Source organism: Enterococcus rotai, from assembly GCF_001465345.1.
Classification (GTDB): domain Bacteria; phylum Bacillota; class Bacilli; order Lactobacillales; family Enterococcaceae; genus Enterococcus_L; species Enterococcus_L rotai.
This window is the reverse complement of record NZ_CP013655.1, coordinates 1,970,102-2,431,474: the sequence shown is the minus strand read 5'-3', so window position 1 is coordinate 2,431,474 and position 461,373 is coordinate 1,970,102. Positions and strand designations below refer to the sequence as shown.

Here is a 461,373-nt window from a genome sequence, read left to right as displayed (position 1 = left end):
AGCCAGTTCAGGTCCCATGATCGAGTCAAAACCTGGATAGTTTTCAACCTCAGCCGTATTATTCATTTGACCTCCTGGTGCTCCACGTTCAATCATTAATACTGACAGATTAGAACGAGACGCATATAAAGCGGCAGTCATACCAGCTGGTCCAGCTCCAATTATAATTACATCATACATAAATTTTTCACCCTCCGAATTTTTCAAGTACATTTACTTTACAACTTAACTAGTTGCTTGTCTACATTTCTGCCCAATAATCTTGTTCATTTAAAAACAAAATGATGTTCAGCATGCTACTTTTCGTTTCCCATTATAGCACGCTTTTTTCTAGATAACATCTCTTTTTCTCTTACTTTTAATAAGAAAAAAAGGCTTAGAAATAACTCGCAAGTTACTTCTAAGTCTTTCTTTTTAACCTTCACTATTTTGTAACTGATACATATCTGCGTATAAACCATTCTGAGCTAATAAGTTATCATGATTGCCACGTTCTACAATCCGTCCTTTGTCTAAGACCAAAATCAGATCAGCATCACGAATGGTGGATAAACGATGGGCAATGGCGATCGTTGTTCTGCCTTGACGCATATTCGCTAACCCTTCTTGAATCAAGCCTTCTGTCTCAGTATCAATGTTTGCTGTTGCTTCATCTAATACTAAAATTTTTGGATCCGTTACGATTGTTCTAGCAAATGAAATCAGCTGACGTTGACCACTTGAGTAACTTGCACCTCTTTCAATCACTTTTGCATGATATTTTTTTGGGAGGGTTTCAATAAACTTATCCGCTTGAACAAATTCAGCTGCTGTTTTGATTTGCTCATCGGTAATTTCTGGATTCAACATCCGAATATTCCCAGCGATATCACCATAAAACATAAAGGCATCCTGCAGAACTAGCCCTAATTTTTTTCTTAACTCTGGTAATGGGTACTCACGAATATCACGATCATCAATCAAAATTTCACCCTCATAAAACTCATAAAAACGCATCAAAACATTGATGATTGAGCTTTTACCGCTTCCTGTATGACCAATCAACGCAACAGTCTCACCAGGATTTGCAATAAAACTAATATTCTTTAACACCTTATTTTTACCATCATAAGAGAAACTAACATTACGAAATTCGATCTTTCCACGAATAATTTCCGCATTCGCACCATTATTTTGTTGTGGCGTCAACTCTTCATTATCAAAGATTTTTAAAATCCTGCTGCCTGCAACCATGCCATCGGTAAAGACACTGAGGAAATCCATCATTTGTGTCATCGGATTAAAAAATGCTTGAACATACGTTACAAACGCATAAATCAATCCAACTTCAACAGGAGAGTGCAACGCATCATAACCAAATAAGGTTAATGTCAAACCAATCGCCAGTGTATATAAAAAGTTAATGATTGGCCCTAAAAGCAGTGAATTCGTTCTGATCATTGAAAAACGCGTACGCAAATAATCATTATTGGTTTCTTCAAATTCTCTTTCTAAACGACGTTCTTGTCTAAATTGCTGAATGATCTGCATACCAGAAATATATTCATTTAATTTAGTGTTTAACTGACTTAATTTTTCCCGCATACTACGATAAATTCTAGAACTAAATTTTTGATAGTACCAAATCACAATCAAAAGAATAGGTAAGAAAATCAAGTTGTACAACGCAATTTTCCCATTAATTTGAAACATCGCAATAAATGAGGAAACTACCGCAAAGATTCCTGTCAACACCATTAAAAAGACATACCAAAATTCAAATAGCGTTTCTGTGTCATTCGTAACTCTAGAAACGATTGAACCTGCTGGTGTTTGGTCAAAGTAGCGCATACCCAAAGTTTGTAGTTTTTCAAATAACTTCACACGAATATATTGATAGGTTTTCAATGAAGCAGTTGAATATAAAAACCATTGGAAAAACCAGACAATACTTTTAACGATCACACCAAATAGATATAAACCAGCAAAAAAGAGAATTACTTGGTTCGTCGCCGTTTTTGGCGTTAGATAATCATCCATAAACAATTGAATGATCCTTGGCAAAAGAATATTAATAACAGCAAGCACCAAAGCAAATAAAATTGCAATTAAAAAGGTACCACGAAATGGACGCGCAAATTTTAGCAACCGTCTAACAATTGAAATTTGTTCTTTTATGGGAACTGATTTTGTCCACTCTGATTCATATTTTTCTTCCATTATGCTTCACTCCCTTCAATTTTCGCTTCTAATTGTTGTTTATCCCACATCCGCTTGTACCAGCCAGCTATTCTTAATAGCTCTTGATGAGTACCACGTTCAACAATTTTTCCTTCATCTAAAACAATAATCTCTTTGGCATGCATCACACTACTTAGTCGATGAGCTGCAATAATCGTTGTTTTTTCTTTTCTAGCTTCTTTTAAATTAGAAAGAATGGCTTCTTCTGTTTTGGCATCCACGGCTGATAAAGCATCATCTAAAATCAATAATTCAGGATCAACAATCAATGCTCTAGCAATCGAGATTCGTTGTTTTTGTCCACCAGATAACGAAACTCCACGTTCTCCAACCAAGGTATCGTACCCTTTAGGAAATGCTTTGATCTCGTTATTGATAAACGCCATCTCTGCGGCTTGCTCCACTTCTGCTTCGGTAAAATCTGGATTTGCAAAACGGATATTATCTCGGACTGTCATTGAAAATAAAAAGTGATCTTGCGGAACATAGCCAATTGAATGCATCACAGCATCCAATGAATAATCTTTGATATCATGACCGCCAAATGTCACACGCCCTTGATAATGATCATATTCACGCATCAGCAATTTTAAAATCGTTGTTTTTCCGGCACCCGTTTTACCAACGATTCCTAATGTTTCACCAACACCCACCGTAAATTTAATTTGTTCTAAAGTTGAATGGTCATCTTTAGGATAAGTGAACTGCGCAACTTCCATTGAGAGCTGACCTTTCGCTGGTGTTTGGATGGCATCTTTTTTTTCAATGATATGAGTCTTTTCATGCAATAATTCATTGACACGATCATAGCTAGCATTTCCTCGCTCCAGCACGTTAAACAGGCGACCAATTGCAAACATTGGCCAAACGAGCATTCCTATATAACTTATGAAAGAAATCAACTGCCCAATCGTAATCGTGCCTTCCATAATAAATCGTCCACCCATAATAATTGTTAATACATATGAAATCCCAATGATCAACGTAATAAACGGATCAAATAAAGCATCTAAAAAGTTAACTCGTTTGTTTTTAACAATGGCATCATCAATTTTCTCTGTAAAATCTTGAATATCTTCTTTTTCTTGTCCAAATGTTTTAATAACTTTCATCCCAGTGATACTTTCTTGGGTTTTGTCGTTAATCGTTGAAAATGCCGCTTGTGAATCTCTAAAAGCATCATGCAATTTTGACCCTAAAACTCTTGATGTTACCGCTAATAAGGGTAATGGAATCAAAGCAATCAACGTTAAACGCCAATCTACAAATAAAATCATGGCAACAATCGTGGCACCACCTGTGATCAAGGAATCCGCAAAAGTCAAAATCCCTGCTCCGGCAACATTTTGAATCGCATTCAAATCATTTGTTGCATGAGCCATCAAATCACCGGTTCGATATTTCTGATAAAAAACACTATCCATTTTTGTAAAATGATGAAATAATTGCCGTCTTAAATCTTTTTCCAGTCTTGCTGCACTACCCCAAATATAAATTCGCCAAATATATCGAAAAACATATTGTGCAACAGCCGCAGCTAATAAAATGCCAATCCAAAATAAAATTGGTTTGATCGTTAAATTTTTGTCGGCAATTTTATCCACAACAATTCCGATCACCTTCGGCGGAACTAACTGCACTAGTGCAACCATCACTAATGAAAAGACCCCAATAACATAACTTTTTTTCTCTTGTTTGAAAAACCACCCTAATTTTTTAAATATAGACATGTATCATTCTCCTCTTCTAAATTGACTACTGTGCGCTCACATCTTTCATTTGTTGTTTTCCCATCTCAATACAACTCCTTTCATTTATTAAAAAATAAGTGCAAAAAAAACGAGCTGAAAAAATCAGCCCGTTGTGCTCTTGAAATCTGAATCGCAATGTAAAAAACCTATTTGTCTCCTTGGTTCTTCATTTGCTGCATCATTTGACGTATCTTCTTCTCAGAAGGTTTTTGTCCCATAGACATCATCATCATTCGTAACATTTCCTCATTAACGGGAGGATTCTTTTTAAAATAATCTTGCATATATTTGCGCGCAAGGAAAAATCCGCCTGCTGCACCTGCTAATAAAGCGATAATCGCGATTAACACTACTAAACCTGTTGACATATAAATCTCTCCTTTCTACTAGAAAAGTTGAATAAGAACTTCTGCTGGATAAAAGTTGCAGTCACTATTCCTATTGAACTTCAATTTCTAATTTTTATTGGGATTATTTATCCCTAATTTATTAAATTACTCTCAAGAAACCATTTTACTAGAAACAGACCAAAAAGAAAAGGTCTTTTGTCATATTCCTCACAAGAAATTTCTGAAAGACGATTTCTACTTATTTTGTCTAGCTTTACGGGCTATCCTTTCGGAAAAAAGATAAGATCCGCTTGTGACAAAAAACGTCACCCTCTAATTTTTCTATTTTTCAGTCAGGGCTAAACGAGCCTGTTCAGCTTTTAATTTTATCCAGCTTTACGGGCTAGCCCTTCGGAAAAAAGATAAAATCCGATTGTGACAAAAAACGTCACCCTCTAATTTTCCTATTTTTCAGTCAGGGCTAAACGAGCCTGTTCAGCTTTTAATTTTGGGCTTCAATTTTTTCCAATAGATTTGGATCAAACGTTTGTGATTTCAGCATTGCGATTTCGTAACCGTATGGCGCTTTACTTGTTTTTTTATCGGCACCAACATACGGTGTTTCTAAAATTTTAGGTAGATCTTTTAATTTTTCATGATGAACAACCTTGTTTAACGCATCAAAGCCAATTGTGCCAAAACCAATATTGGCATGACGGTCCTTATGTGAACCCATCGGATTTTTAGAATCATTGACATGGACTACCTTCAACCGATCTAAACCAATAATTTTATCAAATTCTTCTAACACTCCATCAAAATCATCTTTTACGTTATAGCCTGCATCGTTAATATGACAAGTATCCATTGTCACTGATAGCTTTTCATTTAGCTTAACCCCTTCAATGATCGTTGCCAATTCTTCAAAGGTTCGACCGAGCTCAGTGCCCTTACCTGCCATTGTTTCTAAGGCAATTTGCGGTACTTGTTCTTTCCACAACACTTCATCTAACCCTTTGATGATTTGTTTCAAGCCAGCATCCACACCTGCGCCCACATGCGCACCTGGATGCAATGTGATTTGTGTTGCTCCTAATGCATGAGCACGCTCGATTTCTTGACGTAAAAATGACGTTGCAAAGCCAAAATTTTCTAATTTGATCGTATTCCCTAAGTTAATGATATAAGGTGCATGAACCACAATATTACTTAAATCATGCTCAGCCATAAATGCTTGACCAGCTTCAATATTCATCTCTTCAATCGGCTTACGGCGCGTATTTTGCGGTGCACCCGTATAGATCATAAAAGTCGTTGCACCATAACTCGTAGCCTCTTCCGCTGAACCTAATAACATTTTTTTACCACTCATACTAACATGTGAACCTAATAACATAATAACCCTCCTAAATTTAAAAGCGTAGCGGGCTCGTTTAGCTCTGACAGAAAAATAGGAAAAATTGACTGTGACGCTTTTTGTCACATTCTATTTTTATCTTTTTTCCGAAGAGCTAGCCCGCGCAGCTAGATAACAATAAAAGCGTAGCGGGCTCGTTCAGGCTCGACTGAAAAATAGGAAATTATAACTGAGGTGCTTTTTGCCTCATTTATAATTTATCTTTTTTCCGAGAGACTAGCCCGCGTAGCTAGATAACAATAAAAGCGTAGCGAGCTCATTCAGCTCTGACAGAAAAATAGGAAAAATTGATTGAGACGCTTTCTTGTCTCACTCCATTTTTATCTTTTTTTCCGAAAAGCTAGCCCGCCTAGCTAGATAACAATAAAAGCGGAACAAATTGTTTAATCCTGTAGAAAATTAGGAAATTGGCATTGAAATGCTCTTTATTTCACTGACAATTTATCTATTTTCCTAAGGATTGATTTGTGTAGCTAGATAACAATAAAAGCGTAGCGAGCTCATTCAGCTCTAACAGAAAAATAGGAAAAATTGATTGAGACGCTTTTTTGTCTCACTCCATTTTTATCTTTTTCCCGAAAGGCTAGTCCGCGTAGCTAGATAACAATAAAAGCTGAAAGAGCTCGTTCAGCTTCGACAGGAAAATAGGAAAAAATGACTGAGGTGCTTTTTGCCTCATTCAGTTTTTATCTTTTTCTCGAGACGCTAGCTCTTGAAGCTAGATAACACATGGTAACAACGTTCCGCTTTGCTTCACCTTGTATTTTTAAACATCCGCCAACTACAAATAAACATAAACTATTTCATTCTTAAAAAGAGTACGTGAAACAAACAGAAAAAACAATCTTTTTGCTTCTATAAAAACACGCTCTACTTCTTATTCTTCGCCGTAAAACGAGTATAGCTAGCAACCCACTCGTCTACCGAAATTTTACTAACTAATTCCCCAATCAACTCATAAGGAATAACTTTAGGATTACTAAAACGAATACAACTTTTTCCCATATTCAGCTTAGTTGGAACAACTTTTTTGTACTCTTCCTGAAACCAAGCTAGTAATTCTTTATTTCCCATGATCCCCATATGATACAAAGATAGATGCTTTTTCTGAGCAGCTAAACTGATAAACGGCAATGGTTCGTCTTTTCGCTCTAAATAACCTGATGGAAACACACTTAAGGGTACGACATATGTCGGCATTCCATATTGTAATCGTAAATCAAAGCCAGCTGGTATATTTTCAGCAATGATTCCAGCTAATTTTTGATAGGACTCTTGCCACTTTTCGTCGATATTTTCTACATACTCTTCTATTTCCTCCAAATTATTTCCTCCTTTCTTTAGCCAGAAATTGACGATACAGTTCTTTAGACTTGAAACCTTTCCCTAAAATCTCAATCATTTCTTGCTTTCTTTTCTCTTGCGTTGCTGCTTGTTTGGCACTATATACATATCTAGCCCAATCCTTTTTGTATCCAGGCGTTAGCTGATCAAATAAGACTCTTGCTTCTTCATAATTTGCAATAAAAGATTCTATTTCTGGGATAAATTGTAGGTAGTCTTCTACACGACCACTACTGGCAGCTTTTGATGATCCAGTTGCTTTTCGCTCGATATTTTTCATTCCTGTCACTGTAAATGACTCATCTAAGCGAACCATTCGATTAAATTTTAAAGTGCTATTTGCTATATAGCCGTCCTCTTCATTGACTTGAAGAGTTAGAAATATTTCATCTCGATGAACAAAAGTTTGATATACTTTGTTCCCCTTTTTAGGATATGCCACAAAAAGCACCCCATTTTTATTCAGTAATTGTTGTTGGATAACGCTCATTACAACTGCTTTAAACTCAGCCATCGTTTCTACAAAAATAAAAAGTAAATCGACTGGTTCTATCGGAAATTGGCTTTGTGCTTCTTTTAGTTCAGGTAAGTATTCGTTATTTGGACGATTGACAATCGCTTTATTGGTGTAACGCATTAAGTTCAATTTTTCAACAATCGATTTCTCCACTTTATTCAGCCTTTCATTCTGTTCTAAGATGCACTGATAGTGTACCATAAAACGGTTACTTCTTTCACTCTCTATGTTTTTGATCAAAAGAAATCCATCATTCTCTACATCATGGTATACTAAACATAATATTTCAACAGAAAGTAGGGACCATGATGACTATTATCGAAGACTATATCGCAAAAATGCCAGCAGATCGTCAAGAGAAATTACAACAGCTGTATACTACCATTAAAGAACTTGTTCCAAAAGCTACAGAAAAAATGTCTTATGGAATGCCCACATTCTATTTAAACGGTAACTTAGTCCACTTTGCGAATGCTAAAAACCATATTGGCTTTTATCCCACTCCAAGTGCTATTGAAGCATTTAAAAATGAGTTGACTACCTTTAAAACAAGTAAAGGGGCCATTCAATTTCCTTTGGATCAAGAATTACAACTAGCATTGATCAAAAAAATCGTATTATTTAGAGTAGAAGAAAACACGTCAAAATAATAGAACTTGAACAATACGTCACCCATTTATATGGATCTACGCTGACCTTTTTGATCCCGATTTATATTAAGTTTTTTCGATTAAGTTCTTATAAATACCTGAACAACTGTTCATTATAGCTTTTTTTTGCTATAATATCACGGAATGTATCATTTTATTGAGGTGAAGCTTTTGGACAATCAGGATAATTCCCGTATAACGGAACAACATTCTAAGAAGGTACCAGAAAAGAAAAAGATTTTTTTAATTATAAATGTCGTAATTCGTGTACTACAATCTTTATTTGTATTTGCAGTTGTTCTCCTACTATTAGGCGGTGCCTTAGGTATGGGTATTGGTATGGGGTATTTTGCTTTTCTAGTGGAAGATACTCAGCCACCGACTAAAGAAGAACTTCAGACGGAAATCAGCGATATCACAGAGGTTTCCAAAATGACATACGCCGATGGTACGAATATTGCTATGATTAAATCCGACTTAGTTAGAACCAGAGTTGATGGAGAGCACATCTCCCCACTATTGAAAAAAGCGATTATTTCTACTGAAGATGAGTACTTTGAAGAACACAAAGGTGTTGTTCCCAAAGCCGTGATTCGTGCCCTTGTTTCAGATGCAACAGGGATGGGCGGTTCATCTGGTGGTTCAACACTAACGCAACAACTAGTCAAACAACAAATCTTAACGGATGAAACAACGTTCAAACGAAAAGCCAACGAGATACTCTTAGCTTTTCGCATCGAAAAATATTTTTCAAAAGATGAGATCGTTACGACCTATCTAAATGTCTCTCCTTTTGGTCGAAACAACAAAGGTGAAAATATTGCAGGCGTTGAAGAAGCCGCAAAAGGTCTATTTGGTAAAAGTGCCAATGATTTGACACTTCCTCAAGCAGCCTTTATTGCCGGTCTACCGCAAAGCCCTATCATTTACACGCCTTATAGTAACACTGGTGCTCTAAAAGCGGATGAGAATCTTGCATACGGTATGAAACGAAAAGATTTTGTGTTGTTTAGCATGTATCGCGAAAAAGCAATCACAAAGGAAGAATATGAAACAGCTAAAAACTATGACTTAAAACAAGATTTCCAACCACAAGAAGCGTCTAATCAAAACACTGAAAGCTATCTTTATAATGCTGTTTTAGAACAAGCAACGAATGTTGTAATGGATATCAATATAGAAAAAGCTGGTGTGAAAAAAGAAACACTAGATGAACTGGGTCTTTCCCAATATAAAGACCAGGCACGGAAAGAAATTCAAAATCGTGGGTACACAATTCAGTCAACCATCGATCAAACAGTTTATGATACTATGCAAAATGCGGTCGCAAATTTTGGCTATATGCTAGACGATGGCTTTGGTGCTGGTTTCGTTGAGACTGGAAATGTTCTGATGGACAACAAAACGGGGCGCATTATTGGGTTTATCGCCGGTCGTGACTTTAATGTCAGCCAAAGTAACCATGCCTTAGATACCGTCCGCCAAGTTGGTTCTACAATCAAACCAATCTCCGTTTATGGTCCTGCTATTGACCAAGGAATGATCGGTTCAGAAAGCCGCTTAGCGAATTATCCAATGTCTTATAAAACTGGCGGAGAATTGACTAATGCCACAAATTCTGGAACGAACACCTTTGATACGGTGCGTCATGCGTTAGAATGGTCGTATAATATTCCTGTCTATCATCTAAATGAAGCAATGAAAGCACAAATGGGTGACGACAATTTCTCTTACAATAATTATTTAAGTAAAATGAACTACCCTGCAAGTGAGGCTTGGGCGTACGAATCAGCTCCTTTTGGTTCAGTTGAAACAACCGTCCTTACTCAAACAAATGGTTTCCAAGCCCTAGCAAACAAAGGGCAATATCAAAAAGGCTATATGATCGAAAAAATCACGGATAATAGCGGCAAAGTGATTTATGAGCATAAAAATGCGCCTGTTCAAGTCTATTCTGAAGCAACAGCATCAATCATGAATGACCTGATGCGCTCCGTCTTAGATTCTAAGATAACAACACCCTTTAAAAATATGTCTATAGGTCTCAATCCAGCCTTTGCAAATGTTGACTGGGTTGGTAAAACAGGAACCACAAATGCTTATAAAGATGCTTGGCTAGTCGTTTCTACACCAACCATTACATTAGGTTCTTGGACAGGCTATGATATTCCCACTGCAATGAGTCCAAATAGTGGTGATCAAAATAGTGCTTATCTAGCAAATCTGGCAAATGCCATCTATTCGGTCAGACCTGATCTATTTGGTGCAGGTGAGAAATTCACCCTTTCAAAAGATGTGATTAAATCAAATGTATCTAGCTTTACAGGAGAAAAACCTGGTACTTTTACTTATAATGGCGGTACTTATACAGCTCCTGGTCCAAATGTTGAATCCTTCTATGCAAAAGATGGAGCACCTAAAAGCCAATATAAATTTGGATACGGTGGAACAGATGCTAACTATAGTGCTTACTGGGGACGTTATGCAACCACAACGCCAGCTTCAAATCCAGGTACGACAACGCCTTCTTCTTCTGAGAAAAAAGAAGAAAAGAAAAAAGAGGACTATAAGAAAGAAAATAATAACTGATAAAACATAACTAAGATTGGCATTTCGGACAATTGCTAGGACTCATTATACGAAAACCAAAACCATAAAAAAATGACAAGCACTAGCTCCTACTAAAAATACACAATAGAACGAACACTTTAACCAACCACTAGGCGTTAGAGTGTTCGTTCTATTTACGACAAAAAATCGATGATTTGGTTGTTTCATCCTGTTGTTCCTAAGTCCAACAGACAACTTATACTTAGAAACAGTATAGCTATAAAAGCTGAGCTGAACAAAACTCTCTTTCCACCTCTCGCTTCCTCCTACAATAACTATACTATTGTATATCCATTATCTACTACTATGTTCTGTCCCCTTATCCCTTTAGAAGCTGCTGAATGTAGAAACATCATTACTGATACCACTTCATCAACTGAAATAAATTTTTTATTTGGGATTCTATTTTGAAGTATTTTCCCTTCCATGCTTTCTTCTAAAAATTTTTGAGATTTTTCAGTAAGAATATATGACGGTGAAACAACATTTATACGAACATCCTTATAATTCAGCTTTGAAAATTCTACTGTCAAGTTTTTGGCTAAGTGAATTAAAGCTGCTTTACTTTCTCCATATCCCATTCGATTTTCATGACCCACCACACCATTTTGAGAGCCACATAAAACAATAGATACATCATTAGAAAAGTACGGATATAATTTCTTAATACATTTAAAAACTGAACTGACATTTAAATCAAACATCTTATCCCATTCTTCATTCGTCACTTCAAAAAAACTCTTTGAATAATTTACTCCTAAAAAGAAAGTTAATCGAACGATTTTTGAATATCCAGATATATCTAATTCTTCCAACTGCTCATCATTTAACACATCCAGTGATAATTGACTATATGTTACTTTACTCTCTATCTTTTTATCTAGAATAAGTATTTCATGTTCTTCTTCCATCTCACAATATCTTTTTCCTAATGGACCATTCCCACCAACAATTACATGCACAAGTTTTCTCCTAACTATTCATTTTTTACTTTGTAAAGCTTGCTATTTCTCAAATCAACTATTATTCTTTTTTCTTTACAAATAATTTGAAAACAAGAACTACTAGAATCACCAAAATAAAATCGACCTTTTTCAATTTCTGCTTGTTGGAAAAAAAGGGTACCTTCGTACAAAATAAGAGATTTATAATCAATAGGTTTCAAAAATATATTTTCAAAATCCAAGTATTTTATTTCTTGATTGTAAAAAAAGTTAGCTTTGAAATGATTATCATCTAAAATATGAAGACGATTAACAGATGTTCCACCTTCTTTTTCAAAAAACGAATACATATGATTAATACCGACCATTTCATCTATTTCAATTTCATCGCCAGATAACATTTTTTTCTTAATATCTAAATAATTCCAATTAGTTGTATTTAATGAAGTATTCACACCAAACGGATAATTCAAATAAAAAATATGTTTCACTTTAAAATGCAGAATCATAAAAGTACCACATTCTTCAGCAACTTGCTCCATGAGACCACTAGAATCCACCTCTATAATTAAGGCACTATTAATTGCCACATTGTTCGCAAAAGAAGTCCAGTATGAAACATATTTTTGATCACTAATGTAAATATGTTTGACTACCTTTAAAGGGATACCTGAATATACACCTGTATAAAAACTGTTAATCCCTTTTATAAAATATGAACTGGGCTCAAATTGAAATACTTTTTTCAAAAATATTTGATCAATTTGAATCTGACTCCACTTATCTTTGATAAGCTTAATTATATACTCAATAAGTCTAACTGCCCTACTATTACTGTACTCTAAATTAGAAAACACCTTAAAAAAAAACTTTTCGCACGAAGTATTAGAAACATAATTTAATAGATCATTAACCGTTGTACTGGAAGAATTAACTTGAACCAACTGCCCATTAATTTTGAAAGCTACATCTATCCAGCCCTCGTTTTCATAAAAAACAATATCAGTCAGCATAATAATCTTTTCCTTGTGTCAATAATTTACTTTGAAGTACTCTAATATCATTTACATAACTAATTTTTTGGGAATTAATATAGATATCATCATTTTTAATTTTTGGGAAAAATAAGTACTTGTATATTGCCTCCTTGATTCGTTTATGCTCAAGTAAAACAGCGAATTTTTCTTTGATCATCAAATAATTTCTATACACTTTAGAAGACTCAACAAAATAACTATCTACTTCAATAGTTGTGTTTCCATCTAATAATTTATCAATCCCAATAAGATACTGTACATTTAAAAAGCTGAGTTCAGAATATTTGGGAATTGGTTTTTTTAATAAACTTAAAATGCTTTGCTTTTCATCAATATTTATTTTTTTCAAAAAATGCAAAAATTTTTTTCTTTTCTGGGAAGATAATTCTAGAAAATTTAAAATGGATTCAGTTTGATAGCGATAGTTTTCAAACCTTTTAAGCAAAATATCCAACTGATCTTCAACATAGCTAAATTGAGAAACCAGATATCTTACCACAATTTGTTTCTCAATTGAGTAATCCTTACATAAAACAATATGTCCCATTTCTTTTAATATGCTAATATATTTTTTGTAAGCTGTTTCATTATTAGTCCCAAAATCAAACTGAATTTCATTTAAAATTTCTCCCTGATTTAAAAATCCTAAATGATAATAACCATCGCCATCTCGTATTATATTTTGTAAATTCAAATGATAAAACTCCTTATCATTTGAATACACTGGATCTTTCCAAAAGTAATCTTCAATATTTCTACCTTGAAAAAATTCAGTAAAACATCGCTCAAGCGCAATTGTAAAAGTGAAATGTGAACCAAATTTAACAAAATATTGACCATTATCTCGAAATAAAATAATTGCTAAAACAGGTATTGTATTATTAAACGTACAATCTTTAACGAGCAATCTTAAAGACTCTTTTTCTAATAAAATATTTATTTTTTCTGTAAGTTCTTTATCTGAATATTGCTCCCAATTTTCAATTGTTGGAACAATTTTATTTTGTTCAATAATTTGTTTATTTGCATTTCTTTCAAAAATCTCAGACAATGCTTGAACACTAGCTTCATAAAAAGTATTCCCAAATGCCATTCCATTAGAACCAAAAAAAGTATCTAAAACGCCTAGTGGGATTTTCTCTTTCATTCCATTATCTAATCTAGTATATTCCTCACTCACTACAAATTGCCTACTAATCTCAAAAAAATTATTTTGTAAAGATAGTACATTCTCTCTCGAAATTGGATAACCGATTAACTCTGCAATTATTGAATACTCCTGTTGATGACTAGTTAAAACCCAAGAAGCATTTTTTTCGACAATTTGATCATTTAATGGAGCATGAAAACGAAACAATACGCCTGTTAAAATTCTTTCAACTAATTCTCCATAGGCACTGGCTTTGGCGTACTCTTCGGTCGTTCCTTTTCCGTTAGTAAACAACGTGGTACCTTGTACTTGTATTAATATTGAATAAAAACCAGCAGTATTCTTTACCTTTTTTTCAACTACCTTTATTTTATTTTTTTCTAAAAATTGTATTATATTTTTAATTGTATCCTTAGCTGTAAATTCCTTATGTCTATCCATTTTTTCCCCTTTCCATTTTCACTTAGTAATGATCTTATATCTTTCACAACAAGAACACTTGGATTTCCTTTCATTATATTTTGTTGTACCTGATAAATCAGATAATTTGATTCTAAATTTTTTACCTTTATATAACGTAGTATCATCTGACAATATAGACAGTAATATTCGATTATATTTAGGTATTTCCATTTGAAAGAGCGATGACAGTAAGTCTTTTTGAAACGAAGTGATTGGTTGAAACGTTATTTTATCCTGTATTTGATTGTTACATAGGAAACAACCATAATCTTTTCCAATATAAGTTTCTCCAACTAAAGAATCATCATGACAGTAATAATAGCAACGAATACTATCATTCTCTACCATTATTTCTTCTAGTTGTTGAATTTCCTCAACAGTATAACTAGAACGATTAATAAAATATATTTCTTTCTCTGATTTGGGGTGTACATCAGAAATAGTTCGTATATTTTTTATATTCTGCATCGATAAAATCAATTCAGTTTTATCTTTAGTAATGTAAATAAGTGTATACGTATAAAAGGTTTCTCGGACATAGATTTCTATCATTTCAGGATAAATAAAATAAGATGCTTGATTATCATGAGAAAATCGTTTTGCTTCTTTTTCAATTTTCATTCGATAGCTTATTTCTTTATCTGTCGGTTCAACAAAAAGACCTGGTAGTACTTTTTTTAATTTTTCTATCAAATTAACAAAATACAGTCCTTCATTTACAATATTTTCTACATAATTCAGTTTTAAAAACGCCGGAATAAACTGAGATTTTACTTTTAGTTTCTTTTCAACCTGTTTTTTTTCACAATTATAAATTCCTAAAACATTATCACTAACTTTTATAAGATAATAATTGGGATTTAATATTTCCATTTATCCATCACTTCCCTTTTAGCCCAACGCTAAGATATATAAACAATATTCTTGATTACTTTTTATTAATTCACGAACTTTCTCATCATAAAAACCACCTAATGGTACACTATTGATTCCCATTAAACTAGCCGCTATCTGAATATTCTCGCAAGCATGTCCTGTTTCCAATAAACTAAGGCGATAAGATAATTGTCCATATCTTGAAAATAAATCACTAAAATTTGTTGTAAAAAAGAACAAACAATTTGAAGCTTCAAACGAGTATTCACCAATTTTAGTCATGGAACAAATTTCATCAATTTCTCCTTTTTTTAAAGAATTAACTTCTTCTAACTCTTCACGATCAGGATTATATTTGAATATTTTTCTATCAATTGATTCATCGCCAAAATTAGACAAGTATATATAAAAATTGATTGAAAACATTAATCCAGCCGTTGGATATGCTCTTTTTAAATTACCAAATACATCTTCCTCTGTTATTCCAATCGCTCTTTTAAGCAGAATACCTAATTTTTCTTTAGTCATATTACAATTAAACGCCCACGAAGTTCGTCGATTTTTAAAGACTTCTTTCAATTGATTATCTAACTTTTTATTGTCAATTTTAAAAATTTCAGATTGTTTAATCACAATTTCTTTTGATTCCACTTTTCTTTTTTCTTGGCTTTTATCTGGACGGTTAGCAGACATATTAGAAAGTGAATGCATACTTCCAAGATGAAAATCCATCAATCGAGTTAAATCAAAATAAGGATTTTTCCCTTTAGACCACACTTTTTTACCTCCCTTGTTGTTGTCCCCGCATGAAATTAGCCAATTCGCCTTCTACCCATGGCGGGACAGATAACCTATTATTCGTCATGTGTATCTGCGAGCTAAGCATATAATAAAAGGTGGATGAATCATTTACTGATGATTTTAATTGCAAAAGCTGATTATCTAGCTTTTCAAGCAACATTTTTAATTTTTGATTATTCAGCTGATGTTCTATTCTTTCTACGTAAGTTTCTAGATTAGATAAATTTAACTTTTGATTCTCACTTTGCTTAAAATTTTTCCAATAAACATAATATTGTTCTAAAAATGAAGTTTTATCTTCGACACTTCCGATGGTATCTATCACACGCTTTAGCAAGAAATAAGCATATATTAATCTAACTTGCATACTAGAGCCCATTTCAATTAATGTTCCAATTATTTCAGAAGATGTTTGAAAAATTTGTTCATTTTTCATGAGTACTAAATCTTTTCCGTATCGATGATACTCAGGTTCATATGTTTCCTCAACTATTTCTCCTTGTAAATACCATGGTAATGATTCATAGTCAATTTTTTCCCCGTCAAACGTGTGATTTCTATAATATTCTTCAGAAGACATTTCTCGTACTCTATTTATTTTTTTCTCAAAACTCTTAAAAATTTGAAGAATTTCTTGTTTACAATTCGAGTTACTAAACCGAACTCTCAGATGAGGCCCACCATACCAATATCGGATAAAAAACCATTTAGTATCTCTTTTCTCAAAGTATTTTTTGAGCATAATAATAATCTCATTTTGAGTGTCTATTGAGTGAATATAATAATACATTGACTCCATTAAATTTTCTCCCATCCAAACAAAATATCTAACTTAAAATTAACTTTCTATTTTGATTATTTATTCCCACTATTTGCATATATGTAACATATTCATATTGTTGGAATTTTGAAAGCACATACTTATCATTGATGTTACGAAAACACCTGCTTATATAGTCTTTCTGCGAAAAAAAGATCGATACTTCATGCATTAGTTCCGCTGATTGTATAAAATCTATTAAAACAGTTTTACTGTTGTTAGCAGTTTTTCGTTTGGAAAATGTTAAAAATAAATAACTTGCTTTCTCTACAGATATATATTCCATAGAATCATAAAATACTTTTTCAATATCAATGAAATCCCTCATATCCTTTATTTCTTCTGGACAAATTATCTTTTTTTGAACAAGATCAAAAATAATCATATCTATCCTTGAATAGTTTTTTTTATTGAGTTCCATTAATTTGTTCAATTCAATTGTTTCCACTTCTTTTGTTTCACTAAAGGATAGGCCCTCGTAACTTTGCAGACTTGTTCTTTTTTTCACTATGAAATCATAATCAAAAACCTCAAGTAACGGTTCTTTTTTCCCTCTTTGCAAGGAATCATAACTGTTTATTCCCTCAATAAATAAAGAAAAATTTGAATCTACTACTTCTTCAATTCTTAAATCACTTTCCAAAAAAAGACTTTTATCACCCTCTAAACTTAAGTCAATCGCATGATTATATTCAAAGTTCAGACAAACTAATGGAAAAAAATTACTGTTTATTGTTGAATTTTTTGGTAAATACTCAATAACTGAAACAGGATAGTTAAATTGATCAGTTAATTTTTCAAAATGATTAATTTGATGTCCAGCATCTAATAGAGAAAGAATAAAACCAAATCGGCCATAGTAACTCCCAATATTGGCATGATCATAAAATAGTTTTATCGTAATATCTAATTTATCTGTGTATGCTTTTTGTAAATATCCCGATGTCAAATAGAAGTCTTGATGATTTTTTAAATAAATGAAGTTTAATTCATGTCCGTTGAAAGAAAAATTCATCGTTACAGTATATCCTTGAAATCCTCTTGCAGAAGGAGATAGTGCATGGTAAATATAGGGGTTTTCTGGCTCCATACGGTCAACATCAAACATCAAACTTAAAAAATCAATTAATGGTGTTCCCTCACTCACTATATTTTGTAATAAATAGCTATTATCTATCTCTGATGCATATGTTGATACATATCTTTTAGGTAAAATTTCATCTTTTATTGTAGAATATCGATTCGTCAAATGCTGCTGAAAAAAATCATAGTTATTTTTTTTAAGGGAATGGGTGCGGTTCGTCATAAAATTCTCCCTCTTCATATTTAATTTGATTTTTATAAATCGATTGATCAATTGCTTGATCAATTCGTTTAATATTTATTCTTCGATTTTTATACCCAAAGTACATTGTCTGCATTTCAGGTATTATAACTTTAGTACAAGAAAAACCTATTTGGTTTAAAACCTCCATTTCATAATTGCAACAATAGATATCTTGTATAAAAGATAGTTTTTCTAAAATATATTCTACAGCCTCCTTATCTGTTTTAATCGTAGGCTTTCCTTCAAATAATTCTGCAATATCATATTCTTGTTCAGTATCCAAAAGATGTTGATACAACTCAATAGACTCGTAACCAGAATAATAGTTGAAATGATCTGATAATTTCTGTACGTCTTCTTTCTTTACAAATTTTTTTTCACCGGTAATAGGATTATTTCTGTATATGTTGTGAGCTACAATAACCTCTTTTAATGCATTATCTACAGCAATCGTATGATTAATATGTGAAGCTGAACTTACATAGGTTGCCGGTTTTTCATCAAAAGATATTACCAATGCCAAAATTGTCGGAATGTCAATATCAAATCTCATATCAAACAAATAAACTTTTTTATTATGAGTTTCAAATTGACTTATTACATTTTGCTGTTGCTCGTTCAAACTTTTTTTGTTCACTCTTCGCAATGTTATTTGTTTGTGCCAATAAACTAAAAATGAATCTCTTTCTATAAATTCCAGCAATGAAAATAAAAGTGATTCATAATATGTTGATCCTAGTGCCATTCCATTACTCGTCTCAAGTACAGCTAAAGAATCCATTTTTTCGTTAAAAATAAACAGCTGCTTGGGCAACCACTCTAAAGTTTTTGATTTTAAATTGTATACTTCTATAAACTCAATTTCCTCATCTTTAATTTTTTGAAATTCTTGCAAAAGAATAGTGTTTTTCAGTCCATCCTTCACTAAATATCGGTTGGCTTTATTTTCAGAACGATACATCGCTAATCTTTCAAGTGCTTCTAAAATAGCTTGTGTTTCTGCTTCTTCAAAACTTTTGCCTCTACCATATCCAGTTTCAATAGTATTCTCTGACATGAAAGGCTTAAATTCCACTCCCACCATAGCATACTCAATTGAGGAAATATCTTTGTAAATATTGGAGAAAATACCGTATTTATTATCAAAAAGTTCCTTTATTAACGTTGTAAGGTTCGGGTTTTGATTTACTCTAAGATTTTCAGATATAGCGACTGATCCCCAAAAATTCCCCACATTTTTTTGAGTCAAAAATAAGGGCAGTGATTGATGCTTGATGATGTTTATATTATCAAATAAAATTTCGTAGTACACTGGAAAAAGAGTTCCTTGAACATTCTTATGCTCATTTACTATTGAAGCGATTATCTGACAGTGATTATATTCTTCCAATTCATTGTCCATTAAATCCAGTTTTTTATTATATTTTAAATTTGTTAAGATGCATTCTTTTTGAATTTTTTTAATTTCTTTAGAGGAAAATAAATATCGATCTGTTACTTTCATCTATAGGCTCCTTTCTCTTACTTTTATAATGTTAGAATGTAGCCTGTCTCTTCAAATAATTTTTTATGATAGCACTGACACTGACAACTTTTCAACTCTTTTTTAAGATATAGCAATATCAATTGAACCATTTCTTCAAGCACCATGGAGTATTCACTTGATTTAACATAGATTTCAGGAATTTTTTTTCCTTTTAAATAGCCTTTACCATCATAAGTACCTTTTAAATTTTTTTCTATCTTATATCTAAAGAAAAAACTTGGATGTTTTGAAAGATAGTTGACTATATTTGACACAACTTCAATATTGGACAATTGCTTTTCCCCGGCTAAATCTAGATCACTTAATGCTGAAAATTCTTCCCTTGAGCATAATATAGGAGAATACGATGTAATTTCTAATTCATCCGTAATCATAAAATTTTTCTCATATTTTGGATGCTGCGATAGTACATCAACCATTAACAATGGAATATATTTTGACAATAATCTGTCTAATTTTTTGTTTTTTACACTCACTATGTTCCTCATACTTAATTCATTTTTTAGGCGAACTAATTCTTCTTTTGAAGAAACATACGACACTGAATTATGTTCATAGATTAAAGTTTGAAGAATAAATTCTTTTTTAAATACCAATTCTTCCAAATCTTTCTTACTTTCCACTCTATGGATCAAAATACTTTTATCTTTTCCTCGCTGTTCAATTATTTTTTGACAATCAGGATAGTTTCTTAAAATATACATATTCATTGGGGTAGTATCGAAATTAGGTTTTACTTCTACAATCGATTTTATTTTAATCAAAAAATAAAGCATTCTCAACACAGTTTCCTTACTATCATATTTTGAATAAAGTTTTTGAATTCCATCCATAGAATTTGGTGAAATAAAGCAAGTTATTAATTCTTTGCAGATATCTGGATTGATTATTTTTTTATTGACATTATACTCTTTTCGATCTACTCGAATGCAGACTTGTTCGCCAAATTGCTTCAAAAAAGTATTTCCTCTATATAATAAATACATATCCTATTCACTCCTCTTCTTCTAAAATTCTAGTAAGTGAATAAGCTGCAATTAGTCTCTTCACTGTGTTAAAACCGAGGCTAGGTAATAGTAAATAAATCTGATTTACCAAGCTTCTGTATCTTTGAAATTCATTCGATAAGTAAAATTTCAATTTTTTAACTTTAAAAGCTTCATTATGAAAATCACTGTACTTTCTAAATCTCAACATGGGTATTATATTCAAAATATTAAATTTGCTCTTTTCTTTTGCTTGAGTATTAGTAAAATGTTCAATCGCAATTTCCCATCTTCGCAAATAAATCTTATATTCATCATTTTTTACCAAGTTCTCTGTAGAGTTCCGATTAATAATCATAGCGAATTCTTCCTTATTTTGTTCATAATATTCACGAATCTTCGTGTCATATTGTTTCATACTATTTCTTTTATTATTGACGAACCCTAGATAATGAGATTTAAAAGATAGGTACCCATTATGGGTTTGATTATCTAACTTCTTAGAACATATATAGAAAAGGCTCACCAAAAATTTCATTTGTTCTATTTCATTATGACCATATAAATATAAAAAAGTATCCTCAATTAGCTCTTCAAACTGGAACCACCAATCATTTACATTCTTCTTAGTATTTTCTGATAAATATTCCCCTTTACGATCAATTTGTTCAATCAGTTCCAAGTCTACTGTATAATTCACATAGTCCGTTCTTTGATAAGATAAACGATTCATCTTTTTTATATTAAGCATCTGTTTTGAATAAACTGAATTTTCACGTAATTCGCTTGAATAGGTGTAATAGAACTCTTTCAATACCTTTGAAATTAGTTCATACATAGTAGTCACATTTACATCATGTGTATGAAAATAGATCCTAATGATTGGCCCCACATCAACAGTTCTCTGAAAAAAAAAACGACTTTCAGGGCTGATCTCTCTATTTTTCTTTAAAATTGGAATAAGGTACTCTGCGATAAATAATGTCTTATACTTTTTTTGGGCATTGAGCAATATATCAATCTTGTAATACTTCTTAGTCGCCATACCTAACCTCCTGTAAATATTCTGAAGCACTTTCATTCTTTGGTAATAATTCTTGTATCAAAATGCTGTTTGAAGATCTTAAAAAATTTAAAAAAAGTCTGAACAGCAATGGATTATTCAAATCAATGTATTGAGGTTTATCAAAAGAAGAAACAAACGATACAATGGGATCTTTAGAATCTGATTTTCTTGATTGAATAAAAAATTTATTCTCAAATCCCAAGTTTTTAACAGCTTGACGAAGTGATAAATAATTCTTAACTGTATTTTTTTTAGAATAATATTTCAATAAATAACTTGTTTCAACATAAACTTTACGGCGTTCCAAGACAATATTTTGATAACTAATTCGTGGTATTTTTACATAGGGATCTTGATTATTCTCTAACCAGAAAAAAGAGCTTTCAACAAGAAAATTTACATTTGAAAAAATGGAAGTTAAAAAAACAAGCTTTCCTGGGAAAAACGAACGGATTAAACTTGAAGAAATTACTGGTTTAAACTTCTCATGCCCCTTCTTCAAATAAAATTGTTGATCTTCCAAAATTAATTCTGAATCTTTTTCTTTTATTACGGGTTCCTCAGTTCTTTCTCTAGATGTTTCATCCTGATATCTTTTTTTAAAATATCTACTATCTACCATATTTGCATTAAAACCTAGATGTTCATGTAATTCTATCCACTCAAAATTTTCATGATAATAAAAATCTTCAATACTATTTTTGTTTTTTTCTAAGATATCTGTATACCGCAGATATCTCTGATAAAAACTTCCAAAACCGCTATATATATTATTTATGATCGTTTTGGACTCATCTTTTTGATAAAAAATTGAATAATAACAATCCTCAGCCTCATACTTTTTTTCTTCTAAATCACTGACTATTTCGTCAAACACAGATGTCACATCTAGTTCTACCTCTTCATGAAGACTTTCCCTGATGAATGCCACATATTTCTGTTTTAGCTTCTCTAAATAAAGATTGTTTGGCGCTGAAAATTCAAATTCTTTCCATGGTTTCGTCCAAAATTCACCAAAATAAAGGTTTTGTTCCATTAATAATTCTAGATTTCTGGTATTTAACAAGTTGTCTGATGTAGTAACTTTGCCTAAACGATGAATAAATTCATTTTTAGTTCTTTCATTGATATCAAACACTGCGAATATTTTTAACATATTTCCTAGATGTTCTGGTAGCTCCCTATCATTCTTCTCTTTATCTGCAAGCTCATTCCCTTGAACAACGTTATCTCCATATATCATAATTCCTTCTTCTGGGCAATCCATTTCAACATATGCAGCAATTTTTTTATATAATTCAAGTGTAGCGTGATAAGTTACACTTGAAAATTTTGTATTTAACTCTAAAAAATTTGTTTTCATATTTTTAAGCAAACCACTAAGTTCTTCCATGAAAAAATCTTCATCATTAATCTTTAAATCGTTTATTTTATTTTCCAACATATTAAAAACGTCCATACTTTCAATCATTTCAAGTTGTATTTCAAAAATTCCTAAATCAACCAATTTTTTTATAATGCTGCTGCCTTCAAGTGATGAATAACTAAACTTTTTACTAAATGAGGCTAAGGTATATTCTTTTTCAGAAGATTGAAGAATTGTCTGTACCAATGGATTCATTGCCAATTTTTTCATTTTTGGCATGGAATTAAAAATTTTAAAATTATTATGCTCATAATCGAATATGTATATATCTTTTTGTTCCCCTATTATAGAAATTCTAGGTGACAATCTAAATTTTGCTTTAAAAAGATATTGCTCTTTTAATAATAGAGTATATAAAAGTCTATAGAAAAATACATAATTCGGCGTTATTAAATTATCTTTTATTCTATATGAAAAATTATCTGCTTTATTAGAATAGAAAATAACATCATTAAAAAAGAAATACGGACTTGTTTTTGTCAAAGCTTTGTACACAATTTTCAAAACTGGGATTTCAACTTTTCTTAATTTTCGACTGCTATCATCATATTCACCAGCGATATATCTTTCAGTCTTAAAATACAAATCCCGATTTGTAATGAATAACATATTCATCATATTTTTATTTTCTTTCAAAAATAACTTCAATTCTTGGCGATTCAATAATTCGGATTGCTCCAATTCGTTATTAAAAGAATCATCAAGATCAATTAACTTTTTTCTGATTGACAAAAGCTTCTCTACTTCCTTTTCCAAATGTAACAAGTCAATTTCAATAGGAAGTCTTTTTTTAAAGTCCTTTTTAGCTAAATATTTTCTGACTTTCTTCAGCTCTTTTTGATTGTTAAATTTCACGAGAAGCTTGTTGCATTGTGAATCAAATTGCTTTTGCAATTGTATATAAATATCATACTTTTTATTTAATTCTGTTTGATCCAAAATCATTTCTTTTCCAACAATTTTTTTTCTTTCAATTCCTATAGGATGAATATTTAATGTACCCATTTTCTATTTTCCTCCGAATCTAATTTTACATGCTTAAAATAACGATTCTCTGTTTTTCCATTTGAATAAGACTATAGTGTAAATAGCGATTCCAATAATGATTAAAAACAAGTACGATTTCCATAACGTAAATCCTTGTTCGCTAAATATTTTCCCGACCCAAAATGATCTCAAGATTTGATTGGCTTGAAAAAGAGGATTAAATTTAGCGATTTGTTGAATTTTTGCTGGCATCATCGCTAATGGAATTGCGGCATCAGACAACATAAACATTGGAAAAAATGACCCCATCATAACAGCAGAAAAAGTAGTTACTTTTTGAGTAATAAATGAAATACCTATTCCTATAAGTAATGCGTATAAAATAAAAATAGAATAACCAAATATGAAGCCTATTTTTGATAACAGATATACAGAAAAGAGTAATCTTGAAGTCAATAGAATTAGAAAAAAAGAAAGCCATGCGGTTATATAGGCTTTAAATACAATGACAGAAATAAAGCGAAATAAGGAAACTGGTGTCACTAAAATTCTTTTATAGATTCCTTTCTCCTTATCACTAACAATTTGACTGCCTATGTTAAAAATTGAGCTAGCATATAAAATCAACACACAAAAGCCAGGGATAAACATTGAAAAAAAATCGGCCCCATCATACTTTTGTTCAGAGTACATACTGCCAAATATGATTAGACTAACGACTGGCATAATCACACTAAAAATTAAATATAACGGTTGTCTAAAATAAAGCTTAACCTCTATAACAAGTTGTTTTCTAAAAGCTGACACTTCTCTTCATCTCCTTTTTCATTGTTTTCCTCTAAATAGATAGCTAACAAATCTTTTTTTCTTTTTGCAATTAGCTCAGAAACCTCTCCAGAGAAAACCTTTTTTCCATTTTTTAAAAAAAGCACATGAGAGCAATTTTGTTGGATTTCATCCATATAATGAGATGAAACAATTATTAAACGATCTTTAGAAAACGCTTTGATAATATTCCATAACTCTTCTCGAGCTAAAGGATCTAATCCTGTTGTTGGTTCGTCTAAAATCAAAAGGTTGGGTTTGTTAATAATTGCTAGAGCTATATTAACTTTTTGTTTCATCCCTCCAGACAAACTTCTATACGTTTTATTTTGGTATTTTTTAATTCCAATCAGTTCAATTAGTTTTTCTATATTAAATGTCTCTTCATAAAATGAAGCAAAAAGTTCTAATAATTCGTAAACCTTTGCACTTTCATAGAAGGCATTTTCTTGTAAGATCACGCCTAATTTTTGTCTATATTTGTTATTGATTTCAATATTCATCTCACCCGAATCAAACTTTCTGAGACCACATAAAATTTCCAATAAGGTGGTTTTTCCTGAACCATTATGTCCAATAATTCCAACTATATTATTTGACTCAAAATTGAAATTGATTCGATCCAACGCGACAACTTCTCCATATTTTTTCAAAAGATTTTCAACTGATATATGCATTTTAAATTTCTCCTTCTGTAAAAAGTCGCAAAAACCACTGTATGTATTTCGGGGCAATCACCAGATTGGGTATTGAGCAACATCTTTATTTCTTAGAATCTGGGTAAGCGTACAAATTTAACTGTCTTAACTACTGTACATCATGACTTGCTATATCCTTTACAATCTAGTTGTTTTTCTCTAACTATTTCCCTAATTTTAAAGACTGAGACAAAGCTGATTTCTACGTTTGCCCCAGTCTCATAGCACTAATAAAGTCTTCAATCCTTAAATTTCCAACCTTCTATACTACGTAAGTGCGCAACATGATGTTGATAAGCAACATGAGCAACTGTCACATGAGGACAGTCCACTTGAAGCAGCTGTTTCTGACAGTGTAATTGTTTCATCAATTTCAATCAGTTCAACTTCTCCAAACATTTCATCTAAATCATTCAGTTCTACTTGACTATTTAATACTTCCATGCGTTGATTCCTCCCTTCATTTTTTAATGCTTAACATAAAGATGATTGTTTTTAATGATTAAACAACAAATTATTTAATGCATAAAATAATAAATCTTTATAAAAAAATACTAGCAAAGTCAGCAACAGCTGTCAATAGTTCTTTTCATAATGTATCTAAAAACAACCTTTAATTTATTTATTAGAAACCTTTTAAACGAAAAATATGAGATATACGCTTCATTTTAGGAAGATTAACTGGTTAAACATAACCTTTAGTGCCTTTGGAAACACTCATATCAACAGTTCATCTTTTTGAAAAAAACAGCATAAAAGGTTGAATGTTATGTGCAATCGGAAAAGAGGACCTAAAAACAAACCAACAGAAAAATAGCAAGAAAATTGAGTAAAGAGGATTAGAAGGAGAAGTGAACTTTCATGAATTGAGATTGACTATTAAATAAAGCTATAAACCTTACTGTAGACTATAATGATGAAACAAAACCATAATAAAAGACTAGCTCTTACTTAATGCTTAGTTAGTCAAAGTTGATCTCCGTCCTCTATTTCCTCCTTCCCATGGCAGAACGAATAGCATGTTCCAACTTGTCATTCAAGTTTACTTAGAGAAAAACGATCGATCTATTTCCTGTCTAATAAAGCTGACAGGAAATAGATCGATCGTTTTTGTTTGAGAGCTGATCTCCAATAGGTATTTGTTTCAAATTTTATTTCGTCGAACCTTTTTGATCCATACCATATGGTAAGATAACTGTTTTATCTTCGATTTCTTCTTTGTTCATCAATTTTGTCAATAAGCGCATTGCTACCGCACCAATATCATATAACGGTTGTGTTACACTTGAAAGACGTGGACGAGCAACTTCTGTTAATAATGAGTTATTACTTGTAATGATCTCGAATTCTTCTGGTACTTTCACACCAGCATCGATCATGCCATCTAACAAACCAATTGCTAGTTCATCATCGGTAACATAAGCAGCTGTTGCGCCACTGTTACGAATACGTTCAGCTAAAGAAATACCTGCTTTAAACTTATACTCAGATTCAAAAATCAACCCTTCGTTATACGTCAAACCATTATCCGCTAAAGCTTCTTTATAGCCCTTAATACGATTTTGACCATTGATTGGATCAATCAATGCACCGCTAACGAATGCAATTTTTTTATTGCCATTTTTAGCTAGTAAATTCGTTGCATCTTTTGTTGCTTCTGTATAATCAATATTGACACTACCAACTTGTTCATCTGGATCGATTGAACCCGCTAAAACAACAGGTGTTTTAGAACGTGAAAATTCTCCACGAATTTCATCAGTAATATGGTGTCCCATAAAAATGATTCCATCCACTTGTTTTGCCAAAAGATTGTTCAATACATTGACTTCTTTTTGATCATTGCTGTCAGAGTTAGCCAAAATAATATTGTATTTATACATTGTTGCAACATCATCGATTCCACGAGCTAAAGAAGCAAAAAAGATATTACTAACATCAGGGATAATAACACCCACAGTTGTTGTTTTTTTACTTGCTAAGCCACGGGCTACAGCGTTGGGACGGTAATCTAAGCGATCAATTACTTCTAACACTTTTTTTCGTGTAGCAGGTTTTACATTGGGATTGCCATTGACTACACGAGATACAGTCGCCATGGATACATTTGCTTCACGAGCAACATCATAAATCGTAATTGTTTGTTTTTCCATGTTTATTCTCCTAAATAGTTATAGTTGTTTTCATTTTCTGAAAACGCTGTTTACATTTCTCACTAAGAATAGCAGAATTATTTTATTTTTGCAACCGTTTTATCCTATTTTCATGAAAATTTACTCGATATTTCAAAAAGCGCTTTACCTCATTTCGTGGTATGATAAAGGTAAGTTTTATCGTAATCAGTTTTAAAAGAAAGAAGGATATCTATGAATCAAGAAAAAATCAACGAACTAAAAAAATGGATGGCCAAAGAAAATGTCGAATTAACGTATATTAGCGATCCTGGACATATTGCCTATTTTTCAGGCTATAAAAGCGACCCTCATGAACGAGTATTAGCCTTATTTATTTCATTAAATCATGATCCATTTCTATTTACACCAGCTTTAGAAGTTGAAGATGCACAAAAAAGCTCATGGACTTATCCAGTCTACGGCTATCTTGATAGTGAAAATCCTTGGGAAAAAATTGCCCAATTAATTAAAAAAAGTGGTAATCCAAGTAAAATTGCAACTGAAAAAGAAGCCTTGACTGTTGCGCGGTTTGATCAATTAAAACATTACTTCCCTGCTAGTGATTTTTCAGCGAGTGTTACACCTGTCATTGAAAAACTGCAATTATTAAAGACGCCAGCTGAAATAGCTACCTTGATGGAAGCAGGTAATTGGGCTGATGTTGCTTTAGAGATCGGTTTTAAAGCAATTAAAGAAGGGGCTAAAGAACAAGAAATCCTAGCTGAAATCGAATACCAATTAAAACGCCAAGGAATTCGTTCAATGAGTTTTGATACACTTGTTCTAACTGGAAAAAATGGTGCGAGTCCACATGGTAATCCAGGAAGTACGGCTGTTGCGAAACAAGACTTGGTTTTATTTGATCTAGGTGTTGTTTACAATGGTTATTGTAGTGATGTTACACGAACTGTCGCCTATCAAGAACCAACTGATTTCCAAAAAGAGATCTATTCCATCGTACTAGAAGCACAATTAAAAGCAATGGATGCTGTGAAGCCAGGAATTACTGCTGGTGAATTAGATGAGATCGCTCGTGGTGTGATCACTGGCTACGGTTATGGTGAATATTTCAACCATCGTTTAGGTCATGGTATTGGAACTACTGTACATGAATATCCATCTCTAGTCACTGGTAATGAACTGGTAATTGAAGAAGGTATGTGTTTCTCAATTGAACCAGGTATTTATATTCCAGAAAAAGTCGGCGTACGCATTGAAGATTGTCTACATGTTACTAAAACAGGCTGTGAAGCATTCACAAAAACGCCAAAAGAATTAATGATCATCGACTAATAACAAGAAAAAAGCTGGCACTCTAATTAGAATGCCAGCTTTTTTAGATTCTACTTGCCAGTAACTTCTTCTACTGTTTCTTTAGCAGCTTGCTTTGTTTCCTTTTTTGCTGCTTCTACTTTTTCAGGAACATCTTTCGTTACATCTTTTGCTTCAGAAACGCCCTCTGACACAGTTTCTTTCGCTTTTTTTGCTGACTCTTTAACGTCAATAAAAATATCGTCTGAGGCATCTTCTGCGATATCCCCTAACTCATCAACTTGATCATTCACGTCTTGAGCGGTCTTCTTAAAGCGATCAGATAAATCACCAGTTTGCTTTTTAAATGATTCTAAGACTGTATCTGAAACGCCTTGAGCCTTATCTAAAGAATCTTTTGTCATATCTTTGACATTACCAGCTAAATCACCTGCTTGCTCCCCTAGCACACTTGCTTTGTCTTTTGCAATCGATGATAATTCAGAACCTTTTTGCACAACGTAATCTGTATAATCTGATGCTTTATCTTTAAAATCATCTGCTTGATTTGCTAGATCTTCACGTAATTCTTTGCCCGATTTTGGTGCTAATAAAAGAGCTGCAACGGCTGCCGCTGTCCCACCAATAATTGCTCCTAAAAAAAATCCGCCTTTTTTTGCCATGTTTATTCCTCCATTATCTTTTATTATTTAACCGATTCACTTGTTTTTGATGTTTTCTTTGGTCGAAAAGCTCGAAAAGCTGCTCCTCCTACTTTACCGACAACACCTGCTTTAGCTGTTGATTTCCCAACTGCACCAACTTTTCCTAGTAAATTTCTACTAGAATAATTCAACTCAGAAACACTTTCACTTAAATCAGCAACTGCTGCAAACAATGGATCGATCGTTGCTACTTTCTTATTGACATCATCCAGCAATTCATTGCTTTTTACTAAAAGCCCCTCTACTTGCCTAGATAAAATATCGACATCTTTTGTTACGACCTCAATCGTTTTATTTGCTTCATCAACTGTCGTAGTAACTCGCTCAACGGTCTTACCGATTTTTATCAATACCAAAACAATAAATACTACTAATACAGCAAACGCCACTGCAGCGATTATCGCTGCAACCTCTCCACCTGTCATATTCTTGCTCCTTCCATCAATTATTTCATGTTCTTAGAATAACACCAACTGCTCTTTTTCACAAATTATTCAGTTGGCATTGTTATTTTAATTATAACAATTTATAGTATAGGTCTCCATCTTGATTTAATAAAAAAAGACAGAACATATTTGCTCTGCCTTCAACTGAAAATAATCTAGAAACAACTTCTAATTATTTTTCTTTTGGTGCATCTTTTTTTGATAATTCAGCACCCAATTCAATGATATAGTCACGTAGATTATCTTTCACTTCTGGATGGACTAAGCCATATTCAATACTTGTTTTCATAAAGCCAAATTTATCCCCTACATCATAACGCTTACCAGTAAACTCTCTAGCAAATACACGTTGAGTTTTGTTCAAGGTATCAATGGCATCGGTTAATTGAATCTCACCACCAGCACCTGGTTCTTGTGATTCTAATACATGGAAAATTTCCGGTGTTAACAAATAACGACCAATAATCGCTAGATCACTTGGTGCTTCTTCAGGTGTCGGCTTCTCAACAAAATTATTCACGTTGTATAGCCCTTTAGAAACTTCAGCTTCGGGATTAATAATACCATATTTTGATGTTTCTTCATGAGGTACTTTCATAACTGCAATCGTTGAAGCATGTGTTTCATCATAATCGTTCATTAATTGTTTCGATAATGGAATTTTATCTTCCATGATATCATCGCCTAGCATAACCACAAAAGGTTCGTTGCCTACAAAAGCTTTTGCTTGTAAGACAGCATGTCCCAAGCCTTTTGGATGAGACTGGCGAATAAAATGCAGATTAACATCCGTTGTTTCTTCTACTAATTTTAGTAAGTCAGTTTTATTTTTTTCGCGAAGATTACTTTCTAATTCAAAGTTTGCATCAAAATGATCTTCGATTGGACGTTTTGCTTTTCCTGTGACAATCAAAATATCTTCGATTCCTGATGCTAACGCTTCTTCAACGATAAATTGAATCGTTGGTTTATCTACGATCGGCAGCATCTCTTTTGCCATCGCTTTTGTTGCTGGTAAAAATCTTGTTCCCAGACCAGCTGCTGGAATCACCGCTTTTTTTACTCTCATGCCATTTGGCCTCCTCAATAATTATATGGAAAATTCATTCTCCGTTTTACCATCACGCAACATGATTTCTTTTGCTGCTTGTTTGACATCTTGAGCTTCATATAATACGTTATAAATTGCCGTCGTAATCGGCATATCGACATTTAATTGTTGAGATAACTCATAGGCTGCTTTAGTTGTCGAAACCCCTTCAACGATCATGCCCATATTCTCAAGAACTTCGTCCAAACTGTGGCCTTTGCCAAGCAAATTCCCTGCACGCCAATTACGCGAATGAATACTAGTACATGTAACGATCAAGTCACCAACTCCGCTTAGACCAATAAAAGTCAAAGGATTAGCCCCCATGGCTACACCTAAACGGCTGATTTCAGCTAAACCACGTGTCATGATCGCAGCTTTTGCATCATCTCCAAAACCTAAACCATGAATCGCTCCAGCACCTAACGCAATGATATTTTTCAAAGCCGCTCCCGTTTCAACACCAATAACATCGTCATTCGTATAAATTCTAAAATAATCATTCATAAACAGACGTTGAACATATGTCGCTGCCTCTAAATCCTCACTTGCGGCAGTAATCGTCGTAATATCATGAACTGCGACTTCCTCTGCATGACTTGGTCCAGATAAAACAGCTACACCTCGCCTTTTTTCTGCTGGAATCTCTTCCATCAAAATTTCAGATATCCGTTTATGGCTCCCTTGCTCCAACCCTTTACTGGCATGGATGATCAATGGCTGATTTCGGCATTTTGCTGTAAATTCTTGTGCAACCGTTCGAATCGCTTTAGTCGGAACAACGAACAAAACTGCATCCGCATCAGCAATGCACTCTTCCAACGACATTTTCCCTTGAATCGATTCTGGAATCACCAAATCGGGAAGATAATGCTGATTCGTATGATGAGTATTGATTTCATCAATTTGTGCCTTATTATGCCCCCATATCCGAACCTCATGCCCATTTTCTGCTAAAACTTGAGCCAATGCAGTTCCCCATGAACCGGGACCTAAAACAGCAACTTTTTGTTTCATTGGTGAAAAACTCCTTTCAAAATAGAAAAGCTGAACGAATCGTTTAGCTCTGACTGAAAATTAGGAATCTGAACAGGGAATGATTTTTGTTCCATGTATAGAATATCGATTTCCCGAAAATCTAGATCGTCACTTTATATTCCCTTTAAATAAACAGACTAAATTACTAATTGTATAACTTTCATACCCACTTAATAGTTTAACATAGCTAGACCATAATGGGCAGTTCTAATCGGCTTTTTTTACTGTTCCTTTTTCACGGTTGTAAAATGGTGTCGATCCTTTTTTACGACGAATAATTAAAATTGCAATTGCTCCGAAAAATAGAACCAAAGAAAACAATTGTGACACACGAATACTGCCAAATGCATACAGACTATCTGTCCGCATTCCTTCAATAAAGAAACGTCCGAAAGAATACCAAATGACGTAACTTAAAACTACTTCGCCTTCTTTTAAGAAATTCTTCTTTTTCCTTAAAAGAACCAAGACGACAAAACCTAAGACATTCCATACAGATTCATATAAGAACGTAGGCTGATGATACGTTCCATCGATATTCATATTATCAATAATAAATTTAGGTAAATGTAGTCCTTCTAAAAATCCTCTTGTAGTGGCCGGTCCATACGCTTCATGGTTCATAAAATTACCCCATCGCCCAATTGCTTGTGCTAAAATCACACTGGGTGCTGCAATATCTAGAAAGGTCCATGTTGAAATAAAACGGTGTCTAGTGAAGAAAAATAATGCAAGCCCTCCACCGATCAATCCACCATAAATCGCTAAACCTCCATTTCTAGTCAAAATAATTTCAATTGGATTATCAACATAATCCTGCCACTGAAAAATCACATAGTACAGACGAGCACCAATAATTGCACTTGGTAACCCCCATAACATAAAATCAATCACATCATCTTCTTTTAACCCGACGCGAACCGCTTCTCGACTACTTAGCCAAACAGCTAGCACGATCCCTGAAACAATAATAACTGCATACCAGTAAACAGATATCCCAAAAAGATTAAACGCTACTGGATTTACTTGACCTAACATTTAGCTTCCTCCTATTTTAAAAGCTGAAAGAGCTCGTTCAGCCTTGACAGGAAAATAGGAAAAAATAACTGTGGCGCTTTTTGCCTCATTTATTTTTTATCTTTTTCCCGAAAGGCTAGCTCTTGAAGCTAGATAATACATGGTAACAACGTTCAGCTCTGACAGAAAAATAGGAAATTATGACTAAGGTGCTTTTTGCCTCAGTCATAATTTATCTTTTTTCCGAAGACCTTTAATCCTTTGAGCTTTAGCTCTTAGGAATTAATGAGATCGAAGCAGAGCGTAGTGCTAGCCCGTGCAGCTAGATAATACTAAAAGCTGAAAGAGCTCGTTCAGCCTTGACAGGAAAATAGAAAAAAATAACTGTGGTACTTTTTGCCTCATTTATTTTTTATCTTTTTCCCGAAACCTTCAATCCTTAGTGCTTTAGCGCTTAGGAATTGATGAGATCGAAGCAAAGCGTAGTGCTATCTCTTGAAGCTAGATAACACATGGTAACAACGTCCCGCTTCACTATCCCTTGTACTATTCTACACCTGAATTTTCTTCAATCAATCTAGTCAAACGTTCCTCAAAAGCCTTAGTCGCATCATAGCCCATTGTTTTCGCACGGAAGTTCATCGCTGCAACTTCAATGATAATGGCTACATTTCGCCCAGTTTTCACAGGAATTCTGATCTGTGGAACATCTACATTGGCAATTTCAACCATTGCATCATCTGAACCTAAACGATCATATTTTTTGTCTTTTTCCCAAGCCTCTAAATAAACAACAAGTTGGACCTGCATAAAACCGCGTACCGCACTTGCGCCAAATAAATTCATTACATCAATGATCCCAATCCCACGAATTTCGATCAGATGTTGTAAAATCTTAGGCGGTTCACCAACAACTGTTAATTCATCTTGCTGATAAACGTCCACTCGGTCATCTGCGATCAATCGATGACCTCGCTTGATTAACTCTAATGCTGTCTCGCTTTTCCCAATACCACTATCGCCTTGAATCAAAACACCTAAACCATACACATCAACTAAAACACCATGAACGCTGGTTCTTGCAGCTAAACGACTGTCTAGGTAGCTGGATAACTCTCCTAACAATCTAGATGTAGAAATCGGTGAGCGTAAAACGGCTAAGCCTTTTTCTTTTGCTGCTTGTACCATTTCCTCAGGTGCTTCTAATCCTCTAGAGATAATAAAAGCCGGCGTATCCTTCTCACATAAACGACGCATCACCATCAAACGTTCTTCAGGTATCATTCGTTCAGAAAATGTAATCTCCTTACTACCGAATAATTGCAAGCGATTATGAGGATAGTAATTAAAATACCCAGTCAATTCCAGACCAGGACGGGAAATATCTCCTGTTGTGATTTCTCTATTTAAACTTTCTTCATCGCCATAAACGACTTCTAAAGAAAGCTTCTCTACCAGTTGATGAATTTTTACAACTTCTTCCATCTTTATCATTCATTCCTTTCCAGTTCTCTACTCGTTCCATTTTATCATTTCAGGTGGGAAGTTTCTAGCTATTAGGAAGATTGCCTCAGTTTTATTCTGAACTTAAATCTAAATCTTATTTCAACTGATGTTTGACTATCCCAAATTAGTTTGTATACTTAATTTGTATCTTATCGAAAACAGCTGTTAGGAGGTATTGCGAATGAATGATCTTTTAAAGGAACAAGCGAGAAATCTACCTTTAAATCCTGGCGTTTATTTAATGAAAGATAAACAAGGAACGATTATTTATATAGGGAAAGCCAAAAAATTACGAGATCGCGTTAGTAGTTATTTCGTTAAAAACAAACAGCACTCCAGCAAGACACGACGGATGATCCGCCAACTAGCTGATTTTGAGGTTATCGAGGTGGTGACTGAACTTGATGCCTTGTTGTTAGAATGCCGCCTTATTCAAGAGTACCGCCCCTTTTATAATCGACAAATGAATTCATTTGAAAAATATAACTATTTTGAGATCAACACAGATAATGACGAACTCTCACTCAACATTTTATCGATTCCGACTAATAAAAATTGCTTTGGCCCGTTTTCAATCAATAGGAAACTTTCTGAATTAAAACAAATTTTAGAAAACTTATATGGACTAAACCAAAATAACTATTGGCAACACTCTTTTTCTCAACAGACTACCACACTACTAGCTCAACCTGTTTCTACTATGGAACTATTAGGTGCCTTTACGCAAGACAATCAACTACCACAAAAACGTCTAGAAGCAGCCATGTTGTTAGCTGCTGAAAATCATTCATTTGAAAAAGCTCAAAAATTACGAGAAGACTGGAAATTTCTTACTCGCTTTTTTAACCAAAATAAAAAACTTGTTCTAGCCAGCCAAACGAATTGGCAGCTATTATCTATTCCAGTTGGTTCAAAAGTAAAATACTATTTACTTTATCAAGGACTTGTTGTTCACGAGCGAATCCTGACAAAACAGACTTTTAGTAAATATACACCTAATGAACTAGCTAAAAAAAAATTACCCTCTAAAAAACCTAAAAACATTCAACAATTTTCTAAAGATCAAGTTGATTTTATCAATATTCTCTATCGTTATATTAACCATCATAAAGAATGCCACTTAGTCGCTATTGACGACCCCTTTGACTAAAAAAATAAAAGGATAAAACCCAACTTATCGTTTGGGTTTTATCCTTATTCACTATATTTATCTAAATTACGTTCACTGACGATCATATTGACCAAAGACATGATCACTGCCATTAGAATTGCTGCTCCAAAACTGGAAAAACCGAAATTCATTTCTCCAACAAAAGAAGAAGTCATCTTTAAAATTGCAGCATTCACAATAAAACTAAATAGACCAAATGTAAGCAAAGTAAAGGGAAGGGATAAAATCGTCAACACTGGTTTTACCAACATATTTAAGATAGATAAAACAAACGCTGCGATGATCGCCATCCAAATACTTCTTACATATATCATATTCGGAAAAATCACTGAGAGTGAAACAAATGTCAACGTATTAACGATCAGACGTTGAAAGTAAGTCATTAGAAGTCACTCCAGTCATCGTCATTCACTTTTTCAGCTTGTTTTCTTTGTTTTTGCTCATTAGCATACGGATTTGCATTACGGGTATTTCGATTGTATGGATTTTGATGACCATAACCATTGTTTCTAACTCTGCCAGAAGGTATCAGTACAGCCAATAAAATATATAATACAATTGGGCTGCCAATAAAGATAAAGCTAGCTACTACATAAATCACACGTACAATCGTTGGATCAATTCCTAACCATTCAGCAATTCCTGCTAGGGTTCCTGTTAGTACCACATTATTAGGAGATTTTGTCAATCGTCTTTTCATTTCTTTCACCTCACATCTCTTAGATTTTACAATAGCATGGATGAAGAATCATCCTTTTTTTCTTTTAATTTTTCTATTTGATAGTTAAGAAGATTCCTCTCAACTATCAAATAGACATCAACACAAGTTCAAAGTATCAAGTTCTACGCATCTATTTATCTGTGTCTTTTAAATAAATGTTTCCTGTTGTTGTAGAAGCATTGATTTGCGCCATATTCTCTTCGTTCAAACGTCTAAATTGTAGTAATTGGTTGGTTCTTTCTTTCTTCTCACGAATCACTTCATAGTCACTCAAACGGCTATTAATACTACCTAGACTTGTTTTCACTGTACCTTTAACGCCTAGTTCAGTTGGTAGCGCAATTTTCACATTCCCATTGACTGAACTTGCCTCAACTTTACGTAATGTTTTTTCTTTCGCTGTGATGCGAACATCACCATTGATCAATGAAACACCGATTGTTTGAGGAGTAGCAGCAATTGTTACTGTACCATTGACAGTTTCGATGATATTATCTAAAATTTCACCATCTAAAACCTTGATATCACCATTTACACCTTCAATTTCAAGCATTGTTGCATCAATTTTATTGAATGTGATTGAGCCGTTCGTTGATTTAGTGTAAACATCTTTTGCTTTTAATGATTCAACAGATACGTTTCCGTTCAATAATTTGATAGATACATGATCGAACGTCCGCTCAGGTAAATAGAAAATTAAGTCTGCACGTACACGTTTATTAGGGATTTGGAAGGAAATCACTTCGTCATCCACATCGATTTGACTTCTTTCTAAGAATGCTTCAAGTGGTGTTTCAGCATCCATTTTACCATAAAGTTTGATTTTCCCTTCTACTTTAACATCTGGTTGATCCCACGTTTTGAATACGATATTTCCATTTGCAACTTTAACATCGATCAAACTTGCAAGTGGTGCTGGATAATTAAACTCATGTTCAAATTTGGTTGTCGCTACACCTGGAACTCTGAAGCTTACGTCTTTCCATTCCATATTATCATTCATTGTTTCAGAAAATGAGTTAAATGTTTTCTTCAGGAATGAACCTAATTGAGAACCTGCTTCACTCATTTTTTCACCGACTTGATTGATCGTATCGGTTGCTTGATCTTTCCAATCATCTGGAATATCAAATTTTGATGTGACACGGTCTTTGGTTTCTGACCATTGTTCTTTACGAATATTTTTCAATTCTGCTTCTAAAGCAATTTTTTCTTGAATTTGTTCATCTAAAGCATCTTCTAATGATTTAATTTCAGCTTCTAATGATGCTCTAACGTCTAAATCTTCATTAGTTAATTCACTTAGTTCTTCTTTCGTATTTAATTCCATTAATTTTTCTTGCGCTTCTTTGATTTCTTCTTTGACACCAGCGATTTCAGCATTAACTTCATCTAATTCTACAGATGTCCGATTCGCTTCCGTTGCTAGATCATCTAGAATTTTTTCTAAACGTTCATGATCTTGTGCTTCTTTTGCTTTGACCTCTTCGTCAGAAATTTCTGTTTCAACGATCTCATCTTCTTTTTGATTTTCTAGCTTATTTAGTAAATCTACGACTTTATCATTTTCTTTTGTATCAACAGTTGGATTTGTTACATTTACTTGGTCAGCAGCTTTTTTGATTTGTTTTTCATCTTTTTCTGTGGCCATGTTTTCTAATAATACTAAAGCTTCCTCTGAAGATAGGATACCTTTTTTAACTAAGTCTAATACTCTTTCTCTTTCTTTCATGGAAATTGCCTCCTTAGCAAATTTTTCACCCGAGGGTGTTTTCCTTATGTACCTATTATGCCTTCTTTTTTGTTGTTTGTCATAGGACTTAAGAATGAATTTTAGGTAGTCCTCAAGGGTAATCACTCATTTATTTTTTTCAACTGTGGATTTTGATTGCATTTAATAGGAAGAAAGTTACGTTTAGATCAAAAAAGAAAAGGTTTGAGCATCACTCTCATCGAGTCACATCCCAACCTTTTCTATATATGAAACAAACGCTTTTCATTTTTTTAGACTAACTATGGATCTCACGATAGATCAGTTTACTATCTGGAACTTCTGTCCCAATTCGGATGTTCTCTTTGATCATCGCAGTAACGTCAGAAACGTCTTCTTGATTTGCAAAAATTGTAACTAAGCTTTCGCCTTTCTTCACTGGATCGCCCACTTTTTTTCTTAAAATCAAGCCGACCGCTAAATCGATATCATCTTCTTTTGTTTCTCGTCCTGCTCCAAGTTTCATTGCAGCTACCCCAATATTATCTGCAACGATTTCTGCAACAACGCCATCAGAGTCAGCTACAACATCTATTTCAAATTTAGCTTGTGGCAATAGACTAGGATCATCCACCCATTCAGGATTACCACCCTGGTTTTTAATGAATTGTTTAAATTTAACTAAAGCGGAGCCATCATCGATAACACCTTTTAATAATTTTCTTGCTTCTACTAAAGAATCTGTCTTACCTGCTAGGACGACCATTTGGCTACCTAACGTTAAAACAAGCTCCGTTAAATCTTCTGGTCCATTACCATGCAGTGTATCAATTGCTTCTTGGACTTCTAACGAATTACCGATCGCATTTCCTAGTGGTTGTGACATATCAGAAATGATCGCCATCGTATTTCTCCCCACTAAATTACCGATTCTAACCATTGCAGAAGCAAGTTCAGCGGCATCCTCTTCCGTCTTCATAAAAGCACCAGCTCCCGTCTTAACATCTAAGACGATTGCATCTGCTCCAGCTGCGATTTTCTTACTCATAATCGAGCTAGCAATCAACGGGATCGAACTAACCGTCGCCGTTACATCTCTTAACGCATACAATTTTTTGTCAGCTGGTGTTAAATTACCTGATTGACCAATCACTGAAATTTTATCACGATTAACCATTTCGGTGAACTCGTCATCGGTTAACTCTACATGAAATCCTGCAAAAGCTTCTAATTTATCGATTGTACCACCTGTATGTCCTAATCCACGTCCAGACATTTTGGCAAAAGGAATATCAAGTGCGGCCACAAGTGGTGCCAAAACTAAGGTTGTCGTATCTCCGACACCACCTGTTGAATGTTTATCTACTTTGATGCCTTCAATATTGGATAAATCGATCACATCGCCTGAATGGACCATCGCCAATGTTAAATTTGCTCTTTCTTCATCCGACATATCTTGGAAATAAACAGCCATCAAAAAAGCACTTGCTTGGTAATCTGGAATTGTTCCGTTGGTTAACCCTTCAATAAAGAATTCGATTTCCGCTTTACTTAGCTCTTTGCCATTGCGTTTTTTTTCAATGATATCTACCATTCTCATATTCTGTACCTCACGATCTCAATTGTTTAAAATTTAGTAGCCGCCTGTTGTATCGTTAATTGCTGCATCCACAATTGCAACACTTGAACTTGCACCAACTCTTGTTGCACCAGCATGAATCATTGCTTTAGCATCTTCTGCTGTACGAACGCCACCTGAGGCTTTAACACCAATAGTAGGACCAACCGTTTTACGCATTAACGCAACATCTTTGATCGTAGCTCCTCCAGTTGAAAAACCAGTGGACGTTTTAACGAAATCGGCTCCTGCTTGGACAGATAATTTTGAGGCTACTGCAATTTCTCGATCAGTTAGCAAACAGTTTTCAAGAATTACTTTAACTAAGGCTTTTCCTTTCGCTACTGCAACAACTGCTTCGATGTCTTTTAAGACAGTCTCTTCATCGCCTGATTTCAAGGCACCAACATTAATGACCATATCAACTTCTGTTGCACCATTTTTAATAGCCTCTTCTGCTTCAAAGGCTTTAACTGCTGTTGTGTTTGCGCCTAAAGGAAATCCAATCACTGTACAAATCTCAACTGAAGTACCTGCTAGTTCTTTACTTGCTAAAGCAACCCAGTATGGATTTACACAAACTGAAGCAAATTCATACTTTTTCGCTTCCTCGATCAACGTTAATAATGCTTCCTCATTTGCTTCTGGTTTTAGTAATGTGTGGTCGATCATTTTGTTTACGTTCATTGTACTCTCCCTTTCCGAAATTTCGTTCTAACAATGTGAAATTCCGTTCATAATAAGTATTTATAAAAGAGTAGCCACTATTGTCTACTCCGCTTACCAAATATAAGTTTAGTGCTTTAATAACTTCATTGCTGTAAATTTATCAATCAGCAAAACATTCGCGTAGCCACCCGTCAGTGCACCGTGAATTGCTTTGATTTTACGATCTCCACCAGCAATTAAAATTGATTTTTCTTTCGTCTTCAGCTCTTCAAGTTCGATACCAATGGTACGACCATTGATCTCTGCATCACTGATTTGTCCCTCTTCATTGAAGAATCTAGAACAGATATCGCCGACTGCGTTGGCCTTGAGAGATTTTTCTTCCTGTTCGGTAAAATAACCTAAACGGAAATGCAATGACTCGCTTTGTACGGTCCCAACAGTAAATACTGCAATGTTTGCCTGTCTCCCCAACTCGATGACTTTACTGATATGACGATCAACTACGACCAAATCTTTGGCTTCTTTGCTATCTAAAATAACCGGTAAAGGAAAAGTCCGGGCTTTTGTATTTAGAAGTTCAGCTAATAACGTAATTGTCTCAAATGCGTAATTATTAACATCAAAATACGCAATACCGCCTTTTAGCTGGACGACCTCGACCCCTTTAACATCCAGACGATCCATCTTTGTGACAGTCTTATGCATAGTTGTGCCCCAACTGACGCCAACAATATCCCCACTTTTAATGGTATCTTCAAGATATTCAGCAGCGTATGAAGTTAGGTATTCTGAAATGAAATTATAGTTTGGATCTGGCGAAAAAGCAACATGAACTTCTGCCAAACCATATTTTTCTTTTAGCTTCTTTTCAATTTCAAATAAATCGGAAAAAGGATCAAAAATCGTGATTTGAACATAGCCTTTTTCTTTTGCATAATTTAAAAGTCGTGAAATCGTCGGACGTGAAACATTTAATTTTTCAGCTATTTCCTGCTGACTAAGTGAAGATTGATAATAGAGTCTTGCGACTTCAATACTAAGCTGTTGTTTTTCTTTATCCATACTCATTGTCCGTTCCTAATTATTTAAGCTCATTATAGCAAGAACAAACGAGGAAGACAAATCACTTTTTTTAGTCAGTTAGATAGATACTTCTTAGTTCTGTTAATTTTTCCTGATCAAAGTTCAAACATTCAGCAGCATATTTTTCTGCTGTCCCAAAATTTTTCTCAATCAAATTGAAGGCATGATCTAAATAGTCTTCTTTGACATAAAGTGCGGTAGCTAATGATTCTAGTTGTTCCTCACCAAATCCTTGTTCTCTAAACTGTTGAATCAGCTCATCATTCGCTTGTTTTCTTTCTGTATTTGTAATCAAAAAATCTTTATAGATTTCTTCTTTTTCAACATCTAATAATAAAAGTAACAAAGCCGAAGCATAGCCTGTCCGATCTTTACCAGCAAAACAGTGGAAAATCGTTGATCCTGTTTTATTTGCTAAAATATACTCCATAAATTCTGTAAATCCTTCTTGAGCACCCGGATTCAAAATTAAGTCTTCGTAAACACCTAACATATGTTTATCAACTGCTTCAATTGACTTTAACTTGGCAAAATCAGCTAAGCTAGAATTTTTAGCATTCATTTTCCCAAGTAGGTCCAAATTGACATATTCCACATCTTCGATTGGCGTATCTGGTGATTCACTGATTTCAAAACCACGTCTAAAATCAATGATTCTTGTTAGCTTGAAATGATTGACTAAAGCTGTTTGCGTTGCTTGATCTAAATTGATTAAATGACCTGAGCGTAATAATTTATTCGCTTTGACGACTTTACCTGCTTTGTTCTTGATGCCACCTAGGTCTCTAAAATTTGTAATTTGTATATTCATTTGTCTATTCCACCTTTATGCCTTTACTTGTTTTCTTCTTCGTTCTTCTGCCATTGCTACGATCCCTAATAGAACCGCGATAATCACTATTGAAATATAAAAGATGATAAATGTATCATTCCAACCATGTAAAATATGTCCAAAGAAATTCACACCATCTTTAGAAGGATCAGAAATTCTAGCTAAAAGAATTTTAGCCATTGAATCACCAAAGAGATACGCAAAGGCGCCCAATAGTCCACCTGAAACAACCGTTGCTTTTTTAGGCACAAAGCCTAACATCGATAAATTGATCAATAACTGAGGACCAAAGACCATCATCCCCAACATAAATAATGAAGCATTGATCACAAATTCTGTTGTTCCTAATTGATACCCAATAATTCCGATCGGTAATAAAATTGTGCTGACAGTAGCAACTAAAGCTGGACGACCTTTTAATAAATCTGAAATATATCCCCAAGCTAAACATCCAATTAAGGCACCCATTTCAAAATAAAAAATCGTTTGTGCCGCAGCTTCTTGTGAAAAGTTCAAATGTTCGGTCACATATAATGGTGCCCAGTTATCGATCCCGATTCGGACGATATAAACAAATACATTGGCCACACATAAAACCCAAATATACGGATTGGTTAAAAGATACTTTTTGAAAATCTCCCATTTTGTTAAATTTTCTGCATCTACATTTGCTGCTTCAACTGGTTCACCAAAGATTTCTTCACTTGAATTCCAACCCAAATCTTCTGGTCTATTTTTTCCGATGAAAAATGTGCCGATTGCCACCACAGCCGCTACGATCGCTGGAATAATGAACATTCCGGCAACTTGGCCTCTAAAGAATGTTGTCGCACACCAAACAGCAAAAATACCGGCAAACCCACCACCGATATTATGTGAGGCATTCCATAACCCAATATATCGACCGCGATTACTTCTTGTTGTCCATTGTGTGATCACTGAAGCACAACTTGGCCCACCTACACATTGGAACAAGCCATTCAATGACCATAAAACAACGATCCATCCCATCGGAACATTATTCATAGTAAAAAGGATCCCCATACATAAAACAGTGATCGAAGATAATAATAACAAAATAGACAAAATTTTCTTCGTATTTTTACCATCTACAATATAACCAACAATAAATTTACCAAACCCATAGACAATCGAAAAGACAAAACCAATATAACCTAGATCGGTCGTTGTAAGACCTAGTTGACTTTTCAATAATGGCTGTGCTGCTTTAAAGTTATTACGAATCATATACATCGTGATGTAAATCACCACAACGACCAAAAACGGTTTCATAAATTCCTTGAACCATTGCTTCCTTTGCTCAGCTAAGGTCGGTCGGTTCATTTTACCAACAACTACATTCGTTTCTTCCAAATTAACTCACCCCAAAATTTTAGTTATAATGGTTAGCGCTTTCCAATATAATTGTATAATACACGAGGTCAGAACAAATGTAAACACGTTAATGAAATTATGTTCAAAATTATTTTTAACAATTTAAACTCTAAACTGTTTGATAGATAAAAAAATAGACCAAGACAATTTGTCTTGACCTATTTCTACTAATTTTTAATTGATTTATTCGTCATGATTACTATTCAACTCAGTAATTTTGCCAGTCGCCAAGTAAACGATCCATTCACAAATATTCGTCACATAATCACCGATACGTTCTAAATACGTAGCAACATGAAGGTAATCAGTTCCGCTGATTACAGTTTCTGGATTTGCTTGCATCGCTTTGATTGAATGGCTGTAGATACTATCAAAATACTCATTTACACGTGCATCCATCTTAGCAATCATACGCGCATCTTTTTGGTCTGTTTTGACATAAGCGATCAATACATTATCCACCATTTTTTTCACGTAATCAGACATATCTGAAATTTCTTTCTCGATTTCAGGAATTCTCGTTTCTCCCTTTAATCGAATCGTTGATTTAGCGATTGATACAGCATGATCTGCCATTCTTTCTAAGTCGGAACTGGCTTTCATAACGGTGATGATCATTCTTAGATCCGTTGTGACAGGTTGTTGTAAAGCAATCATTTCAAAGCTTTTCTTTTCTAATTTTACTTCCATATCATTGATTTCTACATCATAATCGATGACTTCATTGGCAATTTTTTTATCGTGGTTAATGTAAGCTCGAACAGATTTATGAACGACATTACTTACCATCATCCCCATCTCATAAAATTGATTATGAAGATTTAATAGTTCTTCTTCAAATTGACTGCGCAACATATGTGTTCCTCCTTTTTTTTAACCAAATTTTCCAGAAATATAGTCTTCTGTTTGTTTTTCTTTAGGATTTAAGAATATTTTCTTTGTATCATTAAATTCTATCAATTCTCCTTGTAAAAAGAAAGCCGTTTTATCAGAAATGCGTGAAGCTTGAGACATATTATGTGTGACCATGATCATTGTATATTTTTCTTTTAGCGTTAAAAGCATATTCTCGATTTTACCACTTGAAACAGGATCTAAAGCACTAGTCGGCTCATCTAATAAAATGATTTCAGGATCAACGGCTAAAACACGAGCGATACAGACACGTTGTTGTTGACCACCTGATAAAGATAACGCACTTTTATGCAGTTTATCCTTCACATCATCCCAAACTGAGGCTGCTTTTAAGCTATTTTCTACAGCTTCATCTAAAATTTGTTTATCTTTTTCTCCTTTTAAACGCAAACCGTAGATGACATTTTCATAAATTGAAAAAGGAAAGGGATTAGGTTGTTGAAAAACCATGCCGATTTCTTTCCGTAAATCTACGATATCTGTTTTAGGACCATAGATATCTTTGCCTTTATAAACAACGCTACCGGTGATCGTCACGCCTGGAATCAAATCATTCATACGATTCAATGAACGTAGATAGGTCGATTTACCACAACCGGACGGTCCAATCATAGCAGTAATCTCCCCTTGATTGATGCTCAGGTCGATCCCCTTCAAGGCTTCTTTTTTACCATAATATAAATGCAGATCTTTTGATGAAATAATCTCTTTTGTCATCTTGCTCCTCCTAACCAAAATGTCCAGAAACGTAATCTTCTGTTGCTTGAATTTTTGGTCGTGTAAAGATTTTTCTTGTTTCATCGTATTCAATCACTTTACCTAAATAGAAAAAGGCAGTGTAATCACTGATACGAGCAGCTTGCTGCATATTATGTGTTACGATAATGATCGTATAATCGTCTTTTAAATTAACTAATGTTTCTTCTACTTTACCAGTTGAAATCGGATCTAGAGCACTAGCTGGTTCATCCAAAAGTAGAATATCCGGCTTCATGGCAATAGCTCTGGCAATACATAAACGTTGCTGTTGACCACCAGACAACGCTAATGCACTTTTATCTAAATTATCTTTGACTTGTTCCCAAAGTGCTGCTTGTTTCAAACTAGTTTCAACTATTTCATCTAGCTTTTTCTTATCTTTTTCACCGTGTTGTTTTAAAGCAAATGTAATATTCTCGTAGATCGATTTACTGAAAGGATTAGGACGTTGAAATACCATGCCGATTCGTTTACGCATTTCATAAACATCGACTTCTTTAGTATTCACATTGACACCTTTATACATAATATTCCCGGTTACTTTGGTATTAGCGATCCCGTCGTTCATCCGATTCAACGAACGTAAATACGTCGATTTGCCACAACCAGATGGTCCGATCAAGGCAGTGATTTTATTTTTTTCAAACTCTAAATCGACACCTTTGATGGCTTCATTCTCACCATACCAAACATGTAAATCATCGGTATGCAAAGCAATCGGTTCTGGTAATTTTATAATATTTGTATCGTTTAAATTATATTCTTTCATTCTGATTCCCCTAACATTAGGCTGATGTCATTCTTTTATATAATCTGTTTCCGATAAAACGTGCCCCGAAATTAAAGAGTAACACGACTAAAATCAGAACAGCAGAAGCACCCGCAGAAACAGCTGCACCATCTGGCATTGTGCCTTCTGTGTTGATTTTCCAAATATGAACGGCTAACGTTTCAGCTTGACGGAAAATACTGATTGGACTTGACACACTTAATGGATTCCAATTACTGAAATCTAATGCTGGTGCACTTTGTCCTGCAGTATAAATCAACGCTGCAGCTTCACCAAAAATTCTTCCTGAACTCAAAATTACGCCTGTTAAAATACCTGGTAAAGCTTCTGGAACAACCACTTTCAATACTGTTTCCCAGCGTGATAAACCTAAAGACAAGCCCGCTTCTCGTTGTGTATAGTGAACAGCTTTTAACGATTCTTCCACATTTCTTGTCAATAAAGGCAGATTGAAAAATGTTAATGCTAATGCTCCTGAAATAATTGAAAAACCATAACCAAGCTGCACTACAAAAATCAAGAAGCCGAACAAACCAACCACAACAGAAGGAAGAGAACTTAAAATTTCGATTGATGTCCGAATCACGTCTGTTACCCAGTTTTTCTTTGCATATTCAGATAAATAGATACCCGCACCTAACGAAATTGGAAAACTGATCAGCATTGTGATCAGTAACAAGTATAAGGAGTTGAATAATTGAATGCCGATCCCTCCACCGGCTTGATACGCCTTAGAAGGTTTCGTTAAAAAATCCCAAGAAATATGAGGAATACCACGAATTAAAATGTACAGTAATAACGCTGCTAGAATCAACACAATAATTCCTGAAACAGCATACAAGACGCCAGTTGCAAATTTATCTGCCTTTTTTGCATTCATTATTTCAAGGCCCCTTTCCTACCAATAATTCGAATAATAATATTAAAGAATAATGACATTAACAACAGGATCAAAGCCAATGACCACAGTACATTGTTTTCTACTGTTCCCATAATCGTATTCCCAATCCCCATTGTCAAAATACTAGTTAAAGTAGACGCTGGTGTTGTTAAACTTGATGGCATGATCGCCGCATTTCCGATAACCATTTGAATCGCCAACGCTTCACCGAAAGCACGTGCCATCCCAAAAACGACAGCAGTTAAAATTCCTGGTACCGCTGCTCGTAAAACGACTTTATAGATTGTTTGCCAACGTGTTGCCCCTAAAGCTAAAGAGGCTTCACGGTAATGACGAGGTACTGATTTTAAAGCATCGACTGTCATTGTAGTAACCGTAGGCAAAATCATTACAAACAAGACAAACGTCCCCGCTAAAATCCCAAAGCCTGTACCACCGAAAATCGAACGAATAAAAGGGACGATTACAGACAAACCAATAAAACCATAAACAACTGATGGGATCCCAACTAATAACTCAATAACTGGTTGTAAGATTTTCGAGCCTTTTTTAGGAGAAATCTCGGTCATAAACACTGCGGCACCAATTGCAAATGGTGTTGCAATAATTGCAGACATAAACGTCACAATAAAAGAACCCGCAATCATCGGTAACGCACCTACCATAGGCTTACCATCCGTTCCAGTCTCACTTGGGTTCCAATTTGTACCGAATAAAAAGTCGGAAACTTTGATTTTATTTGTAAAAAAAGTCGCTAACCCCTTACTTGCGACAAAATAAAAGATTGATAGAACAACTAAAACAATCAAAGCGATACACAGAAAACTAATAAATTTCCCCCGCTGTTCCATTCTTGCGCGCTTTGATTTCGTTAACAATGTTTTCTGCACATCTTCCAAGAAAATTCCTCCTTATTTTAAAAGCGTAACGAGCTCGTTCAGCTTCCACAGAAAAATAGGAAAAAATGATTGAGATGTTCTTTACCTCACTCAATTTTTATCTTTTTTCCGAGAAGCTAGATAAGTCCCCATAAATGCAACACCTATCACAATAAATCCAGTGTAACTTCCCTACATAAATTTGCGTTTAATAACATGTAAATCTTATGTTAAGTTTGTAAATTTTGTGTAAAGGTGATTAGTTGATAAGATTTCCTTGCCAATCACGCTCCACTTTCATTTTTGAAACTGGAATATAGCCTAATTGCCCAATGATTTTTTCTTGTACTTCATCTGATAACATAAACGCGAGAAACTCTTCTGTTAATTGTTTTGGTTTCCCTAATGTATACATATGTTCATACGACCAAATCGTCCATTTATTGGTGATTACATTCTCATCTGTTGGTTTTACACCATCAATACTTAATGTGTTGACTTCATCGTTCACATAAGAAAAAGCTGTATAGCTGATTGCTCCAGGTGTATCTGCAACAATCGAGCGAACCATCCCACTGGAATCTTGTTCTTGAGCTTGGATCGCTGTTTTACCATCTAATACCCAACGCTCAAAAGTCACGCGTGTACCACTTCCAGCTGCACGATTCAACATAACAATTGCAATGTCATTTCCACCAAGTTCTTTCCAGTTCGTTATTTCGCCTAAAAAGATTTTTCTAAGGTTTTCTAATGAAATATCTGATACCCCAACATTCTTATTAACGATTGGCGTAATTCCGACTACAGCAACCTTGTGATCTGTCAGTTTAGATGCATCGATTCCTTTTTTTTCTTCTGCAAACAAGTCAGAATTCCCAATGTCTACTGCACCAGACTGAACTTGACTCAATCCTGTACCGCTTCCGCCTCCTTGAACATTGACAAAGCGTCCTGGGTTTTGGTTTTGAAACTCTTCTGCTGCCGTCTCAACTAGCGGTTGTAGCGCAGATGAGCCGACTGCTGTGATCGATTCACCTCGATCGATCCACTTAGCACATCCTGATAAAGTTAGTATTCCAACTAGACTAAAAAATAATAGCATTTTCTTTTTCATTTATCTGTTAATCCTCCAAACTCAATTCAATCAATTCATTTTAACATTAACTGTTTCAGTTGAAAATTATAAGTTGTTGAACTCAGCATTTTTTTAGAATAAAATAACACAAATAATCATTTTTAAAATCAAAAAAGATGTGAACAAAAGTAAAAATCACTTTTGTCTCACACCTTAAATCCATTTAATCGTTTCTGTCCCAGCCGCTTTCCAAACGCATCATAATAATGGTGAAATCAGACGAGCCAGTCCTTCTTTTAGTTTAATAATTAAACCACGATTACGGTATATTTCTTCTGTTAAAAGTTTCGATACTTTAGAATCTTCCCAGAAAGCGTCTCTAACTTCTTTTGAAAATTCTTGATCATAAATAATTGTATTCACTTCAAAATCTAAGCGGAATGAACGAACATCAATATTAGCTGAGCCAACTGAAACAATTCCACCGTCAATAATCATCGTTTTAGCGTGAATAAATCCTTGCTCATAGGTTTCAATAATTGCTCCATATTCTAGTAATTCAGCTGAAAATGAATAGGTTGCCCAATAAACTAACATATGATCCGGTTTGTTTGGTATTTGTATACGGACTTTGACACCAGATAACAGAGCTAATTTTAGTGCTTCATGGATCGATGCATCTGGTATATAATAGGGCGTTTGAATCAAAATTTCCTTTTTAGCAATTGAAATCATCTTAAGATAGGTCATTTTGATCTGCTCATGTTCTGAATCGGGTCCGCTAGTTACCACTTGAACTGCTTTTTTCCCATCAGAATAAATTGGTGGAAAATAGGCATCATCATAGCTTAACTCTTCTCTATGTTGTGAATTCCAATCCATCAAAAAACGATTTTGTAAACTGTAAACAGCTTCTCCATGAATCCGTAAATGATTGTCTCGCCAATAACCAAATTTTTCAACCTCACCTAAATACTCATTTCCGACATTAAATCCGCCAGTATAGCCGATTTTACCATCAATTACGACGATTTTTCGATGATTGCGATAGTTGATTCTAGGATTTAGATACGGTACAAACAATGGAAAGAAAAAGGCAATTTCTCCGCCAAGCTTTTTTAGTTCTTCAAAAAATTTCATATTGACTTGTGTTGAACCCCAAGCGTCTAAAAGCAATCGGACTTTTACGCCTCGTTTTACTGCATCAATCAATTCCTGTCTAATCTCTTTGCCTAGTGTATCACCACGGTAAATGTAGTATTCCATATGCACATGATCAGTGGCTTGACGGATATCTTCGATCAGTCCATCAAATTTTTCTCTTCCATCTGTATATAAACGAACCTCATTATTGGTTGTGTATAAGGAGCTTTCAAATAAAGTCAGCATATAAATCAATTGCTTTGAGTCAACTTCTCCTGTTGGTGGATGTGGAAATAAGCCTCTTAATAACGCTTGTTTCTCCGATTCTATTTCAGCATTCATCCCAATTTTCGCTTGCATCTTCATATCAAAAATCTTATCTTTTGAAATTCCACGTCCTAAGAAAATATAAAGGATAAAGCCTAAGACTGGAATAAACATCAGTACAAGCAACCATGACCAGGTTTGTGCTGTTTGTTTCCTTTCGCGAAAAACAATGACTAACGATAATAGCATGTTCGCAATAAAAATAATAACAAATAAATTATCATATAAAAATTTCATGTATCCACCCCAATCACTTTTACATATATCCCTAGTAAAGCATAACCAACTTAATAAAATAAGTAAAGAAAAAGCAGACAAAATTGTCTGCTTTCGAGTTTTAAATTTTTAAGAAACGACGCATTGAAATGATTGATCCTAAAGACCCAATAGTCATTCCAATCACGATCATCAAGATATCTATTTGCCAAACAAATGACTCAGGTTTTAGTAATGAGTAATTTGAACTCAACAATTGCGGGTTAAACAAGGTATAAAATTGTTGATACCCAAATGTTAAGACTAAGATCGGAATAATTGCTCCGATCAAGCCAATCCAAGCCCCTTCAATAAAGAAAGGCCAACGAATATAGCCGTTTTTAGCACCAACTAAACGCATGATTTGAATTTCCCTTTGGCGTGAGAGAATCGTGATACGAATCGTATTAGAAATTAAGAATACTGCTACAAATAATAGCAAAATTGCAGCACCTAATCCCCAAGTTCTAACTTTTCCTGCAATACTAAAAATCTTATCTGAAGAAACGCCACCGTAATCCGCTTTAAAGACATTCGGTAGTTTTGCCGCTTTTTCTGAGATTTTCTTTGTATCTGAAGGTTCTTTTGCACTTACATAATAAACATCATATAACGGATTGCTGTCGCCTTCAAAAAGGTTCCACGCTTCACCCATTTGTTTTTGGATTTTCTCCAATTGTTTATCTTTATTTGAATAAGAAATAGTCTCAACATTGTCGATTTTATTCAATTCTTTTTCTAGTTTTTGCATTTCGTCTGGTGTTGTACCAATATCAACGAATACAGAAACTGTTACGTTTTCTTCAATATCTTTTGCTAATTTTGTTGCATTAAAAATTACTGCCATAAAAATCCCTACAAGGACTAAAGTAATCGTAACGGCACTGGCAGAAGCTATTGTCATCCACCCATTACGTTTTAAACTTTTGATACTTTCTAGGACATGAGAAAAGAAGGTTCTAATCATCGTAGCCATATTCTCCTTCCGCTTGGTCTCGAATAATTCGGCCATTTTCGATGGCGATTACGCGATGACGGATCGTGTTTACAATCGTACTATTGTGTGTTGCCATTACAACAGTTGTTCCTTGAGCATTGATCCGGTCCAATAATTTCATGATTTCCCATGAGTTTTCTGGATCCAGATTTCCTGTTGGTTCATCGGCAATTAGAACTTTCGGTGTATTTACAATTGCACGAGCAATTGAAACACGTTGTTGTTCCCCACCAGATAATTCACTTGGAAAGACTCTGACTTTATGTTTTAAGCCAACTAAATCAAGAACTTCCATCACTCGTTTCTTGATATCTCTTGGCTTACGTCCAACAACCTGCATAGCATACGCAACGTTTTCATAGACGGTTTTTTTCGTCAATAATTTGTAATCCTGAAAGACGATACCAATTTCTCTTCTAAGGTAAGGGACTTCCGAATTTTTTATTTTCATCAAATCATGACTGGCAACCTTCAAACGTCCTTTTGTTGCTTTTTCTTCACGATACATTAATTTGATGAACGTTGATTTTCCGGCACCAGAAGGGCCAACAACATAAACGAATTCACCTTGTTTTATTTCTACTGAAATATTTCGGATAGCTGTTGTACCATTCGAATATTTCTTCATTACATCTTTCATTTCAATCATGGCGTATTCTCTCCATCTCTGTTTTCTAGACTATCAATCATTATAACATGACTTTGTTTCAAGGCTCTTTCAACAGTTTACAATTTTGTTTCATTTCTGTGAATTGATCAATTTAATTTCTGCTTTAAGTACGCATCGATAAAACCATCCAACTCTCCATCCATTACCGCCTGTACATTTCCCGTTTCGTAATTCGTCCTATGATCTTTGACCATTGAGTACGGATGGAAAACATAAGAACGAATTTGTGAACCCCAGCCAATTTCCAGTTGTTCACCACGTAGTGACGCTGCTTCTTGTGCTTTTTTATCCATTTCCAATTGATAAAGTTTTGCTTTCAACATGCCCATTGCTTGTTCACGGTTTTTTAGCTGCGAGCGTTGCGCTTGGCTGGCAACCACTGTTCCTGTCGGAATATGAGTGATCCGAACAGCTGATTCTGTTTTATTGATATGTTGTCCACCAGCCCCACTTGCACGATACGTATCGACTTTTAAATCATCCGTATTGATATCGATCTCAACATTTTCATCCAATTCAGGCATGATGTCCACGGAACAAAAAGAAGTATGACGACGTTTAGCTGAATCAAACGGTGAGATTCGGACTAAACGATGAACCCCTTTTTCAGATTTTAAATAACCATAAGCATTATATCCCTTAATTAAAAGAGTAACACTTTTGATTCCCGCTTCGTCTCCTGACTGATAGTCCAATGTTTCCACTTGAAACCCGTGACTTTCAGCCCAGCGAGTATACATTCGAAGCAACATGCTGCCCCAATCTTGTGACTCTGTTCCGCCAGCTCCAGGATGCAGTTCCATGATAACATTATTTTTATCATAAGGCTCGTTTAACAATAGTGATAGCTCATAAATACTTAATTTTTCTTTTAGTTTTAACAAGCGTTCTTCCAGTTCTTTTTGAGTTTCAGCGTCATATTCTTCTTGTTGCATCTCGCTCATGATTTCTAACTCTTCTAATTCATCTGCAAATTGATGAAATTGTTGATATTTTTCTTTATGGGCATTCGTTTCATTGATCAATTGTTGTGCCGCTTCCGAATTATCCCAAAAGCCAGGTTCTGCCATTCTATTTTCTGCTTCCGCAATGTCTTCTTCTAACTGATCTAAGTCAAAGAGACCCCCTGAAGCTTGTGATTGATTGGTTCATTTCATCTAAAAGAGTTCGAATTTCAGCATTTTCCATGATCTATTCTTCCTTTCATTTTCATTACTTTATTTGCAAACAAATGAAGGCGAGACGAGCGCCTCACCTTCATTAATTGTTACTGACCTTTACCGTGGCAATTTTTGTATTTCTTACCACTGCCACAAGGACAAGGATCATTACGACCTATTTTTTCATCAACATGAATCGGTTTCTTTTTAGCACTTGTATTACTTTGAGGCTCTTCTTCATCAGATGGATGAACAGCTTCGCCTTGTGCCACTTGTTCACGTTGAACATTTTGACGGATTTCTGATTTCATGAATAGACGTGTTACTTCGAATTCAATCGCGCCAATCATTTCTTCAAACATGTTGTACCCTTCTGTTTGATATTCAACCAATGGATTATTTTGTCCGTAAGCACGTAGACCAACTGATTGACGTAATTGATCCATTGCATCGATATGATCTGTCCATTTTGTATCTACAACACGTAGGATAACAACTTTTTGGAATTCCAAGATTTGTTCAGGACCGTTTAGTTGTTCTACTTTGATATCATATACTTCTTGCGCACGTTTGACTAAATATTCTTTGATTTCTTCTGGTGTCTTGCCTTCAATATCAGATTTTGCAATAGAATCTTCATGAACTAATGTTGATGCTGCAAAATCTACAATACCATCAAGATTCCAGTTTTCTTTTTCTAATTGTGTATGGCTATCTACAACTCGAGTAATCGTACGTTTTACCATGTTTAATAATGTTTCAGTCAACTCTTTATCTTCCATGATGACTTCTTGACGTTGCGCGTAGATTACTTCACGCTGTTCACGCATTACGTCATCGTATTGTAAGACGTTTTTACGTGTATCATAGTTATTTCCTTCTACACGTTTTTGAGCTGATTCTACTTGTTTGCTTAGCATTTTACTTTGGATCACTGCGTCTGATTCTTCAATGTTCATGCGATCTAAGAACGCTTTGATACGTTCTGAACCAAAACGTTTCATCAGGTCATCTTCAAGTGATAGGTAGAATTGAGAAACCCCAGGATCTCCTTGGCGACCTGCACGTCCACGTAATTGATTATCGATACGACGTGATTCATGACGTTCAGTACCAATTACAGCTAAACCGCCAAGTTCAATAACACCAAGACCTAATTTAATATCTGTACCACGACCAGCCATATTGGTAGCGATTGTTACTGCACCTTTTTGACCAGTATTCATGATGATTTCTGCTTCTTTAAAGTGATTTTTCGCATTCAATACTTCATGTGGAACTTTTTCTTTATTCAATAATTCTGATAATAATTCAGAAGTTTCAACAGCAACTGTACCAACTAAAACAGGTTGTCCATTATGATAACGCTCTTTGATATCTTGAACTACTGCTTTAAATTTACTTTGTAATGTTGGGTAAAGTAAATCTGCACGGTCATCACGAATGATTGGACGGTTTGTTGGGATTTGGAACACTTGAATATTATAGATTTCACGGAATTCTTCTTCTTCCGTTTTAGCAGTACCAGTCATCCCAGCTAATTTCTTATACATACGGAAATAGTTTTGGAATGTGATTGTCGCCATTGTTTTTGTTTCATCTTCGATTTCTACGCCTTCTTTGGCTTCGATCGCTTGATGTAACCCATCTGAATAACGACGACCATCCATGATACGACCTGTAAATTGGTCAACGATCAGAACTTTGCCTTCTTGAACCACGTAATCAATGTCACGTAGCATGATAAAGTTTGCACGTAACGCTTGATCCATATGATGCGTTAACGCTGTATTTTCGATATCATACAGGTTTTCTAAACCAAAGTTTTCTTCTGCTTTTTCAATACCCGCCTCAGTTAAACTAATCGTTTTAGACTGAACATCGATTTTATAATCTTCTTCTTCTTTTAATCGTTTCACAAAATTATCTGTACGCGTATAAAGAGCTGTTGATTTTTCTGCTTGTCCAGAAATGATCAACGGTGTCCGTGCTTCATCGATCAAGATTGAATCGACCTCATCCACGATTGCATAGTTCAACGGACGTTGTACCATTTGATTGCGGTAAACAACCATGTTATCACGTAAATAATCAAAGCCTAATTCGTTATTCGTACTATAAGTGATATCACAGTTATAGGCATCACGTTTTTCTTCTGATGTTTTTGAGTTGATATTTAAACCAACTGTCAGACCTAAGAAATTGTACAACTCACCCATCTCATCTGAGTCACGAGTTGCTAAATACTCATTGACTGTTACAACATGAACACCTTCACCTGTTAATGCATTCAAGTAAACTGGCATTGTGGCAGTCAAGGTTTTCCCTTCACCGGTTCTCATTTCAGGGATATTCCCATCATGCAAGACGATACCACCCATTAATTGAACATGGTACGGATATAAACCTAGAACACGTTTAGCGGCTTCACGAACGACCGCAAATGCTTCTGGTAATAATTGATCTAGTGTTTCCCCTTTTTGATAACGCGCTTTGAACTCGTCTGTTTTTGCTTTTAATTCTTCATCGCTTAATGCAGCAATCGCTGAAGCGTGAGTTTCTACTTGGTTGGCAATACCGTCCAAGCGTTTTAGTTCCTTTTTATCATTTTCAATCATCTTTTTTAAAAAATTAGCCATGGTTTTAAGTGTTCCTTTCAATAAACTCTATTTATTTTTTGCACTAAATGCACAATCATCCTTTCTATTTTATCATTAGTTGCCCAGAAAGGAAATAACTTCTCTTAATATTAACAATATATTATATCATTTTTTATGTATACGCACGTAAAACAAAGAAAAAAGACTGCGGCAAAACGTGTGCCGTCTTGCTACAGTCTCTTTGGTATCAACTATTGATGATCTTGACTGTCCTTCAAAAAGAGCCATATTCTAACGAACTAGACATTTTAGAGCCTAACTCAAGGAAATAGAACGTCCTCTTTTAATTTAGTCTGTCTCAATCAATCCATATTTACCATCTTTACGGCGGTAAACAATGCTTGTTCCATTTGTTTCTGAATCTTCAAAGATAAAGAAGTTATGTCCTAACATGTTCATTTGTAAAACAGCTTCTTCACTGTCCATTGGTTTTAGTGAAAGACGTTTTGTACGAACGATGTCTAATTCTGGCGTTTCATCTGGTGTTTCTTCACCATTTAAGAAAATAGCTGCTTTAGCAGTATTCATCCCTGTTTCACGAGATTTACGGTTGATTTTTGTTTTGAATTTACGAATTTGTCGTTCTAATTTATCTACAACTAAATCAACACTTGCATATAAATCAGGTGATGTTTCTTCAGCACGTAATACTAAATAAGGTAGAGGAATAGTAACCTCGACTTTTGCTGTTTTTTCAGTGTAGACTTTTAAGTTTACATGAACGGTTGCTTCTGGTGAATCACTGAAATAACGTTCTAATTTACCAACTTTTTTCTCTACATAGTCTCGGATTGCTTCAGTAACTTCGATGTTTTCTCCACGCACATTATATCTAAACATAACGATTACCCCTTTCATCTGCCACTAAAGAAGGAATAAAAGGACCACTCTGTTATCCTTCTTCTTAATTCTATTATAACGAATTATAGTACTTTTGCCAACAAAATTGCGGACGATTTTTCATTTTATTTATTCTGCTATCTCGCAAGAGAAAACGTATACAGTTTAGCCGGGTGATTTTCTAAAATAACTTGTGCTCCATGAAAAATCGTCCGCCCTGTTGTATAGATATCATCGACTAAAAGAATGCTTTTATTTGAGACTACTTTTTGCCCTTCTTTGGTCAGCTCAAAAGGTTGAACTAACTGGAGTCGTTCACTTCTAGTTTTCGTTACTTGAGAATGACCATCGGCAAAACGTACCAAGTATGGCTGATAATCGATCTCCGCGGCCTCAAGCAACCCTTCAACTTGATTGAACCCACGGACAGCCAGACGTTCTTTTGAAATGGGCATTGGAATTACGATGAACCCTCTTTTTTGTTTAAAGTACGCTTGTAAAAATGAAACAAAACTATATCTAAGCCGATAATTTCCTTTGAATTTATATTCTTCAAACCATTCTTGCATCGCTTGATTATATGAAAAAAGTGCTTCATGATGAAAATCATACTGTGGGTAAAGTTGTTGCCATTTTAAGCAATCACTACAATACCTATTTTGGGTTTGACGCTGGCATCCTTGACAGGTTCCTTTTGTTTTCAGCAACTGAAATTTTTGGGTACACTGAGAGCATAATTGCTCCGATACAATTTTCTTAGGTAGGAATATTTCAGCGAGCGTTAGATTTCTATTGGTCATTTGACTGCAGTAATTACACTTCATCGATCAAGCCTCGCTCTAATCCTAGCGTATTCATTTTTTTGATCTGCTTTACTGCTTCTTTCATAGCTTTTGTGCATCCATCATGTAAAAACCAGACTTCTCCTGCGGTATATTCTTTTCTCCGATCAACTCTACCCGCAATCTGAACCAGAGCAGATGTTGCAAAAACAGTATGATTGGCACCTAAAACAATCACTGAAACACCATCAAACGTCACTCCACGTTCTAAGATAGTCGAAGTCATCAGAATACGGTATTCCTTATTTCTCATCTTTAGAACTTTTTCTAGCCGTTGTGAATCTTGCGAATGAACAGAAGCTAATGCCGTTTCTGGAAAACTCTTTTCCACAGCTTTTCCTAGTTGATCCATCAATGTAATAGTGGGACAAAAAATCAAGACATCATTTTTACTTATCAGCGTACGAATCGTATCCTCAAAAGATTTAGGGCTGATGCCTTGCTTGATTTTTTCGTGCCAGCGATGACACCATTTCATTTTTGGAACAGGTAGCACTCTTCTATGATAACGAGCGGGTAAAATACTTGTCTTTAATTCATTTCGATCTGTTTTTTTAGTTAATGCTTCGGTCGGAGTTGCCGTGAGATAGATCAGTGAACTTTTTGGCTTGACTGCTTGTTTTACTCCATAGTGTAGTAGTGGATTATCAACAAACGGAAAGGCGTCTACTTCATCAATGATTAACACGTCAAAAGCCTGATAAAAGCGTAGTAATTGATGTGTTGTACATATCAGCAATTTAGTATAACGGTAGCTCTCTTCCATCTTTCCATGAAGCAGCAAGGCCTCTTCATCTGGAAAAACAGCTTGTATTCTTGGGAAAAGCTCTAAACAAACATCAACTCTAGGTGAAGCTACTCCAATTCGATAACCACATTCTAAAGAATAATGGATACTTTTAAACAACATTTCCGTTTTTCCAGCACCTGTAACTGCCCAAATCATGCGAGATTCAGCTTTTTTTACAGAAGCAACTAATTCATCTGAAACTTGCTGTTGTCCTATAGTTAATTGACCTTCCCAAACAAAAGAAACCTTTCTTTTGACTAAATCAGGCTCTGGTAAATGGTAAAATTGCTGGCCAGTATCTACCCTACCTAATTGAATGCATTCTGGACAATAGTAACATTGATTCACTAACTGTACGGTAAATTTCAATTGAATCTGACCACAACGTAAACATTGTATTTTATTTTCCGCTAGTTCTTTCATCGTCGGTAAGGTCAAACTCGCTATTTCAAGTTGTTCGCTTTGATTGATTTCTTTTTTCAAGACTTTTCTTCCCCATAATTCTTGCATTTTTTATCCCCTCCACTATTAAACTACGCATTTTTTGCTTTGTTTTTTTTTTGAAGAGGAGTCTCTCAGTGTAGAAACTAAAAAAAGAGCAAAACAAAACGTGATACGTTTTGTTTTGCTCACTTATAATAGGATTACTATTAAAGCAACCGCTGCTGTTTTATTGATCGTCTCCAATTAGTCTCAACGCTTGTTGTAAAACCTTTTCCCCGTTCATCATACCATAATCTGCCATGTTGATTACTTCTAAAGGAATTCCTTTTGGTTCTAAACGTTTCTCAAAGTCACCCTTCATAAAACGTACTTGCGGACCTAATAATAATACGTCTACAGGCTTGCTTTCTAAATTGTTATCCGCATCAGAAGCTGAAACTGCAAAGATATCTGCATCCAACCCTTGAGCATCGGCAGCTTTTTGCATTTTTGTCACTAACAAACTTGTGCTCATACCTGCAGAACATACAAGCATAATTGTTTTTTTAGCCATTCTATCCATCTCCTTTTTCTAATGATAACCTAGCCTATCTTTGACTTCTATACTTCATGATATCGTATAAACCAAATATTTGTCAACGCTTCCTGCTTTTACGTTCTCGTTATTTTTTCGTTCAAAATAACCAATTTGATTTTAGTAATTTATTAAAGACCACATATTCTTTTTCAAGAGTGACTTGTACCACTTGATATCCTGCATTAAGCCAGCCATATGCTCCTTTTTCAGGGTGCTTATGGTCATTGGCCCACCAATCAATATCAGTTCGTGCTGTCTTAGGAAGTCCCGAATGAGGAAAAAGCAACTCGTCAAACTGAGTAAACGTTAGAGTTACTTGTGATCCACCATTGGTCGTTAAATAATGGGTAACGCTATCATATTTCTTTTGACGCTCTTTTGCCAAATCATTCACTCCTTTAGTTGAAAAAAATAATTTCTACCAAAAAAACAGTATTCCTTTTAGTATTATCTCATAAAACTTTCAAGAAGCAAACGAAGCTCTCTCAGGTATTTTTAAGAGAACAGTTGCTTCTCGTCTTGATTTTTTTTATACTTAAAGCATTATGTAGTAAAGGACTGAGCAAATGCTTGAAAGTTATTTTACCATTCGCTCTGATGGAGAAAGTGAAATTGAGATAAAAAAATCTCGTTTTATCTGTTCTCTCAAACGAGTTTATTCAGAAGAAGAAGCAAAGCAATTTATTGCTCAAAAGAAAAAGGAACACTGGAAAGCAAATCATAATTGTAGTGCGTTCGTGATTGGTGAAAAAAGTGATATCCAACGCAGTAGTGATGATGGTGAACCTAGCGGAACTGCTGGTATTCCAATGTTGGAAGTGCTGAAAAAACAAGAATTGATCAATGTCGTCGCTGTTGTTACCCGCTATTTTGGTGGAACAAAATTAGGCGCAGGCGGGCTGATTAGAGCTTATAGTCAGGCCGTATCTCATGCTTTGGGCGATATTGGCTTAGTTGAGGGAAAATTACAGCAGGAGATCCGTTTAACGATCAGTTATCCCAACTTAGGCAGTGTTCAAAATTTTATGGAACACAACCCGTATACTCTAAAAGACACGGTTTACGGTGAACATGTTGATGTTATCTGTCTTGTGGATGAACCAAAATCTGAGGCATTTATGACTGAGGTCGTTGAATTATTAAACGGACAGGTTACATTTGAAAAAGGCGAATGTTCTTATCATGAACTGCCAATCATAGAAAAGGAGCAAGTAGATGACATTTGAAGAAGTATTACCACAAATCAAAAAAGGTGCTAAAGCAGTTAGAGAAGGCTGGGGTGGTTTTGAACTGTATATTGAACTTAGAGACGAGATCGGTACATCCGATGGTACGTTCCTTCAAGTTACACCCTATTTTTTAATTAAAACATCTGATGAAGGATACAGTATGTTCTCTCCAACGCCTTGTGATGTTTTGGCTGAAGACTGGAAAATCGTTCACACCGACTAAAATTTCGCTAAAAAGCTAGAACACTTAAATTAAGTTGGTCTAGCTTTTCTTTGATTACTATGAAAAGAGGGATAAGTATGCGTTTCAATGAATACCAAGGAAAAACAATTTTTGTAACAGGAGCAGCTTCCGGGATTGGGCAAGCTCAAGCGATTGCTTTCGTAGAACAAGGTGCAAACGTATTTGGTATGGATGTTGATCCAATTGGCTTGCGTAACACAACTGAGCAAGCAACAAATTATCCTGGAAAGTTTGCTGCTTTTATCGGTGATGTGACAAACCTTAACGATATTGTAGCGGCTGTAAAAAGCGTAAATGACACATTTGGCAGTATTCATATTTTATTAAACACTGCGGGCATTCTAGATGACTACACCCCGACACTAAAAACAACAGAAGCCATGTGGGATCGTGTTTTAGCTGTAAATTTAAAAGGAACCTTTTTAGTCACTAATCAAATTTTGCCACAACTTTTGATGCAAAAACATGGTGTGATCATCAATATGGCCTCAATTGCTGGCATGGTGGCTGGCGGCGGTGGCGCGGCTTATACTGCCTCGAAGCATGCAATCATTGGGTATACAAAGCAGTTGGATCATGACTACATCAGACAAGGTATCCGTGCAAATGCAATTGCTCCTGGAGCAATCCAGACACCTATGAATGCGGCTGATTTTGCTGGAGATGGTAAAATGGCCGAATGGGTCGCAAATGAAACGCCTGCTGGACGCTGGGCTAAACCTACTGAGGTTGCTTCACTAACATTATTTTTGGCAAGTCAACAGGCAGACTATATTCACGGCACTGTCATGACAATCGATGGTGGTTGGTTAGAAAAATAATAGCACTTATGTTTCACACCTTACTTTACAAATAGCACAATCTCCGATAACATAAAACCCAGTGAAGTCATTCACACTATGACACTTCAGTTGGCAGGATTCTTTCTGTCACTTCCTTTGGTCATAGTTATCACTAAAACAGAGAAACTGTTTTACAAAGGAGAATCCAAATGAATAATCCAAACTCGCAGACTAAAGCTTGGTCTGTCATGTCCCTGACAAAAATGGCGCTGATTACAGCACTGTATATTGTTGTGACCATTTTTTTAGCACCCTTTAGTTTTGGTGCAGTTCAACTCAGGTTTTCGGAGTTGTTCAATTACTTGCCGATTTTTAACAAGCGTTACATTGGCGCCGTTACATTGGGTGTAGCTATTTCAAACTTTGCTTCACCATTGGGTTTAGTAGATGTTATAATCGGTAGTTTATCGACATTCGTCGTTTTATATTTATCTTATTATGCCACCAAGCAGCTAAAAAGCCCTATCAAAAAAATGATGCTAACTGCCATGATTTGTTCTCTATCAATGTTTACAGTAGCCGGACAATTGACTTACTTTTATCAATTACCCTTTTTCTATACATGGCTAACCGTTGGAATTGGCGAGGTATTATCCATGTCCATTGGCGGTATCTTGATTTATTGGATCAATGAAAAAATCGATTTAACAAAATAAAAAAGAAAATGAATGCTGACAACTCTTCGATCTAGATGAGTTTAATGCGTTCATTTTCTTTTTTCAGTTTATTTTTCTAAGTAAAATTCAAAGCGATTTCCTACATACTGGGTTCTGACATACTCAAACGGCGTGCCATTTTCAAAATAAGAAATTTGGCGTAAACGAAGGATCGCATCTCCTCGTTTGATTTTTAAATAATCAGCGATCTGTTCCGACGCTAACATTGCTGAGATCGTTTGATTGGCATGACCGATTTTATTACCGCCTTTTTCTTCTAACGTTTTATAAAAAGAATTTGTAATTTCGGCTTTACTATATTGATCTACTAAGGAATACGGTACACTAGCAACTTCAAAACAAATGGGTAGGTCATCAGCAAAACGAACACGCTCCATTCGAACGATTTGTTCATTTTCTTTTAGGTTCAACTTTTCCATCTCGCTAGAACTTGGTTTGGCTACATAATAAGAAACTGTACGGCTAGAAGGTACTCGATTTTGTGAAAGCATAATGTCCGTAAAACTAGTGGTTCCTGTCATTTTTTCTTGGACTTTTTTACGGGCAACGTAAGTCCCTGAGCCAATCTTACGTTCTAAAATCCCCTCATCAGCAAGTGTTTGAATCGCCTGTCTCAACGTCATTCGACTAACACTGAACTGGATTGCCAACTCACGTTCGGATGGAAGGCGGTCTCCAATCTTCCAAACACCATGCTCAATATCATCTTTAATTTTATCGTGGATTTGAATATAAACTGGTAAACTCGAAACCATCTTATTTCCTCCTTTTTATTCTCCTTCATTATAACTGGTATATACCTCATAAACAACCAAAAAGTCTAAATTTCAGTAAAGGAAAGCCTTTACGTAATAATTTGGTATGCTTCAAACGAGAATTTTTTTTAGTCATTAAGTCTATTTTATACATAATTCAAAACAAAAAGAAAGAAAAAGTTTCGATTAAATTATCTTTTCAGATTGACTAATCGTAGAAAAAAGAGAGCCTGAGTACATAACTTTTCACGCTATGTACCCAGGCTCTTATTATCCGAATAAACACTTCTATTCTTTTATGAACGGACGTTTTCTTCATTCATCATTTTATTGGCTGTCGCCATCATTAAACGGATTCGATTTAATTGATTTACTAATGATACCCCAGGATCATAATCAATCGGTGCAATATTCGCCTTAGGATACTGACGACGTAGCTCTTTTGTCACACCTTTACCGACAACATGGTTTGGTAGACAACCAAACGGCTGCATACAGACAATATTATTGACATCCGACTTCAATAATTCAATCATTTCACCAGTCAGGAACCAGCCTTCACCAGTATGATTTCCAATTGAAAGTATCTTTCCAGCATCCTCAGCTAATTCGTGGATAGAACTCAACCCTTCAAATCGTTTGGAACTTCTTAAGGCTTTGTCCATCGGTTTTTCAACGTATTCAATAATTCGAATCGCAAATTGAGCTAAGTTTTTACTTTGTTTAGACATACCCATATTATCGTATTTCCAAATTTGATTATATAAAGAGTAATTCATAAAGCCAACGATGTCTGGTACGACAGCTTCTGCCCCTTCTGCTTCTAATAAACGGACAATATCGTTATTAGCAGTCGGTGAATATTTTACTAAGATTTCACCCACGATACCGACTTTAGGTTTCTTGACTTCATTTAACGGCACTTCATCAAACTCTTTAATAATTTTTTTCATATTACGATTGAATAACGTCAGTGAACCATTGCGAACATTTTTTTCGATTTGCTTCAGCCATTTATCATGCAGTGCATCAATCATCCCGACTTCGGTTTCATAAGGACGTGTGCGGTAAACAACTCGTTCAAATAAATCCCCATATAAAAAGGCGACCGCAACACGTTTCAACATTGGCAAGGTAAACTTAAAGCCTGGGTTAGACTCAACACCTTTGTTCCCCATTGAGACAGAAACAACAGGCACTTGCGGGAAACCAGCATCGTTCAAGGCTTTTCTAAGGAGCGGAATGTAGTTTGTTGCTCGACAACCACCACCTGTTTGCGTCATCATCACACTGACATGATCGAGATCATACTCACCACTTTCCAGCGCCTCAACCAGTTGACCGATCGAAATAATCGCTGGATAACAAGCATCATTATTGACGTATTTCAACCCGACATTGACCGCTTCCCGATCATCTGCTGGTAAACAAACCACATTATAACCAGACGCTTTTAATGCAACATCGACTAACCCAGATTGATGAATTGGGCTAAGCATTGGCAATAACAAGGTATGGGTCTTTTTCATTTCCTTTGTAAAGATGATTTTTTCTGGTTCTTCGTGCTGCATTTTTGGTTCAAAATGCATTTTTTCCCGTTCGCCAACCGCCGCTTTCAAAGAACGTAAACGAATCCTGATAGCCCCTAAATTAGACCCTTCATCGATTTTTAGGACCGTATAGACTTTGCCATATTGATCCATGATTTCCTCTACTTGATCGGTTGTAACGGCATCTAAGCCACAACCAAATGAATTCAATTGAACTAATTCAAGATTTTTAGATTTTGCCACAACACGCGCTGCTGCATATAAACGAGAATGATACACCCATTGATTGACCACACGTAAATTTCCAACATCACTTAAGTGAGAAACACAGTCTTCCGTTAAGACATGGAATCCTTCTTGCGTGATCACATCAGCGATTCCATGATTGATTTCAGGGTCTAAATGATACGGACGACCAGATAAAACGATGCCCTTCTCGCCTTTTTGATTTAGCATTACTAAGGTTTCTTCTCCTTTATTACGGACATCATCTTTAAAAGCATCTAACTCTTCATAACCATGCCGAAGCGCTTGGGCTACTTGCTCTGCTGAAATACCAAGATCTGCAAAGGTTTCACTTAACACTTTTGCTACAGAAGCTTCATTCGCTAGATTGATATAAGGATTACGATAATCGACTTTACCGTCACGAATATCGTCAACATTGTTCCGAATGACATCAGGATAACTTTGCACGATCGGACAGTTAAAATGATTATCGGCTTCGGCTGACTCTTGACGTTCAAAAACGACACCTGGATAAAAAATCATTGGTACCTTAGAATCAATCAAGGCTTGAATATGACCATGAGAAATTTTAGCTGGATAACACGCTGTATCACTTGGAATAGTTTCCATCCCTTGTTCGTACAATTCCTTATTTGAACGTGGCGATAATTCCACTCGGAAGCCCAGATCTGTAAAGAAGGTATGCCACAACGGATAATTTTCATACATATTCAAGACACGAGGAATTCCGACCCTACCATGCACCGCATCTTTTTCTTTTAAAGGGCGATACTTAAATAGTTTCCGGTATTTATAATCAACTAAATTGACCTTGCGATCTTCTTTTTTGACTTTGATCCTCGCACCACGTTCACAGCGATTCCCAGTGACAAATTGACGCCCATCAGAAAAAATCGTGACCGTCATCATACAATTGTTTTCGCAAAGACCACAATGAGTAAATTCTTTATCCGCTGTAAATGTATCCAGCTCCTCTAGCCCAAGAATCGTCGTTTCTTCTCCTAATTCGTAATTTTCTAAGGCAATCAATGCGGCACCGTACGCGCCCATCAATCCAGCAATAGAAGGTCGAACCACTTCCCGTTCACTAATCATTTCAAAAGCTCGTAACACCGCTTCATTATAAAAAGTCCCACCTTGGCAAACGATTTTTTTCCCTAGTTCTTCCGGACGACGGACTTTGATTACTTTGTAAATGGCGTTTTTGATTACTGAATAAGAAAGTCCAGCTGAAATATCGCCAACTGACGCCCCCTCTTTTTGAACTTGTTTCACTTTTGAGTTCATAAATACGGTACAACGAGACCCAAGATCAACCGGCGCTTTGGAACTGAGCGCTTCAAGGGCAAAGTCTTTGACATCAAAATTCAATGATTTAGCGAACGTTTCAATAAAAGAACCGCAACCAGAAGAACAGGCTTCATTTAATTGGATCGAAGACAACACACCCTCTTTGATCGTCATCGCCTTCATATCTTGACCACCAATGTCTAAGATAAAATCGACACCTGGCTGAAAATGATTAGCGGCTTTATAATGTGCCATTGTCTCCACTTCACCGATATCAACTTTTAAGGCATTTTTGATTAGATGTTCCCCGTAACCTGTAACTGCTGCTTTCCCGATAAAAACATCTTGCGGCAATTGTTGGTATAAGTCTTTTAAAACACTCATCGTGGTCTCTAACGGCTGTCCTTGATTGTTTCCGTAAAATGAAAACAATAAATTACCGTCTTCATCGATCAAGGTAACTTTTGTTGTGGTTGAGCCAGCATCGATTCCTAAAAATGCTACACCACGATGTTCAGACAAGGCTTTTTCTTGTGCTTTGGCTTGATCATGACGTGCTCTAAATGCTTTTAACTCATCTTCATTTTGAAATAATGGTTCTAACGTATCAGTCGGCTTTAATTGTTCTTCATCGCCTTTGGTTAAACGGTGGATCAACTCAGCTAAGGTGGTTGGATTAGCTCCTTCAGAATAAATCGCCGCGCCCATTGCCACAAATAATTGAGGATTTTCTGGAAATATCACATCTTCTGGTTTTACATCCAAGGTTTCAATGAATCGTTTTCTAAGTTCTGACATAAAGAACAATGGCCCACCTAAAAAAGCGATCTTCCCTTTGATCTTACGACCAGCTGCAAGTCCCGCAATCGTTTGATTGACGACTGCTTGAAAAATACTGGCAGAAATATCTTCTTTCGCTGCCCCTTCATTGATCAACGGCTGCACATCAGTCTTAGCAAACACACCGCACCTTGAGGCAATTGGATAGATTGTTTGATAGTTTTTAGCCAATTCATTGACACCATTTGCATCTGTTTTCAACAAAACTGCCATTTGATCGATAAAAGCGCCTGTACCTCCTGCACAGCTACCATTCATCCGTTGCTCTAAGGCACCTTCAAAAAAGGTGATCTTGGCATCTTCACCACCTAGCTCGATCGCTACATCCGTTTCTGGTATGATTTCTTCTACTGTTCTTGTACAGGCGATCACTTCTTGAACAAACGATATCTTCAAAACATCTGCTAGTCCCATACCACCAGACCCTGTGATCGTCATTGTGATCGGCGTTGCTTCGCCTAGCTCATTCATCGCTTCATTCAATACTTTTTCGGTTGCTGCTTTTACATCGGAGTAGTGTCGCTCGTATTTGGCGAATAATGTATGATTTTTTTCGTCAATAATTACTAATTTCACAGTTGTTGAACCAACGTCTATTCCTGCTCTGATTGTCATACGTTTGATCTCCTTATAATCCATATCCTTTTATTTCACAACACTTTGTTGATTATCCTACAAGGTGTCTGATATAATACTTATGTATATTTTAGAAAGATTCTAATTTAAATGCAACAAGCAAAACACCCAAATTTGTGAGATAAGCAACAAACTTTTAAAAACTGTTGATTATTTCGAAAGGAAATTTTTATGTCAAAGAAAACTGACCTCCGAGTAAAACGAACACACAAAATGATTATCGAAGCTTTCTTTCACTTAGTCGAGGAAAAAGGATATGACTGTATAACGATTCAAGACATCGCCGACGAAGCAATGATCAATCGTGCGACTTTCTATGCTCACTTCAAAGACAAACAAGACCTTTATGAACAAATTTTTGATTTTGCAATCAATGCTTTCACTTCTGTTATTGATACGGAGCAGATCATCGTCAGCAATCGCATCAAAGTAAAACAGATAGAATTCTTACTCACCCACATTTATATTAATATTCAAAAAAACAAAAAATTTTTTTTGACGATCATGGATGGAAGTTCAAATGAATTGTTACGCAAGAAGTTAGCAGATATCATTTATGAAAAATATGCGGATATCTTTTCTAAGTTGAAAATTACGGAGAATGATATTGAAGTACCGATTGATTTTATCATTGAATATATGACTTCTATCTTCATTGGTACCCTACATTGGTGGATCACAAGTGACACAGACATGTCGCCAAACCATCTGGCTAGACTTGTTATTAAACTGGTTGGAAACGGTCACCTGACCGTTCTGGGCCTAGAAATCGATAAATAACCCAGATTAAAGGAAAATAGGCTAAAACAACAAATAATCGATGTTGTTTTAGCCTATGATTAATTTAGCGGTTTTTAGCACGCCATTTTTTTGTATGTGCTGTATCTCGAGTAGATACAACTTGGATACCTGTCGCTTTATCTTTACTGTTCTTTTTAGAAAAAAGATTGACCTTCACATCATATTTACCTTCACGTGCTAAGTCATAGACTCTTTCTGCCGTTTCAGTTATTTTGTCTTTAATATTCATCGGGTTCACTCCTCATGCTTTTTATCCACTTTATCACATATTTTGAAAAAAGAGAACAGAAGTCACCCTGATTTTTTAGACAAAAAAAGAACAACTCATAGTGAGTTGTTCTCATAAAAAAACTGGGGTAGCTGGATTCGAACCAACGCATGACAGGATCAAAACCTGTTGCCTTACCGCTTGGCTATACCCCAAAGGTTGAAATGGAGGAAAGTGGATTCGAACCACTGAACCCTAAGGAACGGATTTACAGTCCGTCGCGTTTAGCCACTTCGCTATTCCTCCAAAAGGTTTTTAGTAACAAACCTGACTTAGTTATAATACAAAACTTTTAACAAAAATGCAAGCCTTTTTCGAAAAAAAGTTGTTATTTATTTTAGTCGTTTAAATTCCATTGGCGAATCACGTATTCGATCGCTTCATCAAGCGTTTTCACAGTCGCTTCATTGCGTCCATCGATCACAACCGCAAATTTTTTTGCTTCTTGTGCAAGAACTTGACCGATTTCTTTTTTGCCAATCGTTAAAGTACTCACTGTAATTGTCTCACCATTGATTTTTTTTTCAGTTTCTTCAATTTTTACTTCTATATCTTTATTTTTCTTTGACATCTTCATCCCTCCCAAGCATCTATGGTATCACGTTACACGAAAAAAAGAAAGTGGAGCAAAACGAGTTTCGTTTTGTTCCACAAATTGTTCTAAGTTTAAACACTAAATAATTGCTTTCTCTTCACTTCACTAAGTAAGCCAAAGACAATACCTGCTACAATCGAAACAGCTCCTACAACGATAAAAAGCCATAAAAAACTTGATAAGTAGGTTTGGATAAAGTCATACATGGCCTTAGACTGAATACCAAGCCTCGTTAAAGTACCCTGAATTAGGATAATTGCCGGAGCTACAAGCATCATCAAGCCACTACCAACCCAAACATAAGCCCAGTATCTAAATAAACGATGGACATACCCTCTTAACGAAGAATAGAGAGAAAAGCTTAGTAAAGCCCATAAAACACCACAAACAACCATAAAAATAACTAATGTTGATTTATAATTCATCACTTTCCGTCCGTAAGAAACTAAAAACGGCAGCTCAACATAGCCTTTATAAATTTTCACAGCATTCTCTGAAAGTCCCGTGACAGCCGCCTCTGATTCTGGTGTTGTCTGGATGCCCTTCTCATTCATATAATGACTGATTGCTGTTGAAACAGTTGTTTGAATCTCTTTTTCATTAGAAATCGAATATTTTGTCCCAGTATTGTACATCGCTTTAAAATAGGCATCTACATCTTTTTTTACTAACTCTTTGCTGATTGATTGATGCAATACACCTTCTGGAATGTTACTTCCTAAAGCGCTATTTTCAATTTGTCGATTGATTTCTTCAGTCAACTCTGAATAATAGTCTGCTTTAACTGCTTGTTTTTCGATATAGCCTTCACTAAAAAGTGTCAATCGTAAGGTCAATAAAATCAAAAAGGCAAACAAAAATACAGAAGATAAGAAAGCAATGAAATAGCGAGAGATAGTTTTCATTAAATGACCACTTTTTTTCATCTGACGGGTTCTCCTCCTTTATGACTTCTCATCAATGATTGGTCCAGATACATAGTCTGCAGAAACAAAAACACGTTCTGGTGTTAAACCAATCGCATCTAATGGATAACAAGTATAAAGAATCAGTGATCTTTTTGAACGGTCGCCTAACTTTGTATTGATTGCTGAGTCTTTATAATTCGCAACCTTTACTTCTGTCACTTGATACGTATAATCGCCATAATGAGTATGGACCTCGACTTGATCACCAGGTTCTAAGTAATAGATTTTCCCAAAAGAAGGCAGATTATGCCCGCCGATCAACGTCGCTCCAAGATCTCCTGGAATCATACTGCCGATGTACTGTCCTGCGCCTAAACGCAAGATTTCTTCGCTATCTCCGTAATATAATGGCTCATTAATTCCAACTTTATCGATCACTACTTCACCAAATTGATCTCCTCCTACTGGATAGATCATACTTGAAGAAGCTAAATCGCCCGTTTTAGTCACTTCGTTTCCATTCGCAGCTGCTTTTGACTCTTGATCAACGAGGTCCGTTGTCTGCTCAGTGGTTTGATCTACTGATTTATCGGTTACTTTTCCTGATGTTGTTTGCTCTTTTGTTGCATTTCTTTGTTCAAAAAGGTTCGTCCCTTTTTGTTCAAAATCCGGAGCATCATTCAGTGAAATCAATTCGACTGCTGAAGTAGCAAAATTAATGACAGGTGCGCCAATTATGTAAATAATGAGATAGCCAAAAAACATAAAGAGAAGAGGCATGTAAATAAATGCCCCTACTCTTTTTAGTTGTTTCATATTATGCTAGTTTGTTCTTTCTGCTCACGAATACTGCACCTGCTGCAGCTACGATCAATGAGCCAAAAGTAATACCGCTTAATGCGTAATTAGAACCTGTGTTTTTCACTGGAGTTCCAGTTTTGTAAACAGGCGCGCCATTCGCATCTGTGATTGTTACTGCTGAGTAGCTTCCGCCACCAAAAGTAATTTTCACGCCAACAGCATTTCCAGCAGCAACTGCGTAATTTTGTACTTGAGAAATTACGTTAGCTGGCAATAATTTAATTGCACTTGCAAGAGAATTAGCACTTGATGTATTAACAGATACACTTTCAACTAATCCACGTGCTGCTTGAATGTTTTTTACAGCCTCATCCGCTTGAGCTTGTGTTAAATCAACACGTTTCAAGTGATTTGCAGCTGCGTTTGTTTCAGCCGCATCAAAATTGAATTTTTTACCGCCGATTGTTACACCAGCATTCAATTCATTAAGAATAGACTGTTCTGTTGTTGAAATAGCTCCATCAGCAGAAGCTGGTGTAGCAAAGCTTACCATCGCAACAACAGCCACGATAAATCCAATAACTTTTTTCATTTGTTTTCCTCCTATCTTAAATATTTATAATTAATTACAGATGTTCTGTAATAATCATACCAACAATAACCCCTATTGTTTTAGGACATAATGTACAGATAGTAAAACGCTAAATCTTTTACTATTTGATTGTGATTAAAAGAGATTCTCCTTACCACACTATATAAAACTATCACATGCCAATATAATAGTCAAACTCTTTTTCAGTAAAAATTTTCTGGTGAATTCTTGCTATTAGTGACTTTTTATACTTTTTTTGACATAAATACTGCTTCAAAAACATCATAATTAGCTTCTTTTAAAATTTTTTCAATTTGATTAGTCTCACGACTTTCGATTTGTAACTCAATAACGGTTTCTAACTCTTTACGATTTACGACAACCGTCAAAATGCTAAAATCATTATCGGCTAGCAACTTTGAGATATCCGCTAAAATGCCTTTGTGGTCTTCTGGAATGCGCAGTTGAACACGCGTCCCACCATCGTTGTAGCCTGTGATTTTTAAGAATGCATCGAAAATATCGTTATTTGTAATAATTCCGACTAGCATCTCATTTCCGTCTACAACAGGCAATACACCAATATTATTTTGACGCATTTTAAAAATACCATCTTCTAAAGAAGCGGCGGGTTCAATGGTTTGAACCTCTTTTACCATGATATCTGCTACTGTCGTCTTGTTAAGTAGATAATTTACTTCATAAACGCTTAAGCTAGTAGCTTTTGACGGCATTGCAGATTGAATCGTGCCTTCTGTGATCAATCCAATTATGCGCTCATTTTTAACTACGGGTAAACGATGAATATTGTTTTTTTTCATCAAATCTACTGCATCAAAAATCTTCATTTCCGGTTGAGCAACGACTAAATTTTTTGTCATAAAATCACTTACACTCATGCTTTTATCCTCCTAGATAGGCTTTTTTAACTTCTTCACTTTCAAGAAGCTCTTTTCCTGGACCGCTTAAAACAACTTCGCCCGTTTCTAAAACATAGCCTCGATCTGCAATGGAAAGTGCCATTTTAGCATTTTGTTCAATTAGTAAAACGGTTGTTCCTTGTTTATTGATTTCTTTTATGATATTAAAAATTTCTTGAATAAAAATGGGGGCTAAGCCCATCGATGGTTCATCCAATAGCAATAATCTTGGTTTGGACATCAGCGCTCGTCCCATAGCCAACATTTGTTGTTCTCCACCTGATAAAGTAGCAGCATCTTGATTCTTCCGTTCTTTCAAAATAGGAAATCGTTCAAAAATCATCTCATAATCTTGCTTTAGCTCGCCATCTTTTCTCAAAAAGGCACCCATTTCTAAATTTTCCTGAACTGTTAATCCAGCAAAAACATGGCGACCTTCCGGAACTTGACACAATCCTGAGGCAACAATTTTTTGTGGAAGCATTTTTTGGATCAGTTGCCCTTCAAAAGTGATCGTCCCATTTGAGGGTCGATTCAATCCGGAAATCGTCCTTAAAATCGTCGTTTTCCCAGCCCCATTGGCACCGATCAATGATACGATTTCACCTTGTTTTACATTAAAACTAACGTCACGAACAGCTTGGATTACGCCATAATGAACGGATAAATTTTCGATTGTTAACATTATAGTTCCCCCCCAAGATATGCTTCGATTACACGAGGATCGTTTTTGATTGTTTCCGGTTCCCCTTCAGCAATGATTCTGCCGTATTCTAACACATAAATTCTTTGACAAACTTCCATGACTAAACTCATATCATGCTCGATCAACACAATTGTTATTTGAAATTCTTTTTGGATTTTCCTGATTAGTTCGGTTAAATCCGCCGTTTCTTGTGGATTCATTCCAGCTGCCGGTTCATCTAAAAATAATACTTTAGGCTGTGTTGCTAACGCACGCACAATTTCTAAACGCCTTTGTTCCCCATAAGGAAGATTTTTTGCTAGAGTTTGAACTTTATCCTCTAAGCCAAAAATTGCTAACAGCTCTAGTACTTTCTTTTCCATTTCTGCTTCTTTTTTATAAAAACTTGGCAAACGTAAAATACTTGATAGGATGCCTTCTTTATTTTTACTATTCATTGCGATCAACACATTATCCATAACCGTCAAATCTTTAAATAAACGAATATTTTGGAAGGTTCTGCTTAAGCCCATATCGGCAATATGATAGGGTTTCATTCCGTTTAAGACATGTTCTTTCCCTAAAACGTCTAACGTCACGGTCCCTTCACTTGGTTCATAAACACCGGTCAAAAGATTAAACAACGTTGTTTTACCAGCACCATTAGGACCGATCAAGCCAATCAATTCATTGGTTTCTAAAGAAAGATTGACATTTGAAACGGCAGCTAGCCCTCCGAAATTTTTTGTTAAGTTCTTAACGTTCAATAGAGGCATTTGTTTTATCCTCCTTTTTCTTGAAGATTTTTTTTACTGAAAATTCCCAGGTTCCAAGTAATCCACCTGGTTTAAAAATCATGATAATGATCAAGGCCAATGCATAAATGATCATTCTTAATGCACCTGCATCTTGTAAAAACATATTCAAAATTCCTAGTACAATGGCTGCAATAAAGGTACCTGTCACACTACCGATACCACCAAAAACCACGATGATCAGAATATCAATTGACTTCATAAAGCCAAAATCTTTTGGTGCAATCGTTTGAACATAACTTGAATAAATAGCACCTGCCACACTAGCTGTAACCGCACCGATAATAAACGCCACTACTTTATATTTAGTCGTATTAACGCCCATTGATTCAGCCGCAATCTCATCTTCTCTGATTGCCATTGTTGCGCGTCCTGGTCCACTGTGAATAAAATTAACAATAATCAAGGTCACAATAACCACAAATCCAAAAACCATCGACCAATTGACCATTGGGGGAATACCAAAGATTCCAGCAGGGCCATTCGTGATATCTTTCATGTTAATAATAATGATTCGAATAATCTCAGAAATTCCTAAAGTTGCAATCGCTAAGTAATCGCCTTTTAATCTCAATGTTGGAATCCCAACTAATAATGCCACGATCCCAGATAAAAAGATTCCTAGTAAAATCCCACTAAAAAAACCACCCATTGTAGGATACTTAACGGACATGATCGCTGCACTATAAGCCCCGATTGCCATAAAACCAGCATGCCCTAAAGAAAACTGACCTGAAAAACCAATAATCAAATTCAATCCTAACGCCAACATAATATTGATTCCAATCGTAATCAAGGTATATTCAGTGAATGGTGTAATAACACCTGTAACATATAATACATAGATAAAAGCATACGCTAATGCGGCAAGTAAAAGCCAAACGAAGTTATATTTCAAATTCTTTTTCATACTTACCACCTACACTTTCTCTTTGATGTTCTTGCCGAGGATACCAGCAGGACGAATCAATAATATGATGATTAACAATGCGTATACCACCGCATCTTTATAATCTGAAAAACCAAGTGCAATCGTAATTGTTTCTAACAAACCAATCACAAAGCCACCAAGTGCTGCACCAGGGATGATTCCAATCCCACCTAACACTGCGGCAACAAATGATTTAAGGCCTGGAACAACCCCCATCATTGGATCGATAGAATTATAATACAAGCCTATCAGCATGCCTGCCGCTGCTGCTAACGCTGAACCTAAAGCAAATGTAAATGAAATTGTGCGATTGACATTGATCCCCATCAATTGTGCTGCATCCGCATCCACTGAAACTGCTCGCATTGCTTTTCCCATCTTTGTTTTTTTGACGATTAATTGTAAGGCAATCATCAACACTAGGGAGATAACTAAAATAAGAACTTGAATATTTGAAATTTGGATAAACCCTAGTTGATAATTTTTAAATTCAATTGCTTGAGGAAATGATTTCTTTTCTGGTCCTAACCAATAAATCATGCCGTTTTGTAATAAAAATGACACACCGATTGCTGTAATAAGTGCAGCGATCCTTGTTGATTTCCTTAGTGGTCGGTAGGCTAAAAACTCGATGACAACACCGATCACGGCAGCTCCTACCATTGATAAAATCAAGGCTGGGAAGAACCCTAAACTTAATTTATTAATAAAGAAATACCCCATAAATCCACCTAACATATAGATTTCTCCATGGGCAAAGTTGATCAATTTGATGATTCCGTACACCATTGTGTACCCTAATGCCAATAGCGCATAAATACTACCTAGAAAAAGTCCATTGACTAGTTGTTGGATAACTACTTCCATGTTTATCACTTCCAATATTTTAGAATAAGTGCTGTTTGCTTAAAGGAAAAAGAGGATGGACAAAACGCAGAACCTTGTCTCACCCTCTTTTAGTTTCAATCATTTAGTGTATATTTAAGGATTTACAGCATCCGCAGATGTTTCTTTTCCTTCTGTTAAGCCTAGTACAACCGCAGATTTTTCAGGATTGTGATCTTTATCCATCGTCATTTTTCCTGTTACACCAACAAAGTCTTTTAATGAAGCCAAACCTGCTGTAATGTCTTTTGAATCTGCTGAATCTTTATCTTCCATTGCTTGTTTCAACATGTAAACTGAGTCATAGCCTAAAGCGTTGAAAGCAGATGGTTGTTTGTCATATTTTTTCTTGAATGCATCTACAAATGGTGTTACTTTGTCTGTTGCAGGCGCTTTTTCTGAGAAATGACCTGTGTAATAAACTTCAGATACATTTTTCGCACCAGCGATTTCAACTAATTTTTCATCACCAAATCCATCCGCTCCAAGAATTGGTTTGTCGATGCCCATTTCACGCGCTTGTTTGATGATCAAGCCAGCTTCTGCATAGTAGCCTGGAATGTAGATTGCATCGTAATCAAGGTCTTTGATTTTTGTTAAGATGGCTTGGAAATCTTTGTCTCCTGCTGTAAAGGTCTCTTCTTTGGCAATCTTGCCTTTGAATGTATCTTTGAATGATTTTGTGAGTCCAATAGCGTAGTCACTTGAGTTATCACCAATGATCACAACGTTTTTCGCTTTCAAATTATCTTGGGCAAAGTTTGCTAAGATAACCCCTTGGAAGGTATCTTGGAAACACGCTCTGAAAATATATTCTTGCACTTTATCGTTTACAACAGTGATACTGTCATCCGTCCCTGAAGGCGTAATAACTGGAACTGCTGCTTTCGTCATATTTGGAATCGTTGCTTTTGTTGCACCAGATGTTGCTGGACCCACTACTGCAACGACTTTATCTTTTGCCGTTAAGTTGGCTGCGACTGATGTTGCTTCGCCATTTTCTGATTTGTTGTCTTTTTCGATCAATTCTAATTTTTTCCCTAACACGCCACCGGCTTCGTTGATTTCTTCAACCGCTAATGTGATTCCTTCTTTTTCAGCGTTCCCATACGCCGAAACATCTCCAGAAAGTTCCATGTTCATGCCAATTTTGATTGTATCGCCTTCAACCTTATTTCCACCCCCGCTTGCGCCTCCGCCAGCTGTTGGACCACATGCTGCTAGTAAAAATAGACTAGCAAATAAAAAGCTAAATTTTTTCATTTTGTTTCCCCCTTGATTTTAAAGCTGATTGTGTTGTTTAGCTCTGACTGGAAAATAGGAAAAACAGAATGTGGTGCTTTTTGCCACAATCAGTTTTTATCTTTTTCCCGAAGAGCTAGCACAAAAAGCTAGATGATTTTAAAGCTTGATGTGTTGATTAGCTCTGACTGGAAAATAGGAAAAACAGAATGTGGTGCTTTTTACCACAATCAGTTTTTATCTTTTTCCCGAAGAGCTAGCACAAAAAGCTAGATGATTTTAAAGCTGAATGAATTCGTAAAGCCAGATAATTTTCTTCGCATATATAATTATTAAAGAAGTATGTATACAAATATAATCAATAACGAAAGAAATGTCAATGAATTTTCAGAAAATTTCTATAATTCAAATTATTAAGATTCGTCCGTTACTTATAATCCAAGATTTTACTCTCTCTTTTTCGTAAAAAAAACGTCTCCTTGCAATCAGCAATTCGACGTTTTCGATTCGATTATTCATTATTCTTTTGGCTCGTGATAAAATTAGCGGCCGCTCCAATCAGATTGGCATCATTTTCGTATTTACAGGTGACGATTTGCGGGATAAAGTCATTTAATTCAAAATGCGCTAGTTTTTCTTTCATTCGACGATTGATTTCATCTAACAATCCTTCTTTAGCAGAAACACCGCCACCCAAAACAATCATCTCTGGATCAAGTGAAAATTGAATGCTAAACAGGCCTTGGGTTAAGTACTCATAAAAGAGATTGACTTCTTCTTTAGCCAATTCATCCCCATTTTCTGCTAAACGAAAAACATCTTCTCCAGTAAAGGTTTCTTTCTCGACGCCTTTTCGTTCGCAATAACGCCACGCCATTTGTACCGCAGTTCCCAACTTACTAAAGGTTTCTCCTTCACTTAGATACATCAAACCAAATTCGCCGCCATAAAGATGGGCGCCTTTAGCGATTTGCCCATTATGAAAAATTGCCCCACCGATTCCAGTACCAACAACAACAAAAGCAACTTCTTTTTTCCCTTTTGCTGCTCCTTCATAAATTTCAGCCATGCCAGCACAATTTGCATCGTTTTCAATTGTAACAGGCAGGTTAAATAGTTCTTCCAGTTCTTTAAAAATGTTAAAGCGGTGGATATACGGAATTGCTGAAATACCATTGATCATTCGTTTTTCAACATCAACCACACCTGGCGCACTGAATGCTACCCCTTCAAACTCTTGCGCCATTCCTACAAATACAGCTAATAAGGACGCTTTCATTTCTTCCCATGTTTTAGGAGTAGTGAATTTCCCTTTGTCGGTCATTTCTTTTCCATTCCAAACCCCATATTTTACTGCTGAACCACCAAAATCAAATGCCAAAATCGCCATGTTTGCTGCCCGCCTTCATCTATTTATTATGTTTGTTTCTTCTATAATTATAGGGACCATGATATTCTTGGTCCGGATTTCTTTTTAAGCTAAATTTCAACGGTACATAATCGATTCCGCCTTTGGTCAACGGATGACATCTTAAAAATCTCGCTGTTCCCATCGTTATGCCTTTAATACTGCCATGTGTTTGAATCGCATCGATCATATATTGTGAACACGTTGGGTGATAGCGGCAACTAGCTGGAAGCCCTGGTGAAATGAAACGCTGATAGCCACGCACCATTCCTACAAAAATATTTCCTGCCATTTCGTCCCTCTTTTCTCTATTCGAAAAAACTATACCTTGTTTTATAATCGAATGCAAGCTTACAAATTTAAAGTAAAAACATTTTTATAAAAATTAGTAATGGTTGAAAAAGAAAACTATTCAAATTTCTAAAAGGATGCTAAACTAGAGAAAAGTAGTTGTACAAAACAACTTCCACACAATCTAAATCGAAATGGAGCTTATCAACGATGGGTTTGAAATTTGAAAGTACAAATGACTTAGATAAATTATTCGATTCTTTTGCACTAGATCCTAAAAAAGTAGAAATGCCAAAAGAAGAACTAGAAAAACAAGCAGCAAAAGCACAACAAAAAGAAGCGAAGAAAAAAGAAAAATAAAAAAATAGTGTTGACGTCTGTAAAAAGAGGTCAACACTATTTTCTATTATAAATATTTCTCAATCGCTTGCCACGCCTCTTCTTTACCTTCTTTGGTTTGCGAAGAGAACAGAATAAAATCATCTGATTTATCGAAATTCAAGGCTTTCTTGATCACACTCTCATGTTTATTCCATTTACCACGAGGAATTTTATCTTTCTTCGTAGCTACAACGATTACTGGAATGTCATAGTATTTTAAAAACTCATACATTTGAATATCTTCTTGTGTCGGTGCATGACGTAAATCAACTAAAGAAACAACTGCTTTTAGTTGTTCTCTTGTTGTCATGTAGGTTTCGATCATCTCGCCCCATTTAGCTCGTTCTGTCTTCGACACTTTGGCATAACCATATCCAGGTACATCGACAAAATGCAAGGCGTCTTCAATTAGGTAAAAATTTAATGTTTGTGTCTTACCTGGTTTCCCAGAAGTTCTAGCTAAATTTTTACGGTTGATCAACGTATTGATAAAGGATGATTTTCCGACATTTGAGCGACCTGCTAAAGCAATTTCTGGAAGTTCTGTTTCCGGATACTGCTTAGGTGAAACCGCACTAATAATAATTTCTGCGTTATGAACATTCATAGTTCTAACCTCCTTCGTTTAAAAGCGGAACAAGCCGTTTAGCTCTGACAGAAAAATAGGAAAATAAGAATAAGGTGCTTTTTACCTTATTCCTATTTTATCTTTTTTCCGAAGAGCTGGCTTGTGCAGCTAGATAAGTTACAAAGCTGAACGAACTCGCAAAGCTAAATAACGTTGTTGTATAAAATCAGTAAAAAAGTAGAGACGCATCTCTACTTTTTGTCTTTTTATCCTTAACCAGCTTTTTTATCTTTTTTATTATACACAATTGCTGGTTTTCCTGTACCTTCAACGGCCATTTCGGTAATGATCACTTTTTCGATTGTATCATCTGACGGCACATCAAACATGACATCCATCATGATTTCTTCAATGATTGAACGTAGACCACGAGCACCTGTATTACGCTCGATTGCTTTATTGGCAATCGCACGAAGAGCCTCCTCATCAAATTCTAGTTCTGTGTCATCTAAAGATAATAATTTTTGATATTGTTTGACTAGTGCATTTTTAGGTTCAGTCAAGATCCGAACTAAATCATCTGTCGTCAACTTCTCTAAAGCAGCTGTGACTGGTAAGCGTCCAATAAATTCAGGAATCAAACCGAATTTCAACAAATCTTCTGGAATGATTTGTTGCATTACGCTTTCGTCTTCACTCAACTTGCTGTTTTTTGTACCGAAACCGATTGTTTTTTCGCCTAAGCGGTTTTTAACCATGTTTTCGATCCCGTCAAAGGCTCCTCCAACGATGAACAAGACATTCGTTGTATCGATTTGGATAAATTCTTGGTGTGGATGCTTACGCCCGCCTTGTGGTGGTACGCTAGCGACTGTTCCTTCCAAAATTTTAAGCAAGGCTTGTTGTACGCCTTCACCTGAGACATCTCTTGTGATCGAAACATTTTCGCTCTTACGGGCAATTTTGTCGATCTCATCAATATAGATAATGCCTTTTTCAGCACGTTCTACATTGAAATCAGCTGATTGTAACAGTTTCAATAGAATATTTTCTACGTCTTCTCCTACATAGCCTGCTTCAGTCAAGCTTGTTGCATCTGCAATTGCAAATGGTACATTCAATGTTCTAGCCAATGTTTGGGCTAAAAATGTTTTCCCAGAACCTGTTGGGCCAATTAAACAAATATTGCTCTTTTGTAATTCTACCTCTTCAGAGCTTGAATTTTCTGATTGATTTACACGTTTATAGTGATTATAGACAGCCACTGCTAGTGAGCGCTTTGCCTGATCTTGTCCAATTACATATTCGTTTAAGACATCCAATATTTCTTGAGGTTTTGGGACATCCGTTAATTCACGTACGGCTTCATCGTAAAATTCTTCATCAATAATCTCTTTACATAAGTCGATACATTCATTACAAATATAGACACCTGGTCCTGCAACGATTTTTTTCACTTCTTCTTGTGTTTTACCACAAAATGAACAGCGAACTGCACCATTGTTGCTATTTGTATTATCGTACATGCGTGTCACCCCTCTAAAATTAAAAATGACTGTCGTTACAGTCTTAAAATATAATAGCATAAATCAAGTGAAAATGCGAACATTGGATTTGGAAAGATTTGCTAAATAAAGGAATTCTTATGGTATACTAAAAGAGTTAAATCAATTGCTGATTCTTAGTAGCATTCAGTAAAAAATGGAGGGAATTTCATGCTGGAACAAATTTTATTAGGGACGTATACACGTCGAGAAAGTAAAGGGATTTATCAGACTACGTTAGATACAGAAAATGGAACACTTTCTGATGCCACTTTATTAGTAGAAGAAACAAGCCCAACCTACTTAGCGTTAAATCAAACAGGCGACTTATTCAATGTCACTTCAGTTGATGGTGAAGGTGGTATGGCTGCTTATAAACACAATAATGGACACTTTGATTTATTAAATAAAGTCACTGAAGCCGGCGCTCCTCCATGTTATGTAGCGCTTGATGAAGAAAAACAACTGGTTTTTGGTGCCAATTATCACCAAGGAATCGTTCATGTTTATCGTATTTTAGCCGATGGACAATTAGAACATACGGATAAGATCGTTCATGATGAACCAACTGGACCGCATGAAAATCAAGACAATGCCCATGTGCATTATACAGACTTAACGCCAGATCGTCGTTTAGTAGTCTGTGACCTTGGGACTGATCGCGTATACACATATGACGTCAGTGAAGCTGGCAAATTATCTGAAGTTGCTCAATATGTAGCTGAACCTGGAACTGGCCCTCGTCATTTAGTCTTCCATCCAAATAATCAATTTGCTTATCTGTTTGGTGAGTTAGATAGTACTGTGACAGTTTTAGCTTATAATGCAGCTGATGGTTCTTTTGAGCAAGTTCAAAAAGTATCCACTTTACCTGTTGGGTTCAATGAATTTAACGGTGGGGCTGCGATTCGTATTTCTGCGGATGGACGTTTTGTTTACGCATCAAACCGCGGACATGATTCGATTGCTGTTTTTGCAACAACGGAAGACGGCAGTAAAGTTGACCGTATTCAATTGATTTCAACAGAAGGTGAAATCCCTAGAGATTTTGATTTAGATCCAACAGGTAAATTTGCTGTTGCAGCGAATCAAAATACGGATAATTTGACCCTTTATCGTCGTGATGAAGCGACAGGTCTTTTGGAAATGATTCAAAAAGATGTTTACGCACCTGAGTGTGTCTGTGTTTATTTTAAATAGAATTATAAAACGAGCGGTGCAAAATCCTAATTATTTTGCACCACTCGTTTTTTTAATTTCTATTATTAACCACTTATTTAATAGTAGGTGATACTCCCTAAGGGCACAGCTTTTTCCGCACCGGTAGCACTTGGAACATTGCCGGGACAATGCTGTAAGGTTTGATTGGCTAAAACCGCCATCGCAATCGCCTCTTTGGCTTCTGAAGAATAACCAATTTCCTCTTGAATCATCACTTTGACTTCTGGAAGCTCTGCTTTGATCATTGCAATCAAGGTTTGATTGTAACTCCCCCCGCCACCAACAATCAGTTCCGTTTCACCTTGAATAAAAGGTTGAACAGCTTTGGCAATGGTTTTAGCAGTAAACATTGTCGCAGTTGCAATAAAATCTTTTGGGACAAGTGACCATTTTTCAAGCAGGGCTGTCGTAAATTGTTTACCAAAATCTTCTCGTCCAGTTGTTTTCGGATAAGGTTTTTGAATATAAGGATGAGCCAGTAACTCTTCTAACAACGCTTGGCTGACTTTGCCTTGACTAGCATAAGTTCCATTTTCATCATACGCTTGATTGAAGAAATACAAGCATAGTTCATTCATGATGACATTGCCCGGTCCAGTGTCAAATGCAATCATATCGTTTATGTTTCCTGATTTTGGAATCACTGTTACATTTCCGATGCCACCAATATTTTGCAACAATCTAGTTGTATTTGGCTTTTGATATAACACGTATTCTGAATATGGAACAATTGGTGCGCCTTGACCGCCAACTGCCATATCCCGCTCTCTAAAATTCGAAACCACCGTTGTTTTTGTTCGCTCACAAATCACTGCCGGATCTCCAATTTGAAATGTCGAGGCGTAAAGAGTATCTCGAGCAAAAGGAATATGAAAAATAGTCTGACCATGACTGCCGATAAAAGCAAGATCCGTCGAAGCAATCCCAGCTTGCTTACAAATAGCTAAGGTTGCTTGGGCAAAGCATTCTCCTAATTCAATATTCAAGGAACAAATTTTTTCTACATCCGAACTTTCAAGTGACAGTGCTTCACGAATTCGCCGCAAAGTTCCCTCACTAAAGGGTACCGTTAAAAAGTCGATCAGTTTAACGGCGGTCGTTTCATTTTTACCAGAAATTTCTACTAATGCGGCATCGATGCCATCTAATGATGTTCCTGACATTAAACCTATTGCATAAACCATCTGTTTCTCCTCTATTCTATTTTTTAATCCAATTTAGACTTCATGGAAGGCAAATTTTTGCCATGGTCTAAGGTACGATAATAAGATCTGATCAGCTGCGGTAACTTGGCCTACTACATTGGATTTCCCAGCATTTTCCATTGGTAATAATGCGACTTGCAGTTCTCCAGCGTAATGAGCATATAGTGAGGTTTCAATAATAATATCGCCAGTATCCATGTTGACTGTATTAAAAGGGATGAACTCATGACCTTTGTATTTTACACGACTTTGCGTTGAACGGATCACATAATCAGAGATATCCCCACGATTAAAGTGAAACTCTTCTAAAATAATTTTTCTTTCTAGTGCTGGAGTGTTTGGATTGATCACACAATCAAGCGTTAAACGATATGGGTCTATTTCACTCAATGCTTTTAACTCTGCTTCTGAGGCGAAGGCATTGGCAATGATCACATCATCGATCACATTTGTCGCCCATAAATGTTTGGCTTGAGTGGTGATTGGCCAAGTTCGGTGCATTTCTAAGGTACATAAACCTTCTTCTACTGGCCACGGCCCAATCATTGCCGTGGGAGAATTAATAAATGCGGCCGTCCGAATCCCATGTTCTTTATAGACTTCTGATGTTGCAATAAAATGGTCATAATTCAATCCTGTGTAGCGGTGCGGATAAAAATTATGGCAACCCAATAATTTATCTGAGTTTGCTTGATAGCTTAGAATATTTTCCAAATATCGAGTACCTGAACTAATGTTTAATTCGATTGCTAAATCTTGGGGATTAAACGTCATGATCGATTCTTCATTTCCTGTAAACCCCATGTCTAAGCGAATTCCGTCCGCTCCGATTTCTTTAAAAAATGATAAATCATCATAACTGATGCCTAATGCTCCAAACACTTTAGGACTCACATCTGCAATAACTTCCATCCCTAATGATTTCCCATGAGCAATCGTTTCTGTAAATTCTTTGACAATCTGATCTTTGCCTGCTTCAACCGATAATAGACAAGTAAAGACACGCTTAAAATTATATTTCGCTGCTAAATCCAGATAGTCTTTGATTTCTGCTACACTACTATGATTTGGGTAAACTGAAATCCCTAATTTTCTCATTGACTCGACCCCTTTTTAGTTTGTTCAGCTAATAATCGACTACTTTCAAAAAAGATAACAGCTAATAAACCGCTGATGCCAAAAATCGCTTGTTTGATCATTTCCGGCATAGTTGGAAATAAAAGCGTTGGAATCAACGCAATCAAAAAGACCGAACAGCCAATCAACCAACGATTAGGTAATAAATCCTTCTTTTTTAAATAGTGGGTCATCATCAACCCTACCACGATGAATAGCACACTTGTGACCATAAATACTACTTTCGTCATTCTATTCGTCTCCTCGTATCAAATGAAATGACGAAACGAAAATGTAGTAACAAAGATTTTCGTTTCGTTCATTTTTATCTGATCAACCGTCTTTAGTTGCTGACAGCATGTTCTTTTTCTAATTCATTGTTATCGTAGATCATCACAAATGGATAATAGATCACGACAGAAATAATGATCAGGACAACACTTAAAACTGCTGCACGCCAATCGCCACCTGTTGCTAAATAGGCGCCAATCGGTCCAGGTAATGTCCAAGGTGCCGTAAAGATCACACGATTAACCAAACCAAACTGAGTGACAAACCAAGCAATCGTTGCAGTCACCATTGGTGTTAAAATAAACGGAATGATCAAAATCGGATTCAATACGATTGGTGTTCCAAAAATCAACGGTTCATTGATATTGAAAATCGCTGGTGCTAACGTTGCTTTCCCTAATTTTGAAGCAAATTGAGATTTTGTTTTAAATGCTAATAATAGCGCTAACCCAATTGTACAACCTGATCCACCGATCCAGACAAACCATTGATAAAAAGGCTCTGCCGCAATATTTGGTAGTTCTTTACCAGCTGCCATTGCCGCAGTGTTTCCATCCAATAATTGCAACCACAACGGTCTTGCTAACGACCCAACGATTGATACACCATGAATCCCGAATGACCAAAAGAAGGTAATCATAAAGATCAAGAATAAGACACTTGGCAAACTATCTGCTGCGCTTACTAAAGGGCTTACAATTTTAGAAATCGTTGAATGCCAATCGAAGCCAATAAAGTACGTTAATGTAGAAATCCCTAAAATAACAATCAACGTTGGTGTTAACGTTTCAAACGATCTCGCTACAGCAGGTGGTACTTGTTCTGGCATCGTGATTTTGAATTTTGATTTATCCGTTAAACGATAAATTTCAACAGCCAAAATCGACGTGATAATCCCAACAAACATTCCGCCGCCACCTAAATTAGCCATTGGCAATACAAATCCTGCTGTTCCAGCTGCATCTAATGCTTCTGCTGGAATATTGACTGGAACAAATGTCAATAGAAACGCGATCGTTGCTAAAATCCCGCCTGAAATGACGTCCAAATTATATGTTTTCGATAAACTTGCACCGATCCCAAATGTTGCATACAAGGTCATGATGTACATCGTCATACGATAAGGTAATAAAATAGTTGCCACATTTGATGTTAAAAACTGCGTGATTCCCCAATCTGCCGGTAATGGTGGAAAGGCAATGATCAAGAAAAATGAACCGATGATGATCAACGGTAACGTCGCAATGATCCCATCTCTGATTGCACGTAAATGACGCTGATTCGCCAATTTTGCCATGGGACCTGCTAAATGTTCTTCGATAAACTCAGTAAACTTCTTCAATATTCTCATCTCCTATTTTACATTGAACTGATATAAAAGCCCTTACAAAAACAATCAAAAAAATTTGAAAAAAATCGACATAATTGCCTGAAGCTACTTATTTGACCCACCAAACTAAACAATGCCTACGAATCTATCTACATCAATTAAAAACGATCATCCCTCCTGCTAGCCCATTTTTTCGTTTTTATCGTTAGTGAAGTGAATAATGCGAATCGATAATTAGCTATTTCTTCTATCGACAACCCCATCATACAGTTAACGAATCTTTTTTTCAACATTTTTATCTGAAAAACGAAATAAAATTTCAATAAACAAACGAACATACCGAAAAAAGTACATCTAAACATTCCAAAAGATTAAAATAAATTAAAACGCAATCCTTTTAATTGAAATTAAATTCCTAAATATGAACGAAAATATGTAACGAATCAAAATCGTGGATGCAAGATAATCAACTGACCAGTTCTTTGGTTTTGAAACATTTTAAGAAATGGTTAAAAGACCAGCAACCGTGACAATGGCTGCTGGTCTTGATTTTTTATTGAGAAGAGTACTGTGATAGAGCGTTTATTCTATCTCGTCTTTTATTCCTTTTTCTTGAAGAAACTGTTTTTTTATTTCTAAATATTCATCGACTGCTTCTTCGATTTTCCTTTGACAAACTGATTGCCATTTTTTAATTAATTCTTCTCTAACAGCTTCATAATTTTCCGTTTCTGGTTCAATATCCATCTCCCCGCCAAACCCAGCAAAGTCTTCTAAAGTATGTACAATGCCATTTTTCCCTGCATACGCAAGTTCATAGTCTGCATAAGTAAAACTAATTCCACTACTCACTAAATCTTCAAACGTATTACTGTCATCTAGTACTTTTTCTAGATTCAAATTATCTTCAAAATACATTTCTAACAATACATGCTTCATTCTCATATTATGTTTACTTCCTCTTTTCTCAGTATTTATGTCCAGTAATGACATCTTTAAGTTTTATATTACCATTTTTATCCTTTTCATATATTACTCTACCTCCGCCACGATTTACACCAGTTCCTTTCCCTCTAATATCAATGGCACGTTCTCCTTTTCGGTCTCCTTTTAGCCCATGATCATGTAATCCCGTACTATCACCATTTTTCAACTTATCTAATGCTTTATCCAAAGCCTTTTTCTGCTATGGTGATAATTTTTTTATCTTTCTTTCTACATTTTTAGGTATTTCAATTTCAATTTTTTTTGTTCCTTGCCGAGATGGTGCATTTTTTATCTGGTCTATAATCCCTTTTCCCACGACAATAGCAACGGCTCCACCTACCGTTACCTTCGCAGCTTTAATTAGATTTTCTAAGATTGGTGCGCCGGGAATCGCCAACGGAGCAACATTACGCACAATTTTTGGTTGTGTTACTTTATATTGATCTCTCTTCAAAAAGCCTTTGCACTGATCCAGTATTCCGTATAATTCAGGTTTCTCTCCTGGATAAATCCACTTTCCATTTTTCTTAATAAACCATGTTTTAGTTTTACCATAATCGATACAAACTATTTCATAACCATCCAATTTCCCAATTTCTTTTTGCATCTCTGCTTGTCTAACCGCATTAATCTTCTTCTGACGTTTATCCCAATTATTCCCAATCGGTTTCGTCCAAAACAAATTGACCCTACCTAAATCAAACGTCCCTGATGTTGGATCCCATGCCGCCCCTTTTTCTACCTCTGCCAAGCCGGCCTCCAAATTAGCCAGCTGTGCTTCAAAATCAGCAAATAAGTTCGGTGAACTTGCGTTAAATTCATACAGTTTCTGCAACTTCTCTTCATTCTTTTGAATTGAACTTTGCACGCCCATATAGCGTTGTTCCGTACGTTGGTTAGACTCTTTTTCCTTATCCATTGTACGTGCTATATTTTGGAGTAGCGCTTGTCCTTGAGTGATTTCGGCTTTTAGTTGCTCCTCGATCACATCACAAGTATCTACCTCTGATTGAAACTCCTCAGGAAATTTACTGTGAGCTTCGACTAAGGCCTCACATGCTAGTATAAACCCACTTGCTAACGATGGGTAGACTGCTGAGAAATAAAGTTTCGCTGAATCGTAGGTTTTACTGGAGAGTGGTGCACTCATAAACGCATTAACACTATCTATCAGTGTGCCGCAAAATTGGCTATACTCGTTAGCCATTTGCTTAGCAGCAGCGCTTTGTGACTTCACTTCGCCAACATAAAAATCAATAGCCATAGCGATTGTCCTCCGTTTCCTGCTCTCCAGAAAACAGCTGCATCCTCTCAGCGTATAATTCATCTTCTTTGTCTCTAAGCTGTACTTCTTCGTTGACCAAATGTTCGGCCATTTCTTCCAATCGTTGGCGCTCGTATTGATGTAAACGATTCGCCTCTTCATCTAATTCTATAAAATGACCGACAAGCCTAGAGCCTTGATTATTACCGATCAGGTCTTGATAATAACGTTGTTCTTGTTGGTGGATCGAAAAATAATCCGCTTCCAACTCTTCTAATTCTCGAATTTCACGACGCTTTTCCTCTTGATCAATGCCTACTTGTCGTAATTGTTGGTTGATTTTTAATTCTTTTGCTTCACTCATTACCGCCTGTCACCTCCAAAATTTGGAGAAAACATGGGTAAGTCAAACCCTTTTTTAATTTTTTGATCAATTTGGCTAAATTCTTGTGCCACTGAATGAATAGCATTTCCATCACGAGCGATCGCATTTGACATGCGTTGCCCACAACTGTGCAGACTGGTTAAACTATTCTTAGCATTACTATTTCCACTAACGGTGGTTCGTTCTGCTTTGGTCATTGCTTCATTCACAGATGCAAAACCACTAGCCGCTTGACTAAACTGCGCTGAAACGCCTCCTGCCACAGTTAGACTGCTTTTGATTCCTGACATTTTACAAACCCCTTTGCCCTGTTTTTAACACCCCTATATCTAAAAACTCCTCAACATCCATTTTGCCACATTTACATGCCTTATAGTTATCAATTATTTCTTTGTGCTGTAAAAAAATTGCAAATATAATCCTTAAAATTGTTTTTTTGTAATATACAATAAAAAAACAGGTTTATTACTTAATTAAAGTAATAAATCTGTTTTTGAAAATACTCTATCAAATTAATTATTAAAACTCTAAGCCATCCATCATTCCTTTTAAAGCTAGTAAATTACTTTCACCGGCATAAAAACCTAAATATATATTTAGCACGCTAAACTGATTTGAATCAATTTGCCATTTTTTATTATTTTTTTTGAACTTTAAGTTTAATATAACAGGATCTTTCTTTACTGAAATCGTCTCAATTTGACGAGAAAATAGTTGATGTAGGTAACCAGCTTTATCTTCTATTTTCACTTCTTTTGATTTTTGCACTTCCAGTTTTAATTGCTTCAAAAATGTGGATAGATCCATTCCATAAACCTGAATTTTGTATTCTTTCATTTTTTTTTGCTCTTTTATCAACTCCGAAGTATAATGTGCTTTTTCTTTAAGTTTCTGATGGTATTGCTTAGATAACGTATCTAAATCAGCTTGACTTAATCCAGTATCTTGCACAATTTCTTGTTGCACCAAACGATCGATCAATAACTGGACAACTAGAGCAATATGTTGATAACGTTCTAACTATGTTTCTCTATAAATACTCTTTTATTTTTTCCAAATGAAAGTTTTTTGTACATATTAAGCGAAAAACTTTAATGAACTTCCATAAATAAGGCTTTGAACTTTTCTATTTTGAAGTTGTTTTTTTATGAATAAGAACTCCTCTAGCGAAACATTTAAGCGTTCTAAAATATTAAAAAAATTCTTTACCGTCATATCAGATTGACCATTTGTGATTCTATAGTAATGGGCTCGTGACATAACTTCCCCAATCAAAGATTTGATTGGGATATTCTTATTTTGTCTAATCAACTCAATCGTACTGCCTATATCCATTTATAGCTCCTTTCGTCTCTTATACGCAACATCAAATGCTTTTATCTGCCCCCCTTATGTATGATGTGAACTAGATGGGAGGAATTAAGAATGAATTGGGTTGTAATTATTTTTTGAGGTACTTGTTTGGTGTTGGTATGCACGTTCAGATTAGCAGTCTAAGCTATTAAAACGGCTTAGACTTTTTATCGTTTAATTCTATCATTAAAAATTATTTAATCAATATATACAAAAAGAATTCCACGAAAAACCTGTTGACATTTTCTCGACAGGTTTTCTATTTTTATTATGATTTTACATACGTTACTTTATTCCCCAACTCACTTGCTGCAAACTGATTGACTTCAAAAAAGACTTTGATCATTTTTTCATTCTTTAAGCGAATTACAATATGGGGGGATTTTCTGAATGAGATAAAACTTGAGCCAATCCCTGATAGATTCCAATTGCTCGTAATCGTGAAATAGCGAATCTCTTCGTACATCAACACTTTCTTACGATTAAAATGAACCAGCTCCAAGCCATTTTCATACAAATACAAGCCATCTTTTCTAAAGACAAATTGAAAAATCGCTAATATTGTAAAAACAGTTCCGATTACTAAACCAATCTGAATTCCTAATTGATCTGTATCGCCAAAAATAATAAATCCATACACTACGATTGCTGGTACTAAAAAAAATAACCCCAACAAGATTCCTCTCCGATATGCATCGGAATATAACCGTCCCAACTCCATTTTTTCTCCTTTTTTTGCTTTATTTGTACCTCTTTTATCGTATCATTTTTAGATAGTCAGAAAAAGAACGAATTTGTTGACATACCAATCTATTTAAGAAGAGCAGGGAAAACTTAAAAGTAAGCTTTCCTCTGCTCTTTTTCATCAAGTTAATGATAATAGTTAATTTCTATCTTTTTTTCTTTGCTCCACATTTACCAACAAAACAGTCGCTAACATCGCAAACCCGATAAATAATACGGAATTTGAGACTGTTTCTCCTGCCTTTGGAAGATCTGGTTTCCCTGGAACTTCTTTTTCTGGCACGATAGGTACTTCGGGTTTATCCGGTGGATTGATGTGATCATCCACAGTCGCTATGTTTTTGATTTGTTTTCCTATAGCGGCTTCTTTATTGATTTTGACTCTAAACACTATAGAACGGGGTTTCGTGTCGCTGATTGTTGGATATTCAGCGATTACTTTTCCATCTTTTACCGTTAAGCTTGTTGGTTTTGGTTCGTCGCCTTCACTTTTCACGCTGTTTTCTACATAGGTCAACCCCTTTGGTAGATCATCTGTGACTGTGACTTGATTCAAGAGACCATTTTTTACTGTATTGCGGAAACTGATGCGGTATTCGACTTCTTCACCAATTGTCACTTTTTGTTTAGTAACTGTTTTGCTACTTTCTAGTTTTCCTACAGGTTGTTCTGGTGTCACTGGTACTTCTGGCTCGTCTGGCGGGTTCGTGTGATCATCGATTTTCGCTTTATTGATGATTGGTTGACCAGAGATGGCTTCTTTGTTGACTTTCACTTTGAAGGTAATCGAACGGGTTTTGGTATCACTGATTGTTGAATATTCAGCAATCACCTTTCCGTCTTTCACCGTTAAACTTGTTGGTTTGGGATCGTCCCCTTCACTTTTCACGCTGTTTTCTACGTAGGTCAACCCTTTTGGTAAATTGTCTGTGACTGTGACTTGGCTCAAGAGACCATTTTTTACTGTATTGCGGAAACTGATGCGGTATTCAAGCTCTTCACCGATTTTAACGGTCTTTTTATTGACTGTTTTCTCGCTTTCTAGTTTCCCTAGCGGTTGTTCTGGTGTCACGGGTACTTCTGGTTCATCGGGCGGATTCGTGTGATCATCGATTTTCGCTTTATTGATGATCGGTTGACCAACCACTGCTTCTTCGTTAACCGTCACTTTGAACACGATAGAACGGGTTTTGGTATCGCTGATTGTTGGGTATTCAGCAGTTAGTTTACCGTTTTTTACCGTTAAGCTTGTCGGTTTTGGCTCATCGCCCTCACTTTTCACACTGTTTTCTACATAGGTTACGCCCTTTGGTAGGGTATCCGTGACGGTGACTTGGTTTAAGATACCATTAGTGATTTTGTTACGGAAGGTGATACGATATTCAATTTCTTCACCGATTTTTGGTGCTTGGTTATTGACTGTTTTCGTACTTTCTAATTCCCCTGGTGTTTCCGCTGGTGTCACGGGAACTTCTGGCTCATCGGGTGGATTTGTGTGGTCATCGATTTTGGCTTTGTTGATGATTGGTTCTCCAACTACGGCTTCTTCGTTGACTGTTACTTTGAATACGATGGAACGTGTTTTGGTATCGCTGATTGTTGGGTATTCTGCGACTAGTTTGCCATTTGTCATCGTTAAGCTTGTCGGCTTTGGATCGTCCCCTTCACTGGTTAAACTACCTTCCACATACGTTACACCTTTTGGTAACACATCGGTGATGGTGACTTGGTTTAAAACACCCTTTGCTATTTTGTTATTGAAATTGATTCGATATTCGATTTCTTCCCCAATTTTCGGTGCTTGGTTATTAACTGTTTTCGTACTTTCTAATTCGCCAGGGGTTTCTACTGGTGTCACTGGGACTTCTGGTTCATCTGGCGGATTTGTGTGATCATCGATTTTCGCTTTATTGATGATCGGCTGTCCGATAACGGCTTCTTCGTTGACGGTCACTTTGAATACGATTGAACGAATGTTAGTGTCGGTGATTTTCGGGTATTCCGCGATCAACTGGCCATTTGTTATGGTTAAGCTTGTTGGTTTGGGATCATCGCCTTCACTCGTTAAGCTACCTTCTACATATGTTACTCCTTTTGGTAGAGTATCGGTGACTGTGACTTGGTTTAGGACACCATTCGGGATTTTATTGTTGAAATGAATTCGATATTCGATTTCATCTCCGATTTTTGGTGATTGATTGTTCACCGTTTTCGTACTTTCTAGTTCTCCTGGTGTTTCGACTGGTGTTACAGGTACTTCTGGTTCGTTCGGTGGATTGGTGTGATCGTCGATTTTGGCTTTGTTTACGATTGGTTCACCGACTTTTGCTTCTTCGTTTACTTTGACTTTAAAGACTATCGAACGGGTTTTGTTGTCACTGATTTTTGGGTATTCAGCGACTAGTTTGCCATTTTCCACCGTTAAACTTGTTGGTTTTGGCTCATCACCTTCGCTTGTCAGACTGCCTTCTACATATGTTACGCCTTTTGGTAGGGTATCTGTGACTGTGACTTGGTTTAAGACACCATTTGTGACGTTGTTGCGGAAGGTAATACGGTATTCAATTTCATCCCCGATTTTTGGTGCTTGATCATTTACTGATTTTGTGACGTCTAATTGTCCCGGTGTTTCGACTGGGACAACTGGAATTTCAGGCTCATCTGGCGGATTGACATGATCATCCACGGTGATTTTATTCACGATTTTTTGCCCGACGATGGCTTCTTCGTTGACTTTGACTTTAAAGACAATCGTTCGTACTGTTGTGTCTTGGATTTTCGGGTATTCCGCAACGACTTTGCCATTCGCCATTGTTAAACTCGTTGGCTGCGGATCAGCACCTTCGCTAGTTAAGCTGCCTTCTACATAGGTCATGCCTTTTGGTAAACTATCCGTCACTGTGACTTGATTTAAGACACCATTCGGAATTTTATTACGGAAAGACAAACGATATTCCACTTCGTCCCCAATTTTCGGTGATTGGTTATTTACCGATTTAGTGCTTTCTAATTCACCGGGCGTTTCGACTGGTGTGACGGGCACTTCGGGTTCATCCGGTGGATTGGTGTGATCATCGATGATCGCTTGATTGACGATTGGTTGTCCGACTACCGCTTCTTCGTTCACGCGGACTTTGAACACAACAGAGCGGACGGTATTGTCGTCGATTTTTGGGTATTCAGCGGTCATTTTGCCATTTTCCATGATCAAGCTTGTTGGCATCGGATCAGCGCCTTCACTGGTTAGGCTACCTTCTACATAGGTCAACCCTTTTGGTAATGTGTCGGTCACAGTGACTTGATCGATCACACCATTCGTGACTTTGTTACGGAAACTAATACGGTATTCGATTTCATCTCCGATTTTTGGTGCTTGATGATTGACTGATTTCGTTACGTCTAATTGTCCCGGTGTTACAACGGGTGTGACGGGCACTTCTGGTTCGTCAGGCGGATTGGTATGATCATCAACTTTCGCTTTATTGACGATCGGTTGTCCGACTACCGCTTCCGCATTTACGGTGACTTTGAAACTAATCGTTCGTATGGTTGTATCCTTGATTTCAGGATATTCAGCGACTAATTTTCCGTTTTCCATCGTTAAACTTGTGGGCTGTGGATCAGCGCCTTCACTGGTCAAACTTCCTTCTACATAGGTTAAGCCTTTTGGTAAGGTGTCGGTCACGGTGACTTGGTTTAGGACACCGTTTGTGATTTTATTACGGAATGTAATGCGATACTCAATTTCGTCACCGATTTTCGGTGCTTGATTATTCACTGATTTGCTACTTTCCAATTCGCCTGGTGTGATGACTGGCACAATCGGTACTTCTGGTTCATCGGGCGGATTGGTGTGATCATCGATTTTGGCTTTATTGACGATTGCTTCGCCAATTTTCGCTTCATCGTTAACCTTGACTTTGAAAACGATTGAACGGACTTTGGTGTCATTGATCATACCGTATTCAGCAGTCAATTGACCATTTTCCATGGTTAAGCTTGTTGGCTTTGGATCGTCTCCTTCACTGGTCAAACTACCTTCTACATAGGTTACGCCTTTTGGCAAAGTATCCGTTACGGTAACTTGGTTTAAAACACCGTTCGTGATTTTATTTCGGAATGTGATACGGTATTCGACTTCGTCCCCAATTTTTGGTGCTTGATCATTGACGGATTTGGTGACATCTAATCGTCCAGGTGTTTCAACAGGTGTGACTGGAATTTCTGGTTCATCGGGCGGATTAACATGGTCATCTACAGTTATCTTGTTTACGATTTTTTGCCCAACAATAGCTTCTTCATTGACTTTGACTTTAAAGACAATGGTTCGTACTGTGGTATCTTGAATTTTTGGGTACTCTGCAACGACTTTGCCGTCAGTCATGGTTAGACTTGTCGGTTGCGGATCAGCGCCTTCGCTGGTTAAACTGCCGTCGACATAGGTCATGCCTTTTGGTAAATTATCCGTCACTGTGACTTGATTTAAGACACCATTCGGAATTTTATTACGGAAAGACAAACGATATTCGACTTCGTCCCCAATTTTTGGTGATTGATTGTTGACGGATTTGGTACTTTCTAATTCTCCTGGTGTTTCTGTTGGTGTCACTGGGACTTCTGGTTCATCGGGCGGATTCGTGTGATCATCGATTTTGGCTTTGTTGATGATCGGTTGTCCGACTACCGCTTCTTCATTGACACGAACTTTAAAGGAAATAGCGCGTGTTTCTGTGTCGGCGATTTTTGGGTATTCAGCGGTTACTTGGCCATTGACAACCGTTAATGCGGTTGGTTTGGGATCAGGCCCTGCACTTGTAACGCTGTCTTCAATATACGTTAAGCCTTTTGGTAAGGTATCGGTCACGGTTACTTGGTTTAAAATACCCTTTGGTACGGTGTTTTTAAATTGAATCGTGTATTCTATTTCGTCGCCGATTTTTGGCGATTGATTGTTGACGGATTTTGAGCTTTCTAGTTTGCCGACCAGTTCTTCTGGGGCGATTTTTACCTCTACGATATTGGATGTGTTCTCGATCATCGTATTTGTGGCAGAATCTACCCCTTGGAATGTGGCACTATTTGGAATCAGTTCTTCTCCTTTGGCTGTATCATTGATTTTTGCTTGAAATTCATAGACTGTTTCCGCGGTCGTTCCTTTGTAGCTACCGCCTTGTGTAGCGTTGGCGCCCTCTCCTACACGAAACGTGATTGCACGATCGGCTGCTGTGTATTCGCCCTGGTCATCGCCTGTGGCATCTGTTTTATTGCCAGCATTTGGACCACTTACGATGGATAAGCTGTCGGGTACATAATCTAAACGGCTATCTAATTGGTCTTTAGAAAGACTGTTGACCGCTTCTGTGTTTTCTTTGGTATTTTTGAGATGGACACGATAGGTTACGGTGTCCCCGATTTTATACGTTTCTTTTGGATTTATAATTTCTTTGGTGACTTCAAGTTCGGGTGTTTCCGCATTGATTGAAAAACCGATCGCGTTGGTTGAGTAATCATCTCCGCTACTGGTTGTTTTAAAGTTGATTTGTTTCTGACTGTTAGTGATAATCCCTTCTGGTAAGGTCAAACGATCGACATCGATATCTAAAAAGTTGGGAAAGCCAGGATTAAATTGACCCGGATATTTATCCACCATGTGTTGATCGTTATCTGAAACGGTTCCGTTCATGACATTACCGACTGGGTTGATTGTATTGCTGATATTGACCCAAGTTCCTGCACTATTTTGGATTTGAGCATTGTCACCTGTGAAAAATTTATCGCCTTGAACGGTAAACCACGTCACGATTGGGTTTAATTTTCCTTGTTTAGAGGTTAAAAAGTCTTTCATGACAAATTCATTGTTGGTTCCAGCTTTGTTCCCTCTAGCGCCATAATAGACATTGAAGGCACGGGATCGTTTGGCTTGGTCTTTGGTCACGATAAATAAACTCCAACCACTGAAGTTGAAACTTTGAAATTTGCCTTGTAGGAAATCGGTCATCGGAATATCTGCTAATGTGTATGCACCAGTCGCACTTTTATCCCCTTGAAGGATCGAGGTCACATCGGCAAAGTTAGAAAAGCCCGTATTATTAAACCCAAAACCTTGCCCAGGATTAGTAGCATCTTGGTCAATTCGATGATATCTTTGTGGCGCAACACGGGTTACTGTTCCATTTGGCGTGGTTAATTGAACGGGGGCGCTGATTTCATCATCGGTCATATTCGTCGCAGTTGCTGGACCTTTAAAACGGGATGCACTCCAAAATAAGCCTGCCCATGCGACTTCTTTGGCACCATCTAAATCGATGTAGGCTTTACTTGAGTTATAGGTCGTTGGATCGCCATCGACATCCGCAAATTTCAACTGAAAATTATTGATTGCTTGACCACTACTTGGGGCTCTGGTATTCAAAAAAGCGCTCGCTGTCGCTTCGTTTACAGGGGTTAAGTTGGTATTTCCTGTAGAGAATAATTCTCCTTTGTGGATGCTTTTATAAATTGGTTTATCAAAGCCGCGGCCTGGCGTTGGCGCAATTCTTGGTCCGATTGGTTGTACTCTTGGTGCAGCTTGATTGTTTTCTTCTGAGGTCGTTGCTACTGAGTCTTCTGGTGTAGCAGTTGTTGGCTCTTCTGATTGAGATTCTGCTACTTCTGAGTCAGATTCTTTTTCTTGTAATGATGTATTGCTCGGTTCTTGTTCATTCTTTGGCAGTGTTAGTGTGATGTCTCCTACTTTTTCATCTGCCTGATTTATTTCAACAGCAAACTGATAGATTGATTCGTCTGTTTGCTCGGCACTGATTGTCAGATGTTTGGTGGTATGAGGTTGGATCGTGGTGATGGTTAGTTCTGTCCCCTCACCTTGGTTTTCTTTTTGGTCAAACTGGATCGTTTGATCGTAGGGCGCCACCAATTGGTCGTCGCTTTTTAGGGTTGTTGCGTCGAATTTTACTGGTGAGTCATTTTGGTTCTTTTGTTTTAGAACTACGTGATCGATTGGTTGATCGCTTTTGTTCGTTACTTCGTAGTTTACGTCGATTAATTTGTTGTTCGTTTCATTTTTCTTAGTGTCTGCTTTGATGTATAAGGATTCTGAGTCGAATGTATTTTCATCTGGTTTGGTCAGTCCTTCTGCAAACACACTGGCGGCGGGTAACAAGTTGGCAATCACCAACATCAAAACGGCTAAATAATTCAGGGAAATTCTGTGCACTTTATTCATTTATATCTTACCTCCTATACTTTTACTATAGTATGGCTAAATAAATAATTCAAAAATATCGGGCTGAACTATTAGTTTTTTCTCATAGCTGGAGTTCGGGCTTTTTTGGGTGAATATTGGTTGAAGAGGAAAAAGTTTTTTGGTTATTTTATCTTATATATAAGGGCGCTGTTTTTGGTGTTATTTAATGGGTTGAAATGCCGAATTTCGTTGCGGTGGGGGGTGTCTTTCGGTATAATAAAATGTGTAGGATAGAAATAAGGATCATTGATCATTTGAGGTCAATGGATTTGAAAAAGATAAATAAAAATTGGCACTTCAATCGTTCGGCGGCAACCTTACGATCGAAGCCTTGTAAAGACAGTACTAGCTGTCCAAACAAGTTGCCAATAGTGCTAGCAACATGTACTAGCTTCTTTATTGTACCTAAAATAGGTTGGGATTTCTAGGGAATCTTTGCTTTTTCTTGGTATGATTGGTTGTTGTGTATGTGGTATTAGACTATTGTCGACGGTATTGGGCATCTGCTCAATGCCGTTTTTTTCTGTCCTACGAGTATGTTTGAAGGGAGGGACGTTTTAAGAATCGATGAAAAACTGGATAAAACAAAAAGGCACTTCACCGTTTGGCGGCAACCGAACGATGAAGCCTTGCATAGACATCTACTAGCTATCTATACAAGTTGCCAATTTGCTAGCACCGAAGCACTAGCTTCTTTATTGTACCTAATTTTCTTTTGAAATTCTAGTTGGTTTTGTTAATTTCTTGGGATTAAGGGTGGTTTAGGAGTGAATTGTGGGGTTGGTTTGGCTGATTGATGACGGTATTGACAGGTTCGGTATCGTTTTTTGTTTTACTCTGGGAGAAGGCGTTATGAATACAGCAAGGCTTTGAAAGTCCTTTGTAGCGCTGGGTTATGGGTTTGTCTCGTCAATGCGTATATAGAAAGAATCGCTGAAGCACGAAATTCAGTGAAAAAATTGGTGGGAGAAGTTCGATTTGGGCTTGGGTTTCGTTTGGCGCTTATTGGCTTTTCTCCACCTTATTTGAAGGAGATCAGGAGAATGGATAAACAAGGACAGAATTTAAAGGCGGTTACGTATCAGGATATTATTGAGTTGCGGGATTTTATGGAAAAGATGGCTTCTTGGCAGGAGCCTTTGGCGATTTTGGATCATTTTTTTCAATTTCGGTCTGGGCCGATTAATAAGAAACGGATTGTGAAGGAGTATTATGCGCGGGCGCAGATGTTTCATGCTTTTTATGAGGATTATAATCGGTTGATTGAGTTGGGGGATGAATTGGTGATGGAGATGGTTAGGGCTGAGAAGGTTGAGACTGGGTTTGAGGGGAAGAAAATGAATTTGGAATAGATTGCGTATGTTATAAAAGAGGATGGAGATGATCCATCCTCTGAATTAAATTGCCTACCTAGCATATTTGGTATTCCTTACATATAGTCAATCCATATTATAATAGTTCATTATACTATTTGATAAAACTGTAGCTTGATTTTTATATACGTCATCACTAGATTTTGTTTCTTGCCTAGTGAATATACTAGTATAATATCTCTTGATATTATTTTCAATTTCATCATTTCGAATAGTCATATATTCATCATAAATTCCTTCTCCACTTTCTTTGTCTTTAAATCTATAATATTCTGATTTTTTTTCATTTCTAAAATCATTATAGGAGACATAATAGTAACTTGTACTTGTAATCATAAAATCATTTGTTTGAAGTTTTTCATTTAACTGTTTATTTAACTGCTCAATTAATTTATTAATATCAAAATTTTTTAAAGATGAATCAAATATCCAATGATTCTTTTTAGCTTTTCCTTTATATATATTTTTCGACATTACATCAGCATTAACTGAAAATTGTTTATTATTAGCATGAAAATTAATTCTATCAAACTGATAAAAACTTACATTTGACATGTGTCCTCGTTCATTATTTAAAACGTAGTAAAAATTTCCATCATCATAACTTTTCCTATTAAAACTTAAGGAAGGAGCAGTATCTTCTAATTGCTTTTCTGAAATTTCATTAGCCTGTAGTCCAATCTCTTTAGCTACTATATTACCACTATGTACTAGGCTATTCGCTTGAAATAAAAGTGATAAAGACATGACTCCAAAAAGAAGTTTAAAAACAGGAGTAAAATTCTTATTGATCCAACTTATTCCATTAACACTTTTTTTAAACCTCATCTTTAATTTATCCATAATAATAAACAACTCCTTATTCATTTATACTATTTATTAGTATAACCCATTAAAAAAAATAATACAGTCTAAATGTTCGTTTTTACAACTCTAAAGTTTAAATAGAATTACATTAAATTTTAAAAAAAGTACACTATATAATTCTCTACTATAACTTTAATGTTGACTTGGCATTTGAACTCCATTATAATTGGGTTGTTAAATATATTTTAAACTTATCGAAGGGGTATCTTCTATGTTTATCAATAAAGATATAGTAAAATTGGCTATGAAAAAGAATAATATTGCTACTCAAACTGAGCTTGCTGAACGAATTGGAATGAGCAAAAGTCAACTTTCACAGATGTTATCAGATGACTTTTGTCCTATAAAAACAAACGTTCTAAATCTAATGAATGAGTTAAAAATTCCTTTTAAGGAGTTAATAATTGAAGAAACTGGTGAGCACATGGAACAGCTAGAATTAATTACTGATGAATCTATTGCTAATAATATAAATAGATATGAATATAAATTGGATAGATATACTGATGTTAAAAATATTTCGCCTCAAAAAGATTACACAGTTCTTGAAACATTTGCCGGTGCCGGTGGACTTTCTTTAGGATTAGAAGAAGCTGGTCTTAACTCGATAGGTGCTATTGAATTAGATAAAGATGCTTGTAAAACTTTAAAGAAAAATCGACCTCATTGGAATGTGATTCAAGGGGATATTGTAAACATTGCAAATAATGGAATAAAAAATCACGAATTATTCACTCTTGATAAAGAGTTAGATGTTTTATCCGGTGGGTATCCTTGTCAAAGTTTTAGTTACGCTGGTAAAAGACATGGACTAGAAGATATACGTGGAACATTATTTTATCCATATTCTCAAATTTTAAATGAGCTAACTCCCAAAGTTTTTATAGCCGAAAATGTAAAAGGTTTGGTAAATCATGATGAGGGTAGAACTCTCGAGACAATGCTTGATGTCTTCTCACAATCTGGTTATACAGTATATTGGAACGTATTAAATGCTTGGAATTACGATGTTGCACAAAAAAGAGAGCGCATTGTAATAATTGGAATCAGAAATGATCTGATTAAAAAGCAAAAGAAACCTTTTGCTTTCCCAGAGATTTCAACAACAAAGCCCGTACTAAAAGACGCTTTAAAAAATGTACCTGATAGTCAAGGAACGCCCTATTCAGAAAAGAAAAAAAAAGTTTTAGAATTAGTTCCCCCAGGAGGTTGCTGGGTTAATCTTCCCGAAAATATTGCAAAAGATTACATGGGTGCTTCTTATCACTCTGGTGGCGGTAAAAGAGGTATGGCTCGAAGAATTTCTTGGGATGAGCCTTCTCTAACTTTAACAACTTCTCCTAGTCAAAAACAAACAGAACGTTGCCACCCCTCTGAAACCCGTCCATTCAAAGTTAGAGAATATGCCAGGATTCAAAGTTTTCCAGATTCTTGGAAGTTCGAAGGAAGCGTCACAAGTATATATAAGCAAATTGGGAATGCCGTTCCCGTTAAATTAGCTAAATATGTGGGGCTGGCTGTTATAGATTACTTAAATCAATTTTAAAGTAAGAAGCAGTCTTTTGTATTTACAACAAATGACTGCTTCTTTACTATTTATTCATCTATACCATCAACCTGTTGCAACTGCATCGCTAACTGATTAATGGTTTTTTCTAAAAGCTCAGTTCCATCAAATTCATTAGCTATTTCCCCAATTGCATCTGTGAGCTTATTATAAAAGTCCTCGTCTCCAGTTAAATGATACCAAAAATCTTTTCCAGCTAATACAGTATAATCTTCAGCTAAATTCTTATAGAATGCGCTTAAATCATTATAAGTTCCATAAAAAACCCCTACAACACAGTCCATATTTGCAATAGGAATACCATTAGTACGACCTAGATTAATAACATCTCGAAAATGGTTTCTTATAGTTGTAACATCATCTTTATTTATTGTTTGGGGTCCAGCTTTGATTTGGCAATATTTTTTTCTTCCGTCTAATTTATCTATAAATTCAATATCCATTCCTGTTGTTGTTGACCCATATCCTTCAAGTGTAGTATTGACAAAAGTTTGTAAATTTTGTCCAAATGATGTGGTAATTGAAGTACCCAAAACTCTAGGATATATTAATGCTTTCGCCAAGCTTTTGGGGTCATCATTTCCCGTCAAAAAGTTTGCCAAATATTTATGAGTAAATGGATTAACTTTAAATTCCTTTATATTTTCTAGCTTCTCTGTGTTTTTCACATGATTTTCAGCAATTATTTCTCTAAAAAATTTTTTTGCCTTTTCTATAATTTCTTCATTGTTATGATTCATATTTTTTTCATCAGTCATTTTTTTCACTCCAGTATGTTTTAAATAATTGGTTAAATTATACATCGAAAAAAGAATAAAGTACAGTTAGTTAAAATTTGATAGTAAAAACTTGCTAGATTGTGTAACTATTTTTCCATTTTCAGCTTTTTTCCTAAAAATATTTGATTACTCTCGTGAATATAAAGTTTCTGCTCCTTCAAATAATTTTAACTTACACACAATATTTTATCTTATATTCTTATTTAGAAAACTCTATCACATAGTTTAATCAACCAGTCTTTCAAATACGGTCTAGTTTTATTAACAATAAATTTCTCCAATTCATCACCGTACTCATCCTCCAAACCGACAGACCAAAAATTTTCTTTCTTACTAAAAAAGTCATTTGAAATTTCAACATACGGAACTCCTTGTTTTTTCAAAAATGGAATAAATTTATTTCTATCACTTGATTTATGTGAAGTTAATCCCGGATAACCTACATACGAATATGCCATCAATTCATTCATAAAATTTCTTTTTATTATGTAGCAATTATACAACGGTTTATAATTTTCATCTAACTCTTCAAAATATGGATAGAAAACTATTACTCCTAAAATCTCGTTTTTATTGATTTCTATATCCTTCTCAGCACTAGATTCTTTGTTAAAACTGTGATGCATTATAAATTCTAATTTAGCACTATAGTAATCTAAATTTGTTGCATCAATAAACAAACCACAACATTCTAAATAATAATTCAAAAATTTTTGTTCAGCTTCCGACCCCAGATAGGCATGCTTTTCATTTGACCAGTCTTTAAGAAAAGTTATATAATTTTTCTCAAATATCCTGTAGTTATTATAAAGAAATGCTTTTTTGAAAATTTTAGATGATTGATCATACACCCTATATTCTACACTTTCTAGTAATCCTATAATTGTTTTATTTTTTTCAAAATTTGTTACACTTCTACTTATATCTTCCATAAAAATATAAGGATAAATATGAAAACACTTCTTTAACTCTAAAATTAATTTTTCTAAAATTAATTTTATTTTCAAGTTATCAAGCCTGTATCTCAAAATAAAATCTTCTAAAAACTCAAAAATTTCATTTGAGGAAAGTTCTTCAAGTATGGAAAGGAGTTCTAAAAACTCTATATAAAACAAAGTAACTATATCTTTGTATTCATATTTCAAGCCTTCAAAATAACTTGAATGATGTAAATAAAATAGCGACAATGAATTTGAAAGAGAAAACTTTTCATTACTATTAATTAACGAGTTAATCATCTTTCTATTATTTCCGCATGTTTGATAATAACCATCTATCAAACTATATAACCTATATCCTCGTTCTAATTCTAAATTAATTGCTTTTAATGCATACTCCTCAAATGTTAGGTTATTTAAATATATAAAATCACTTACATATTCTTTTGAGTGCTCTTCCAAATAAAGCCCACTAGATAAATCAGTAATAAGTAGTGTCACCAAATTTTTATTGAAAAACATTCCCTTATTTTGTAAAATTATTTTTTCAACCTTACTATGTTCAAGTTTATCTATCTCATCAATAATTAAAACTATTCTATACTTTTTCAATATACTTCTCATAAATTCTTCTAGTTGAACATGCTTCTCTTGAATTGTAATTTCTTTGCTAAACTCCTTTGCAACTTGTTCCTCCCTAGAAAATTTTTGCTTTTCGGAATTTTCTAAGGAGTCTGTTTTAGAATTACTAAATTCACTTTTTACTTGTAATGGAATCCAATTACCTAAAAATCTCAAGCCAAACTTATTATAAATACTATTAAAAAATGAGGTTTTTGTCTCTACATCCGTTTCATTTTTATCACTTTGAGAAAAAATATTACTTTCCTTTATTTGATTCTCAAAAAGCAATAGTAAATCTTTTAATTTTTCAAGTATACTAATGTCAGACTTCTTACTAAAGTAATCATAAAGTGCCTTAATAATAAGTATTCTTAAATTATTATCATCACTATAAAAAGGAATATTTATTTTTATTATCTTTTCTGAGTCAGTTAAACTAGATTTTTCCATCTTTAAAAAAGCTAATTCTTTTATACTTGTTTTCCCTGTACCTCTCATACCAGAAAATACATAAAGCCCTTCCCCTTTGGACATTACATCTATAAGTTTTGAACACACATTTAATTCACTCCTCGTGAACTTAAATCTATCCATATTTTCATAACAAAAAGGAGCTGTATCATGTTTATAAATCCCCATCTCAAACCCTTCTTTCTAATTCTAGATTGTTAATTATTATCATTTTTTATGATAGACACTTCATTTTTTCAATATATCTATAAGCCTTTATCCTCTTAACTGGTGAAACAATACATATAAAGAATATAAACAGTGTTGTGAAAAAAATTGAAGCAAGAAGCAACAATAGCGAATATTCCTTAAAATAAATTGGAAGCAACGAGAGTATTACCATAACAAAAAGAAAAATAATCAGTAGAAAATTCTTCCTCATTTGTTTTCTTCCTTTAACAAGATACGCTTTTAGTTCATCTTCGCTAACGTTAGTTAAATAATTCAACTTATTTTTATCACTATTAGCAATCTTATTTATTAACAAATTAAAGAAAGCACCACCTAAACAACCAATAAATAAAATTAGTGCTATTAAAGTAACAGGACTTAAAGAAGATTTAAAAAGTACATTCCCAAATACATAATAAATAGTCACTCCTAAAAATCCTGACAATATCGTTGATCTATAAGAAGTCATCTCAATTTCAACTACTACTAACTTTTTTGTTACTGTATCTAAAAATATACTCTTTTCCCCTGCTTCACCATTATATACAGCAACATATCTTTTCCACATTTTAGCTCCTCACTCCTTAACTCGAGAACATTCTCCAAATGCGACAAATATGTCTATCAATAGCTATTGATCGGTTATCTCTTTTGATATATTTTGTATTTCCCTGTATTTATTGATAGATGATTGGTTAATAGAAATAATAAAAACAACATCACCAAACATAAAGAGATAATCCAATAGCCTTCCGTTATCACAAGCAAAAATCCCGCTATAATCACTAATGATAGGAACATAAAGTACACACCTAATTTTTTTAAAGTGTCAACTAACGAACCTGGTCTCACCTTAATTTGAGTAACAGACAATTCATCATATTTAATTATTTTCAGCATGGATTTCTTTGATTGAAAAGACCAGAATACTCGAATTATCAAAGCAGGAAATAGTGTTATAAGTAACAGCATAAATATGTACCGACTTGGCGGAATCATCATAACTGTATTTCCAATTTCAATAATTCGGCTATTTTCTATACTTGTTGAAGCATAAAAAAGAGTTAATAACTTGGGTAATACTATATTAAAAATTAAAATCATTAGCACTATTAAAATGCTGCTTAACACTTTTCTATTTTTAGTTTCAACTCGATGAGCTAGCAAATCGTCAGCTTGGCTTTTATTTAAGATGTACGCTTTTTGTGGCATTAGCCAATTTAATCCGAAAAAGAAATAACCTAAGAATGAACTATCTTTGTCAATTAGATAGTAGTTTGATTGAGAATGTATTACATTATAACGATGGTTATTATACAGAGGTTTTGCAGCGGTAAACTCCAGCTTTATCACATCCAATCCATTTTAATATTGTTTTACTTTAGTTTTGGAGAAGTCTAATCGTCTGTACCGTGTATATAGGAAGAGTCAACAACCATAAAGTTATTGACTCTTATTTGTACGTTTAATTCTTCCAATCTCTTAGTCTTTTATATGAAAACGACTACCGTAAGGAAATAGATAACTTCTATTCATAAATATAAAAATAAGTACACTTAAAATAAAAACTACAATGAAATCAAACAGATAAACAATCGTTATATAGATTATCCCTACTGCAATCATAACTATCAAAATCAATCGAATAATACTATGCTTCTTGTAATATGTAGAAATACTCTCTTTCTCAATCTCAATTGTTACATTGTAACCTACTCCAAATAATACTTTTCTAAGCTTATGCTTATTGTAGAACATAATAATAGATCTAAAAATAAGCAAACAGCCAAATGTTATCAGTAAATAAATTGCACGTTTATCTAGTTCAGAAGTAACATCAAGCTCTTGAAAAAAAATAGTCGATAGTTTGTAAACTGGTCTTCCAACAAACATCGATATAGCAACAGTAGCCATAATACCATACTCTTTTTGACCATTAGACACTAGCTTATTAAACATTCCTTTATCTATCTCAACTGCTCTAAAAGGGAAGAACCAAACTAAAGTAGGGAGAAAATAAGCCAAGATATTGCTATCCATATCAATTAAATAATAGTTTGTATCTAGTTCAGCTAGTTTGTACCTTTTATTTGTAGATTCATAAACTTTCATCATATCTCAACATATAGCCCTACTATACCGCTATTTTCCCTTTCCATTACATATAAGATGAGCACTTTATTTAGCTTTTAAGATTTAAATTAGGCAATCCTTTCATCACAGAATCTCCTAAATCTTCAACAGATTTTTTATAAAGTTCTTCAAAACGTTGTTCATCTTCATCACGATATCCTTCAAATAAAACTTTATCGATATTCTCTTCATTAAAATATAAAACTTGTTCTGGATTCATTCCGATGGGATACACGCAACCCGCGTAATCATATAAAAATGATATCCCTTCTTTTTCCACGATAGGTCCTCTATTTATTATCATTACTTTAGCTCGTCCATCTTTTAAATATAAGATTGTTCCTAATGTCTGCATACTTTGTTCCCCCTGTTTTAATTTCTATTCATCTTTTATTTCAATCAACAATTCTACATCCGTTTCTGGTGGCTCAATCGTTGTGTTAGCAATTGAGATTAGATATTCAACCATACATATAACTGGGATAAGGATAATATTAAGATAAGACGTTAAAAAAGTAATACTAAAATAGAACACAACTGCATAACAAAAAATGACAACTAGTAACACTTTCCCAATATAGTTATATTTGCTCTTAAAACCATCCATAAATTTAAATCTAATTAAAACAACTTTTTCATTCGAAAGTAACACGTGATTTTTTCTGTATCTATAAAAATAGCGAATAAGTATAACTATTACCATAGAACAAAATAATACTGTTCCTGCAACTAATTGTGGATTTGAAAATCCCCTGAGATCACCAAATCCTTTATTCGTCATTCTAATCAAAACACTTGCTAAAATAGACGAAGATATTATAATTGCTCCAGATGATTTTCCTTTTGAATTACTTTCTTTAAAAATAGGCAGTTCTTCGTTCATATATCCTTTAACTGGGAAAAACCAGACTAAGAAAGGGAATAACCAAGTTAATTTGTTGCTATCCATATCTAATAGTATTTTTTGACCATTATAGGTCAATTGCTTATAACGTTTATTTTCGGTTTTTACTATCACATTCACCAGCTCCAAACAATCTCACAGGTTTTATTTTTTTAGAGATAAATGTATAGTTTCAGGAATTTTTTCACTATAGTTTCTAAACAAAATATTTATCAAAAAAAAGTAATATACGCCTAATCCTAAAATATTTCCTTTAAAAATAAAGATACTTCCAAAGAAATACAACGCTACAATTGATATAAAGATTCCTACACATACTTTTAACAATTGGCTCATCAGTCCACTAGTTTTTTTTGACACTACTATTTCATATTTTTTAATATCACTAAGTCTTTTTAACTCACGATTTGAACTATACCATCTGTAGTAAAAAACAGCTGCTGTAACAACTATAAGGCAAAGGAATAGCTCAATAGGATGCCCTTGTAAGAAAGACAATTCACCAAAACTTTTATCCGTATTCCTAATCAAAGCACTGGCTAAAATTGAACTAGTTAATACAATCAATCCTTTTGACGAACTCTTTTTTTTTTGTTTATTATCTTCTTTTACAGCATCATAACAATAAGCATTTTTCGGAAATAACCATACAGCCCAAGGTACTATCCATACCAGTTTGGATGTATCTAAATCTACTAACATTTTTTTGTTATTTACCTCTACTTCTTTAAATCTTCCACTAAATATTATTAACAACCCCAATCAATTAGAGTATTCCAAATGTCAGTGATTTCATATTTATTTTTTTTCTTTAGTAACAACAAATGTACAGTCTTTCTCTGGATGTGCAATTGTAGTATTAATAATCAATAAAAAGTATTCCACAAGAAGAATGAGCGGTAAAATAATAATATTAGGATAGTCATTTATAAAGTAGCTACTAAAAAAAATAACAATCCCGTAACAAACTATTGTAAGAATAAAGACTTTATAGATATATTCGTACTTTCCTATAATTCCTTTATTAAAGCTAAATTTCAAGTAAACTATTTCTTTATCTTGCATAAGTAAGTTATTTTTTTTGTATCTCCAAAAATAGCGAATTAAATAGACCAAAATCATTGAACTAAACAGTATAACCATAATTATTTCTCGATAATTTGAAAGTTTTGATAAATCACCAAAACCACCATCTGTCAGACGGATAAGAATGATTGATAAAATCGGTATTGAAAAAACTATACCACCTTTTGTTTTTTTCTCCCCTGTCTTATCAGATGGTAGGGGAGTATTTCTATATCCTTTAACAGGAAGAAACCAAACTAAAAAAGGGAAAAACCAAGTTATTTTATTACTATCCATATCTAGTAAAATACTTTCATTTTTATAATTAAAATGTTTATATCGCTTATTTGTAGTTTTTTCGATCATTTTCACCAACTCCAATTGGTTAGAGAATTCCAAGCACCATCAACCGCACTGCGTACCTGCTTAATCCCTTGCCCAATATTATTTACTTTTTTTCCAGTCCAGTCCAAACCATCATCGATCAAATTCCCCGTATTTTTTGCTAAATCTTTCATTCCTAAAAAGTTTTTATTGAATGCAATAGTGGTTGCAACAGTGACGACAGCAGCAACTCCAACAGCGGCCCAGCCAACAGGTGTCGCCACAGCTGCTACTGCAAAACCTGTTGTAACTAAACTATTTATTCCTAAAGAAACTCCAGTCGTAACAGCAGAACTTGCAAAAGCTTGACCAAATGAATCGCCAGAGGCAAGACCCAATACGGTTCCTATTCCTAAGCCAAGTGAAGTTGCTTTGGCTGTAGACCCTAAAAAGTCTGTCGTGGCATTGAACATACTATTAGCAGAACTTGTAATACCAGCTGTTAATCCTTGGTTTACTGCGCCCATCCATGAACCATATGGTGCATTTTTGTATAATGTCCCAAACATCAAACCGAGAGAAAGTGCAAGATCATCTCCATTATGTTTAAGTGTTTCTTCTATTGTCGACATACTAAAATCAACAAATAATCCTTGTAGATCATCTTTATGATCTCTAAACCATTTAATCGCTTTTTCGTCTAACCTCATTGATGGATCTTTTTGAGCTATCTCATAGACCTTAATTGCATTTTCTATTGAATAAGGTAATTTCATTAAACTATCTAGCTTTTTCTGATTTGCTTTTTGGTAAGCTGTTTGTACTGTTTTCGTCCAATCCAACGCTTTCCCTTTCGGAAGCGAAAACGTCCCAGTCGCAGGATTAAACCCACTATTCGCCTGCTGCAAGCCTTGCGACAATGTCGAATAAAAACTATTCACTCCATCAAAAATAGCAGGCGATGTCCCATTAAACGTCATTAATTTCTCTAACTTCTGCTCTAAATCACGTTTCGTCGTCTCTAACGATTCAATAATCCGCCGATTGGCTTGTTCCAACGGATTCGTTCCAGTCGGAAGCTTTGGCAAGCCTCGATTAATACTCTCCATATTCAGGATCGACGTATTGATTTGTCGGATTCGTCTTTCTAAGTCATCTGACTTCAAATCAATACTATCGACCTCAGATGTATATTGATCCACAAATTTTTGACAAGCTTCTGCTGTCATCTCTGCGCCTACTTCGGCACCTTGAACTAAAGGTTGGATCACTGCCGCAAAGAATTCTTTGGCAGAGTCATAGCCTTTACTTGATAATTCGCCTGCGCTCATAAACTGTTGATTACTTTGCATCAAAGACGTATAGCCTTGTGCTAATTGGCTACACGCACTTTTAACACTGGATGCTTGGCTTCTCGCTTGACCGAGGTACATATCAATACTCATGCTTTTCCGACCTTTCTTCTTTTGTTTTTATTTCCTGCCAGTGTAAGTCTTCTTGTTGATCTTCTAATGCTCTTGTTTGTTTTTTTAGTTCTTGCTGTTGCTCTTCTAAAAAGTCTTGAACCCCTCGGCTTTGCCAGTTGATTTGCTCGGCCATATCTTGATATAACATATCTGTCTGGCTTTGGGCAAATTCTTCTTGTAATTCATTGAATAATTGCTTTTGATAGAAAAAATATTCTTCGTAGTGTTCTTCTGTTTGGTTGAGGTCACGTTTTAGATCTTCGAGTTTTTTTTGTTCGCGTTCGAGTTGGATTTTTTGCTGGTTGATTTCTTCAAGGTTGGACATACTTTATTCCTCCTTTCAGCTTAAGGAAGCATTTGGTTATACTGCATTTGAGCGATTCGTTGATCAACTGCTTCGAATTCAGCTGCCACTGACCGGATATTGTTACTTGCTTGGGTAACGGCTTGGACAAGTGAGGTGTTAAAGGTCGTTAGTTGCGTGATAGCCTGTTGCGCATTGCTATTGCCTGCAACAGTTGTTTGGGTATCTTTTGTGATCGTTGTCCCTTGATTTAAGGAGCTCACGGATGATGCTATAGAAGTAGCGACAGCTTGTGCTACTGCGGAATTACTGTTTATATCCTTTGGCATCGTTTTTTCCTCCTATAATTAAAAAGTAAACGTCTAACGACTTAGTTTTTATAATAGTATATATACTTAATTGTAATTCGTAAACAACTCAATGTAAATATATAATTTTCAAATGTTCCGTTTGCTTACTTAAAAGGAAATTATAAAATACATTTTTCAACTTAATTATGTGTTCCGTTTTTAGTTTTTAAATTGATCCAAAAATATGCTCTTTTTTCCTACTTCACCATTATATACAGCAACATACCGTTTCCGTATTTTAGCTCCTCATTCCTTCACTCGAAAACATTCTCTAAATGTGACAAGTATGATTACCAATTCTCGGTTATTTCTTCTTTACGAATGATACTTGGGCTAAAATAGTAGACAGTGAAGACTTAATGCGCTCTTACTACGGTCGTTTAAAAGCTGAAGCTTTCCGAGGAGGTAGAGTTTTAGGATCTTTCACAGGGTCACATACGTTCACAAGTGGACATTTACTCACAGCTTTACGAGGTGTGTCTTATACAGTGTCCTATAAACGACAAGCAAATGGAAATTACTTTACTACTGTAAAAGTAACTGATATATTTGATTTTGCTTGGGAACCAAATGGATATAGTAATAATTTTGCTGTCGGTTTTGGGAATAACTATTGCTATGCTATGCAATCTCGTGGATATATAAAACCTTATAAAATTGAAATAGTAAGATCTATGTCAAGATAAGATAAGACAGGAGTGAGTTTCATAAAATATAATAAGTTGCTAATCATTACACTTAGTTGTCTATTTATAGTTTTGAAAGTTGTTGGAACTTTTCTGACACTGAATTTTTTACCTATTCAAGACCCTGAAACATTAACAATGGAAGAAAAGTTTAAACTGCAAAAAGAGTTTTCTATCAATTATGATTTAGGAAATTCTATGATAAATCTAAGCAAACTATTTTTTGTAGTTTTGATAGCGTACTCGATATACTCACTTTATGTTTTTTGGAGAATTACTCACTCTGACAACAGTGTTTTCATCAAATAAGATTTTTTCCTCCTTTACGTACTTATATGTAAAGGGGGTTTTTATATGGATCAAATTATGCTATCAGAAAATATTACTGATGATGGGAAAGGTGTTTTTTTATACAGTCTTTAGTTCATCTTCGCTAACTTTGAATATAGCATAAAAAAAGGATGGAACATCTCCATCCTTTTTGTACTATATTCCCACTCTAAAAACTCTTCATCTCACCAAACGGCAAAAGCTGCATCGCAACTTTCCCAATCACATTCTCTTTTGCAATCAAACCATAATGCCGACTATCGGTCGCATACGGTCGATTATCCCCCAAAACCAAGTAGTATCCCTCAGGAATCACAACAGCAGAAGTTAACGTTCGATTCGTGAAATCTTCTGTATAATTTTTACCGTTGCGTTGGCTTTCATTGATTTCATCCATAATAAATTTTTCGTCTACTGGCTGGTCATTCACGAAAAGTGTATCGTCCGTGTACGCAATTTTTTCTTCTGGCAGACCAATGATTCGTCTAATTTGCGTGTTCCCATTGCCACTTTTAAAGGCAACTAAATCAAAGCGTTTGAAGCCAGTTGTTTTTTGAACAAGGACCTGATCTTTTTCTCGTAACGTTGGGATCATACTAAAACCATGAACCGTTACGATCGTCAGGAAAAAGGAACTGATGACAAGTATCAATACGACACTCAAACTTATAGCAACGATAAATTCTTTTAGATAGTTTTTGACAGGTTGTTTTTTACGTTTGGTCTTTTTATTATGGTGTGGTCTTTTTTTGTTTCCTATCTTTTTTGCTGGTACTTTTTGAGAAGGACGTTTTTTTCTTGCGGTTGTCGGTTTCTTTTTTATTGTGCGCTTTGATTTTTTCTCCATCGAAAATCACTCACTCTGATTACTTTTCTTCTTTAAAAGCAGATTCATTCACTTTGTAATAATCAAAAGTTTCTTTTTCATAGACTTGCGCTTTCTTGATATCGGCTAAAAAACTATCCACCAATTCTTGGTTGCCGAAAAAGTTTTTGGTTTGCGTACTTGCATTCATCCCTAATTGCTTGACTGAATTATAATAACGATTCAAGGTGATTTGACCTTCTTCTGAATTGACGTCACTCGCTTTTTTTGTCCCATAGCTTGCCATAGAGGTGGCTAAGTAACGAAGGTTTTTTTGTAATTTTTCTTCCTCATCACTTTTATCACGAGCTATAATCAACTGGTCTTCAAAATCCCGCAATAGATAGTAGCCTTTCACAACCGAATCTGAATCCTCCGTTGTCAAATTCATCGACTGATAATAAGAAAGATACGACATCCCACCAGCTAAAATAGCTGTTATTACTGCCATTACCCAAAATAAGCGTACGCTCTTTTTTTTCTGTTTCATCAACTGCTGTTTTTTTCGTGCGATTTTTCTATTTTTCTTTTTATTTTTAAATTTCTTATTTGGAAGTTTTTTTAGCAGTCTACGTTTATGAAAAAACTGTACTAAAAAATAGCCTGACCCTAGGAGCGCAACAATTGACAGTGCTATCCCTATGATGAAAATCCAATCTAAAACAGACATACACTACAGCTCCTATACTTTCCTAATCCTTTTTCTTACTGCTTTTTCCATTAGATGACCCTTGTTGTTTCTTCTTTTTACGTTCTTTTTTTAAGGCTAATTCTTTTTCTTGTTTTTTCTTATTACGTATGCGAATAATCACGAAAATTAGGATAATTAAGGCTAAAATACCAACAACGATTAGGGCGATCAATTTCCAGTCCAGCCCTTTTTCTTGCACTAAACCAACATCTCGCTCGTTGAATTTGTTCGCATCTTTATCTGAAATGTTGAAGTCTTTGGTCCATTTCCATTTTTTATCGCCAGAGGTCACGAGAATGTTTGCTACATAATCTCCTGCAACCATCCGCTCACCGTTCATACTGACAGGAAAGTCAATAAAGGAATTTGGTGCCATTCTCATTGCGGTTTGTTTGCGTTCATATAGAACAGTCTCTTTCCCTTTCTCTGTGATTTGAACTTCAACAGTCATATTATCTAAATACGCTGCCATCACATTAGAGTAATTCACAAAAATAGCATTGCGATAATTGCTTTGGCCAGCTTTCACACTGTTCAATTTTAAATCTGGTGCAATAGCTTTTTCTGATTCTTGTAGTACAACACCAATCACATAGGCATATTGGTTAATGATTTTTGAGCCGCCTTCATTAGAAGTGGTGCCATTTTGATCTGCTCTCATCAACTGGATACCACCAGCAATCACTCCATCATAACTTGTTTCTGGCATTTGAATGGTCAAATCAAGATTCTTGGTTTCTCCTGGTGCTAGCTCAACTGATTCTGGTCCAGTGACAATATCGGTAAAATCAAATTGTACGGATGGATCGTTTTTAATTGTTGATTCACCGTATTCAATCACACCGTTTTGGTTCGTCTTTGCCCCATTTAATTTAACGTCAATCGTCACTTTTTCAGTACCAGGATTACTTAATGCGATGGAAATCTGTTGATTTTTACCTGGCTCCATTTTTAATTTAAAGTAGCCTAAATCTTTTTTTACTTGATTATCTGGAAACGTAATACTGTACGTAAACCCTGTAACACCTGCTGGATTCTTATCAGCGGAATAACCAGGAACTGCTTTTAAAAAAAAGAGCCCAATAACCACGATACTCAAAAAAATACTTACCCATTGTTTTATAGATCCTATATGTGATTTCATAACTAACCTCGTTTATTCTAAAGTATATTTTCTATGTACACAGAGGAACAAGTTAAACTTGTTCCTCTACAAAAATCGAAGATCCTGCTTATGCTTCTGGCGTTTCTTCTGCAGCTGGTGCAGCAGTAATTTTCCAAGTTACAGTAGCAGTGTAATCCGCTACAGCCATGTTTGAAGCAGTTGCTGCAGGAATTGTTAATTTTACAGATTCTTCATCTGTTCCTGGTGTTCCGTTTTGTGATGTTGAGCTTTGACCAAATTCGATGATGTGACGGCCTTTTCCTTCTTTTTTGTCTTTGTCAGCTACAACGACTGGTTGTGCATCATTCTCTTCTTCTGTTAATTGGAAACCAGTTTTAACATTTGAAGGAACAGCATTTGTGTTATCTCCTTGCGCTACAGCAAGTCCATTGCTAAAGTCAATTGTTGAACCAGATAATACGTTTGTTCCTGATGTGAATTGTTTTGTTAATTGTGCTGTGATTGTATAACCAAAAACGCCTCCGGCACGAACGTCAGCCCATTGTACATAAGCACCACGTTTTGTTGTTCCACCGTTAAATGTCATTGGTTTGGCATAGCTTGTTACAGCATTAGCAGATGTTTTAACAGAACCAAAATTCAAATCAGTCGTTTTTTCAATAACTAAGGAGCCTTGTTCTGTATTTGTATTTTCACCTGGAGATTCTGGATCTGGTTTCGGTAATACTTCACCTGGTTTTTCTGGATCGACTGTTTCAGATTCACCACCACCAGCAGTTCCTTCTGTAACTGTTACAGTCCCTTCTGAAGTTAGTTCAGTTGGTGCTGCGAATGCAGGTGTTGCTGCTCCTAAAACCGTTACTCCCAAAATTGCTACTAATGTTGATGCACAAAGACTTTTTGCTTTCATATTGCTATTCCTCCTAATTGATTGTGTGTTTTTATTAAGGCAACTTGGCTAATATCCAAGTTATCTCCGTTTGGTATTCTACCGGATGAATCTTCGTTGCTTCCGGTATACTTAGTGTGATTGCTGAATTGCTATACACTGGTTTAGTATAAATACTGTCTATCACTGGTTTTCCTGCTTGATCTACTACAGGTGTCAGTGTGACAGGTTGATTGCTAGAATTCGTATCCGATGCGCCAAAGGCAATGGTCCAAACACCTTTACCGCTGTCTGCTCTGGCAGTTGCGACTTCATATGCTGACCCAATCGAATTTAAGGCAATCGTTTCTCGCATCACGGTAGGCGCTTCACTAGTACCACTGGAATTGGCCCAGCCTTTATCTAGTGAAAGAACCGCACCTTTTAAATCCTGCTCATTCGTTTCTTGAATAATAGGATTCGTAAACTGATAGTTTTGTTTGACTTGTAGGCTCCAACCGGACGATTCTGCTTGTTGATCGGTAATTTGAATGTAGGTCCCTCTAGGACCAGTTTCACCAAAGAACTGTTGCGCAAGAGCGTGATAATCACGTCCATTTTTAGAAATCTTGCTTTCACCAAAATCAAGAGAAGAAACGTAATCAATACGAAGTGACCCTTCAGTTGAAGGGCTCTCCCCCGGATCAACAACATTCTCTGGATTTTCAGGGTCAACAGGATTGGTTACCACACTTCCCTTGATACTAACTGAGCCTGATTGATCAAGCGTTTCAGGGGCAGCTTGGGCAATGATGCCTGATTCAATGGCTAGAAACAAACTGGCGATTGATAACGACCAGATACCGACTTGTTTTAACTTCATTTTTGCTCCCCCTTCCTACGTTTTCGTAAAAAGAGAAGCAATAGCAATAGGAATAGAATACCTATGCCGAAAATGCCGTAGTTTTTTATTAGCTCTCCCGTGCTAGGAAGACCTTTACCAGCTGGTTTCACTGTTGTACTCGGAGTTGTCGTTGTGGATGAACTTGGTTCAGTACTGGTAGAGGAATCAGACGGTTCTGTCGATTCTTCGTAAAATGAAATCTTACCGCCTCGATTGACTTGCCCACCTGTTCCTTCATTCGCACTTGAACTGTTTGAGTAACTAAACATGCCTATCAACACAACCAGAGAGCAGACGATTAATTTTATTGTTTTATGTTTCATTTTCCACTCTCCTTTATGGTTGTCCAGCCATGACTTTCCACGTAATTACGCCGACATAATCTCCGGTATAAACGGTATCAGATGAATTGATTTGCAATTTTATCCCATCAGTATTTGCCGTTTTGCCCCAACTGTCACTGATATCAAAACTACCTGCTGTGCCTTTACTATTGGTGTAAACGACCTGCGCATTATTATTTAAAATTGTTTCCTTACCACTCGTAACATAACGCAGAGCATTGACTAATTCTTGACCGCTATCGTTTTTCATCGGTGTTGTCAATGTAGCCGTTAAGTTCCAACCGTTTTTGGCATCTGCCCGAGTATCTGTGACCACTAATTGCTGATCAAATTCTGGGTCTTCTACTCGTTTCGTTGTTGCATTATACGCTAGCGAGCCAAAGTCTAAAGCACTTGGTACCGAGGTCAAACTCAATACGCCTTGCAATTTGTATTGAACCGTTAGTGCAGTATTATTAATCTTCACTGCAGTTTCATTTGCTGGTCGTTCGGCAATATCATACCCGGCTTTCGTTACATTCGTAAGTTGTGTGGTGACACTCTCTTCTTTTGTTAAGTCAATCGTGTCCCCGACTTGCGTATTTAATTTAACGGTATAGCCAGATAATACTTGATTTGCTTCATTCAAGAATTCAACCGATAATACGGCATCAACATCAACTACTGTCACTTGAATCGTCGTTGTAATGTCTGTAGGCAATCCTGAATCAGCTGCTTTTACTGTTAATGTCACAGGATATGCTTTTGGTTGAAGTTCGCTCACATTATTTAAGCCACCAAAGTCCGTTACTGTTACAAATTGAGTCAGGTCTGTTTTGGTTCCATTTGCTAGTTTATAGGCTTCTGGCTTGCTATGCTGTAGGATATAATCCTTTAATTCTGTTTCTGATAGATTTCGAATATCTATATAAGATGCCTCAAAATCAGAACCTGAAACACCCGAAGCTTGTTCATAGACCACTAACGTTGACTCAACGACTTTGGTATTCGGCGCTGGATTTCCATCAGCATCAACCGCCTTGTCAGATACATTGATCTGTACCGTGTGTGTTCCTGGCGTATTCGCTGCTGTTTCTGCCGTAGTAGGATCCGTATAGGCATAATCAAAACCAGTATTGACTGGACTTGTATCACTAACGTCTTTCACCATGTCTTTTGGTGCAGGTAACGTATCCCCTTTTGTCATGTAATAGGTCACCGGTGAAGCTGTAGGTGGTGTTTTATCCAAGACTGTTTGTGTCACTTCTTCGGCTTTTAGATTCGCAAATCCGTAGGCGTGAATGACACTTCCAGCGGTAAAATAATGCCCGGCTGGTACGGTTACGGACCAATTCCCTGCCGCATCTGATTTCGTTGTAAAATTCGCACGGTATTCAGCTGGAGTAGACGTATCTTCTACAGGTGATTTTATACTATCAGTTGATGGATCAAAGGCTGCCGTGATCGAGTTATTGACTGGTACATCCCAGATACGGATATAGGCATTTGGAATCGCATAGCCAGATACAGTGGTCGAACTGTTATTGCCCCGATTATCGGTTGCAATGCTATGAATCGCAATATTTGGATCTGGAACCCTGGTAAAGAGAACTCGTTGTTGCCCTCTCGTTGTAAAATTCGCGTTAAATCTAGTTAACGTTTCATTTGTCATCGCATTAGATGCTGTGATCGTAGGATTAAAGCCACTTCCATAAGCTAATCGCATATTACTCATCGGAATGTACTCATAGGTATACCCATTATCGCCATCAGCTCCGCCAGCCACATTATTCAGTGACCATTGGAAGACGTTTTGAACTGAAACATCTAGGTTTCCTTGAGACCAAATCAAGCCATTATTTGTCGTTGTTCCACTTGTCAATGCTTTGTTTTTTTGCAGATTCACACGTTTAGCATCTGAGAATTTAAAGGTTGATGACGCTCCACCCATTCGCAATAAATATTGCGTGATCGATGTGCTATCGCTTTGAATATCAAAAGAAGCATTCGGTTGGACGATAAAGGTTGAGTTATTTGCAACATAGAATAAATCAGTTGTACTGGCGCCCATGTTTACACCCTTCACATTTAAATTCCCTGAAACGTTGATTGATCCGCCATTCATATAGATTGGGTTATAGTTTATATTATTGTTACCCGTTCCAGAATAAGCATCTGTTTGGATATTTACCGTCGCATCTTTCCCAATGTTTAACTCAGATGAAGCTGATCCTAGGTAAACCGCACCACCATATGTCGAATGATGGTTTAAGATATCTACCGTGGAACCTTCCCCTACGGATAATGACCCACCTGAAATGTTTAAGTTGGTATTGTAATACTCGGCTGCAGTTGTTTGATCGCCACGTTCCAGTTTAAGTTTGACATTTTTACCGATGGCAAAGCTGCCTGATGGCATATACAGTACATTCGAACCTAGAGAAGAAATGTAAACATCAGCATTATCTTCTACAACGGCTGTAGAAATCGCTAAGCTTCCTTGTTGATAGTTATTTACATTCCATGTACGGATCGTTGTGCCATCTTTTTTTATAGAAGTCCATGTACGTTGTTGTTCCAAATGGACTTTGTTTTTTAGTGTTAACGTGGTTTGTTGTGACTCTAAAAACTGTGTCCCATAACCAGTATAATTATCCATTGTCATCTTTCCGCCATTATTACCATTGTTAAAAATCATTGCGCCCCAATAGTTGCCGTGATAGACTGTCATATTGCTAAATTGGATATCCCAAGCTTTTGAACCATAGTTATTATAGGCTTGGAATGTAAAGCAGAGTGAACCGAAATCTAGTGTGTAATTATTCCCATTTACTTTAACAGTTCGCGCATTTCCTTGTAGTTGGAAATACATGTGAGACTCTCCACCAGAAGCAATTCCTATTGATGTCGCTGAGGTAACGTTTTGCGAGTATCGTAAATACGGACTATAAATAAAATAACTAGACGAATAAGTTGGGGCATTTGTGTAGATATCATTTAACAGTTCCACATTCGTTACCCATGGGTCATTTAGACCAATTGTGTAACCTAAAAAGTCTGTCACATTTCTCGTATTGGTAGCCGAAGCAGTATCATAAGAAATATTCGCATTGCTTCGATTTGTTCCCGTTAACCCATTCGTGGCACTTTCAGTCGCCGTGTACGATGAAATATAAAATGGACCAGAATAGTTTGAAGAACTCATGTTAATGTTTTGAAATTTTAAATCCCAATAGCCAAAAGTAGTACCGGAATTTCCTGATACATAGCTTGATTGGTCTAGAAAACCGATGGCTAAGTTTCCAAAATTAAAGTCATGACCATTCCCATCAATTGTCAGGGAGCGTGCAGTCGCATTTTTATTGATATACAAATAGACATTTTGTGCACTCGCTAGATCAACTGAGCTGACACTAAACAAATCCTTATAGTTATTCAACGTACCCGACAGTGTAATATCATTTTGTAATGAAATGGTATTCACTGTGTTATCGGCGATTGCTTCAACAAAACTTTGCCAATCTGTCACTTCTGTTGTTCCAGCGGCTCGAGTGCTTAATGCCCGTGGTTGAGCGAGATTTAAACTGTCAGGAGCTTGACTATTTTTTGTACCCTCTTTTGATTCTTTAACGACAACTTTTAACTCTTCTTGACCAACACTACTTGCTTCATCGGTCAATGCCAGTGAATAATCGCCACTTTTTTCTGTTAATAATGCTAATTTCAGGGAAGATCGATTATTATTCACTGTGATAGTCAATATCCGTGTTTCTTCATTCCAATTAAAAACAGGAAACGCTGCTTTTGGGTCTTCCTGTAAAAGCATGGCTCTTTCTTCAGTTTCATTAAACTCTATTCCTTCAGGAAGACGAACTTGCCAATCTTTTTTTGACTCACCCAAATCAGTTGATGAACTACTCTCATCAGACTTTTTTAGCTCGTTTTCAGTTCTTGTGTCAGAGATCTTAATATGAAATACTTCATTTACATAACGTTCATCTTCAACAGTTGTCAACGAAATCGGTGATTTGGCAAAAATTTTATTTGTAGAAGAATGCAGCTGTGAAAACATAGCTAAAATAAGGATCGAAAGAATGGCTATGCTCATTCCAACTAATTGAAATTTTCTTTTTTTAATCATTTCATTCATTTTCCCTCCTACCCTATTAGTTTAAAAAGAATGTTCCCAGTTTCTTCACCTCCTTCAAGCTTTCTTCATCCCAACATTGTTTACCTGTGGATTCAGTGCTAATTTGTATCCAATTGTTCGAACTGTTTTAATGAATTTCGGCGTGGTGGGGTCTTCTTCTATTTTTCCTCTTAAATGGAATATGATATTACTCACTCGATACTCTTTTTTCTCAGCACTTTCGTTTCCCCAAATATGTTGGTAGATTTCTTCATAGGTCAATGCTTTATCGTGCTTGTCAAACAGTAGTTCAAAAACTTTAAATTCCAATTTTGTTAGACTGATTTCGACTTTTCCTTCTTTTAAAACACTGAGATTTTCTGGAAGTAGTTCTAATAAGGGGTCAGTCGTTGGCATCATCTGTAAAACATTGGGTTCTTCCTTATTCTCAATCCGTTTTAAGATATTTGAAAATTGTAAGACAAACTCATCTTCATAAACAGAGACACCATCTGCACCTAGTTGTAGGTAAATTTTCTTTTTTGTTTTTGTTTCTTCATCATTTTCAATTAGCAACACCCAGATCAATTTATTTAATCTCGTTCTTAATTCCAGAATATTTTTGCAAATATTAGATAAATCACTCATAGTGGATTCTTCAATAATAAATGCATCTATACTTGCTAGTTCAGAACCTACATCTCCTACTTGTAAAATTGTAACTTCATGACCTAAGCTCACCAATTCTTTGGTATAATCCAATACAGGTTGAGACGAATCTCGAAAAATACCGATAGTGTACATCGCAGGTACCTCCTACTAAATTTATATCCAGAACTAAATACTTTTCGTAGTGTGCCTTCAAAAGCAAAATACTATTGAAGACGTTTTGATCTGAAATTTATACTCATCACGTTAATAATCGAACACGCAAGAATGAATATCCTGAAAGAATTAAGTTCAAGATATTCATTCGATCCATCCCATTATTGCTCGTTTCTTTGTAAGATTTGACCATTTTTTTGACGGCTAAAAAATAGACACTCAGCGTTTTGCTGAATGTCCTTCTTGCATTATAAGGGGATCGTTTCATCATAATTAAGCTGTCTATCAATTACCATCATTGCCGAGCGTCTCGTCTCCCACAATGAATCCGTATAGATGTCGAGTGTCATTTTGGTTGATGCATGTCCTAAGATCTTACTCAATGTCGCAATATCAATTCCTGATTCAACACATCTCGTTGCGAAAGTATGACGAAGCGCGTGAAAATGAACTGGACCTATTTTTGATTCGTCTACTATTTTTTTAAAACGATAATTAATAATACGTGGTTCTGTAAAACTATTTTTGCAGGAAATGACAAATATGCTAGTACTTTTTTGCTTTTTTTCCAATAAATATCTTTTTAAATTTTTAGATATTGGTATGGCACGTTCTCCATTAATTGACTTTGGTTTCCCGATAATAATCTCTGTTTTGTGTGGTTCTGTTACTGAAGGGATTCTAGAAATGGTTCTTTTCACAAAAATTTTATTGTGTTTAAAATCAATATCTTCCCATTTTAATCCACTGATCTCTCCAATTCTCATTCCCGTATACAACGCAATGATTTCTGCCGAACACTCTTTTTTATATAAAGCAATCTGTTCCAATTTTTTTTGTTGCTTTCTATCTAAACTTTTTATTTTTGGTTTAGTTAACGTTGGCAACATAACCCCTTGGCAAGGGTTTTTTGAAATTCTATTATCATTTACAGCTTTTTTTAGAGCACTTCTTAACATACTAATAATACTGCGAATAGTGTTAGACGAAAGATCTGATAGATGCATTGAATATATAAATTTGTCTATATCAGCTGTTTCTAGCTCAGATAATGGCTTATTTTTAAAAAATGGCGAAAGATGGCGTCTAATTCGCCCCCTATAATTTGAATAAGTAGAAGGTTTGATTCTATTTTTCATTAAAATATTTAACCAATAATTTAACCATTCATCCACCATCATTTCTTCTTGCACAACTGTTTCTCCATATATAGAATAGTCTGCATTTTTTTTTGATAACTTTTCTTTTGCTTCATTATATTGTTTTCCATAAACATATCCATAGACAATTCTACCTTCCTTATTCCGGCCTTTTCTATAACGACCTTCCCAGCGACCATCTTTTCGCTTATAGATATTTTCTCCTCTTTTTGACATACTTTTATCCTCCTAGACATTTTGAATTTGACGGTTTTTTGACGGCTAAAAAACGAATTATACCTATAAATATCTCTTTTCTAAAACGAAATCAATCAATAAAACAACGAATTTTATCAATTTTTTTACAAAAAAAAGAAAAAATTGATAAAAATTGATGTTTTTTCTACTAGACTAAATAAAATTAATAGAATATACTTATACAAGTAATCAATTCCACTCTTTTGATTACATATAATAAAGAACAAATTATCTTGAACTTAATTCTTTCAAGATATTTTTCAATAAAAAACGAATAATACTAAATTTTATTGTGGATTTTTTCTTATCCAAATAAAATATGCATAATAAACAAATATAAGAACATTAAAGCTAAATACAAACAGGCAGTTTAGAAATTTTTAATTTTCTAAACTGCCTGTTTGTTAAGTTAAATCGAGTTACTTCTGTATCTTTATCAAATCTAACACATCTCTTGGCTTCCCTACATCCACTGTTACCACTTGGACATTATCCAAAATATCCTGAGTCAACGCTCTCACTTTTTCTGGATCATTGGCAACTTCTGCCCCGATTTGCCAATGACTTGGTACTGGATATACATTGATCATTCCGTTTCGATTGCTTGTATACACGATTTGCCCTTCCGCACTATAGCTACCGTAAAGCATAATGGCATCAGTCGGATACGTGGCGCTTCCTTTATCATATGGATTGAGCGGTGTTTCTGCAGTTATTGTTTTCGCATTTAGTTCTGACGGTTTCACACCAATCAATGTCAGCCACACACGAGTATGTTCAATCTGATCATCTGAATAGCCAAGCAATAGTTTATCGTCTCCTGTCGCTTGTTCTGCTGCTTTGGTGGTGTCTGCTTTTGCTTTTTCTAATGCTTTGTTGACTTCAGCTTCCTTTTGTTGTTGCGTTAACGCACTTATTTGGCCTTGAGTATCAAGCATGGCTTTCATTAAAATCAATTTTGCAGGAAACGTCGCTTTTAGTTCTTCATTTTTGACCATTTCAATTTCCTTATTCAAAGTATCATAGTCACTTCGTTGAACCGTTTCTTTTGGTCTATTTCCGTCAAAGGATTCATTGATTAACTTTTTGATTTTCTCTACTTGATCCACTTGCTCTGTCGCATTTTTAAGGATAGAGTCGATAGCTTCTTTCCATTTCCCTTTTAGCTCTTTAATTTCGGAGACTGTATCTGTGACTTCGACAATTTTTCCTTTCGTCAAACTTACTGTGATCGGCAGCTCATTTTTGATATTATGACCTTTGATAGCGGGTTCTTTTGAGCTGAATAATTCATTTGTTTCTGTCTGTATCGCTAATTTAGTATTCGCAAGAGTAATTTTTTTCTGTAAATTTTGAATAGTCGTTTCTACTGTATTGGCGTTTATCTTCTTGTCATACTCTTTTTTTAATTTTTCGATTTATGTTTGTTTCTTTAATAGCGTGTCTTTTGTTTCTTCGACGGTCGCGGATTTTACTTCTTTGCTTAGAAAGTCTTCTTTTTCATCAAAAAGTGCAGATGCTTTTTTATAGAGAACCCCACTTTTCGTGTTTTTTTTCGATAGACGGTATATTATCTTGTGCCCTGGTAATCTTTTTCTTTCCCTTTGCTTGTTGCTGAAAAACAATTATCATGATTGCTACAAGTGCTACTACTCCCATGGAAGTTCCCAACACTTTTATCTTCATTTTCTATCCGCTCCTGTTTATTACTTTTTATCTCCGTCGTTAGTTTAGCCTATTTATCTATTCTATCATTTTAAATTCAAAAAAATGTATAAGCCGTCATTAGATGATCACTCTTACTTTAATATAAACTGGATTGCTTATTGCTTGAATTTTATTGTATCTCTTCTTCAAAAAAGATAGTACCACTCTTTAATTTATTCAATGGGTCAAACTTTTTTTTTGGAAACATCCTCTTGATATCCTCTTCATAAAACGAACCGTCTCTTGGTTCTTCATAATGAATAACTTTGTATCCCGCTTTTTGCTTTTCAAGTGTATAAACTACAGGAAAATTTGAACCATAAACATCTTGACCAGATTCATTACATCCTGAAACTGTTTGATTGAGATAAACAGTTATGCTGTCCTTATCAACATCCTGTCCATAAAAATCTATGAGCAATTTAATTTTTTTAACCTCTGGACTAGCTTCTAATGTTTCAGAATTAAAATAGGTTTCTGCTTTCATATAATTAAAGATTGTTTCTCCGTATTTTTTTCGTTCTGATTTGCTAACTGAGTCAACGTTATTCCCTTTTGTTCGAAAGGTCCAGCCGATTACTATTAAAATAACACATACCGCTAGAAATCCTGTCTTCTTTTTCATTTTCTTTTCTCCTTGTTCCTCTTACACACTTTACCTACATTTTCACAGCATTTATCCTCAATCTTCGATAATCTGCTTCCCAATGATCCTCGTTCCACAATTTTGACTTCAAATCTCGCTCCATATTCTCAAGAACCTTGTCTTTCTGCTCTCCAGACAATTCCTCCAACTCAGCAGCATAAAATTGTTCCATCCACTCGTTCAAACCAGATTTCCCACCTTTAAGCGGAGTCGGCCGTTCATATTCTAAAATCTCCACAACCTCAAAATGATTCTTTTCTAGCAAAATCCGATAATTTTCAACAGACGTAAAGCAAAACGGTTCCTCAAAAGGTACACCCAATGCATTTAACTCACGCCCAAAAGCTTCTCTAATCTTCTGAACATTCCCAACTGCACCAAATTCACAAATCAGTTGCCCGTTTACGTTTAAATGTTCACCAATATTCTTCAATAATAAATCTTGATCAGGAATCCAATGAAAAACTGCGTTCGAAAAAGCAACATCATACAGTCCAATTTGATCCGAGGGATTTAGAATATCTTCCTGTAAAAAAATCAACTCAGGATAGGTCTCTTTTGCTTGATTGATCATATTTAGTGATTGATCGATTCCCGTCACTTCATGCCCAAGTTCCGCCATTTGCTTCGTCAATTCTCCCGTCCCACAGCCAATATCCAACACTTTTTTCGGCTCTTTCGGTACTAACTCCAACAATCCTGCGCCATACTTAAAAACAAAATCATGTGTCGTATTATATTTTTTTGCATCCCATTCCATTGATTTCACGCTCCTCACGATGTAATGAAAAGAAGCTACATCGAAAATAGTCATCGATGTAGCACTCTTACTATTCCCTATTGCCAATAAGCCGGAATCTTCGCTTCATAAGCCGCAATTTCAGCATCATGGGTCAAACTGATGGCAATATCATCTAACCCATTTACCAATTTATGCTTCCAAGTGCTATCTATTTCAAAAGAATACGTTCCATTTGGCGTGATCACTTGTTGGGCCGGCAAATCGATTGTAATTGTTTCTTCTGCTCCAAGTCCTGCCAATGCATCCAGCTCAACAGGCTTCAACACAATCGGCAATAGGCCATTTTTCGTTGCATTCATATAAAAAATATCACTAAAGCTTCCTGCAATCACTGCTTTAAAGCCATAATCATCCAATGCCCAAGCCGCATGCTCTCTTGATGAGCCCGAACCAAAGTTATCACCAGAAATCAAAATGGTTGCCTCTTTATATTGCGGCTTATTTAAGGTAAATTCTGGATTTGGCGTGCGGTCTGGCAAGTAACGCCATTCATCAAATAAAAACTCCCCAAATCCTGTTTTTTCGATTCGTTTTAGGAAAGATTTTGGAATGATCTGATCCGTATCAATATTGTCGTTCATTAGTGGAACCGTGGTTCCTGTATGTTGTGTAAATGCCTCCATTATGCACCAAGCTCCTCTCTAATATCTCTAAATGTTCCAACGATCGCAGCTGTTGCCGCCATTGCTGGGCTACAAAGATGGGTTCTTGCTCCTTTTCCTTGACGACCTTCAAAGTTTCGGTTAGATGTTGAAGCACAGTGAACGCCTGCTGGTACTTGGTCTGGGTTCATGCCTAGACACATGGAACAACCTGGTTCTCGCCACTCAAATCCTGCTTCGGTAAAGATTTTATCCAAGCCGATTTTTTCCGCTGCTTTTCGAACAGGTCTTGAGCCTGGTACCACGATTGCTGTAATGCCTGCTTTGACTTTTTTACCTTTTACGATGCGTGCGGCTTCTTCCAAATCGGATAGTCGACCGTTGGTACATGAGCCGATAAAAACGTAGCCGATTTCAATATCTGACGGGCGTTGACCTGGTTTTAAATCCATATAGTTATAGGCACGTTCGTCGTTCATATCTTTGATTTCTGGGAATGTTCCGGTGATTGGGATGCCCATTTCTGGATTCGTGCCCCATGTGATGAAGGGAACCAATTCTTCCGCATTCAATTCTAGATCCACATCGTAGGTTGCGTCTGGATCGCTTGGTAGTTTTTTCCAATCAGCGATTGCCGCTTCCATGTCTTCTGGTGCATATTCTCTGCCACGTACATATTCAAAGGTTTTTTCATCTGGCGCCATCATCCCCATTTTCGCACCGCCTTCGATGGCCATGTTACAGATGGTCATGCGTTCTTCCATCGTAAGATTTTCAATCGTTTCTCCGTAAAATTCAACCGCATGTCCGACACCAAAATCAACACCGTATTTTGCAATCAAGGCTAGAATAATATCTTTGGCATATACGCCTTTTGCAAGTTTTCCAGTGATTTTAACCCCCATTGATTTTGGTTTATTTTGCCAAATACATTGTGTCGCAAAAACATGTTCCACTTCACTTGTTCCGATACCAAAAGCTAAGGCTCCGAATGCGCCGTGAGTTGCTGTATGTGAATCCCCACAAACAATGATTTTTCCTGGTTGCGTTAAACCTGTTTCAGGTCCCACCATATGCACGATTCCTTGACGGTCACTACCGTTATCGCAAAGGGTCACACCGAATTCTTCGCAGTTGTTCTGTAATGCTTCGATTTGTTTTTTTGCCACCAAGTCCGTGATATTAAAGATATCTTGTGTGGGAACGTTATGATCCATTGTCCCAAAGGTTCTATCTGGTCGGCGAACTTTTCGGCCTGCTTCTCTTAATCCTTCAAATGCTTGCGGCGAAGTGACTTCATGGATTAGATGAAGATTGACGTATAGTAGTTGTGGTTCTCCAGCAACACCTGATACCACATGTTGTTCCCAAAGTTTATCAAATAATGTTTTTCCCATGTTAAGCACCTCTCAATTCTTTTATTATGGCTTCTGTAAACTCTGTGGTTGTCGCTTGACCACCTAAATCTGTAGTTAGGATTCCTTGATTCATCACATAATCACAAGCAGCTTCGATCTTTTGCGCTGAGTTTTCTAAACCAAACGATTGGCGCAACATCATTGCAACTGATAAGATCATCGACATTGGATTGGCGATATTTTGATTGGCGATGTCTGGTGCTGAACCGTGGATCGGTTCGTATAACGAAGGCCCTGATTCGCTGTGACTAGCGCTTGGCATCATGCCCAATGATCCTGGAATCACTGATGCTTCGTCACTTAGGATATCACCAAATAGATTTTCTGTAACGATCACGTCAAAGTCTTTGGGTTTTTGGATCATGACCATTGCCGCTGAATCGACTAATTGATGTTCTAAAGTACAATCTGGGAATTCTTGCGCCACTTCTTCTGCTGTTTGACGCCATAATTTACTTGTAGCTAAAACATTGGCTTTATCGACAGATGTGACTTTTTTATTTCTAGTTCGAGCGATTTCAAACGCTTTTCTGATAATGCGTTGAATCTCAGTTTTTGAGTAAGTACAAAGGTCTGAGGCTTCTGTTTCCCCTAGTTTTTTTTCACCGAAGTAGATACCACCTGTTAATTCGCGAACGACTACAAAATCAACGCCTCGAACATTTTCTTCTTTTAATGGCGATAAATGAACGACTGAATCAGGTACGGAAATCGGACGAATATTGGCAAAAAGTCCTAAGGCTTTTCTTAAACCTAGTAAGCCTTGTTCAGGTCGTTTTGCTGCATTGTCCCATTTTGGACCACCAATGGCACCAAGTAAAATGGCATCTGCCTTTTCACAGGCTTTTAAGGTAGATTCTGGTAAGGGATCTCCTTGCTCATCAATACCAGCGCCGCCAAAAGCAAAGCGTTCAATATCAAAATCAAGATTATCTTGCACCATGATTTCGGCTAAAATTTTTAGTGCGCTATCCATGATTTCTGCTCCGATGCCGTCCCCCGGCAATGCTACGATTCGTTTACTCATTAAGCTTTCCCCACTTCTTTTTGAAATTGTTCGCTGGCTTTGACATACGCTTTTGCAGACGCTTGTAAGACATCAAAATCAATGCCGATACCGTTGAATTGTTTATTGTTTTCAGTATCTGCTAAGGTTACATGCACTTCAGCTTGGGCATCTTCCCCACCCGTGATGGCTTTGATGTAATACTCTTGCAACGCTGGTTTTTGGACAAATATTTTATCGATCGAGTTATAGATTGCTTGAATACTACCAGAACCGATTGCCGATTCTGTTTTACTTACGTCCTCTCCTGTGTTGATGGAAACGATTGCTCCTTGGCTTCCGTCCGAAACATATTGTAGTTGGACTCGTTCTAAGCGGTAATCTTCGCTGCATTCTTGTGATTGTCCCACCATTAAAGCAATCAGATCATCTTCTGTCACTTGTTTCTTTTTATCCGCTAATGATTTAAACCGTTTAAAAGCATCTTTTAATTCATCTTCAGTTAGTTGATAGCCTAGTGCTTCCATTTTAGTTGCAAATGCATGACGACCAGACAATTTCCCTAGTGGCAATGAATTTTCGTTTACCCCAACAAGTGATGGCGTAATGATTTCGTAAGTATCTGGATTTTTTAATACACCATCTTGATGAATTCCTGATTCGTGAGCATAGGCATTCGCTCCGATGATTGCTTTGTTTCTTGGTACCGCCACACCTGATAGACGACTGACGAGATCGCTGGTTCTTTTAGTCTCATTCAATGTGATATTGCTTTGAGCATTGTAGAAGTCTTTTCTGATGTAAAGAGCCAATGCGACTTCTTCAAGAGCTGTATTACCAGCACGTTCGCCGATACCATTGATCGTTCCTTCCACTCGACGAGCACCATTTTCGATAGCTGCTAAGGCATTGGCCGTCGCCATGCCTAAGTCATCGTGACAATGGGAAGAGAAAATAATTTCTTCGTCGCTTTGGATATTTTCAATTAGGAATTTGAATAGAGCACCGTATTCCGTTGGATTGGAATAGCCCACCGTATCAGGAACATTGATAATAGTCGCACCTGCATCAATGGCAGTTTGAACGGCTTTTAGTAGAAATTGTTTGTCAGTTCTGGTTGCATCTTCTGGTGAAAATTGGACCTTATCAAATTTAGTTTTAGCATAGCTGACATGTTCTTTAATAGAAGCAATCACTTCATCTGGTGTCATTTTTAATTTAAATTCCATGTGAATTGGACTTGTTGCAAGGAACACATGGATTTGTGGGTGCTTGGCATTTTGCAATGCTTCGTGTGCCCGATCAATATCGGCTTTTTGGCACCGTGCCAGACCTGCGACTGTCATTTTTTCAGCATTTTCTGCGATCGCTTTGACAGCTTCAAAATCACCGACTGATGCGATCGGAAATCCCGCTTCGATCGTATCAATGCCCCATTTTTCAAGTTGTTTGGCAATTTGGACTTTTTCTTTCGTGTTGAAATTTACGCCTGGAGTTTGTTCGCCGTCTCTTAGAGTGGTGTCAAAAAATTGGATAGTTTTCATGTTCATACATCCTTTCTGAATTGAGTGAATAGTGTTCTTCATTTTTTTGTGGTTAGGTAAAACGAAGGAAACTTCTCTCGCTTCGCTCGCCAAGTATTGCGCATCATCAGCTCTGCAAGCAGTCGCTGTGATTTGCAATAAAAAAACATCCCACGAATATGGGATGTTTTGTCATCCCGTTCATGCAATGCGAAAACAGGACTCTCAACGTCTGATAAGAAAAAGCTGTGCTGCAGCTGGTTTCTAGAGATCAGTGTGATGAGTCCTTTATTAATAATAAGAATGTAATTGTCGTTGTCTGTTTGTTCATCATTTTCAACATCCTTTATTGTCAGAATTTTTGAATAATTCAAACTATAGTGTTAAAGATACAGAAGTTTTCAATTAAAGTCAATAACTTTATGAGAATTTTTTTAAGAAAAGCTGAGAAAAAGTCTGGTTTCTTTTCTCAGCTTTCTTTTTTATGCTTATAACTTATCCAGTGCTTGTTCCAAATCGCGAATAATATCTTCAATATTTTCGATTCCGATTGATAAACGAATCAATTCCGGTGAAGTTCCTGAGGCTTTTAATTCATCCTCACTTAGTTGGGAATGAGTCGTTGAAGCAGGATGGATAATCAATGATTTGGCATCTCCAACATTGGCTAATAGTGAAAATAGTTTGACATGATTGATCAAGTTTTTCCCTGCTTCCGCTCCACCTTTAACCCCAAAAGTAAAGACCGAGCCTGCACCTTTAGGTAAATATTTTTCTGCTAGTTCATGATACTTATTATCTGATAAGCCTGGATAATTGACCCATGCAACTTTAGGATGTTTGCTCAAAAACTCTGCAACAGTTTGGGCATTGGCTACATGGCGTTCTAAACGTAAAGACAGTGTTTCTAAACCTAAAATCAGCAAGAAACTGTTGAATGGTGAAATAGCCGCTCCTGTATCTCGTAATAACGAGACTCTTAAACGTGTGATATAAGCTGCTGCTCCCACATCTTTGGTGTACGAAAGTCCGTGGTAACTTGGATCTGGATCAACTAATTTTGGAAACTTGCCATTAGCCCAGTTAAACTTACCTGAATCGATGATTACTCCACCTAGTGCAACACCGTGACCACCAATAAATTTTGTTGCAGAATAAACAACAATGTCAGCACCAAAATCAAAAGGACGATTTAAATAGGCTGTCGCAAAAGTGTTGTCAACGATCAACGGGAGCTCGTGTTTATGGGCAATTTCTGCAATCCCTTCTAAATCTGCAACATTTGTAATCGGATTGCCGATTGTTTCCACAAATATCGCTTTCGTATTTTCTTTGATTGCTTCTTCAAAATTGGCTAAGCGATCTGGATCAATAAACGTTGTGGTAATGCCAAACTCAGGTAACGTATGAGCAAATAAATTGAATGTACCACCATATAAAGTAGAGGCCGAAACAATATGATCTCCACTGCTAGCTAAGTTTTGGATGGCATAAGTAACGGCTGCTGTTCCAGAAGCTACTGCAACTGCGCCAACACCTCCTTCTAGTTCATTTAGTCGATCTTCTAAGACCGCTGTTGTTGGATTCGTAATTCGTGTATAGATATTACCGACCTTAGATAAAGCAAATTTTTCAGCTGCATCTTGTGTATCGTCAAACGTGTAAGAGGTTGTTTGATAAATCGGTACCGCTCTTGAATTAGTTTCTTTGTCTGGTGTGTGCCCACCATGGATTTGGATCGTTTCAAATTGATAGTTAGAGTTTGTCATTATGCTTCATTCCTTTTCTATTTTTAATTATATTTATGCTATTTCCCTTTTTACACCACATGTCACCTTCTTGCATAATGACCACCTCTTCCTCTATTTATTCTCATTGGAAAGTAATTTAAATGAAACAAAAAAGCCGCCCCCTACTAGCTTTAGACTAGTAAAGGGCGACTGTCGCGGTACCACCTTTATTGGAAATTAAATCCATCTCAACCCAAACGCAGAATAACTTCTTGATTTGGTGCCTTGTTAACGGTAGCTGCCGTAAAAATCGCAATGATTTTTCCTCTCCAAGATCATTTTCGACAAGGGATCATTGCTTTCTTACACCAAACGAAAGCTCTCTGATACCAGTGAATCATTTATTCACTGGTGATAAATGTCAGCTTGTGTACTCTTCTTTTCAATGAGTTTTTTTTATTAAAATCAATATTAGAACATTCTCATTTATTTGTCAACTTTTTTCTGCTATTTTCATTTTTTATAAATTTTTCTTTTAAATTGAGTGTCCTGTTTCTCTTTCTTTCTATTTTTTATTATAATTAGGGAAATTGGAGGTCGATTTAATGTCAGCAAGCAATGAAAAAGTGGATTTACTTTTATCTTATTTATCTGAGATCCATACAAAAAGCCTATCTTTATACGATTTAGTTACTAGCCGTCCACGTCCAGAAGATACTCGGATTCTTTTGAATATCAATGAGGTCTTCACTTATTATCATAGTGTGCGCGTTTTTTATTTCAGCAACAGTGAACTAGCCAAATCAGAAGTTCAGCCCTTTTTTGACGCTTTTGAAGATTTTTATTTTGAGTTGAAGCAAGTCTTCTTCCTTGAAGATAATGATAGCACTCTACTCTATAGTAAGTTATCTGCGATGAAAGATTCTTTTGAGCAGTTGACGAATGATTTTAATGTTTTATAATAGAGTAGATAATAGGTAAAGAAGGTGCCCAAATGGATCAAAGCGAAGTTGTAGATCGACTGCGTGAAGAGTTGGAGATTCCATTTTTTAATGGAACGATTGAAGAGCGTGAATACACAGAAGCTGATTATCAAAAGATCAAATCTGATTTGGTTCAGTATTTTGATGATTATGTTCGTAATGTAGAAAATTAAGGTAGATCAACGCAGTATAGTTTAAAGGACTAAAACAAATTCTTCTATAATTTGTTTTAGCCTTTTTTTGTTTAACTGTTCCAAATAATATAACTCACTTCATAAAAAAACACATAATAAACAAATATTAAACATTTAATAAAATTCAAGGAAAAGAAAAAACCACCGGCTGAAAAGGCCGATGGAAAAGGAGTATTACTCAATAAGAGTAAAATGAAAAATAAAAAGGTTGTTGTTGGTATGAATATATAATACAACACATATTTTCTTTTGTCTACTAAAAATAACATTAAAAAGAAATTAATTACCGCTATTTTTTGTCAATTTTTCATTTATTTTTTTATTTTTTCAACAAAAGATTGCTCATTCGCGTAATAGCAAATGAAATATCATCTGTTGCTTTATCTTGTTTTTCTTCTGAATGATTGAATAAATCGATATCTATCCCTTTTTCAGGATCTAAAGATAAAATCATTTCGTTACATCCAGCCAAGTATTCAATGTACGAACGTTCAAATTTTTTGTGGATTCCCATTACGCGTGCTGGTGGGCGTAATTGTGTAACTTTTTCCAACATGATCGTATATTCTTTGGTACCATCTTGGAAGATGCGTTGGATTTCTGCAATTCTTTCTGGAGATAAATCAGCTGTTTTTTCTTCATCGATTGCTTTACGAACTTCTTCGTAATAGTCGTTCATTTTTTCGCCGACTTCTTCTGTTTCTTTAACAATATCATTGATGTTTTGCACATAATAGCCTAAATTTGGTTTCACAATCTTTCCTACTTTCTTTTAGTAATCACTCAATTTTACACTTTTTTATAGGTAGATGACAAGAGTAATCTGTAAAATGCTTATTTCCTTTTATTAATAGAAAAATAAAAGGGTGTGGAACAAAAGTAAAAAACACTTTTGTTTCACACCCTAAATACGAATAAACGGCGGGAGCAGAAGCAATCCCTTCGGAAATAAGCCGAAATTCACAAAAATTTGAAGAGCAATTTCCGTGAATTCCTTCTTATTTCTCGGGATTAAACGCTTCTGTCCCAGCCTCTTTTTCAACTATTTATTTGATTTCATCACTTGTTTGGATGATTTTAGAAATCATGCCATAATCTTTTGCTTCATCAGCAGACATCCAGAAATTACGGTCTGTATCTTTGGCAATTTTTTCATATGTTTGTCCAGTTGCTTCAGCTATCAAACGGTTCACACGTTCGCGCATACGAATGATTTCTTTCGCTTCGATTTGAATTTCTGTGCTTTGTCCTTGAACGCCACCAGCAGGCTGATGGATCATATAGCGAGTATTTGGTAAGCTATAACGATTATTCGCTTCAGCGGCTAAGTAAATCGTAATACCAGCACTTGCAACCCAACCAGTTCCGATCACGATCACTTCTGGTTTTACAAATTTGATCATGTCATGAATCGTATCTCCCGCTTCAACATGTCCGCCTTGGCTATTGATAAAGATTTTGATAGGCTCATCACCCATTGCAGCTAGCAACAATAATTGAGATGTTACTTCTCGTGCTAAATCTTGATTGATTTCTCCGTAAATCAAAATTGTTCGCTCTTCAAACAATTTTTTCATAAACGCATTTGGTTGTTGTTTTTCTTCTGTTTCTTCATTTTCATCTAAATAGTTCATCACGACTAACCTCCATATTTTAAAGCTAAATCTCTATAATAATAATACCGCAATATGAAAATTTGTCCACTTTTTTGACTTGTTTTGACCTTAAAAACTATTTTTCAAACATCAAGGATCCATCGATACTTAAAAGTAATCTACTGTTTATTTTTATCTGAGACATAACACTACGAGTCACATCCCCTACTCTAGGAATTCGAATTACTAGTGAAATCAGAAGTAACTTCGCTAGAATTGCTGAGAAACTCAGTCAGGTACAGGGTGACGTCACACGGAATCGATTTGATTCTCATCTGTCATAAACCATATAAAACTTAGGCTGCATCTTTTACCTTAACATTCTTCGTCTTTTTACCAACTAACACGTAAAAATGTATTATCACTTTACCCCATTAATATAGGAAGTATTATGAACTTCCATAAAGTGTTGATACGGCTTCATACACACTAACAAGAAAGAATGATCTAATAACATATCTACAGAGATTGGAATGATATGAGGATGATCTTCTAACACCGATGGAATCAGGGCCTCTTCACAAAAGATATATTCATTACGAATCGATTGGTCATATCCTTCAACTTCGTATATGGAACGGTAAAATTTATTCTCTACCACTATATCAAAAACATTGAATTCAGAGAATTTACTTTGATACAGTAAAAATTTTGAATCAGAATCGGTCACGATTTTCAAACGGAAGAGCAGTTTTTCTTGCATTAAAATAGGGCCCGCTTCGTCAATAAAACGATAGATTAAATTTGTATCAATTACAAGAAGATTTTTAATTCCTTGTCCCCATTTAAATAAAACTTTAACGATTCGTTGAAACAGCTCTTCATTTTTAGGATGCAGCGTATAAAAAGAACCGTGGACTAAAACTTGATGATTATACCAAGCATTCCTTGTTAAACGGATAATCCCTTCTTCAAAACTAAAATCCCCTAATAAAATTTGATCAAATTCTTCTTCAAAATATTGAATTAACCGAATAATATCTGGACGACCAACTAAAAACGTACTGCGTAATTTCTCATGATCTTCAAATAAATTCTCTAATTGACTAAAAGAATACTCACAAGAATTAAAAAGAGACACCACATAAACAATTTCATGTTCTGGTAAAAACCGCTCCATATTCAAACTTTTCCATGCTTGCTCGACTAACTTGAAAATGGGCCGTTTTTTTAAATCGACGATGACCTTTTCTTCTAATTCAAGCTTTTCTTTGTCTTGACGTGAATAGGCAATATTCATTCCTTGTAAAATAAAATAACGACTTTCTTCCGTATAAACTCTGGTTGAAAACTCGTGTTCAATCAAATCGAGCATGTCCTCGCACGCTTCTTCAAATTCAATCGTCTGATTTGTTTCATAATTGATGTCAATTTTTGTTAGATAGTATAAGTATAAGAACCTCGTTTCAAATTCTGAACTATTCAACCGTTCATTTTCGAAATCCAGATGACAAGCAGAAAAAAAAGCTTCTGCTTTTTTCTTCAAATTATAAGCTTTACTAACTGAAATAAATTCTTCTTCTACTAAATCTAAGTAATTAAACTGTTGCTCCAAAAATTTTGTACACGTTTTTAGAAATAATGATTGCTGATAGATGATTTTGCGAATTTCAAATAATGGAATATCTTTATTAAATTCTACATAAAAGTATTTTTTTTGTTTCTCATAACTTAATATGTATATATCTAAGGTCTGAACCAAATCTTCCAAATCATTTTGTACTGTTGTTGGAAATGCTTCGAATATTTCTATGTAATGCGTAATGTCAATTTTTTCATATTTGTATAGTGCTTCAAGAAGAACAATTTTTCTATAAATATTTTTTTCTAAATACTTTTCTAACATCTATTCCCACTCTTTGCATAGTTGATTTCTCAATTGTTTTATCAGTAATCGAGTTTAAAAAATAGAAACGATGACTTACTCTACTAAACTTTCTTTATTAAGTAGCCTATCGTTATAGGTATTTCATAAACATAGCTAACTTAATTATTGCCTAGTAGAAGTCATCGCACTATCAATAAATATACTTTATTTTCAATTTTTAATATACACCCAAATGAGTAGATAGAAAAGCAATACGTATTTCTATAAAAAAACTTAATTTTTTCACTAGATATCTGTTTAACCGGTAATGTATTTTTGAAAGAGTGGGGATTATCACTTCCTTATAAACGTCTATAAATAATTCAAATGATTATTCTTTCTTTTCTCTCTTTTTAGTATTCGATCCTTTTTTACGAAAAATAATTAAGGAACTAACTAAAGCAACGATACAAAAAACAAAAGCCATCGCAAACGCATGACGATAATCGGCAACCTCCAATGATTCTTTTATAGCAAGTGTGGAACTTCCAATTGCCAATGATTGTGTAGGAGTAGCTTGGGCATGACTAGATAGAAACGTAACTAATACAGCAGTCCCAAAGGAGCTAGCAATTTGCCTTAATGTATTATTCGTTGCGGTCCCGTTACTGATCATATCATTGGGTAAAGCATTCATTCCTGTTGTTGTCACTGGCATCAAGACCATAGATATCCCCAATAAACGGATAGCATAGAAAATAGCTATGAGAAGAATTGGCGTTGTCTCAGTGATAAATAGAAATGGAAATGTCCCTAAAGACAATAACGTCAAACCAATCGGGATTAAAAAACGTCCACCAAATCGATCAAATAATTTTCCTGTAACTGGATTCATTAATCCCATCACGATGCTTCCAGGTAATAAAATCAACCCCGAATCAATTGGACTTTCTAGATGAACCTTTTGAATATAGTCTGGTAAAATAGATTCAAACCCAAGCAAGGCTATATAAGAAATGGCACTTAGAAACACAGAAACTGAAAAAGTTGAGTAGCTAAACACTTTTAAGTTCAATAGAGGATTTGAAATTTTCAACTCTCGTACAATGAAAGAAATAAGCACAGTACATCCTATAAAAAAAAGAACAATTACTTCCTTAGACAACCAGCCTTTAGTACTAGCTAAACTAATACTGTATAACAAACTACCAAATCCAATGATCGATAAAAACACAGAAGGAATGTCTAACTTACTCTGTTTTAAGGGTATGCTGACTTTAAAAAACAGTAAAGCCCCTATTTCTGATAGAAGGATCAACGGTATTGTAATAAGAAATAATGTTTTCCAGTTGAAATAGGTAATAATATATCCAGATAGCGTTGGCCCTATCGCGGGAGCTAACGCAACTACTAAACCAACAAACCCCATAGCAGTTCCACGTTCGTTTTTTTGGAACAGCGTTAATACAATCGTCTGAATCAAAGGAAGCATAATTCCAGAAGCAATTCCCTGTAATAATCGTCCAAAAAGCAAATACTTGAATGTTGGACCGAAATAACAAATAAGCACGCCAATTAAAAATAAATTCAAGGCAGTTAAAAATAAATATTTAGACTGGATTTGCTTCATTAAATAAGCAGACAAAGGAATAGTAATACCTGAAACTAAGAGAAACAACGTTGTTAACCATTGAACGGTGCTTAAACTTATATTCAGGTCTTTCATAATCGTTGGGTAGGCTGTGATCAACAGCGTCTGATTCATAATAATACAAAATGCGCCCAGTAGAATAACAACCATAAGAGCGCTTCGATTATAGCGTACCCCATCATAGGTTTCTTTGTTTTTATTCATCCATTCACGTCCTTAAATAATTACACCGATTTTCCCATTTACCAATCCTCGAATAACGCAGAAAAGAAACACTCATTGAACTATTTCGCTTTCTGCGCGACTGAATCTTTCTCTATAGTTCGTTACTGTCGAGTCTTTGAAAACTTATTCGACTTCACTATTTATTTACTACTAAACAGGATCAACTTTAATCGCTTTTTCCTCTACTTTGATCATTTTTGAATAGAAGGCAATTCCTACTAAAACAATTGCTGTAAACCATAAAGATTTTTCACCATAAGCTTTTGTCAAAATAGTCCCAATTAGTCCGCCACCTGCAAAACCAATTAATACAGAAAAATATAACCAACTATTTTTCCATGCATCTTTTGCTCCGGTAAAAGCTTGAATAATATAATTGAAAGCTAATTGTACCACTAATGTCACGGCAACATTTCCATAAAGCATGCCATCTATTTTATGAAAAGCATTCCCTTGCATTCCAGCTAGAAAAGAAACAAGCATACATATCTGTAGGATGGTAAAAACACTATTAATTGATGAAAAACCTAAGCCAACTAAAACGACTGCTTCTATAAGTAAAATTTCAAATGCCCAGATTTTCTTCATTTTAATGCCCAATACTTCAATAATTCCTGTGGTCATCGCACCTAATCCAAAACATAAGATGGTTAGTGCCACTGTAGCTAAATGCTGCCAGTCTTTTGTTGCAATTGTTTGTCCTAATAAAATGATATTTCCTGATTGTACTGTGCTAAATGCTTTTCCTACAAAGTAGGTATACCCGTCCATTGAGCCAGCCGCAATCGCTAGAAAAAAAGCAATCCAAGGTAGTTCCATTACAGGATAAGTCGGTACTTTACGATTATTCACTCTCTATTCCTCCAATTTTTGATAGTAAAAAGCCTAGAAAATTTTCCTATTTATTTTCTAGGCATTGAAACAAAAACTATTCTGGTTTTTTAAACCAAACAACAGGTTGTGGCTTTTCTGGATTTGGTAGTGACTCCGCAAATTGTTTCGTAACGTTTAAATGATCCGCTACCATTTGCGATGGGGAAGAGCCTAACCATTTATTTAATGAAATATCAGAATACTCACCATGCTTGAAGACTTCTACAAAAATCAAGGGTTCATCACCAATATTTTGTACGTAGTGTCCAGCTACGATTGGAACGACACCTACGTCTCCTGCTTGGAAATCAAACGTTCTAGAAACACCAGCAGAGTTAAAAACTGTCATGCGAGCTTTCCCTTGAATGTAGTATTGCCATTCTGCAGCTTTAGGATGCCAGTGAAGTTCGCGCATTCCACCTGGCTCTACTTCCACAAAAGCAGCCGAAATTGTTTTCGCTACAGGAAAAACGTTTTGATCGACGATTCGTACACGACCAGCTTCTGATTCAATCGGTTTAATTGTATCCATATGAAATGTAAATGGCGATGGAACTTTCCCATTCACATTTGGGCGTTCGACTTCTTCAATAGAACCAGGAATATTTGCTTTAAAAATATATTTTTCTTTAGCAGGGAAACTTTCAATTTCCTCTGTTGATTTTTTAAAGTTTGCGGCAACCACTTCAGGTGGTGTATGTGCCAACCAATCCGATAATAAGAATGTGTTGTTTTCAGAAAAATCAGCTTCACTGAAAACTAATAAAAATTCACAGCCTTCGTCTAACGCTTGAATAGAGTGAGGAACTCCCGCTTCAAAGTTCCATAAATCTCCGGCTTTAATGTCATCAATGAAGGAGCGTCCGTATTCATCAATACCCGTCACACGAGCGTTTCCATAGAGCATCAAGCCCCATTCAGCTTCCTTATGCCAATGCATTTCTCGATAAGCACCGGGTTCTAAGCTCATGTCTACGCCAGCAACATCTTGTGAAATGGGAAAATCACGGTTTGTGATTTCTCTTGTCCATCCGCCTTCTTCTAAGCGTTGATGTGAATCAGAATAACTAAATCTTAAATTCGCCATCGTTCCGTGGTCAGTAGTAGGTGGCACTAGAATATCTGGATTTTTTTCATCACGACTAGTATTTCTAGGTCCATGATCAATCCACCCTTTCCCATCGGTGTGTCTGTAAGGTTCAAGTTTTTTTTCTTCTGACATATCCAATCACTCCTTAAATTTAATATGTATTGATTGTCTCATGAAAATCGATTTTTAGACAATCATATACTTATGATAGCTTTTTTGTAAAAGTTTGGAACTCTATCGATTTTCGTCCCTCTAAAAGATAATTCACCGTTTCTTTATACGTTTATGCTCATAATTCTTTTCTTCCTTTCCTACCTTAGCGAGTGACAACTGTTCATCAAAGTTTCCTGTTTACTCTTTGATAGTAGATAATATACAGCAAAAAAGCAGTCACTTTTTTTTTATTATTCAAAAATAAGAGCTGTTTTTTTTTGAAAAAAAAATAAAAGTCTCTAAAATAAGTTTAATCCCTTTTTCTCTTTTCAGTAAAACTAAATCGAAATAGTTTGAGAGTCTTTTTACATTGATTTAATTAAAAAAAATACAAAGACCAAAAATCTTTTTCATGATTTTTGGTCTTCGTATTTAGTTGACTTTAAACTTATTTATAAGTCTATTCATTTTTTTCGATTTGTTATTAACTTTTTCCCATTCTACGTTGAACAAATTTTACAATTTCAACGATTGGGATAATCGCAAATGACGTTCCAGCAACGATTGCCCATTGGTAAGCATCTAATGACGTTACGCTGAACAAGTCATTGAATCCTGGAATTAGAATCGTTGCTGCTAGTAACAAGAACGATACTAAGATAGCCCAGTTGAATGATTTGTTTCTGAACAAGCCCACTTTAAAGATTGATTGGTAAATAGATTTCACATTAAACGCGTGGAACAATTGAATCAATCCTAATGTGGCAAATGCCATTGTCAAGGCGTCACCGTGTTGTAAATCATACAAGGCTGTTGCAGATAAGTTTGGCATATTTGCTGCTGTATGAGCTGGGAATTCGATCGCCATTTTATATACGATCAGCGTCAACGCACCTTGTGTGATCCCTTGGTAGATCACACTGCTCAAGACACCACCAGAAAAGAAGTTTGATTTCTTCCCACGAGGAGCATGGCTCATGACGTCACGTTCGGCAGGCTCTACACCTAAAGCAATTGCAGGGAAGGTATCCGTTACTAAGTTGATCCACAATAAGTGAACTGGTAGTAATGTATCCCACGCTAACATTGTTGCGATAAATAGTGTTAAGACTTCTCCTAAGTTGGCAGAAAGTAGATATTGAATCGTTTTTTGGATATTTGAGAAGACTTTACGGCCTTCTTCAACGGCTACGATAATTGTTGAGAAGTTATCATCTGCTAAGACCATATCAGAGGCACCTTTTGATACTTCTGTCCCAGTGATTCCCATACCAATACCGATGTCAGCTGCTTTCAATGCTGGCGCATCATTGACGCCATCACCTGTCATCGCAACAACTTTACCTTCTTGCTGCCACGCTTTAACGATACGTACTTTATGTTCAGGTGAAACACGAGCATAAACGGAATAATGTTCAACGACTTTAGCAAATGCTTCGTCAGATAATTCGTTTAGTTCAGCACCTGTAATCACGGCAGCGTCGTCGCCTTCTTTGATGATGCCAAGACGCGCTGCGATTGCTTCTGCTGTATCTCTGTGGTCACCTGTGATCATGATTGGACGAATGCCCGCTTCTTTGGCCACTTTCACAGCTTCGGCTGCTTCTTTACGTTCTGGATCGATCATGCCGACAAGTCCTGCAAATACTAAGTCTTTTTCGACTAAATCAGAATCCATTTCAGCTGGCACTGCATCTACGATTTTGTAGGCCATTCCTAAGACACGTAAGGCTTGTTTTGCTAATTTTGTGTTCGTCGTTAAAATTTCTTGACGTTGTTTGTCATCCATTGCTGGTGTTTGACCATTTAATAAAACTTGTTTACAGCGTTTTAATAATTCATCTGGTGCACCTTTGACGGCAACTAAGAATTTACCATCTGCTAATTGATGAACAGTTGTCATCAATTTACGATCTGAATCAAATGGAATCTCAGCCACACGAGGTTCAGCTGCCACTTTTTCAGTTACGTTGAAGTCGTGATCTAAACCGTATTGAACAAGTGCTGTTTCTGTTGGATCACCGATCAATGAACCATCTTGCGCGATTTTTGTATCGTTTGTATAATTCATGATTTTTAATGCCATGTTATTCATCGCAACAGCCTCTGTTGCAGGTTTTACTTCATTATCTGTATAAAGAGCTTCAACCGTCATTTGGTTTAATGTTAACGTCCCAGTTTTATCTGAACAGATAATGTCTGTGCTACCTAATGTTTCAACAGCAGGTAGTTTGCGGACAATGGCATTTTTCTTCGCCATTTTTTGTGTACCTAGCGCTAAAATAATCGTTACGATTGCAGGTAATCCTTCTGGAATTGCTGCAACGGCTAATGAGATAGACGTTAATAACATGTCGATCCATGTACGACCGTTCATCATACCGACAACGAACATAATCGCTGCAATTATTAAGATAGCAATCGTCAGCATCTTACCTAATTGGTTTAAATTTTGTTTTAATGGTGTTTCTGTTTCTTTTTCGTTAGCTAACATGCCGGCGATTTTACCGACTTCTGTGTTCATTCCTGTGCCGACAACCACACCGATTCCGCGGCCATAAGTGACGTTACTGCTTGAATAAGCCATATTGATTCGGTCACCGATCCCAATATCAGATGCAGTACCTTCTAAAATAGTCGCTTCTTTTTCAACCGGTACAGATTCACCAGTCAAGGCAGCTTCTTCAATTTTCAAGCTGGCTGCTTCCAATAAACGTAAGTCTGCTGGAACAACGTCTCCTGCTTCTAATAAGACGATATCGCCTGGTACTAATTCGTCACTTTTAACCGTGATCACATGACCATCACGACGAATATTGGCATTGGGTGAAGACATCTCTTTCAACGCTTCGATTGCTTGCTCTGCTTTAGCTTCTTGGATCACACCAAAGATCGCATTTAAGATGACCACAAGTAAGATGATGAATGAATCAACAAAATCACCTGAGAAGACCGCGGAAATCACAGCCGCAAATAGCAATACAATGATCATAAAATCTTTAAACTGTTCAAAGAATTTTACAACAATTGATTTCTTTTTCCCTTCATCGAGTGCATTGGCGCCGTAACTCTCTAACCTTTTTTTGGCTTCTTGATCTGTTAGTCCTTCGACTGTCGTATCAAACTTTTGTAAGACCTCTTCATCTGACTGCGTGTAAAATGCTTCAGATAGTTGAACCTTTTTCTCTTCTGACATGATATCCTCCTCATAATTTACAGCTACTTTAATCTATTTTACTTCATTATAGCGAAACGAACACGTTTTTGAACTCATTGGTTCGCAGCAAAAACGAAAAAAAATAGACCTCTGTATGCTAAATAGAACATACATAAGTCTCACCGTTTAAGACAACACCAGAAATTTCTTTCGGAGTTGGTGATGTTGCCGCAGCTAGCGCCGCCAGTTACTCCCTCATGAAATAATAGTGGTGACAGATCAATATCCTTCACCAATTATCATTGATGAACTAATTATACCTGTTCTTTTAGTGTTTTTCAAATGAAATCGTCTTGATTTTCAGAAAAATTTCTGTTTAGTTTGAAAAAGTTGTAGTTTATTCTTTGTTTAATAGGATCTCTTTAATTTGTTGCCAATATGTCTTAGTCCCAACAATGAGAGATAGCTCTCCTGTGAGCCCATACCGATTTTTGAATTTTCTTGGCAATCGTAATTCTCCTTTAATGGTAAAAAAAGTTCCTTGTTCACTTGTCGTACTTGTTTCTGAAATTTCTGTTAAAATGCCATCAACCGTTGTTGTTTCTCTGTTCTTATCTAATTTGAAGTGAACATTCATTCCTTTTTCTATACGATTAATTTCATTTGTAGGCAATAGTGCAGTGAACATCATATAATCGTCCTGCAAGATTGGATAAATCTCCGCTAAAAGCGTTCCTTGTTGAACAACTTTTTGCCCACTTACTTGTTCAGTTAAGTGAACCCTTCCATCGATCGAAGCCCTTAGTGTACCTTGTTCGATTTGTTCATTCAGCGTCTTGAGTGCAGTCGTATTTTTCTGTTGAGTATTCGTTAATTCAAGCAAACTTTGTCTGGTAGTTGCTACCGTCTGTTCTATCTTTTGTTTGGCTTTTTTATGATAACTATTGACTTCATTATCAGAGTTAGCTGGTATAACCAGTTTAGCTAGTTCTCCTTGTACTTGCTCTATTTCCTTATTTAGTTGTGCAATCTGCTCTTCGATTTCAACTAAGACAGTTGTCCGTACTTGATTATTTAGTTCTTCTGAAGTATTTGATAACTGAGATTGCCAGAATTGATATTTAGCCATGATTTCTGTAGCAAAACCTTGGACTTCTTGCTGATTATTATTCCACGCAGAACGAACTTGCTCCCATTCATTCTTTTGGCTTTGTCTTTCATTCAGCTGTTGAGACATCTGCTCTTTGTTTTTCTGATACATCTCAAGATTCTTTTTAGTTATTTCTATACTTTGTTTGGACATATACTCATTGGATTCATTTTCTGCTACTAAGCTTTTCAATTGATTACTGTAACCATATATATCTTCGCTTTCAAAAAGATCACGCTCTTGAGTTAAACTATCAATAAACGTTTGAGCTGCTTTCTTTTGCTTTTCAATTGTTTTATTTTCTTGTTCAAGCAGTTTTTGTTCATTCGACAACACTTCTGTATCAAAAATTATTAAAGAATCACCTCTTTGTACTCGTTGGTTTTCATGTAACTTATTTTCTAGTATTTTAGCATCTATAGGAACCTGGACTTTCTCTGTTTCTGTGCCAATCAACTGTGCTGTCGTTTGTATGACTACTTCTTTTTTGGCGAAAAATAAAAAGAGTCCTAACAACAAAAATAGGATGATAACTGGATACACTATCCAACGATAAAAGGTATTGTGTTGTTGACTATAAATACTGGAGTGGTCAAGCCAATCATTCTTTGCCATTGTCAATCCTCCTTTTACTATATTTCCCACAACTGCTGGTAAATTCCTTGGTTAAATCGTAATTTATCATGAGTTCCTTGCTCAACTAATTGTCCTTCATGAAGAACAAGAATTTGATCACATTCTTTCGCAATTGATAGATGGTGAGCGATAAAAAGAAGTGTCTTATTCTCAAGTTGTAGTAAATACTCTAAAATTTTATGTTCTAATATAGTATCTAATCCACTGGTTGCTTCGTCTAAAATCAGAATGTCTGCATCTTTTAATAACGCTCGAGCAATAGCTAGACGCTGACGTTGTCCGCCCGAAAGATTCACCCCACCTTCTTCCAAAACTGTTTCCAAGCGCAAAGGTTGCTGGTTAATAAATTCATTTAATTGGACAGCTTTACAAACTTCTAAAATACGTTCAAAACTTGGTATTATAGATAAACCAAAAGTCAAGTTCTCTAAAATTGTTCCACTGAAAAAAAAAGAGTCTTGCGGGATATACGTCACATTTTCTCTTAGCTGTTTGTATTCAATATCTAGATGGTTTACCTGTCCATAACTGATTGTTCCTTCTGAAGGAGAATAAAAATTTACTAGTAATTTTGCTAAAGTAGATTTTCCCGACCCGCTAACGCCTACTAATGCAACTTTACTATGAGCAGGAATCCAACAGGAAATCGCATTTAGCGTAGGTGCTTTCATATGATAGGAGAATGAAACCCGCTCTAAAGAAATGCCTTGCTGAAAGTTTTCTACAGAAATAGTTTTTTCTATTGAGGTATTCACTTGTTCAGGTTCAATGTCAAAAATTTCATTTAGTCGTTTATTGGCCACTTGAGCTGTTTGCATTTTTACTTGAAGGTTTATGATATTTTGTAAAGGATCCGTAAAAAACACAAGTAATGCGTTATATGCAATTAATTGACCTAAGCTAATGGTTCCATCCATCACAAAATATGAACCTAGCCACAGAATCAAAGCACTACTGATCAATTGAATGGTATGTTTTATTCCTTGTTGTACATTATCCAAGGTTACAGTCTGAAATGATTTTTTCATAAGTTTGATAAATTCTCTATCAACGCGATCATACACCTGATTTTCTCCACTATAAGCTTTAATTGTTTCTATCCCTTTCAAACTTTCGATAATATTGGCGTTTAGCGTAGCTCCAGCAGTCATTTCTTCTTGATTCGCTTTTTCGTAGCTTTTAACAAATGCTAAAATTGCTATGAGGTAAAATGGTAATGATGCCAGTGTGATTAAAAAGAGTGTGCTATTTTGAATGGCTAAGGTAATTCCCACTAATAGCACCATTCCAATATCTAAAAAAACAGAAAGTGTGGCGCTAGCAAGAGCATCAATAATCTTATTCGCATCTAAAAAACGAGAGATAATCTCTCCTGATTTACGTGTTGCAAAAAAAGTCATTGGGAGTGTTAACACATGTTTAAAGTAAGTCAACATAATTGCAATACTCATTCGTTGCCCTAATATAATTAATAAATAACTGCGACTATATTCAAAAAACACCCGAAAAAGATAGACAATAATCAATCCACTAGACACAATATTAAGCGCCGAATGTGCTTGATATGGAATAAAATAATCTAGGAGACCCTGAAAATAATAGGAACTTCCAATGCCAAATAAAGTAATAAAAAATGAGGCTAATACAATATGAAAAACCAATTTTTTCTGTTGCCAAATTATTGGTAAAAACGAACTTAATCCATTAACTTTTTCCTTAATCGGTCGATAGGATTTCTTTGGTGTAGGTAAGATCAAAATACCTGTCCATTCTGCTGAAAATGCTTCAATTGACTTTTTTACTTTTCCTTTGGCTGGATCTGCAAGTGATAACGAGGCTCCTTTTTTATCGTACACAACGACATAATGCATAAAACTATTGTCGACTAACACATGAGCAATTAAGGGAAATGGCAATTCTTTTTCCTGCCAAATTTCATTATCTGCTTGAATAGCTAAACACTCAAAATCTAAATTTTCCAATGTTTTTTTTAAGCCAAAGGCAGAAGTTCCTTCCAAATCGGTCCCTGATAATTCTCGTAATTTATGGATAGGGATTTCTGTTTTATAATAGTTTAGAATCATGGCTAGACAAGCCACACCACAATCTTTTTCATCTTGTTGTTGAATATAAGGAAATGGTTTCATATATTATTTGATATCCTTTCCAAAAATTAGTTAAGAATTTTTTGAAACCGTTCTTTAATCCTATTGGTTTTTCCAATAGCAAATGTCCTTGTTAATTCTGCATTAAAATAAATCAAACGTTTTTTGAACTCTATTTCTCTAACGTTTTTAGGATTAATCAAACAAGAACGATTGATTTTAAATAATACCGGGTATTTCTTTTCTATATCTGTTAATTTCCCATAAAATTCATATTGACCGTTTTTTGTGTAAAGTGTCACTCTATGAGGTAGCGCTGAAGGTTCTAGTAAGTATATTTCTTGTAGATCAAGTAGAAACGTTTGTGAACCAATCGAAAAAACAAACGCATTATTTTGCTCTATTTTCAAAGAGTCAATTCTGTGCTGGGCAAGAGCTAACAACTCTACGATTTCGGCTCGGTAACTTTCTAATGATTGATCCTTTACCACAAAACCCAATGTTTCTATCCGACGTTTTATCGTTAAAGGAATCATTTCATCGTGAGTTGTAATAAAAATAATCTTTGCCTGTACATCATGTGATCGTATCTCCTCTGCAAGTTCGATCCCATTCATTTTATGATTTAAATCAATATCCAGAAAATAAATTCCCTGCTTTGGTTTAAATTTATGCAGGTATTTTTTTACTTCTTCTGGACTCTGTGTTTTTAAGGTAATTTGAAAAAGATTATTATGAAAGAGAATAAAATTCTGAATAATAGTCTCAATTTGATTTAATTGGATAATTTGATCTTCACAAATAATAATCGGATAACTCATACTGCCTCCCTTACTCCCAAATCAAGATGATCTGAGTGGAAAATTTATATTGATCTTTTTGGTATTGAACAAACATATTCTTATTCTTTTTGTTTATATCCTTAATTGTACTCAATCCTAAACCTTGATGATTTCCTTTAGTTGTAAAGCCTTTTTTTAGTAGAGAGTTTAGAGGAATATCTAGATCTTGAAAAGAATTTTCAATATAAAATTCCAGTTGATAATTATCTTGATGAATCATAAACGATATTGTACGTTCTTCATTTTCACTTGTCGCTTCGATTGCATTATCAAGAACAATACCTAAAACACGAATACAATCAAAAATCGGCATCGGAATTTTTTCGACTACTTCATAGCACTCAAATTTAAAGTAAACTTGTTGTTTCTTTGCTTCATGAAACTTAGAGATAATCAGACTTTTCAAATACATATTTTTAATATTTTGGCAGTGACCGTAGTTCAAATCCGATGTTGAAATGTAATGATTCGAATAGTTTTCCAACTCTTGCACTTGCTCAAAGAACACCTGATTTTCACTATTCGCTGAAGCCTCTTTTAGACTTAGTAAAATATTTTTATAGTCATGTTTGAATTTTGATAATTGTTCTTGATTCTGTTCTAATTGGTCTGTATAATTTTTTAAATTAATCAATTCTTGTTTTTCTAATTGTTGTTCGTATTTCTCTTTTTGCCTTAATGTGATTCGGATAAAAAATAAGATAACAAATATAGTTTGAACAATAATGAAACCCGTCACTCCCATAATAAATTGATCAAATGCCTCATAATAATGAGCCGCATATGAGACAAGTAAAGAAACTGCAAATAGATAAATCATCAGAACTGATGTTAATTCGGAGCTATAATGCTCAATTACTGAGTTAACATGTAATTTTTTGTATAACATGATAAAAAGTGATAGTAGAAACAATTTCAAAATCAATTGAATAAAAATATACGTGTACCCTTTTATTCCACCATGTGAAAACCCAAAATACATAATAATTGAGCTTACGATTGATGAAACGTCATTTATAAGCATACATAAAGTAAGCTTGTTTAAAAGAATATGATTAAATTTCCCGTTTCTTTTTAATAAAAAATAACTGCTCAAAATAGGAATCATATCTGCCAGACCACTAAATAATTGGAAAATAAAGGTTATTGGTAGGAAAATAAAGATGATCGCTAATTTTTTCTTAGTGTAGTCATTTTTATTAATATAAAAAAGTAACCCGTATAAATAAAAAAGATCCACAATCATCCTTAATATGTAAGCTTTTGTATTAATATTAATCAAGTGATCCCCTCCTGATTAAATTATATCAAAAAGAATCACTATTTAACATTTCTTGAAAAAAGAAAACACACACTGTGCAACATTAGAAATTGGTTTTCCATTATATAAATTAGTTCCTCCTCTTACAACCAATAATTGTTTATCGGAACATTTTTTTACATTCTTAATTTTTTTGATATCCATTTGTTTTCCCTCCCTATATGAATTTACTAAATTTAGTATGACACAATTTCTATATAACATAAAAAAACTTCCTGAACCACGGTTAAATCGTTCTCGAATGAATGAAAAGTGCTATTTAGCTCATTCAAGAATGAAATCAACAGTATTCAGGATCTTTTTAACACAAATTAAATAAGCCACTATATAATCAAGTATGTAGCAAGGTCTCGCAAAAAAAAGGGCCGTACCAGTATGAAGAATCAACGATCGTCGAAAGGAGAACAAAACAATTGAAAAAGACTTCTAACGAAAGGATCAGGATAATAAAAATAGTTGAAAAAGGAATTGACATAGCTTCTATTACTGAAAAAACAATAAGTGTCATAATCAGTTACATTATTGCGGATTGGATTAATGATACAGTATCGATTTATTTTAGAATCGATAGCTTTTTATTAACGAATTTTATCGGAATTACAATAATCGTTTTAACTTTGACTCTCTACTTTTATTGGAGAGGAAGTAAAAATAAAAAATGAAAGAAAGAGGTAAGAAAATGATCAAAAAAGAATTGAACGAGCAAGAATTAAAAAAGATTTGTGGTGGAAGTAATGATGGTTTTTGGGAACGTTATGGCGTTGGCCTAGGAGCCTATACGAAATGTTCATTATCTTCTTTAAATTTTGCGAATCCTGTTTGTACTGCAAAAGGAATCTATGGAGCAATCAAAGGATAATTTGAAAGGAATGATTATTTTGAAAAAAGTGATTTCAGAAAAAAAACTAAAAGATATTAAAGGTGGCATTGGGCCAGCAGCTTTATTAATTCCTATCGGTGGTTATCTTGCCAAACAAGCCTTTGAACACTCCGACCAAATTGCCAAAGGCTTCCTAAAAGGTTGGAACGGAAAATAAATTCGTTCATTTAATGTGAAAAAGACAGAGTAAGTAGTTGATTTTTAGAAACTAGTTATTCTGTCTTTTTCTTCTATTTATTAGTCAGCAGTTCTTTATATTTTTTCGGCGTATTGCCCCAAAAAGTTAAAAAATTCCGGTTGAAGGTGCGAATCGACTGATAGCCACAGGCTTCAGCGATCTCACTGATCTTTTTAGATGAGCTCAATAAAAGAGAACGGGCAAATAACATTCGATTATATTCTACCAACGCATTAAAGGTCATTGAAAACTCATCCAAGACGATTTGATCGATTTTAGTTGGGCTAGAATAAAAATATTTAGCTGCGGTTTGAATTGAAATTGGTTCACTATAGTGTTGATTAATATACGTATAGATTTCAAAGGGGAGACTGTTTTGAAAACGAAACGAATTCATTTTCTTATCAGTTGCTCTAATTTTTCTAACTTCTGTAGGTGAATAACCTGTCATAGCCTTAAATTGTTTATTAAAACTAGGAACTGACCGATAGCCGATAAAATCAGCAATAAAAGCGATATCTAGCTCCTCAAACTTTAACATTGCTAAAGCATTATTGATGCGAACGTCAATCAGATTTTCTACAAATGTTTTTCCCGTTAATTTCTTTAGTCCTCGATTGATCGTTTGCGGTGTACTTTTAAATTTATCCGCTATTTCGTTGAGTAGCAACTCTTCTCTATAATGAAAATGAACATATAACAAAATTTTGGAGCTGATCTCACGAATTGGTTTTTCACGAGTCCATTGATGTCTTGCCGTTCGTTCAAACCAGACAATTACTTGATATAAATCCGCAAGCAACGATAGATCGTAGAGTCGCTCTTGTTGCTCATATTCTTGCAGTCCATGGGTAAAAATCGTTAATAAATACGTAAAGTCCTTCTCTTCACATTTAAGAACAGGTGTGTCCCAATATTCAAAAAAACTCATATGCTGTTCAACCGAACGGGTAGTCAAGGAGGACAACATTAAAACATTTAAAGAAAGGTCAAAAGTGATGGCTTGGATTTCTTCATAAATTTCAACAAAATGATACACATGATATGAAAATAGCCAAAGTACACTCCCCTTTTCCACTAGGTATTCTTGATTATTGATCTGAACTTTTCCAGAACCGTTTTTTATAAAAAGAAATTGAACAGTCATACGGCTCGTCTTAGCCGTTGCAGTTTTGTACCGTTCGTTTCTTACAATAAAATCAGCTTTTGTTAATTCAAAACCATAGTAACTAGTTCCAGTATAAGGAAGACTTGCTTTCATAACACCACTCCTTTGTTCATTTAGGATAAGAATTGTATTTCTCGCGTCCAACATTTCCTCTTCATTACGATTATACTATAGTTGTACATGTGATTCATATCACAAATAGATTTTAGGAGGTTTTACTCATGAGTAAAAAAGTTTTTGTGTTAGGTGGAACTGGTTTTTTAGGGTATTATACAACGGAAGAATTATTGAAAAAAGGCTATGAAGTCGCTACGATTTCTTTACCGCCAATGCCAGCTGAGGATTTATTTTCTAGTGATGTTTCAGTCACTCTGGGAAATATCAATGATATGACAGATGAAGCAATCTTAGCCATGCTTGAAGGTTGTGTTGGTTTTATTTATGCAGCTGGAGCAGACGAACGTGTCGTTCCGAAAAAACCTGCGTCTAAATTTTTCTACGAAGCAAATGTATTGCCTACTCAACGTTTAGCTTACTTGGCTAAAGAAGCTGGTGTGAAAGATTTTGTTGTTTTTGGCTCTTACTTTGCTGAATTCGCTGAGCGTTTGCCTGAATCAAATTTAACACTTGAGGCTTACCCAATGATGCGCTTATTACAAGAACAAGTAGCTTTTGCAGAAGGTGACGGCAGCATGACTGTAACCTCTTTACGTCTGCCTTATATTTTCGGTACAATGCCAGGCCGTGAACCGCTATGGAAAATGTTTACAGAACAAATCAAAGGTCAAGATGTTTTCCCAGCACTAAAAGGCGGCACTGCAATGGTAACTGTTGAACAAGTTGCTGAGGCCGCCGTTGGTGCCATGGAAAACGGGACACACCGCAGCACGTATGCAATTGGTGATACCAATATGAAATATCAAGAATTTTATCAAATGATGGTCGACGCTTTAGGACAAGATACAGCAGTCCCAGTCGTTTCTTATAATGATGTCAAAGCCATTTACGAAGGTATTGATGCTGAAGCGGCAAAAGCTGGTTTGGAACATGGTATTCATTCGACAAAATCAGCGATGATGCAGGAATATGATTTGTATCTAGATCCTAATGATACCTTCCCTACGTTGAATGTGAAACATTATGATGTGGTTGCCTCTATTAAGGAAACACTAGCAAAATGCGTCGATCCCTCATAAACACAAAAAGGCCATCTGATAGATATTCAGGTGGTCTTTTTGTGTTTCAATAGTTTGCAGTTCCTGCTATTCTTTGTAGATCAGCTCTTTTTCATATTGGTTTGTTTCATCACCAGTTTCAAAGGTATAAACAACTGTCACTTTGATTTTATTGGTACCAATTTCCGACAGTTCTTTGGTAAGATCGTATTCGTACACTTCTTTACTTAACACATTGTACGTAATTGAAAGCGAACCTGAAATTTGATCGATCGTCTGCCATTTTCCCTTTTCTTCTATAGAATAGGTTGTATCAGTTTCTATCAATGTCATAATCTTTTCCGAGTGATTCGTAATGAGCAATTTTTTCCCTTTAAATTCAAATTCGACTTGTTTGCTTTCAATTGCTTTAGGGTTTACTTCTTCAGTTTTCGATGGCTCTATTTTCGAACAACCACCAAGTACCAACAAAAACAACACAATAATTTTTTTCATAGTACTCCTTTTTTCACTCAGGTGATAGCAGTGACTTTGTCCAAAAATTTTCAGATGTCCCTTGCTCCAACCCCATGATAAATTTCTCTCGAATATCAGGGTAACTTTGGGCTAACCCACTTACAAGATGTTTGATTTCTTCCCGTTTGGTTTTCTTATCAACAGGACATGGATTGAAAATCACAGGGAGCTCTTCTCTTTGAACAAACTGAATGATCTGTTTTTCTTCTAGATAAAGTAAAGGGCGAATCAAGGTGATATCTGTTTTGGATAAATAGCTCATCGGATCAAAGCTAGCCATTTGACCGTGAAATAGAAAATTCATAAAATACGTTTCGATAGCATCATCTAGGTGATGACCTAAAGCCACTTTATTGCAGCCAACTTCTTTGGCACGCTTATACAAAATTCCTCGACGTAATTTGGCGCAAAGCGAACACGGTGAGCGTTCTTCTCGGATATCAAAGACAACTTGGGCAATATTAGTCGGCACAATGTCCAGCTCATACCCTAATCCTTCCACAAATTCCTGCAAAGGGCTGATATCCATATCAAACCCCATAGCTAATGTGATCGGCACGATTTCAAATTCAAAGCCTAAGCGTTTTTGCTTGCTGATCATATCTAGAAAATACAACAAGCTTGTGCTGTCTTTGCCACCACTCATCCCAATTGCAACTTTATCACCTGGTTGAATCATTTGGTGGTTCAACACGGCACGACGAATCGGATTATAATACGTTTGATTATCTTTCTTTTTAAAGCTCATCGTTTACTCCTTTTCACCTCATTTGTTTCATTTAAAAAAATCTGTTTTTAAGCTATAATTTTCTCCAGAAACAATATCATATTGAATCAAGCGATAGTCTTCGTATAATTCTTCTTGTGCTTTATTTAGAGCAAGTGTTTTACTCCATTGTTTATCCTTATAATAGAAGCTTTTCTCAAAAGCTGGAACTTGTTTTTCTAATTCAGATAGCAATTGATAAAAACCAGTCATTTGCATGCCGCTTTGTTCAAATAATGAAGGCGTAAAGTAAAAAGGACTTGTAACTGCATCATGTATGTTTCTCTCGCTAAGTTTTCCTTGATTGTCATACATTAAGAATTCCGTTTGGTGTATTTTTACTTCATCGTTAGCCGATTTGATCTCATCTGAGTAAATACTAGGCAAATGATCACCCCAAAAAACAACTAATGTCCGTCTTTTGAGCTCCTTCAATGAACTTGTAAATTGTTTCAATGCTTCACTGCTATAGGCAACATCTTGCATGTAGCTATCGATTGCTTTTTTGTTTCCTAAACTTTGTGAAGAGTAATCTGAGCTCTTGTATTTATCGCTATATGGCATATGCGTTTGCATCGTTACCAAATGAACGAATTGCGGCTTTTGATCCTCTTTTAATAAATCGAATACTTCTTTATATGCCGACTCATCAGAAATATAAGGATTATTTTCAAGTGTTTCTGTGTATTTCATCGTATCTTCACTGATAAACTGATCGAAGCCCATCGTCTGATAGACATCTTTACGCTTATACATCGATGTATTATAAGGATGAATCGCGGTTGTTTGATAGTCCTGCTGATTCAATAACGAAACAATCGACGGAACTTCCTTCATTTTAGGGATCAGCATTGTGTATGGCGTTGTCAGTTGAGGATTGAATAATTCCATGGAGAAACTGGTCAGTGCCTCAAATTCAATATTCGCTGTTCCCCCACCATAATTCTGCGAGAGCATTTGACCACTATAGGTTGTTTTTGCAATATCATAATACTCTTTTAAAGGATCTTTATTGACGGTCACACCGTTTAAATTTTGCGGATTTGAAAAACTTTCACTCATCACAAAAATAATATTTGGCTTTTCTTCAGATAAACTGTTTGTTGCTTGAGCTGTTTTTGTGTATTTAGTCGTGATGTCTTCAATGGTCTTTTTTGAGTAGTTTTTTGGTTTATCCATGGCATCAACTTTTAAGTTATACAAAAATCCACCCATAAATCCAGTATTGTAATAATTCATTTTTTGACTATAGGGAATCCATAACGCTGTTTTGTTATAGGCTTTCCTTAATAAATTATTTGGGTTGTTAAAATCGCTGACATACAGCAATAGTGCTGCTGTGATAACTATGCCTGAGATTCGTATGATCTGCCATTTTTTCGATAACAGACGGCTTTTATAAATGGCTCTGCCGAAAAAGAATAAACCGATTGCTGCAATCAATATAATAATAACAAAAGGAATCGTTCCAATCATTTCTCTTAATAAACCAAATTCCGTAATCATTTTTAAATCATCTGGATAAATCGGCTCAGTTCGGTAAAACATTTTTTGATAATCTGCAAAGCCTAAAATTCCGATCGTAATTGCATACAGGACACTTCCAAGTATTAGTGAACCTGCTACACTACATAGAAATAATAAAAATAGCAACAAGACTAGACTACCTAAAATAAATTTTTCAGTATGCCAAGAAAAAGCAAATTTAGCTACTAAATCAAATGATAATTCGTTTTGACACCACTGTAAGTATAAGTTGCTGATAAAAACCAACAAAATCATTCCAACTATGATCAATGAATACTTAATTGGTTTCTTTTTAAATAATTGTAATTTTTTTTTCACAAATACTCTCCCTTTTCTTCTTCCTAAATCCGCTCTTTAATATTTTATGCTTAGTCTAAAAAAAAGTAAAGTACCCTATTTAGGGAACTTTACTTTTAGGATGAAGCTATTTCGTTCATTTGATTCATCTTTTTGCTGCTTTAAAGATTTCTTCGATCAGAACCATCACTTGACGGACTTCTTCATTTTTAACTACGGGTTCTGCTTGTTCCCTAACAACTTTGTAAAAATTTTTATAAAATGTGTCATATTCTGCAGTAACCTTGGGTAATGCTACCGTCTCGGTTGCTTCTTCTGATGGTGGCGCCATGGTTTTAGTCAAACCAACGCCTGCTTGAATTGGTTTTGGTGCTTGGATATTTTTCTTGCCTGAATCAACGATCATCTCACCAGAAAGATCCCAATCTTGGATGACGGCTGTTCCTTGGGTTCCTTTTAAATACCAGCGAGGTAATTTTGTATAATTAGTTGTCCCAACTTCGATAATTGCTCGAATGCCATTTTCAAAAATAATATACGTGATAAAGCCATCATCCACCTCATCGCCAAGAATATAGCTTAAATCGGCAGATACTTTTTCGATTCGGCTATCCACTAAAAATAATAGTTGATCTAATAAATGGACACCCCAATCTAAAAGCATACCGCCGCCATGTTTTAACTCATGACGCCAATCACCCGGGATGCCATTTGCTCCTTGAACGCGTGATTCGATTTGGAATAATTCTCCGATTTGTTGTTTTTTGTATAATTCTCGTGTGATCAAAAAATCAGGGTCCCAGCGTCGGTTTTGATGAACCATAAAGGTTTGACCTGTCTCTTTAGCGACCTTTAGCACTTCGTCCAATTCTTCTACATTCATGGTGACTGGTTTTTCACAGACAACATGTTTTCCAACTTTCAAAGCTTGGATTGCTAGATCTTTATGTGAATCATTTGGCGTAGCGATCAACACTGCTTCGATCGTTTCATCGGTTAGGACTTCTTCTAGTGAATGGTAGATTTTATGCTTGTGTTGACTGGAAATTTTTTGACGTTCGCCTGAAATATCGTAAGTTCCAACGACATGGATTCGTTCGTTTTCATTAGGCATAATATTATGGATATGGTATGAACCCATCCCGCCATAGCCGATTACGGCAAAATTGATTGCTGTCATTTTTTGAGTCCTTTCTATTAAAGAAGGTAATTTTTGTAGGATGGGGAGAAAATTGATCAGAAACAGTCGCGTTCTTCTCTTTGACGTCTAGCTTTGCAGGCTAGACTTTTCGACAGTAGATAAGAAAAATCCGCGATAAAAAGCATCGCTATATTTTTCTCATTCTACTGCTCAAAGTCTGAGCAGCCTACTCAGCTTTTGTTTCATCCAGCTTCACGAAGCAGCTCTCCAGGAAAATAGACAATCTTCATATGGAACAAAAAGCGTTCCACATTCAGATTCCTAATTGCTGTAAAACACAGTGAATGCAATGAACTGATGTTGCTCAGTACCTACTTGGTTTCTTGAGAGCTAAACGCTTCGTTCAGCTTTGCTGTGAACCACGAGGAACACAGTGAGTCGATGTTGAACAGTACAAGGCTACTATATGGAGCGTTGTTTCCTTAATTATACCCACCACATTTCCGCAGGTTGTTCTTTAATCATAATACTTTTCAAATTAGTAATCGCTCTGTTTAAGCCTTCTTCTGTTGACATGATCGGGTCTTCATGTTCAATACTTAAAACATAATCGTATCCATAAATTCTAAGTGCGCTAATAATGTCTGACCAAACTTTTAAATCATGACCGCATCCAACTGAGCGGAACGTCCACGCACGGGTTTTGACATTCCCATATGGCTGCATATCCGTTAGTCCATGCATATTGATGTTGTCTTGATCTAAATACGTATCTTTCGCGTGGAAATGATGAATTGCACCCGCTTCTCCTAAAATTTTTACTGCAGCTACTGGATCGATGCCTTGCCACCATAAATGACTTGGATCTAAATTACAGCCGATTGCTTTGCCTGTGGCTTCACGGAGTTTTAACATCGTATAAGGTGTATGACATAAGAAACCGCCATGCAATTCGATGCCGATTTTCACTCCAGCATCTTCTGCGATGGTATTGATATTTTTCCAGTAAGGGATCAATTTCTTTTCCCATTGGTAATTGTAGTTATCATCGTATTCTGTTGGCCAAGGTAACACGGGCCAATTGACTTGGGTATCGGTAGCATTTCCTCCTGAGACACCAGAAAAGCCATTGACGACTGATACGTTCATTAAAGAAGCTAGTTTGATCGTTTTTTGCAATAGTTGATCTGCTTCTTGGGCCGTTTCTTTTAGTGGAGAAATAGGATTATTATGACAGCTTAATGCACTGATCGTTAAGCCTTTGTCAGCAAGTTTCGCTAAATACTCTTTTCTAGCCTCTGAACTTGCTAATAATTGATCGATATCTAAATGAGCATTTCCTGGCGAGCCGCCTGTGCCGATTTCAACTGCTTCTAGTCCTGCTTTTGAGACTGTATCGATCATTTCTTCAAAGCTTAAATTATTGAATAATGGAGTAAATACACCTAATTTCATTGTTCATTTCCTTTCTTGTTTGTAATAGATTCTAAAGGTTCATGGTGCCCGTAATTTGGATAAGCATTTTGCGTTGGTTGACACCAGCGGATACCGTTTTTGATTACTTTTTGGATTTCTTTATTATAATAAGAAGGATACGTTTCATGACCTGGCTGAAAATAAAAGATCTTTCCGTTACCACGATGGTAGGTACAACCACTGCGAAAGACTTCTCCGCCTGGATACCAACTGATAAAAATCAAGTCATCTGGTGTTGGGATATCAAAATGTTCACCGTACATTTCTTCTTTTTCAAGCTCTATATACTCACCGATTCCTTCAACAATGGGGTGGCTTGGCGCTACAGTCCAGATGCGGCAATGTTCTTGTGCTTCTCGCCATTTTAAATCGCATGATGTGCCCATTAGTTTCATGAAAATTTTTGACATATGACCTGAATGAAGGACGACTAAGCCCATCCCTTCCAACACACATTGATAGACGCGTTGCACAATCTCGTCAGAAACTTCTTGGTGGGCAACATGTCCCCACCAAATCAAGACATCGGTATTTGCTAGAACTTCTTCTGTTAAGCCATGCTCTGGTTCATCTAAGGTAGCTGTTCGCACAGAAAAATCATCTTCCTTTAAAAATTGTGCGATTTGTTGATGAATGCCATCTGGGTAAACCTTTTTTACAGCTTCATCTGTTTTTTCATGACGGAATTCATTCCAGACTGTGACTTGGATCATCGTTTTTTCCCCCTAATTTAGAAGCTGAATGAGCCGTTTAGCATCGACGAAAAATAGGAAAATATGACTGTGATGTTTTTTGTCACATTCATATTTTATCTTTTTTACGAGATGCTAGCTCATGAAGCTAGATAATCTTGAGTTAATTGAAAAATACAGGTTGATTCGTTTCGGATGCTTTGTAAATTGCTTCAAGAATTTCTGTCACAACTAAAGCTTGCTCAGGTTTAACAACAGGTTCTGTATCATTGATGATTGCATCGATCCATGATTGTGCTTCTAACACTTCCGGCTTGTCGCCGGCTCCATCATAAAAATCAACACCGCCTGGTTCTAATTCGATTTTCTTTTCAAAAAGTGTACTATGATCTTCGCCATTGATCGTCAATCCGTCATTCATATCAGCTCCGCCCTTCGTACCGTGAAGAGTGGTTTTGGCTTCTTTTACGTCTAAACTATTTAGCGCCCAGCTCGATTCTAAAAAGATTGTCGCGCCATTTTCCATCATGATAAAGCCAAATGCTGAATCTTCAACAGTGAATTTTTCAGGGTCCCAAGAGCCCCAAGCATTGGCTGCATTTTCTGTTTCAGACAATTTATGATAAGCTTTTCCTACCACATATTTTGGTTTGTAATTGTCCATCATCCATAGCGTCAGATCCAGCGCATGAGTCCCGATATCGATCAACGGTCCGCCACCTTGGGCTTCTTCATCAAGGAAAACACCCCAAGTTGGCACTGCACGACGGCGAATGGCATGGGCTTTCGCAAAGTAAATATCCCCTAACTCGCCTTCATCACAAATTTCATGTAGATACGTTGCATCTTTTCTAAAACGATTTTGATAACCGATTGTTAATTTTTTTCCTGTTTCACTTGCGGCTTCGATCATACTACGCGCTTCAGCAGACGTTTTTGCCATTGGTTTTTCGCACATCACATGACAATCCGCTTCCATTGCTGCGATTGATAGTTCGGCATGCGTGCTGTTTGGTGTACAAACATGAACCACATCCAAGTCCATTTCTTCAAGCATTTCTTGGTAATTGATAAATGTCTTCGCTGTTAATGCCCCATAGTGCATTTTTGCTTCTTCTGCTCGTTCACTGATTAGGTCACAAAAAGCAACCATTTCGACTTCTTTTACTTGTGCAAGTGCTGGTAAATGTTTCCCATTCGCAATCCCGCCGCAACCAATAATTCCTACTTTCAACGTCATCATAAAACCTCCAGTAATCTACTCATATTATTTTGTGGAAAAATAAAACGGTTCCACTTCTACACTATTACTATACAAAATTATGAAAGAGCTTTCTTCCTAGATTCCAGTTGAAAAGTTCCTGGATATTGCTGTTCATCACTGCGACTGGCTTCGCCAGAGTAGATGATGAACAGTACAAGGCGACTAAAAGGAGCGTTGTCTCCTTACTTGCGAATCACTGCGACTAGCTTTGCCAGAGCCAGATGTTGAACAGTACAAGGCGACTAAAAGGAACGTTGTCTCCTTACTTGCGAATCACTGCGACTGGCTTTGCCAGAGTAGATGATGAACAGTACAAGGCGACTAAAAGGGGCGTTGTCTCCTTACTTATGAATCACCAAACGTCATACATAAAACTGACTTTAGACAGCGCTTAGCAATCTAAAGGAGAGAAGTTTCAATCACTCCAAATTAGCCACACCATAGAAATGGGACAGCTTAAATCAAAACAACTTTACAATCCTAATAATCTCAACAAAAACAAAAAAGCCCTTCCCTTCTTTACTAAAAAGGAAGAACTTCATTTTCTCATTCGATTAGTAAAACACTTACCCAACACTACCAGAAGTCATCACTCGATGTCTTTGTTCCCGTTTATATTGCTGAATAATTTTTAATGCTCGTTTTCTTGTTTTTCGGTTCGTACACTTCAATCTTCTACGTGCACTTGAAAGATCTTGTTTCTCCATCCAATCACCTCTTTGCATCTATTTGTCGGTTACTAGTTAATAATTACCAGCTTGCTTTGTGTACACCAGGAATTTTACCTTGATGCGCTAATGTTCTAAAATTGATTCTAGACATACCGAATTTACGCATGTATGCTCTTGGTCGTCCATCGATCAAATCACGGTTTTTCAAGCGATTTGGATTGGAATCTTTTGGTAATTTTGCTAAAGCGGCATAGTCGTTATTCGCTTTTAACTCAATGCGTCTTTCAGCATACTTTTCAATTAATGCTTGTTGCTGTTTTGCTTTGGCGATTTTTGATTTTTTAGCCATTTTTCCTTTCACCTCTTTCTAAATCGTAATCATTACTCTTTGAGAGTGATAAGAATAACATCATCTAGCAGAAAATGCAAGTTTTTATTATTAAAAAAAAGCCCTCATTTTTGGGCTTTTGTATTATATCTCGAGAAATTTCTTCTGATACTTCAACGGTGAAATCCCCACCTGCTCTTTAAACACATGATGAAAGGTTTTCACACTAGCAAATCCCGATTTTTCAGCGACTGCGATCATCGGAACTTTTTCATTCGCTAAAATAAACTTCGCTTGATTGATACGATATTCCGTCAAAAAACTCATAAAAGTCGTACCCGTATTAGCTTTAAAAAAGCGTGTAAAATAATAAGAGCTAAACCCACTGTACTTTGCTATCTCCTCTAACGTAATTGATTCTTCATAATGATTTTCTACATAAGTAAAGATACGATCTAACTGTTCTAAGTTTTCTTTATACTTCATGGTAGAAGCTTTAGCACCTTTTTTGACTTCCATTTTCGTTTGAGGTAGTCTTCTGTAAAAAGTTGTGATTAGTTGAAACAGTAAATTAAACAGTGCATAGTTTTTACCTGGCACATTTTTTTCAGCTTCCTCAAATAACTGCTGTAGTAGTTTTTTCATTTCCAACGTTAATGACTTCGACCATTTTGAACTGTGTTTTTCTCCCGTTTCAAATAGCTCAATCAAGCTGCAATCATTCGCTGATCTTAAATTTATCTCGTCAAAGATATTCAAGTCAAACTGATAAACGATTCGTTCGCTATCTGGCGAAGCTAAAAAATAATGCGGTTCCCCACTAGCAAAGAAATAAATCTCCCCTTCAGCTACATGGACGATTTCATCTCCTACACCAATATTAACCGTTCCCCGAATCGAATAGATGATTTCAATCTCTTTATGCCAATGAGGGTAAACAATCGTCATGCCATCATTGATAAAGGCTCTAAAAAGAATAGGTTCTTCAAATTCTGGTCGTTCTAAATACACGCTCATCTTTTGCCTCCACGAGTTACTCTTACTCTTTACTTTATCAAAGTTTTGATTATTTACAACTGATTTATTTCGATTGTTCTACTTTCTCCTTTATCTCTGCAGCTGAATAGAGTTTGAGTAGTCTTTTAACTTCTCCTTCAACATTAAAAATCCCCGTTTTAGTATAGCCTAAATTTTTAAGTGCGACAGTTAAATAATCAATAAAGTCACTCTCTTTCATCACAATAAATAACCTCCCATTTCTATTTTCCAATTGATTTCCTCTGATTAAGTAACAACTTGAACCTTTAGGTTAAAATCATGATGGCATCAGGTGATACACTGAATCGTTTGACTGTACTCATTTCGATTTGTTTACTCCCTTTCCACCAAAGATCAAGGTCATTACATACAAACCAAGCATTCTGTTCAAACGGAGTTTGCTGACTACTAACAAAATGTACATCCAGTTGGTTACCTTCAGCACCATTTACCAATAAATCATGAGCTCGAATCCCAATATAGCGACAAGTTATAGGCACGTTTGCTGTGACAATCAATGGCGTTGCCCACCCCTTAACTTGAACCGTATGAGCATCGATCCGTTTAACAGGAAAAATATTTTTGCAGCCCGTCAAACGAGCGGCGGCTTCTGTTTGTGGTTGCTTAAACAACTCAGTCGTTTGCCCCTTGATTACCCCTGCTTCTGTCATGATCAGGAGCTGCGGACATAATCGATAGAGTTCATCTAGACTATGACTGACGATCAGGACATTTCCTTTAAAGTCGGCTAAATGGTTTTGTAATTCTAGTTGGAGCTCCTCTTTTAATGAGGTATCCAATGCTGAAAAAGGTTCATCCAATAATAATAATTCAGGCTGCGAGGCTAACATCCGAGCTAAAGCTACACGCTGTTTTTGTCCACCTGAAAGCTGTCTAGGGTAGCTATTTTTAACATTTTCTAAATGAAACATCCCTAACAGCGCTGCAATCAATGATTGATCCTTAGTCACACTGCTTAAATTTTTAAATACTGTAAAATGTGGAAACAGTGCATATTGCTGAAACAGCAGTCCTACTTTACGCTGTTGCGGTGGTAAATCGATCCCTTTTTCCTGGTCAAAAAGCACTCGATCCCCTAATTGAATCTTACCTGAATCTGGCGTTTCAATCCCAGCAATACATTTTAGAAGCATACTTTTGCCACAACCAGAAGCACCTAAAATTCCTAAGGTGGTTGCTTCAAGCTCAAATGTAGCACTCAACTGATGATCACGTAATTTTTTTTGAATATCAACAAAAAGTTTCATCCTTGTATCCTCCGCGATTTTCTGCTGAATAGCTCTGTTAAAAATAAGATCAACAGACAAATAAGCACAATGATCGTCACATATTGTTGCGCCAATGACCAGTCACCTGCCGCAACCGCTGAGTATATAGCCAACGGCAACGTTCGAGTCTTTCCTGCAATATTTCCTGCTAGCATCGTTGTTGCCCCAAATTCACCTAACCCACGAGCAAAAGCTAATACGCCTCCCGCTAAAAGCCCATTGATTGCCAAAGGAAATGCAATTTTAAAAAATATTTTTCTCTCCGAAAACCCTAACGTTTGAGCAGCAGCTAATAGATCAGGGTCAATTTGTTCAAACGCTGCGATCGCAGAACGATACATCAAAGGAAATGACACCGCAACTGCTGCGATCACTGTCGCTGCCCAAGAAAAAACCACTTTAACAGAAAAAAAATCCAACAAAAATTTACCTATTGGCTGTTGAACACCGAATATATTCAATAAAAAGAAACCAAAAACCGTTGGCGGCAACACCAGCGGCAAGGTAAATAGACTGTTAAGCAGCATTTTAAGTCCTTGATTTTTCTGACGGAAAACAAGATAAGCAATCAAGGTTCCACTAAAAAAAGTAAAAAAAATCGCCATGATCGCCGTTTGAAACGAAATAATGATTGGACTTAAATCCATCACATTCACCTACTTATTCATAATAAAACCTGTATCTTCAAAATATTTCGCCACTTCTTTACTTTGCATAAAGGTAATAAAGTCTTCTGCGATTGCTTTTTCTTTCGATTTCTCAACTAAACCAATCGGATAGATGATCGGATCATTCAAGGTATCCTCTGGTAAAACAGCTACAACTTTGACTTTATCCGTAGAAGCTGCGTCAGTAGCATAAACGAGACCGGCTTGAGCACTTCCTTCAGCAATCCAATTTAACACTTCCGTTACATTCGTTCCAAAACTAGCATGCGCTTTGACTTCCTCCCATAAACCTAATGCTTTCAAGCCTTTTTCAGCATACTGCCCTGCTGGAACGCTTGCAGGATCGCCTATCGCAACCATCTCAGCTTTTTTCAAATCACTAAATTCTTTCCAATCAGCATCAGAAGACCTTGGCACAATCATCACTAATTGATTTTGTAATAATGGGACAACACTTTTCTGATCTACTAAATTTTGTGAAACCAATGCATCCATTTGCTTGGTTGCAGCTGAAAAGAAAATATCCGCTTCTAATCCTTTTTCAATTTGTGTTTGTAATTTTCCAGAACTATCATAATTTCCTTCTACTGTTGTTCCAGGATTATTTTTCTCAAAAGCTGGTATGATTTGCTTTTCCATGACTGACTCTAAACTGGCTGCCGCTGCGATCAATAGGTGATGTTCCTCTTCTGAACTGCTGAAACTAGTTGAAGCGGTTGTCTTCGTCTTTTGAGCTGTACACGCTGTTAAAAACAAACATGCTAATACCAGTAGACAAATCCCCTTCACTTTGTGATTTTGTTTCATGATTTCTCCTCCTAAAAGTTGAAAGCGTAGCGGGTTAGCCTGTGTTGCTCGACACCTAATTTACAAATAGCCACCATATCCTAAAGCGGTGATTTCTTCTTTTGTGATCGTGTCTTGCGCAATGATCCTTGGTAATAATAAATCAAATACCGTCCGTTCAGAAAACATCATGCCTCCTGGCAACCCCACAATTGTTTTTCCATCTAAATAGGCTAACAACAACATCGAACCTGGTAAAACTGGCGTACCATGAGAAACTATCTTCGCTCCTGTTTGTTTTATTGCTAGTGGTGTGCGGTCATCTGGATCAACACTCATACCGCCAGTACAAAAAATGAGCTCTGCTCCAGCTGCCAGCATCTTTTCGATCGCTTTTGTGATCTGTTGTGGATCATCATTGACAATTTCGTGAAAAGCAATCGTAGCATTTGGATAGTGAGATAATTTCTCCTTAACAACAGGGGTAAAAGAATCTTTGATCAATCCTTTGAATACTTCACTGCCCGTCGTCACGATTCCTACCTTTACTGGCTTAAAAGGGATTAAAGTTAAAATTTCTTTATGACCAATCAATTTTTCAGCTTGAAGCAAGTTTTCTGGTTCAATTTCTAACGGAATGATCCGTGTTCCTGCTACTTTTTGTCCAGCCTTAACCTTTTGATTATTTTTCAGTGTTGCAACTGCAACTTTTTCAATCGAGTTTAAGGCAAACAACCTGTCTTGATCGACTTTCAATAAGCCGTCTACTTCAGCTACTACTTCGATTTTCCCTTCTGAAACTGGTGTTGGTCGCATCTGTTCTCCAGCAATCAAATGATATAAAAAATCAGCTGCATCATTTTCGTGGATCAAATTTGATTCATCTGATTTAAAAAACAAGTGCTCTTTTCCTAATGCAAGCAACACAGGAATATCTTCTTGTTTAACTTGATAGCCTTTTGAAAAAAGTGCTCCTTTAAACTCACCTTTTACGATTTTGGTAATATCCTGATACAAAATCAACCCTACTGCATCAACTGTCTTTACAACTTTCATCCTGGTTTCCTCCGCTTAATGCTCTGTTTTTCGATTGGTTAAAATATCTAAGGCATGAGGTAAAATCGGTAGTAAGTAACTTAAATTTTCTGTCACCCCTTTAGGACTTCCTGGTAAATTGATGATCAAGGTTTTCCCACGCTGTACCGCAACACCTCGGCTCAACATGGCAAAGGGCGTTTTTTGAATACTTTGCATGCGCATTCCTTCACTAATACCTGGAATCTCTTTTTCGCCAATACTTAAGGTTGCTTCTGGTGTGATGTCTCGGACACCTAGACCTGTACCGCCAGTCGTTAAAATCAAGTCACACGTTGCACACCATTCAATCAGTAATGCGCTAAGCTCACGCACTTCATCAGGTAATATAGTTTGATTCACCAGTTCAAATTGATCTTTGATCAGCTCTTTGACGATCCGACCAGACTCATCTTCGCGTAATCCCTGAGAGCCTTTATCACTTAAGGTAATGATTCCTACTTTATACAACTTCTAGTTGATCTCCTTTTTTAATATGACCTTCTGCTACAACAACAGCAAAAATCCCTTCTCTTGGCATAATACAATCGCCCACTCGTGCATAGATTTGACAATGTTTATGGCATTCTTTACCAATTTGCGTCACGACTAATTCCGCCTGACCAATCCGAATTTGACTGCCAACAGGTAATACACGCAAGTCAATTCCTGATACAATAATATTTTCGCCAAAAGCACCATTGCCTACACGAGCCCCCCGTTCGTTAAACTCGGTGATTTTTTCAAAAGATAACAAGCTGACTTGGCGATGCCAATTTCCGCCATGCGCATCATTTTCTAACCCAAACCCTTTGATTAAATTGACTTCTGGAATTTCTTTTTTCTGCGTCCCCCGTCGTTCACTAATATTGATCCCAATAATTTCTCCTACTGCCATACTCTTTACCCTCCAATTTGTGACATTAACCGAGAATCGCCCTGACTCTCTAAAAAATGATGTTTCTCGGGTTTACGTCGAATTGCTGAAAAAACCTGTTTTAACAATAATTCTTCATCTTCTGTCTGCAAAGCGCCTTTTAAATCACAGCCATCATCCATATGCAAACAGGTTTTTAAACAGCCATCTGCTGTAATCCGGATCCGATCACACTCAGCACAAAAACAATGACCTAACGCACTAATAAAGCCAATTTTCCCTTTAAAATCTGGTAATGAAAAATAACTAGCTGGTCCATTTCCTAAACGCTGTTCAAAGGGTCTCAGCTTGCCATAGTTTGATTCTAGTATAGAAAAGAGCTCTTCTTGCGTCTTTCCAGGACAGCCTTTGCCTAAACCGATCGGCATCAACTCAATAAAACGTACATGGATGGGGTTCGTTTTAGCAAGTGCTGCAATTTCGCAAATAGCCGCTTCTGTCAGCTCTCCTCTAGCAACTGTATTCACTTTAATATTCGGTAAACCTACCTCGATGGCTTTTTCCAAACCAGTTAATACTCGTTTTAACTCCCCTACTCGGGTAATTGCACGAAATTCGTCTGGATCTAATGTATCAATACTAATATTGAGTCCATCTAAATTCGCCTCTTTTAAAGCCTCAGCATATCTTGCCAACTGAATACCATTCGTTGTTAAGGTCACTTTTTCAATGCCATTGATAGCTTTTATCGACTTGATCAACGCGACAGTATCCCTGCGAGTCAAGGGTTCACCACCTGTGATTTTAACTTTTTTAATTCCCTGTTTAGCTAAACTCTTGATCAAAAATACTAGGTTATCAAAACTTAAAACCTCATCTTTTTTTAGAAAACACATTCCTGTTGCCGGCATACAGTACGTACACCTAAGATCACAACGATCTGTCACAGATAGCCGCACATAATCAATTTCACGATTAAAAGAATCCTTCATTTTAAGTCCGCCTTCCTACAACCTTATTCGTTGATCTCCTGATTTGTTGAAATAAAATGGCCGCTTTTACCACCTGATTTTTCTAATAAACAGACATTCATGATGTTCATCTCACGATCCATTGCCTTGCACATATCATAAATCGTTAGCAAGGCAATATTAGCGCCAGTCAAGGCTTCCATCTCAACACCCGTAACACCCACTGTTTTTGTTAAACAACGAACGGATAAAATTTGAGCTGTCTTCCAGCTAAAATCGACCTCACATTTCGTTAAGGCTAAGACATGACAGAGAGGAATTAATTCAACTGTTTTTTTTGCCGCCATAATCCCTGCCACTCTAGCCACTTGTAGCACTTCGCCCTTTTTTATCGTCTGATTTTTGATCCCTGATGCAACCTCTTGATTCATACGAATCTCTCCGTAAGCGACTGCCGTTCTTTCTGTTGCTGCTTTTTTTGAAACATCAACCATCCGAGCTTGTCCTTGTTCATTGATATGAGTAAATTGTAAAGATTCTTTCATCTAAGCACCTCTTAAAACGTTTTCATTATTGGTTAAACCATTGATAAAGTTGACCATCTTTTCCTTAAGTTTAGCACTCTGACTAAAAAAAAACAATCTGTTATAAATAATTTTTTTTAGCCGCAAAAAACAAAGAGTGTGGAACAAAACTCTTTGTTTCATGTCCCAGTCACTCAAAGTCCAAATAAACGGTATGAAAAAAATCAGGATCTTCAACAATAAGCCAGCATGCACAAAAATTTGAAGAACAATTTTCGTGCATGCTGGCTTATTGCTGTAAAACACAGCGAGGTACGAGCTGATATTACACAGTACCTCCTTGTCATAACTAAATTGTTAAAATTTCCAATAATAAACCGTTACATAGTCTCCTTTTTTCAATAGCTTTTTAGCTGGTTGATCGATCATACAATTGGTTTCAAGAGTATTATGAAATACTGAAGAATAATGTAATTTTGCATTTAAAGACACCATACCATTTTCTTCATACGCCCGAATAAAGCGGCGAATATTGGAAGGCGTTAACTCTTCTAGTAATTGGACTTGACGTTGTTCTAGCTTTAACTCAGAGCAGTTTAGAAAATGAGCCAGCGCTGACCAATAAAATAAATGCAAATTGACCACAGCCGCAAAAGGATTGCCAGACAAGTTTAAAAGTAGTTTATTTTGATAGCTACTTGCCATCATTGGTGTTCCTGGTTTCATATTCACAAAATGAAAGAGCGTCTCTCCACCTAAAGCTTCGATAACTTGAGGAACAAAATCTTTTTCCCCCACTGAAACACCACCCGTTGTGATCAATAAATCCACATCTGTCACTCTTTCACGAATGAGCTCAGCAATCTCTTTAGGATCATCGGAGCAATGCTCTTTGAAGATTATTTGACTGCCACTAGATTGAATGAACGAAGCTAGCGTATATAGATTGCTGTCATAGATTTTGCCTGAAGTGAGCGTTGCCCCTAAAGAAACTAACTCACTACCAGTCGCTAAAATTCCGACTTTCATTGGCGCTAAGACTTGAATCATTTCAATTCCTTGGGCTGCTAAGATACCAACTACACGGCTATTGATCAATTGATATTTTGAAAAAATCTTTTGTTCAAGCCTCACATCTTCACCCACAACACCATAATTACGCCCCGCTTTGATTTCTCGGTAGATTTTGACCTCTGTTTGACCATAATCGGTCCATTCTTGTTTGATCACCGCATCAAAAGGGGCGGGAATCGGTGCTCCTGTCATGATTCTAACAGCAGAACCAGATTCATTTACACTATCTGGTTCTGAATCTCCAGCAAAAATCGAGTTGCTGACGTTTAAACAAATTGGTTTTTCTAAACTTGCACCTTGTGTTTCTTCAGCAATAACGGCATAACCATCCATGCCAGCTCTAGGAAAATGTGGTACAGCGATTTTAGCAAAGATATCTTCTGCGCAGACTCGTCCAACAGCGTCTAAAATAGAAACATGCTCCACTGCTTTTTGCTGAGCGAAAAATTGGTTGATTTTTATTCTTGCTGCTTCGACTTCAATCATTGAAACAACTCCCTTTTACCTGACAGGTGTAATATCAACAGCACAGACCTTATATTCAGGAATGATTGCGATATCATCAAATTCAGCGTTGGTTAATTCATTGACGTTTCCATCTGGAAAATGGAAGGTCATAAAGACTTCTTGTGGAAAAACACGGTTTCCAACAGCCGCATAGGTTTCGATTGTTCCCCTTCTGGATTTAACGTTGACTTTATCGCCTTCTTTGATACCCAAACGCTTGGCATCCACTGTGTTGATTTCAATATAGGAACGATTCGCAAGCTGATTGATCCCTTCCGTTCGACCTGTCATTGCCCGGGTGTTGTAATGATAAAGCATTCGGCCTGTTGACATTAGATAAGGGTAACGTTCATCAGGCAGTTCTCTAGATTTTTTATAGGGAATTGCCATAAATAACCCCTTACCTCGGGTAAACTCGCCAACATGCATGATTGGTGTGCCTGGATCTTCTGGTGTACGACAAGGCCACTGCAAACCACCGGTTACTTCTAATCGGTCATAATTGATTCCGCCAAAAGTTGGTGTAAGACTGGCAATTTCATCCATGATTTCTTTAGCCGAGTCATAATGGCTTGGGTAGCCAAGTCGGGTCATCACATCGCAGAAAATCGCATAATCTTCTCTCGCTTCACCTTTCGGTTCAACTGCTTTACGCACTCGTTGAACACGTCTTTCAGTATTCGTGAAGGTTCCATCTTTTTCAGCATAACTAATTCCTGGAAGCACTACATCTGCGTATGCCGCCGTTTCCGTCATAAATAATTCTTGGACAACAAAAAATTCTAAATTCTCTAGTGCTTTCCGTACATGAGTGGTATCAGGATCGGTTACGATTGGATCTTCGCCAAAAATATACAAGCCTTTGATCTTTCCTTCTGTCGCAGCCGGTAAGACTTGGGTCGAGGTCAGCCCAACATTTTTATTTAAGTTTACTCCCCATGCTTTTTCAAATTTCGCCATTACTTCTGGATTGGCAACTTTTTGATATCCTGGGAAATCATACGGCATACATCCCATGTCACAGGCTCCTTGAACATTGTTTTGCCCGCGCAAAGGATTAACACCACAACCTGGTTTCCCAATTTTTCCAACGAGCATTGCCATATTCGACATGCTCATAACGCCTTCTGTTCCAGTTGAGTGTTCAGTCACACCTAAACAATAAATGATCGGCGCTTTTTCTGCTTTCGCATATAATCTAGCCGCTTTGATCAAGTCATCTGCTTCGATATGGCAAATTTCTGCCACTTTTTCAGGCGTATACTCGGCGACAAGTTGTTCCAGCGCTTCAAAGCCTTCTGTCTTTTCTTTGATAAAGGCCTGATCAGCCAGACCTTCTTTTAAGATCACATGCATCATGCCATTGGCGAAAGCTACATTGGTTCCAGCTTGGATTTGTAAATGAAGTTCACAATTTTTGACTAAATCGATTTTACGAGGATCGACCACGATCACTTTTGCTCCGCGCTGCATTGCTTGACGAATTTGTGAACCAATCACTGGATGAGCTTCTTCTGGATTTGAACCAACTAATAAAATCACCTCAACATCTGTCGTAATATCTGCAATTGGATTGGTCATTGCACCTGATCCTAATGTGTGGGCCAAACCATGGACAGAAGCAGAGTGACAAACCCGGGCACAATTATCCACATTATTTGTTCCAATTGCCGCCCGCATCATTTTTTGGAAAACATAATTATCTTCGTTGATCGACCGTGAACACGAAAAACCAGCTAAAGAATCTGGACCATGATCGGCCTTCAATTGATTAAATTTGTCCGCAACTAAACTCAATGCTTCATCCCAGGTTGCTGGTTCAAAAACACCATTACGTTTAATCAGCGGCTCCGTTAAACGATCACCAGAACCTACAAATTTATACGAAGCAAACTTGCCTTTCACACATAAAAGATTTTTATTTGCAGCGCCATTGATTGGTTCAACACCAACTAATTTATTTCCTTTCACCACAAGATTCATTTGGCAACCAGTCCCACAATGCGGACAAGTGGTCGGAATTTTTTTTGTCTCCCACTCCCGATAAGTTTTATGATCTTTACTCACTAAGGCACCTGTTGGACAAGCTGAAACGCAATTTCCACAAGACTCACAAAGTGACTGATCAAAAGCAGCTCCGTAACTAGGGGACATTTTCGTATCAAAACCACGTTTAGCAATACTAATAACATCTCGTCCTTGGCGTAACTGACAGACCTTAGAACAACGCCTGCACATAATACACTTTTCTGGATCATAATCAAAAAAAGGATTACTCGTATCTTCTTGATGACAAGGCATTCGTTTACCATCCGTGAAGCTGGTATCATCGATGCCATAATCCAAACAATAGTCTTGCAGTTTGCAATCCCCATTTTTCCCACAAGAAAAACAGTCTAATTTATGATTACTTAATAGTAAATCTAAGACAAAGCGGCGAGAATCGTTGACTCTGGGTGATCCTGTATACACCACCATGCCTTCTTGGCAATGCGCTGTACAAGCAGTGGTCAATCCACCTTTTCGGCCACCCTCAACTTCAATTGTACACATCCGACATGAACCATCTGGCGCTAATTCCTTCAAATAGCAAAGTGTTGGGATTTCTATATTCAACATTGATGCCGCTTCTAATACGGTTGTTCCTTTTGGTACAGTAATCTGCTGCGAATCGATCGACATCGTAATGGTTGCTGTTTTCAATTTTGTTTCCATCTTACCAAAGCCCCCCTTTTACTGGTGCAACTGCTTCACGGATACCAGCCTCAAATTCCTCCGGAAAATAAGCTAAACCGCTTTTCATCGGATTGGCAACAGACTGGCCTAATCCACACGCGGAAAGGTTCGTCACATGCATCAACATTTTTTCAAGTCGCTCAAGATCACCAACAACCGCCGTTTGATTATTGAATTTTGTCAGAAGCTCCAAAATTCGTGTTGTACCTAAGCGGCAAGGTGTACATTTACCACAAGATTCATGTGCAAAAAAGGCAGCGACCTGCACTAAATAATCAACGATACTCACCTGATCATCCATCACAACGATCGCACCAGAACCAATCGATAGATTCTTATCCCACAATCCTTCGTAGGAATAGATACAATCCTCAAGATGTTGAACCGCCCCAATCGGTCCAGATTGGCCACCAAAATGAATAAATTTTAACGGTCGACCTGTAGAAGAACCGCCACCGTATTCTTCAGAATAAAGAATGTCTTGTAGCGACGTACCAAGATTTACTTCATACAAGCCACGATTTTTGATATGACCAGACAAACAAATCAGTTTAGTGCCACCACCATCTTCGGTTCCAAGTTCACGATAAGCTTGCCCTCCTTCACGTAAAATCACAGGAATCCCTGCAAATGATTCAACATTGTTCACTAACGTTGGCTGCAGATACAAACCAACATCTGCTAAATGAGGCGGTTTAACTCTTGGTCGACCCGTTTTGCCTTCAATCGAGTTTAAAAGAGCTGAATTTTCTCCACAAACATACGCTCCAGCACCTGAAATAATCGTGATATTATAGTTAAAACCTGGAATTCCTAAAATATTTTCTCCTAAAAAACCAGCTTTTTCAGCATTATCCAAGGCTTCTTGAAAAATCTTCTGGATGCCTAAATATTCTCCCCGCATATAGATATACCCTGCTTTAGCGGAAAAAAGATAGCCAGCGATCACCATGCCCTCAATGACACTCAAAGGATCATGCTTTAATAACGCTTTATCTTTAAACGTTCCAGGTTCCCCTTCATCAGCATTACAGACAATGTATTTTGTATCGCCTTTGGCCCCATATAAATGTCGCCATTTTTTTCCTAATGGAAAGGCCGCTCCACCACGTCCGCGTAAATGCGCTAAATCCAGTTCATCCAAAATAGCCTCTTTCTCCATTTCAATTGCCTTTAACAACCCTGAAAATCCTTGGTATTCTTGATATTCACCAACATTTGTCGCCTGCCTCATCTTATTAACACGTTCTAATAATACCGGTTGATTTCGTTTGATCATTTTTCTTCCTCCTATAGCTCTTGATAACATCCACGCTGGAGGTCATCGATCAATTGATAAACCTTCGCTTCCGTCAAATCAGCAAATACGGTATCCTTGATTTTGATTACAGGTCCTTGATCACAGGCACCAATACAAGGAATACTATGATACATAAACAGTCCATCCGGTGTTGGCTCATCTGCTGGAACTTCTAAAATCGTCTCCAAAACCTCTGCTAACATCGCTCCGCCTGTAAAAAGACAGGGCGTACTATTACAAATTTTTAGGACATATCTTGCTTGCGGCTCTGTTTTTAAAATAGCGTAAAAACTTAAAATCTCATAAACTCGAGCTTGGGATAAATGCAAATGATCCCCAACTAGCTGTGCCGTTTCTTCATCAATATACCCTTCCTCAGAGCCATATTGAATGGCAATCAACATATTTAGGATGCGCTGTGGGTCAGAATCATTTGCTAAAATAATCGCTTCCTTTTCTGCTAAACTTAATGAACTCATACTTTTTCTCTCCTATTTTCCACGTCATTCTCTGAAAAGCGAACACCGTTTTTTGTTTTGATTAAATTAAATGAACGAACGAACTTAGGCGTTTCCAAAACAATATCGGCTTCATCGATCACCTTGGCTGCCGTTTTTTTTAAGCTTTTTTGATTGTTCATCATTACAAACAAACCAGGTTTAACCACTTCACGAATGGAATTCGACTCGCATACGATTAAGGTATCTCTTGGGACATACTGTAGAAAAGTTAAAAAGCCTTCTAGCAAATGATCATGAAAGACTTTTAATAGGTAAACCTTTTTGCAGCCTGCTTTTAACAATTGCATCGTGTCCTTTGAACCAACACTATTCGATTCTTCAATCAACTCATATCCTTCATCAATACTTGTACAAATCCCGCATCCTGTTTCGCCACGCTGACATTTGCCACGAGCACCGCTAATGGTTATGATTTTTAAACCATAGATTGTAAACCTTTGATAATTTTCAGCAATGATTTTTTTAGCCAGTGTCGTCTTGCCACTATTACGTCCTGTCGAACCAATTTGGATCATATTATGGACCTCAATACTTTTCGTAAATACCATCAGGCTCACTCGCTTCCTTTTTTTCAGCCGTCACAAACATCAATGGAACTGCTAAAAATAAACTACCACCAACCGCGTTTCCTAAAAAAACAAAGACTGTATTGACAAGATAGTCCGACCACTGAATCCCGCTAGCATTTGAAAAAATAGCTGCTGGTATGATAAAAGCATTTGCGACCACATGTTGAAATCCGCAAACAACAAAAACCATCACTGGAAACCACAGACCAAACATTTTACCAAGATACGTTTTGCCCATCGCACCAAGATAAACCGCTAAGCAGACAAAAATATTACAGCCGATACCCGAAATAAATGCGACAAGTGGTGGATCTGCGATTTTTGCTTGAGCAACTGAAATGGTCTTTTCTAAAAATGCTCCTTCCGTCAACCCAACAACATGACCAAAGAAATAAGCCACTAAAAAGCCACCAATACAATTTGTGAACAAAACAATCAGCCAATTATAAAGCAACTCTTTACTGCTGATTTTTTTTTGTAAAACACCTAGCGTCATGACCATCATATTCCCCGTTGCCAATTCACCGCCAACGAAAGTAAGCGCTACCAATCCAATTGGAAATAAACACCCACCTAAAAATGTTGAGAACCCTCCCCAACTTTTTGGCATCGTTCCAGAGATTCTAATAAATGATAAATATCCTAGGGCGATAAAAAAGCCCGCCATGATTCCTAAAATACTCAATCGAATAAAAGATAACTGAGTTTTCGCTACTGCTTTGTCTCCTAAACTTGTAACTACATCTTGACTACTCTCAAAATCCATCTGAAGCTCCTTTCATATAGATAATTTCATTGATTCCACAACATTAATTCTTTAGGCGAATTGACATTTTCCAAGCCAAAAGACGATTCCAAGGTAACTACTTTGACCAAAAAGTGCTCAAACTCTTTTCTAATACGCCAATCATTTGTCTGAAGTTGCTGTTTTAAAATAGCCAAACAAGTAACATGATAAAAAGCAAATAAAGGTTCTAAACGATTCTCTTGCTTACAAATAACTACGTCGTATGACTCCATGGATTTTGCCATTTTTCGAATCAAATCAACATTCAAGTTAGGAATATCACAAGCTAGCAAAAATAAATAGTTTGTTTTTATATTTTCTAATGCCGTAACTAAACCACCAAGTGGGCCCTTTTCTGGGTAATGATCTTCTAGTATTGCAACATGAGAAAAAGCAGGTGGAAATTTACTTCGTTTGTTTGTCACTAATAAACTCTCTGGAAAGATTTTTTTTAACTGCTTCACTGTTCTAAGCAACATAAACTCTCCGTCTAGTTGCAGCAAGGATTTATCAAATCCCATCCGAGAGCTTTTCCCGCCACATAAAACGACGGCAGTACAATCGGTTATCTGGTTTATAATGCTTCACCTCTCACTTTAATACTGATCAAAAACTAAAATTTTGTGATGTCTAAAAAATATTTTTTAGCAACAACTTTTATTCTATTATAAAACATCCTTCCAACAAGTCAATTATTATTTTAGTATTTCTTATCTTGAATTGAACTTTTCCATCATTTTTATACCAAAAAATGCCTGAGACCTCAGCCTAAGACATAAAAAATGATCCATCATTTTTATTTTTCTTGAGCAAAAAAGAACCGAACACGATCGTTTTTATCGGCAGAGGTTAAAATCCATTAGCGCAAAAACTGCTTTCATTTGGTGCTTCACTCTTTTACAACAATTGGATTATTAGAGACCTTTTTTAGGTGCTTCTTTTAGAAAAATCAACTAATTCTGAAGAAATCCTACTGTATATAAGGTATACTAATAAAAGAAATAGCTTAGGAGGTTGGTATTATGCAGTACAAAATGACAGAAAATACTGTTTTTCCATTGGTTGAAGTGGATTTACGAACAGGAGAAAGTATTCAATTAGAGAGCGGTGCAATGGTCTATCACAATGGTGAGATCAATTTTGAAGGAAAAATGAACAGCAACGGAAAGTCAGGTTTAGGCGGCGCAATTCGTGCTTTGGGGCGTTCAATGTCCAGCGGAGAAAGCTTCTTTATCACAAAAGCATCCGGTCTAACAGATACTGCAAAAGTGGCTTTAGCACCAGCAACTCCAGGTGCCATCAAAGAACTTCAAGTCGGCTCTGAACATTGGCGTTTAAACACAGGTGCATTTTTAGCTTGTGACGCTAGCGTGTCTTACAATATGAAACGTCAAAAACTTAGCGGTGCAATCTTTGGTGGGACTGGTGGATTATTCGTGATGGAAACTTCTGGTTCTGGATCGTTGTTGATCAATAGTTACGGGGATATCGTTGAAATCCATTTGGATGGTACAAAGCCTTTTGTGGTCGATAATCAACACGTTGTTGCTTGGTCAGAATCCTTGGATTATAACATTAAAGTCGCTTCAGGTATTTTTGGCTTTACAACGGGTGAAGGCGTCGTCAATGAATTTCACGGCACTGGAACAATCATGATCCAAACAAGAAATATCGAAGGGTTAGCTGGTTTGATCAGCCCTTTTGTTAGTACCGGTTCATAAAAAAATAGTGTGAAAATCTCAACCAAGATTTTCGCACTATTTTTTTGTTTATTCTTCTAAAAATCAGCAAATCCCGCTTCTTTTTCTTGTGAAAATAGGTGGTGTTTCTCTGCAATGATCTGATCGAAAAACAACACTTCCGACACACCATAATAAGGAATAACATAGACACTAGCTAAACCAAAACTAAAGAATGTTGCAAATTGCCATAAGGCAAACGAATAAGAAAAAATGAAATATTCCAATTTATAGCCTTGCATTAATGCTTGGCTAAGCGCCATTGCTTCTTTTGGTGTTAACTCAGGGTCTTTTTTCAATAAATAGTTCGTCATACTATAAGATAATTGTTTGATCACGCCAGGAATCATAAATAATAATGACCATAAAAAAACATAGAGCGTTACTAGCAGATTCGCACTCACTGTTCGTTTACCATTTTCACTAATAAAAGTTGTAAAGATCGATTTAAGATTAAATTTACGCCCTTCCACATTATCGATCGCTGCCCATTGTACCATCCCACGATATAAAATAGTGACAAGCAATAACAGTAGCCCGAATAAAAAAGCAAAAAAACCGCTAAAACGTGTTTCAACTGTTGTTGTTTGTGTATAGGTAACCGTTCGTGTCGTATTTTTCACTGGTGATAAACTTGATTTATAAGAAATAGAGTCCAAATTTTTTCCATCATAAACATCTTCGTCATAATCCTCCTCTTGATAAAGTCCATCATCATACCCTTCATCGTAACCATCAAAATAGCCGTCATCATATCCCTTTTGGTACTCAGTATTCGAGCGATTTGATTTTGCAGAGTAGTCATCTTGCCAAGATTGGTAATTATTTGACTGGTTCACCGTATTTTCTGGCACTTGGACCAGAATCATTATAAAAAAGAAATAGATAAATAAGGCGACACTCGGAATAATAGCTAACAAACTCCAGTTTCCATAGTAGCCATGCAGATGTTTTTGGGCTTTCTTTTTCAACTCACTTCGAATCATATTTCATTCTCCTTTTAACTTCTATAGAAGTTACTATGTATTTTCTCACTTTTTAATTATACCTTGTAATCTATTGCCGTGCTCACTCAATTCCTTGGATCATTGTTAAAATTTCTGAGAAATAATGTCACCAGCTAAAAAACTCACTGTGCTTGTCAGTGAGTTTACATGTGGGTTATTTCCAACGAATTGGAATTTGTCCTTCGCCAGTATAAGAAAAGTTTGCCCCTTTCTCTATACGCCAACTAAATGCCAAGTATTTTTCATCTCCGTTTAAATTATTCCATTCCAGCCATTCATCACTTTCACTATCTGAAGAATACTTCATTGTAGCGCCTTCAAATTGTTTTGATGGTACGATTGGATCAAATAGTTGATAGGAAGTTGTCCCTTTTTTTAATGTGACCGTCGCCATTCTGCCGCGAGCACTGATTTCTATCTTGTTTAGCTTATCCAAATTAGATAAGGCAGAAATATCTGTTGTTAGTGCTTGTGTAAATCCTGTGTCCTGTTGTTCCTCATTCTCTTCATAGCCATCAAACAATAATCGAATTGTTTCTAACTCTTTTAAATTTTTAAAACTATTTAATGTTAGTTGATTATTCGCTTCTAACATAACCGTCTTCAATTTTTTTAACGTTGCAAGTTCCCTAAAGCTATTAAAGTTCCCACCTTCTCCCTGAATCTGTTCGAGCGCTGTCATTTGCTCAATTCCATTCAGAGAAGAATACGCCTCAAAATCTGTATCAAAGTGTGTTATATTTTGGATATCCGCTTTTTTTACTAGTCCGTAATTTTCAAATAGTGTTGCTCTTTTGAGAAGATTTTTTTCGTCTGTTTCAGTTAATTGCTCAGATAGCTCATCGAATTCATCATCAGAAATCAAGCCCTTTTCATGTTTCTCCATCAGTTGATCCATTTCAGCTCGGTAACGCTTAGAATAAAGACTATCGACATCAGAGAATAAACCTTGCCTTATGCCATAATCATTAAAATAAGAATAAGGCGACTCATACATCGCATCTGCTTCTTCAGATGAACCAATCGACAGTCCTAATCCTAATGCCAACACAACCATTGATGATTTCACTATTTTTTTCATCTATTGACTCCTCCTTGATTTAACCCTCTTTTGTACCCACGTTATAATTAACAATGATAACTACTATGTTATATAAAGTATTTAACTTTGTCTATATTTTCTGACAAAAAATTGGGAACACTAAATAAATCTAGCTCTATTGAGTCGTTTTAAGAAAAGATTTAAATAGCTAGATTTATTAAGTTATTTTAGTTGTGCTACCAAAAAAATAAGTGCTTTGAAAAGTATGATTTTCTCTTTTGAGGAGTAAAATTACTTCACTTACTCTAAACAGAGTGAGACGCGATTCCAAAATGATTGCAGCCGAGATCCACTATTTCAATCCACTCACTCTAAACAGAGTGAGACAATAATGGTCCACGATATCAAAATCCGATGAATTATTTCAATCCACTCACTCTAAACAGAGTGAGACCAACTAATTTGTCACGCATAATGATTGTACCTTTAATTTCAATCCACTCACTCTAAACAGAGTGAGACTTTTCAAATCTGATAGATTCGCTTCTTTTGTTTCACATTTCAATCCACTCACTCTAAACAGAGTGAGACCGTGAAAAAGCAGTATTCTCTTATAACACTCACTACTTTCCACCTAAACTCTATCACTATTCTGTGATTTACATGAGAAAAAACGCTGAAAATCGTCTTTTCTCTAGCAAAAATTGGTGCGAATCCTACAGTGATTTCATGGTCACTTAAGGTTCGCACCACAAAATAATGACTATCTATTAAAACATCAGCTTCTTGATTGTATCTGCAAGAAGTGTACTTGCCAAGTTACTGAAAACATCAGAACTAAATTGCGCTGCATGCTTTTTCAAAAATGCCGCAACTTTTCCTTCATCCTTTGAAGTCGATTCCATTAATAACTCTGAACAAGCTCGAAACTCTTTACTATCTTGTGGAAGTTTTGTCAACGTTATCATAATCTCTGCAGAGAATTGCTCCCAATCGATTTCCTCATTCGTTCCATTTGTAACCTTATTATTATTCCCAATCACAACAGTTGAATTGTTGATACCACCAAAATCATTTCCTCTTATCTTCATTTCTTCACCTCATTATTATCGCCAGATACGACTGTGCTATCATTGATACTTTGATCCATATTTATGACTTGATTATCGATCTGAATATTTTCTTGTTTCATATTGATCACTACTTTTTCTTTACTATACACATCATTGATACAATTTTCGATCACACCGCGCGCTCGTTCCGCAAATGCTTGATTTTCGCAATGGATCAAATAAGTAAAACCAGAATTCAGATTGACATAAATATAATACCCTTTATTTAAGTTACTCATAATAACTAAAAAGATATAAAAACCAGTGATGATCATTCCTAATATGCCCCAAAAATAACCTTGAACAAAGCCTCCTGTAAAAAACATAAACAATAAAGCTGCTAGCCAAGGTATTTTTGAATCTGGTTCTGCCACAAATAATTGCGAAACATTACTAATTTGAATCGTTCGATCGTCAAATGCAATAACATTTTTTTCTACTGAAATTTGAGTAGGGTCTATTTTATTCTTTGTGCTAGGGCTCAGATTCAGTTTCCCTAACATATCTACCATTTCCATTCAATTGCACTCCTTAAATTAATTTATTTTTTACAATTATACATAATAATAGCACAAAATAAAAAATTTTAGAATAACCTGCCAAACTTAAATGAAATAATCACGAGTCCAAACAAAAATGTGGCTAGGACACAACTCAGCGAGTCATATCCCAGCCACATGGCATCTAAATAAATGGTAGTCATTGCTTTCAACTATTTGACACTATTCTGGATATTGTTTTAGTAGACTTACATAATCTGGATATTCATGTAAATTATTTTTAAGATGTTTTTTATTGGTACTTAAGAATCTATGACGCTTGATCGCAAAATAAATCCAAACACCTATTCCAACTAAAACAAGTATCGCAGTAAATGGTCCTGTAGCATCAGGAAGTATATTCATTGCATTCACTACAAAGAATAACAAACTTGCTAATAGACCATATCGACCATTTTTTTTCAGCGCTTTTTCAACAGTCGAATCTTCTTGACTCATTGGGCGGCTACCATCCATTTCGATTTTATCTTTTTTAGCTGCTGTAACGATTACAATATAATCGATTCCTTCATACTTATACATAATTTTCCAAAAAGGAACATATGTGTATTTTGAAGTTAAATCATACGTAAATTTCGTTACTTTCGCATTTTTATTTTTATCCCCTGGTAACACGCTATGCATCGTTTTTTCTGCTTCTTCCTTGGCAAAATCACGAATCGAACGCAAAACTTCTGATACTTTATCTGATGAAATCTTCATTTGACGAGTCCCTGCCGTATAATGCTCATCAAAGGGTTTTACATCTGGTACAAAAGCCAAATGACTAACACTTTTTGCAAATTCTGCAACTGAGCCCGTCAATTCATTATTGATCAGATCACTTTTGAATGCTGTTCCTGAAAAAATATCACTTGAATGATTCCAATCGACAACTGTTCGAGTTTTTGTGACTGGTTCAGAATACTTGTTGCCTTTTTTGTCTTCTTTTGTTACATACTCTGTATAGCTTTCAGAACGATTATACCCAATATCAGCACCCCACGATCCTTCATAAACCACAGTCGCACCCATATATGGAATAAAAACTTGTTCAAGTTGAAGATTAGTGATTTTTCCAAGAATGTCTAAAGGAACATTCGCCCCTTTGATCAACCATTCAAAAAATCGTTTTTTGGCTAAGCCTTCTGGTACTTGAAATGGAATCAAATTATCTGGCTCAAACGTCAAATTATCAAAGTCTTTTTCAGCTTTTGTCGTAAAGGTAGAATGACAAAAATCACAAGCAAACTGTTGGTTTTCAATATTAAACGTTACTGGTGAGCCACAATTTGGACATAACTCCACATTTTTGTTTTTTTCATCGATCGTTGTTTGAACAATATCTTGTGACGTCCCACAATGAGGACAATTTTTTGTTTCTGGATCAGTGATCGCTCCCCCACAATTACGACACTGATTTTGAACTAATGAATCTCCCAACTTATTTCCCTCCAAATTTAATCTTTTTCAGAGCCATTATCTCATTGTTTTGCAGGAAGGTAAATAGTAAAATCTGTTGTCTTCGTTATTTTAAGATGCAGACCATTTATAAAATTGGTTGCTGTCATGACTTGTCTTCTTCAATGAAATCATTTCCTTCATGAAATAAAAGTTGCCAAGCATTCTCTTCCTTTACCCAAAGAGAACATCTATTGGTTTGCTTACCTGTCTCTTTTTCTGTAGTAAGATAGCTCACTAAGTAAGATCTTTCACCAACTTTTTGAACTGAGAATTCACTTGATTGAATATGGAGTTGAGGAATCTTTTGATCACTTACCAAAAGATCCGCTTTTTTCCAGACCTTGCCAGAACGACCAAATTCTAAATAATTATCATGAACCAGTTGCGCTAGTTGTTTTTTATCTGAGCGAACATCTTCTTGCTGTATTTTTAATTCAAGTGTTACTAACTCCTGTTTAATCATATCGATCCCTCCCCCAATTCGTTGTACGTTGTATTGAAAAATGAACCTATTTCACTAATAAATTTATGCGAAAATAATCATTTCTTTACTTCACACAATTAAATCGTTCCACTCCAGGATACTTTTCACCTAAACTATTGATGTTAAAGCCAGATTTCTTATAAAATCCAACCGCCTCTTTATCCGTTTCAGCAAAAAGCTTAGAAGGAGCGTATGCTTGTTCTATGTAGGCTATCATATTACTTCCAATTCGTTTGTACCGATAGGCTTTTTGTGTCGCTAAATGTTTGATTTCTATTAGATTATTTTCCATTAGTTGAATACCAATGCATCCTACTAAGATATCTTGATTATAACGTAAATATAAAATACGATCATCAGAGTTTAAATAGTTTATTAATTCATCGTCTACTTTATTTTTTGCTGTAGCTTGGCTGAGTAATTCCCTTATACCAGTATTGATAGTAGTGAATTTTTCCATGATTCAAACACCCTTCCATAGCTTATTTATTATAAAGTAACTGATTTCTCGGTAAAATACTAGCCCTATATGATTTTTTCTCTCTTGATAAGCCTAGCTTTTTGGGGTCGGTTCAAAAGTTGGTTTTCTTTTTGTTAAACACGCTAATCCCGAATAAACGTTGGGAGCAAACGCACCTCCATGCTTCGAGGATCGCAGTGAAACGAGAACCATAGCAGCAGAAGCAGCCACTAAGCTACGCTTCGATCACATTTTTGTAAATTGCTGTGAAACACAAAGAACAATAGGATTCGATGATACACAATACAAGGTGTCTGAAAGACACCTTGCTCCCTTTGTTTTCTAGGTGCTAAAGCACTAAGCTTTGAATGCTGGCTTGTTTATCGAGACTAGACACTTCTGTCCCAACTTCCTTTGTTCGCTTAACAATTTTCTTAATTTTTTTACGCATAACACCATTGTGTGATCTCTATCTGAGCCGTACCATTTTCTGCAAACACTTCAAGGTAACGACTGTCCTCTTTCGGAAAAATCAAACTGGAAAAAACGGCTTCTCCATCGTTTACAAAGACTTCAATTGACGATTGATCCAGAAAAACAGTTAGTTGAATAACTGATTGCTGGTAAGTCATTTTTCTCACTGTACCAAAATCAGTGGCCACAGGGATTCCTGAACGAGTACGATCTAAGCTAAAATACTTAGCTACTTGATCTAATAAACACACTGTTTCTTCATCATCCCCCACTCTAAAAGCAATTCCTACCCGTTCTGCCGTCCCTACATTGATTGAGATTCTGTATTCTCCAACCTCAGAATAGATTGTTTTTAATCGTTCACGACTACTCACTACTTTTATATGGTGCTGATTTGTTTTTACTCGTTTTTGCTTTAATTCCTGAATTGGCTGTTGCTGAATTCGGCCATTTTTTATAGATAATTCCCTATTTGTTTTTAGTTCCTGTTTGAATTTCCACGACTTCAAATCATCTGACACATAGACGAGGAGACAGCCTTCCAACGACTCTCGCTGTGCACCAACTAGCATGTAATAGTGATTGCCTTTTTTGAAAACTTTAGGATCTCGAAAATTATGTGTGTAGTGTTGCGGAGGTCCACTGATAACTGGTTCCGCTAACTTTTCTATTTTGCCATCGCTTGAAAGAATCGCTAAGCATTGAGAAGAATGTCGTTGCCACTTTTCATCTCGATGATTTCCTGTGTAAAATAAATACAATTGATTATCTTTCACGAGACCCGTCCCAGAAAATATCCCATGGGATTCATGAGGAAATTCTGGAATTAAGGCCACACCTTCCTCTTGCCAATCCACTAAATCAGCGCTGGTTAAATGATACCAATGCTTCATCCCGTGTACAGCTCCAAAGAGAAACCATTGATAAAATAGATGATACTTGCCATTATAATAGCAAAATCCATTTGGTTCATTCAACAAACCATAATTAGGCTGAATGTGATACTATAGCCGCCAGATACTCTTTGCGACTTTTGCTTCTAATACTGACAGTTCCCCATACTTGGCATCCGTTACCGCTCGATAGCGTTGTTCATTGGTCCAACTCATTGTTCTGCTCCTAAATACTCATCATCTGGCATCATCACTTCTTTTGGCACACCAAATAGATACGTCAACACAAACGACAAGATAAAGATACAAATGCCAACCACAATATAGGTCACTAATTGATAAGAGCTATAAATATACATCAATGGTGACAAAATGACCGCTAACCCATATGAATTCGCTTGCACGTTTAGCAACGATAAAACAGCGCCGCCTAATGCAGAACAACCTAACATGATCCCCAGTGGTTTCATCCCATAACGAATCGTGATCCCGAATAGCGCTGGCTCACTTACACCTAAAAGTTGTGTCACACCTGCACTCGTTCCAATCACTTTTACATTCTTATCTTTGGCCTTCACACTCACGGCAAAACTCACAGCTGCATTGGCAAAGCCATACATTGCACAAAGTGTAATCAGTGGATTAAAACCAGTTGTTGCTAATAAACTTGTTTCAATCATAATAAACAGATGATGCATCCCTGTCATAACTGCTAGAGGATATAAGAAGCCAATCAATAATCCACCAATCCCAAATGGCAATTTGATCAAACCTGTAATCAGGTAAACCAAACCATTTTCAACAAAGTGTAAAATTGGCCCTAAAACCAATAAACCCGTCAGCAACATTACCAAAATAACCACAAAAGGCGTAAACATCAAGTCTAAGGAATTCGGCATTTTTCGACGTAACACTTTTTCCAATTTCGCCCCTAGTAACCCAATGACTAAAGCGGTTAAGACACTTCCTTGATAGCCTACAATCGGAATAAATCCAAATGCGATCAACGGTTCAACACCACTATTGATGTCTGCCACAGAATAAGCATTCGGCAACATTGGCGATACCAACATCAGCCCAATCACAAACCCAATGATCGGTGTACCACCAAACTTCTTAAACGCGGACCAACAGATCAACGCAGGTAAAAAAGCAAAAACAGTATCGGTTAACACGCTTAACAGAACTAAAGCAAATTCAGGAATTTTGTCAGTTGATGTCCCAAAGAAAGCTAAAACACTTTCGTTTAAAAAGACGCCTTTCAACCCTAAAAATAACCCAGTTGCCACGATTCCTGGAATAATTGGTACAAAAATATCAGAAAGCGTCCGAATCGCGTGTTTGATTGGATTGCTTGGTTTTTTCATTTCTTCTAAAGAGGTTTCTTTTTCCAATAAATCATGATTGTTTTGAACCAGCGAATCATAAACTTTATTCACGATGCCAGTACCTAAAATAATTTGATATTGTCCAGCATTAAAGAATACCCCTTTTACTTGATCGATTTTTTCGATTTTTTTATCATCAATCAATTCACGGTCTTTTACTTCCAGACGCAAACGTGTCGCACAATGGGTGATCCCTGTAATATTTTCTTCCCCGACAACATCGATGATCTCTTCTCCAATTTGTTTGTAGTTAATTACCATTGTCACACACCTCATTTATTTTTTTAAATAAAACACTTTGATAAGGATGGAGCTTTAATTCGTTTACCTCAACTGCTACATCATCATGAGAATTTAAAAGTAATTCAAACAATCCTTTTTCGAAGGGAATCAGTACCTCCGTATCACTTAAATTAGTATATGAATATACCTCAGTTTCCTTAAATACACGTTTATATCCAACAACATTATCTGGTACATTCTCTATGAAAATAATTGTCCCCTTTGTTAAAGCATCACTTACTATTCCTTGTTGTCTAAGTTCGATCATTTTTTTGTAATGTGCTAATACTTGGTTCTGCTGTGCATTTCGACTTGGATATTCTTCTGTCATCGCAAGCCATGGTGTGGTCGTTGAAAATCCCCCATATTGGCTATCATCCCAAGGAAATGGCGTACGTGTGTTGTCTCGACTTCGATGATTAACAAAGCTCATCGCTTCTTCTGGTGTAAACCCTTCTTGAATTGAACGATGATAATTATCGATACTTGAGATATCATTAAATTGATCGATCGTTTTACGTTTGGCATTTTGCATTCCAAGCTCTTGGGCTTGATAAATAAATGGCGTTCCTCGTAAGAAGAAATAGAGCATGCCTAACGCTTTGGCAGCTTCATCGGTTTGGTACTCAGGTTTGATAAATTTAGAAACAGCACGTGGCTGATCATGGTTTTCAATAAAATTAGCGCCCCAACCATTGGCTTGTAAGACTTCTTGTGATCGTTTTAATTTCTCTTTAAATTCCTTCGTTGTCCAATTCGTTCGTTTAAACCAATCAGAACCAGACTCAACATCGATATCTGAATAATTAAAATCAAAAATCATCGAAAAGTAGCCATCATCTCCAATAAAATCCCCATATTCCTCATAAGGAACACCTGGCGCTTCCCCAACTGTGACACAATTGTATTTCTCAAAGGTTTCTCTTTTCAGTTCATTCAAAAACACTTCAATCCCTGGCCGATTCCGGGTTTTACTTTTACAAGAAGCCAAACCATCTACGCCATCCGCAGGTAAACTGACAAAATCTTGATCCTTCTTGATAAATGTGATCGAATCGATCCGAAAACCCGCAATTCCTTTTTCTAACCATCTGTTGATCATTCCATATAATTCTTGGCGTAAGACTGGATTTTCCCAATTTAAATCGGGCTGTTTTTTATCAAAGGCATGGAAATAATAGACCTCTTCATCTGGTAGCTTTTCCCAAACTGAACCACCAAAAATCGAACGCCAGTTATTTGGTTCTGTTTTCCCTTCTTTAAAAATGTAATAATCTCGATACGGACTTTCTTTGTCTTTTAATGCCGCTTGGAACCACGGATGTTCATCTGATGTATGATTGATAACTAAATCTAAAATCACTTTGATTCCCAGTTCATTCGCCTCTTCTAACAATTGATCAAAGTCAGCCATAGTGCCAAATTCAGGATTGATTCCTTCAAAATCAGAGATATCATAGCCGTTATCCACCATTGGTGACGCAAAAATCGGACAAATCCAAATCATGGTAATCCCCAGTTCTTTCAAGTAAGGTAACTTTTCTCGAATCCCCTGAATATCCCCTATTCCATCATTATTTGAATCCTTAAAGCTTTTAGGATAAATCTGATAAATCACTTCTTTTTCCCACCATTTATTGTCTTTCATGTCTATATTCACTCGTTATTCATCCTTTCACCACATGTGGTATCGATATCATATTTTCGTAAGAATAAATCCACCTAGGTGGATTTACGCTCAATTAGCGATAAAATAAGCTCTTGTTTATTTACTTTGTAGGTTGTTCCTTCAATCAACGCAACCATTAATTTCGTAGCTTCCATTCCTAATGCTGTTGTTGGCTGATTAATGGTAGTTAGCGGGACGGCAATAATACTTGTGCTTGGCTGATTATCAAACCCTAATACTGCCAAATCTTCTGGTACACTTAATCCTTGTTGAAGCACTTCTTGGATAATTCCAATCCCAACCTCATCACTTCCACTAAACACAGCATCTGGTCGCTCCTTTTTAGGTAGAGCTAATAGTTCTTTTGCTACTTTTTGACCATCTTTCATGTTATGGACTTGTTTAAAAATCCATTTGTTTTTGATGGGTAAATTATGTTCAGCCAGTGCTCGTTCAAACCCTTTCGTCCGACGCTGACCATGTCCACCGATTGTGAGATTTCCACCGGTACAATAAGCGATTTTACGATATCCTTTTTGAATAAGATAATTGGTTGCTTCATAACTAATTTCTTCTTGATTAGTAGAAATGTTTGGAATACCTGTTCCTTCTAATTTTTCATTACACAAGACAATTGGACCATATGTTGAATACCTTTCAATCACTTGTGAATCGCTTTCAATAGAAGTCATGATAACACCTGCAACCACTTGTTGTTTTAAATACTCCAGCATTTTCAACTCTGCTTTTGGATCATCATACGTTTGCATGATCAACAGCTGATAGCCATGTTCTTTTGCTTGTTTTTCGATTGCATCCACTAAATAAGAAAAAAAGGGATTGGTGATTCTTGAAATCAACACACCAATTGTCGTACATTTTTTTGAACGAAGTTGTGTTGCAATCGCACTCGGCGCGTAGTTTAGTTCATCCATTGCTTGTTGTATTCGTTCTTTTTTATCATCTGAAATATACGGATGATCATTCAAAAAACGTGAAACTGTTGAAACAGATAAACCAGCTTTTTTTGCGACATCTTTGATCGTAGCCATTTTTTCTCCTTTTTGTGATATCGATACCATAAATATAGAGTATCTTTTTATTTTTGTCAATGCTAAAAATGAAAACCTACAGTTTTCGTATGATTGGCTTCTTGCTTTTGTACCTTTTCAAATAGCCCCTTCTGCAAATCGTCATTTTGATTTCCTCGCGTATTATCTCTTAAAAATAGGTCAAACTCACGCAAAAAAGCTTGCATTGTAGCAAGCTAAATCAATTTGCACCTTTGCTTCTATCAGTAGCGTACTATGTTTCTTGCTTAAAATCTAAAATATCTCTTAACGCTTTTTCTCCATTCATATTCCCAAAAGTTTTCATATCGATATCCATGCAAGAAATATCTAAAGGTGAAAGGAGTTTTCGGAAACTTGCTGTTTTATAACGAACTTGAGGACAAACAAATAAACCATCCACATATGGTTTAAAGATTGGTTCTAAGCTTAACTTATTAATTTCGCCTTCTCCACCATATACAATCAACGTAGAATAGGTGTTAGATAAATTCTGAAAATTAGCAATTACATCATGAAGTTGTCCAAAATAAACCTCATTAGGATTTGCCGCTTTTGCGATCTTTTGGCAAAACATACTAGACGTCATCCCACCTGCACAGCAAATATAAACAAGCATCCTCTTTCCTCCTAAAACATTATTACTCGATTATTTAGTATTATTTTTAAATTCTTGCTCTACTTGATTTAATAACGGTCGCAAATAGGCTTCCACTTTTGGCTCTACGTTCATGCGCATCATAAACTGACTTGGTGTTTACACTAATCCGTTGATCAAGCTATCCTTATATTCCGTTACTAAAAATTGGCTTATCTCTTTTATTTCCTTCTGATTCATTCGTTTTCCAACTTTCTATTTAAAATGATTTGCTATAATAATTATACTCGGTTTTTGAGAATAAAAGAATAGTAATCCCTATTTGTCTTTACACCCTAACAACAATAAAACTGTGCAAGTAGCTTCTCCTCAACTACTTACACAGTTTATTTTACGTTCTCACTTCTGATTTTCCTTTATAACGATTGATATAATGTCTTTCTAACCAACCTTGCCCCCAACCAATCGCTACACATAAGAGCCAATACATCACCGCTACTAAAATATACATCGTCATATAATCAAAGGTTCTTCCACCCACGATTTTGGCTTTTTGAAAAATATCAGGAATCGTGATCATTGCAGCTAATGATGTCCCTTTTAACAAATCCATTGCCACATTCCCTAAAGCTGGAATCGAAATCCGAAAAGCTTGCGGTAAGATAATTTTGCGCATCACTTTTCCAAACGGTAATCCTAATGCATACGCCGCATCCCACTGCCCTGCATCCACCCCAGCAATCGAGCCACGATAAATTTCAGCAATAAACGCACTGCTTGTCAAACCAAAACAAATACACGCCGCAGTTAAGGCACTTAATTGATAGGGCAGACCAAAATACAGCAGAAATAATAAAACCAAACCTGGAACTCCCCGTAAAAAAGAGATATAAAATCGGACAAAACCTTTGATCACTTTTGAAGGCAACATTCCTAAAACCGTCAACAGAATACCAAGAACATTCCCCATCAAAAAGGTCACGACACTGATCCCAATTGTATAAGGTAAACCAGTCAGCAGAAAGGGAATCGAGTCGATCATTAACTGAAAATCGATTTTTGGTATATACATCTATTCAGCTGAAACACTTTCTGTCACTTTTTCTTTCGGCTCCACTGAAACATCTGTTTGGAAATACGTCTCAGAAATTTTCTTCATGGTTCCGTCCTCTTGCATCTCTTTTAATGCGCCATCAATTTTTTTACTTAATGCAACACTGTCTTTTTTCATTAAAAAACCAGTAAAGTTCGCATTGAAATACACATCTTCTAAGATTTTCACTGGAATATCAGGCAACGCACCCACAGACATTTTTTGTAAATAATAATCGTTCAAAATAACATCGGTCCGACCATTCGCTACATCTGTCAGGTATTGATCATTTGTCGCATTATCGTAGGTCACTAATTTTGCTCCGTATTTTTCTGCGATTTTCATATAGTTGGTATTTGGCTCGCCAGCTGCTTTTTTGCCTTTTAAATCCTCAAGAGACGCAATCCCAGAATCATCACTTTTTCGAACGATCATGCTGTCAAATGAATACTTGATCGGCGAAGACAAAATGAATTTTTTCCCTCTATCCCCTGATAAACCAAAATCGTTCGCCGCTAAATCAGATTCACCTTTATCCACTGACGTGATTTGGCCATCTACATTGTATTCTTTAAATTCAACATCAACATCTAAACGCTTAGCAACTTCTGTAATGACATCTACATCATAGCCTGTCAATTTGTTTTCATCATTATAATAAGAAGATGGGAATAAGGTTCCTGAGGTTGCAACTGTTAACTTCTTTGCATCCTCAACTTTTTGCCAGCTATTATCTTTTCCAGCAGTCTGTTCTTTTGTGCCACCACACGCAACGATCAATAAACTCAATGCAACAATACTAAAACTAACAAATACTTTCTTCATTTGATCCTCCTATGATTCACGATAATAGTTTGGTAATAAGAATTTTTGCTCTTGTTCAAACATCTTTCCAACTTGAAATAATACATCTTCTCGACCTTTTGATGCCATAAATTGAATGCCTAGCGGTAGACCTGATGCTGTTACATGAGTAGGTAAACTGATTGCTGGTTGTCCCGTTAAATTAGCCAACTGAGTATACGGCGTGATTGTCAGACTTTTTTCAAACATGTCATAAATTAAGTCTTTTAGTTGTAAAATGGAAAGTGACTCCGCTTGGGCTAAGTCTTTACGAATCCGATCACTCTGTAGTTCTGCATCGATTTCAGGCGCACTATCAGCGGCGGTCGGCGTTAATAATACATCATATTCCTCGAATAATTGCTCCATTTTATATGCCGCTTGATCCCACAGTTGAAGCGATCTCGTATACTGACTTGCAGGTATCTGTAACCCATATTGGTAGATTCCCCAAGTCATCAACTCCATATCGTTTTTTGTAACCGGTCGCTTGATTGCCGCTTGAATTCCTTCAAACATGGCAGCTGTTTCTGCGCCATTCATTAAATAATAACTGTCGATTAATTGACGTCCATTGACTGGATATGGGATTTCGGTGACTTCGTGCCCTTGTTGCTCTAAAAATGTTGCTGCATTTTGCACCGCATTTATCGCTTCCGCTGAAACGGGTGTTCCGACAGGTGATTCCGTTAAAAAGGCGATTTTCAAGACTTGTTTCTTTGCCGCTGATTGATGTTCCCATTCCGCTTTTGGCGCTTGATAGGGCGCAGCTTTTTCGGTTCCGCGTAAATGATAAAATAGTGTTTCTGTGTCTCTCATCGAAACGGTTAACGCAAAATTAATCGAAGCTCCTTGCCAACCACGCCAGCCATCAGGTCCAACTGGCATACTACCACGCGTAGGTTTCAATCCAATCAATCCACTAAAGGATGCAGGAATCCGAATCGAACCGCCGCCATCACTTGCGCCAGCAATTGGAAATAGACCACTGGCAACGGCTGCCGCAGCACCTCCGCTGGAACCACCAGGCGAATAGGCTAGATTCCATGGATTTCTCGCTGGTCCGTAAATCGTCGGATCAGAGATATTTTTAAAACCGAACTCTGGAGCATTGGTTTTGCCCAAAGGAATCAGGCCTAAACGTTCTAGCCCTTTGACAAAATTGTCCGTAGAAGTCGCACGGTTTTCTTGAAATAAACGAGAACCTGATGTTGATTTCATTCCTGCCTTATCTTGTCCTAACATTTTTAACGGAATTGGCAAGCCAAAAAAAGGACCAGTTTCTGCTCCTCTAGCTTCGTATTGTTCTTTTGCTGATTCTGCATCCCAATCAACAAATGCATTGAGTTCAGGATTTAGCTTCTTAACTTGTTGCGTTCGCTCATCGATCCATTCAGTCACGCTTCGTTTTTTGTCTCTAAATTGTGTTGCGTAGTACAAGCCGTCTTTCATGATCATCCCCCTTACAATCCTGATGGTTTTATTATACAGGTTGTTGGGGGATTTTTAGGTCTATTTTGCTTGATAGAATGTCATTCTCGATGGTAAATAGATTATTATAGTGCCATCTTCATAATCAAATCAATCTGCTCATCTTCTCCCATATAAAAAGAATGCTGGCCTACCTGAGTAAATCCCATCTTATGATAGAACTTCATAGCAGAAAAGTTTTTCTCCCAAACACCTAACCAAATAGAAGTCTTGTTCAACTCTTTCGCTCGTTCTATCGCTTTATGATAAAGCATTTTCCCAAGTCCCAATCTCTTAAAATTCGAATCGATATAAATCCGTTCAATTTCTAACGCATCTTCCTCAATGGTTTCGGTTTGAGCCTCATTTACATTGATTTTTAAGTATCCAGAAAGTTGTTCATTTGAATAAATAAAATAGAACTCTGAATCTTTATTTTGAAGCTCATTTGCTAATTTTTCTTCTGTATACGCTTGGTCAAGATACTCTTTTAAATCTTTTGGCGTATTGTCTTTCGCAAAGGTATCTGTGAAGGTTTTAATGCTTAAAGCTTTCAACGCTGCTAGATCATTTAGGGTTATTTTTTTGATTTCAATCATTATTTTGCCTTCTTTCCAATCTTCTTTTAGAACAGAATCAATCGAGTAAAAAAATTACTATTTCTAATAAAACAAAATAAAGTAGCTGATATTTAGTTTTACCGTTAGAACCATTACAAATTCATTTTTACTTATCACTTATCTTCATATATTCCGTTCCATAAGAATCTCTCGATAAAAAACCATAGTCCACTAAATATCTTCTCAATATAGCATAATCATGATAAAAGCCTTTAAGAATAAGATTCACTTCTTTTTCCGTATAAATAACATCTTCTTCAAATTTAGCGATGATAATATTAAATATTTCCACTTTAAATTTATTTTTTTTAGGAATTACTTTTAACATACCATTTTCTCCAAAAAATCTATTTTCCAATTTGCCTCACCTCATCCTTCACTACAAACGATAACATCACAATAAGCGCTTCATTAGGATTATAGCAACTCACAAGTTTCTCTTTAACGAGTAATACTTATTTCACTAAAAGAAGTAATAAACAGATCGCTAACCCCAGAGCAACCACAGCAAAATTGAGAAACTGCTGCTTACTTCCACCAATAAAATCAGGTTTTTCATGTTTATAACTTGGATTAACAGATTTTATATTGTAATCCAACGTACTACCGAAAAAAACATCTGACGGAATCATGAAAACGAGCATAATACCATAAATAATTGCTGTAATAACGAGAATTGATCGATTGATCCAGATACTTGCTAATGATCCTAAAGCTAAGGGAATTAGAATATAGAGTAAACAAATAAGTAATTGCTTTTTTAAGTTTTTCTTCTTCATATAATAGCCACCCTTTCTTTATAACTCTCCTTAAAATCCCTAGTTTGGTCATTTTAAAGTGTATTGAAAAGAGCTCAGGACCTCAGTCCTAAACTCATTTTCTGCTTTTATCTAACAGTTTGTTACTGGAAATACGCTTCATCTTTTTTTATTGTGTCATTCGAAAATGCATAGTAACACGGTTTATTATCGTAAAAAATTTCTTCGACAAAATTGACTTTATCTTCAGGTAACTCAGCAATGATCGCTGGTGGTACAAAATATTCATTTGAAGCTTTAAATCGATAAAACAAGCTCGTCCCGCATTTATTACAAAAACCCCGTTCACCAAAGTCAGAAGTATGTAGGATCGACAGCCCATCTGTAGTGGTAAAATGGACACTTTCTCCAGCTTCCAGACTAGCAAAGCCTGTAGAACCAGTTAGTTTTCTGCACATTGAACAGTGACAGACAGTTAAATCAAGATTTTTTAAGTCAAGTTCGAATTGAACAGAATGACAGAAACAAGCCCCTTTATAATGATTCATTTTCTCACGCTCCTTTAATGTAAATTTTAAATGAAAAATTTGAGCTCGTCTAGCGAACAAAGTGTTAAATTAATTGAAAATATAGGGAAGATATTTTTTTGATTAGTTATTGATTCCCAATACTTTTTGTAATTCATTACACGCGATAATACAATATCTTAGATAAATTAATTCTGATAGCTGTCTTAATTGCTTTTTCGTATAAGGACGAACATTCCATCCTATGATAATTCTATCCTCAAAAAGAAACTGAATTTCTTGTGAACTATACGTTCCTTTTGTTCCACGGATTGTTGGTTCTTGCATTGGTGTACCTAAATCTTTTGGTAAGCCAAACTTCACTAACTTATTCATATCTATGGTATCGATTTTTTTATCAAAAACGTTTGAATTCTTTCTTGCATAGTAACGGCTTATTGTGAGGTTATCACTTTTTAAAACATAATAAGTATTGATAAAACGCCTTGGAGTGAATAGGCTGAGTATAAGATAGATTGGGTTTTGTGGTCTGATTTTTTTCATCTTTTTTCCTTTTCACTAAATGAATATTTACGTAATTTTCTGTCTCTCAGACATTATTCTAGTGGACTATTTTGAGCGGCTAATTCATCGATTTGTGGTTTATGTAATAGAACCAAGTCTTTAAGCTCTTTAATCGTTATACTATTTTTATCCGTATCAGAATCAACTTCAGTTCCATTTTCATCTATAATTACTTGCCCTGATAGAATTGTCCCATCTGGAGACACTAAAATTCTATCCGAATCATCATTAGATATTTCTAAAAGATTGATAATCGAATCTGCATTTGAATTGTTAAATGTGTTGTATATCGTTTCAGCGTCAGCATTTTTAAAGTCAATTGAAAAGTCTTCCATATTTTTCTCACTTAATTTTTTCTTGGATTGTTCAATCGTTTCTTTGTCTAGGACTTGATTTATACGTTTCGTCTTCTCAATATTTTGAGTGTCGTTCGTCTTTGTATAGATAGTATATGTTGCGAAACCGGCTAGTAAAACTAGTGAAAAACTGGCTAGGTAAATGTTTTTTTTCATAGTGATACCATCCTTTCTTGGTAAAAAAATGAAGATTTTTATTAGGCTATTTATGACACCTTACTTTGATTTTACAGGTTTGAATGCTCTTTGTGTACTCTTAAATTAAAAAAAATAAGAGAATAATCAACTTTCCCGATTATTCTCTTACTTTTTTATCTTTACTTATTAAAACTGGCTGTTTAACTCTTCTCATACACTAATTGCTCAATCTTATCAGTTCTGTTCCTGCTTTATCCCATAAATCATTCATCATATCATAATACTCATCATCCATCACAACATCCACGAGCATTTTCGTTTGATTGCCTACTGGCTCAAATAGGTAGTGCTCAAGCATTTCGGCAAATACAGGTACCTCCGCATACTTACCATCTGTGATTTCCCCTAAGAATGCGAACTTGATTTCTTTCTCTGGTTCAAAAACGACGACTTTAGAAACCAGACCATTCCCTGACTCATCAACAAATGAAATCGTTTCATTCAATTTCATCTCACCAGAATAAGTTGATCCTTCTTGAAAAGCAGCAGCCCATATTTCATATTTGCTACGATCAACGACAAGTTGCCATGCTTTTGCAGGAGTGCAATTAAGTAAGAATTCTTTTTTGATGTGTTTCATTGTAAATCCCCCTTTTGTGTTTTCTTGCAGACATCATTTCAGTAAATTGTTGTATCTATAGTATAGCATGTAAGCGGACTCAGTATAGTCTTACACGTGCCATTATATATCCCCAGAAGACTTCGTTTCATGTCTGTCAGTACTTTAGTCAAAGAGAGTCGTTCTTTGTCTTCTAGTAATACAGGACCACACCAGTTACTTATATTTTGGGATCTAATTCTTTATAGTTTTACTCTTTATTCTAGACGAACTTTCATAAAAAGTTATGGCGTTTGATCTTCGCGAGAGCGCTTCTATAAATCTGGCAACAAAATTTGCTGTATGTTACTATTATTTTTGTTTTTTTACGCAATTCTACAACTAAACAAATTAAAGAGAATGATGCAAACTTCTCTCTTCGATCATCAAGTATTCTGTGTCCGTCAGTTCTTTAGGTAATCGCTATGATTTTAACAAAAAAACAGCTCATTTTAAAATGAACTGTTTAAATCATAATATGAAGATAACTTAGTATTTCAACATCCAGCAACATATCTAACTTCTTTCCATTGTCCTAATTTCTGTAGGTTCCCTGGATTCTCTTCAGTTGTTCAATAACAGTTGTAGATGATTCTGTTATCAGTCGGATAGTTGCTAAAAGAGTTTTAGACAATTAGCAATTGAATTATTCATTATGTTCTAAAATTGATCGATCATTTAACGGTTGAACCTCTCTATTATTGTGTGAATACAATTTTTTGAAGTCCTCGATTTGAGCTGAAGATACTTCGACAGGCTCTTTCATTACATACCATTCCACATTTTCATTTAATGGTGGCGTAGTCAATGACCCTAAATAATGATAATAGCTTCTATTAGACGGAATCATATCATCTAAGTCGCTAATTGGATCGTTTTTATCATTATTTACGTCATCCAAAACTTCTTGAAATCCTTTGTTTTCAGTACCTTCCTTAAAGAATACACCGATAACTGCAATACGTCCGTCTTGAGCAGTATTTACAAAATGTGCTTCGATTGGATAATGTTTGCCGTCAACAGTATGTTCACTTTCTGCATGAAAATGAAACTGACTTAATGCAAAGTTTCGTCCGTTAATCACAGATGTACCACCATCAGTGATTTGGATACTATGGCCGTTATTTTCAGCTTTTGTAATATCTTTTCCATAATCAATTGTGATTGTTCCAGTATCTGGTGTCATCACTTCAGCTTTTTTAGTAACAATATCAATTGGTGACTGCATCTTCCCAGCAGAGAATTCCCACTCTTCTTGATCATCATAATCGATATGTTCAGATTTTTTTGCATGTGTTGTTGATTCTGTTTTAGCTTCTTTTTTTTCTGATGTGTTACTAGCACTTTTATTTGATGTACAGCCCACGGCTAAAATAGCTGTAAACGTCAAAAGTGATACTGAGAGTGCTTTTCTTTTCATTTTTTCATCCTTCTTTCTTCAAAATACAATATATTATATCGCATTTTTCATGAAAAATAAATATTTTTTTCATTTAATAGACTTCAATAGTTCATTATTCTAATTCTCTTTTCAACGATTTTATAAGCTGTTAACTTTTACTTCGCTCATTTCTCTTTTTTTATCTCAATACGTTAACTACCGTATTTTTATCACTTCATTGGATACTAATTTGATAAAAAGGTGACAATCTTAGTTTTACAATCCCAATCACATCACGTCGATCGACTAAACCATAGTAACGACTATCTGTAGCGTAGTGACGATTATCTCCAAGCACAAGGTATTTGCCCTTTGGAATAATGCCATCTGTTGTTCCTAAAATAGCAATGGAGTCAAAATCTTCGGTAATCATTTCATCATCTATTATAGCTTGCGCTAACTTTTTCTGTAAAAAACGTTCTACAACAAGTCGGCCATCGACATAAAGTTCATCCTTAGAATAGAGTATTCGTTCTCCTGGCAACCCAACGACTCGTCGTATTGAGGTCCCGTTTCCATCGGGTTGCTTGAAATAAATTAATGAAAAACGTTTGGGCGTACCAAGTCGATCCACATATACACGATCGCCATCATTCAACGCTTCCCGCATCCCATACCCTTCATTTTTGGGCAATGCAAAAACAACTCTGGAAAGTAAAAATAAGCATAACAATACAATCAAAAAAGTTATGCCTAATTCTTTACTGAGTTCTTGAAGAAGTCGTTGTTTCTTATTTTTCTTTCTTCTTTTTTTACTCTTAGTCCTTACTTTCTTTTTCGTCATTTAGCTTCACAGCCATTTCTTAACATGTTATTTCTTTTGACTTAACGCTGATTCATTCACATTAAAATACGTAAAAACCTTTTTTTGAATCGTTTTGACTTTTTTTATATCTGCTAAATAATTGTCATAGGTTGTTTTTTCCTGTAGACTTTCGATCGATTGATTGTTCAAGTTAAGACCTAATTCTTTCATTTGCGTATAATACCTATTTAACAGTTGCTGTCCGTCTACTGTTAACCTTGGATCAGCGTAACGAACCCCAAAACCAGACAGTTTTGCTGCTAACTCACGCAAATTTTTTCTTGTTTTTTCAACATTTGTGGTTCCTTCAATTGTTCCTAACTGCTCAGATGTTTTGTTTAATAAATAATACCCTTCTACGATAGCGTCAGAGTCACGATTTCCTAGATTAGTGGCTTGATGATAGCGGGAAAATGCGGCGCCTCCTGCTAATATCAAACCTAAAATCAAAAAGATCACTCCTGATTGCATTTGTTTTTTACCTTTTTGCTTCAATAAATGGATTTTCTTTTTTAAAACTCTGCGTTTCTTTTTATTTTTTGTTCGACGTTGTTTTAATACTAGTCTATTTTTCTTCGTTAAAAAATAAGAAATTAGGAAAACAACCGCAAAAATAATACAGAGGATTGCCGTTGAAAGTATCCCAATGAATAGCCAATCTAATATCGACATGTTTCTATCCTCCAAAAATAATTAATTATTTACTCTATTTCAATACCCTTACATTTTCACTTTTAATCCCCATTTTGTGCTACTACCTTTTTTTCTTGCTTGATTTCTTTTTCTTTTTTGTTTTCTTTTGATTCTTTTTCCTCAAGAAACGAACTGCAAAGAATATAATCAATATAATCCCTAACGCACTAGCGACCACTATAATGATCAACGACCAGTCTACTCGACTTTCCTGTAATAAACTAACATCTTCTTGGTTAAACTTATCTGCTTCTTCATTGGTGATCTCGAAGTTCTGTTCCCAAGTCCATTTACCATCATTTTCTGTTGTGATTACAACATGAGCCACATACTCACCTGCAACCATTTTTTCACCATTCATTGAAATGGGAAAATTAATTTGTGAATTAGGCGCCATTCTCATTTTATTTTGTTTTGTATCATAAAGAACTTCACTCGACCCTTTTTTCATGACTTGAACATCAACGGTCATATCATCGATGTAGGCAGGTTGTGTATTTGAATAATTGATGAACACCGCGTTTCGGTAATTTTGCTGATTAGCGTAAACTTTATTGAGCTTTAGCTCTGGTGTAATTGCTACATCTGTTTCGGTCAAAACCATTCCAACCATATAGCCATACTCATTTTTGATCATCGCTTTTTGGCTTTCCGTCTGCCCTTTTTGGATCATGTAGATCCCCCCAGAAATCACGCCATCATATTGAGAATCTGGCATTTTTATGTTCAATTTGTATTCCACACTTTGTTTTGCAGGGATCTTAACCGTTTTTTCACCTTTTACTAAATCGGCAAAATCATATTTAAGCGAAGCATCTTTTTCTAATTTGGATGGACCGTATTCGATCACACCATTAGTATTCGTCTTTGCACTGTTAAGCGCTACATCTACTGTGATTTCTTCAGCTGAACTATTGTTCATTTTAATGGTAACGGTTTGTTCTTGACTTGGTGTCATTCGGAGATCAAAATAGCCGACATCTTTATTGTGTTGATTTTCAGGCAGAATGACTTTATATGTGAACCCACTTCCATCTTCTTGCGCTGCTTGTCCTGTTGTGGGTAAAATGCCGATTATCAAACCTATGTATAAAATAACTGCAAAGCATATTAAACTCGTTTTTTTCATCATGATTGCCCTTTCTTAAAAAGAGGAACAAGTACGCCTAATACAGGCGAACTTGTTTGTTCTCTTTCATCAATACTTTTTTATCTTTTACTTGAATTATCTTGCGTCAGCAATTGTCCAAGTGATTGTTGAAGAATAGCTACTGCTTGTTGATAATTTATTTCCTTCTGCTGGGACCCATAATTTAACTGAATCATCTGCTGTATTATCTGCTGTATCTCCGAATTGTAATGTAAATTGACCAAAACCTTTGTCATCTGCATCTTGTTTAACAAAGTCCGTTGGCGTTGTACCATCAGTTAAAATCTTTGGTGCTGCCGCAACTCCAGTTTCATTCACTTGATTCTGATCAGATCCATTAACTAATTTCACATTGTTAAATCTCAATTCTGCTGATTTTAACTCTTGACCTTCTGCGTTTGTGAACGAAGTTGCTTTAGCACTTACTGTGTGTTTATTTGCTTTGTTATCTGCACGTGTATCTTTAAACTGAACGAAATTTGGACTAGCAGCTGTTGTACCGTCTTTGTATTCAATTTGAGCAGCTTTTGCTGAATATTCCCAACCACTTCCAGATGCTGGCGTAACTTTATTATCTGCACCAAAATCCAAATCCGTTACTGCAATTACTTTTAATGGTCCTGTTGCTGGATTGACTGGTGGAGTGACAATTGGATTTTCTGGGTCAACTGGTTTTGTTGGATCAGTTGGATCTGTCGGTGTATCTACCCCATCATCTTCTAAAAAGTTGATTGTACCTTTTCCGCTGACTTGTAATGGGTTTTCTTCTGCTGCTTGTACTGCATTTGGCACTGCTACTGTTGCTCCTAATACTGCTAATAGCGTAGCTGCGCATAATTTGTGTGTTAATTTCATTTGTGTTTCCTCCTAGAGTTTTTATAATTTATGGTAGCTCGGATAAAATCCAAGTTAACACCGTTTGGTAGTTGCCCGGTTCTTTTTCTGTTTTACCGGGTACGAATAAAGAAATTGCTTGATTCTCATAGATTGGTTGATTATTAAACGCTGGATCTACGATTGGATTATTCTGTTCGTCCAATTTAGGCCTTAATGTATCTGCCTGTTGATTGGTATTCGTAACAGATGCTCCAAAGGCAATTGCCCAGGTTCCCTCACCTTTTTTCGGCTTGGCTTCAGCTAAGTTATAGACTTCACCAATATTCGAAAGACGAATCACTTCTTTTGAAACCGTAGGTGCGGTTGTTTGGTCATTTATGGAGTTTGCCCATGATTTGTCAAAGGACAGCACTGCGCCTTTTAACTCCTTGCTTTTCGCCGATTGATTCTGGAACTGCGTTTCTTGCTTTAACTGTAAAGTCCAGCCTTGGCTGTCGTTTCTAAAATCGGATACTTGAATAAAGTTTCCTCTCGCTCCGGTATCATCATTGAAAAGTTGGGCATTTCCGTAATACGTTTGATCCTGTTCAGACATCGTTGCATCCGAAAAGGTAATTTTAGGGACAAAATCAATCCTCAATAGGTTATCAGTATGAGGGCTGCTCCCTGGATCAGCAGGTTTTTCTGGATGTTCAGGGTCCATCACTTGTAATGGTTGCTTCCCACTAAACTGGATGGTTCCTTCACCAGAGTAATTCGACTCTTCTGCTCGACTCGTCACTGGATTCATTAACAGAAGGGGAAACAGCAAGCAGCAGATGAGTAATTTTCTTTCCATCTTATTCACACTCCCTTTTTACGCGTTTTCGCTTCTTCCAAAAGAAGACAATCAACGCAATTAGGATAAGTGCGCCCCCTGCGAAGAGCATGCTAACTTTTATTAAATCCCCAGTATTTGGCAATCGTCCTGTCGGCTTCTTGCCAGTGTTTGGAAGTTCACTACTTGAAGAATCATTGTGTGTTGATTCATTCGTTTGAGCTGTTGAGGAATCTGATTCCTTAAAGACGATTCCTGCATTTGTCTGTACTTGTCCACCCTCCTCAGCTGCGGCCTCATTGATCGTACCGAAAGACACGGCAAGAAAAATCAAAGGAGTTAGAACAAAACAAATCATTCGTTGTTTTTTCATCGTGGTCTCCTCTCCATTAATAGGCTTCTTCTATTTGCCAAGTCAGTGTCGTTTCATATTTCCCTATTTGTTTCACTGAACCGACCGGAACGTTCAAACGCAGCCCTTGTTTTTCTGGTCCCCATGTTTCCTGACTAATGTCATATTTCCCTGAGGACTGGTGTTTGGAGCTGAAAACTTCCTGAGCATCTGTGGAAATCATTTTTTCTTCCCCAGCAGTCTGATAACTTAGCACATCTGGCAATTTCTGCGATGGATCATCTGGGATACTAAAATCCTGTGATTGTTTCAACGTGATTTTCCAAGTGCCTAACGTTTGACGATTATCCCATATGATTAAATCATGATCATACTCTGGATTGGCATAGGTTTTATCAAAGGCACTCACATTTTGATCCCCAAAATTAATGGTATTAGGTGCTGATTGAATAAATAGCGTTCCTTTAAACGTATATTTTCGTGTGACACCTTCAGGTACAACCAACAGATTTTGTTCATCTGTAGGAGGCGTATCTAAAACATAGTTCAACGCTTCGACCGCTTTAAGCTTTTCGAGGACTTGTGCATTTTGAGTTAAGTCAATTGATTCTGCAACGGTTGAGTCAAACGTAATTTCGTCCACAATGGGTTGATTATTTTCATCAACAAATTGGATTGTTACTGGCGCAATACTTGGGATCACCGTCACATTAATTGGCTTATCTACTTTAGCTGTCCCGCTACCATAAGAAGCAGTTGCTACATACACGCCTCCTGGAGCAGAATCAGACGTCTGAGGTAGTTTATCTATTGATAGATCCAGTTGAGTATTATTCATTGCCGTTACTGATACGTCGTCATACTGCCATAATTTCAACTCTGTTTTTTCTAAAATCAAGGAACGTAATGCTGCATCCGTTGTAGGATACTCTTTTGAATCGACACTAAAGTCTTTCCCGTAGATAATGTACTGACTACTTTTGACAACATCCTTATTTTGAATAAATAGCGGAACCGTCACATCACGTGCATTCCCTTTTTCATCGGTAAGAGTTAGTTGAAAACTACTTGGACCAACTGTTTTGACTAGAGTCGAGATGTCTTGTCCAGCTTTTAATTCAACCTTAATATTATCTTTTGCTGAGTAATTATCCTGATACTCTGATAAAAAGGAACGATAGTCGGTTGCATTTTCTATCGCTTTGGCATCATCTGCATCAATAAACGTTAGTTTACCTGTTCCAGTCGGTGCTTCTTTGTCGTAGTTTAATTTGTACGTATAATCATTATCTGATAGGAAATTTTGTGCTTTCACATGTGCAGTTAGTGTTAAATCAGTATCTTGACTCACAGCAATATCTTTTACTTTAAACTGAATATTAACCTTGCCATCTTCTACCGTTAAGTCTTTTGATAATGGAATACTCAATTCATTGTTCGTATAAGTTGGTGTTACAGATACACCGTTCAACTTAAATGTCCCGTATTGATACTTTTGATAAGGTGCTAAAGAAAATGTATAAGTCGGTTGCATCATGTTTTGTTTACCACCCGTAAATTCACCATTATAATCGACAGTTATTTCAGAATTTTGAGTAGTACTTTGTATCTTGTCTCCATTAGCATTTGTAAATGTAAGATTATCTGTATAATTTACTAATCCTGGTACAGATTTAAATGAAACAATTGCTTTTTCTGTTGCGGCACCCGTAGAACCATTAAACCCCCAAAAAACACTATCTGTTCCAAACGTATCTCTTGAAATCGTTGCAGTTACAGGATCAAGATCTCCGTACTGATAGGTTAGCTGACCCTTATTGGCAGAATCCCATGTTTTCCACTGTATTTTCAACAATCGCCATTGTCCATCCCCAATCTGGAATGATGGTAGTTGTAGTCCCGAATGATTTACAGATGTTAGTGTTCCATTAGATCCCTCGTAAGTATCTCCACTATCTGGAAAGGTATAAGCAATGTGCCCTCTACCTGAATTCCCATCAATCCCTTTATCATAACCGTCACCATTGTGATATGTGTCGAATTCAATAGCAAAACTCTTTTTGAGCTGAGATGGTCCAAGTACTAAATTATGATTCACATATTGGTAATTTGAAGCGTAAATGCTTAAACCTTGTCCAGTCAAACCCGAAAACTTAGATGTCTTATCTGGATCATTATGCATCACAAAAGCTACGCCATCGCCAACCCCATCAATGTTTATATACATTTCTGCAGTAAAATTTTTTGAAAGGTCCATTTTGTTGGTCTCAGACGAGAACACACTACCGATCTGACCAGTTTTTTTGTCTGTAATAATAACGTTATTTCCATCTACATAACTATTCGCACCTTGAGGTACTTTAAAAATATTGTCTAGTGGTACACTTTCAACATTCTCAGCGGCTTCTGTATTTATAGGTATAAACAGAAAACTAACCATTACTATCAAAAAAACCAACACCGTTTTTTTATTTGTCATTTTATTCTCACCTCCTTTCTACTTCTAACGTATCCATATTCATATGATTCAACGTTTTATGACTATGGATAAGCCTAAGAGATGTACATCCTCTGTTATTTTAATTTCATAAAAAATCAAACCCAACGTTTAAACTTATTTTGCGAATAGAGATAAAGACTGATTATTCATCTATTTCAAACGATTACCCAACTCTTTTTTTAGCATACTTATCAATAAGCTTCTTCTATTTGCCAAGTCAGTGTCGTTTCATATTTCCCTATTTGTTTCACTGAACCGACCGGAACGTTCAAACGCAGCCCTTGTTTTTCTGGTCCCCATGTTTCCTGACTAATGTCATATTTCCCTGAGGACTGGTGTTTGGAGCTGAAAACTTCCTGAGCATCTGTGGAAATCATTTTTTCTTCCCCAGCAGTCTGATAACTTAGCACATCTGGCAATTTCTGCGATGGATCATCTGGGATACTAAAATCTTGTGATTGTTTTAACGTGATTTTCCAAGTGCCTAGCGTTTGACGGTTATCCCATATGATTAAATCTTGATCATACTCTGGATTGGCATAGGTTTTATCAAAGGCACTAACATTTTGATCCCCAAAGTTAATGCTACTAGGTGCTGATTGAATAAATAGCGTTCCTTTAAACGTATATTTTCGTGTGACACCTTCAGGTACGACCAACAGATTTTGTTCATCTGTAGGAGACGTATCTAAAACATAGTTCAATGCTTTGACCGCTTTAAGCTTTTCGAGGACTTGTTCGTTTTTGGTTAGGTCAATCGACTCTTCAACATTTGATTCAAACGTAATTTCGTCCACAATAGGTTGATTATTCTCATCTACGAATTGAATCGATACTGGCGCAATACTTGGGATCACCGTCACTTTAATTGGCTTAGCTACTTTAGCTGTCCCGCTTCCATAAGAAGCGGTTGCTTCATAAACACCTGCTTGAGCAGTATTGGACGTTGGAGGTAGTTTATCCATTGATAGATTTAATTGAGTATTATTCATTGCCGTTACAGATACGTCGTCATACTGCCATAATTTCAACTCTGTTTGTTCAAAAATTAGAGAGCGCAATGCTGCATTTGTTGTAGGATAATTTCTTGAATTTACACTAAAGTCTTTCCCGTAGATAATGTACTGACTACTTTTTACAACATCCTGATTTTGAATAAAGATTGGAACCGTCACATCACGTGCATTCCCTTTTTCATCGGTAAGCGTTAGTTGAACACTACTTGGACCAACTGTTTTGACTAAAGCAGCGATGTCTTGTCCAGGTTTTAATTCAACCCTGATTTTATCTTTTGCTGAGTAGTTATCTTGATATTCTGATAAAAATGGACGGTAATCTGTTGCATTAGCTAGCGCTTGTTCATCACCAGCATCTATAAATGTCAATTTACCTGTTCCAGTGGGTGCTTCTTTGTCGTAGGTTATTTTGTACGTGAAATCATTATCTGACAGGAAATTTTTTGCTTTTACATGTGCTGTCAGTGTTAAGTCTGTATCTTGGGTCACCCCGCTATCTTTTACTTTAAACTGGATATCAACTTTACTATCTGTCGATGATAAGTCTTTTGATAGAGGAATTTCTAATTCATTATTAACGTATGTTGGTGTAACCGCAACACCATTGAGCTTAAACGATCCTTGTTGATACTCTTGATTTGGTGATAAAGTGAACTTATAAGTTGGTTCCATTAGGTTTTGTTTTCCTCCCACATGTTGACCAACATAGTGAACCGTCACCTCGGAATCTTGGGTAATGCTTTGAATGCTATTACCTTCAGCATCAATGAAATCAACATTTTCAGAGTAATCTACAAATCCTGGTAAAGATTTAAAACGAACGCTTGCTTTTTCAGTTACATTAGTTGTTGACCCAGTGAATCCCCAATAGACATTATCTGTTCCAAATGTATACTTTGGAACGGATGCTGAAACAGCCTCTAATCCTTCGTATTGATACGTTAGATTCCCGACATTACTAGCATTCCATGCAGTCCATTTTAATGTTAATAAACGCCACTTGCCATCACCAAGCTTAAAAGAAGGATATTGCACTCCATTGTGTTTAACTGATGCAACCGTTCTGTCTGCATAAAATCCATAACCATCATAACTATCTGGAGTCGTGTATGCGATGTGTCCATTACCTAAATTTGTATTTAAAAGTCGATCATATCCGAAGTTGTAATAAGTATCAAATTCAATAGCCAGACTTTTTTTTAATTGGGATGGTCCTATCAACATATAAACCCCCTGTAAATACCAATACGATCCGTAGACCGCTAAACCCTGACCAGTTAAACCTGAAAAATTTTGGGTTTTAGGTTGATCATTATGCATTACAAACGTCATTCCGTCACCACTACCATCAATTTTTACATACATTTCAGCATAAAAATCTTTTGAAAGATCTATCTTATTTTCTTCAGTAGAATAGATACTGCCAATTTGATTTGATGTATTATCTGTTATAACAATTTCATTTCCATCTACATAACTGTTTGCTCCTTGAGGGACTTTAAAAATAGTATCTATCGGTACACTATCAATTTCTTCTGTAGCTTCTGTATAGTTTGGAAAAAACAGAAAACCAACTAATATTCCCAAAAAAAGTAACCCAGGTTTTTTTTCTGTCATTTTTCATTCTACCTCCTATCTACTTCAGTTTCTTTTTAAGTCTTATCTCTAAATAGAACAACTTACGATTTTTTCAACATATACCCTTTTGAACGAACTGTTTTTATATATTTTGGTTTTTTCAAATCATTTTCTACCTTACTTCGTAAATGAAAAATCAGATTACTGATTTTATACTTATTGCTTCTTTTATCGTCATTCCAGATTACGGACAACATTTCTTCATAGGTAACTGTGTTATTAAGATTTTCCATCAACAAGTTCAAAACATTATACTCACTACGAGTCAATGAAATTTCTTCTCCATCCTCTTTATGTACGCTCATATTTATTGAATTTAACTTTAAAGAAGGAACTCCATTTGTATTTATATTAGAAATATATGTTCTTTTTTTACAATTACGTTTTAGCGTACTTGTAAGTTGTAACTGAATCAACTCAGATGATCTATCACTGTAAGAAATTCCATCGACCCCCATTTTGTAATACAAAATTTCATTTTTTTCTTCATATTTAGTAGATAGCAGCCAAATTAGTCCAGAAAAATTCTTTCTTAGTTCAAATAATAAGTTTAATATATTGATTGAGCTGATCGTTTTGATTTCTTCTATGATAATAAGGTCTGCATCTATGTGAGAAAAATCTATGTTTGTTTCTGTAGTAAAACTTAAATCTAACAAGTCAAAAGAAGATAGTATATCTTTTAATCGACTCTCTTCTCCATCTGTAATAGCAATAGATTTATATGTCATTGTTATTCATCCTTACTTTTATTTTTTGTCTTTATTGAATATACAACAAATCAGCTTATTTTAAATTCTTTTTTTTTCGATTAAAAAGAAAAAAAAAAAAACTGTTTTCTTCTTTTTTCTTCCTATATATAATAGAACGATATAGAATGATTTCAAGAGAAAATAACTTCCTTTCGTTCATAACTGAGCATGTTATTCGCTTTATTTTCTTCTACAATTTAGAATTTTTAAAATATATTAAAAATAAAAATTAGATTATAATATAAATAAGGAGTGATTAATCGGATGAATGAGATAGAAAAAAGATTAATATTCGATAATATATTAAAACGAAAACTACATATTTTATCTTTATTAGTAGATTCCAACGAATCGATATCTGTTTTTGATTTACAAAAAATTTACGATGTATCTATTAAAACGTTACAACAAGATTTTTTATCAATAGAAAATGCTCTTTCTTCAAATGTGGAACTAACCAAGTCTAGTAATTGGTCTATCAAGAGAATCGATTCACCAAAACCTATCCAAACGTATATGTATGATTTAATACAACACAATCCTATATTTATACTGGTGGATTCACTCTATGAAGGAAAAAAAGAAAAGGTTGCAACTTTTGCTGAAAAGCATTTTATCTCTCAGTCGGCCTTAAGAAAACATATCGATTTATTGAAAGATGTATTAGCCGATTATCATTTAACGTTAAATACCAATCCATTTGAACTTATCGGAAATGAAATAGATATTCGCCACTTCTTTTTCCATTATTTTAATAATAACCACAGAAATTGGATGAATACATTTACAGATGCAGATTTTGAAATTATTGATAACTTTTTTGACTATATCAGGGACAACTATAAACAGGTCTTAACCATTGATTACTATAGATTTGCTCAGCTAATCAAAATTTCCCGAAACAGAATTGCTCAAAATAAAAAGGTCTCTTTTGACAGTTCACTCATTTCAACCTATAGCACTCATGCTGGCTTTAAGAGTGTTACTAATGCTATTAATTGGCATTTAGTAAAAGATCCTATCTATACTGATCTGTCTGATTCTGAAATTTTATACATTTACATCACTGCTATAAATTCTGTTATTTATGGAAAAGATTCTTTTTACATTCTCGATGATTTGTTACCCAAGTTAAAAACCTTTAATACAATAGTTGATAATTTTTTCAAAGATTTACATTATAATTTTTCGGCAAATGTTGAACTCAATCTGATTTTAAAATCCTATTTATCTAATTTAGATATGCTAAGTAAATTTTCTCCTCTTTTTCAAACGGAACAACAAGATTTAAAAAATATCGCTATACATGAATACCCCAAAACATATGAAAATTGGTTATATTATCTAGAAAAATACTCTTATTTCTATTACAAAGAGGATATAGCCACTTCGTTAACTTTGTTAACAGAAACTAATTTGAAAAGAGATCATATTATTTTATTTGCCATATCTAGTACTCCAATAATTTCAGAATACCTAAAAAATATTGCGGCATCTGTAGCACCAAAAGAGGTTCAAATCCATTTTGTGATTAACCAACCGGTCACTGAAAATTTAATTCGATTTCTACATATTGATATTGTTGTTGCTAATTTTGCAATTCCTGAAGACCTTTCTAATATCAAATCGATTCAAATATCCTCAATCCCTGGTGAAATGGAATGGCTGAATTTATCAAAAGAACTTCGTCGCTATTTAAACTAATTCATTATTTTTTGCAAACTGAAAATCGTATTAAGATCTATTTATTATTTTTGAGTCGCTTTTTTCTATTTTTTTTTGATAAAATAGAAAAGAAGCGATTGTACTTTAATTACCAATTGAAAAGAAAGCTGAGTGAGCAGTATGAAAAATTTGAGGAAAGTTATTCAAATGTTAACTGGACGTTTCGATAATAGTGAGCAGTTTCATTCTCTATCGAAAGAAGAACAAGAGCATTTCCCCTTTGCCATACACAATAATACTATTCTAAATGACTTGATTGTGAATGGTCCAAAAGAATTCGATGGAGTATTTTTGCATGAAGAAAGTTACTATACGTTGAATAATAAGGAGAAATTCAAATCAGATATTTTTCTTTTTTCAACGGATGAATCTGGCGAGGTTGTGTTAAAATCGATCACTGTGCCAAAAGAATTAATGAACACTAAATTTAATGAACTAAATGAAATTGATTTTACGGTTCTTTCAGTATCTGATAAATTTGTTCCATTGCACTATAAGGAACATGAGGGGACGTTTATTGGCGAATCACACAGTATGTTTACGAAGAAAACAGCGTTTATTTTAAAGCAAGAACTATCTGATGAAGCATTGGTCATAAAAGAGGAAATGTTTAATGGGGATAAACGAGTGTTTGGGTTTGATAGACCGATCATCTATAAACGGATTCTAAGCAAGAATTAGAAAATACTCTTTTAAGTGGATATGGAAAAAAAGTGTGTTGTATGCTATAATGCAAGTGATAAGAGAGATATGCGCTAACATACCTCTCCTATGTAGAGCCGTTTAAGACGGTAGCAAGTATTTTATATCATTATGAAATGATCGTTTAACTGGCTAAAGTTAATGAACGGTCATTTCTTTTTGTCGTTTTTAAGCAATTCTACAACTGAACGAATGAAGATAGCATCCCCAACATGGTACTACACGTACTGTTATATACTAAAAAGAAACTAGAAAAGTCGATCTAGCTTCTTACTATTTTATCAATCAATTCCACTATGTTTTATTTATTGGCACTCAGAGTTGGTCAAAAATCAGAAAACCATCGTTTCATTTCCTACAGTACTTAACCAAAGAGCGTTGTTCTTTAGCAAAGATAAATATTCTGGTCCAAACCACTCTCCAATATTTTTAGAATAGTTTAAGATGCGTCACCTAAAATATCGATATCTTTTCGTATACAAATTTCACATTTTTTCTGTTTAACTTTAGTCTTCTTTGGTAATTTGACTATCTTCTACAATCGTTAACGTATAAATGCCATTCGTTATAGCTATATTAGAATATGAAATTCTTACCTTCTCATTCATTTTAACCCTTTTTAAAATATCCTCTCGAGTATCTTTAAAAGGAATAAAAATGTAAATTTCACTTCCTTTCGGAATATCTAGATCATCAGATGTTTGTGTAGAACTTATTTCTGTTGCTGTATTCACAATAAGTGATTCTTCCCTAATAGCTGTTATAGTGCCGATCAAATGACGTATGTGTGCAAAACTTTCTCCACTTTTCATGCTTGCATCATTCTCCTCCGTGTTCTTTGAACACCCCATAAAAATAATCAACAAGATTAAAACCGTTGTAACGCTACTCAATTTTTTCATGATTGATCCTTTTCAGACTTAAATAGTATTGATTCCTGACCATATAATACCATATGTATCAAGGAAATTTCCTGGAATATAATTAATATACTTTGCTGCTGCATACCACCCATCTGCTACAACTAAATAATTTGCTTGTTTTGAGGCAAAATATCCTTCAACAGCAACTGCGTGACCAGAACGAGCTTTCTCTTTTGCATTCCAAATTCCATAAGCTAGTATGGCGGGCTTTTTATTGTCAATTGCAGACTTGAATTGATTGAAGCTCGGATTAGATATATTTTGATGCGTTATATTTTTTTTCTTTTCTTTTGCAAATTGGGTAAATCCATTTCCAATTTTAGTGTTATTGGTAGTACCATATTTTATTCCATTTTCGACCTTATACTGGGTTGTTCCAGCATACTTCCAAAGTTTAGGATAGGATATCTTAGTGTTTTGTTCTAAGTTCGTTCCTTTAGCTAAGATATCCAATGCAGATACTGCACAGCCCCAAATTCCAGTTTGACTTTCCACTTGGCTCTCTATACTTGGTATAAACTGTCTCCACATATTAAACTCCAAATTAGTTAAGCCGTTCGCAATTTTTCTTAGGAGAACTTTATCATGATTGTCATATTTACTACTAGTTGAAGATAGTTCGTCTAACTCATCATCTGTTACAAATTCATCATTAGTAACCACAATATCTTTAGATTTTTCTTCCATTTCAGCGACTTCTTGATCAGTCGTCATTACTTCATTTTCAGAAGTAATTGTCACATCATTATTCACTTCAACTGAATATTTCAATGGCTCAATTTCAACAACTTTTACATCTTTATTCTCTACTTTGAAACAGTTTCTTCTTTAACTTCAAAATAAGTATTTTCTGACTCTACATTTGAAATTGCTGAAACAGAATGTCCTCCTACCAATAAAGCTGACACGATCACTATACCAAAACAAATCCTATTAAAAACTTTTTTAATTCTCATAAAAACCTCCATTTTTCTAATTTTTAACTAATGTTATCACATTAACTTTTCTAAGTAAATAGTTCAGTACATTAAACATTAATAAAGCAACTATATGTCGATACATTTTATTTTAAGATGGTTGCTATGATTTTTGATTTCAAAAAATTTTTTTGTTATTTTTCCTTATATATAAGGGAACGATTTTGAGTGTTATTTAATGGTATTTGTAAGAAAAATTATGTTGCGTGTTCGTATTCTTTTCGGATATACTTAAGAGGTAGAATAGAAAAAACAGCTCATGCTAACATGAACTGTTCAAATCAGAATATAAAAATAAATTGGCACTTCAAAGCCTGGCAGCAACCAAGCATTTGAAGCCTTGTAAAGACAGTACCACCTGCCCAAACAAGTTGCCAATAGTGCTAGCAACATGTACTAGCTTCTTTCATTGTACCTAAAGTTTGCCTATTTTTCTATAGGTTTCTTGGATTCTCTATAGGTTACTTTGAAAATGTAGTAGATGATTCTTTGGGACTATTGTGAACGATATTGGGTGATGTTACCTGATATCGTTTTTTTCTATTCTACAAATCTAGTCAAAGGAGGTTTCATTCAAAGTAAAGCAAATGATCAATGATAGATATAAGACAAGGAGACAACGTTCACTTCGTTCACCTTGTACTTTGCATCATTCACTCTGCCTTTTGGTCAGTCGGGATGGTGCAAAATAAAAAGGCACTTCACCATCTGACAGCAATCAGATGATGAAGCCTTGCATAGACAGTACCACCTATCTATACAAGTTGCCAATTGCTAGCACAAAAGCACTAGCTCTTTTATTGTACCTAATTTTACTGGGATTTTCTAGTCTGTTTGGAAACTTTTGGTTGGGATTTTGTATTTTATGGGGGGGTTGGGCTTTATCTAGAGGATTGATGACGGTATTGATAGTTCACGAAAACTACAATAGCGTTTTTTGTTTTGCTTTGAGAAGAAAGTGATAGGAATACGGACAGACTTAGAAAAATCATCCATAAGTCGTTTTTATCACTGGTTTGTTTCATCGTTGCCTTAGTCAATGCGTAGATAAATGAGTTAAGTATTGGGGCGTTGGATGATGTTGTTCAGCGCTTCGTGTTACTGGTTTTAAGAGTACTTTTAAAAAGGGAGGAAATGGGTTATGAAAAAAGAAGGTCAGAGTTTAAAGGTGATTCCTTATCAGGATATTACGGATTTGCAGCATACGTTGGATCGGTTGCAGTCTTGGGAGGAGCCGCTTGCTGTGTTGGATCATTTTTTTCAGTTTCGGAAAGGGCCGATTAATAAGAAAAAGGTTGTGAAGGAGTATTATGCTTGTGGGCATTTGTTTCATGCTTTTTTTGAGGAGTTTATTAGGTTGATGGAGATTGAGGAGGAAAAGGTGAGAAAGTTGGATGGGGAGAGGAAGATTAAGGTTAATTCCTAAATGGAATTGAGAGCTTATTTTTGATATTAAGAGGTACTGATAAAATTTAATTTTCTAGACAGTTACTTATTCAAGATTATTTACGCTTGGGAACAGCGTAAGTTGAGGGATATTGCTAATTATCGAAATGGAAAAGCTCACGAACAAGTTGAAGATGAAGATGGGAAATATACAATTATCAATTCAAAATTCATTTCAACTAATGGAAAAGTTCAACGATATACAAATGAACAAGTTGAACCAATCTTTGATGGAGAGATCGCCATGGTGTTAAGTGACTTGCCAAATGGTAAAGCACTGGCAAAACTCTTTCTTGTGAAAGAAGATGGTAAATATACTTTAAATCAACGAATTGCTGGTATTACTCCAAAAGAAAATATTGATCCAATATTTTTGAATTTCAGAATGAATCGAAATAATTATTTTCTAAAATTCGATAGTGGTGTTACTCAAACAAATCTATCAAAATCACAAGTTGAAAATTTTATTGCTTTATATCCAACTTTTGATGAGCAATACAAGATTGGTCTATTTTTTACTCAGTTAGATGACACTATCGCTCTTCATCAACGTAAGTTAGATGCCTTAATGCGGATGAAAAAAGGATTTTTACAGCAGTTGTTCCCTAGAAATGAGGAAATAGTGCCGAGAATAAGGTTTACTGATTTTGATGAAGAGTGGGAACTGCGTAAGTTGGATGAAATAACCGAGCGAGTCCGTGGAAACGATGGTCGAATGGACTTGCCAACCCTTACCATTTCCGCTGGTAGTGGTTGGTTAGATCAAAGAGACCGATTTTCAGGAAATATCGCAGGTAAAGAGCAAATGAACTATACGCTGCTCAAAAAAGGGCAACTTTCTTATAATCACGGCAACTCAAAGCTTGCTAAATATGGAGCTGTATTTGAATTGAGAGCATACGATGAAGCTCTAGTACCGCGTGTCTACCATAGTTTTGAAACTAATGTATTGGCAACTTCCGATTTTATTGAGTATATGTTTGCAACAAAACGGCCTGATAGAGAACTAGCTAAACTTGTTTCATCTGGAGCCCGCATGGACGGTTTGTTAAATATTAATTTTGATGAGTTTATGGGAATTAATGTCAATATACCCTCTGTTGAGGAACAACAAAAAATTGGACAACATTTCAAGTATTTAGACAACACTATTGCTCTACATCAACAAAAATTAGATCAACTCAAAATTTTAAAAAAAGCCTATTTACAAAATATGTTTATATGAAATAAACCCCATCAAGCTTTTCCACTAGCTTAAAGGGGTTTATTTATCACATCAACATTGATAGATGTCGTATAATTTTATCGTTATCCTGATTCTCTAATTCCTGAATAATATGAAGATATGTTTCCTGAGTCGTTGTCATACTAGAATGTCCCAACCGATTTGCAACACTGGCAATTGAAACACCTGCAAATAACAGTAACGAAGCATGGGTGTGTCGTAAACTATGAACTGTAATAATTGGGATGTTTGCACGAGTGCACAATACTCCCAAACGATTATTAATAGTGGAATTGAATACTCTGCTTTTAACAAAAATTGGTTTATCTGGTTCTTTCACTTTAATTAATTGTGAAAATTGCATAGCTAATTGCCAGTCAATTTGAATCTTTCTATTGGAAGATTCATTTTTTGTTGGTTGGAAAGAACCTGTTTTTTTTTTGTAATTCCAAGTTTTATTAATTTCTATTTTTTGTTTGGAAAAATCAAAATCTAAAGGTGTTAAAGCCAATGCTTCCGAAAAGCGGAGGCCTGTTTTAACAACTAACAAGATAAACCAATCCCAATTAATTTCTTCTGTCAAATTCAATTCTTTTAATAAGGCTTGGACTTCAAATTGATTTAGAAATTTCGCTTTTTTAGGTCGGGGCGCTTTTCCTTTTATCACGATTTTCCTTGTAGGATTTTGGGTAAGAACACCTTCATCTACTGCATCTAAAATAGCACCTTTCAAATGATGATGAAAATCCATAGTAGTCTGCTTTTCATGGGTAAGCGCATAATCATTTAGCAATTGTTGATAGCTGTATCGATCTAGTTCTTTTAGTCTTAGATTTGGTGCAAGTTCTTGTAATTTTTGTTCGGCTACATAGTATTTTTGCAAGGTAATAGAACGAATAGCACCGACCTTGTAAAGATTCACCCATTCTTTAAAGTACTCATGAAACATTTGCTCTTTTCTTCTTTTTGTTCTCATAAAAAACCTCCTAGATAATTGATAGATGAGTTTATCATCTTTGTTTATTATCTAGGGAGTTGGTTTGAGTGTAAATATTTGATTAGATGAACATATTTTGGAGGTAGGCTTCTTTTAAGGTTTGGAGTTGCTCTAGTTTTTGTTGATGAAGAGCGATAGTGTTATCTAGTTGCTTGAAAAGTATACCGATTTTTTGTTGTTCTTCAAATTGTGGAAGATGAACATCGAACGACGAAAGAGCTTCTTTTGTTATTGTTTTAATAGTTCCACCAGGAGCCTTCAACTTTTCAATTTCAAATTTTTTCTGAATTGTATATGCCCAAAATCGTTCGTCTGTTTCTTTTTCGTAGTCATCAAAAATCAGTAATGTACGGTCTACAAAAGAGTCATACTGAGTAATTGCGACACGTCCGATACTCCCTTGTAAGGTAACTATAACCTTTCCTTTTGGAACAAATACGCCTTTAGGTTGAGCTAATTTGCTAATTTTCTGTTTTGTATTTTCAACTAAAGTTAATTTACTCGTAACATCTACAACTTGAACGAAGGGCATAGCGCCTTCTCCGTCATACCATTCTTTATTTCCGTATGGTTGTGGGAATGAACCACGACGATATTTGGCATGGTCGCCTAACTTACGCTGTTCCCATTCTTCATCAAAACCAGCGAACCTTACCCTCAGTATTTTTTTCCCATTTCCGGGGAAAAGTTGCTGCAAAAAGCCTTTCTTCATCCGCATTAAGGCATCTAACTTACGTTGATGAAGAGCGATAGTGTTATCTAGTTGCTTGAAAAGTATACCGATTTTTTGTTGTTCTTCAAATTGTGGAAGATGAACATCGAACGACGAAAGAGCTTCTTTTGTTATTGTTTTAATAGTTCCACCAGGAGCCTTCAACTTTTCAATTTCAAATTTTTTCTGAATTGTATATGCCCAAAATCGTTCGTCTGTTTCTTTTTCGTAGTCATCAAAAATCAGTAATGTACGGTCTACAAAAGAGTCATACTGAGTAATTGCGACACGTCCGATACTCCCTTGTAAGGTAACTATAACCTTTCCTTTTGGAACAAATACGCTTTTAGGTTGAGCTAATTTGCTAATTTTCTGTTTTGTATTTTCAACTAAAGTTAATTTACTCGTAACATCTACAACTTGAACGAAGGGCATAGCGCCTTCTCCGTCATACCATTCTTTATTTCCGTATGGTTGTGGGAATGAACCACGACGATATTTGGCATGGTCGCCTAACTTACGCTGTTCCCAAGCGTCAGAAAAGCCGTTAAATCGGACTACAGGAACATTTTTTTTCTTATCGTTCATTTGAAAATACCGCCTTTGTTGCTTCAATCATTTCCTCTGTTTCAGGAGTTACAGCCAACTCATCCAACAATGATAAAAAATTGCACTCAGCCTTTTCAATTTCAGAGTTTAATTTCACCATTTCATTACTTAGTGCAACTAAATCAATAGGTTCTTCTTCTTCAAAAGTATCAACATATCGAGGAATATTCAAATTATAGCTATTCTCTTTTATTTCTTCTATGGTTGCCAAATGTGCATATTTTTCAATATCTTTACGTTCCTGAAAAGTTCTAATAATTTTTTCAACATGTTCGTCAGTCAAATTATTTTGATTTTTATTTTTTTCAAACTCATTGCTTGCATCAATAAATAGAATTTCACGTTTTTTTCGATTTTTTTTAAACACCAAAATCGTAGTTGGAATACTCGTCCCGTAAAAAAGGTTTGCTGGTAAACCAATCACTGCATCAAGGTAGTTTTTTTCAATTAATGTTTGACGAATTTTTTCTTCCGCTGCCCCTCTAAATAGCACTCCATGGGGTAAAACAATTGCCATGGTTCCCGTACTATTCAGATGATAAATGCTATGCAAAATAAAAGCAAAATCTGCTTTTGAACTTGGTGCTAGCTTCCCATATTCACTGAAACGAGGATCCTTTAATTTTGATTCAGTATTATCCCATTTAGCAGAATATGGAGGATTAGCAACTACTGCATCAAAACTTCTAGGACGATCAATCCCTTGACTATCCATACCATCTGGCCAATCACTTTCTAGCGTATCAGCATTACTCAGTGTCATATTACTATATGATACATTATGCATCATCAAATTCATTCGAGCTAAATTATAGGTAGTCGTATTTAATTCTTGACCAAAGAATTTTACAGCCCCAGATCTGTCTCCCCCTGGTACTTCTCCCCTAACAGTTAAAAGTAGTGATCCAGACCCCATAGTCGGATCATATACAGTAAATGTATTTTCAGATTCAGTTAATTCATTCGTGACTAATTTAGCTAAAATTTTACTTATTTGATGCGGAGTATAGAACTCTCCACCTTTTTTTCCTGCACTTGCAGCAAACTGACCAATCAAATATTCATAGATTTCTCCTAAAATATCTTTTCCTTCATCAGATCTATATTCAATGTCATCAACTAATTTCACAATATTATTTAATGATTTTGCTCTAGCTGTTGTAGAATTACCAAGACGAGAATCTCCTAAATTTATATCATTAAATACACCACTAAAATCTTGCGCTGCATCTTTATTTAGTTCAACATTTTTATTAAAATTATCAAAAATAGTTTGATAATCACTTGGAATAATCATAGAATTATCAATTTTTTCATTTAAGGACACCCACGTATCATTGGGTGCAATTGCATAACCTAAACTCGAAGAAATATCATCTAAATAGTCAGTTGCATCTACACCAACTGCTTGCCGCATATACGCTGCATTTACAGTTTCGTTTTTATCAACATCAATGACATTATTTGTCACTAAATACTCTTCTTGATGCTCTGACAAATAACGATAGAACATAAAGGCTAAGATATAATTTTTAAATTCACCGGCATCCATATTACCTCGTAGTTCATTTGCCATGGCCCAAAGCTTACTTGTAATGGTTTGTAATCTATTATCTGACATATTTTTCCCTCCGCATCTAGTCTCTAGTTAACTCATCTGCTAGTTTATATATTTCTGCACGTAATCCGTTACGATATTTAATCCTTGATAAAGACTGTACGGCTTCATCATGTGCTAATGTTTGGTAATCTATACTAGCTTTAGAAACAATCTCACGAATCTGTCCTGTATCATCTAGATCTTGTTGTCCATAACGATGTCTAGCAAACAACTTACGCATTTCAGCACTTGTTACAATGTCAATAATGCCCCACTTGATTCTAAAGTCCTGAAAGCGGCGATCTAAACTTACATTGCTAGCAAGTTGAATAATCGAGTCACTTTCTTTTAATTTTGCTGGATACTTCTCCACAATGAAATGTCCTTTATAAATAGCTGTCGCAGCATTTTTAATCATGTCAGCATACTTTCTATCATCCAAACCATCAGCAAATTGATCCAGCTTTTCTTTTGTTTCTTTAGCTTCTTGATATTGTTTATCATGAACTTGATTTAACAATCGTTCCACAAGTTCTGTCAAATAGTCATAGTCGACTTTGATATCTTTAACATGTGTCATTTTCAATTCGATTTGATAGAAAGGAACATCTTTCTTTTTTGCGATATGTTGCTTCAACTCATTTGATAGTACTGTTGTGAGCATCACTTCTTGAGCAGTTGTCATTCCGAGTTTTTCTACTAACTCATCTGGCTCATCATAGTTAAACCCTACTTTATCCCCATCAACTTCAGTTGGATCATATTGTTTTAACTTAGACATCCCCGCATTGTACTCTTTTAGAAGGTCAAACATTTTTTCTTTTTTCTTTTCACTTGATGGTAGTTGTTGGAACTCACTTGTCAAAGTATCAAGCTCATCAACTATTTTTTTTACTTCATTAAATGCTTCTAAAAACGGTTTGGCAACAATACCATCTTTTTTATTACTCTCACGTTGCTCTTCTTCTGATAAAATGGCAGAATCTTTATTAGCATAAATAGCCAATGCCTGATTCATTAGCTTTTCATTTTGTGCAGGCCAGCGATAATTCACAATACGTCCCCAAGGCTTTTCTTGGAGATCCGCAATGCGGTTAGTTCTTGAATAAGCTTGAATTAGGCCTGCACCTTTTAGTGTCCTATCGACATATAAAGTATTTAACTCCGGGGCATCAAATCCTGTTAATAGTTGATCCACAACAATAACTATATCCAAATACTTTTTATCGGTTATTGTTCGATTTAAACGGCTTGTAACTTCTTGCGTGTATCCAGAAACATCATCCATTCCAAAACTAGTTCCAAACTCATCATTGTAAGCCTGAATAGCCTCAAATAAACCTTGATTTGTTAATAATTGAGAATCATTATTTGACGTGTTAAGACTAAAGGTAACCGCCACTTTTAATGTTTGCTTTCCATTCCGTTTATTTTCGGCATTCACTCGTTGAAACTCATTAAAATACATCATCGCCATTGGCGTACTGGCTTTGCCACCACCAACATGAGTAGTAAATAATGCATTATATCTTCCTTCATTCGATCGATTACGCCAATTCTTAAAAATATCCTCAACTACCATTTTAATATGTTCGGCATTTTCATCATAGAAACTTGGTTCAACTGCATCATCCATGTCTTCTGGAGATAGGTTTTCAATTTTTTCTTGGATTTTTTCATCTGTCCAAGTTGGGTATCGCTCTTTATAAAACTTTGGTAAATAATCTGATTTTACCTGTTCTTCATCAATAGTTGTTTCGAAATCAACTTTGAATCCTAAGACATTTCTATCAGAAATTGCTTCACGAATCGTATAAGCATGTAATAATTCTCCAAAAATATCTTCTGTACGTAAACCTTTCGTTGTATCATCAAACATTGGGGTTCCAGTATAACCAATCCAGCAAGCCTTTTTAAATGCTTTTTGAATCATTGCAAAATTATTGCTACCAGTTGAACGATGTGCTTCATCTACAATAAAAACGATATTTTTATCAGGTGATTCAAAATTTTGACGATTTATTAATGTACCTAATTTTTGAACTGAGGTTACAATAATCTGATTATCTTTACTCTTTAACTTTTGGTTTAAGTCATTCGTACTATTTGTTCCTTGAACATTTCCTATTTTTGAATCATCTATATCTCCATCAGGATCGTATGCCTGATAATTTTCATTTGTTTGTTTTGTTAATGCAATCCTATCAACAACAAAGACAACTTTATCCACCTTGGGCATTCGACTTGCCAACCAAGCTGTCTTAAAACTTGTAATTGTCTTCCCTGAACCTGTTGTATGCCAAATATAGCCAATTTTATTCACACCTAGTTCAAAGTCCACTTTTTTTAGACTTTCCATTACATTTTGCGTGGCGTATACTTGATATGGTCTCATGACTTTAAGCATTTGCTTATTCTTAGTCCCATCCAAAATCATGAAATTTGTTGCCATTTGATGAGCCATCGGAATACTTAGCATAGAATTTGCAAATTCTTTCCAATTTCGAACAATCATGTTATCTTCTTTGCGCTGCCAATTAAATGCAAAGTCTTTGTTGAATTTATTGCTTGGTGTATTTGCCATGTATTTTACATTGTTTGGTGTAATAGCTACTAAAATTTGTAACGTTGAAAATATATCACGAAACTGTTTTTCATCTGCATATTGATGCATCTGATTCAATGCTTCATTAACATCACGAGTATCAGTTTTTTCTTCAATTTGGATAATTGGAAGACCATTCACCATAAGAGTTGTATCAAACCTTCTATCTTTTTTCCCGACAATAACAGCCGGACGTTTAATCTGATTTACTACTTGATAAATTGTATTACCTGCTCCAATTTGTTTTTGATCAAAAACTGTTAAAAATACATGCCTTCCATCATCTAAATCAATTTCTATTTGTGAAACTCCATTCAGTCCATATAGAAATTGCCCTGCTTCATAAGGTGATTTGATGTCACAAATAACTTTTTTCACTTGAGAAAATTCCGCTTCACTTAGCGGTTTTTCCAGCAAATTTTGATTATGTTGTTCCAAAATATTTTTGAAGTTGAACCATAGTGCCTCTGTTGTTTTGATATTTTCTTCATATTGCCACTGTTTCGTTCCAGCAATATTTTTAATATGTTTTATTAATTCTGTTTCAAATTGATTTTCATTCACTTATTATTATCCTCTCTAACAAATTCTAAGACCTTACAAATATCAAATATTATAAAATAAAAAAATATTTTAAAAATTTGATTTCTACTATAATTTACTAACGCTTCGTTAAATCGTGAGTCTATATGGCACAATTATATCATGAGTAAGTAATTTCTAACAGAGTCCATTTCTATTTAGTCTATAAATCAGATGGTAGTTTATTCATATAAAATATTTCTAATTGAGTACTTATTATAATCAAACATATTCATTTGTACTTAGAATCCCACCTCCATCTAACAGTGATTGAATGTATCTTTGATATTAATAATTCACAAAAAAACAACTGGGAACACCAGTTGTTTTTGGGATATATTATCTATAATGAGTACTAAGCGATAGACTAAACTTTAAAAATGACTTTTGTACAATTATTTTAATCAGTAAACCATAAACCAAAAAATAAACATCTTTCATATACAATAAAACAATTAAATTCAATTTTTTCCTTAATATTAATTACTACAACCAAGTACTCAGATTCATATTCATCAGACTATAATTTAAGTGTCACTCAATGAATCTTTTAAGATTAATCCCTATGCATTAACACTTTCAATCCCGATTACTTCTTTAAACTTACAATCAACAAATTGACAAGAACCCAAAGAAGCATTTGGAAAATCAATATGTCTGAGTTCTGTATCTGAGAAGTACGTTTTGTCATTTTAGACATTGATAATGGCTAAATTCTCTGCTTTTCATTAGAATTTTTTATCCATCACATTCTAATTTTCTACCTGCTTTTTTCTCGCTTCTTATCCATGAATCATGATTAATTAATTCAATTATCGTCAACATAATTACTCCGATTAGATATCTTAAAATCTACATTACTTAAAAGAAATTCATATTTTGTAAAAAACTAGCTAATTAAAAACAGGTTTCAACAACAGAGAAACCAAATTTCCGGCTTCATCAATTTCAGCCACAGTATCTGTAAAGAATTCTACAAGCGTCGTTTCTGAAAAATCTTTATCTAATCCAAATCTAACCCAACCACTCTCATTATCAAAATATGTTTTCCATGAGCTTGATTCTTTAATTCGGATACTTTCTCCAGGTTTTACATCACTATTTAACTCAATTGTCCCCTTAACTATTTCAGGTAAGTCGATTCTTTTTTCCATCCAATTAAAATCATGATGAAATCCCCAAACTTGTGTAGCAGTCTTCGTTTCTGAATCAAACCCAATATTTATATAGCCAACTAAAAAAGTAATATCTGAATTTAAACTAGGAGTTGAAATAAATTCATGTGTTTCTTTATTGTAAAATAAATTTCCTGTTTTAAAGTTTCCACTTGTATCCGTTATAAACATAATTATTTTCTCCCTACTTAGTGAAATTGAAATGAACAATCTTATTTGTCTCTAAATCTACAACCAGTTCCCAGACTCCTTGCCCTCGACCATTTACTGAACCGGGAACATCCCAACGCAATCCATTCGGTAAGGAGACATCTTTAACTGGTACTCCAGAATCCATAATTTCTTGAATCAGCATGTTTGTTCCTTTTGAATCTACATATGGGCGAGATAGCTCTCCAGCGTTAACTCCTCTTTTTATGATATCTCTGGCATGATTACCAACTGTTTCAGTCATAGTCAAATCAGATGCGTTTGGTATTTTTATTTTTTGCCCTTTCTCCACTATCTTAACCCGTTCACCAGATTTTTCCAAATCCCTTAACATTTCCAACTCTTTGGCAGTCAATTTCACACCATCTAACAAATGATCCCCTTTTTTCATCAACTTCGCCGCTTTAATAACATCCTTCACCTTATCAACCGGCGTAACTGCCAAAATAAGAAAAATACTCGACTTCACTTTTTGCCCAGTACTTGATCCATCATCCAGCAAAACTTCCACATCATCTAAATTAAGCAACATCTTGATTGTCTCAGGCCCAAGCTTCATCAGCATTTCCCAATCTTGTTTCCCCAACAACTTATTATAATCAAGCGTTCGTCCTTCATCCAGTTTTCCATTTTTATAAATCGCAAACTGTTTGCCATCATGATCTTCATGAATCACAACGATCTCATAACAGTCCTCTTTATTCTTCTCATTAAATGCTTGAATATTTTTAAACCAGTCTTGGTCTTTCCATGAAATTTTCTTATACCCATTGACACCGCCAATAAAATTTCCTGCGTTTCCCAGCACTGCTAAACCTTGTTCAATCGAAGAAATCACGGTTTGAACCTCTGAAAAATCACTTCCGTGTGTGGCTTCAAAGGTTTGATACTTTTCTAAAATCTCAATTTCTTTTGCTTTTCCTAGCATGCTTCGTTCCATGAAAAACTTGTTGATAAACGGGACATTTTCAAAGGCTTTCGCAGCGGCTTCCATTAAAATATCATTCTCAGCTTGTAGGCTTCTTAATTCTGATTTTAATCGTTCTAAATGATCTGTATCCAACTGATTTTCAGCTGCACCGACTTCAGATGTAAAAGCCGAGACATATTCAGTTGTTGCATCATCCACTTCATAGAGTGCATTAAAGATCGCATCTGACACCGTTGTATAACCGTCAAAATAATCTCTTGAAGAATCCCAGCCTGTCCCAGATAATTCTTTCGCTCCTTTAAATTGTTGCTGAGCTTGATTGAATGATTTAAATTGGCTGACGATTTTTAAGCGTTGTGTTGTGATTTCACTTGATAATTCAGCCCATTCGCTATAATCAATTTTCGGCATCTTGTTCCTCCTCTTCTTTTCGTTGAAGGAGGACGAGTTCTTCTTGCAACTGCTCTTGTTTTCTTTGTTCTGATTTGCTTAGTATATGTAACTCCTCTTGTCCTTCCTCGAAATGGCGCATGATTGAATGCTGTTCTTGTTCTAAATCCTCTAAATCGATCGTTGCAGAACGTTCTGCATGGGTTCCTTTGCTGTAATAGAGAGTTTCATTTAAGACTTCTCTTTGTCGTTGATGTAAACGAGCAATATCCTGTATAAGATGTGTTGCTTCATTTTCTTTCTTTTTCAAGTCTCTCACACGATCTTCTACTTCATCTGCCTGCCACCGCAATTTTCTTTTCTTGTCCTCAATCATCATCTAACCTTTTCCTCTTTCTGCTTTTTCAATCGCTTGATGGATCGTCATCAGTTTTTGCACATCACTAGACGCATAGCTTTCAAAGTTACTGATACTTGAAGATAACGAGGTTAAACTACTTTTTAATCCAGAAGCGACAGAACTTTGAGAGAAGGAAAAGGACTTTTTGGATGAAAAAGAAACATCTGATAAACTGCTAGTAAATTGATTTGTAAGGTCACTCACGACGCTTTGATCTGTGCTGATTTCGGTCATTTTAAAACTCCTTTTAACTTTTAGTTATATAATGTAATCTTATAATTAACTAAATAGATAAAAAAGAGCGAAATAATACTATTATAGTAAAATTCCGCTCTTTTTTATAATATTATTTATCAATAATAATGAAAAACATGTTAATAAACGAGTCAATTGAGATCTCTTTCTTTAATTACTCAATCTATTTACTTAGCTCCCAAAACTTGCCGCAACACATCCAAAACACTTGCCGAATATCCCTCATAATTCTTATTCATCAAATAAGCAAGCTCCACCTTATCCTTCAAACTAAACCTAAAAAAGAACCGCCGATTCCAGCTAAGTATCCATCCAGCAAGCTGTAGTTCAATCTTATCTTTCACTGACTGATCTGAAGCATACACATACAATGAAACCAAATCATAAAAGTAATCCTTACGACTTTCCTCCCCAAGAATTTTGATAATGCTTAGTTGAGAACGTGATTCTTTTTTCTCTTTAAATAGAGGGATCAACCACTCTTTGATACTCAATGAATAATGTTTGATCAACTGAGCTATCGCTTTATTTCTCACATCCCTTGACGGATCTGACAAACAGTCCATATAAACTGGCAGTTGTTCATCAAGAGGTAAACAGTCTATCCAATTCAATACGGATACTCTGATTTTCTTTTTTCTTGAGTTGATCAGTGGTAACATTCGTTCTTGGTCTCTCTGATCTTGCAAAATTGCTAAACCATGAATCGCATTGATTGGATTATCCTTTAAATGCTGGAGATAGTATTCTCTGCAGTCAATTTCAGGGAAATGTTTTTTCACATAATCAAGCGCCAAATAGTTGATTGCAACGGTTTGATCCAATAATTTGGGAATCATTCGCTCCTCTTTCATTCGGTTATTATAACACCATTCACATGCTAGTTTTCGAATAATCATTTGCGGATGACTTAATAAATGAGCAAGATACTTATTTTCCCACTGATCTTCTTTTAGTATTTCATTAAATGTCCATCTTAGAATCATTCTGTCTTTTTTACCCAGACCATTTTTTATTCCCTGCGCTCTATGTTGTTCTTTGAGTTGAAAACTTAACTCAAATCCATATCTTGAAATATAGATATCTTTGCTTTCTTGAGCTTTTTCCAACAAACTAAACCGATTTAATAAGTTGGTATTTAATCGATCGTACACGTCTAAATTTTCTTTTTGCTCTAACTCTTTTAAACGTTTGATTAAAGGGAAAGAAAAAAGAATCGTTGCTTCATTTTCCTGCATAAATCTATTGTTGATTGCTTGTTCTGCGCGTTTTCTTACATTTTCAACGTGGTCATTTAATGTAAGGAGTAAGAAGGGGAGTGTATTTTCAAAAGATTCCATACTCAGTTTTTTCAATGCACATTCTCTGACATAGCCATTTGGATGACAAACTAGCCACGACCAAAATGAAGCAGAATTGATACTAGAAAGACTAGTCACTATTGATTCATTAATATCAAACCAATTCCAGTCACTTGGCCCATATGAAAAAGCACGTAATTCCTTAAACGTATTAAAAAAAGCTTTAGGCGTTTGCTCTTCCAGAAGCTGACTTAGATACTTTGTATAGGTGAGCCGATTTTCTTGATTGAATATGATTTTTTTATAGCAGTACTTGATTGCTGCGGCCGTATTCTTAATTTCTGATTGTTCCATTTGTAATACCAACAACGTTTGATTCATTTTATTTCCTCACTTATTTCTATTTATGAACTATCATTTTATTCCTTGCTACCATTTTAACATAAGATATTTCCTCGTTATGATCAGCTCATTAAACAATGAACTTCTAAAGCGGAAATCAGAATCTTTAATTGAAATGATCAATGATTTCATAATTCCAAGTGTTGAATCTATCTATACTTATAATGAATTAAATACAACTATTTTTTATACATCGAACAGCTTTTAGGGTGGAAACCATTCTATACCGATTTAGACTCGATCATTGCTAGCGCTTGGCAATGGCACGCGACACATTCGAATGGATATTAAATAACATACTAAATTGTTTTAAACTAAAAAGATCTGAATGTAAGATTTTTCAACCTTACATCCAGACTTTTTTTAAGTTTATTTATAAATTTCTCGTCTATGGCCAACTGCTAAAGCTAAGAAGACGATCAAGATAGGATCCTCCTCACTTTGATGTGGGTTAATTGCAACATAACCCCTAATTGTTCAACCTTTTGTCATCCCTCTTGATTTCATCACTAACCATCAAATCATTTCCTTTTAAAATTTCATCTAATGAAAAGTCAAAAAAGAAACTCAGTTCAATCAGGGTATCAATATTAGGATATGATTTTTCATTTTCCCAACGTGAAACGGTTTGCCTTGTTACATGGAACTTAGTTGCTACTTCTTGCTGTGTTAATTTCTTTTGTTCTCTGCGGATTTTTAACAATTTTCCAATCTCCATAATATGTCACCCTACCTTCAAAACGTTTTTTATATGTCAAACTTTCTCATGATTTCACATAAAAAACTACGTAACAAATGTCCTTGATTCTATCCCTCTCATTTCCTTTGTTGAGGAACTTCCTTGATCAAAGAAGTGATTTCCTCGAAAATTATAAAAAATGTATTTCTTCATGGCCCAACCTCCAGTTTGTGTTATCTTAAATATCACATATTAGGACAGAATTAAAAAGCAATTTTGGTGTTACATCGTGCCATATTCATGATTTTATGAATCTTTTTCATTATTATTTGTTGTTTTTTTCACACTTATCTAACTCTTATAATAGGATAGAAAGATTGATTACAATCATCTGTTTTCTGCAGGTCTCTTTTTAGTTTGCTAATGGTTAAAATAAAAAGCAGCTCTATCGCTTCAGACTAGATGACTACTAGTAAGCACGCTGATATAGCTGTTCTTATTTTTTATATTCTATTATGATCGATTATTTTCTCAATATCTTTTCCATTGCTTTGCCTTTCGCTAGTTCGTCGATCAATTTATCCATATAGCGAATTTTCTGCATTAGTTCATCTTCTATCTCTTCTACGCGGTAGCCACAAATGACGCCCTTGATCAATGAGACATTAGGATTTAGTTCTGGTGCTTGTGAAAAAAATGTTTGTAAATCTACTTTATCCTCAATTTGTTTCTGTAATCCCGCTTCGTCATACCCTGTCAGCCAACAAATAACTTCATCAGCTTCGGCCTTTGTCCGACCCTTTTTTTCAACTTTTTGAATATACAACGGGTAGATCCTTGCAAACGACATTGCAAATACTCTTTGATTTTTTGCGTCCATTTTTATTCCACCTTTTAGTATCAATTTTAATTGTTGTATACTATTATAGCCTGATTTTATTCATTATTACATTTTACTGTTTTAACTTCGTCTCTTTTAGATTATTCAGCACTATGGCAAGCCGATTGATTGGTTGCTTTTCAGCTTGTGTGAGCACAGATGTAATTTGTTTGATTCCCATTGTTTTCTCTAGTTTTATTTTTTGATCTAGAGAAAGCGTCTTTACTGGTTTCTTTTTTTGAGCAATCGGACTATTTTGCTTGTTTTTATTTTTATCTATTATTAATAGTAGAAAAAAGAATAAGAGAATTGCCAGAATAATAATAAACATACCTTTTCAGCTCCTTATTTACGCCTTCATTGTTTGAATCTTGGCGAAGTATTGATATAAGCGATCATCATGCCAACAAGTACAATGATCACAACTACTGCCATTAACTGTATTTCTGGAAATAAGCTTATTAGGCCTATTAAAGCTGCGGAAATAAACAAAATTCCACCCATTGCTTTGCCTAACGCTTTTCCATTTAATGTTGCTTTTTCTTGCTTTGATGCCGTATTATAACCAGCAATCAACCATAACCATTTTCCTCGCCACAGCTGAATTCCACAAAGAATAAAAATCAGGATCATAATCAACTCTACCATTCTTTTCACCTGCCCTTTTTCTTCCTCTTGTCTTCTATTTTGCCAAATTGTCTAAGTGAATACTAGCTTTTTTATACTAAAAAGAACCTTAACGATCACGCTAAAGTCCTTTTTATCTTTTACCCCTGTCCTAAAATATCCAAAATAATCTGCGTATGCATCCCCGCACCAACTGGGAAACAGTCTTCCATGATTTTAAATTTTGGATGATGATTCATATAGCCGCAGCCCTCTGCTGCTGTGCCACCACCTAAAATAAAGAATGAACCGGGTCTCACATCAGTGTAAGCAGAGAAATCTTCACCGCCCATCATTTTAGGCGCTTCAAACATTCGTTCTTTGCCCACAACTTTTTCAGCTGCAGCCATCACAATATCCGTTGCGTCACTATCATTATTGACCTCACTATAACCAAGTAAATAATCTAGATCATAGGTCGCATCATACATCTTACAAATACCATCAATGATTCCTTCGATCCGTTTTTGGATAAACGCACGTACTTCTTTATTGTTCGTCCGAACTGTTCCTTGGATTTTAGCTGTATCAGGGATAACATTCGCTGTTTTCCCAGCATTGAATTCGCCAATTGAAATAACGGCATTGTCAAAAGGACTAATATTTCTAGAAACAATGTTATTCAAATTAGTGATGATCTCTACACCGATCATGATAGGATCAACAGATAAATCAGGTGTTGATCCATGTGAACCTTTTCCTTGGATTTTCAAAGTAAAGACATCAGAAGCCGCACTAGCAGGACCTTTTCTAGTTCCCACCATCCCAACTGGAATATTCGGCGCAATATGCAAACCAAAAACCTGATCTACATCATCCATCACGCCTGCTTCAACCAATAACTTGGCCCCACCCGGCGGTTCTTCTTCGGCTGGTTGGAAAATAAATTTTACAGTACCAGCGATTTTATCTTGCATACCAGTCAACGTTTTGATGGCACCTAACAACATCGCAGTATGTGTATCATGACCACACGCATGCATCACACCAGGATTTTCAGAAGGAAAGTCAACATCTGCTTCTTCTACGATCGGTAATGCGTCAATATCTGCTCTTAAAGCAATCGTTTTCCCTGGTTTATTTCCTTTTAAAATAGCAATTACACTATTTTCAGTCAATGAACTGACTTCTAGGTTTGGAAAATCAGCAAGAACTTTTTTGATATATTTAGCTGTTTCTACTTCATGAAATGATAATTCTGGATGTCGATGCAAGTGTCTTCTCCATTTGACCATATCTGTCTGTGGCATTTTTTCTTGAATAGTTGTCATTTAACATTCCTCCATTTTCCCTCAATCAATTATTTATATTGCTTATTCTATTTTTCTTATTTTTGCTTAATAAACATAATCGTCACAGCAGTCAGTAACCCAACAACTAAAAAGAAAATAAAGGTCGAAATATATTGTCCATTTGACAGTTCAACTAATTTTCCGATAAGCGTTGGTGAAACAAATCCCCCCAGAATTCCTCCTGTAGCCAGTGTTCCATAACTTGGTGCAAACTTGGCACCCTCAAAAATTCGTAATGGAATACTCATCATCGTAACAAATGAAATAATCAAAAAGAAGTTCGCCAGCCCCATCACGATCGATAGTAAAACAAGATTAGCAATATAATAAGAACCAAATGCGCTAAGCGCACCTAAAATAGCTGTAATAGCCACAATTGCTTTTTCTTTATGTTGGAAAAACCGTCCTACAACATAGCTACCACCAATCGAACCAATCAGCATAAATAAGCCACCTACACTACTGATCACAGCAGCACCATTCAAGTCTAGTCCTCGTTCACCAGTCAGGAAACTTGGTACCCAGCTGGACAGTCCATACAATAGACAATTGATGAAGAATGAACTTAAAAACAAAATCCAAACCCGGATATCTGACCAAATCACCAAAATCGAGATTTTATCCGTTCTTGTTGCAACGGCATCCGCCTGCTCTTTACTTTTTTCATTTCTAGGAATAGCAATAATTAAGAAAATAGCAATCGCAACTGCTAAAGCAGTTAAAATCAGATACGCATTTTTCCAACCTGCATTGGTAATGATTGGTGACAGTGCCAATGGTCCGATAAATCCTGCTACTCCAGAGGATGAGAGTAAAATCCCTTGAGCAAATGTTCGTTTTTCAGGTGAAAAATTCATTGTGACTTCTTTGCTTGCTGAAGAAGCATAACCTGAATGGGCCAATAAACCAGTTAAAAAGCGCAACGACATAAACATGATCAATGAAGTACCAAAACCAAATAAAAACGAAAACAAGCCCATTCCTAACACAGAACCAATCAAGACCACCCGTGAACCAACTTTATTGATCACTAACCCCATTGGAATCTGCATGATGGCATACCCTAAGAAAAAGGCACTCATGATCATTCCTTTTGCTGCTGGTTCTAAGCCAAATTCAGTTGAAATTGGAATCAGTGAATAGCCCACTGAAAGCTTATCAATGTACACCATGGTATAACCCAAAAATAATGCAACTAACAATAACCCAGTTTTCTTTGTCTCTTTTTTTTCCATAAATCCTCCTTATTTTAAAAGCTGAATGAGCTAGATAATTCATAGTAACAACATTCCGCTTTGCTACACCTTGTACTTTTCAACATCAGTTCATTTTATTCACTGTGTTTCAAAGCAAAAGCTGAATGGGCTGTTTAGCATCAACTAAAAATAGGAAAATTTGACTGTGACGCTTTTTGGGACATTCTATTTTTATCTTTTTTCCAAAAGGCTAGCCCGTGGAGATGGATAACACAGTAATAACCTTCCGCTCCATCGCATAAATAAATACCATTAGTTTAGTATAATATATTATCCCTAAAAAAAGAAGAGTAAAATGAGAAATCGATGAACAAAAGATTAGCTAGAAAACACTCAGAATCAGGTAAATCTAATAAAAAAACACCGATCAATAAAAACTATCGGTGCCAAGCTATATAAGAATTCGCTCTTGTTACTAAAGTTACTGTACCCAGAAACTTAGAAATAGAAATAAGCCTCCTAAAGTGAGTAACGTAAAAAAACCAAAAATATTATGCATGTTGATCCCAATTCCATATCCAACACGTTTAGGAATAAAATATTGAGACTCAGAAAAATATTTCCCATTCTCTCGTTTTGATTTAATGATAGAGGGAATAGATAAAATCGGATAAGCAAGTAAAATCAAAGCTACAAAACTATTTAATGTTTGATCCAAAAGAACCACCTTCTTTCAAGCATACTCCGCACTCCCCTTGCTTCCACACTTTAGTACCAAATAGACAAAATAATGAAAATAGCATAAATAATAATAAAAGCTACCGCCACACAAATAACAAAAAACCAGTCCACATTTCTAATAGAGTCCATACCACGTTGTCTCTGTTTCCCCGCTCTTTTATCTTCACAACGGTTAGCATAAGTGGACTCAATCAGAGAAAAAGCAATGTAAGCAAAAACAAAATACATCAAAGCTGGAGGAGTACGATCTAGTGAACAAACTAAATATAAATACAGCGCAAAAAAAGTAATATAGGTTAGTAGATGCTTTGACAATAACGTGCGTACAAACTTTTTCATAGCTATCCCTCTTTCTCCTTTGTAGTTATTATATCAACAAAAGTGAATAAAGTATCTTTTTTCTTTATTCCGTAAGTCCCTTCTCCTTCATCACATCTGCTTTCACAAACTTCAACATCGCCGTTTTACCTAAACGAAAATCAAATTTCTGATAAAAAGCCTCTTTTCCTGGTGAAGCATACAACATCACATTCAACTGCTCCATTCCTTCCAACAGATTCTCCATAATCAGCCAACCAAGCCCAGTTCCTTGGTAATCTGGATCAATCGCCACATCATAGACAGCCGCCTGGTAACAACCATCTGATAAAACACGTCCGCACCCAATCAATTGAGTCTGATCTTTTGTAAAAATCTGAACAATTTTATAACTATTTTCAAACGCTTTTTGATGTAACTCAGGTGTGTACGTACCCATACCACATTTCTTTAACAGTTGTTGAATCTCCAAACCTTGAATTTCTTTTTTAGCCGTGCTTACGTTGTATTCCATATTTTCCCCTTTTCTCCTTTTTTATGAATAAATGTTTCTTAACGCATTTACTTTCGCCTCTAATAGGCTTACTAACTCTTTTGGTGCAGTAACCGTTGCTTCTTTCCCTAAGACTAGAAAAAAATCAGCTGTATAGGGAATATCTGTCTTATCAATCATTAGTGACAGTTTAGCCTTTCCTTTTTTATTTCTCTGAACTCCTTTATATAAGTAACGATTTTCTAAGCATTGCATTACACCAGCCTCCGTTAAATCGGCCACTAGTTCTAATGGCACTTGTGGCTTGTACTCATTTTCCCGTTGTTGAAATGGAATCGAAGTGGTAAAGGTTTTATTGGTCACACTTAGCGTTTGGATTCGATCGATGCGAAAATGCCGTGCTTCGTTCACTTCTTGATCTAATGCAAATAAATACCAAAAGCCATTGCTAGTATATAAGCCAATGGGTTCCAAGCTTTTTTGTGAAACTTGTTTAATGGACTGATAACGAACAATCAACACCTTATGATCTAAGCAAGCTGTCATCAACTGATTCAGAAATGGCGCTGAAACAGCCTGCTTCGGGACAGAAATCTGAAAATGATCCGATAACTGAAATAACTTTCGCTTCACCTCTTTCGGTACAACTTCCAAAAGTTTTTCTTTAGCGGTGATCGTGTTGACCTTGAATGGAAAATCTTCGTAATCAGTAAGTGACTGAATCGCAAAATACAGTGAAAATAATTCCGCTTCAGTAAATAAGACTGGCGGCAAAATCTGATTAGGCAAAACACTAAAACCACCGTTACGACCTTTTTTCGACTCAACATACAAACCTAAATCAGCTAAATCTGAGATATAACGATAAACACTACGGATCGATAGTTGAAATTCATCTGACAATTCTTGTGCCGTAAATACTTGCTTGTTTTGAACATACCAAAGCATATCGTAAAGGAGCTTTTCTTTTTTGACTTTCCTCACTTCTTTCTATAAACTGACAAACCTTGTCATATTTAATCGTTATACTTAGGATAAAGGAGGAATGATCATGAGTCAAATCAAAATTCGCGGCGCACGTACAAGAAATTTAAAAAATATGGATGTCACCATCGAAAAACACAAAATCAATGCTTTTGTTGGTGTTTCAGGATCGGGGAAGTCTTCATTGGTTTTTAACACGATTGCGGCCGAAGCACAACGTCAGATGAATGCAACCTATCCGAGCTATATCCGCAATCGGATGCCTCATATGGAACCCGCGATCGTCGATTCAATTGAGAATATCTCACCTGCTGTAATCATCAATCAAAAAGCTTTAGGTGATAATATTCGCTCAACTGTCGGAACAGCCACGGACATTAATCCAACCTTACGTTTACTGTTCTCTCGGTTTGGCCAGCCCTTTGTTGGCTATTCAGATTTATTTTCCTTCAATAGTCCTACTGGTATGTGTAAAACCTGTGAGGGTTTAGGGATTGCTACTGAATTTATTTTAGAGGAACTACTTGATTGTGAGCGGTCGTTAAATCAGGGAGCCATTTGTTTTCCAACCTTTGAACCAGGTAGTTATCGTTGGAAACGTTATGTAGATTCAGGTTTATTCGATAATGACAAACCATTGAAAGAGTATACTCAAACAGAAATGAACCTGTTATTATATTCGGAAGAAATCAAGCCGCCAACCCCAAATGTGGGTTGGTACAAATCGGCGACCTATGCAGGTCTGATTCCTAGAATCACTCAGACCTTTATTCAAAATCCCTCAAAGAGCTATCGACGTTATTTACCTGACATTCGACGTATCACAAAACAAGAAAAATGTCCTGTTTGCCAAGGCTATCGTTTAAACAAACAGGCACTATCGTGCAAAATCAAAGGAAAACATATTGGTCAATGTTTAGAGATGCAATTAGATGAGTTAAGCGATTTTTTGCGTAGTTTATCTCAAGAGGGTGTTCAACAAATGTTGGACAACATCTTACAACAGCTGGATCATTTTTGTCAGGTAGGACTAGAATATCTTAGTTTGGCTCGAGAAACAGGAACGCTGTCTGGTGGTGAATCACAACGAATCAAACTGATTCGTTCAATTGGAAGCAGCCTAGCAGATTTGATGTATATTTTTGATGAACCTAGTGTTGGGCTCCATCCACAAGATATTCAAGCGATTGGACAGCTGCTTTGCGCCATTCAAGAAAAGGGCAACACAGTCTTATTGATCGATCATGATCCAGCTATTATCCAATTAGCAGATACTGTTTTTGAATTAGGTCCTAAAGCTGGTATCTATGGCGGTGAGCTAGTCAGTGTTGGCAGTTTTGAAGAATGGACTAGGCGGCAGGCTTCACAAGAACCTTTAACTAGAGAGTGTCAGGACACCTCAGCTAATAGCTTTTTTTCAGTGGAGAATATTTCAAAAAATAACGTTAAATATTTATCTGTTCAACTTCCCAAACAACGATTGATTGCGATTACTGGTGTGGCAGGATCTGGAAAAAGTTCCTTTGCAAAAGCTCTACAAGAACAATACGGTGAAGAGATTTTTTATGTTTCACAAAAAAATCTACGTACAAGTCGTCGTTCAACCGTCCTCTCTTCAATCAGTCTTTTTGACGAGATTCGTCAGTTATATAGTAACAAAAATCACGTTACTGCTAGTTATTTTAGCTTCAATGGCAAAGGTGCTTGCCCTGTATGTAAAGGGAAAGGCTTTATTGAAACTGAACTGGCTTTTCTTGATCCGATTCGTAGTATTTGTGAAGCGTGTCATGGAAACAAATACCGTAAAGACGTTCTGCAATACACCTACAATGGAAAAAACATTGTAGAATTACTTGAGCTCTCCGTTGCAGACAGTTGTCATTTCTTTTCAACACAACAAAAAATTGCCAAACGGCTGTTTTGGCTCAATAAAATTGGCTTGGGCTATCTCACATTGGGGCAAACATTAAACACTCTTTCTGGTGGAGAATTACAACGTTTAAAATTAGCTAGTAATCTTGATTGCCAAGATAAATTGATTATTTTAGACGAACCAACTACTGGATTAAGTTCCCAAGATATTCAATCATTGTTACGCGTGTTTGATGATTTACTTAGAAAGAATAATACACTTTTAGTGATTGAACACAATCTAGATTTGATACGCCTAGCGGACTGGATGATTGAATTTGGCCCTGGTTCTGGTAAAAAAGGTGGGCAAGTGATTTTTGAAGGAATCCCGCTTGACGCGATAAATGATCCTAAATCAGTTACAGGTAGATTTTTACCATAAAAAACGGGGATGAGCCAAAAGTAAACATCACTTTTGGCTCATCCCCTAAGTGCGAATAAATGCTTCGTTCTCACACTCGGTTTTTAGTTACTTTTTCAACACTTCTTTTTTATGCAGATATTCTTCTTCAGTAAGATTTCCTTTCGCAAATTCTTCGTCTAAAACGTCAAAAGCAGATGAATGTGTTGGTTGATACGGTGAATGGCTTGTTTCTCTTTGTTGATTCGTTCTATTTTTTAGAATATAAATAGCACCAATAATGACGACAGCAATTAAAATCCACCAAAGAATGCCCATGCCAAACATTCCTCCTCTCATCATACCTCGACCGCCACTTAAAACATTTGAACAATAACCCATATATAATCGCTCCTAACCTATTTTTATTTAGTATAAAATAGAAATATGTCAAAAGTGTGTCGAACGATTCTTTTAGAAATGCTATAAGCTAATATGCTTGATCAATTTTTGGTAAGAAGCATACGAAGGATACTTTGTCAGTTCGCTATTTTCAATCGTCAAGGCCTGTTGGTCAACGATTGCCTTAGTCAATCCATCTGAAAATGCCACAAATTCGTTATTCGTTGCTTCATTGTATTCTAAAGAATAGTATTTTGACTGACGATAATATTTTTTTAGCTGATCTGCAACAATTTTCTCAGGTTGATCTGCAAAGTATTCATCATAACGAGCACTATCGATTTTGCCATCCGTCACAGTCAATTGCAGTCTACCGATCAATCCATCACCAAAATCTTCAGCATAGCCAATATATTTTGTTTTAGATGGTTGCTTGATCTCATCTGATAATTCTGCTGCAATCGCCATCAAGCCTTCTCTGGCTGTTGTGGAAGAACCTTTTACTGTTTCAAAATTTCCTGTAATACGATTTTCTTCCCGCATTTGCTTTTCGACAAAGGTGATACCATTGACCACTGTTACTAAAGTTGTATCGGTTCTTGGATTTTGTGCTTGGAAAAAAGCATAGTCTGAAAGACGTTTATTAGCCCCAGCATATTTTGAAGCATAGTAGTTTTCAGCGCCGTATTCATTAAATTCAACATTGATGATCTTATTTGTATCATCCGTTACGATTTCAACGATTCCATGATTCCCTACATCAAAATAGCCATCATTAGTAAAATAATTTCCTTCAAGTAATCCTAAAGGTGGTTGATTCGACCAGAACATTTTTTTGAGCTTTTCTTCGTAAGTATAAAGGGGTTTTGGATTGGAGCCAAATGTTGTTTGGGTAGCACCAGTAACGACATCATAGTTGTATGATGTGTTCTCAAATGTTAGCTCGTTCTCCTTATTTGCTTCTGCTGCTTCACTTGAGGCAACAGATTCAGTTGAAGAACTATTGAAAATTGCCGGTCTTGTTGCTAGACTTGATTGTTCTGTGGCGTTTCTTTGATCTGGTTTGCATCCAACAAGTCCGATAACGCTGCCTAGGAAAAGAACAGCCAGCAGATAACTTTTTTTCATAAAATTTCTCCTTTTGGTCTTCTTATTAGGCATTAAAACGATAGCCGCTGCCCCAAATAGTTTCAATCGGAATCTCCGACAATCTGCCTTTTTTTAGTTTTTCTCTAATTCGCCCTACATGCACAACTACTGTATAAATATCACTATCAAGCTCATCCATATCCCAAACTTGTCGAAAAAGTTGTTCTTTCATCCAGACACGATTCGGATGCTCCATGAAAAAAAGTAGTAAATCAAATTCTTTGGTTGGAAAAAGGATTTCCTTCCCTAAAACAAAGACTCTACGAGCACTTTTATCGATCATAATTGCTCCTCTTTCCACTGTATCATTAACTGGATCAGTTCGAGTCAATAGCTGATAACGTTTGATGTGTGCTTGAACACGAGCAACTAATTCGCTTGGACTAAATGGTTTTGTCATATAATCATCTGCGCCTAGACCTAAGCCTCTGACCTTATCGATATCTTCTTTTTTAGCAGAAACGATCATCAATGGAATATTTTTCTTTTCTCTAATACGGCGACAAATTTCAAAACCATCCATTGATGGTAGCATGATATCAATCACAATCAAATCAAATTCTTCCGTTAAAGCTCGATTCAGACCAACCAATCCATCACGGGCAATTTCGGCTTTCATTTGATTGATTTCTAAATAATCTTTTTGCAATTCTGCAATACTTACATCATCTTCAATCAGTAAAATTCGGGATACTTCCTTTGACATCTGGCTGTCCTCCTCAAGCTTTTTTTAGTAAAATCGTGACCGTTGTTCCTTGGTGCAGTTCACTTTCGATTAGCACCTGTCCTTTATGCATATCGATGATTTGCTTTACGATGGCAAGACCTAGACCGCTACCACCAGTATTCGTTGGCCGTGCTTCTTCTCCCCGATAGAAATGATCAAAAACAAACGGTAACTGTTCAGCTGAAATACCTTGTCCGTTATCAGATACACGAACTTCCACCCTTTCAGAGGTTTCAGATATAGCGATCTGAATTGACAGCGGTCGATTATGCGCTTTAAATTTCAAGCTATTTTGGAGCAAATTGATGAACACTCGATTTAACTGCATCCGATCTGCCAAAACATTGCTTACCATTGTTCCTTGAGTAGATAATTGAATTGACACTTGCGTTTCTTGTAACTGAAATTCTTCAATAATATGTTTTAAAAACTCATTGAGATTGATTCGTTCAAAGTGAAACGGAATTGCGGCTGCATCTAATTTAGAATATAAAAAGAGTTCTTCAATCAAATCATTCAATGAGAGAGCTTTGGTGTGGATCGTTTGTAAGTATTTGTCACGTTTCTCTGGTGAATCCGCTACTCCGTCCAACAATCCTTCAACATAACCGATGATTGAAGTGATCGGTGTTTTGAGATCATGGGAGATACTGGCAACAAGCTCTTTACGGTTATTTTCAAGTTTTCCTTGTTCTTCTGTTGAATGAAGCAACGCTTCCCGCATCTTTTCAAAATCATCCGTCAACTGCTTCACTTCCATCGCAGTTTGTTTCACAGGTCTATCCACAGAGGTCTCCAAATAGCCATTACTGATTTCTGACATCCCTACGCCAAGCTTTTCCAATGGTTGGATAATTGTTTTCTTTAATAGATGATTTAGAAAAAATAGTCCGCCAAGTGCCACTAGCACTATCGTTACGATGACCAGTACGCCCCACTTTGTCATAAATTCTAAAAAGTTATTTTCTTTTTTTAAAACTAATAAGCTTCCCGGTACTTGATCACTAAAATAAAAATCAAATTTCATATAACGGTACAAACGCCCCGCATTGTCGATCGTTCCTCTAGTTTCAATATTATTAGCATCAAATTGGGGAAAGTGGACAATCAGTGATTTTTCTACTAAATCCTGAGAATAATAGGCGATCGTTGCTTCCTTACGTACAACGACACCCAAGGCTTCTTTTTCAAATGTTTGGATCATTTCTTTTAACTCACCAGTTGGTTCAAGTAATTGATCAGGATCAGATTTTGCTATATTGCGTAATTTGATGTAGGCTAGTTCTTCCTCTGGGCTTAATGAGCGTTGCTGTGTAAACGTCTTATACAAACTACTAGGAGTTGGTACTTTCCCAGTTGTCACATAAAAAACAATACTGATGATTGAAAAAAGTGAAAGACAAGCGATTGCTATACCGCCAATATATGAAATGAGAAATCGTTTTTTTATGGTCATTTTTTTCTCCTTTACTTTCATTTATAGAGGAAACAATCGCTTTGCTTCACTTCTGTTCAGACATTTTTAGAAACTAAACGCAGGATTGAATGCGCCTGTGTAAGGTTCATGTTCTACAAATACTGTGATATCTTGACCTGCTTGATTTTTTCCAGTTCGTTTATAGGTGAATTTCTTGCTGTTCAACTCAGTTAATTCTAGCGCTGTACCATATTTATTTTGACCAATCGATACATGAGCCCGGATTTTATTATGGTTTAATACGTCAAAGTAACCAAAGTCACCACGACTAGCACCCGTCTCTAAATTGAAGAATTCATATTTATTCGTGTCTGCAGCAAATTTTGCTAAACTAATAAAGTTTTTATTGAAGGCTGTTACATCATTGCCCGATTCATCCAACACTTTAGTTCCGTTCCATAATGTTTGACCTAAAATAGTCGCACCAGCTGTTTTTGTATCAATTTTGCCTGTAGTTGTATCTAATGGTTTTTCTTTCTCCGTAAAAGTTAACTTACTTTTATTATACGGGATATGTTCTACAAATACATCTACTTCATTTCCTGCTTTGTCTTTGCCTTTTCTAGTGTAAGTAAATTTTTTATTCGTCAATTCAGTAAGACCAACAACTGCTTGATAATTCATGGTTTCAGAAATCAAAATTCGTTTTGTACCATCATTTGTAATGAAGAATGTACCACGGTCACCACGGCTTTCTTTTGTTTGAGCATCGAAAAATTCATAGCGACCCGTTTCAGCATCATATTTTGCCAAACCGATAAAGTTGGCATTTTCTGCTGTTAAATCATTCTTGTCTTTGTCGTAGACCTTTGTCCCTTGCCAATCAGTTTTACCTAAAATTTTAGTTAGTTTGTCACCTTTCGTTTTGCTATTATCTCGTTTTGACTGCTCCGTTTGTTGCTGGTTACTGTCTTTTGTCCCTATTGTCTCTTGTGCTCCCACGCTACAACCTGCTAATAGTAAAACTAAACTTGAAACACCTGCGATAATTTTTTTGTTTTTCTTGTTCATGATCATTTCTCCCTTCAGTAATAAAACTGTTTTCTTATTGCTTACCTTTATTATAGAAGAGAGATGTAAACAGGTTCTAACAAGAAAATAAACAATTTATAAACAATTTTCTGCTATGTAAGGTGGAACATTTTCATCACAAAAAAACCAGAAGTCATAAACTTCTGGTTTAACTAGCTTAAATCGCTGCTGTTTTCGGTAAATTTTCATAAAATGCTGCTTTGGTTGCAGTGATGTATGGCGTTAACCATAAATAACCGATTCCTAATGTTAACATTGCTAGGATATGCCAACCGATAAAGCTTAGGTCTAATAAGAACAATTGTCCTTTATAACCATTCATAAGCTTTCTGCTACGAGTGATTGAATCTAAGAATCCTGGACGTAATCCGGTTTCTTCATAACCATCATAATAAACAAAATACGCTTGTGAATAAGAATAACCTTTGATAATTCCTGGGATAATCAATAGTAATGACCAAAGTGTAACAAAGACAAGTGTTAATAGACTAATACAAATGACACCTAAAATCACAGGTCCTGCGAAACCACGAAATGCATCTGAAAAAGGGTTGATTTCTTGTTTTTTTCCTCTTAAAAGATCAAGGAATGTCCAAGAAATACCAGCACTAAACAATGCACCTATAACGCCACCAAAGAAACCTCCACCGCCGCCACCAGAACTACCTTCGTAGCTTGAAGTGCCGTTTACAAAATCAGGGTTGTTTTGAACGAATGTGATGGTTGGTAATAATAGTAGAAAAAATATAAGTAGTCCAATTGCAATTGAAACTAATGTCGGTACCAAACACATCAACACACTGTCTTTCCAACGTCCACGTAAAACGTCTTTCGCTTCATTTTTTAATTCAGCTCTTGTTTTCATAAAATTTTCCTCCTTTCGTTTCATTAATTTTAGTATAACAAATAAATCATCTTAAAAGAAAACATATGCATTTTACCATTTTTTATTTGATACAAATTATTCCATTTCTAATTAAGTTACCCTATTTCAACCTATTATAAACAGGAGATGCTATAATTTATTTATATAAAAAAATTTACCACTTCGACTGGATCTGCTAAGCACAAAAAAACGTATTTTCACAGCTAAACTGGCGAAGCAAGCAACTCTTTCCTTCTATATTACTCAGTCTGCAAGCTATGCTTTCTTGAATATCACAAGATATCGCTTTATGCTTAAGGTACATTAACGAAAGGAATTTAGACGATGGAATTTGGAGACAAGATCAAAGAGTTAAGAACAAAAAATCAGTTCACACAAGAACAATTTGCGATCCGTTTGAATGTGACCCGACAAGCGGTCTCAAACTGGGAAAATAACCGGAATCTTCCCGATCTTGAATTATTGATCCTGATTTCTAGTATTTTTCATATTTCGCTTGATGAATTGATTCTAGGAGGAAGTAATGTGAATAATATGACTGAAAAGCTAATCAAGGATGGTAGCAAGACCAGACGAGCAAAACTAAATATGATCACCACATTGATTGGGAGTTTTCTATTATTTTTTGGTTTTGCCTGTTTTTTCATCAAAATGAATTCAGTAGAATATATTGATGCAACAGGCATTTTACACGAAAATTTTTACCTTTTACCGATCGGTTTTCTTTTCCTTTTTGCGGGAATAATTGTCTTTTTAGTAACGGGGATTAGATTTATCATAGAGATTGTCCGTATAAAGGCAGAGAAAACAAACTAAATAAGCTTAAAGCGCAAGTTTAGATAATCTGCGCTTTAAGCTTTATTCTATTCTATTTACAATAAACGTTTGATCCAATCGAATTTCTTCTGATCATAAGGTGGATAAATCAATTTTGCCATTGAGTCTTTTCTACCAAAAACAACCGATTTCTTATGAGAGAATGTTTCAATACTATATTTCCCGTGATAATTCCCCATTCCAGAAGCACCAACTCCTCCAAATGGTAAATCATCGTTGGCTACATGAAGAATCGTTTGATTGATTCCACCACCACCAAATGAAAGTTCATGTAAAATCTGTTTTTGAATTGTTCGATCATCTGAGAATAAATATACTGCTAAAGGTTTCTCCCCTTCTTTAACAAATTGAATGGCCTCACTTAATTGACCATATGTGCAGATTGGTAATAAAGGGCCAAATATTTCTTCTTTCATCAAACTATTCTCACGAGTCAAGCCAATGTCAAATAGACTTGGAGCGACAAATCTTGTTTTCTGATCATACTCTCCTCCATAAATAAGGGAGTGACGATTTTCCTCGATTAATTGGATAAACTTATCAATCGCTGAGCCCTGAACGATACGACCATAGTCTAGATTTTCTTGAATCGATTGACCGTAGAATTCGATAATTTTTTCTTTCAAGGCTTTGATGAGTTGGCTTTTGACCTTTTCATCCACTAAGACATAATCTGTTGCAATGCATGTTTGACCAGTATTCAATAATTTACTCCAAATGATTCGTTCAGCTGCAATTTCTATGTCAGCTTGTTCCGTTACGATTGCTGGACTTTTCCCTCCAAGCTCTAAGACAACTGGCGTTAAGTGTTTGGCAGCAGCTTCCATCACAATTTTCCCGACTTTAGTACTTCCTGTAAAAAAGATGAAATCCATACGCTCTTTTAAGACTGACGCATTATCAATAGAATTGGGCGATAGCACTTTGACATATTCCTCATCAAACGTTTCTCCAAGAATTGCACCAATCACCGCTGCTACATTGGGTGTTTTTGATGATGGTTTTACAATAGCACAATTACCAGCAGCCAGAGCTCCTATCAAAGGAACTAGCGTCAACTGAAGTGGATAATTAAAGGGACCGATAATATAGACCGTTCCGAAAGGCTCTAAGAAAACCGTATTTTTGTTTAGTAAAGATGAAACTGCTCTTGGTTTATTTACAGGTTTCGTCCATTTATCCAGATTTTTGAGCATATCATTAATGGCAGAAAGAACTAGACCTAATTCGGTAGCGTATACTTCTGCTTTAGGTTTTTTAAGATCCTTTTCAAAAGCCCAATAGAAATCTTCTTCGTGTTTTTTAACGTTTTTTAGGAGTTGTTCAAGTTGCTCTTTTCTATACGAGATCGATTTTGTTTGGTTTATGTTAAAAAAAGTACGTTGCTTTTTCATAATTGCTTGGAGATCTGATTGGTTCATTATAGGTCCTCCTCATTTTCTTTTAAGTATAGCACCGATTTTTTCTTTTTGATAATCATTCCTCATATATCGTTCATATCTTTTTCAGCTGGATTGGTGCTAAATCTCCACCTACCATTAGTTCGTCACTATTTTGCTCAATTTCATAGCTAGGATAAACAATCAGTTCATCTTCTTTTACTTCAAAAATGTAATGAACTGTTTTATCGTTTTGTTTATGTGTAAAAACTTTATTCTCTTTTGTATAGTCAATCTCTAATTCGGTTGAATTGAAAATCAACCTATTTTCTTCGTAGACTATTTTATAGTTTCCATAATCATAACTATCTGCTAGCCAAGAACCTGCTAATTTATGTACCAATCGTTTGTCTACAGCTTTTTTAGCAACTTTTTCGACTTTCTTATTGGAGGAACAGGCCGTTAGGATAATTGAAAGACCGATTATAAATATACCCCTTAAAAACTTTTCCATTTCGTTATCCTCTCCTTTAAAATGGCAATTGAATTACTATCAGTATAACTGAAAAAAGAGACAAAAAAACACCTCTTGTTAAAACAAGAGGTGTTTTACGTATGAGTATAAGGAGAAAAGATGAAAAAAATCAGTTGTCCCTTTTTGCTTTATGATCAATTAAAAATTATTTGTTTTTTAAGTTGTAGAAAGATTTCAAGCCTTTGTATTCAGCAACTTCGCCTAATTGGTCTTCGATACGTAATAATTGGTTGTATTTTGCAATACGGTCAGTACGTGATAGAGAACCAGTTTTGATTTGACCAGCGTTTGTTGCAACAGCGATATCAGAGATTGTTGAATCTTCTGTTTCACCTGAACGGTGAGATACAACTGCAGTGTAGCCAGCTTCTTTCGCCATTTCGATTGCTTCAAATGTTTCAGTTAAAGTACCGATTTGGTTCACTTTGATAAGGATTGAGTTTGCGATTCCTTTTTCAATACCTTCAGCTAATTTAGTTGTGTTTGTAACGAATAAATCGTCACCAACTAATTGAACTTTGTCGCCTAATGCAACAGTTAATTTTTTGAAACCATCCCAGTCATTTTCATCTAATCCATCTTCGATTGAGATGATTGGGTATTTCGCACATAATTCTTCGTAGAATGCGATCATTTCTTCAGTTGTTTTTTCGCCTTCGCCTGAATCAGCTAAAACGTAAACGCCTTTTTCTTTATCGTAGAATTCAGAAGAAGCAGCATCCATAGCTAGAACGATATCTTTACCAGGTACATAGCCAGCTTTTTCGATTGCTTCGATGATTACTTCAAAACCTTCTTCGTTTGAACCAAGGTTAGGAGCAAATCCACCTTCGTCACCTACAGAAGTAGCTAATCCACGAGCTTTTAAGATTCCAGCTAATGCGTGGAATACTTCAGCACCATAGCGTAAAGCTTCTTTGAATGTAGGAGCGCCTACAGGCATGATCATGAATTCTTGGAAGTCGATACTGTTGTCAGCATGAGATCCACCATTGATGATGTTCATCATTGGAGTTGGCAATACTTTAGTATTGAATCCGCCTAAGTAGTGGTATAAAGGTACTTCTAGGTAATCAGCAGCAGCACGAGCTACAGCGATTGAAACACCAAGAATAGCGTTTGCGCCTAATTTACCTTTGTTAGGAGTTCCATCTAAATCGATCATTGCTTTATCAATTGCCATTTGGTCACGTACATCGTAGCCAATGATTGCTTCAGCGATGATGTTATTTACGTTGTCAACTGCTTTAACAACCCCTTTACCTAAGTAACGAGCTTTGTCGCCATCACGTAATTCAACCGCTTCGTACTCACCAGTTGAAGCACCAGATGGAACCATTCCACGACCAAAAGCTCCGCTTTCAGTGTATACTTCTACTTCGATTGTTGGGTTACCGCGTGAGTCTAAGACTTCGCGTGCATAAACATCAGTAATAATTGACATGTTTTGTCTCTCCTTTGAGTTTGTTTTATACTAAGGGGATTCGATTCCCTTAATTATGATTGTAGTGAATAAACGCGCGCTATGCAAACATTTTTTGCATAATTCATAGAATATTCAATGAAACTTCGATTAATCGCGTATATTGATATAAGACGTGATTATTTAACGGCATCTAACAATGCTAAGAATGAATCAGCTTCTAAGCTTGCTCCGCCGACTAAAGCACCATCAACGTTTTCTTTTGCCATATATTCAGCAATGTTTTCAGGTTTCACAGAACCGCCGTATTGGATACGTACAGCTTCTGATACTTCTTTACCGTATAATTTTTCAACTGTTGCACGTACAACACCACAGATTTCATCCGCGATGTTTGCATCAGCAGATTTACCAGTTCCGATTGCCCAGATTGGTTCATAAGCAATGACCATTGAAGATACTTGCTCATTTGATAAACCAACTAAACCATTTGTGATTTGGCCTTCGATCCACTCAGCAGTTTTGCCTGCTTCGTATGTTTCTAAAGATTCACCACAACAGAAGATTGGTGTCATGTTGTTTGCAAAAATTGCTTTGGCTTTTTTGTTGATGTCTTCGTCTGTTTCGTGGAAATACTCACGACGTTCAGAGTGACCAATGATGACATAGTCAACACCTAAATCTGCAAGAGCCGCTGGAGATGTTTCACCAGTGAATGCACCTGAGTTTTCCCAGTAGCAGTTTTGTGCAGAGATTTTTAATTCAGTTCCTTTAGCCGCTTCTACTAATTCTTGTAAGAATAAAGCTGGAGAACCGATAACAGAATCTACTGAACTATTTGCAGGAATTTTTGTTTTTACTGCTTCTGCAAAAGCCTTCGCTTCTGAAGCAGTTTTGTTCATTTTCCAGTTACCAGCAATAATTGGTTTACGCATGGAAAAGCACATCCTTTTCTTATTTGTGGTGTGGATTGGTCGAACCAATCCAGATTCACAAGCCAGATCTCTTCGGTTTTACTGACTAAAAATTCATGATCAAAAGCATCGCTAAAATTTTTCTCCAGTAATACTTAAGATCTAAATGGCTTGTTCAACTTTTTTACTTATCGTTAATTGCCGCTAGACCTGGTAATTCTTTACCTTCTAGTAATTCTAAGCTTGCGCCCCCACCTGTTGAAATGTGAGTGAATTTATCAGCAAAGCCTAATTGAATTGCAGCTGCAGCAGAGTCTCCTCCACCGATGATTGTTGTTGCGTCTTCTAAGTTAGCAATTGCTTCACATACACCGATTGTCCCTTTAGCAAAGTTGCTCATTTCGAATACGCCCATTGGTCCGTTCCAAACAACTGTTTTTGCACCTTCTAATTCTTTAGTAAACAATTCAATTGATTTAGGTCCAATGTCTAAGCCCATGTAACCTTCTGGTACAGCTTCGCCATCAGTGATAACAGTTTCAACATCATTACTGAATTCATTAGCACATACTGAATCGATTGGTAATACTAGTTTGTCACCAGCTTTTTCGATCAATTCTTTTGCTAAAGCAACTTTATCTTCTTCAACAAGTGAATTACCAATTTCGATTCCTTTTGCTTTGTAGAACGTATATGTCATTCCGCCGCCGATAAGGATTTTGTCTGCTTTAGAAATCAAGTTTTCGATAACGCCGATTTTGTCAGAAACTTTTGCGCCACCTAAAATCGCTACAAATGGACGTTTAGGTGCAGTTACTGCTTCACCGACGAATTTGATTTCTTTTTCCATTAAGAATCCAGCAACTGTTGGAATACCAGTTGATGCGATTCCTACGTTTGAAGCGTGCGCACGGTGAGCCGTACCAAATGCATCATTCACAAATACATCACCTAAAGAAGCCCAGTATTTACCTAATTCAGCATCATTTCCGCTTTCTTTTTTACCATCGATATCTTCAAAACGAGTGTTTTCAAACACTAAAACGTCGCCGTCTTTCATGTTGTTAACAGCTGTTTCTAATTCAGTTCCGCGAGTTTCAGGAACGAATGTTACTGGTTTGCCCAATAATTGGCCTAAACGTTCTGCTACTGGTTTTAATGATTTGCCAGCTTTATCTTCTTCTGTTTTCACACGACCTAAATGAGAGAATAAAATTGCTTTCCCGCCATTTTCGATTACGTATTTGATTGTTGGAAGTGCTGCAACGATACGGTTATCGTTTGTGATCACGCCATCTTTCAAAGGGACGTTAAAGTCAACACGTACAAGAACTTTTTTGTCTTTTAAGTCTACATCTTTGATAGTCTTTTTAGCCATTAAAAGTTACCCCTATCTAATTTTATTTTTGAAAAGAATGATTTTCTTAACCTTATAAAAAAAGCGAGGAAGCGCGATGCTTCCCCGCTTATTATTTCACAGTTGTTCAAATTTCACTAATGATAAGAACGAATCTTATAAGTTAGCGAAGTACTCTAAAGTACGAACTAATTGTGCAGTATAAGACATTTCGTTGTCGTACCAAGCAACAGTTTTCACTAATTGTTTGTCGCCAACAGTCATTACTTTAGTTTGAGTAGCATCGAATAATGAACCGAAAGTCATACCTACGATATCAGAAGATACGATTTGATCTTCGTTGTATCCGTATGATTCGTTAGCTGCTTTAGCCATTACTTCGTTTACTTCTTCAACTGTTACGTTTTTGTCAAGAACTGTTACTAATTCAGTTAATGAACCAGTTGCTACAGGAACACGTTGAGCAGCTCCGTCTAATTTACCATTTAATTCTGGGATAACTAGACCGATTGCTTTAGCAGCACCAGTAGTGTTAGGTACGATGTTTTCTGCTGCAGCACGTGCACGACGGAAGTCTCCACCAGGGTGTGGTCCATCAAGAGTCATTTGGTCACCTGTGTAAGCGTGGATTGTAGTCATAAGACCTTCAACAACACCAAAGTTGTCTTGTAAAGCTTTAGCCATAGGAGCTAAACAGTTAGTAGTACATGAAGCACCTGAGATAACTGTTTCTTTACCTGTTAAGATATCGTGGTTAGTGTTGTAAACGATTGTTGGTACGTCATTTCCGCCTGGAGCAGAGATAACAACACGTTTAGCACCAGCTTTTAAGTGTAATTCAGCTTTTTCTTTTGAAGTGAAGAATCCAGTACATTCAAGAACGATATCTACGCCTAATTCGCCCCATGGTAATTCTTCTGGGTTGCGGTTAGCAAGAACTTTAACTTCTTTACCGTTAACGTTGAAAGATCCATCATGAACTTCAACAGTTCCGTTGAAACGTCCTTGAGTTGTGTCATATTTTAACAAGTGAGCTAACATTTTAGCATCTGTTAAATCGTTGATTGCTACTACTTCGATTCCTGCTACATCTTGGATACGACGGAATGCTAAGCGTCCGATACGTCCAAATCCATTAATACCTACTTTAACTGTCATTAAAGATTTCCTCCTTATGAAAATCAAAAATTTTTTTATTTTAAAGGGTTACCCCTTTTAAAATCTCATTTGCAGCAGCTTCATCTGTGATGAGCCACGTTTGTTTTGGTGCATTTTTCATATATGCCCGAATTGCTTTAGCTTTTGTCTTACCGCCCGCAATTGCAACGACATTTGGAATTTTTTGTACATCCTTCAACTGAAGTCCGATTCGAGGGATTTTGTAAACCACTTCTCCTTCTTCATCAAAGAAATACCCAAATGATTCTGCCACAGCATTGTTTTGCTTCAACATCACCATTTCATCATCTGACATTTTGCGACGTGCTGCCATATGCAACGCACGACCGATACTATGAACAACACAATTACTTTGTTCAATCAATGTCAGAACTTCTTGGATCGACGGTTCTTGCAACAGTGAATTATACGTTTCAAGACTTAATTGTTCTGGCACATATAATGCTCTATGGTGTCCACCCGTTTTACTAGCCATCACTGCACTTACAGAATTCGCTTGAACGGTCATAGCTTCACCGATCCCGCCACGAGCAGGAACAAATAGATTGTGTCGTTTTTCTGTTTCTAACGACCCCATATGTTCGGCAGTCATTGCCATTGTCGTTCCGCCCATCACAGCAATAATATTCTCACCTTCAGGTAAAATCAAATCCAACGAATCGGTTAAAATATCCCCAAACTCATAAAGAACTTTCTCCTGATTATCACTATTCCCAGCAACAACAATACAACGTTTGATTCCAAAGTATTGGCTAATTTCTTTTTCGACTTGATGCATGCCAAGTAATTGATTCATGACGGATTCTAATCCTTGGTAAACTTCTAAGCCTTTTTCAGTTAAGGTCATACCACTTTTTGAAGTTTCTATCAGTTGTAAGTTTTTCAGAAAATCTGTCTCAGTTCTCAAGACTCGTTCTGTAATCCCCATACTGTCAGATAGACTTCGGCGTCCAATAGGCTGCATCCAGTAAATATTACGAAGAATATGAAATCTTTCCTGCATTACATCGAGCAAATCTGGAGCAACTGCTTCAATCATTTTTAATTCATTTAGCATGATGCGCTCCTTCGTTGGTCTAAAAACGTCCAAGTTAGACTTAAAACGACCTATGAACTTTAAAAAAATAGGATTGATGTTCTTCTTTTTCATTGTTAAATTCTTTAACAGTCATAAAAGCGTCCCTCAATCTTACAAACATAGTTTAACAGTTTTCACTTCTCTTTTCAAGAAAAAGAGATTATTTTTTTGAAATGATCCTTCTATTCTTTGAAAATAGTTCTCCTTTATGTCCATTCAGCTTTTTTGTGAGTGGATGAAACTAAAAAAATCCAGCATTCATCTGGATTTTTTGCCCCTTTCGCTTTTAAAGGTCTTCTTCATAAAAGCGACCAAGAATTTTTACATTATCAGAAATACTCACAAAAGCGGATGGATCAGATTCTTTCATTGCTGATTCCAATGACGGCAATTCATAACGAGTCACGACAGTTAACAGCAAGGTCTGTTTATCATGTCGATAAGCACCTTCTGCTTCATGAATAATCGTGATTCCACGTCTCATTTTTTGCTGAATCCCATCAATGACTGCATCTGGATTTTTTGTAATAATCATCACTTGCATCTTCTTTTGTTTGGTATAAACAGCATCTGTCACTTTCCCGCTTACAAAAATCGACAACGCACTGTAAAACATATACTGCCAACCAAACAAGTATCCTGCAACAAAAATGATCAAGCCGTTAAAGTACATCGAAATCGAACCCACAGAGCGCCCCGTTTTCTTACGTATCGTAATACTGAAAATATCCAAACCACCTGAAGATAAGCCATTTTTCAATGCAAAACCAATACCAGACCCCATCACCGCTCCACCAAAAATAGCACAAATAATCGGATCATTAGAAAGAACGGTTTGCGGAACAATCTGCATAAAAATCGATGTTAAGGTCACCGTCAAAAAAGTGAAGACTGTAAATTTTTTCCCGATTTTAAGCCAAGCAACAAAAAATAATGGAATGTTCAGCGCATATAAGGTAATCGAAACAGGGACTTTAAAGCCTACGACTTTTGTTGATAAGGTCGTCAAAATCTGCGCTAATCCAGTAATCCCGCTGGAATAAATATTACCTGGTTGATAAAAGAAGTTCATCGCAACAGATGCCAAGATCGCATAAACGATCGATACTGAAAGTTTTGTCGTGTAATCATGGACAGGTAAACTTTCGAAGAATTTTTTCATGTAGAAATAGCCTCACTTTACTTGATTCATTTGATTCTCATTATACGTGGTTTAGGGTAAGAAAAAAAGCACTATCGCTTAAATAGAAAAAAAAGTATGGCTGTTTTTTTATTTTAATTTGAGCATTTCATAATCTTGCAATACGTTGCACATTGAAGAAAAACGCTTACAAATTCTAATTTCTTCCGCTATTATCGAATTGTACAAAACAATAGTGAAATGAGGAATGATCATGCGACACTTAGAATTAGAACAGTTTCCTGAAACATTTTTATGGGGGAGTGCTTCTGCTGCTTATCAAGTTGAAGGAGCTTATCAAGACGATGGAAAAGGGTTTTCTGTCTGGGATACTTTTGTTAAACAACCTGGTACGACCTTTAAAAATACCAATGGAAATGTTGCAGTTGACCACTATCATCGCTTTAAAGAAGATGTTGCTCTGATGGCAGAACTTGGGTTGAAAGCCTATCGTTTTTCTATCGCCTGGTCACGGATTTTCCCAAATGGCAAAGGGCAAGTCAATCAAGCAGGATTGAATTTTTATAGTCAACTAATTGATGAGCTATTAGCCCACAACATTGAACCAGTCGTAACTATTTATCATTGGGATCTTCCTCAAGCATTGCAAGATGAGTATGGTGGCTGGGAGTCACGTCAAATCATTGACGATTTTACAAACTATGCCACCCTTTTATTTGATACGTTTTCTGATAGAGTGAATTATTGGATAAGTTTGAATGAACAAAATGTGTTTATCACTCATGGTTATTTGCTAGGTACTCATCCTCCTGCGGTTCGAGATGTTAAACGAATGTTTGCAGCAAATCATATTGCCAACCTTGCCAATGCTTCGGTGATCAAAGCATTTAAAAACGGTGGCTATTCAGGTCAGATTGGTCCAAGCTTTAATTATGGTCCTGCTTATGCTTTTGATAGCGATCCATTGAATGTCTTAGCCAAGATTGATACTGAAGAGCTGATGGGCTTTTTCTGGCTGGATGTCTATGCAACTGGTAAATATCCTCGTACCGTTATCAAACAACTAGAAAAAATCCAATTAGCACCTGTTATAACCAAAGCGGATCAACAATTATTAGCAAGCGGTATTCCTGATTTTATTGGACTGAATTATTATCAAACAGCAACCGTTAAAGCGAGTACCTCAGATACATTATCAGGTGATATGAGTATGAACAACTCTGGTAAAAAAGGAACCAGCAAAGAACTGGAAATTCCTAGAGTCAGTAAATTTGTTAAAAACCCGTATCTTAAACAAACGAATTGGGATTGGACGATCGATCCTGTCGGTATTCGGGTAGCGTTAAGAACGATTGAAAGCCGGTATCAATTGCCAGTACTGATCACTGAAAATGGTCTAGGAGAATATGACAAATTAGAAAATGGAAAAATCCACGATCCTTATCGAATCGAATACCTGCAAAAGCACTTACAAGAGATCCAAGAAGCAATCACAGATGGTGTACAAGTTTTAGGGTACTGCACTTGGAGTTTCACTGATTTACTTAGTTGGTTGAACGGGTATCAAAAACGATATGGTTTTGTTTATGTTGATCGGGATGAATCGTCTGAACGTACCTTAACTCGTTATAAAAAAGATAGTTTTTATTGGTATCAAAAGGTGATTGAAACGAACGGTGATTATTTAAAGGAAATGGGGAATAAATAATGGAGACTTTAGAAAAATTTCTGAACAAGTTTATTGGTCCGATTGCTCAAAAAATGAATGGGAGTAAATTTTTTAGCGCGTTAGCTGAAGCCTTTATGCGAACAACACCAATCACGTTAGGTGTGGCTTTACTGATGATCATCGGGAACTTTCCGATTCCTCAATGGATCGAATTTTTAGCTAAAACAGGTATGACAGCACATTTCAATGCAGCATTAGGTGCTACTATCAATTTGCTTTCAGTTTATGTAACATTTAACTTCGCCTATATCTATTCTAAAAAAGAAGGTCATGATCCACTCCCTGCTGGTCTTTTAGCTATTGGTTCCTTCTTCATTTTGATGCCGCAAATGATCCAAACTTATACCTTGGAAAAAGCCATTACTGAATTTCCTGCCCAGACGGTCGTTACAGCGAGTACTAATGTAGAAGCATTTGCTAGTCAATATACTGGTGGCACGGGCTTATTTGTGGCAATTATTGTTGGTTATTTTACCGCTGTTTTATATGGATTTTTGATCAGAAAAAATCTAACGATCAAAATGCCTGACACAGTGCCTTCAAATGTTTCTGAGTCATTAAGTCCTGCCATTTTATCTGGTGTTATTTTAGCAGCCTTTTTCGTTGTTAGAATTATTTTTTCCTTTACACCTTTTGGTAATATTTTCGCGTTTATTACCACATTGATCCAAGCACCACTACAATCGTTAACTGGTTCTCCTATTGCGATCATCCTTATTTTTACTTTGGCGAATATGCTATGGTTTTTCGGTATTCACCCAAATATGGTTTATGGCGTGGTGATGCCAGTCATGACGGCCAATATGTTAGCCAATATGACTGCTTATCAACAACATCAAGAACTGCCTTATCTTGCAATGGCGGTAGTCTCTTATGTTTGTGGAAATTCGTTTGGTGGTCAAGGCAGTACTTACGGTTTAGTGCTTTCTATGTTTACAGCAAAATCCGAGCGATACAAATCTTTATTTAAACTAGCTGGTCCACCAGTTATTTTCAATGTAAATGAACCACTCATTTTCGGGATGCCACTGATGTTAAATCCGTTCTTCTTTGTTCCAATGGTCGCCTCTCCTTTATTGATGGGCGGTATTGCTTGGGGCATGTTATCGATTTTAGATTTTTCCAAGTATAATCCGTTGATTGCTTTACCTTGGACAACGCCGGCACCTATTGCAATGGCACTGAAAGGTGGATTTAACTACTTATTGATTTTCATCGTTTTATTGATCGTCAATGTACTTGTATGGTATCCATTCTTCAAGATGGCCGATAAAAAGGAATACTTACTGGAACAAGAAAATTCAAAAACAGCAGAGGGTTAAGCCTCTGCTGTTTTGTCACTATTAATATGAACGAAGTGTATTCAACATTTCTGTATAGCCTAAACTTCTAGCATAGTCTTCAGCTGTTCGCCCAGTGTTATCTTTCAATGTCTTATCGGCTCCACCTTCTAACAAAACTTTGACGATTTGTTGATAAATTTCAGATCCGTCTTTTAACGCAACTGCTTCGATCAACGCTGTATAACCGTAATTATTTTGATGATTAATATCTGCTCGACCATCTTTTAATAACAGTTTCACATTTTCAAGATGACCTTTTTCAGCTGCTGGAATCAAAGCGTTCCCACCAAAGCGATTCACTTTTTGTTGATCTGGCACTTGTTTGTCCAACATGTATGCTAAAATTTCTGTTTTCCCTTGGGCTCCAGCATAAAGATATGGACTATCCGAAATTTGATCCTGAACATTGATATCAGCACCTGCATCGATCAGTTGTTTGGCGATGTCGATAAAGTTTTCATGTGTTGCGATCAATAGCGGCGTCTCACCTTTATCATTCACTTCATCGATCAGGTAGTGTTTGTCTTGAAGTATTGTTCCTACTTTGGCAGCATCATTTTCTGTCACTGCTTGAATCAATGTCCCAGCTGGAAAGGTTTGATTGGCTTGTTCTGTGCTACTCGTTGAAACTGTTTCTGATTCATTCGTTTGACTTGTACTACTTTTTTCAGTTGTCATACTTGTACTCTCCTTTACCGATTGTTTTGTATCAGCTGTTTTAGGTTGGCACGCCGAAAAAAGAATTAAAGTAAAAAACAGGACTGATATCTTTTGGAATAGCCTTTTAGTCATAGCGCTCCTCCTTTAACTACGTTTAAAAGCTAGTATAAAGGATAAATATAAACAAATTATAAACGTTGTCTACTAAATGAACTTTGCAGCTATCATTTCTTGTTGAAGCAAAAAGCTACCAAGTACTCGATTATGGCTACTGTTGGTATCTGCGAGGATAAATCAAAATTATATGGCAACCGTTGATTCTCAATATAATATGGAATATTGATTGTTGACAGTCTGGCTAAGGTATTATCATGAGTATTGGTGATACTGATGATTTGGTTGTTGCTCGATTTTAAAAGTTGAACCATTTCGATGATTTCTGCCGTTTCACCTGAGCTAGAAAAAATAATGATGGTGCTATTCTTCTCTTTCATTTGAGTAGACAAAAATGGGGCGTAAGGTTCATTTGAATACATCGCTTTAAAGCCGATCGTGTTAAACTTTCGAGCTGCATAGCTGGCCATAATCCCAGAAGAACCCATTCCTACGCAGTAAATGAAACTTGATTGTTTTAATAAAGCACTGGCAGTCTCTACTTGCTCAAGTACATTTTCAGCAAAAACTTGATTCACAAAAATTTGCTCAAGTGAAATCGTATCGGTTATGCCTTTGCCCGCAAGTTGACTTACTTCATTTTTGACATAGCGCTGAAAATCGTGATAAGAATCAAAGCCACACTTTCTTACAAAACGTGTTACAGTTGAAGGAGAACATGGAATCTGTGCTGCGATGTCACGAGCAGAACGTGTAAAAACAGTTTCTAGATTTCTAAAAATATAATTTTGTAATACTTCATCTGCATCAGACAACTGTTTGACTGATGATATTTTTTCTAGCATTCGCTTACCCTACTTATGTTAAAATTTATGTGTACATTATAGTAGAGCTTTTGATATAAGTAAAGGAAGCGAATTCAATTTGTTCGTTTAAACATTTAGGAGGGAACATAAATGAAAAAAATTCTTGTTTTAGACATTGGCGGTACATTTATCAAATATGGGGTAATGACTGATGGAGTCTTAGGACTTGTTCAAAAGCAAGTAACCCCTAAAGCAAGCGATGCCTTTAAAAAATGTTTAACAAAGCTGTACAATGAACTGGTAGAACCAATTGATGGTGTCTCCATTTCTATGCCAGGAATCATCAATGCAGACACAGGTTTCGCTGTTCATGGTGGCTCACTTGAGTTTATCAGACAAATGAATATCCTTGCGTTTTATCAAGCTATTTTCGACTGTCCTGTTGCTGTAGAGAATGATGCACGGTGTGCCATTATCGGCGAAATGAATTTAGGTCAGTTGCAAGGCGTAAACAATGCTATTATGATCGTACTCGGTACAGGTGTTGGCGGTGGTTTGCTTGTAAATGGTCAAATCGTTAGAGGCGCTCATCAATCTGCAGGAGAGTTATCGTTTGTTCAAACAAATTCATCAATGGGAATGGCCGATTTTTTTGCTGTAAAAAATAGTGTCTATAGTCTATTAAAACCTTTTGCTCACTCAATCAATAAACAAACGAGTGACGTTAACGGGGAACTCTTTTTTGAAGCGGTAAAATCTGGCAATCAGGATGCACAACGTATTTTACATACTTATTGCAATTCTTTAGCACTTCAGATCTGGAACCTTCAAACGATCCTAGATCCAGAAAAAATCGTTATCGGTGGCGGTATCAGTAGTCAAACTATTTTACTGGATTATTTAAACCAAGAGCTGAAAAAAATCTTAGATAGTCTTTCTATCAGCCCACTGATTTCCCCTTCTGTTGTGTTAAGTGCAGTTGGAAACAATGCAAATTTGATTGGTGCTTATTTTTATTTTATCCAAAGACATGGCGAATGATTGTAAATAGACGAAATAAAAAAAATGGGAGCAGTATCTTTATCCACTCTCCCATTTTTTATTTCGTCTATTGTTTAAAATACAACTCGATTTTTTGTGGTTCGTCAAGTCCAGCCTTTAATAGAATGATTTTTGTCTGAGCATTTTTAACTAAGTCTCCTTGATCGTTATACTCATTTTCCGAGTTTAAACTAATCGACCATTTAGCATTCTTGCCATCGTTTAACGCTAAGGCTGTAGTGCCAAATTGCTGAGCTTGCTCGAATGGATATTCTTCTACTTCCCCGTTTGCTTGGATCACAACTCCTGTTGCCCCACTAGACGTTAAACGGGTCTTTCCATCTTTTGATACCCAAGAACCTGTCAAATTTGATAACACATACGAATAGGCTATTTTTCGTCCACCATATGTGCCAATATATTGATGTAAGGCTTGGTCTTTTGAACGATACACCAAAACACAGGTTTCATTCGTTAGCCACGTTAGTTGATAGTCCGTGATCTCCCCAACTGGTAGTTTTTCTTTTAACCGTGCAATTATCAGATAATAATTATTGAAATAGTACAATGCATGATCATTACTTGTTTCCTTCACTAAAAAAACCTGTTTTGCATCTGGTGAAAGGCTCATAATTGTTTTTTCTTTTGGCTTTACCAATCCAAAGAGGATAGTTACTATGATGATCACTGCAACCTCAAGCCAAATTATCTGAATTTTTCTTTTCTTATCTAGGTCGACCAAGCATAGTAGCGTCAAGCCTAAAAACAAAAAGCTTCCTACTATTGCAGCGAAAAGAAGCCAATCACTAATTAAATCGAACCCTCTCGAAGAAATAACCATGAATCCACCTAAAAACAGCAAGCATAGAATCAGCAAAATCAAAAAGATGATCCCGCTAACTTTATTTATTATTTTCTTATTCCTCATCTGCCTCTACCTCACAATCAAATACCCAATTTTCACCATTATCTTTTGAAATAAACTTTCCTTTTACTAAACCACCCTTGTAGTCCCCGACTTCTCCTTGATTCAACAAAAGTTCTAGTTGATTCCCAGATTTAGACGGCATTTCAGCCACTAAAAAAATAGCTTTATACTCTTCTGGCACCTGAATCGTCGCTGTTTTCCAACTAGCTCCGCCATCTTTTGTGACTTGTAAATTAGGTGCTGCTCCGAAAGATAAAAAGCCTGTATTTTCATCAATAAAACCACCAGCTTGAACCAACGATGTTTGATTTGTACTAGCCGTTTCCTCCCAAGTTTTCCCACCATCGTGTGTTAAATACGCTACCGTTCCTTCTTGACGAGCAACTCGACCACCAGAGTAAATCACATAGCCAAAATCTTTGCTTAGAAAATCGATCTTTCTAAAACGAATACCAGCATTTTCTTGGGAAATCTCATATCTTTGCCACGTTTTTCCTTGATCCACCGTTTGTATTAGCTTCAAACCTAGATCTTCATATAGAAATGACGTCTTTTCTTTTGTTAAAAAATAGCTGTTCTCCATCAACTCATTATCATAAGAAGGCGTATATTCGCCAAATTGAATCTTTTCTAAACGTTCAGGAACTTCTTCCCAATTCTCACCTGAGTCATAGGTCACATAGAGGGATTCACCCTTGACCAATACATCTATTTGCTTTTGACTAGTTATTTCAGGTGGCTCATTTTGCTCCTTTAAATCGTTTTGTTCTGCTTCTTGCAGCCCTTTGATTTCCTTATTATATATTTCAACACTTGTTGGTCTAAACACATAAAAGGACAATCCTGCAAAAACGGTTACTACGACAACAATCATCAAAAAAAGTATATGATTCTTATTTTTCAATTTCCCCACTCCTTTAACCAAATCTCCTATTTAAATTATAGAGGAACCACTCTTTTATTGAAAGGGCTATTTTCACTTAGGAGATAAGAAAAAAGCTTCCAATAAACTATAGTAGTTTATTGAAAGCTCGTTATTCTCTGACTAAGTCAAGATTTATTCATCTATCGCAGTTACATCAATATTCAATTCAAATAATTGTAACGGTGAAACAACACTTGGCGCACTTGTCATTGGATCAGCTGCTTTTCCGTTTTTAGGGAAAGCGATCACTTCACGAATGTTGTTTTCACCAGCTAATAACATTACTAAACGGTCTAAGCCTAACGCGATTCCACCGTGTGGAGGGAAACCGTAGTCTAAAGCATCTAATAAGAAGCCAAACTGCTCTTGCGCTGATTCTTTCGTAAATCCTAGTGTTTCAAACATTTTTTCTTGTAGGTCACGTTTGTGGATACGAAGTGAACCGCCACCTAATTCATAACCGTTCAAGACGATATCATATGCTTCAGCATAGACTTTTGCTGGATCTGTCGAAAGCAATTCAATATCAGATTCTTTTGGTTGTGTGAATGGATGGTGAGCAGAAACGTAACGACCAGCTTCTTCATCATATTCAAATAATGGCCAATCAATAACCCATAGGAAATTAAATTTAGATTCATCGATCAAGCCTAATTCTTTCCCTAAGCGAGAACGAACAGCACCTAATGCAGCCGCAACGATTTCTGGTTTGTCTGCACCGAACATTAAAATATCGCCGACTTCAGCATTTGTTGCTTTGATCAAGTCATCTGAAACCTCTGTTAGGAATTTTGCAATTGGTCCTTTTAGTCCATCTTCTTCTACTTTTAACCAAGCAAGTCCTTTGGCACCAAATTGACTTACATATGTTCCTAGATTGTCCATATCTTTTCTTGAATATTTATCTGCTGCGCCTTTAGCGTTCAACGCTTTAACATGTCCGCCATTTTCAAGCGCCATTTGGAACACTTTGAAGTCAACATCTTTGACCACATCAGCGATATCGATCAATTCCATATCGAAACGTGTATCTGGTTTGTCGCTTCCGTAACGTGCCATTGCTTCATCATAACTGATACGAGGGAATGGTAACGTCACTTCGATTCCTTTTGTTTCACGCATTACTTTCGCTAACATTTCTTCAGTCATTGTTTGAATCTCTTCTGGAGACAAGAACGTTGTCTCTAAATCGACTTGAGTAAATTCTGGTTGACGGTCTCCACGCAAATCTTCATCACGGAAACAGCGAACGATTTGATAATAGCGATCGAAACCTGCATTCATCAACAATTGTTTAAAAATTTGTGGTGATTGTGGTAACGCATAAAAATGACCTGCATGGACACGTGAAGGAACTAAGTAGTCACGTGCGCCTTCTGGTGTTGACTTACCAAAATAAGGTGTTTCGATATCGATAAAATCAGTATCGTCTAAATAATGACGAATCGATTTTGTTACTTCATGACGTAATTTTAAGTTTGCTGTCATTTGTGGACGACGTAAATCTAAATAACGATATTTCATGCGAATTTCATCGCCGACGTTGTTTTCGTCTTCAATTAAAAATGGAGGTGTTTTTGCTGTATTTAAAATCGTGATATCTGTTGCCATCACTTCAAACTCGCCTGTTTTCATTTTTGGATTGATTGCTTCTTTGTCACGGTAAGTTAACTCACCAGTGATTTCTATTACATACTCACTACGACATTTATCCGCAATTTCCCACGCCTCTTTTGAATGGGCTGGATTGAAGACCACTTGTGCAATTCCTTCACGGTCACGTAAATCGATAAAAATAACGCCACCTAAGTCACGGCGCTTTTGCACCCACCCTTTTAAGGTAATCACTTGTCCTACTAAATCTGCAGAAACTTCTCCACAGTATACTGTTCTTTTTGCCATTGGTTTTTGCTCCTCTTCATTTTTTACTTTTTATTAATCAAACATCACGGTCATCATTTCATCATAGACTTCATCGAATCTTTCATAAATATCTGATAGTGGAAATGCTTTTTCATTACGATTGGCCATTGATTTTACATTTACAACGCCTTCTGCTAGTTCTGTTTCACCTAAAGTCAATGCTAGTTTGGCGTTTAATTTAGCGGCTGTTTTAAATTGTGCTTTGGCTTTACGATCCATAAAATCACGATCAGCTGAAAAACCGAAATTACGAATCGCTTGAATTAGTTTTAGAGACGCGATATTGGTTTGCTCACCGATTCCAACTACATAAGCATCGATTTCATTGATTACAGGAACTGCAACCCCTTCTGCCTCCATCGTAATCAAAACACGCTCGATTCCCATCGCAAAACCAAAACCAGGAGTTGCAGGACCGCCTAATTCTTCAACTAATCCATCATAACGCCCGCCAGCACAAATCGTTGCTTGTGAGCCCATGCCAGATGCTTCACTCATTACTTCAAAAATTGTATCTGTGTAATAGTCTAGCCCACGAACCATATTGCTATCCACTTCAAACGGGATATTCAATTCGTTTAGCATCGTTTTAACTGTTTCAAAATGTTCTTTAGATGACTCGCTTAGATAATCTAATATCGAGGGTGCATCTGCTACAATCGCTTGATCTTTTTTATCCTTGCTGTCCAATACACGCAATGGATTCTCGTGCAAACGACGTTTTGAATCCTCACTCAATTCAGCTGCTTTTGGTTCTAAATAATCGATCAATGCTTGACGGTACGCCGTTCTAGTAGCTTTATCGCCTAAAGAGTTGATCACTAATCGAATTTGATTGATGCCTAACTGTTTGAAAAAGTCTAAAGCCATCGCCATACTTTCAACATCCACAGCTGGATTCACGCTGCCAAAAGCTTCTGCTCCGATTTGGTGGAATTGTCTTAAACGACCTGCTTGAGGACGTTCATAACGGAACATCGGTCCCATATAATAGGTTTTATACGGTTTCGCAAATTCAGGTCCAAACAGTTTATTTTCAACAAAAGAACGAACGATTGGTGCTGTTCCTTCTGGACGTAAGGTTACATGGCGGTCCCCTTTATCGTAAAAGTCATACATTTCTTTTGACACGATATCTGTTGTATCTCCTACGCTGCGAGAAATGACTTCGTAGTGTTCAAAAATTGGCGTGCGGATTTCTTCATATTGGTAGTCTCGAAAAATCAAACGTGCTGTTTCTTCAACAAACTGCCATTTTTCAGAAGTTCCTGGTAATAAGTCATTGGTTCCTTTTGGTTTTTGATAACTCATTGTTTCATCTCCTATTTAGTGTTCATTATTTGTAATTTATTTTAGTAAAAATAAAGATTGGTTGGTTTAAACTGGCTTAGAGCTGGTTGGATTTTTTTAACAATCGTCCTACCGTTTATTTCGATTATGATATATGGTAACTTCTCTCCCGGTGGTTGCCAGGTGTTGTTCATCATCCATTCTGGCAAAGCCAGTCGTGGTAATTTAGGAGCTAAAGTGATCTACAGTTCCATTCTCCACCTTTTTTAAGCTTAGGCTTTTGGTGATTCCTAGTACGGTAACTTCTCTCTCTTTGTTCGCCAAGTATTGTTCATCATCCACTCTGGCAAAGCCAGTCGTGGTGATTCACAACAAAAACTCGCCCTTGTATAAATACAAGGGCGAGTGAATAGACACACGCGGTACCACCTAAGTTCGAAAGATTGCTCTTTCCTCCAACGATTAACGCTCGTAACGGAACGGCTTTTCCTCCGTTCATCTCCAGAATGTCTTTCGATCTCTCTAATGAAGTTGCTTTCAGCCATGGCAACTTTCTCTTCTACAGTTAGTTTGAAATCTACTCGTTCTTTCATCGATTTTTTTATAGTATCTATAAATTACTAGAGATTGGAAATAAAGTCAAGTAGAATTTTAGTTGGTTTTACAATAACCCTCTTTATCAATTGCTATTTATTAATTTCCAAATAAAACAATATTATTTTCTATTTAGCTTATAAAGAACAATTCCAATATACGGTGTTAACTTCCCATTTTTATCAGGTGTTAATAACCGATTTTTAATTTTTAAAATATCCATTTTTGTCCACCTACGTGGATACGATTTAGTAAAGAATTTTATTAATTCTTCTTTTACATTATTACGAGAGCTAACTAGCATAGAATCAGAACAGTTCAAATTTAAAACAGTATTGAGTTCTGTCTTAACATCTTCATCATCTGAAAAAATAATTCCATCCGTTTTATACTTAATTTTTTCTACGGTATTTCTTTTTTGAGGATCAATATGCACTAAATAGTTGTTACACTTGTGCTTATCACAGGTTAAAGATTTATCTTTCTCTCTATCGCTACCTCCAGAACAAACAGCTAATAAATTATTATAATCCAATTGTAAATTGGGAAAATCGGATATTGGATGAAAATGTTCAATAGTCATCTTATCCCCAGAAGTGCCATCCAGACTTATTCTAGACATACAATACGCACATAAATATCCTTGTTCTTTTAATAAAGAATTTTTGATATCTATTTTAACTGAAGAATCCAAATTTCTGTATGAAGCGTCTTTTTGTTTTTTATATCCAACCAAGCTATTAGGTTCCCGGCCTTTTTCAATATACAACATAGGTTTCAATCCAATTCTATTTTTTCAAATTCTAATTCCATCTCAGCAGAAACTACTATAGGATTGTTTGATCCTAACAACAGCTCCAACTCTCTCAATGCTAATTCAGCCTCTGTAATATGTTTATTGCTCAAATGACTTGAGAAAAGTTCGATGTTCTTCTTAACTTCTTTTGGTACTTTTTCAGTTTGTTGATAAGCAGTTAGAACATCCTCTATTGGAATACCATATGAAGATTTCTCATAAGATATTTGATGATTTTCGTTTATTCTGATTACTTTTGTTTCACTACTTGAAGCAAGTACAATAGGAGAATGCGTCGTTGCAATAAACTGTACTTTTGGAAAAGTTTTCATTAAAGCATTAATTATCTTCCACTGCCATCTTGGGTGCAAGTGGACATCTATTTCATCAATTAAAATAATCCCGGTTGTTTCTTGTGTAATATTTTCTCGCAGTTCAGGATTTAACACGGCCATTCGATAAGCAATATCAAATGCCATCCAAATCAAGGCCTGATATCCAGAGCTTAATAAATTGATTGAAATTCTTGTTCCATTTTCTTCATAGACTAGTTCTTCTTCTTTTTTACTATAAAAAATTTTAGTAACACTCGAATCATTCATTTCACTCATAAATGTCATAACCGCATCTTTTACCACTTCATATTCCATAATTCTGCGATCTTCACTCCAAGATATTTGTTCCATTTTTGCACACCATTTAATAAATTTTTTGGTATTTGATTTTGGCCACAGACTCCCTACGTAAGCACCATAACGAGATAAATCATTTTTTTTACTCGTCTTGTGTTCTCGCCCTTCAGTCCACATTCTACCTGCTCCTTGATAACTGATGACTGGCATAATGGACGTACTATCTTTAATCAATTCTCTAGAAAGGTATGCAATATCTCTAGGTTCAATTGTTGAACGAGACGCTTTATAACTACTTTTACGTCTCGTCCAAGTATACAAATGTCCTCTAAAATCAGCAGTCGCAGTGAGTTCTACAGGAACTTTATATTCTACATTGTAAGAAGCATCGCCAAGTGTTTTCGTTTCGATACGAACTTCGTTATTGTTTATATGTCGACCATATACCCCGTCAATCCCACTTACAAATCCTCCTAATACAGTTGCGATTGCATCCAAAATAGATGTTTTTCCAAAACCATTGTTTCCAATAATGAGATTGAATCTCTTTGAAAAATTAATATCTAATTGTTCAATACCTTTGAAATTTTTAATTTCAATCTTTTCTATGTTCAATTTTAATTTCTCCCCACACATTAGTATTTTCAGATGAAGATCCGACCAGACTTAATAGCTAAAACTACTTTATTTATATAGCTGGATGCCAACCATTAATTTTTTATAACTCCTGAATTCTCATAACAAAGTACCATTACAGCTATACACAAACTTAATTTTAACAATAGAATATCTACTTATAAAATCTAACTGTCTATTTACCCATTTTAAATTTAAATAGTTGTCTCATCTTTCATTATACAACATAACTGCGGTTAATTCGTTAAACCGATTTAAATAATCCAAGATTTTTTAGAAGAAATTAACTAGATATTAAAAATTAGTTGGCAAATTTTTCTGAATAAAAAACTAATTTAATCTTCATTAAAAGAAACTTATTAGAATGATCATTATTTAACCTATTCAAAAAAAACAGTAGACACTAGTTTCTATTCAGCGTTTGCCACACATTCAACGTGTCTCGCATTCCTTTAACCTGATGAACCCGAACGATTTCTACCCCTTTAGTTATAGCAAATAATGAAGCAGCAATTGAACCAAAATCACGTTTTGAAGGGGCAGCTTCATTAGTCAATGCCGCAATCGTTCGTTTTCTTGATACGCCATACAACAACGGATAATCTTGATATCGAAAAGCTTCTGGATGTTTTAAGATCTCTATATTTTCTTCTTGTGTTTTGCCAAAACCAATGCCTGGATCAAAACAAATTCGCATTAAATCAATTCCCGCTTTTTGACAAAGTTCTATTTTTTCTTGATAAAACTCTTGAATATCCTCAGCTACTGATAATTCAGTACGTCTTGGACGTGAATGCATGATGATCACACCACAATACGGTATCATTCACATCATCGGTCTTACCAGCCTGATCTAATGACAATCTTAATTCAACATCCACTTCCAATTGTTGCCCTAAAATTCGTTCTTCTGGTAGAACACCATTTTTAGTATAAAACTTCATATTATTGATTCTGATTTTTCCCAATTGGCTCTCATCCTTCATCTGTTTTATGACTGATCAACTCAGTTGCCATTATTATACTATAGAAACGCTAGAAAACTTTAGCTTTCTGCTTTTTAAGACATTTTGTTGCAAAAATTCCATTAATGAGTAGGAATAGGCTGCTTTATTTTGATATCAATTGACTAAAAAAAGAAATGAAGTATTTTGCCTTCATTTCTTTTTTACGTTTAATGATAATGCAACATATCATGGACAATATCGGCGCCTGATAAATCACTCTTATAATAGGTTGGCCAATTTTCCAATTCTTTCAATAGCGTATCCTGACTCTCATCTCCAAAATACAAATGAAAATGCTCAGCTTTCGTTGGCTTGATGTTATGATCACTAAATTGAATATGCTTTGGTGCACCGCTATTTTCGTCAATAGTGCTAAATAGATAGCGTACACCTTTTTTACCAGAATCGTAGGTCAAAATTTTATACCCATCATATTTGTACTCTGCTTTTTGAGATGTCTCACCTTTAAAAAATTCAATTGTGTTTTCTTCGATCTTGATTCTTTGTGTATCGGTCTTATAGCCTGTTGTATAATACTCTTTATACTCAGCAAAACTTTTGTCTTTTTTCTCTTCTGCTTTATGTTCCAGTACTTCATCTAACGTTCCATCAAGTAAATAAGGATAAATCGATTACCAATCACCAGACCAATCCTGCAAAGTTCTATTTTGAACGTCGGCTTCTTCAAACTCTCCGTCATGTGTGTGCTTATGTTGATGATCATGCACGGACTTTTCTTTGGTACTCTGACTGGTTTCAGAATCCTTATTTGCTATTTCTGGACGCTTATTTTGTGTACACCCACTAATCAGCATAGCCCCTAACAAAAAAATGCCTACTGCTATATATCGTTTTTTCTTTTCCGTTTTCATAAACGAACCTCCATTTTCATTTTATTGATTAAATCAACTTTATTTGATAGCCCCTTTCTGTTTTAGCTGACACAAAGTGTAATGGTTACGATTTAATCAAATCATTTCATATTACCTTCTAGAAAAAATCAACAAAAATAAACAATACCGAGAATAACGTTAAGACTTATTGATCATCTTCGTTATTATTTTCAGTATTGTTTTCGTCTTTAAATAGCTAAAAGTTCTGCTAACTCAATCATCGCTTGTTCTATTCCTTCTAGCAGTTGTATTGCTTGCTGTTCACGATTTTTTTTGGCTGATATGGTTAAAATCACTTCTTCCTCTAAAATACCGTAATACAGACCAAAACCACTTTTGTTGACGGGACCAAAGCTAAATGATTCTAAAATATTGTAAGGAATCCCAGTAGTAGAAATAAAATCGTCACCTAAAATCCTAAGCGCTTCTGCAGTAAAAGTAGTTGTCTCTGTTTCGGAACGCACTATCATTTTTTGCAAGCCAAACAGATGACGCTCCACACCTTTACCGTTTTGGCATTGAATAATACGATCAGAATGCGCCTTTGCAGCTTCAATGAATAATGTGACTAACGCTTCTTGGTTTTGTCGCTTGTTTTTATTGTAAAAAGCTTCTACAAATTGCTTTTTCTCTTCGCTGATTGAACGAGCTGATTCCGTGCGTCCCTCATAATACATACGCATTGCAACTGGTTCATAAACTGATCTTAGCTTCCCAAAAACCGTTTGTTGTGCCATCGCTAAGGCAATATGAAAAAAAGCATCTGGACTGACGTTTGCTTGCTTCATTCGTTCTTTTCCTATAGCTGAAATGACTCGATGTTTGATACTATACGAACCATTTTCTTCTTCCACAAGTTTGCGCGCTGCTTCTAGACTATCGATCATTTGGCTCGTCAAAGTCCAGTCCAATTTTTGAGCAAGATCAGAAGAACATTTCGTAGCTATTGTAGTAGCAGGGGCATTAAATGATTCAACTATTTTAGTCAGTAAGTTCAAAGTTGGTACACCATCGATGGCAGTGTGTTCCATATTAAAACCGATATGACCATTTTTAGTAATGACTGCTTGGGTTGTTTTTGACAGAAATTGATGGCTCGTATTCAATAAAACTTCGTTGATACACTCCTCTTTTGACTCATCTTTGCCATTTGAAAAGCTTAAAATAAACAAAGCATCTTCAATCTGTTGCAGATTCTGATAATTAAGCTCGTCTTGTTTGAGTTGTTGATAAAGCACATAAGAGTACCCTCTTTCAACTCCAGTTAGATAAGAAATCAACTCTTCTCCTTGTTTCGGGATTATTTCCAGTGATTGAATATAATTCAGATTTTCTTGTAATTGCTCCAAAGGATAGATTTGCCCTGATGCATTCGTTACATCTAAACGGAAATAGACGCCATTTACAAAAATCATGATGTAAATTTCAGCAGTTTGTGTTTCTCCTCTGTAAAAGGAATCCTGCTTATTTCCAGGTATTCGACAGCTTTTGAAAAAATTTAAGTAGAAAGACATATCTACATGTTGATTATTTTTGGTAAATTCGACCGGGTATGTTCCGTCAGCTAAACTTAGATAAATTTTAGTCAGTTGATAAATCAGCTGAGCGGCTCGCGCTTCTTTTGATTTAATTTGATCATAATATTCCTTTTTGATAATCAATGCAAAATTTGATTCACTTTGTAAAGGTCCACGACTTTCTAAATAACTTTTTTGCCATAACGGAGCTAACCAACTACCAGTGGTTTGTTCCATTTGTTCAACTAATTCTGTTTGTAATAGCGCCCCAACAGAAGTACTAAAGGTTGTCGCTTTTGTTTGAAAAGCGGCTAGCTCTTCTGCTGTGACTAGAGGGCTAATCCATTCGTTTAGTCTAGCTAAGGTTTCATAGAGTTCCGGTACAGGTAGTTTTTTTAATTTCGGTTGTAATTGTTCTTTGTATTTTTCCATTGTACACCTCAACAATCGCTTGATACTTCATTATACCAAGCATTTCTACCTTAATGTGACTTTCCTTATAACTTATAAAAAAAACATCATTCCCCCGCAAATACCTTCAGGAATGATGTTTCTGTTATTTATCTTTTGTGTCAATAATGATCGTTACTGGTCCATCGTTGATCAATGATACTTTCATATCAGCTCCAAATTCACCTGTCTCTACAGGGATCGCCAATTCTTTCAATTGTTTATTGAATTGCTCATATAAAGGAATTGCGACTTCCGGTCGAGCTGCTTCGATAAAGCTAGGGCGGTTGCCTTTTTTCGTATCTGCATATAAGGTGAATTGAGAAACACTTAAAATACTCCCATTAATCTCTTGCAGACTTAGATTCATTTTACCGCCATCATCTTCAAATACACGAAGTTTACTGATTTTACGAACTAGATAAGCCACATCCTCTATTGTATCTGATTCATGGATTCCCAATAAAATCATAAATCCTTGGCCGATTTTTCCAACACTTTGTTGCTCGATCACCACTTCAGCTTGTGTTACACGCTGAATCACTGCTCTCATATTTATACCTCCTAGCCATTGGTACGACGGACATTATAAACGTCCGGTATATTTTTGATTTTATCTACGATTGTTTTCAAATGTGCTAGATTTTGAATCTTCACTGTGACGTGGATCATCGCCATTTTATTTTTAGTCGGTTTGGCTTCTACACTCACTAAATTTTTAGTCATTGAACTGATGACTTGTAAGACATCATTCAGTAATCCACTGCGATTATAGCCGTAAATCTCTAAATCAGCATCATACTCTTTATTCGAATTGTCAGTATCTTCCCATTCCACTTCTATCAAGCGTTGGGCAAGTTCTTCTTGATGTTGCACGTTAGGACAATCAGCTCTATGAATTGAAACCCCACGGCCTTTTGTGATGTATCCGACGATTTCATCCCCAGGAACAGGATTACAACAACGACTGATACGAACAAGCAGATTTTCAACACCTTGAATCACGATGCCGCCCTCATGACGAACTTTCATCTTATCGGATTCTTTTTTGACAGGTTGTGTCATTAATTCTTCTGCTTCTTGTTTTTGGCGTTCGATTTCTTGCTCTTTTCGTTCTTTTTCTGTTAAACGATTAAAGACCACTTGAGCACTGATTTCACCGTAACCAACAGCCGCATAAAGATCATCTTCTGTTTGGAAATTAAAACGATCTAGTGCTTCCGCCATTTTCGTTTTACTTAGAAATTCTTTTGGCGTAAAACCGTGTTCGATCAAGTACTTACTGATGGCGTCGTGACCTTTGATAATGTTGACTTCACGATCTTGAACTTTAAAGAATCGTTTGATTTTGTTTCGCGCCTTACTGGTCGCAACCATTTTCAACCAGTCACGACTTGGGCCAAAGGAGTTTGGCGAGGTCAAAACTTCAATGATATCTCCATTTTTCAGTGTGTAATCCAATTGGACCATTTTTCCATTGACTTTGGCACCCGTTGTTTTGTTCCCGATTTCAGTATGCACACTATAAGCAAAGTCTAACGGGCCAGAGCCTTTCGGCAATTCGGTCACTTCACCAGTTGGAGTGAAAACATAGACTTTATCGCTGAAAATATCACCTTTAACACTTTCCATAAATTCAGAAGCATCGTAGCTTTCATCTTGTAGTTCCAGAATTTCACGGAACCAACTCAATTGTTTCGTATCATTATCTTCATCGACTTTTTCAGTCTTCCCTTCCTTATAAGCCCAGTGAGCCGCAACCCCGAACTCAGCGATTTGATGCATTTCGTGCGTCCTGATTTGGACTTCTACAGGGTTTCCTTTTGGTCCGATAACGGTCGTATGGATCGATTGATACATATTAGCTTTTGGCATGGCAATATAGTCTTTAAAGCGTCCAGGCATGGGGGTCCATTTTGTGTGAATCGCTCCTAAGACAGCATAACAATCTTTGATCGAATCAACGATTACACGGATTGCCAATAAATCATAAATTTCATTGAATTGTTTTTTCTGATCTTTCATTTTGCGATAAATCGAGTAAATATGTTTTGGACGTCCATAAATTTCAGCATAAATATCTAAATCTTCTGTCGCTAAACGAATGTCTTCCACAGCTTCTTCAACATAGGCTTCCCGTTCGTCTCTTTTACTTTGCATTAAATTAACGATTCGGTAATATTGGTTTGGATTGATATAGCGTAACGCGGTATCTTCCAGTTCCCACTTGATCCGGCTGATCCCTAAACGATGGGCAAGCGGTGCATAGATTTCGATTGTTTCTTGTGCAATCCGACGTTGTTTATCTTCCCGCAAATGTTTTAGTGTGCGCATATTGTGCAAGCGGTCAGCTAATTTCACCATGATCACACGTAAATCTTGCGCCATTGCTAACAACATTTTCCGGTGATTTTCAGCTAATTGTTCTTCGTGAGATTTATATTTTATTTTACCAAGTTTGGTCACGCCATCTACTAACATCGCAACGTCTGCACCAAATTCATTTGCTAGATCTTCAAGTGTTACGTCAGTATCTTCTACTACATCATGTAAAAATCCTGTCGCAACAGTATGTGGATCCATCCGTAATTCAGCTAAAATTCCAGCCACTTGGATTGGATGGATAAAATAAGGTTCACCTGACTGTCTAACTTGACCCTCATGCGCTTTTTCTGCGTAATCGCAGGCTTTTTGAACAAACGCAACATGTTGAGGCGCCATATATTTTGATACGAGCTTAATGACTCCAGGTCCTGTCATAATCTCCTCTTTTGGCATGGTTCTCACTCCTTTTACTTTTGGGTCCGATATCCGCTATCTCTACGTCGCTTCGCTTCCTAGAATAGAGGTACTCCTTTTACTTTTGGGTCCGATATCCTCTATCTCTACATCGCTTCGCTTCCTAGAATAGAGGTACTCCTTTTACTTTTGGGTCCGATATCCTCTATCTCTACATCGCTTCGCTTCCTAGAATAGAAGTACTCCTTTTACTTTTGGGTCCGATATCTTTATTTATGTAAATAATCGATCTTTTAAAAAAAGAAAAGCACCACTTGAAACAGTAGCACTTCCAATCTCTTTTATTATACTAACATTTTTCTGGATTTTCAATTCCTCAAATTTTAACTCCATTTTGAAATCAACGGTAAAATCTCACGACCATTGCTAATACCGATATAAGAGGCTCCTGCTTGAAAAAGAAGCTCGATCTCAAGTAATGTTGGTGCTTTTACGTTTACTTGAAAGGTCATTTGCTTTCGTCGACCCGTTCGGAAAATACTCATATCATAGATTGCTTGCTCCATCGTTAAATTTAATCCTAATGAAATCGCATTGATTTTTAATTCTGCTAGATCCATCGTTAATCGTTGTTTTTGGTCATCTGTCAAGTGGCTGCTATCTAAAAAGAATCCCAGTGCATTCCGCCCAAATGATAGTTGTTCTAAAGCTTGATAACTTTCATTACCATAAATTTCTAGTTGATCAGGTGCCATTGTTACAAAAACATCTGCTGCCCCATCTCTATACAACTGTCCTGTTTCAAACGCCTTTTTAGCTAACGTTCCGCCGCCTAACGGAAAATCAACAAAGCTACCTACTTGGATCATAGTTCCAGTTAATAACTGTTTTGCTCTTGCAACATTGTATGGTAAAACAAAAATAGAACGCACAGAAAACTCCTTTAAGAACAGGATTTCTTCTGTAAACTGTTGATCCGTCAGTTCCGGATCCATTAACATAATTGACAGTCTTTGCAACTCTAACTCCATAAAAAACCCCCTAAACCTTACACTAATTCAAATTGATAACTAATTGCACTCAACGCATATAATGGCGCCGTCTCTGTTCGTAAAATACGCGGTCCTAATCCACAAATAATACCGCCGTGATTTTGAAATTCTGCTATTTCCGCAGGAGCAAAGCCTCCCTCTGGACCAAAGATGATCAAAAGCGATTCACCCTGTGCCAATTCCGAAAGTGCCGTTGCAAAAAGACTGCGTTCCCCAATTTTTGCAGACTCTTCGTAAGCAATCAACACTTTATCGTAACTAGAAAAAACATCGATCAACGCTTGCTCTTGTTCTAATAATACAACATCTGGCGCAAACTGACGATGTGATTGCTCAGCTGCTTCTATAGCAATTTTTTTCAAGCGCTCTGTTTTTTTAGCCAGCTTTTTATGATCCCATTTAACAACGGACGTTTTAGCCGGAAACCCAATAAATTTATGACTACCAAGCTCAGTTCCTTTTTGAACGACCCATTCCAGTTTGTCCCCTTTAGGATAACCACAAGCAATCGTAACATTAATAGGCAACTCTTTTTCAGCTTGTTCTTTACTAATTTCTTTTAAATAAACTGCTTCTTCCGTAATATCGGTTATTTCAGCAATGATTGCCAATCGGTCACTAAAAGCTAAAAACACTTGTTGTTGAGGCTCCATCCGCATCACTCGCACGATATGATGATAGTTTTCTCCTGTGATTCGATACTGTGCTTTGGCTTCATAAGGCTCAGTTAAAAAGTAGCGTTGCATCTTACTCTTCCTCTGTTTTCTTTAATATAATCGCATACCAATCCCCTTGTTGGAAAACTTGCTCTACAAGGAAACCCTGTTCAGTCATTTTTTCAATGACCATCGCTTTTTTCTCATGAATGATTCCCGAAACGATCAAGGTACCATCATTTTTCAATAAACGCCAAGCATCTTCGATCATCAAAGTTATGATATCTGCTAAAATATTGGCTACGATCACATCTGCTTCAATCGTTACTTCTTTAAGTAAGTCATTTGCAGAAACCTGAACATCGCTGGCAATCGGATTCATGTCCATATTCTCTTTGGCAGCCGTCACAGCAACTTCATCTAGATCATAAGCATAGACATTTTTAGCGCCCAGATATTTACTAGCAATACTCAATACGCCAGATCCCGTTCCAACGTCCAGTAAAGTTTCACCACCGCGTAATACTGTTTCTAATGCTTGTAACGTTAAGCGAGTGGTTGGATGTGTTCCTGTCCCAAACGCCATTCCTGGATCTAGTGTTATAATTTTTTCAAACTCATCTTGGGCTTCATACTTTTCCCAACTCGGCACGATCGTTAAAAAGCGAGTAACTCGCACTGGGTGATAATATTTTTTCCAGGCAGTAGCCCAATCACTTTCAGCGACTTCACTTACGGTTACATCATTTTTCCCAATGCTTAAACCAAATTCTGGTAAACGAGTAATGCTTTCTTTGATAAAAGGCAATATTTCTGGTAAAAAAGTTGTTTCAGGAAAATAAGCCATTACTAAAGCGCCGTCTTTGATATGTGTGAATTGCTCTTTGTCTAGCAACTCTCCGTAAAGATCACTTTGAAAATTTTCCACATCTAAAGAATCTTCGATGGCAACACCACTGGCACCTGCCTCCATCATAATATTTGAAATTGCTTCAACCGCTTCACTGGCTGTCTCAACTTTTACTTCTGTCCATTTCATATGATCACCTCTTTTTAATAGCTTGGATAAGCGATATATGTGTCGCCATCAGCTTTTTGATATTGTTCTACAGCTCTTTCAAAGGCTTCATCCGACCATTTTAGTTCAAACACTTCCTGATCTTCCTCTGTTAAAAAATCTAACAAGTCACTTTGTCCTTCCGTCAGTACCTCATTTAAATACGTAACAAAACCATCTAATACATATTGTTTGATGCCTTTCTTGCCTTCATAAGGGATAACAGCTAAATAGTCGTTTTCATCTACTGAAGTTTTTGCAGGATTATAAAATAAAACACCATCCTCAAATTCAATGATTTCTTCTTCAGAAACAGTTCCTGTCGCATCGTCAATTTGTTCATGAGCAGTATTTTCAGCGAATAAGCGGAAAACCACTTCGATTGAATGATTTCTGGTATTCCAGTCAAGTGCGACATCATATTCTGTAATATCTTTGGTAATTAGTTGGTCTAAATAAGTTAACATTGTTGGTTTTTTCATTTGGTTTCTTCCTTCCAGCCAAAAGCCTTTTGATCGATATCACTTCTTCGTTGCTTAGAAATATAAGGATTACCTGAAACAACATATCGTAACGGTAATTCTGTCCAAATTCCTTTATTCGGAATGCCAATTCTAGGCAGTGAGATAATTTGCTTGGGTGTTCTTCTTTTTTCAGGCACAATTCGTAAAGAGCTGTCAAAAATCGACTCTCCATATAAGTCTCTATCGATACCTAAAGCAGCGACCAATTTGCCAGGTCCATTCGATAACTCGATGCCTGTTCGTCCATTACGGTTTATTTGCATTCTATCGATGCCTTCAACTGGTTCAATCGCACGAATCATGACTCCTTGAGGTTTCCCTTTTTCTTGGGTCACCATATTTAAAATCAGATGGGTATGCATAGTATATAAATAAATCGTTCCCGGCTTTTCATACATTGCTTTTAAACGAGGAGTATCCCGCAACCCAAAACTATGGGCTGCTTCATCTTCTGGCCCAAGATAAGCTTCTGTATCCACAATATAACCTGCAAGGGTACCAGCTGCTGTTTCGTGTTCTAAGTACATTCCCAATAAAAATTGAGCAATTTCTTCTGTTGATTTTGTATTAAAAATATTTATTGTGTCATTCATTATTTTTCACCACCTCCTATAATACACGAATCTAAGCCTATTATCCATTGAAAGAAGAAACGATTTGTTAGATAAAAGCTGATTTTTTCTTGTTTTGACTGGCAAATCAACGGCTAATACAAACGTACGTTCTTTGTGGTATAATGAATGGATAAAGAAATTATTATTAAGCCGTGTAGGTTAAACGAGCCTGCTACGCTTTTGCTTTGAAACATGCCAAGAAATACAACGAAGTGATGAGTTGATATTGATTGGTACAAGGTGACTGAAAGAAACGTTGTTACCGTATGTTATCTAGCTACGCAAGCTAGCTTCTCGGAAAAAGATAAAAACTAAAATGAGGCAAAGAGCGCCTCAGTTAGTTTTTCCTATTTTTCTGTCGAAGCTGAACGAGCCTGCTACGCTTTTAAATAAGGAGGTCCAACTATGCAAAAACCTTTAGCTTATCGTATGCGTCCACGTAATTTAGATGAAGTGGTTGGTCAACAACATCTTGTTGGACCAGGAAAAATCATTCGTAGAATGGTAGAAGCACGGATGCTTTCTTCAATGATTTTATATGGTCCGCCTGGTACGGGTAAAACAAGTATTGCGAGTGCCATTGCTGGTTCCACAAATTATGCTTTCCGTTTATTGAATGCTGCAACTGATACGAAAAAAGACCTACAGATTGTTGCAGAAGAAGCCAAAATGAGCGGTACTGTGATCTTGTTATTAGATGAAGTTCATCGTTTAGATAAAACAAAGCAAGACTTTTTATTACCCCACCTTGAGAGCGGTCGGATCATTATGATTGGAGCAACAACAGAAAATCCCTATATCACGATCAATCCAGCGATTCGGAGTAGAACGCAAATTTTTGAGGTCAAACCACTAACTGAATTGGATATTCAAAAGGCCATCAAAGAAGCATTAGCTGATAAAGAACGTGGTTTAGGCGAGTTTCCAGTTGTGTTAGAAGAAAAAGCATTGCAGCATCTATCTCGTGCAACAAACGGTGACTTACGAAGCGCATTGAATGGATTGGAGTTAGCTGTAAAATCAACACCTGAAAATGAGAATAAAGAGATTCAGATTAGCCTTTCGATCATTGAAGAATGTGTACAACGGAAAGCGCTGACTCATGATAAAAATGGTGATGCTCATTATGATGTGATTTCAGCCTTTCAAAAATCGATCCGCGGTAGTGACGTTGATGCGGCTCTGCATTATCTGGCTAGGTTAGTTGAAGCTGGTGACTTACCGATCATTTGTCGCCGCCTGATGGTGATTGCCTATGAAGATATTGGTTTAGGTAATCCACCAGCTGCAGCACGAACTATTACAGCGGTTCAAGCCGCAGAGAAATTGGGTTTCCCCGAAGCTCGGATCCCACTTGCTAGTGTCGTGATCGACTTATGCTTATCGCCAAAGTCAAACTCTGCGCTTAGCGCAATCGATGCTGCTTTAGCTGATATACGTGAAGGAAAAGCTGGGGATGTACCCGATCATTTGCGTGATAGTCATTACTCAGGTGCAAAGGATTTGAATCGTGGAATTGGTTATCGCTATCCTCATAATTTTGAGAACGCTTGGGTCGATCAACAGTATCTTCCAGACAAAATAAAAAATGCTCGTTACTATGAACCGATTGATACTGGAAAATATGAACAAGCATTACACCAACAGTATCAACGAATCCAAGATTGGAAACAAGGAAAGAAAACTTAACAATAATCCGCTTTCAAATTTAAGCACTCTCATTGCTGTTTGCTCTATATTGTGCTATTATAAAGATGGTAAATCTGTGATGTGCGCGTTGTCTTTTTTGTGTGTTGACCGAACATTTTATTGATATCTAGGGATCCTTCTGGTACCTAAGCTGGTAACATGCCTTATCATTTGGTAGTTCAAAGCTGTCAGTCGTGGAACCCACCTGCTTTGTTTGCGGGTTCAATACTATAGGACGAATAACGGCATCGACGGATTTTACCATTTTTTTAGATTTTCGAACAATTTGCGAAGTGCAAATTGTTTTTTATTTGATGGAGGTTCAATGCATGATTCGCATACTTATTTTTGTGTCTGTTGCTTTATTAGTTATTATTGGTATCTATTTATTAAAAAAGGCAACTGTTTTTCTACCTTTAATGCACAACGGTGAACCAGACGAAAACACACAATTTTTACATCAATTTGGTGTTTTTTATTTGATTTTAGCAGCTATTGGCATTTTAGTTGGAATCTTTAATTTAACCTTTTTTTCTTTGTTCTACATTTTTAGTTTGCTTGTAATTTCAGCTGTATTCAGTGTTATGTTTGCCAAGAAGATTCTATAACAGTCTCTTCTTTTTTATTTTCCTTTTTTGTGATTTTGTTCTACAATTAAAGTATCAAATGCTAGGTATCTTCAACTATTTGAAAAGGAGTGGTTTATAATGTTACAAAATTATCGTAAAATCATGGTGGCAGTTGACGGGTCAGCTGAGGCAGAATTAGCTTTTCAAAAAGCAATGAATGTTGCTATGAGAAATGATGCTGAACTATTGTTAGCTCATGTTATTGATACACGGGCATTCCAATCTGTTTCTTCTTTTGATGGTGTTTTAGCTGAACAGGCTACTGAAATGGCGAAACAAACGCTGGAAGGTTACAAAAAACAAGCTAAGGAACATGGTTGTGAAAAGGTGTCTAGTGTCATTGAATATGGTTCTCCAAAACCTTTGATTGCAAAGCAATTACCTCAAGATCATGAAGTTGATTTGATCATGTTAGGCGCGACTGGTTTAAATGCTGTTGAGCGATTATTTATTGGATCTGTTTCTGAGTACGTTATTCGCAATGCTACTTGTGATGTGCTAGTGGTAAGAACTGACTTAGACAATAAAATCCCAGTTTCAAAGGATGAAGATTAATTTTAAACATTAAAAGAAGCAACTCGACTTTGGTCGAGTTACTTCTTTTTTTAACAATTATTTTCTTAAACGCTCAACGTCACGAGCAATCATCAATTCTTCATCAGTTGGAATCAATAATACTTTAACTTTAGAGTCGTCTGTAGAAATCACTGATTCTTTTCCACGAACATTGTTTTTCTCGTCATCTAATTCACAACCAAACCAAGTCATGCCTTTGATTACTTCACTACGAACATGTGAATCATTTTCACCAATTCCAGCAGTAAAGACAATTGCATCAACACCGTTTAATACTGTTACATAACTACCGATGTATTTACGGATACGATCAGTAAAGATATCGTAAGCTACTTGAACCGCTTCTTTATCCATATTTGCTTCTAAATCACGCATATCACTAGAAATACCTGTTAAACCAAGTAAACCTGATTTTTTATTTAGGATATCGATCATGTCTTTGATATCAGTCAATTCAAGTTTTTCCATTAAGTAAGCTAATAAAGAAGGATCGATATCACCTGAACGAGTGCCCATTGTTACACCAGCAAGTGGTGTGAAGCCCATTGAGGTATCAACCGATTTACCACCATCAACAGCTGTAATTGATGCACCATTTCCTAAGTGACAAGTAATGATTTTTAACTCTTCAATTGGACGTCCAAGCATTTCTGCTGCACGATCGGCAACATATTTGTGGCTTGTTCCATGTGCACCATATTTACGAGCTGCATATTTGTCATAGTACTCAGTTGGAATACTATATAAGAAGTTGTGTTTAGGCATTGTTGTATGGAATGCAGTATCAAAAACCGCAACACTGATAATTTCAGGTAAGATTTTTTTGAATGCTTTGATTCCCATTGCATTTGCTGGGTTGTGTAGTGGTGCAAGATCTGCTAATTTTTCGATTTTCGCTAAAACTTCATCATCGATAACAACAGAATCTTTAAAGTCTTCTCCACCAGCAACAACACGGTGTCCAACACCTGTAATTTCGTCATAAGAAGCTAGGATATTCAATTCAGTTAATTTATCCAATAACATTTTTACAGCAACATCATGATCATTGATGTCAATGACTTCTTCATATTTTTCGTCGTTGCCATATTTGATTGTAAAGATTGAATCATTTAAACCAATTCGTTCAACGATTCCTTTAGCGATTACTTCTTCAGTTGGCATTTGGTATAACTGCCATTTTAAACTTGAACTTCCAGCATTGATTGCAATTGTTTTAGACATAATACTCTCCTCTTTATCGGTTGTTTTATTTTAAATTTGAAGACTTCCAAGCCTCAAATTGTTGAAAAAATTGTGTAATTTTTGCAGGATCTTTTAATGAACCTAATTTTGCAACAAGTACTTCTTTGACTTGCTCACTGTGTTCGCCTTTATTTTGGACAAACAAAATACTTTTTCTTGATTGGACTGATTTAAACAGTTCATCCGGCAGCTGGATCATTCCTTGGAGATAAACATTTTTTTGCAACCAATTTTTGAAGAATGAACTCTGTTCGGTCTCTAAAATATTGGTTGGTATCAAAAATAGTCCATAACCATCAGGTTTTACAAATTTCATTGCTTGCTCCATCAATAAATGATGGGCATAACTATGTCCTTCTTCTGCTGCTGAATCGAATTCCTTAGCCTTCTCATCATTTGGATAATACCCAATTGGCAAGTCACTGACTGCTATATCAACCGGGTCAACAAGTAAGTCTTGTAAGCCATCTTGATGGAATAGTTGTATTGCCGCTTTTGTCCACTCATTATTAGTAGCCGAAACTGAAAGCAATGTATCGTCAATATCTACACCAAAACCTTGAGCTTGATAGTTTGCTATATTCAGGTTAAGAATGATCGTTAAAAGAAGATTTCCCATGCCTGATGCAATATCTAATATCTTTAGTGAATAGTCTTGTTTGTATAGTTGTTCGATCAAATAAACAAACAAGAAACCGATACTATCCGGCGTTAGCTGATGATTGGCCTGTAAGGACTCAGCTTTATTCCCTTTAAGTAAGATCAACTGTGACAAACGTCTAATTTCTTCTGGTTCCAGTTCGATTGCTTGTAGTTGTTGATAAATGGTTTTAAGCTTTTGAACAGTTTGCTCATCAGGAACTCCATCCAACACACGTACTTGGAAATTATCAATGATATTTTCGCCATTTTCAGTGTATGCATCTAGAAAAGATGTGTCTAAAGATTGTTTAAGCAATTGGATGGACTGTTCCATTAAACCGAAAGCCTTTTCTATTTTCTCAGGGAACAAAAGAAACACCTCAATTTCCATCTATAATATAACAATTTTCATACCTGTTCTATTTTAACGAAAAAGCTGACAATAATCAATCAATTTCCCAATATTATTTATAAATCGCTGAACTACTCTTATTTTTTTAAAATAATTTAATGCACCAAACAAGTTTTCTTTCCAAAAACATCTCTCTGTATTAGTTTTTTTTAATTTTAGTTTGAAACACGTTTCACAAATTTTGAAATGCCTTAACTTTTACTGATTGTCTATTTATTTTTTGGGTTGAATTTTATCTACTTCAATTTCTCGATACTCTTCTTGAAATTTGTAAGTTTTTTGATTTAATTGAACTACAAATTTCAGCACCGCTCGATCATACTCATAGTGTACGATTCCTGCTGAAAAATTCTGTTGTCCTTTATTTTTAAGCTTTGCGTTTCCTTGTTTAACGTCAGAAAGAAGCATACTTACCATTGTTTTTGCGATGTAGTACTCTTTTGTCTTTTGTGTAAATTGCTGCGTTAACTGAAAATCATCTAAAACCTGGATAAAGATAAAACTAAATAAGAATACAACTAGTAATGCTGTAAGTAAGATGCCCCCTTTATAGTTATCATTCATGCTTATGATCCCCAGTAATGATCCATTTTGCAGCAGCGTAAACATCATTTTCAAACGTTACTTCTATCATGACATACTTACCTTTCTCTTTAAATATAGCTTGTTTGACCTCTGTAAGAAGTGGTTGATAGCCACCATTTTCTACTTTTACAATTTTACCAAGTTTATGTTCAATCCAGACCTTTTTATTATTTTTTGTATTTGTTAGTATAATTTTATTCGATTGGGTCTTTTCATAGTGGCAACTTTTCACTTCACTTTCTAACTGAATTATAAATATTTGCCATTCTTTTTCTCGTTCATTTTTCAAACGACTTGTCACGACAACAGCATTTTTGATAGAGGCAGAAAAAAGCAGACAAATGATCGATAGTACCAATAGAGCGAGTAAACATTCTATTAACGTAAAACCTGAAAACTTATGTTGTTTATTATTCTTTCTTAAGTATAAAGCCCTCTTTTCCATTTGTGATCTCCACTTCAACCAATTTATTATTTCGATTATCAAAACGCACCTGATAACTGCTATTTGATAAATGCTCACCTTGAATAGACTCTTCTCCATAATTCTCATAACTCTTCATTTCTTCATATAGTACACGGTGCATCATCAATTGTTCTGTCGCTTGTCTGTTTTTTCTAAGCAACAGTGTATTTAACGAAATATAGCTCCCAATTATTATGCATAACAGACCCAGCGCAACTAAACTTTCAAGTAAAAGATAGCCTTTATAACTGCTTGATTTTTTTAACATATCGGCCACTCCCCATTTGAAATTGAAATTCGATCATTTGATTTTTTTCTCCCCATAAAAAAGAGAATTTTGCTAGTTTACCATTATTTCCTGAACCATTTTTAAAAATAATCTTATCCGGTCCATCCGCTTTTAATGCTGTTGGAACGTTTAGAATAGCTTCATTAGTTGGATGATTGTTTTTGTCTAGAAGAAATTTGATTTGCTGCTTCTGTTTAAAGAATAAGATTTGTGTGTCTGTCATCTCGACAACCGCCATTTGTTGGGTAAACAACATTTTCTTCTCAAATGAGGATAAAAAATGTTCAACCATCAACACTTGCTGTGTTTTCTTTATAGCAAGTGTTGGCAGCAACATAAACATTGTACAAATAAATAAAACCAGCAACGATTCAATCAACGTAAAACCTTCTTGATTCTTTAGAGTCATTTTTTGCTAGCCTGATATTTATCATATTGCTCTTGTGTGATATATTGTTCATTCAACAGCTGTTCTATCGTTGGTGTTTGATTTTTTTCCATCGTGTAAAGATCAATTTGAGTCTCTACTATTTTGACTATTGCCTCATTGCCTTTTTTATCCACACCTTCTTTATGTTTAGCCAGGTTGGGCACAAATAATAGAATCAAAACAGAAATTATCAATAATACAACTAGCATTTCTAATAAGGTAAATCCTCCATATTTCATTTTTTTTAGCTTCATAAAAACTCCTCCATTCCACCATAAATTGGCAATAGCATTGCGGCATAAATACTTACAACTAGTAAAGCAACCACTAAAAATATGATTGGTTGTATCCACTGGATCAGTTTTTCTATCCGTTTGAAGAAATGTCGCCAACAAATCTCACTATACAAAATCAATTCTTTCCCTAAGTTTCCTTTCACTTGTCCTTGTTGAATAATCAAAGACAATTCTGGCGAAAAAAACGAAAATTTTGGTAGTTGCTCATAAATTGTTTGTCCCAACATTGATTGTTCTTCAATTTTTTCAGAAAGTTCACTCATGAGCGAACGTTGGTCTATGATTTGCATCAAGTGAATAACCGTTTTGATTTCCAAACCTTGAGAAAATAACTTGCCCCATTCAAGAGCAAAAAAAGCTGAAGTGTATTCTCTATAAAAGCTCCCTAAAACAGGTAATTTAGAAATGTATACAGCCTTCTGTAAATAAGTTTTTTTCCTAAAAAACCAACGAATCAAGACAATCAGAACGACCATACTGAATAAAAAAGAAAGGATAAAATACGGACTTTGTTGAATGAAGAGGATTCCAATATTATTCGCTTGAATCGTTCCATTTGCCATCAATTGAGGTAACAAAATTTGACGAATGCTAATCAAAACAACCGTTAAAAAAAGTAAAAGTAGTACCGGATAGCTGATTACTTTATAAAAATTTTGTCGTTGTTTCTCCATAATTTTCAAATGCTGTTTAATTTTTTTTAGTGTTCCTACTAAATCACCATGCGTCTGAGCAAATTCAATCTGTGTAATAATTGTTCCTTGAACCCCCAATTCAGCCAACCCATTGTGTAACGGATCTCCCCGCTCCATAAAATCTAACAGAAAATCAATGCTATCTTTTTGAACAGAACGAGATTTTTTCATAAACAGCAAGCTTTCTTTGATCGTGAAACCATTACTTAATAAATCTGCAAGCAACTGAATAAACCCCTGTTGCTCTTTTTTTGATAAATTAATCTTCTTTTTCTTCCTCAAATGTTTGATTATCAATAAAGCCATATGCCCAAACCTTTCTTAATTCTTGTGACCACTTAGAAACCATTTTTCTAGAAAAATTATAGTCCATAAGTAATCCACTAATTTCTTCATCCTTTGTCGTCCGAAACGGTAATAATCGTTGATAAATAATGCTTGCTAAACATTCTGACACCTCTCTTTGTTGGACCCCTAATTCAGCTAACCGTTCATACACTCCGCTAATACTTCTTGCATGTATCGTTGCAAACACTGTATGCCCTGTAAGTGCCGCTCTGATTGCAGCCTGTGCAGTAAGCCCATCTCTAATTTCTCCAATAATTAAAATGTCTGGGCGATGACGTAAACAGGCCTTGATCAATACATCATAGGTCAAATCGATTTTAGAATTTGTCTGTAACTGTAAAAAAGTCTCTTCTTCGATTTCAACGGGGTCTTCAATCGTAATGACTTGTTGAAACTGGTCCGTTTCTTTTGCAAGTTTGTACATCAAGGTTGTCTTGCCTGAGCCAACTGGACCACAAAACAAGTGCAAGCCACGACGTTTAACCTGCTTTCTAACCATTACTAATTGTTGAGGTAAAAAATAATTCTCACGACTATTGCCAAAAACATGTAAAAAACGAATAACTAAACTTTCCCTTTGTCTAAAATCTCCAACCGTTGATAAGCGCAATCGTATTGCCTCTTTGTTGATCATGTAAGTTGCAGCCCCCACTTGCGCTTTTCTTTTTTCACCAACGTCCATACCCCCGATAAATTTAAAATGAAAAATCAATTTTTCACCGTTGCTTTCATTCAGTTCTTGAAAAACTACTCGTTTTTTTCCTTTTCTAGTAAAGATCTGAACCTTATTCTCAATAGGTAAAATATAGATATCTTGCAAACATTCAGCAACACCCCACTTAATTAAATTTAGAGAAAGTTCTTTAATATCCATTTTCGTCCCTCCTTACAGTAAATATACGCAGTTAAATAAAAAAATAGCGAAAAAAAAAACGGGTGTGGGACAAAAGTAAAAAAAATTTTGTTTCACACCCTGAATACAAATAAACGGTGGGAGCAGAAGCAACGCCTTCGGAAATAAGCTGAAATTGCTGTAAAACACAACGAGGAACGAGTTGATGCTTTCTCGTCAAAGACTCGTCGCAGATAAACATTGTTGCACAGTACCTACTTGGTCACAAAAATTTGAAGAGCACCGAGTAGGTACCAATCATCATCAGTTCGTAAACTCACTGTGATTCTTGGCAATTTTCATGAATTCCTTCTTATTTCTCGGGGTTAAGCACTCCTGTCCCAACCTTGTCTTAAAATTAGCTTAGTTATTCCATTTTTCATTCAAGCTTTTCTAATTCAGCTCTACCTAATTATTTTGGATCAAATCAATAGAACTTGAAAATATATGATCTATTTTTAGTCTTTAAAGTAAAAAAATAAAGCTGTAAGTGTTGAAAAATCAACACTACAGCTTTACCAAGAGTTCTGATGCACTATCTTCCCCAAAATAGTTTATCGTTTTGATATATTCATTATACTAAAAAAACGATCAGAATAACTTTCAGAAATTGTTAATTTTATTAAAATTTTTGAGAAAAAGTTACTCCCACTCAAAAGGGTTGAGTAGGAGCACTTGCTTTATCTAATGACAAAGACTTAGATCAACTCTATTATATCAAATATTTTAGGTTGTTTTTCTCAATCTCTTAGTATAAAGTGTTAACTTTTTGACAATACTTCTCTCCCTTATTTGATCTTTCGTCCATTTATTTTTTGATTTATCAGATAAACCGGGATTCCTAACAATGTAATCCCAATTCCAATACTAGCCAACATTGTTTGTGTAAACAATGTTGTAATCAAAATAAACGCCCCACCTAAAATTGCGATGATTGGAATGATAGGATAAAATGGAACTCGATAAGGTCGATTAAGTTCAGGCTCTTTTTTTCTTAAAATCAATACAGCCACAAATATCAATAAACTAAACAGCCACATAACAAAAACCAGCATATCAGTCAATAAATCAAAACTACCTATAGACATCATAATAGCCGCAATACTAAATTGAAAAATTCCTGCTATATAAGGAACCACAAACTTCTTCGATAATTTTTGAAATTGTTGACTGAAAGGGATCATCTCTTCCAATGCCAATGCATATGGCACTCGAATTCCTGTCATCGTATATCCATTCAATGCGCCATAAACAGAAATTAAAATACCGATTGTTACTAATTTACCGCCAATCGAACCAAAAATTTGGTTTGAAGCTTCTGATGCAGCATTGAGATTGCCTGAAAGTTGCTCGATCGGTAATGTTTGTAAGAAAACAAAATTGATTAAAACATAAACGATTGTAATAAACGTCAACCCCAAAAAGATTGCTTTAGGTAAATCTTTTTCTGGTCGTTTCATTTCGCCAGCTACAGCCCCTACTCCTAACCAACCATCGTATGCAAACATTGTTGCTAGCAAAGAACCACTAAGCGCTTGAATAAAACTACTATCTCCGCCAGGTTTGATAGGAAATAATGAAACCTCCACATTCGCTGGCATGAATAGTCCTACCAACACAATCAAAGCAATTGGGATCATCTTAATAATTAATGTAAATGATTGCATATTTGCCGCTGTTTTTGTTCCCAATAAATTGACCACAGTCACACTTAATCCAGTTGCAAATGCTATCGGTAGTAAAAAATCGTTTGGTAAATGGAATAAGTGAATAAACTGAGTTCCAAAAATAATGGATAGTGCTGCAATATTTGCCGGAAAGTAGATCACACTTTGTGCCCAGCCCAATAAAAACCCTGGTAACTTTCCATAAGTATACTCAATATATTTGACGGCCCCGCCCGTTTTTGGAATTGCTGTGGCTAACTCTGCACTAGTTAATCCTGCACACAATGTCAGTATACCTCCTAAAATCCAAGCAAAAATCGTTAGACTCGGAGACTGGGCAAAACTGACTACACTTGCTGTTTTAAAAAATACTCCAGCCCCAATAACAGTCCCCATAACTGTTGAAAAAGCGCCAAATAAAGAAATTTCCCGCTTTAAATTATTCTCTACCATGCCTATCCCCTTTCTATCTATCAAGTTATTTTTCTAGTATAGCTTTTCTGAAGTTAAATTCAAGTCTTTCCTAGCCTTTACAAAGAAAAAAGTATAGATAAGCCGTTATCAAGCTTTATCTATACTTTTAATTGAAAGAAATTTAGTTCTAATTTTGCCCATAATAAGCGTTTGAACCGTGTTTTCTAAAAAAATGTTTATCTAAAAGATATTGTGGAATTGGCTGAACAGCTTCATTTACAACTTCTGTCATACTCGCCATTTCTGCTACTTCATCTAAAACAATACTATTTTCTACGGCTTTTTGCGGCGTTTGTCCCCAGGTGAATGGTCCATGACCGTACACTAATACTCCTGGAACAGCCAAAGGATCGATTGCTTTTTCTTTGAAGGTTTCTACAATCACTTTCCCAGTCTCAAGTTCATAGGCTGACGTAACTTCTTCTGGTGTTAATTGACGGGTACAAGGCACCCCACCATAAAATGTATCAGCATGGGTGGTTCCGTATGCAGGAATTTCACGACCTGCTTGTGCCCACATGACTGCATATTTTGAATGAGTATGTACCACTGAACCAATTTCTTTAAACGCTTTGTATAATGCTACATGGGTCGCTAAATCAGATGACGGCTTTAATCCTGCCTCGATTGTCTCTCCATTCAAATCAGTCACGACCATATCACCCGACTTCATCGTACTATAAGAAACGCCACTCGGCTTGATTACGATCACCCCAGCCTCTCGATTGATCTCACTCACATTCCCCCAAGTAAGCTTGACCAATCCAGCATCAGGCAGCTCCAAATTTGCAGCAAAAACCCTTTCTTTCATTTCTTGAATCAATTGTTCAGTTGTCAATATAGCCTGCCTCCTTTAAATATGGCCATAAAAATGCTTTTGCTTCTTCTATTTCTTTTTCAGGAGTGTCGCTATTTTCACTCCACATTTCAATTAAAAATGGCCCATGATATTCCAACCGTTTCAATGTTTTGAAACATCCTAAGAAATCTACACAGCCATTGCCAAATGGCACTTCTTTAAATTTCCCAGCAAACTGATCTGTCACGGCTAATGTATCTTTTAGATGAATCGCAGAAATTTGATCGATTCCAATTTCTAGTTCATAACCAACATCATTTCCTGGCCACGCCGACAGATTCCCAAGATCGGGGTATACTTGTAAATAGGGAGAACGGATTTGTTCTTTGATCTTTAAAAATTTGGAGATGGAATTCATGAACGGATCGTCCATGATTTCAATAGATAAGACAATTTCTTTGGATGCTGCCATTGCTACAGCCTGCTTTAAATTTTCGATAAAATATTCCCTTGATCTCAATGTTTTCTCTTCGTAATAGACATCATAACCGGCTAATTGGATTGTACGTACCCCTAAATCCGATGCTAAATTTAGCGCTTTTTCCATTAATTCTAAAGCAATTGCTCGTACTTTAGCATCCTCAGATCCAAAAGGAAAACGTCGGTGTCCGCTTAAACAAATCGATAAAATTTTTACATTTGTCTCATCAATGGCTTCTCTGATTTCTTTACGTTCTTCACGAGTCCAGTCCAACCGATCAAGTCGCTCATCTGTTTCATCAATCGACATTTCAACAAAATCAAAACCTAGCTTTTTTGCAAGTAACAAACGTTCTTTCCAACTAATATTTTTAGGAAGTGCTTTTTCGTAGATCCCTAATGTAGTCACCTATCTCACCCCCAGATACGTTTGATTTCAGCTTGAAAATCTTTAGCTGCCTGTTTTGGATCAGCAGAAGCCGTAATGCCTCGACCCGTAATAAAGGTATAGACTGCAAGATCTTTGAATAATTTCAGTGTTTCAACATCCAAACCTCCAGTAACAGAAACTCTAAAGCCCATTTCAATCAGTTTTGCTACCTTGGCAAGATCTTTTTCTCCCCACGTTTCACCTGCTAAAAGGGCGTCTCGGCTTTGATGATAAATTGCTTGAGAAATGCCTGCATCTAACCATTTTTGAGCCTGCTCATAAGTCCAGTCTCCGTATAGTTCAACTTGAACTTCTTCTACTTCTTTTGCTGCAGCTTCCATCGTTGGAATCGTTGCACAGCAAATGACAGTCATCCAGTCTGCTCCAGCTTCGCGGCAATTTTTAGCAACGGTTCCGCCAGCATCTGCACATTTCGTATCAGCAACAACTTTTTTATCGGGATACAAGGCACGAATGCAACGAACAGCTTGCTCCCCTGCTTGTAAGCAAAGTATCGTGCCAACCTCTACAATATCAACAATTTCACCAACAGCTGCCACATCTTTGATCGCACTAGGTAAATCCGAATGGTCTAAAGCTACTTGTAAATTAGGTCTACTCATTTCATTTTCTCCCTGCCTTTATTTGTCATGAGAGCCTGGGACATAACTCAAACAGTTATGTTTCAGGCTCTTCGTATCCGAATAAACGGTGGGAGCAGAAGCAACTCCTTCGGAAATAAGCTGAAATTCACAAAAATTTGAAGAACAATTTTCGTGAATTCCTTCTTATTTCTCGGAGTTAAACACTTCTGTCCCAACCTCATACTTTTGCCATAATTATTTAAATTTAGCCGCTAAATCTGTTTCTTGAACACGCTCACTGATTTCTTTAGCAGACATCACATTTTTCACACCTACTACGGTAATGCCTTTTTTCTTAGCAGCCTCAAACATATTTAAAAAATTCATTGGACAAAAGACAACATCATATTGTCCTGCTGTGCTTTTCCCTTCAGAAATAGCACAATGGTGGATATTGGTAATGTTGAATCCTAGTTCTTTCAATGCTTTCTCCACACTTTTTTTCATCATTAAACTAGTTCCTGATCCATTTGCACATGATACTAATACTCTCATTTTAAATTCCTCCAATCATATTATTAAGAATTAAGCGTTTTTTGCCGCCATTTTTTTTACATATTTATCATAATCTTCAGCAATCAAGAAGTAGCCTTCCGGATTTGCCCGATATTGCAATTGTGGAATTGCCAATAGTAAAATCACTACTACAGCGACTCCAAAATAACCTAAATACTTCATCAGAATCGTCATGATTGGCCAAACTGTTGCCCAGTCAAACATACCAATGTAACCACCATACTGAGATAATCCGATAAATGCCGCTATCAAAGCAGAACCTAAAACTTGGATCACACCTGAAATAAACGGGAAGATACAGGCTGCTTTAAACCCGCCACGATTATTTGCATAAACCGCAATTACAGCATTATCAAAGAATAACGGAATAAATCCTGCAATCACGATAACTGGTGATTTAAATAAAATCAGTAAACCAATCGTGATAAATTGTCCTAGGGCACCAAATAAGAAGCCAATCGTTACAGCGTTTGGTGAACCAAAACCAAAGGTCGCAGCAACATCGATACCTGGTACAGCACCTGGCAACAATGTATTGGAAATACCTTGGAATGATTCTGTCAATTCTGAAACGAAGGTTCGGACACCTAATTGTAAAATAGCAAGATAAACGGCAAAATATAAAGCTGTTTGTAAAATATAGAAAAAGAAACTTTGCCCTTGCTCCATAAATCCTGCCTCGATCAGATAGGCTGGTCCTAATACAACTAAAATGATTCCAAAAAAGAAGAGCATCAAAATGGAAGTAGCAACCATATTTTCATTGAAGATCGATAAAAAGCCTGGCAACTGTACATCTTCTAGCTTTCGATTATTTTTATTTTTTTTCATTTTTTCAGATAGTCGAGCAAAAATGTATACCCCAAACATCTGTTGATGGGCAATTGCAAAACCTGCTCCTTCTGTTAAATCTTGCGTGATATCAACGGTTAAATTCGATCCAACAGCCCAATAACAACCTAAAATAAGTCCCATGATCAACAATATTTGAATCTGACCTAAATCAGGAAAACAGAAAAGTAAAATCCAAAACGCTGTTGCCGCCTGTTGAATTTGAACATTCCCTGTTGTAAAAACAGCTCGCAGCTTCGTATACTTCTTAAAACGGACTAACAAAATATTCATGACAAAGGCAATCAACAATAAAATCATCGTATCACTGAATGTTCGTCCAAAAGTTTCTTCAATACCTGCTGTAACAGCATTTTGACCAAAGTAAGGATCAATGACCATTGCATCTAAATTAAAACGTTCCTTTAACCCCACTAAAATTGGTCGAAAGTTATTCACCAAACCGCCCGATCCAACCGTCAAGATCAAATAACCAACCGTTGCTTTTAAAAAGCCCGCAATACTTTCATATAACGGTTTTTTAAGTAAAACATAGCCCAATAGAACAATAAACCCAATTAAAAATGCCGGCTGCGTCAAGATATTTGCAGCAAAATAATCCCAAATACCCATGAGAAAATCCAATACTTGTGTCATTTACTCCCCTTCTTTCTATACGTCAAAAGTTGCCATCACTTTTTGGTAATCCTCCATGTTCTCGACGTCCATCAATGCTTCGATCACCCCATCCGTCATCAACATCTCAGATAGATTTGAGATATTTTCTACATGTTCTTCGCTATTTTTAGCAGCTAAAGTGAAAAATAAACGCGCATTTTTTTCAGCGTTATTCTCTTCAAAAACGACATCTTGACTCATTTTTGTAAATGAAATTGCCGTTCCTAAGACCCCTTGACTCTCTTCTGAAGAATGCGGCATGGCAACACCTGGTACGATCACGATATAGGGACCATATTTTTGAACACATTCTACGATTTCATCAATATACTGTTGTTTAATGATGCCTTTTTCTAATAGTGTCTGACAGCTTAAAATAATCGCATCTTGCCAATTATCAGGAGTATCCGTACAAAATTGGATCAATTCATTATCATAAAAATACTTTAGCATTCGCTCTCCTCCTTCTTATAAAAATGATGGAAACGGTGTATCATTTTCCCTTGTAAAGACGTCATCGAACCCACGGTAGAAATTAAATTCAAGTTTATCCTTGTCATTTGGATAGGTAAATTTCCCACCAACTTGCCAAATAAATGGTTTAAATTGATAATCCAAGCGATCTTTTTTAAACTTCCAGATTTCTGTTATTTCCTTTGGATCCGCCATAAAGTTTGCCCAAATATCATAGTGAACTGGTATCACCACATTGGCATTCAAAGATTCTGCCATTCGCAGCATATCAACTGACGTAACTTTATCCGTGATCCCACGTGGATTTTCACCATATGCTCCTAAGCAAACATCGATTTTGTGCTCATTCCCATGTTTAGCAAATAGATTAGAATAATGTGAATCTCCTGCATGATAGATATTGCCGCCACTTGTTTCAAATAAATAATTAACAGCGATTTCATCCATATCTTGAGGTAATTTGCCTTTCAGTATTACTTCAGGATCCTCACAAGTTACCAGAGCGGTTCTATCAAACGCTTCTAGAGCAACAATATCCACATCATTGATCGATAGACGATCACCAGGTTTTACGATTGTCGTCTTCTCTTCTGGAATGCCCCATTTTAACCATGTATTTACCACTTCTTTCGGTCCAATAAACCGTGCCTTCGGACAATTTTGATGGACGGCCGCAGCTGTATTGATATCTAAATGATCCGAATGAATATGAGTCACGACCAACGCATCAACGTCTTTGACCGCAAATGGATCGATCACAAAGGGCTGGGTTCTAAGATTAGGCTGCATGTTCTCACATCCACTCATCCGCATCATCTGATGCCCTTTTTTCATTTTGCCATTGCCATGTGTTCGTTTTCCAGTTCCGCACCAAAGGTCACATAAAATGTTCGTCCCCTCGTGTGACTTCAACCAAATCCCTGTACAGCCTAACCACCACATAGAAACGGTTCCTGCCTTAACTTCTTCCTGTTCGATCTCCTCATTCAAGTACGTTCCCCATTCAGGAAAAGTGCTTAAAATCCAACTTTCTTTTGTCACATCATAAATTGTTGCCATACGATCCCTCCACATTTTCTCAATCTCAATTACACTTTTTATTCTACAATAATTTTAACCGTTTTCAATCTGTTTATACGATCGTTTAATCATTTTTAAGAACGTTTCCATTCAAAAGGAAATTATAAAGGATTGCACCTTCTTTTTTTATGTTCATATTACATTTTTTATGATATAGTTGCGATGAGGTGAGAAAGATGAAGAATTTAGTTTGGAAAAGTATTTACTTTTGGAAAAAAGGCTTCCTATGGGCTGCTTATTTATTGTTTGCGTTCTATATTTATTATCTAGTTACTAGTTCCGAAGAATTAGGCGCAAAGCTTATTTTTGGCTGTTTGGGTGTTATTGTCTTAAGTATCGTTATTCTTTTTGAGTATTTAAAAAATCTATATGAAAAAATGATTTATGCTTTGACGGTTGAATGTGATTTACAAAAAGCCATTGCTTTAAAAGGAACCTTAAAGAAAAAAGATTTGTTTAATGGCTTTAAACAGTCTATTATTATTTTTGACAGTCTTCTTTTATTGGATGAAGGAAATTACGAAGTTTGCCTAGAGCATTTACATAAAAATCAGCATTTCTTTCATTCCACATTGGATTACCTCTTCATTTATTATCATACGCAAATGTATTGCTATTTTTTTTTAAAAGATGAAGAAAATTTAACTAGTTGCCTAGAACACCTATTGAAACTGAAAAATGTTAAAAAGAAACAATTGAGCGGTTTGTTTTCTTGGCATGAAATCACTGGAATAAGATATTTCTATCAAAACCGAAATAAAAAGTGCTTAAGTGAATTGGCTTTAATTGATAAGAACCGTTTAAATAATCGGGAAATGACCTATCTTTTATATCTAAAAGGACAATCTCTACTTAAACTAAATGAAACATCAGAAGGCTATCGTGTATTAAAAGAGGCAAAAAGAATAGGAAACACACTCGCTGTCACACAGATGATCTAGAGGGGAGGAATTTACATGAAAAGCTCACATCAAACAATTAAAAATCGTCGTGATAAACTATTGGATTTGCTGCATAATGAAACTAGTTTACTGGTGAAAGAAATCAGTCATGAATTAGCGGTTTCAGAAATCACGGTTCGCCGCGACCTGACTGCCTTAGAAAAAATGGGTTTAGTTCAACGAGCCCACGGAAAGGCCCAAATCGTTCAAAAAACTGGAACAGAAGATTATAATGAAGAGATCGAAGTCTTAAAAGATGCTATTGCAAAAAAGGCTGGAGAGTTTGTTAAAGAAGGCAATACCTTGTTTATCAATACAGGCTCAACTGCACTATCTTCCTTAAAACATTTAGGAGAAAAACGTGTAACGATTGTGACGAACAATGTCAAAGTCGCTAATTTGGATCATAATCCAAATTCTACTGTCATTTTATCTGGTGGTGAAATTCGTTTTCCAAAGGAAGCCTTAGTTGGGGACATTGCGATTGATTCATTTTCAAAGATGTCCTCTGACATTTCAATCATCGGTTGTTCTGGTCTTAGCGTTGAAAATGGCATCACAACCCCCGTCTTACATGAATCTAAAATCAATTCACTGATTATCGAACGTACAAATGGTTTAGTCGTCGTCGTTGCAGATTATCGTAAAATTGGTTTTTCATCTAATTTTACGAGCGGTACTATTAAAGATATCAACTATTTGATCACCGATACATTCGCCTCACCAGAAGTGCTTCGAGAAATCGAGAAGCAAGGTGTTCAAGTGATTCAAGTTGAAGTCTAAGCATTCAACATCATTCATTTTATCACTAGGAACAAGCGCTTTAAATAAAAGGAGGATCGTATCATGAGGATCAAGCAATTGGATTATATTGTAAAAGTCGTTGAATTAGGTTCAGTCAATGAAGCAGCCAAACATCTTTTTATCACCCAGCCAAGTCTTTCTACTGCTATCAGAGAATTGGAGCAGGAAATGAATATTCAAATTTTTCAACGGACTCAAAAAGGCATGCTTCTTACCACGGAAGGCACAGAGTTTTTGTCCTATGCCCGCCAAATCTTGGAGCAAGTCGACTTGATGGAAGAAAAATACAAAAGAACAGAGACTCGTCGTAGATTATTTTCTGTTTCTGCACAACATTATGCCTTTGCAGTCCATGCTTTCGTCCAATTGATCAAATCTTATGAACAAAATGAATATGAATTTACTTTTCGAGAAACACAAACCAATAATATTATCGAAGATGTCAGCACGTTTCAAAGCGAATTAGGTATCTTGTATTTAAATACATTTAATGAAAAAGTGATGCGTAAATTATTAAAAGAAAAAAAACTTGTGTTTCATCCTTTATTTACAGCTCATCCACATGTTTTTATTAGTAAAAAAAATCCTTTAGTTGGGAAAAAATCAGTTACCTTAGCTGATCTAGAAAACTTTCCCTACCTTTCGTTTGAACAAGGGCAATTTAATTCTTTCCACTTTTCAGAAGAGATATTGAGTACTCGTTATCATAAAAAAAGCATCCGCGTCAGTGATCGGGCAACGTTATTTAACTTTCTGATTGGGGTAGATGGCTACACAATCAGCTCTGGTGTCTTAAGCCGAGAATTAAATGATGAAAATATTGTTGCCGTACCTTTAGAAGTAGATGAAACGATGGAAATCGGCTGGATCCATCCGGCTCAGATGCCACTATCACCGATGGGCGAAGAATATTTACGTTATTTAAAGGAACATATCATCGATTATGGATTTAGTATTATAAATGAAAAATAAAAAATTCCTGATAAACCATTTCGGCTTTATCAGGAATTTTTTCATTATAAGTTTTATCAGCTTTTCTTAAGAATTAAACGCTTTTTCCAGCTTTTTTTCATCTAGCTTACAAAAGCAATTCTTTAGGAAAGTAGACAATTGAATCAGGGAATAAAGATCATTCCCAGCTCCAATTCCTAACTTTCTCAAGAATTAAACGCTTTTTCCAGCTTTTTTGATTTGTTTACTTCTTAATTGTCCGCAAGCTGCATCGATATCTGTACCATATTCTTTTCTAATCACACAATTAACGCCATTTTTCTTTAAAATATCATAGAATTTCAACACGTCCGCTTTTTCACTACGGCTATATTGATCATGCTCACTAACTGGATTATATGGAATCAAGTTAACAAAGGTTAACTTCTTCTTGTCTTTCAACAAGTCAGCTAATTGCTGAGCATGTTCTGGGCGATCATTTACATTGCTCAACATGATATATTCAAACGTGATCCGACGATTTGTTTTTTCCAAGTATTCATCAACAGCACCCATTAATTTTTCAATTGGGAAACTGCGGTTGATGCGCATGATCGATGTCCGAACATCATTATTTGGTGCATGTAGCGAAATCGCTAGATTGACTTGCAGACCATTATTTGCAAACTCTTTGATCTTCGGCACTAAACCACTTGTTGAAACCGTAATATGACGTGCTCCAATAGCTAACCCTTTTGGATCATTGATCGTATGTAGGAAATTCATTAAGTTATCATAGTTATCAAACGGTTCACCGATTCCCATCACAACAATATGGCTTACTCGTTCTCCTTGCCCGCGTTCATCAAAATAATGTTGAACTAGCATAATTTGCGCAACAATTTCTCCTGCTGTTAAATCACGTTGTTTTTTAAGTAAACCACTTGCACAGAAAGTACAGCCAATATTACAGCCTACTTGAGTGGTCACACAAACAGACATTCCATACTCTTGACGCATTAAGACCGTTTCAATCATATTCTTATCTGGTAATTCAAAGAGATACTTCACTGTGCCATCTTTGGCTTCTTGGATGATGACTTGACGCAATGGATTGATTATAAAGTTTTCTTCTAATAATTCAATGACATCTTTTGATAAATTTGTCATTTCGCTAAAAGCCATGACACGTTTGATATAAAGCCATTCCCAAACTTGGGTGGCACGGAACTTTCTTTCGTCATGTTCGATAAACCATGCAATCAGTTCTTCTTTTGTTAAACCATAAATGGATGCTTTTTCCACTAGTTTTCTTCCTCATTTCTTCTAAACATTCGCTTCATACTATAACGTATTGTGCCCGATTTGTCTATATGTTATCTGGTTTAGTCCATCAAATTAGACTTTTCTTATCCCTTTGATTTTGCAACAATCATCCTTCTTTTAGGCTACAAAAAAGAGAGAAAACAATCTAAAAATCGATACAAAACCAATCAGGTTTTGTATCGATTTTTATTACATTTGAACTAAACGATAAACTTTTTTGAAATAGAAGACACGAGCAATCAGGTAATACCCAATTTGAATCAGGATAAACATTCCTAACACCTGCCATCCTGCTACTTGCATTCCTTGATTAAACATGTGATACATCGCTGTTAAGGCTACTGCACCATGAATCACTGAAACAATGATCGGTGTAAAGAATAAGATTCCAACCTGTTGATAGATCATCTTCTTCAACTCTTTTTTCGTTAACCCCATTTTGTAAATCATCTTGAATTTCTCTACATCCACGTCCATATCGCTATACAATCTGAAATATAGGAAGCTTCCAGCTGATACAAAGAAAACAATACCGATAAAAATTCCGACAAATAAAATTGGTGCATATTCATCTGTGATTGTTTGTTGTGAATAGCTCTTAGCCATCAATGCTACGTTTTTTTCTTGGAATTTACCAATCGAAACCAGTTCATCATAACTAGCATTTTTTGGTTGCCAAACAGTTGTAGTGGTACTCTCTAAATTTTGTAGCTCGCTATTATCCGGTACCAGAACTGTCGTTCCATAAGCTGAAACAACATTCGTTTTTTCCGTTTTAACAACTGGCAATGTTGTCTCGTTTGGCAGTGCTACTTCATTGAGTGCTGTTTCTTTCATGCCGATCATATTAGTTGGAAGCAATTGGACAGCTTTTCCTTCTGTCTGGATCGTTGGCTTTTTAACCAACTCCGCAAGGTGATTATATTCGGATTCTTTAACAAAGTTAACATGATCAGCATTTGTATAAGTTGTCAGTTTTCCTTCATCCACTTGAATCCCTTTATCCGCCAACAATTGAGAAAATTCTTGTTGGACAGATGCTGTCTCTTCAGCAGTTCCTGTAACTTGGAATTCATACGGAATTTCATTCATACCATCTAGAATCATATTTTGAAAGCCATATAATGTACCAATCGCAGCAAAGGCCACCGTTGAAATGATTGATACTAAGAAAAACGAGCGGGCATTATCTTTCATACGAAATGCTAAATCTGAAAAAACAACCATATTCGTTTTTTTCCAAAAAATATTTTGTTTCTTTTTCAATCGTTCAATCACTGAAACGCTTAATTGGTTAAATAAGAATCGAGTCCCAGCAACGACTAAAAAGATCACTGGAATCATCACCATCGGTACTAACATCCCTTTGACTAACAAAGCAATTGCATATCCTACACCAATCAATAAAATCGCTAAAATGGTTTTAATCGGAGAGCTTTTGATCGTCCCTTTACCAAGGTCTCCTGCTTTCAACAATTCTTGTAAGCTTAATTTTGGTAATCGGAATTGAATAAAAAATGAAATAGCTAAAAACAATACTGCAAATGAAATTACGGTCAAAACAAGTGCTTGTAAGGGGAAATAGAACCCCAAATTTACATGCATCAATTTATTACTTAACCATAAAATCACTTGTGAAAAACCAATTCCAGCAATACTTCCCATGATCGTAGCAAAAAAACCAATCACTAAATTTTCAATAAAGACCATTTTTTTCAGCTGTTTTGGACTCATTCCTTGGATCATCAACAGGCCAAATTCTTTTTTTCGTGATTGGATAAAGACATCCATCGAGTACAAAACAAAGAAAAAAGCAAAACCATAAATGATGATTGCAGCTGCTAGCATACCGATTTGAGCATTTTTATTTAATCCATTCGATAATGCTGGATGAAAAGCAAAGACTGTAAATGTAAAGAACACCATTACTGAAAAAAGAGTACTTAAGAAGTAAGCCATATAAAGATGTTTATTTCTTACTGTATTCCGAATAACAAATTGACTAAAACTCATTATCGACACCTTCTATCTCAGACAGTTTTACCATAATCTCATCGTAAAACATCTTTTGATTTCCATTGTGATGGATTTCATCGATCAATTCTCCATCTTTAATAAATACAATTCGCTTACAATAACTTGCTGCTAGTGGATCATGTGTCACCATCAAGATCGTTGCTTTCTCTTCTTCATTTAGCTGTTGTAATAATTGCATAACGTCTTTTGATGATTTTGTATCTAAATTTCCTGTCGGTTCATCTGCTAATAATAGTTGTGGTTGATGGATCATTGCGCGAGCAACCGCCACACGTTGGGCTTGTCCACCAGAAATTTCTGCAATTCGTTTTTTTAATAAACTAGCAATACCTAAACGTTTTGCTAATAGATTTAGTTGTGTTTTCATGATCGAAATTTTTTCGCCATCTAGAGTCAAAGGTAAAACAATATTTTCTTCAACAGTTAGCGTTGGCATCAAGTTAAAGCTCTGGAAGATAAAACCTAACTCTCTTCGTCTAAACTTAGCAATTTCTTCTTGATTTAGTTGATTTGGATCTTTTCCATTCATTAGAATATGTCCTGATGTTGGTTGATCGATCGTTGCTAACAGGTTTAAAAACGTACTTTTCCCACTTCCAGAAGGTCCCATGATTCCAATAAATTCACTATCATTCACGGTTAAGTTTAATCCTTTTAAGGCTTCGTATTTAATTTCTTGTCCATATGTTTTCGATAAATTTTCTACTTGTAACATTCTTATCGCTCCTTTTCTCTACCTTGCTAGTCTAATCCAAATACAACGAACACACCATAGAAAAAAATAACAGAGTACTTACACTTTTGTAAGTACCCTGTTATTTGGTTACGCTTCGTATTCAATTACATATGGATGAAGTGCTGTATTATAGATTGCTTCAGAAAATTCAACGGTTTTTCCAGATAGTCCCACTGATTTACGAATTCTTTTAAGCCCATTTTTTTCAGATGTCGCTAAAATCTCTTGTTGCTCAGGAGTTAGTTCGACAATTTGAAAACTATCTTCGAATTTTAGAATCTCAATGCCATGCTGATCCATCAGGCGATACAATGATTCTTTCTCAAAATCTTCTAAAGGTACATCTGCCATGCTAGTTGGCAAAAAATAATTAAAATAGATATATGGTTGATCGTCAAGCGTATATAATCGAGAAACTTTGACCGCTTTTTCACCTAATGACTGATAGGCTGAAGACGCTGGTGTTAAGGCTACTTTTTCCAACTTTAAAATTTTCTTTGCTACCTTTTGACCTGAATCATTTAAGTATTCTGTAAAGGTACCTGCTTTTGATAGTTTATTATAAGGTCGGTTGCTCAATACAGTTGTTCCTTTGCCACTTTTTTTCTCCACCAATTCTTCTGAAGATAATAATTCTATTGCACGGCGAACAGTGATTTTACTCACATCAAATAGTTGCTCAAGTTCCGCCTCTGTTGGTAATAATGACCCTACAGGATAAGTACCATTCATGATATCTGCCTTGATTTGCTCTGCAACGTCTAAATAGAGTACGCTTTTTCTTCTCATATTATCCATCCTTATATTCTTTATTTAGTTTATCATTTCATTTCAATTTATTTATGGTTGTTTTAGATTACTCTAATTCTAATCGTATTTCTGATTTAATTCAACTTAACATCTGATTTTCTGCTAGTATTTCGTACATTATACCAAAGAATACATTTATCGAAAACCTCTTTAGAGAAGTAACGCTCATAACCTGCTCAATCTTAGAAACTGAATAAAAAAAAGAGCCTGCTTATTTAGCAGACTCCTTTTTATTATTCTGATCCCTGATCCATCGGCCCATCATCCGGTACAGGCTCAAGAAAGACTTTTCTTGGCTTACTCCCTTCTGAAGGACCAATCACACCATGAGCTTCTAATTCATCGACTAAGCGTGCCGCACGATTATAACCAATTCTAAATCTTCTTTGTAATAAAGAAATACTTGCTGTTTGCATTTCCACCACTAGTGCTTTAGCTTCTTCGTACAATTCATCTTGTGATGCTTCACTACCGCCGCCTGTTGTTTCTTCTTCTGTTGGCATCATATTTTCTTGATAATCCGCTTCTTGCTGCTCTGTAACAAAGGATACGATTCGCTCAACTTCATGATCGGAAATAAACGCACCTTGCACTCGGATCGGTTTATTTTCACCCATTGGCAAGAACAACATGTCTCCTCTACCTAATAGTTTTTCCGCTCCATTACTGTCAATAATTGTTCTTGAATCTGTCCCGCTAGATACCGCAAATGCCATTCTTGAAGGAACATTTGCTTTGATGATCCCCGTAATAACATCCACACTAGGACGCTGAGTTGCTAAAATCATATGAATTCCAGCTGCTCGAGCCATTTGTGCTAAACGGATGATGGCATCTTCTACTTCGTTACTCGCAACCATCATCAAATCAGCTAACTCATCTACGATTACCACAATAAATGGTAAGATTGGACGATTCTCGCCATCTTCTAAGTTCTTTTGAATCACTAATTCGTTATATCCAGAAATATTCCGAACGCCGGTTGCAGCAAATTTCTCATAACGGAATTCCATTTCTTGTACAACTTTTTGCAATGCTTGAGCTGCCTTACGCGGATTAGTCACTACTGGCGTCAATAAATGGGGAATCCCATTATAAACATTCAACTCCACCATTTTTGGATCGATCATCATTAGTTTTACTTCATGAGGCTTCGCTCTCATTAAGATACTGGAAATAATGCCATTGATCGCAACTGATTTCCCACTACCTGTTGATCCAGCGATCAATAAATGCGGCATTTTAGCTAAATCAGCTGATTGAACCATACCAGAAATATCTCGTCCAAGCGGTACTTCCAATAATTTATCGGGATGGCTAGGTTGTGCTTCGATAATATCTCTAAAGGAAACAGTACTTACCGTGCTATTTGGCACCTCGATCCCAATCAGTGATTTTCCTGGGATCGGTGCTTCCATCCGTACGTCTTTAGCAGCTAAGGCTAACGCAATATCATCCGTTAAACTAACGACCTTACTTACTTTCACTCCTACAGCTGGTTGAATTTCAAATTTTGTAACGGCTGGTCCAAGACTAGCTTTCACTACTTTTGCATCAACACCAAAGCTTTTGAATGTTTGTTCTAGTACACCAATATTTTTTTCAATTTTTTGATACTCTCCACTTTGATCTGCAGATGGAATCGAATCTAATAGCGTTGAAGGTGGTAATTCGTAATCACGATCTTCCGCTTCTTCAGAAATTTCAAACTCTAATTCGCCCCCCTCATCCATCTCAGGTTCAGGAACTACTTGCTGTTGTATAGGTTGTGTTTCAGCTTGACTTTGGAAACTATCGATGGGTACCAAGGTCAATTGTTCTGGTTCTTGCAGATCTTTTTCTTCTTGTTCCCATGCTTCTTGCGCTAATTTTTCGCCAGGCGTTAGTTCACGAACATCATTTTTCAAACGTTCTTGAGCTTGTTTTTCCATTTCTGCCTGTTTAGCTGCTCGTTTTTCCGCTCGTTTCGCTTCTTTTTCAGCTTGACGCTCTGCACTTCTAGCGGTTAGTCCGCTAAGTTTTTCTCGAACGAGTTGTAAGCCATTCATCACTTGTTGAAAATCAAGCATACTCATTAAAAATACACCTAGCGCAATCAGTAAACTGGCAATTAAATAACTACCAAATTGAGCAACTAAAAAGAAAGTCAAACTGTACAGTCCCGCACCAATCATGCCTCCACCAACATTTTGTGCTACCGTACTAGCTTTTAGATCCATTCTAAGAAATTCCCATGTTGTTCCCATAATATCTGGTGTTTGTGTCCCTACACTGCGAAACATGTAAGCATGTAGAAATAACAATACGCCTAGGTAAACAACCACTCCGCCAATGATTGGTCGACTTTTTTTAATTGGAAACTCTTTTCCAAAAATAACTAAAGAAAGACCGTAAAACATCAGTAAAATTGCTGCTACTGAAAATGTATTTCCTATCATTACACGTAGTCCATTGGCAATCAAGGTGCCAAGAAATCCTAATTTTAATAGTCCAAATAATCCAAAGAAGATAAAAAAGATACCGAGAAAAATGAAATTAAGATGTTCTTGCTGTTGTTGTTGTTTTTTTGTCTTTTTCTTTTTTGCACTTTTCCGTTTTTGTGCCATGTAACATCCCTCTTTTCAATCAGTATCCATTATACCTAAAAATCGAGCCGAACAAAAGTACCCCCATTGTTTCTCTTAAAATTTTAATGATTTACCGTTGAATTCTTTATTTACTTTCGCTTTGTTTTTGGATACCAATCCCTGTTATCCCTGAGAGAATTGATAAAATCGGACATAGTAAGATAAAGAAACTAAATGGTGCATATTCTAATGTAGAGACTTGCAATGTACTTGCCATGAACACACCACTTACTCCCCAAGGAATCAATGAATTCAGTACGGTACCTGAATCCTCTAACGCTCTTGAAAGAACCTCTGGTGCGAGTTTAGCTTTGTCATAGCTTTCTTTAAATGCACGACCAGGAAGAATGATCGATAAGTACTGCTCTCCAATCATCAAATTTGCCAATGCTCCGCTAAAAACTGTTGCCGCAACTAAACTACCTGTTGATTTTAATTTATGAGCAAGCGGCGCCATTAAAACAGTGATCACATCCATCTTCATTAGTAAGCCGCCTAAAGACAAGGTTAAAAGAATCAGCGAAACGGACCACATCATACTTTGAATACCACCTCGAGTCAACAGCGCATCGATTTGTTCCATACCCGTTTCTGAAACAAAACCATTTTCAATGATCGTACTCAACTGTTTCAAATCGACATTTTGGACTTGGATCATATACATCACGCTAGAAACTAAAATCGTCACCAATAATGAAGCAATTGCCGGCACCCGTTTGATCGAACAAACAACCAGTAACAAAATTGGTAAAAGAGCCCACCAACTAATAGCAAAATGTGCTTGCAGCACTTCTAAAAATTGTTTTGTTTCTAAATCGGTTTGTCCTATTTTCGTTTGAAATCCAAGTACGGCATACAAAATAAATGAGATAACAAATGCAGGCACGGTCGTCCACATCATATTTCTAATATGTTTAAATAAATCTGCTCCAGCCACAGCTGAGGCCAAATTAGTTGTATCAGAAAGTGGCGACATTTTATCACCAAAAACTGCTCCAGAAATAATTGCTCCTGCTAAAATAGCAGAGTTGAACCCCATTGAAATCCCCATTCCCATCAGGGCTAAGCCAATCGTGGAAACTGTTGTAAAAGCACTACCAATCGAAATACCCACAACTGCACAACTAACAAAAGCTGAGGGTAAAAAGATTTTAGTGCTGATGACTGAAAAACCTGCAAACATCATCGTTGGAATCACACCACTAGCGATCCAAACTGCAATCAAAGCGCCAATTAAAATAAAAATGACCATTGGAACGATCCCTGTTTTCACTCCTTCAATAATTCCTTCATGGATTTTATCCCAAGAAGCACCACGCCATTTACTCCAGCCGATCAATAAACCTAATGCGCATAATACAGGGGAAATTGGGCTCATGCCAACACCGATCACACAAATACTAATAATCAATAATAATGATAAAAATACAACTAATGCTTCTTTAACACTTAATTCTTTCTTCATTTACGTTCCTCATTCTTTTTATAAATTTGATTGTTGCATACAAAAAAATCCCTGACAATCTTAAAAAGACTGTCAGGGACGTATAACGACGAGACAAAAGTAGCTTTGGTTCTCAGAGCTAAATGTTTTTGTCTCGGCCTCACTCTACACGCGGTGCCACCCAAATTGAAATTAAAAAATAATTTCCTCTCAAAAGACGCTAACGGATCTTACCCGAATCGAACATTTGCTCCAGATTTGTAATTCAAGCAGTTGTTTTGGTCAACTTCCATCAGCCGTTGACTTTCTGTCATTTCCACACAACGCTCTACTATGAATCCTTCAAAGCACTGATTACTATTTTAATCTGTTAACGGTAAAAGTCAAAACGACCTTTAGCTAACATTTCTTTAATACCACCTGTTTCAAATAATGAACGATCCATGATGGCTTTTTTGATAACAGAAGCAGGATATCCTTTGACTTCCATTTTTCCAACCTCACCAAAAGCATGGCTATTACCAATTGAAGCAACTGACCCTAATGACTTAAAGGTAAATTCTTTTGTTGGTTCACCTTTTAATTGTGCTTTGATGTTTTTCCCTGCATGCTCACCCATTTTAAGTGAAATTTGTGCAGTTGTTGGATAAGGACGGTTTGATTCTTTGTCCATTACAGCAGAACAGTCACCAATAATATAAACATTGCTGTGATCGGCATCTGTTAAATCAGGTTGAACCATTACACGTCCACGTTTGGCTGCAAAACCAGAATCACCCACTACATGACTACCACTAACACCTGTTGTCCAGATGATTGTTTTCGCTTGTAGTTCATTTAATTCGTTGGTTTCTTGATTATCCAAATAAACCACCGTATCTTGTTTAATTTCTTTGATCGGTTTTCCAACTAAGAAATTAACACCCCATTTTTTCAAATGATCGATACCATAACCACCAAGTTTTTCACTAAACATTGGTAATAAACGCGTTACAGCTTCAACACAATATAGTTGGATTTTTTCAGGTTCAACACCAGCAATATTTGCTAAATTTTTCTTACCTTCGTGTAATGAGCCTAATAATTCGATTCCAGTAAAACCAGCACCACAAACAACGATTTTCAGACAGTTTTCATCTTTCGTTTCTTTATAGGCTTTCATTTGCTCTGTTAAGTGTTGATAGACTTTCTCTGATGTTGGAATATCCACCATTTTTAATGAGAATTCCTCTACACCTGGAATCCCGAAAGATTCTGATTCATAGCCTAGTGCTACGATCAAATAATCATATGAAAGGGCTTCTTGATCTTTCAAATGGACCAGTTGGTTTTCACTATCGATTGTTTCCACTCTTCCTTGTACAAACGTTGTGCAAGCAGTTTTTACAACATCTTTGATTGGATAGGTAATTCTTTCAGATGTTTGAATTCCTGCCGCAACCTCATGGATATCCGTTGCTTCAAAGTGGTAATCGTTTTGATCAACCAATGTGATTTTCAGATCATTATTGCCTTTTTGTAATTCATGTAACGCTCTTAAACCGGCATAGCCAGCGCCTAAAATAACGACGTGCTTACTCATGTTAAAATCCCCTCTTAACCTTTTTATTTTATTATTTAAGCCACAATCCTATGGCGAAAAATACAACCTGTGCAAGTGCACCGACAGCTAAAATCCTCACGGCGCAAATGAATGTTTTTGTTTTGACTTGTTCATTTAAGAATCGTTTGGTTTGTTTCCAAATAAAAGGAACAACGATTAACGTCAACAACATTGTGATTGGAGTTAATCCTAACAAAACACTTACGATAATCGATGCAAAAGCAATGACGATCAATCCGACAAACAAGTGGATCGATGTTTGCTTGCCTAAGTAATGAACAAGAGTAAATCGATGATTGGTTTCATCTTCTTCCAAATCGCAAATATTGTTAGCTAACATTAAATTAGCAATTAAACATGTATTAGGTAGCGACACTAAGAAGATACTACCAAGATTAGTCATTGTCCATTGAAAAGAATCAAACGTGTTGATGTAAACACAAATCAACATGATCATAAATCCCATCGTAAAGCCCGAGAAAAATTCTCCCAAAGGCAAACTAGATAACGGTTTAGGACCAGAAGAATAGAAGATCCCGATCAAGTAACAATACAGCCCCATCCATAATAAAGGCCAACCGACAATCATCGATAACCCAATCCCTATCAATGCGGAAATCACAATCATCCAAATGATCCAACGACGAATCATCGACAATGATAAATTCTCACGTCCAATAATATTGGTTTTCTCTTTATAATCATGTCCTTCTTTAGCATGATGGTAATCATTGTAGTTGTCTAAAATATCGACAGCCATATTAAAAATAAACATCGCAATAAAATAAATAAGAACAAACCCTAGATGCAGACTTCCATAATGATACCAACTAAAACAAATTCCTAAAAGAAAGGGTAAAACACTTGCTGTCTTTGCTTTTAGTTCAACTAATTCAAAAAATACTTCTCTATTCAAATTATACTCTTCTCTCCTTACAATATTTAGTTTTATGCTCACGGAATAATTTACTTGTGTTTCTCGACCTACATCGTATACAATCAATAGTATTGAATTACTGAAAGGACTATTGTGTTATGAATGACTTTTGGAAAGAATTTCCGCTTATCCAACAACAATTGAATGAAACGTGCGAACTGATCAGACGCCAAGTTAAAATAAGAAACAAAGAAATCGAAACAGCTTTGATCGAATTAACCTATTCAGGTGGAAAATTATTACGCCCAGCGTTCTTTTTTCTATTTGCTCAAATCGGTGATGAACAAAAACAAGATCAGAAACAATTGATCAAAATCGCTGCTTCTATTGAAATCCTCCATATGGCAACTCTTGTTCACGATGATATCATCGATGATTCACCACTACGCCGAGGAGCAATCACGATTCAAGCTCGCTATGGCAAAGATATTGCAGTTTATACAGGCGATTTATTATTTACAGAGTTCTTTGAGTTACTTGCTGAAACAATGAATGGTTCTAATTTCTTACATACAAATGCTTCTGCCATGAAACGACTGCTTTTGGGTGAATTAGATCAAATGCATACCCGTTATAAACAAAGCATGACCGTCTTTGATTATTTGCGCAGCGTCAATGGTAAAACAGCTGAATTGTTTTCACTAAGCTGTTTAGAAGGTGCTCACTTTGGTGTTGCGTCAGCAGAAGTTCAACGTTTGGCAGCTCGTATCGGGCGTCATATTGGGATCGCTTTTCAAGTTTACGATGATATCTTAGATTACACCGCTGATGAAAAAACCTTAAAAAAACCCGTTTTAGAAGATTTGTCGCAAGGTGTTTATACGTTACCTTTGATCTTTGCTATGCGTAAAGCACCCGAACGTTTTGCTTATTATCTAGAAAAAGGTGCAGATATCACTGCAGAACAAGCAATCGAAACAGCACAACTTGTTCATGAACTAGACGGTGTGAACGATGCCAAAGCCTTTGCCAAACGTGTGACAGAAAAAGCGTTGACTGATATCCAAAAACTGCCTGATTGTTTAGGGAAAGAACAGTTGACTTTATTGACTGAATTATTGCTGCAACGATCATTTTAACATGATAGTCATTTTTTAAACAGTTGAGGCAAAGCTCTTAGAGTTTTGCCTCAGCTGTTTTATTTACTCATTGTTGATTCATCCCGCGATCAATTGCATATAGCTGTTGATAATGTTGATTAGTAGCCAATAACTCTTGCGGAGAACCGCTCATTTCTAACTGACCATCTTCAATGAAAATCACTCGCTCCATCATGTGGACTCCTTGTAGGTGATGGGTGATCCAGATAATCGTTTTATCTTCTAGTGTTTCAAAAAATGTATCCAATAATTGTTGCTCTGTAATTGGATCTAATCCAGTGGTTGGTTCATCTAACAATACAATAGGTGTATCTTGAAGTAAAATACGCGCTAAAGCTAAACGATGACGTTCACCACCAGAAAAACGTAACCCAGCTTCATCGACCATCGTCAATAAACCTTCAGGAAGCCCTTGGATCATTTCCTTCAACCCAACCTGCTCCAGCACTTGCCAAACCTCTTCCTCAGAAGCTTCTTCTCGCCCGATTCGAACATTATTTAAAATCGTTGTTCTAAAGAGATAAGGGGCTTGATGAATCACACCGATCGATTTCGTGATTTGATCGCCAAACTCACTTGTTGGCATTCCACCTAATGTGATCGTCCCTTTATTTGGCTGTAAATCTCCACGAATCAACGTTGCTAATGTACTTTTCCCAGAACCACTACGACCCAAAATCGCTAACTTCTCTTTTGAATGGATTGTCAGATTCAAGTCTTTTAAAACTTGTTTAGATGTTCCTTCATAAGCAAAAGAGAGGTCACTGATCTTGATTTCTGTATTATTGATCCTTATTTCTTTTGGTTGTGCTACTGTTTCTTCTGGTTCCGGTAAATCATTCAAGCGTCTGATGGAATCTTTATAAATATTTGTTTCTTGTGCAGCATCGGGTAGCGGTGCAAAAGCATCGATCAACGGGAAAACCGTCAACGTGAAAGCGGCGATCCAGTTTGCCGCACCACCATGATTCCCTGGAAAACGAACACTGGTCCAAGCTAAAATTGCAACAGTGATCACACCAAAGGCCACTTGCAACAGAAAATCACGAAAACGATTGAAGCGTTTGATTTGTTCGTCCAACTGACGTAGTTTTGCTTCTTGCTGTTCATATGAATGGACAAATTCCTGTCCGCGTTGACTGAATACCCAGTCGGAAACACCCAAAATATTATCTGTCAGTGTTTTGTACAATTCATTTTTAGAGACCTTTTGCTTCTCTTGTCTAGCACCATTGACTAAAACTGAGATCAAAGGTAGTAGAAAAATCACAATACCTAACATCAACAGCATGCATAAGCCAAACCACCATGAGAACAAACCAAGTCCAATAATAATAAAAATATATAACAACCAAGCAATTACGGTTGGGAAAATCGTGCGTAAATATAAATTCTGTAAATGATTGATATCTTCTGATAACAACCCTAAAATATCTCCAGTTTGATATTTTGATTTAAAGAAAATCGCATCTTTTTCTAATACCATATAAAGCTTCAAACGCAAGTCAGAAGTCATTTTCAAGACCCAGTTATGACTAACTAAACGCTCAATATAACGAAAAACTGGACGACTGATCCCAAAGGCACGTGTCAGTACAATGGGAATATAAATCATCAAAATATTTTCTGGAAGTGACGCTGCTCGGCTAATTAAATAACCTGAGTTGAACATCAATGCTCCCGCACTGAAAAAAGTTAAAAAACCTAAAATCAACGCTAGATATAATAGCCCTTTATACTTCTTCAAAAACGGTTTGACCCATTGATCTTTTTCGTATAATGCTTTATTTGTTGGGGTATTTTCCATTATTCTGTCCCCCTCATTTGATTGACTAGTTTCACATAGTAACCATTTTTTTCAGTCAGTTCAGCTAATGTTCCTGCTTCAACCAGTTGTCCTTTATCCATTACTAAAATATAATCCATCTCTGCCATCCAATGTAAGCGATGAGTGGCAAAAAAGACAAGATGATCGTTCATTAAAGGCAACATTCTTTCTTTTAACTCTACTTCCGTTTCAATATCTAAGTGTGCTGTCGGTTCATCAAATAGCAGAACTCGACGTTCTTGATCTAAAAAGGCTCTAGCAAGCGCTACACGCTGTGCTTGCCCACCGCTTAACATTCTCCCACTTTCGCCGATCACCGTGTTTAAACCCTCTGTAAGCTCCGTTACAAGGTTTTCTAACCCTACTAGCTGAACTGCAGCTAAGACATCTTCATCCGTCGCTTCGGGTGTATAAAAACGAACATTATTCGCTAATGTATCCTGGAAAATATAGGGTGATTGAGGAATATACAGAACTTGCTTCTGCCACTCTTTTTGTAGAAAGTGCGGAAGCTTTTGCCCATCAACGTCAATTGTTGTTATTTCAGCATCTGGCTCTAAAAAACCACTCAATACATTGATCAGTGTTGATTTTCCAGAACCACTGGCCCCAATGATCCCAATTTTTTGATACCCTTTTGCAGCAAAGTCTAACCCTTTTAAAGCTGGTTGAGTAGCTTCTTCATATTGGAAAGTCAATTTTTCAACAGATAATTCACTCAAAGCTGTCCAATCTCCTAAAGAAAGTCGATCCGTTTCAGTCATTTCTGGTAAATCCAACACAGCTTGAATTGCCTGGAATGAATTTTTACCATCTAATGTCGCATGATAATCACTCGCAAAATCACGAACAGGCAAAAAGAATTCGGGTGCTAAAATCAATGTTGTCAACGCAGGAAATAATAAAATTCCGCCTTCCAATAAGCTTAATCCTAGAAACACTGCCACAACAGCCACAGACAATGTTGTAAAGAAGTCTAATGCAAATGTAGATAAGATCGCAATCTTCAACGTACTCATCGTTGCTTCTCTAAAACGTTCACTCGTATTATAAATACTGCCTGCGTATTTTTTACTTAATCCAAATAATTTCAATGTATCTAATCCTCGTAATGAATCAATAAAGTGATTAGATAAAATTTGAAAGGCTTTGTATTGTTTGTCCGCTTTACTTTGAGCTGCATAACCTAAAATAATCATAAAAATAATAATCATTGGAAAAACAACCAGTAAAACAATTCCAGAACGAACATCCAAGGTGAACACAAATATCAAAATGATCCACGGAATGATCATCATATTCATAATTTTCATTAAGATCAAATGCAAATAATTTTCTGTCTGGCTAATTCCTTCTAGCGCCATCGTGATCATATTCCCTGTTCCATTTTTTTGAACAACAGTTGGTCCTAAACGAAAAACCTTTTGGAGTAACGCTTCTCTCAACTCACGAGAGCGATCATAACTAAAGGTATCCAACATTTTCTCACGAAGATAGGTCACCACATGTCTGCCAGTATAAAACAAAAAGAACACCAAAATATTCAACAGCTGGTCACTTAATTGACCACCTTCCCACAACCCAACAACGGCTTTCGCTAAATAAAATGCTTGTCCTATAATAAATACTGCTTGCAGGAAAGAAAAACCTGCAAGCAAGATCATAATTTTTTTGATTTTCGGCATTTTTAAGATGGCTTTATCGATCATCCTTCATACCCCACAGCAGCAATTGCTGGATGTTTGATACGTTTTCTAAAGACATAATAAGACCAACCTGTATAGGCTAATACAAATGGTAAAATCGTTAATGATAACCATGTCATTGTTTTCAAAGTATATGGAGAACTTGAAGCATCTTTGATCAAGATATCATAGTACCCCTCGCTACCGATCATGACGTGTGGGAATAAACCACTAAATAATAACGCCACTAAAAGAATCAATGTTAAGCCACTAGCAAGAAACGCCACCATTTCTTTTTTCCTAAATACACTCACATTGGCAACAACCGTCAATACTACAATTCCTAAAACTAATAATAACGTCACTAAGAAGTTATTATCAAAGAAATCTGTTTTGAAGTACAACAATGCTGCAAACACAACTAAGCCTACATATAAAATCCAATAGAAGAATGATGCATAGTTACGTGCACGTTCTCTAACGGGTCCTTCTGTTTTTAAAGCAATATAGTTTAAACCATGTAAATAGCATAATAAAGTCAACGCAACGCCACCAACCACAGAAAATACATTTATATAATCTGTAAATGATGCCATCATATTCCCATCTACATCAAGCGGCATCCCTTGAACTAAATCAATGAATAAAACCCCAAAGAAAAATGGAACAATAAAACTACCGAGCGATAATGTCCAGTTCCACATTCTACGACGTTTGCCATCTGGCATACGGTGACGGAATTCAAATGACACTCCGCGAATGATCAAACCAACTAAAATGATAAATAAAATCAAGTAAAACCCGCTAAATAATGAAGCATACCAGTATGGGAAAGATGCAAACATCGCCCCACCCGCTGTTAATAACCATACCTCATTACCATCCCAAACCGGTCCAATCGTTTGGATGATTTGTTCTTTTTCTTCTTCATCGTGCGCTAACGTTTGAACCGACATACCCACGCCAAAGTCAAAACCTTCTAAGAAGAAGAAGCCTGAGAATAAAATACCAATTAGTACAAACCAAAGTAATTGCAACGTACTCATTCGCCAAAGACCTCCTTATCAAATGGATCTACATCAGTAGAGTTCGCCTCTGCTAATTTCTTTTCTTCATAATCTGGGCCTTTTTTAAGTTCTACAGTAATCAAGTAAACCATTACTGAGCCTAGACCAGCAAAAAGAATGAAGTAAATAATATTCGATGTTAATAATGAAGCCACTGATACGTTTGGTGAGACACTATCTTCAATCGTGAATAGACCATAAACAGTCCAAGGATAACGACCAAGTTCAGTGATCAACCAACCTGTTGTATTTGCCAAGAATGGTGCAAACGTACATAATGCCACGATCCAAACCATCCAGCGTTTTTCATAAAGTGATGGTTTTTTCTTACGACTAAAGAATAAACCTAGCGCTGAAACTAAAAGCATCAATGCGCCAAATCCAGCCATGACTCTAAAGCTCCAGAATAATGTGTTTACTGGTGGATAATAGTTTTTATCGTCACCATATTGTTCTTTCAAACGTTCATTCACTGTGTCCATTCCATCAACGGAGCCAGATAAACTGTTATAAGAAAGAATACTTAGCATATAAGGAATTTGAATCCCAAATACTTGTTTATGTTGGGCTTCGTCTGCCCACGCAATCAATGTCCAAGCGGCCGGATCACCAGAATCTTCGTAATCCCCTTCCATTGCCGCAAATTTCATTGGTTGATCATTGATCAAAGCTTTCATTTGTAAGTCACCTGTAAATAAAACAGATAGAGAGCCAAACAAAGCGATCCATAAACCAATCCGCATAGATACTTTATGGAAACTAATATCACGTTTTTTCAAAATTTGGAACGCAGCAAGACCTGCAACGATCATTCCGCCCATTACAATTGCGCCAGACAAGACGTGTGTAAACTCATACCAAACTTTTGGATTGCCAATTACGGCACCAAAATCAATTAACTCAGCACGACCATTATTTAAAGTATAGCCAACTGGATGTTGCATAAAGCTGTTTGCTGCTAAAATCCAAAAAGCAGACATCATTGAACCGAATACCACCAACCAAATAAATGTTAAATGCAGTTTAGGACTTACTTTATCCCAAGTAAAAATCCATAAACCTAAGAATGTTGATTCTAAAAAGAATGCAAGTAACGCTTCAATTGCCAGTGGAGCACCGAAAATATCTCCAACAAAACGTGAATAATCTGACCAGTTCATCCCAAACTGAAATTCTTGAATAATTCCTGTTACAACTCCGACTGCAAAACTTAATAGAAAAATGTTGCCCCAAAACTTCGCCATTTTGCGATAACGTTCATCTTTTTTCACGACATACATCGTTTCCATGACTGCGACTACAAGTGCTAATCCTATTGAAAACGGTACGAAGAAGTAATGAAAGACTGTCGTCATTGCAAATTGGAATCTTGCTAATGTTACAATATCAAACATCAATAATCCCCCTTGTTTTTACTGTCTCCACAAAAAGAATAAGCTAATTTCATTCAAAATCATTATTCATTTGTACTGTGGTTGGGACAGTCCAAATGAATCAAAACCTAGAATAAAATAAACCTAAAGACAATATGTGTGTGGAAACTCTTTTTATTAAATTTAGAATGATTCCAATTTAGAGTATACTCCTTTTATTGCAAAATACAAATGTTTCCGCCCATTTTCATTAAATTATTCCCTTGTTCTTGGGAAAAAATAAGAAAAGAGAGTTTTGATGATGGAATAAAAAAATACTTCGAATGAAGTATTTTTTTATTTAGACCTAAACTAAAAATATATACGTTATCGCGCAGATTATTATGTATCGAATGATCACTAATTTAAACTCTGGAAGTTACGACTTCCCATTTTTTCCAAAATTTATCCTTTTTCAATAACCACATCCAGGCTTTATGATTAGAACCTGGTATAAAACCAGAATTTTGATCATTTTCTTCTCCAACCTCAAAATCAGAATACAAAACAATGAAATCTTTTTTGTCTGCATTTTTTACACTTTTATTTTCTCGATTCTCTGTTAAATAATGGTTGATTTCCACATTCGATTTTTCTTCATTATAGTAAAGTTTGGTCATCTCACAGTTAGTAAATCCCTTAAACTCTTTCTTCACACGAGCAATCGCCGTTTCAATTTCAGTCGTTTTAAATTTTTCAGACTTCTCAGCTGTAATAATAGCATTTTCTGTTGATCCTTTTTTACCACTTATGGACACACCATAAACAATAATAAGAATCAACAATATAGCAATCCCTAACTTCTTTTTCACCAACACCACCCCAATACCTCTATCATTACAATAAAATTATTTTTAAGTTTGGTCCCTAAAATCATTTTGAGTTAAAACTTTTTTCTAGCAACCCTTTTTCTTCAGAATAATCCATATATTTATAAACTTTCTTAATCTTATCGTTCTTCACTTTCTCTATTTTTTCCTGAGTAAAACCTGCAATGATCCCCTTATTCTGCATTTCTTCGATCATCGCAGTCAATTGATAAAATTCTGTCAACAGTTGTTCTTCATTGGTTTCGTCAGCTCTTGAAGGATGATGATCATCAAACCCGAATCTGATTGCCTTTGACAAGGCTTGTTGGATCTCTGCACACTCTTCCATCGCAACTAAAGCTAGATATTCATTTTTTCTCATCTTTCGACTCACCTTATCCTTTATCCTTGAAAATAATCAACATACACTGGCACTGCCGCCTCTTTTAGTACACCTTTGGCAACTTCAGGTCTATTCGGACTTTTTGAAAAAATCTCTTCACTGCCGATCATAATATTAAAACCGGCGATCTCAGCTAATTCATCATGTCCTAAACTATAAACCATTCTACCTAAATTGCTCCACACCATAGCTCCGGCGCACATACAACAGGGCTCACAACTTGTATACAGGGTATATTCTGATAAATCTGTTATTTTTTGACTCGTACAAAAATCACGAATAATGCCTAATTCAGCGTGATAGGTGGGATCACATTCCGTGTGGATCTGATTTTCACCGGTTAAAACAACTTTGTCATTTTTGACAAGTACCGCTCCAAATGGTTCATTTCCATTATTGCCAGCGTCTTGAGCAAGTTTTAGGGCTTGTTTCATGAATTTAGCATCTAGTTCAGCTTGCTGTTGTATTACTTTTATATTATTCTTCATGATGAATACCTTCCTCTCAAAAATTAATTATCTATTTTCACCCTCAATTAAATTATAACATGCGATCTAAATCTATTTATCAACTAGTTGAGTTTAATCTGATATCCATAAAAACATTCACTATAAAACTTATATACCAATCATTTTTTCAAAAAAATAACCAGAGAGCACTCTCTGGTTATTTAATAAATCTTCTATTTTTTAATACCAAACAATTGGTATCTCACAACTAAATGAAGCAAAGAAACCATTACTTATATCATTATCTTTAGATGAGGCTTCAAAAGACAAATATACTTTAGAAATACTTTCATCCAGATTATTTATAATAACCGCATTATTTTCAATACCTGGTTCTACCGTTACACCTTGTTTATCTGTAGAGCCACTAACTGTTCTTTTACCATCAAATTGTTTAGAGTATTTCACAGGATGCTCCATCACGAATTTTTTAGTTGATTTATCCACATAAACGGTTGGCAAATTAACATTTATCCCCCCAAATGCTTGAATAGATTTTAGTTTAGGTAATTCTGATAACATACTAAAATCGCGGATATTTGCATAACCAAAATATAAATTTTCAAGATTTTGTAATTCACCAAAAGGGGTAATATTTAATACTTGTTCTTCATCCCCTTGTATCAATGAAGAATACGCATGATATTCTTTCAAGTTATTCATACCAGAAATAGGACGAAAATCAGTGATTCCTAAACCACTAATTTGTATTTTTTCAGCATTTATTGCATATTGAACTCCTTCTATAGATCCATTATCAGTGCCACTTATCTCTTTAATTTCACTCATTTGTTGAGCTGTCGGCAATTCATTTTCTACCGGTTCTTCAATTTGATCGACCATACTTTTTCTTAACCAATCATCTGAGACGTATATTTTTTTCTCATTTGCTAAAGTTCCTTGACTGAAAACACCGAAACTTATAATTACTCCCAAAACAAAAACTCCTGTTATCAAATTCATTTTACTCTTTTTCAAAAAAATTCCTCCTTTATGTTAACAATATCATTATATAACAAAACAAAACGATTTAACAAGCTGTTTATGGATTTATTATTTGTTTTTAGATATAAATTTCATATATAGCGAAGATTAAAAAGCACTATTCAATCAATTATTTATGATTATTTCCACATAATAAAAAAACATTCCGCTTTATCCCAACCAAAGATACTTTCTTTAGTCAGGCGAGTAGAATGTTTTTTTATTACGTTTAAAATATATTCCTTAGTTAACGAGAATCAGTCTTGTTTCATCGCTGCTTTCAACGCTTGTGCTAAGGCACTTTCTTCTGGTTCTTCTTTTTGCGAGTACTTCTTCACTAACTTACGTTCTTCATGTTTACTTAGTTTTTTACTACGTTCTTTTTTATCCTGCATTTTTTCTGTGATCGAACAGTATTTACATTTAAAGTAAGCACCATTTTTCCCATCAATAATTTCCATTTTACGGTGGCATTGAGAACAACGGTGGTTTGAAACTTTAGGATCTTTTCTGCGACGGTAGCTACAATCTTGATTAGAACATACATAAATTTTACCGTCTTTGGTATTTTTCTCACGTAAGTTTGAACCACATTCTGGGCATTTCTTTTGTGTGATTGAAAAATCTTGGTATTTGCTTTCGCTTTGTTTGATTTCGTTGACAAGCTTTTTAGTATCTTGCTCGATTTCTTTTAGGAAAACAGTACTGCTTTGTTTACCTTTAGCAATTGCTTCTAGTGTTTTCTCCCATTTTTCGGTTAGCTCAGGTGTTACTAACGATGGGTTGACTAGTTCAAGTAGTTGCTTACCTTTTGGTGACACATTTAAGCCGTTGGTATTGCGCTCCATCAACTCTGACTTGATTAGCTTTTCAATGATTTCAGCACGTGTGGCCGGAGTTCCTAAGCTGTGTTTTTCCATCAAACCTAAAAGAGTTCCTTCGGTCAAAGGTTTTGGTGGTGCCGTTAGTTCTTTATTAATAGTGAAATTTGGTGGAATCACCATTCCTAATGTCCAGTCAACAGACGGAACCACGTCTTCTTTTTCTTGTTTCCAACCAGCTACCTCGACTTTACTTTGACGGAAGATAAATTGTTCTTTACCAAAGCTTACAGTAACTTTTGTTTGTTTTGTACGATGTGGTTCAGCAAACATACCAAGGAAACGAGTCACGATCATATTATAGATTTTTTGTTCGTCTCCACTTAATTTTTCATAACGAGGACGTTGTTCAGTAGGAATCAGCGCATGGTGATCTGTCACTTTCTCATTTTGGAAAACTTTGGTTAGTTTGACTTGCCCGCCATCTTTGATATACGTTTTAACTTCTGGTGCAAAATCACTCACTGCCTGCAATCGTTCCTTCATCGTTGCTTTCATATCGGTTGTTAAATATTTACTATCGGTTCTTGGATACGTTACGATTTTATGGAATTCATAGAGACTTTGAACTAGCGACAGTGTTTTCTTTGCAGAAAATTGGTAGCGTTGGTTGGCTTCTCTTTGGATTTCTGTTAAATCATAAGGAAGTGGTGCTTGTTCTGTTTTCGTTTTTTCTTGAATATCTGTTACTTTACCTTTTCCTTCGCTTAGTTTTTTCACAAACGCTTCAACATCGTTCCGTTCTTTAAATGCGTAGGGGTTGCTTTGAACCAGTTTCGCTTTTTCTTTTTGAACGTGCAGCTCTACTGAAAAATAAGTCTGGGGTCTAAAGCTTTCAATTTTCTTTTCTTGTTGACGAACTAGAGATAGCGTTGGCGTTTGTACTCTTCCTGCTGATAAGCTATCTTGATATTTTACGGTTAATGCTCTGGTAACATTTAGACCGACTAGCCAATCGGCTTTAGCGCGCGCCAATGCCGAATAATATAGATTGTCGTATTCTTTTGCTGGTCGTAATTTCTTGAAACCATCTTTGATTGCTTTATCCGTTTGTGAAGAAATCCATAGACGTTTGACGGGTTTATTAAAGTTGACATATTCTAAAATCCAGCGAGCAACAAGCTCCCCTTCACGTCCAGCATCCGTTGCAATCACCGCTTCTGTAACATCTTTACGATTTGCTAATTGTTTGATTGCTTTTAATTGATGACCTGTTTTTGGTAACGGTTTGATCCCTAAGTTTTTTGGCACCATCGGCAGCGTCTCCATTTGCCATGATTGCCATTCTTTGTTGATGTCTTCAGGCATTTTTAATCCTAACAGATGTCCTAACGCCCACGTCACAATCACAGTTGGTCCTTCATAATAGCTTTTATTTTTTTGATTTGCACCAAGTACTTTACTTAGATCTTTGGCAACACTAGGTTTTTCAGTAATAATTAGTTGTTTATTTGCCATTTGGTTCACTCACTTTCTGTCTCTCTTATGTAAATTGAATTCATCTTTAAAATGTCAATACGTTGATTTTACCACACTCGGCAAGTTCTTTTCGCCTTTTATCTAAGCTTTTTAATTGAAATCTAAATAGAAGAACTGTACACTTACTAATTGTAAGCATATAATAATGATACTGAAGGAGAAACTATGATCACAATTGAATTTTTTCACGATGTTATCTGCAGTTTTTGTTTTCCCATGTCATATAGAATGAGACAAGTTCAAAAAGAGATGCCTGAACTAAACATCATCCACCGCTCCTTTGCCTTAGCTAGGGATGAAGAAGATCACGTGCAGATGTTTGGTTCTAGAGAAAATGCCAAAAATGAAATCCTATCTCACTGGGTTCATGCCAATCAAAATGACGATCTCCATCGCTTTAATATTGAGGGAATGAAAAAAGCTGATTTTCTTTTTCCAACTTCTATGAACGCTTTACTTGCGGCAAAAGCAGCTGGTGTTGTAGGAGGGGAAACTGGTTATTGGGCGATCTTTGATGCTTTGCAAACAGGTTTATTTGTTGAAAGTCAAAATATTGAAGATATTGCGGTGATTGAATCAATCGTCAAAACTAGTTCGATTGATTTTGAGCAGTGGCAGCAAGCATTTATTGATCCTGCTACGTTTGCTTTGGTTGAAGATGATTTCCGCATTGCAAACGCGTATCAATTGACTGGCGTTCCAGCATTGATCGTGAATGGAAAATATCTGATCAATGGAGCGCAGCCAATGGATCAAATCATCCAAGCCATTCAAACCATCAAGGAAAAAGAAACGCCAATTATTGATGTTATCGAAAATAGTCATTCAGAAAATGGATCTTGTAATCTGGAAGATGGTAAATGGGTTTGTAAGGATTAAGGCAAAATAGCATCGAGAAAAGCAATCTTCTGAGAAATCGTTATTGCTTTTCTTTTTTTGGTAAAAAGCGTAAAGATATCTTTACTCATTTATTTGACTGTGCTAAAATATAGTAAAGATATCTTTACTACTAGTAGGAGCGTATACTTATGAATGTTCATAATAAGATCAAAGAAATACGTGAAAGCAAAAAGATACCCCAAATTCAGATGGCCACTGACTTAGGTGTCTCTAGACAAACTATGAATGCTATTGAAAAAACAAAGTATAACCCAAGCTTAGAATTGTCTTTAAAAATAGCAAAGTATTTTGATATGCATGTGGAAGAAATTTTTCAGTTAGAGGAGGAATGACAGATGATTTATGTTGGGATAATTTCTACGGTTATTTTCATATTTGCTGCAGTGTTTTCGATAGCTTCTGTTTTTAATGCGATTAGTGTATTAGGTCAGGTAAGAAAAGGAAAATTGGATGAATTAGAGAAAAAAACTGTTTCAGATTCCTTAGTCTACTCTATGCTAGTTCTACTATTTTTGCATCTGGTTCAATTCATTTTAGGAATGATTTTTAATTTTATGCCAGACGGTCCATTTCATTACTACCCAATCATTTCTGGCGGACTCCCTTTTAGGGAAGTTATGGGAAATTCCCCTTGGCATTTCGAAGCACTCTTTTTCGACTTTTTTATTTTTTCAATCATTTATTTTTTCAGAAAACGAAAATATAGAGAGTAAGATACTAGGAGCGTATCTTACTCTCTATCTCTATTTCTAAACCAGGCTTGACTTACAACATTTTGGTTTTGCACAGTCATTATGGCGTTCATGAAAATCATCGCCACTTTCAAACGTCACCGCTTGGAGATCCTTTAACAAAGCTAATCCCTTATATTGCTGCAGATCCTCATCACATTCTTCACACCAGCGTTCATCCCCCGCGTTCCAGAAGGCCGCTAAATAATTCACTTTTGTATTTATGTATTCGTATGTTGAAGAAAGTTCTTGCCATTTTTTTATGTAGTAACGTTCTGCATCTTCCAAAGAATCAAATGTTTTATTTTCTTCAATATCTTCCTGCCAGTCTTCAAAAAACCACCAAGGCTCATTATCGCCATACATGGTAACAACTTGGTACATTGATCGATCACTCCAATTCTTTCTACAAGTGCTATTCTAGTCACTTAGAGTAAAACTTTCAACTTAAGTGCTTGTGAAATAGTTTTTTGTCTAAACGTTCATTCGTTTAATTTTACCATAACTTGAAATAGACGAGAGAATAAACTTGATTTTTGCTTTATTTGATTGCGAATAGAAATAGCATTTGCTAAACTATGTAAAGAACAGAAAGGAACGTTTCTTAATTATGAAAAAACCTGTATTTTGGAATTCTATCGCAATTTATTTACTATTATATAATAATATTTTACTCATCATTTCCCTGATTATGGCGTTAAAAACAGTGGTCGAAGGAAAGTCTAGTTTCAGTGCAGATGTGTGGTATCAAATTTTTGTTTTTCTTATCTATATCATTGTGATCGCTGGTTTAATGACAGGTGGAAAAAAAGGCTACCTCGTTTCTGTACTCTTCATTCCATTTATTTTCTTAATGTACTTTTATCCCCCAATGATGGTCAGCCTGTTTCCCAAAATGATCATGTTGGCATTTCGTGTGCTTGAGTTAGGTTCAATGGTTTACCTAGTAATTTCACCAGAATCTAGAGCTTATATTCAAAACAGTAATCAAAAAAACGAGTAGGGAAAAATCCTACTCGTTTTTTTTAGATATATTGTAATACTTTTTCTTCTTGGTAAGCTTGATCAATCAAGCCACCACCAAGGCATTCCATACCGTCATAAAAGACAACAGCTTGTCCTGGCGTGATTGCTCGAACAGGTTCTGAGAAAATCACTTTGGCCTTGGTTCCGTCACCTGTTAACACCACTTTAACAGGGATGTCATCTTGGCGGTAACGGAATTTTGCTGTACATTCAAATGATTTTGGCATTTCTGTATCAACAGTGAAATGAATTTCACTGGCATCTAAATGTGTCGCATACAATTGTTCGTGATGGAAACCTTGCCCAACATACAATGTATTCGTTGCTAAATCTTTCCCTACGACAAACCAAGGTTCTTGCGAGCCTTTGCCGCCGCCAATACCTAAACCTTGGCGTTGACCGATTGTGTAATACATCAATCCATCGTGTTGTCCTTTGATTTCACCATCTAGCGTTACCATATTTCCTTTTTTGGCAGGTAAGTAGTTACTTAGAAATTGTTTGAAGTTCTTTTCACCTATAAAACAGATCCCTGTTGAGTCTTTTTTCTTAGCCGTTGCTAAATTGGCTCTTTCAGCGATTGCGCGAACTTCTGGTTTTTCCATGCCACCTAACGGGAACATTGTTTTAGCTAATTGTGCTTGAGACAATTGACTCAAGAAATATGTTTGGTCTTTATTGTTATCCACTCCACGCAACATGCGCACAGTGCCATCTTCTTTTCGTTCGACTTGAGCATAATGCCCAGTTGCGACATAATCTGCCCCAAGTTGCATCGCATAATCTAGAAAGGCTTTGAATTTGATTTCCTTGTTACACATCACATCAGGGTTCGGCGTGCGACCTGCTCGATATTCTGCAAGAAAATATTCAAATACGCGATCCCAATATTCCTTTTCAAAGTTGACTGAATAATAAGGAATACCAATTTGATCGGCAACTTTTGCTACATCTTTGTAGTCTTCCGTAGCTGTACAGACACCATTTTCATCGGTGTCATCCCAATTTTTCATAAAGATGCCTACGACATCATAGCCCTGCTCTTTTAAAAGCAACGCGGTAACAGAAGAATCTACACCTCCGCTCATGCCTACAACGACACGAGTTTTGCTGTTATCTGTCATTTGATCACCATCATTTCAATTTAGATTCTGAACTCATCTACGATTTGAAGGTCGTAACTTTTCAGTGATACTTATTATACTAGTATTTTGGAAGAAGTAAAGGTATTGAGAGGAAACGACTGCTTTCTTAGTACATATTTCTCTAATATAGGATAAAAAAATAAGACTCGATCTGCATAGATCTTGTCTTATTTTAATATGCCTCAGTTTATGCCTTCTCTAACACACCACGGCTAATCATACCATCCATCAAGAAATAAAATTTTTCTTGACTCATTGCATGAGTTTCGTTTTTGAAGATATTCATTGCTTTTAACCCGTTAGCAGTTGTAACAGACATTTTCAATGTTTTTAAATCTTCAGCGATCGTAATCTTTAATTTAAAACCTTCTTTACTTTGGGGCGTTGCATCCAAGGGACGAATAAATTGAAAATTTCCTGAATTTGTTTCAGTGAAACCATTATCTTTCAGTGTATATTTTTTAGCTTGTTCATTTACTTTATAAAATACTGTACAACCTTCTACTGTTGCTTTTTCTTTAAATGCCATTTTTCCACCTCTTTATTTATTGTCTCTTTTATTATAGTTGGTAGGCTTTCTTTTTACTAGTTCTATTCCTACTTTTCTTTGATTACTGCTTAATTTTTTGAATCGTTTCACTCAAAATTGCTGAAAATCGTTGGATTTGTTCGCAATCATTGCCTAATCCAAAACTGATTCGGACAGATTCTTTGATCGCCGGATGATTCTTGCCATACAGCGCCTCTAAAACATGAGACGGCTCTACTGTTCCTGCCGTACACGCTGAACCTGTTGAAATGGCAATTCCTTGAAGATCTAAGTGCATCAATAATAAGTCACTTGATACTCCAGGGAAGCGTAAGTTTAAAATATGCGCTAATTTATTTTCAGGATTACCGTTGATCTCATAAACAATCTTATTTTCATTCAAATGAGTTAAAATCAGTTGTTGATATTCAGCATATTTCTTATGTCGCTGTTCTTTTTCACTTTCGGTCAAAAGCGTAACAGCTTCCCCCATCCCAGCAATTCCTGCTAAGTTTTCTGTTCCTGCTCGACGTTTTTCTTCTTGCTCCCCACCATGTAAAAAGGCTGGTAAAGAGATTGCATCATTTTTAAACAAAAAGCCAACACCTTTTGGTCCGTTGATTTTATGAGCGGAAATACTTAATAGATCAATCCCAAATTCGTGCGGTGAAATCAGTTCAGACCCATAGGCTTGAACAGCATCTGTATGAAATATGGCTGGATGCGTTTTTAATAATGCACCAATTTCTTTGATCGGTAATAAATTCCCAATTTCATTATTTCCATACATCACTGAAACTAAAATCGTGTCATCCCGCAAAGCTTTCTCAAAATCGGCAATAGCCAGTTCCCCATTCTCATCAACAGGCAGATAGGTTACTTCAAAACCCATTTTTTCCAAATACTTCATTGTTTCTAACACCGCTGGATGCTCGATCATCGTTGTAATCAGATGCATACCTTGTTCTTTTTTAGAAAGTGCCGTTTCAATGATGGCTGTATTGTCTCCTTCTGTACCGCCGCTATTAAAGATAATTTCATGAGGCAATACATCCAGACTAGCTGCGATCACTTGTCTAATGTCTTCTAACCTACGATGTGCTTGTCTGCCAAATGTATGAATACTGGACGGATTACCAACTGTATTGGCCATTTCATTGGCCATTATGTCAATGACAGCCGGATGTGCTGGCGTAGTTGCTGCGTGATCTAAATAAATGGGTTCCACTGAACTCGTCCTTTCTGAATCATTTTTAATGGATTTAGTTTAACATAACTGAAAATCTTACTCAAAGATTGCTTCTTCTATCGCTTATTTTGCAAACCGTTTTTCTTTTCGATAAGTATAAATGTTGCCATAGGTAAAGACGGCGATCCCCGCCCAAATGAAGCCAAATGCAATAAATTGGTCAGCTGAATAAGGTTCATGGTATAAAAATAGTGCCGAAATCAGCATCAAAGTCGGTCCCACATATTGAATAAAACCTAGAATGATATAGGAAATTTGTTTCGCTGCTTGTGCAAAAAGTAATAGCGGAATCGCTGTAACAACGCCTGCCCCCATCAATAATAAATTAGTAGATGCTTCATAATTCATAAATCCTTGTCGTGAAAAGAAGACTAAATAAATCAACGCAACAGGTAAAATGACAAAAGTTTCAATCGTCAAACCAGTATATGAACTTACGGTGACACCTTTTTTAATCAAACCGTAAAAACTGAATGTCACAGCCATAATCAAGGGTGCTAACGGAATTTCTCCAGTTTGAATCGTTAATAAGATTACGCCAGCTAATGCTAAAGCACAGGCAATCATTCCTGAACGACTCAATTTTTCTTTCAAAATCAACGTTGCCAACAGGACATTGACTAAAGGATTCATATAATAGCCTAAACTTGCTTGAGTAACATGTCCTTGGCTAACGGTATAAATAAATGTAAACCAATTGATAGAAATCAAAACAGCCGCACAAATAATAGCAACTAACTTTTTCTTATCTTTCAGTACCGTTTTGACCTCCGCTAAAAATAATGACCATCTTTTAGTCACCAAAATATAGACGATCATAAATAAAAATGACCAAACGATCCGGTAACACAAGATATCAAGCGGATCAACTGTCGGTAGTAATTTCCAATAAATTGGAATGATCCCCCAAAATACATACGCAATAAATCCTAATAAAACACCTTTTTTCTGTTCATTCACAGGTGTAACTCCCTTCTTTTCTTCGATCAATCTAAACGATAAAAAGAAGTCCAGTCTAAAATAATAGCTGAACTTCTTTTTTGATTTAAGCAGATCGTTATTATTTTTCTTCTAAACGAAATAGCGGGCTCATTGGTGTATTTTCGTGAATTCGTTTCACTGCTTCTCCCATTAATTCCGCACATGATACAACATTTAGTGAAACTGGCTTGCGATCTTCTGAGATAAAGACTGAATCCGTCACACAAATTTGCTCAATTGGTGAAGCATCTAATGTGGCTTTAGCTCCTTTAGACAATAAACCGTGTGATGCACAAGCATAGATACATTTTGCTCCATTTTCTTTTAAAATCTCTGCGGCAGTCGCCATTGTGCTACCAGAATTTAAAATGTCATCTACTAAGATACACGTTTTGCCTTTGACTTCACCAATCACATAACCTGAGCGTACCCCCTCTACTTCATCTTGGTCAATAATAGCAAGCGTTGCATCTAAATATTCAGATAAACTTCTCGCACGCTGTACACCGCTATTTTTAGGAGAGACTACCACAATCTCTTCCCCTGTCAACTGTTGCTGACGATAATGATGCGCAAATAGCGGCATCGTGAATAGATTATCCACTGGGATATCAAAAAATCCTTGTACTTGAACTGTATGTAGATCCAGTGTCAATACACGTGTAGCACCTGCTTCTTCTAACAAATTAGCGACCAATTTTGCTGTGATTGGTTCTCTCGGTTTAGCTGTACGGTCTTGTCTCGCGTAGCCATAATAAGGTAATACCACATTGATTGTTTTAGCACTTGCTCGTTTTAATGCATCAATCATGATCAACAATTCCATTAAATTGTCATTCACTGGAAGGTTAGTCGATTGAACAAGAAAAACATGGTCCCCACGAATACTCTCTTCAATATTGATTTGAATCTCTCCATCACTAAATTGGCGCACCGTACTTTTTCCCAGTTCAGTCCCGACAACTTCAGCAATTTTCTCTGCTAAAGGACGATTGGCATTCAAACTAAAGATTCGTAATGTTTTGTCTTGGTATTTTTGGGTCATGATTTCCTCCGTGATCTAGTTTTTTTCAATTCTTATACTTAAAAAACTTCAAGTTCTATTCTACCACTGATTCAGTAAAAAATCATGGATCTTTTTCTTTCTTGTGACAAATAATTGAAAATATTGAGACGATTAAACGAAGAAAGTTCGTGCTTACAAAACTGTTCGTTAAATCCCTTAGAATCACCTTGCGATTCTTTTTTGTATCAGTAAAATAAAGAATAATCGGAGGTGATCGACTTATGCGTCACAAAAAACATCATAGAAAAAGCAATCCTTATATGCCTATATTAATTACCTTCATTTTAATCATTTTAGTTGGCATCGAACTTTACCTTTTGTTTTTCCAAAATCATTCTGAGCCTACCCTTTCTAAAAGCTCAAATACAAAGGTCGAACAAACAACTGAATCTTCTCAAACACAAGCCAACGGTAGCGAAAAAATAGAGCATTTAGATCAAGAAGTTCAGCCTGCTTCTAATTTTGCCAATGAAATAAACCAGAAGTTAGAAGATAGTCAATTTATTGGTTCTGCTTTGATTATTCATGATGGCCAAGTTATTTTGCAAAAAGGCTTTGGTTATGCTAATTTTTCTGAAAGTCGACCCAACACCTATCTATCCACTTTTCAAATTGGTTCGATTCAAAAGGCTTTTACTGCCGCTCTTATTTTACAACAAGTTCAAGCTCAAAAGCTTTCATTAGATGATACAGTGGATCGTTTCTATCCAAATGTTCCAGATAGCCAAAGAATAACCATTCGGCAATTATTATCAATGACATCTGGGTTACAACAAAAAATCAAGCCGACTATTATGATGTCGGAGGATGATTTTGTTCAGTTTTCCATCTCTAACGCAACGATGGATGTTTATGGTCAATACAAATATGAAGCAGTCAACTATTCTATTTTAGTAGGCATTCTAGAACAGTTAACAGGAACTTCTTATCGAACATTGTTCACAAAAACTTTTAATCATGGTCTTAGACTATCACATACATGCTTTTATAATGATTTTATCAAATCAAGTAATCGAACCTATGCTTACAAGAAGGTTGACGGTAAAAATTTTGCTTCTGAAATAAAAGATGATCCTTTAGGTTTTGATCAAGAAGTTGGTACTGGAAATGTTGGTATGACTGTAGGCGATCTTTATTCATTTTACTCGAGTTTACTTGAAGGTAAAATTATTGATCAACAAATTATCGATGAAGTTTGGACTCCAGAAATCGGCTCAAAGTATATGGGTGGTCTTTATTCTTTTTCAAATTATATTAGAGGACACGGAACCGAAGCAGGTTTTGAGTCAAATGCGAGAGTTTCAAAAGATAGACAAAATGCTGTGATTCTTCTTTCTAATCAAAAACCTGAGGATAAAACACTTCAGCAGTTAGCAAATTCTATTTTCAACTCGTTGGGTCCATACAACAGTGAGTAGTTTCAATGTAATGAAATGTGGGCTTCATTAAAATTTGCTACTTAACACTTAGAATTTGATGTAATCAAAGTGGAGGGCTTAGCTTTCATTCGTAAAAGTTAGTGAGATCAAAACGGAGTGGAGTAGTTGCTTCTGTTCTCACCGTCTATCCGCATAAAAAGAACCTGAAATATAACTTTTTAAGTTATATTTCAGGTTCTTTTTATTATTTTTAGGCAAACCTAAAAAATTGGTTGATTTTAATTTAACTTTACCTTATACTCATTTTAAGGTAAACCTAAAAAGGAGGTTTTTTTATGTCTATAAATAATAATAACATTACAGTTGAGCAGTTAACTGTTAGTTATCAAGGTCAAAAAGCGTTGATTGATATTTCACTACAAATCCCTGCTGGAAAAATCACTGGGATCATTGGTCCCAATGGTGCAGGAAAATCAACTTTTTTAAAAGGAATGCTTGGCTTACTCAAAGCAGATGCCAGAACAGTTTCTCTAGGAGAGCAGCCTATCGATTCTCAAAAGAAGCGAATTGCTTACGTAGAACAACGTAGTGCACTGGACTTGTCTTTTCCAATCAATGTCTTGGAGGTTGTTCTTTTAGGAACTTACCCCAAGTTAGGTATTATGAAGCGTCCTAAAAAACAAGAAAAAGAGCAGGCGATGAAGGCTCTTAAAACAGTCCAACTAGAGGCCTTTGCTAAACGTCAGATTGGTGAACTATCAGGTGGACAGCTACAGCGAGTATTTATTGCCCGTGTGCTGGCTCAAGAAGCAGATGTTATCGTTTTAGATGAACCTTTCGTAGGAATCGATATGACTAGTGAAAAGGTTATTATGGATATTCTTAAACAGTTAAAAGACGCTGGGAAAACAATTGTGATTGTCCATCATGATCTTCACAAAGTTGCACATTATTTTGATGATGTGATCATTTTAAAGAAGAAACTCATCGCATGTGGCCCAGTTGCAACAACTTTTACAAACAAAAATATTCAATTGGCTTATGGTGAAACAATGGGCGATATTATAATTAAAGGAGTGGCTGATGCATGATTGCAAATTTTATTGATGGTTTGGTGAAGGCGGTATAATTATGTTCTACATTGGAATTGATATTGGGAAACGTTCCCATGTTGCTTCAATCATGAATGATGAAGGAAAGGTTGTTCTTAAAGGATTTTCTTTTCCGAATACCATTGAAGGTGGAGAAAAATTACTTGGAAAAATTCATGATTTTTCTTCTTCATCAGATGATTTTACTGTAGGTATGGAAGCTACCGGTCATTATTGGTTAACGGTTTTTTCATACTTACATGAAAAAGAGTTTTTAATTCATGTTCTTAACCCCATCCAAACGGATGGGTGGCGTAAAGGGACAGAAATTCGTAAACGCAAGAATGATATTATTGATTCAGTTTTAATTGCAGATCTGATTCGCTTCGGTTCCTTTGTTGAAACGACACTCTCTGATGAAAATATTTTTTCTCTTAAACAGCTTTCCCGTTATCGTACTTACCTAGTTGGGACAGCGAGTGACTTTAAACGTAAAATCATTGCCGTATTAGACCAAGTTTTCCCTGAGTATGACTCAGTATTCGGTAAATCAGGTGTTTTTGGTAAAGCATCAAAAGAAATTTTACTTGAATTTAGTTCTCCTGAAACACTCCATGATATCTCTGCGAATACTCTTGCGAAACTACTTAAAGAAGCGAGTCACAATCGTTTAGGGATAGATAAAGCCAATGCCTTAAAAAGTGCTGCGAGTCGATCTTTTGGTATTACTTTTGCTCAAGAGACCTTTACTTTCCAATTACGATCAATGATTGAACAACTTAAATTTCTGGAAGCCCAAATTAAAGATACTGAAACTGAAATCAAAAAAATCATGGTTACTCTGCATTCTGTCATTGAAACGATCCCAGGAATCGGACCAATCAATGGCGCTACTATTCTTGGGGAAATTGGAGACATTAGTAAATTTTCCAATCCTACAAAATTAGTCGCATACGCTGGTCTAGACGCGACTGTTTCTCAGTCTGGTCAATATCAAGCAACACATAACGTTATGAGTAAACGTGGTTCCCCTTATCTTAGAAAAGCCTTATTTTCAGCTGCTTTAATTGCAGTACAACATGATCCTGTTCTTAAAGCCTTCTACGAAAAGAAACGTTCTGAAGGGAAACACCACCTCACAGCTCTTGGAGCAGTTTCCAGAAAGTTATGTTACATCGTTCATGCGATTCTCAAAAAGAACGAACCTTACGAAATACGAATGTAACTCAAAAAAATACCTTTGCTTTCTCTTATTTGTTATGCACTTTTTTGTTATTAAATTTTGGACTAATTCTTTTATTCTTTACTTGACTTCTTATAGTTAGTCTTTCTTTACAAAAATAGTTTACCATAATTGCTTTGAAAAGCAAGAATATTACTAATCGATCGATTCTCGTTGTACGAGATGTTGAATGGTTTCATTTTTATTTTTGGTCAGCTCTTTTAAAAATGTCGGTCTTATATCTAATTGAGTCAGTCGATCAAACAGTACCCACTGCAACTGTTCTTCCTCGTCAAATTCATTACAAGACTCGCAAAAAATTTCTGTGTTTTGCAGTTCTACATAATAGTAAAATGAAATTTCATGATACTCTTCTCCAGTTAGATCTGACGTGAAAAAATTCTCATGAATAAAACCAAGTGCTTTCGTTTTAATCTGACTACCAGTTTCTTCATAAACTTCTCTTTCAATCGCAGCGTCTGCTGTTTCCCCCATTTTTACTCGTCCGCCAACTGAATAAAAGAACGGTTCTTTTGCATTAGACACTACTAATAACCCTAGCTCACTTGTAATAATCGCCCCTACACGATAATTGAACCTACCTTCTTTTGTTTGAAATGTACAATCCAATTGATCAGCTCCTTACTTTTACATCTTTTACTTTATTATAATCAACCGATTTACTCTTACCAAGTAAAAAAAAAATTAAAGTTGATTAAACCTCAATCCTTCTTTTGGTTTTTTAGCTTAAATACGTCAATGCATAACGTACATGAAATTCTGTTGCTAACGCTAATCCAGCTTCATCAATATCAAATTTTTCATGATGATGACCATAATGTGTCTCTGGGTTATCTAGATTTCGCGTTCCCACACGTCCATAAACACCTGGTGCTTTCAGTAAAAAGTCGGCAAAGTCATCGGCGCCTAAACTCTTTGTATGATCGGTTACAACATTCTCACTGCCCACAATTTCAGCTGCTACTTTTTGAGCTAATTCAGTTGCTATATCATCATTGATCAAAGGACCTGCTGCATCATGGATATGGAAAGAGGCAATTTTAGTACGATGAGCTTCAGCGATTTGATTGGCGATTTTTTCTACGCGCTGTAAAACAAATGCTCTTGTTTCATGACTGAAAGCTCGCACTGTTCCTTCGATTCTAGCATGATTTGCTACGATATTATATCTCGTTCCAGCATCGAGCACACCTATTCCCACAACAACAGGATCTAGAGGACTGACTTCTCGTGCTGCTATTTTCTGCAGTTCTACAACAATACTTGCAGCAGACAATACCGCATCCCGACCAACATTCGGTTGCGCTACATGACTACTTAATCCTTCAACCTCAATTGTAAAAATGTCACAAGATGCATTCGTGGCCCCTTTAGTCGCAACTAATTTCCCTACAGGAACACTTGAATCTAAGTGGATCCCAAAAACCTGATCGATGTTCTCGACAAAACCGCCATCGACAAACTGACAAGCCCCAGCTCCGATTTCTTCCGCAGGTTGAAAGGCTAATTTGATCGTACCAGCAAAATCTTCTTTATGGCTGTTCAACACTTTAGCTGCTCCCAATAATGCTGCAGCATGTCCGTCGTGACCGCAGGCATGATTTAATCCGGGATTTTTAGATTGATAGTCTTTACCCGTAGCATCTTCTAATTCTAACGCATCAATATCTGCTCTTAAAATAATTGTCTTACCAGATTTTTCACCCTCTATCGTAGCTAATACGCCTGTTTCACCGACCGCTTCAAAAGGAATAGCCAGCTTGTTTAACTCTTCTTTGATTCTTTTAATTGTTTCAAATTCTTTCAAACTCGCTTCTGGATATTGATGAAAGTGACGTCTAAGTACGATCACTTCATCTGCATTTTGTTGAATTTCTTCTTGAATCGATTGTTTTGTCACTATCGTCATTTATTCGTCCTCCTCTTATTTTTTACCGAATGTTTCCCAAGCTGGGATACTTGATCCTTTTGATGTTTCTTCGATCACTTTTTTCGTTTCTTCTTGTTGATACGTGTCCACTACTTTATTGTACGTTTTATTGTCTTTATCCGCTTCACGAGCAACAATGATATTGACATACGGTTTTGATGTTTCATCCACAGGTTCTAAGAAAATCGCATCTTTCGTTGGGACAAACCCTGCATCCACAGCCATCCCGCTATTGATCACAGAAGCATCGATATCTTGCAACGCCCTAGCTGTTTGAGAAGCATCTAATTCTGTGATTTTTAAGTTTAATTTATTTTCAGTGACATCACTGACTGTCGGAGTTTGTTTCTTAGCAGGATCTACTTTGATCAATCCAGCACTTTGTAATAACAATAATGCCCGTCCACCATTTGTAGCATCATTTGGAATGGCGATTTCAGCATCTGTTTTTAATTCTTTGACATCTTTAATTTTAGATGAGTAAATCCCTAATGGTGCACTAACCGTATTTCCGATAGACACAAGCTCTGTTTTGTGTTCTGTATTATAGTTATCCAAGAAAATTTGATGTTGGAACGAATTTAAGTCGATTTCTTTTTCAGCTAATGCCGCATTTGGTTGGGTATAGTCAGAAAACTCTACAAGCTGTAAGTCGATGCCTTCATCTTTTAAACGTTCTTTTACAGATTCTAATACTTCATTATTCGCACCAACGACCCCTAATTTTACGACTTCATTTTTTTCACTTTTAGCACTTCCTGCAGAACACCCTGCTAATACAAAACCAATTGTTAATGCTAATCCGATAATTTTGATTGTTTTTTTCATTTTTATTTTCCTCATTTCAACTATTTTTTAATGTGATGTTTTCTTGATCAATGTGTTACTAATAAACTGACTGGCAAAAACTAAGACTAAAATAATCAATGTTGCGACAACTGTAACGTCTGTTTGGAATCGATTATAACCTCTAGTAATTGCTAAATTTCCTAACCCACCTGCACCAATTGCACCAGCCATTGCGGTCAAACCAATCAAATTGATGATCGTAACGGACGACACTCGAATGATACTTGGTAATCCTTCAATTAAATACACTCTAAAAATAATGCCCAAAGGACTCGTTCCCATTGATTCTGCTGCTTCAACAACACCTGGATCAACTTCTAATAACGCATTTTCGATCTGACGTGCAAAAAATGGAATCACTCCTATCACCAGTGGCACTAAAGCCGCCGTTGTCCCAATCGTTGTTCCTGTTAAAAAACGAGTGATCGGCTGAATCAATGCCAGCATGATGATAAAAGGGATGGATCTACAAACGTTGATGATTTTTTCTAAAATATTATAAAGCACACTGTTTTTTAAAATCCCCTCAGGTCCTGTTGCCACTAGCACAACCCCAAGTAATGTGCCTAAAATTCCTGCGATAATGGCTGTCCAAAAGACCATATATAGTGTTTCGATCGTGCTATCAATAAATTCCTGTTTTAGTAATAGGACATTTGGAAAATACTGTTGTAAAAATTCCTGCATGTAAGTCACTCCTTCTACTTTCTCGCTTTAGATAACATGTAATGGGATAACATTTTCTTTTGATTCACTTGTTTTCAAGATTTTGATTTTTACCCCTTGTTGTTGTAAAAAGTCTATTGCCTTTTCTCGTTGTGTTTCTTCTCCCGAAAGAATCACGATCAAATTGCCAATTGGCACTTGCTGCAAGATCTCTACATTGCCGTACAAAATATTCGTCACAACATGGTATTTGCTATACAGCTGTGCAATCAATGGTTCACTTGTTTGTTCCCCTACATAAGAAATTTCTACCAACACTTCATTCCCACCCAAATCAGTCAAACTAGGATGTTGAATAATCGTCTCCAAGGCTTGGTCAATATGTGTCGCTGTTCGGATAAAGTCCTTCGTCAAGGCTTCTTTTGGTTGGCTAAAAATCGAAACAATATCATTTTGTTCAATCACTTGTCCATCTTCCATCACAGCTACTTTGTTACAAATTTCTTTTACGACCTGCATTTCATGCGTGATCAAAACAATTGTTAAGCCGAGTTCTTTATTTAATTTCTTTAATAACTCTAAAATCTGAATCGTTGTTTTTGGATCTAATGCACTCGTTGCTTCATCGCACAATAAAATTTCTGGATCATTTGCTAAAGCTCTAGCAATCGCTACCCGCTGCTTCTGTCCACCAGATAACTGGCTAGGGTAGGCATCTTTTTTCTCTGAAAGACCTACTAGCTCAAGCAAACGTTCGATTTTTTCTTTTCGCTGTTCTTTGGATAAACCAGAATACTTTAGTGAAAAATCAACATTAGCAAAAATCGTTCGCTCCTTCATCAGATTAAAGTGCTGGAAAATCATCCCGATTTTTTTACGTTGAGCTCTTAGTTCTTTCGGTGAAAAGCCTAAAATATTTTGATTGTTAATAATGACTTCACCCGATGTTGGTCGCTGCAGTAAGTTGATTACCCGCACCAATGTACTTTTGCCAGCTCCTGAATAACCGACAATGCCAAATACATCTTCTTTTTCAATGGTTAAGGTGACATTTCTTACTGCATCGATTTGCTGTTTTTTTTGATAAAAGGTGACATCTATATTTTTTAATTCGATCATTTTTGTTCCTCCTGTAGTTCTTTTGGAATAAACCAATAATTCCCTTGATTATGTTCGTTCAAATATTTTTTAAACTCATCGGAATGATACGCTTTTACCACCGCTTGGGCCCAGTCGCTTTTTGAATTTTTTTCATCAATTGTTGCAACTAATTCGTATTCTTTTAACACATCTTCTGAGAGTAAACTATCTTTAGGATCTAGCTTGGCACTATAAACAATACTTCCTGGTATTACGGCAAAATCTAAATCTGCTAAACTTCGAGGTATTTGAGCGGATGACATTTGAATCAGTTCCAGATTTTTTGGATTGCTCACAATATCTTCTTTAGTCGCTTTAACTGGATCAACACCTGCTTCTAATTCAATCCAACCAGCTTTTTGCAGTAGATTGAACGCTCGTGCTGTATTCGACGCATCATCTGGAATCCCGATTTTGTCTCCTGTTTTTACGTCATTTAATGCGCTTTTCTTTCCTGGGAACAACCCAGCCGGGACAGTAGGAATTGGTGTGATTCCAACTAAGTTCGTTCCTTTATTCTCGTTAAAGTTGTTTAGATAAGCAGTGTGCTGATCTACATTTAAATCAATGGCACCTTCTGTTATTGCTACGTCAGCTTGAATCAATTCTGTAAATTCAGTTTGTTCTATTTGATAGCCTTCTTTTTCTAGAATCGGTTTAACTGCTTCTAAGAATAATTCACTATACGGACCAGGTGAGGTTCCGACTCGAACGATTGGCACTGCTTTGTCTGGGTCTGATGCTACCTTATCATTCTTACCACACGCTGTAATTCCAACAATCCCCATTACGATCAACACTAGACTGATTAACTTTTTCTTCATCTTATCATCCCTCCATTATGGTTAGTTCTAAAAAGAAAAAAGCATCCTCAAATGTATAAAACTATACATTTGAGGACGCTTTTGCGTGCTACCACCTCTATTTGATATCCACTCACATAGATATCCTCATCAAGTACGGCAATCTGTGATCGCTTATACTCTAGTACTATAACGGGTACATCCGTCGCTGTCTTATGAATGATTCACTCGAAGCGCTGCTCAATGGCCATTTTCTAGATGTCGTTTACCGCTTGTTTTCAGCTACCCAAGCTCTCTGTTAGATATCGTTTCATCTGTACTTTCCATCTCATTGCTTTATTCATTTCATTTAGTTATTTGAAGGATCCATACTTCCTTCGTCAGTCTTGTATTATTCAACATACAAAAAGCCCTCTACCAGCTTATGCTAGTAAAGGGCGAATAATCGCGGTACCACCTTTGTTTTAAAGTAATCCTCATTACTTTTCTTAGACCAAGTCTTATAACTTGTCGCTTTGATAACGGGTGCTTTCCCGAAGCTGCTTACTTATCAACAGCTTGTCCTCATGAGGCCATCTTCAATTCTTATGCGCTTATCTCTTTTCACCAACCGAGACTCTCTTGTGAAGCACGTCCAAATTTACTCTTCTCTTCAACGGACTGTTATTCATTTGTTGTTACGTTGTATTCTACTGGAAAATAAATTCCATGTCAAATCTTTTTTTTAATTTTTTATTCGGTGATTGTTTCAGCAGTACTAACTAGGTATTGCGCCAAAACATCTTTAGATAACTCTTTACCATATCCGCAAATTGGACATAGTAGATAATGACTAGATGATGTTGTAAAAAGTGGAATCCAAAATAACGTGAATTTTCGTCCGATTTGTTTTCCCTGCATAACCACCTCGTTGTTACAATGGCTACAGTCACATTGAATCACCGTATCTCCTAAATCTTGTTCAAATCCTTTACTACCCCATACAATAAACATATTTATCTTCTCCCCTTTGTTTTAGTTTAGCAAGAGTTGTTGACTAGTGTCAATGAAAAGTTTGACTATAAAATCGTATTCATCTTTCATTATATAACAATTATCACATTTTTTTCTCCACAGTCGAATGCGGAAATTGATTGACAAACCACTCTTTCTAAGGTAATCTGTTATCTGTATTACTTATGTTGCCGCCTTAGCTCAGCTGGTAGAGCACCACCATGGTAAGGTGGGGGTCGACGGTTCGAATCCGTCAGGTGGCTTATTGCATAAAGCTGTCCCTTCTATTATGATGGGGCAGCTTTTTTATCGTCCCTTGAAGCTCTATGCCCCTGTTTGTATTGCCTTTCGAGGGTGCTATAATACTACTAATAAAGTTATAAACACCATAGGTTGAAATAAGTCTGAGACCTTAATTACTATTTTGTATCTTTACTTTTGTTGTTTTATATTGACTCTTACCTTAACTCCAGTGTTATGATAGAAACAATCTATTAACCGTCCTGTGGAAAAGAGGTGATTCCAATAATCAAACAACTCAATGACAGCATTCGTTTCATACTTGAATTAATCACAATTGGTCTATTATTAGCCGGGACACTTACATTCAGAATACTTGCTTTAAAAATTATATTTAGTATTGTTCTCCCCCTTTGTACAGTTCTGTTTTGGGGTAAGTACATGGCTCCTCTATCCCCAAACCGTTTAAGTGAAGTTGAACGAATTTTAGTTGAAATCATTCTATTTGGTGGTGTTGCTTGTCTTACTTTTTTTGTTGGACATAAAAAAATTGCTGTGGCGTATCTGCTGATCGTAACAATAAATACCCTATTTGATCATATTCTTTGATAAGATAAATAATCCATTTAGGCTAAAAAACAAATTATACTAAAAAGCTATTCCTTAGGAGGTATATACTAATGCTCCACACTAAACCATTGACATTCGATTTCTACCAAGAAAATGATCAACAGCTTTATTCTATTTTGACTCAAGACATTCGTGTCATGCGTTATATTACTGAAAAAGCAGAACCAGAAAATGAAGCGATTGAGAATTTCAAAAAAATCTTAGCCTACAATGCCAGCCATAATGATCAAACAGGCTACTATAAAATCTTTGATCAAGATATTTATATTGGCTTTGGAAAATTATCTTGGGATGAAGAAAGTAAAATCGAGATTGGCTACATGATTTTACCTGAACACTGGGGAAAAGGTTATGCGACAAAAATAATAGCTCATTTATTAAACTTAGTAAGACAATCAGAGCAACTATCGCAAGCTACTCTTTACGCTATAATCGACCCTAAAAATGGTGCATCGAAACACCTTTTAGAAAAAAATCACTTTGTCTCTGTCTGGCAAGGAATAGAAGATGGTTTACCTTCTGAACACTTGGTTTGGCAACCTTGATCGATTAAAAAACGTCTAATCCTTTGAGTAAAACTCAAAAGTTAGACGTTTTTTTAATCATCATATCGTTTTCGTTTAGACGAAGCAGGGATTCCCAATGCTTCTCTATATTTGGTAACCGTTCGGCGAGAAATCTTGATTTCCTGTTCTTTTAACAATTCAACTAGTTTCTGATCAGAGAGCGGTTTGGCTTTATTTTCGTTATCTACTAAAGCTTGTAGTTGTTTTTTGATACTGCTAGTGGACGTTTCTTCTCCAGTATTATCATTTGATAAACCGTGAGAGAAAAATGAACGTAATTCAAAAACACCAAATTCTGTTTCCAAGTATTTCCCATTAACCGTTCGGCTAACTGTGGATTCGTGAATATCCAACGCTTCCGCAATTTCTTTTAACGTCATTGGTTTTAACGGACGATCTTCTTTAAAGAAAAATTCTGGTTGGCGCTGAACGATTTCTGTACCGACTCTTAAAATCGTATCTCCACGTTGAATAATTGTTTTTTCCAACCATTCAAATTCATTTTTCTTTTCCTTAATATAGTCCTGTACTTCTTTGTCATCTGTTGCTTCCATTCGTTCAAAGTAAGCTTGTTGAAACTGAATCGTTGGCGTACCCGTTTTATTAGAAATAACCCTTAATTGCTCACCGTTGATCCGTAGGGTTAAATCTGGGCGAATATATAATCCCGAAGTTGATTCAAAAATACTGCCAGGTGCAGGTGTTAAGGTTTGAATGTAATCGAAAATCGTTTGGATATCTGATAATGCTACATCGAATTTTTTAGCAATCAGGCTCCATTTTCGATTGGCTAGATGATCAAACTCTTCTTCAATCACAATATAAGCTAACTCTGGTGCCATATCATCTCGTTCAACTTGTAAGAGCAAACACTCACGTAAATCCCTTGCCCCAACGCCTGCTGGATCTAGTTGCTGAATCAAGGTCAACGCATCAAGCATTTCAATCGATGTTGCCCCCGTTTTTTGCGTTGCTTCCTCTAAGTCAATCATCAAGTAACCGTTTAAATCAATATATTCAACTAAAAATAATACCAGCGTTCGCAGATAAGTATCCCGATAATTCAAATGAATCTGATCGATCAAATATTCAAAAAGTGACGTATGGTTATCAGGAATTTGATTCAAATAATTGTTTTCTTCATTTGTGTATGTGCGACTGCCTGCACTTGGAAAATCATTATAATTCGTTTCTGTTTGAATATCAATCAAAGGATTTTCCAGTGATTTAGCTTCTATGTATGCAAAAAGTTCTTCTGAATTGTATTGTAAAATCTGAATCGATTGCTGTAATTGTTGGGTCATTGCAAGTTTTTGGACTTGTTTTTGTTGTTGTGACAAATGTTGTTCAAATTTCATTTTTTTGGTCCTTCCCCTTGTAATTTATCAAATTATCAGCTAAACTAGTAAACGTGCTTGCGCCCTTAGTGTAGTGGATATCACGTAAGATTCCGGTTCTTGAGACGGGGGTTCGATTCCCTCAGGGCGCATCATTTTTACTTATTAATAAAGTGCTATATAAAGAATTATAGCATAATTTAAAACCAGATGTAGCCATAACTTAACTGGTCATTGAGATATTTTCCACTCCAACATTACAATTTTTGTAATGTTTTTTTATTTTATTTCAGTTTTTTTACAATAAGAATGGATTTCCTAACAGTCAATACATTTTCTCATTTATCTATCGATTTACATTAAAACTTGATAAAAAATCATCGTTTTTTATGTTATTATAAGCTTTCGAAAATATTATAGTTAGGCAGTTGATCGTATTGAGTCAGCGTCATATGAGACTTTTGGTTCTTTCCATTTTTTTAGCGCTCACAGAATTTTTTCTCATTCGTTATTTTTACCAGTTCACAACGATAGATTATCCACTTTTATTTTTAGTTATCACTTTTATTCAAGGAGGAATTTTTCTTTATTACTTACTCTCATTCATTCTGCTATTATTCCTAACCCACAACTCTAAACCGTGACTATATATCTAATTTCTGCAAAAAAAAGGAGCAAACAAAACGAGTGATTCGTTTTGCTTCGCCTCCTTTTTCAATTTTATAAAACCATCGTCTCCAATTCAAAACGGATTTTACTTTGGATTTTCTGAATTTTTTCGATTTCTGTGCGCTTTTCATCTATTTGAAATTTTTGAGCAATCGAATGATTATATGAGATAATATAACTAATTGCCCATAATTTGGGATTTTCGATAATGTCATCTGCCAAAGGATATAATAAGGCAAAATGCAATCTGATTTCTTCTAAGACATCTACGAGCAAAATAGGATCATCATTGATCAGCTCTTTTTCTAAAAATAATAAAATCCTTTGATATGCCGCACAATCCAACGGTCCACCAATCGATGCTGGAATAACAGTATATTTCTTATTATCTCTCCACAGAAATTCAATTTCTTCTTTAACATGGAGACTCACAAGTTCTTCAAGAATCCAAGACCGAACTAAATTATGTATTCGCTCATCCAATAAAATTTTTTTACCAATCGCAATAAATTCATCTTGAGGTAGTTGACCAGCTTTTTTGACTACCCCCAATTGTTCATAGTAGTTCTGTGTATTAAGATGCTCTAACTCTTCTTTTAATTCTTTGATTTTACTAACTTCAAACTGCCGATACATCAGTTCAACATGGCGAATTTTTTTCTTCAAAGAAATCAGTTTTCTCATTTCACCACTTTGTTCCATCAAAATTCGCTCATTGATAATGCTATGCGCTTGAATGAACAGATGATTCTGAATTAAAATTTGAATATAGAGTTCTAGATAATCTAAGTAAGCAAAATATTTTTCTTTCATTTCTGATGCTAAAGATAATGCTTGCTCATTTTCACCTGTTTCTAAATACATATTTACCAATACCAAATTTAGTGGAAAGTCTTGCCGAATGGCATAGGCCTGCTCATAATAGTTTACTGCTTCGAGTAAATTATTTTCTTTGACAGCTTCTTGTCCTAACTCAATAAATCGTTCATAGTTCTTTGGAAATGGAATTTTATTTGTCAAAAGAAACACCACCTTCCTAATAATTATTTCTTATAACATAGTATTTATCTGCATAAACCCTATTAAAAAAAGAAATAGTGTGTATTGTTTAAAAAGGAAAAAATTTTCTTAACAAACCCTATTAAAACAACCGACTGTTAATATAAATTTCTGATGATGACAGCTGTCTCAGGTTGACCATGAGCTTGCATTCGTTCTGCTTTTTCGCTCAAAGTATACCCAACATAAAAGTCTTTTGTCAGCTCATCTTGTACTTTAAATTCCATAATTTCTTCGACATGAAAAGCATTTGGTTCAACTTCTTGAACACTATCCCACCCAGTATCAATAAATACTTTGGTATCATCCTTAATTGCGCTATTTGCATCCAACTCTGCTACAAGCTGCTTCAATTGCGAAAACGTCATTACCTCTACTCGATTATCCATTGTACTGCCTCACTTTCTTTTGTATATTTTCATTTTTTAGCCAACTGTATGTATTTCCACCTATTTACTTTTCTCCTCTATTATCATAACCTAAAATCATATTTTATAACACTTAAAATTAAGAAGAAGGGAAATAAACTTTTTTTGTTTATTTCCCTTCTTCATTTTTTTACTCTTTTATCAAGTTACCATCTTCAATACGGTAAACACTATCGCTCCACTCAATCATTCTCGGATCGTGTGTGACCATGATCGTTGCTTTTTGCTTTTCATGTGCTTCTTTTGCTAAAATTTTTACTACCTCATACGCATGTTCTGTGTCCAAGCTGGCAGTTGGTTCATCTGCTAAAATCAAGCTTGGTTCGTTAAACAAAGCTCGAGCAATTGCTACTCGTTGACGTTCCCCTCCAGAAAGATCTCTTGGAAATTTATTGATCAAATCAGCGATATCCAAAGAAGCTAATAAATCATTGATGCGCTGCGTTTCTGTTTTTTTCTTTTCGATTTTATCGACTAGTGTAAATTGATTTCCTACAGTTAAAAATGGAATCAAATTAGATGCCTGTAAAATAAAGCCAATTTCTTCAAAACGTAATCTTGAGCGCTTCTTTTCACTCAGATGAGTAAAGTCTTTTCCGTTAATCATGATCTTACCTGTTGTAGGTGTCTGTAGTCCGCCTGCAATGGTTAAGAATGTGCTTTTTCCAGAGCCAGATGGTCCAATAATACTGACAAATTCTCCAGCCTTAACACTTAAATTGATTCCTTTCAACGCTTCCACTTTTGCGTGGCCTTTTCCAAATGTTTTCCGAATATCATCCATTACTAAAATATCAGTCATTTTCTTAGCCTCCTATCGCTTTCATTGGATCGACATGTGTCACTGTCCGAATTGAGAAAACGCCGCCTAAAACCGCAACGATAATCAAAACAATACTGTATACGAGTAGGTTTGTACTATCCAATTCAAACGGCATAGCAGATGGTAAGACAAGATTTGTCAACAACGTCAAGATAACACCGATCAAAACGCCAATCACTCCTAAAATAAAGGTTTGAGCAATAATTGATTTAATGATATAACCATTTGAAATTCCTTGTGCTTTCATAACACCAAACAAACTCGTTTTTTGTAAGGTCATTACATAGATAAAGATACCAATAATCGCAGCCGTGATGACAAATAAGAAATAGATCATCGCATTGAGCGTCAGATTCTGTTCACTGTAGCCAGGTAGTTTTTGAATAAATTCTTCAATGCCGTATTTTACCAAATGATCATCGGTTGTTTCCAGTTTGACCTTATTTGTTGGCGTTGTACGCACAACGATACCATTGATTGGTGCTTTGGCACCTTCGATGATTTTACCAAATTTAAGCTCTTGCCATTGATCAAGTGATGTATAAATTAATGGAACAATACTGAAACTATTTTGTTTCGTAATCCCAACAACCTTCAACTCTTTATCAAGTTTTCCGATTTTCACAGCATCGCCCAGTTTGATTCCTTTATCCACTAAATTTTGTGGAATAATAATTTCTCCAGCATTTTCAAAGTAACGTCCTTCAATCAATTTGGGTTTGATTGAACTATTCTCAGCTACACCAAAAAGAGAAATATTGATTTTGTCGGCTTCTTTGTTTTCACCAACCTTGTTTAACGCTCCAGCGTATTGTCCAAGCGGTTCTACCTTTTCAGCCTCTACGTGTGTTACATCATCCATTACTAAACTTGATGCGTTCAAGCTTTTGTTCGCGTCGCCAGATAAAATAATACTTGTTGCATCCCACTGATCTACACCTTGACGAACCCCTTGGGCAAGTCCATTGGCTAAACCGGACAACATAAATGCCACATAAGCAACTAACACAATGACACCCACTACTAACGTATACCTAAGCTTAAAATATTTCATTTCTTCTAAACCTAAAAACATTGATTCCACCTCTTTTTTATCAATCGATAAAAAAACAGTTAAAAAAATAAACAGTTTTTTATCACTTGATAAAAAGTTTACCATGAAAAAAAGAATTAAACAACATTTTTTATCACATGATAAAAAATGATTTAATTCCTCAAGATAAAACACCATGTAATACCATATCCATTAACTCAGAAATTTGCGCTGACCGCTCTTTTTCTGTAGAAAGCTGATGAATCGTTGAAAATAACAATGACAAACTCATCAGATAAAATTGAGCTGCTTTTTTTGAAGACACACTGCTGTTTAATGGCTCTTGACTCGATTCAAAAATAGTCTGTAATGGGATTAGATAGTAATCATTTAGTATATAAAATAGCTGCTGTTTATTTTCTTGTTCCATTTCTGCTGCACTTTGATGGATAAAAGAAAAAATATCTCTATGATAAACAGTTAACAGAGCATTAGTGCATTTAATCAATTGATTTTCAATGGTATCTTGTTCTTTATGAATCTGTTCAATCGCACTTTTCAACTGAATACCAATTTGTTTATTAATCTCAATAAATAGAATTTCTTTATTAGAAAAATGATAATACAATGCTGGCTGTGTAATATTTGCAGCTTTAGCAATATCACGAGTAGAAGTATTTTTGTATCCGTTCGTTAAAAAAAGATCCTTCGCAGTTTCTAAAATTGACTGATGTGTTACCTCAAATACTGATTCTTTTTTCATTACCGCTCCCCCGTTCTTCACTAGTTTAAATCAAAATCAGAAAAAAAGATAGTCTATAAATCTAACCTCAGCTATATTACAATGATTCATCACTTTGAAATAAATGATCCTTTTTTGTAACCCAAGAAACAAATATTTAACCTACCTTTTACAGACATTATAAAGAAGCTGTGTTTAACTATTAACTGGTCTTAAAATAATAAAATGAATACACATTTGTTATAAATAGATCAACTAACTTAAATACTTGAGGAGCGTTTTTTTGAAAACACAGATAATCATAACCAAATTATTTTTAAGCGGCTTGACCGTTGCTGCTAGTTTAGTAATAGGTAATCAAGCTTTTGCAACCTCTACACAGCCAACTACTCCAGATAAAATCATTACAGAAGCTTCACAAAAACTATCCCAGTTAAAAGTGGATAAACAATATTTTTCAGATAAAAAAAGCGAACAAACGATTCAGCTTTCTGACTTAGAGCAAAAAATGAAAAAAATCCAAATCAGTCTTGAACAGCTAGAAGAAATTGAATCTGTTACAGCCATCTCTGAAACAACAAAATCAACTAAAGATCAGAACGTAACACTCACAACAACTTTTTCGCCTGTTCCTATCCAAAATAGCCCGATAGTTGAGAAAAAAGAACAATTAACTGAATTAAAACAACAACAAGCTCTCTTAAAAACAACTACAGAAGACATTACAAAAAAACAGGCTGAAACAGTTAAACAAGAATCCCAATTAACAGAAAAAATCACTCAAGCTAAAAAACAAAAAGAAGAACAAGTCAAAAAAACAGATGCTCGTTCAATGGTCATTAACTCGGCCAAAACACATTTAGGTAAACCTTATGTATATGGCGCTGCGGGTCCTGATTCCTTCGACTGTTCTGGTTTAGTTCAAGTTGCTTTTGCTGCTGCTGGGCATGCTCTAGGTCGTACAACGGTTGATCAAGAATCTGCTGGAACGACGATTTCAGTTGCAGAAGCTCAAGCTGGCGACTTAGTCTTTTGGGGGAGTCACGGTGGGACCTATCACGTAGGAATTTCAACAGGCGATGGTTCTTATATCCATGCACCCGTTCCTGGCGATGTTGTCCAAGTCGCAACAGTTGCTTCCTATGCTCCGGACTTTGCTGTACGAGTTTTATAGACAGCGCAAAAAAACATTGCTCCTTTTATGTGAGCAATGTTTTTATCGTAAATTTATATTCCTTGTTTCATTAGGAAAATAACCAGATTATTTATAGAATATCCCTTCTTCATAAAAATTCTCACTTTTTTTCCTAAACATCGAAATTCTTGAGAATTATGAGGAAGTATGCTATTTTATGGTTGTGTGTAATTTGATTTGTGTTCCCTCCATCTCTCTGATGGGGGAATATTTTTTTTATTTATCTATTTTTACCAACAAGAACCATTCATTCTACTCTGATGTCTTCCTCTTGTTTTCCTCATATGATTTTGGTCACCATTTTGTCTTCTACCGTAATACTCATCTTCTGACATTACTTGATCCTGTTTCTTCTCATCCGTCAGTTGATTGTTCATGATCTCTCGATGTCTTTCGTGCCTAGACTTCATTTCATAAGAATCCATGCGCTCCTCTTCACCTTGCCCTATGGCTTCACTAACTGTGACAAATCCCATTGTACCTATCAATAAGCCTACAAATAATCCACTAATCATCTTCTTTTTCACGTTCTGATTCCTCCTTTTTTATACATATGACACATTCATCCAGCTCGAACTGAATAACTTGACTTCAGTCTATTAAATAATTGTGTCAAATATGTGTCGAAAATAAATTCCCTAAATGCGTAATTTTTGTCTATAATAAAAGAAGAATCTAGGAGGTCCTCTCATGAAAAATATTTTGATCGTTGATGATCATTTGCAAATTACAGAAGTACTCAAAGAATATGTTCTAAAAGAAGGATTTAATCCAATCATAGCTGATAATGGTCAAGCAGCCTTAGATGCGTTTTCTAGCCATACGATTGAACTGATTTTACTAGATGTCATGCTACCAAAAATCGATGGATTTGGTGTTTGCAAAACGATCCGGGCAACATCAAATGTCCCAATTATCATGATCACAGCCAAAGGAGAAGACTATCATCGCATCATGGGGCTAGATATTGGCGCCGATGATTATATAGTGAAACCATTTTCCCCAAGTGAAGTGATGGCGCGAATTCGAGCAATTTTAAGACGACTTGAGCGAACAGAAGAAAATCAACATACTATGGATCGTTTGACTTATGATAATTTGACTGTTTATTTGGAAGAAAAAAAAGTAACGATCGCCACTCAAGAAATCTTTTTAACGAAAAGAGAATTAGAACTTTTATGGCTACTATTAGCCAATCCAGAAAAGGTTTTTTCGCGAGATAACTTATTGGATAGCTTATGGGGCATCGATTACTTTGGTGATGCAAGAACGGTTGATACTCATATTAAACGATTACGAGCCAAACTAGACGAAGTCTCGCATCCTAATTGGGAAATTGCAACGGTTTGGGGCCAAGGGTATAAGTTTGAGGGTAAAAAATGAAAAACAAGCTGACTAGAAAACTCGTTCTTTATTTTTCCTTAACGCTGTTGCTTTTTTCATTAGTAATTGGTGTAGCATTTAGTACTTTATTTTCTAAACAAACGATTACGATCCATACAGAAGAAATGACGCGCCGAGCAACAGTCATCGCTGAGACTTTAAGCGACTATTTTGACGAACAAGAAACCACAAATGAAAGTAACTCATCTATGCATGGCATGATGGGGTCTGGTTCTTCCATGAAGATGGGTATGGGATATTCTTCTTTCCTTAATTTCATGGATCAGCTAGCGCTGGATGATATTTGGATAGTTGATGAAAATTCTGATACGATTACTGTCGGTCATGGTATGCACGATAAAGAATATAGTGAATTACCTGACAATGCGCAAGATGTCATCAAAAGAGTCTATGCTGGAAAAACAACGACTAGTGATGCTTTTAGTCATTTTATTGGCAAACCAACCGTGACAGTTGGTGCTCCTGTCACGAATAGCAAGGGCACTGTTTTAGCTGTGGTTTTACTTCATTCAGCAGTCTCCAGCGTTCATAAAGAAGAGAATCAGGGGTATTTATTGCTCTTTATCAGTATTTTGATTGCTTGGATCATTGGCCTGCTACTCTCTATTTTATTATCAAAAAAATTCATCGCCCCGATCAATAAAATGAGTCATTTTACAGAAGAGCTTGTTGTAGAAAATTATGAAGAATCATTGGATATCCAGACTAAAGATGAAATAGGTCAGTTGAGCGAAAAATTGACTATTTTAAAAAATCGGTTAGCTGAAGCGAAATTTCAGCGGGAAAATCGCGAACAAGCACAAAAAAATTTTTTATCCACGATTTCTCACGAATTGCGAACGCCAGTAACGGTCATTCGCGGCTCGCTTGAATCCTTAAATGATGGTCTGATCCAGCAACCAGAAAAGATCGAGCAATATCACCAACAATTATTAGCAGAATCAATTGTATTAGAGCGCTTGATCAATGATTTGCTAGAATTATCTCGGTTAGAAAATCCAGAATTTACGATTACAATGGAACCTGTTGCAATCAATGATGTTTTATCAGACAGTTTGAGGAGTCTCCGCTTGAAAACTTCATCAAAAGAACAGCAGCTGTGTTTTAAAACCGCTATAGAAGAACCCGTTGTTGTCAATGGTGACTATGGTCGAATTCGACAGCTGTTTGTTATTTTGATTGAAAATGCCATTAAGTTTGCACCACCTAAAGCAATTATTGAGATTCAAGCGAACAAAGTAAATGATACGATCAACATCAGTGTTCATAATCCAGGTTCCTATATTTCTCCAAAGGAACAAAAAGAAATCTTTCAACGCTTCCACCAAGCACGTTCTAAGGAGCAACTAGACGGTACCGGATTGGGTTTGGCAATTGCTAAGGAAATCGCTGAACGTCATCACTTTTTACTCAGTGTTCGTAGTGATAAAGAAACTGGAACAACATTTGATGTTACAATACCGATAAAATAAAGCAACAGCTGAATTTATTCCCAAAGAATAAGTTCAGCTGTTGTTTTAGTTTATTCGACCGTTACACTTTTGGCTAAATTACGAGGCTTATCTACGTCATAGCCTCTTTGCAATGTTGCAAAATAAGCAATCAATTGCGTTGGAATGATGCTCACTAAAGCGGTCAACAATGGATGCACATCTGGTATAACGAACTGATCCGTCTCTTTTGCCAATGATGACAGAGCAATAACAAAGTTGCGAGCACCACGACTTTCAACTTCTTTTAAATTTCCACGCGTATGTGCTGCTGTTTTTTTATCTGTGATCACGCCAAAAACGGGTGTCATCTCTTCAATCAATGCAATCGTTCCATGCTTTAATTCTCCAGCAGCAAAACCTTCCGCTTGGATATATGAAATTTCTTTTAGCTTCAATGAGGCCTCCATCGATACATAGTAATCTACACCACGCCCGATATAAAACGCATTTCTTGTTGTCGCTAAATAGTCTTCTACCAATTGACTAATCGTCATTTTTTCAGCAATGATCGATTCTATAACTGTGGCAATTACACTTAATTCATGCGCAATATCAAAGTCGAGTGAGGACGGGTTTGCTTTGCTGTCACCAACTGCTTTAGCAAGCACCGCTAAAACTGCAATTTGTGCCGTATAAGCTTTTGTTGACGCAACCGCAATTTCTGGTCCTGCATGAAGTAATAACGTGTAATCGGCTTCTCTAGATAAAGTAGAGCCAGCTACATTTGTTAGTGTAAGTGACGGTAACCCTAACTCACTAGTTTGCACCAATACTTGGCGACTATCAGCTGTTTCTCCACTTTGACTCAAGAAAATAAAAAATGGATTATCTGACAATAATGGCATATTATAGCCAAACTCGCTTGAAAGATGCACTTCAACTGGAATATTCGTCATTTTCTCGAGAATTGCTTTTCCTACCCAGCCAGCATTATAGCTAGTTCCGCATGCGATGACATAAATACGATCGCTAGCAGTTATTTGTTTAATGATATCTTCATCGATCACAGTTCTTCCAAGTGTATCTGTATATTCCTGTACGATTCGACGCATAACAGCTGGCTGGTCATCAATTTCTTTTAACATATAATAAGGGTATGCCCCTTTTTCAATATCACTTAAATCTAATTGAGCTTCATAAGATTCGCGGTAGACCAAATTGCCTTTTTGATCTTCAATCTCGATTTTATCCGCTTTAACAATGACCGTTTCCCCATCAGCAATTTCCACAAAATGGTTTGTTTCAGCTAGCATTGCCATCGCATCACTGCAAATTACATTAAAATCATCGCCTAATCCAATTAATAATGGACTTTTATTTTTTGCTACATAGATCGTGTCTGGGTCGTTCTTGTCTATCAATGCAAATGCATACGAACCTTTAATCACATTCAGTGCTTTTTTAAAGGCTTCTTTTGTTGTCATTCCAGATTCTGCAAAATATTCAATCAAATGTACGGCAATTTCAGTATCTGTTTCACCTTCTAGTGGCGTATTTTTAAGAAATTCCTGTTTTATTTCTTCAAAATTTTCGATCACACCATTGTGTACTAAAATAAACTGGTGATTGCTTGATGTATGCGGATGCGCATTTCTTTCACTCGGTTTGCCATGTGTAGCCCAACGCGTGTGTCCGATCCCCACAGTTCCTTGAACTTCTGGACTGATTTTATTTTGTAGATCAGCGATTCGACCTAATGATTTTACTAAATGATCGTCTTGATTTTTTCCAGTTACAAAAATACCTGCTGAATCGTAACCACGGTATTCTAACTTTTCTAATCCTTGAACTAAAATATCAGTCGCATTGTCTTTTCCAATAATTCCTACAATTCCACACATATTATCTATTTCCTACTTTCTTGATTTTCTTAAATCATTGACCAAGAAAAAAGGAATTGACGAATAAAACATAAGTATTAAGCCGTTTCCTGTTAAAACCACTCTCTATTTTTTTATCCATCTATTCTCTTTTCTTGATTTTTTTCTTGTTGGTTTCTATCCTGCGTAGTTGGCATTTTGTTATAACGTTGCAATTATGTTTTATGTCCAACTTGTAGAGTGCAGTCCCTAGAGCCATCCGCCGAATCTTTCGATAAGCTCTCTCCTCGTCACCTGATGAATCAGGCCTGGCGCTATTCCATTATTGGTATAACTATCCTCCTTTTCAAAACATCAAATAGAAACTGCACTAATAATACAATATAACAAATATATCTGTCAACACTTTTATCTAAAAAGGAAATTGGTCTAGTCAGAAATAAGAAATAAAAAAGCTTACTAATGACACTAGTAAGCTTAAAAAATATTAGTTAAACGGATTATAAAATCTCCCACTATTTACTTTGAATAAGGCAAAACTGACCATCGTCAGTACAATAGCTAACCCTATAACGATAAAATCAGAAACATGAAATGGTTGTTGTGCATACCAGGTTCTTTTTTTCTCTTCACCAAAGCGCCGCAACTCCATTGCTGTGCTGATCGTCTCAATACGATCTAGACTTGAAAGGATCAGAGGAAAAACAATCTGAGCCGTTCCTTTGATTCGTTGTGTGAGTTTGCCTTTTTTAGACATTTCAAAACCACGAGCTTGTTGGGCCAGAGAGATATTGACAAAGTCTTCTTGAATATCTGGAATGTAACGAATTGCTAACGCTACAGCATAACTTATTTTATAACTAACCCCGATTCGATTTAAGCTAGAAGCAAACTCACTTGGGTTCGTTGTTAACAGAAAAATCAAGACTAACGGAATCGTACAAAAATATTTTAGAACTAAATTGAACTCATAAAATAATTGCTCTTGCGTCAGGGTAAATCGCCCAATCCCTTCCCAAATAACCGTTCTAGACTGATATAATTCTACTCCGTATTCTGGTGCAAACAGGTAAACTGCAATAATATTTAGTAATGAAAAAACAAAAATAAATTTTACAACAAAGGAAATCTGATGCCATTTGATATTGGATAGCTTAAATAAAATCAGTGAAAATAAGGTCATCCCTATCAAAAACCGAGTATCATAGGTTGTCATACAAGCAATCGATAATAGAATCAGAAAAATCAGTTTAGCTGTCCCATTTAACTTATGGATAACTGTCTTATCAGGAATGTAGCCTAACATCTGATGTCCATTCATTTCAAACGCACCTCCTGATCATATGTCATAAAGTTTTCAGTAAATAAAAACGGATCCTCCAACCCTAAATGTTGAGCAAAAGTAAACAAACTTGTTTCTTTTAAAGAAGCTCGTTCTACTAACTCAGAATCCGTTAAAACCTTTACTGGCGTTGTATCAGCGATAATTTTCCCCTCATACAATACCAACGCTCGATCTGTATACTCCAACATCAGATGCATGTCGTGAGTAATCATTGCAATCGTGACCCCCATTTGATTCAGCTCTTCTAAAAAGGTCATCATTTCAGTATAATGTTTAAAATCCTGTCCTGCAGTTGGCTCATCCAATATGATCATTTCAGGTTCTAAAACTAAAATCGCCGCAATCGTAACGCGTTTTTTTTGTCCAAAGCTCAGCGCCGAAATCGGCCAATGACGAAATGAATGTAGCCCACAGATTTTCAAGACTTTTTCAACTCGTTCATTAATTTCAGCTTCTGAGACTCCTTTTAGTGTCAACCCTAGAGCAACCTCTTCAAAAATCATTTTCTTAGAAATCATCTGATTTGGATTTTGCATAACAAAGCCAATTTTATCCGCACGTTCTTTGATAGAAAACAGTGTAAAATCGATACCTAACCAACTCATTTTTCCTGATTGAGGTGTAACAAATCCACAAATAGCTTTACTCAAGGTAGATTTACCAGCGCCATTTTTCCCAACAATACTAAGCATTTCTCCACGATTAAACGCAACTGAAACTTCGTTTAAAACAGACTGATTATTTCGATTATATTGGTACGTCACCTTTTCTAATTCTAATAATGCTGGTAAGTTTTTTTGCTCTGAAAATCTGGTTTGTTTGGTCATCCATTTTTCCATTTGCTCTTTTAAATTTGGTGCTTGAACTTTTTCAATGTTAGACAGCTGTTCAACCGTTTCTAAGTCTACACCAGCATATTTCATTGCAGTTATATAGAGTGGCTCTCGAATTCCTTGTTCAGTTAGAATCTCTGTTTTTAATAAGTCATCAGCTGGTAAATCTGCCACCACTCTTCCCTCATTAAAAACAATCACACGGTCAACCGAACGATACAAAACATCTTCTAAGCGATGTTCAATAATCAAAATAGTCGTTTTTGTCTTTTGATGGATCTCTTCTATTAAAGCAATCGTTTCTTTTCCTGCTTTAGGATCAAGATTTGCTAACGGCTCATCAAACAATAAAATTGGTGCTTCATCAATCAAAACACCTGCCATTGATACTCGTTGCTTTTGACCACCAGATAAATCTTGCGGTCGATGATGCAAAAAGTCATTTAAGCCGACTATTTTAGTCCAATGATTGACTTCTTCATGCATCTTGATTTGTGAAACTCCATCATTTTCTAAAGCGAATGCAACATCTTCTCCAACTGTTAACCCGATAAATTGACCATCTGTATCTTGCAATACTGTTCCAACATCAAATGACAAATCAAATAAGCTAGTCTTGGCTAGGTCTTTGTCGCCGATTTTGACAGATCCGCTTATTTTCCCTTCATAGCTATAGGGAATCAAGCCGTTGATGCATTGAGCAAAAGTTGACTTGCCACTGCCACTTGGACCAACAACGAGGACTTTTTCCCCTTCATAAATCGTTAGATCAATGTTATGTAATGTTGGTTCAGCCTGACTATGATATTGAAAAGTAAAATCGTCAAATATTATCAGTGGTTTTTTCATCGATGCCGCTCCTTTATTCTATGTAAAAAGGACAAGAAAAGGACTAAACTTAAAAAATCAAGCTTGCTTTTTCTCGCCCTTAATTTTATTTCAGAAATTATATTTATGCTAATTTCATTTTACTATATAATCAATCTTTTGTTAAACTACCTTTTTTTGTGCGAGTTGCTGCATAAGCTGCCATCAGTAAGGTTCCAATGATTCCAACAGCAATGATGTTCAAGACCACAGCAATCACACCTTGCGTGTAGACCTTGCTAGCTGGTTCACTGTAAATCAATACATCTAAAGTCGGTGCAATCAGTCCCCAAACAACTGCATTTCCAATTACTTGATAAATATTAAAATAAATAATGTCTTTTTTATTGAATTCACCATGTTGAAGATCGATTTTTCTTCCAGCTAAACCATAGATTACTCCTATAATACCAGAACAGATGATCCAACTCCACCATGCACTGCCATATGTTGTAAAATCTTTTAATGTATGACCAATCAACCCAATCAAGCCACCTGCTACAGGTCCAAAAATAACAGAAATCAATGCTAAGAATGGATAAGCCGTTTCTAAGTTTGTATTAGGAAATCCAGTTGGAATCACGACAAAACGACCTAAAATAACAAATACTGCTGATCCAATCCCAATTGCGACGATTGTTTTTACTGAAAAATCTTTTTTCATTTATCCCCACTCCTATTCAAAAATAATTTTTGGTGCTTTTCTTAACTGGATAGTCCAATCGGTCCCCGTTCCGATATGATACAATTTTGAAAATGAATCTTGATTGACTGCCACACCAATATTGACCAATGAGTTAACATAAACTAAAGGTTCCCCAATATTCACATCTGCAAAAGATTTCGCAAACTTCATAATGTTTTGGTAGACTTTTTTACCTTGATGATAAATCGTAACTTGTAGTTGATCATCATGAGTGATTTTTTCTTCTTTCATAAAAGCTAAGGGAATATTTGTCCACAAAGAACCGAAGCGAATATCTAAAACATCAATACTGCCTTCTAAGATATGTTCGCTATGCTTGGCTTCAATCAAAGGCAATGCTTGGATAGATTCGTTGGCAACAGTATTTCCTAGATCTTCAAAAGAAATTTCTCCACTCGCTAAACGTGCCCCATTATACGCATAAATATCTCTACCGTGAAAGGTGTGGCTTTCTTCTGAATGTGGCAAACGACTGGTTACTTCATCAATTGCCCGAATCTCTTTGATGCCTTGATAATGAGCGATATGAGTTAACGATCCATTATCTGGTGTAATGATATAATGTCCAGAAATAGTTTTTGCTACGATACTTCGTCTTGTACTGCCCACACCAGGATCAACAACAGATACAAAAACAGTTTCCTGCGGCCAATATTTTACCGTTTGATACAAACGATACGATGCCGCCCAAATATCATAAGGAGGGATCTCATGGGTCAAATCACCAATGGTAATATCATCACTTACCATGTGAGCAACACCATACATTGCACTGACAGCTCCATCACCAAGTCCAAAATCTGTTTGTAATACTAAATAATTCCCCATTAAATTGCCCCTCTCTAGAGTAGTCTCATACCTCAATTTTTTATTTAAAGAATTGATTGAAAGCAGAGGAATCTTTCTTATCAATTCTCAAACATAGTACCTTTTTCTATTTATTCTGTCAATAAGGTTATCGAACGTTCACTAAAATAAATCCATTATTATTCGTTTTTCCAAAAAAACAAATAAGATAGGCCAAGGTATCACTCTATGAGCCATATCTTAGCCTATCTCCATAAATATTGATTAGTCTACGCCAATTTCTGTTCTTACAACAGCAGCGATTTTATCCACATAATAATCAACTTTTTCTTGCGTTGGTGCTTCAGCCATCACGCGTAATAACGGCTCAGTCCCAGAAGGACGAACTAAAATACGACCATCGCCATTCATTTCTGTTTCCATCAATTCAACGATTTCTTTGATTGCTGGTACATCCATCGCACCATGTTTATCTGTTACTCTGATATTCACTAGTTTTTGTGGGTAAACAGTTACCTCAGAAGCAAGCTCTGATAGTTTTTTACCAGTTTGTTTCATTACATTTAACAATTGAATCCCTGAAAGCATACCATCCCCGGTTGTATTGTAGTCAAGAAAAATCATATGACCTGATTGCTCTCCACCAAAATTATAGTCATTTTTACGCATCTCTTCAACAACATAACGATCACCAACTTGAGTAATCACATCTTTCATTCCAGCAGCTTCAACAGCTTTATGGAAGCCTAAATTACTCATGACAGTTGTAACGATCGTATCTTTTTTCAAGCGGTTCTTTTCAGCAAGATACTTCGCACAAATAAACATGATCTTGTCGCCATCAACAATATTACCTAATTCATCAACTGCAATGATTCGATCACCATCGCCATCAAAAGCCAAACCAACGTCTGCCCCTTTTTCAACAACCATTTCCGCTAATGTTTCAGGATGTGTAGAGCCTACTCCGTCATTGATATTTAAACCATTTGGACTTGTCCCCATCGTGTAAAAATCAGTTTCCAAATCTGCGAATAAACGATTAACAGACGTTGCCGTTGCACCATTTGCTGCATCGATACAAACTGTTAAGCCAGCCAAGTCATCTGGAATTGTCTGAACTAGAAACTGCGAATATTTTAGCAGCCCTTCTGGAAATTCATCCAGTGTTCCCAAACCTTCTGCTGAAGGTCGCGGTAAGTTATCTTCCTCGGCATCTAATAATGCTTCGATTTCAAGCTCTTGATCATCCACCAATTTAAACCCATCTGAACCGAAAAACTTGATGCCATTATCTTCTGCTGGATTATGAGAAGCTGAGATCATAACACCTGCTGATGCTTTTTGCAGTCTCGTTAAATAAGCTACACCTGGCGTTGAGATTACCCCTAATTGGAACACTTCGATCCCAACAGATAACAATCCTGAAATTAAAGCCTGTTCTAATAATTGCCCTGAAATCCGTGTATCACGCCCGACCAATACTCTTGGTCGGCGAGTTGAATCTTCATGCTGACTTAAAACATATCCGCCAAAGCGGCCTAATTTAAATGCTAATTCTGGTGTTAATTCTTTATTGGCAATGCCTCTAACACCATCTGTTCCAAAATATTTACCCATTATAACTCTCCTTCTACTTACTAAGATAGCTTCAACTATTCTTATGTATTGAAATGGTTTGAATAATTGATTTTCTTAGTCAATAAACTTAATTTGCAGGAACTGAACTACTCCCATTTCCTATTTCATCCTCGGCACTACTTTCAGCGCTAGATGTACTTGACGAGCTTGATGTACTAGAGGAACTTGTTGGTTCTTCACTAGAAGAGGGCAACGGTGTTGGTATTGCTTGACTGGAATACGATGTTGTTGTACTTTGTCCTCTAGTTTCAGAAAAACTTGTATTCGTTCCTGTAAAGACTGGATTGATCGTCACTTCTATTTCCTCAGGTGAAACAATATAATCTGCATTTGTTGGGATTTTTATTTTTTGTTTGGTTGATGATTTTATGTTGCTCACATCAACAGGTAGTTCAATTGTATCCATTGCATCAAGAACTGATTTAGTTCCTCTAATTTCAACTTTTTGCTCCGAAAGATTAAATGTATAATGCTCGACCCCAGAAGGTGGTGAGCCAGTTGGACTGATTGTCAACCCAACTTCTTTTGAAGGCATTGTTAAACCAACGACGACTTTTACTTGTGGTGCTGGGTTTTCAATACTTAATACTTGTCCTTTACTATCAATCGCTTGAACGTTGACCGTTTGTTTAATAGTATCAGCAGATTGTTTTATATTTGATAGTGGAGCAATCACACGTGAAATTGCTTTTGCAGTATCTTCTCCAGTTGTGATTTCCACTTTTTTAGGACTTACAGCAATTTCATCTACTTTGTAGCCTTCTGCCTCAATAGATTCAGGCAGTTGTGCTTCTACATCAAAAGATTTCGTTACTTTTTTCTCCTTTGTCACGGTTATTGTTTTCGTTTCAAGTTCGGCCGTCACAGCTGTACTCAATCCTTTGACTCGTAGCTGAATTTCTGAGGTTCCAAGTGGTGTTTCAGTCAAATCAGCAACTACTTGAAAATTCCTTGTATCTTCATTCGATTCTAAATCTAATTGAATTCGATTCAAACTGCTTAAATGCACATTGACTGTTTCTTCATAACCCGATACAAAATATTTATCTTTATCATACTCTAATTGAACAGGAATATTATACAACATTTCATCATAAACTTGGCTTACGCTAGTCATATTGCCTATATTTCCTGATGCATTAGCATTAAAAAATAATAATAATGCAAAAAGTAGTGCTAATACTCCTGAGAACCAATTGCTTTGGTAGGGCTTTTTCATTTCTTTTTCGCCCCTTTCGACACACCTTCAATAAAGTGCTGCAAAAGATTCTTTTTATCTTTACGTTCTTCTTTTGGAACTAATTCAGCTCTAAGAATTTTCAGATATTCTTCTTGTGTTAATCGAGGAATCAGATCATTATTCAATGTCAGGCTGACATCACCGGTTTCTTCTGAAACAATAATCGTCACGGCATCACTAACTTCACTGATACCCACAGCTGCTCTATGTCGAGTACCGAATTCTTTTGGAATCAGATTGCTTTCTGATAAAGGCAGATACGCACTGGCTACAGCGATTTTCCCTTGTTTAACAATTACTGCACCGTCATGTAATGGCGTATTGGGAATAAAAATATTAATTAGCAGTTCTCCAGTAATGTCGGCATCTAAAGAGATACCTGTTTCAATATATTCATCCAAACCAGTATTTCTTTCTACTGTGATCAGCGCACCAATTTTCCGTTTAGACATATACTGAATTGCTTTATCAAAGGCAAGAATCATTTTTTCATCTTCCTGTTGTTCAGATCTACTCGTACGGAAAAAGGAACTTCTCCCCAGATGCTCTAAGCCTCGCCGAACTTCTGGTTGGAAAATCACGACTGCGGCAATCACACCATACATAATCACTTGGTTCATCAGCCAGGACAATGTATGCAGTCCAATAATTTCGCTCAGTATTCGAATCACAATAAAAACAGCGACCCCTTTTAATAACTGGACGGCTTTTGTTCCTCTGACGAGCATGATCAATTTGTAGACGAGATACCAGACTACCAGAATATCTATAATATTGATGATATAATCACGCGACAAGAAATCTGATGAGATCAATTGCCGCCAATAATTCAAATCAAATAATTGACTAAGTTGAAAAGACATCATAAACCTCACTTCTCTCTGAAGATTTCTTAAATAAGTATACCATAATCTTTTACTTGGTTACAGGAAGAGTGCGAATGATAGAAAAATTTAAAAAAAAGAATGAAAGAAGAAGACGTCAAGATCTCACTTCTTTCATTCTAAATTAAAATCACTTTATTATTCTTCTACTTTTCCTCGTCTTGCTGCACGTTCTGCTCGTCTAGCCGCTCTTCTTGCATCTGCTTCTGGATCGACGACCCGTTCTTTTTTGACACGAGTTGCTTTTTCACTCACTACTTCTTCCATTGTTTTTTCTAATTTTGCTCGAATTTTATCTTCTTGACCAGCCAGACGAGCATAATTGTAAAAACGATTTTTAGCATCATCGACCGTTTTCTCAAAAAGTTTACCTGCGAACGCTGGCTGTGTAGATTCTAATGAAGAAAAGCGAACTTGTTTACGCATAAAACTTTGCATCTCTTCAAAATTCGGCTTTTTGTAATCTAAGGTCATTGGATTTTTTCCTGCTTCTCTCAACTCAGGATTATAGCGGTATAATGACCAATAACCAGAATGAACTGCTTCTTTTGCTTCTTCCAAAGTCTTACTCATACCACCGGCTAGGCCATGAGTGATACATGGTGTATAGGCGATGATAATTGATGGACCTGGGAATCGTTCTGCCTCTTCAAAAGCTTTGATGGTCTGCATTTGATTAGCACCTGAGGCAATTTGAGCGACATAGACATTCCCATAAGTCATTGCCATCATTCCTAAATCCTTTTTGGAAACGTACTTTCCACTAGCCGAAAATTTCGCAATTGCAGATGCTGGTGTAGCTTTGGATGTTTGCCCACCTGTATTCGAATAGACTTCATTATCTAAAACTAGCATGTTCACATCTGCCCCGCTAGCAAGGACATGATCGATCCCGCCATAGCCAATATCATAAGCCCAGCCGTCTCCACCAATCATCCATTGACTGTTTTTTACAAATAAATCATTATCTGCATAGATTGCTTCTAATAAAGGTTGTCCAGTTTTTTCATCAAGCAAAGCAGCTTTTAGTTTTGCTGCACGCTGTTGTGTTCCTTCACCTGTGTGCATATGATCAATCCAGTCTTCCATCAACAATTTCAATTCAGGTGAAACATCTTTCATGGCTTCACTCATCTTCATTGCTAAATGTTCACGACGTGTTTGACTGGCTAAAAGCATTCCATAACCAAATTCTGCATTATCCTCTAGCAATGAGTTAGACCAAGCTGGTCCTTGACCTGCATCATTGGTTGTATAAGGTGCGACTGGTGCCGCCCCGCCCCAGATGGAAGAACAGCCGGTTGCGTTTGCAATCATCATGCGATCACCAAACATTTGAGTCAGTAGTTTCACATAAGGCGTTTCACCACAACCAGAACAAGCACCTGAAAATTCTAATAAAGGTTTATTGAATTGCGTTCCTAAAACTGTGTTTGGTTTTGCTGGATTTTCTTTTTGTTTCAACGTCATAGAGAAAGCCCAGTTCATTGCTTGTTCTTTTTGTTCTTCGTATGGTTTCATGACTAGGGCTTTGCCTTTAGCTGGACAAGCATCCACACAAAGTCCACAGCCAGTACAGTCTTCCACAGAAACTTGAATGCGGTATTTCAAGCCGTCTGCTCCACGCATTTCTCTAACAATATAGCCAGCTGGTGCTTCTTCCATTTCTTCATCATCTGCTAAAAATGGTCGAATAGCCGCATGCGGGCAAACAAATGCACATTCATTACACATCGTACAACGATCACTATTCCATTCCGGTACTTCAACAGCGATCCCGCGTTTTTCCACAGCCGTTGTTCCAAGTGGCATCCGTCCATCGGTCATATCATTTTTAATAAACGCACTAACAGCAAGTTCATTGCCTTCTTGACGATTGATTGGTTCTACGATTTCATGGACATAATCTGTTACGTTTGCTTGGCGAATTTTCGGTTTTACTTCAATCGTTTTCCAAACAGTTGGAACCTCAACTTTATGCAACAGCTCCACAGTACGGTCAATGGCTTGAACATTTTTTTCAACAACAGACATCGATTTTCTAGCATAGCTTTTAAATGCTTCTTCTTTTAAAATCGGCAAAACTTCATCAAACGGCATGATATCTGCTAATTTGAAGAATGCTGTTTCCATTGCTGTATTGATTCGTCCGCCTAACCCAACTTCACTTGCTAGTTTAACAGCATTGATCGTGTAAAATTCAATCTCATTCTCAGCTAAATAACGTTTCAATTTAGTCGGTAAGAATCGTTCTAATTGTTCATCATTCCAAACGGTATTGAGTAAAAAAGTACCGCCTTTTTTCAAGCCTTTTACTAAATCATAAGTATTTAAATACGCTGCTGTATGACAAGCAACAAAATCGGCATGTTCAATCAAATAGGTTGAGCGAATCGGTGTTTCACCAAAACGCAAGTGAGAAACAGTTAACCCACCTGATTTTTTTGAATCGTAATAAAAGAATCCTTGGGCATATTTATCAGTATGATCACCAATGATTTTGATTGCTGATTTATTTGCACCAACTGTACCATCGGAGCCAAATCCCCAGAATTTCGCTTGATACGTTTTAGGATTGGTTAAATCTAACGCTTCACCGCAATCAAGTGATGTATAAGTAACATCATCTACAATTCCGATCGTAAAACGAGATTTTGCTACTTTTTTATCTTTTAATAATTCATCGTAGATCGCAACGATTTGATTTGGTAAAACATCTTTTGAGCCTAGTCCATAACGTCCCCCGATAATCATTGGGCGCAGCTCTGATTCATACATTGCACTTTGAACATCTAAAAGTAAAGGCTCTCCACCAGCTCCTGGTTCTTTGGTTCGATCCATTACACCGATTGCTTTAACTGTTTTAGGCATTTTCTCTAAAAAGTTTTCAATAGGAAACGGGCGATATAAGTGAATATTTAAGAAGCCGACTTTTCTGCCTTGTTTTGTTAAGTAATCAATTGTCTGTTCGATCGCTTGAGCGGCAGATCCCATTGAAACGATCACTTCTTCTGCATCTTCAGCTCCATAATAGGTTACTAGATCGTAATTCGTTCCTCTTAATTCATTGATTTCACTCATGTATTTTTTCACAATAGCTGGAATTTGTTCGTAATAGCTATTGATCGTTTCTCGTTGTTGGAAATGGATATCCGGATTTTGATTGGTTCCACTAACTGAAGGATGATTTGGATTCATGCTTCTACTACGGAAGTGCTCTAATTTTTCTTGATCTACTAATGGTGCTAGTTCGTCGTACTCTAATACTTCAATTTTTTGAATTTCATGACTTGTCCGAAAACCATCAAAGAAGTTGATAAAGGGAACGCTAGACTCCAGCGAAGCTAAATGAGCAACTGCAGATAAATCCATCACTTCTTGTACACTGCTTTCACTTAACATAGCAAAACCAGTCTGACGAGCAGCCATCACATCTCCGTGATCACCAAAAATGTTCAACGCATTGGTCGTCACAGCTCGGCTAGCGACATGAAAGACTGACGGCAGCAGTTCACCCGCAATCTTATACATATTTGGGATCATCAATAGTAAACCTTGTGAAGCAGTATATGTAGTCGTTAACGCACCCGTTTTTAGTGACCCATGGACAACGCCAGCAGCACCTGCTTCTGATTGCATTTCCACGATTTTAACAGGTTGCCCAAAAATATTTTGTTTGCCTTCTGCTGACCACTGATCAACAAGTTCAGCCATTGTTGAGCTGGGTGTAATTGGATAAATAGCGGCTAATTCAGTAAACGCATAGGAGATGTATGCGGCTGCTGTATTTCCATCCATTGTCTTCATTTTTCTCATTATAATCGTCATCATCCTTCTATCTAAAAGTAGAATAGTTGCACGCATATTCTTCTCCATTATAACGGAAGCCGTTCAAATTTGAAACAGTTTGTGAAAATATTTCACAAACTTATTTATTATTTAGCTTTCTCTCTTTAGTTTAAAAAGATTTTTTGTGAAAAATAAAAGGTCGGATTCAAACCTTAACGTTTATTCCTTGTTCTTTTTTGATACTTCAATCCTTTTTCTGACAATCTTCTAACTAGCTGGTAAAACCAATCATCTATCGGTGAGAGCCATTTTTGTTTCAGTTCATTTCGTTTAGTTGTGTCAAAATATCTTGGCGGTTTTCCATCTAGTTTATCGTGCGTCTGATATTGATCTAGCCTTGGTCGTTCTCCGTAGTTAAACGATTCGCCATTGACGATCGCACTTTCAAGTTGAGCTTTTGATTTTATTTGTTTTGTCCATTGACTTAAGAGTCGGCCTTGTTCATCCACGATAAACTCACTATGATAATCTGCAGATAAAATTTTGCGGTAAAAACCATGATTTCTGATTTTCTTGATTAAACCTTTTTTAGCTAAGGTTCTTCTTCCTTTTGTAAGATCATCTATCATGATATCACTACCTAAATGAGCCCGATTATGATATTGAGGATCCGCATAGATCCAATTATTTCCAAGAATCATTTTGATGGCTGTTTCATCATTTTTCAAACCATGTCTGACTTTATACTTCTCCACATACTGAATATTAGCTTTATCTAATTGATTTCTGAACTGATGGATTTTTGTTTCTTTTGCGTATTTCTTTTTGAGTGCTCTTTTTGATAATTTTTTATCTGCCGAAGCAATGAATAGACCGTTCGGATAAGCACACTGAACAGCCTTAGCATAACTATTTAAAAAGGGTGCCCCCGGAGACATTTGATCGCAAAAATTATATTCTGAAGCTGTAAATTGCAAATCACCTAATTCATCTTGATAACCACCCAAATGGTTAATGACTAACATTACTTTAACATGAGCCGAAAGCTGACTTTGGTCGAACATTTCTGTATATAGCTCAGAACCAATTAAAAAAATTGCTTGATCAGCTTCTAATGCATTTACTTTTCTTTTTTTAATGTAGACAGCAAGAGCAGCAGCATCCCATCCTTGTTGCTGAACATTTTCTATTTTTTTAAGAGTCATCGAAGAGAATTTTGAATCCTGCATATCTTTTCTCCTTATCGTTCATTTGAATTCTACTATACCTGCTTTTTGATTAAAATCACATTTATTTGAACAATTCAGGAATATAAAAAAACCCAAAACTTTTTTTGTTTTAGGTTCCTGGTATTTTTAAGAAAAAACTTCATAGCTTTTTCTCGTTTTTTCTAAAACAATAGACGGCTTGGTTTCTTTATTTTTATGTGCATCACGATGTTCCTGCAAATGTTCAGGACGTTTTAGCCAATTTTGAAAATCCTTTTTACTTTCCCATTTGGAAACTAACATAAACTCGCAGGTATCTTTATCCTCCGAAAACCAACATTCACTTGATAAACAACCGGGAAATTCTAGCATCGAAGCAACATCTTTACTTGTTTTGCCTTCAAATCTTTCCCTACCCTCTTTTTTTATTACAAATGCAACAGTTTGAATAATCATGGTTTTCTCTCCTTTTCAAGTTTAATTGATAATGATTCTCATTTATAATTATAGCATACTTTTTTGACTTTAAACTGAACGATCTCTATAAAAAAGCGGCTAAACCAATTTCTGGTTTAGCCACTCAATGATTAATACAGCTCTAAATATTGTTCTCTTTCCCATTCAGAAACGGTTTGACGGAAAGCAGCCCACTCCATGCGTTTGGCTTCAACAAAGTTTACAAAAATATGTTCTCCTAATGCATTGACCATTACGTCATCTTTACGTAATTCTTTAATAGCATTATGCAGTGTTGAAGGTAAATCATGAATTTGTGCTTCTTTACGCTCTTCCTCATTCATCACATAAATGTTACGATCCACAGCCTGTGGCGGTTCGATCTCATTTCTGATACCATCTAACCCCGCTTGTAACAAAGCTGCCATCGTTAGATATGGATTTGCCGAAGGATCAACTGAACGTAATTCTAAACGAGTTGAAAGCCCACGTGATTCTGGAACACGTACTAGCGGTGAACGATTACGCCCGCTCCAAGCAACATATACTGGCGCTTCGTATCCAGGTACCAAACGTTTATAAGAATTGACGGTTGGATTACAAACAGCTGTATACGCGCGTGCATGTTTCAACAATCCACCAAGGAAATGATACGCTGTTTGACTTAGTTGCATTGGGCCATTTTCATCAAAGAAAACATTTTCGTTTCCTTTGAATAATGACATGTTGCAATGCATGCCTGAACCATTGATTCCATATAAAGGTTTTGGCATGAATGTTGCGTGTAGTCCATGTTTTCTAGCGATTGTTTTAACCACTAGTTTAAACGTTTGAATATTGTCACACGCTTCAATAACATCTGTATATTTAAAATCGATCTCGTGTTGCCCCGGTGCTACTTCGTGATGAGACGCTTCTACTTCAAAGCCTAAGCTTTCTAGCTCGAGAACGATATCTCTACGGCAATTTTCGCCAAGATCGGTTGGGGCAAAATCGAAATAACCGCCTCGATCATTTAAATCTGTTGTGATTTTCCCATCATCATCTAATTTGAACAAGAAAAATTCTGGTTCAGGTCCAAGATTAAATGAAGTAAAACCAAGTTCTTCCATATCTGCAAGTGCTCGTTTTAAATTGCCACGAGGATCTCCTGCAAACGGAGCACCACTCGGATTATAAATATCACAAATCAGACGTGCAACCTTCCCGTGGTCACTTTCCCATGGAAAAATCATCCATGTTGATACGTCTGGATACAGATACATGTCACTTTCTTCAATTCTCACAAAACCTTCAATAGAAGACCCATCAAACATCATTTTGTTACTTAATACTTTGTCTAATTGGCTCACTGGAACTTCCACATTTTTGATTGTTCCCATAATATCTGTAAACATTAATCGTAAAAATCGAACATTCTCTTCTTTGGCAATTCGTTTGATATCTTCTACTGTGTTTTGTTTCGTTGTCATATTATTCCTTCACGTCCTTCATTTTTTGTGTGAATCTCAACTATTACAATTTTGGTCCTCTGGATTGGAATGGATTTTGTTGAGTAAGTCCACCTTGAGAAATAAGTTCGTCATATAAAATTTTCCGAACATCTTCATCCGTTAGTGGTTTGGTTGATTCTTGCGCATGCATTTGTTCTTCCAACTTCATTTCATAGACGCGTTTGATCCCTGCCATGTTTAGACCATCTGATAAATAATCTTTGATTTCCAATAAGACATCAATATCATTTAGTGAATACATGCGGCGGTTTCCTTCGCTTCTTTCTGGATGAATCAAATCCTGCTCTTCATAATATCGGATTTGACGTGCTGATAAATCAGTCAATTTCATGACTGTACCAATTGGAAAAACCGACATTGATCTTCTCAGTTCCTTCTCTCTCATATCCACCCCCCTCTCTTTGTTTAAATGTGTAACAGGCTCGTTCAGTTTCGATCGAAAAATAAGAAAATAGGTTTAATGTGCTTTTTCCCACAGACTGATTTTCTCTTTTTTTCACGAAGCTAGCCTACGTAGCTAATAGATTAGGTATAGGATAGCAAGACTTTTTTCTATTGTCAATGATTTATGTTAGGTTTTCTGACATAAAAACTAAAAAAACACAGTAAATCCTTTATGATAAGTCTTTTTTATCTAATTTGTATTAAAATAAAAGAAAGTAAGGTAAAAGTAAAAAAATACTTTTGCCTTACCTTCTGAAACCACAGATAAATGTTTCTTTCTTAAATACCATTTTTCACCAAGTGATAGACTAACGGTTCATTCACCTTAAAAAAGCACTGAAAATAAGTTTATCACCGGTATAAAACAAGCATAAAACAGTAGTTGTTTATTTTTATTTTCCTCGTTGACCGCTCTAAATTGCTGATAAAGTATAAATAGAATAATCAGTAGAAAAACTGAGGAACACATAAACACTCTAGCGCCAGATGCATACATCGTTGGTGAAAACCACATTAACATTGAAGATAATAATGAGGCACTATAACTTAAACCAATAAAAACCTTTTGCTTCGCAATTGATAAAGAAAATGCAATAACCAAGCAAAAAAATCCAGCCCACAATAGATAAGGTAAAATTGCACTTATAACCGTCCCATTCAGAATATTGCCTGCCTTCAATTGGTCGACCCAGCCGCTTTCATTTATAAGTTTAAAATTAGTCAATTTATTAGGAAAGTTATACAGTAAAAGCCCTAAAACCACAGTATATCCTGTAGTGATTTTAGCTAGCAGTTTTGAAGAATCGATAAACAGGGAAATCACCAGTATAACGATAAACAGCAATAACAATTTCGTCTGCCAGCCTTCAAACAACCATAAACTACCTCGTAAAATTCTAGAAGACAGAGATAGTTCATTGAAATTAGGCATCCACATCTCGATTTCCTGCTGCATCCTCATCTTATTTCCAGGCGCTAGAAACATAAAGCTAAACCCCGTAACAAAAAATGTCGTTGGAATATATAGAAAATAATTTTCCTTTCTCTTCATGACCAACATAGTACCATGATAAATCAAAGCAACACCAATAACACATGCTATCAACTGTTCATTTGAAAAAGAGAAAATAAAAGCTGGAACTAAATATAAGCAGATAGCTGTTTTTTTATTTCTGAAAAAACTATCTGCATAAGGAATCATAGCAAATAAACCTAGCGCTAACGGCCACAGATAATTAATAGCTCCTGTAATCCAAAAAATTGAATCCTTCATGACCCAAATATTCATAAATCCAAGTGATAAAAAAGCTACTAAAAAATCCTTTCGATTAATAGTTCCTACAACTATTCGGACGAGAGAATAGCTATATAGTAGCCAAGCACAAGCACTGATTAAATGATGGACAATTAGAGGAACTAAAAATATCAGATACAACATCGCTTCTGGAAACAGTCGTGCAGACCAATGGTAGTAACGCCATTGAAGAAATCCTAAAAAACTATACTCTCTAGGTACTGTCATAAACCAACCGTCATCTGAACTCAAATCTACATCAAAATTTGAAAGATATAAAACTGCCAAAACAAACAAGCCAACATAAAACACATAATTATTTTTTATAAACTTTTGCAAATCAAAATACCGCCCTAAACCTATCATTTTCTATTTAGTGTATCATTCCATAATTAAAAAAACCATACAAAAAAACTTAGCAGGAGAATCATTATATTAATTCTCTTACTAAGTTATAACGTTTATTAGTCTTGAACACTTCCAAGTATTTATTCTTCCAACGCTCTTACCCATTTAGAATTTTTTTTAGCAAACCCTTTAACATGATACGCATTTTCAGCTTCTTCAAACGTTTCTGATAAAAGCAATGTATGACGAGTCATTTCACTTAGTTGCTGTCCTTGACTTGAAGGGATTTCAAACTCATATGGTACTAACAATTCCATCATCATCTCTCTAACAGCCCTTGTCAGTTGTTCTTTTCCTAAAGTACTTTTAGCTGAAACTAAGACATTAGGGAACAACGTTGGAACAAAATCAGCATCATCGATTTGGTCACTCTTATTGTAAACCGTTAAAACAGGAACTTTTTCTAAATCTAAGTCATTCAACAACTCAACAACTGTTTGCTCATGCTGCAAACGATCTTCTGCACTTGCATCTACTACATGTAACAATAAATCCATATTACGGCTTTCTTCCAAGGTTGATTGAAACGCTTCGATCAATTGTGTTGGCAGATCTTGAATAAAACCAACGGTATCTGTTAAGGTTACGATCATTCCTTGGGGAAGCTGCCATTTTTTCGTTAGAGGATCCAACGTTGCGAATAATTGATCTTCTGAGTAGGCACCAGCTGTTGTCAGCAGGTTTAAAATGGTTGATTTCCCTGCATTTGTATAACCAATCAAGCCAATTTGAAAAATATCAGATGCTTGACGTTTTTGTCGACTTCGCTCCCGATGAGCTGTCACTTCTTTTAGTTCACGTTTGATTGCAATGATTTTATTGCGAATATGTCGACGATCTGATTCGAGTTTCGTTTCCCCAGGACCTCTTGTACCGATTCCTCCACCAAGTCGAGACAATTGTTTCCCCTGACCAATCAATCGTGGCAGCAAATAATTTAATTGAGCCAACTCAACTTGTAATTTACCTTCTTTTGAACGGGCCCGCATCGCAAAAATATCTAAAATCAGTTGGACTCGATCAATTACTTTTATGCCTACAGCTTCAACGATCAGCTGATTTTGTCTTGGTGTCAACTCATGATTAAAAATAACAATATCTGCTTCATATGCATCAATCAATTGAACGAGCTCTTCTACTTTTCCTTTACCGATCACCGTCTGTGAGTCTACACGAGGTCGTTTCTGGGTTAATGAAAATACGACTTCACCTTGTGCGGTCTTCGTCAAATTTTTCAATTCTTTCATGGACGCTTCGAATCGCGTATAATTTCCTTCTGTTTCAACGCCAACCAAAATGACCTTTTCTGCTATTTTATCCATTTTTTATCCTTCCGAAGATTCCAGCCAGGCGACTATTTCTTTTTCTAATTCTAAAATAGTTTCAGGTGCTTGCACCAAATCCCACCAGCTAGTCTTCATGCGATTTCTAAACCAAGTCAGTTGTCTTTTCGCATATCTTCTTGAATTTTGCTTAACTTGTTCCGTAGCTTGTTCTAACGTTTCTTCTCCTGCAAAATAAGGGAAAAACTCTTTATACCCAATTCCTTGAATCGATTGCTGAGGTTGGTTTTTGTATAGTAATTCCGCTTCTTTTAAAAGTCCTTGCGCCATCATAGCGTCAACACGATGGTTGATTCGATCATAAAGAATAGCACGATCCGTTTCTAAGCCGACTAGAAAATAATCGTATAATTTTTTTGGTTTTTCTTTTGGAGTAAGAATACTATAACCTGTTTTGTCAAAAACTTCTAAAGCTCGAACAACCTTCTTGCGATTGTTAAAATGAATGCTTTCAGCAGCTTGGGGATCTTTTTGGTAAAGGATTTCCCATAATTTTTGATTTCCGTGTGTTTCAGCATATTGCTCATATTTTTGGCGGATTTCAATTGACTCATCCTGTGATCCTAGCTCAAAATCATACAGCAATGCTTGGACATACAGTCCTGTTCCCCCAACAACAATAGGGAGGTTCCCTCTAGAAACGATTTCATCAATGATTTGACGCCCTTCTTTTTGAAAATCAGCTACTGAATATATCTCTGATAACTCACGACAATCGATTAAATGATGAGGGATACTTGCTCTTTCTTCTTCCGTTACTTTGGCTGTTCCAATATCAAGTTTTTTATAGACCTGCATCGAATCACCGCTAATTATTTCACCATTTAATTTTTTTGCCAACTCAATACTTAATGCTGTCTTACCAACAGCTGTTGGTCCGACAATTACTAAAATTTTTTTCACATTCGTCACCCTTTATTTATACCATTTCGCGTAATTTCAGTGCCTTTTCTGGAAAATCAGTATGGATTCCAGCTAATTGATGAGCAAAGCAGATTTTCATTTGTTCTGCTTCATTTACTGTCCAAGGACGAATTGGCTTAGGAAAATCCGCCACTTCATTTAAATGCGCCATCACCCACTCAATATTTGGATGAATACCTTTAATAAAAGTTGACTGAACTGCATGTTGCGCCTCTTTTTCTGAAATATAAAAAACAGACGCAATCGGATTGCTTTGATCAACTTTCCAAACCTTCTCTAAACTTTCAAAATAAAAACTTGAATACATATATTCAAAAGGCCAACTACGAGAAGACATTAATTCAACTATCAATTCCTCGATACCGTTATAATGAATTTTATCCGTTTTAATTTCAATATTCAGCAATCCTTGAAATTGGTTCTTTTCTAGTAATTCTAAAACCTCAACTAACGTCGGAATTTTTTGGCTCATTGGATTTTTTTCGAACCAGTTACCAGCATCTAGTTGCTTAAGTTCTTTTAGTGTTAAGCTCCCAACTGATCCGTGTCCATTAGTCGTACGATCAACAGTCTCATCATGAATCACGATCAAATGATTATCTTTTGATAATTGAACATCTAGTTCAATTCCGTCAGCACCAACTCGAATGGCTTCTTCAAAAGCCGCTAAAGTATTTTCTGGATGTGTTCCTTTACTGCCACGATGAGCGATTATTTTGGTCATAGGTGTCCCTCCGATCGAAATCATTGTATCAAAAGACAGTGCATTGTAGCAAACAATTAAAAAGATTTCATAAATCAAAAAAAGTTAGAATACAACTTTACGAGTCATATCCTAACCGCCTGTAATAATAATAAAAAGTGAGAGCAAAACAAATCGCCTTCATATTTATTTAACGGAGCACTTTCTTCTAACATAATTATTCAGACTTTATATATCCTCAAAAATTAATATACAATACAACTATACGTTTAAAAAATAATTTCAAAGGGTACTTTTTAGTTGGAAAATCATATAATCCGTCTGCTCATATTCGGGAATCACTTGATAGTTTTCATCTATAGCATTCACAACGGTTTTATCTAGTTTTAAATCCGTTAGGTTTGGTTTATTTAAGTAGGTTTCTCTGCCAACAACAATAAATTTAGGTGGATTTTCATATAATTTAGTCGTAAATTCTTCTTTCAATTTATGAAATTTTAAATAATCCAAAGAAGGCAATTTAAAAAATTTCGAGTTGGAATATCTTCCACTAATATTGTATACGCTAGCACTAATATTATGAACATAGATTTTATCTGACTTAGTTGAATTCTTTTTAATATAGGCTGCTTCTTGGACTACCAAAGAATTTATTTTTTCGTTAGGCATTCTATTGTTCGTTTGTTTAACAAAATCAGTAAATGCTTTTCCTGAATAACTAATAGTAAGTAAAGAGAATAATAATATACAAACAATTTTTTTATTGTGAGTTAAACCTAACTGGCTTAGAAGCCATTTTAAACCAATACCTGTAGCTAAAATTAAACCTGGAAACATAGTTATAAAATAATGAGTATAAAATCTACCCGACATAACAACTGTAAAAAAATTAAACACTAAATAGATAAGTAAAATCACATGAAACACACGAATTTTTTTGGGTATTTTACTAGGATTAACAACCAAAAGTATAAGAAAAGGAAGAATGAATGCTACAACTCCATAATCTGTCATAAATTGAAAAAATGATTTTGCTGTAAGTAACTTTTCAGAAAAGGAAGATGATGAATATTGAACATTTAATATAAACGTTTGGTAAATCATTTGTTTTAAATTACCATTTATTATACTATAGCCTAAAACTAATAGGCAAATAACCATACCTCCTATAAAAACGTATAAAATTTGCTTATGTAAAACTAAATAATCTTTCTTGAGAAGGCTTTTTATTCCTAACAATAAACAGAAAACTATCCATAATGCAATCATATTAGGTCGAATAAAGAATGTGATTCCGCCACAAATTCCCGTAAAAAAAAGATACCACGAATTAGTCGGATTTTCTAACCAAATTCTAACGAAAAGATATAGTGCAATTGTAATAAAAGGTAATGCAAATTCTTCAGAATAATTTCCAAAATCAAATGATGACAAAATGATTCCTGTAAACAAAACAATTGTAATACTTGATACTAATCTATCTTTAGTAAAATACATTAGCAATTTATAAAAAAATATCAATGATAGTGCATAAAATACACATTCCAAAATCCAAATACCTAATGAATGGTCACCGAAACCTAGTAAAATTCCAACATATTGAAATATAAATAACAATATTCCTTTATGATCAAACATATCGTTATAAGGAATGAGCCCATCACTAATTCCTCTTCCAAAATATATAAACATTGAAGAATCATGACCATTTAACAGACGAGAAAACGGGTTAGTTCGAAAGCTAAAAATTACTGTGATAAAATTAAGGATAACTAACGATACAGGGATAAAATTGATAAACCTATTAATCTTATATTTCTCTTTCATTTGCATATTTTTAAAATCCATAAATATACTCCTTCTATTTCTACTTGATACTTATTACGAAAGCAGTTAGGGTACTTAATAAATGTATGTAAATCATAGCCAAAGAAATGATACGATTAAATTTATTTTAAAACTAAATCGATATTATGAAAAAATAGTTCAAAAATGAACTATTTTCAACATCACTTAGTTTCCCATTAACTAAAAAATTTTCAATCTAAATTTAGTTCATGCTTAATATAATTTCGAAGTCCTTCCTTAATATCAAATTTAGGTTCAAAACCAATTCCTTTAATTTTGGATATATCCGCTAGAGATTCACGGATATCTCCCTCACGTTCACTTTCATAGTTGACAGGTAAGTCTTTATCTAATAATTTCCCAATTGTATGAATCAATTCATTCAAAGTGACACTGTTTCCAGTTCCAACATTATATACCTGTCCTAAAGTTTCTTTTGAGTTCACAATCAAATCTAATGCTTTAATAACATCATCAATATATATAAAGTCTCTTGACTGGTTCCCATCGCCAAACATTGTAAAAAAAGTATTTTTATTTTTTGAAAGTTGTTTATAACAATCCATCACAATTGAAATAACTCCAGAGTATGGAGAATTAGGATTTTGATTTGGACCATATACATTAAAAAATCTAACGGCACTTGTTGGTACACCATAAAGATGACAGTAATCAACTACATATTTTTCAGCTGAAAATTTATCAATAGCATATGGAGTTAAGGGTCTAATAACAGACTCTTCTTGTTTTGGTAAAGTTGGTTCATCTCCATAAACAGCTGCAGATGAGGAAAATAATAAACGTTTCAGACCTGACTGTTTTTTTACTAATTCCAAGAGATAGAATACACTATCAAAATTTACAAGATGTGTTTCAACTGGTCTTTGAACCGAATCAGCTACACTCGCTATAGCTGCTAAGTGGAAAATGTAATCAAACTGTTGTTTTTCCAATAATTGTGACATTAAGTTTCTATCTGTAACACTACCCTGAATAAAAGTAATATTTTTTGATTCAATTAAGTTTTCTTGTTTTCCCATAGACAAGTCATCAACAACAACAACACTATGGTTTTTACTGTAATAATTCGCAAGCGTAGATCCAATGAATCCAGCACCTCCGGTAATAAGTATCTTACTCATAATAACACTTCCATTCCCACTCATTTACTCCATTATTTTTTTCACCATCAAGATTGATAAAAATGGTAGACATCTTCCAATGTTTTAATTCCATATGCCTGAGGGACTCCTGACACCAAAAAGTCCTGACCAGGTTTTCCTTCATTCGTTAGATATTCTTTATTTAACCACTTTTGACTCCATAAAATAATTCTATCAGCTTCTGGGGTTTCTACTTCGGTAATCAAACCGAAACCTTTAATAATAAGTAACCCAAACGGAAGATCCTCAGTAAAATATCTTGAAGTGAAATCTGGAACAAACGTTTGATCAGAAAGTTGTTTCATAGGCGAAATAATATTTTTAAAAGATGAAATACTCTTTATTTTATCTGTCATCGCTTTAGCAGTTGGTGATTCATAATGTTCACGAATCGTTTTAATTTCCGATAAATCAAGTTCTGGCATTTTTAAAATAATATTTTTCAATTCCTGATCTAAAGCAATCAAACTTTCAGACGAATCCAATGTCCAATCTCTGTAAAAATAAGGGATTTTAGGATAAGTAACACCTGTAGCGTAGTCCTTAAACATACTGTAGATTCTGGAAGTATGCAAAATGGCATTTGAAGGGGTTAATGAGACTTCTAAAAAATTTTGCAACTGATAAATGGGTAATCGTAAAAGTTCTTCAAGCATTCTTGCAACCACTGCAGTTTCTTTTTTAGGAATCGCGGCAACATTTACTGAAGCTTTTTTTGAAAACTCAACTGAATGATTTTTTTCGATCAAGCGAGCAATGTAAGGGACTCTATCTAATCCGAAAATCACATGTTTTTGCGTAAATATTTTTTTCGTTATATATTCGGCCCCACCACTTCCTGGGACAATACCAAAAAATATCGGTTTGATCAAAAAAGGCTCAACTTTTTTTGCAAAAGCTTCCAACATAAAAGATGGGTACGTTACAATAAGCATATCAATATCCGCCACTGCAGTTTCTAGATCATTTGTAACAAGAGCAATAGTAGTTTGTCTCTCATCAGTTGAATCCATTTCCTTTAGCGTAAATGGACAATCCTGTCCTAATTCTGTCGATGTAAAGACTCGAACATCATGTCCACTTAAGGAAAGCCTTCCAGCTATTGCACTTCCAATATTTCCAAAACCAACAATACAAATTTTCATGTTTTCACCTCCAAAATTATTGATATTTATTCATAAGTAAAAAAGATGGAAACTTTGGATAAACCCAAGTTGATTTTGGTGGCAAGACTGTATCATTTTTTGCAGCCTCAATGAATTCTTTTTTAGAAAGTGCATGCGTTTCTAAGATGACATCTTCATCAGAAAATGACTTGTTATTTTTCAACATTTCTTCTGATATATATTGGATTTCACCTTGATCAAAACTCCGAAAGGCTTGGGAAATGATTTGAGTATTCAATCGATAAATATCATTATTCCAAAAAGCATCCGAAGCTAAATCAATTAAACGAATCAGGTAGTGATCATTTCCTCGTGACATTTTAACATAACCTTTGGGTAAATCTGAATCATCTGTGACCTTCTCTAATTCAAACTTTTTACCTAAAAATTTTAAAGCGTGGATATACATCTCGTCTGTCACATTTTCCAATAAACGATGTATCGGTAAAATATCTAAATAGTCAAAGCTCATGATACAAGCAAAAACAGTTTGTTTGAAATTTGATAAAGAGGTCGTATAAAGCCTGTGATGGCCATCACCAATAAAGAGTCTCTCTAAGTTTTTATATAAAGAAAGCAATCTCTCAGCTTTTTCTCCTTGATAAATATACAAGTAATAGTCCTTGATGATATGTTGCTTATCTGGGTCATTTTCCCTGACAAAGTCTTCTAAATCAATTGAACTTTCGTGTCCTAGTAAAACAGGAGCTGCTTCACCGTTATATCCGTGAAAATTACTAAGCATTCCTTGGACTGTAGAAGGAAGAACTAATTCATGACTTTTAACGTTGCCTTTAATATACTCCTCTTTTGGAAGATTGGCGATCAATCCCCATTTTCCTTTGTTTTTAAAAACAACAATACTATTAGAGAGCTCAACTATTTTTTGCGCATTCAAAAAGTCTTTCTCTTCTTGATTTAAAAATAAAGTTCGTTCATCAAATTTAACACTGCCATCAGATAACTGTACTAAATTGAGGAATTCTGAGTCGTAAATATGTCCACTAGTATTTAAATAACTAGTTTCCATAGGTAACAATAAAACCATAATGTTCGTTCTCCTTTGTAAATCCACTTTCTAGCGATTCAATATTCGTTTCAAGGCTTCAACAATTTTTTCATTTTCATCACTTTTTTTCACTGCAATTCTTACGTACTCACCCTCAAAACCATCTTTTCCAGACAAGTCCTTAATAAAGATTTTGTCCTGATCCAATAGTATTGTGGCTAATTCCCGTGCACTTATATCACCAGTAAGACGACAAGTGAAATAATTTGATTGTGACTCGATTACCTCAAAATCAGATACTTGGGCCATTGCAGAACTAAAATCTTTACGAATTTTATAAAATAAATCTAAAGCTGACAAGTAGTCTTTTTTATATTTTTCAAAAATTTGGAGGAAGAATTCTCCAAATGAGTTGATATTCCAAATTGAAACATCTGATTTAATATAGCTGATCAATGATTCATCACTGGTCATTAAAAAGCCTAAACGTACTCCTGGAACCCCAAATGATTTGGAAATACTTTTAATAATAATTAAATTAGGATGTGCTATTAATGTCTCACGATTGATTAGAGAAGGAACTTCTTCAAAATCAACAAAATCATTAAAGGATTCATCTAAAATTATAGTAATTCCGCGTACTTTTGCCCATTCTAATAAACCTATAACATCTGGTTTTGGAATATAATTTCCAGTGGGGTTATCTGGGTTTATTAAAACCAAATAATCAATATCATTTTCTGAATAGAACGCCATGATATCTTTAGCTGTGTATTGGAAATCTTTATTTGTAGGATAGTATTTTACAATTTGTTCTTTACTAACACGGTTTGGGTATTCTTCAAAAGTTGGCGCAATAATCCCATATTTCCCAGCATTCTTTTCCATCAATGATTTAATTAATTCTGCTGCACCATTTCCCACAACTACATGCTTTTCAGGTACATTATAGTATTTTGCTACTAAGGAAGAATTCACTTGAAGACCAGAAGGATAATCAATAATCAAGCGTTCCATATTCGATTTCATTTCATCAACCATTCGCTTAGGGGGATAAAATGGATTAACGAGATAGCAAAAATCAATTACTTTTGGATATCTCCAATAGCCGCCATATCTTTTTTGAAATGCATCTAATTTTTTTGACGGTGTTGTATTAAAGAGGGAACTGGCAACATCTAAATCTTGCAGATCATCAATTTCATACCAAGGAATATCTTCAATATCCAATGCCTTAACTAAACTAGCATCAAATTGTGTAATTGTTTTCAATGTAGTTTCATAATATTCATTCTTACCAAAAGCACTCATTTGAGCTTCTAGAAATGGAAAGTAGATAGATTTTGAAAATTCTTTGCTAAATTTATAAATATTAACAGTTTTATAATAACTACTCGTTTCATTAAAATTAAATCGCTTCTTATCAATAAAATCAATAATATTTTTATCTCCATCAATTTTTACAACTGTACCGTCCATCCAAGATTCAAACTTCGAGACAACGGCTAGATTTTTATAATCAGAAGCCATGACCTCATCAAGTAATTGATCTGCAAAAATCAAATCTGATTCTAGTAAAATAGTATCTTCTTGACACATTAATTCTTTAGCCATAAAGACAGAATAAATATTATTTGTTTTATCGTAATCATGGTTCGTTACAAATAGTACTGGTGTCTTGATTTGGATTTCTTTAACATAGTCCTCCATAACATCATATTTATAGCCATCGACGATCACAATTCTTTCTAAATTAAGATTATCTAATTGGCGTAACATCCGTTCTATTAATGACTTCCCATTAACTTCAACCATACTTTTAGTGGTACTTTTAGTGAACTCTTTCATTCTGCTTCCTAAACCAGCTGCTAAAATAAGACCTTGCATGTTTATCCCTCCTGTGACCTTTGTCAGACTCTACTATTTTTTCTTTTTATATGTTGGATCTCCAAACTCGAAATCATCCAATTTTAAATAAACAATGTCATGTTTTGTTCCACGTTCTTCCACAGGAGGAAATTCCATATAATCTCCATAAGATTGTTCCAGCATTCGTTCATAATTTGAATTTGCTAAAAACATACCGTCCTCAAAGGGAATTCTGATTACATCATTGATTTCCGTCTTGCTTAATGTTTCTGTTCTAAATTCCGTCGTAGCAGTTACTATAGACATATTGTGATTATTTGACTGATTATATTTTTCAATTTCATTCTGCCTTTTATCAAGAAGTTCTCTTACAGAATATCTACCCCAGAAAAAATTTAACACTTTATATATCATTCCACCTACTGGTGTTTGAGCACGCGTATAGTAATTCATTTTAGTGTGAATAACAAATGTCAAAAGCTTACATTTTTTTATCTGCAGCCATCTTAAAGCTTTATTATCCGGTACAACATCAAATGGGAAAATATCAATAAAAACACCATTTTTAGCATTACCGTCTTTAGCATTAGATTCAACTAAAGTTGTCTTTAAATTAATGATTTTTAAAAACGGTAACGGATAACCAACATCCGTTTTATAAGTTTGAAGCATATAATCAGTATCCTTTAAAGCCTCAGGAACCAATTGAATAAACCGTTCATAATTTTCTCTTGTCATACCTAAATCAATGTCATCATCCCATGGAATAAAACCTTTGTGACGAATCGCTCCTAGTAACGTTCCAGCTGATAAAAAATATGGAATATCTTTAGTTTGGCAAAAATTATCCACAAATTTCAATATTTCTAATTCTTTTTTTTGTAGTTGTTTTACAATATTATCTGATTTCAAAAGAAGCCCTCCAAAATATGTCTAGTTACGTTTTCTTTTTCACTTTATTTAAAAGAGCGGTGAAGTCTTTTGAGATGTTGGTTTGAAAAAGAAAAATCAAAATAAGAAATACAACAAACACTATACTTGAACGTATAACCATATTCAAGAATAAAGATGCTACAAAGTTAGGAATTAAAAATCCCAAAACTAAAATTAAAACAAATATAATCGTATATTTAAAAAATTCAGAGCAAATATCTTTGAGGTCCAACCATTTACGAATGACATAGACCCTAAAGATACAAACACAAAATTCCGTAACGATCAATGCAATAGTCCCACCATCTGCCCCCCATCTTGGTACCAATATAAGGTTTAATATGACATCAATTATTGCGCCTGCGATAAATGGAATAGAATAATGCTTCAGCAATCCTTTTGCTAAAGTAAACTGATTGGCTAAAACTCCACCAAAAGCATTTGGTGCAATGATCAAACTAACAAAAATCATATTATAGGTCATCGGAACAAATTCATTTCCAAAAAACCATCGAACGAAATCACGTGAATTACACATTAATAAAACAGTTAATAATAAGGAAATCAACGTTGTATATTCAACTGATTTTTTCAATAACAGCTGTAGTTTTGAACTATCCTCGCTGTCACCTGTATCTACTTTAGCCATTAAAGGCATCATAACTAAACTGATTGAGGTAACAATTGACAACACAATTCGAACAATTTTCTGAGATTGATCATAGAAAGAAAGCTCTGTTTTTGTTGATAGTAATCCAACTAACGTCTTATCAAACGTATTATACACTTGAATCGCAAATAACGGAATAAGTAAAAACAACGCCTGCTTCAAATAGGGAACAGAAAATGACTTTTTAATTTTTCCATACGCTTTAAATTCCTTGAGTAAACTAATCCAAAAAAAGATATTTGCTAAAAATGTGCTAATACTGTTTATCCCCATGTATAGTAGCAAATCTGAACTGCTCTTTACTATAAGGAAAACCAAAATCAGGGAACCAAATTTCACAATTGTGTTTCTTACAATCACTTTTTTTACTTCACCAATTCCAAGAAAATACCAGGAGATATCTAGAACATATGCAATCAAATAAGGAATTTGAATATAGTACACACCTTTATTACCAACAAAAAACGAAACAATTAGTAGATAAAGGCTTGTGACAATCAAGCCACTTGCTAATTGAATAAACCACAACTGAAAGAAAACTGATCCACGATCTTTTTTGTCGGCTTTGGCAATCTCTCTTGTTCCTAATTGACTCATGCCCATTAAAATAATCATGTTCAAAAAACCAATAATTGAAATAACAAATGAATTAATACCAAGCAATTCTGTTCCGAATATTCTTGATACATACGGCATCGTCACTAATGGAACAATCAGTATTACTACTTGATACATAGCCGTAAAAAATATATTACTCAATACTTTCTTCACTTAGATACACCAACTTGTCTTGATTTTTTGATGGTTCAATTATTTATTTTATTTCTTCTACATATGTTTTATTTGCTGAAACATATCCCTTATCTGTTACCAGTCTTGGATAGCCAGTTGCACTATAGGCGATTCCTTTAACTGTGAAGGTCGTTCCTTTAGTAATTTGTTGTACTTGTGTCTCAACTGCAAAGTTGTCTTTATTATTATAATGCCAGATATTAGCTTTAGCTCTTACTTTTCCTGGCTTAGTAATGTAGCTATCGATATTACCAATTGCTGGAGTAACGTAAGCTTTATTAGCAGAAACATACCCTTTATTTGTAACTAATCTTGGATAGCCTGTTGCACTATAAACGATAGCTTTCACATCTAGTAATGTGTCTTTAGCTAATTTCTCAGCCTGTGTTTTACTTGAAAACTCATCTTTGCTATTGTAGTACCAAATACTTTCCTTAGTAACAACCTTCATCGGCTCAGTAATATAGCTGTTTAAATTACTGATTGCCTCTGAAAGATACCCTTTATTTGCGGAAACATATCCTTTGTCTGTTACTAATCTTGGGTAGCCTGTTGCACTATATACAATATCCTTGACTTCAATCATTGTCTCTTTTGGCAAAGGCTCAGCTTGTGTTTCAACTGAAAAAAGATCCTTATCATTGTAATACCAAATGTTTTGAGACGTCAAAAATTTTCCTGTCTTCAAATAATAATCAGCATGGTTATTAACGATTGGTGTTACAAATCCTTTATTTGCGGAAACATACCCTTTGTCTGTCACTAATCTTGGATAACCACTTGCACTATAGGCAATATCTTTTACCGTTAAAACAGTATTTTTCGCTATTTGCTCTACTTGTGACTGTTGGGTAAAACTATCTTTATTGTTATAATGCCAAGTACTTGTTGTTGTTGCAACTTTTCCTGTGGTCATCAGATAATCAGAATAGTTTGCTACAAGTTGATTGACATAAGCTTTGTTAGCAGAGACATAGCCTTTATCTGTAACTAACCTTGGGTAACCTGTTTTACTGAAAACAATCCCTATAACATCAAAAACAGTATTTTTAGTAATTTGACCTGCTTGTGTCTGTTGCGTAAAGTTATCTTTATCATTGTAATACCAGATATTTCCTAATGCTACGACTTTCCCTAAGTCAGTAATATAACTGGATAAATTGCTAATAGTTGGTGAAGTGTACATTTTATTTGCGGAAACATAGCCTTTGTCTGTGACAAGTCTAGGATAACCGCTGTTGCTATACTCGATTGAGTTTATATTTAAAATTGTATCTTTAGGCAATTTTTCTGCTTGAGTTGCCACAGAAAATTCATTAATATCATTATAATACCAAAGATTATCAGTTGTATACACTTGTAGCGGTGCAGATGTATGATAATTAGCTAAGTTAATACCATTATCTCCTGTCGCTTGTAAGAATAAATTATTATAAGATACATTTATGTCAAACCTTCCAGGAACTCCAGGAAATGTCAGCTCAGAACTCCATTGCCAAGCAGCATTTCCGGTATGTAATAGATTTGTTGCTAAAGGGTTATAGGGGTAGCTTGCAACCCAACTGTTTCCAGATCCCAATTTATCTTCATCCAGTATTTTACGGTTAAACCAATCAAACATTGAATAGTGTGCTACGCGAGAATAACCTAAGTTATTTAGTTTCTTTTGAAATGCAAGAGAATTTTCAGTGACATTCCCAGCTGTCATTTCCGTCTGTTCAGCATCATTTATTAGCAATGTATTTTTAGGTAGTCCTAGCTCATTTGCCTTTTGGGCAAAATATATCGCCTCTTGCTCAGCTCCTGCTTTTGTTGTAAACCAACTATAATGATAGACAGAGACAATCAATCCCGCACGTTGTGCATTTTCAATTTGTCCTTTTGCCAAAGGATTCAAGTATGTTGTATACTCTGTTAATTTTACAACAACACCTTTAACGCCATATTTTTTCATTTCGTTAAAATTATCCACGGAAAGTGCTCCATTATGAGACGAAATATCCACAAAATCTTTAGCAGGGCGATTATTTTCAGTTGCTGATATTAGTGAACGTGTTTCACCAGCAGCGCGTGCTGTAATAGCTAAATCAGATCGATCATTCGGGTTAAATAAGTACTCCCCTTCTTCTTGTTTCGATGCGTTCCCTAGTTCTTTATTATTTTCTTCTGTAATTTTATTTTCTGGTACTTCCATAATAGTCTCTGAAGTAGAGTTATTCGTCTCAGACTCAGAAGTCGTCTGAGCGGATTGTTCAGCATGACTAGATGAACTAGTCTCACTTATTCTGTTATCGCCAGTATTTTCAGTCTCTTCTGCAAACACTCGTTGATTTTCAGTCATAAATCCAACATTTGCTAATAGTGCAAGTGAAAATAAGACAATGCCGCTTTTTAAATACTTGCCATTTGTTTTTTTAATCATAATTGCTTCCTTTCTTTTTATGAAACAGAGAACACCGTTTGATACGGAATAAAATCTTGATACGTATTTGACAAAATAAATATTAAGTAAAAAACAACTGCACAAAATATATAGTAACAAACTAAATTAAGATATTGATTTTTGAATACATATCGAAACAATTGAGGGACTAACAAAATTTCAGCTGTTGCAAAAATCGTACCGATTCTTCCACCCACAGTTGCTAAGGGACCGAAAATAATCAAAAATAATGTAGATAAAAAATACAAACTTAATAATATGTTTAAACTCTCATTGTACTCTTTATTTTTCCCTTTAATAAAGAGTATTGAGGCAATCGTAATTCCCATCTGCATGATGAATATCGGATTAAATATCCACTTTCCAGTGATATACTTACCTGCAAAATACCCCGCATACCTTGAAGGAATCGCCCATAAAAATAGATCTGGGAAAAAGAACAACACACCTATCAAAGCTGAAATCATTGTCAAAATAAACACTTTTTGCAATGTTAGTTTTTTTATGATCCATACAAAAAAGTAAGCTGGTATAATAAACAAAGCAACAATATGGAAACAGGCTCCCAGAAGTGAAAATAGAACTACTTTGGGAAGATTTTTTTCTTTAATCGCCGGTAAACAATAAAGAAAAACAATTGCGACTAGTGATGCTCTTATTTGGCCCATGTCCCTAACAAAATAGAAACGAGAGACATAATACACGATAATCATTGTTGGATAACTCACATTTTTGTAAACAAACCAACCTAATAACGCTAAGGTCACAACTGAATAGATTAAAATAAAAGCCGAAAAATCCATTCCAAACATTTTTACAATATAATTAGTCAATAAGTAACCAGGTTCAGCATCAATCCCACCTGATATGATATCCCCAAAACTCTTAACTCTTTCAAAAAATGCTTTATATGATAAGTAATCATAGCCAGTCTCATATCTTAAACCCGCAAATAAAATGATTTCTATCATTGCAATAATGAAAAAAACTCTCTTCTTACTAAAAAACTCGAGGAGTGAAAGGACAATCAGGCTGACAAATAATAATATATAAGGTATCATTTCTTCACTCCATTTAGATATAAATACAGTTTACTTTATCAGAATAATTTTTTGCTAATTCTTTTTGATAACCAAACCATATTTTTTCAGTTGAATTTTTCTCACAAATAATGATGACTAATTCAGGTACAAATGTTAATGTTTCAATTTTATCTAAGCTATCAGTTACATATACTGAATCATTTAACTTACCAGCATCTAAATATGTTTGGTCTTTCATTACAACAATCTTATTCACTGGTGGATTATTAATCAGATTCGTCAATTTCGTTTGAATTTCTTCATTCGATTCTTTTCTAAGAATCGTTACATCAATAATTTCATCACTGTCTTTTAGTGTAAACTTTTGAGAAATCTTTTTGTTTCTTTTTTCAGAGACACTTGCAAGAATTGTCCCGAACACAAAGGTAAAAATTACTAATAGCAAGCCATAAAGAATAATTTTCTTCTTACTAATTCCTTCAAAAACTTTTTCTTTACTCATTTCAACCTTTTCTGATAGTACATATGCTCTTTTATCAATAAAAAATCGTGAACTTGCCTCTTCAAGGAATGTGTAGAATGACTCTGCAATTGCTTTATTCGGGGTTTCAACAACCATTTTCCCGTTATTATCGGTATACGTAACAGTGACTGCCTCAATAACATCTTCTGGACTAGATTCACTATGTGATTTTACATACTCGCTTGCAAAAATTTCTTTAATCATTTCATTTTTCGAGAAAATGTAGCCATCCTTATTCTCTAAGATAAATGAAAAAGTATAATTTTTATCCTGATTTAGGCTTTTTTCATTCTGACTAGAACGCATCCCATAGTAAAATAATCCAAAAATCAATATTAAACTAAGAATAAATCCAAATATATACTTTTTCCAGTTTCTTTTAAAAAAATCAAGGCCTTCCATTACAAATAAGTTGTCTTCCATTTTTTTCTCCTTCTACACAAATAATCTCTATGATTCTATTTTCTTCTAACCAATCAATTACGCAATTTTTTCTCATAAAATTTTCCACGCAACTTATTAGGCAATAAACTAACACATACGTGAACCGTGGAAACAAACAAATAATCTTTAAAACTGCCTAACCCTTCTTGGTAAATTTTTTTTCGTGCCTTTAGTCCTGGCACCAAGTAACTCAATCCACCTCTCCGAGCATACATTTCTAGCCCAGTTCTAGCATAGACTAAATCTTTTTGGATATTTTTAGCAGTATAGCCATTTTTTAATAGACGCACCCATAAATAATAATCTTCAAACCCCTTCAAAGGCAGATAATTACCTACATTCATCACAAATTCTTTTCTAAACATAACGGTCATATGATTAAATGGATTTCTTTTTTTAGAAAACTCTCGGATTGCTTCGTTTGTTGCAGGCATTTTTTTATACCCCAAAACATTATCAATTGTATCATAAAATTCAGTGATGTTAGACCCTATAATCGCTAATGAAGGATCTTGCTTCATTTCTTCATATTGCACTTCTAGGCGATTTGATACCATTATATCATCACAATCCATCCGTGCAATTAGATTATTGCGGCAGGCCTTTACACCTAAAGCTAAAGCTTTGCCTAAACCAACATTTTTTTCCAAAGGAAGTAAGGTCAATTGTTTACCAACTTTGGCTTTTATTTCAGAAATCATTATATTCAGCTCGTCTGTTAATGGCCCATCTTCTACTAATAATATTTCTTCTGGTTGCACTGTCTGTTTAAAAATACTCGCCATTGCTTCTTTAAAATATTGGGGGCTTTCATTCTTATAAATGGACATAAGAACACTAATTTTTTCGTTTTTCACGTTATCATCTCACCACGTTCATTATTTTGTTATGCAATATAAATTATTTAAACTCTTGCTTGCTATATTAATATCGTAGCCATTTTTTGAAAAATCTTCAGATATATCTCGATTAGCAATTTTAGTTGCTAAGATAGCCTCCGCCCATTTTTCGGGGTCATCGATTGGCAGAAACTGGCAATTCTCTGTTATTGCCAACTCTCTTGTTACCTGGTCAGATATGATAAGTGGTAACCCTGCTGCTTGTGCTTCAACGCCAACGACAGGAAGTCCTTCGAATAGTGAAGGTAAGACAAAAATATCCATTGCTTGGTAAATCCGATTAGAGTCTTGTCTGACACCCAAAAATTTGATATTATTTTCTAAATGTAGCTGAGTCACTTTGCTTTGAATTTTTGCTTGAAGTTCCCCTTGACCAACTAAGACTAGCACAGCATCTGGATTTTTTTTATGGAGTGTAGCAAAAATATCAATGAGAAAATCATGATTTTTTTGTTCCCTAAAAGCACCTACATGACCAATCACTAATTGATCTTCAGCAAGTCCCAATTCTTTTCTAACCTCAGTTCGAATCTGAGCATCAAACTTGTATTGTTCGATCTCCACTCCATTGGGAATAATTATTATTTGATCTGCCAATTCTTCTCCAAATAGCCATGTACCGGCTTTTTTTGAACATGCTAAATAGTCAGTTGCTAATCTTACTATTTTTCTTTTATTCCATTGATGCATTGCTTTTCTCAATAAACCATTAGGTGTATTGGCATTATGTGAATGAACAAATATTTTTTTTACGCCCATTTTTTTTGCGATTGTCACAGGCAATATATTAGCCGCTGAAAGCATATTCACATGAACGATATCGTATTGCTCATCTGACAAAATAGTTTTAACTTCCGAAATAAATTTTTGCGGATTTTTTTTCACTTCCGTCACATGATATACTTTGGCACCTTTTGCTTCAACTTCTTTTTCAAAATACATTGTTGGATACATTGTTACAAAATCGACTTGTATTTTTGAAAGATCTAAGTGATTATAATAATTAAACATATATGTTTCAACGCCACCCAAGAGGTTACTCATTCCAAAAATCAAAACTCGTACTTTGTTTTTTTTTTCTGAATTATTATGTACTATACTCATTTTTTTCCTCCACTTAACTTAGAAATATGGATAGATTCAAAAAAACAAATCTATCCATACATTATAATTTATTATGCTCCGCGTCCCAAGTTAATTCCAAACCTTTATGTCATTTTTAGAAAATAGATTTTTCTCAATTTCTCTTTGTTCTTCCTCATCAACACCCTTTGAAGAAATCTTATCAAAAAGAATCTTAATTGTTTGTAGTAATATCTTCATGTCTAATAACACCGAATAGTTTTTAATATAAAGCAAATCAAAGTTCAACTTACTATTATAGTCAGACGCATATTTCCCATAAACTTGTGCATAGCCAGTAATACCCGCTCGCACATTATGTCTTAAGTAATAGTGTTTATTTTCCATATTAAACTGATCTACAAAAAAGGGGCGTTCTGGGCGAGGCCCTACGATGGACATGTCGCCTTTCAACACATTGAATAATTGAGGAAGCTCATCGATTCTGAGTGCTCTTAAATATTTGCCTACGGTAGTAACCCGGCTATCATTGCTGGAAGATAGAACTGGACCTGTCTTAGCTTCTGCTGTCGCAGACATGGTCCTAAATTTTAAAATAGAAAATTCTTTTTGCCCTAAAGTAATTCTTGTTTGCTTATAAATTACAGGACCTGCAGAAGTTAATTTTACAACAATTGCTGTAATTAAAATAATCGGTGATGTTACTACTAATAAGAGTAACGCTACCACAATATCAAATAGGCGTTTTATAAAATCATACTCTGGTTTAATTTTAAAATCAGAAATTTCAATAATACTTTCATCTTCAAAATTCATCATATTGGGCTTTAACATAACAAGATTTTCAAAGCTTGTGTTTAAAAATAGTTTCTTTTCCTGCCCAATAACTAGTTCATAGATATCCAGCTTCTCTTTTTCATCAATCTGGCTTGCAATATATACAATATCAACCTTGTCTAAGATTTGTTTTAAATTTTCAAAATAATTAGCTTGAATAACATCAACGACTTTATGCTTTTTATTTTTATGAGTTAAAAAATTAGCAGTTGCAGAAATTGTACTCTTAGCTGTACCAATAATTACTACCCGTTTTTCTTCACTGATACGTAAATAGACATAATAGATAAACATTCTATATAAACTTAATAAAATCATTCCAACTATAAACGAATAGATCAATACTGATCGTGGAAATGTAAACCAACGACCTACAAATCCGACAATCATGATAGATAAGATTGTAAGAACCTGCCCAATCACTGTTACAAATATAATGTCATTCACCGTTCGATTATAAAACACATACGTTCCTAATAATAAGTTTAGAAACACAAAAATAATTGTGATATACACAACAGAACGTTCATATGATACGAAATTATATTGTGGAATATCAATTCCAAATTTTATCCAAAATCCTGCAAAAATGGAAAAATGAAATACTAAAATATCAAAAATAATAATTATTATTCTCTTTGCATTGTTCCATTCATTCTTAGTTACCATTACGTTATTCCTTTCTCATTTAAAACTACTGAGATTTCTATTCATAAATGTTACATCCCTAATAATATCATATCTCTTAAAAAAAAACACCTTAACCATAATCTGGTACAGCTATTATGACGAAAGCTTGCTTCTCTTACTTCTGTTCTGAATTTCTTGTCCGCGTTTTAATGGTGGCTTACTTTTTTGAATCAATAGCCCTAGAAAACTAAAAGCTAATGGGATCCAATGGTACGATATTAGAATATCCTCCATTGTTGACAGAACAAAAACACAGAACAAGGCTATCGCCAGACTAACTTGGGTTTTTGAATAGTTACCATTTTTTCTTATAGAATAGAACTGACCAAAAATAAAAAAGGAAAATAGCGTATAGCCCAATACCCCTAGATTATTTAAGATACTTAAATAGCTATTATGCATGCCTAAGTTTTTCCAGTGAAATACATATGGTTTCATTCCGATTAAAACATTCTGCTTATTTACAAACCAAAGTTCAAAAAATTCTTTCCATATGTTTTCTCTACCAGAAAAAAATTTAATTGTTGATACATTAGCACAGTAGTAAAAAATAAAAGGAAACACGACTAATACCAACAGAAATAGACTCAACCAAAACCAATTATTTTTAATGAATCGTTTTGGAAACAAATTATCTATCACGATAAATAGTAACAACACCGCAAAGGCTGTCTTTGCTTGACAGACCCAAATGGCAGCTACACCTGCAACATAAACAGGAATGATCAACCAGTTTATTGCCTTGTTTGAAGCTTGTTTCAAAATAATAGATAGCATCATCACCATGAATAGAACTGAGGCACCAATCGTGTTACTATTGATCCAAATCGAATCGAACTCGTTGCCACGCTGCCAAATGGAATTTGGTGCAACAATTTTAGGAAGTTCTGTAAATATTCTGTATAACGTTACGAAAAAAAATGCACTGATTGTAACGCCTAAAATCCTAAAATCACTTTTGTCAAATGTCGTTTTTCTATAGCATATTATTAGCAATACAATCACTAACATACTGGCATTAATAAAACGATTACTATGACGCATTGAAGAGGTCGCAGTGTAAAAAATAAACAATGCAGCACCAAGACCTCCTAATGCGAAATCGACTTTATCTAGCTTTTTTAAATGTAATAAGAGAATCAGAATCAAAGCGATAAACAACGTATATTCATAGTGTTGATAAAAATTCATCATAGTTTCTGTATTCAGGCCGACTGTCCATAATAGATAAGAACTAGCTATTGTTGCAATTAGTATCACATTACTGACTTTATTAAGCACTTTTTCCATCTTACACCTCCATTCGTGAATTAACGTAGCCTAATAGACCGCTTTATAGATATAAGCACCATCTTTATCCGGCCCATAGAGTTTGTCAAATCTCACTGTATCAGTTTTTAAGTCATCAATTTCTTTATAAGTAACTAAATAATTGATTCCAATTTTCTTAATATCTTCACTATCCAATCGAACAACAAAAGCATCTGGATTTAATAATTCTAATTCTGGCTTATCATCTGTGATTTCTGCATGGATATGTGCATATCTATTATAAATTTTTTCTTGTTTTCTTTCTGGATCTAACACTTTCCACATAGTCAGATCTGGAGTAAATGATACTCCATTGAATGTATGGACACCAAACATTGGTAGGTAACTGTACATCATTCGTTCTCCCACCCATAATTGATCAGGATTTCGTTCATTAATCTCAGTAATTGCCTGTCCTATTTTTTTCTCATAAATTGGTGCAACACCTTTAACAATTGGATTGACTGTTAAACCTGTAAACAATATAATACTTACAAATAAAATTGAAAATAAACCTTTCCACTTGAAAAGTAAGCTTGCCATTACAAGTATACTAATCACTAAAATAGCAACAATTTCCACTTTACTCAAATACAATCGTAAATTTCCTCTATATAAAGCATAAAAATAAATACTGCTATTTAGTGCTATTATTCCAGCAATGGCAAATTTATTCATTCTTTTGTGTTCCCAAATATAAGCGATAAACCAGATGCTTAACAAAACTGCAGTAAAACTAAATGAAAGTAGTGCACGCTCTTCTGGAACATAAGACCAAAGAGTTACTTTAGCAACTGACAACGGAAACTTAACAAGAATCCACAATAATTGAATACAACTATAAGTAAATAATAAGAATCCGTAAAAATTAGCTTTGATTTTTTTATAGAAAAGAACAGGTGCCAGTGGTAATATCACAAAAAAGAACTGATAAAAACTACTTAATTCAGAATTGTTAGAGTAACTAACGTCTGTGAAACTCATTTTCCAGTTTGTTAAAAACAGAAAAATATCTTTTTTATCAAAAGATCCTCCAGTACTGATCCTATTTCCTGGGTAGATCGTATGCATAACAGCATAAATTGAATCCCATGAAAATATAACTGATCCGCCTACTAAAATACCAGTAATCAAAATAGCCAAGCCTATAAATAAACCATCGAATTTATCTAACCTCAGCTTCCCTTTGAATTCTAAAAAGAAACCTAATAAAAACAACAGAATCAAATAACCAAAAGGTACCTGTAATGCAGGATACAAGACTAAAATGAACCCTGAAGCGCAGATAGCAGCTAACAAAGATAAACCTAATCTTTTGGGTTTATTTTCATGGTAATAAAAATAATTATAAATTGCTATTAAAAATCCTAACATAAAGAAAATCAAATCACCGACAGGCGACACAAACCACCATTGTATAGCCGCTGACATTGGTATCCATAAACTCGTTAGCAGTGCAATATACTTATTTCTTCTAGATAAAATCAGACCCATTTCAAAAGAGAATAAGATTAGACCAATTAGTTTGATGCCCCAGTACCATGAAAGTCCATACTCTTTTCCTAATAGTACATAGCCCCAAGTAAATGGTTTAGCTATTGTAGCAAACGCAAATGCTGGAGAATTGTAACCTACCACCATATCTTGTCCATTAAGTGTAATCACTTCATTATGTGCTTTAAAGCCTGTTTGTGTTTGTGATAGGCTATAGGGTGTTTGAACTAACCACTCATCAGAACGAATTTGTCTTGGCGTTCCAACTACCAGACCAGAATCAGCACCTTCTTTATAATCTGAAACATACTGATCCCACAAATTAATAGAACTACCATGAATTTTAAATAGCAACATTAATATAAAAATAATTAACGCTACTATAAACCGTGCCTTAATTAGCCAATCTAGACTTTTCAAAATTCTTTTTTTCATGCTATTTTCTTGACTTTGTATACGACTTTCCATAACGTACTCCATTCAAAACATCACAAAAGACTAGCTAGTTTTTTTGCTAGTCTCTATATGAAAAATTAGGTATTTCTCTCGTCAGATTAGGATTGTAAAACGGATCATCTTCAATTAAAGTAGCCCATTTGTTTTCCATCATCACTTTTTCTTTTTCAAACCGTTTTTTCTTTTTGCCTTTATCATCATATCCTCGTGTTTGAGATTCAAAATGGTAAAGCTCAGCTTCATGAAGCCAGACGTTATCGCGTCCTAACGCTTTGACTTTTAGACAAAGATCGACATCATTAAAGGCCACGGTAAAATCTTCATCAAAACCAGAAACTGCCTCAAAATCTTGTTTTTTCATCAATAGGCATGCAGCTGTCACTGCTAGATAATCAACATTCAAAGCCAATTTACCAAAATAACCTAAGTCACCATGCGGATAACCATAATGCCCATGTCCAGCAATACCGCCTAAGCCTAAAATCACGCCTGCATGTTGGATCGTGTTATTTGGATACAATAATTTTGCTCCCACACAACCAATTCGTTCTTGCTGACCAAATGAAACCATTAATTTTAGCCAATCACCATTGATTACTTCAGTATCATTATTTAAGAACAACAGATATGTTCCATTTGCTTCTTTAGCGGCAATATTATTGATTTTAGAAAAGTTAAATGGAATATCGATCACAACTACTTGAAAACGCTCATTAAGTTGTTGTTTAAATGACTCGTAGAGTTCTTTCATTTTTTCATCTGTACTGCCATTATCAGCAATAATGACTTCATAATTCTTATACGTTGTTTTTTCAATGATCGAAGTCACACAACGTTTAACATCTTTATAGCCATTTTTAGTCGGAATGATAATCGAAACCAATTCTTCTGATTCAATATCGTAATAAACATCATACAAACCATTGGCACGACCATGTGTAGCATGACCTTTGATGCCACGACGAACTAAAGCATCTTGAACGGCTCTTAAACCAGCTTCAAAAGCGTACCCTTTAGACGATTGATCAACTGCAGTCGATGTTGGTAACATACGCCAGTGATATAAAACTTTCGGAATATGTTTGATCCGTTCACTTGTTGTCTTTTCAGTAAAACGAAGAACTAGATCATAATCTTGCGAACCCTCATAGCCTTTTCTAAAACCGCCAATTTCATTAAGAATCGTTGTTCGATAAACACCAAGATGAGAAATATAGTTCGTTCCTAATAGTAAATCTGGCGACCAATCTGGCTTAAAGGCAGGATCCGAACGGTTTCCCTCCATATCGATCTTATCTTCATCACTATAAATCAAATCCAATTCAGCATTTTCGTTCAAAGCCTTGACCACTTCGTAAAATGCAATTCTTGGCAGCTCATCATCATTATCTAGTAACGCTACAAATTCTCCTGTTGCTAACGCTAAGGCAGAGTTTGTTGCTTCGCTGATATGTCCATTAGACGGTCTAAAAACAACCTTGATCCGTTCATCCAATTGACTATACTCAGTCAAAAGTTCTTTTACCTTAGGATCTGTAGAAGCGTCATCAGCCATACATAGTTCCCAGTTTTGATAATCTTGAATCAAAATAGAATCAATACAGCGACGTAGCCATTTTTCCTCAACATTATAAACAGGCATTGCAATCGAAATTTTAGGTTGGTATTGAAATGCATTGATTTCCGCTTTTATTTGCTCAAAATCAAAGTGTTCCGTTCTTTCTAACCAACTTGGATAAGAAGACTGATTTCTGATTTTTTCGATTTTTACACGTTGAATCGTGCTTTTGAGCCCATTTCTTTTTAAGTAGCTGACACCTTTATGTACTTTAATCATCAATCTTGCTAGCTTATCTTCAGTACCAGGAATCAAAGGATGTTTTTTCGCTAAATCGATCCATTCTGATTTACTTGATTGGCCAGACTCTGAAGTAAAAAGCACTTCCAATTTCGTTTTCTTTTGGATTCCTTCTAGCTTTATTTCAAATCCAGCTAACACTGTAGTATCTACCTCATAGATCTGATTAACATCTTCCCTTAAAACTCGTTTGATATCATAAGATGTGACTTGTTCTTGATTGTTGATTGAAATAACTGGTGCGGACTTTGAATTTGTATTCAAAGCCCAGCCAGTTATCGTTAAGTTATTGGATTGTTTCTCCCGATAGATGCTATCAATAATGATTTTTATCTCATCGCTCATGTTTTGCGCTCCTTATATTTAGAGGTCCAATGACCATTATCTCTATGCAGCTAAAGTTACATGAATAATGGTGTTCCTTATAATGAAAGATCTGATCTTATTGATGTCTTGGATTTTTATAAACATCTATTAAATCTTGTTCCGACCATTTATCAGTCAATGATTTAAAATTACCTTTTTTATCATTCGTCTGTTTTTTTTCTTCTGCTTTAAAGATTGCATAAGAACAATAAACAATTTTTTTATCTAGTTGTTTCCCAACTTTCAAGGATAAGTCCGCCCCCATAAAGTCTTGTCCTAACTCTTCATTGATACCAGAAACAGCAAGGTAATCAGCTTTTCTGAAGATCATACAGCTTTCAGAAGCTGCCTGAACGTTTCTTGGTAACGCAATACGGTAATAATACCCTAAACTCTTACCTGGCGTACCTTGTTCTGGATAAACTAATCGTTTTTTCTCTGTGTCGATAGACATACCGATATTTTCAATACGATAACGAGAGTCAACAATTCGACCTGTGACAATTCCTGCTGTTGGTTGTTGAATCATATTCATCATCTCAACTAGCCAATTGCTTTTCGTTGGTACTAGACCCGCATCTAAAAGAATGGTGTATTCACCTGTACTTGCTTGAACTAATTCATCTCTTCTTTGTCCATCACTATAAACAAGTTTATTACTAGTTGAATGAACTTTTTCTTTCATTTGCTTCGGTAACACAATATCGTAATGTTCATAAATGGTTTTTTCTAACAATTTTTTCAAATAATCATTGATATCAGCAGTGTCATTCGTAATCACGATAGATACTTTAGGTGTTGTTTCATAGATATAATTGATTTTATATGAACCATAAAACTCCGCTATTTCAACCGTTGCTTTAATATTACGACGATCCATTGCTGCTTGTACTGCACGTTGTCCAGCAACATAAGCATATCCTTTACTTTCAGGATTCAAAGCTGTTGAAGATTCAATCGCGCGCCAATGATACATCATACCTGGAATATGAGCAATATTTTCTGCATTTTCAGTCGCACGTAAAACAAAATCATAGTCTTGAGCACCGTTAAATTCAGTCTTTAACCCACCCGTTTTTTCTAGTAATGAACGCTTCACTACGACAAAATGAGTAATGTAATTGTGATTCAAGATCAATTCGGAATTCCATTTTGATTTATAAAATGCGTTGAATCGTTTACCACTCTCAGTGACTTTGTCTTCATCCGTATAAATAAAATCGATTGTCTGATCTTCATTCAACGCTTTGACAACCTCATATAACGCTTGCGGTGCTAATTCATCATCATTATCCATAAAACCAATATAATCACCAGTTGCGATTGTTAACGCTGAATTTGTCGCTTCTGAAATATGTCCATTTTCTTCGCGGTAGATGACTTTGATCCGATCATCTGCATCAGCGTATTTTTTTAGTAATGGTTTGATGTAGTCACTTGGTGACGCATCATCTGCTAAACATAACTCCCAGTTTTCATAGTACTGGTTTTGAAGTGACGAGACACAAGCATCCAACCATTTCTCTTCAACATTATACACTGGAACAGCTACAGAAATTTTAGGTTGGAAGGAAAATGTTTTGATTTCTTCTAAAATTGCTGATGGATCAACTGGCGTTTCCTGTTGTTCTTGGCGTTTGAAATACCATTTCATTGAACCAATAAGTCCTCTTGTCTGAACAGAACGCATTGCTCGTTGAATTTTATTGCCTGGTTGAATCATATTTGGTTTTTCCAAGCGGTATTGTAATTTCCGTCCATTATTTGCAGAAACATTCAAGATATAGGTTGGTTGATCTTCTGAATCTAAGACTTCAATCACAAAACCATATTCTTGATCACCTTTTAGCTCAAACATATCAATAACATCTCGACGGTATTCTGTTGTTACAGAATACTCAACTGCTGATTCAGCGGATACTTTAAAGTTGATTGGTAACTTATCTTCTTTAGAATACGCCCAGCCACGAATTACAGTCTTTTTCTCTTCAACATGACGAACGATGTCATCAATATTAAGGGAAACAAGTGAATCAAATTTACTGATTGATACTTTTTTATAGGTTGTCATTTGTTTTTCACTCACCATTAATTCTGTATTTTTTGACTGATTTGTTTCTGCTTGCTGTGCGACCACATAATCGATCAACCCATGAATCGTATCAGAAAAATTGCCTTCGTACTTGTAATCAACTGTGATTGTCATCGTTTTACCAGCAATTTTTTGGTCGCTTATTTCCATAACAGGCACTTGATCATCAGAAAAGAAATATCGTACTTCTTTATTGTAAACGGCATTTGTTGCACTAGGTTGAATGGTCTCTCCATCAACGGTCAAATCTACATCGACTACTACACCTGTTAAACTTGGAAAAATTTTCAATAATTTAATATTTTCTGGTATATCGATCGTAAAGATTTTATTTTCACCTGATACATTATTCAGCTGAACATCGAATTCTTTTTGGTCTTCCTCGCCACAATCATACAAGAAGTGAATATTCTTTCTGAAACTTGAGTTTTCAGGTATTGTACGAATCGGATTTTCTATTGCTTCAGCAGAAAGTGCATAAAAATACTGATAGACTTCCCCAAATGGGCGTGCTTTGAATGCAGCACGAACTTCCACCGGCAAGTCTTCATAGTTAGATTCCAGTTCATTATACCCAACTTCGTTGATCGTAAAATCTTCTTTAGCAATAAATAAACCAATTTCTTCAAAAAGTTTTTCAAAACCGCTTTGAACGAAGAAGGATTTGTGTGTTGCATCTAGTAATCCTGTTTCACGCCAATCTAATTTATTGTTGAATAGATCGATCAAAACAGAGTTATGAGCAATATTTGGAAAAGTTATCAAAATTTGACCTTTCGCACTTAAAAAAGGTTTCACTTTCATCAATGCATTCTTGGGATTCATCAAATGCTCTAACACATCCGCAAAAATAATATAATCAAAAGTTTGGCCTTCAAAATGTTTCGTCCAAGCTTCTTCATCGATATTTCCATAGAATCCGTCATTAGAAAACTCGCTAACGTGATCATATAGCTCTTTATCTAGCTCAACGATTGCTACATAGCAATTTTTTTCTTCCATCAAATATTTTGTCATCCGACCATTTCCAGGTCCGAATTCTAATACTCGGCTATTCTCTTTAATTTGGGCAACGATTTTACCAACGCTGGTACTCTCATCAACTTCCATTTCAAAATCATATTTCATCTTCAATAGTGTCCTTCCATTCATGATCTAAAATGACAATGCCTTCTCCTGCATAGCGCCCACTGATAAACATGTTCAGGTATTTCGTTTTATAGACCAATGGTACTGTGGCGTGCTCTTCAAAGAATGCAATATCAAAGTAATATTCCCCTGTTAATAGAGACATTTTCCCATATTCCAAGTAAAAGACATTTTTACCTTTTTTCCAAGGTATTTTAACGCCATCTAGCAATGTGTTTAGTCCACACACATAATTATTATCAACTGTTCTGATCGCTACCCCACAAACTGGTGATTTTATTGTATCGTTTTTAACAGTGTACTCCAATTTAACAATAACCTTTTCATCTTGCGTAACGATCTCTAATGGTTCCAGTGCATAATTTAATAATGTCGCTTTATCAACCTCAATAATATCAGGGACTGTTTCTTCATTTTGAATTGTTTTTTCACGATCAACTGTTTTGATCGATTTTTTCTTCAAAAAGTTTTCGTAATTTGTTGTAACATCCATCGTATCACCATACTCTACGACTTCGCCATTTTTCAACCAGAACGTCCGGTCACAAAAACGACGAACAGAGTTAACATCATGGGAAACAAAAAGAATCGTCTTACCAGAATTTTTGATTTCAGTAAATTTCTCCATACATTTCAGTTGGAATTCTAAATCTCCAACTGCTAAAGCCTCATCAACAATCAAAATATCAGGATCAACGTTGATTGCTACTGCAAAAGCCAAGCGAACGAACATCCCGCTAGAATAGGTTTTTACAGGTTGATATAAATGATCCCCAATATCAGCAAACTTGATGACATCGTCTACGCGCTCTTCCATTTCTTCTCTGGAAAAACCAAGAACCATTCCGTTTAGAAAAATATTTTCATAACCAGAGTATTCTGGATTAAAGCCCGAACCTAACTCTAATAGTGCAGAAATTTTTCCGTCTATTATCATTGAACCAGAAGTTGGTGTCAAAACACCCGTAATGATTTTAAGGATCGTTGATTTACCAGAACCATTTTCTCCAACAAAACCGATCATTTCCCCTTTTTCAATTTGCATTGTGACATCTTTTAAGGCATAAAAAAGATCATGATACGTTTTTTTCATTGGATTCAGCGCTTCTTTAAAACGATCAGAAGGTTTTTTGTACATATTATATGTTTTTGTTATATTCTGTATATCGATTGCATAATCTGACATTGTTTACTCTCCTTGTGCTTATCAATCCACATTTAATTTCATCTCCGTGCTATGCTATAGGACATCAGAAAAATGTGGTTTCAAACGTCTAAATACAGTTGAACCAATTAATAAAAGAACGATTGTAAAGCCCCAGAAATATAAGCCATACTGCCAATGTTCCCAGAACCAAGCGCCACCAGTAAATGAATCACGATAGCCTTGAATAATGTAATACAGTGGGTTCAATTTCAATACTTTTTCGATCCAACCTGAAGGCTGCCATAAAATGGGTAGAGTCCACATGATCGTTTGCATTGCTACATTGATAAATTGCATGATATCTGGCAAGAATGGTTGTGTAGACGAAGTAAGCCAGGTCACACCTGTCAAGAAAATAATCAGACAAAACAGATAATAAATCAACTGTAAACTTTGTAATGTGGGGTAAATACCACTTAACGAGGTAATACCAAAACCAATTATAATAAAAAATAAATGTGTATATAAGTTTGAAAGAATCTTTGATGTTGGCAAAATCTGCACATTAAACACTACTTTTTTTACAAGATAGCTATACTCTCTAAAAACGTTTGTTGCTGATAACAATGAGTCTGAGAAAAAGAACCATGGAATCAACCCTGTAACGAGATATACGATAAAAGGATATTCTTCGTTAGCCCCTTGTTGTCGTATTTGCGAAAAAACAAACCAGTAAGTCAATACCGTCACTAACGGTGTTATGAAAGCCCAGACAATCCCTAGTGCAGACCCTGCATATTTTGATTTAAAATCATTAAATGAAAACTGTAATAACAGTTTTCTATTTTCAAAAATATTTTTAAAAATAGATAGTGTTTCTCGTATCATTGATTCTGTTCCTTTCCTATTTCCATTGCATTTTTATTTCTACTAAAAATAAGCTGCATAACATTACTAGTTTAAAGAATATACACTCTTTTTTCAAGTTATGTAAATATTTTCTTAAGATTTAAGGAGTAAATGCCGATTTTATAAGAAATTATTTTGCTAACTGGATAATAACAATCCCTAAAATAATGACCCCTGTGCCAATCACTGTTCCAAGTGAAACTTGTTCTTGTAAAATTAACTTTGATCCTACTAAAACAGCAATATTCGTAAAAGCAACGCCCATTGGAACGATATAAGATACTTCTGATTTGCTAATGATGACCATCCATAAAACAAAACTAAGCATATAACATAAAAACCCGATAATCGTTGTAAAAGACATTGAAAAAGAAAAAACAGCATTCGTGATTTGAATCGTATTTGCTTGCGAACCTAATTTAACTAGAATCAAACCTGAAGTTGATAAAACGACATATATTAAGAATAAGAACATTATTTTTTCTCCTTTTTCGCTTTTAATATTGAGAGTTCTTGAATTAACAATTTTATTTGGTTCTGCTGTTTTGACAACAACGCTGAATTTTTGATTTCAATAAACAACAGCACTAAAATTGCTGCAAACAACAAGAAATTAGAGGTTGTTTCAAAGCCTAGCTGGGTAGCTAGCCATTCTGGCAATCCAGGGAAAACAGCAAAAACGACTAATCCAGCAGAGATAAACAACCATCTAATCACATTTTTCAATAGAAAAATATTCTTGTTGATTGATCGAATGATATACACAAAAAAGAACAACGAGAAAATCAGCATTTCAATTCTTAGTATCGGACTCATTAATCTCCCTCCCTCATAAAACCTGAAACAATGATGGCAATGCTTACTTCAACCATGTATTTAACCGAAGTAAATGAACGAATTGAAGATTGACCACCAGAGCGCTCCATCATATTAACAGCAACTTCTTTAATGCTAAATTTCTTTTTCAATAAATGCACCGTCGATTCTGGTTCTGGATAGCTTGTCGGATATTTTTTTGAAAAATAAGCAATGATTTCTTTATTACAAGCTCTGTATCCAGAAGTCACATCATAGATTTTTTTTCTAGAGGATAGATAAATTAAAAAAGAAAGGATCTTGATCCCAACACGTCGCATAAACGTCGTTTGAAAATCAGCTTTTTCATCTGGTAAAAACCTTGAACCAATCACAAAATCAGCTTCTTTTTTCAAAATCGGCTGTACAACATAATCTAAACTATTGATATCATGCTGCCCATCACCATCAAATTGAACTGCAATATCGTAGTCATTTTCCTTTGCATATCTATATCCAGTTTGAACAGCCCCACCAATTCCTAAGTTCATAACTAAATGAACTGAATTAATTTGATTGTCATCTAAAATTGCTTGTGTTTTATCTGTCGAGCCATCGTTGATCACAACATAATCAATCGTATAAGAATAATTTTTGTTATTGTTTTTCTTAAACTCTTCAATAGATTTAATTGTGCTCAAAATATTCTCTTCTTCATTGTACGCTGGAATAATTAATAATATTTTCAATTCATCTTACTCCTTTATAATTAGCCTTTATAATAATTTCCTAAAGTGAGTAATATCATTGTCAATAAGAAATACGTTGCTATAGATAAAACCCAAATGTTCTGTGCATATTCTGACTTTTTCATTAACGCTCTTTGTTCACTCAATTCCGTTTGAGGATAAAAAAGTTTTGAACTATTCACAAAGATCGGTAGTAGAACTAGTAAACCAATATAATATCGTCCTTGTACGCCTTCTACTGTTCCTAGTCCCACAGGTGTCCAAGTCAAGTATTGACTTAAATTAATGGCAAAAATAATCCCTACCATAACCACTGCGGTGCCTAAAGAATTCAAGTGATTTTTAGCTTTTATCTCTAATGGATAAAAGACAAACAGTCCACCTATATAAACCAAATACATAAATGCAATATGTGGTGATCCATAAGAAAACCAACCAAACGTAAACAATTCAAGATACTTACTAATTGAATCAACTATTCCAGAAAACATTAGCTTGATTGCTGTTGGGACATTGTGTACCATAAATTTAAGTTGTTCCGTCGGATCTTTTTCTGGAATCCTGTTTGCTGGCGTAAATGTCGTATAGTAATAATACCAAAGCAAGGCTATCATTGCTGCTATAATTACCGCTCCTAAAGCTATGAAATACGTTTTTCTATTTTTGTATTGACTCGGTTTGATAAAAATCAAAATCCCCGCTAGCATCACATAAGGTAATTTACAAGTAGCTAAAATACCACATAATAGTACAAACAAACCAATTTCTTTCGCTGCAATTTTCGTTTCAGCTGTAATAAAATTAATAAATAGTGACATGGCTAAGAAAACCAACCCATACGAAACACCATCTTGATTATACGAGGCTGCAAGATAAACTGTCATTGGTAGCATTGTGACAACCGCCATCGGCACCTTGAACTTTTTTACATTTTTGATAGCAAAATAAGACAAAATTGCGTAAACAATCAAATTAAGTAATCTACCTAAATAAAAACTCCAATACAGATTGATATTCAGCAATTTTCCTAACGACCAACCAATAGCTTGTGGTATGTAACTGATAAACGAATACGTTGCTGTAAGTGAAATAATCGTTTCTTCATTTTGTTTCGTTGTATGTTGCTCTTTCTTTAAATCATTGTGATAGTTTTGATGTATACGGTCTAAAACAACTCGAAAATCTTTAGAAATTTTCAGTTGATCAGCCTTGTCACTCATGCCAAAATGCCCCTCTGAAAGATACACTGCTCGTGAAAAATGAGCGTGTTCATCTGGTGTATCTAAAACAGGGGTGGTAAACGTAAATAACGACCCCATCAGTATAATAATCCACAACGTACTTTTGGCTAGATTTTTCCCAATCAATAAAATACTAAGTATGCTAAACAAACCTGTCAATAAAAGTATTTTTTTAGGTACACTTGAAAATTGAAAAAAATACAATGTAAAAACTGTAAAAATTATAAGTAGTGCCACTAGATATTTCCATCTTTGTTTAAAAACTACCTTGAACCACCCTGTAAATTTTGCTCCCCAAACCAACACTTTTTTCCTCCTATTTTTTTGTACTAATCAACATTTCGTGCAACGCTTTTTCCCAAGTCGGAATATCAAAACCTAGTGCTTTCGTCTTACTAAGATCCATCACTGAATATTTAGGTCGAGTTGCTTTTTGAGGAAATTTACTTGAATCCACTGGTAAAATTTCAACCTCAGTATCTTTTAAAATTTCTTTTGCAAACTCATACCAATTACAGCTATTATCATTGGATAGATGATAAATACCATAAGCAACTTTTTCTTTTATAACAAACACCATAAATTCAGCTAAAGTTCTAGTCCAAGTCGGGCGACCAAATTGATCATCCACAACCGTTAATTGATCGCGTGTTTCAGCTAGTTTTTGCATTGTAAAGACAAAGTTATGTCCATATTGGCCAAACACCCAAGAAGTACGGATAATATAATATTTATCCATGATTTCTTGAACAATTTGCTCACCTAATAGTTTAGTACGACCATATTCATTTTGCGGATTCGTTTGATCATCTGTTTTATACATCTCATCTTTTTTCGTACCATCAAAAACATAATCTGTACTAATATACACTAACGTTGCATCTACAGATTTTGCTGCAAGTGCTACGTTGCGCGTACCCTCTACGTTGATTTTCTCGTCTAATTCTTTTCCTTCGTCTTCTGCCTTATCCACAGCAGTGTACGCTGCACAATGGTAGATTACTGTCGGTTTTAACTTCGTAATATAAGCCATTGTTTTTTCTGCATTCGTAATATCTAGTTCTTTTGAATCAGTGGAAACGTATTTCATTCCCTGTTCATCTAACAAATGACGTAGTTCCGTTCCTAATTGTCCATTACCGCCAGTTAAAAGTATCATTCTATTTCCTCCTTTGATAAGCAAGCAGCAAGAATTTCGCCCTTTCAGCCTGTTATCAATTCGTATTTAGAGCGTGGAGCAAAACCATTTTTTAGTTTTGTTCCACGCTCAACAAGTCACTATTTTAATCACACTCGGTTAAAATCAGATGTAAGATATCCTCGAAATAGGATAGCGATTATTGACCGTTCTTCGCATAATTGGCTTCGACAGCTTCTTTATCTGTTTTCCACCAGTCTGAATTTTCTGTATACCACTCGATCGTATCTGCTAAGCCATCACGGAAATTAGTGAATTCAGGCGTCCAGCCTAATTCTTCCCGTAATTTTGAAGAATCGATCGCATAACGTAAATCGTGTCCAGGACGATCGTTTACATGTTCATACGCATCTTTTGGTTGATCCATCAGCTCTAAAATCAATTCCATTACTGCTTTATTATCTTCTTCTCCATCGGCACCAATCAAGTAGGTTTCACCGATTTTTCCTTTTGTCAGAATCGTCCAAACAGCAGATGAATGATCATTTGTATGAATCCAATCTCTAACATTTTTACCAGCACCATATAATTTAGGTGTGATTCCGCTCAAAATGTTGGTAATTTGACGTGGAATGAATTTTTCAATATGTTGGTAAGGTCCATAATTGTTAGAACAGTTAGAAATTGTTGCTCGTAGGCCAAATGAACGTCCCCAAGCTTTAACCAATAAATCCGAGCCTGCTTTTGTTGAAGAGTATGGACTTGATGGATTATAAGGCGTTTCAGCAGTAAATTTTTCACCTGCACCTTCACCATGTCCTGGTAAATCTTCTCTTAATGGTAAATCACCATAAACTTCATCAGTCGAAACATGATGGTACCGCACATCATTTTTACGGCACGCTTCGATTAGCGTATAGGTTCCAATGATATTCGTTTGTACAAAAGGAAATGGATCATTCAATGAGTTGTCGTTATGTGATTCTGCCGCGTAATGAACAACCGCATCTGTCTTCTTCACTAATCGATCGACTAACTCAGCATCAGCGATGTCACCTACAACTAATTCAACACGATCAGCTGGTAGTCCTTCAAGATTTTTTTCATTTCCTGCATAAGTTAATTTATCTAATACCGTCACATGAACTTCTGGATGGTTGTTTACTACATAATGAACAAAGTTTGAGCCGATAAATCCAGCTCCACCAGTAACAATGATGTTTTTCATCTTCAAGATCTCTCCTAGATTTTTTTAGATTTCACCATAAATAAAAGAATTCTCTGCTTCAAATTCTTTCAATGTCGGGTGATTTTTATCTTTTTCAGACGTAATTGCTTTTTGGATATCGATCGGCCAATCAATTGACAAATCAGGATCATCAAAGGCAATCCCGCCATCTGCAGCTGCATTATAGTAATTGTCACATTTATACATAAAATTAACATTCGGTGTCAATGTTACAAAACCATGTGCATATCCTTTAGGCACTAATAGTTGACGATGGTTATGTTCTGATAAAATGTAGCCTTCCCATTGACCATAAGTCGGACTCCCTTTACGGATATCTACGATCACGTCTAATACTGCCCCTGTTACAACACGAATCAACTTCGTTTGAGCTGCTTGCCCTTTTTGGAAATGTAAACCGCGTAATACGCCAGCTTCACTTGAAAGAGAATGGTTATCTTGTACAAAATCAAAATTCAAGCCTTGCTCGGCAAATTTTTCTTTTGAATAGCTTTCCGTAAAGAAGCCACGGTGATCACCGAAGACATCCATTTCAATGATTTTAACGTCTTGTAATTTTGTGTCGATTACTTTCATTCTGTCTTCGCTCCTAGTCTGTTTCTGCCAATCTTAATAAGTATTGTCCATAACCATTTTTCTTTAATGGCTGTGCTAATTCTATCAACTGATTTTTTGTGATATAGCTCATTCTATAAGCGATTTCTTCTAGACAAGCTACTTTTAAATTTTGTCGCTTCTCAATCGTCTCAATAAAAGTCGATGCTTCTAAAAGCGATTCATGAGTACCAGTATCTAACCAAGCAAAGCCTCTGCCCATTAGTTCAACTGATAATTTATTTTTTTCTAAGTAGACTTTGTTAACATCCGTAATTTCTAATTCGCCACGATCAGATGGTTTGATATTTTTTGCGATTTCAATCACATCGTTATCATAAAAATACAAGCCAGTCACCGCATAATTTGATTTTGGTTTTTCTGGTTTTTCTTCAATAGAAAGAGCTTGCATATCGCTGTCAAATTCAACCACACCAAATCGTTCTGGATCATTCACATGGTACCCGAAAACAGTTGCTCCACTCTCTTTTGCGGCAGCACGTTGTAACATATTAGACAGTCCCCCGCCATAATAAATATTGTCACCCAAAACAAGACACACACTATCATCACCAATAAACTCTTCGCCAATAATAAATGCTTGAGCTAATCCGTCTGGACTTTCTTGTACAGCATATTCAATATGAATCCCAAGATCTTTCCCATCCCCAAATAAACTTTCAAAACGAGGTGTGTCATCGGGTGTAGAAATAATTAGAATTTCCTTGATACCTGCTAGCATCAATGTCGACATTGGATAGTAAATCATTGGTTTATCATAGATAGGCATTAATTGTTTTGATGTTGCTTTCGTTAATGGATATAATCTGGTTCCACTTCCTCCAGCTAAGATGATCCCTTTCATAAAAAAACTCCTTACACTCTTTTTTATTGTCATTCACTGACATTACTAATTGCTATTATTGCATTATTAGCAATGATTGTCATTCATTTTAAGAATATTTTACAAAACTGTAAAATAGCCATTTTCTATGAATTAAAAAAAATTCTTTTGAATAGAACATAACTAATTGCACAGCGCCATTTCAATTGTTGAAAAAAGCTGGCTTTTGTATTGATTTCACTCGCATTGTTATTATGTCTGCGATACAACGTAAGTGTTTGCGGAATCAATGCACTTTTATTTTTATAGGCTGCAATTAAACCGATCCACATATCATGCATAGGCACTTTAGCTGGTATAGGCAAGATCCTTGATTTAAGACTGCCACGAAAAGCCATCCCTGCGCCAATATATTTATTTTTCACGATGTTGTGAAGAAAGCCTAATGTCACCTTTCGATACTCAAAGTAAGATGGTTCAATGACTTGTAACTGTTCATCAACGATCACTAAATCACTAATAACCAGATCAATTTTAGGATGAGAAGCAAAAAAACTCAGGGTTGTCTGAACTTTTTCTGGCAACCAAACATCATCTTGATCAGCCAAAAAGATAAAGTCTCCCTGGCTTTGATTAATTGCAAACTCAAAATTAGCAATCACACCTTTGCCGGGACCTTTAAAAAATTTGATTCGTTCATCTTGCGCTGCATAGCGATTGATGATAGTCACTGTCTCATCTTTAGAACCGTCATCAGAGATGATCAGTTCATCAGATGCAGTCATTTGAGGTAAAATACTGGCAAGTTGCTCTTCTAAATAGTTTTCTCCATTATATGTTGCTATACAAATTGAGATCATTTATTTTCCTTTCATTAGTAATCGATACTCTAAAAACGTACGTCGCCAAATGTTCCGATTCTTAACAAGAAAAAATTGTTTCACCGATCTTAGCAACAAATGTCTTCTGTGAATGTAAAATTTACTCTGATCATATTTTTGATAAAAAAGACTTTCAGCTCGAATAATCGACTCATATCTTTGACTGCTGAGTGTTTCATAATTCAAAACAGATAACTCATGATCTAAGTGATGATCTAAGACACAAATTTTTTTGTTCAATTGATAAATTTTCCAAAAAAGCCAATGATCTAAAAAATCTAAAGGAAAATCTTGATTAAATGAACCAATGCTTTTTAAGATTGTTTTAGGCAACGCGGTTCCAGAATTAATACTCATGATCTGCTGTGAGTAGATGCCGGCTTTAGGCAACTCAGAATGACGTCCGATATAATCTTCCGAAAAGACAGGCGAGATTTGTCTAGCCTGAGCGAACACCAGTGGAACATAAGCAGCAATCGCTTCATCCAAGGTCAAGGTTAAGAGCGTGGCAAGATAACGATCATCCAATAATGTATCTTGATCAAGCAGTAATAGAAGATCGCCTTGAACCTGACTAAAATATTGGTTGCCAGCATTATAAGCCTGCGCCAAGCCAGGATTCGTTGCATCATGGATATACCGTACCTGAGCATGCTGAAATAATTCGTTAGCTTGCGGTTCAGGACTATTATCATAAATGAATAGATAGACCAACTCATTTTCAGTCAGTGTTTTTTTGATAAGACCGTAACTTGGTGTCTGTGAGAATTCAGTCTGATATAAAACAATTGTAATCACCAACTTATTCTCCACTAGAAAAACCTCCAACCCCATTTGTTGAAAAACTTGATCATTGATTGCATAAATATCTTAAATAATTTCTTGTTTTTATGTGCACCTTTTTCATACAAATGCGTTACAGTTTCAAAAGGGGTATACAAAATTTTATACCCTGCTTTTCCAAAACTTAAACAAAGGTCATTGTCTTCAAAATACATGAAGAAGCGTTCGTCAAAACCACCGATTTGTTTAAATTTATCGATATCGATGACCATAAAACAACCGGACCCCATTTTAATATAGGAGGTTTGATCGTCTGGCAAATCACGACATTCATAATACCTCAGCCGTTTGTCAAATAGCTTTTTGACCGATTGAAACGGAACAAAACGCAACATGTAATCGAATACGTCTAATTTCTGACGGACTAAGTATTGAGTCGTTCCATCTGAGTTCAACACTTTTGGACAGACTGCGGCAAGCGGCTCTTCTTCTATTCGCTGAAGCAGCTTATCCAACGCCTCTTTTGTAAGCAAAACATCTGGGTTAAAAATAACAGCATACTGTGTGTCAACCATTTTCAGTATCTGATTATGACCGTAGCCAAAGCCTTTATTTTCTTCTGATTTATGCATGGTAATAAAAGAACCATACAGTTCAAGTTGGTTTATATACTCTTGTTCAGAAGCATTATCAAATATATGTATATCATAAATTGACTCTAGGCCGAGTTCGAGTTTTAAATTATCAAGCACATCAAAAATATGACGGCTATTGTGAGTAACAATGGAAATTGTTATTCTATCATTCATATTTTTGCACCTCGTTTGAAATAAGATGAATTCAGCCAGTGATTCTTAGACTAGTTTACCCCACCTAAACTTTTAGCTATCAAAAATGTTTTCAAAAAGAGAACATTCTATGCATCAACTTTTTATTTGAATTCTAGGAAAGCGGAGCAAAACTTACTGAGTCTTACTCCGCTTTTTCCGTTTACCCAATCAATAAATTATAGCACAGCTTAAAAAACCAGCAAAGATTCTTACGATTTATTTACTTTTTCTTAGAGTGTTTTCCTAATCTTTTTTCTAACTGTTGATGACGAAACTCTCGATTGCCAAACATCCGCAAAATATACATCAACGGCTGATGATTTTCTCCAACTAAACCAATCATTTCAATAAACAATTCCAGCCCAATCGCACTAAAAACAATCAGTAGAATCGAAGCAACATTACTTGCATAGCTAAATAACAACGCGACAAATGAAAAAACCAATGCCAAACCGTAAATTGTCATGACTGCACCTTTATGTGTAAAGCCAAGTGACAACAATCGATGATGTAAATGCATCTTATCAGCAGATGAAATCGGACGTTTATTCATTAGTCGGCGAATAATCGCATAAACTGTATCCGTAATTGGTACACCTAAAATAATCATTGGTGTAATAACCGTGATAAATGTCGCATTTTTCAATCCTTGTAAGGACATCACGGCAATCATAAAGCCTAAAAACAATGCTCCTGTATCACCTAGAAAAACTTTAGCAGGATAAAAATTATACGGAAAAAATCCCGCAATACTAGCAACTAAGATAAAAATCACAATCGGAATATAAACTGTTTTAGCATGAAGGAAAAAGTAGCCGATCACACCGATCGTTGTTAAACTGATGATTGAAACACCAGATGCAAGTCCATCTAAACCATCGATCAGATTGATGGCATTTGTAATAGCCAAAATCCAAAATAGTGTCAGCGGCAAACTAAGCCAGCGTAAATCAATATGTCCAAAAAACGGCAAAGTTACGGCATCGATCCGAATTTCCGCTACAAAATAAATGACTAAAGCCCCTAACAGAATCCCTAGTGTTTTTTTCTTTGGCGACAATTCGTAAATATCATCGATCAAACCTGTTGCAACCACAATCCCCGCACCTAAAATAATCGGCCAGATATAATCAACTGGTATAATCGACTGAAACATAACTAAACAAGAAAAAGCAAAGACAAAATAAATGCTTAAACCTCCTGCTGTCGGCATGATTTTAGTGTTTATCCTTCTTTCACCTGGAGCATCATAGGCGCCTATTCTAAAAGCCAATAGTTTAATAATTGGTGTTACAATCAGCGATAAAATAAACGTCAGAAATAGACGAATAACAATTTCATAAATAAACATCGACATGCTGAACCTACTTTCTTAATGTACATCGTATATTATACCGAATCATTCCACATTTACAAGTTGGAACAGGTGTTTCCACAGCTTAGGAAAAGCCTGCGTTCCTACTCATTTATCTGAATCAAAAGCAATCGAGCTATTTCTTTAACTTTTCTTTTATTTTATCAACTAAACGATTAATCAACCCGTAGCGATGCTGGATTTTTTCATTTGACAGATATTCTTTGACAACAGCATTGATAATACCACCTAAAATAATGATCGTAGCTGCAAAATTCAGCCATAGCATCAAAATGATAAAACTTCCTATAATTTGATAACTAGCGATTTTTGAACTGAAATACGTAATATAGAGTCCAAACACTTGTGATAACAACATCCAGCCTACAGTTGCAAATACAGCACCAGGAACGATGGAACGAAAGGTCAGTTTAGCATTAGGAACAACCCGATAAATCAAACACATGATCACTAAAAGCACCAACGATGTAATCGGCCATTTTAACGCTTGGAAAGTATCAATAAAATCCGTGGAAAAATGAAAAATCGGCTGTAACAAATCTAAAATCGTTTTACCTAATCCTAAGACACCAACTACTCCTACAATTGCCGTCAAAAATAAAAGAATAACAAACAATGACATTAAGCGGACAATAATAAAGTTTTTTCGTTGCTCAACGCCAAAAGCCTTGTTCATTGCGGTTTGTAAAGCATTAATACTTTGACTGGCACTCCATAAAGCTGCTAAAGCAGAAATAGAAAGCAAACTGCCAGATCGTTGTGTTAGTAATGACTGAATCGCCGGCTTTAAATCATTGAAGATAGCTTCCGGGATCGCTTCTGCGATATAAGGCAGAACATCGTTTGGATCAATATGTAAATACGGTAGGATATTTCCTACCGCAATCAATAGAGGAAACAAGGACAAGAGTAAATAGTAAGCCACCACAACAGATGTATTGCCAATTTCCGAATCGACCATTCGATTTTGTGTCGTTTCGATGAAACGCATCAAGTTCTTGTTACTCTTTACTTTGTCCACTAGTTTCATAAAATTCTCCTCTAATTTAAGTTCATTAGTATGTCAACTCTTCTCCTTGAGAAGTCAAAATTTTCGGACCCTCTTTCGTAATTGCCAACGTATGTTCAAATTGACAACTGAGTCCACCGTCTAAAGTATACGCTGTCCAGCCATTTGGATCCATTTTCATACGCCAAGTTCCAGTATTGACCATCGGCTCAATCGTAATAACCATTCCTTCTTTTAGTCGAAGACCTTTACCTGCTTCACCATAGTGAGGGATCACAGGACTCTCGTGAATCGTTGGACCAATACCATGTCCTACAAAATCTCTTACGACAGATAAGTTTTCACTTTCAACATAAGTTTGGATCGCATGACCAATATCCCCAATACGATTACCGACTTGCGCTTGTTCGATCCCTAAGTACAACGCTTTTCTAGTCACTTCCATTAAGTGATCTAATTCAGGTGTTGAGTTCCCTACAACATAAGCCCAACAAGAATCTGAAACAGCCCCTTTTAAATCAATACACATATCTACTTTGATCAAATCACCATCTTTCAATGGTTTTTTCCGAGGAAATCCATGACAGATTTCATCGTTGATACTGCAGCAAGTAGCATATTTATAGTCCTCAAAACCAATTTGGGCAGCAATGCCGCCATGACTTTCAATAAAGTCTCTCACAAATACTTCAATATCCCAACTTGTCACGCCGGGTTTAATAAACGTACGTAAATGACGGTGAACATCTGCCAATAACTCTCCAGACTCATCCATCATTTCAATTTCTCTTGGTGATTTTAATGTAATCATTTAATCTCGTCCTCCTAAATTTAAAAGCTGAAAGAGCTCATTCAGCCTTGACAGGAAAATAGGAAATTATAAATGAGGTGTTCTTTACCTCATTTATAATTTATCTTTTTCCCGAAAGGCTAGCTCTTGAAGCTAGATAACAATAAAAGCGCAGCAGGCTCGTTTAGGCTCGTAGAAAAATAGGAAAATAGGATTGTGACGCTTTTTGTCACGAGCATATTTTATCTTTTTTCATAGAGACTAGCCCACATAGCTAAATAATCTTTATATAAGAGTATTTTATCATAATTTGTGAAAATTTCACTGAAAAGTCATTGTTAAACATTACTTTCACATTTTTTCTTCATCCACACCTGCTATAAACGCTGCTATAAAAGTAACTTCTTCCTTTTCAGCTTCAATTTTGTAATTTACACGACCTTCGTTCTTCTGATATAATCAAGGTTGTATTATTTGAAGGAGGAAATCTAATGACCTTAGCTAAAATCGTTTATGCAAGTATGACTGGAAATACAGAAGAAATAGCAGATATCGTTGCTGAAGCTTTAGAAAATTTAAATATTGAAGTTGAGATCAACGAATGTACACAAGTGGATCCTGAAGACTTTGAAGATGCAGACATTTGCGTTGTCGCAACTTACACATATGGTGATGGTGAGTTGCCTGATGAAATCGTAGATTTTTATGAAGAGTTACAAGAAATCGATTTATCTGGAAAAACGTATGGTGTTTGTGGTTCTGGGGATACTTTTTACGATGATTTTTGTAAATCAGTGGATGACTTTGACGCTGTGTTCACAAAAATTGGTGCTTCAAAAGGCGCAGATAGTGTAAAAGTTGATTTAGCTGCTGAAGAAGAAGATATTCAAAATCTCGAAGCTTTTGCGAAAAAACTAGCAGAAGCTGTACAATAATTATTGAAACAATTAAAGACCAGAGCAAACCCCAATGAGTTTTGCTCTGGTCTGTTCTTTTTAGTAGATCTAACTATCGATATCGATCGGTTCATCCCGCTCTAATATCTGATCGATTGACTCTTTCATCAAGTGTTCGATTTGTTGTTCGCTTGGATGAATGATTCCAGATGTCATCAACGCAGCAATTCCCGTTGCGACGATCCACGTTCCCATATGAAGAGAATTGATTTCTGTATCATTTAATTTTTCATAATCCGGATCTTGTTTGACTGCGTTGGAAAAATAACTGTACGAAAATTCCTGCATTCTTTTTCCCCCACCGTACTCTTCCAAATATAGCGCACGATATAGTTTACTTTCATTTTTAGCAAAATGGATATAATTTAAAGCCAAGTCGACAATCGTATTGCCTGTATGCGTGACAGGGAATACTTCTTTTGCTAAATATTGATGGATCTTTTCAAATAGTTCTTCTTTCAGATCATCCATATTTTTGAATTCCAAATAAATTGGTTGTGTTGAGCATTTCATTTTGGTTGCAATGTTACGTGCGGTGAATTTCGAAAAGCCTTCAGTGGCCACTACTTCGTATGCAGCATTTAAAATCTGATCTTTAGTAATCGTTTTTTTTCTTGCCATAATCTTTCAATCCCCTCTACCTATCTTACAACGCTTCCATATAAATACTACAGTTATTGTAACACGATTTGTTTATTCTGCAAAATACTAGTCCCTCGTTTCAAATTATTTTATTTAATTGATTACACGGGTCTTTCGAGGCATTTTTCTAAGAATTAAATAAGCTCTTAATGCTACTCGATCGTTTGAGTTCAAGCTCTGTACGTGTTATGATATTCACGATTATATAAATGCAAAACTAGGAGGCTATTCTATGTCATTACCAAATTTTAATGAGATTTTAAAAAAATACGCTAGACTGATTGTTGAAACTGGTGTCAACGTTCAAAAAGGACACAGCATCGTTTTACAAATCAGCGTTGATCAAGCACCACTGGCTCGTTTGATCACAGAAGAAGCCTATAAATTAGGTGCTGGCGAAGTGATCGTTCAGTGGAGTGATGATCTTGTGCAACGTGAATTTTTACTACATGCTGATGAAAAATATTTGGATAATATTCCTCAATATAAAATAGATCAAACAGATGACTGGGTTAACAAAGGAGCTAGTCGTATCAGTGTTGTCTCTGCTAATCCTGATGCTTTAGCAGGAGTTGATGCTGATCGTGTTGCCGCTTTTCAAGCTGCTTCTGGCAAAGCATTGGTCAACTTAAGAAAAGCAACACAAGCGAATAAAGTCAGCTGGACAGTCGCTGCTGCTGCTGGCAAAGAATGGGCTGCTAAAGTTTTCCCTGACCTAACAGACAGCGAGTCTCAAGTAGACGCTCTTTGGGATGAAATCTTTAAAACAACTCGTGTGTATGAGGCAGATCCTGTTGCAGCCTGGAAAGCTCATGACAACAAACTAGCAACCAAAGCGGACGAATTAAATAAAGAACAATTTAGTGCTTTGCATTACACAGCTCCAGGCACTGACTTAGTGATTGGATTGCCGAAAAACCATTTGTGGGAAGGTGCTGGTAGCGATAACGTTCGTGGCGAAAAATTCATGGCCAACATGCCGACAGAAGAAGTCTTCACTGCACCTGATAGACGTCGTGTTGATGGTGTTGTTTCTAGTACTAAACCACTTAGTTATGCTGGAACAACGATTTCTGGTATGAAATTTACCTTTAAAGATGGAAAAGTCGTTGATTTTTCTGCTGAACAAGGTGAAGAAGTATTAGCGAAGTTACTTGAAACAGACGAAGGCGCACGTCATTTAGGCGAAGTTGCTTTAGTGCCAGATCCATCACCGATTTCTCAATCTGGCATCATTTTCTACAATACTTTATTTGATGAAAATGCCTCAAATCACTTAGCTTTTGGCTCAGCGTATGCTTTTAATCTACAAGGCGGAACTGAGATGAGTGAAGAAGAATTAAAAGAAGCAGGCTTAAACCGTAGTCATACACACGTTGATTTCATGGTTGGATCAGATCAAATGGATATTGACGGCATTAGAGAAGACGGCACACGTGTTCCGATTTTCCGTAATGGTGATTGGGCTTAAAATGAAAAAAACGTGCTGATTGCATAAATCAGCACGTTTTTTTAGAAAGAAGACATCCATCATGAACTATCCTAAAAAATTAGTTGAAATCGTTGAATAAAAAATGCACGGTCATCAGCTAGAAGGGTTTCTTTCTGGAAAAGGTCCTAAAAATGCAGTATTGATGTTAATCGGAGAAGCTCCTGGGGAAACTGAAATCAAAACGAACATTCCTTTTAGCGGTAGATCAGGAAAAAAACTAGATGGTTGGTTAGCACAAGCAGGATTAAACCGAGAGGATATCTACATCACTAGCGCAGTTAGAAGCAGACCTTTCAGTATCAAACAGCAACGCAATAAAAAAACTGGTCTCGTCGAAACAAAATACCCTAACCGAACACCTAATAAAGCGGAAGTATTGGCTTATGCACCATTATTAGATTACGAAATCCAAATAATCCAGCCTAAAATCCTTGTACCAATGGGCAATACTGGTCTGCAACGTCTTTTAGGGAATAATTTTAAGATTTCAACCTATCATGGACGATTGCTCCATTTACCAATTCTGACTTACTCAAGTGAGACAAATCAGCTTACTGCAACGAGTGATACCTACACACTGTTTCCAATCTATCATCCTGCAGCTGTTTTTTATAATCAAAAGCTTGAGTCTACTATTGAACACGATTGGTCATTTTTAGGGTCTTATTTGCAGAATATCGATCTGAGTTAAGTGTTGGTCGTTGACCTGAGGATCAATCTCTGTACTCCACATTATTTGGCGTACACCCCTAAAAAATCAGGCATTGTTAGTTATGAGGTGTCATGACTTAGCAAATTAAGAACGATAGACTCAATCAGATAAGTTTACTTTGATTTTTTCGATGGTATATTTTTGATAACTTTTGTTGTACCTTTAAAGAAATGACCATCCACCGCCATCATCATGCCAGCTAACATTTCTTCATTAATCGATCCACCTGTCATACGGGATAATGTACGGAAAGGCATGCTTTGTACCAATAAAATGGCATTCGCCGCATGAGGCTCTCCTTTTTTCATTTTATTCTTATACATGCGAAGAATTATCCAATTAACAAACTTACCGACAACTCCCTTAGTGGCTGTCTCTACGATACTTGTATTCAAATTGACTGGAGCTTTACGATCCCAATTTGAATCTGGTAATTTATAGCCGACTAAAGCTTCAAAATCACTGTCTGAGATATTATGGATATCGAGCTCTTTATAGCTTTTAGGAATATTGCACATTGTTACAGGTGCTTGAATCCCATTTTTAGTCACTTCTATGACTTGATGAATGGTGCGCGAACTGCTGCCTACACGAATTTCATAAGCCCCTTCTTCAATGGCCCAGCTTTCTGTTTCTACATTGTAAAAATGGAAGGCGTGGTCAGAAAGCTCAATGGTTACACGTTTTTTTTCATGCGCTTGCAAAGGAACTTTCGCAAAGCCTTTCAATTCTTGATCTGCTCGCATTAATGGTGAGTCTTTTTTATGTACATAGACTTGTACGACGTCACTCCCACCTACAGCCCCCGTATTGGTAACTTCTAAAGTTATATGATTATCTTCAAACATAACATGATTGTAGGTGAAGCTTGTATACGATAAACCGAAACCAAATTCAAATTGAACGGGTATTTTTTTCGTATCAAAATAGCGATATCCTATAAAAATACTTTCACGATGTTCTGATATAGCTTCTTTACCAGGAAAGTAACCAGCCGATGAGACATCTTCGTATGATAACGGGTAAGTCTCGGATAGTTTTCCAGAAGGGTTCACTTCACCCGTTAAGATTTTCGCAAGGGCTTTACCACCACCTTGTCCAGCAAGATAGGTATGGATACAAGCATCACTTTCATTGATGAATGGTAAACTCATGACAGCTCCACCGGCAAGCAATACGATTATTTTTTTATTGAGTTTGGTTAACTGATTGATGAGTGTAATTTGGTCTTGTGGTAAATCGAGGTGACTGCGATCTACCCCTTCTGACTCATAGCTTTCATCTAACCCCAGAAAGACTAGGAGCGTATCTGCTTGCCCAGCAGCTTGTAAAGCTTTATCATAGACAGCTTTTTTTGTATTACCGTAACGCTCGAAGCCTTTTGCATAAGCCACGACCTCAATATCTGTTTCATCTAAGGCATTTAAAAGATTATCCAGCTTGTAAGCATTGATTGACGAACTACCAGCCCCTTGATAACGAGGTGTTTCTGCAAAATCGCCAATCACTGTGACTTTCGTTTTAGGATTTAAAGGTAAACAATTATCTTTGTTCTTTAATAGAACCATCGACTGACTTGCAATGTCGACAGCTTTTTCGTGATGTGCTTCCATATCGGCAGCCTCAGCAGGTAAGGGCTTAATTTTATTCACAACTTTTAAGAGCTCTAAAACACGGGTGTCAAGTAACGATTCTTCAAGATCTCCAGAACGGACAGCGTTTACGATTTCTAAATCGGTAACACCAATGGTTGAAGGCATTTCAAGTTGGTTACCAGCCTTTAAACCAGCAACGCGGTCATTATTGCCGCCCCAGTCTGTGACAATTAAGCCATCAAAGCCCCATGTTTTTTTGAGTACTGTATTTAAAAGATAATCGTTCTCATTGGTGTATATGCCATTGACTTTATTATAAGAGGTCATCATCGAAATTACCTTTCCCTCTTGGACAGCCATTCTAAAAGATTCAAGGTAAAGTTCATGTAATGCACGTTTATCAACAATTTCATCAATCGTCATTCGTAAGTACTCTTGAGAGTTAACAGCAAAGTGTTTCGCACACGCCGCAATACCTTTCTCTTGCATACCTCGAATCAGTGCAGATGAGAGTTTACCAGATAGGTAAGGGTCCTCTGAAAAATATTCGAAGTTACGCCCAGATAATGGATCACGTTTGATATTCATACCAGGTCCTAAAACAACACTAATAGATTCTGCTGCAGCTTCTGTACCAAGCACTACTCCCATCTCACGAATGAGATCAACATCCCAGCTATTTGCGATAGTCGCTGCAGTAGGGAAACATGTTGCTGGAACACTTCCATTAATCCCTAAGTGATCAGCATCACCAATTTGCTTACGCAGCCCATGGGGACCATCTGTGAGCATAATCGCTGGGATGCCATGTTGTGGCAAACTCTGTGAATACCAAAAATTTTCTCCTGACATAAGGGATGCTTTTTCCTCAAGTGTCATTTTTCCAACAAGTGCACGATAATCAATTTCATATGTCATGATACAATATCCTCCTCAACCTGAATCTTGAAATAGTTAAGTTCAAGATATAAGAGTATTATAGAGTGATTTGAATACCCTGTCATTGTCTTGGAAAGTTAAAAAAAAAGACTATTTAGCCTTTTAGGCACTAAATAGTCTTTTCACGATACTCTTTTGGTGTAACACCCGTCATTGATTTAAATAATTCATAAAAATAAGTCATGTTTGTATAGCCGACTTTCTGGGCAATTTCCATGATCGGCTCATCCGTTTTCCGTAACATTTCCTTAGCTTTTTCGATGCGAACCTCCTGTAGTAAATCCGTATAAGTTTTTCCAGAAACTTCCTTAATTATGCGATTAAAATAGGATTTAGAAAATTTCAAATAATCAGCCAAATCAGTCAAACTGGCAGAACCATAGTAATGTTCTAAATATTGAGTTACCTCATGAAATACTAGTAGTTTATGGTTTCTCCCTGAGTCTTTGACTATCGTTGTCGTTTCTTTAGAGAACCCGTCCAGTATACGAAGGCTAGCAATTCGAACCATGTCAGCATATCCTATAGTACGTACCGCTAACTCATCACGTATAAGTTCTGTGTAGTGTCTTAAAAATTGTCCGCCATCTTTAGTATCGATAAACCACGCTTCGCTATCTTTATATTGCACTTTGAAAGACTGATTGATGAAATGACGAAACTTCGTGTTTTGTATAGCCTGAAGTGTGTTATCCTGAAAGAAATTTTCATTAAAGCCAATAATATACAACTCTAGTGGTTCCCATGAAATGACATCACTATGATTTGTATTTGAATTAATAAACAAGGCAGAACCAGTATTCAGCGTATAAAAATCTTTTTGAACCTTAATGCGTAATGATCCCTTAGTTACAAAGTAAAGTTCTAGGTGTTTATTACGGTGATACGGACTTAGTATTTCGTCGTATTCGGGAAGAAATCCGTTATGATTGAGGCCTGTTTTCAAAGATTCTATCGTCGAACTATCAAAATTAAATTGTTCAGGTTCTAAGTAGACAAACTGTGTTTCACTATGAAGGATATGATTTTGTACAGTCCATTTTGTAACGTAGAGCAGATCATCAAAATACATTTGCCCCAAACGATTATACTTAAGATTTGAATTGTTAGGATACCCACGGATATTATCCTTTATTTCCATAACATACCTCTTTTATTTTTTCTACAAACTATAACATACCCTTATGAATAATCCCTGCTTAATTGATTGCTTACCTTGTACAACAAGGACATGGTGAGATAAATGGACAAAAAGTGTCTACAAAGATTTAAAACTATTTAATTGAATGGTATTATATAGGAACATGTATAAAAAACTGAAAACCGTTATTACAAAGGCTTCCAGCGAACTTTCTATAACGTCCCAGACAGGAATCGAACCTGCGACGTTTCGCTTAGGAGGCGAACCCTCTATCCTACTGAGGTACTGGGACAAAACAAAATTTAATACTCCCCTCCGACTAATTAAAAACCAGATGTGTTCTCTCTTTGGAGGCAATCGCTCTATCCTACTGAGCTACGAGAACATTCACCTATATATTTTAGAAGTCTTTTCAGTCAGTGTCAATGAAAAATAAAAAGAAAGCAATCCTGACCTAAAAATCAAGACCGCTTTCCCAACAGTTTCTATTTTTTAACGTTCTTTTTGCCTTTCAGCATTTTAACCAAATAAAGCCCACCGACAACAACGGCTAATGTTTTCCCAATTTTACCATTTCTTGCAACTTTTTCTTCTTTTGTTTTACTCATGCTGTTCACTGCCTTTCAATTTTAAACTTATTATACATATCTTTATCTTATATTATAAGGACTTCTAGCTAGTTCCGCTAATCATCTGCTTATAGTCAAAAAACTCGCAAAGTCTATCTATCGATGTTAAGGTTGAGTCATACCATTCGGTAAATAAAAAGAAAGTAGAGGTAACATGTATGACTGATAAACCAAAAGAAAAAGTGTTTGCTGAACGCCAAGATAATTATAAGCAGGAAAAAGAAGAAATTTTTAAAGAAGCGTTAAAAGACTATCATGAAGAACCCTCAGGAGAAACAATAGAAAATGACGAAAGTAAGGCATAAATTAAAATAGACGAAGTGAGTATTGAAACAACCAACTCACTTCGTCTATTTTTTAAAAGTAATCTGCTAAAATCGGCTTACCTTTTACTAAGCGCTGATCCAATGATTGAATCAGCTTTTCTGATCCTGTGATTTTTCCATAAAAATATAATTCACTCCCGGTACGATACCCCATAAAAAGTTGCGTCAAAACTTGGATCGTACTGATAATCACTTCCTCTTCTGTCAATGATTCAGGAATTTGATCACGCTTTTTGACAGTACTCTGACCCATTTCAGTTATTTGTAATTCCCATATTCCTTGGTTCAACAAACCATACTCATCTTCAACTTTAAGATAATACGTTTCTTTATTCCCTTCTGTAAAAGGATATTTACCAAGAAAACTGGCTAAATCAACGATTCTGGCCATCATAAAAGGAGTGATTTTCATTTCTACTAAAGGAGATGACATCAGATAGCTTAGATTTGTGCCATCAAACCCTGTTTCTAAATAAAATTCTCGTGATGACCCATTATGCGAACCAATAAAACGAACGAGTGATTGAAAGGCTTGATTTGTTACATAGCCCCACTCCTTAATAACAAAACGCTCTGCACTAGATTGATAGATCAAATATCCCTGAGGATTTCCCAACTCATCTTCGTAGAGCGCAAATCGATTCTTACCATCTAGACCAAATGCGTAACCAAACCACCAATCATCCCGAATCACTGCCCCTCTTTGATTGCTTGGTAACTCAGAATAAATATGCTGACAGACACTTTTGGCTTTTTCATAAGTCACTCGTTTCATCTGTCCTGGTGTTGCGTTCACGTTTGGCCAATCTACCGCCTTAACTGTATAACTAACTTGTTCAAATACTTGCTCAAAACCATATTTTCGATAAAAAGGATATGAAAATGGCGCTAAGTAAGCAAGTTCAACCTTATTTTCAGCTAATTCTGTTAACAGCTGTTTCATAATCGTTGAAATACCACCTTGTCCCCGATATTCAGGATAAGACGAAACGCAACCAATGCCAGCCATTTGATAACATGTTCCATGGAAGGCTACTTTAAATGGCGTAGAAATCACTTGACTCGTTAAAGTATCTCCTAAAAAATACCCATAATTCAACGAATGAGCAACCATGGTCTTGAAACGTAATTTTCGTTCTTCCGTTGGCTCAGCATTAAAAGCATATGCTGCTAAATCAAATATCTCATCAATTTTTTCTTCACCCATAAGACGTACTTCTTTTTCCACTGTGACCACCCTAACTAAAATAACGATTTACTTTTCATTGTACTCCAATACGCAACGATGTCCAGAAAAAAGCGAACTCTGTCAATGGACAAAAAAAGACTAGGATATGACTATCAACGTCATATCCCAGTCTCATCATCTGATGTTCATTTACACTAAATAAGGCTAAAAAGATTGTACCCTTATTCTTCTGGCTCACCTAGATTTGGGTCCATTTTATTTGCTGCAATAACAAATGGAGCCCAAATCACAAATGCCACAGCCAAATTGACGATCGTTAAAACAATTGCTCGCCAATCACCCGCTGTTGCTAAGAACCCGCTAATAATCGTCGGCATTACCCAAATCACATTTACAACAACAGGGTTCACTAATCCAGCCATTGTTGCAAAATAAGCGATCGTAGCTGTTGCTATCGGTGCTAAGATGAATGGGATCAGCATAATCGGATTCAATACAACTGGCATCCCAAACATCACTGGTTCATTAATATTGAATAGTCCCGGTCCTATGCCAAGTTTGCCGACCGTTTTATAATCCGCCCGTTTAGATAAAAGCAGGATTGAAATAATCAAGACCAGTGTCACACCCGCTCCACCAGGCCAAACAAATGCTTCAAAGGAACCCGCAACCCATTTATAAGGGATTTCTTGTCCTTGTTGATAAGCATTGGTGTTATCAACCATCGCAACACCATAAATCGATTGTAAAACCGGTGACATGATATTCGTCCCATGAAGTCCGAAGAACCACAAAACATGCACTAACAACACAATTAAAAGGACAGCTCCGTAACCCTGAGACAAACCAAGCAATGGCGTTTGAATGGATTCAGAGATCCAGTCGATCAATAATTTTCCTGTTAATTGTTCAAATACATGATAAATCAAACCTGAAACATATAAAGCAGTTACACCAGGAATAATCGCAGCAAATGCTTTTGAAACTGCCGGCGGCACTGAATCAGGCATCTTAATAACAATATTTTTCTTTATCAATTTAGCAAAAATAATAACAGAAATAAACCCAAAAATCATTGCTGTAAATAAGCCTGTCCCCCCCATATATTTACTAAACGGGAAATACCCCCAAGCACCAGCATCAACTGCCGAAACACCATCAACTGTATTAACCGTCGCACCAGCATCCGTAAATAGTTGCGCAATATTTTTTGGTAATTTTTCGGCCAAGGTAACAGTCGCTGTTGCACTTTGTGGCAAGCCAATGAAAAAAGCAGCTAATGAGACTAGCATACCTGATAATGCATCGACATCGTAAGCTCTTGCCACGTTATAACCCAAAGATGCGGCAAACACAACAGCCATGATTGCTAGCGTTCCCGTCCAAACCAATCCATTTATCGCAATCACGGGTGTAAAGAAGCTGGTGATTGCATTGCCTTCTCCTAAATACGTATTAGGAAAATCACGCATAAATGCATTTAATAAGACAGCAATCGCCCCAGCCATCGTAACTGGCATCATACCAATAAAGGCATCCCTTAATGCCACTAAATGTTTTTCCGCTCCAATCTTCGCAGCTATAGGTAAAATATACCTTTCCATCCACGCAGTTAATCCATTCATTTTTTGTCCTCCCAAAAATTTATTTATTTAAAAAGTTTGCACTTTTCAAAACAGCCTCATACCCTCTAAAATAAATCACTGATCTACACAAAATATTGTATCAATATAACCTTACATTCTTATAATAAGCAAAAATCATGCCAAATTGATCTAGACCAAAACCGCACGATATAAAGCGCTTTCTCAACACACTGTTTTACACACACGTTACACTGTGTATCTTGTGTGTAAAAACAAAAAAAGAGTGCCAGTATGACACTCTCATCAATATGATTCTTCCATCATTTTTAACATTTTAGTAAACTGACGCTTTTTAAAAAACATCAGGATCGTACCCAGTACGGCATCATTCATTTTTTGTAAAAATCCATATGATTCCATTTTCTCGTTATAACGAATCTCACACGATTTTTCATCTAATGGTTTGATATCATATTGAACCAAGAAATCATTTTTCGTTGTTGATGTGCGAAAATGGTAAGATGTATTTTCAACAAGTTTTTCTACTTTGATCCGCGCTCGGCTATTTTTTGAAAATTGCTTAACATATTCAAAGTTGTTTAGTTGTTTTCTTGTTAAACTTTTGCCCGTATGCTTTCGTATATCAAACAAAACAGAATCCATGACTTGGTCATAAAAAACAGATGCTGGAATATTCATTTTTTTTATAATTTCCATTATCTTTTCACCTCGTTATTCTCTTTCTTATTTTGTTCTTCTTTCTTTCTGCCTTTGAAGAAAAAGTACCCTCCAACAACCACTAAGAAAATACCTGTAGTCATACTTAACAAATCATATTGCATCGATGCAGGATTCAGCGCATATAAAATTATAATTAAGCCGATACTACATACAAATAAACCGTTTCTTACCATTTTGCATCCATCCAATCTTTTTAAACTGCAGCTGCTTGGAAGAACAAGACACCGCCCCAAGGTTGTGCTTTGATAATTTCTTTTGCTTTTTTCGCTGCTTCTTCTTTATCACCAGTTACATCAAAGGCTAATTTGATCCCTTTTTTTTCTTTGAAAGTGTATGTAAAATCGCCACCGTCATAGCTTTCTAATAAGTTCTTGATTTCTTCTTGTTGCATTGCACTCGCAATTGTAATCATTTTAACCTCTCCTTAACAATAATGCTGTTGCTTTCACCTCGTTTGAAGTGAAAGCAACATACTATTTAGTTTTTTTTATTCAAAATCAGTTGGTTCCATTCTGTTAGCCGCAATAACAAACGGTGTCCAGATCAGGAATGTTACGACCATACATACGATCGTTACGATTGGCGCTCTCCAGTCCGCTCCTGTTGCTAAGAATGATAGCAAGATTGGCGGTACAACCCACGTTACTTGTTGTGATACTGGCGCTACTAATCCAAAGTACGTTGCTAACCAGCCGATTGTTGTTGCAACAACTGGTGCTACTAAGAATGGTACAAACATGATTGCATTTAATACGATCGGTAAACCAAACATGATTGGTTCGTTGATGTTGAAGATACCAGGTCCTAATGATAATTTACCAACAGTTAGGTAATCTGCACGTTTAGAGAATAGCAAGATAGCAATGATCAAGACGATCGTACCACCTGAACCACCAAACCATGCAAAGGCATCAAATGAACCACGAACCCACATATAAGCTTTTCCATCATCAATGGCTTTCAAGACAGCTGGCGTACCAGTTAAGCCTTTGTAGCCTTTTTGGAAAATATCGATATTGATTAATTGTGCTTGTCCCCAGATACCTTCTAAAACTGGTGCCAATACGTTTGGACCATGAATACCGAAGAACCAGAAAATTTGAACGAAAATCGTTACGATCAATACTGCACCTAAACCTTGAGATAGTCCCAAGAAAGGTTCCGCGATATATTTTTGAACAAGATCGATGATCAATTGTCCATCTGTTAATTTACCTACTACAAAGTTGATAATTGCAATAACATATAATGCGATCGTTGCAGGCAAGATCGCTGCGAACGCTTTTGATACTGCTGGCGGAACTGAATCAGGCATTTTGATTGTGATATTCGCCAACATTAATTTACAGAAAATGATAACAGAAATTGCACCCATGATCATTACGGTGAAGTATGCGTTACCATTTAAGTGATCTAATTTTAACCAACCCCAACCACCAGCTGTTAATCCTTCGGCTGTTGCTGACCAACCACTTGTTGCAGTGTTTTCATTGATTGTGTTCATTAATTCTTTTGGAACCGCTGTTTCTAATGTATTAGAATAAGCAAACGCAATCCCTTGAATCAATGTTGCCAACCCAACGATACCACCCGCTAAGTCATTTACTTTGTATGCTCTTGCTAGATTATAGCCCCAAGAAAAAGCAAAAATCAAGCCGGCAATCGCCAAAGTACCATTCCAAACAAATCCGTTGATGCCAATAATAACGTTAATAACTGCAAAGATCCCTTTATCTGCAGCAAGATTGGCTGCATAATCAGAGAAAAATTGTTGTGGCAAGTCACGAATAATCGCATTGATCATTACGGCGATCGATCCTGCCATTGTTGCCGGCATTGTCCCGATAAAGGCATCACGTAGTGCAACTAAGTGTTTTTGCGCACCAATTTTACCGGCCACAGGTAGAATGTATTTCTCCATCCAGGCTGTTAATCCATCCATTTTTTAATTCCTCCTATAAATAATATTTATTCAAAGAGCGATAAAACTCTTTAAAACAAAGTAGTGGTTAAAGTCCCGTTCAAAAAACTTTAACATCTATTTTCTTCCGTTCAAAAAAGAAAATGATACAGCTTATTCGTTGTCCATACGACGATACAGATCAATGATTTCTTTTGCTAAATCTGTAAATGCAATCGATGTCATTAAATGATCCTGACTATGAACTGTCAGTAACGTCACTTGGATATGATTTCCTTGTGCTTCTTGTGTTAACATACCCGTTTGAGAATGATGTGCTTGGACTAAAGATTCCTCTGCATCAACAATTTTTTGATCTGCTAAGTCAAAATCTCCTGCTTTGGCAGCCGCAATCGCTTCCATTGCATCGCTTTTAGCATTGCCTCCATACATGATCAATCCCATTACTGCTTCTAAATTTTGTTGATCTTCCACGTTTGTAACTCCGTTCATTGTTTTATTTTTACTGATCCATCAAAGCGATTGCTTGATCTAAGACTTTTTCGCCGTTCATCATGCCATAATCAGACATGTTGATCACGTCAAAAGGAATTCCTTTAGGTGCTAATTTTTGCTCGAATTGTGATTTCATGAAACGAACTTGTGGGCCTAAAAGTAATACGTTTACATCTTTAGCTTCTAGGTTGTTATCTGCATCTGATGCCGATACTGCAAAGATGTCTGCTTCCATTCCACGATCTTCTGCTGCTTTTTGCATTTTTGTTACTAATAAACTGGTACTCATTCCTGCTGAACATACTAGCATAATTGTTTTTTTAGCCATTTTTTACACTCCTTCTAATAGTTGTTGTACTTACACTTTTATATGAAGCAAGAAGTGTGCCAAATAGATGTATAGACCAAATCCAGTAATAGCACGGTTTTGGTCTATACGTCTTTGTGTACACACTAATAAATCTGCAATACACACTATCTTTTGTGTGCGTTTTCTTTACCTTCAAACCAACGTTTGAACCGTTTTCAACAAAAGGTGTTTTTTAATTAAAACCATTATTTTTTGTCAGTTCCTTAAACCAGTAGCCGCTTTTCTTGATTGTTCGCTTACCTTCTTGTTCTAAATCAACTGCAATGAATCCATAACGGTTTTTATAGGCATTTAGCCATGACCAGTTATCCATACACGTCCACATGTGGTAGCCTTGAACTTGGCTACCTTCTTGAATAGCTTGATGGACCCATTTTAAATGATCGGTCACAAATTCAATCCGGTAATCATTTTCGATCATGCCATCTGCATTTACAAAACGTTCTTCTCCTTCGACGCCCATACCGTTTTCAGAAATATAGCAACGGATATTGCCATAGTTTTCCTTCAAATTCATTAAGGTATCGTAAATGCCTTTTTCATAAATTTCCCAACCACGATATGGATTCATCTTTTTACCTGGCATATCGTACACATCATAGAAATCTTCTGGTAAAATACTGTTCCCTGCAATTTCCACAGGAGTCTCTTTCGCTTTTACTCTGCGCGGTTGGTAATAATTAACTCCTAAAAGATCGATCGTATTCTCTGCAATTGTTTTTAGATCTTCTGGTGTTGTTATAGGCATTAAATCATTTTCTTTGACCCATTTTATGATATCTTCTGGAAAATGACCTTTCACTGCCGGATCTAAGAATGAGCGATTGAATAAGCCATCGACTAAACGTGCCGCTTCAACGTCTGCTTTATTTTGTTCATCTCTTGGGTAAGTAGGTGTCAAATTAAGGACGATCCCTATTTCACCATCTAAAAAATTCATACTATGATAGACTTCGATTGCTTTAGCACTGGCAAGAGCTTCGTGATAGGCTACTTGAACACCATGCTTTAAGTTGATTTCATCAGGATAGTGCCACCCATATAAATAGCCACCTTCAACTGGTACGATCGGCTCGTTGTGTGTAAACCATTTCTTCACACGATCGCCAAATAATTCAAAACAAGTTTTAGCATAAAAAACATACTGATCAACGACTTCACGATTCAGCCAGCCACCTTTTTCTTGCATTGTCATTGGCATATCAAAGTGATACAAATTAAAGAAAGGCTCGATCCCATTTTCTAATAGACCATCAATCACATGATTATAAAATTCAACCGCCTTTGGATTGACTACTCCAGTCTCAGGATCAGGAATCAGACGGCTCCATTGGATCGACGTGCGAAAAGAATTATGACCTGTTTCTTTCATCAATTGAATATCTTCTTGATACTTTTTGTAAAAACGTGACGTTTTATCTGGCCCTACATTGTTAAAGAATTTTTCAGGTTTTTCTTCATACCAAAAGTCCCAGATATTTTGCGCTTTTCCATCCCCTTCAAAAACACCTTCCGTCTGTGGACCACTAGCTGCAGATCCCCACCAAAAACCTTTTGGAAATTGATAATCCATCATTGTCATCTCCTATAAATTATTTTCATTTGAAAATAGATAAAATCTCCTCACGATTGAGAAAAAAGGATTACTCTTTTTCTCTCAACCTTTCTTAAGGAAATTTTATCTATTGGTTACCTGATTAAACTTGGCTATTTGCTTTCTTGTGCTTGTGCTACTGCTTCTTGTTTCAAGAATTGATCCGTTGCTACTTTTACAAACGGAATATAAATCAAGACAGAAATCGCTAAGTTAACTGCAGCTAAGACACCACCAGCAATACTCTTAGTTGCTAAGAATCCGCCAATGATCGGTGGTGTTACCCAAGGTGGCATAAATGTCGCAGCTGGAACTAGACCTGTTGAAGTTGCAATATAAGCTGTTGTTACAAGAACCATTGGCGTAATGATAAATGGAATAAACATGATCGGATTTAATACGATCGGCAGACCAAACATTACTGGTTCGTTAATATTGAAAATACCCGGTGCTAAACTTAAGTTTGTAATGACTTTAAATGGTTTGTTTTTGCGTCCTACTAAGAAAATGGCAATCAATAGACCTAACGTAGCACCTGTTCCACCTAAGTTGACAAAAGAATCAAAGAACGGTTTGTTTACGATATAAGGAATTTTTTCCCCTGCTTCTAAGGCTTTAATATTTGCATCGATCGCTGGAACATTGATCGTTTGCATCAAAGGATCCACCATATTCGCTCCGTGTAGTCCGAAGAACCATAAGAATGGTGTAATAAAAGCTAATAATAACGCTGAAGGATAGCTATTTGCCAATCCCATAAATGGTTTTTGAACGGCCTCATAGAATGAAACCACAATGTTGTCGATTCCAAGACCTAATAAAATAGATGTGATCAAACTGAACAAGCTGATCGTGATCATCGCAGGCAATAATGCTGCAAATGATTTTGCAACCGCTGGCGGAACGCCATCCGGCATTTTAATCACTAATTTGTCATTCCCAACTAATCTTTGGAATAATTCACCTGAAATAAGTGCAATAACTAATGCAATAAATAATCCTGTAGCATCCATACCACTTAGTCCGCCAACGGCAAAGAATGAAGCAACTGAAACAGTTCCTGCTGCAATACCATCTTTACCATAAGATCTCACTAAGTTATAAGCCACTAAAAAGGCAATTAAAACTGAAAAAATGGCGAATGTTCCGTTCCAAATGTTCCCACCAAAGCTTTTCCAAATTGGTGCATCATTGGCGATCATTGGAAATAGTTTATCCATTAATTCTGGAAATCCAGGAATCGGTAGATTGTTGATCAAAACTGCAAGTGCGCCTAAAATCATTAACGGCATCGTTACCACAAAGGCATCACGAATTGCCACCAAGTGCCGTTGTGCTGCAATTACTGAAGCTTTCGGCATAAAATATTTTTCCATCCATTGAACAAATTTGTCCATCGTTTGTAAATCCCCCTAAACAATATTTATCTAAAAAGCATGCTGCTTTTCAAATCGGTCGTTATAAAAGCGCTGTTATAAAAGCAGCAACTCTTTAGTTTGTCTCAAGATCCAAGTAATGTTTACTCGTTATCCATACGACGATATAAATCGATAATTTCTTTTGCTAAATCTGTAAATGCGATCGCTGTCATTAAATGATCTTGGCTGTGAACAGTCAATAGCGTCACTTGGATATGATTTCCTTGTGCTTCTTGTGTTAACATACCAGTTTGAGAATGATGTGCTTGAACCAAAGATTCTTCTGCATCAACAATTTTTTGATCTGCTAATTCAAAATCTCCTGCTTTAGCGGCTGCGATCGCTTCCATTGCATCGCTTTTAGCATTGCCTCCATACATGATAAGTCCCATAACTGCTTCTAAATTTTGTTGCTCTTCCATAATTTTAACGCTCCATTCATTTTTTATTTTAATTAATTACCCATTAAAGAAATTGCTTGATCCAATACTTTTTCGCCGTTCATCATGCCATAATCAGACATGTTGATCACGTCAAAGGGAATTCCTTTAGGTGCTAATTTTTGTTCGAATTGTGCTTTCATGAAACGCACTTGCGGTCCTAAAAGTAATACGTTTACATCTTTGGCTTCTAGGTTGTTATCTGCATCTGATGCCGATACTGCGAAGATGTCTGCTTCCATTCCACGATCTTCTGCTGCTTTTTGCATTTTTGTTACTAATAAACTGGTACTCATTCCTGCTGAACATACTAACATAATTGTTTTTTTAGCCATTGTTACCACTCCTTCTATCTCAAGTTTTCTTTACACGTTTATATAAAGCAAGAAGCGTGCCAAAAAAATATATAGACCAAATCCCATGATAACTGGGTTTTGGTCTATACGTTTTGTGTACACACTATTATTTTTTAAGCTACACACTAATTAATTTTGTTTATATTCTGAGATAGCTTTAATTCTATTTTCTAAAAACAGTTGTGTAAGGTGTGCAATATCAGACTCAGTAAAGGCTACACGATAGGCTTTTTCGATCACCATTAAATTGGTTCTAGTTACATCTGTTTCTAAGCGGTTCTTTTTCATAAATTCAGGCAGATGCTCAAATTCTTTTGATTTTTCGCCTTTTAAAATAGCATCGACTAAGAAAGCAAGATGAATCACGATTCCAGCGTCTACACCAGGTTCTACAATAATATGCATATCGGTTTGGATTTGATGAACTGTTTTTTGCAGCATGACAATTAATTTTTGTAATGAATCGACTGCCGTGATCGTGCCACCTAATGATTTCACGATTTTCTCAGTTGGCACTTCATCTCCTGCGATACGTTTTAATACATTTAGTTTTTCGTCGTCGAAGATATCATAGGCTGAAAAGAACGGAATGTTTTGGTACTCAACATCTACTGTTCCTGCAATCGCTTTGATTTCATACTCTTCCATCAAACTGTCGATGTGCTTTTTAAATGCTTCACGTTCTAAGAACTGCATTTGGATGATCTCTACTTTGTTTTCATCAATAACGGGTAAAATTCGTTGGTACAGCTTCGCTGCTACCCCTTCACCAGTGAAACAAGTGACTACAACCGCTTTTTTAACTTCATCTCGGTTCTGCGGACTCGTTCTAAATTGTTCTCTAATAATGCTTTCAAATGACATTTGAATATTTTGATAGATATCTTCCAAACTACGTCCCACACTAGCCATACGAATAGCTTCTAACACAATCATCGTACTGGTCATAGTGATCGCTTTTGTACGAATACCCGTTTCTTCAAAAATCAAATTACCAAACGAGTTTAATGAACCCATATCCGTTAGAAGCAGCATACCATTGACTAATTTTTCACGATGATTCAATACAAACGTTTTTAGCTGTTCATACATGGTTTGAACTTCCATGGTCAGTGGCATGTTCATTGCCACACCAGTCTCAGTTCCAAGTAATTCTTGTGCTGTTTTCAGCATACTTGAAGCTGTGGAATCACCGTGCATCAAAACGACAACACCAACATTGTTCTCATGAACTTTTTCTTTACTGCCGACATTGATCGATAAAAACATACTGATAAAACCAATCTCATCAAAAGGAATTTCAATATTGTTTTCTTCTTCTATGATTGCAGATAAATCCATGGCCACTTGAAATTCTTTTTTCATTTTTTTACGAACATTGTTTAAGTTAGGATGAACGATTACATGTCCCTCTCTAACTCGCTCGATCGTACTTTGTAAATGGAGTGCAAAAGCAAAACGCGCTTTTTCATTGTAGGTACGCTCTAATCTTTTTTCTGCGATATCATATAGTTGATCTGTTAGCTTCCAAATTGGCTCTGGTAATAATTCTTTGTGTACTGGATTTTGAGTCAATTCATCCACATATGTTTGAAAATAGGCATCCATATCACTGGAAATTAGTTGTTCCAAATTAACATTTTCTAATTCATTAGCTGATAATGTAGCCACTTTTTCTTCGATTTCATTGTAAACCTGCATGTCACGAGCTGGATCTTGAGACCAAACCACTTCATTCGTACCAGGTTCAAAGCTTAGATAATTACTTTTACTATCAACAAAACGATCTAAACGATCAGACACTTCTTTGATTTTTAATAATCCTTTTTGAACTTGGAGTGGTAAATCTCGTTTTTGGATCACTAAACTAGACTCGTTATGAGTACGATAATGTAGAAAAGATTTTGCACAAACCAGTTTTAAGTCTCGTTTGACTTGTCCAATATTGCCTTCTGCATCATATAACATAAATGCTAGGATCGCTTCTCTTTTAATATCGATTCGTTGATTTAAACGATTAGCTTCTTGTTTGATAAACAATGAAATAATATCATAACGTTCATCAAGTGACCGTGCATCTAACGATGGTAATGTGATAGCCATCGGAATTCGGCGATTAAAGGTTGTTAAAAAGCTTTCAGAAGATTCTGTCGTTGCCCCAATAATTTGAACAGATGCTTCATAAGTTTGACCACTTTCACCAAGTGGGCGATAGATGCCTTTATCAATAAAAGTGAACAACATTTCTTGTCCTTCTGGTGGTAAGCGATGGATTTCATCAAGGAATAGAATTCCTCCATCGGCTTTTGACATCAAACCTGGGCTATCTTCATTCGCTCCAGTGTAGGCCCCTTTTTTCACACCAAAAATATGCCCAAAAAGCAATTGAGGATTCTGAGCGTAATCAGCACAGTTAAACGAAATAAATGGCGCATCTTTCGCTAGCGTGTTTGAATCAACCGCAAAATGATACATACATTCTGCAAATAACGATTTACCGGTTCCAGTTTCACCAAAGATGATAGTATGTAAGCCACGCGGCGGATATAAAATCGCCGCTTTAGCCTGCTGGATGCTGACTTTCAAAGAGTCATGGGCCCCAACTAAGTTATCAAATGTTACCTCACTGGAACTGTCCACATGTACTCTGTCTTCTTCTGTTACAACGGAATAGACTACAGGACGGCCATCGCTTTTAATAATTTTTTGTTCTTTGAATAGTTCACTTAAATAGCGACTCGCATTACTTCGATCGATCGACAACTCTTTGGCGACCGCGGCTGCCGTCATCCCTTGTGTTTTTAATTCTAAAACTGCTAAAATCTCGTCTTTTCTAGATTTCATGGATAGCCTCCTAAATCATGACGTTCTTACTTGTTACTATGCTTCAGGTTGAGACGGTTTCCGTCTAGCCCCTTTGTTTTTATTGCTTTTTGGCCTTTTTTTAGGTTTAGCCGTCTGTTTGCTTGGTTGTTGTGTGGTTACTGGGTCTTTTTTGTGCGGTAATTTTGTGTTTGAGTGTTTTTCTTCGACTGTACTTTTTTCTTTTCTGTTCAGATGGATTGCACCATCGTATAGAAAAATTTCCTTAGAAGGAAGTTCGATTTTTTTCATCAATCGTTGATAATCTCTCTTCGTCGCATCATTAACAAAGGTAATGACAGAGCCCGCTGCTCCCATTCTTCCAACACGTCCTGCACGATGGATATAGCTTTCTTCCGATAAAGGAACTTCGGCATTCACAACAAATGGAATAGCTTCAAAATCCAAGCCTCTTGCCGCGATATCCGTTGTTAAAAGCATTACAGCTCTTTTTTTAGAAAATTGATCGATCGCCAATTTCCGTAATGTTTTATTTTGATCGGAAGCAAGTCCAACCACTGTTAATCCTTCATAAATCAGTTTTTCTTCAACCGAGCCCAAATCAGCAACTTGATTGAAGAAAACCATAGCTCGAAAATCTGGTGTATAAGCCAAACTTCTTAAATAGTCACTTTTCTTTCTAGATGATAAAGCCATAAAATAGTGATTGACGACGCCACTTGACTGATCTTCATTTGTTACATCGATAATCGTCAATTGATCTGTTAATTTTTGTGCTTCTTCTACCACTCGATCTGCAGTCGCTGAGTAAAAGACAAGCTGAAACTCTGTTGGTGCACTTGTCAAAATTTGTTTGGTTAAATTCAATTCTTTATCATGAAAGAGTTGATCGACTTCATCCAGCACAACTGTCTTTAGCAAATGGCTTTTGATTTTTTTGGTTTTGATCAATTCTAGTACGCGGCCTGGTGTTCCGACTAAAATTTCTGGTTTCTTTTTTAGTTTCTCGATTTGTCGACCAACGTTGGCTCCGCCGATCAGACTTTGAGTTTTTAATTGCAGAAGTGTTGCCCAATCCCGTACAACTTGGCTGATCTGCACAGCTAATTCTTGTGAAGGTGCTAAAATCAACAGTTGGCTACCTTGGTCTTTTTCTACATTTAAAAGTAATGGTAAGACATACGCCAACGTTTTTCCTGATCCAGTTGGTGAAATCCCCAAGACGTTTTCCTTTTCTTGCAAAGGATGGAAACTCTTTTCTTGAATCATCGATGGCTCGCTAAAACCAGAAGCCTGCCAATGTTCTTGCAAGGCTTCTGGTAAATGGTTGATAAATGTCATAATAGTCCTTTCTTGATTAAACTTGTTTATGCTTTGTCCGCATCAAAAACGATGCCAGCACTTTTTCTTAAACTTGTTAATACTTTATTTACGTTGCGTGATAACTCGACCCACTCCTCGTAACGCACACCCATTGTCGAATCGTTAGGATTTTCTAAGATATCAGCAAAATCATTGGCTTCTTCGATCATTGGATTTTCTTCGGTCGTAACAGAGATGATATCACGTTCTTGATGGTTGCGATCGTGATATTCAGCTTTTGAAATCGCATTGACACTATCTAAGATCAACGTACCGCCATCAAAATAAATTTCAGAATCTAAGAAGGAATCTGCATTTTTTCCTGTTTGTAACGTTACATCAAATAAATCATATCTTAAAATCGCTGTGCCAATTCCATCAACAGCTGTTGGGATTTTTCGTGCAAAATAATGACTTTCATTTGGCATACCGAACCAACCCACTGCGGCATAGACTAAATAGACACCTAAATCCGCCATAGCCCCACCTGAAAAATGAGGTGAAAAAATATTTGGTTCTTGACCATCCAACACTTGGTCGTAGCGTGAAGAATATTTCATATAGGTGAAATTTGCACCTATAATTTGATTTTTTAAAGGCAATAGGTCAGCAATTTTTTTGAAACTTTTCTCATGGATATTACGAGCAGCTTCAAAAAAGAAGACTTTTTGCTGATTAGCCAACTCAATAATTTCGTTCATTTCTTCCGGTGTTGAGAAAGCTGGTTTTTCAACAATAATATTTTTGCCAGCTAAAATGCCTTGTTTCGCCTGTTCAAAATGGAGTGAATTCGGTGACGCGATATAAACCGTATCCATATGAGCAATCCCGAAAAATGTTTTTAAATCCGTTGCATATTCAACATCACCATACTCTTCACCAAATTTTTGAGCTGTTTCTAACTTGCGTGAATAGACTGCTGTCAAATCATAGCGGTTTGTTTCCAACGCTGCTTTGACAAATTGATGACTAATCCAGTTTGTTCCAATAATACCTAAGTGAATCATCTTTACCCTCACCTTTCTGAATTTGGATCTTCAAACGTTTTGGCAACATCAAACGGTACCTGATGTTCTATTGCTATTGTATCAGGAGTGACACTACAATTGTAAGCAATGACGCTTAACCCTTGTTTTTGTCCTGATAAAATCATTTCTGCTAAAGCTGGCTGCATCGCTGTATGGATCGTTGCTATTTCAACTTTTTCAAATTGAACAACAAACAATACATAGCTTTGATACCCCTCTTTTGTGGCTTCGATCAATTCCGTTACATGTTTTAAGCCACGTAACGTTGGTGCATCAGGAAAGGCCCCTACTCCGTGATTTTCTAAGGTCATCCCCTTCACTTCAACAAAAGCTTGATGGCCGGTATTCGTTTCTACTAATATGTCAAACTGTGAATGGGCAAAACGCTTTTCTCTTTTTACCGAAATAATTTCGCCATTTAAGCCTGGTAAAATGATGGTCCCAGCTTGAATTGCCTGAGCTGCCAGTGTATTTGGAACTTGACTATCGATATTAAACCATGCATCATTTTTTTTTACCGCAATTAGATCATACTCTGTTTTTCTCTTTGGAGAAGGCTGATAAGATAAAGCAACTTCAACTTCTGGATGAAATAGTTCTTTACAGCGGCCAGTATTTTTTACGTGAACCGTTACTATTTCACCGGTCTCTTGTAAACGACACTGTGCAATAAAACGATTTGGCCTATCAATAAAATGCGCTAAATACACGTTGGGATATGTAATCATTGTACCACCCTTTCTTCAAAACAATACCATATTTTGAATGAAAAAGCATCGTCAAACTTTTCAGACAAACGTAGTTCTATATAACGGAAAATACAGATAGACAATCTACTTAAAATTAAAAAGAATAAGGACTTCATTAAGTTTTTTTATAGGAAGAGATTTTCGAATAGTTTGTTTTTTAATTTCGTGCTATGATTGTTTTAGAGGAGAATGATACTATGAAAAAACATTGGTCATTATTTTTAGGTGCATCACTTATTACGGGGATTGCCGGCTCATTGTTCTTAAAAAAACAACAAGAAAAACAGCAGGCTGATTCAGATATTCCTACTTTATATAAGAGTTATTTGGGCAGTTGGTGGTTCGTTAATAAAGTCAAAGCCACCCAACATACCTTAAAGATCGAAGATGATTTGCAAATCATTATCGATGGTAAAAAATTAAGTTACATGTTAGTTGAATTAACAACTAAACGCTTAGTCGCCCAAGATGAATATGGCTATCATTTAATTGTTCAATGTCTAAATGATAAACCTGCTTCGTTATACGATGAAGCAGATGATGCTACTTATGTTTTAGAAGCAACCAATTCTTTTGATTGCCCAACTGAAAACTAAAAGAAGCGATCCCCGTAATTGTTTTATGTGGGACGCTTCTTTTAGTTTTTGGTTCGTTTAAAGCGTATCAATTTGTTTCCGCTCGGTGGTTTTACTTAGTTTCCCTTCACGCTTCGTTAATTCTGCTTTGATTTCGTCTGGTGAAATGTTTTGTTCAACGAGTAAGACTAACATATGATAAATCAGATCAGATGTTTCAGAAACAAGTTCTGTTTGGTTATTTTTTGCGGCAATGATCACTTCTGTTGCCTCTTCACCAACCTTTTTTAAAATCTTATCTAGCCCTTGATCAAATAGATAATTTGTATAGGAGCCTTCTTTTGGCGTTTCTTTGCGCGCGCGGATTTCTTCATAGAGTGTTTCAAGCATGTCTTTTTACCTCCTTTATTTATTTTTTTCCGAGACCTTCAATCCTTGGAGCTTTAGCTCCTAGGAATTGATGAGATCGGAGCAGAGCGTAGTGACTAGCTCACATAGCTAGAGAATTACATTGAAAAAACAACTATGCTGTCCTGTATGACAAGCAGGTCCTGTTTGCTCAACAGTGATAAGTAACGTGTCTGAATCACAATCGGTCACGATGCTTTTTACTTTTTGACTATTCCCACTAGTCTCACCCTTATTCCATAACTGTTGACGGGATCTTGAGTAAAACCAAGTTGTTCCTGTTTCGAGCGTTTTCTCAAAGCTTTCTTCGTTCATATAAGCTAGCATCAAAACCTCGTTTGTTTTTTCTTCTATAATAATTGCAGGTAATAGACCTTTACTAAAATCTAATTTCATCGACGTACCTCCATTCCCTTAAGCGCCAAGGACTCTTTTAATTCTGGAATTTTTACCTCTCCATAATGAAAAATACTAGCAGCTAGAGCCGCACTGACTTTAGTTTGCTCAAAGACTTCTACAATATCTGCTGCGCTACCACATCCTCCTGACGCGATAACTGGAACATTGACAGCCTCACAAATAACTTGATTCAATGCCAGATCGTATCCTGCTTTAGTACCATCTGCATCCATACTAGTTAGTAAAATTTCGCCAGCACCTAAAGCCACTGCCTTTTTAGCCCACTCTATCGCATTTAATCCTGTATCTTCACGTCCGCCTTTAACAAAAACATGCCATGAATCACCTGTTCGTTTAGCATCAATTGCGACAACAATACACTGTGAACCGAATTTCTCAGCCCCTTCTTGGATCAGCGCTGGTCGTTGAATTGCCGCTGAGTTAAGAGAAATTTTATCGGCCCCTGCCTGCAGCATTCTTTTCATGTCGGAAACACTCCGAATGCCACCACCAACAGTCAAAGGGATAAATACTTCTGCTGCTGTCCGTTCGACTACTTCGATCATCGTTTCACGCTTGTCACTCGTAGCAGTGATATCTAAAAAAACTAACTCATCGGCACCTTGTTCATTGTATGTCCGTGCAATCGCTACTGGGTCTCCAACATCTTGTAAATCAACAAAATTAATTCCTTTGACTACTCGTCCATCTGTAACATCTAAACAAGGAATAATACGTTTAGTCAGCAATTTGTTCCACCTCCAGCATATCAGCTAAGGTAATGGTCCCATTATAAAAAGCTTTTCCGACGATTGCACCATACAGCCCTAATTCTGCTAGTTTCACTAAATCAGCTTTGCTACTAACCCCACCTGAAGCAATGATTTGTACATTCGGTACAATCTTTGCCAGCTGTGCATAATCATCAAAAGTTGGTCCGGCTAACGTGCCATCTTTAGAAATATCTGTGTAGATAATTGTTTTGACACCAATTGCCGCCATTTCCTTAGCCATCTGTAAATAGTCTGTTTCACTCACATCTAACCAACCACTAACAGCAACTTTTCCATTTTTAGCATCGATTCCGACAGCAATTTTATCCCCATGTTTTTTGACCGCTGCTTTGACTAATTCAGGATCACTTAAAGCTGCTGAACCAATAATGATTCGATCGATTCCCAGTGCCACATAATCGTCTACTTGTTTTAAGGTACGGATACCACCACCAACTTCGATTTTTAAGCCAGTTGCCTTTTTCATAGCTTCGATTAAAGGCGCATTGGCCGCTTTCCCCATCAAAGCACCATCTAAATCAACAACATGCATCATTTGAATACCTGCGTCTTTAAATTCTTGTGCTTGGGCTACGGGATCATGATTGACGATCGTTTTTTGGAGGAAGTCCCCTTGAACTAAACGAACTGCTTTTCCTTCTCTAATATCAATTGCTGGTAAAACGTACATGTTCCACTACCTCCTTAAATCCTTTTAAAATCCGTAAGCCTGCCTCACTACTTTTTTCAGGGTGAAATTGTGTCCCATAAATAGTTCCTTTTGAGATCATTGCAGGTATTTTAATGGAGTACTGAGCAATTGCATCAATCACATCGGGTTCACAATCGGCATAATAAGAATGAACAAAATAGACATACTCTTTAGACACATCTTTTGTCAGCGACGTTTCTTCGGTTACTACAAGTTGATTCCACCCCATATGAGGAACAGGTAAATCAGGATCGTCAGGTAGTTTTTCACACAGCCCTTCGATCAAGCCCAATCCTTCTGTAAAGCCATTTTCCATACTACCTTCTAATAGTAGCTGCATGCCTAAACAGACTCCTAAAATCGGCGTCCCTTTTTGAGCTGTTTCTTGGATCACACTCACTAAGCCTCGTTGTTCCAACTCTTTCATCGCTACTGAAAAAGCTCCGACTCCTGGCAAAATCAAGCCATCTGCTTTTCGTATCTCAGCAGGATCAGCAGAAATTTTATTCTCTAATCCAACAAACTCTAAGGCTTTTTGAACATTACGGGTATTTCCAGTATCATAATCAATGATAATAATCATCTACAAAATTCCTTTCGTCGAGTTGACCCCTTGAATATCAGGATTTTCGGTTATCGCTTCTCTCAATGCTCGCCCAGTTGCCTTAAACAAGGCTTCTATCTTATGATGCGTATTTTTCCCATGCAAGATTTTTAAATGTAAATTCATTTGGGTATTGAATGCTAATGCTTGAAAAAATTCTTCTGTCAATTCTGTATCAAAATCCCCAAGTTTAGGATTATCAAATACCGCATCAAACACTAAATAGGAACGACCGCTTAGATCTAAAGATGCCATACCTAAAGACTCATCCATTGGCACAAAACTAGTACCATAGCGATTGATTCCAGTCTTATCTCCTAGCGCTTCACGAATACATTGCCCTAAAACAATCCCGACATCTTCCACAGTATGATGACTATCTACTTCCAAATCACCCTCTACATTGACCTCCAGCGAAATACGACTATGACGAGCAAATAGAATCAACATATGATCAAAAAAACCAACTCCGGTTTGGATCGTAACTGGTTCTTGACGATCTAAATCAAGTTTCAACTCAATTTTTGTTTCTGCAGTTTCTCTTTTTAAACTAGCTGTTCTCATTATTTTTCCCCCAGTATAAAATCTTCTTTTCTAGACTCACTTAAACCGATATTCAACTGCTCTTGCATGTGCTTCTAAACCTTCTTTTCGTGCAAGGAGTGCTATTGCGTCCTTCGCTTGCGCTAAGGCTTCTTTTGTATAATAGGTGACTTGGCTATACTTCACAAAATCATAAACGCCTAACGGTGAATAAAATTTTGCCGTACCACTTGTTGGCAACACATGATTTGTTCCTGAAAAATAATCTCCTACTGGTTCTGATGCATAGTCGCCTAAAAAAATCGATCCAGCATTTTTGATTTCATGTAAATAGCTGATTGGATCGAGCAACTGAACTTCTAAATGTTCTGGGGCAATCTCATTCATGATCGTAAACATCGCTGCAACTGTTGAAGCAATAATGATCATTCCATGATTTTCGATTGCTTGTTTTGCAATTTCTTTGCGCGGTAATGTCTCTAATTGTCGATAAATTTCTTTTTCAACTCGCTCTGCAAGCTGGTTTGAATCTGTTACTAGGATCGCTCTGGCAAGCGTATCATGCTCTGCTTGCGACAGTAAATCCGCTGCAATGTATGCAGGATTAGCTGTTTCATCTGCGATAATCCCGATTTCAGAAGGTCCTGCGATCATATCGATTCCAACGGTACCAAAGACTTGTTTTTTAGCTGTCGCTACATAAATGTTACCTGGTCCGACAATTTTGTCTACTTTCGGTACCGTTTCAGTCCCGTAAGCAAGGGCTGCAATGCTTTGAGCACCCCCCACTTGAAAAATCTTATCTACACCAGCGATTTTGGCTGCCGCTAAGATTACATCTGGAATGCCATCAACTGAAGGAGGAGTGACCATGATGATTTCTTCAACTCCCGCAATCTTAGCTGGTAGAACGTTCATTAATACAGAAGAAGGATAAGCTGCCGTCCCTCCTGGTACATAAACACCTACACGAGCTAAAGGTAACACTAATTGCCCCCGTAGTACACCCGGTTTTTCTGTATCCATAAAGTCATGCTGTTTTTGCTTTTGATGGTAACTCACAATATTTTCTTTAGCCGCCTCCAAAGCTTTGATGACTTCATCCTCTACTCGTTTGTAGCCCAAATCGATTGTTTCTTTTGATATAAACAAGTCCTTAAGCTCAACTTGATCGAATTTTTTTGAATAGTTTTTTAGTGCCTTATCACCATTTTGAATGACTTGTTGAATGATCTGACGAACTTGTTCTTCTATCTCTTGGTTGTCTTCTTGGGCTAGCTTTACCTCCGCTTTTAATGCAGTCAAAATTTCTGTGGTGCTTCCCGTCAGCCAGTTCATATCGTTTCTCCTCCGATCACATTCTCTAATTCATCAAACAATCGAAAGATTGCTTGTCTTTTACGTTTAAGCATTGCTTTATTTACAATTACTCGCGCTGAAACTGGACAGATATCTTCAAAAATCTCTAAACCATTCTCTTTTAAGGTTGTTCCTGTTTCGACAATATCGACGATTGCATCCGCTAATCCTAAAACTGGTGCAATTTCCACAGATCCTTCGATCTTAATGATCTCAACATCTTCGCCTTTTCTACGAAAATGTTCAGAAGCAACTGTTGGATATTTCGTTGCAATCCGTTTTCGTTTATAATCATCTGGTTGATAATTTTTTGTTGATGCAACAGAAAATTTACAAACACCAATCTTTAAATCCAACATTTCATAATAACCAACTGGATGTTCAATCAAGACATCCTTCCCAACGATTCCTAGGTCTGCTACGCCATGACGCACGTAAGTCGTCACATCAGCCGCTTTTACTAAAAGAAATTTAAAGCGTTGATCAGGGCTAATAAAAATCAATTTTCGTTGCTTGTCCTGTATAAACGAAATGTCGATCCCTGCTTGTTCAAATAAAGCTAGTGTCTGTTTTTCCAAACGCCCTTTCGTTAGGGCAATCGTTAATTGTGTCAATTTTGGTCACCTACCTTTATTACATGTGTTTTATTTTCTAGCACTTCCATCACCTGTCGATACTGCCATTTCTCAGCATATTCTATCGCTTCTTCCAATGTTTCAAATAACGATAACTGATAATCAGGATGCTCTTTTACCAAGGATTCTGCTCTGCCCAATTGTGCTAAAGAACTATGAACTAGCGTTGTGGGCGGTTTTAAAGCTGCAAGCTTGTTTAGTTGGTATTGTAATGTAACCAAGGTATCTAAATTGATGCCTAATCCAACGGCTGGAATCATCGGATGATCAAATTGTTCCGCCAAATGATCATATCGGCCACCTCGTAAAAAAATATCTGGAACTAAATCGGCATACCCGTTAAACAATACACCAGTGTAATAATCCATCAATGTTATTAACCCTAAATCGACAGTCAATGAAATAGTTTCATGATAGCTCTTAATAATACTCATTAGTTTTTCTAGTTCATCGATGACTGGAATGATTTTGGACTCATTAGGCAATAATGTTTTAGCGACTGGCAAGACCTCTTCGACTTCACCAAACAATCTGGGAATTGCACAGATAAATGCATCTAATTCACTAGGATAAGTAGCAACGAATCGTTGAAGATCTGTTAAGCTTTTATGATTAAAATACGTTTGAAGTTCTGTTTTTGCTGTCTCGTCTAATCCCAGTGATGTTACAATCAAACGAAAAATTTGTGCATGACCTAACTCAAAATGAAAATTAGGTATCTCTAGTTCCTCTAAAATTTCAACAGCACAAGAGAGACATTCAACTTCTGCTTTCAAAGAGGAATAGCCAATCAATTCGATACCAGCTTGTGTCAGTTCATTTTGTTCCCCTAACATATCATCGTTTGAACGGAAGACTTTTCCACTATAAGATAGTTTAAGTGGTGGTTGAATTCCTGTTGTGGCAATTACACGCCCTATTGGCATAGTCATATCTGGCCGTAAAACAAGTAAGCGACCTTGTTTATCAAAAAAACGATAAAATTCTTTCTCATTTTTTTCTTCACTATAAAACACATCTTCAAATTCGATCACTGGCGTATCAATACGCTGGTACCCTCTTTTTTTCACGATATCATTAACTTGTTGCTCTAATTGATAGGCACCATTAGCTTCTCGAAATAACTTATCCTTTGTACCTGACGGTAAACTACGATTCCATTTCATATGCTTTCCTCCTAAATTTAAAAGCGTAGCGGGCTCGTCCAGCTCTGACAGAAAAATAGGAAATTCTAACTGAGGTTCTTTTTGCCTCATTTAGAATTTATCTTTTTTCCGAAGACCTTCAATCCTTAGAGCTTTAGCTCTTAGGAATTGTTGAGATCGGAGCAGAGCGTAGTGCTAGCCCGCGAAGCTAGATAACATACAGTAACAACATCCCACTTCGTTCTCCCTCTATACTTACTAGCCAACTAATAAAAAATCGTCCCCTTGGCAAATAAGCCAAGAGGACGAGAATAAGTTTCACGTGGTCCCACCTCAGATTTGTTTTTACTTCACAGTAAAAACCTCTGTTAGTTAGATAAACTAAGAAGCGATAACGGGCTCTCCGATTTTTCCTACTGAATTCAGAAAACGAACTTAATTTCGTTAAGCTAAACGGTTGATTTCAGAAAAATAATTCACAGGCGTGTTCAATGATCCTTCGCTATTTCCTTACAGCAACCGGAAACTCTCTAAAACGAAGCAACTCATCTACTATTCTGGTCAGTATTTTTTCATTTTTTTCTCATATATTTTTAAACAATCTATCACGAAAACCAAATATAGTCAATAGTTTTTGCAAAATTTAAATTACGCACTAGAGGAAATCTTTTCCTTGTAGAAATCATGTATACTGTAATTATTCATGAAAAGAGGAGACCAATCATGCCGCCAGAACTGTTGACTATAGTACTAAATGATATTGAAAAAAATCTGGATAACTCACTTACAGCCGAATGCTTAGCTAATCAAGTAGGTTATTCTGTCTATTATTTTTATCGACAATTTTCTGCTGCTGTCGGAATGTCTTTATCCGCATATATTTTAAATCGAAGATTAAAAAAAGTACTCTATGAAATTGCTTCTGGAAAAAAAGCGATCGATACAGCCTTTTTATATGGCTTTGATACCTACGCAGGCTTTTATAAAGCGTTTGTAAAAGAGTATGGTTGTTCTCCTAAACGGTATCTGGCAATTTACAAAAATGAACTTAATGAAAAAAAAGAGAGAGAGATTCTATTAATGAATTTAAATAAACACGAAATTAAAACGGTTTTAAACAATTGGCTGATCGATCCTGTGACAACCATTGAAAAATGCTCAACGATCAATGGGATTCAACAAGAAAAAATGGTTTGGAAAATAGGCTCTGATGCATTTTTACACCACACCATGGATCGCAACGGTGAGTTAAAAAATATTGCCATTGCTGAAGCTTTAGCCAAACAAGGATTTGCCTCCTCAATACCGATCCCAACAATCAACGGGCAGTCGTTCGTTGAGAATAAAGCTTTGTTGGTTCTGAAAAAAGGAATCAAAGGGTCGCCATTAACAGTCGATACTATTTTCCAAAAAGAGCTCTACCCAATTGCTTATGGCACAGCGATTGCTCAGTTGCATAACGCATTTATAGCGTTAGAAGGACAAATTTTATGCGATCCCTCTAATTTATTTGAAACAGTAAAAAAATGGGCTCTACCTGATGTAGAAAATCAGGTAAAGCAATGGAACTTAGCCATTCCAGAACTCTTTTTCAACAATTATATAACAATATTTAGCAAACTTTATACAGAACTCCCAGTCCAAATGATTCATCGTGATCCCAACTTCGAGAATATTTTATTTTTAGAGAATAAAGTCAATGGCTTTATTGATTTCGACTTAGTTGAACAGAATATTCGTTTGGTTGATCCTTGCTATTGCGCAACGAGCATCTTAAGCCAAATGACCTCAGACCGTTATGATGACTGGTTGCCGCTCCTCACATTGATTTTGAAAAGTTACGACCAAATAAATCCATTAACAAAAGCTGAAAAATCTGCTGTATTTTACGTTATTTGTGGGATTCAAATGATTTGTGTAACCTATTTTGGTGATAGAGATAATGATGATCTGACGTTTAAAAAACTAGCCAAAGCAAATCGCGATATGTTGGAATTTATTGTCCACAAACAAAAAGAAATCGAAAGAATTTTTGACTAAAATTTAATTAATAACGTAAAGTTGAGCTGAAGTTGTTAGTCCTGCAAAAAGAAAAATCTACCTCTTCAGCTCAAATTTCTAATTAATCAATCGGTACACAAAACTCACAGTACCCCGTATCAATTTGTTTTACACGATATCGTTCTAAAATGGGACGATCAAAATCAACTACAAATGATTGTTTATTTTGAATATCTGATTGCCCCCACTCCATCCAAAAAGCTTGAACGGCTTCTTTAGTATGTTTTACTTTATAAATCGCATACTTACCACTTTCGAGTACAGATTCTTCCATTCCTTCAATCTTTTTCTGGCTTGCTGATACAGTTACACAAACATCATAAACGCATTGTTCTTTCGGCGTGTTTGGTCCACTCCAGGCAATTCCATAAATAACTAGATCCTCATTAAACAGATTTGCTTGTTTTAGTCGTTCTTTTAAGGTTGTCATCAGCTTCAAATTTCCAGTACCATATTCTCCAATTCTTCTTATATAAAAAATTCGTTGGCTGGGTATTGTTTCAATGTTCATGTGTTGTGTCCTCCTTTAATTTTGAGAGGCTATTGATCAATATCGTTCTCATGAATAAGAGTAATGCCTATTAAAATGATTTTCAAGGCTTATTTTAAACCTTTTTTAACTTGGTTCTTACAAATAAAACAGCAACCCCACAGACTAATAATCTGAGGGATCACTGTTAAATGACATTATTCAACTTGATTTTATCAAAGTGCTACTGGAAAATAGATCTCAACTATATTTTTATCAGGTGCAGTGGTATTAGGATCTGTTTGATAGATTTCAAATGGTGCTCCATTCATTATGTACCCTTGTTCTTCGATCCATTTTAAAATCTTGCTATATACTGAAGATAATTCTGTATAAGGACCAGTATACGTAGACACTGCGCATAGACTCACAGGAAAAGTTCTCGTTTGCTCATTTTGTTCAACAATCGGTACGGCTAATTCCATATCGGTATTTTCTGGATCAAAATCTGGACTATGGTAAATTGTTAGTGGCGGTCCTGTGGGCGTAAATTTTTCTGCAGTCAGACGACCAAACAGTTCTCCTATATAGCGACCATATTCATTGACATTCATTTGTTTTCTAAGATATAAAAGATTCATTTCTGGTACTTCTGTAAGTTTAACTTCAATTGTGTTCAAATAAGACATTATTTTATTTCCCCTTTCTAATATCGATAAATCATCAGTGATACGCTCCAATAATCGGGAATAACTCTGCATCTTTTGGCTGATTTCCTTTTTCTTTTTATTGATCGTTACCTGTAACAGTTCTTGATCCTGTTTACTTTCAAGAACTTGTTTAATTTCTTCTAAGGAAAATGTATATTCTTTCAATCTCTTGATCAAAAGAATGGTTTCAAGCTGACTTACATCATAATAACGATAACCACTTTTAACATCTGTAGACGTTGGTTTTAGTAAGTTGATTTCATCGTAATAGCGTAGTGTTTTGGGCGTAACCTGGGAAACCTTTGAAAAATCACCAATTGATAACATGATTACCTCCTAATTTAAAAGCGTAACGGGCTCGTTTAAACTCGTAGAAAAATAGGAAAAGATAGTTGTGACGCTTTTTGTCACAGATAGCTTTTATCTTTTTTCATAGAGTTTAGCCCGTGCAGCTAGATAACATTAAAAGCTGAAAGAGCTTGTCCAGCCTTGACACGAAAATAGGAAAAATTGACTGTGACGCTCTTAGTCACATTCAATTTTTATCTTTTTTCCGAAAGTCTAGCTCACGTAGCTAGATATGGTGACACCATTCCGCTTCGCTTCACCTTGTACTTTTCAACATCAGTTCATTTTATTCACTTTGTTTCAAAGCAACTATTTTTTTACTTGTCTCGAGACAAACTTATCATATAGGTTCCAGCTAGGGGAGAGTCAACAATTATTCTCAACTTTTTTATTTTCTTTTTTCTAGAGCCACAACAGCATAGTTGAGCAATTCAAATACTCGTGAAACAAATAACGCTTTTGAAAATGGTTTGTCTGCTGCAGCTACACTAAAGGCTTCTTTAAAACGCCGATCAATCGCTTTGTAATGAGGAGATGCCACATGAAAATGACCTTTTTTTTCAAAAATTTTATAATATTCAGATTCAAAATCCAACATTTTGGCTAATTCTTTTACATGATCAGCCGAAATCATAATCGTATTTTGTACTAGCTCTTCTTCTATTTCAACAATAGAGTAGCCTTCCCCAGCATTTATAAAATAAACATCCCCATACACAATCGGATAGGTCTTTGTACCGATTTTTATCAGGCCATTTTCTACAAACAACTGAATGATCTTGATTTGCTCCTCATGTTCTTGTTGTGACAGACTGAATAAATTTGATTGGTATTCACATAAATAATTACTTTTCACATACAGCCACTTCTTTCATCTTCGATTTAATAGTTAATTAATAGCATAGATTTTCCAGATAAACAATTGCTATCATAGCAAAAAAAAAGAGAAAACCATTGCTAGTCTCTCTCTTTAAATTAATTTATATAGTATTGATTTTCCCAGTAAACTCAATATAGTCTGTCATTGGTGTAATAAACTTAACGCTATTTTCTGATAGATAAACATTAGGTTTGCTTTGATCATCGTACACTAATAATTCTAGCTCCATACTTATCGCTGCTGCTAATGATAAATCTTTCGTAGCAAACATAAAGGCTTTTGCTTGTCCTTCAGTTAACTTACCTAGATCAAACTGTTCCTTGATCAATTGCCATTCGCTCTCTTCCAATCGATCGCGAATCGCTGCACTATCTGTGATGATCTGACTTGGTTCCCCTAGTTTGCTGATCACTTGTTCTTTATCATATTGTGAATAATCTGGAACAAACGCTGATATGTTCCCATCTCCTGATGACTCATAATAAACCTCTTCATCATCTTCTTCTGGATTAGGCACAAAAAGCTGCCCATTTGCCTCTGTTTGTTTCACTGTTTCTTTCTTACTACTTTCAGTTGTACTAGAAGGTGTCTTTACTTTTTTTGATTTACGCTTCTTTGTACTAGTAGTAGATTCCGCTTCCTTAGTCGAGCTTTCACTCGTTGTACTGGATACACTTGCCTCTTTGACTGAACTGCTAGATGCAGAGTCAGATTCACTTTTTGCGGCACAGCCTCCTAATAGTAATACCAATACCCCATAAAATAATACAGTTTTTTTCATTTTTTTCTCCTTTTTTAATCGCTAACCAACCTATACTCAAGCTTATCATAATTTTAAAGTAATGGAAATACCATTTGAGCCTTCAAATGCTGATTGATTTGTTTTTTTCTATCAGAAGTAAATTGTTGTAATAAACGTTCATCTTACTTCTCACTCTCAATTTTGTAAGACAATTGTTCGTTGATTCCCACGCCAAAAACAGTTATTTTTTTTATACTATAAAAAGTAATAAAATAACAATTAATTAGGAGAATAAAATGAACGGAAATCAATTGAAACTGATTATGATGGGCTTGATGCTACTTGATCATCTTGTTCCACTTTTACCACCACAATTCAGTACACCGATCCATATGTTGACCCGCTGCGTTGCTGTATTTTTTGCCTTTATGGCAGTAGAAGGCTTCCATTATACAAGCAGTCGAAAAAAATATTTAATGCGTCTTTACGGTTGGACTGCTATCATGTTTACAGGTAATGCTTTGATCAACACTCTGCTCATCAAAGAGCCGATGTATTATGCTTACAATAACATTTTTCTTACCTTAGCTATTGGTGTGACGATTTTAACACTAATCGATTTTGCTATACGAATAAAGGAACCTTTCTTTAAAATAACCTCAACACTTTTAGTAATTATTTTGACCTTGGTTACTACTTTAGGCTTGATTCCCGCAGAAGGCGGGCTTGTGGTTATACCATTTATGCTACTAAGTTATTTCTTCAGAGACAATGCGAAAAAAAGAAATATTTCTTATCTTATTTTGGCAATTCCTTTGATCATCATGCCTCTACTTGGTTTACCCGAATATTCTTTTGAGATGATCAAAGTACAGCTTGAAGGAAATCCAGAATTTCTATTTCTGACAGTCATTCCTTTTATTCATTTATATAACGGTCAAAAAGGCAGCAATAATCCGTTCTTTAAATATTTATTTTATGTATTCTATCCATTACATATTTGGGTGATTACATTAATCAACTGGTATTTGCATAGTTAAAATTAAAAAAGTCGTGTCAAAATGTTTTGACACGACTTTTTTTGTGTGTTATTGTATGTATAAACGTTTTAACAACCTGAATAAACATTTATACAAAAATAAAATACTCAAACAGAAACTATTTACACACCAAGGGTTCATCTTTTTGAGGTTTTAGCGTATTTAATAATTAAAATAGGTTGAACAAAACAACTATTATTTAGGAGGTTCATCATGATTTACCAATCAAAAAAAGCACTAGTTTTACTTATTTCAAATGTAGCAGTTTTCTTTTATTTATACTTAGGTCACTTAAATAAACTGCATTCAATTCAGGTCGATGCTCTTTCGTTATGGGGAAGCTTCTTTTTAACATTATTATTCTTTTTGGTTATCACAAACATTGCTGTATTGGTTATCTTTAATCTTGTCAATAACCTATTGAGTAAGAATAAAGCCCCAACAATTTCTGATGAACGAGATCGCTTGATTGAATTAAGAGCGGTTCGTAACCTATGCTTTTTAATGGCAGCTGGTTTCTTTTTAGCAATGGGTGCTCTAGCGATCCATCAACCGATTTCTATAATGTTTACTATTTTAGCTCTCACTGTATTAGTCTCAGCTGTTATTTCCTATGCTTCTTACATTTTTTATTATGAAAGAGGATATTAATTATGGGCAAGTCTTTGATCAACAACTCCATCCGAAAACAGCGATTTATGCATGGAGAAATGACCCAGCAGGCTCTAGCAGATGCTGTTGGTGTTACTAGACAAACCATTATTTCATTAGAACAGGAAAAGTACTCCCCTTCTTTAGAATTAGCCTTTAAAATCGCTAAAGTTTTTAATCAACCATTAGAAGAAGTTTTTTCTTATAAAGGACAGTAAGACAACATTAAATGAATCGAGGAAAAAAATGAAAGCAATCATTTGCACAGGCTATGGAGCACCTGATGTTCTTCAGTTACAAGAAGTCGATAAGCCTAAACCCAAAGATAATCAAATTCTAATAAAAATCCATGCTACAACTGTGGCTTCTGGTGATTGTGTCGTTAGAGGAGCAAAAAAATATGGCCCAATCATGAAGATCATGTTTGGCTTTAAACGTCCTAGACAACCAATCTTAGGAACTGAACTTTCTGGCGTTATTGAAGCAGTTGGCAAAAATGTTAGAAAATTCAAAGTAGGGGATGCCGTATTTGCTTTGACTGGCATGAAATTTGGCGGTTATGCTGAGTATATCTGTTTGACAGAAAATAGTGTTGTTTCACTAATGCCACAAAATGCTACGTTTGAAGATGCTGCTGCTTTAGCTTTCGGTGGAACAACAGCTCTTCATTTTTTAAGAAAATCTGGCATAAAACCTAATCAAAAAATCTTGATTTACGGTGCTTCTGGAGCTGTTGGCACAGCAGCAACACAACTTGCTGTTTATTTTGGCGCAAATGTTACTGGCGTTTGTAGCGCTCAAAATTTTGATCTAGTCCGCTCGTTAGGCGTTAATAAAGTGATCGACTACACGAAAGAAGATTTCAATACACTAAACAAAACATACGATATTGTTTTTGATGCAGTCGGAAAATTGAATAAAACGCAAGCGAAAAAACTAACCGATCAAAATGGAAAATTTGTCTCGGTCTCCAAAGGCATGGTCAAAGAACTTACAGATGATCTAAACCTGCTTAAAGAATTAGTTGAAAATGAGCAATTCAAAGCCACGATTGATAAAACCTATCCACTTGCAAATACAGCCCAAGCTCATGAATATGTAGAAATGGGGCATAAAAAAGGCAATGTAGTATTAACTATTATTGAAGGCTAAGTTTTGCCTTTTTTGTGTTTATTGATACTTCAATTGAACCTTCTTAGGTAATTTTTCAAGAACTAACCGATACGATTTTTTTAAAAATAGAGCTAACTGTTCTTCGGTAAAAGAAGAATTTTCTAGTAAAAAGGAATTCCAATGGGTTTTATTAGCATAATATCCAGGAACGACGTCTGAATATTGTTCTCGTAATAATTCATTTTCTGCGGGATCACCTTTAACGGTCATCACCCAATCACCCGCTTTATTAGTTCCAAGCATACAAAAACATTTCTTCTCAATGCCAAAATAATCGCAATCCCAATCTTCCCGATACTCAACTGTAGCTCCTGGCCATTTTCTTGCTTCATCTTTTAAATACTGAATTTTATCCTGCATTCGCTGCCCCCTTCTCCCCATTGCAAAACAAGCTCAATAAATTACCGTCTGGGTCTTTGATGATTGCGTAATATTGACCCCAAAAAGCCTGCCAAGGTTCACGAAAAAGTTCATAGCCAAACCCTTTCATTTTTTCGCATAATTGATCGATTTCTGCAGGAGAGTCACAAATAAAAGCTAATTCGATTTTATCCCCTGCACTTTTTGGCAGATAACCATAAATTCCTTCAATCATTTTTTTGGTATTTAGTGAGATACGCATTCCTTCGTTATTCAGTTCTACATAATCAGCCTCTTTTTCTCCTAGAGCTTCAAAACCAAATCGCTCATAAAATAAAATTGCTTCCTCCATCGATTCAACAATGATTCCCACCATATCTAGTTTCATTTTTGATTCCCTCCATTTCTTTTCCCCATTATAGTTGCAGGCTTAGATATTGTCTTGTAAAATTCCGACATGCTGACGAATTGACTGTGGTGATAATCCCGTCATCTTTTTTAATTTTTGAGAATAATGTGCTTGATCAAAAAAACCATATTTTTCGACTAAGTCCAGATGATCGATCGTTGGTCGACTGACCAATTCCTGGTAAACCTTTTGAAAACGTAAAACATCAAATACTTCATACGGTGAAAGACCCGTTTCTTCTCTAAATGTACGTTGTAAAGTGCGTTCAGATAAAGAACTACTCGCAATACTTTCAGAATAGCTGATCCCTCGATAATGTTCTTCAAAAAATGTCTGGATTGGTGCTGAGATTTTTTTTACAGTTAAACGATTCAAACGTTCTAAAAAATACAGATTTGCACTCTCGATCAAAGCACTAAGGGACTCTTGCCCAGATAAACACGCAATCAAATCCGTCGCTATACCTTTTTCAAACAAAGCTAACTCCAGCAACTGATCTTTCAACCCTTTAAAAGACTGACCTAAAAAAGGGTACATGCCGCCTAAATAATACCGAATACCAAAATAAATCAGTGGCTGATCCGAATATGAATAAAAAAAGTGTGTACTGGGACCGCAAATATTGACCTGTAAAACATCTAATTCAGTGCTCAATTGCACAATTACGTCGGAACACAAATCAGGAATGACTCTACTTGGCGGGCTAGATGAATCTGTATAACTAATCCAATACGATTGTATATAGGAACTTAAACGTACATCAGGAGCTACTTCTTGATAATCATTTACAGAATCTTGCCAAACTTTGGGTCGATACGTCATCATCCTGCACCTTCCTCACATGCTTTATTCTGTCGGCTTAAAAGCCATCGTTGCCTGAACTGCTCTTTTCCAGCCATCATACAGTTCCGTTCTCTTAGCATCGTTGATTTGTGCTTCAAATCGTTTGCCATGATGAGCAAATGCTTTAATTTCTGCTAAATCTTGCCAAAAACCAACAGCTAAACCAGCTAGATAAGCAACACCTAAAGCTGTAGTTTCAGAAAAATCAGCCGCTTCTACTGGTTTGTCAATGATATCTGCTTGGAACTGCATCAGTAAATCATTTTTTGAAGCTCCGCCATCCGCTCTTAATCGCTTAATTGTAATCTTAGAATCATTTTCCATCGTTTTGATCACATCAGCGGTTTGATAGGCTATCGACTCCAATGTTGCACGAATCAGGTGTTCTTTTGTTGTTCCTCTTGTTAAACCGAAAACTGCTCCTCTGGCTTCCTGGTCCCAGAATGGCGCTCCCAACCCCGTAAAGGCTGGTACAACATACACACCGTCCGAATCTGTGACTTGATTTGCTAATGCTTCTGAATCCTCAGCTTTTTCAATCAATTTCAATCCATCGCGTAACCACTGAACGGCAGAGCCTGCCACAAAAATACTTCCTTCTAGAGCATAATTGACTTTGCCATCTATTCCATAACCGATCGTAGTCAATAAACCATTATCAGATAAAATTGCTTGCTCCCCTGTGTTCATCACAATAAATGCACCTGTGCCATACGTATTTTTAACCATTCCTTTTTCAAAAGCCGCCTGACCAAAGAGCGCCGCCTGCTGATCACCAGCCATTGCAGCAATCGGGATATTTTCTCCATAAAAATGATAGTCTTCCGTATAACCATAGATTTCTGCATTTGAGCATACTTGCGGCAACATCATTCTTGGAACACCCAGAATATCCAAGATATCCTGATCCCAATCTAATGAATGAATATTAAATAGCATCGTTCGACTAGCATTCGTGTAATCTGTTTTATGTACTTTCCCACCCGTCAGTTTCCACAATAGCCAGGTATCGATCGTACCAAATAATAGTTGTCCAGCTTGTGCTTTTACTTTGGCATCTTTGACATTCTCCAGCAGCCATTTTACTTTAGTTGCAGAAAAATAAGAATCAATGATCAAGCCTGTTCGTTTTTGAATAAACTCTTGATGACCATTTTCTTTCAGTTCATCTGCTAATTCATTTGTTTGCTTAGATTGCCAAACAATGGCCCGGTGAATCGGTTCGCCTGTCTGTTTATCCCAAACAACCGTTGTTTCACGTTGATTCGTGATCCCAATTGCTTTGATTTGAGCAGGCTTTAACTTTGATTCGATCAGCACATCTGCAATCACAGACTGAACTGAATTCCAAATTTCATTAGCGTCATGCTCGACCCAACCAGGGTTTGGAAAATACTGAGTAAACTCCTTTTGGGCTTTGGCAATTTCCTGTCCATCATGATTGAAGATGATTGCTCTTGAACTGGTTGTTCCTTGATCTATCGATAAAATGTATTGTTTTTGTTTCATATTTTGTCCGCTCCTCGAAGATGATACTTTCATTATAAAGCAAAGTTCACTTAAAAGTCTTGTTCTATTATATAAAACGTTGATCAACTGGTGTTCTCATTGCTCAAAAATTCTAATTCTATTTTAACAATCCATTTTTTTATAATCCTGTACTCACCAATTTAAACTAAAATGTAAGCCAAAAAAACCGAGAAAACGTTATCAATCAAGTGTTTGTTCCCTATTTGTAGATTCAAAAAGTCAAACACACATTTTTTTCAAGATTAACATATTATTAAATGGTCAAAAAAACAATTTTCTGATAAACTTATGCTGATGGCTTCTTTGAAAGGATGAACGATATGACCCCAAATCGCGAAGACTACCTAAAACTGATTTTTGAATTAGGTGGCGATGAAAATAAAATCAACAATAAACAAATCGTCGCGGGCTTAGATGTTTCAGCAGCTTCTGTCAGCGAAATGATTTCAAAATTAGTAAAAGAAAAATTGGTCGAACATTCACCCTATCAAGGTGTTCAATTAACCGAGTCAGGTTTGAAAAAAGCAAGTACACTGATTCGTAAGCATCGCTTATGGGAAGTATTTTTAGTTGAACATTTAAACTACTCATGGAATGAAGTTCATGATGAGGCGGAAGTCTTGGAACATGTTACCTCTCAAACGTTAGCAAATCGTTTATCTGCTTATTTGGATCAACCCAAATTTTGTCCTCATGGCGGTGTCATCCCCGGAGATGATCAGCCAGTCCACGAAGAAAAACGTCAAACGTTAATCGACTATCCTGTTGGAACTACGATTCGTATTGCTCGCGTTTTAGATGAAAAAGATTTATTGGATTATCTTGTTTCGATTGATCTGCAAATTCATGAAGAATACACGATCAATGATATTGCAGCTTACGAAGGTCCAATCAGTATAAGTAACGAAACAAAGAAGTTAGCGATTAGTTATAAAGCAGCAAGCACTATTTTTGTGGATAAATTATAAGAACTGGTGGTTTCAGAAAAAATTCTGTCACAACCTCCATTATGAAAGCGGGGAAATGAAATGAATGAAAAAATAGCTCTATTTACTATATTTGGCGGCACTGGTGATTTAGCCAAAAGAAAATTATATCCTTCTTTATTCCGGTTATATCGTAAAGGCAATTTGGCTGAACATTTTGCTGTGATCGGCACAGCAAGAAGAGAATGGTCTGATGATTACTACCGCGAAATCGTTCGTGAAACAATCAAAGACTTAAATCCGACAAAAGAAGAAGCTGATGCCTTTTCAAGTCACTTCTATTATCAAGCACACAATGTCAATGACTCTGAGCACTACGATACGTTAAAAAAATTATCCGATACTTTAAATGACAAATACGATTTAGGCGGTAATCACATTTACTACTTAGCTATGGCCCCACAATTTTTTGGAACGATCGTTCAACATTTAAAATCACAAAAAATCCTAACAGACAACGGTTTTGATCGTTTAGTTATCGAAAAACCGTTTGGTGCTGATTATGCTTCTGCTTACCAACTAAATGAAGAAATTCGTGCTGTTTTCCCAGAAAAAGATATCTTTAGAATCGATCATTACTTAGGTAAAGAAATGATTCAAAATATCTCTGCGATTCGTTTTGCCAATAACATTTTCGAATCACAATGGAATAATCGCTATATCGATAATGTTCAAATCACTTTTGCAGAAAGTCTTGGTGTTGAAGATCGTGGTGGCTATTATGATCACAGTGGTGCCTTAAAAGATATGGTTCAAAACCACATTTTACAAGTTGTTGCATTATTAGCAATGGAACCACCTGTCGCTTTCTCAGAAGCAGAAATCCGCGCAGAAAAGGTCAAAGCCTTACAAGCAATCCGCTTGTATTCAGAAAAAGAAGCTTTGGAGAATTTTGTTCGTGGTCAATATGGTGAAGGAAAATTAGATGATCAGCAATTTGTTGGTTATCGTGAAGAACCAAATGTTGATGAACACTCACAAATAGAAACATTCGTTGCAGGTAAATTCTTGATCGATAACTTCCGCTGGTCAGGCGTTCCTTTCTACATCCGTACTGGGAAACGTCTAACTGAAAAAGGAACACGAATCAATATTGTCTTCAAACAAGTACCAGTCAATGTTTTTAAAGACGACATCGACAAATGTGGTGAAAAAACAGATTTGCCACCAAATGTCTTAACGATCTATATTCAACCAACAGAAGGATTTTCTATGACATTAAATGGAAAAGAGATTGGTCAAGGCTTCACGACGACACCAGTCAAATTAGATTATCGTCATAGTGCAGAAACAACAGGGAACAGTCCAGAAGCCTATGAAAAATTATTATTGGACAGTTTAAATGGTGATGGAACCAACTTCTCTCATTGGGATGAAGTTGCTCAATCTTGGCGCATCGTTGATATCATTCGTCAAGCTTGGGATAAAACCTCCGTTGATTTCCCTAATTATGCGGCAGGCTCTATGGGTCCTGATGCTTCGTTTGATTTGCTAGAAAAAGATGGATTTACCTGGGATTGGCAACCAGATATCTGGTACCGTGAACGTGGAAAATT

438 protein-coding genes, 5 tRNA genes, 1 other RNA gene, 3 pseudogenes, 1 CRISPR repeat array and 5 other annotated features (1 of these 453 running past the window's edge) are annotated in these 461,373 nt (G+C 35.9%); of the genes and pseudogenes, 63 read left to right on the top strand and 384 right to left on the bottom strand.

Features of this window, described 5'->3' with window-relative positions:
• From trxB to ATZ35_RS11300, 7 genes are all read right to left on the bottom strand, one after another.
• On the bottom strand, positions 1-180 hold the beginning of the coding sequence (gene trxB, locus ATZ35_RS11330) for a thioredoxin-disulfide reductase (RefSeq protein WP_208927326.1). It extends 753 nt beyond the left edge of the window; 180 of the gene's 933 nt are visible here — the first part of the coding sequence; it begins with the start codon at positions 178-180; its stop codon lies off the left edge, out of view.
• Between the two features lie 234 nt (positions 181-414).
• Positions 415-2,199 (bottom strand): ABC transporter ATP-binding protein, encoded by a 1,785-nt coding sequence (locus ATZ35_RS11325; protein ID WP_208927325.1) that lies wholly within the window; start codon positions 2,197-2,199, stop codon positions 415-417.
• Positions 2,199-3,950: an ABC transporter ATP-binding protein gene (locus ATZ35_RS11320; RefSeq protein ID WP_208927324.1), complete on the bottom strand. Its 1,752-nt coding sequence runs from the start codon at positions 3,948-3,950 to the stop codon at positions 2,199-2,201. The genes ATZ35_RS11325 and ATZ35_RS11320 overlap by 1 nt, the downstream gene beginning before the upstream one ends.
• A 167-nt stretch (positions 3,951-4,117) precedes the next feature.
• The gene (locus tag ATZ35_RS11315; RefSeq protein ID WP_010760812.1) at positions 4,118-4,339 is read right to left on the bottom strand and encodes a YneF family protein; all 222 of its coding nucleotides are present in this window, start codon (positions 4,337-4,339) and stop codon (positions 4,118-4,120) included.
• Positions 4,340-4,802: 463 nt separating this feature from the next.
• Positions 4,803-5,696: a deoxyribonuclease IV gene (locus ATZ35_RS11310; protein WP_208927323.1), complete on the bottom strand. Its 894-nt coding sequence runs from the start codon at positions 5,694-5,696 to the stop codon at positions 4,803-4,805.
• Between the two features lie 891 nt (positions 5,697-6,587).
• Positions 6,588-7,040, bottom strand: a complete 453-nt coding sequence (locus tag ATZ35_RS11305) for a DUF1801 domain-containing protein (RefSeq protein WP_208927322.1) — start codon at positions 7,038-7,040, stop codon at positions 6,588-6,590.
• 1 nt (position 7,041) lies between these two features.
• Positions 7,042-7,779 (bottom strand): YdeI/OmpD-associated family protein, encoded by a 738-nt coding sequence (locus ATZ35_RS11300; protein ID WP_208927321.1) that lies wholly within the window; start codon positions 7,777-7,779, stop codon positions 7,042-7,044.
• Positions 7,780-7,886: 107 nt separating this feature from the next.
• On the opposite strand from ATZ35_RS11300, the gene ATZ35_RS11295 reads away from it, so the two are divergent.
• On the top strand, positions 7,887-8,228 hold the full coding sequence (locus tag ATZ35_RS11295) for an iron chaperone (RefSeq protein WP_208930475.1): 342 nt from the start codon (positions 7,887-7,889) through the stop codon (positions 8,226-8,228).
• A 144-nt stretch (positions 8,229-8,372) separates the two neighbouring features.
• Positions 8,373-10,817, top strand: a complete 2,445-nt coding sequence (locus tag ATZ35_RS11290; RefSeq protein ID WP_208927320.1) for a transglycosylase domain-containing protein — start codon at positions 8,373-8,375, stop codon at positions 10,815-10,817.
• 296 nt (positions 10,818-11,113) lie between these two features.
• Here ATZ35_RS11290 and ATZ35_RS11285 read toward each other — a convergent pair whose 3' ends face one another.
• The 15 genes from ATZ35_RS11285 to ccpA all read right to left on the bottom strand — a co-directional run bounded on the left by ATZ35_RS11285 (position 11,114) and on the right by ccpA (position 27,942).
• Complete coding sequence (locus tag ATZ35_RS11285; protein ID WP_208927319.1) at positions 11,114-11,800, bottom strand: SDR family oxidoreductase; 687 nt, start codon at positions 11,798-11,800, stop codon at positions 11,114-11,116.
• Between the two features lie 14 nt (positions 11,801-11,814).
• Complete coding sequence (locus ATZ35_RS11280) at positions 11,815-12,795, bottom strand: hypothetical protein (RefSeq protein ID WP_208927318.1); 981 nt, start codon at positions 12,793-12,795, stop codon at positions 11,815-11,817.
• Positions 12,785-14,410 (bottom strand): YcaO-like family protein, encoded by a 1,626-nt coding sequence (locus ATZ35_RS11275; protein ID WP_208927317.1) that lies wholly within the window; start codon positions 14,408-14,410, stop codon positions 12,785-12,787. The genes ATZ35_RS11280 and ATZ35_RS11275 overlap by 11 nt, the downstream gene beginning before the upstream one ends.
• 18 nt (positions 14,411-14,428) lie before the next feature.
• A complete protein-coding gene (locus ATZ35_RS11270) occupies positions 14,429-15,304 on the bottom strand; it encodes a hypothetical protein (protein ID WP_208927316.1) in 876 nt (291 codons plus the stop codon).
• 18 nt (positions 15,305-15,322) lie between these two features.
• Positions 15,323-16,084 carry a SagB/ThcOx family dehydrogenase gene (locus ATZ35_RS11265; protein WP_208927315.1) on the bottom strand — a complete coding sequence of 254 codons (762 nt, stop codon included), beginning with the start codon at positions 16,082-16,084 and terminating at the stop codon, positions 15,323-15,325.
• Between the two features lie 4 nt (positions 16,085-16,088).
• The gene (locus tag ATZ35_RS11260) at positions 16,089-16,907 is read right to left on the bottom strand and encodes a lantibiotic dehydratase C-terminal domain-containing protein (protein WP_208927314.1); all 819 of its coding nucleotides are present in this window, start codon (positions 16,905-16,907) and stop codon (positions 16,089-16,091) included.
• A 28-nt stretch (positions 16,908-16,935) separates the two neighbouring features.
• A complete protein-coding gene (locus tag ATZ35_RS11255; RefSeq protein WP_208927313.1) occupies positions 16,936-18,234 on the bottom strand; it encodes a hypothetical protein in 1,299 nt (432 codons plus the stop codon).
• The gene (locus ATZ35_RS11250; protein ID WP_208927312.1) at positions 18,209-19,759 is read right to left on the bottom strand and encodes a YcaO-like family protein; all 1,551 of its coding nucleotides are present in this window, start codon (positions 19,757-19,759) and stop codon (positions 18,209-18,211) included. Before ATZ35_RS11250 ends, ATZ35_RS11255 begins: the two co-directional genes overlap by 26 nt.
• 23 nt (positions 19,760-19,782) lie before the next feature.
• Positions 19,783-20,787 (bottom strand): hypothetical protein, encoded by a 1,005-nt coding sequence (locus ATZ35_RS11245; RefSeq protein WP_208927311.1) that lies wholly within the window; start codon positions 20,785-20,787, stop codon positions 19,783-19,785.
• A gap of 7 nt (positions 20,788-20,794) precedes the next feature.
• Positions 20,795-21,832 (bottom strand): hypothetical protein, encoded by a 1,038-nt coding sequence (locus tag ATZ35_RS11240; RefSeq protein WP_208927310.1) that lies wholly within the window; start codon positions 21,830-21,832, stop codon positions 20,795-20,797.
• Positions 21,822-24,284 carry a hypothetical protein gene (locus tag ATZ35_RS11235; RefSeq protein WP_208927309.1) on the bottom strand — a complete coding sequence of 821 codons (2,463 nt, stop codon included), beginning with the start codon at positions 24,282-24,284 and terminating at the stop codon, positions 21,822-21,824. The genes ATZ35_RS11240 and ATZ35_RS11235 overlap by 11 nt, the downstream gene beginning before the upstream one ends.
• Before the next feature lie 33 nt (positions 24,285-24,317).
• Positions 24,318-25,073, bottom strand: coding sequence for an ABC transporter permease (locus ATZ35_RS11230; RefSeq protein WP_208927308.1), 756 nt, complete (start codon positions 25,071-25,073; stop codon positions 24,318-24,320).
• Entirely contained in the window at positions 25,043-25,717 is a 675-nt protein-coding gene (locus ATZ35_RS11225; protein ID WP_244148155.1) for an ABC transporter ATP-binding protein, read from the bottom strand. The genes ATZ35_RS11230 and ATZ35_RS11225 overlap by 31 nt, the downstream gene beginning before the upstream one ends.
• Positions 25,718-26,056: 339 nt before the next feature.
• Positions 26,057-26,233, bottom strand: coding sequence for a thiazolylpeptide-type bacteriocin (locus ATZ35_RS11220; protein ID WP_208927306.1), 177 nt, complete (start codon positions 26,231-26,233; stop codon positions 26,057-26,059).
• A 707-nt stretch (positions 26,234-26,940) separates the two neighbouring features.
• Positions 26,941-27,942, bottom strand: coding sequence for a catabolite control protein A (ccpA, locus tag ATZ35_RS11215; protein ID WP_208927305.1), 1,002 nt, complete (start codon positions 27,940-27,942; stop codon positions 26,941-26,943).
• A gap of 213 nt (positions 27,943-28,155) precedes the next feature.
• Here ccpA and ATZ35_RS11210 point away from each other — a divergent pair, with 213 nt between their 5' ends.
• The gene (locus ATZ35_RS11210; protein ID WP_208927304.1) at positions 28,156-29,256 is read left to right on the top strand and encodes a M24 family metallopeptidase; all 1,101 of its coding nucleotides are present in this window, start codon (positions 28,156-28,158) and stop codon (positions 29,254-29,256) included.
• Positions 29,257-29,306: 50 nt separating this feature from the next.
• On the opposite strand, the gene ATZ35_RS11205 is transcribed toward ATZ35_RS11210, so the two are convergent.
• The 6 genes from ATZ35_RS11205 to hprK all read right to left on the bottom strand — a co-directional run bounded on the left by ATZ35_RS11205 (position 29,307) and on the right by hprK (position 35,015).
• A complete protein-coding gene (locus ATZ35_RS11205) occupies positions 29,307-29,897 on the bottom strand; it encodes a YtxH domain-containing protein (protein WP_208927303.1) in 591 nt (196 codons plus the stop codon).
• Between the two features lie 23 nt (positions 29,898-29,920).
• On the bottom strand, positions 29,921-30,364 hold the full coding sequence (locus ATZ35_RS11200; RefSeq protein ID WP_086281127.1) for a DUF948 domain-containing protein: 444 nt from the start codon (positions 30,362-30,364) through the stop codon (positions 29,921-29,923).
• Positions 30,365-30,557: 193 nt separating this feature from the next.
• A complete protein-coding gene (gene galU / locus ATZ35_RS11195; protein WP_208927302.1) occupies positions 30,558-31,454 on the bottom strand; it encodes a UTP--glucose-1-phosphate uridylyltransferase GalU in 897 nt (298 codons plus the stop codon).
• Positions 31,455-31,475: 21 nt separating this feature from the next.
• Positions 31,476-32,492 carry an NAD(P)H-dependent glycerol-3-phosphate dehydrogenase gene (locus ATZ35_RS11190; protein ID WP_208927301.1) on the bottom strand — a complete coding sequence of 339 codons (1,017 nt, stop codon included), beginning with the start codon at positions 32,490-32,492 and terminating at the stop codon, positions 31,476-31,478.
• 228 nt (positions 32,493-32,720) lie between these two features.
• On the bottom strand, positions 32,721-33,551 hold the full coding sequence (gene lgt, locus ATZ35_RS11185; RefSeq protein WP_208927300.1) for a prolipoprotein diacylglyceryl transferase: 831 nt from the start codon (positions 33,549-33,551) through the stop codon (positions 32,721-32,723).
• A gap of 525 nt (positions 33,552-34,076) precedes the next feature.
• The gene (gene hprK / locus ATZ35_RS11180) at positions 34,077-35,015 is read right to left on the bottom strand and encodes an HPr(Ser) kinase/phosphatase (protein ID WP_086281111.1); all 939 of its coding nucleotides are present in this window, start codon (positions 35,013-35,015) and stop codon (positions 34,077-34,079) included.
• A 202-nt stretch (positions 35,016-35,217) separates the two neighbouring features.
• On the opposite strand from hprK, the gene ATZ35_RS11175 reads away from it, so the two are divergent.
• Positions 35,218-36,186, top strand: coding sequence for a GIY-YIG nuclease family protein (locus ATZ35_RS11175; protein WP_208927299.1), 969 nt, complete (start codon positions 35,218-35,220; stop codon positions 36,184-36,186).
• 44 nt (positions 36,187-36,230) lie between these two features.
• Here the strand turns inward: ATZ35_RS11175 and ATZ35_RS11170 are convergent, their stop codons facing one another.
• The 24 genes from ATZ35_RS11170 to ATZ35_RS11055 form a co-directional block, all read right to left on the bottom strand.
• Positions 36,231-36,590: a phage holin family protein gene (locus ATZ35_RS11170; RefSeq protein ID WP_086281106.1), complete on the bottom strand. Its 360-nt coding sequence runs from the start codon at positions 36,588-36,590 to the stop codon at positions 36,231-36,233.
• Positions 36,590-36,907 carry a PspC domain-containing protein gene (locus ATZ35_RS11165; RefSeq protein ID WP_086281432.1) on the bottom strand — a complete coding sequence of 106 codons (318 nt, stop codon included), beginning with the start codon at positions 36,905-36,907 and terminating at the stop codon, positions 36,590-36,592. Before ATZ35_RS11165 ends, ATZ35_RS11170 begins: the two co-directional genes overlap by 1 nt.
• Positions 36,908-37,058: 151 nt before the next feature.
• Entirely contained in the window at positions 37,059-38,660 is a 1,602-nt protein-coding gene (gene liaX, locus ATZ35_RS11160; protein WP_208927298.1) for a daptomycin-sensing surface protein LiaX, read from the bottom strand.
• Between the two features lie 277 nt (positions 38,661-38,937).
• A complete protein-coding gene (locus ATZ35_RS11155; protein WP_208927297.1) occupies positions 38,938-40,239 on the bottom strand; it encodes a pyrimidine-nucleoside phosphorylase in 1,302 nt (433 codons plus the stop codon).
• Positions 40,240-40,272: 33 nt separating this feature from the next.
• Positions 40,273-40,944, bottom strand: a complete 672-nt coding sequence (deoC, locus tag ATZ35_RS11150; RefSeq protein WP_208927296.1) for a deoxyribose-phosphate aldolase — start codon at positions 40,942-40,944, stop codon at positions 40,273-40,275.
• 108 nt (positions 40,945-41,052) lie between these two features.
• Positions 41,053-41,991 (bottom strand): DNA-binding transcriptional repressor DeoR, encoded by a 939-nt coding sequence (deoR, locus tag ATZ35_RS11145; RefSeq protein ID WP_208927295.1) that lies wholly within the window; start codon positions 41,989-41,991, stop codon positions 41,053-41,055.
• 70 nt (positions 41,992-42,061) lie between these two features.
• Complete coding sequence (locus tag ATZ35_RS11140) at positions 42,062-42,823, bottom strand: tyrosine-protein phosphatase (RefSeq protein ID WP_208927294.1); 762 nt, start codon at positions 42,821-42,823, stop codon at positions 42,062-42,064.
• Positions 42,824-42,838: 15 nt separating this feature from the next.
• The gene (uhpT, locus tag ATZ35_RS11135) at positions 42,839-44,218 is read right to left on the bottom strand and encodes a hexose-6-phosphate:phosphate antiporter UhpT (protein ID WP_208927293.1); all 1,380 of its coding nucleotides are present in this window, start codon (positions 44,216-44,218) and stop codon (positions 42,839-42,841) included.
• A 204-nt stretch (positions 44,219-44,422) separates the two neighbouring features.
• The gene (phoU, locus tag ATZ35_RS11130; protein ID WP_086281095.1) at positions 44,423-45,094 is read right to left on the bottom strand and encodes a phosphate signaling complex protein PhoU; all 672 of its coding nucleotides are present in this window, start codon (positions 45,092-45,094) and stop codon (positions 44,423-44,425) included.
• Between the two features lie 18 nt (positions 45,095-45,112).
• On the bottom strand, positions 45,113-45,871 hold the full coding sequence (pstB, locus tag ATZ35_RS11125) for a phosphate ABC transporter ATP-binding protein PstB (protein ID WP_208927292.1): 759 nt from the start codon (positions 45,869-45,871) through the stop codon (positions 45,113-45,115).
• 10 nt (positions 45,872-45,881) lie between these two features.
• Positions 45,882-46,682, bottom strand: a complete 801-nt coding sequence (gene pstB / locus ATZ35_RS11120; RefSeq protein ID WP_010771606.1) for a phosphate ABC transporter ATP-binding protein PstB — start codon at positions 46,680-46,682, stop codon at positions 45,882-45,884.
• Positions 46,683-46,698: 16 nt separating this feature from the next.
• Positions 46,699-47,583: a phosphate ABC transporter permease PstA gene (gene pstA, locus ATZ35_RS11115; protein WP_208927291.1), complete on the bottom strand. Its 885-nt coding sequence runs from the start codon at positions 47,581-47,583 to the stop codon at positions 46,699-46,701.
• Positions 47,583-48,503 carry a phosphate ABC transporter permease subunit PstC gene (pstC, locus tag ATZ35_RS11110; RefSeq protein ID WP_208927290.1) on the bottom strand — a complete coding sequence of 307 codons (921 nt, stop codon included), beginning with the start codon at positions 48,501-48,503 and terminating at the stop codon, positions 47,583-47,585. Before pstC ends, pstA begins: the two co-directional genes overlap by 1 nt.
• A 238-nt stretch (positions 48,504-48,741) precedes the next feature.
• Complete coding sequence (locus tag ATZ35_RS11105) at positions 48,742-49,596, bottom strand: phosphate ABC transporter substrate-binding protein PstS (RefSeq protein WP_208927289.1); 855 nt, start codon at positions 49,594-49,596, stop codon at positions 48,742-48,744.
• Positions 49,597-49,815: 219 nt separating this feature from the next.
• Positions 49,816-51,264 carry a cardiolipin synthase gene (cls, locus tag ATZ35_RS11100; RefSeq protein ID WP_208927288.1) on the bottom strand — a complete coding sequence of 483 codons (1,449 nt, stop codon included), beginning with the start codon at positions 51,262-51,264 and terminating at the stop codon, positions 49,816-49,818.
• A gap of 100 nt (positions 51,265-51,364) precedes the next feature.
• The gene (ftsX, locus tag ATZ35_RS11095; protein WP_086281074.1) at positions 51,365-52,249 is read right to left on the bottom strand and encodes a permease-like cell division protein FtsX; all 885 of its coding nucleotides are present in this window, start codon (positions 52,247-52,249) and stop codon (positions 51,365-51,367) included.
• Positions 52,242-52,928: a cell division ATP-binding protein FtsE gene (ftsE, locus tag ATZ35_RS11090; protein ID WP_069655586.1), complete on the bottom strand. Its 687-nt coding sequence runs from the start codon at positions 52,926-52,928 to the stop codon at positions 52,242-52,244. Before ftsE ends, ftsX begins: the two co-directional genes overlap by 8 nt.
• A 107-nt stretch (positions 52,929-53,035) precedes the next feature.
• A protein-coding gene (gene prfB / locus ATZ35_RS11085) for a peptide chain release factor 2 (RefSeq protein ID WP_208927287.1) occupies positions 53,036-54,137 on the bottom strand; the annotation gives its coding sequence in 2 pieces (ribosomal slippage) (positions 53,036-54,064 and positions 54,066-54,137; 1,101 coding nt in all).
• A gap of 79 nt (positions 54,138-54,216) precedes the next feature.
• A complete protein-coding gene (gene secA, locus ATZ35_RS11080; protein WP_208927286.1) occupies positions 54,217-56,748 on the bottom strand; it encodes a preprotein translocase subunit SecA in 2,532 nt (843 codons plus the stop codon).
• Between the two features lie 309 nt (positions 56,749-57,057).
• Complete coding sequence (gene hpf / locus ATZ35_RS11075) at positions 57,058-57,609, bottom strand: ribosome hibernation-promoting factor, HPF/YfiA family (protein ID WP_010760772.1); 552 nt, start codon at positions 57,607-57,609, stop codon at positions 57,058-57,060.
• A gap of 137 nt (positions 57,610-57,746) precedes the next feature.
• A complete protein-coding gene (locus ATZ35_RS11070; RefSeq protein ID WP_208927285.1) occupies positions 57,747-58,433 on the bottom strand; it encodes a ComF family protein in 687 nt (228 codons plus the stop codon).
• The gene (locus ATZ35_RS11065) at positions 58,423-59,751 is read right to left on the bottom strand and encodes an ATP-dependent helicase ComFA (protein WP_208927284.1); all 1,329 of its coding nucleotides are present in this window, start codon (positions 59,749-59,751) and stop codon (positions 58,423-58,425) included. The genes ATZ35_RS11070 and ATZ35_RS11065 overlap by 11 nt, the downstream gene beginning before the upstream one ends.
• 160 nt (positions 59,752-59,911) lie before the next feature.
• Entirely contained in the window at positions 59,912-60,238 is a 327-nt protein-coding gene (locus tag ATZ35_RS11060) for a PTS sugar transporter subunit IIB (protein ID WP_208927283.1), read from the bottom strand.
• Between the two features lie 121 nt (positions 60,239-60,359).
• A complete protein-coding gene (locus ATZ35_RS11055; protein ID WP_208927282.1) occupies positions 60,360-60,647 on the bottom strand; it encodes a DUF7662 domain-containing protein in 288 nt (95 codons plus the stop codon).
• 181 nt (positions 60,648-60,828) lie between these two features.
• On the opposite strand from ATZ35_RS11055, the gene ATZ35_RS11050 reads away from it, so the two are divergent.
• The 4 genes from ATZ35_RS11050 to ATZ35_RS11035 all read left to right on the top strand — a co-directional run bounded on the left by ATZ35_RS11050 (position 60,829) and on the right by ATZ35_RS11035 (position 63,233).
• Positions 60,829-61,488 carry a YigZ family protein gene (locus ATZ35_RS11050; RefSeq protein ID WP_208927281.1) on the top strand — a complete coding sequence of 220 codons (660 nt, stop codon included), beginning with the start codon at positions 60,829-60,831 and terminating at the stop codon, positions 61,486-61,488.
• Entirely contained in the window at positions 61,478-61,714 is a 237-nt protein-coding gene (locus ATZ35_RS11045; protein ID WP_208927280.1) for a DUF2829 domain-containing protein, read from the top strand. The genes ATZ35_RS11050 and ATZ35_RS11045 overlap by 11 nt, the downstream gene beginning before the upstream one ends.
• Positions 61,715-61,773: 59 nt before the next feature.
• Positions 61,774-62,556, top strand: coding sequence for a 3-oxoacyl-ACP reductase (locus ATZ35_RS11040; RefSeq protein ID WP_208930474.1), 783 nt, complete (start codon positions 61,774-61,776; stop codon positions 62,554-62,556).
• A gap of 170 nt (positions 62,557-62,726) precedes the next feature.
• Complete coding sequence (locus ATZ35_RS11035) at positions 62,727-63,233, top strand: QueT transporter family protein (protein ID WP_208927279.1); 507 nt, start codon at positions 62,727-62,729, stop codon at positions 63,231-63,233.
• Between the two features lie 68 nt (positions 63,234-63,301).
• Here the strand turns inward: ATZ35_RS11035 and ATZ35_RS11030 are convergent, their stop codons facing one another.
• Positions 63,302-64,009 carry a GntR family transcriptional regulator gene (locus tag ATZ35_RS11030; RefSeq protein WP_208927278.1) on the bottom strand — a complete coding sequence of 236 codons (708 nt, stop codon included), beginning with the start codon at positions 64,007-64,009 and terminating at the stop codon, positions 63,302-63,304.
• 296 nt (positions 64,010-64,305) lie between these two features.
• Complete coding sequence (locus ATZ35_RS11025) at positions 64,306-68,553, bottom strand: 2-hydroxyacyl-CoA dehydratase (protein ID WP_208927277.1); 4,248 nt, start codon at positions 68,551-68,553, stop codon at positions 64,306-64,308.
• A 192-nt stretch (positions 68,554-68,745) separates the two neighbouring features.
• Between ATZ35_RS11025 and ATZ35_RS11020 the strand changes: the two genes are divergently transcribed.
• The gene (locus ATZ35_RS11020; protein ID WP_208927276.1) at positions 68,746-69,354 is read left to right on the top strand and encodes a TetR/AcrR family transcriptional regulator; all 609 of its coding nucleotides are present in this window, start codon (positions 68,746-68,748) and stop codon (positions 69,352-69,354) included.
• 64 nt (positions 69,355-69,418) lie between these two features.
• Here the strand turns inward: ATZ35_RS11020 and ATZ35_RS11015 are convergent, their stop codons facing one another.
• The 15 genes from ATZ35_RS11015 to yidD form a co-directional block, all read right to left on the bottom strand.
• Positions 69,419-69,604, bottom strand: coding sequence for a hypothetical protein (locus ATZ35_RS11015; protein WP_208927275.1), 186 nt, complete (start codon positions 69,602-69,604; stop codon positions 69,419-69,421).
• A gap of 122 nt (positions 69,605-69,726) precedes the next feature.
• Positions 69,727-69,798, bottom strand: a tRNA-Gln gene (locus tag ATZ35_RS11010).
• Between the two features lie 10 nt (positions 69,799-69,808).
• A tRNA-Tyr gene (locus ATZ35_RS11005) sits at positions 69,809-69,889 on the bottom strand.
• 91 nt (positions 69,890-69,980) lie between these two features.
• Positions 69,981-70,214, bottom strand: coding sequence for a DUF2969 domain-containing protein (locus tag ATZ35_RS11000; RefSeq protein WP_208927274.1), 234 nt, complete (start codon positions 70,212-70,214; stop codon positions 69,981-69,983).
• Between the two features lie 95 nt (positions 70,215-70,309).
• The gene (locus ATZ35_RS10995) at positions 70,310-71,164 is read right to left on the bottom strand and encodes a hypothetical protein (protein WP_208927273.1); all 855 of its coding nucleotides are present in this window, start codon (positions 71,162-71,164) and stop codon (positions 70,310-70,312) included.
• An 18-nt stretch (positions 71,165-71,182) separates the two neighbouring features.
• Positions 71,183-71,926: a class D sortase gene (locus ATZ35_RS10990; RefSeq protein ID WP_244148154.1), complete on the bottom strand. Its 744-nt coding sequence runs from the start codon at positions 71,924-71,926 to the stop codon at positions 71,183-71,185.
• Between the two features lie 37 nt (positions 71,927-71,963).
• A complete protein-coding gene (locus ATZ35_RS10985; RefSeq protein ID WP_208927271.1) occupies positions 71,964-72,539 on the bottom strand; it encodes a hypothetical protein in 576 nt (191 codons plus the stop codon).
• Positions 72,540-72,784: 245 nt separating this feature from the next.
• Positions 72,785-73,438, bottom strand: a complete 654-nt coding sequence (locus ATZ35_RS10980) for a CBS domain-containing protein (protein WP_208927270.1) — start codon at positions 73,436-73,438, stop codon at positions 72,785-72,787.
• Positions 73,439-73,442: 4 nt separating this feature from the next.
• A complete protein-coding gene (locus ATZ35_RS10975; RefSeq protein WP_208927269.1) occupies positions 73,443-74,144 on the bottom strand; it encodes an ABC transporter ATP-binding protein in 702 nt (233 codons plus the stop codon).
• A complete protein-coding gene (locus ATZ35_RS10970) occupies positions 74,144-74,920 on the bottom strand; it encodes an ABC transporter ATP-binding protein (RefSeq protein WP_208927268.1) in 777 nt (258 codons plus the stop codon). Before ATZ35_RS10970 ends, ATZ35_RS10975 begins: the two co-directional genes overlap by 1 nt.
• Positions 74,901-75,869 (bottom strand): branched-chain amino acid ABC transporter permease, encoded by a 969-nt coding sequence (locus ATZ35_RS10965; protein WP_086281001.1) that lies wholly within the window; start codon positions 75,867-75,869, stop codon positions 74,901-74,903. Before ATZ35_RS10965 ends, ATZ35_RS10970 begins: the two co-directional genes overlap by 20 nt.
• A 9-nt stretch (positions 75,870-75,878) precedes the next feature.
• Positions 75,879-76,757 carry a branched-chain amino acid ABC transporter permease gene (locus ATZ35_RS10960; RefSeq protein ID WP_208927267.1) on the bottom strand — a complete coding sequence of 293 codons (879 nt, stop codon included), beginning with the start codon at positions 76,755-76,757 and terminating at the stop codon, positions 75,879-75,881.
• Positions 76,758-76,871: 114 nt separating this feature from the next.
• Positions 76,872-78,038: an ABC transporter substrate-binding protein gene (locus ATZ35_RS10955; protein WP_208927266.1), complete on the bottom strand. Its 1,167-nt coding sequence runs from the start codon at positions 78,036-78,038 to the stop codon at positions 76,872-76,874.
• Between the two features lie 490 nt (positions 78,039-78,528).
• Positions 78,529-79,407, bottom strand: coding sequence for an ROK family protein (locus ATZ35_RS10950; protein WP_208927265.1), 879 nt, complete (start codon positions 79,405-79,407; stop codon positions 78,529-78,531).
• 19 nt (positions 79,408-79,426) lie between these two features.
• Complete coding sequence (yidD, locus tag ATZ35_RS10945; protein ID WP_208927264.1) at positions 79,427-79,717, bottom strand: membrane protein insertion efficiency factor YidD; 291 nt, start codon at positions 79,715-79,717, stop codon at positions 79,427-79,429.
• Positions 79,718-79,926: 209 nt separating this feature from the next.
• Between yidD and ATZ35_RS10940 the strand changes: the two genes are divergently transcribed.
• Positions 79,927-80,076 (top strand): SPJ_0845 family protein, encoded by a 150-nt coding sequence (locus ATZ35_RS10940; RefSeq protein ID WP_010760747.1) that lies wholly within the window; start codon positions 79,927-79,929, stop codon positions 80,074-80,076.
• A 46-nt stretch (positions 80,077-80,122) separates the two neighbouring features.
• Here ATZ35_RS10940 and yihA read toward each other — a convergent pair whose 3' ends face one another.
• Complete coding sequence (yihA, locus tag ATZ35_RS10935) at positions 80,123-80,704, bottom strand: ribosome biogenesis GTP-binding protein YihA/YsxC (RefSeq protein WP_010760746.1); 582 nt, start codon at positions 80,702-80,704, stop codon at positions 80,123-80,125.
• A 233-nt stretch (positions 80,705-80,937) separates the two neighbouring features.
• Entirely contained in the window at positions 80,938-82,191 is a 1,254-nt protein-coding gene (gene clpX, locus ATZ35_RS10930; protein WP_208927263.1) for an ATP-dependent Clp protease ATP-binding subunit ClpX, read from the bottom strand.
• 189 nt (positions 82,192-82,380) lie between these two features.
• Here clpX and ATZ35_RS10925 point away from each other — a divergent pair, with 189 nt between their 5' ends.
• Positions 82,381-83,409, top strand: coding sequence for a lactonase family protein (locus ATZ35_RS10925; protein ID WP_208927262.1), 1,029 nt, complete (start codon positions 82,381-82,383; stop codon positions 83,407-83,409).
• Between the two features lie 77 nt (positions 83,410-83,486).
• Here ATZ35_RS10925 and anmK read toward each other — a convergent pair whose 3' ends face one another.
• The 13 genes from anmK to ATZ35_RS10860 all read right to left on the bottom strand — a co-directional run bounded on the left by anmK (position 83,487) and on the right by ATZ35_RS10860 (position 99,327).
• Complete coding sequence (anmK, locus tag ATZ35_RS10920) at positions 83,487-84,614, bottom strand: anhydro-N-acetylmuramic acid kinase AnmK (protein ID WP_208927261.1); 1,128 nt, start codon at positions 84,612-84,614, stop codon at positions 83,487-83,489.
• 33 nt (positions 84,615-84,647) lie between these two features.
• A complete protein-coding gene (locus tag ATZ35_RS10915) occupies positions 84,648-85,733 on the bottom strand; it encodes a DUF871 domain-containing protein (RefSeq protein ID WP_208927260.1) in 1,086 nt (361 codons plus the stop codon).
• Positions 85,730-86,002 carry a hypothetical protein gene (locus ATZ35_RS10910; protein WP_208927259.1) on the bottom strand — a complete coding sequence of 91 codons (273 nt, stop codon included), beginning with the start codon at positions 86,000-86,002 and terminating at the stop codon, positions 85,730-85,732. The genes ATZ35_RS10915 and ATZ35_RS10910 overlap by 4 nt, the downstream gene beginning before the upstream one ends.
• Positions 86,003-86,094: 92 nt before the next feature.
• Positions 86,095-87,387, bottom strand: coding sequence for a PTS sugar transporter subunit IIC (locus ATZ35_RS10905; RefSeq protein ID WP_208930473.1), 1,293 nt, complete (start codon positions 87,385-87,387; stop codon positions 86,095-86,097).
• A gap of 567 nt (positions 87,388-87,954) precedes the next feature.
• Positions 87,955-88,317, bottom strand: a complete 363-nt coding sequence (locus ATZ35_RS10900; protein ID WP_208927258.1) for a hypothetical protein — start codon at positions 88,315-88,317, stop codon at positions 87,955-87,957.
• A 22-nt stretch (positions 88,318-88,339) separates the two neighbouring features.
• Positions 88,340-88,546, bottom strand: a complete 207-nt coding sequence (locus ATZ35_RS10895; protein ID WP_208927257.1) for a hypothetical protein — start codon at positions 88,544-88,546, stop codon at positions 88,340-88,342.
• Between the two features lie 12 nt (positions 88,547-88,558).
• Positions 88,559-89,623, bottom strand: a complete 1,065-nt coding sequence (locus ATZ35_RS16815) for an LXG domain-containing protein (RefSeq protein ID WP_244148153.1) — start codon at positions 89,621-89,623, stop codon at positions 88,559-88,561.
• A complete protein-coding gene (locus tag ATZ35_RS10885) occupies positions 89,613-89,987 on the bottom strand; it encodes a DUF3958 family protein (protein ID WP_208927256.1) in 375 nt (124 codons plus the stop codon). Before ATZ35_RS10885 ends, ATZ35_RS16815 begins: the two co-directional genes overlap by 11 nt.
• On the bottom strand, positions 89,987-90,298 hold the full coding sequence (locus ATZ35_RS10880; RefSeq protein ID WP_208927255.1) for a TIGR04197 family type VII secretion effector: 312 nt from the start codon (positions 90,296-90,298) through the stop codon (positions 89,987-89,989). The genes ATZ35_RS10885 and ATZ35_RS10880 overlap by 1 nt, the downstream gene beginning before the upstream one ends.
• 229 nt (positions 90,299-90,527) lie before the next feature.
• A complete protein-coding gene (locus ATZ35_RS10875) occupies positions 90,528-90,989 on the bottom strand; it encodes a hypothetical protein (RefSeq protein WP_208927254.1) in 462 nt (153 codons plus the stop codon).
• A gap of 96 nt (positions 90,990-91,085) precedes the next feature.
• Positions 91,086-91,343 (bottom strand): helix-turn-helix domain-containing protein, encoded by a 258-nt coding sequence (locus ATZ35_RS10870; RefSeq protein WP_208927253.1) that lies wholly within the window; start codon positions 91,341-91,343, stop codon positions 91,086-91,088.
• Between the two features lie 286 nt (positions 91,344-91,629).
• The gene (locus tag ATZ35_RS10865; RefSeq protein WP_244148152.1) at positions 91,630-92,037 is read right to left on the bottom strand and encodes a hypothetical protein; all 408 of its coding nucleotides are present in this window, start codon (positions 92,035-92,037) and stop codon (positions 91,630-91,632) included.
• Positions 92,038-92,244: 207 nt separating this feature from the next.
• Positions 92,245-99,327 (bottom strand): isopeptide-forming domain-containing fimbrial protein, encoded by a 7,083-nt coding sequence (locus ATZ35_RS10860; protein ID WP_208927251.1) that lies wholly within the window; start codon positions 99,325-99,327, stop codon positions 92,245-92,247.
• 1,064 nt (positions 99,328-100,391) lie between these two features.
• Between ATZ35_RS10860 and ATZ35_RS10855 the strand changes: the two genes are divergently transcribed.
• Entirely contained in the window at positions 100,392-100,700 is a 309-nt protein-coding gene (locus tag ATZ35_RS10855; protein WP_069655554.1) for a hypothetical protein, read from the top strand.
• An 87-nt stretch (positions 100,701-100,787) separates the two neighbouring features.
• Here the strand turns inward: ATZ35_RS10855 and ATZ35_RS10850 are convergent, their stop codons facing one another.
• On the bottom strand, positions 100,788-101,564 hold the full coding sequence (locus tag ATZ35_RS10850) for a hypothetical protein (protein ID WP_207120706.1): 777 nt from the start codon (positions 101,562-101,564) through the stop codon (positions 100,788-100,790).
• A gap of 235 nt (positions 101,565-101,799) precedes the next feature.
• On the opposite strand from ATZ35_RS10850, the gene ATZ35_RS10845 reads away from it, so the two are divergent.
• Positions 101,800-103,134: a DNA cytosine methyltransferase gene (locus tag ATZ35_RS10845; protein WP_244148151.1), complete on the top strand. Its 1,335-nt coding sequence runs from the start codon at positions 101,800-101,802 to the stop codon at positions 103,132-103,134.
• Between the two features lie 50 nt (positions 103,135-103,184).
• Here ATZ35_RS10845 and ATZ35_RS10840 read toward each other — a convergent pair whose 3' ends face one another.
• The 30 genes from ATZ35_RS10840 to ATZ35_RS10695 all read right to left on the bottom strand — a co-directional run bounded on the left by ATZ35_RS10840 (position 103,185) and on the right by ATZ35_RS10695 (position 134,340).
• On the bottom strand, positions 103,185-103,913 hold the full coding sequence (locus ATZ35_RS10840) for a PmeII family type II restriction endonuclease (RefSeq protein ID WP_208927250.1): 729 nt from the start codon (positions 103,911-103,913) through the stop codon (positions 103,185-103,187).
• Between the two features lie 224 nt (positions 103,914-104,137).
• Positions 104,138-106,135 (bottom strand): P-loop NTPase fold protein, encoded by a 1,998-nt coding sequence (locus tag ATZ35_RS10835; protein ID WP_208927249.1) that lies wholly within the window; start codon positions 106,133-106,135, stop codon positions 104,138-104,140.
• Positions 106,136-106,181: 46 nt separating this feature from the next.
• A complete protein-coding gene (locus ATZ35_RS10830) occupies positions 106,182-106,745 on the bottom strand; it encodes a hypothetical protein (RefSeq protein WP_208927248.1) in 564 nt (187 codons plus the stop codon).
• A gap of 74 nt (positions 106,746-106,819) precedes the next feature.
• A complete protein-coding gene (locus ATZ35_RS10825) occupies positions 106,820-107,530 on the bottom strand; it encodes a DUF443 family protein (protein WP_208927247.1) in 711 nt (236 codons plus the stop codon).
• 129 nt (positions 107,531-107,659) lie between these two features.
• On the bottom strand, positions 107,660-108,292 hold the full coding sequence (locus ATZ35_RS10820) for a DUF443 family protein (protein WP_208927246.1): 633 nt from the start codon (positions 108,290-108,292) through the stop codon (positions 107,660-107,662).
• A 67-nt stretch (positions 108,293-108,359) separates the two neighbouring features.
• Positions 108,360-108,665, bottom strand: coding sequence for a DUF4176 domain-containing protein (locus ATZ35_RS10815; RefSeq protein ID WP_206834061.1), 306 nt, complete (start codon positions 108,663-108,665; stop codon positions 108,360-108,362).
• 24 nt (positions 108,666-108,689) lie between these two features.
• Positions 108,690-109,328 (bottom strand): DUF443 family protein, encoded by a 639-nt coding sequence (locus ATZ35_RS10810; protein WP_208927245.1) that lies wholly within the window; start codon positions 109,326-109,328, stop codon positions 108,690-108,692.
• 30 nt (positions 109,329-109,358) lie between these two features.
• Complete coding sequence (locus ATZ35_RS10805; protein ID WP_279614932.1) at positions 109,359-109,970, bottom strand: DUF443 family protein; 612 nt, start codon at positions 109,968-109,970, stop codon at positions 109,359-109,361.
• Positions 109,971-110,012: 42 nt separating this feature from the next.
• Entirely contained in the window at positions 110,013-110,645 is a 633-nt protein-coding gene (locus tag ATZ35_RS10800) for a DUF443 family protein (RefSeq protein WP_208927243.1), read from the bottom strand.
• A gap of 2 nt (positions 110,646-110,647) precedes the next feature.
• On the bottom strand, positions 110,648-112,048 hold the full coding sequence (locus ATZ35_RS10795) for an LXG domain-containing protein (RefSeq protein WP_208927242.1): 1,401 nt from the start codon (positions 112,046-112,048) through the stop codon (positions 110,648-110,650).
• Entirely contained in the window at positions 112,038-112,394 is a 357-nt protein-coding gene (locus tag ATZ35_RS10790) for a DUF3958 family protein (RefSeq protein WP_208927241.1), read from the bottom strand. The genes ATZ35_RS10795 and ATZ35_RS10790 overlap by 11 nt, the downstream gene beginning before the upstream one ends.
• Positions 112,395-112,414: 20 nt before the next feature.
• The gene (locus ATZ35_RS10785; RefSeq protein WP_208927240.1) at positions 112,415-112,702 is read right to left on the bottom strand and encodes a TIGR04197 family type VII secretion effector; all 288 of its coding nucleotides are present in this window, start codon (positions 112,700-112,702) and stop codon (positions 112,415-112,417) included.
• Positions 112,703-113,908: 1,206 nt separating this feature from the next.
• The gene (lepB, locus tag ATZ35_RS10780) at positions 113,909-114,586 is read right to left on the bottom strand and encodes a signal peptidase I (protein WP_208927239.1); all 678 of its coding nucleotides are present in this window, start codon (positions 114,584-114,586) and stop codon (positions 113,909-113,911) included.
• Positions 114,587-114,605: 19 nt separating this feature from the next.
• Positions 114,606-115,274, bottom strand: a complete 669-nt coding sequence (locus tag ATZ35_RS10775; protein WP_208927238.1) for a hypothetical protein — start codon at positions 115,272-115,274, stop codon at positions 114,606-114,608.
• Positions 115,275-115,296: 22 nt separating this feature from the next.
• The gene (locus tag ATZ35_RS10770; protein ID WP_208927237.1) at positions 115,297-116,439 is read right to left on the bottom strand and encodes a WxLIP family cell surface protein; all 1,143 of its coding nucleotides are present in this window, start codon (positions 116,437-116,439) and stop codon (positions 115,297-115,299) included.
• Positions 116,440-116,527: 88 nt separating this feature from the next.
• Positions 116,528-117,331, bottom strand: coding sequence for a WxL domain-containing protein (locus ATZ35_RS10765; protein WP_208927236.1), 804 nt, complete (start codon positions 117,329-117,331; stop codon positions 116,528-116,530).
• Positions 117,332-117,365: 34 nt separating this feature from the next.
• Positions 117,366-118,172 (bottom strand): WxL domain-containing protein, encoded by an 807-nt coding sequence (locus ATZ35_RS10760; RefSeq protein WP_208927235.1) that lies wholly within the window; start codon positions 118,170-118,172, stop codon positions 117,366-117,368.
• The gene (locus ATZ35_RS10755; RefSeq protein WP_208927234.1) at positions 118,169-118,516 is read right to left on the bottom strand and encodes an EF2685/EF0750 family sortase-dependent surface protein; all 348 of its coding nucleotides are present in this window, start codon (positions 118,514-118,516) and stop codon (positions 118,169-118,171) included. Before ATZ35_RS10755 ends, ATZ35_RS10760 begins: the two co-directional genes overlap by 4 nt.
• A 13-nt stretch (positions 118,517-118,529) precedes the next feature.
• Positions 118,530-122,666: a pectate lyase-like adhesive domain-containing protein gene (locus ATZ35_RS10750; RefSeq protein WP_208927233.1), complete on the bottom strand. Its 4,137-nt coding sequence runs from the start codon at positions 122,664-122,666 to the stop codon at positions 118,530-118,532.
• Between the two features lie 54 nt (positions 122,667-122,720).
• Positions 122,721-123,449 carry a winged helix-turn-helix domain-containing protein gene (locus ATZ35_RS10745; protein ID WP_208927232.1) on the bottom strand — a complete coding sequence of 243 codons (729 nt, stop codon included), beginning with the start codon at positions 123,447-123,449 and terminating at the stop codon, positions 122,721-122,723.
• A 269-nt stretch (positions 123,450-123,718) separates the two neighbouring features.
• Complete coding sequence (locus ATZ35_RS10740; protein ID WP_208927231.1) at positions 123,719-124,846, bottom strand: tyrosine-type recombinase/integrase; 1,128 nt, start codon at positions 124,844-124,846, stop codon at positions 123,719-123,721.
• 440 nt (positions 124,847-125,286) lie between these two features.
• Positions 125,287-126,087: a YdeJ family lipoprotein gene (locus tag ATZ35_RS10735; protein WP_208927230.1), complete on the bottom strand. Its 801-nt coding sequence runs from the start codon at positions 126,085-126,087 to the stop codon at positions 125,287-125,289.
• 304 nt (positions 126,088-126,391) lie between these two features.
• Positions 126,392-126,553: a hypothetical protein gene (locus tag ATZ35_RS10730; protein ID WP_208927229.1), complete on the bottom strand. Its 162-nt coding sequence runs from the start codon at positions 126,551-126,553 to the stop codon at positions 126,392-126,394.
• 151 nt (positions 126,554-126,704) lie between these two features.
• The gene (locus tag ATZ35_RS10725; RefSeq protein ID WP_208927228.1) at positions 126,705-127,199 is read right to left on the bottom strand and encodes a hypothetical protein; all 495 of its coding nucleotides are present in this window, start codon (positions 127,197-127,199) and stop codon (positions 126,705-126,707) included.
• Between the two features lie 34 nt (positions 127,200-127,233).
• Positions 127,234-127,980, bottom strand: coding sequence for a methyltransferase domain-containing protein (locus tag ATZ35_RS10720; protein WP_208927227.1), 747 nt, complete (start codon positions 127,978-127,980; stop codon positions 127,234-127,236).
• A 77-nt stretch (positions 127,981-128,057) separates the two neighbouring features.
• The gene (leuD, locus tag ATZ35_RS10715; protein WP_208927226.1) at positions 128,058-128,645 is read right to left on the bottom strand and encodes a 3-isopropylmalate dehydratase small subunit; all 588 of its coding nucleotides are present in this window, start codon (positions 128,643-128,645) and stop codon (positions 128,058-128,060) included.
• Positions 128,645-130,021 (bottom strand): 3-isopropylmalate dehydratase large subunit, encoded by a 1,377-nt coding sequence (leuC, locus tag ATZ35_RS10710; RefSeq protein ID WP_208927225.1) that lies wholly within the window; start codon positions 130,019-130,021, stop codon positions 128,645-128,647. The genes leuD and leuC overlap by 1 nt, the downstream gene beginning before the upstream one ends.
• Position 130,022: 1 nt before the next feature.
• A complete protein-coding gene (gene leuB / locus ATZ35_RS10705) occupies positions 130,023-131,069 on the bottom strand; it encodes a 3-isopropylmalate dehydrogenase (protein WP_208927224.1) in 1,047 nt (348 codons plus the stop codon).
• Positions 131,069-132,592 (bottom strand): 2-isopropylmalate synthase, encoded by a 1,524-nt coding sequence (locus ATZ35_RS10700; RefSeq protein WP_208927223.1) that lies wholly within the window; start codon positions 132,590-132,592, stop codon positions 131,069-131,071. Before ATZ35_RS10700 ends, leuB begins: the two co-directional genes overlap by 1 nt.
• 467 nt (positions 132,593-133,059) lie before the next feature.
• The gene (locus ATZ35_RS10695) at positions 133,060-134,340 is read right to left on the bottom strand and encodes an O-acetylhomoserine aminocarboxypropyltransferase/cysteine synthase family protein (RefSeq protein WP_208927222.1); all 1,281 of its coding nucleotides are present in this window, start codon (positions 134,338-134,340) and stop codon (positions 133,060-133,062) included.
• 160 nt (positions 134,341-134,500) lie between these two features.
• Positions 134,501-134,756, bottom strand: a binding site (T-box leader).
• A gap of 150 nt (positions 134,757-134,906) precedes the next feature.
• Here ATZ35_RS10695 and ATZ35_RS10690 point away from each other — a divergent pair.
• Both ATZ35_RS10690 and ATZ35_RS10685 read left to right on the top strand, forming a co-directional pair.
• A complete protein-coding gene (locus ATZ35_RS10690) occupies positions 134,907-135,263 on the top strand; it encodes a hypothetical protein (protein ID WP_208927221.1) in 357 nt (118 codons plus the stop codon).
• A 32-nt stretch (positions 135,264-135,295) separates the two neighbouring features.
• A complete protein-coding gene (locus ATZ35_RS10685; RefSeq protein WP_086280894.1) occupies positions 135,296-135,457 on the top strand; it encodes a hypothetical protein in 162 nt (53 codons plus the stop codon).
• 340 nt (positions 135,458-135,797) lie between these two features.
• On the opposite strand, the gene ATZ35_RS10680 is transcribed toward ATZ35_RS10685, so the two are convergent.
• From ATZ35_RS10680 to ATZ35_RS10625, 12 genes are all read right to left on the bottom strand, one after another.
• Positions 135,798-136,232: a hypothetical protein gene (locus ATZ35_RS10680; protein WP_086444805.1), complete on the bottom strand. Its 435-nt coding sequence runs from the start codon at positions 136,230-136,232 to the stop codon at positions 135,798-135,800.
• 292 nt (positions 136,233-136,524) lie between these two features.
• Complete coding sequence (locus ATZ35_RS10675) at positions 136,525-137,112, bottom strand: ATP-dependent Clp protease proteolytic subunit (protein WP_208927220.1); 588 nt, start codon at positions 137,110-137,112, stop codon at positions 136,525-136,527.
• Between the two features lie 382 nt (positions 137,113-137,494).
• Positions 137,495-138,979: a BglG family transcription antiterminator gene (locus ATZ35_RS10670; protein WP_069655238.1), complete on the bottom strand. Its 1,485-nt coding sequence runs from the start codon at positions 138,977-138,979 to the stop codon at positions 137,495-137,497.
• A gap of 352 nt (positions 138,980-139,331) precedes the next feature.
• Positions 139,332-140,795 (bottom strand): MDR family MFS transporter, encoded by a 1,464-nt coding sequence (locus ATZ35_RS10665; protein ID WP_208927219.1) that lies wholly within the window; start codon positions 140,793-140,795, stop codon positions 139,332-139,334.
• Positions 140,796-140,966: 171 nt separating this feature from the next.
• The gene (locus tag ATZ35_RS10660; RefSeq protein WP_069655236.1) at positions 140,967-141,668 is read right to left on the bottom strand and encodes a YoaK family protein; all 702 of its coding nucleotides are present in this window, start codon (positions 141,666-141,668) and stop codon (positions 140,967-140,969) included.
• A gap of 76 nt (positions 141,669-141,744) precedes the next feature.
• Positions 141,745-142,911 carry an oxalate decarboxylase family bicupin gene (locus ATZ35_RS10655; RefSeq protein ID WP_208927218.1) on the bottom strand — a complete coding sequence of 389 codons (1,167 nt, stop codon included), beginning with the start codon at positions 142,909-142,911 and terminating at the stop codon, positions 141,745-141,747.
• Between the two features lie 505 nt (positions 142,912-143,416).
• Entirely contained in the window at positions 143,417-146,128 is a 2,712-nt protein-coding gene (locus ATZ35_RS10650; protein WP_208927217.1) for a cation-translocating P-type ATPase, read from the bottom strand.
• A 358-nt stretch (positions 146,129-146,486) separates the two neighbouring features.
• Positions 146,487-147,854, bottom strand: a complete 1,368-nt coding sequence (locus tag ATZ35_RS10645) for a bacteriocin secretion accessory protein (protein WP_069639534.1) — start codon at positions 147,852-147,854, stop codon at positions 146,487-146,489.
• Positions 147,855-147,871: 17 nt separating this feature from the next.
• Positions 147,872-150,022 (bottom strand): peptide cleavage/export ABC transporter, encoded by a 2,151-nt coding sequence (locus ATZ35_RS10640; protein ID WP_069639535.1) that lies wholly within the window; start codon positions 150,020-150,022, stop codon positions 147,872-147,874.
• A gap of 26 nt (positions 150,023-150,048) precedes the next feature.
• Positions 150,049-150,801 (bottom strand): response regulator transcription factor, encoded by a 753-nt coding sequence (locus ATZ35_RS10635; protein ID WP_069639536.1) that lies wholly within the window; start codon positions 150,799-150,801, stop codon positions 150,049-150,051.
• Positions 150,802-150,811: 10 nt separating this feature from the next.
• A complete protein-coding gene (locus tag ATZ35_RS10630) occupies positions 150,812-152,104 on the bottom strand; it encodes a sensor histidine kinase (protein WP_069639537.1) in 1,293 nt (430 codons plus the stop codon).
• Between the two features lie 42 nt (positions 152,105-152,146).
• Positions 152,147-152,287, bottom strand: coding sequence for an EntF family bacteriocin induction factor (locus tag ATZ35_RS10625; protein WP_157804658.1), 141 nt, complete (start codon positions 152,285-152,287; stop codon positions 152,147-152,149).
• A gap of 269 nt (positions 152,288-152,556) precedes the next feature.
• Here ATZ35_RS10625 and ATZ35_RS10620 point away from each other — a divergent pair, with 269 nt between their 5' ends.
• The 3 genes from ATZ35_RS10620 to ATZ35_RS10610 are packed head-to-tail and all read left to right on the top strand — an operon-like array spanning position 152,557 to position 153,180.
• Entirely contained in the window at positions 152,557-152,805 is a 249-nt protein-coding gene (locus ATZ35_RS10620) for a hypothetical protein (protein WP_069639538.1), read from the top strand.
• A 17-nt stretch (positions 152,806-152,822) separates the two neighbouring features.
• Positions 152,823-153,002 carry a hypothetical protein gene (locus ATZ35_RS10615; protein WP_069639588.1) on the top strand — a complete coding sequence of 60 codons (180 nt, stop codon included), beginning with the start codon at positions 152,823-152,825 and terminating at the stop codon, positions 153,000-153,002.
• Between the two features lie 19 nt (positions 153,003-153,021).
• On the top strand, positions 153,022-153,180 hold the full coding sequence (locus ATZ35_RS10610) for a bacteriocin (RefSeq protein ID WP_069639589.1): 159 nt from the start codon (positions 153,022-153,024) through the stop codon (positions 153,178-153,180).
• A 73-nt stretch (positions 153,181-153,253) separates the two neighbouring features.
• Here the strand turns inward: ATZ35_RS10610 and ATZ35_RS10605 are convergent, their stop codons facing one another.
• A complete protein-coding gene (locus ATZ35_RS10605; RefSeq protein ID WP_069639539.1) occupies positions 153,254-154,462 on the bottom strand; it encodes a helix-turn-helix transcriptional regulator in 1,209 nt (402 codons plus the stop codon).
• 128 nt (positions 154,463-154,590) lie between these two features.
• Here ATZ35_RS10605 and ATZ35_RS10600 point away from each other — a divergent pair, with 128 nt between their 5' ends.
• The gene (locus ATZ35_RS10600; RefSeq protein ID WP_069639540.1) at positions 154,591-155,565 is read left to right on the top strand and encodes an NAD-dependent epimerase/dehydratase family protein; all 975 of its coding nucleotides are present in this window, start codon (positions 154,591-154,593) and stop codon (positions 155,563-155,565) included.
• Positions 155,566-155,631: 66 nt separating this feature from the next.
• Here ATZ35_RS10600 and ATZ35_RS10595 read toward each other — a convergent pair whose 3' ends face one another.
• From ATZ35_RS10595 to mobA, 26 genes are all read right to left on the bottom strand, one after another.
• A complete protein-coding gene (locus ATZ35_RS10595) occupies positions 155,632-156,039 on the bottom strand; it encodes a hypothetical protein (protein ID WP_069639541.1) in 408 nt (135 codons plus the stop codon).
• 13 nt (positions 156,040-156,052) lie between these two features.
• Positions 156,053-156,808, bottom strand: a complete 756-nt coding sequence (locus ATZ35_RS10590) for a tRNA 2-thiocytidine biosynthesis TtcA family protein (protein WP_069639542.1) — start codon at positions 156,806-156,808, stop codon at positions 156,053-156,055.
• A 27-nt stretch (positions 156,809-156,835) separates the two neighbouring features.
• A complete protein-coding gene (locus tag ATZ35_RS10585) occupies positions 156,836-158,671 on the bottom strand; it encodes an LTA synthase family protein (protein WP_208927216.1) in 1,836 nt (611 codons plus the stop codon).
• Positions 158,672-158,795: 124 nt separating this feature from the next.
• Positions 158,796-159,830, bottom strand: a complete 1,035-nt coding sequence (locus ATZ35_RS10580; protein WP_208927215.1) for a Gfo/Idh/MocA family protein — start codon at positions 159,828-159,830, stop codon at positions 158,796-158,798.
• A 447-nt stretch (positions 159,831-160,277) separates the two neighbouring features.
• The gene (locus tag ATZ35_RS10575) at positions 160,278-161,246 is read right to left on the bottom strand and encodes a sugar phosphate isomerase/epimerase family protein (RefSeq protein ID WP_208927214.1); all 969 of its coding nucleotides are present in this window, start codon (positions 161,244-161,246) and stop codon (positions 160,278-160,280) included.
• Positions 161,243-161,980 carry a ThuA domain-containing protein gene (locus ATZ35_RS10570; protein WP_208927213.1) on the bottom strand — a complete coding sequence of 246 codons (738 nt, stop codon included), beginning with the start codon at positions 161,978-161,980 and terminating at the stop codon, positions 161,243-161,245. The genes ATZ35_RS10575 and ATZ35_RS10570 overlap by 4 nt, the downstream gene beginning before the upstream one ends.
• 142 nt (positions 161,981-162,122) lie before the next feature.
• The gene (locus ATZ35_RS10565; RefSeq protein WP_208930471.1) at positions 162,123-163,199 is read right to left on the bottom strand and encodes a Gfo/Idh/MocA family protein; all 1,077 of its coding nucleotides are present in this window, start codon (positions 163,197-163,199) and stop codon (positions 162,123-162,125) included.
• A 590-nt stretch (positions 163,200-163,789) separates the two neighbouring features.
• Positions 163,790-163,930 carry a putative metal homeostasis protein gene (locus ATZ35_RS10560; RefSeq protein WP_167324170.1) on the bottom strand — a complete coding sequence of 47 codons (141 nt, stop codon included), beginning with the start codon at positions 163,928-163,930 and terminating at the stop codon, positions 163,790-163,792.
• A gap of 43 nt (positions 163,931-163,973) precedes the next feature.
• Positions 163,974-164,243 carry a 30S ribosomal protein S14 gene (gene rpsN, locus ATZ35_RS10555; RefSeq protein ID WP_208927212.1) on the bottom strand — a complete coding sequence of 90 codons (270 nt, stop codon included), beginning with the start codon at positions 164,241-164,243 and terminating at the stop codon, positions 163,974-163,976.
• A 123-nt stretch (positions 164,244-164,366) separates the two neighbouring features.
• The gene (locus ATZ35_RS10550) at positions 164,367-165,239 is read right to left on the bottom strand and encodes an AraC family transcriptional regulator (protein WP_208927211.1); all 873 of its coding nucleotides are present in this window, start codon (positions 165,237-165,239) and stop codon (positions 164,367-164,369) included.
• Between the two features lie 64 nt (positions 165,240-165,303).
• A complete protein-coding gene (locus tag ATZ35_RS10545) occupies positions 165,304-165,492 on the bottom strand; it encodes a hypothetical protein (RefSeq protein WP_208930523.1) in 189 nt (62 codons plus the stop codon).
• A 34-nt stretch (positions 165,493-165,526) separates the two neighbouring features.
• Positions 165,527-166,528: a sulfate/molybdate ABC transporter ATP-binding protein gene (locus ATZ35_RS10540; protein ID WP_208927210.1), complete on the bottom strand. Its 1,002-nt coding sequence runs from the start codon at positions 166,526-166,528 to the stop codon at positions 165,527-165,529.
• The gene (gene modB, locus ATZ35_RS10535; protein ID WP_208927209.1) at positions 166,525-167,196 is read right to left on the bottom strand and encodes a molybdate ABC transporter permease subunit; all 672 of its coding nucleotides are present in this window, start codon (positions 167,194-167,196) and stop codon (positions 166,525-166,527) included. Before modB ends, ATZ35_RS10540 begins: the two co-directional genes overlap by 4 nt.
• A 9-nt stretch (positions 167,197-167,205) precedes the next feature.
• Positions 167,206-168,027, bottom strand: a complete 822-nt coding sequence (gene modA, locus ATZ35_RS10530; RefSeq protein ID WP_425250088.1) for a molybdate ABC transporter substrate-binding protein — start codon at positions 168,025-168,027, stop codon at positions 167,206-167,208.
• 57 nt (positions 168,028-168,084) lie between these two features.
• On the bottom strand, positions 168,085-169,059 hold the full coding sequence (locus ATZ35_RS10525; RefSeq protein ID WP_208927207.1) for a molybdopterin-binding protein: 975 nt from the start codon (positions 169,057-169,059) through the stop codon (positions 168,085-168,087).
• Between the two features lie 15 nt (positions 169,060-169,074).
• Positions 169,075-169,548, bottom strand: a complete 474-nt coding sequence (locus ATZ35_RS10520; RefSeq protein WP_208927206.1) for a MogA/MoaB family molybdenum cofactor biosynthesis protein — start codon at positions 169,546-169,548, stop codon at positions 169,075-169,077.
• Positions 169,541-169,975 carry an MOSC domain-containing protein gene (locus tag ATZ35_RS10515; protein WP_208927205.1) on the bottom strand — a complete coding sequence of 145 codons (435 nt, stop codon included), beginning with the start codon at positions 169,973-169,975 and terminating at the stop codon, positions 169,541-169,543. Before ATZ35_RS10515 ends, ATZ35_RS10520 begins: the two co-directional genes overlap by 8 nt.
• Before the next feature lie 5 nt (positions 169,976-169,980).
• A complete protein-coding gene (gene moaA / locus ATZ35_RS10510; RefSeq protein WP_208927204.1) occupies positions 169,981-170,946 on the bottom strand; it encodes a GTP 3',8-cyclase MoaA in 966 nt (321 codons plus the stop codon).
• Positions 170,947-170,969: 23 nt separating this feature from the next.
• The gene (moaC, locus tag ATZ35_RS10505) at positions 170,970-171,470 is read right to left on the bottom strand and encodes a cyclic pyranopterin monophosphate synthase MoaC (protein ID WP_208927203.1); all 501 of its coding nucleotides are present in this window, start codon (positions 171,468-171,470) and stop codon (positions 170,970-170,972) included.
• 336 nt (positions 171,471-171,806) lie between these two features.
• Entirely contained in the window at positions 171,807-173,009 is a 1,203-nt protein-coding gene (locus ATZ35_RS10500; RefSeq protein WP_208927202.1) for a molybdopterin molybdotransferase MoeA, read from the bottom strand.
• A gap of 15 nt (positions 173,010-173,024) precedes the next feature.
• Positions 173,025-175,745, bottom strand: coding sequence for a formate dehydrogenase subunit alpha (gene fdhF, locus ATZ35_RS10495; protein ID WP_208927201.1), 2,721 nt, complete (start codon positions 175,743-175,745; stop codon positions 173,025-173,027).
• Position 175,746: 1 nt separating this feature from the next.
• The gene (locus ATZ35_RS10490; protein WP_208927200.1) at positions 175,747-177,045 is read right to left on the bottom strand and encodes a complex I 51 kDa subunit family protein; all 1,299 of its coding nucleotides are present in this window, start codon (positions 177,043-177,045) and stop codon (positions 175,747-175,749) included.
• Between the two features lie 11 nt (positions 177,046-177,056).
• On the bottom strand, positions 177,057-177,545 hold the full coding sequence (locus tag ATZ35_RS10485) for an NADH-quinone oxidoreductase subunit NuoE family protein (protein WP_208927199.1): 489 nt from the start codon (positions 177,543-177,545) through the stop codon (positions 177,057-177,059).
• Entirely contained in the window at positions 177,542-178,135 is a 594-nt protein-coding gene (locus ATZ35_RS10480) for a hypothetical protein (RefSeq protein ID WP_244148150.1), read from the bottom strand. Before ATZ35_RS10480 ends, ATZ35_RS10485 begins: the two co-directional genes overlap by 4 nt.
• The gene (locus ATZ35_RS10475; RefSeq protein ID WP_208927197.1) at positions 178,113-178,922 is read right to left on the bottom strand and encodes a formate/nitrite transporter family protein; all 810 of its coding nucleotides are present in this window, start codon (positions 178,920-178,922) and stop codon (positions 178,113-178,115) included. The genes ATZ35_RS10480 and ATZ35_RS10475 overlap by 23 nt, the downstream gene beginning before the upstream one ends.
• A gap of 26 nt (positions 178,923-178,948) precedes the next feature.
• Complete coding sequence (mobA, locus tag ATZ35_RS10470) at positions 178,949-179,512, bottom strand: molybdenum cofactor guanylyltransferase (protein ID WP_279614931.1); 564 nt, start codon at positions 179,510-179,512, stop codon at positions 178,949-178,951.
• 453 nt (positions 179,513-179,965) lie between these two features.
• Here mobA and ATZ35_RS10465 point away from each other — a divergent pair, with 453 nt between their 5' ends.
• The gene (locus ATZ35_RS10465) at positions 179,966-180,664 is read left to right on the top strand and encodes a TIGR00266 family protein (protein WP_208927196.1); all 699 of its coding nucleotides are present in this window, start codon (positions 179,966-179,968) and stop codon (positions 180,662-180,664) included.
• Positions 180,665-180,720: 56 nt separating this feature from the next.
• Here ATZ35_RS10465 and ATZ35_RS10460 read toward each other — a convergent pair whose 3' ends face one another.
• The 32 genes from ATZ35_RS10460 to ATZ35_RS10305 all read right to left on the bottom strand — a co-directional run bounded on the left by ATZ35_RS10460 (position 180,721) and on the right by ATZ35_RS10305 (position 212,171).
• A complete protein-coding gene (locus ATZ35_RS10460; RefSeq protein WP_208927195.1) occupies positions 180,721-181,668 on the bottom strand; it encodes a DUF975 family protein in 948 nt (315 codons plus the stop codon).
• 175 nt (positions 181,669-181,843) lie between these two features.
• Positions 181,844-182,770: a hypothetical protein gene (locus ATZ35_RS10455; protein ID WP_208927194.1), complete on the bottom strand. Its 927-nt coding sequence runs from the start codon at positions 182,768-182,770 to the stop codon at positions 181,844-181,846.
• A gap of 249 nt (positions 182,771-183,019) precedes the next feature.
• Positions 183,020-183,322: direct repeats of the CRISPR family, unit length 33 nt; unit sequence ATTTCAATCCACTCACTCTAAACAGAGTGAGAC.
• Between the two features lie 179 nt (positions 183,323-183,501).
• Complete coding sequence (locus ATZ35_RS10450; RefSeq protein ID WP_208927193.1) at positions 183,502-183,822, bottom strand: hypothetical protein; 321 nt, start codon at positions 183,820-183,822, stop codon at positions 183,502-183,504.
• Complete coding sequence (locus ATZ35_RS10445) at positions 183,819-184,361, bottom strand: hypothetical protein (RefSeq protein WP_208927192.1); 543 nt, start codon at positions 184,359-184,361, stop codon at positions 183,819-183,821. The genes ATZ35_RS10450 and ATZ35_RS10445 overlap by 4 nt, the downstream gene beginning before the upstream one ends.
• Before the next feature lie 204 nt (positions 184,362-184,565).
• Positions 184,566-185,825 carry a zinc ribbon domain-containing protein gene (locus ATZ35_RS10440; RefSeq protein ID WP_208927191.1) on the bottom strand — a complete coding sequence of 420 codons (1,260 nt, stop codon included), beginning with the start codon at positions 185,823-185,825 and terminating at the stop codon, positions 184,566-184,568.
• Between the two features lie 124 nt (positions 185,826-185,949).
• A complete protein-coding gene (locus tag ATZ35_RS10435; protein WP_208927190.1) occupies positions 185,950-186,309 on the bottom strand; it encodes a nuclear transport factor 2 family protein in 360 nt (119 codons plus the stop codon).
• An 85-nt stretch (positions 186,310-186,394) separates the two neighbouring features.
• The gene (locus tag ATZ35_RS10430; protein WP_208927189.1) at positions 186,395-186,790 is read right to left on the bottom strand and encodes a GNAT family N-acetyltransferase; all 396 of its coding nucleotides are present in this window, start codon (positions 186,788-186,790) and stop codon (positions 186,395-186,397) included.
• A 443-nt stretch (positions 186,791-187,233) separates the two neighbouring features.
• Positions 187,234-188,262 (bottom strand): glycoside hydrolase family 32 protein, encoded by a 1,029-nt coding sequence (locus ATZ35_RS10425; protein ID WP_279614930.1) that lies wholly within the window; start codon positions 188,260-188,262, stop codon positions 187,234-187,236.
• Positions 188,263-188,369: 107 nt separating this feature from the next.
• Positions 188,370-189,806, bottom strand: coding sequence for a PTS transporter subunit EIIC (locus ATZ35_RS10420; RefSeq protein WP_208927187.1), 1,437 nt, complete (start codon positions 189,804-189,806; stop codon positions 188,370-188,372).
• On the bottom strand, positions 189,796-191,475 hold the full coding sequence (locus ATZ35_RS10415) for an alpha-glucosidase (protein ID WP_208930469.1): 1,680 nt from the start codon (positions 191,473-191,475) through the stop codon (positions 189,796-189,798). Before ATZ35_RS10415 ends, ATZ35_RS10420 begins: the two co-directional genes overlap by 11 nt.
• Positions 191,476-191,549: 74 nt before the next feature.
• A complete protein-coding gene (locus ATZ35_RS10410) occupies positions 191,550-192,548 on the bottom strand; it encodes a LacI family DNA-binding transcriptional regulator (protein ID WP_208927186.1) in 999 nt (332 codons plus the stop codon).
• Between the two features lie 253 nt (positions 192,549-192,801).
• Positions 192,802-193,185: a PTS sugar transporter subunit IIB gene (locus ATZ35_RS10405; RefSeq protein ID WP_208927185.1), complete on the bottom strand. Its 384-nt coding sequence runs from the start codon at positions 193,183-193,185 to the stop codon at positions 192,802-192,804.
• Positions 193,186-193,555: 370 nt separating this feature from the next.
• Positions 193,556-194,236, bottom strand: a complete 681-nt coding sequence (locus tag ATZ35_RS10400) for an amino acid ABC transporter permease (protein WP_208927184.1) — start codon at positions 194,234-194,236, stop codon at positions 193,556-193,558.
• On the bottom strand, positions 194,237-195,082 hold the full coding sequence (locus ATZ35_RS10395; RefSeq protein ID WP_208927183.1) for a transporter substrate-binding domain-containing protein: 846 nt from the start codon (positions 195,080-195,082) through the stop codon (positions 194,237-194,239).
• Positions 195,083-195,091: 9 nt separating this feature from the next.
• Positions 195,092-196,552, bottom strand: a complete 1,461-nt coding sequence (locus tag ATZ35_RS10390; protein ID WP_208927182.1) for an amidase — start codon at positions 196,550-196,552, stop codon at positions 195,092-195,094.
• A 104-nt stretch (positions 196,553-196,656) separates the two neighbouring features.
• Positions 196,657-197,169, bottom strand: a complete 513-nt coding sequence (locus tag ATZ35_RS10385; protein ID WP_279614906.1) for a GNAT family N-acetyltransferase — start codon at positions 197,167-197,169, stop codon at positions 196,657-196,659.
• 127 nt (positions 197,170-197,296) lie between these two features.
• Entirely contained in the window at positions 197,297-197,518 is a 222-nt protein-coding gene (locus tag ATZ35_RS10380) for a DUF2087 domain-containing protein (protein ID WP_425250075.1), read from the bottom strand.
• A 127-nt stretch (positions 197,519-197,645) separates the two neighbouring features.
• A complete protein-coding gene (locus ATZ35_RS10375; RefSeq protein ID WP_208927180.1) occupies positions 197,646-197,969 on the bottom strand; it encodes a hypothetical protein in 324 nt (107 codons plus the stop codon).
• A gap of 122 nt (positions 197,970-198,091) precedes the next feature.
• Positions 198,092-198,496 carry a GFA family protein gene (locus tag ATZ35_RS10370; RefSeq protein WP_208927179.1) on the bottom strand — a complete coding sequence of 135 codons (405 nt, stop codon included), beginning with the start codon at positions 198,494-198,496 and terminating at the stop codon, positions 198,092-198,094.
• A gap of 102 nt (positions 198,497-198,598) precedes the next feature.
• Positions 198,599-199,018: a hypothetical protein gene (locus ATZ35_RS10365; RefSeq protein ID WP_208927178.1), complete on the bottom strand. Its 420-nt coding sequence runs from the start codon at positions 199,016-199,018 to the stop codon at positions 198,599-198,601.
• Between the two features lie 53 nt (positions 199,019-199,071).
• Entirely contained in the window at positions 199,072-199,551 is a 480-nt protein-coding gene (locus ATZ35_RS10360) for a hypothetical protein (protein WP_208927177.1), read from the bottom strand.
• Between the two features lie 199 nt (positions 199,552-199,750).
• Positions 199,751-200,173, bottom strand: coding sequence for an SRPBCC family protein (locus ATZ35_RS10355; protein ID WP_208927176.1), 423 nt, complete (start codon positions 200,171-200,173; stop codon positions 199,751-199,753).
• Positions 200,174-200,837: 664 nt separating this feature from the next.
• Positions 200,838-201,611 carry a carbonic anhydrase gene (locus ATZ35_RS10350; protein ID WP_208927175.1) on the bottom strand — a complete coding sequence of 258 codons (774 nt, stop codon included), beginning with the start codon at positions 201,609-201,611 and terminating at the stop codon, positions 200,838-200,840.
• A gap of 196 nt (positions 201,612-201,807) precedes the next feature.
• On the bottom strand, positions 201,808-202,416 hold the full coding sequence (gene lepB, locus ATZ35_RS10345) for a signal peptidase I (RefSeq protein WP_208927174.1): 609 nt from the start codon (positions 202,414-202,416) through the stop codon (positions 201,808-201,810).
• Between the two features lie 27 nt (positions 202,417-202,443).
• On the bottom strand, positions 202,444-203,109 hold the full coding sequence (locus ATZ35_RS10340; protein WP_208927173.1) for a hypothetical protein: 666 nt from the start codon (positions 203,107-203,109) through the stop codon (positions 202,444-202,446).
• A gap of 82 nt (positions 203,110-203,191) precedes the next feature.
• Complete coding sequence (locus ATZ35_RS10335; RefSeq protein ID WP_341843825.1) at positions 203,192-204,262, bottom strand: WxLIP family cell surface protein; 1,071 nt, start codon at positions 204,260-204,262, stop codon at positions 203,192-203,194.
• A gap of 93 nt (positions 204,263-204,355) precedes the next feature.
• Positions 204,356-205,135, bottom strand: coding sequence for a WxL domain-containing protein (locus ATZ35_RS10330; protein WP_208927172.1), 780 nt, complete (start codon positions 205,133-205,135; stop codon positions 204,356-204,358).
• Positions 205,136-205,163: 28 nt separating this feature from the next.
• On the bottom strand, positions 205,164-205,955 hold the full coding sequence (locus tag ATZ35_RS10325; protein WP_208927171.1) for a WxL domain-containing protein: 792 nt from the start codon (positions 205,953-205,955) through the stop codon (positions 205,164-205,166).
• Between the two features lies 1 nt (position 205,956).
• A complete protein-coding gene (locus tag ATZ35_RS10320; protein ID WP_208927170.1) occupies positions 205,957-206,307 on the bottom strand; it encodes an LPXTG cell wall anchor domain-containing protein in 351 nt (116 codons plus the stop codon).
• 16 nt (positions 206,308-206,323) lie between these two features.
• Positions 206,324-208,765 (bottom strand): lectin-like domain-containing protein, encoded by a 2,442-nt coding sequence (locus tag ATZ35_RS10315; protein WP_208927169.1) that lies wholly within the window; start codon positions 208,763-208,765, stop codon positions 206,324-206,326.
• Positions 208,766-208,977: 212 nt separating this feature from the next.
• On the bottom strand, positions 208,978-211,419 hold the full coding sequence (locus tag ATZ35_RS10310) for a lectin-like domain-containing protein (protein WP_208927168.1): 2,442 nt from the start codon (positions 211,417-211,419) through the stop codon (positions 208,978-208,980).
• A gap of 62 nt (positions 211,420-211,481) precedes the next feature.
• Entirely contained in the window at positions 211,482-212,171 is a 690-nt protein-coding gene (locus ATZ35_RS10305; protein WP_208927167.1) for a winged helix-turn-helix domain-containing protein, read from the bottom strand.
• A gap of 285 nt (positions 212,172-212,456) precedes the next feature.
• On the opposite strand from ATZ35_RS10305, the gene ATZ35_RS10300 reads away from it, so the two are divergent.
• Both ATZ35_RS10300 and ATZ35_RS10295 read left to right on the top strand, forming a co-directional pair.
• The gene (locus tag ATZ35_RS10300) at positions 212,457-213,896 is read left to right on the top strand and encodes an AcpB/EbpR/MafR family transcriptional regulator (protein WP_208927166.1); all 1,440 of its coding nucleotides are present in this window, start codon (positions 212,457-212,459) and stop codon (positions 213,894-213,896) included.
• Between the two features lie 141 nt (positions 213,897-214,037).
• The gene (locus ATZ35_RS10295; protein WP_208927165.1) at positions 214,038-214,598 is read left to right on the top strand and encodes a hypothetical protein; all 561 of its coding nucleotides are present in this window, start codon (positions 214,038-214,040) and stop codon (positions 214,596-214,598) included.
• A 527-nt stretch (positions 214,599-215,125) separates the two neighbouring features.
• Here the strand turns inward: ATZ35_RS10295 and ATZ35_RS10290 are convergent.
• From ATZ35_RS10290 to ATZ35_RS10280, 3 genes are read right to left on the bottom strand one after another with little or no spacing between them, the layout of a single operon-like run.
• Positions 215,126-215,521, bottom strand: a complete 396-nt coding sequence (locus ATZ35_RS10290) for a hypothetical protein (RefSeq protein ID WP_208927164.1) — start codon at positions 215,519-215,521, stop codon at positions 215,126-215,128.
• An 18-nt stretch (positions 215,522-215,539) separates the two neighbouring features.
• Positions 215,540-216,313 carry a C39 family peptidase gene (locus ATZ35_RS10285; RefSeq protein ID WP_208927163.1) on the bottom strand — a complete coding sequence of 258 codons (774 nt, stop codon included), beginning with the start codon at positions 216,311-216,313 and terminating at the stop codon, positions 215,540-215,542.
• Between the two features lie 35 nt (positions 216,314-216,348).
• Entirely contained in the window at positions 216,349-216,498 is a 150-nt protein-coding gene (locus ATZ35_RS10280) for a hypothetical protein (RefSeq protein ID WP_208927162.1), read from the bottom strand.
• 1,162 nt (positions 216,499-217,660) lie between these two features.
• Here ATZ35_RS10280 and ATZ35_RS10275 point away from each other — a divergent pair.
• Positions 217,661-217,945 carry a hypothetical protein gene (locus tag ATZ35_RS10275; protein ID WP_208927161.1) on the top strand — a complete coding sequence of 95 codons (285 nt, stop codon included), beginning with the start codon at positions 217,661-217,663 and terminating at the stop codon, positions 217,943-217,945.
• 36 nt (positions 217,946-217,981) lie between these two features.
• Positions 217,982-219,190 (top strand): restriction endonuclease subunit S, encoded by a 1,209-nt coding sequence (locus ATZ35_RS10270; protein WP_208930466.1) that lies wholly within the window; start codon positions 217,982-217,984, stop codon positions 219,188-219,190.
• A 46-nt stretch (positions 219,191-219,236) separates the two neighbouring features.
• On the opposite strand, the gene ATZ35_RS10265 is transcribed toward ATZ35_RS10270, so the two are convergent.
• From ATZ35_RS10265 to ATZ35_RS10175, 19 genes are all read right to left on the bottom strand, one after another.
• Complete coding sequence (locus tag ATZ35_RS10265) at positions 219,237-220,166, bottom strand: site-specific integrase (RefSeq protein WP_208927160.1); 930 nt, start codon at positions 220,164-220,166, stop codon at positions 219,237-219,239.
• Positions 220,167-220,248: 82 nt separating this feature from the next.
• The gene (locus ATZ35_RS10260) at positions 220,249-221,487 is read right to left on the bottom strand and encodes a restriction endonuclease subunit S (protein WP_208927159.1); all 1,239 of its coding nucleotides are present in this window, start codon (positions 221,485-221,487) and stop codon (positions 220,249-220,251) included.
• The gene (locus ATZ35_RS10255; RefSeq protein WP_208927158.1) at positions 221,477-223,129 is read right to left on the bottom strand and encodes a type I restriction-modification system subunit M; all 1,653 of its coding nucleotides are present in this window, start codon (positions 223,127-223,129) and stop codon (positions 221,477-221,479) included. The genes ATZ35_RS10260 and ATZ35_RS10255 overlap by 11 nt, the downstream gene beginning before the upstream one ends.
• A gap of 16 nt (positions 223,130-223,145) precedes the next feature.
• A complete protein-coding gene (locus tag ATZ35_RS10250; protein ID WP_208927157.1) occupies positions 223,146-226,277 on the bottom strand; it encodes a type I restriction endonuclease subunit R in 3,132 nt (1,043 codons plus the stop codon).
• A 911-nt stretch (positions 226,278-227,188) separates the two neighbouring features.
• Positions 227,189-227,641 (bottom strand): hypothetical protein, encoded by a 453-nt coding sequence (locus ATZ35_RS10245; protein WP_208927156.1) that lies wholly within the window; start codon positions 227,639-227,641, stop codon positions 227,189-227,191.
• Positions 227,642-227,654: 13 nt separating this feature from the next.
• A complete protein-coding gene (locus ATZ35_RS10240) occupies positions 227,655-229,022 on the bottom strand; it encodes a T7SS effector LXG polymorphic toxin (protein WP_244148147.1) in 1,368 nt (455 codons plus the stop codon).
• The gene (locus tag ATZ35_RS10235; RefSeq protein ID WP_208927155.1) at positions 229,009-229,380 is read right to left on the bottom strand and encodes a hypothetical protein; all 372 of its coding nucleotides are present in this window, start codon (positions 229,378-229,380) and stop codon (positions 229,009-229,011) included. Before ATZ35_RS10235 ends, ATZ35_RS10240 begins: the two co-directional genes overlap by 14 nt.
• Entirely contained in the window at positions 229,381-229,635 is a 255-nt protein-coding gene (locus ATZ35_RS10230) for a DUF3130 domain-containing protein (RefSeq protein WP_208927154.1), read from the bottom strand. It lies immediately after the preceding gene.
• A 188-nt stretch (positions 229,636-229,823) separates the two neighbouring features.
• Entirely contained in the window at positions 229,824-231,338 is a 1,515-nt protein-coding gene (locus ATZ35_RS10225) for a HEAT repeat domain-containing protein (RefSeq protein ID WP_208927153.1), read from the bottom strand.
• A 490-nt stretch (positions 231,339-231,828) separates the two neighbouring features.
• Positions 231,829-232,077, bottom strand: coding sequence for a helix-turn-helix transcriptional regulator (locus ATZ35_RS10220; protein WP_208927152.1), 249 nt, complete (start codon positions 232,075-232,077; stop codon positions 231,829-231,831).
• A 484-nt stretch (positions 232,078-232,561) separates the two neighbouring features.
• The gene (locus ATZ35_RS10215; RefSeq protein WP_208927151.1) at positions 232,562-232,918 is read right to left on the bottom strand and encodes a DUF2200 domain-containing protein; all 357 of its coding nucleotides are present in this window, start codon (positions 232,916-232,918) and stop codon (positions 232,562-232,564) included.
• A 73-nt stretch (positions 232,919-232,991) separates the two neighbouring features.
• Complete coding sequence (locus tag ATZ35_RS10210; RefSeq protein ID WP_208927150.1) at positions 232,992-233,249, bottom strand: hypothetical protein; 258 nt, start codon at positions 233,247-233,249, stop codon at positions 232,992-232,994.
• A gap of 26 nt (positions 233,250-233,275) precedes the next feature.
• Positions 233,276-233,566, bottom strand: a complete 291-nt coding sequence (locus ATZ35_RS10205; RefSeq protein WP_208927149.1) for a DUF3784 domain-containing protein — start codon at positions 233,564-233,566, stop codon at positions 233,276-233,278.
• Positions 233,567-233,685: 119 nt separating this feature from the next.
• Entirely contained in the window at positions 233,686-234,855 is a 1,170-nt protein-coding gene (locus ATZ35_RS10200; RefSeq protein ID WP_208927148.1) for an amidohydrolase, read from the bottom strand.
• A gap of 56 nt (positions 234,856-234,911) precedes the next feature.
• On the bottom strand, positions 234,912-236,111 hold the full coding sequence (locus ATZ35_RS10195) for an MFS transporter (RefSeq protein WP_208927147.1): 1,200 nt from the start codon (positions 236,109-236,111) through the stop codon (positions 234,912-234,914).
• 442 nt (positions 236,112-236,553) lie between these two features.
• Positions 236,554-236,790: a hypothetical protein gene (locus ATZ35_RS10190; RefSeq protein ID WP_208927146.1), complete on the bottom strand. Its 237-nt coding sequence runs from the start codon at positions 236,788-236,790 to the stop codon at positions 236,554-236,556.
• Positions 236,791-236,840: 50 nt separating this feature from the next.
• Complete coding sequence (locus ATZ35_RS10185; RefSeq protein ID WP_208927145.1) at positions 236,841-237,152, bottom strand: hypothetical protein; 312 nt, start codon at positions 237,150-237,152, stop codon at positions 236,841-236,843.
• Between the two features lie 64 nt (positions 237,153-237,216).
• Complete coding sequence (locus ATZ35_RS10180; protein ID WP_208927144.1) at positions 237,217-237,645, bottom strand: GNAT family N-acetyltransferase; 429 nt, start codon at positions 237,643-237,645, stop codon at positions 237,217-237,219.
• A 21-nt stretch (positions 237,646-237,666) separates the two neighbouring features.
• Positions 237,667-238,608 carry a helix-turn-helix transcriptional regulator gene (locus ATZ35_RS10175; protein WP_208927143.1) on the bottom strand — a complete coding sequence of 314 codons (942 nt, stop codon included), beginning with the start codon at positions 238,606-238,608 and terminating at the stop codon, positions 237,667-237,669.
• Between the two features lie 67 nt (positions 238,609-238,675).
• Between ATZ35_RS10175 and ATZ35_RS10170 the strand changes: the two genes are divergently transcribed.
• Positions 238,676-240,901: an ATP-binding cassette domain-containing protein gene (locus ATZ35_RS10170; RefSeq protein ID WP_208927142.1), complete on the top strand. Its 2,226-nt coding sequence runs from the start codon at positions 238,676-238,678 to the stop codon at positions 240,899-240,901.
• Positions 240,902-240,988: 87 nt separating this feature from the next.
• Here the strand turns inward: ATZ35_RS10170 and ATZ35_RS10165 are convergent, their stop codons facing one another.
• The 6 genes from ATZ35_RS10165 to ATZ35_RS10140 form a co-directional block, all read right to left on the bottom strand.
• The gene (locus ATZ35_RS10165; protein ID WP_208927141.1) at positions 240,989-241,261 is read right to left on the bottom strand and encodes an SHOCT domain-containing protein; all 273 of its coding nucleotides are present in this window, start codon (positions 241,259-241,261) and stop codon (positions 240,989-240,991) included.
• An 81-nt stretch (positions 241,262-241,342) separates the two neighbouring features.
• Positions 241,343-242,389, bottom strand: coding sequence for a hypothetical protein (locus tag ATZ35_RS10160; RefSeq protein WP_208927140.1), 1,047 nt, complete (start codon positions 242,387-242,389; stop codon positions 241,343-241,345).
• A 25-nt stretch (positions 242,390-242,414) separates the two neighbouring features.
• Positions 242,415-243,116: a response regulator transcription factor gene (locus ATZ35_RS10155; protein ID WP_208927139.1), complete on the bottom strand. Its 702-nt coding sequence runs from the start codon at positions 243,114-243,116 to the stop codon at positions 242,415-242,417.
• 13 nt (positions 243,117-243,129) lie between these two features.
• Positions 243,130-244,593: a sensor histidine kinase gene (locus ATZ35_RS10150; protein WP_208927138.1), complete on the bottom strand. Its 1,464-nt coding sequence runs from the start codon at positions 244,591-244,593 to the stop codon at positions 243,130-243,132.
• Positions 244,594-244,659: 66 nt separating this feature from the next.
• Complete coding sequence (locus ATZ35_RS10145; RefSeq protein WP_208927137.1) at positions 244,660-245,625, bottom strand: DUF4822 domain-containing protein; 966 nt, start codon at positions 245,623-245,625, stop codon at positions 244,660-244,662.
• A gap of 178 nt (positions 245,626-245,803) precedes the next feature.
• Positions 245,804-246,511, bottom strand: a complete 708-nt coding sequence (locus tag ATZ35_RS10140) for a DUF975 family protein (RefSeq protein ID WP_208927136.1) — start codon at positions 246,509-246,511, stop codon at positions 245,804-245,806.
• Between the two features lie 345 nt (positions 246,512-246,856).
• On the opposite strand from ATZ35_RS10140, the gene ATZ35_RS10135 reads away from it, so the two are divergent.
• Positions 246,857-247,348: a DUF3955 domain-containing protein gene (locus tag ATZ35_RS10135; protein WP_208927135.1), complete on the top strand. Its 492-nt coding sequence runs from the start codon at positions 246,857-246,859 to the stop codon at positions 247,346-247,348.
• Positions 247,349-247,404: 56 nt separating this feature from the next.
• Here the strand turns inward: ATZ35_RS10135 and ATZ35_RS10130 are convergent, their stop codons facing one another.
• The 8 genes from ATZ35_RS10130 to ATZ35_RS10095 form a co-directional block, all read right to left on the bottom strand.
• Positions 247,405-248,790, bottom strand: a complete 1,386-nt coding sequence (locus ATZ35_RS10130; protein ID WP_208927134.1) for an aldehyde dehydrogenase family protein — start codon at positions 248,788-248,790, stop codon at positions 247,405-247,407.
• A 73-nt stretch (positions 248,791-248,863) separates the two neighbouring features.
• Positions 248,864-249,262: a hypothetical protein gene (locus tag ATZ35_RS10125; RefSeq protein WP_208927133.1), complete on the bottom strand. Its 399-nt coding sequence runs from the start codon at positions 249,260-249,262 to the stop codon at positions 248,864-248,866.
• Between the two features lie 166 nt (positions 249,263-249,428).
• Positions 249,429-250,727, bottom strand: coding sequence for a phosphopyruvate hydratase (gene eno, locus ATZ35_RS10120; protein ID WP_010771434.1), 1,299 nt, complete (start codon positions 250,725-250,727; stop codon positions 249,429-249,431).
• A 158-nt stretch (positions 250,728-250,885) separates the two neighbouring features.
• Positions 250,886-251,641 (bottom strand): triose-phosphate isomerase, encoded by a 756-nt coding sequence (tpiA, locus tag ATZ35_RS10115; protein ID WP_208927132.1) that lies wholly within the window; start codon positions 251,639-251,641, stop codon positions 250,886-250,888.
• Between the two features lie 163 nt (positions 251,642-251,804).
• Positions 251,805-252,998 (bottom strand): phosphoglycerate kinase, encoded by a 1,194-nt coding sequence (locus ATZ35_RS10110; protein ID WP_208927131.1) that lies wholly within the window; start codon positions 252,996-252,998, stop codon positions 251,805-251,807.
• A 135-nt stretch (positions 252,999-253,133) separates the two neighbouring features.
• Positions 253,134-254,135: a type I glyceraldehyde-3-phosphate dehydrogenase gene (gene gap, locus ATZ35_RS10105; RefSeq protein WP_010763065.1), complete on the bottom strand. Its 1,002-nt coding sequence runs from the start codon at positions 254,133-254,135 to the stop codon at positions 253,134-253,136.
• Positions 254,136-254,175: 40 nt separating this feature from the next.
• Entirely contained in the window at positions 254,176-255,213 is a 1,038-nt protein-coding gene (locus ATZ35_RS10100; protein WP_208927130.1) for a sugar-binding transcriptional regulator, read from the bottom strand.
• 307 nt (positions 255,214-255,520) lie between these two features.
• Positions 255,521-256,396, bottom strand: a complete 876-nt coding sequence (locus tag ATZ35_RS10095; RefSeq protein ID WP_208927129.1) for a YitT family protein — start codon at positions 256,394-256,396, stop codon at positions 255,521-255,523.
• Positions 256,397-256,628: 232 nt separating this feature from the next.
• On the opposite strand from ATZ35_RS10095, the gene ATZ35_RS10090 reads away from it, so the two are divergent.
• Positions 256,629-258,083, top strand: coding sequence for a glycoside hydrolase family 1 protein (locus ATZ35_RS10090; protein WP_208927128.1), 1,455 nt, complete (start codon positions 256,629-256,631; stop codon positions 258,081-258,083).
• Positions 258,083-259,426 carry a PTS sugar transporter subunit IIC gene (locus ATZ35_RS10085; RefSeq protein WP_208927127.1) on the top strand — a complete coding sequence of 448 codons (1,344 nt, stop codon included), beginning with the start codon at positions 258,083-258,085 and terminating at the stop codon, positions 259,424-259,426. The genes ATZ35_RS10090 and ATZ35_RS10085 overlap by 1 nt, the downstream gene beginning before the upstream one ends.
• Positions 259,427-259,447: 21 nt before the next feature.
• Here ATZ35_RS10085 and ATZ35_RS10080 read toward each other — a convergent pair whose 3' ends face one another.
• Together ATZ35_RS10080 and ATZ35_RS10075 are read right to left on the bottom strand one after the other, a co-directional pair.
• Entirely contained in the window at positions 259,448-260,239 is a 792-nt protein-coding gene (locus tag ATZ35_RS10080; protein ID WP_208927126.1) for an ankyrin repeat domain-containing protein, read from the bottom strand.
• Between the two features lie 92 nt (positions 260,240-260,331).
• Complete coding sequence (locus ATZ35_RS10075; RefSeq protein WP_208927125.1) at positions 260,332-261,066, bottom strand: MurR/RpiR family transcriptional regulator; 735 nt, start codon at positions 261,064-261,066, stop codon at positions 260,332-260,334.
• 111 nt (positions 261,067-261,177) lie between these two features.
• Between ATZ35_RS10075 and ATZ35_RS10070 the strand changes: the two genes are divergently transcribed.
• Positions 261,178-262,068, top strand: coding sequence for an ROK family protein (locus ATZ35_RS10070; protein WP_208927124.1), 891 nt, complete (start codon positions 261,178-261,180; stop codon positions 262,066-262,068).
• A gap of 67 nt (positions 262,069-262,135) precedes the next feature.
• On the opposite strand, the gene ATZ35_RS10065 is transcribed toward ATZ35_RS10070, so the two are convergent.
• The 18 genes and pseudogenes from ATZ35_RS10065 to ATZ35_RS09980 all read right to left on the bottom strand — a co-directional run bounded on the left by ATZ35_RS10065 (position 262,136) and on the right by ATZ35_RS09980 (position 280,280).
• Entirely contained in the window at positions 262,136-262,996 is an 861-nt protein-coding gene (locus ATZ35_RS10065; protein WP_208927123.1) for a hypothetical protein, read from the bottom strand.
• Positions 262,986-263,909, bottom strand: a complete 924-nt coding sequence (locus ATZ35_RS10060; protein ID WP_244148146.1) for a WD40/YVTN/BNR-like repeat-containing protein — start codon at positions 263,907-263,909, stop codon at positions 262,986-262,988. The genes ATZ35_RS10065 and ATZ35_RS10060 overlap by 11 nt, the downstream gene beginning before the upstream one ends.
• 144 nt (positions 263,910-264,053) lie before the next feature.
• Positions 264,054-265,823, bottom strand: coding sequence for an aspartate--tRNA ligase (gene aspS / locus ATZ35_RS10055; protein WP_010764248.1), 1,770 nt, complete (start codon positions 265,821-265,823; stop codon positions 264,054-264,056).
• Between the two features lie 33 nt (positions 265,824-265,856).
• Positions 265,857-267,155 (bottom strand): histidine--tRNA ligase, encoded by a 1,299-nt coding sequence (hisS, locus tag ATZ35_RS10050; RefSeq protein ID WP_208927121.1) that lies wholly within the window; start codon positions 267,153-267,155, stop codon positions 265,857-265,859.
• A 373-nt stretch (positions 267,156-267,528) separates the two neighbouring features.
• Positions 267,529-267,736: a binding site (T-box leader), on the bottom strand.
• Between the two features lie 113 nt (positions 267,737-267,849).
• Positions 267,850-268,500, bottom strand: coding sequence for a retron system putative HNH endonuclease (locus tag ATZ35_RS10045; protein ID WP_208927120.1), 651 nt, complete (start codon positions 268,498-268,500; stop codon positions 267,850-267,852).
• A 5-nt stretch (positions 268,501-268,505) separates the two neighbouring features.
• Positions 268,506-269,771: an AAA family ATPase gene (locus tag ATZ35_RS10040; RefSeq protein ID WP_208927119.1), complete on the bottom strand. Its 1,266-nt coding sequence runs from the start codon at positions 269,769-269,771 to the stop codon at positions 268,506-268,508.
• A 424-nt stretch (positions 269,772-270,195) separates the two neighbouring features.
• Positions 270,196-270,612: pseudogene (locus ATZ35_RS10035) on the bottom strand (dihydropteroate synthase); the annotation flags it as partial.
• Positions 270,596-270,760, bottom strand: a pseudogene (locus tag ATZ35_RS10030) (dihydroneopterin aldolase); the annotation flags it as partial. The pseudogenes ATZ35_RS10035 and ATZ35_RS10030, both read right to left, overlap by 17 nt.
• Positions 270,761-270,966: 206 nt before the next feature.
• A complete protein-coding gene (locus tag ATZ35_RS10025) occupies positions 270,967-271,428 on the bottom strand; it encodes a ZinT/AdcA family metal-binding protein (RefSeq protein WP_208930465.1) in 462 nt (153 codons plus the stop codon).
• A 3-nt stretch (positions 271,429-271,431) separates the two neighbouring features.
• The gene (locus ATZ35_RS16905; RefSeq protein ID WP_208927118.1) at positions 271,432-271,671 is read right to left on the bottom strand and encodes a ZinT/AdcA family metal-binding protein; all 240 of its coding nucleotides are present in this window, start codon (positions 271,669-271,671) and stop codon (positions 271,432-271,434) included.
• A gap of 209 nt (positions 271,672-271,880) precedes the next feature.
• Positions 271,881-273,641 carry a choline/carnitine O-acyltransferase gene (locus ATZ35_RS10015; protein WP_208927117.1) on the bottom strand — a complete coding sequence of 587 codons (1,761 nt, stop codon included), beginning with the start codon at positions 273,639-273,641 and terminating at the stop codon, positions 271,881-271,883.
• A gap of 124 nt (positions 273,642-273,765) precedes the next feature.
• Positions 273,766-274,212, bottom strand: a complete 447-nt coding sequence (gene dtd / locus ATZ35_RS10010; protein ID WP_208927116.1) for a D-aminoacyl-tRNA deacylase — start codon at positions 274,210-274,212, stop codon at positions 273,766-273,768.
• A gap of 11 nt (positions 274,213-274,223) precedes the next feature.
• Positions 274,224-276,437 (bottom strand): RelA/SpoT family protein, encoded by a 2,214-nt coding sequence (locus ATZ35_RS10005; RefSeq protein ID WP_086280639.1) that lies wholly within the window; start codon positions 276,435-276,437, stop codon positions 274,224-274,226.
• Positions 276,438-276,781: 344 nt separating this feature from the next.
• The gene (locus tag ATZ35_RS10000) at positions 276,782-277,429 is read right to left on the bottom strand and encodes a beta/alpha barrel domain-containing protein (RefSeq protein ID WP_208927115.1); all 648 of its coding nucleotides are present in this window, start codon (positions 277,427-277,429) and stop codon (positions 276,782-276,784) included.
• Between the two features lie 17 nt (positions 277,430-277,446).
• Complete coding sequence (locus ATZ35_RS09995) at positions 277,447-278,196, bottom strand: 16S rRNA (uracil(1498)-N(3))-methyltransferase (RefSeq protein ID WP_208927114.1); 750 nt, start codon at positions 278,194-278,196, stop codon at positions 277,447-277,449.
• Position 278,197: 1 nt separating this feature from the next.
• Entirely contained in the window at positions 278,198-279,145 is a 948-nt protein-coding gene (gene prmA, locus ATZ35_RS09990; protein WP_208927113.1) for a 50S ribosomal protein L11 methyltransferase, read from the bottom strand.
• Positions 279,146-279,159: 14 nt separating this feature from the next.
• Entirely contained in the window at positions 279,160-279,645 is a 486-nt protein-coding gene (locus tag ATZ35_RS09985; protein ID WP_208927112.1) for a DUF3013 family protein, read from the bottom strand.
• Positions 279,581-280,280: pseudogene (locus ATZ35_RS09980) on the bottom strand (DNA-3-methyladenine glycosylase). The gene ATZ35_RS09985 and the pseudogene ATZ35_RS09980 overlap by 65 nt, the downstream one beginning before the upstream one ends.
• A 426-nt stretch (positions 280,281-280,706) precedes the next feature.
• On the opposite strand from ATZ35_RS09980, the gene ATZ35_RS09975 reads away from it, so the two are divergent.
• From ATZ35_RS09975 to ATZ35_RS09960, 4 genes are all read left to right on the top strand, one after another.
• Positions 280,707-281,990, top strand: a complete 1,284-nt coding sequence (locus ATZ35_RS09975; RefSeq protein ID WP_208927110.1) for a replication-associated recombination protein A — start codon at positions 280,707-280,709, stop codon at positions 281,988-281,990.
• A gap of 68 nt (positions 281,991-282,058) precedes the next feature.
• A non-coding RNA gene (ssrS, locus tag ATZ35_RS09970) (6S RNA) lies at positions 282,059-282,252 on the top strand.
• Between the two features lie 67 nt (positions 282,253-282,319).
• The gene (locus ATZ35_RS09965) at positions 282,320-282,598 is read left to right on the top strand and encodes a hypothetical protein (protein WP_208927109.1); all 279 of its coding nucleotides are present in this window, start codon (positions 282,320-282,322) and stop codon (positions 282,596-282,598) included.
• A gap of 99 nt (positions 282,599-282,697) precedes the next feature.
• On the top strand, positions 282,698-283,174 hold the full coding sequence (locus ATZ35_RS09960; protein WP_208927108.1) for a universal stress protein: 477 nt from the start codon (positions 282,698-282,700) through the stop codon (positions 283,172-283,174).
• Positions 283,175-283,231: 57 nt separating this feature from the next.
• On the opposite strand, the gene ATZ35_RS09955 is transcribed toward ATZ35_RS09960, so the two are convergent.
• The 17 genes from ATZ35_RS09955 to ulaG all read right to left on the bottom strand — a co-directional run bounded on the left by ATZ35_RS09955 (position 283,232) and on the right by ulaG (position 297,547).
• Positions 283,232-284,419 (bottom strand): acetate kinase, encoded by a 1,188-nt coding sequence (locus ATZ35_RS09955; protein ID WP_086280614.1) that lies wholly within the window; start codon positions 284,417-284,419, stop codon positions 283,232-283,234.
• A gap of 25 nt (positions 284,420-284,444) precedes the next feature.
• Positions 284,445-285,452 carry a class I SAM-dependent methyltransferase gene (locus ATZ35_RS09950; RefSeq protein ID WP_208927107.1) on the bottom strand — a complete coding sequence of 336 codons (1,008 nt, stop codon included), beginning with the start codon at positions 285,450-285,452 and terminating at the stop codon, positions 284,445-284,447.
• Between the two features lie 255 nt (positions 285,453-285,707).
• Positions 285,708-286,058: a competence type IV pilus minor pilin ComGG gene (gene comGG / locus ATZ35_RS09945; protein ID WP_208927106.1), complete on the bottom strand. Its 351-nt coding sequence runs from the start codon at positions 286,056-286,058 to the stop codon at positions 285,708-285,710.
• A complete protein-coding gene (comGF, locus tag ATZ35_RS09940) occupies positions 286,051-286,524 on the bottom strand; it encodes a competence type IV pilus minor pilin ComGF (RefSeq protein ID WP_208927105.1) in 474 nt (157 codons plus the stop codon). Before comGF ends, comGG begins: the two co-directional genes overlap by 8 nt.
• Entirely contained in the window at positions 286,490-286,813 is a 324-nt protein-coding gene (gene comGE / locus ATZ35_RS09935) for a competence type IV pilus minor pilin ComGE (protein ID WP_208927104.1), read from the bottom strand. The genes comGF and comGE overlap by 35 nt, the downstream gene beginning before the upstream one ends.
• Positions 286,788-287,243 carry a competence type IV pilus minor pilin ComGD gene (gene comGD / locus ATZ35_RS09930; RefSeq protein WP_208927103.1) on the bottom strand — a complete coding sequence of 152 codons (456 nt, stop codon included), beginning with the start codon at positions 287,241-287,243 and terminating at the stop codon, positions 286,788-286,790. Before comGD ends, comGE begins: the two co-directional genes overlap by 26 nt.
• Positions 287,240-287,518, bottom strand: coding sequence for a competence type IV pilus major pilin ComGC (gene comGC / locus ATZ35_RS09925; protein WP_208927102.1), 279 nt, complete (start codon positions 287,516-287,518; stop codon positions 287,240-287,242). Before comGC ends, comGD begins: the two co-directional genes overlap by 4 nt.
• The gene (gene comGB, locus ATZ35_RS09920; protein ID WP_208927101.1) at positions 287,515-288,561 is read right to left on the bottom strand and encodes a competence type IV pilus assembly protein ComGB; all 1,047 of its coding nucleotides are present in this window, start codon (positions 288,559-288,561) and stop codon (positions 287,515-287,517) included. Before comGB ends, comGC begins: the two co-directional genes overlap by 4 nt.
• The gene (comGA, locus tag ATZ35_RS09915) at positions 288,515-289,477 is read right to left on the bottom strand and encodes a competence type IV pilus ATPase ComGA (RefSeq protein WP_208927100.1); all 963 of its coding nucleotides are present in this window, start codon (positions 289,475-289,477) and stop codon (positions 288,515-288,517) included. The genes comGB and comGA overlap by 47 nt, the downstream gene beginning before the upstream one ends.
• An 806-nt stretch (positions 289,478-290,283) precedes the next feature.
• Entirely contained in the window at positions 290,284-291,615 is a 1,332-nt protein-coding gene (locus ATZ35_RS09910; protein ID WP_208927099.1) for an APC family permease, read from the bottom strand.
• Between the two features lie 148 nt (positions 291,616-291,763).
• Complete coding sequence (locus tag ATZ35_RS09905) at positions 291,764-292,474, bottom strand: L-ribulose-5-phosphate 4-epimerase (RefSeq protein WP_279614905.1); 711 nt, start codon at positions 292,472-292,474, stop codon at positions 291,764-291,766.
• Positions 292,464-293,324 (bottom strand): L-ribulose-5-phosphate 3-epimerase, encoded by an 861-nt coding sequence (locus tag ATZ35_RS09900; protein ID WP_208927098.1) that lies wholly within the window; start codon positions 293,322-293,324, stop codon positions 292,464-292,466. The genes ATZ35_RS09905 and ATZ35_RS09900 overlap by 11 nt, the downstream gene beginning before the upstream one ends.
• A gap of 5 nt (positions 293,325-293,329) precedes the next feature.
• Complete coding sequence (locus ATZ35_RS09895) at positions 293,330-293,968, bottom strand: 3-keto-L-gulonate-6-phosphate decarboxylase UlaD (RefSeq protein ID WP_208927097.1); 639 nt, start codon at positions 293,966-293,968, stop codon at positions 293,330-293,332.
• A gap of 216 nt (positions 293,969-294,184) precedes the next feature.
• A complete protein-coding gene (locus tag ATZ35_RS09890) occupies positions 294,185-294,484 on the bottom strand; it encodes a PTS sugar transporter subunit IIB (RefSeq protein WP_086280571.1) in 300 nt (99 codons plus the stop codon).
• Between the two features lie 30 nt (positions 294,485-294,514).
• Positions 294,515-295,993 (bottom strand): PTS ascorbate transporter subunit IIC, encoded by a 1,479-nt coding sequence (gene ulaA, locus ATZ35_RS09885; RefSeq protein ID WP_208927096.1) that lies wholly within the window; start codon positions 295,991-295,993, stop codon positions 294,515-294,517.
• 15 nt (positions 295,994-296,008) lie between these two features.
• Positions 296,009-296,467, bottom strand: a complete 459-nt coding sequence (locus ATZ35_RS09880; protein WP_208927095.1) for a PTS sugar transporter subunit IIA — start codon at positions 296,465-296,467, stop codon at positions 296,009-296,011.
• A 15-nt stretch (positions 296,468-296,482) separates the two neighbouring features.
• Positions 296,483-297,547: an L-ascorbate 6-phosphate lactonase gene (ulaG, locus tag ATZ35_RS09875; RefSeq protein WP_208927094.1), complete on the bottom strand. Its 1,065-nt coding sequence runs from the start codon at positions 297,545-297,547 to the stop codon at positions 296,483-296,485.
• A gap of 197 nt (positions 297,548-297,744) precedes the next feature.
• Between ulaG and ATZ35_RS09870 the strand changes: the two genes are divergently transcribed.
• The 3 genes from ATZ35_RS09870 (at position 297,745) to ATZ35_RS09860 (ending at position 300,285) form a co-directional block, all read left to right on the top strand.
• On the top strand, positions 297,745-298,509 hold the full coding sequence (locus ATZ35_RS09870; RefSeq protein ID WP_208927093.1) for a hypothetical protein: 765 nt from the start codon (positions 297,745-297,747) through the stop codon (positions 298,507-298,509).
• 15 nt (positions 298,510-298,524) lie between these two features.
• A complete protein-coding gene (locus ATZ35_RS09865) occupies positions 298,525-299,292 on the top strand; it encodes a DeoR/GlpR family DNA-binding transcription regulator (protein ID WP_208927092.1) in 768 nt (255 codons plus the stop codon).
• Positions 299,293-299,355: 63 nt separating this feature from the next.
• Entirely contained in the window at positions 299,356-300,285 is a 930-nt protein-coding gene (locus tag ATZ35_RS09860) for a LysR family transcriptional regulator (RefSeq protein WP_208927091.1), read from the top strand.
• A gap of 192 nt (positions 300,286-300,477) precedes the next feature.
• Here the strand turns inward: ATZ35_RS09860 and rlmN are convergent, their stop codons facing one another.
• The 8 genes from rlmN to ATZ35_RS09820 form a co-directional block, all read right to left on the bottom strand.
• Positions 300,478-301,548 (bottom strand): dual-specificity RNA methyltransferase RlmN, encoded by a 1,071-nt coding sequence (gene rlmN, locus ATZ35_RS09855; protein WP_086280555.1) that lies wholly within the window; start codon positions 301,546-301,548, stop codon positions 300,478-300,480.
• A 210-nt stretch (positions 301,549-301,758) separates the two neighbouring features.
• Positions 301,759-303,582 (bottom strand): FtsX-like permease family protein, encoded by a 1,824-nt coding sequence (locus ATZ35_RS09850; RefSeq protein ID WP_208927090.1) that lies wholly within the window; start codon positions 303,580-303,582, stop codon positions 301,759-301,761.
• Positions 303,572-304,321: an ABC transporter ATP-binding protein gene (locus ATZ35_RS09845; RefSeq protein ID WP_208927089.1), complete on the bottom strand. Its 750-nt coding sequence runs from the start codon at positions 304,319-304,321 to the stop codon at positions 303,572-303,574. The genes ATZ35_RS09850 and ATZ35_RS09845 overlap by 11 nt, the downstream gene beginning before the upstream one ends.
• Before the next feature lie 108 nt (positions 304,322-304,429).
• Complete coding sequence (locus tag ATZ35_RS09840; protein ID WP_208927088.1) at positions 304,430-305,131, bottom strand: GntR family transcriptional regulator; 702 nt, start codon at positions 305,129-305,131, stop codon at positions 304,430-304,432.
• A gap of 254 nt (positions 305,132-305,385) precedes the next feature.
• The gene (locus ATZ35_RS09835; protein WP_208927087.1) at positions 305,386-307,758 is read right to left on the bottom strand and encodes a DNA translocase FtsK; all 2,373 of its coding nucleotides are present in this window, start codon (positions 307,756-307,758) and stop codon (positions 305,386-305,388) included.
• A gap of 106 nt (positions 307,759-307,864) precedes the next feature.
• Complete coding sequence (gene nhaC / locus ATZ35_RS09830; protein WP_208927086.1) at positions 307,865-309,244, bottom strand: Na+/H+ antiporter NhaC; 1,380 nt, start codon at positions 309,242-309,244, stop codon at positions 307,865-307,867.
• Positions 309,245-309,593: 349 nt separating this feature from the next.
• Positions 309,594-310,805 carry an NAD(P)/FAD-dependent oxidoreductase gene (locus ATZ35_RS09825; protein ID WP_208927085.1) on the bottom strand — a complete coding sequence of 404 codons (1,212 nt, stop codon included), beginning with the start codon at positions 310,803-310,805 and terminating at the stop codon, positions 309,594-309,596.
• Between the two features lie 31 nt (positions 310,806-310,836).
• The gene (locus ATZ35_RS09820; RefSeq protein ID WP_208927084.1) at positions 310,837-311,742 is read right to left on the bottom strand and encodes a prenyltransferase; all 906 of its coding nucleotides are present in this window, start codon (positions 311,740-311,742) and stop codon (positions 310,837-310,839) included.
• 119 nt (positions 311,743-311,861) lie between these two features.
• Here ATZ35_RS09820 and ATZ35_RS09815 point away from each other — a divergent pair, with 119 nt between their 5' ends.
• Positions 311,862-312,842 carry a polyprenyl synthetase family protein gene (locus ATZ35_RS09815; RefSeq protein WP_208927083.1) on the top strand — a complete coding sequence of 327 codons (981 nt, stop codon included), beginning with the start codon at positions 311,862-311,864 and terminating at the stop codon, positions 312,840-312,842.
• A gap of 67 nt (positions 312,843-312,909) precedes the next feature.
• Here the strand turns inward: ATZ35_RS09815 and cydC are convergent, their stop codons facing one another.
• The 9 genes from cydC to ATZ35_RS09770 all read right to left on the bottom strand — a co-directional run bounded on the left by cydC (position 312,910) and on the right by ATZ35_RS09770 (position 323,899).
• Entirely contained in the window at positions 312,910-314,670 is a 1,761-nt protein-coding gene (cydC, locus tag ATZ35_RS09810) for a thiol reductant ABC exporter subunit CydC (protein WP_208927082.1), read from the bottom strand.
• The gene (gene cydD, locus ATZ35_RS09805; protein ID WP_208927081.1) at positions 314,670-316,400 is read right to left on the bottom strand and encodes a thiol reductant ABC exporter subunit CydD; all 1,731 of its coding nucleotides are present in this window, start codon (positions 316,398-316,400) and stop codon (positions 314,670-314,672) included. The genes cydC and cydD overlap by 1 nt, the downstream gene beginning before the upstream one ends.
• Positions 316,397-317,422, bottom strand: coding sequence for a cytochrome d ubiquinol oxidase subunit II (cydB, locus tag ATZ35_RS09800; protein WP_208927080.1), 1,026 nt, complete (start codon positions 317,420-317,422; stop codon positions 316,397-316,399). The genes cydD and cydB overlap by 4 nt, the downstream gene beginning before the upstream one ends.
• Complete coding sequence (locus ATZ35_RS09795; RefSeq protein WP_208927079.1) at positions 317,419-318,837, bottom strand: cytochrome ubiquinol oxidase subunit I; 1,419 nt, start codon at positions 318,835-318,837, stop codon at positions 317,419-317,421. Before ATZ35_RS09795 ends, cydB begins: the two co-directional genes overlap by 4 nt.
• A gap of 383 nt (positions 318,838-319,220) precedes the next feature.
• Entirely contained in the window at positions 319,221-319,667 is a 447-nt protein-coding gene (locus ATZ35_RS09790; protein WP_208927078.1) for a hypothetical protein, read from the bottom strand.
• A 61-nt stretch (positions 319,668-319,728) separates the two neighbouring features.
• Positions 319,729-320,046 (bottom strand): nucleoside triphosphate pyrophosphohydrolase family protein, encoded by a 318-nt coding sequence (locus ATZ35_RS09785; RefSeq protein WP_208927077.1) that lies wholly within the window; start codon positions 320,044-320,046, stop codon positions 319,729-319,731.
• Between the two features lie 20 nt (positions 320,047-320,066).
• Positions 320,067-320,555 carry a nucleoside deaminase gene (locus ATZ35_RS09780; RefSeq protein WP_208927076.1) on the bottom strand — a complete coding sequence of 163 codons (489 nt, stop codon included), beginning with the start codon at positions 320,553-320,555 and terminating at the stop codon, positions 320,067-320,069.
• Between the two features lie 201 nt (positions 320,556-320,756).
• Positions 320,757-321,554, bottom strand: coding sequence for a leucine-rich repeat domain-containing protein (locus tag ATZ35_RS09775; protein ID WP_208927075.1), 798 nt, complete (start codon positions 321,552-321,554; stop codon positions 320,757-320,759).
• Between the two features lie 263 nt (positions 321,555-321,817).
• Positions 321,818-323,899: a DNA topoisomerase III gene (locus tag ATZ35_RS09770; RefSeq protein ID WP_208927074.1), complete on the bottom strand. Its 2,082-nt coding sequence runs from the start codon at positions 323,897-323,899 to the stop codon at positions 321,818-321,820.
• A gap of 186 nt (positions 323,900-324,085) precedes the next feature.
• Here ATZ35_RS09770 and ATZ35_RS09765 point away from each other — a divergent pair, with 186 nt between their 5' ends.
• The 3 genes from ATZ35_RS09765 to ATZ35_RS09755 all read left to right on the top strand — a co-directional run bounded on the left by ATZ35_RS09765 (position 324,086) and on the right by ATZ35_RS09755 (position 325,533).
• The gene (locus ATZ35_RS09765; RefSeq protein ID WP_208927073.1) at positions 324,086-324,799 is read left to right on the top strand and encodes a DsbA family oxidoreductase; all 714 of its coding nucleotides are present in this window, start codon (positions 324,086-324,088) and stop codon (positions 324,797-324,799) included.
• 149 nt (positions 324,800-324,948) lie between these two features.
• Positions 324,949-325,152, top strand: coding sequence for a helix-turn-helix transcriptional regulator (locus ATZ35_RS09760; protein WP_208927072.1), 204 nt, complete (start codon positions 324,949-324,951; stop codon positions 325,150-325,152).
• Between the two features lie 3 nt (positions 325,153-325,155).
• Positions 325,156-325,533, top strand: coding sequence for a hypothetical protein (locus ATZ35_RS09755; protein ID WP_208927071.1), 378 nt, complete (start codon positions 325,156-325,158; stop codon positions 325,531-325,533).
• Positions 325,534-325,569: 36 nt separating this feature from the next.
• Here ATZ35_RS09755 and ATZ35_RS09750 read toward each other — a convergent pair whose 3' ends face one another.
• Positions 325,570-325,935: a DUF1033 family protein gene (locus tag ATZ35_RS09750; protein WP_208927070.1), complete on the bottom strand. Its 366-nt coding sequence runs from the start codon at positions 325,933-325,935 to the stop codon at positions 325,570-325,572.
• Positions 325,936-326,161: 226 nt separating this feature from the next.
• Between ATZ35_RS09750 and ATZ35_RS09745 the strand changes: the two genes are divergently transcribed.
• Positions 326,162-326,554: a hypothetical protein gene (locus tag ATZ35_RS09745; RefSeq protein WP_208927069.1), complete on the top strand. Its 393-nt coding sequence runs from the start codon at positions 326,162-326,164 to the stop codon at positions 326,552-326,554.
• Positions 326,555-326,576: 22 nt separating this feature from the next.
• On the opposite strand, the gene mnmA is transcribed toward ATZ35_RS09745, so the two are convergent.
• The 5 genes from mnmA to ATZ35_RS09720 all read right to left on the bottom strand — a co-directional run bounded on the left by mnmA (position 326,577) and on the right by ATZ35_RS09720 (position 331,526).
• Positions 326,577-327,701, bottom strand: a complete 1,125-nt coding sequence (gene mnmA, locus ATZ35_RS09740; RefSeq protein WP_208927068.1) for a tRNA 2-thiouridine(34) synthase MnmA — start codon at positions 327,699-327,701, stop codon at positions 326,577-326,579.
• A gap of 208 nt (positions 327,702-327,909) precedes the next feature.
• Positions 327,910-328,251, bottom strand: coding sequence for a DUF1831 domain-containing protein (locus tag ATZ35_RS09735; RefSeq protein ID WP_086280500.1), 342 nt, complete (start codon positions 328,249-328,251; stop codon positions 327,910-327,912).
• A gap of 82 nt (positions 328,252-328,333) precedes the next feature.
• Positions 328,334-329,479 carry a cysteine desulfurase family protein gene (locus tag ATZ35_RS09730; protein WP_208927067.1) on the bottom strand — a complete coding sequence of 382 codons (1,146 nt, stop codon included), beginning with the start codon at positions 329,477-329,479 and terminating at the stop codon, positions 328,334-328,336.
• Between the two features lie 84 nt (positions 329,480-329,563).
• Positions 329,564-330,460, bottom strand: coding sequence for an EamA family transporter RarD (gene rarD, locus ATZ35_RS09725; protein ID WP_208927066.1), 897 nt, complete (start codon positions 330,458-330,460; stop codon positions 329,564-329,566).
• Positions 330,461-330,560: 100 nt separating this feature from the next.
• Positions 330,561-331,526: a ribose-phosphate diphosphokinase gene (locus tag ATZ35_RS09720; RefSeq protein ID WP_208927065.1), complete on the bottom strand. Its 966-nt coding sequence runs from the start codon at positions 331,524-331,526 to the stop codon at positions 330,561-330,563.
• Between the two features lie 242 nt (positions 331,527-331,768).
• On the opposite strand from ATZ35_RS09720, the gene ATZ35_RS09715 reads away from it, so the two are divergent.
• The 3 genes from ATZ35_RS09715 to ATZ35_RS09705 all read left to right on the top strand — a co-directional run bounded on the left by ATZ35_RS09715 (position 331,769) and on the right by ATZ35_RS09705 (position 335,242).
• Entirely contained in the window at positions 331,769-332,965 is a 1,197-nt protein-coding gene (locus tag ATZ35_RS09715; RefSeq protein WP_208927064.1) for a serine hydrolase domain-containing protein, read from the top strand.
• Positions 332,966-333,261: 296 nt separating this feature from the next.
• A complete protein-coding gene (locus ATZ35_RS09710; RefSeq protein WP_208927063.1) occupies positions 333,262-334,017 on the top strand; it encodes a metal ABC transporter ATP-binding protein in 756 nt (251 codons plus the stop codon).
• A 40-nt stretch (positions 334,018-334,057) separates the two neighbouring features.
• Positions 334,058-335,242 (top strand): IS110 family RNA-guided transposase, encoded by a 1,185-nt coding sequence (locus tag ATZ35_RS09705; protein ID WP_206842795.1) that lies wholly within the window; start codon positions 334,058-334,060, stop codon positions 335,240-335,242.
• 153 nt (positions 335,243-335,395) lie between these two features.
• Here ATZ35_RS09705 and ATZ35_RS09700 read toward each other — a convergent pair whose 3' ends face one another.
• From ATZ35_RS09700 to ATZ35_RS09670, 7 genes are all read right to left on the bottom strand, one after another.
• On the bottom strand, positions 335,396-335,869 hold the full coding sequence (locus tag ATZ35_RS09700; RefSeq protein ID WP_208927062.1) for an NUDIX hydrolase: 474 nt from the start codon (positions 335,867-335,869) through the stop codon (positions 335,396-335,398).
• 112 nt (positions 335,870-335,981) lie between these two features.
• A complete protein-coding gene (locus ATZ35_RS09695) occupies positions 335,982-337,169 on the bottom strand; it encodes an amidohydrolase (protein ID WP_208927061.1) in 1,188 nt (395 codons plus the stop codon).
• A gap of 15 nt (positions 337,170-337,184) precedes the next feature.
• The gene (locus ATZ35_RS09690) at positions 337,185-338,018 is read right to left on the bottom strand and encodes a MetQ/NlpA family ABC transporter substrate-binding protein (RefSeq protein WP_208927060.1); all 834 of its coding nucleotides are present in this window, start codon (positions 338,016-338,018) and stop codon (positions 337,185-337,187) included.
• Positions 338,019-338,045: 27 nt separating this feature from the next.
• A complete protein-coding gene (locus tag ATZ35_RS09685; protein WP_208927059.1) occupies positions 338,046-338,726 on the bottom strand; it encodes a methionine ABC transporter permease in 681 nt (226 codons plus the stop codon).
• A 27-nt stretch (positions 338,727-338,753) separates the two neighbouring features.
• Positions 338,754-339,824 carry a methionine ABC transporter ATP-binding protein gene (locus ATZ35_RS09680; protein WP_208927058.1) on the bottom strand — a complete coding sequence of 357 codons (1,071 nt, stop codon included), beginning with the start codon at positions 339,822-339,824 and terminating at the stop codon, positions 338,754-338,756.
• Positions 339,821-340,669, bottom strand: coding sequence for a MetQ/NlpA family ABC transporter substrate-binding protein (locus ATZ35_RS09675; protein ID WP_208927057.1), 849 nt, complete (start codon positions 340,667-340,669; stop codon positions 339,821-339,823). The genes ATZ35_RS09680 and ATZ35_RS09675 overlap by 4 nt, the downstream gene beginning before the upstream one ends.
• 68 nt (positions 340,670-340,737) lie before the next feature.
• Positions 340,738-340,989 (bottom strand) — a binding site (T-box leader).
• Positions 340,990-341,078: 89 nt separating this feature from the next.
• Positions 341,079-341,313: a binding site (T-box leader), on the bottom strand.
• A gap of 67 nt (positions 341,314-341,380) precedes the next feature.
• Positions 341,381-341,641 carry a zinc-ribbon domain-containing protein gene (locus ATZ35_RS09670; RefSeq protein WP_208927056.1) on the bottom strand — a complete coding sequence of 87 codons (261 nt, stop codon included), beginning with the start codon at positions 341,639-341,641 and terminating at the stop codon, positions 341,381-341,383.
• A gap of 190 nt (positions 341,642-341,831) precedes the next feature.
• Between ATZ35_RS09670 and ATZ35_RS09665 the strand changes: the two genes are divergently transcribed.
• From ATZ35_RS09665 to ATZ35_RS09655, 3 genes are all read left to right on the top strand, one after another.
• Positions 341,832-341,904: transfer RNA gene (locus ATZ35_RS09665), tRNA-Thr, on the top strand.
• Positions 341,905-342,157: 253 nt separating this feature from the next.
• Complete coding sequence (locus tag ATZ35_RS09660) at positions 342,158-342,490, top strand: YrdB family protein (RefSeq protein ID WP_208927055.1); 333 nt, start codon at positions 342,158-342,160, stop codon at positions 342,488-342,490.
• 71 nt (positions 342,491-342,561) lie between these two features.
• Positions 342,562-343,056 (top strand): GNAT family N-acetyltransferase, encoded by a 495-nt coding sequence (locus tag ATZ35_RS09655; RefSeq protein WP_208927054.1) that lies wholly within the window; start codon positions 342,562-342,564, stop codon positions 343,054-343,056.
• Positions 343,057-343,109: 53 nt separating this feature from the next.
• Here the strand turns inward: ATZ35_RS09655 and rpoN are convergent, their stop codons facing one another.
• Positions 343,110-344,435 carry an RNA polymerase factor sigma-54 gene (rpoN, locus tag ATZ35_RS09650; RefSeq protein ID WP_208927053.1) on the bottom strand — a complete coding sequence of 442 codons (1,326 nt, stop codon included), beginning with the start codon at positions 344,433-344,435 and terminating at the stop codon, positions 343,110-343,112.
• 59 nt (positions 344,436-344,494) lie between these two features.
• On the opposite strand from rpoN, the gene ATZ35_RS09645 reads away from it, so the two are divergent.
• Positions 344,495-344,566 (top strand) — tRNA-Arg (locus tag ATZ35_RS09645).
• Positions 344,567-345,134: 568 nt separating this feature from the next.
• On the opposite strand, the gene ATZ35_RS09640 is transcribed toward ATZ35_RS09645, so the two are convergent.
• The 5 genes from ATZ35_RS09640 to ATZ35_RS09620 form a co-directional block, all read right to left on the bottom strand.
• Positions 345,135-346,112: a tetratricopeptide repeat protein gene (locus ATZ35_RS09640; RefSeq protein ID WP_244148144.1), complete on the bottom strand. Its 978-nt coding sequence runs from the start codon at positions 346,110-346,112 to the stop codon at positions 345,135-345,137.
• A gap of 128 nt (positions 346,113-346,240) precedes the next feature.
• Positions 346,241-346,531 carry a hypothetical protein gene (locus ATZ35_RS09635; protein ID WP_208927051.1) on the bottom strand — a complete coding sequence of 97 codons (291 nt, stop codon included), beginning with the start codon at positions 346,529-346,531 and terminating at the stop codon, positions 346,241-346,243.
• Between the two features lie 169 nt (positions 346,532-346,700).
• A complete protein-coding gene (locus ATZ35_RS09630) occupies positions 346,701-347,372 on the bottom strand; it encodes an ABC transporter ATP-binding protein (RefSeq protein ID WP_208927050.1) in 672 nt (223 codons plus the stop codon).
• Positions 347,373-347,376: 4 nt separating this feature from the next.
• Positions 347,377-348,468, bottom strand: a complete 1,092-nt coding sequence (locus ATZ35_RS09625) for an ABC transporter permease (RefSeq protein WP_208927049.1) — start codon at positions 348,466-348,468, stop codon at positions 347,377-347,379.
• 139 nt (positions 348,469-348,607) lie between these two features.
• Positions 348,608-349,189 (bottom strand): TetR/AcrR family transcriptional regulator, encoded by a 582-nt coding sequence (locus ATZ35_RS09620; RefSeq protein ID WP_208927048.1) that lies wholly within the window; start codon positions 349,187-349,189, stop codon positions 348,608-348,610.
• Positions 349,190-349,451: 262 nt separating this feature from the next.
• On the opposite strand from ATZ35_RS09620, the gene ATZ35_RS09615 reads away from it, so the two are divergent.
• Positions 349,452-350,342 carry a C40 family peptidase gene (locus tag ATZ35_RS09615; protein ID WP_208927047.1) on the top strand — a complete coding sequence of 297 codons (891 nt, stop codon included), beginning with the start codon at positions 349,452-349,454 and terminating at the stop codon, positions 350,340-350,342.
• A 251-nt stretch (positions 350,343-350,593) separates the two neighbouring features.
• Here the strand turns inward: ATZ35_RS09615 and ATZ35_RS09610 are convergent, their stop codons facing one another.
• Positions 350,594-350,890 carry a hypothetical protein gene (locus ATZ35_RS09610; RefSeq protein WP_208927046.1) on the bottom strand — a complete coding sequence of 99 codons (297 nt, stop codon included), beginning with the start codon at positions 350,888-350,890 and terminating at the stop codon, positions 350,594-350,596.
• A gap of 163 nt (positions 350,891-351,053) precedes the next feature.
• Here ATZ35_RS09610 and ATZ35_RS09605 point away from each other — a divergent pair, with 163 nt between their 5' ends.
• Together ATZ35_RS09605 and ATZ35_RS09600 are read left to right on the top strand one after the other, a co-directional pair.
• Positions 351,054-351,746, top strand: coding sequence for a response regulator transcription factor (locus ATZ35_RS09605; RefSeq protein ID WP_208927045.1), 693 nt, complete (start codon positions 351,054-351,056; stop codon positions 351,744-351,746).
• Entirely contained in the window at positions 351,743-353,239 is a 1,497-nt protein-coding gene (locus ATZ35_RS09600; protein WP_208927044.1) for a HAMP domain-containing sensor histidine kinase, read from the top strand. The genes ATZ35_RS09605 and ATZ35_RS09600 overlap by 4 nt, the downstream gene beginning before the upstream one ends.
• A 50-nt stretch (positions 353,240-353,289) precedes the next feature.
• Here the strand turns inward: ATZ35_RS09600 and glmS are convergent, their stop codons facing one another.
• The 50 genes from glmS to map all read right to left on the bottom strand — a co-directional run bounded on the left by glmS (position 353,290) and on the right by map (position 415,979).
• The gene (gene glmS / locus ATZ35_RS09595) at positions 353,290-355,101 is read right to left on the bottom strand and encodes a glutamine--fructose-6-phosphate transaminase (isomerizing) (protein WP_208927043.1); all 1,812 of its coding nucleotides are present in this window, start codon (positions 355,099-355,101) and stop codon (positions 353,290-353,292) included.
• Between the two features lie 466 nt (positions 355,102-355,567).
• A complete protein-coding gene (locus ATZ35_RS09590) occupies positions 355,568-356,401 on the bottom strand; it encodes an energy-coupling factor transporter transmembrane component T family protein (RefSeq protein WP_208927042.1) in 834 nt (277 codons plus the stop codon).
• Positions 356,398-358,107 (bottom strand): ABC transporter ATP-binding protein, encoded by a 1,710-nt coding sequence (locus ATZ35_RS09585; protein ID WP_208927041.1) that lies wholly within the window; start codon positions 358,105-358,107, stop codon positions 356,398-356,400. The genes ATZ35_RS09590 and ATZ35_RS09585 overlap by 4 nt, the downstream gene beginning before the upstream one ends.
• A 130-nt stretch (positions 358,108-358,237) precedes the next feature.
• On the bottom strand, positions 358,238-358,789 hold the full coding sequence (locus ATZ35_RS09580) for an ECF-type riboflavin transporter substrate-binding protein (protein WP_086280414.1): 552 nt from the start codon (positions 358,787-358,789) through the stop codon (positions 358,238-358,240).
• A 12-nt stretch (positions 358,790-358,801) separates the two neighbouring features.
• Positions 358,802-359,659, bottom strand: coding sequence for an SAM hydrolase/SAM-dependent halogenase family protein (locus tag ATZ35_RS09575; RefSeq protein ID WP_208927040.1), 858 nt, complete (start codon positions 359,657-359,659; stop codon positions 358,802-358,804).
• A gap of 243 nt (positions 359,660-359,902) precedes the next feature.
• A complete protein-coding gene (gene glmM / locus ATZ35_RS09570; protein WP_208927039.1) occupies positions 359,903-361,258 on the bottom strand; it encodes a phosphoglucosamine mutase in 1,356 nt (451 codons plus the stop codon).
• 88 nt (positions 361,259-361,346) lie between these two features.
• Entirely contained in the window at positions 361,347-362,498 is a 1,152-nt protein-coding gene (locus tag ATZ35_RS09565; RefSeq protein ID WP_208927038.1) for a CdaR family protein, read from the bottom strand.
• On the bottom strand, positions 362,495-363,382 hold the full coding sequence (gene cdaA, locus ATZ35_RS09560) for a diadenylate cyclase CdaA (protein ID WP_208930463.1): 888 nt from the start codon (positions 363,380-363,382) through the stop codon (positions 362,495-362,497). Before cdaA ends, ATZ35_RS09565 begins: the two co-directional genes overlap by 4 nt.
• A gap of 159 nt (positions 363,383-363,541) precedes the next feature.
• On the bottom strand, positions 363,542-367,219 hold the full coding sequence (gene nifJ, locus ATZ35_RS09555; RefSeq protein ID WP_208930462.1) for a pyruvate:ferredoxin (flavodoxin) oxidoreductase: 3,678 nt from the start codon (positions 367,217-367,219) through the stop codon (positions 363,542-363,544).
• 185 nt (positions 367,220-367,404) lie between these two features.
• Positions 367,405-368,421 (bottom strand): DUF3114 domain-containing protein, encoded by a 1,017-nt coding sequence (locus tag ATZ35_RS09550; RefSeq protein WP_208927037.1) that lies wholly within the window; start codon positions 368,419-368,421, stop codon positions 367,405-367,407.
• A gap of 126 nt (positions 368,422-368,547) precedes the next feature.
• Positions 368,548-368,856, bottom strand: coding sequence for an antibiotic biosynthesis monooxygenase family protein (locus tag ATZ35_RS09545; protein WP_208927036.1), 309 nt, complete (start codon positions 368,854-368,856; stop codon positions 368,548-368,550).
• 131 nt (positions 368,857-368,987) lie between these two features.
• Positions 368,988-370,328 carry a type I glutamate--ammonia ligase gene (gene glnA, locus ATZ35_RS09540; RefSeq protein ID WP_208927035.1) on the bottom strand — a complete coding sequence of 447 codons (1,341 nt, stop codon included), beginning with the start codon at positions 370,326-370,328 and terminating at the stop codon, positions 368,988-368,990.
• Between the two features lie 43 nt (positions 370,329-370,371).
• Positions 370,372-370,755, bottom strand: coding sequence for a MerR family transcriptional regulator (locus tag ATZ35_RS09535; RefSeq protein WP_086280397.1), 384 nt, complete (start codon positions 370,753-370,755; stop codon positions 370,372-370,374).
• Between the two features lie 384 nt (positions 370,756-371,139).
• A complete protein-coding gene (locus ATZ35_RS09530; protein WP_208927034.1) occupies positions 371,140-372,447 on the bottom strand; it encodes a DUF6056 family protein in 1,308 nt (435 codons plus the stop codon).
• A gap of 149 nt (positions 372,448-372,596) precedes the next feature.
• Positions 372,597-373,838 carry a GTPase HflX gene (gene hflX / locus ATZ35_RS09525; RefSeq protein WP_208927033.1) on the bottom strand — a complete coding sequence of 414 codons (1,242 nt, stop codon included), beginning with the start codon at positions 373,836-373,838 and terminating at the stop codon, positions 372,597-372,599.
• A 3-nt stretch (positions 373,839-373,841) separates the two neighbouring features.
• The gene (gene miaA, locus ATZ35_RS09520; protein WP_208927032.1) at positions 373,842-374,762 is read right to left on the bottom strand and encodes a tRNA (adenosine(37)-N6)-dimethylallyltransferase MiaA; all 921 of its coding nucleotides are present in this window, start codon (positions 374,760-374,762) and stop codon (positions 373,842-373,844) included.
• 16 nt (positions 374,763-374,778) lie between these two features.
• Positions 374,779-375,507 (bottom strand): glycerophosphodiester phosphodiesterase, encoded by a 729-nt coding sequence (locus tag ATZ35_RS09515; protein WP_208927031.1) that lies wholly within the window; start codon positions 375,505-375,507, stop codon positions 374,779-374,781.
• Positions 375,508-375,768: 261 nt separating this feature from the next.
• Positions 375,769-377,334 (bottom strand): ArnT family glycosyltransferase, encoded by a 1,566-nt coding sequence (locus ATZ35_RS09510; protein WP_208927030.1) that lies wholly within the window; start codon positions 377,332-377,334, stop codon positions 375,769-375,771.
• 191 nt (positions 377,335-377,525) lie between these two features.
• Positions 377,526-378,476, bottom strand: coding sequence for an NAD-dependent epimerase/dehydratase family protein (locus ATZ35_RS09505; RefSeq protein WP_208927029.1), 951 nt, complete (start codon positions 378,474-378,476; stop codon positions 377,526-377,528).
• Positions 378,477-378,523: 47 nt separating this feature from the next.
• Entirely contained in the window at positions 378,524-379,642 is a 1,119-nt protein-coding gene (locus ATZ35_RS09500) for an NAD/NADP octopine/nopaline dehydrogenase family protein (protein ID WP_208927028.1), read from the bottom strand.
• Between the two features lie 16 nt (positions 379,643-379,658).
• A complete protein-coding gene (locus tag ATZ35_RS09495) occupies positions 379,659-380,711 on the bottom strand; it encodes a DUF1015 family protein (RefSeq protein ID WP_208927027.1) in 1,053 nt (350 codons plus the stop codon).
• Positions 380,712-380,741: 30 nt separating this feature from the next.
• Positions 380,742-382,559, bottom strand: a complete 1,818-nt coding sequence (locus ATZ35_RS09490) for an aminotransferase class I/II-fold pyridoxal phosphate-dependent enzyme (RefSeq protein ID WP_208927026.1) — start codon at positions 382,557-382,559, stop codon at positions 380,742-380,744.
• Between the two features lie 33 nt (positions 382,560-382,592).
• Positions 382,593-383,453 carry a LicD family protein gene (locus tag ATZ35_RS09485; RefSeq protein WP_208927025.1) on the bottom strand — a complete coding sequence of 287 codons (861 nt, stop codon included), beginning with the start codon at positions 383,451-383,453 and terminating at the stop codon, positions 382,593-382,595.
• A gap of 25 nt (positions 383,454-383,478) precedes the next feature.
• Positions 383,479-384,915: an oligosaccharide flippase family protein gene (locus ATZ35_RS09480; protein ID WP_208927024.1), complete on the bottom strand. Its 1,437-nt coding sequence runs from the start codon at positions 384,913-384,915 to the stop codon at positions 383,479-383,481.
• Between the two features lie 43 nt (positions 384,916-384,958).
• Positions 384,959-387,358, bottom strand: coding sequence for a DUF5776 domain-containing protein (locus ATZ35_RS09475; RefSeq protein WP_208927023.1), 2,400 nt, complete (start codon positions 387,356-387,358; stop codon positions 384,959-384,961).
• A gap of 17 nt (positions 387,359-387,375) precedes the next feature.
• Positions 387,376-388,440, bottom strand: coding sequence for an EpsG family protein (locus tag ATZ35_RS09470; RefSeq protein ID WP_208927022.1), 1,065 nt, complete (start codon positions 388,438-388,440; stop codon positions 387,376-387,378).
• Between the two features lie 13 nt (positions 388,441-388,453).
• Positions 388,454-389,368: a hypothetical protein gene (locus ATZ35_RS09465; RefSeq protein WP_208927021.1), complete on the bottom strand. Its 915-nt coding sequence runs from the start codon at positions 389,366-389,368 to the stop codon at positions 388,454-388,456.
• A gap of 53 nt (positions 389,369-389,421) precedes the next feature.
• Positions 389,422-390,246 carry a glycosyltransferase gene (locus ATZ35_RS09460; RefSeq protein ID WP_208927020.1) on the bottom strand — a complete coding sequence of 275 codons (825 nt, stop codon included), beginning with the start codon at positions 390,244-390,246 and terminating at the stop codon, positions 389,422-389,424.
• 21 nt (positions 390,247-390,267) lie between these two features.
• Positions 390,268-391,392, bottom strand: a complete 1,125-nt coding sequence (locus ATZ35_RS09455; protein ID WP_208927019.1) for a glycosyltransferase family 1 protein — start codon at positions 391,390-391,392, stop codon at positions 390,268-390,270.
• Positions 391,393-391,482: 90 nt separating this feature from the next.
• Complete coding sequence (locus ATZ35_RS09450; RefSeq protein WP_208927018.1) at positions 391,483-392,877, bottom strand: sugar transferase; 1,395 nt, start codon at positions 392,875-392,877, stop codon at positions 391,483-391,485.
• A gap of 114 nt (positions 392,878-392,991) precedes the next feature.
• Positions 392,992-394,188 carry an EpaQ family protein gene (locus tag ATZ35_RS09445; protein ID WP_208927017.1) on the bottom strand — a complete coding sequence of 399 codons (1,197 nt, stop codon included), beginning with the start codon at positions 394,186-394,188 and terminating at the stop codon, positions 392,992-392,994.
• Between the two features lie 30 nt (positions 394,189-394,218).
• Complete coding sequence (locus tag ATZ35_RS09440; protein ID WP_208927016.1) at positions 394,219-396,183, bottom strand: DUF7657 domain-containing protein; 1,965 nt, start codon at positions 396,181-396,183, stop codon at positions 394,219-394,221.
• A gap of 34 nt (positions 396,184-396,217) precedes the next feature.
• Positions 396,218-398,362: a glycosyltransferase family 2 protein gene (locus tag ATZ35_RS09435; protein WP_208927015.1), complete on the bottom strand. Its 2,145-nt coding sequence runs from the start codon at positions 398,360-398,362 to the stop codon at positions 396,218-396,220.
• Positions 398,363-398,459: 97 nt separating this feature from the next.
• Positions 398,460-401,603, bottom strand: coding sequence for a glycosyltransferase (locus tag ATZ35_RS09430; RefSeq protein WP_208930461.1), 3,144 nt, complete (start codon positions 401,601-401,603; stop codon positions 398,460-398,462).
• On the bottom strand, positions 401,593-402,810 hold the full coding sequence (locus ATZ35_RS09425; protein ID WP_208927014.1) for an ABC transporter ATP-binding protein: 1,218 nt from the start codon (positions 402,808-402,810) through the stop codon (positions 401,593-401,595). The genes ATZ35_RS09430 and ATZ35_RS09425 overlap by 11 nt, the downstream gene beginning before the upstream one ends.
• A gap of 54 nt (positions 402,811-402,864) precedes the next feature.
• Positions 402,865-403,659: an ABC transporter permease gene (locus ATZ35_RS09420; protein ID WP_208927013.1), complete on the bottom strand. Its 795-nt coding sequence runs from the start codon at positions 403,657-403,659 to the stop codon at positions 402,865-402,867.
• Between the two features lie 151 nt (positions 403,660-403,810).
• Positions 403,811-404,155 carry a hypothetical protein gene (locus ATZ35_RS09415; RefSeq protein WP_086280336.1) on the bottom strand — a complete coding sequence of 115 codons (345 nt, stop codon included), beginning with the start codon at positions 404,153-404,155 and terminating at the stop codon, positions 403,811-403,813.
• Complete coding sequence (locus ATZ35_RS09410) at positions 404,155-404,496, bottom strand: DUF2304 domain-containing protein (protein WP_208927012.1); 342 nt, start codon at positions 404,494-404,496, stop codon at positions 404,155-404,157. The genes ATZ35_RS09415 and ATZ35_RS09410 overlap by 1 nt, the downstream gene beginning before the upstream one ends.
• Positions 404,496-405,224 (bottom strand): glycosyltransferase family 2 protein, encoded by a 729-nt coding sequence (locus ATZ35_RS09405; protein ID WP_208927011.1) that lies wholly within the window; start codon positions 405,222-405,224, stop codon positions 404,496-404,498. The genes ATZ35_RS09410 and ATZ35_RS09405 overlap by 1 nt, the downstream gene beginning before the upstream one ends.
• 20 nt (positions 405,225-405,244) lie before the next feature.
• Positions 405,245-406,771 (bottom strand): DUF2142 domain-containing protein, encoded by a 1,527-nt coding sequence (locus tag ATZ35_RS09400; RefSeq protein WP_208927010.1) that lies wholly within the window; start codon positions 406,769-406,771, stop codon positions 405,245-405,247.
• A 10-nt stretch (positions 406,772-406,781) separates the two neighbouring features.
• Positions 406,782-407,624 carry a dTDP-4-dehydrorhamnose reductase gene (rfbD, locus tag ATZ35_RS09395; protein ID WP_208927009.1) on the bottom strand — a complete coding sequence of 281 codons (843 nt, stop codon included), beginning with the start codon at positions 407,622-407,624 and terminating at the stop codon, positions 406,782-406,784.
• 178 nt (positions 407,625-407,802) lie between these two features.
• Positions 407,803-408,831 (bottom strand): dTDP-glucose 4,6-dehydratase, encoded by a 1,029-nt coding sequence (gene rfbB, locus ATZ35_RS09390; RefSeq protein WP_208927008.1) that lies wholly within the window; start codon positions 408,829-408,831, stop codon positions 407,803-407,805.
• Positions 408,832-408,855: 24 nt separating this feature from the next.
• On the bottom strand, positions 408,856-409,428 hold the full coding sequence (gene rfbC / locus ATZ35_RS09385; protein ID WP_208927007.1) for a dTDP-4-dehydrorhamnose 3,5-epimerase: 573 nt from the start codon (positions 409,426-409,428) through the stop codon (positions 408,856-408,858).
• A gap of 13 nt (positions 409,429-409,441) precedes the next feature.
• Positions 409,442-410,311, bottom strand: coding sequence for a glucose-1-phosphate thymidylyltransferase RfbA (rfbA, locus tag ATZ35_RS09380; RefSeq protein WP_208927006.1), 870 nt, complete (start codon positions 410,309-410,311; stop codon positions 409,442-409,444).
• Between the two features lie 125 nt (positions 410,312-410,436).
• Positions 410,437-411,150 (bottom strand): glycosyltransferase family 2 protein, encoded by a 714-nt coding sequence (locus ATZ35_RS09375; protein WP_208927005.1) that lies wholly within the window; start codon positions 411,148-411,150, stop codon positions 410,437-410,439.
• Positions 411,151-411,984, bottom strand: coding sequence for a glycosyltransferase (locus tag ATZ35_RS09370; protein WP_208927004.1), 834 nt, complete (start codon positions 411,982-411,984; stop codon positions 411,151-411,153).
• On the bottom strand, positions 411,984-412,763 hold the full coding sequence (locus ATZ35_RS09365; protein WP_208927003.1) for a glycosyltransferase family 2 protein: 780 nt from the start codon (positions 412,761-412,763) through the stop codon (positions 411,984-411,986). The genes ATZ35_RS09370 and ATZ35_RS09365 overlap by 1 nt, the downstream gene beginning before the upstream one ends.
• 241 nt (positions 412,764-413,004) lie before the next feature.
• Complete coding sequence (locus ATZ35_RS09360) at positions 413,005-414,141, bottom strand: glycosyltransferase family 4 protein (RefSeq protein WP_208927002.1); 1,137 nt, start codon at positions 414,139-414,141, stop codon at positions 413,005-413,007.
• 133 nt (positions 414,142-414,274) lie between these two features.
• Positions 414,275-415,189, bottom strand: a complete 915-nt coding sequence (locus ATZ35_RS09355) for a YihY/virulence factor BrkB family protein (protein ID WP_208927001.1) — start codon at positions 415,187-415,189, stop codon at positions 414,275-414,277.
• Positions 415,190-415,214: 25 nt separating this feature from the next.
• Positions 415,215-415,979, bottom strand: a complete 765-nt coding sequence (gene map, locus ATZ35_RS09350; protein ID WP_086280294.1) for a type I methionyl aminopeptidase — start codon at positions 415,977-415,979, stop codon at positions 415,215-415,217.
• Positions 415,980-416,449: 470 nt separating this feature from the next.
• Between map and ATZ35_RS09345 the strand changes: the two genes are divergently transcribed.
• Entirely contained in the window at positions 416,450-416,893 is a 444-nt protein-coding gene (locus ATZ35_RS09345) for a flavodoxin (RefSeq protein ID WP_208927000.1), read from the top strand.
• A 69-nt stretch (positions 416,894-416,962) separates the two neighbouring features.
• On the opposite strand, the gene ATZ35_RS09340 is transcribed toward ATZ35_RS09345, so the two are convergent.
• The gene (locus ATZ35_RS09340) at positions 416,963-417,535 is read right to left on the bottom strand and encodes a TetR/AcrR family transcriptional regulator (RefSeq protein WP_086280288.1); all 573 of its coding nucleotides are present in this window, start codon (positions 417,533-417,535) and stop codon (positions 416,963-416,965) included.
• Positions 417,536-417,788: 253 nt separating this feature from the next.
• Between ATZ35_RS09340 and ATZ35_RS09335 the strand changes: the two genes are divergently transcribed.
• Both ATZ35_RS09335 and ATZ35_RS09330 read left to right on the top strand, forming a co-directional pair.
• The gene (locus ATZ35_RS09335; protein WP_208926999.1) at positions 417,789-419,027 is read left to right on the top strand and encodes an aminopeptidase; all 1,239 of its coding nucleotides are present in this window, start codon (positions 417,789-417,791) and stop codon (positions 419,025-419,027) included.
• A 103-nt stretch (positions 419,028-419,130) separates the two neighbouring features.
• Positions 419,131-419,739 (top strand): uracil-DNA glycosylase, encoded by a 609-nt coding sequence (locus tag ATZ35_RS09330; RefSeq protein ID WP_244148142.1) that lies wholly within the window; start codon positions 419,131-419,133, stop codon positions 419,737-419,739.
• Positions 419,740-419,873: 134 nt separating this feature from the next.
• On the opposite strand, the gene ATZ35_RS09325 is transcribed toward ATZ35_RS09330, so the two are convergent.
• From ATZ35_RS09325 to ATZ35_RS16880, 4 genes are all read right to left on the bottom strand, one after another.
• Positions 419,874-422,273: a glycoside hydrolase family 3 C-terminal domain-containing protein gene (locus ATZ35_RS09325; protein WP_244148141.1), complete on the bottom strand. Its 2,400-nt coding sequence runs from the start codon at positions 422,271-422,273 to the stop codon at positions 419,874-419,876.
• 130 nt (positions 422,274-422,403) lie between these two features.
• Positions 422,404-423,435, bottom strand: a complete 1,032-nt coding sequence (locus ATZ35_RS09320) for a helix-turn-helix domain-containing protein (RefSeq protein WP_208926998.1) — start codon at positions 423,433-423,435, stop codon at positions 422,404-422,406.
• Between the two features lie 218 nt (positions 423,436-423,653).
• Positions 423,654-423,727 (bottom strand) — tRNA-Arg (locus tag ATZ35_RS09315).
• Between the two features lie 193 nt (positions 423,728-423,920).
• Positions 423,921-424,043, bottom strand: coding sequence for a hypothetical protein (locus tag ATZ35_RS16880; RefSeq protein WP_279614904.1), 123 nt, complete (start codon positions 424,041-424,043; stop codon positions 423,921-423,923).
• 179 nt (positions 424,044-424,222) lie between these two features.
• On the opposite strand from ATZ35_RS16880, the gene ATZ35_RS09310 reads away from it, so the two are divergent.
• A complete protein-coding gene (locus ATZ35_RS09310) occupies positions 424,223-424,369 on the top strand; it encodes a hypothetical protein (protein ID WP_208926997.1) in 147 nt (48 codons plus the stop codon).
• Positions 424,370-424,421: 52 nt separating this feature from the next.
• On the opposite strand, the gene ATZ35_RS09305 is transcribed toward ATZ35_RS09310, so the two are convergent.
• From ATZ35_RS09305 to sfsA, 16 genes are all read right to left on the bottom strand, one after another.
• A complete protein-coding gene (locus ATZ35_RS09305) occupies positions 424,422-425,618 on the bottom strand; it encodes a GNAT family N-acetyltransferase (RefSeq protein ID WP_244148140.1) in 1,197 nt (398 codons plus the stop codon).
• 182 nt (positions 425,619-425,800) lie between these two features.
• Positions 425,801-427,204 carry a PTS sugar transporter subunit IIC gene (locus tag ATZ35_RS09300; protein ID WP_208926996.1) on the bottom strand — a complete coding sequence of 468 codons (1,404 nt, stop codon included), beginning with the start codon at positions 427,202-427,204 and terminating at the stop codon, positions 425,801-425,803.
• Between the two features lie 264 nt (positions 427,205-427,468).
• A complete protein-coding gene (locus ATZ35_RS09295; protein WP_025872033.1) occupies positions 427,469-427,882 on the bottom strand; it encodes a DUF3284 domain-containing protein in 414 nt (137 codons plus the stop codon).
• Positions 427,882-428,079: a DUF3188 domain-containing protein gene (locus ATZ35_RS09290; RefSeq protein WP_010764089.1), complete on the bottom strand. Its 198-nt coding sequence runs from the start codon at positions 428,077-428,079 to the stop codon at positions 427,882-427,884. The genes ATZ35_RS09295 and ATZ35_RS09290 overlap by 1 nt, the downstream gene beginning before the upstream one ends.
• A 20-nt stretch (positions 428,080-428,099) precedes the next feature.
• The gene (locus tag ATZ35_RS09285; RefSeq protein WP_010764088.1) at positions 428,100-428,318 is read right to left on the bottom strand and encodes a hypothetical protein; all 219 of its coding nucleotides are present in this window, start codon (positions 428,316-428,318) and stop codon (positions 428,100-428,102) included.
• A 75-nt stretch (positions 428,319-428,393) separates the two neighbouring features.
• Positions 428,394-429,848, bottom strand: a complete 1,455-nt coding sequence (locus ATZ35_RS09280; RefSeq protein WP_208926995.1) for a PTS sugar transporter subunit IIC — start codon at positions 429,846-429,848, stop codon at positions 428,394-428,396.
• Positions 429,849-429,980: 132 nt separating this feature from the next.
• Positions 429,981-430,301, bottom strand: a complete 321-nt coding sequence (locus ATZ35_RS09275; protein WP_086280263.1) for a PTS lactose/cellobiose transporter subunit IIA — start codon at positions 430,299-430,301, stop codon at positions 429,981-429,983.
• Between the two features lie 28 nt (positions 430,302-430,329).
• A complete protein-coding gene (locus ATZ35_RS09270; RefSeq protein ID WP_086280261.1) occupies positions 430,330-430,650 on the bottom strand; it encodes a PTS sugar transporter subunit IIB in 321 nt (106 codons plus the stop codon).
• Between the two features lie 214 nt (positions 430,651-430,864).
• Entirely contained in the window at positions 430,865-432,265 is a 1,401-nt protein-coding gene (gmuD, locus tag ATZ35_RS09265) for a 6-phospho-beta-glucosidase GmuD (RefSeq protein ID WP_279614928.1), read from the bottom strand.
• A 134-nt stretch (positions 432,266-432,399) separates the two neighbouring features.
• On the bottom strand, positions 432,400-433,683 hold the full coding sequence (locus tag ATZ35_RS09260) for a PTS sugar transporter subunit IIC (RefSeq protein ID WP_208926993.1): 1,284 nt from the start codon (positions 433,681-433,683) through the stop codon (positions 432,400-432,402).
• A 122-nt stretch (positions 433,684-433,805) separates the two neighbouring features.
• Positions 433,806-434,126, bottom strand: coding sequence for a PTS lactose/cellobiose transporter subunit IIA (locus tag ATZ35_RS09255; protein WP_010771280.1), 321 nt, complete (start codon positions 434,124-434,126; stop codon positions 433,806-433,808).
• Between the two features lie 32 nt (positions 434,127-434,158).
• A complete protein-coding gene (locus ATZ35_RS09250; RefSeq protein WP_086280250.1) occupies positions 434,159-434,479 on the bottom strand; it encodes a PTS sugar transporter subunit IIB in 321 nt (106 codons plus the stop codon).
• A 150-nt stretch (positions 434,480-434,629) separates the two neighbouring features.
• Positions 434,630-437,344, bottom strand: a complete 2,715-nt coding sequence (locus tag ATZ35_RS09245) for a sigma-54-dependent transcriptional regulator (RefSeq protein WP_208926992.1) — start codon at positions 437,342-437,344, stop codon at positions 434,630-434,632.
• A 36-nt stretch (positions 437,345-437,380) separates the two neighbouring features.
• On the bottom strand, positions 437,381-438,664 hold the full coding sequence (locus ATZ35_RS09240) for a DEAD/DEAH box helicase (protein ID WP_208926991.1): 1,284 nt from the start codon (positions 438,662-438,664) through the stop codon (positions 437,381-437,383).
• A 26-nt stretch (positions 438,665-438,690) separates the two neighbouring features.
• Positions 438,691-439,692, bottom strand: a complete 1,002-nt coding sequence (locus ATZ35_RS09235) for a Gfo/Idh/MocA family protein (protein ID WP_208926990.1) — start codon at positions 439,690-439,692, stop codon at positions 438,691-438,693.
• 8 nt (positions 439,693-439,700) lie between these two features.
• Positions 439,701-440,438 carry a DNA/RNA nuclease SfsA gene (sfsA, locus tag ATZ35_RS09230; RefSeq protein ID WP_208930458.1) on the bottom strand — a complete coding sequence of 246 codons (738 nt, stop codon included), beginning with the start codon at positions 440,436-440,438 and terminating at the stop codon, positions 439,701-439,703.
• Positions 440,439-440,659: 221 nt separating this feature from the next.
• Between sfsA and ATZ35_RS09225 the strand changes: the two genes are divergently transcribed.
• Complete coding sequence (locus tag ATZ35_RS09225; protein WP_208926989.1) at positions 440,660-441,058, top strand: DUF4828 domain-containing protein; 399 nt, start codon at positions 440,660-440,662, stop codon at positions 441,056-441,058.
• A gap of 57 nt (positions 441,059-441,115) precedes the next feature.
• Here the strand turns inward: ATZ35_RS09225 and hisE are convergent, their stop codons facing one another.
• From hisE to hisZ, 9 genes are all read right to left on the bottom strand, one after another.
• Positions 441,116-441,427 carry a phosphoribosyl-ATP diphosphatase gene (gene hisE, locus ATZ35_RS09220; RefSeq protein ID WP_208926988.1) on the bottom strand — a complete coding sequence of 104 codons (312 nt, stop codon included), beginning with the start codon at positions 441,425-441,427 and terminating at the stop codon, positions 441,116-441,118.
• A gap of 108 nt (positions 441,428-441,535) precedes the next feature.
• Positions 441,536-441,841: a phosphoribosyl-AMP cyclohydrolase gene (gene hisI, locus ATZ35_RS09215; RefSeq protein WP_086280227.1), complete on the bottom strand. Its 306-nt coding sequence runs from the start codon at positions 441,839-441,841 to the stop codon at positions 441,536-441,538.
• Complete coding sequence (gene hisF, locus ATZ35_RS09210; protein WP_208926987.1) at positions 441,838-442,593, bottom strand: imidazole glycerol phosphate synthase subunit HisF; 756 nt, start codon at positions 442,591-442,593, stop codon at positions 441,838-441,840. Before hisF ends, hisI begins: the two co-directional genes overlap by 4 nt.
• Positions 442,583-443,308 (bottom strand): 1-(5-phosphoribosyl)-5-[(5-phosphoribosylamino)methylideneamino]imidazole-4-carboxamide isomerase, encoded by a 726-nt coding sequence (gene hisA, locus ATZ35_RS09205; protein ID WP_208926986.1) that lies wholly within the window; start codon positions 443,306-443,308, stop codon positions 442,583-442,585. Before hisA ends, hisF begins: the two co-directional genes overlap by 11 nt.
• Positions 443,286-443,912: an imidazole glycerol phosphate synthase subunit HisH gene (gene hisH / locus ATZ35_RS09200; RefSeq protein WP_208926985.1), complete on the bottom strand. Its 627-nt coding sequence runs from the start codon at positions 443,910-443,912 to the stop codon at positions 443,286-443,288. Before hisH ends, hisA begins: the two co-directional genes overlap by 23 nt.
• Entirely contained in the window at positions 443,913-444,497 is a 585-nt protein-coding gene (gene hisB, locus ATZ35_RS09195) for an imidazoleglycerol-phosphate dehydratase HisB (protein ID WP_208926984.1), read from the bottom strand.
• Positions 444,498-444,533: 36 nt separating this feature from the next.
• On the bottom strand, positions 444,534-445,814 hold the full coding sequence (hisD, locus tag ATZ35_RS09190) for a histidinol dehydrogenase (RefSeq protein ID WP_208926983.1): 1,281 nt from the start codon (positions 445,812-445,814) through the stop codon (positions 444,534-444,536).
• The gene (hisG, locus tag ATZ35_RS09185) at positions 445,811-446,449 is read right to left on the bottom strand and encodes an ATP phosphoribosyltransferase (protein WP_208926982.1); all 639 of its coding nucleotides are present in this window, start codon (positions 446,447-446,449) and stop codon (positions 445,811-445,813) included. Before hisG ends, hisD begins: the two co-directional genes overlap by 4 nt.
• A complete protein-coding gene (hisZ, locus tag ATZ35_RS09180; RefSeq protein ID WP_208926981.1) occupies positions 446,446-447,636 on the bottom strand; it encodes an ATP phosphoribosyltransferase regulatory subunit in 1,191 nt (396 codons plus the stop codon). The genes hisG and hisZ overlap by 4 nt, the downstream gene beginning before the upstream one ends.
• 277 nt (positions 447,637-447,913) lie before the next feature.
• Positions 447,914-448,189 (bottom strand) — a binding site (T-box leader).
• A gap of 149 nt (positions 448,190-448,338) precedes the next feature.
• Between hisZ and ATZ35_RS09175 the strand changes: the two genes are divergently transcribed.
• Complete coding sequence (locus ATZ35_RS09175) at positions 448,339-449,655, top strand: helix-turn-helix domain-containing protein (RefSeq protein ID WP_208926980.1); 1,317 nt, start codon at positions 448,339-448,341, stop codon at positions 449,653-449,655.
• Positions 449,656-449,737: 82 nt separating this feature from the next.
• Here ATZ35_RS09175 and ATZ35_RS09170 read toward each other — a convergent pair whose 3' ends face one another.
• From ATZ35_RS09170 to ATZ35_RS09155, 4 genes are all read right to left on the bottom strand, one after another.
• A complete protein-coding gene (locus tag ATZ35_RS09170) occupies positions 449,738-450,187 on the bottom strand; it encodes an AraC family transcriptional regulator (protein ID WP_208926979.1) in 450 nt (149 codons plus the stop codon).
• 194 nt (positions 450,188-450,381) lie between these two features.
• Complete coding sequence (locus ATZ35_RS09165) at positions 450,382-451,182, bottom strand: MerR family transcriptional regulator (protein ID WP_208926978.1); 801 nt, start codon at positions 451,180-451,182, stop codon at positions 450,382-450,384.
• Positions 451,183-451,591: 409 nt separating this feature from the next.
• Positions 451,592-452,059 carry a hypothetical protein gene (locus ATZ35_RS09160; RefSeq protein ID WP_208926977.1) on the bottom strand — a complete coding sequence of 156 codons (468 nt, stop codon included), beginning with the start codon at positions 452,057-452,059 and terminating at the stop codon, positions 451,592-451,594.
• A 124-nt stretch (positions 452,060-452,183) separates the two neighbouring features.
• Positions 452,184-452,864 (bottom strand): DUF4947 domain-containing protein, encoded by a 681-nt coding sequence (locus ATZ35_RS09155; protein WP_208926976.1) that lies wholly within the window; start codon positions 452,862-452,864, stop codon positions 452,184-452,186.
• A gap of 257 nt (positions 452,865-453,121) precedes the next feature.
• Here ATZ35_RS09155 and ATZ35_RS09150 point away from each other — a divergent pair, with 257 nt between their 5' ends.
• From ATZ35_RS09150 to ATZ35_RS09135, 4 genes are all read left to right on the top strand, one after another.
• Positions 453,122-453,865, top strand: a complete 744-nt coding sequence (locus ATZ35_RS09150; protein WP_208926975.1) for a TraX family protein — start codon at positions 453,122-453,124, stop codon at positions 453,863-453,865.
• 213 nt (positions 453,866-454,078) lie between these two features.
• Entirely contained in the window at positions 454,079-454,516 is a 438-nt protein-coding gene (locus ATZ35_RS09145; protein ID WP_208926974.1) for a hypothetical protein, read from the top strand.
• A gap of 17 nt (positions 454,517-454,533) precedes the next feature.
• Entirely contained in the window at positions 454,534-454,734 is a 201-nt protein-coding gene (locus tag ATZ35_RS09140; RefSeq protein ID WP_208930457.1) for a helix-turn-helix transcriptional regulator, read from the top strand.
• A 28-nt stretch (positions 454,735-454,762) separates the two neighbouring features.
• Positions 454,763-455,668, top strand: a complete 906-nt coding sequence (locus tag ATZ35_RS09135) for an NAD(P)-dependent alcohol dehydrogenase (protein WP_208926973.1) — start codon at positions 454,763-454,765, stop codon at positions 455,666-455,668.
• A gap of 18 nt (positions 455,669-455,686) precedes the next feature.
• Here the strand turns inward: ATZ35_RS09135 and ATZ35_RS09130 are convergent, their stop codons facing one another.
• Genes ATZ35_RS09130 through glpK form a run of 4 tightly spaced genes read right to left on the bottom strand, consistent with a single transcriptional unit; the run spans position 455,687 to position 458,810 of the window.
• Entirely contained in the window at positions 455,687-456,049 is a 363-nt protein-coding gene (locus ATZ35_RS09130) for an MmcQ/YjbR family DNA-binding protein (protein WP_208926972.1), read from the bottom strand.
• On the bottom strand, positions 456,039-456,437 hold the full coding sequence (locus tag ATZ35_RS09125) for a VOC family protein (RefSeq protein ID WP_208926971.1): 399 nt from the start codon (positions 456,435-456,437) through the stop codon (positions 456,039-456,041). The genes ATZ35_RS09130 and ATZ35_RS09125 overlap by 11 nt, the downstream gene beginning before the upstream one ends.
• 42 nt (positions 456,438-456,479) lie before the next feature.
• On the bottom strand, positions 456,480-457,283 hold the full coding sequence (locus tag ATZ35_RS09120; RefSeq protein WP_244148139.1) for a helix-turn-helix domain-containing protein: 804 nt from the start codon (positions 457,281-457,283) through the stop codon (positions 456,480-456,482).
• 21 nt (positions 457,284-457,304) lie between these two features.
• Positions 457,305-458,810, bottom strand: coding sequence for a glycerol kinase GlpK (glpK, locus tag ATZ35_RS09115; protein ID WP_208926970.1), 1,506 nt, complete (start codon positions 458,808-458,810; stop codon positions 457,305-457,307).
• A gap of 341 nt (positions 458,811-459,151) precedes the next feature.
• On the opposite strand from glpK, the gene efaR reads away from it, so the two are divergent.
• Positions 459,152-459,799, top strand: coding sequence for a transcriptional regulator EfaR (efaR, locus tag ATZ35_RS09110; protein WP_208926969.1), 648 nt, complete (start codon positions 459,152-459,154; stop codon positions 459,797-459,799).
• A 60-nt stretch (positions 459,800-459,859) separates the two neighbouring features.
• The coding region (zwf, locus tag ATZ35_RS09105) for a glucose-6-phosphate dehydrogenase (protein ID WP_208926968.1) at positions 459,860-461,373 on the top strand (1,514 nt) is incomplete at its 3' end.

What these genes read in the sequence shown, in the direction of transcription:
- ATZ35_RS11325 (WP_208927325.1), bottom strand. Translation starts at nt 2,199, where the DNA reads ATGGAAGAAAAATATGAATCAGAGTGGACAAAATCAGTTCCCATAAAA.
- ATZ35_RS11320 (WP_208927324.1), bottom strand. Translation starts at nt 3,950, where the DNA reads ATGTCTATATTTAAAAAATTAGGGTGGTTTTTCAAACAAGAGAAAAAA.
- ATZ35_RS11315 (WP_010760812.1), bottom strand. Translation starts at nt 4,339, where the DNA reads ATGTCAACAGGTTTAGTAGTGTTAATCGCGATTATCGCTTTATTAGCA.
- ATZ35_RS11310 (WP_208927323.1), bottom strand. Translation starts at nt 5,696, where the DNA reads ATGTTATTAGGTTCACATGTTAGTATGAGTGGTAAAAAAATGTTATTA.
- ATZ35_RS11300 (WP_208927321.1), bottom strand. Translation starts at nt 7,779, where the DNA reads ATGGTACACTATCAGTGCATCTTAGAACAGAATGAAAGGCTGAATAAA.
- ATZ35_RS11295 (WP_208930475.1), top strand. Translation starts at nt 7,887, where the DNA reads ATGACTATTATCGAAGACTATATCGCAAAAATGCCAGCAGATCGTCAA.
- ATZ35_RS11290 (WP_208927320.1), top strand. Translation starts at nt 8,373, where the DNA reads ATGTATCATTTTATTGAGGTGAAGCTTTTGGACAATCAGGATAATTCC.
- ATZ35_RS11280 (WP_208927318.1), bottom strand. Translation starts at nt 12,795, where the DNA reads ATGCTGACTGATATTGTTTTTTATGAAAACGAGGGCTGGATAGATGTA.
- ATZ35_RS11275 (WP_208927317.1), bottom strand. Translation starts at nt 14,410, where the DNA reads ATGGATAGACATAAGGAATTTACAGCTAAGGATACAATTAAAAATATA.
- ATZ35_RS11270 (WP_208927316.1), bottom strand. Translation starts at nt 15,304, where the DNA reads ATGGAAATATTAAATCCCAATTATTATCTTATAAAAGTTAGTGATAAT.
- ATZ35_RS11260 (WP_208927314.1), bottom strand. Translation starts at nt 16,907, where the DNA reads ATGGAGTCAATGTATTATTATATTCACTCAATAGACACTCAAAATGAG.
- ATZ35_RS11255 (WP_208927313.1), bottom strand. Translation starts at nt 18,234, where the DNA reads ATGACGAACCGCACCCATTCCCTTAAAAAAAATAACTATGATTTTTTT.
- ATZ35_RS11250 (WP_208927312.1), bottom strand. Translation starts at nt 19,759, where the DNA reads ATGAAAGTAACAGATCGATATTTATTTTCCTCTAAAGAAATTAAAAAA.
- ATZ35_RS11245 (WP_208927311.1), bottom strand. Translation starts at nt 20,787, where the DNA reads ATGTATTTATTATATAGAGGAAATACTTTTTTGAAGCAATTTGGCGAA.
- ATZ35_RS11240 (WP_208927310.1), bottom strand. Translation starts at nt 21,832, where the DNA reads ATGGCGACTAAGAAGTATTACAAGATTGATATATTGCTCAATGCCCAA.
- ATZ35_RS11235 (WP_208927309.1), bottom strand. Translation starts at nt 24,284, where the DNA reads ATGGGTACATTAAATATTCATCCTATAGGAATTGAAAGAAAAAAAATT.
- ATZ35_RS11220 (WP_208927306.1), bottom strand. Translation starts at nt 26,233, where the DNA reads ATGGAAGTATTAAATAGTCAAGTAGAACTGAATGATTTAGATGAAATG.
- ccpA (WP_208927305.1), bottom strand. Translation starts at nt 27,942, where the DNA reads ATGGAAAAACAAACAATTACGATTTATGATGTTGCTCGTGAAGCAAAT.
- ATZ35_RS11210 (WP_208927304.1), top strand. Translation starts at nt 28,156, where the DNA reads ATGAATCAAGAAAAAATCAACGAACTAAAAAAATGGATGGCCAAAGAA.
- ATZ35_RS11205 (WP_208927303.1), bottom strand. Translation starts at nt 29,897, where the DNA reads ATGGCAAAAAAAGGCGGATTTTTTTTAGGAGCAATTATTGGTGGGACA.
- ATZ35_RS11200 (WP_086281127.1), bottom strand. Translation starts at nt 30,364, where the DNA reads ATGACAGGTGGAGAGGTTGCAGCGATAATCGCTGCAGTGGCGTTTGCT.
- galU (WP_208927302.1), bottom strand. Translation starts at nt 31,454, where the DNA reads ATGAGAGTAAAAAAAGCGGTGATTCCAGCAGCTGGTCTGGGAACAAGA.
- ATZ35_RS11190 (WP_208927301.1), bottom strand. Translation starts at nt 32,492, where the DNA reads ATGAAACAAAAAGTTGCTGTTTTAGGTCCCGGTTCATGGGGAACTGCA.
- lgt (WP_208927300.1), bottom strand. Translation starts at nt 33,551, where the DNA reads ATGTTAGGTCAAGTAAATCCAGTAGCGTTTAATCTTTTTGGGATATCT.
- hprK (WP_086281111.1), bottom strand. Translation starts at nt 35,015, where the DNA reads ATGGAAGAAGTTGTAAAAATTCATCAACTGGTAGAGAAGCTTTCTTTA.
- ATZ35_RS11175 (WP_208927299.1), top strand. Translation starts at nt 35,218, where the DNA reads ATGAATGATCTTTTAAAGGAACAAGCGAGAAATCTACCTTTAAATCCT.
- ATZ35_RS11170 (WP_086281106.1), bottom strand. Translation starts at nt 36,590, where the DNA reads ATGACTTACTTTCAACGTCTGATCGTTAATACGTTGACATTTGTTTCA.
- ATZ35_RS11165 (WP_086281432.1), bottom strand. Translation starts at nt 36,907, where the DNA reads ATGAAAAGACGATTGACAAAATCTCCTAATAATGTGGTACTAACAGGA.
- liaX (WP_208927298.1), bottom strand. Translation starts at nt 38,660, where the DNA reads ATGAAAGAAAGAGAAAGAGTATTAGACTTAGTTAAAAAAGGTATCCTA.
- ATZ35_RS11155 (WP_208927297.1), bottom strand. Translation starts at nt 40,239, where the DNA reads ATGAGAATGGTAGATATCATTGAAAAAAAACGCAATGGCAAAGAGCTA.
- deoC (WP_208927296.1), bottom strand. Translation starts at nt 40,944, where the DNA reads ATGAACGTAAACAAAATGATCGACCACACATTACTAAAACCAGAAGCA.
- deoR (WP_208927295.1), bottom strand. Translation starts at nt 41,991, where the DNA reads ATGGATAAAGAAAAACAACAGCTTAGTATTGAAGTCGCAAGACTCTAT.
- ATZ35_RS11140 (WP_208927294.1), bottom strand. Translation starts at nt 42,823, where the DNA reads ATGAATATACAAATTACAAATTTTAGAGACCTAGGTGGCATCAAGAAC.
- phoU (WP_086281095.1), bottom strand. Translation starts at nt 45,094, where the DNA reads ATGTTGCGCAGTCAATTTGAAGAAGAACTATTAAATCTTCATAATCAA.
- pstB (WP_208927292.1), bottom strand. Translation starts at nt 45,871, where the DNA reads ATGACAAAAGAGATTATTTCATCAAAAGATCTGCATTTATATTATGGT.
- pstB (WP_010771606.1), bottom strand. Translation starts at nt 46,682, where the DNA reads ATGAAAGAATATAATTTAAACGATACAAATATTATAAAATTACCAGAA.
- pstA (WP_208927291.1), bottom strand. Translation starts at nt 47,583, where the DNA reads ATGAATGCAAAAAAGGCAGATAAATTTGCAACTGGCGTCTTGTATGCT.
- ATZ35_RS11105 (WP_208927289.1), bottom strand. Translation starts at nt 49,596, where the DNA reads ATGAAAAAGAAAATGCTATTATTTTTTAGTCTAGTTGGAATACTAACT.
- cls (WP_208927288.1), bottom strand. Translation starts at nt 51,264, where the DNA reads ATGAAATTTTTATATGATAATTTATTTGTTATTATTTTTATTGCGAAC.
- ftsX (WP_086281074.1), bottom strand. Translation starts at nt 52,249, where the DNA reads ATGATTAGAACCTTCTTTTCTCATGTCCTAGAAAGTATCAAAAGTTTA.
- ftsE (WP_069655586.1), bottom strand. Translation starts at nt 52,928, where the DNA reads ATGATTGAAATGAAAGATGTAATGAAGAAATATTCGAATGGTACAACA.
- secA (WP_208927286.1), bottom strand. Translation starts at nt 56,748, where the DNA reads ATGGCTAATTTTTTAAAAAAGATGATTGAAAATGATAAAAAGGAACTA.
- hpf (WP_010760772.1), bottom strand. Translation starts at nt 57,609, where the DNA reads ATGTTTAGATATAATGTGCGTGGAGAAAACATCGAAGTTACTGAAGCA.
- ATZ35_RS11070 (WP_208927285.1), bottom strand. Translation starts at nt 58,433, where the DNA reads ATGAAGTGTAATTACTGCAGTCAAATGACCAATAGAAATCTAACGCTC.
- ATZ35_RS11065 (WP_208927284.1), bottom strand. Translation starts at nt 59,751, where the DNA reads ATGCAAGAATTATGGGGAAGAAAAGTCTTGAAAAAAGAAATCAATCAA.
- ATZ35_RS11060 (WP_208927283.1), bottom strand. Translation starts at nt 60,238, where the DNA reads ATGGCTAAAAAAACAATTATGCTTGTATGTTCTGCAGGTATGAGCACA.
- ATZ35_RS11050 (WP_208927281.1), top strand. Translation starts at nt 60,829, where the DNA reads ATGCTTGAAAGTTATTTTACCATTCGCTCTGATGGAGAAAGTGAAATT.
- ATZ35_RS11045 (WP_208927280.1), top strand. Translation starts at nt 61,478, where the DNA reads ATGACATTTGAAGAAGTATTACCACAAATCAAAAAAGGTGCTAAAGCA.
- ATZ35_RS11040 (WP_208930474.1), top strand. Translation starts at nt 61,774, where the DNA reads ATGAAAAGAGGGATAAGTATGCGTTTCAATGAATACCAAGGAAAAACA.
- ATZ35_RS11035 (WP_208927279.1), top strand. Translation starts at nt 62,727, where the DNA reads ATGAATAATCCAAACTCGCAGACTAAAGCTTGGTCTGTCATGTCCCTG.
- ATZ35_RS11030 (WP_208927278.1), bottom strand. Translation starts at nt 64,009, where the DNA reads ATGGTTTCGAGTTTACCAGTTTATATTCAAATCCACGATAAAATTAAA.
- ATZ35_RS11025 (WP_208927277.1), bottom strand. Translation starts at nt 68,553, where the DNA reads ATGACAATCAGAGCAGGAATAGACGTTGGTTCAACAACTGTGAAATTA.
- ATZ35_RS11020 (WP_208927276.1), top strand. Translation starts at nt 68,746, where the DNA reads ATGTCAAAGAAAACTGACCTCCGAGTAAAACGAACACACAAAATGATT.
- ATZ35_RS11015 (WP_208927275.1), bottom strand. Translation starts at nt 69,604, where the DNA reads ATGAATATTAAAGACAAAATAACTGAAACGGCAGAAAGAGTCTATGAC.
- ATZ35_RS11000 (WP_208927274.1), bottom strand. Translation starts at nt 70,214, where the DNA reads ATGTCAAAGAAAAATAAAGATATAGAAGTAAAAATTGAAGAAACTGAA.
- ATZ35_RS10995 (WP_208927273.1), bottom strand. Translation starts at nt 71,164, where the DNA reads ATGAAAAAAAGTGGTCATTTAATGAAAACTATCTCTCGCTATTTCATT.
- ATZ35_RS10990 (WP_244148154.1), bottom strand. Translation starts at nt 71,926, where the DNA reads ATGCCTCTTCTCTTTATGTTTTTTGGCTATCTCATTATTTACATAATT.
- ATZ35_RS10985 (WP_208927271.1), bottom strand. Translation starts at nt 72,539, where the DNA reads ATGAAAAAAGTTATTGGATTTATCGTGGCTGTTGTTGCGATGGTAAGC.
- ATZ35_RS10980 (WP_208927270.1), bottom strand. Translation starts at nt 73,438, where the DNA reads ATGAGTGTAAGTGATTTTATGACAAAAAATTTAGTCGTTGCTCAACCG.
- ATZ35_RS10975 (WP_208927269.1), bottom strand. Translation starts at nt 74,144, where the DNA reads ATGTTAACAATCGAAAATTTATCCGTTCATTATGGCGTAATCCAAGCT.
- ATZ35_RS10970 (WP_208927268.1), bottom strand. Translation starts at nt 74,920, where the DNA reads ATGCCTCTATTGAACGTTAAGAACTTAACAAAAAATTTCGGAGGGCTA.
- ATZ35_RS10965 (WP_086281001.1), bottom strand. Translation starts at nt 75,869, where the DNA reads ATGAAAAAGAATTTGAAATATAACTTCGTTTGGCTTTTACTTGCCGCA.
- ATZ35_RS10960 (WP_208927267.1), bottom strand. Translation starts at nt 76,757, where the DNA reads ATGGAAGTAGTTATCCAACAACTAGTCAATGGACTTTTTCTAGGTAGT.
- ATZ35_RS10955 (WP_208927266.1), bottom strand. Translation starts at nt 78,038, where the DNA reads ATGAAAAAATTTAGCTTTTTATTTGCTAGTCTATTTTTACTAGCAGCA.
- ATZ35_RS10950 (WP_208927265.1), bottom strand. Translation starts at nt 79,407, where the DNA reads ATGGCGATTTTGGCATTTGATTTTGGTGGTTCAGCAGTAAAATATGGG.
- yidD (WP_208927264.1), bottom strand. Translation starts at nt 79,717, where the DNA reads ATGGCAGGAAATATTTTTGTAGGAATGGTGCGTGGCTATCAGCGTTTC.
- ATZ35_RS10940 (WP_010760747.1), top strand. Translation starts at nt 79,927, where the DNA reads ATGGGTTTGAAATTTGAAAGTACAAATGACTTAGATAAATTATTCGAT.
- yihA (WP_010760746.1), bottom strand. Translation starts at nt 80,704, where the DNA reads ATGAATGTTCATAACGCAGAAATTATTATTAGTGCGGTTTCACCTAAG.
- clpX (WP_208927263.1), bottom strand. Translation starts at nt 82,191, where the DNA reads ATGTACGATAATACAAATAGCAACAATGGTGCAGTTCGCTGTTCATTT.
- ATZ35_RS10925 (WP_208927262.1), top strand. Translation starts at nt 82,381, where the DNA reads ATGCTGGAACAAATTTTATTAGGGACGTATACACGTCGAGAAAGTAAA.
- anmK (WP_208927261.1), bottom strand. Translation starts at nt 84,614, where the DNA reads ATGGTTTATGCAATAGGTTTAATGTCAGGAACATCATTAGATGGCATC.
- ATZ35_RS10915 (WP_208927260.1), bottom strand. Translation starts at nt 85,733, where the DNA reads ATGAGAAAATTAGGGATTTCAGTTTACCCAAATCATAGTAGTGTAGCA.
- ATZ35_RS10910 (WP_208927259.1), bottom strand. Translation starts at nt 86,002, where the DNA reads ATGACGAAAGTAGTATTTATGGTCACAAGTGTGCTATTCATCGTGGTA.
- ATZ35_RS10900 (WP_208927258.1), bottom strand. Translation starts at nt 88,317, where the DNA reads ATGAGAATGAAGCATGTATTGTTAGAAATGTATTTTGAAGATAATTTG.
- ATZ35_RS16815 (WP_244148153.1), bottom strand. Translation starts at nt 89,623, where the DNA reads ATGGCTATTGATTTTTATGTTGGCGAAGTGAAGTCACAAAGCGCTGCT.
- ATZ35_RS10885 (WP_208927256.1), bottom strand. Translation starts at nt 89,987, where the DNA reads ATGAGTGAAGCAAAAGAATTAAAAATCAACCAACAATTACGACAAGTA.
- ATZ35_RS10880 (WP_208927255.1), bottom strand. Translation starts at nt 90,298, where the DNA reads ATGTCAGGAATCAAAAGCAGTCTAACTGTGGCAGGAGGCGTTTCAGCG.
- ATZ35_RS10870 (WP_208927253.1), bottom strand. Translation starts at nt 91,343, where the DNA reads ATGGATATAGGCAGTACGATTGAGTTGATTAGACAAAATAAGAATATC.
- ATZ35_RS10860 (WP_208927251.1), bottom strand. Translation starts at nt 99,327, where the DNA reads ATGAATAAAGTGCACAGAATTTCCCTGAATTATTTAGCCGTTTTGATG.
- ATZ35_RS10855 (WP_069655554.1), top strand. Translation starts at nt 100,392, where the DNA reads ATGGATAAACAAGGACAGAATTTAAAGGCGGTTACGTATCAGGATATT.
- ATZ35_RS10850 (WP_207120706.1), bottom strand. Translation starts at nt 101,564, where the DNA reads ATGGATAAATTAAAGATGAGGTTTAAAAAAAGTGTTAATGGAATAAGT.
- ATZ35_RS10845 (WP_244148151.1), top strand. Translation starts at nt 101,800, where the DNA reads ATGTTTATCAATAAAGATATAGTAAAATTGGCTATGAAAAAGAATAAT.
- ATZ35_RS10840 (WP_208927250.1), bottom strand. Translation starts at nt 103,913, where the DNA reads ATGACTGATGAAAAAAATATGAATCATAACAATGAAGAAATTATAGAA.
- ATZ35_RS10835 (WP_208927249.1), bottom strand. Translation starts at nt 106,135, where the DNA reads ATGGGGATTTATAAACATGATACAGCTCCTTTTTGTTATGAAAATATG.
- ATZ35_RS10830 (WP_208927248.1), bottom strand. Translation starts at nt 106,745, where the DNA reads ATGTGGAAAAGATATGTTGCTGTATATAATGGTGAAGCAGGGGAAAAG.
- ATZ35_RS10820 (WP_208927246.1), bottom strand. Translation starts at nt 108,292, where the DNA reads ATGATGAAAGTTTATGAATCTACAAATAAAAGGTACAAACTAGCTGAA.
- ATZ35_RS10815 (WP_206834061.1), bottom strand. Translation starts at nt 108,665, where the DNA reads ATGCAGACATTAGGAACAATCTTATATTTAAAAGATGGACGAGCTAAA.
- ATZ35_RS10800 (WP_208927243.1), bottom strand. Translation starts at nt 110,645, where the DNA reads ATGATCGAAAAAACTACAAATAAGCGATATAAACATTTTAATTATAAA.
- ATZ35_RS10795 (WP_208927242.1), bottom strand. Translation starts at nt 112,048, where the DNA reads ATGAGTATTGATATGTACCTCGGTCAAGCGAGAAGCCAAGCATCCAGT.
- ATZ35_RS10790 (WP_208927241.1), bottom strand. Translation starts at nt 112,394, where the DNA reads ATGTCCAACCTTGAAGAAATCAACCAGCAAAAAATCCAACTCGAACGC.
- ATZ35_RS10785 (WP_208927240.1), bottom strand. Translation starts at nt 112,702, where the DNA reads ATGCCAAAGGATATAAACAGTAATTCCGCAGTAGCACAAGCTGTCGCT.
- lepB (WP_208927239.1), bottom strand. Translation starts at nt 114,586, where the DNA reads ATGGAGAAAAAATCAAAGCGCACAATAAAAAAGAAACCGACAACCGCA.
- ATZ35_RS10775 (WP_208927238.1), bottom strand. Translation starts at nt 115,274, where the DNA reads ATGTCTGTTTTAGATTGGATTTTCATCATAGGGATAGCACTGTCAATT.
- ATZ35_RS10770 (WP_208927237.1), bottom strand. Translation starts at nt 116,439, where the DNA reads ATGAAATCACATATAGGATCTATAAAACAATGGGTAAGTATTTTTTTG.
- ATZ35_RS10765 (WP_208927236.1), bottom strand. Translation starts at nt 117,331, where the DNA reads ATGAAAGCAAAAAGTCTTTGTGCATCAACATTAGTAGCAATTTTGGGA.
- ATZ35_RS10760 (WP_208927235.1), bottom strand. Translation starts at nt 118,172, where the DNA reads ATGAAGTTAAAACAAGTCGGTATCTGGTCGTTATCAATCGCCAGTTTG.
- ATZ35_RS10755 (WP_208927234.1), bottom strand. Translation starts at nt 118,516, where the DNA reads ATGAAACATAAAACAATAAAATTAATCGTCTGCTCTCTGGTTGTGTTG.
- ATZ35_RS10750 (WP_208927233.1), bottom strand. Translation starts at nt 122,666, where the DNA reads ATGAATGAAATGATTAAAAAAAGAAAATTTCAATTAGTTGGAATGAGC.
- ATZ35_RS10745 (WP_208927232.1), bottom strand. Translation starts at nt 123,449, where the DNA reads ATGTACACTATCGGTATTTTTCGAGATTCGTCTCAACCTGTATTGGAT.
- ATZ35_RS10740 (WP_208927231.1), bottom strand. Translation starts at nt 124,846, where the DNA reads ATGTCAAAAAGAGGAGAAAATATCTATAAGCGAAAAGATGGTCGCTGG.
- ATZ35_RS10730 (WP_208927229.1), bottom strand. Translation starts at nt 126,553, where the DNA reads ATGAAGATAAAAGTGTTGGGAACTTCCATGGGAGTAGTAGCACTTGTA.
- ATZ35_RS10725 (WP_208927228.1), bottom strand. Translation starts at nt 127,199, where the DNA reads ATGAAAAAGAAGACAGGATTTCTAGCGGTATGTGTTATTTTAATAGTA.
- ATZ35_RS10720 (WP_208927227.1), bottom strand. Translation starts at nt 127,980, where the DNA reads ATGGAATGGGATGCAAAAAAATATAATACGACACATGATTTTGTTTTT.
- leuD (WP_208927226.1), bottom strand. Translation starts at nt 128,645, where the DNA reads ATGGAGGCATTTACACAACATACAGGAACCACGGTTCCACTAATGAAC.
- leuC (WP_208927225.1), bottom strand. Translation starts at nt 130,021, where the DNA reads ATGGGAAAAACATTATTTGATAAACTTTGGGAACAACATGTGGTATCA.
- leuB (WP_208927224.1), bottom strand. Translation starts at nt 131,069, where the DNA reads ATGAGTAAACGAATCGTAGCATTGCCGGGGGACGGCATCGGAGCAGAA.
- ATZ35_RS10700 (WP_208927223.1), bottom strand. Translation starts at nt 132,592, where the DNA reads ATGAAAACTATCCAATTTTTTGACACCACTCTAAGAGACGGCGAACAA.
- ATZ35_RS10695 (WP_208927222.1), bottom strand. Translation starts at nt 134,340, where the DNA reads ATGACAAACTCTAACTATCAATTTGAAACGATCCAAATCCATGGTGGG.
- ATZ35_RS10690 (WP_208927221.1), top strand. Translation starts at nt 134,907, where the DNA reads ATGTCAGCAAGCAATGAAAAAGTGGATTTACTTTTATCTTATTTATCT.
- ATZ35_RS10685 (WP_086280894.1), top strand. Translation starts at nt 135,296, where the DNA reads ATGGATCAAAGCGAAGTTGTAGATCGACTGCGTGAAGAGTTGGAGATT.
- ATZ35_RS10675 (WP_208927220.1), bottom strand. Translation starts at nt 137,112, where the DNA reads ATGAACTATTTAGATGAAAATGAAGAAACAGAAGAAAAACAACAACCA.
- ATZ35_RS10670 (WP_069655238.1), bottom strand. Translation starts at nt 138,979, where the DNA reads ATGTTAGAAAAGTATTTAGAAAAAAATATTTATAGAAAAATTGTTCTT.
- ATZ35_RS10665 (WP_208927219.1), bottom strand. Translation starts at nt 140,795, where the DNA reads ATGAATAAAAACAAAGAAACCTATGATGGGGTACGCTATAATCGAAGC.
- ATZ35_RS10655 (WP_208927218.1), bottom strand. Translation starts at nt 142,911, where the DNA reads ATGTCAGAAGAAAAAAAACTTGAACCTTACAGACACACCGATGGGAAA.
- ATZ35_RS10650 (WP_208927217.1), bottom strand. Translation starts at nt 146,128, where the DNA reads ATGTCAGAAGAGAAAAAGGTTCAACTATCTGAAGCATTTTACACGCAG.
- ATZ35_RS10645 (WP_069639534.1), bottom strand. Translation starts at nt 147,854, where the DNA reads ATGGCAAAGAATGATTGGCTTGACCACTCCAGTATTTATAGTCAACAA.
- ATZ35_RS10640 (WP_069639535.1), bottom strand. Translation starts at nt 150,022, where the DNA reads ATGAAACCATTTCCTTATATTCAACAACAAGATGAAAAAGATTGTGGT.
- ATZ35_RS10635 (WP_069639536.1), bottom strand. Translation starts at nt 150,801, where the DNA reads ATGAGTTATCCGATTATTATTTGTGAAGATCAAATTATCCAATTAAAT.
- ATZ35_RS10625 (WP_157804658.1), bottom strand. Translation starts at nt 152,287, where the DNA reads ATGGATATCAAAAAAATTAAGAATGTAAAAAAATGTTCCGATAAACAA.
- ATZ35_RS10615 (WP_069639588.1), top strand. Translation starts at nt 152,823, where the DNA reads ATGATCAAAAAAGAATTGAACGAGCAAGAATTAAAAAAGATTTGTGGT.
- ATZ35_RS10605 (WP_069639539.1), bottom strand. Translation starts at nt 154,462, where the DNA reads ATGAAAGCAAGTCTTCCTTATACTGGAACTAGTTACTATGGTTTTGAA.
- ATZ35_RS10600 (WP_069639540.1), top strand. Translation starts at nt 154,591, where the DNA reads ATGAGTAAAAAAGTTTTTGTGTTAGGTGGAACTGGTTTTTTAGGGTAT.
- ATZ35_RS10595 (WP_069639541.1), bottom strand. Translation starts at nt 156,039, where the DNA reads ATGAAAAAAATTATTGTGTTGTTTTTGTTGGTACTTGGTGGTTGTTCG.
- ATZ35_RS10590 (WP_069639542.1), bottom strand. Translation starts at nt 156,808, where the DNA reads ATGAGCTTTAAAAAGAAAGATAATCAAACGTATTATAATCCGATTCGT.
- ATZ35_RS10580 (WP_208927215.1), bottom strand. Translation starts at nt 159,830, where the DNA reads ATGACAGCAATCAATTTTGCCGTAATCGGCTATGGCGGGATGGGTTCA.
- ATZ35_RS10575 (WP_208927214.1), bottom strand. Translation starts at nt 161,246, where the DNA reads ATGAAATTAGGTGTATTTACTCCATTATTCAATAATTTAAGCTTTGAA.
- ATZ35_RS10570 (WP_208927213.1), bottom strand. Translation starts at nt 161,980, where the DNA reads ATGATCCAAGTCACAGTCTGGAATGAATTCCGTCATGAAAAAACAGAT.
- ATZ35_RS10565 (WP_208930471.1), bottom strand. Translation starts at nt 163,199, where the DNA reads ATGACGTTGAAAGTAGGAATTATTGGTTGCGGCGGGATTGCGAATGGG.
- ATZ35_RS10560 (WP_167324170.1), bottom strand. Translation starts at nt 163,930, where the DNA reads ATGGAGAAACAAGATCTTTCAAGTGCACGTAGAAGATTGAAGTGTACG.
- rpsN (WP_208927212.1), bottom strand. Translation starts at nt 164,243, where the DNA reads ATGGCTAAAAAATCAAAAATCGCCAAAGCAAAACAGCAACAAGCATTA.
- ATZ35_RS10550 (WP_208927211.1), bottom strand. Translation starts at nt 165,239, where the DNA reads ATGAGCGTGTATTTAGAACGACCAGAATTTGAAGAACCTATTCTTTTT.
- ATZ35_RS10540 (WP_208927210.1), bottom strand. Translation starts at nt 166,528, where the DNA reads ATGAAACTTTTTGTTGATATTCAAAAAAAATTACGTGATCATCAGTTG.
- modB (WP_208927209.1), bottom strand. Translation starts at nt 167,196, where the DNA reads ATGGATTTAAGTCCAATCATTATTTCGTTTCAAACGGCGATCATGGCG.
- ATZ35_RS10525 (WP_208927207.1), bottom strand. Translation starts at nt 169,059, where the DNA reads ATGAAAGTTGTAAAGACAGTTGATGCAGTAGGGTTGATTTTGTATCAG.
- ATZ35_RS10515 (WP_208927205.1), bottom strand. Translation starts at nt 169,975, where the DNA reads ATGGCAGTAGGAGAAATTATTGGGATCAATATTAGTGAACGACGGGGG.
- moaA (WP_208927204.1), bottom strand. Translation starts at nt 170,946, where the DNA reads ATGAAGGATTCTTTTAATCGTGAAATTGATTATGTGCGGCTATCTGTG.
- moaC (WP_208927203.1), bottom strand. Translation starts at nt 171,470, where the DNA reads ATGAAAGAATCTTTACAATTTACTCATATCAATGAACAAGGACAAGCT.
- ATZ35_RS10500 (WP_208927202.1), bottom strand. Translation starts at nt 173,009, where the DNA reads ATGATTGAAGTCGAAGCAGCAAGAATAAAAATCAACCAATTTTTCGCT.
- fdhF (WP_208927201.1), bottom strand. Translation starts at nt 175,745, where the DNA reads ATGGAAACAAAATTGAAAACAGCAACCATTACGATGTCGATCGATTCG.
- ATZ35_RS10490 (WP_208927200.1), bottom strand. Translation starts at nt 177,045, where the DNA reads ATGATCAAACGAAATCAACCGGTATTATTAGAACGTGTTAATAAGATG.
- ATZ35_RS10485 (WP_208927199.1), bottom strand. Translation starts at nt 177,545, where the DNA reads ATGAGTTCATTAAGTTTAGCAGAAAAGGAAGCGATTATTTTAGCAAAT.
- ATZ35_RS10480 (WP_244148150.1), bottom strand. Translation starts at nt 178,135, where the DNA reads ATGGTATTTACGAAAAGTATTGAGGTCCATAATATGATCCAAATTGGT.
- ATZ35_RS10475 (WP_208927197.1), bottom strand. Translation starts at nt 178,922, where the DNA reads ATGGATTTTGAGAGTAGTCAAGATGTAGTTACAAGTTTAGGAGACAAA.
- ATZ35_RS10465 (WP_208927196.1), top strand. Translation starts at nt 179,966, where the DNA reads ATGCAGTACAAAATGACAGAAAATACTGTTTTTCCATTGGTTGAAGTG.
- ATZ35_RS10460 (WP_208927195.1), bottom strand. Translation starts at nt 181,668, where the DNA reads ATGATTCGAAGTGAGTTGAAAAAGAAAGCCCAAAAACATCTGCATGGC.
- ATZ35_RS10455 (WP_208927194.1), bottom strand. Translation starts at nt 182,770, where the DNA reads ATGAAAAAAATAGTGAAATCATCAATGGTTGTGTTGGCATTAGGATTA.
- ATZ35_RS10450 (WP_208927193.1), bottom strand. Translation starts at nt 183,822, where the DNA reads ATGAAGATAAGAGGAAATGATTTTGGTGGTATCAACAATTCAACTGTT.
- ATZ35_RS10445 (WP_208927192.1), bottom strand. Translation starts at nt 184,361, where the DNA reads ATGGAAATGGTAGATATGTTAGGGAAACTGAATCTGAGCCCTAGCACA.
- ATZ35_RS10435 (WP_208927190.1), bottom strand. Translation starts at nt 186,309, where the DNA reads ATGATTAAACAGGAGTTAGTAACACTTGAATTAAAAATACAGCAAGAA.
- ATZ35_RS10430 (WP_208927189.1), bottom strand. Translation starts at nt 186,790, where the DNA reads ATGGAAAAATTCACTACTATCAATACTGGTATAAGGGAATTACTCAGC.
- ATZ35_RS10420 (WP_208927187.1), bottom strand. Translation starts at nt 189,806, where the DNA reads ATGGTAATTAACTACAAACAAATTGGAGAAGAGATCATCGATGTTGTC.
- ATZ35_RS10415 (WP_208930469.1), bottom strand. Translation starts at nt 191,475, where the DNA reads ATGAAAGACAATAAATGGTGGGAAAAAGAAGTGATTTATCAGATTTAT.
- ATZ35_RS10410 (WP_208927186.1), bottom strand. Translation starts at nt 192,548, where the DNA reads ATGGCTACGATCAAAGATGTCGCAAAAAAAGCTGGTTTATCTGTTTCA.
- ATZ35_RS10405 (WP_208927185.1), bottom strand. Translation starts at nt 193,185, where the DNA reads ATGCTTGTTTATATTTGCTGTGCAGGTGGGATGACGTCTAGTATGTTT.
- ATZ35_RS10400 (WP_208927184.1), bottom strand. Translation starts at nt 194,236, where the DNA reads ATGTATATACCAAAAATCGATTTTCAGTTAATGATCGACTCGATTCCC.
- ATZ35_RS10395 (WP_208927183.1), bottom strand. Translation starts at nt 195,082, where the DNA reads ATGAAGAAAGTATTTGTTAGTTTTAGTATTGTTGCATTGAGTTTATTG.
- ATZ35_RS10390 (WP_208927182.1), bottom strand. Translation starts at nt 196,552, where the DNA reads ATGAAAGACGGCTTGTACTACGCAACACAATTTAGAGACAAAAAACGA.
- ATZ35_RS10385 (WP_279614906.1), bottom strand. Translation starts at nt 197,169, where the DNA reads ATGATTGAAATCAAAAAAATAACCCTAAATGATCTAGCAGCGTTGAAA.
- ATZ35_RS10380 (WP_425250075.1), bottom strand. Translation starts at nt 197,518, where the DNA reads ATGTTAAAAGTAATTCCTAAAAAAAATAAATTTAAAGTGGAAATATTT.
- ATZ35_RS10375 (WP_208927180.1), bottom strand. Translation starts at nt 197,969, where the DNA reads ATGAAGAAGAAAAACTTAAAAAAGCAATTACTTATTTGTTTACTCTAT.
- ATZ35_RS10370 (WP_208927179.1), bottom strand. Translation starts at nt 198,496, where the DNA reads ATGAATCATTATAAAGGGGCTTGTTTCTGTCATTCTGTTCAATTCGAA.
- ATZ35_RS10365 (WP_208927178.1), bottom strand. Translation starts at nt 199,018, where the DNA reads ATGAAAAAAATCAGACCACAAAACCCAATCTATCTTATACTCAGCCTA.
- ATZ35_RS10360 (WP_208927177.1), bottom strand. Translation starts at nt 199,551, where the DNA reads ATGAAAAAAAACATTTACCTAGCCAGTTTTTCACTAGTTTTACTAGCC.
- ATZ35_RS10355 (WP_208927176.1), bottom strand. Translation starts at nt 200,173, where the DNA reads ATGAAACACATCAAAAAAGAATTCTTACTTAATTGCACTCCTGCAAAA.
- ATZ35_RS10350 (WP_208927175.1), bottom strand. Translation starts at nt 201,611, where the DNA reads ATGAAAAGAAAAGCACTCTCAGTATCACTTTTGACGTTTACAGCTATT.
- lepB (WP_208927174.1), bottom strand. Translation starts at nt 202,416, where the DNA reads ATGACGAAAAAGAAAGTAAGGACTAAGAGTAAAAAAAGAAGAAAGAAA.
- ATZ35_RS10340 (WP_208927173.1), bottom strand. Translation starts at nt 203,109, where the DNA reads ATGTCGATATTAGATTGGCTATTCATTGGGATACTTTCAACGGCAATC.
- ATZ35_RS10335 (WP_341843825.1), bottom strand. Translation starts at nt 204,262, where the DNA reads ATGATGAAAAAAACGAGTTTAATATGCTTTGCAGTTATTTTATACATA.
- ATZ35_RS10330 (WP_208927172.1), bottom strand. Translation starts at nt 205,135, where the DNA reads ATGAAATTAACACACAAATTATGCGCAGCTACGCTATTAGCAGTATTA.
- ATZ35_RS10325 (WP_208927171.1), bottom strand. Translation starts at nt 205,955, where the DNA reads ATGGAAAGAAAATTACTCATCTGCTGCTTGCTGTTTCCCCTTCTGTTA.
- ATZ35_RS10320 (WP_208927170.1), bottom strand. Translation starts at nt 206,307, where the DNA reads ATGAAAAAACAACGAATGATTTGTTTTGTTCTAACTCCTTTGATTTTT.
- ATZ35_RS10315 (WP_208927169.1), bottom strand. Translation starts at nt 208,765, where the DNA reads ATGACAAATAAAAAAACGGTGTTGGTTTTTTTGATAGTAATGGTTAGT.
- ATZ35_RS10310 (WP_208927168.1), bottom strand. Translation starts at nt 211,419, where the DNA reads ATGACAGAAAAAAAACCTGGGTTACTTTTTTTGGGAATATTAGTTGGT.
- ATZ35_RS10305 (WP_208927167.1), bottom strand. Translation starts at nt 212,171, where the DNA reads ATGACATATAAATCTATTGCTATTACAGATGGAGAAGAGAGTCGATTA.
- ATZ35_RS10300 (WP_208927166.1), top strand. Translation starts at nt 212,457, where the DNA reads ATGAATGAGATAGAAAAAAGATTAATATTCGATAATATATTAAAACGA.
- ATZ35_RS10295 (WP_208927165.1), top strand. Translation starts at nt 214,038, where the DNA reads ATGAAAAATTTGAGGAAAGTTATTCAAATGTTAACTGGACGTTTCGAT.
- ATZ35_RS10290 (WP_208927164.1), bottom strand. Translation starts at nt 215,521, where the DNA reads ATGAAAAAATTGAGTAGCGTTACAACGGTTTTAATCTTGTTGATTATT.
- ATZ35_RS10280 (WP_208927162.1), bottom strand. Translation starts at nt 216,498, where the DNA reads ATGAGAATTAAAAAAGTTTTTAATAGGATTTGTTTTGGTATAGTGATC.
- ATZ35_RS10275 (WP_208927161.1), top strand. Translation starts at nt 217,661, where the DNA reads ATGAAAAAAGAAGGTCAGAGTTTAAAGGTGATTCCTTATCAGGATATT.
- ATZ35_RS10265 (WP_208927160.1), bottom strand. Translation starts at nt 220,166, where the DNA reads ATGAGAACAAAAAGAAGAAAAGAGCAAATGTTTCATGAGTACTTTAAA.
- ATZ35_RS10260 (WP_208927159.1), bottom strand. Translation starts at nt 221,487, where the DNA reads ATGAACGATAAGAAAAAAAATGTTCCTGTAGTCCGATTTAACGGCTTT.
- ATZ35_RS10255 (WP_208927158.1), bottom strand. Translation starts at nt 223,129, where the DNA reads ATGTCAGATAATAGATTACAAACCATTACAAGTAAGCTTTGGGCCATG.
- ATZ35_RS10245 (WP_208927156.1), bottom strand. Translation starts at nt 227,641, where the DNA reads ATGTTTATAACGGATACAAGTGGAAACTTTAAAACAGGAAATTTATTT.
- ATZ35_RS10240 (WP_244148147.1), bottom strand. Translation starts at nt 229,022, where the DNA reads ATGCCGAAAATTGATTATAGCGAATGGGCTGAATTATCAAGTGAAATC.
- ATZ35_RS10235 (WP_208927155.1), bottom strand. Translation starts at nt 229,380, where the DNA reads ATGATGATTGAGGACAAGAAAAGAAAATTGCGGTGGCAGGCAGATGAA.
- ATZ35_RS10230 (WP_208927154.1), bottom strand. Translation starts at nt 229,635, where the DNA reads ATGACCGAAATCAGCACAGATCAAAGCGTCGTGAGTGACCTTACAAAT.
- ATZ35_RS10225 (WP_208927153.1), bottom strand. Translation starts at nt 231,338, where the DNA reads ATGAATCAAACGTTGTTGGTATTACAAATGGAACAATCAGAAATTAAG.
- ATZ35_RS10220 (WP_208927152.1), bottom strand. Translation starts at nt 232,077, where the DNA reads ATGGAGATTGGAAAATTGTTAAAAATCCGCAGAGAACAAAAGAAATTA.
- ATZ35_RS10215 (WP_208927151.1), bottom strand. Translation starts at nt 232,918, where the DNA reads ATGGACGCAAAAAATCAAAGAGTATTTGCAATGTCGTTTGCAAGGATC.
- ATZ35_RS10210 (WP_208927150.1), bottom strand. Translation starts at nt 233,249, where the DNA reads ATGTTTATTATTATTCTGGCAATTCTCTTATTCTTTTTTCTACTATTA.
- ATZ35_RS10205 (WP_208927149.1), bottom strand. Translation starts at nt 233,566, where the DNA reads ATGGTAGAGTTGATTATGATCCTGATTTTTATTCTTTGTGGAATTCAG.
- ATZ35_RS10200 (WP_208927148.1), bottom strand. Translation starts at nt 234,855, where the DNA reads ATGACAACTATTCAAGAAAAAATGCCACAGACAGATATGGTCAAATGG.
- ATZ35_RS10195 (WP_208927147.1), bottom strand. Translation starts at nt 236,111, where the DNA reads ATGGAAAAAAAAGAGACAAAGAAAACTGGGTTATTGTTAGTTGCATTA.
- ATZ35_RS10185 (WP_208927145.1), bottom strand. Translation starts at nt 237,152, where the DNA reads ATGAAAAAGTTTGTACGCACGTTATTGTCAAAGCATCTACTAACCTAT.
- ATZ35_RS10180 (WP_208927144.1), bottom strand. Translation starts at nt 237,645, where the DNA reads ATGGAATACAACGTAAGCACGGCTAAAAAAGAAATTCAAGGTTTGGAG.
- ATZ35_RS10170 (WP_208927142.1), top strand. Translation starts at nt 238,676, where the DNA reads ATGAGTCAAATCAAAATTCGCGGCGCACGTACAAGAAATTTAAAAAAT.
- ATZ35_RS10165 (WP_208927141.1), bottom strand. Translation starts at nt 241,261, where the DNA reads ATGGGTTATTGTTCAAATGTTTTAAGTGGCGGTCGAGGTATGATGAGA.
- ATZ35_RS10160 (WP_208927140.1), bottom strand. Translation starts at nt 242,389, where the DNA reads ATGAAAAAAAGTTATCTGCTGGCTGTTCTTTTCCTAGGCAGCGTTATC.
- ATZ35_RS10155 (WP_208927139.1), bottom strand. Translation starts at nt 243,116, where the DNA reads ATGTCAAAGGAAGTATCCCGAATTTTACTGATTGAAGATGATGTAAGT.
- ATZ35_RS10150 (WP_208927138.1), bottom strand. Translation starts at nt 244,593, where the DNA reads ATGACCATAAAAAAACGATTTCTCATTTCATATATTGGCGGTATAGCA.
- ATZ35_RS10145 (WP_208927137.1), bottom strand. Translation starts at nt 245,625, where the DNA reads ATGAACAAGAAAAACAAAAAAATTATCGCAGGTGTTTCAAGTTTAGTT.
- ATZ35_RS10140 (WP_208927136.1), bottom strand. Translation starts at nt 246,511, where the DNA reads ATGAAAACAAGAGCTGAATTAAAAAATGAAGCGAAAGACGTTTTACGT.
- ATZ35_RS10135 (WP_208927135.1), top strand. Translation starts at nt 246,857, where the DNA reads ATGGAATTTGGAGACAAGATCAAAGAGTTAAGAACAAAAAATCAGTTC.
- ATZ35_RS10130 (WP_208927134.1), bottom strand. Translation starts at nt 248,790, where the DNA reads ATGAACCAATCAGATCTCCAAGCAATTATGAAAAAGCAACGTACTTTT.
- ATZ35_RS10125 (WP_208927133.1), bottom strand. Translation starts at nt 249,262, where the DNA reads ATGGAAAAGTTTTTAAGGGGTATATTTATAATCGGTCTTTCAATTATC.
- eno (WP_010771434.1), bottom strand. Translation starts at nt 250,727, where the DNA reads ATGTCAATTATTACTGATGTTTATGCACGCGAAGTCTTAGACTCACGC.
- tpiA (WP_208927132.1), bottom strand. Translation starts at nt 251,641, where the DNA reads ATGCGTAAACCAATTATTGCTGGTAACTGGAAAATGAACAAAACTGCT.
- ATZ35_RS10110 (WP_208927131.1), bottom strand. Translation starts at nt 252,998, where the DNA reads ATGGCTAAAAAGACTATCAAAGATGTAGACTTAAAAGACAAAAAAGTT.
- gap (WP_010763065.1), bottom strand. Translation starts at nt 254,135, where the DNA reads ATGACAGTTAAAGTAGGTATTAATGGATTTGGACGTATCGGACGCTTA.
- ATZ35_RS10100 (WP_208927130.1), bottom strand. Translation starts at nt 255,213, where the DNA reads ATGCTAAATGAATTAAAAATGATTGAAGCAGTTGCTCCAGATTTGCTC.
- ATZ35_RS10095 (WP_208927129.1), bottom strand. Translation starts at nt 256,396, where the DNA reads ATGAAAAAATTCTTCGAAAGTTTACCTGTCCATGATTACACGACAAAA.
- ATZ35_RS10090 (WP_208927128.1), top strand. Translation starts at nt 256,629, where the DNA reads ATGCGACACTTAGAATTAGAACAGTTTCCTGAAACATTTTTATGGGGG.
- ATZ35_RS10085 (WP_208927127.1), top strand. Translation starts at nt 258,083, where the DNA reads ATGGAGACTTTAGAAAAATTTCTGAACAAGTTTATTGGTCCGATTGCT.
- ATZ35_RS10080 (WP_208927126.1), bottom strand. Translation starts at nt 260,239, where the DNA reads ATGACTAAAAGGCTATTCCAAAAGATATCAGTCCTGTTTTTTACTTTA.
- ATZ35_RS10075 (WP_208927125.1), bottom strand. Translation starts at nt 261,066, where the DNA reads ATGCTAGAAAAAATATCATCAGTCAAACAGTTGTCTGATGCAGATGAA.
- ATZ35_RS10070 (WP_208927124.1), top strand. Translation starts at nt 261,178, where the DNA reads ATGAAAAAAATTCTTGTTTTAGACATTGGCGGTACATTTATCAAATAT.
- ATZ35_RS10065 (WP_208927123.1), bottom strand. Translation starts at nt 262,996, where the DNA reads ATGAGGAATAAGAAAATAATAAATAAAGTTAGCGGGATCATCTTTTTG.
- aspS (WP_010764248.1), bottom strand. Translation starts at nt 265,823, where the DNA reads ATGGCAAAAAGAACAGTATACTGTGGAGAAGTTTCTGCAGATTTAGTA.
- hisS (WP_208927121.1), bottom strand. Translation starts at nt 267,155, where the DNA reads ATGAGTTATCAAAAACCAAAAGGAACCAATGACTTATTACCAGGAACT.
- ATZ35_RS10045 (WP_208927120.1), bottom strand. Translation starts at nt 268,500, where the DNA reads ATGTTGTATATTGAAAAAGGCCGGGAACCTAATAGCTTGGTTGGATAT.
- ATZ35_RS16905 (WP_208927118.1), bottom strand. Translation starts at nt 271,671, where the DNA reads ATGAAAACGGAAAAGAAAAAACGATATATAGCAGTAGGCATTTTTTTG.
- ATZ35_RS10015 (WP_208927117.1), bottom strand. Translation starts at nt 273,641, where the DNA reads ATGGAAAAATACAAAGAACAATTACAACCGAAATTAAAAAAACTACCT.
- dtd (WP_208927116.1), bottom strand. Translation starts at nt 274,212, where the DNA reads ATGAGAGCAGTGATTCAGCGTGTAACACAAGCTGAAGTGGTGATCGAG.
- ATZ35_RS10005 (WP_086280639.1), bottom strand. Translation starts at nt 276,437, where the DNA reads ATGCCAAAAGAGGAGATTATGACAGGACCTGGAGTCATTAAGCTCGTA.
- ATZ35_RS10000 (WP_208927115.1), bottom strand. Translation starts at nt 277,429, where the DNA reads ATGGAGTTAGAGTTGCAAAGACTGTCAATTATGTTAATGGATCCGGAA.
- ATZ35_RS09995 (WP_208927114.1), bottom strand. Translation starts at nt 278,196, where the DNA reads ATGCAACGCTACTTTTTAACTGAGCCTTATGAAGCCAAAGCACAGTAT.
- prmA (WP_208927113.1), bottom strand. Translation starts at nt 279,145, where the DNA reads ATGAAATGGACAGAAGTAAAAGTTGAGACAGCCAGTGAAGCGGTTGAA.
- ATZ35_RS09985 (WP_208927112.1), bottom strand. Translation starts at nt 279,645, where the DNA reads ATGAAAAAACCAACAATGTTAACTTATTTAGACCAACTAATTACCAAA.
- ATZ35_RS09975 (WP_208927110.1), top strand. Translation starts at nt 280,707, where the DNA reads ATGCAAAAACCTTTAGCTTATCGTATGCGTCCACGTAATTTAGATGAA.
- ATZ35_RS09965 (WP_208927109.1), top strand. Translation starts at nt 282,320, where the DNA reads ATGATTCGCATACTTATTTTTGTGTCTGTTGCTTTATTAGTTATTATT.
- ATZ35_RS09960 (WP_208927108.1), top strand. Translation starts at nt 282,698, where the DNA reads ATGTTACAAAATTATCGTAAAATCATGGTGGCAGTTGACGGGTCAGCT.
- ATZ35_RS09955 (WP_086280614.1), bottom strand. Translation starts at nt 284,419, where the DNA reads ATGTCTAAAACAATTGCAATCAATGCTGGAAGTTCAAGTTTAAAATGG.
- comGG (WP_208927106.1), bottom strand. Translation starts at nt 286,058, where the DNA reads ATGAATGATAACTATAAAGGGGGCATCTTACTTACAGCATTACTAGTT.
- comGF (WP_208927105.1), bottom strand. Translation starts at nt 286,524, where the DNA reads ATGGAAAAGAGGGCTTTATACTTAAGAAAGAATAATAAACAACATAAG.
- comGE (WP_208927104.1), bottom strand. Translation starts at nt 286,813, where the DNA reads ATGTTAAAAAAATCAAGCAGTTATAAAGGCTATCTTTTACTTGAAAGT.
- comGD (WP_208927103.1), bottom strand. Translation starts at nt 287,243, where the DNA reads ATGACTCTAAAGAATCAAGAAGGTTTTACGTTGATTGAATCGTTGCTG.
- comGC (WP_208927102.1), bottom strand. Translation starts at nt 287,518, where the DNA reads ATGAAGCTAAAAAAAATGAAATATGGAGGATTTACCTTATTAGAAATG.
- comGB (WP_208927101.1), bottom strand. Translation starts at nt 288,561, where the DNA reads ATGGCTTTATTGATAATCAAACATTTGAGGAAGAAAAAGAAGATTAAT.
- comGA (WP_208927100.1), bottom strand. Translation starts at nt 289,477, where the DNA reads ATGGATATTAAAGAACTTTCTCTAAATTTAATTAAGTGGGGTGTTGCT.
- ATZ35_RS09910 (WP_208927099.1), bottom strand. Translation starts at nt 291,615, where the DNA reads ATGGTAGAGAATAATTTAAAGCGGGAAATTTCTTTATTTGGCGCTTTT.
- ATZ35_RS09895 (WP_208927097.1), bottom strand. Translation starts at nt 293,968, where the DNA reads ATGAGTAGACCTAATTTACAAGTAGCTTTAGACCATTCGGATTTACCT.
- ATZ35_RS09890 (WP_086280571.1), bottom strand. Translation starts at nt 294,484, where the DNA reads ATGAGAGTATTAGTATCATGTGCAAATGGATCAGGAACTAGTTTAATG.
- ulaA (WP_208927096.1), bottom strand. Translation starts at nt 295,993, where the DNA reads ATGACACAAGTATTGGATTTTCTCATGGGTATTTGGGATTATTTTGCT.
- ATZ35_RS09880 (WP_208927095.1), bottom strand. Translation starts at nt 296,467, where the DNA reads ATGCTAAAGTATTTTTATGATAATGAATTGATCCAATTTTGTACGGAT.
- ulaG (WP_208927094.1), bottom strand. Translation starts at nt 297,547, where the DNA reads ATGGCAACAATTTATGATGTGACAAAAGAAAGTTGGATTTTAAGCACT.
- ATZ35_RS09870 (WP_208927093.1), top strand. Translation starts at nt 297,745, where the DNA reads ATGAAGAATTTAGTTTGGAAAAGTATTTACTTTTGGAAAAAAGGCTTC.
- ATZ35_RS09865 (WP_208927092.1), top strand. Translation starts at nt 298,525, where the DNA reads ATGAAAAGCTCACATCAAACAATTAAAAATCGTCGTGATAAACTATTG.
- ATZ35_RS09860 (WP_208927091.1), top strand. Translation starts at nt 299,356, where the DNA reads ATGAGGATCAAGCAATTGGATTATATTGTAAAAGTCGTTGAATTAGGT.
- ATZ35_RS09850 (WP_208927090.1), bottom strand. Translation starts at nt 303,582, where the DNA reads ATGAGTTTTAGTCAATTTGTTATTCGGAATACAGTAAGAAATAAACAT.
- ATZ35_RS09845 (WP_208927089.1), bottom strand. Translation starts at nt 304,321, where the DNA reads ATGTTACAAGTAGAAAATTTATCGAAAACATATGGACAAGAAATTAAA.
- ATZ35_RS09840 (WP_208927088.1), bottom strand. Translation starts at nt 305,131, where the DNA reads ATGAGAAGAAAAAGCGTACTCTATTTAGACGTTGCAGAGCAAATCAAG.
- ATZ35_RS09835 (WP_208927087.1), bottom strand. Translation starts at nt 307,758, where the DNA reads ATGGCACAAAAACGGAAAAGTGCAAAAAAGAAAAAGACAAAAAAACAA.
- nhaC (WP_208927086.1), bottom strand. Translation starts at nt 309,244, where the DNA reads ATGAAGAAAGAATTAAGTGTTAAAGAAGCATTAGTTGTATTTTTATCA.
- ATZ35_RS09825 (WP_208927085.1), bottom strand. Translation starts at nt 310,805, where the DNA reads ATGAGTAAGCACGTCGTTATTTTAGGCGCTGGCTATGCCGGTTTAAGA.
- ATZ35_RS09815 (WP_208927083.1), top strand. Translation starts at nt 311,862, where the DNA reads ATGAATGACTTTTGGAAAGAATTTCCGCTTATCCAACAACAATTGAAT.
- cydC (WP_208927082.1), bottom strand. Translation starts at nt 314,670, where the DNA reads ATGGAAAATACCCCAACAAATAAAGCATTATACGAAAAAGATCAATGG.
- cydD (WP_208927081.1), bottom strand. Translation starts at nt 316,400, where the DNA reads ATGATCGATAAAGCCATCTTAAAAATGCCGAAAATCAAAAAAATTATG.
- cydB (WP_208927080.1), bottom strand. Translation starts at nt 317,422, where the DNA reads ATGAGTACGTTGCAATTACTTTGGTTTGTACTAATTGGTATTTTATTC.
- ATZ35_RS09795 (WP_208927079.1), bottom strand. Translation starts at nt 318,837, where the DNA reads ATGTTTGATATTGTAACATTAGCAAGATTCCAATTTGCAATGACGACA.
- ATZ35_RS09785 (WP_208927077.1), bottom strand. Translation starts at nt 320,046, where the DNA reads ATGAGAAAAAATGAATATCTAGCTTTAGTTGCGATGGAAGAGTGTGCA.
- ATZ35_RS09780 (WP_208927076.1), bottom strand. Translation starts at nt 320,555, where the DNA reads ATGAAGAATAATATAAAAGTAATACAACAGCAAGCTGAACTAGATGCT.
- ATZ35_RS09770 (WP_208927074.1), bottom strand. Translation starts at nt 323,899, where the DNA reads ATGGCAAATAAACAACTAATTATTACTGAAAAACCTAGTGTTGCCAAA.
- ATZ35_RS09765 (WP_208927073.1), top strand. Translation starts at nt 324,086, where the DNA reads ATGATCACAATTGAATTTTTTCACGATGTTATCTGCAGTTTTTGTTTT.
- ATZ35_RS09760 (WP_208927072.1), top strand. Translation starts at nt 324,949, where the DNA reads ATGAATGTTCATAATAAGATCAAAGAAATACGTGAAAGCAAAAAGATA.
- ATZ35_RS09755 (WP_208927071.1), top strand. Translation starts at nt 325,156, where the DNA reads ATGATTTATGTTGGGATAATTTCTACGGTTATTTTCATATTTGCTGCA.
- ATZ35_RS09750 (WP_208927070.1), bottom strand. Translation starts at nt 325,935, where the DNA reads ATGTACCAAGTTGTTACCATGTATGGCGATAATGAGCCTTGGTGGTTT.
- ATZ35_RS09745 (WP_208927069.1), top strand. Translation starts at nt 326,162, where the DNA reads ATGAAAAAACCTGTATTTTGGAATTCTATCGCAATTTATTTACTATTA.
- mnmA (WP_208927068.1), bottom strand. Translation starts at nt 327,701, where the DNA reads ATGACAGATAACAGCAAAACTCGTGTCGTTGTAGGCATGAGCGGAGGT.
- ATZ35_RS09735 (WP_086280500.1), bottom strand. Translation starts at nt 328,251, where the DNA reads ATGGCATTTAAAGAAAAAGCAACAGTAGAAGGTTGTACAGTATTTTAT.
- ATZ35_RS09720 (WP_208927065.1), bottom strand. Translation starts at nt 331,526, where the DNA reads ATGACCCAAAAATACCAAGACAAAACATTACGAATCTTTAGTTTGAAT.
- ATZ35_RS09715 (WP_208927064.1), top strand. Translation starts at nt 331,769, where the DNA reads ATGCGTCACAAAAAACATCATAGAAAAAGCAATCCTTATATGCCTATA.
- ATZ35_RS09710 (WP_208927063.1), top strand. Translation starts at nt 333,262, where the DNA reads ATGTCTATAAATAATAATAACATTACAGTTGAGCAGTTAACTGTTAGT.
- ATZ35_RS09705 (WP_206842795.1), top strand. Translation starts at nt 334,058, where the DNA reads ATGTTCTACATTGGAATTGATATTGGGAAACGTTCCCATGTTGCTTCA.
- ATZ35_RS09695 (WP_208927061.1), bottom strand. Translation starts at nt 337,169, where the DNA reads ATGACGATAGTGACAAAACAATCGATTCAAGAAGAAATTCAACAAAAT.
- ATZ35_RS09690 (WP_208927060.1), bottom strand. Translation starts at nt 338,018, where the DNA reads ATGAAAAAAACAATCAAAATTATCGGATTAGCATTAACAATTGGTTTT.
- ATZ35_RS09685 (WP_208927059.1), bottom strand. Translation starts at nt 338,726, where the DNA reads ATGCAGGAATTTTTACAACAGTATTTTCCAAATGTCCTATTACTAAAA.
- ATZ35_RS09680 (WP_208927058.1), bottom strand. Translation starts at nt 339,824, where the DNA reads ATGATCGAATTAAAAAATATAGATGTCACCTTTTATCAAAAAAAACAG.
- ATZ35_RS09675 (WP_208927057.1), bottom strand. Translation starts at nt 340,669, where the DNA reads ATGAAGAAAAAGTTAATCAGTCTAGTGTTGATCGTAATGGGGATTGTT.
- ATZ35_RS09670 (WP_208927056.1), bottom strand. Translation starts at nt 341,641, where the DNA reads ATGTTTATTGTATGGGGTAGTAAAGGATTTGAACAAGATTTAGGAGAT.
- ATZ35_RS09655 (WP_208927054.1), top strand. Translation starts at nt 342,562, where the DNA reads ATGCTCCACACTAAACCATTGACATTCGATTTCTACCAAGAAAATGAT.
- rpoN (WP_208927053.1), bottom strand. Translation starts at nt 344,435, where the DNA reads ATGAAATTTGAACAACATTTGTCACAACAACAAAAACAAGTCCAAAAA.
- ATZ35_RS09635 (WP_208927051.1), bottom strand. Translation starts at nt 346,531, where the DNA reads ATGGATAATCGAGTAGAGGTAATGACGTTTTCGCAATTGAAGCAGCTT.
- ATZ35_RS09630 (WP_208927050.1), bottom strand. Translation starts at nt 347,372, where the DNA reads ATGACTGATATTTTAGTAATGGATGATATTCGGAAAACATTTGGAAAA.
- ATZ35_RS09625 (WP_208927049.1), bottom strand. Translation starts at nt 348,468, where the DNA reads ATGTTTTTAGGTTTAGAAGAAATGAAATATTTTAAGCTTAGGTATACG.
- ATZ35_RS09620 (WP_208927048.1), bottom strand. Translation starts at nt 349,189, where the DNA reads ATGAAAAAAGAATCAGTATTTGAGGTAACACATCAGTCAATTTTAGAA.
- ATZ35_RS09605 (WP_208927045.1), top strand. Translation starts at nt 351,054, where the DNA reads ATGAAAAATATTTTGATCGTTGATGATCATTTGCAAATTACAGAAGTA.
- ATZ35_RS09600 (WP_208927044.1), top strand. Translation starts at nt 351,743, where the DNA reads ATGAAAAACAAGCTGACTAGAAAACTCGTTCTTTATTTTTCCTTAACG.
- glmS (WP_208927043.1), bottom strand. Translation starts at nt 355,101, where the DNA reads ATGTGTGGAATTGTAGGAATTATTGGAAAAGACAATGCGACTGATATT.
- ATZ35_RS09590 (WP_208927042.1), bottom strand. Translation starts at nt 356,401, where the DNA reads ATGAATGGACATCAGATGTTAGGCTACATTCCTGATAAGACAGTTATC.
- ATZ35_RS09585 (WP_208927041.1), bottom strand. Translation starts at nt 358,107, where the DNA reads ATGAAAAAACCACTGATAATATTTGACGATTTTACTTTTCAATATCAT.
- ATZ35_RS09580 (WP_086280414.1), bottom strand. Translation starts at nt 358,789, where the DNA reads ATGAAAAAAGATTTTTCAGTAAAAACAATCGTCGCAATTGGGATTGGA.
- ATZ35_RS09575 (WP_208927040.1), bottom strand. Translation starts at nt 359,659, where the DNA reads ATGGGGAATTATTTAGTATTACAAACAGATTTTGGACTTGGTGATGGA.
- glmM (WP_208927039.1), bottom strand. Translation starts at nt 361,258, where the DNA reads ATGGGTAAATATTTTGGAACAGATGGTGTTAGAGGCATTGCCAATAAA.
- ATZ35_RS09565 (WP_208927038.1), bottom strand. Translation starts at nt 362,498, where the DNA reads ATGAAAAAGCCCTACCAAAGCAATTGGTTCTCAGGAGTATTAGCACTA.
- cdaA (WP_208930463.1), bottom strand. Translation starts at nt 363,382, where the DNA reads ATGTCTTTTCAACTTAGTCAATTATTTGATTTGAATTATTGGCGGCAA.
- nifJ (WP_208930462.1), bottom strand. Translation starts at nt 367,219, where the DNA reads ATGAGAAAAATGAAGACAATGGATGGAAATACAGCAGCCGCATACATC.
- ATZ35_RS09550 (WP_208927037.1), bottom strand. Translation starts at nt 368,421, where the DNA reads ATGCAGGATTCAAAATTCTCTTCGATGACTCTTAAAAAAATAGAAAAT.
- ATZ35_RS09545 (WP_208927036.1), bottom strand. Translation starts at nt 368,856, where the DNA reads ATGATTATTCAAACTGTTGCATTTGTAATAAAAAAAGAGGGTAGGGAA.
- glnA (WP_208927035.1), bottom strand. Translation starts at nt 370,328, where the DNA reads ATGACAACGAAACAAAACACAGTAGAAGATATCAAACGAATTGCCAAA.
- ATZ35_RS09535 (WP_086280397.1), bottom strand. Translation starts at nt 370,755, where the DNA reads ATGAGAGAGAAGGAACTGAGAAGATCAATGTCGGTTTTTCCAATTGGT.
- hflX (WP_208927033.1), bottom strand. Translation starts at nt 373,838, where the DNA reads ATGGATAAAATAGCAGAAAAGGTCATTTTGGTTGGCGTTGAAACAGAA.
- ATZ35_RS09515 (WP_208927031.1), bottom strand. Translation starts at nt 375,507, where the DNA reads ATGACCAAAATAATCGCTCATCGTGGCAGTAAAGGAACACATCCAGAA.
- ATZ35_RS09510 (WP_208927030.1), bottom strand. Translation starts at nt 377,334, where the DNA reads ATGGATTTTAAAAATATGCAAATGAAAGAGAAATATAAGATTAATAGG.
- ATZ35_RS09505 (WP_208927029.1), bottom strand. Translation starts at nt 378,476, where the DNA reads ATGAGTAAGATACTTATTACCGGAGGTGCTGGATTCATTGGATCTACG.
- ATZ35_RS09500 (WP_208927028.1), bottom strand. Translation starts at nt 379,642, where the DNA reads ATGAAAATTTGTATTGTTGGTTTTGGAAATATTGGAAGTGCAATAGCT.
- ATZ35_RS09495 (WP_208927027.1), bottom strand. Translation starts at nt 380,711, where the DNA reads ATGGTTTTATTGTTACCTATGGAAACTAGTTATTTAAATACTAGTGGA.
- ATZ35_RS09490 (WP_208927026.1), bottom strand. Translation starts at nt 382,559, where the DNA reads ATGCAAGGTCTTATTTTAGCAGCTGGTTTAGGAAGCAGAATGAAAGAG.
- ATZ35_RS09475 (WP_208927023.1), bottom strand. Translation starts at nt 387,358, where the DNA reads ATGATTAAAAAAACAAATGGCAAGTATTTAAAAAGCGGCATTGTCTTA.
- ATZ35_RS09470 (WP_208927022.1), bottom strand. Translation starts at nt 388,440, where the DNA reads ATGATACCTTATATATTATTATTTGTCAGCCTGATTGTCCTTTCACTC.
- ATZ35_RS09465 (WP_208927021.1), bottom strand. Translation starts at nt 389,368, where the DNA reads ATGGAAGACAACTTATTTGTAATGGAAGGCCTTGATTTTTTTAAAAGA.
- ATZ35_RS09455 (WP_208927019.1), bottom strand. Translation starts at nt 391,392, where the DNA reads ATGAGTATAGTACATAATAATTCAGAAAAAAAAAACAAAGTACGAGTT.
- ATZ35_RS09450 (WP_208927018.1), bottom strand. Translation starts at nt 392,877, where the DNA reads ATGGTAACTAAGAATGAATGGAACAATGCAAAGAGAATAATAATTATT.
- ATZ35_RS09445 (WP_208927017.1), bottom strand. Translation starts at nt 394,188, where the DNA reads ATGGAAAAAGTGCTTAATAAAGTCAGTAATGTGATACTAATTGCAACA.
- ATZ35_RS09440 (WP_208927016.1), bottom strand. Translation starts at nt 396,183, where the DNA reads ATGGAGTACGTTATGGAAAGTCGTATACAAAGTCAAGAAAATAGCATG.
- ATZ35_RS09435 (WP_208927015.1), bottom strand. Translation starts at nt 398,362, where the DNA reads ATGAGCGATGAGATAAAAATCATTATTGATAGCATCTATCGGGAGAAA.
- ATZ35_RS09430 (WP_208930461.1), bottom strand. Translation starts at nt 401,603, where the DNA reads ATGAAATATGATTTTGAAATGGAAGTTGATGAGAGTACCAGCGTTGGT.
- ATZ35_RS09425 (WP_208927014.1), bottom strand. Translation starts at nt 402,810, where the DNA reads ATGTCAGATTATGCAATCGATATACAGAATATAACAAAAACATATAAT.
- ATZ35_RS09420 (WP_208927013.1), bottom strand. Translation starts at nt 403,659, where the DNA reads ATGATACGAGAAACACTATCTATTTTTAAAAATATTTTTGAAAATAGA.
- ATZ35_RS09415 (WP_086280336.1), bottom strand. Translation starts at nt 404,155, where the DNA reads ATGTTCTTATTCTTAATATATGTCGTTTTATCAACTTCAGGTTTGATT.
- ATZ35_RS09410 (WP_208927012.1), bottom strand. Translation starts at nt 404,496, where the DNA reads ATGAGTCCGATACTAAGAATTGAAATGCTGATTTTCTCGTTGTTCTTT.
- rfbD (WP_208927009.1), bottom strand. Translation starts at nt 407,624, where the DNA reads ATGATACTTTTAACTGGCGGTAATGGACAATTAGGAACGGAACTACGT.
- rfbB (WP_208927008.1), bottom strand. Translation starts at nt 408,831, where the DNA reads ATGAAAAACATCATTGTTACTGGTGGAGCTGGATTTATCGGCTCAAAC.
- rfbC (WP_208927007.1), bottom strand. Translation starts at nt 409,428, where the DNA reads ATGAAAGTAATCGACACAAAATTACAAGACGTTAAAATCATTGAAATG.
- rfbA (WP_208927006.1), bottom strand. Translation starts at nt 410,311, where the DNA reads ATGAAAGGGATCATCTTAGCTGGAGGAAGTGGAACCAGATTATATCCA.
- ATZ35_RS09375 (WP_208927005.1), bottom strand. Translation starts at nt 411,150, where the DNA reads ATGATCTCAATTTGTATAGCAACATATAATGGAGAAAACTATTTAGAA.
- ATZ35_RS09365 (WP_208927003.1), bottom strand. Translation starts at nt 412,763, where the DNA reads ATGAATGATAGAATAACAATTTCCATTGTTACTCACAATAGCCGTCAT.
- ATZ35_RS09360 (WP_208927002.1), bottom strand. Translation starts at nt 414,141, where the DNA reads ATGTCGATGTTTATTTATGAAATTGTTATTCGTCTATTTCTGACGTTT.
- ATZ35_RS09355 (WP_208927001.1), bottom strand. Translation starts at nt 415,189, where the DNA reads ATGAAACTAGTGGACAAAGTAAAGAGTAACAAGAACTTGATGCGTTTC.
- map (WP_086280294.1), bottom strand. Translation starts at nt 415,979, where the DNA reads ATGATTACATTAAAATCACCAAGAGAAATTGAAATGATGGATGAGTCT.
- ATZ35_RS09345 (WP_208927000.1), top strand. Translation starts at nt 416,450, where the DNA reads ATGACCTTAGCTAAAATCGTTTATGCAAGTATGACTGGAAATACAGAA.
- ATZ35_RS09340 (WP_086280288.1), bottom strand. Translation starts at nt 417,535, where the DNA reads ATGGCAAGAAAAAAAACGATTACTAAAGATCAGATTTTAAATGCTGCA.
- ATZ35_RS09335 (WP_208926999.1), top strand. Translation starts at nt 417,789, where the DNA reads ATGTCATTACCAAATTTTAATGAGATTTTAAAAAAATACGCTAGACTG.
- ATZ35_RS09330 (WP_244148142.1), top strand. Translation starts at nt 419,131, where the DNA reads ATGCACGGTCATCAGCTAGAAGGGTTTCTTTCTGGAAAAGGTCCTAAA.
- ATZ35_RS09325 (WP_244148141.1), bottom strand. Translation starts at nt 422,273, where the DNA reads ATGACATATGAAATTGATTATCGTGCACTTGTTGGAAAAATGACACTT.
- ATZ35_RS09320 (WP_208926998.1), bottom strand. Translation starts at nt 423,435, where the DNA reads ATGGAAATAAAGGATAATATCCGTGGGTATCCTAACAATTCAAATCTT.
- ATZ35_RS16880 (WP_279614904.1), bottom strand. Translation starts at nt 424,043, where the DNA reads ATGAGTAAAACAAAAGAAGAAAAAGTTGCAAGAAATGGTAAAATTGGG.
- ATZ35_RS09310 (WP_208926997.1), top strand. Translation starts at nt 424,223, where the DNA reads ATGACTGATAAACCAAAAGAAAAAGTGTTTGCTGAACGCCAAGATAAT.
- ATZ35_RS09300 (WP_208926996.1), bottom strand. Translation starts at nt 427,204, where the DNA reads ATGAATGGATTAACTGCGTGGATGGAAAGGTATATTTTACCTATAGCT.
- ATZ35_RS09295 (WP_025872033.1), bottom strand. Translation starts at nt 427,882, where the DNA reads ATGGAAATTATAAAAAAAATGAATATTCCAGCATCTGTTTTTTATGAC.
- ATZ35_RS09290 (WP_010764089.1), bottom strand. Translation starts at nt 428,079, where the DNA reads ATGGTAAGAAACGGTTTATTTGTATGTAGTATCGGCTTAATTATAATT.
- ATZ35_RS09285 (WP_010764088.1), bottom strand. Translation starts at nt 428,318, where the DNA reads ATGATTACAATTGCGAGTGCAATGCAACAAGAAGAAATCAAGAACTTA.
- ATZ35_RS09280 (WP_208926995.1), bottom strand. Translation starts at nt 429,848, where the DNA reads ATGGATGGATTAACAGCCTGGATGGAGAAATACATTCTACCTGTGGCC.
- ATZ35_RS09270 (WP_086280261.1), bottom strand. Translation starts at nt 430,650, where the DNA reads ATGGCTAAAAAAACAATTATGCTAGTATGTTCAGCAGGAATGAGTACC.
- gmuD (WP_279614928.1), bottom strand. Translation starts at nt 432,265, where the DNA reads ATGGATTATCAATTTCCAAAAGGTTTTTGGTGGGGATCTGCAGCTAGT.
- ATZ35_RS09260 (WP_208926993.1), bottom strand. Translation starts at nt 433,683, where the DNA reads ATGGACAAATTTGTTCAATGGATGGAAAAATATTTTATGCCGAAAGCT.
- ATZ35_RS09255 (WP_010771280.1), bottom strand. Translation starts at nt 434,126, where the DNA reads ATGGAAGAGCAACAAAATTTAGAAGCAGTTATGGGACTTATCATGTAT.
- ATZ35_RS09250 (WP_086280250.1), bottom strand. Translation starts at nt 434,479, where the DNA reads ATGGCTAAAAAAACAATTATGTTAGTATGTTCAGCAGGAATGAGTACC.
- ATZ35_RS09245 (WP_208926992.1), bottom strand. Translation starts at nt 437,344, where the DNA reads ATGAAATCTAGAAAAGACGAGATTTTAGCAGTTTTAGAATTAAAAACA.
- ATZ35_RS09240 (WP_208926991.1), bottom strand. Translation starts at nt 438,664, where the DNA reads ATGACATTTATCAACCATTTACCAGAAGCCTTGCAAGAACATTGGCAG.
- ATZ35_RS09235 (WP_208926990.1), bottom strand. Translation starts at nt 439,692, where the DNA reads ATGATTCACTTAGGTATTATTGGAACAAACTGGATTAGTCATCAATTT.
- ATZ35_RS09225 (WP_208926989.1), top strand. Translation starts at nt 440,660, where the DNA reads ATGAAAAAACATTGGTCATTATTTTTAGGTGCATCACTTATTACGGGG.
- hisE (WP_208926988.1), bottom strand. Translation starts at nt 441,427, where the DNA reads ATGCTTGAAACACTCTATGAAGAAATCCGCGCGCGCAAAGAAACGCCA.
- hisI (WP_086280227.1), bottom strand. Translation starts at nt 441,841, where the DNA reads ATGAAATTAGATTTTAGTAAAGGTCTATTACCTGCAATTATTATAGAA.
- hisA (WP_208926986.1), bottom strand. Translation starts at nt 443,308, where the DNA reads ATGTACGTTTTACCAGCAATTGATATTAGAGAAGGAAAAGCAGTTCGT.
- hisH (WP_208926985.1), bottom strand. Translation starts at nt 443,912, where the DNA reads ATGATTATTATCATTGATTATGATACTGGAAATACCCGTAATGTTCAA.
- hisB (WP_208926984.1), bottom strand. Translation starts at nt 444,497, where the DNA reads ATGAGAACAGCTAGTTTAAAAAGAGAAACTGCAGAAACAAAAATTGAG.
- hisD (WP_208926983.1), bottom strand. Translation starts at nt 445,814, where the DNA reads ATGAACTGGCTGACGGGAAGCACCACAGAAATTTTGACTGCATTAAAA.
- hisZ (WP_208926981.1), bottom strand. Translation starts at nt 447,636, where the DNA reads ATGAAATGGAATCGTAGTTTACCGTCAGGTACAAAGGATAAGTTATTT.
- ATZ35_RS09175 (WP_208926980.1), top strand. Translation starts at nt 448,339, where the DNA reads ATGCCGCCAGAACTGTTGACTATAGTACTAAATGATATTGAAAAAAAT.
- ATZ35_RS09170 (WP_208926979.1), bottom strand. Translation starts at nt 450,187, where the DNA reads ATGAACATTGAAACAATACCCAGCCAACGAATTTTTTATATAAGAAGA.
- ATZ35_RS09165 (WP_208926978.1), bottom strand. Translation starts at nt 451,182, where the DNA reads ATGTTATCAATTGGTGATTTTTCAAAGGTTTCCCAGGTTACGCCCAAA.
- ATZ35_RS09155 (WP_208926976.1), bottom strand. Translation starts at nt 452,864, where the DNA reads ATGAAAAAAACTGTATTATTTTATGGGGTATTGGTATTACTATTAGGA.
- ATZ35_RS09150 (WP_208926975.1), top strand. Translation starts at nt 453,122, where the DNA reads ATGAACGGAAATCAATTGAAACTGATTATGATGGGCTTGATGCTACTT.
- ATZ35_RS09145 (WP_208926974.1), top strand. Translation starts at nt 454,079, where the DNA reads ATGATTTACCAATCAAAAAAAGCACTAGTTTTACTTATTTCAAATGTA.
- ATZ35_RS09135 (WP_208926973.1), top strand. Translation starts at nt 454,763, where the DNA reads ATGAAAGCAATCATTTGCACAGGCTATGGAGCACCTGATGTTCTTCAG.
- ATZ35_RS09130 (WP_208926972.1), bottom strand. Translation starts at nt 456,049, where the DNA reads ATGCAGGATAAAATTCAGTATTTAAAAGATGAAGCAAGAAAATGGCCA.
- ATZ35_RS09125 (WP_208926971.1), bottom strand. Translation starts at nt 456,437, where the DNA reads ATGAAACTAGATATGGTGGGAATCATTGTTGAATCGATGGAGGAAGCA.
- ATZ35_RS09120 (WP_244148139.1), bottom strand. Translation starts at nt 457,283, where the DNA reads ATGATGACGTATCGACCCAAAGTTTGGCAAGATTCTGTAAATGATTAT.
- glpK (WP_208926970.1), bottom strand. Translation starts at nt 458,810, where the DNA reads ATGAAACAAAAACAATACATTTTATCGATAGATCAAGGAACAACCAGT.
- efaR (WP_208926969.1), top strand. Translation starts at nt 459,152, where the DNA reads ATGACCCCAAATCGCGAAGACTACCTAAAACTGATTTTTGAATTAGGT.